The 452,228-nt window shown below is 56.7% G+C and carries 432 protein-coding genes, 12 tRNA genes, 1 other RNA gene and 3 pseudogenes (2 of these 448 cut by a window edge); 216 read left to right on the plus strand and 232 right to left on the minus strand.

From position 1 onward, the window contains the following. Window positions 1-181, plus strand: the 3' end of a protein-coding gene (locus ACR0AD_RS02780) for a 4Fe-4S binding protein (protein ID WP_480485896.1). The gene continues 1,772 nt to the left of window position 1, outside the view; the window shows 181 of its 1,953 coding nt (coding positions 1,773-1,953); its start codon lies off the left edge, out of view; the stop codon is at window positions 179-181. Here ACR0AD_RS02780 and ACR0AD_RS02785 read toward each other — a convergent pair. Continuing rightward, entirely contained in the window at window positions 175-903 is a 729-nt protein-coding gene (locus ACR0AD_RS02785; RefSeq protein ID WP_480485895.1) for a hypothetical protein, read from the minus strand. The two genes, ACR0AD_RS02780 and ACR0AD_RS02785, sit on opposite strands and share 7 nt — an antisense overlap. A 132-nt stretch (window positions 904-1,035) precedes the next feature. On the opposite strand from ACR0AD_RS02785, the gene ACR0AD_RS02790 reads away from it, so the two are divergent. From ACR0AD_RS02790 to ACR0AD_RS02800, 3 genes are read left to right on the plus strand one after another with little or no spacing between them, the layout of a single operon-like run. After that, window positions 1,036-2,097 carry an Mrp/NBP35 family ATP-binding protein gene (locus ACR0AD_RS02790; protein ID WP_480485893.1) on the plus strand — a complete coding sequence of 354 codons (1,062 nt, stop codon included), beginning with the start codon at window positions 1,036-1,038 and terminating at the stop codon, window positions 2,095-2,097. Further along, a complete protein-coding gene (locus tag ACR0AD_RS02795) occupies window positions 2,094-2,792 on the plus strand; it encodes a biotin/lipoate--protein ligase family protein (protein ID WP_480485891.1) in 699 nt (232 codons plus the stop codon). The genes ACR0AD_RS02790 and ACR0AD_RS02795 overlap by 4 nt, the downstream gene beginning before the upstream one ends. Beyond that, the gene (locus ACR0AD_RS02800) at window positions 2,789-3,268 is read left to right on the plus strand and encodes a DUF6505 family protein (RefSeq protein WP_480485889.1); all 480 of its coding nucleotides are present in this window, start codon (window positions 2,789-2,791) and stop codon (window positions 3,266-3,268) included. Before ACR0AD_RS02795 ends, ACR0AD_RS02800 begins: the two co-directional genes overlap by 4 nt. Here the strand turns inward: ACR0AD_RS02800 and ACR0AD_RS02805 are convergent. From ACR0AD_RS02805 to acs, 8 genes are all read right to left on the minus strand, one after another. Beyond that, complete coding sequence (locus ACR0AD_RS02805) at window positions 3,265-3,765, minus strand: flavin reductase family protein (RefSeq protein ID WP_480485887.1); 501 nt, start codon at window positions 3,763-3,765, stop codon at window positions 3,265-3,267. The two genes, ACR0AD_RS02800 and ACR0AD_RS02805, sit on opposite strands and share 4 nt — an antisense overlap. A 90-nt stretch (window positions 3,766-3,855) precedes the next feature. After that, window positions 3,856-5,268, minus strand: a complete 1,413-nt coding sequence (locus tag ACR0AD_RS02810; RefSeq protein ID WP_480485885.1) for a 3'-5' exonuclease — start codon at window positions 5,266-5,268, stop codon at window positions 3,856-3,858. A gap of 2 nt (window positions 5,269-5,270) precedes the next feature. Then, entirely contained in the window at window positions 5,271-5,789 is a 519-nt protein-coding gene (locus ACR0AD_RS02815) for a hypothetical protein (protein WP_480485883.1), read from the minus strand. Between the two features lie 27 nt (window positions 5,790-5,816). Then, complete coding sequence (locus tag ACR0AD_RS02820; protein WP_480485881.1) at window positions 5,817-7,640, minus strand: DUF294 nucleotidyltransferase-like domain-containing protein; 1,824 nt, start codon at window positions 7,638-7,640, stop codon at window positions 5,817-5,819. 108 nt (window positions 7,641-7,748) lie between these two features. Continuing rightward, window positions 7,749-9,533, minus strand: a complete 1,785-nt coding sequence (locus tag ACR0AD_RS02825) for a sodium:solute symporter family protein (protein WP_480481301.1) — start codon at window positions 9,531-9,533, stop codon at window positions 7,749-7,751. A gap of 15 nt (window positions 9,534-9,548) precedes the next feature. Beyond that, window positions 9,549-9,833, minus strand: coding sequence for a DUF4212 domain-containing protein (locus ACR0AD_RS02830; RefSeq protein ID WP_209504901.1), 285 nt, complete (start codon window positions 9,831-9,833; stop codon window positions 9,549-9,551). 180 nt (window positions 9,834-10,013) lie between these two features. After that, complete coding sequence (locus tag ACR0AD_RS02835; protein ID WP_267364040.1) at window positions 10,014-10,697, minus strand: adenylate kinase; 684 nt, start codon at window positions 10,695-10,697, stop codon at window positions 10,014-10,016. A 7-nt stretch (window positions 10,698-10,704) separates the two neighbouring features. Then, window positions 10,705-12,669 (minus strand): acetate--CoA ligase, encoded by a 1,965-nt coding sequence (gene acs / locus ACR0AD_RS02840; protein ID WP_480481299.1) that lies wholly within the window; start codon window positions 12,667-12,669, stop codon window positions 10,705-10,707. 430 nt (window positions 12,670-13,099) lie between these two features. Between acs and ACR0AD_RS02845 the strand changes: the two genes are divergently transcribed. The 3 genes from ACR0AD_RS02845 to ACR0AD_RS02855 are packed head-to-tail and all read left to right on the plus strand — an operon-like array spanning window position 13,100 to window position 16,209. Beyond that, window positions 13,100-14,116: a C4-dicarboxylate TRAP transporter substrate-binding protein gene (locus tag ACR0AD_RS02845; RefSeq protein ID WP_267364050.1), complete on the plus strand. Its 1,017-nt coding sequence runs from the start codon at window positions 13,100-13,102 to the stop codon at window positions 14,114-14,116. Between the two features lie 56 nt (window positions 14,117-14,172). After that, window positions 14,173-14,802 carry a TRAP transporter small permease gene (locus tag ACR0AD_RS02850; RefSeq protein ID WP_480481297.1) on the plus strand — a complete coding sequence of 210 codons (630 nt, stop codon included), beginning with the start codon at window positions 14,173-14,175 and terminating at the stop codon, window positions 14,800-14,802. Between the two features lie 3 nt (window positions 14,803-14,805). Beyond that, complete coding sequence (locus ACR0AD_RS02855) at window positions 14,806-16,209, plus strand: TRAP transporter large permease (protein WP_267364043.1); 1,404 nt, start codon at window positions 14,806-14,808, stop codon at window positions 16,207-16,209. A 140-nt stretch (window positions 16,210-16,349) separates the two neighbouring features. Here ACR0AD_RS02855 and ACR0AD_RS02860 read toward each other — a convergent pair whose 3' ends face one another. Together ACR0AD_RS02860 and rocF are read right to left on the minus strand one after the other, a co-directional pair. Next, window positions 16,350-17,393, minus strand: a complete 1,044-nt coding sequence (locus ACR0AD_RS02860) for an ornithine cyclodeaminase (RefSeq protein ID WP_480485880.1) — start codon at window positions 17,391-17,393, stop codon at window positions 16,350-16,352. Then, a complete protein-coding gene (gene rocF, locus ACR0AD_RS02865) occupies window positions 17,393-18,313 on the minus strand; it encodes an arginase (protein WP_267364051.1) in 921 nt (306 codons plus the stop codon). Before rocF ends, ACR0AD_RS02860 begins: the two co-directional genes overlap by 1 nt. Before the next feature lie 87 nt (window positions 18,314-18,400). Between rocF and ACR0AD_RS02870 the strand changes: the two genes are divergently transcribed. Beyond that, window positions 18,401-18,829: an Lrp/AsnC family transcriptional regulator gene (locus tag ACR0AD_RS02870; RefSeq protein ID WP_480485878.1), complete on the plus strand. Its 429-nt coding sequence runs from the start codon at window positions 18,401-18,403 to the stop codon at window positions 18,827-18,829. A 113-nt stretch (window positions 18,830-18,942) separates the two neighbouring features. Beyond that, window positions 18,943-21,552 (plus strand): bifunctional lysylphosphatidylglycerol flippase/synthetase MprF, encoded by a 2,610-nt coding sequence (gene mprF / locus ACR0AD_RS02875; protein WP_480485876.1) that lies wholly within the window; start codon window positions 18,943-18,945, stop codon window positions 21,550-21,552. Window positions 21,553-21,555: 3 nt separating this feature from the next. Here the strand turns inward: mprF and ACR0AD_RS02880 are convergent, their stop codons facing one another. From ACR0AD_RS02880 to ACR0AD_RS02905, 6 genes are all read right to left on the minus strand, one after another. Then, window positions 21,556-23,106 carry an efflux transporter outer membrane subunit gene (locus ACR0AD_RS02880; protein WP_480485875.1) on the minus strand — a complete coding sequence of 517 codons (1,551 nt, stop codon included), beginning with the start codon at window positions 23,104-23,106 and terminating at the stop codon, window positions 21,556-21,558. Between the two features lie 11 nt (window positions 23,107-23,117). Further along, entirely contained in the window at window positions 23,118-24,263 is a 1,146-nt protein-coding gene (locus ACR0AD_RS02885) for an HlyD family secretion protein (protein WP_267366155.1), read from the minus strand. A 21-nt stretch (window positions 24,264-24,284) separates the two neighbouring features. Continuing rightward, a complete protein-coding gene (locus ACR0AD_RS02890; protein WP_480485873.1) occupies window positions 24,285-24,647 on the minus strand; it encodes a DUF3302 domain-containing protein in 363 nt (120 codons plus the stop codon). A 35-nt stretch (window positions 24,648-24,682) separates the two neighbouring features. Next, window positions 24,683-25,252 (minus strand): disulfide bond formation protein B, encoded by a 570-nt coding sequence (locus ACR0AD_RS02895; protein ID WP_480485871.1) that lies wholly within the window; start codon window positions 25,250-25,252, stop codon window positions 24,683-24,685. A 10-nt stretch (window positions 25,253-25,262) separates the two neighbouring features. After that, complete coding sequence (locus ACR0AD_RS02900; protein WP_209595994.1) at window positions 25,263-25,418, minus strand: DUF5993 family protein; 156 nt, start codon at window positions 25,416-25,418, stop codon at window positions 25,263-25,265. A 107-nt stretch (window positions 25,419-25,525) separates the two neighbouring features. Beyond that, window positions 25,526-26,287 (minus strand): DeoR/GlpR family DNA-binding transcription regulator, encoded by a 762-nt coding sequence (locus ACR0AD_RS02905; protein WP_480485869.1) that lies wholly within the window; start codon window positions 26,285-26,287, stop codon window positions 25,526-25,528. A 179-nt stretch (window positions 26,288-26,466) separates the two neighbouring features. Between ACR0AD_RS02905 and glpD the strand changes: the two genes are divergently transcribed. Both glpD and ACR0AD_RS02915 read left to right on the plus strand, forming a co-directional pair. Beyond that, window positions 26,467-28,053 carry a glycerol-3-phosphate dehydrogenase gene (gene glpD, locus ACR0AD_RS02910; protein WP_480485867.1) on the plus strand — a complete coding sequence of 529 codons (1,587 nt, stop codon included), beginning with the start codon at window positions 26,467-26,469 and terminating at the stop codon, window positions 28,051-28,053. A 195-nt stretch (window positions 28,054-28,248) separates the two neighbouring features. Continuing rightward, window positions 28,249-28,794 (plus strand): DUF2087 domain-containing protein, encoded by a 546-nt coding sequence (locus ACR0AD_RS02915; protein ID WP_480485865.1) that lies wholly within the window; start codon window positions 28,249-28,251, stop codon window positions 28,792-28,794. Between the two features lie 42 nt (window positions 28,795-28,836). Here the strand turns inward: ACR0AD_RS02915 and ACR0AD_RS02920 are convergent, their stop codons facing one another. The 11 genes from ACR0AD_RS02920 to ACR0AD_RS02970 all read right to left on the minus strand — a co-directional run bounded on the left by ACR0AD_RS02920 (window position 28,837) and on the right by ACR0AD_RS02970 (window position 42,629). Beyond that, window positions 28,837-31,974 carry an efflux RND transporter permease subunit gene (locus ACR0AD_RS02920; RefSeq protein ID WP_480485863.1) on the minus strand — a complete coding sequence of 1,046 codons (3,138 nt, stop codon included), beginning with the start codon at window positions 31,972-31,974 and terminating at the stop codon, window positions 28,837-28,839. Between the two features lie 3 nt (window positions 31,975-31,977). Further along, window positions 31,978-33,135 carry an efflux RND transporter periplasmic adaptor subunit gene (locus tag ACR0AD_RS02925; protein ID WP_480481277.1) on the minus strand — a complete coding sequence of 386 codons (1,158 nt, stop codon included), beginning with the start codon at window positions 33,133-33,135 and terminating at the stop codon, window positions 31,978-31,980. Between the two features lie 249 nt (window positions 33,136-33,384). Further along, the gene (metG, locus tag ACR0AD_RS02930) at window positions 33,385-35,103 is read right to left on the minus strand and encodes a methionine--tRNA ligase (protein WP_480485861.1); all 1,719 of its coding nucleotides are present in this window, start codon (window positions 35,101-35,103) and stop codon (window positions 33,385-33,387) included. Window positions 35,104-35,309: 206 nt separating this feature from the next. Continuing rightward, window positions 35,310-36,530 (minus strand): MFS transporter, encoded by a 1,221-nt coding sequence (locus ACR0AD_RS02935; RefSeq protein WP_480485858.1) that lies wholly within the window; start codon window positions 36,528-36,530, stop codon window positions 35,310-35,312. Between the two features lie 80 nt (window positions 36,531-36,610). After that, the gene (locus tag ACR0AD_RS02940; protein ID WP_480485857.1) at window positions 36,611-37,207 is read right to left on the minus strand and encodes a YceI family protein; all 597 of its coding nucleotides are present in this window, start codon (window positions 37,205-37,207) and stop codon (window positions 36,611-36,613) included. After that, window positions 37,204-38,418: an MFS transporter gene (locus ACR0AD_RS02945; RefSeq protein WP_480481269.1), complete on the minus strand. Its 1,215-nt coding sequence runs from the start codon at window positions 38,416-38,418 to the stop codon at window positions 37,204-37,206. The genes ACR0AD_RS02940 and ACR0AD_RS02945 overlap by 4 nt, the downstream gene beginning before the upstream one ends. A gap of 62 nt (window positions 38,419-38,480) precedes the next feature. Continuing rightward, complete coding sequence (locus tag ACR0AD_RS02950; RefSeq protein ID WP_480481267.1) at window positions 38,481-39,101, minus strand: ImuA family protein; 621 nt, start codon at window positions 39,099-39,101, stop codon at window positions 38,481-38,483. A gap of 48 nt (window positions 39,102-39,149) precedes the next feature. Beyond that, a complete protein-coding gene (locus ACR0AD_RS02955) occupies window positions 39,150-39,731 on the minus strand; it encodes a retropepsin-like aspartic protease family protein (RefSeq protein WP_209504139.1) in 582 nt (193 codons plus the stop codon). 41 nt (window positions 39,732-39,772) lie between these two features. Then, window positions 39,773-40,393 (minus strand): MarC family protein, encoded by a 621-nt coding sequence (locus ACR0AD_RS02960; RefSeq protein WP_209504138.1) that lies wholly within the window; start codon window positions 40,391-40,393, stop codon window positions 39,773-39,775. Then, on the minus strand, window positions 40,390-40,782 hold the full coding sequence (locus ACR0AD_RS02965; RefSeq protein ID WP_209596013.1) for an ACT domain-containing protein: 393 nt from the start codon (window positions 40,780-40,782) through the stop codon (window positions 40,390-40,392). Before ACR0AD_RS02965 ends, ACR0AD_RS02960 begins: the two co-directional genes overlap by 4 nt. Further along, a complete protein-coding gene (locus tag ACR0AD_RS02970) occupies window positions 40,779-42,629 on the minus strand; it encodes an ABC-F family ATP-binding cassette domain-containing protein (RefSeq protein WP_480485854.1) in 1,851 nt (616 codons plus the stop codon). Before ACR0AD_RS02970 ends, ACR0AD_RS02965 begins: the two co-directional genes overlap by 4 nt. Before the next feature lie 107 nt (window positions 42,630-42,736). Here ACR0AD_RS02970 and ACR0AD_RS02975 point away from each other — a divergent pair, with 107 nt between their 5' ends. Together ACR0AD_RS02975 and ndk are read left to right on the plus strand one after the other, a co-directional pair. Then, window positions 42,737-43,939 (plus strand): multidrug effflux MFS transporter, encoded by a 1,203-nt coding sequence (locus ACR0AD_RS02975; protein WP_480485852.1) that lies wholly within the window; start codon window positions 42,737-42,739, stop codon window positions 43,937-43,939. A 115-nt stretch (window positions 43,940-44,054) separates the two neighbouring features. Then, on the plus strand, window positions 44,055-44,477 hold the full coding sequence (ndk, locus tag ACR0AD_RS02980; protein WP_480481255.1) for a nucleoside-diphosphate kinase: 423 nt from the start codon (window positions 44,055-44,057) through the stop codon (window positions 44,475-44,477). Window positions 44,478-44,536: 59 nt separating this feature from the next. On the opposite strand, the gene ACR0AD_RS02985 is transcribed toward ndk, so the two are convergent. Then, window positions 44,537-44,884 (minus strand): TfoX/Sxy family protein, encoded by a 348-nt coding sequence (locus ACR0AD_RS02985; protein ID WP_480481253.1) that lies wholly within the window; start codon window positions 44,882-44,884, stop codon window positions 44,537-44,539. A gap of 573 nt (window positions 44,885-45,457) precedes the next feature. Here ACR0AD_RS02985 and ACR0AD_RS02990 point away from each other — a divergent pair. From ACR0AD_RS02990 to ACR0AD_RS03000, 3 genes and pseudogenes are all read left to right on the plus strand, one after another. Beyond that, window positions 45,458-46,618, plus strand: a complete 1,161-nt coding sequence (locus tag ACR0AD_RS02990) for a CHAD domain-containing protein (RefSeq protein ID WP_480485850.1) — start codon at window positions 45,458-45,460, stop codon at window positions 46,616-46,618. A gap of 3 nt (window positions 46,619-46,621) precedes the next feature. Beyond that, a pseudogene (locus ACR0AD_RS02995) lies at window positions 46,622-46,756 on the plus strand (AAA family ATPase); the annotation flags it as partial. Between the two features lie 241 nt (window positions 46,757-46,997). Further along, the gene (locus ACR0AD_RS03000) at window positions 46,998-47,465 is read left to right on the plus strand and encodes a CYTH domain-containing protein (RefSeq protein WP_480481247.1); all 468 of its coding nucleotides are present in this window, start codon (window positions 46,998-47,000) and stop codon (window positions 47,463-47,465) included. Here ACR0AD_RS03000 and ACR0AD_RS03005 read toward each other — a convergent pair. From ACR0AD_RS03005 to ACR0AD_RS03045, 9 genes are all read right to left on the minus strand, one after another. Then, the gene (locus ACR0AD_RS03005; RefSeq protein WP_480485848.1) at window positions 47,462-48,832 is read right to left on the minus strand and encodes a sensor histidine kinase; all 1,371 of its coding nucleotides are present in this window, start codon (window positions 48,830-48,832) and stop codon (window positions 47,462-47,464) included. The two genes, ACR0AD_RS03000 and ACR0AD_RS03005, sit on opposite strands and share 4 nt — an antisense overlap. Further along, the gene (locus tag ACR0AD_RS03010) at window positions 48,825-49,505 is read right to left on the minus strand and encodes a response regulator transcription factor (RefSeq protein WP_480481243.1); all 681 of its coding nucleotides are present in this window, start codon (window positions 49,503-49,505) and stop codon (window positions 48,825-48,827) included. Before ACR0AD_RS03010 ends, ACR0AD_RS03005 begins: the two co-directional genes overlap by 8 nt. 181 nt (window positions 49,506-49,686) lie before the next feature. Next, on the minus strand, window positions 49,687-51,123 hold the full coding sequence (locus tag ACR0AD_RS03015; RefSeq protein WP_480481241.1) for a DegQ family serine endoprotease: 1,437 nt from the start codon (window positions 51,121-51,123) through the stop codon (window positions 49,687-49,689). A 749-nt stretch (window positions 51,124-51,872) separates the two neighbouring features. Further along, complete coding sequence (locus tag ACR0AD_RS03020) at window positions 51,873-52,472, minus strand: nucleotidyltransferase family protein (protein ID WP_480485846.1); 600 nt, start codon at window positions 52,470-52,472, stop codon at window positions 51,873-51,875. A gap of 31 nt (window positions 52,473-52,503) precedes the next feature. Further along, entirely contained in the window at window positions 52,504-54,921 is a 2,418-nt protein-coding gene (locus tag ACR0AD_RS03025) for a GcvT family protein (protein WP_480485844.1), read from the minus strand. Between the two features lie 96 nt (window positions 54,922-55,017). Further along, complete coding sequence (locus ACR0AD_RS03030; protein WP_480481235.1) at window positions 55,018-56,325, minus strand: HlyC/CorC family transporter; 1,308 nt, start codon at window positions 56,323-56,325, stop codon at window positions 55,018-55,020. A 63-nt stretch (window positions 56,326-56,388) separates the two neighbouring features. Beyond that, on the minus strand, window positions 56,389-57,345 hold the full coding sequence (locus ACR0AD_RS03035) for a site-specific tyrosine recombinase XerD (protein WP_480481233.1): 957 nt from the start codon (window positions 57,343-57,345) through the stop codon (window positions 56,389-56,391). A gap of 2 nt (window positions 57,346-57,347) precedes the next feature. Further along, window positions 57,348-58,868, minus strand: coding sequence for a hypothetical protein (locus ACR0AD_RS03040; protein ID WP_480485843.1), 1,521 nt, complete (start codon window positions 58,866-58,868; stop codon window positions 57,348-57,350). Further along, window positions 58,858-59,007 carry a hypothetical protein gene (locus tag ACR0AD_RS03045; RefSeq protein ID WP_209504123.1) on the minus strand — a complete coding sequence of 50 codons (150 nt, stop codon included), beginning with the start codon at window positions 59,005-59,007 and terminating at the stop codon, window positions 58,858-58,860. The genes ACR0AD_RS03040 and ACR0AD_RS03045 overlap by 11 nt, the downstream gene beginning before the upstream one ends. A gap of 79 nt (window positions 59,008-59,086) precedes the next feature. Between ACR0AD_RS03045 and ACR0AD_RS03050 the strand changes: the two genes are divergently transcribed. Both ACR0AD_RS03050 and aroB read left to right on the plus strand, forming a co-directional pair. Continuing rightward, the gene (locus ACR0AD_RS03050; RefSeq protein WP_209504122.1) at window positions 59,087-59,674 is read left to right on the plus strand and encodes a shikimate kinase; all 588 of its coding nucleotides are present in this window, start codon (window positions 59,087-59,089) and stop codon (window positions 59,672-59,674) included. Next, on the plus strand, window positions 59,674-60,786 hold the full coding sequence (gene aroB, locus ACR0AD_RS03055; RefSeq protein WP_480485841.1) for a 3-dehydroquinate synthase: 1,113 nt from the start codon (window positions 59,674-59,676) through the stop codon (window positions 60,784-60,786). The genes ACR0AD_RS03050 and aroB overlap by 1 nt, the downstream gene beginning before the upstream one ends. Window positions 60,787-60,795: 9 nt before the next feature. On the opposite strand, the gene ACR0AD_RS03060 is transcribed toward aroB, so the two are convergent. Then, complete coding sequence (locus tag ACR0AD_RS03060; protein WP_480485839.1) at window positions 60,796-61,866, minus strand: site-2 protease family protein; 1,071 nt, start codon at window positions 61,864-61,866, stop codon at window positions 60,796-60,798. Window positions 61,867-61,884: 18 nt separating this feature from the next. Then, a complete protein-coding gene (gene ssb / locus ACR0AD_RS03065; protein ID WP_209504119.1) occupies window positions 61,885-62,373 on the minus strand; it encodes a single-stranded DNA-binding protein in 489 nt (162 codons plus the stop codon). Between the two features lie 201 nt (window positions 62,374-62,574). Between ssb and ACR0AD_RS03070 the strand changes: the two genes are divergently transcribed. The 3 genes from ACR0AD_RS03070 (at window position 62,575) to ACR0AD_RS03080 (ending at window position 65,329) form a co-directional block, all read left to right on the plus strand. Then, window positions 62,575-63,153: a lytic transglycosylase domain-containing protein gene (locus ACR0AD_RS03070; protein WP_480481225.1), complete on the plus strand. Its 579-nt coding sequence runs from the start codon at window positions 62,575-62,577 to the stop codon at window positions 63,151-63,153. A gap of 96 nt (window positions 63,154-63,249) precedes the next feature. Further along, on the plus strand, window positions 63,250-64,212 hold the full coding sequence (locus ACR0AD_RS03075; RefSeq protein WP_267363905.1) for a LuxR C-terminal-related transcriptional regulator: 963 nt from the start codon (window positions 63,250-63,252) through the stop codon (window positions 64,210-64,212). 130 nt (window positions 64,213-64,342) lie between these two features. Continuing rightward, complete coding sequence (locus tag ACR0AD_RS03080) at window positions 64,343-65,329, plus strand: MBL fold metallo-hydrolase (protein ID WP_480485837.1); 987 nt, start codon at window positions 64,343-64,345, stop codon at window positions 65,327-65,329. Window positions 65,330-65,440: 111 nt separating this feature from the next. Here ACR0AD_RS03080 and ACR0AD_RS03085 read toward each other — a convergent pair whose 3' ends face one another. The 5 genes from ACR0AD_RS03085 to miaA form a co-directional block, all read right to left on the minus strand. Next, on the minus strand, window positions 65,441-67,528 hold the full coding sequence (locus tag ACR0AD_RS03085; RefSeq protein ID WP_267363907.1) for an ABC transporter ATP-binding protein: 2,088 nt from the start codon (window positions 67,526-67,528) through the stop codon (window positions 65,441-65,443). 95 nt (window positions 67,529-67,623) lie between these two features. Further along, window positions 67,624-69,087: an ABC transporter permease gene (locus tag ACR0AD_RS03090; RefSeq protein ID WP_480481219.1), complete on the minus strand. Its 1,464-nt coding sequence runs from the start codon at window positions 69,085-69,087 to the stop codon at window positions 67,624-67,626. A 13-nt stretch (window positions 69,088-69,100) separates the two neighbouring features. After that, window positions 69,101-70,147 carry an ABC transporter permease gene (locus ACR0AD_RS03095; protein WP_209504113.1) on the minus strand — a complete coding sequence of 349 codons (1,047 nt, stop codon included), beginning with the start codon at window positions 70,145-70,147 and terminating at the stop codon, window positions 69,101-69,103. A gap of 123 nt (window positions 70,148-70,270) precedes the next feature. Continuing rightward, window positions 70,271-71,941: an ABC transporter substrate-binding protein gene (locus ACR0AD_RS03100; RefSeq protein WP_480485835.1), complete on the minus strand. Its 1,671-nt coding sequence runs from the start codon at window positions 71,939-71,941 to the stop codon at window positions 70,271-70,273. Window positions 71,942-72,294: 353 nt separating this feature from the next. Continuing rightward, a complete protein-coding gene (miaA, locus tag ACR0AD_RS03105) occupies window positions 72,295-73,188 on the minus strand; it encodes a tRNA (adenosine(37)-N6)-dimethylallyltransferase MiaA (protein WP_480485833.1) in 894 nt (297 codons plus the stop codon). 97 nt (window positions 73,189-73,285) lie between these two features. On the opposite strand from miaA, the gene pyrH reads away from it, so the two are divergent. The 11 genes from pyrH (at window position 73,286) to ACR0AD_RS03160 (ending at window position 85,298) form a co-directional block, all read left to right on the plus strand. Continuing rightward, a complete protein-coding gene (pyrH, locus tag ACR0AD_RS03110) occupies window positions 73,286-74,038 on the plus strand; it encodes a UMP kinase (protein WP_209504110.1) in 753 nt (250 codons plus the stop codon). Window positions 74,039-74,300: 262 nt separating this feature from the next. Next, window positions 74,301-75,527, plus strand: coding sequence for an aminotransferase class V-fold PLP-dependent enzyme (locus tag ACR0AD_RS03115; RefSeq protein WP_480485831.1), 1,227 nt, complete (start codon window positions 74,301-74,303; stop codon window positions 75,525-75,527). Window positions 75,528-75,575: 48 nt separating this feature from the next. Beyond that, the gene (locus tag ACR0AD_RS03120; RefSeq protein ID WP_480485829.1) at window positions 75,576-77,000 is read left to right on the plus strand and encodes a cryptochrome/photolyase family protein; all 1,425 of its coding nucleotides are present in this window, start codon (window positions 75,576-75,578) and stop codon (window positions 76,998-77,000) included. 69 nt (window positions 77,001-77,069) lie between these two features. After that, entirely contained in the window at window positions 77,070-78,281 is a 1,212-nt protein-coding gene (locus tag ACR0AD_RS03125; RefSeq protein WP_480485827.1) for a class I SAM-dependent methyltransferase, read from the plus strand. Window positions 78,282-78,292: 11 nt separating this feature from the next. After that, complete coding sequence (locus tag ACR0AD_RS03130) at window positions 78,293-78,733, plus strand: TrgA family protein (protein ID WP_480485825.1); 441 nt, start codon at window positions 78,293-78,295, stop codon at window positions 78,731-78,733. A gap of 36 nt (window positions 78,734-78,769) precedes the next feature. Continuing rightward, window positions 78,770-79,876 carry an NUDIX domain-containing protein gene (locus tag ACR0AD_RS03135; RefSeq protein ID WP_480556355.1) on the plus strand — a complete coding sequence of 369 codons (1,107 nt, stop codon included), beginning with the start codon at window positions 78,770-78,772 and terminating at the stop codon, window positions 79,874-79,876. A 68-nt stretch (window positions 79,877-79,944) separates the two neighbouring features. Beyond that, complete coding sequence (locus ACR0AD_RS03140; protein ID WP_480485822.1) at window positions 79,945-80,979, plus strand: cysteine synthase A; 1,035 nt, start codon at window positions 79,945-79,947, stop codon at window positions 80,977-80,979. After that, complete coding sequence (locus ACR0AD_RS03145; RefSeq protein ID WP_480485820.1) at window positions 80,979-83,405, plus strand: DUF3772 domain-containing protein; 2,427 nt, start codon at window positions 80,979-80,981, stop codon at window positions 83,403-83,405. The genes ACR0AD_RS03140 and ACR0AD_RS03145 overlap by 1 nt, the downstream gene beginning before the upstream one ends. Before the next feature lie 143 nt (window positions 83,406-83,548). Next, window positions 83,549-83,638, plus strand: a tRNA-Ser gene (locus ACR0AD_RS03150). Between the two features lie 236 nt (window positions 83,639-83,874). Next, window positions 83,875-84,243, plus strand: coding sequence for a group I truncated hemoglobin (locus ACR0AD_RS03155; protein WP_209596705.1), 369 nt, complete (start codon window positions 83,875-83,877; stop codon window positions 84,241-84,243). Then, window positions 84,240-85,298 (plus strand): adenylate/guanylate cyclase domain-containing protein, encoded by a 1,059-nt coding sequence (locus ACR0AD_RS03160; RefSeq protein WP_480528434.1) that lies wholly within the window; start codon window positions 84,240-84,242, stop codon window positions 85,296-85,298. Before ACR0AD_RS03155 ends, ACR0AD_RS03160 begins: the two co-directional genes overlap by 4 nt. Window positions 85,299-85,304: 6 nt before the next feature. On the opposite strand, the gene ACR0AD_RS03165 is transcribed toward ACR0AD_RS03160, so the two are convergent. The 9 genes from ACR0AD_RS03165 to guaA all read right to left on the minus strand — a co-directional run bounded on the left by ACR0AD_RS03165 (window position 85,305) and on the right by guaA (window position 94,727). Then, window positions 85,305-85,919 (minus strand): TetR/AcrR family transcriptional regulator, encoded by a 615-nt coding sequence (locus tag ACR0AD_RS03165; RefSeq protein WP_209504101.1) that lies wholly within the window; start codon window positions 85,917-85,919, stop codon window positions 85,305-85,307. Window positions 85,920-86,032: 113 nt separating this feature from the next. Beyond that, entirely contained in the window at window positions 86,033-86,902 is an 870-nt protein-coding gene (gene ppk2 / locus ACR0AD_RS03170) for a polyphosphate kinase 2 (RefSeq protein WP_480485818.1), read from the minus strand. A gap of 49 nt (window positions 86,903-86,951) precedes the next feature. Then, window positions 86,952-87,905 (minus strand): alpha/beta fold hydrolase, encoded by a 954-nt coding sequence (locus ACR0AD_RS03175; RefSeq protein ID WP_480472445.1) that lies wholly within the window; start codon window positions 87,903-87,905, stop codon window positions 86,952-86,954. Beyond that, window positions 87,895-88,812: a homoserine O-acetyltransferase MetA gene (gene metA / locus ACR0AD_RS03180; protein WP_480485816.1), complete on the minus strand. Its 918-nt coding sequence runs from the start codon at window positions 88,810-88,812 to the stop codon at window positions 87,895-87,897. Before metA ends, ACR0AD_RS03175 begins: the two co-directional genes overlap by 11 nt. 36 nt (window positions 88,813-88,848) lie before the next feature. After that, window positions 88,849-89,721: an ATPase gene (locus ACR0AD_RS03185; RefSeq protein ID WP_480472449.1), complete on the minus strand. Its 873-nt coding sequence runs from the start codon at window positions 89,719-89,721 to the stop codon at window positions 88,849-88,851. Between the two features lie 46 nt (window positions 89,722-89,767). After that, window positions 89,768-90,664 (minus strand): DMT family transporter, encoded by an 897-nt coding sequence (locus tag ACR0AD_RS03190; RefSeq protein WP_480472451.1) that lies wholly within the window; start codon window positions 90,662-90,664, stop codon window positions 89,768-89,770. A 99-nt stretch (window positions 90,665-90,763) separates the two neighbouring features. After that, window positions 90,764-91,927 carry an OmpP1/FadL family transporter gene (locus ACR0AD_RS03195; RefSeq protein WP_480481189.1) on the minus strand — a complete coding sequence of 388 codons (1,164 nt, stop codon included), beginning with the start codon at window positions 91,925-91,927 and terminating at the stop codon, window positions 90,764-90,766. Between the two features lie 123 nt (window positions 91,928-92,050). Continuing rightward, window positions 92,051-92,956, minus strand: a complete 906-nt coding sequence (locus tag ACR0AD_RS03200) for a DMT family transporter (RefSeq protein WP_480485814.1) — start codon at window positions 92,954-92,956, stop codon at window positions 92,051-92,053. Between the two features lie 211 nt (window positions 92,957-93,167). Further along, window positions 93,168-94,727, minus strand: coding sequence for a glutamine-hydrolyzing GMP synthase (gene guaA, locus ACR0AD_RS03205; protein WP_480485812.1), 1,560 nt, complete (start codon window positions 94,725-94,727; stop codon window positions 93,168-93,170). Between the two features lie 306 nt (window positions 94,728-95,033). Here guaA and ACR0AD_RS03210 point away from each other — a divergent pair, with 306 nt between their 5' ends. After that, entirely contained in the window at window positions 95,034-96,578 is a 1,545-nt protein-coding gene (locus ACR0AD_RS03210; protein ID WP_480481183.1) for a trimethylamine methyltransferase family protein, read from the plus strand. On the opposite strand, the gene ACR0AD_RS03215 is transcribed toward ACR0AD_RS03210, so the two are convergent. Continuing rightward, window positions 96,579-96,878 (minus strand): DUF6477 family protein, encoded by a 300-nt coding sequence (locus ACR0AD_RS03215; RefSeq protein WP_480481181.1) that lies wholly within the window; start codon window positions 96,876-96,878, stop codon window positions 96,579-96,581. Window positions 96,879-97,119: 241 nt separating this feature from the next. Between ACR0AD_RS03215 and ACR0AD_RS03220 the strand changes: the two genes are divergently transcribed. After that, window positions 97,120-98,202: a DUF6456 domain-containing protein gene (locus ACR0AD_RS03220; RefSeq protein WP_480481179.1), complete on the plus strand. Its 1,083-nt coding sequence runs from the start codon at window positions 97,120-97,122 to the stop codon at window positions 98,200-98,202. 50 nt (window positions 98,203-98,252) lie between these two features. Here the strand turns inward: ACR0AD_RS03220 and ACR0AD_RS03225 are convergent, their stop codons facing one another. Beyond that, entirely contained in the window at window positions 98,253-98,801 is a 549-nt protein-coding gene (locus tag ACR0AD_RS03225; protein WP_480481177.1) for a redoxin family protein, read from the minus strand. A gap of 261 nt (window positions 98,802-99,062) precedes the next feature. Here ACR0AD_RS03225 and lipA point away from each other — a divergent pair, with 261 nt between their 5' ends. Both lipA and ACR0AD_RS03235 read left to right on the plus strand, forming a co-directional pair. Then, complete coding sequence (gene lipA / locus ACR0AD_RS03230; protein ID WP_480485811.1) at window positions 99,063-100,013, plus strand: lipoyl synthase; 951 nt, start codon at window positions 99,063-99,065, stop codon at window positions 100,011-100,013. Continuing rightward, entirely contained in the window at window positions 100,010-101,161 is a 1,152-nt protein-coding gene (locus tag ACR0AD_RS03235; RefSeq protein ID WP_480485809.1) for an amidohydrolase, read from the plus strand. The genes lipA and ACR0AD_RS03235 overlap by 4 nt, the downstream gene beginning before the upstream one ends. An 11-nt stretch (window positions 101,162-101,172) precedes the next feature. On the opposite strand, the gene ACR0AD_RS03240 is transcribed toward ACR0AD_RS03235, so the two are convergent. Both ACR0AD_RS03240 and hpt read right to left on the minus strand, forming a co-directional pair. Next, complete coding sequence (locus ACR0AD_RS03240) at window positions 101,173-101,529, minus strand: hypothetical protein (protein ID WP_480485807.1); 357 nt, start codon at window positions 101,527-101,529, stop codon at window positions 101,173-101,175. 119 nt (window positions 101,530-101,648) lie between these two features. Then, entirely contained in the window at window positions 101,649-102,191 is a 543-nt protein-coding gene (gene hpt / locus ACR0AD_RS03245) for a hypoxanthine phosphoribosyltransferase (RefSeq protein ID WP_267365856.1), read from the minus strand. A 72-nt stretch (window positions 102,192-102,263) separates the two neighbouring features. Here hpt and ACR0AD_RS03250 point away from each other — a divergent pair, with 72 nt between their 5' ends. Beyond that, window positions 102,264-102,710: a type II toxin-antitoxin system RatA family toxin gene (locus ACR0AD_RS03250; protein ID WP_480481682.1), complete on the plus strand. Its 447-nt coding sequence runs from the start codon at window positions 102,264-102,266 to the stop codon at window positions 102,708-102,710. Between the two features lie 37 nt (window positions 102,711-102,747). Then, a complete protein-coding gene (locus tag ACR0AD_RS03255; protein ID WP_480485806.1) occupies window positions 102,748-104,040 on the plus strand; it encodes an MmgE/PrpD family protein in 1,293 nt (430 codons plus the stop codon). On the opposite strand, the gene pyrC is transcribed toward ACR0AD_RS03255, so the two are convergent. Then, entirely contained in the window at window positions 104,037-105,074 is a 1,038-nt protein-coding gene (pyrC, locus tag ACR0AD_RS03260) for a dihydroorotase (protein WP_480481165.1), read from the minus strand. The two genes, ACR0AD_RS03255 and pyrC, sit on opposite strands and share 4 nt — an antisense overlap. A gap of 163 nt (window positions 105,075-105,237) precedes the next feature. Here pyrC and ACR0AD_RS03265 point away from each other — a divergent pair, with 163 nt between their 5' ends. Next, entirely contained in the window at window positions 105,238-106,146 is a 909-nt protein-coding gene (locus ACR0AD_RS03265; protein WP_480485804.1) for an AAA family ATPase, read from the plus strand. Window positions 106,147-106,204: 58 nt separating this feature from the next. Then, window positions 106,205-107,464, plus strand: a complete 1,260-nt coding sequence (locus ACR0AD_RS03270; protein ID WP_480485802.1) for a vWA domain-containing protein — start codon at window positions 106,205-106,207, stop codon at window positions 107,462-107,464. 4 nt (window positions 107,465-107,468) lie between these two features. Here ACR0AD_RS03270 and ACR0AD_RS03275 read toward each other — a convergent pair whose 3' ends face one another. Continuing rightward, window positions 107,469-107,975, minus strand: a complete 507-nt coding sequence (locus tag ACR0AD_RS03275) for a hypothetical protein (protein WP_480485800.1) — start codon at window positions 107,973-107,975, stop codon at window positions 107,469-107,471. Between the two features lie 224 nt (window positions 107,976-108,199). Between ACR0AD_RS03275 and ACR0AD_RS03280 the strand changes: the two genes are divergently transcribed. Both ACR0AD_RS03280 and ACR0AD_RS03285 read left to right on the plus strand, forming a co-directional pair. Further along, window positions 108,200-109,168 carry an XdhC family protein gene (locus ACR0AD_RS03280; RefSeq protein ID WP_480485798.1) on the plus strand — a complete coding sequence of 323 codons (969 nt, stop codon included), beginning with the start codon at window positions 108,200-108,202 and terminating at the stop codon, window positions 109,166-109,168. Next, window positions 109,165-110,166, plus strand: coding sequence for a molybdopterin-binding protein (locus tag ACR0AD_RS03285; RefSeq protein ID WP_480485797.1), 1,002 nt, complete (start codon window positions 109,165-109,167; stop codon window positions 110,164-110,166). The genes ACR0AD_RS03280 and ACR0AD_RS03285 overlap by 4 nt, the downstream gene beginning before the upstream one ends. A 43-nt stretch (window positions 110,167-110,209) precedes the next feature. Here the strand turns inward: ACR0AD_RS03285 and ACR0AD_RS03290 are convergent, their stop codons facing one another. Then, a complete protein-coding gene (locus ACR0AD_RS03290; RefSeq protein ID WP_480485795.1) occupies window positions 110,210-111,124 on the minus strand; it encodes a MurR/RpiR family transcriptional regulator in 915 nt (304 codons plus the stop codon). 71 nt (window positions 111,125-111,195) lie between these two features. Between ACR0AD_RS03290 and ACR0AD_RS03295 the strand changes: the two genes are divergently transcribed. From ACR0AD_RS03295 to ACR0AD_RS03305, 3 genes are all read left to right on the plus strand, one after another. Continuing rightward, a complete protein-coding gene (locus ACR0AD_RS03295; RefSeq protein ID WP_480485793.1) occupies window positions 111,196-111,969 on the plus strand; it encodes a beta-keto acid cleavage family enzyme in 774 nt (257 codons plus the stop codon). Further along, window positions 111,966-113,282, plus strand: a complete 1,317-nt coding sequence (locus ACR0AD_RS03300; protein ID WP_480485791.1) for an aspartate aminotransferase family protein — start codon at window positions 111,966-111,968, stop codon at window positions 113,280-113,282. Before ACR0AD_RS03295 ends, ACR0AD_RS03300 begins: the two co-directional genes overlap by 4 nt. 76 nt (window positions 113,283-113,358) lie before the next feature. After that, a complete protein-coding gene (locus ACR0AD_RS03305; RefSeq protein ID WP_480485789.1) occupies window positions 113,359-113,748 on the plus strand; it encodes a hypothetical protein in 390 nt (129 codons plus the stop codon). A gap of 57 nt (window positions 113,749-113,805) precedes the next feature. Here ACR0AD_RS03305 and infC read toward each other — a convergent pair whose 3' ends face one another. The 7 genes and pseudogenes from infC to cobA form a co-directional block, all read right to left on the minus strand. Beyond that, entirely contained in the window at window positions 113,806-114,396 is a 591-nt protein-coding gene (gene infC, locus ACR0AD_RS03310; RefSeq protein ID WP_480492811.1) for a translation initiation factor IF-3, read from the minus strand. Between the two features lie 116 nt (window positions 114,397-114,512). Beyond that, the gene (locus ACR0AD_RS03315) at window positions 114,513-115,346 is read right to left on the minus strand and encodes a ferredoxin--NADP reductase (RefSeq protein ID WP_209504075.1); all 834 of its coding nucleotides are present in this window, start codon (window positions 115,344-115,346) and stop codon (window positions 114,513-114,515) included. 107 nt (window positions 115,347-115,453) lie between these two features. Continuing rightward, window positions 115,454-115,861 carry a DUF934 domain-containing protein gene (locus ACR0AD_RS03320; protein ID WP_267365587.1) on the minus strand — a complete coding sequence of 136 codons (408 nt, stop codon included), beginning with the start codon at window positions 115,859-115,861 and terminating at the stop codon, window positions 115,454-115,456. Beyond that, window positions 115,858-116,619 carry a phosphoadenylyl-sulfate reductase gene (locus ACR0AD_RS03325; RefSeq protein WP_480485787.1) on the minus strand — a complete coding sequence of 254 codons (762 nt, stop codon included), beginning with the start codon at window positions 116,617-116,619 and terminating at the stop codon, window positions 115,858-115,860. Before ACR0AD_RS03325 ends, ACR0AD_RS03320 begins: the two co-directional genes overlap by 4 nt. Next, on the minus strand, window positions 116,609-118,273 hold the full coding sequence (locus ACR0AD_RS03330; RefSeq protein WP_480485785.1) for a nitrite/sulfite reductase: 1,665 nt from the start codon (window positions 118,271-118,273) through the stop codon (window positions 116,609-116,611). Before ACR0AD_RS03330 ends, ACR0AD_RS03325 begins: the two co-directional genes overlap by 11 nt. A gap of 65 nt (window positions 118,274-118,338) precedes the next feature. After that, on the minus strand, window positions 118,339-118,653 hold the full coding sequence (locus tag ACR0AD_RS03335) for a DUF2849 domain-containing protein (RefSeq protein WP_480485783.1): 315 nt from the start codon (window positions 118,651-118,653) through the stop codon (window positions 118,339-118,341). Next, window positions 118,653-119,399, minus strand: a pseudogene (cobA, locus tag ACR0AD_RS03340) (uroporphyrinogen-III C-methyltransferase); the annotation flags it as partial. The gene ACR0AD_RS03335 and the pseudogene cobA, both read right to left, overlap by 1 nt. A 174-nt stretch (window positions 119,400-119,573) precedes the next feature. On the opposite strand from cobA, the gene ACR0AD_RS03345 reads away from it, so the two are divergent. Beyond that, window positions 119,574-120,056, plus strand: coding sequence for an Lrp/AsnC family transcriptional regulator (locus tag ACR0AD_RS03345; RefSeq protein WP_267365581.1), 483 nt, complete (start codon window positions 119,574-119,576; stop codon window positions 120,054-120,056). 45 nt (window positions 120,057-120,101) lie between these two features. Here the strand turns inward: ACR0AD_RS03345 and ACR0AD_RS03350 are convergent, their stop codons facing one another. Beyond that, window positions 120,102-121,283 (minus strand): cytochrome P450, encoded by a 1,182-nt coding sequence (locus ACR0AD_RS03350; RefSeq protein ID WP_480481137.1) that lies wholly within the window; start codon window positions 121,281-121,283, stop codon window positions 120,102-120,104. Here ACR0AD_RS03350 and ACR0AD_RS03355 point away from each other — a divergent pair. The 7 genes from ACR0AD_RS03355 to ACR0AD_RS03385 all read left to right on the plus strand — a co-directional run bounded on the left by ACR0AD_RS03355 (window position 121,282) and on the right by ACR0AD_RS03385 (window position 128,725). Then, the gene (locus tag ACR0AD_RS03355; protein WP_480485781.1) at window positions 121,282-123,063 is read left to right on the plus strand and encodes a sensor histidine kinase; all 1,782 of its coding nucleotides are present in this window, start codon (window positions 121,282-121,284) and stop codon (window positions 123,061-123,063) included. The two genes, ACR0AD_RS03350 and ACR0AD_RS03355, sit on opposite strands and share 2 nt — an antisense overlap. Next, the gene (locus ACR0AD_RS03360; RefSeq protein WP_480481133.1) at window positions 123,060-124,289 is read left to right on the plus strand and encodes a sigma-54-dependent transcriptional regulator; all 1,230 of its coding nucleotides are present in this window, start codon (window positions 123,060-123,062) and stop codon (window positions 124,287-124,289) included. Before ACR0AD_RS03355 ends, ACR0AD_RS03360 begins: the two co-directional genes overlap by 4 nt. Window positions 124,290-124,576: 287 nt before the next feature. Next, window positions 124,577-125,578 carry a DctP family TRAP transporter solute-binding subunit gene (locus ACR0AD_RS03365; protein ID WP_209504066.1) on the plus strand — a complete coding sequence of 334 codons (1,002 nt, stop codon included), beginning with the start codon at window positions 124,577-124,579 and terminating at the stop codon, window positions 125,576-125,578. Window positions 125,579-125,694: 116 nt separating this feature from the next. Further along, complete coding sequence (locus tag ACR0AD_RS03370; RefSeq protein WP_480485779.1) at window positions 125,695-126,372, plus strand: TRAP transporter small permease; 678 nt, start codon at window positions 125,695-125,697, stop codon at window positions 126,370-126,372. Next, window positions 126,372-127,748, plus strand: a complete 1,377-nt coding sequence (locus ACR0AD_RS03375; RefSeq protein WP_480485777.1) for a TRAP transporter large permease — start codon at window positions 126,372-126,374, stop codon at window positions 127,746-127,748. The genes ACR0AD_RS03370 and ACR0AD_RS03375 overlap by 1 nt, the downstream gene beginning before the upstream one ends. Before the next feature lie 153 nt (window positions 127,749-127,901). Beyond that, window positions 127,902-128,213 (plus strand): DMT family transporter, encoded by a 312-nt coding sequence (locus ACR0AD_RS03380; RefSeq protein WP_480485775.1) that lies wholly within the window; start codon window positions 127,902-127,904, stop codon window positions 128,211-128,213. After that, a complete protein-coding gene (locus tag ACR0AD_RS03385; protein ID WP_480481129.1) occupies window positions 128,210-128,725 on the plus strand; it encodes a nucleoside deaminase in 516 nt (171 codons plus the stop codon). Before ACR0AD_RS03380 ends, ACR0AD_RS03385 begins: the two co-directional genes overlap by 4 nt. Window positions 128,726-128,734: 9 nt before the next feature. Here ACR0AD_RS03385 and tpiA read toward each other — a convergent pair whose 3' ends face one another. Both tpiA and ACR0AD_RS03395 read right to left on the minus strand, forming a co-directional pair. After that, a complete protein-coding gene (gene tpiA, locus ACR0AD_RS03390; protein WP_480485774.1) occupies window positions 128,735-129,484 on the minus strand; it encodes a triose-phosphate isomerase in 750 nt (249 codons plus the stop codon). Window positions 129,485-129,633: 149 nt separating this feature from the next. Next, the gene (locus tag ACR0AD_RS03395; RefSeq protein WP_480485772.1) at window positions 129,634-129,999 is read right to left on the minus strand and encodes a HesB/IscA family protein; all 366 of its coding nucleotides are present in this window, start codon (window positions 129,997-129,999) and stop codon (window positions 129,634-129,636) included. Window positions 130,000-130,216: 217 nt separating this feature from the next. On the opposite strand from ACR0AD_RS03395, the gene ACR0AD_RS03400 reads away from it, so the two are divergent. Beyond that, window positions 130,217-130,558 (plus strand): hypothetical protein, encoded by a 342-nt coding sequence (locus ACR0AD_RS03400; protein ID WP_480485770.1) that lies wholly within the window; start codon window positions 130,217-130,219, stop codon window positions 130,556-130,558. Between the two features lie 229 nt (window positions 130,559-130,787). Here ACR0AD_RS03400 and ACR0AD_RS03405 read toward each other — a convergent pair whose 3' ends face one another. The 3 genes from ACR0AD_RS03405 to ACR0AD_RS03415 all read right to left on the minus strand — a co-directional run bounded on the left by ACR0AD_RS03405 (window position 130,788) and on the right by ACR0AD_RS03415 (window position 132,413). Beyond that, entirely contained in the window at window positions 130,788-131,150 is a 363-nt protein-coding gene (locus ACR0AD_RS03405; RefSeq protein WP_480481125.1) for an SUF system Fe-S cluster assembly protein, read from the minus strand. A gap of 94 nt (window positions 131,151-131,244) precedes the next feature. After that, complete coding sequence (locus tag ACR0AD_RS03410) at window positions 131,245-131,523, minus strand: NfeD family protein (protein ID WP_480485769.1); 279 nt, start codon at window positions 131,521-131,523, stop codon at window positions 131,245-131,247. Further along, window positions 131,523-132,413 (minus strand): SPFH domain-containing protein, encoded by an 891-nt coding sequence (locus ACR0AD_RS03415; protein WP_480485767.1) that lies wholly within the window; start codon window positions 132,411-132,413, stop codon window positions 131,523-131,525. The genes ACR0AD_RS03410 and ACR0AD_RS03415 overlap by 1 nt, the downstream gene beginning before the upstream one ends. 175 nt (window positions 132,414-132,588) lie before the next feature. Between ACR0AD_RS03415 and ACR0AD_RS03420 the strand changes: the two genes are divergently transcribed. From ACR0AD_RS03420 to lon, 3 genes are all read left to right on the plus strand, one after another. Further along, window positions 132,589-133,500 (plus strand): nucleoside hydrolase, encoded by a 912-nt coding sequence (locus tag ACR0AD_RS03420; protein WP_480485765.1) that lies wholly within the window; start codon window positions 132,589-132,591, stop codon window positions 133,498-133,500. Between the two features lie 63 nt (window positions 133,501-133,563). Beyond that, window positions 133,564-134,694: a tRNA guanosine(34) transglycosylase Tgt gene (gene tgt / locus ACR0AD_RS03425; RefSeq protein WP_480485763.1), complete on the plus strand. Its 1,131-nt coding sequence runs from the start codon at window positions 133,564-133,566 to the stop codon at window positions 134,692-134,694. 279 nt (window positions 134,695-134,973) lie between these two features. Then, window positions 134,974-137,382 carry an endopeptidase La gene (gene lon / locus ACR0AD_RS03430; protein WP_480485761.1) on the plus strand — a complete coding sequence of 803 codons (2,409 nt, stop codon included), beginning with the start codon at window positions 134,974-134,976 and terminating at the stop codon, window positions 137,380-137,382. 138 nt (window positions 137,383-137,520) lie between these two features. On the opposite strand, the gene ACR0AD_RS03435 is transcribed toward lon, so the two are convergent. Next, window positions 137,521-137,595, minus strand: a tRNA-Val gene (locus tag ACR0AD_RS03435). 181 nt (window positions 137,596-137,776) lie between these two features. On the opposite strand from ACR0AD_RS03435, the gene ACR0AD_RS03440 reads away from it, so the two are divergent. The 3 genes from ACR0AD_RS03440 (at window position 137,777) to uvrA (ending at window position 141,011) form a co-directional block, all read left to right on the plus strand. Beyond that, window positions 137,777-137,853, plus strand: a tRNA-Asp gene (locus ACR0AD_RS03440). 45 nt (window positions 137,854-137,898) lie between these two features. Continuing rightward, window positions 137,899-137,975: transfer RNA gene (locus ACR0AD_RS03445), tRNA-Asp, on the plus strand. 177 nt (window positions 137,976-138,152) lie between these two features. After that, complete coding sequence (gene uvrA / locus ACR0AD_RS03450) at window positions 138,153-141,011, plus strand: excinuclease ABC subunit UvrA (protein WP_480481120.1); 2,859 nt, start codon at window positions 138,153-138,155, stop codon at window positions 141,009-141,011. 16 nt (window positions 141,012-141,027) lie between these two features. Here the strand turns inward: uvrA and ACR0AD_RS03455 are convergent, their stop codons facing one another. The 5 genes from ACR0AD_RS03455 to ACR0AD_RS03475 form a co-directional block, all read right to left on the minus strand. Next, the gene (locus tag ACR0AD_RS03455) at window positions 141,028-141,351 is read right to left on the minus strand and encodes a hypothetical protein (protein WP_480481119.1); all 324 of its coding nucleotides are present in this window, start codon (window positions 141,349-141,351) and stop codon (window positions 141,028-141,030) included. Between the two features lie 108 nt (window positions 141,352-141,459). Continuing rightward, on the minus strand, window positions 141,460-142,332 hold the full coding sequence (gene mmsB / locus ACR0AD_RS03460) for a 3-hydroxyisobutyrate dehydrogenase (protein ID WP_480485760.1): 873 nt from the start codon (window positions 142,330-142,332) through the stop codon (window positions 141,460-141,462). Between the two features lie 3 nt (window positions 142,333-142,335). After that, window positions 142,336-143,376, minus strand: a complete 1,041-nt coding sequence (locus ACR0AD_RS03465; protein WP_480481117.1) for a 3-hydroxyisobutyryl-CoA hydrolase — start codon at window positions 143,374-143,376, stop codon at window positions 142,336-142,338. Between the two features lie 7 nt (window positions 143,377-143,383). Next, window positions 143,384-144,526: an acyl-CoA dehydrogenase family protein gene (locus tag ACR0AD_RS03470; protein WP_209596109.1), complete on the minus strand. Its 1,143-nt coding sequence runs from the start codon at window positions 144,524-144,526 to the stop codon at window positions 143,384-143,386. A 110-nt stretch (window positions 144,527-144,636) separates the two neighbouring features. After that, entirely contained in the window at window positions 144,637-145,752 is a 1,116-nt protein-coding gene (locus tag ACR0AD_RS03475) for a carboxylate-amine ligase (protein WP_480485758.1), read from the minus strand. Between the two features lie 137 nt (window positions 145,753-145,889). On the opposite strand from ACR0AD_RS03475, the gene ACR0AD_RS03480 reads away from it, so the two are divergent. Then, the gene (locus tag ACR0AD_RS03480; protein ID WP_480485756.1) at window positions 145,890-146,741 is read left to right on the plus strand and encodes a class I SAM-dependent methyltransferase; all 852 of its coding nucleotides are present in this window, start codon (window positions 145,890-145,892) and stop codon (window positions 146,739-146,741) included. Between the two features lie 71 nt (window positions 146,742-146,812). Further along, the gene (locus tag ACR0AD_RS03485) at window positions 146,813-147,289 is read left to right on the plus strand and encodes a fasciclin domain-containing protein (protein ID WP_480485754.1); all 477 of its coding nucleotides are present in this window, start codon (window positions 146,813-146,815) and stop codon (window positions 147,287-147,289) included. Between the two features lie 68 nt (window positions 147,290-147,357). Here the strand turns inward: ACR0AD_RS03485 and ACR0AD_RS03490 are convergent, their stop codons facing one another. Both ACR0AD_RS03490 and ACR0AD_RS03495 read right to left on the minus strand, forming a co-directional pair. Next, window positions 147,358-147,903, minus strand: coding sequence for a L,D-transpeptidase (locus ACR0AD_RS03490; protein ID WP_480486475.1), 546 nt, complete (start codon window positions 147,901-147,903; stop codon window positions 147,358-147,360). 239 nt (window positions 147,904-148,142) lie between these two features. Continuing rightward, window positions 148,143-149,642: a CoA-acylating methylmalonate-semialdehyde dehydrogenase gene (locus ACR0AD_RS03495; protein ID WP_209596112.1), complete on the minus strand. Its 1,500-nt coding sequence runs from the start codon at window positions 149,640-149,642 to the stop codon at window positions 148,143-148,145. A 125-nt stretch (window positions 149,643-149,767) separates the two neighbouring features. Here ACR0AD_RS03495 and ACR0AD_RS03500 point away from each other — a divergent pair, with 125 nt between their 5' ends. The 3 genes from ACR0AD_RS03500 (at window position 149,768) to coaD (ending at window position 151,724) form a co-directional block, all read left to right on the plus strand. Then, the gene (locus ACR0AD_RS03500; RefSeq protein WP_480476727.1) at window positions 149,768-150,649 is read left to right on the plus strand and encodes a LysR family transcriptional regulator; all 882 of its coding nucleotides are present in this window, start codon (window positions 149,768-149,770) and stop codon (window positions 150,647-150,649) included. 60 nt (window positions 150,650-150,709) lie between these two features. Beyond that, entirely contained in the window at window positions 150,710-151,147 is a 438-nt protein-coding gene (locus ACR0AD_RS03505; RefSeq protein ID WP_480485753.1) for a CBS domain-containing protein, read from the plus strand. A gap of 85 nt (window positions 151,148-151,232) precedes the next feature. Further along, entirely contained in the window at window positions 151,233-151,724 is a 492-nt protein-coding gene (gene coaD, locus ACR0AD_RS03510) for a pantetheine-phosphate adenylyltransferase (protein ID WP_209596116.1), read from the plus strand. Here coaD and gap (ACR0AD_RS03515) read toward each other — a convergent pair. The 3 genes from gap (ACR0AD_RS03515) to gap (ACR0AD_RS03525) form a co-directional block, all read right to left on the minus strand. Further along, window positions 151,716-152,720, minus strand: a complete 1,005-nt coding sequence (gap, locus tag ACR0AD_RS03515; RefSeq protein WP_480485751.1) for a type I glyceraldehyde-3-phosphate dehydrogenase — start codon at window positions 152,718-152,720, stop codon at window positions 151,716-151,718. The genes coaD and gap (ACR0AD_RS03515) overlap by 9 nt on opposite strands. An 82-nt stretch (window positions 152,721-152,802) precedes the next feature. After that, window positions 152,803-152,946 (minus strand): hypothetical protein, encoded by a 144-nt coding sequence (locus ACR0AD_RS03520; RefSeq protein WP_209596120.1) that lies wholly within the window; start codon window positions 152,944-152,946, stop codon window positions 152,803-152,805. Between the two features lie 71 nt (window positions 152,947-153,017). Beyond that, window positions 153,018-154,019 (minus strand): type I glyceraldehyde-3-phosphate dehydrogenase, encoded by a 1,002-nt coding sequence (gap, locus tag ACR0AD_RS03525; protein ID WP_267363431.1) that lies wholly within the window; start codon window positions 154,017-154,019, stop codon window positions 153,018-153,020. A gap of 181 nt (window positions 154,020-154,200) precedes the next feature. Here gap (ACR0AD_RS03525) and ACR0AD_RS03530 point away from each other — a divergent pair, with 181 nt between their 5' ends. Further along, a complete protein-coding gene (locus ACR0AD_RS03530; RefSeq protein ID WP_480485750.1) occupies window positions 154,201-155,160 on the plus strand; it encodes a DUF808 domain-containing protein in 960 nt (319 codons plus the stop codon). Window positions 155,161-155,217: 57 nt separating this feature from the next. Here ACR0AD_RS03530 and tkt read toward each other — a convergent pair whose 3' ends face one another. Continuing rightward, complete coding sequence (gene tkt, locus ACR0AD_RS03535) at window positions 155,218-157,242, minus strand: transketolase (RefSeq protein ID WP_480485748.1); 2,025 nt, start codon at window positions 157,240-157,242, stop codon at window positions 155,218-155,220. A gap of 236 nt (window positions 157,243-157,478) precedes the next feature. Between tkt and ACR0AD_RS03540 the strand changes: the two genes are divergently transcribed. From ACR0AD_RS03540 to ACR0AD_RS03550, 3 genes are read left to right on the plus strand one after another with little or no spacing between them, the layout of a single operon-like run. Continuing rightward, window positions 157,479-158,222 carry a hypothetical protein gene (locus ACR0AD_RS03540; protein WP_480481109.1) on the plus strand — a complete coding sequence of 248 codons (744 nt, stop codon included), beginning with the start codon at window positions 157,479-157,481 and terminating at the stop codon, window positions 158,220-158,222. Further along, window positions 158,222-158,617 carry a cell division protein ZapA gene (locus ACR0AD_RS03545; protein ID WP_209504034.1) on the plus strand — a complete coding sequence of 132 codons (396 nt, stop codon included), beginning with the start codon at window positions 158,222-158,224 and terminating at the stop codon, window positions 158,615-158,617. The genes ACR0AD_RS03540 and ACR0AD_RS03545 overlap by 1 nt, the downstream gene beginning before the upstream one ends. Further along, window positions 158,614-158,961 (plus strand): MliC family protein, encoded by a 348-nt coding sequence (locus ACR0AD_RS03550; protein ID WP_480485746.1) that lies wholly within the window; start codon window positions 158,614-158,616, stop codon window positions 158,959-158,961. The genes ACR0AD_RS03545 and ACR0AD_RS03550 overlap by 4 nt, the downstream gene beginning before the upstream one ends. Window positions 158,962-158,967: 6 nt before the next feature. On the opposite strand, the gene grxD is transcribed toward ACR0AD_RS03550, so the two are convergent. From grxD to ACR0AD_RS03580, 6 genes are all read right to left on the minus strand, one after another. Then, a complete protein-coding gene (gene grxD, locus ACR0AD_RS03555) occupies window positions 158,968-159,330 on the minus strand; it encodes a Grx4 family monothiol glutaredoxin (protein ID WP_480481103.1) in 363 nt (120 codons plus the stop codon). Next, a complete protein-coding gene (locus ACR0AD_RS03560; RefSeq protein ID WP_480485745.1) occupies window positions 159,317-159,607 on the minus strand; it encodes a hypothetical protein in 291 nt (96 codons plus the stop codon). Before ACR0AD_RS03560 ends, grxD begins: the two co-directional genes overlap by 14 nt. Before the next feature lie 235 nt (window positions 159,608-159,842). Next, window positions 159,843-160,079: a BolA/IbaG family iron-sulfur metabolism protein gene (locus ACR0AD_RS03565; protein ID WP_267363417.1), complete on the minus strand. Its 237-nt coding sequence runs from the start codon at window positions 160,077-160,079 to the stop codon at window positions 159,843-159,845. 135 nt (window positions 160,080-160,214) lie between these two features. Beyond that, window positions 160,215-162,374, minus strand: a complete 2,160-nt coding sequence (gene purL / locus ACR0AD_RS03570) for a phosphoribosylformylglycinamidine synthase subunit PurL (RefSeq protein ID WP_480485743.1) — start codon at window positions 162,372-162,374, stop codon at window positions 160,215-160,217. Between the two features lie 180 nt (window positions 162,375-162,554). Next, the gene (locus ACR0AD_RS03575) at window positions 162,555-164,801 is read right to left on the minus strand and encodes a mechanosensitive ion channel family protein (protein ID WP_480481097.1); all 2,247 of its coding nucleotides are present in this window, start codon (window positions 164,799-164,801) and stop codon (window positions 162,555-162,557) included. 269 nt (window positions 164,802-165,070) lie between these two features. After that, window positions 165,071-165,979, minus strand: a complete 909-nt coding sequence (locus tag ACR0AD_RS03580) for a LysR family transcriptional regulator (protein ID WP_480481095.1) — start codon at window positions 165,977-165,979, stop codon at window positions 165,071-165,073. A gap of 169 nt (window positions 165,980-166,148) precedes the next feature. Between ACR0AD_RS03580 and ACR0AD_RS03585 the strand changes: the two genes are divergently transcribed. The 10 genes from ACR0AD_RS03585 (at window position 166,149) to ACR0AD_RS03630 (ending at window position 177,562) form a co-directional block, all read left to right on the plus strand. Continuing rightward, window positions 166,149-169,568, plus strand: a complete 3,420-nt coding sequence (locus tag ACR0AD_RS03585; RefSeq protein WP_480485741.1) for an indolepyruvate ferredoxin oxidoreductase family protein — start codon at window positions 166,149-166,151, stop codon at window positions 169,566-169,568. 78 nt (window positions 169,569-169,646) lie between these two features. Beyond that, the gene (locus ACR0AD_RS03590; protein ID WP_480481091.1) at window positions 169,647-170,525 is read left to right on the plus strand and encodes a lysophospholipid acyltransferase family protein; all 879 of its coding nucleotides are present in this window, start codon (window positions 169,647-169,649) and stop codon (window positions 170,523-170,525) included. Between the two features lie 8 nt (window positions 170,526-170,533). Further along, window positions 170,534-171,343, plus strand: coding sequence for a glutamate racemase (gene murI / locus ACR0AD_RS03595; protein ID WP_209596136.1), 810 nt, complete (start codon window positions 170,534-170,536; stop codon window positions 171,341-171,343). 94 nt (window positions 171,344-171,437) lie between these two features. After that, a complete protein-coding gene (gene argC / locus ACR0AD_RS03600) occupies window positions 171,438-172,466 on the plus strand; it encodes an N-acetyl-gamma-glutamyl-phosphate reductase (RefSeq protein ID WP_480485740.1) in 1,029 nt (342 codons plus the stop codon). A gap of 7 nt (window positions 172,467-172,473) precedes the next feature. Continuing rightward, the gene (gene ccmE / locus ACR0AD_RS03605; protein ID WP_209504023.1) at window positions 172,474-172,920 is read left to right on the plus strand and encodes a cytochrome c maturation protein CcmE; all 447 of its coding nucleotides are present in this window, start codon (window positions 172,474-172,476) and stop codon (window positions 172,918-172,920) included. A 116-nt stretch (window positions 172,921-173,036) separates the two neighbouring features. Beyond that, window positions 173,037-173,648, plus strand: coding sequence for a holin-associated N-acetylmuramidase (locus ACR0AD_RS03610; RefSeq protein ID WP_480485738.1), 612 nt, complete (start codon window positions 173,037-173,039; stop codon window positions 173,646-173,648). Beyond that, window positions 173,639-174,217 (plus strand): holin family protein, encoded by a 579-nt coding sequence (locus ACR0AD_RS03615; protein ID WP_480485736.1) that lies wholly within the window; start codon window positions 173,639-173,641, stop codon window positions 174,215-174,217. The genes ACR0AD_RS03610 and ACR0AD_RS03615 overlap by 10 nt, the downstream gene beginning before the upstream one ends. A 75-nt stretch (window positions 174,218-174,292) precedes the next feature. Beyond that, a complete protein-coding gene (locus tag ACR0AD_RS03620) occupies window positions 174,293-176,257 on the plus strand; it encodes a heme lyase CcmF/NrfE family subunit (RefSeq protein WP_480485734.1) in 1,965 nt (654 codons plus the stop codon). After that, window positions 176,254-176,709, plus strand: coding sequence for a cytochrome c-type biogenesis protein (locus tag ACR0AD_RS03625; protein ID WP_480481083.1), 456 nt, complete (start codon window positions 176,254-176,256; stop codon window positions 176,707-176,709). The genes ACR0AD_RS03620 and ACR0AD_RS03625 overlap by 4 nt, the downstream gene beginning before the upstream one ends. A 76-nt stretch (window positions 176,710-176,785) precedes the next feature. Continuing rightward, window positions 176,786-177,562, plus strand: a complete 777-nt coding sequence (locus ACR0AD_RS03630) for an enoyl-CoA hydratase-related protein (RefSeq protein WP_480485732.1) — start codon at window positions 176,786-176,788, stop codon at window positions 177,560-177,562. 6 nt (window positions 177,563-177,568) lie between these two features. Here ACR0AD_RS03630 and bmt read toward each other — a convergent pair whose 3' ends face one another. Continuing rightward, window positions 177,569-178,582: a betaine--homocysteine S-methyltransferase gene (gene bmt / locus ACR0AD_RS03635; protein ID WP_267364607.1), complete on the minus strand. Its 1,014-nt coding sequence runs from the start codon at window positions 178,580-178,582 to the stop codon at window positions 177,569-177,571. Window positions 178,583-178,706: 124 nt separating this feature from the next. Beyond that, window positions 178,707-179,027: a DUF1476 domain-containing protein gene (locus ACR0AD_RS03640; protein ID WP_267364605.1), complete on the minus strand. Its 321-nt coding sequence runs from the start codon at window positions 179,025-179,027 to the stop codon at window positions 178,707-178,709. 186 nt (window positions 179,028-179,213) lie between these two features. Between ACR0AD_RS03640 and purC the strand changes: the two genes are divergently transcribed. The 7 genes from purC to ACR0AD_RS03675 all read left to right on the plus strand — a co-directional run bounded on the left by purC (window position 179,214) and on the right by ACR0AD_RS03675 (window position 188,669). Then, window positions 179,214-179,969, plus strand: a complete 756-nt coding sequence (gene purC / locus ACR0AD_RS03645) for a phosphoribosylaminoimidazolesuccinocarboxamide synthase (protein ID WP_209504015.1) — start codon at window positions 179,214-179,216, stop codon at window positions 179,967-179,969. Between the two features lie 285 nt (window positions 179,970-180,254). Then, complete coding sequence (gene purS / locus ACR0AD_RS03650; protein WP_480485730.1) at window positions 180,255-180,485, plus strand: phosphoribosylformylglycinamidine synthase subunit PurS; 231 nt, start codon at window positions 180,255-180,257, stop codon at window positions 180,483-180,485. 3 nt (window positions 180,486-180,488) lie between these two features. After that, on the plus strand, window positions 180,489-181,532 hold the full coding sequence (locus tag ACR0AD_RS03655) for a zinc-dependent alcohol dehydrogenase family protein (RefSeq protein WP_480485729.1): 1,044 nt from the start codon (window positions 180,489-180,491) through the stop codon (window positions 181,530-181,532). Between the two features lie 11 nt (window positions 181,533-181,543). Next, complete coding sequence (purQ, locus tag ACR0AD_RS03660; protein ID WP_480485727.1) at window positions 181,544-182,212, plus strand: phosphoribosylformylglycinamidine synthase subunit PurQ; 669 nt, start codon at window positions 181,544-181,546, stop codon at window positions 182,210-182,212. A gap of 69 nt (window positions 182,213-182,281) precedes the next feature. After that, window positions 182,282-184,027, plus strand: coding sequence for a sensor histidine kinase (locus ACR0AD_RS03665; protein WP_480481076.1), 1,746 nt, complete (start codon window positions 182,282-182,284; stop codon window positions 184,025-184,027). A gap of 12 nt (window positions 184,028-184,039) precedes the next feature. Then, a complete protein-coding gene (locus tag ACR0AD_RS03670; RefSeq protein WP_480476731.1) occupies window positions 184,040-185,374 on the plus strand; it encodes a sigma-54-dependent transcriptional regulator in 1,335 nt (444 codons plus the stop codon). A 502-nt stretch (window positions 185,375-185,876) separates the two neighbouring features. Further along, on the plus strand, window positions 185,877-188,669 hold the full coding sequence (locus tag ACR0AD_RS03675) for an Rne/Rng family ribonuclease (RefSeq protein WP_480485725.1): 2,793 nt from the start codon (window positions 185,877-185,879) through the stop codon (window positions 188,667-188,669). A 43-nt stretch (window positions 188,670-188,712) separates the two neighbouring features. On the opposite strand, the gene ACR0AD_RS03680 is transcribed toward ACR0AD_RS03675, so the two are convergent. Continuing rightward, window positions 188,713-188,946, minus strand: a complete 234-nt coding sequence (locus ACR0AD_RS03680; RefSeq protein ID WP_480481072.1) for a sulfurtransferase TusA family protein — start codon at window positions 188,944-188,946, stop codon at window positions 188,713-188,715. Between the two features lie 106 nt (window positions 188,947-189,052). Between ACR0AD_RS03680 and ACR0AD_RS03685 the strand changes: the two genes are divergently transcribed. The 4 genes from ACR0AD_RS03685 to ACR0AD_RS03700 all read left to right on the plus strand — a co-directional run bounded on the left by ACR0AD_RS03685 (window position 189,053) and on the right by ACR0AD_RS03700 (window position 193,371). Beyond that, complete coding sequence (locus ACR0AD_RS03685; protein WP_480485723.1) at window positions 189,053-189,805, plus strand: cytochrome c biogenesis CcdA family protein; 753 nt, start codon at window positions 189,053-189,055, stop codon at window positions 189,803-189,805. A gap of 62 nt (window positions 189,806-189,867) precedes the next feature. Then, window positions 189,868-191,070: a hypothetical protein gene (locus tag ACR0AD_RS03690; protein WP_480485721.1), complete on the plus strand. Its 1,203-nt coding sequence runs from the start codon at window positions 189,868-189,870 to the stop codon at window positions 191,068-191,070. Further along, window positions 191,067-192,416 (plus strand): cytochrome P450, encoded by a 1,350-nt coding sequence (locus ACR0AD_RS03695; protein ID WP_480485719.1) that lies wholly within the window; start codon window positions 191,067-191,069, stop codon window positions 192,414-192,416. The genes ACR0AD_RS03690 and ACR0AD_RS03695 overlap by 4 nt, the downstream gene beginning before the upstream one ends. A gap of 73 nt (window positions 192,417-192,489) precedes the next feature. Beyond that, a complete protein-coding gene (locus ACR0AD_RS03700) occupies window positions 192,490-193,371 on the plus strand; it encodes a fructose bisphosphate aldolase (protein WP_209596162.1) in 882 nt (293 codons plus the stop codon). Window positions 193,372-193,374: 3 nt separating this feature from the next. Here the strand turns inward: ACR0AD_RS03700 and ACR0AD_RS03705 are convergent, their stop codons facing one another. From ACR0AD_RS03705 to fumC, 4 genes are read right to left on the minus strand one after another with little or no spacing between them, the layout of a single operon-like run. Continuing rightward, window positions 193,375-193,977, minus strand: a complete 603-nt coding sequence (locus tag ACR0AD_RS03705) for a DNA-3-methyladenine glycosylase I (RefSeq protein ID WP_480485716.1) — start codon at window positions 193,975-193,977, stop codon at window positions 193,375-193,377. A 59-nt stretch (window positions 193,978-194,036) separates the two neighbouring features. Beyond that, window positions 194,037-194,258 (minus strand): ribbon-helix-helix domain-containing protein, encoded by a 222-nt coding sequence (locus ACR0AD_RS03710; RefSeq protein WP_480485714.1) that lies wholly within the window; start codon window positions 194,256-194,258, stop codon window positions 194,037-194,039. After that, a complete protein-coding gene (locus tag ACR0AD_RS03715) occupies window positions 194,255-194,431 on the minus strand; it encodes a DUF4169 family protein (RefSeq protein WP_480485712.1) in 177 nt (58 codons plus the stop codon). Before ACR0AD_RS03715 ends, ACR0AD_RS03710 begins: the two co-directional genes overlap by 4 nt. Further along, window positions 194,431-195,825: a class II fumarate hydratase gene (fumC, locus tag ACR0AD_RS03720; RefSeq protein WP_480481058.1), complete on the minus strand. Its 1,395-nt coding sequence runs from the start codon at window positions 195,823-195,825 to the stop codon at window positions 194,431-194,433. Before fumC ends, ACR0AD_RS03715 begins: the two co-directional genes overlap by 1 nt. A gap of 206 nt (window positions 195,826-196,031) precedes the next feature. Here fumC and ACR0AD_RS03725 point away from each other — a divergent pair, with 206 nt between their 5' ends. Continuing rightward, window positions 196,032-196,595 carry a hypothetical protein gene (locus ACR0AD_RS03725; RefSeq protein ID WP_480481056.1) on the plus strand — a complete coding sequence of 188 codons (564 nt, stop codon included), beginning with the start codon at window positions 196,032-196,034 and terminating at the stop codon, window positions 196,593-196,595. 27 nt (window positions 196,596-196,622) lie between these two features. Here ACR0AD_RS03725 and ACR0AD_RS03730 read toward each other — a convergent pair whose 3' ends face one another. The 9 genes from ACR0AD_RS03730 to ACR0AD_RS03770 all read right to left on the minus strand — a co-directional run bounded on the left by ACR0AD_RS03730 (window position 196,623) and on the right by ACR0AD_RS03770 (window position 203,613). Continuing rightward, window positions 196,623-197,084 carry an SspB family protein gene (locus ACR0AD_RS03730; RefSeq protein WP_480481054.1) on the minus strand — a complete coding sequence of 154 codons (462 nt, stop codon included), beginning with the start codon at window positions 197,082-197,084 and terminating at the stop codon, window positions 196,623-196,625. Between the two features lie 76 nt (window positions 197,085-197,160). Further along, complete coding sequence (gene chrA, locus ACR0AD_RS03735; protein WP_480485710.1) at window positions 197,161-198,414, minus strand: chromate efflux transporter; 1,254 nt, start codon at window positions 198,412-198,414, stop codon at window positions 197,161-197,163. Continuing rightward, a complete protein-coding gene (locus ACR0AD_RS03740) occupies window positions 198,411-199,226 on the minus strand; it encodes a chromate resistance protein ChrB domain-containing protein (RefSeq protein WP_209503997.1) in 816 nt (271 codons plus the stop codon). Before ACR0AD_RS03740 ends, chrA begins: the two co-directional genes overlap by 4 nt. A gap of 131 nt (window positions 199,227-199,357) precedes the next feature. Beyond that, window positions 199,358-199,789, minus strand: coding sequence for an ester cyclase (locus tag ACR0AD_RS03745; protein ID WP_209503996.1), 432 nt, complete (start codon window positions 199,787-199,789; stop codon window positions 199,358-199,360). 99 nt (window positions 199,790-199,888) lie between these two features. Beyond that, window positions 199,889-200,235: a transfer-messenger RNA gene (ssrA, locus tag ACR0AD_RS03750) on the minus strand. Window positions 200,236-200,271: 36 nt separating this feature from the next. Then, entirely contained in the window at window positions 200,272-200,634 is a 363-nt protein-coding gene (locus ACR0AD_RS03755) for a DUF4345 family protein (RefSeq protein ID WP_480485708.1), read from the minus strand. Between the two features lie 65 nt (window positions 200,635-200,699). Further along, window positions 200,700-201,350 (minus strand): hypothetical protein, encoded by a 651-nt coding sequence (locus ACR0AD_RS03760; protein WP_480485707.1) that lies wholly within the window; start codon window positions 201,348-201,350, stop codon window positions 200,700-200,702. 13 nt (window positions 201,351-201,363) lie between these two features. Continuing rightward, entirely contained in the window at window positions 201,364-202,764 is a 1,401-nt protein-coding gene (locus ACR0AD_RS03765; protein WP_480485705.1) for a selenium-binding protein SBP56-related protein, read from the minus strand. A gap of 117 nt (window positions 202,765-202,881) precedes the next feature. Then, entirely contained in the window at window positions 202,882-203,613 is a 732-nt protein-coding gene (locus ACR0AD_RS03770) for a FadR/GntR family transcriptional regulator (RefSeq protein WP_480485703.1), read from the minus strand. Between the two features lie 115 nt (window positions 203,614-203,728). Here ACR0AD_RS03770 and ACR0AD_RS03775 point away from each other — a divergent pair, with 115 nt between their 5' ends. The 19 genes from ACR0AD_RS03775 (at window position 203,729) to ACR0AD_RS03865 (ending at window position 220,278) form a co-directional block, all read left to right on the plus strand. Then, entirely contained in the window at window positions 203,729-204,493 is a 765-nt protein-coding gene (locus ACR0AD_RS03775) for a DUF2182 domain-containing protein (RefSeq protein WP_480486473.1), read from the plus strand. A gap of 4 nt (window positions 204,494-204,497) precedes the next feature. Continuing rightward, window positions 204,498-205,202, plus strand: a complete 705-nt coding sequence (locus ACR0AD_RS03780; RefSeq protein WP_209596177.1) for a DUF1326 domain-containing protein — start codon at window positions 204,498-204,500, stop codon at window positions 205,200-205,202. A 153-nt stretch (window positions 205,203-205,355) separates the two neighbouring features. Continuing rightward, complete coding sequence (locus ACR0AD_RS03785; protein WP_480472651.1) at window positions 205,356-205,490, plus strand: DinB family protein; 135 nt, start codon at window positions 205,356-205,358, stop codon at window positions 205,488-205,490. Next, window positions 205,491-206,594, plus strand: a complete 1,104-nt coding sequence (locus ACR0AD_RS03790) for a dimethylsulfoniopropionate demethylase (protein ID WP_480485702.1) — start codon at window positions 205,491-205,493, stop codon at window positions 206,592-206,594. A gap of 106 nt (window positions 206,595-206,700) precedes the next feature. Continuing rightward, the gene (gene acuI, locus ACR0AD_RS03795; RefSeq protein WP_480485701.1) at window positions 206,701-207,696 is read left to right on the plus strand and encodes an acryloyl-CoA reductase; all 996 of its coding nucleotides are present in this window, start codon (window positions 206,701-206,703) and stop codon (window positions 207,694-207,696) included. A 181-nt stretch (window positions 207,697-207,877) separates the two neighbouring features. Further along, window positions 207,878-208,441, plus strand: a complete 564-nt coding sequence (gene frr / locus ACR0AD_RS03800; protein ID WP_480472657.1) for a ribosome recycling factor — start codon at window positions 207,878-207,880, stop codon at window positions 208,439-208,441. 9 nt (window positions 208,442-208,450) lie between these two features. Next, window positions 208,451-209,182, plus strand: a complete 732-nt coding sequence (locus ACR0AD_RS03805) for an isoprenyl transferase (RefSeq protein WP_480472659.1) — start codon at window positions 208,451-208,453, stop codon at window positions 209,180-209,182. Continuing rightward, window positions 209,179-209,961, plus strand: coding sequence for a phosphatidate cytidylyltransferase (locus tag ACR0AD_RS03810; protein WP_480481032.1), 783 nt, complete (start codon window positions 209,179-209,181; stop codon window positions 209,959-209,961). The genes ACR0AD_RS03805 and ACR0AD_RS03810 overlap by 4 nt, the downstream gene beginning before the upstream one ends. Beyond that, window positions 209,961-211,133: a 1-deoxy-D-xylulose-5-phosphate reductoisomerase gene (dxr, locus tag ACR0AD_RS03815; protein ID WP_480485699.1), complete on the plus strand. Its 1,173-nt coding sequence runs from the start codon at window positions 209,961-209,963 to the stop codon at window positions 211,131-211,133. Before ACR0AD_RS03810 ends, dxr begins: the two co-directional genes overlap by 1 nt. Window positions 211,134-211,137: 4 nt before the next feature. Next, window positions 211,138-212,490 carry an RIP metalloprotease RseP gene (rseP, locus tag ACR0AD_RS03820; RefSeq protein WP_480481028.1) on the plus strand — a complete coding sequence of 451 codons (1,353 nt, stop codon included), beginning with the start codon at window positions 211,138-211,140 and terminating at the stop codon, window positions 212,488-212,490. 79 nt (window positions 212,491-212,569) lie between these two features. Next, window positions 212,570-212,698 (plus strand): hypothetical protein, encoded by a 129-nt coding sequence (locus ACR0AD_RS03825; RefSeq protein WP_267364732.1) that lies wholly within the window; start codon window positions 212,570-212,572, stop codon window positions 212,696-212,698. 128 nt (window positions 212,699-212,826) lie between these two features. After that, entirely contained in the window at window positions 212,827-215,187 is a 2,361-nt protein-coding gene (bamA, locus tag ACR0AD_RS03830) for an outer membrane protein assembly factor BamA (RefSeq protein WP_267364733.1), read from the plus strand. 6 nt (window positions 215,188-215,193) lie between these two features. Beyond that, window positions 215,194-215,772 (plus strand): OmpH/Skp family outer membrane protein, encoded by a 579-nt coding sequence (locus ACR0AD_RS03835; protein ID WP_480481026.1) that lies wholly within the window; start codon window positions 215,194-215,196, stop codon window positions 215,770-215,772. A gap of 73 nt (window positions 215,773-215,845) precedes the next feature. Then, the gene (gene fabZ / locus ACR0AD_RS03840) at window positions 215,846-216,319 is read left to right on the plus strand and encodes a 3-hydroxyacyl-ACP dehydratase FabZ (protein WP_267364735.1); all 474 of its coding nucleotides are present in this window, start codon (window positions 215,846-215,848) and stop codon (window positions 216,317-216,319) included. Further along, window positions 216,316-217,101, plus strand: a complete 786-nt coding sequence (gene lpxA / locus ACR0AD_RS03845) for an acyl-ACP--UDP-N-acetylglucosamine O-acyltransferase (protein WP_267364736.1) — start codon at window positions 216,316-216,318, stop codon at window positions 217,099-217,101. The genes fabZ and lpxA overlap by 4 nt, the downstream gene beginning before the upstream one ends. Window positions 217,102-217,105: 4 nt before the next feature. Beyond that, window positions 217,106-217,900 carry an LpxI family protein gene (locus tag ACR0AD_RS03850; RefSeq protein WP_480485697.1) on the plus strand — a complete coding sequence of 265 codons (795 nt, stop codon included), beginning with the start codon at window positions 217,106-217,108 and terminating at the stop codon, window positions 217,898-217,900. Continuing rightward, the gene (gene lpxB / locus ACR0AD_RS03855; protein WP_480481020.1) at window positions 217,900-219,066 is read left to right on the plus strand and encodes a lipid-A-disaccharide synthase; all 1,167 of its coding nucleotides are present in this window, start codon (window positions 217,900-217,902) and stop codon (window positions 219,064-219,066) included. Before ACR0AD_RS03850 ends, lpxB begins: the two co-directional genes overlap by 1 nt. Beyond that, on the plus strand, window positions 219,059-219,634 hold the full coding sequence (locus ACR0AD_RS03860; RefSeq protein ID WP_480481018.1) for a hypothetical protein: 576 nt from the start codon (window positions 219,059-219,061) through the stop codon (window positions 219,632-219,634). The genes lpxB and ACR0AD_RS03860 overlap by 8 nt, the downstream gene beginning before the upstream one ends. Window positions 219,635-219,732: 98 nt before the next feature. After that, a complete protein-coding gene (locus ACR0AD_RS03865; protein ID WP_480485695.1) occupies window positions 219,733-220,278 on the plus strand; it encodes a carboxymuconolactone decarboxylase family protein in 546 nt (181 codons plus the stop codon). Here the strand turns inward: ACR0AD_RS03865 and mnmA are convergent. Further along, window positions 220,275-221,420: a tRNA 2-thiouridine(34) synthase MnmA gene (gene mnmA / locus ACR0AD_RS03870; RefSeq protein ID WP_480485693.1), complete on the minus strand. Its 1,146-nt coding sequence runs from the start codon at window positions 221,418-221,420 to the stop codon at window positions 220,275-220,277. The genes ACR0AD_RS03865 and mnmA overlap by 4 nt on opposite strands. A gap of 128 nt (window positions 221,421-221,548) precedes the next feature. On the opposite strand from mnmA, the gene sciP reads away from it, so the two are divergent. The 5 genes from sciP to ACR0AD_RS03895 all read left to right on the plus strand — a co-directional run bounded on the left by sciP (window position 221,549) and on the right by ACR0AD_RS03895 (window position 227,342). Next, window positions 221,549-221,842, plus strand: a complete 294-nt coding sequence (gene sciP, locus ACR0AD_RS03875) for a CtrA inhibitor SciP (protein WP_267364743.1) — start codon at window positions 221,549-221,551, stop codon at window positions 221,840-221,842. A gap of 85 nt (window positions 221,843-221,927) precedes the next feature. Further along, the gene (gene ctrA / locus ACR0AD_RS03880; protein ID WP_480485691.1) at window positions 221,928-222,644 is read left to right on the plus strand and encodes a response regulator transcription factor CtrA; all 717 of its coding nucleotides are present in this window, start codon (window positions 221,928-221,930) and stop codon (window positions 222,642-222,644) included. Window positions 222,645-222,767: 123 nt separating this feature from the next. Continuing rightward, entirely contained in the window at window positions 222,768-225,020 is a 2,253-nt protein-coding gene (ligA, locus tag ACR0AD_RS03885) for an NAD-dependent DNA ligase LigA (RefSeq protein ID WP_480485689.1), read from the plus strand. Beyond that, on the plus strand, window positions 225,017-227,107 hold the full coding sequence (recG, locus tag ACR0AD_RS03890) for an ATP-dependent DNA helicase RecG (protein WP_480485687.1): 2,091 nt from the start codon (window positions 225,017-225,019) through the stop codon (window positions 227,105-227,107). The genes ligA and recG overlap by 4 nt, the downstream gene beginning before the upstream one ends. Before the next feature lie 112 nt (window positions 227,108-227,219). Continuing rightward, the gene (locus ACR0AD_RS03895; RefSeq protein ID WP_480485685.1) at window positions 227,220-227,342 is read left to right on the plus strand and encodes a hypothetical protein; all 123 of its coding nucleotides are present in this window, start codon (window positions 227,220-227,222) and stop codon (window positions 227,340-227,342) included. Between the two features lie 184 nt (window positions 227,343-227,526). Here ACR0AD_RS03895 and ACR0AD_RS03900 read toward each other — a convergent pair whose 3' ends face one another. Together ACR0AD_RS03900 and ACR0AD_RS03905 are read right to left on the minus strand one after the other, a co-directional pair. After that, entirely contained in the window at window positions 227,527-228,165 is a 639-nt protein-coding gene (locus tag ACR0AD_RS03900; RefSeq protein WP_267366387.1) for a MarC family protein, read from the minus strand. Between the two features lie 58 nt (window positions 228,166-228,223). Then, window positions 228,224-228,676, minus strand: coding sequence for an iron-sulfur cluster assembly scaffold protein (locus ACR0AD_RS03905; RefSeq protein WP_267366385.1), 453 nt, complete (start codon window positions 228,674-228,676; stop codon window positions 228,224-228,226). Window positions 228,677-228,724: 48 nt separating this feature from the next. On the opposite strand from ACR0AD_RS03905, the gene hisI reads away from it, so the two are divergent. Beyond that, complete coding sequence (gene hisI / locus ACR0AD_RS03910) at window positions 228,725-229,114, plus strand: phosphoribosyl-AMP cyclohydrolase (RefSeq protein WP_480481004.1); 390 nt, start codon at window positions 228,725-228,727, stop codon at window positions 229,112-229,114. A gap of 4 nt (window positions 229,115-229,118) precedes the next feature. On the opposite strand, the gene gluQRS is transcribed toward hisI, so the two are convergent. The 4 genes from gluQRS to ACR0AD_RS03930 form a co-directional block, all read right to left on the minus strand. Continuing rightward, window positions 229,119-230,000, minus strand: a complete 882-nt coding sequence (gluQRS, locus tag ACR0AD_RS03915; protein ID WP_480481002.1) for a tRNA glutamyl-Q(34) synthetase GluQRS — start codon at window positions 229,998-230,000, stop codon at window positions 229,119-229,121. Further along, window positions 229,997-230,611, minus strand: a complete 615-nt coding sequence (locus ACR0AD_RS03920; RefSeq protein WP_480485683.1) for a class I SAM-dependent DNA methyltransferase — start codon at window positions 230,609-230,611, stop codon at window positions 229,997-229,999. Before ACR0AD_RS03920 ends, gluQRS begins: the two co-directional genes overlap by 4 nt. Before the next feature lie 37 nt (window positions 230,612-230,648). Then, the gene (gene trmFO / locus ACR0AD_RS03925; protein WP_480485681.1) at window positions 230,649-231,989 is read right to left on the minus strand and encodes a methylenetetrahydrofolate--tRNA-(uracil(54)-C(5))-methyltransferase (FADH(2)-oxidizing) TrmFO; all 1,341 of its coding nucleotides are present in this window, start codon (window positions 231,987-231,989) and stop codon (window positions 230,649-230,651) included. A gap of 255 nt (window positions 231,990-232,244) precedes the next feature. Further along, the gene (locus ACR0AD_RS03930) at window positions 232,245-233,030 is read right to left on the minus strand and encodes an enoyl-CoA hydratase (protein WP_480485679.1); all 786 of its coding nucleotides are present in this window, start codon (window positions 233,028-233,030) and stop codon (window positions 232,245-232,247) included. Window positions 233,031-233,088: 58 nt separating this feature from the next. Here ACR0AD_RS03930 and ACR0AD_RS03935 point away from each other — a divergent pair, with 58 nt between their 5' ends. Further along, window positions 233,089-233,532: a PaaI family thioesterase gene (locus ACR0AD_RS03935; protein WP_480480994.1), complete on the plus strand. Its 444-nt coding sequence runs from the start codon at window positions 233,089-233,091 to the stop codon at window positions 233,530-233,532. Window positions 233,533-233,591: 59 nt separating this feature from the next. Here ACR0AD_RS03935 and ACR0AD_RS03940 read toward each other — a convergent pair whose 3' ends face one another. After that, a complete protein-coding gene (locus ACR0AD_RS03940; RefSeq protein WP_480472702.1) occupies window positions 233,592-233,819 on the minus strand; it encodes a DUF1127 domain-containing protein in 228 nt (75 codons plus the stop codon). A 99-nt stretch (window positions 233,820-233,918) separates the two neighbouring features. Between ACR0AD_RS03940 and ACR0AD_RS03945 the strand changes: the two genes are divergently transcribed. From ACR0AD_RS03945 to rpsI, 3 genes are all read left to right on the plus strand, one after another. Continuing rightward, entirely contained in the window at window positions 233,919-235,322 is a 1,404-nt protein-coding gene (locus tag ACR0AD_RS03945; protein WP_480485678.1) for an aminotransferase-like domain-containing protein, read from the plus strand. 161 nt (window positions 235,323-235,483) lie between these two features. Next, window positions 235,484-235,942: a 50S ribosomal protein L13 gene (gene rplM, locus ACR0AD_RS03950; RefSeq protein WP_209503960.1), complete on the plus strand. Its 459-nt coding sequence runs from the start codon at window positions 235,484-235,486 to the stop codon at window positions 235,940-235,942. A 6-nt stretch (window positions 235,943-235,948) separates the two neighbouring features. Beyond that, on the plus strand, window positions 235,949-236,434 hold the full coding sequence (gene rpsI, locus ACR0AD_RS03955) for a 30S ribosomal protein S9 (RefSeq protein WP_209503959.1): 486 nt from the start codon (window positions 235,949-235,951) through the stop codon (window positions 236,432-236,434). A gap of 68 nt (window positions 236,435-236,502) precedes the next feature. Here rpsI and ACR0AD_RS03960 read toward each other — a convergent pair whose 3' ends face one another. The 9 genes from ACR0AD_RS03960 to ACR0AD_RS04000 all read right to left on the minus strand — a co-directional run bounded on the left by ACR0AD_RS03960 (window position 236,503) and on the right by ACR0AD_RS04000 (window position 245,294). Continuing rightward, on the minus strand, window positions 236,503-237,663 hold the full coding sequence (locus ACR0AD_RS03960) for an ABC transporter substrate-binding protein (RefSeq protein ID WP_480485676.1): 1,161 nt from the start codon (window positions 237,661-237,663) through the stop codon (window positions 236,503-236,505). A gap of 25 nt (window positions 237,664-237,688) precedes the next feature. Further along, window positions 237,689-239,575 carry an AMP-dependent synthetase/ligase gene (locus tag ACR0AD_RS03965; RefSeq protein WP_480485674.1) on the minus strand — a complete coding sequence of 629 codons (1,887 nt, stop codon included), beginning with the start codon at window positions 239,573-239,575 and terminating at the stop codon, window positions 237,689-237,691. A gap of 5 nt (window positions 239,576-239,580) precedes the next feature. Continuing rightward, window positions 239,581-240,354 carry an ABC transporter ATP-binding protein gene (locus ACR0AD_RS03970; RefSeq protein WP_480485672.1) on the minus strand — a complete coding sequence of 258 codons (774 nt, stop codon included), beginning with the start codon at window positions 240,352-240,354 and terminating at the stop codon, window positions 239,581-239,583. Next, window positions 240,351-241,115 carry an ABC transporter ATP-binding protein gene (locus tag ACR0AD_RS03975; RefSeq protein WP_480485670.1) on the minus strand — a complete coding sequence of 255 codons (765 nt, stop codon included), beginning with the start codon at window positions 241,113-241,115 and terminating at the stop codon, window positions 240,351-240,353. The genes ACR0AD_RS03970 and ACR0AD_RS03975 overlap by 4 nt, the downstream gene beginning before the upstream one ends. Further along, window positions 241,112-242,209, minus strand: coding sequence for a branched-chain amino acid ABC transporter permease (locus tag ACR0AD_RS03980; protein ID WP_267364860.1), 1,098 nt, complete (start codon window positions 242,207-242,209; stop codon window positions 241,112-241,114). The genes ACR0AD_RS03975 and ACR0AD_RS03980 overlap by 4 nt, the downstream gene beginning before the upstream one ends. A 3-nt stretch (window positions 242,210-242,212) precedes the next feature. Next, window positions 242,213-243,088, minus strand: coding sequence for a branched-chain amino acid ABC transporter permease (locus tag ACR0AD_RS03985; protein ID WP_480485668.1), 876 nt, complete (start codon window positions 243,086-243,088; stop codon window positions 242,213-242,215). A gap of 75 nt (window positions 243,089-243,163) precedes the next feature. Beyond that, window positions 243,164-244,192, minus strand: a complete 1,029-nt coding sequence (locus tag ACR0AD_RS03990) for an alcohol dehydrogenase catalytic domain-containing protein (protein ID WP_480485666.1) — start codon at window positions 244,190-244,192, stop codon at window positions 243,164-243,166. 209 nt (window positions 244,193-244,401) lie between these two features. After that, window positions 244,402-244,956 carry a hypothetical protein gene (locus ACR0AD_RS03995; RefSeq protein ID WP_480485664.1) on the minus strand — a complete coding sequence of 185 codons (555 nt, stop codon included), beginning with the start codon at window positions 244,954-244,956 and terminating at the stop codon, window positions 244,402-244,404. 248 nt (window positions 244,957-245,204) lie between these two features. Then, a tRNA-Ser gene (locus ACR0AD_RS04000) sits at window positions 245,205-245,294 on the minus strand. A gap of 123 nt (window positions 245,295-245,417) precedes the next feature. On the opposite strand from ACR0AD_RS04000, the gene ACR0AD_RS04005 reads away from it, so the two are divergent. The 9 genes from ACR0AD_RS04005 (at window position 245,418) to ACR0AD_RS04045 (ending at window position 252,874) form a co-directional block, all read left to right on the plus strand. Continuing rightward, the gene (locus tag ACR0AD_RS04005; RefSeq protein ID WP_480480973.1) at window positions 245,418-246,260 is read left to right on the plus strand and encodes a DUF2059 domain-containing protein; all 843 of its coding nucleotides are present in this window, start codon (window positions 245,418-245,420) and stop codon (window positions 246,258-246,260) included. Beyond that, the gene (locus ACR0AD_RS04010) at window positions 246,260-247,063 is read left to right on the plus strand and encodes a DUF2059 domain-containing protein (RefSeq protein ID WP_480480971.1); all 804 of its coding nucleotides are present in this window, start codon (window positions 246,260-246,262) and stop codon (window positions 247,061-247,063) included. The genes ACR0AD_RS04005 and ACR0AD_RS04010 overlap by 1 nt, the downstream gene beginning before the upstream one ends. A 219-nt stretch (window positions 247,064-247,282) precedes the next feature. Beyond that, the gene (locus ACR0AD_RS04015) at window positions 247,283-247,894 is read left to right on the plus strand and encodes a 50S ribosomal protein L21 (RefSeq protein ID WP_480480969.1); all 612 of its coding nucleotides are present in this window, start codon (window positions 247,283-247,285) and stop codon (window positions 247,892-247,894) included. Window positions 247,895-247,905: 11 nt separating this feature from the next. After that, window positions 247,906-248,175 (plus strand): 50S ribosomal protein L27, encoded by a 270-nt coding sequence (gene rpmA / locus ACR0AD_RS04020; protein WP_050602452.1) that lies wholly within the window; start codon window positions 247,906-247,908, stop codon window positions 248,173-248,175. A gap of 96 nt (window positions 248,176-248,271) precedes the next feature. Next, entirely contained in the window at window positions 248,272-248,880 is a 609-nt protein-coding gene (locus ACR0AD_RS04025; RefSeq protein ID WP_480485662.1) for a LysE family translocator, read from the plus strand. Next, complete coding sequence (locus tag ACR0AD_RS04030; RefSeq protein ID WP_480472732.1) at window positions 248,877-249,413, plus strand: GNAT family N-acetyltransferase; 537 nt, start codon at window positions 248,877-248,879, stop codon at window positions 249,411-249,413. Before ACR0AD_RS04025 ends, ACR0AD_RS04030 begins: the two co-directional genes overlap by 4 nt. Before the next feature lie 37 nt (window positions 249,414-249,450). After that, window positions 249,451-250,485 (plus strand): GTPase ObgE, encoded by a 1,035-nt coding sequence (gene obgE, locus ACR0AD_RS04035; RefSeq protein ID WP_480485660.1) that lies wholly within the window; start codon window positions 249,451-249,453, stop codon window positions 250,483-250,485. Continuing rightward, on the plus strand, window positions 250,473-251,579 hold the full coding sequence (gene proB / locus ACR0AD_RS04040) for a glutamate 5-kinase (RefSeq protein ID WP_480485658.1): 1,107 nt from the start codon (window positions 250,473-250,475) through the stop codon (window positions 251,577-251,579). The genes obgE and proB overlap by 13 nt, the downstream gene beginning before the upstream one ends. A 32-nt stretch (window positions 251,580-251,611) precedes the next feature. Continuing rightward, entirely contained in the window at window positions 251,612-252,874 is a 1,263-nt protein-coding gene (locus tag ACR0AD_RS04045; protein WP_480485656.1) for a glutamate-5-semialdehyde dehydrogenase, read from the plus strand. On the opposite strand, the gene ACR0AD_RS04050 is transcribed toward ACR0AD_RS04045, so the two are convergent. Next, window positions 252,871-253,467 (minus strand): histidine phosphotransferase family protein, encoded by a 597-nt coding sequence (locus ACR0AD_RS04050; RefSeq protein WP_480480960.1) that lies wholly within the window; start codon window positions 253,465-253,467, stop codon window positions 252,871-252,873. The two genes, ACR0AD_RS04045 and ACR0AD_RS04050, sit on opposite strands and share 4 nt — an antisense overlap. 42 nt (window positions 253,468-253,509) lie before the next feature. Between ACR0AD_RS04050 and ACR0AD_RS04055 the strand changes: the two genes are divergently transcribed. The 5 genes from ACR0AD_RS04055 to tsf all read left to right on the plus strand — a co-directional run bounded on the left by ACR0AD_RS04055 (window position 253,510) and on the right by tsf (window position 257,293). After that, window positions 253,510-253,692: a DUF3553 domain-containing protein gene (locus tag ACR0AD_RS04055; protein WP_267364751.1), complete on the plus strand. Its 183-nt coding sequence runs from the start codon at window positions 253,510-253,512 to the stop codon at window positions 253,690-253,692. A gap of 102 nt (window positions 253,693-253,794) precedes the next feature. Next, window positions 253,795-254,550 (plus strand): L-ornithine N(alpha)-acyltransferase, encoded by a 756-nt coding sequence (gene olsB / locus ACR0AD_RS04060; protein ID WP_480480957.1) that lies wholly within the window; start codon window positions 253,795-253,797, stop codon window positions 254,548-254,550. Continuing rightward, the gene (gene olsA, locus ACR0AD_RS04065; RefSeq protein WP_480485654.1) at window positions 254,516-255,391 is read left to right on the plus strand and encodes a lyso-ornithine lipid O-acyltransferase; all 876 of its coding nucleotides are present in this window, start codon (window positions 254,516-254,518) and stop codon (window positions 255,389-255,391) included. Before olsB ends, olsA begins: the two co-directional genes overlap by 35 nt. A 166-nt stretch (window positions 255,392-255,557) precedes the next feature. Further along, window positions 255,558-256,340: a 30S ribosomal protein S2 gene (gene rpsB / locus ACR0AD_RS04070; protein WP_209503940.1), complete on the plus strand. Its 783-nt coding sequence runs from the start codon at window positions 255,558-255,560 to the stop codon at window positions 256,338-256,340. Window positions 256,341-256,417: 77 nt separating this feature from the next. Beyond that, window positions 256,418-257,293 carry a translation elongation factor Ts gene (gene tsf, locus ACR0AD_RS04075; RefSeq protein WP_480485652.1) on the plus strand — a complete coding sequence of 292 codons (876 nt, stop codon included), beginning with the start codon at window positions 256,418-256,420 and terminating at the stop codon, window positions 257,291-257,293. Window positions 257,294-257,647: 354 nt separating this feature from the next. Here tsf and ACR0AD_RS04080 read toward each other — a convergent pair whose 3' ends face one another. The 3 genes from ACR0AD_RS04080 to ACR0AD_RS04090 form a co-directional block, all read right to left on the minus strand. Beyond that, window positions 257,648-258,403, minus strand: coding sequence for an autoinducer binding domain-containing protein (locus ACR0AD_RS04080; protein ID WP_480480951.1), 756 nt, complete (start codon window positions 258,401-258,403; stop codon window positions 257,648-257,650). Then, entirely contained in the window at window positions 258,400-258,849 is a 450-nt protein-coding gene (gene aroQ / locus ACR0AD_RS04085; RefSeq protein WP_480485650.1) for a type II 3-dehydroquinate dehydratase, read from the minus strand. The genes ACR0AD_RS04080 and aroQ overlap by 4 nt, the downstream gene beginning before the upstream one ends. A 123-nt stretch (window positions 258,850-258,972) precedes the next feature. Beyond that, entirely contained in the window at window positions 258,973-259,974 is a 1,002-nt protein-coding gene (locus ACR0AD_RS04090; RefSeq protein WP_480485648.1) for an NADPH:quinone oxidoreductase family protein, read from the minus strand. Between the two features lie 151 nt (window positions 259,975-260,125). Between ACR0AD_RS04090 and ACR0AD_RS04095 the strand changes: the two genes are divergently transcribed. Together ACR0AD_RS04095 and ACR0AD_RS04100 are read left to right on the plus strand one after the other, a co-directional pair. Beyond that, the gene (locus ACR0AD_RS04095; protein ID WP_480485646.1) at window positions 260,126-260,944 is read left to right on the plus strand and encodes an SDR family oxidoreductase; all 819 of its coding nucleotides are present in this window, start codon (window positions 260,126-260,128) and stop codon (window positions 260,942-260,944) included. Between the two features lie 14 nt (window positions 260,945-260,958). After that, window positions 260,959-261,993 carry a phosphotransferase family protein gene (locus ACR0AD_RS04100; protein ID WP_480485645.1) on the plus strand — a complete coding sequence of 345 codons (1,035 nt, stop codon included), beginning with the start codon at window positions 260,959-260,961 and terminating at the stop codon, window positions 261,991-261,993. A gap of 7 nt (window positions 261,994-262,000) precedes the next feature. Here ACR0AD_RS04100 and ACR0AD_RS04105 read toward each other — a convergent pair whose 3' ends face one another. Next, window positions 262,001-262,624: a DsbA family protein gene (locus tag ACR0AD_RS04105; protein ID WP_480485643.1), complete on the minus strand. Its 624-nt coding sequence runs from the start codon at window positions 262,622-262,624 to the stop codon at window positions 262,001-262,003. A 217-nt stretch (window positions 262,625-262,841) separates the two neighbouring features. Between ACR0AD_RS04105 and ACR0AD_RS04110 the strand changes: the two genes are divergently transcribed. Further along, on the plus strand, window positions 262,842-264,056 hold the full coding sequence (locus tag ACR0AD_RS04110) for a serine hydrolase domain-containing protein (protein ID WP_480485641.1): 1,215 nt from the start codon (window positions 262,842-262,844) through the stop codon (window positions 264,054-264,056). A 51-nt stretch (window positions 264,057-264,107) separates the two neighbouring features. Then, window positions 264,108-264,977: an acyl-CoA thioesterase gene (locus ACR0AD_RS04115; protein WP_480485639.1), complete on the plus strand. Its 870-nt coding sequence runs from the start codon at window positions 264,108-264,110 to the stop codon at window positions 264,975-264,977. Here the strand turns inward: ACR0AD_RS04115 and ACR0AD_RS04120 are convergent. The 11 genes from ACR0AD_RS04120 to ACR0AD_RS04170 form a co-directional block, all read right to left on the minus strand. Then, window positions 264,974-265,741 carry an SDR family oxidoreductase gene (locus tag ACR0AD_RS04120; protein WP_480485637.1) on the minus strand — a complete coding sequence of 256 codons (768 nt, stop codon included), beginning with the start codon at window positions 265,739-265,741 and terminating at the stop codon, window positions 264,974-264,976. The two genes, ACR0AD_RS04115 and ACR0AD_RS04120, sit on opposite strands and share 4 nt — an antisense overlap. 178 nt (window positions 265,742-265,919) lie before the next feature. After that, complete coding sequence (phoB, locus tag ACR0AD_RS04125; protein ID WP_480480935.1) at window positions 265,920-266,609, minus strand: phosphate regulon transcriptional regulator PhoB; 690 nt, start codon at window positions 266,607-266,609, stop codon at window positions 265,920-265,922. Window positions 266,610-266,621: 12 nt separating this feature from the next. After that, entirely contained in the window at window positions 266,622-267,323 is a 702-nt protein-coding gene (gene phoU / locus ACR0AD_RS04130) for a phosphate signaling complex protein PhoU (RefSeq protein ID WP_480480933.1), read from the minus strand. A gap of 16 nt (window positions 267,324-267,339) precedes the next feature. Continuing rightward, window positions 267,340-268,137, minus strand: a complete 798-nt coding sequence (gene pstB, locus ACR0AD_RS04135; protein ID WP_267366513.1) for a phosphate ABC transporter ATP-binding protein PstB — start codon at window positions 268,135-268,137, stop codon at window positions 267,340-267,342. A 12-nt stretch (window positions 268,138-268,149) separates the two neighbouring features. Further along, window positions 268,150-269,481, minus strand: a complete 1,332-nt coding sequence (gene pstA / locus ACR0AD_RS04140) for a phosphate ABC transporter permease PstA (RefSeq protein ID WP_480485635.1) — start codon at window positions 269,479-269,481, stop codon at window positions 268,150-268,152. Then, window positions 269,478-270,950: a phosphate ABC transporter permease subunit PstC gene (pstC, locus tag ACR0AD_RS04145; RefSeq protein WP_480485633.1), complete on the minus strand. Its 1,473-nt coding sequence runs from the start codon at window positions 270,948-270,950 to the stop codon at window positions 269,478-269,480. The genes pstA and pstC overlap by 4 nt, the downstream gene beginning before the upstream one ends. 88 nt (window positions 270,951-271,038) lie before the next feature. Then, window positions 271,039-272,079, minus strand: a complete 1,041-nt coding sequence (locus ACR0AD_RS04150; protein WP_209503925.1) for a substrate-binding domain-containing protein — start codon at window positions 272,077-272,079, stop codon at window positions 271,039-271,041. 185 nt (window positions 272,080-272,264) lie between these two features. Next, window positions 272,265-273,311: an ATP-binding protein gene (locus ACR0AD_RS04155; RefSeq protein WP_480485631.1), complete on the minus strand. Its 1,047-nt coding sequence runs from the start codon at window positions 273,309-273,311 to the stop codon at window positions 272,265-272,267. A 28-nt stretch (window positions 273,312-273,339) separates the two neighbouring features. After that, window positions 273,340-273,864, minus strand: a complete 525-nt coding sequence (locus ACR0AD_RS04160; protein ID WP_480480923.1) for a gamma carbonic anhydrase family protein — start codon at window positions 273,862-273,864, stop codon at window positions 273,340-273,342. Next, on the minus strand, window positions 273,861-274,502 hold the full coding sequence (gene gmk / locus ACR0AD_RS04165; RefSeq protein WP_480485630.1) for a guanylate kinase: 642 nt from the start codon (window positions 274,500-274,502) through the stop codon (window positions 273,861-273,863). Before gmk ends, ACR0AD_RS04160 begins: the two co-directional genes overlap by 4 nt. Before the next feature lie 17 nt (window positions 274,503-274,519). Continuing rightward, window positions 274,520-275,410: a YicC/YloC family endoribonuclease gene (locus ACR0AD_RS04170; RefSeq protein WP_480485628.1), complete on the minus strand. Its 891-nt coding sequence runs from the start codon at window positions 275,408-275,410 to the stop codon at window positions 274,520-274,522. Window positions 275,411-275,655: 245 nt separating this feature from the next. Here ACR0AD_RS04170 and ACR0AD_RS04175 point away from each other — a divergent pair, with 245 nt between their 5' ends. Then, on the plus strand, window positions 275,656-276,330 hold the full coding sequence (locus tag ACR0AD_RS04175; RefSeq protein ID WP_480480919.1) for a PAS domain-containing protein: 675 nt from the start codon (window positions 275,656-275,658) through the stop codon (window positions 276,328-276,330). A gap of 71 nt (window positions 276,331-276,401) precedes the next feature. Here ACR0AD_RS04175 and ACR0AD_RS04180 read toward each other — a convergent pair whose 3' ends face one another. Next, the gene (locus tag ACR0AD_RS04180; RefSeq protein WP_480485626.1) at window positions 276,402-277,772 is read right to left on the minus strand and encodes a class II 3-deoxy-7-phosphoheptulonate synthase; all 1,371 of its coding nucleotides are present in this window, start codon (window positions 277,770-277,772) and stop codon (window positions 276,402-276,404) included. Between the two features lie 169 nt (window positions 277,773-277,941). Between ACR0AD_RS04180 and ACR0AD_RS04185 the strand changes: the two genes are divergently transcribed. After that, window positions 277,942-278,946, plus strand: a complete 1,005-nt coding sequence (locus ACR0AD_RS04185; RefSeq protein WP_480700997.1) for a GlxA family transcriptional regulator — start codon at window positions 277,942-277,944, stop codon at window positions 278,944-278,946. Between the two features lie 2 nt (window positions 278,947-278,948). Here the strand turns inward: ACR0AD_RS04185 and ACR0AD_RS04190 are convergent, their stop codons facing one another. Then, a complete protein-coding gene (locus tag ACR0AD_RS04190) occupies window positions 278,949-280,046 on the minus strand; it encodes a PQQ-dependent sugar dehydrogenase (RefSeq protein ID WP_480485624.1) in 1,098 nt (365 codons plus the stop codon). 154 nt (window positions 280,047-280,200) lie between these two features. Here ACR0AD_RS04190 and ACR0AD_RS04195 point away from each other — a divergent pair, with 154 nt between their 5' ends. The 3 genes from ACR0AD_RS04195 to ACR0AD_RS04205 all read left to right on the plus strand — a co-directional run bounded on the left by ACR0AD_RS04195 (window position 280,201) and on the right by ACR0AD_RS04205 (window position 283,116). Further along, on the plus strand, window positions 280,201-281,382 hold the full coding sequence (locus tag ACR0AD_RS04195; RefSeq protein ID WP_209503916.1) for an ABC transporter substrate-binding protein: 1,182 nt from the start codon (window positions 280,201-280,203) through the stop codon (window positions 281,380-281,382). A 106-nt stretch (window positions 281,383-281,488) separates the two neighbouring features. Continuing rightward, a complete protein-coding gene (locus ACR0AD_RS04200) occupies window positions 281,489-282,277 on the plus strand; it encodes an ABC transporter ATP-binding protein (protein WP_209596275.1) in 789 nt (262 codons plus the stop codon). Between the two features lie 8 nt (window positions 282,278-282,285). Next, window positions 282,286-283,116 carry an ABC transporter ATP-binding protein gene (locus tag ACR0AD_RS04205; RefSeq protein WP_267366696.1) on the plus strand — a complete coding sequence of 277 codons (831 nt, stop codon included), beginning with the start codon at window positions 282,286-282,288 and terminating at the stop codon, window positions 283,114-283,116. A 138-nt stretch (window positions 283,117-283,254) separates the two neighbouring features. Here the strand turns inward: ACR0AD_RS04205 and ACR0AD_RS04210 are convergent, their stop codons facing one another. Next, window positions 283,255-283,608, minus strand: coding sequence for a hypothetical protein (locus ACR0AD_RS04210; RefSeq protein WP_480480909.1), 354 nt, complete (start codon window positions 283,606-283,608; stop codon window positions 283,255-283,257). Between the two features lie 561 nt (window positions 283,609-284,169). Between ACR0AD_RS04210 and ACR0AD_RS04215 the strand changes: the two genes are divergently transcribed. The 4 genes from ACR0AD_RS04215 to ACR0AD_RS04230 all read left to right on the plus strand — a co-directional run bounded on the left by ACR0AD_RS04215 (window position 284,170) and on the right by ACR0AD_RS04230 (window position 287,471). After that, window positions 284,170-284,499, plus strand: a complete 330-nt coding sequence (locus ACR0AD_RS04215) for a hypothetical protein (protein ID WP_480480907.1) — start codon at window positions 284,170-284,172, stop codon at window positions 284,497-284,499. 215 nt (window positions 284,500-284,714) lie between these two features. Continuing rightward, window positions 284,715-285,725: a branched-chain amino acid ABC transporter permease gene (locus ACR0AD_RS04220; protein WP_267366195.1), complete on the plus strand. Its 1,011-nt coding sequence runs from the start codon at window positions 284,715-284,717 to the stop codon at window positions 285,723-285,725. Continuing rightward, on the plus strand, window positions 285,722-287,035 hold the full coding sequence (locus tag ACR0AD_RS04225; RefSeq protein WP_480480904.1) for a branched-chain amino acid ABC transporter permease: 1,314 nt from the start codon (window positions 285,722-285,724) through the stop codon (window positions 287,033-287,035). Before ACR0AD_RS04220 ends, ACR0AD_RS04225 begins: the two co-directional genes overlap by 4 nt. 181 nt (window positions 287,036-287,216) lie before the next feature. Continuing rightward, the gene (locus ACR0AD_RS04230) at window positions 287,217-287,471 is read left to right on the plus strand and encodes a hypothetical protein (RefSeq protein WP_209503910.1); all 255 of its coding nucleotides are present in this window, start codon (window positions 287,217-287,219) and stop codon (window positions 287,469-287,471) included. A 32-nt stretch (window positions 287,472-287,503) separates the two neighbouring features. Here the strand turns inward: ACR0AD_RS04230 and ACR0AD_RS04235 are convergent, their stop codons facing one another. Further along, a complete protein-coding gene (locus ACR0AD_RS04235; RefSeq protein WP_480485623.1) occupies window positions 287,504-289,051 on the minus strand; it encodes a helicase HerA-like domain-containing protein in 1,548 nt (515 codons plus the stop codon). Window positions 289,052-289,483: 432 nt separating this feature from the next. On the opposite strand from ACR0AD_RS04235, the gene ACR0AD_RS04240 reads away from it, so the two are divergent. Then, window positions 289,484-290,062, plus strand: a complete 579-nt coding sequence (locus ACR0AD_RS04240) for an invasion associated locus B family protein (protein WP_480480900.1) — start codon at window positions 289,484-289,486, stop codon at window positions 290,060-290,062. A 48-nt stretch (window positions 290,063-290,110) separates the two neighbouring features. On the opposite strand, the gene ACR0AD_RS04245 is transcribed toward ACR0AD_RS04240, so the two are convergent. From ACR0AD_RS04245 to ACR0AD_RS04260, 4 genes are read right to left on the minus strand one after another with little or no spacing between them, the layout of a single operon-like run. Then, window positions 290,111-291,319 carry a beta-ketoacyl-[acyl-carrier-protein] synthase family protein gene (locus tag ACR0AD_RS04245; RefSeq protein ID WP_480485622.1) on the minus strand — a complete coding sequence of 403 codons (1,209 nt, stop codon included), beginning with the start codon at window positions 291,317-291,319 and terminating at the stop codon, window positions 290,111-290,113. A gap of 9 nt (window positions 291,320-291,328) precedes the next feature. Beyond that, on the minus strand, window positions 291,329-291,586 hold the full coding sequence (locus ACR0AD_RS04250; protein ID WP_171723262.1) for an acyl carrier protein: 258 nt from the start codon (window positions 291,584-291,586) through the stop codon (window positions 291,329-291,331). 32 nt (window positions 291,587-291,618) lie between these two features. Continuing rightward, window positions 291,619-292,710 carry a UDP-3-O-(3-hydroxymyristoyl)glucosamine N-acyltransferase gene (locus ACR0AD_RS04255; RefSeq protein ID WP_480485621.1) on the minus strand — a complete coding sequence of 364 codons (1,092 nt, stop codon included), beginning with the start codon at window positions 292,708-292,710 and terminating at the stop codon, window positions 291,619-291,621. A gap of 34 nt (window positions 292,711-292,744) precedes the next feature. Beyond that, entirely contained in the window at window positions 292,745-294,352 is a 1,608-nt protein-coding gene (locus ACR0AD_RS04260) for a L,D-transpeptidase family protein (RefSeq protein WP_480480895.1), read from the minus strand. 353 nt (window positions 294,353-294,705) lie between these two features. Here ACR0AD_RS04260 and mepK point away from each other — a divergent pair, with 353 nt between their 5' ends. Beyond that, the gene (gene mepK, locus ACR0AD_RS04265; protein ID WP_209503903.1) at window positions 294,706-295,275 is read left to right on the plus strand and encodes a peptidoglycan L,D-endopeptidase MepK; all 570 of its coding nucleotides are present in this window, start codon (window positions 294,706-294,708) and stop codon (window positions 295,273-295,275) included. Window positions 295,276-295,550: 275 nt separating this feature from the next. Here the strand turns inward: mepK and ACR0AD_RS04270 are convergent. The 10 genes from ACR0AD_RS04270 to iscR form a co-directional block, all read right to left on the minus strand. Continuing rightward, window positions 295,551-295,627: transfer RNA gene (locus tag ACR0AD_RS04270), tRNA-Arg, on the minus strand. 77 nt (window positions 295,628-295,704) lie between these two features. Then, a complete protein-coding gene (locus tag ACR0AD_RS04275) occupies window positions 295,705-296,925 on the minus strand; it encodes a cysteine desulfurase (protein WP_480485619.1) in 1,221 nt (406 codons plus the stop codon). 13 nt (window positions 296,926-296,938) lie between these two features. Further along, window positions 296,939-297,505, minus strand: coding sequence for a YIP1 family protein (locus ACR0AD_RS04280; RefSeq protein ID WP_480485617.1), 567 nt, complete (start codon window positions 297,503-297,505; stop codon window positions 296,939-296,941). Beyond that, on the minus strand, window positions 297,502-297,987 hold the full coding sequence (locus ACR0AD_RS04285) for a YIP1 family protein (protein WP_480485616.1): 486 nt from the start codon (window positions 297,985-297,987) through the stop codon (window positions 297,502-297,504). Before ACR0AD_RS04285 ends, ACR0AD_RS04280 begins: the two co-directional genes overlap by 4 nt. Then, window positions 297,987-299,267, minus strand: a complete 1,281-nt coding sequence (sufD, locus tag ACR0AD_RS04290) for a Fe-S cluster assembly protein SufD (RefSeq protein WP_480485613.1) — start codon at window positions 299,265-299,267, stop codon at window positions 297,987-297,989. The genes ACR0AD_RS04285 and sufD overlap by 1 nt, the downstream gene beginning before the upstream one ends. Continuing rightward, on the minus strand, window positions 299,267-300,022 hold the full coding sequence (sufC, locus tag ACR0AD_RS04295; protein ID WP_480485611.1) for a Fe-S cluster assembly ATPase SufC: 756 nt from the start codon (window positions 300,020-300,022) through the stop codon (window positions 299,267-299,269). The genes sufD and sufC overlap by 1 nt, the downstream gene beginning before the upstream one ends. A 48-nt stretch (window positions 300,023-300,070) precedes the next feature. Further along, entirely contained in the window at window positions 300,071-300,274 is a 204-nt protein-coding gene (locus ACR0AD_RS04300) for a hypothetical protein (protein ID WP_480480885.1), read from the minus strand. Beyond that, the gene (gene sufB, locus ACR0AD_RS04305; protein ID WP_480480883.1) at window positions 300,274-301,794 is read right to left on the minus strand and encodes a Fe-S cluster assembly protein SufB; all 1,521 of its coding nucleotides are present in this window, start codon (window positions 301,792-301,794) and stop codon (window positions 300,274-300,276) included. Before sufB ends, ACR0AD_RS04300 begins: the two co-directional genes overlap by 1 nt. A gap of 18 nt (window positions 301,795-301,812) precedes the next feature. After that, complete coding sequence (locus ACR0AD_RS04310; protein WP_480480881.1) at window positions 301,813-302,892, minus strand: cysteine desulfurase family protein; 1,080 nt, start codon at window positions 302,890-302,892, stop codon at window positions 301,813-301,815. 51 nt (window positions 302,893-302,943) lie between these two features. Then, complete coding sequence (gene iscR, locus ACR0AD_RS04315; protein WP_209596301.1) at window positions 302,944-303,402, minus strand: Fe-S cluster assembly transcriptional regulator IscR; 459 nt, start codon at window positions 303,400-303,402, stop codon at window positions 302,944-302,946. A gap of 179 nt (window positions 303,403-303,581) precedes the next feature. Here iscR and ACR0AD_RS04320 point away from each other — a divergent pair, with 179 nt between their 5' ends. The 6 genes from ACR0AD_RS04320 (at window position 303,582) to ACR0AD_RS04345 (ending at window position 309,194) form a co-directional block, all read left to right on the plus strand. Further along, window positions 303,582-304,235 (plus strand): alpha/beta hydrolase, encoded by a 654-nt coding sequence (locus tag ACR0AD_RS04320; protein WP_170424714.1) that lies wholly within the window; start codon window positions 303,582-303,584, stop codon window positions 304,233-304,235. After that, entirely contained in the window at window positions 304,235-304,480 is a 246-nt protein-coding gene (locus tag ACR0AD_RS04325) for a hypothetical protein (protein WP_267366187.1), read from the plus strand. Before ACR0AD_RS04320 ends, ACR0AD_RS04325 begins: the two co-directional genes overlap by 1 nt. After that, complete coding sequence (locus ACR0AD_RS04330) at window positions 304,477-305,646, plus strand: HD domain-containing protein (protein ID WP_480480879.1); 1,170 nt, start codon at window positions 304,477-304,479, stop codon at window positions 305,644-305,646. The genes ACR0AD_RS04325 and ACR0AD_RS04330 overlap by 4 nt, the downstream gene beginning before the upstream one ends. A 363-nt stretch (window positions 305,647-306,009) precedes the next feature. Continuing rightward, on the plus strand, window positions 306,010-306,345 hold the full coding sequence (locus ACR0AD_RS04335; protein ID WP_209596305.1) for an SMR family transporter: 336 nt from the start codon (window positions 306,010-306,012) through the stop codon (window positions 306,343-306,345). Window positions 306,346-306,421: 76 nt separating this feature from the next. Beyond that, complete coding sequence (gene typA, locus ACR0AD_RS04340) at window positions 306,422-308,239, plus strand: translational GTPase TypA (RefSeq protein ID WP_209596307.1); 1,818 nt, start codon at window positions 306,422-306,424, stop codon at window positions 308,237-308,239. A 301-nt stretch (window positions 308,240-308,540) separates the two neighbouring features. Then, entirely contained in the window at window positions 308,541-309,194 is a 654-nt protein-coding gene (locus tag ACR0AD_RS04345) for a hypothetical protein (RefSeq protein ID WP_480485609.1), read from the plus strand. A gap of 217 nt (window positions 309,195-309,411) precedes the next feature. Here the strand turns inward: ACR0AD_RS04345 and ACR0AD_RS04350 are convergent, their stop codons facing one another. The 4 genes from ACR0AD_RS04350 to recA all read right to left on the minus strand — a co-directional run bounded on the left by ACR0AD_RS04350 (window position 309,412) and on the right by recA (window position 314,605). Continuing rightward, window positions 309,412-310,035 carry a transglutaminase-like cysteine peptidase gene (locus ACR0AD_RS04350; RefSeq protein WP_480485607.1) on the minus strand — a complete coding sequence of 208 codons (624 nt, stop codon included), beginning with the start codon at window positions 310,033-310,035 and terminating at the stop codon, window positions 309,412-309,414. 372 nt (window positions 310,036-310,407) lie between these two features. Next, window positions 310,408-310,695, minus strand: coding sequence for a DUF1330 domain-containing protein (locus tag ACR0AD_RS04355; RefSeq protein ID WP_480485606.1), 288 nt, complete (start codon window positions 310,693-310,695; stop codon window positions 310,408-310,410). A gap of 1 nt (window position 310,696) precedes the next feature. Next, window positions 310,697-313,369 carry an alanine--tRNA ligase gene (gene alaS, locus ACR0AD_RS04360; RefSeq protein ID WP_480485604.1) on the minus strand — a complete coding sequence of 891 codons (2,673 nt, stop codon included), beginning with the start codon at window positions 313,367-313,369 and terminating at the stop codon, window positions 310,697-310,699. A gap of 168 nt (window positions 313,370-313,537) precedes the next feature. Beyond that, the gene (gene recA / locus ACR0AD_RS04365; RefSeq protein WP_267366220.1) at window positions 313,538-314,605 is read right to left on the minus strand and encodes a recombinase RecA; all 1,068 of its coding nucleotides are present in this window, start codon (window positions 314,603-314,605) and stop codon (window positions 313,538-313,540) included. Window positions 314,606-314,797: 192 nt separating this feature from the next. On the opposite strand from recA, the gene ACR0AD_RS04370 reads away from it, so the two are divergent. Beyond that, window positions 314,798-315,391, plus strand: coding sequence for a sulfotransferase family protein (locus ACR0AD_RS04370; RefSeq protein ID WP_480485602.1), 594 nt, complete (start codon window positions 314,798-314,800; stop codon window positions 315,389-315,391). Between the two features lie 4 nt (window positions 315,392-315,395). On the opposite strand, the gene ACR0AD_RS04375 is transcribed toward ACR0AD_RS04370, so the two are convergent. From ACR0AD_RS04375 to guaB, 3 genes are all read right to left on the minus strand, one after another. Further along, entirely contained in the window at window positions 315,396-317,687 is a 2,292-nt protein-coding gene (locus tag ACR0AD_RS04375; protein WP_480485600.1) for an ATP-binding response regulator, read from the minus strand. A 108-nt stretch (window positions 317,688-317,795) separates the two neighbouring features. Then, window positions 317,796-318,953, minus strand: coding sequence for an RsmB/NOP family class I SAM-dependent RNA methyltransferase (locus ACR0AD_RS04380; protein ID WP_480485598.1), 1,158 nt, complete (start codon window positions 318,951-318,953; stop codon window positions 317,796-317,798). Between the two features lie 93 nt (window positions 318,954-319,046). Then, window positions 319,047-320,495: an IMP dehydrogenase gene (gene guaB, locus ACR0AD_RS04385; protein WP_480485596.1), complete on the minus strand. Its 1,449-nt coding sequence runs from the start codon at window positions 320,493-320,495 to the stop codon at window positions 319,047-319,049. A gap of 217 nt (window positions 320,496-320,712) precedes the next feature. Between guaB and ACR0AD_RS04390 the strand changes: the two genes are divergently transcribed. Next, window positions 320,713-322,758, plus strand: coding sequence for an ASKHA domain-containing protein (locus ACR0AD_RS04390; RefSeq protein ID WP_480485594.1), 2,046 nt, complete (start codon window positions 320,713-320,715; stop codon window positions 322,756-322,758). Window positions 322,759-322,811: 53 nt separating this feature from the next. Here the strand turns inward: ACR0AD_RS04390 and ACR0AD_RS04395 are convergent, their stop codons facing one another. The 11 genes from ACR0AD_RS04395 to ACR0AD_RS04445 all read right to left on the minus strand — a co-directional run bounded on the left by ACR0AD_RS04395 (window position 322,812) and on the right by ACR0AD_RS04445 (window position 331,822). After that, window positions 322,812-323,918, minus strand: coding sequence for an alpha-hydroxy acid oxidase (locus tag ACR0AD_RS04395; RefSeq protein ID WP_480485593.1), 1,107 nt, complete (start codon window positions 323,916-323,918; stop codon window positions 322,812-322,814). Next, the gene (comE, locus tag ACR0AD_RS04400) at window positions 323,918-324,472 is read right to left on the minus strand and encodes a sulfopyruvate decarboxylase subunit beta (protein WP_209503877.1); all 555 of its coding nucleotides are present in this window, start codon (window positions 324,470-324,472) and stop codon (window positions 323,918-323,920) included. Before comE ends, ACR0AD_RS04395 begins: the two co-directional genes overlap by 1 nt. Then, entirely contained in the window at window positions 324,469-324,975 is a 507-nt protein-coding gene (comD, locus tag ACR0AD_RS04405; RefSeq protein WP_209503876.1) for a sulfopyruvate decarboxylase subunit alpha, read from the minus strand. The genes comE and comD overlap by 4 nt, the downstream gene beginning before the upstream one ends. A gap of 46 nt (window positions 324,976-325,021) precedes the next feature. After that, window positions 325,022-325,432, minus strand: coding sequence for a universal stress protein (locus ACR0AD_RS04410; protein WP_480485592.1), 411 nt, complete (start codon window positions 325,430-325,432; stop codon window positions 325,022-325,024). 23 nt (window positions 325,433-325,455) lie between these two features. Then, on the minus strand, window positions 325,456-326,436 hold the full coding sequence (locus ACR0AD_RS04415; protein ID WP_480485590.1) for an alcohol dehydrogenase catalytic domain-containing protein: 981 nt from the start codon (window positions 326,434-326,436) through the stop codon (window positions 325,456-325,458). Next, complete coding sequence (locus ACR0AD_RS04420) at window positions 326,433-327,194, minus strand: SDR family NAD(P)-dependent oxidoreductase (protein ID WP_480480852.1); 762 nt, start codon at window positions 327,192-327,194, stop codon at window positions 326,433-326,435. Before ACR0AD_RS04420 ends, ACR0AD_RS04415 begins: the two co-directional genes overlap by 4 nt. Further along, window positions 327,187-328,494, minus strand: coding sequence for a histidinol dehydrogenase (gene hisD, locus ACR0AD_RS04425; RefSeq protein ID WP_480485588.1), 1,308 nt, complete (start codon window positions 328,492-328,494; stop codon window positions 327,187-327,189). The genes ACR0AD_RS04420 and hisD overlap by 8 nt, the downstream gene beginning before the upstream one ends. Before the next feature lie 12 nt (window positions 328,495-328,506). Further along, a complete protein-coding gene (locus tag ACR0AD_RS04430) occupies window positions 328,507-329,835 on the minus strand; it encodes a TRAP transporter large permease (protein ID WP_267366028.1) in 1,329 nt (442 codons plus the stop codon). Window positions 329,836-329,846: 11 nt separating this feature from the next. Continuing rightward, a complete protein-coding gene (locus tag ACR0AD_RS04435; RefSeq protein WP_209503870.1) occupies window positions 329,847-330,359 on the minus strand; it encodes a TRAP transporter small permease in 513 nt (170 codons plus the stop codon). A 108-nt stretch (window positions 330,360-330,467) separates the two neighbouring features. Further along, entirely contained in the window at window positions 330,468-331,613 is a 1,146-nt protein-coding gene (locus tag ACR0AD_RS04440; protein ID WP_480485587.1) for a TRAP transporter substrate-binding protein, read from the minus strand. Between the two features lie 23 nt (window positions 331,614-331,636). Beyond that, entirely contained in the window at window positions 331,637-331,822 is a 186-nt protein-coding gene (locus tag ACR0AD_RS04445; RefSeq protein ID WP_267366030.1) for a hypothetical protein, read from the minus strand. A gap of 134 nt (window positions 331,823-331,956) precedes the next feature. Here ACR0AD_RS04445 and ACR0AD_RS04450 point away from each other — a divergent pair, with 134 nt between their 5' ends. The 3 genes from ACR0AD_RS04450 to ACR0AD_RS04460 all read left to right on the plus strand — a co-directional run bounded on the left by ACR0AD_RS04450 (window position 331,957) and on the right by ACR0AD_RS04460 (window position 336,235). Continuing rightward, a complete protein-coding gene (locus ACR0AD_RS04450) occupies window positions 331,957-332,979 on the plus strand; it encodes a LacI family DNA-binding transcriptional regulator (protein ID WP_480485585.1) in 1,023 nt (340 codons plus the stop codon). A gap of 367 nt (window positions 332,980-333,346) precedes the next feature. Next, window positions 333,347-334,570, plus strand: a complete 1,224-nt coding sequence (locus ACR0AD_RS04455) for an APC family permease (RefSeq protein ID WP_480528383.1) — start codon at window positions 333,347-333,349, stop codon at window positions 334,568-334,570. Between the two features lie 126 nt (window positions 334,571-334,696). Continuing rightward, window positions 334,697-336,235: an MFS transporter gene (locus ACR0AD_RS04460; protein ID WP_480485582.1), complete on the plus strand. Its 1,539-nt coding sequence runs from the start codon at window positions 334,697-334,699 to the stop codon at window positions 336,233-336,235. Here ACR0AD_RS04460 and ACR0AD_RS04465 read toward each other — a convergent pair whose 3' ends face one another. Beyond that, on the minus strand, window positions 336,236-337,828 hold the full coding sequence (locus tag ACR0AD_RS04465) for a trypsin-like peptidase domain-containing protein (RefSeq protein ID WP_480485580.1): 1,593 nt from the start codon (window positions 337,826-337,828) through the stop codon (window positions 336,236-336,238). A 348-nt stretch (window positions 337,829-338,176) separates the two neighbouring features. Here ACR0AD_RS04465 and ACR0AD_RS04470 point away from each other — a divergent pair, with 348 nt between their 5' ends. After that, window positions 338,177-338,905: an Arm DNA-binding domain-containing protein gene (locus tag ACR0AD_RS04470; RefSeq protein ID WP_480485578.1), complete on the plus strand. Its 729-nt coding sequence runs from the start codon at window positions 338,177-338,179 to the stop codon at window positions 338,903-338,905. A gap of 73 nt (window positions 338,906-338,978) precedes the next feature. After that, window positions 338,979-339,227: a ParB N-terminal domain-containing protein gene (locus tag ACR0AD_RS04475; protein ID WP_480484944.1), complete on the plus strand. Its 249-nt coding sequence runs from the start codon at window positions 338,979-338,981 to the stop codon at window positions 339,225-339,227. On the opposite strand, the gene ACR0AD_RS04480 is transcribed toward ACR0AD_RS04475, so the two are convergent. The 3 genes from ACR0AD_RS04480 to ACR0AD_RS04490 form a co-directional block, all read right to left on the minus strand. Next, window positions 339,219-340,232, minus strand: a complete 1,014-nt coding sequence (locus tag ACR0AD_RS04480; protein ID WP_480485576.1) for a fatty acid desaturase — start codon at window positions 340,230-340,232, stop codon at window positions 339,219-339,221. The two genes, ACR0AD_RS04475 and ACR0AD_RS04480, sit on opposite strands and share 9 nt — an antisense overlap. A 72-nt stretch (window positions 340,233-340,304) precedes the next feature. Further along, window positions 340,305-340,511 carry a cold-shock protein gene (locus tag ACR0AD_RS04485; protein ID WP_170430361.1) on the minus strand — a complete coding sequence of 69 codons (207 nt, stop codon included), beginning with the start codon at window positions 340,509-340,511 and terminating at the stop codon, window positions 340,305-340,307. Between the two features lie 504 nt (window positions 340,512-341,015). Beyond that, window positions 341,016-341,405, minus strand: a complete 390-nt coding sequence (locus ACR0AD_RS04490) for a MerR family transcriptional regulator (RefSeq protein WP_480485574.1) — start codon at window positions 341,403-341,405, stop codon at window positions 341,016-341,018. Between the two features lie 98 nt (window positions 341,406-341,503). Here ACR0AD_RS04490 and ACR0AD_RS04495 point away from each other — a divergent pair, with 98 nt between their 5' ends. Both ACR0AD_RS04495 and ACR0AD_RS04500 read left to right on the plus strand, forming a co-directional pair. Further along, window positions 341,504-341,827, plus strand: coding sequence for a hypothetical protein (locus ACR0AD_RS04495; protein ID WP_170499188.1), 324 nt, complete (start codon window positions 341,504-341,506; stop codon window positions 341,825-341,827). A 112-nt stretch (window positions 341,828-341,939) separates the two neighbouring features. Beyond that, a pseudogene (locus ACR0AD_RS04500) lies at window positions 341,940-342,050 on the plus strand (GDCCVxC domain-containing (seleno)protein); the annotation flags it as partial. A gap of 445 nt (window positions 342,051-342,495) precedes the next feature. Here the strand turns inward: ACR0AD_RS04500 and ACR0AD_RS04505 are convergent. Next, complete coding sequence (locus tag ACR0AD_RS04505; protein ID WP_480485572.1) at window positions 342,496-343,443, minus strand: terminase small subunit; 948 nt, start codon at window positions 343,441-343,443, stop codon at window positions 342,496-342,498. Window positions 343,444-343,898: 455 nt separating this feature from the next. Here ACR0AD_RS04505 and ACR0AD_RS04510 point away from each other — a divergent pair, with 455 nt between their 5' ends. After that, on the plus strand, window positions 343,899-344,210 hold the full coding sequence (locus tag ACR0AD_RS04510; RefSeq protein ID WP_480485570.1) for a helix-turn-helix domain-containing protein: 312 nt from the start codon (window positions 343,899-343,901) through the stop codon (window positions 344,208-344,210). A 239-nt stretch (window positions 344,211-344,449) separates the two neighbouring features. Here ACR0AD_RS04510 and ACR0AD_RS04515 read toward each other — a convergent pair. The 6 genes from ACR0AD_RS04515 to ACR0AD_RS04540 all read right to left on the minus strand — a co-directional run bounded on the left by ACR0AD_RS04515 (window position 344,450) and on the right by ACR0AD_RS04540 (window position 349,996). Beyond that, window positions 344,450-344,523: transfer RNA gene (locus ACR0AD_RS04515), tRNA-Gly, on the minus strand. 69 nt (window positions 344,524-344,592) lie between these two features. Then, window positions 344,593-345,420, minus strand: a complete 828-nt coding sequence (locus ACR0AD_RS04520; RefSeq protein WP_480485569.1) for a polyphosphate kinase 2 family protein — start codon at window positions 345,418-345,420, stop codon at window positions 344,593-344,595. Window positions 345,421-345,546: 126 nt separating this feature from the next. Beyond that, entirely contained in the window at window positions 345,547-346,602 is a 1,056-nt protein-coding gene (locus ACR0AD_RS04525) for a methyltetrahydrofolate cobalamin methyltransferase (protein ID WP_267365939.1), read from the minus strand. Window positions 346,603-346,611: 9 nt separating this feature from the next. Then, entirely contained in the window at window positions 346,612-347,538 is a 927-nt protein-coding gene (locus ACR0AD_RS04530) for a methylenetetrahydrofolate reductase (RefSeq protein ID WP_267365938.1), read from the minus strand. 25 nt (window positions 347,539-347,563) lie between these two features. Continuing rightward, window positions 347,564-347,860, minus strand: a complete 297-nt coding sequence (locus tag ACR0AD_RS04535; RefSeq protein ID WP_209503861.1) for a virulence factor — start codon at window positions 347,858-347,860, stop codon at window positions 347,564-347,566. Window positions 347,861-348,109: 249 nt separating this feature from the next. Next, window positions 348,110-349,996: a PhoX family protein gene (locus ACR0AD_RS04540; protein ID WP_480480835.1), complete on the minus strand. Its 1,887-nt coding sequence runs from the start codon at window positions 349,994-349,996 to the stop codon at window positions 348,110-348,112. A gap of 178 nt (window positions 349,997-350,174) precedes the next feature. On the opposite strand from ACR0AD_RS04540, the gene ACR0AD_RS04545 reads away from it, so the two are divergent. Together ACR0AD_RS04545 and ACR0AD_RS04550 are read left to right on the plus strand one after the other, a co-directional pair. Continuing rightward, window positions 350,175-351,287: a Ppx/GppA phosphatase family protein gene (locus tag ACR0AD_RS04545; protein ID WP_267365936.1), complete on the plus strand. Its 1,113-nt coding sequence runs from the start codon at window positions 350,175-350,177 to the stop codon at window positions 351,285-351,287. After that, window positions 351,287-352,003 (plus strand): RlmE family RNA methyltransferase, encoded by a 717-nt coding sequence (locus ACR0AD_RS04550; RefSeq protein ID WP_267365935.1) that lies wholly within the window; start codon window positions 351,287-351,289, stop codon window positions 352,001-352,003. The genes ACR0AD_RS04545 and ACR0AD_RS04550 overlap by 1 nt, the downstream gene beginning before the upstream one ends. A 2-nt stretch (window positions 352,004-352,005) precedes the next feature. Here ACR0AD_RS04550 and ACR0AD_RS04555 read toward each other — a convergent pair whose 3' ends face one another. The 3 genes from ACR0AD_RS04555 to ACR0AD_RS04565 all read right to left on the minus strand — a co-directional run bounded on the left by ACR0AD_RS04555 (window position 352,006) and on the right by ACR0AD_RS04565 (window position 355,049). Beyond that, on the minus strand, window positions 352,006-352,197 hold the full coding sequence (locus tag ACR0AD_RS04555; protein ID WP_480480831.1) for a hypothetical protein: 192 nt from the start codon (window positions 352,195-352,197) through the stop codon (window positions 352,006-352,008). Between the two features lie 87 nt (window positions 352,198-352,284). Continuing rightward, window positions 352,285-354,186, minus strand: a complete 1,902-nt coding sequence (locus ACR0AD_RS04560; RefSeq protein WP_480480829.1) for a multiheme c-type cytochrome — start codon at window positions 354,184-354,186, stop codon at window positions 352,285-352,287. Beyond that, window positions 354,183-355,049: a YihY/virulence factor BrkB family protein gene (locus ACR0AD_RS04565; RefSeq protein WP_480472895.1), complete on the minus strand. Its 867-nt coding sequence runs from the start codon at window positions 355,047-355,049 to the stop codon at window positions 354,183-354,185. Before ACR0AD_RS04565 ends, ACR0AD_RS04560 begins: the two co-directional genes overlap by 4 nt. A 171-nt stretch (window positions 355,050-355,220) precedes the next feature. Between ACR0AD_RS04565 and ACR0AD_RS04570 the strand changes: the two genes are divergently transcribed. Beyond that, window positions 355,221-356,309 (plus strand): AI-2E family transporter, encoded by a 1,089-nt coding sequence (locus ACR0AD_RS04570; protein ID WP_480480827.1) that lies wholly within the window; start codon window positions 355,221-355,223, stop codon window positions 356,307-356,309. Between the two features lie 99 nt (window positions 356,310-356,408). Here ACR0AD_RS04570 and ACR0AD_RS04575 read toward each other — a convergent pair whose 3' ends face one another. Further along, a complete protein-coding gene (locus ACR0AD_RS04575; protein ID WP_480480825.1) occupies window positions 356,409-357,077 on the minus strand; it encodes a Crp/Fnr family transcriptional regulator in 669 nt (222 codons plus the stop codon). A gap of 206 nt (window positions 357,078-357,283) precedes the next feature. Here ACR0AD_RS04575 and ACR0AD_RS04580 point away from each other — a divergent pair, with 206 nt between their 5' ends. The 3 genes from ACR0AD_RS04580 to cls all read left to right on the plus strand — a co-directional run bounded on the left by ACR0AD_RS04580 (window position 357,284) and on the right by cls (window position 361,406). Continuing rightward, on the plus strand, window positions 357,284-358,903 hold the full coding sequence (locus tag ACR0AD_RS04580) for an arylsulfatase (RefSeq protein WP_480485566.1): 1,620 nt from the start codon (window positions 357,284-357,286) through the stop codon (window positions 358,901-358,903). A 94-nt stretch (window positions 358,904-358,997) separates the two neighbouring features. Next, window positions 358,998-359,969, plus strand: a complete 972-nt coding sequence (locus ACR0AD_RS04585) for an HAD family hydrolase (protein WP_480485564.1) — start codon at window positions 358,998-359,000, stop codon at window positions 359,967-359,969. 24 nt (window positions 359,970-359,993) lie between these two features. Continuing rightward, window positions 359,994-361,406 (plus strand): cardiolipin synthase, encoded by a 1,413-nt coding sequence (gene cls / locus ACR0AD_RS04590; RefSeq protein ID WP_480485563.1) that lies wholly within the window; start codon window positions 359,994-359,996, stop codon window positions 361,404-361,406. On the opposite strand, the gene ACR0AD_RS04595 is transcribed toward cls, so the two are convergent. Further along, entirely contained in the window at window positions 361,403-361,837 is a 435-nt protein-coding gene (locus ACR0AD_RS04595) for an ion channel (protein WP_267366422.1), read from the minus strand. The genes cls and ACR0AD_RS04595 overlap by 4 nt on opposite strands. 171 nt (window positions 361,838-362,008) lie before the next feature. On the opposite strand from ACR0AD_RS04595, the gene ACR0AD_RS04600 reads away from it, so the two are divergent. From ACR0AD_RS04600 to ACR0AD_RS04610, 3 genes are read left to right on the plus strand one after another with little or no spacing between them, the layout of a single operon-like run. Further along, a complete protein-coding gene (locus ACR0AD_RS04600) occupies window positions 362,009-362,656 on the plus strand; it encodes an ABC transporter ATP-binding protein (RefSeq protein ID WP_480485561.1) in 648 nt (215 codons plus the stop codon). Then, complete coding sequence (locus ACR0AD_RS04605) at window positions 362,653-365,067, plus strand: FtsX-like permease family protein (RefSeq protein WP_480485559.1); 2,415 nt, start codon at window positions 362,653-362,655, stop codon at window positions 365,065-365,067. Before ACR0AD_RS04600 ends, ACR0AD_RS04605 begins: the two co-directional genes overlap by 4 nt. After that, window positions 365,057-366,097: a lipocalin-like domain-containing protein gene (locus ACR0AD_RS04610; RefSeq protein WP_480485557.1), complete on the plus strand. Its 1,041-nt coding sequence runs from the start codon at window positions 365,057-365,059 to the stop codon at window positions 366,095-366,097. Before ACR0AD_RS04605 ends, ACR0AD_RS04610 begins: the two co-directional genes overlap by 11 nt. Window positions 366,098-366,155: 58 nt before the next feature. Here the strand turns inward: ACR0AD_RS04610 and ACR0AD_RS04615 are convergent, their stop codons facing one another. From ACR0AD_RS04615 to ACR0AD_RS04630, 4 genes are all read right to left on the minus strand, one after another. Further along, window positions 366,156-366,587 carry a universal stress protein gene (locus ACR0AD_RS04615; RefSeq protein WP_480480811.1) on the minus strand — a complete coding sequence of 144 codons (432 nt, stop codon included), beginning with the start codon at window positions 366,585-366,587 and terminating at the stop codon, window positions 366,156-366,158. Beyond that, window positions 366,584-369,193: a TRAP transporter permease gene (locus tag ACR0AD_RS04620; protein ID WP_480485556.1), complete on the minus strand. Its 2,610-nt coding sequence runs from the start codon at window positions 369,191-369,193 to the stop codon at window positions 366,584-366,586. The genes ACR0AD_RS04615 and ACR0AD_RS04620 overlap by 4 nt, the downstream gene beginning before the upstream one ends. Window positions 369,194-369,294: 101 nt before the next feature. Then, the gene (locus tag ACR0AD_RS04625; protein ID WP_480485554.1) at window positions 369,295-370,263 is read right to left on the minus strand and encodes a TAXI family TRAP transporter solute-binding subunit; all 969 of its coding nucleotides are present in this window, start codon (window positions 370,261-370,263) and stop codon (window positions 369,295-369,297) included. Window positions 370,264-370,726: 463 nt separating this feature from the next. After that, window positions 370,727-370,812 (minus strand) — tRNA-Leu (locus tag ACR0AD_RS04630). A gap of 145 nt (window positions 370,813-370,957) precedes the next feature. Here ACR0AD_RS04630 and ACR0AD_RS04635 point away from each other — a divergent pair. Further along, window positions 370,958-371,536, plus strand: a complete 579-nt coding sequence (locus tag ACR0AD_RS04635) for a YqaA family protein (RefSeq protein ID WP_480485552.1) — start codon at window positions 370,958-370,960, stop codon at window positions 371,534-371,536. Further along, window positions 371,533-372,003, plus strand: coding sequence for a disulfide bond formation protein B (locus ACR0AD_RS04640; RefSeq protein ID WP_480485550.1), 471 nt, complete (start codon window positions 371,533-371,535; stop codon window positions 372,001-372,003). Before ACR0AD_RS04635 ends, ACR0AD_RS04640 begins: the two co-directional genes overlap by 4 nt. Here the strand turns inward: ACR0AD_RS04640 and ACR0AD_RS04645 are convergent. After that, window positions 372,000-372,587: an HNH endonuclease gene (locus ACR0AD_RS04645; RefSeq protein WP_480485548.1), complete on the minus strand. Its 588-nt coding sequence runs from the start codon at window positions 372,585-372,587 to the stop codon at window positions 372,000-372,002. The two genes, ACR0AD_RS04640 and ACR0AD_RS04645, sit on opposite strands and share 4 nt — an antisense overlap. 213 nt (window positions 372,588-372,800) lie before the next feature. Between ACR0AD_RS04645 and ACR0AD_RS04650 the strand changes: the two genes are divergently transcribed. Further along, window positions 372,801-373,406, plus strand: a complete 606-nt coding sequence (locus ACR0AD_RS04650; protein ID WP_480485546.1) for an rRNA large subunit pseudouridine synthase E — start codon at window positions 372,801-372,803, stop codon at window positions 373,404-373,406. Between the two features lie 32 nt (window positions 373,407-373,438). Continuing rightward, window positions 373,439-373,864, plus strand: coding sequence for a VOC family protein (locus tag ACR0AD_RS04655; protein ID WP_480485545.1), 426 nt, complete (start codon window positions 373,439-373,441; stop codon window positions 373,862-373,864). Between the two features lie 43 nt (window positions 373,865-373,907). On the opposite strand, the gene ACR0AD_RS04660 is transcribed toward ACR0AD_RS04655, so the two are convergent. Together ACR0AD_RS04660 and ACR0AD_RS04665 are read right to left on the minus strand one after the other, a co-directional pair. After that, entirely contained in the window at window positions 373,908-374,573 is a 666-nt protein-coding gene (locus ACR0AD_RS04660) for an alpha/beta hydrolase (RefSeq protein ID WP_480485544.1), read from the minus strand. Continuing rightward, complete coding sequence (locus ACR0AD_RS04665; protein WP_480485543.1) at window positions 374,570-375,202, minus strand: DNA-3-methyladenine glycosylase family protein; 633 nt, start codon at window positions 375,200-375,202, stop codon at window positions 374,570-374,572. Before ACR0AD_RS04665 ends, ACR0AD_RS04660 begins: the two co-directional genes overlap by 4 nt. 97 nt (window positions 375,203-375,299) lie before the next feature. Here ACR0AD_RS04665 and ACR0AD_RS04670 point away from each other — a divergent pair, with 97 nt between their 5' ends. Continuing rightward, window positions 375,300-376,526: an MFS transporter gene (locus ACR0AD_RS04670; RefSeq protein WP_480485542.1), complete on the plus strand. Its 1,227-nt coding sequence runs from the start codon at window positions 375,300-375,302 to the stop codon at window positions 376,524-376,526. Here the strand turns inward: ACR0AD_RS04670 and ACR0AD_RS04675 are convergent, their stop codons facing one another. The 3 genes from ACR0AD_RS04675 to cysS are packed head-to-tail and all read right to left on the minus strand — an operon-like array spanning window position 376,527 to window position 380,337. Continuing rightward, window positions 376,527-377,303, minus strand: coding sequence for a squalene/phytoene synthase family protein (locus ACR0AD_RS04675; protein WP_480481667.1), 777 nt, complete (start codon window positions 377,301-377,303; stop codon window positions 376,527-376,529). A gap of 2 nt (window positions 377,304-377,305) precedes the next feature. Further along, window positions 377,306-378,940 (minus strand): citramalate synthase, encoded by a 1,635-nt coding sequence (gene cimA, locus ACR0AD_RS04680; RefSeq protein WP_480485540.1) that lies wholly within the window; start codon window positions 378,938-378,940, stop codon window positions 377,306-377,308. Further along, window positions 378,940-380,337 (minus strand): cysteine--tRNA ligase, encoded by a 1,398-nt coding sequence (gene cysS / locus ACR0AD_RS04685; protein WP_480485538.1) that lies wholly within the window; start codon window positions 380,335-380,337, stop codon window positions 378,940-378,942. The genes cimA and cysS overlap by 1 nt, the downstream gene beginning before the upstream one ends. A 222-nt stretch (window positions 380,338-380,559) precedes the next feature. Here cysS and ACR0AD_RS04690 point away from each other — a divergent pair, with 222 nt between their 5' ends. Together ACR0AD_RS04690 and ACR0AD_RS04695 are read left to right on the plus strand one after the other, a co-directional pair. Then, window positions 380,560-380,904 carry an MmcQ/YjbR family DNA-binding protein gene (locus ACR0AD_RS04690; RefSeq protein WP_480472937.1) on the plus strand — a complete coding sequence of 115 codons (345 nt, stop codon included), beginning with the start codon at window positions 380,560-380,562 and terminating at the stop codon, window positions 380,902-380,904. A 56-nt stretch (window positions 380,905-380,960) separates the two neighbouring features. Next, window positions 380,961-382,145 (plus strand): pyridoxal phosphate-dependent aminotransferase, encoded by a 1,185-nt coding sequence (locus ACR0AD_RS04695; protein ID WP_480485536.1) that lies wholly within the window; start codon window positions 380,961-380,963, stop codon window positions 382,143-382,145. Between the two features lie 6 nt (window positions 382,146-382,151). On the opposite strand, the gene ACR0AD_RS04700 is transcribed toward ACR0AD_RS04695, so the two are convergent. Then, the gene (locus ACR0AD_RS04700; RefSeq protein WP_480485535.1) at window positions 382,152-382,670 is read right to left on the minus strand and encodes an outer membrane protein; all 519 of its coding nucleotides are present in this window, start codon (window positions 382,668-382,670) and stop codon (window positions 382,152-382,154) included. Between the two features lie 414 nt (window positions 382,671-383,084). On the opposite strand from ACR0AD_RS04700, the gene ACR0AD_RS04705 reads away from it, so the two are divergent. After that, a complete protein-coding gene (locus ACR0AD_RS04705; RefSeq protein WP_480472943.1) occupies window positions 383,085-384,629 on the plus strand; it encodes a trimethylamine methyltransferase family protein in 1,545 nt (514 codons plus the stop codon). A 52-nt stretch (window positions 384,630-384,681) separates the two neighbouring features. Here the strand turns inward: ACR0AD_RS04705 and ACR0AD_RS04710 are convergent, their stop codons facing one another. Together ACR0AD_RS04710 and ACR0AD_RS04715 are read right to left on the minus strand one after the other, a co-directional pair. Then, a complete protein-coding gene (locus ACR0AD_RS04710; protein WP_480472945.1) occupies window positions 384,682-384,927 on the minus strand; it encodes an EF-hand domain-containing protein in 246 nt (81 codons plus the stop codon). 903 nt (window positions 384,928-385,830) lie between these two features. Next, window positions 385,831-389,451, minus strand: coding sequence for a vitamin B12-dependent ribonucleotide reductase (locus tag ACR0AD_RS04715; protein WP_480485533.1), 3,621 nt, complete (start codon window positions 389,449-389,451; stop codon window positions 385,831-385,833). 541 nt (window positions 389,452-389,992) lie between these two features. Between ACR0AD_RS04715 and ACR0AD_RS04720 the strand changes: the two genes are divergently transcribed. Next, window positions 389,993-390,427: a hypothetical protein gene (locus ACR0AD_RS04720; protein WP_267365347.1), complete on the plus strand. Its 435-nt coding sequence runs from the start codon at window positions 389,993-389,995 to the stop codon at window positions 390,425-390,427. Window positions 390,428-390,441: 14 nt separating this feature from the next. Here ACR0AD_RS04720 and ACR0AD_RS04725 read toward each other — a convergent pair. The 4 genes from ACR0AD_RS04725 to pdxH all read right to left on the minus strand — a co-directional run bounded on the left by ACR0AD_RS04725 (window position 390,442) and on the right by pdxH (window position 392,291). After that, window positions 390,442-390,518, minus strand: a tRNA-Pro gene (locus ACR0AD_RS04725). A gap of 43 nt (window positions 390,519-390,561) precedes the next feature. Beyond that, a complete protein-coding gene (locus tag ACR0AD_RS04730; RefSeq protein WP_480485531.1) occupies window positions 390,562-391,029 on the minus strand; it encodes a DUF192 domain-containing protein in 468 nt (155 codons plus the stop codon). A 7-nt stretch (window positions 391,030-391,036) separates the two neighbouring features. After that, window positions 391,037-391,543, minus strand: a complete 507-nt coding sequence (locus ACR0AD_RS04735) for a cold-shock protein (RefSeq protein WP_245220458.1) — start codon at window positions 391,541-391,543, stop codon at window positions 391,037-391,039. A gap of 142 nt (window positions 391,544-391,685) precedes the next feature. Next, the gene (gene pdxH, locus ACR0AD_RS04740) at window positions 391,686-392,291 is read right to left on the minus strand and encodes a pyridoxamine 5'-phosphate oxidase (RefSeq protein WP_480480787.1); all 606 of its coding nucleotides are present in this window, start codon (window positions 392,289-392,291) and stop codon (window positions 391,686-391,688) included. Window positions 392,292-392,426: 135 nt separating this feature from the next. On the opposite strand from pdxH, the gene fabI reads away from it, so the two are divergent. The 5 genes from fabI to trpE all read left to right on the plus strand — a co-directional run bounded on the left by fabI (window position 392,427) and on the right by trpE (window position 398,389). Continuing rightward, a complete protein-coding gene (gene fabI / locus ACR0AD_RS04745; protein ID WP_267365343.1) occupies window positions 392,427-393,233 on the plus strand; it encodes an enoyl-ACP reductase FabI in 807 nt (268 codons plus the stop codon). A 4-nt stretch (window positions 393,234-393,237) separates the two neighbouring features. Next, the gene (gpt, locus tag ACR0AD_RS04750; protein WP_267365342.1) at window positions 393,238-393,747 is read left to right on the plus strand and encodes a xanthine phosphoribosyltransferase; all 510 of its coding nucleotides are present in this window, start codon (window positions 393,238-393,240) and stop codon (window positions 393,745-393,747) included. Between the two features lie 21 nt (window positions 393,748-393,768). Then, window positions 393,769-394,944, plus strand: a complete 1,176-nt coding sequence (locus ACR0AD_RS04755) for an aminotransferase (protein ID WP_480485529.1) — start codon at window positions 393,769-393,771, stop codon at window positions 394,942-394,944. A gap of 80 nt (window positions 394,945-395,024) precedes the next feature. Then, entirely contained in the window at window positions 395,025-396,866 is a 1,842-nt protein-coding gene (locus ACR0AD_RS04760; RefSeq protein WP_480485526.1) for a SurA N-terminal domain-containing protein, read from the plus strand. Between the two features lie 11 nt (window positions 396,867-396,877). Further along, window positions 396,878-398,389, plus strand: coding sequence for an anthranilate synthase component I (gene trpE / locus ACR0AD_RS04765; RefSeq protein WP_480480780.1), 1,512 nt, complete (start codon window positions 396,878-396,880; stop codon window positions 398,387-398,389). 47 nt (window positions 398,390-398,436) lie between these two features. Here the strand turns inward: trpE and ACR0AD_RS04770 are convergent, their stop codons facing one another. Continuing rightward, window positions 398,437-399,864 (minus strand): divergent polysaccharide deacetylase family protein, encoded by a 1,428-nt coding sequence (locus ACR0AD_RS04770; RefSeq protein ID WP_480485525.1) that lies wholly within the window; start codon window positions 399,862-399,864, stop codon window positions 398,437-398,439. Between the two features lie 199 nt (window positions 399,865-400,063). Between ACR0AD_RS04770 and ACR0AD_RS04775 the strand changes: the two genes are divergently transcribed. From ACR0AD_RS04775 to lexA, 6 genes are all read left to right on the plus strand, one after another. Continuing rightward, complete coding sequence (locus ACR0AD_RS04775) at window positions 400,064-400,645, plus strand: anthranilate synthase component II (protein WP_480472961.1); 582 nt, start codon at window positions 400,064-400,066, stop codon at window positions 400,643-400,645. Then, window positions 400,642-401,661: an anthranilate phosphoribosyltransferase gene (gene trpD / locus ACR0AD_RS04780; protein ID WP_480480776.1), complete on the plus strand. Its 1,020-nt coding sequence runs from the start codon at window positions 400,642-400,644 to the stop codon at window positions 401,659-401,661. Before ACR0AD_RS04775 ends, trpD begins: the two co-directional genes overlap by 4 nt. Next, entirely contained in the window at window positions 401,658-402,470 is an 813-nt protein-coding gene (trpC, locus tag ACR0AD_RS04785) for an indole-3-glycerol phosphate synthase TrpC (RefSeq protein ID WP_480480774.1), read from the plus strand. The genes trpD and trpC overlap by 4 nt, the downstream gene beginning before the upstream one ends. Continuing rightward, complete coding sequence (moaC, locus tag ACR0AD_RS04790; protein WP_267364518.1) at window positions 402,470-402,943, plus strand: cyclic pyranopterin monophosphate synthase MoaC; 474 nt, start codon at window positions 402,470-402,472, stop codon at window positions 402,941-402,943. The genes trpC and moaC overlap by 1 nt, the downstream gene beginning before the upstream one ends. Next, window positions 402,940-404,112 (plus strand): molybdopterin molybdotransferase MoeA, encoded by a 1,173-nt coding sequence (locus ACR0AD_RS04795; RefSeq protein ID WP_480485523.1) that lies wholly within the window; start codon window positions 402,940-402,942, stop codon window positions 404,110-404,112. Before moaC ends, ACR0AD_RS04795 begins: the two co-directional genes overlap by 4 nt. 78 nt (window positions 404,113-404,190) lie before the next feature. Beyond that, on the plus strand, window positions 404,191-404,889 hold the full coding sequence (gene lexA, locus ACR0AD_RS04800) for a transcriptional repressor LexA (protein WP_267364515.1): 699 nt from the start codon (window positions 404,191-404,193) through the stop codon (window positions 404,887-404,889). Here lexA and ACR0AD_RS04805 read toward each other — a convergent pair. Then, entirely contained in the window at window positions 404,886-406,931 is a 2,046-nt protein-coding gene (locus ACR0AD_RS04805) for a ComEC/Rec2 family competence protein (RefSeq protein WP_480485521.1), read from the minus strand. The two genes, lexA and ACR0AD_RS04805, sit on opposite strands and share 4 nt — an antisense overlap. 78 nt (window positions 406,932-407,009) lie before the next feature. Here ACR0AD_RS04805 and gltX point away from each other — a divergent pair, with 78 nt between their 5' ends. Both gltX and gltA read left to right on the plus strand, forming a co-directional pair. Beyond that, window positions 407,010-408,410: a glutamate--tRNA ligase gene (gene gltX / locus ACR0AD_RS04810; protein WP_480486471.1), complete on the plus strand. Its 1,401-nt coding sequence runs from the start codon at window positions 407,010-407,012 to the stop codon at window positions 408,408-408,410. 121 nt (window positions 408,411-408,531) lie between these two features. Then, entirely contained in the window at window positions 408,532-409,827 is a 1,296-nt protein-coding gene (gltA, locus tag ACR0AD_RS04815; RefSeq protein ID WP_480485519.1) for a citrate synthase, read from the plus strand. A 93-nt stretch (window positions 409,828-409,920) separates the two neighbouring features. Here the strand turns inward: gltA and ACR0AD_RS04820 are convergent, their stop codons facing one another. Further along, a complete protein-coding gene (locus tag ACR0AD_RS04820; protein WP_480485518.1) occupies window positions 409,921-410,988 on the minus strand; it encodes a PA0069 family radical SAM protein in 1,068 nt (355 codons plus the stop codon). 270 nt (window positions 410,989-411,258) lie between these two features. Between ACR0AD_RS04820 and ACR0AD_RS04825 the strand changes: the two genes are divergently transcribed. The 3 genes from ACR0AD_RS04825 to ACR0AD_RS04835 all read left to right on the plus strand — a co-directional run bounded on the left by ACR0AD_RS04825 (window position 411,259) and on the right by ACR0AD_RS04835 (window position 413,878). Further along, window positions 411,259-411,957: a corrinoid protein gene (locus ACR0AD_RS04825; protein ID WP_209503809.1), complete on the plus strand. Its 699-nt coding sequence runs from the start codon at window positions 411,259-411,261 to the stop codon at window positions 411,955-411,957. Between the two features lie 146 nt (window positions 411,958-412,103). Further along, complete coding sequence (locus ACR0AD_RS04830; protein ID WP_480480762.1) at window positions 412,104-413,141, plus strand: Hint domain-containing protein; 1,038 nt, start codon at window positions 412,104-412,106, stop codon at window positions 413,139-413,141. A gap of 77 nt (window positions 413,142-413,218) precedes the next feature. Next, the gene (locus ACR0AD_RS04835; protein WP_480480760.1) at window positions 413,219-413,878 is read left to right on the plus strand and encodes a DUF1638 domain-containing protein; all 660 of its coding nucleotides are present in this window, start codon (window positions 413,219-413,221) and stop codon (window positions 413,876-413,878) included. Between the two features lie 2 nt (window positions 413,879-413,880). Here ACR0AD_RS04835 and ACR0AD_RS04840 read toward each other — a convergent pair whose 3' ends face one another. Further along, window positions 413,881-414,291 (minus strand): SufE family protein, encoded by a 411-nt coding sequence (locus ACR0AD_RS04840; RefSeq protein ID WP_267367543.1) that lies wholly within the window; start codon window positions 414,289-414,291, stop codon window positions 413,881-413,883. Window positions 414,292-414,429: 138 nt separating this feature from the next. Here ACR0AD_RS04840 and ACR0AD_RS04845 point away from each other — a divergent pair, with 138 nt between their 5' ends. Next, window positions 414,430-414,960, plus strand: coding sequence for a hypothetical protein (locus tag ACR0AD_RS04845; RefSeq protein ID WP_480480758.1), 531 nt, complete (start codon window positions 414,430-414,432; stop codon window positions 414,958-414,960). 6 nt (window positions 414,961-414,966) lie between these two features. Here the strand turns inward: ACR0AD_RS04845 and rnd are convergent, their stop codons facing one another. The 3 genes from rnd to purM form a co-directional block, all read right to left on the minus strand. Continuing rightward, window positions 414,967-416,124, minus strand: coding sequence for a ribonuclease D (gene rnd, locus ACR0AD_RS04850; RefSeq protein WP_480480756.1), 1,158 nt, complete (start codon window positions 416,122-416,124; stop codon window positions 414,967-414,969). Window positions 416,125-416,238: 114 nt separating this feature from the next. Then, window positions 416,239-416,835, minus strand: coding sequence for a phosphoribosylglycinamide formyltransferase (purN, locus tag ACR0AD_RS04855; RefSeq protein ID WP_480480754.1), 597 nt, complete (start codon window positions 416,833-416,835; stop codon window positions 416,239-416,241). Further along, window positions 416,832-417,878 (minus strand): phosphoribosylformylglycinamidine cyclo-ligase, encoded by a 1,047-nt coding sequence (gene purM, locus ACR0AD_RS04860; RefSeq protein ID WP_480480752.1) that lies wholly within the window; start codon window positions 417,876-417,878, stop codon window positions 416,832-416,834. The genes purN and purM overlap by 4 nt, the downstream gene beginning before the upstream one ends. Window positions 417,879-417,985: 107 nt before the next feature. Between purM and ACR0AD_RS04865 the strand changes: the two genes are divergently transcribed. Then, a tRNA-Ile gene (locus tag ACR0AD_RS04865) sits at window positions 417,986-418,062 on the plus strand. 273 nt (window positions 418,063-418,335) lie between these two features. Here ACR0AD_RS04865 and ACR0AD_RS04870 read toward each other — a convergent pair. Further along, window positions 418,336-419,655, minus strand: a complete 1,320-nt coding sequence (locus ACR0AD_RS04870) for an ATP-binding protein (protein ID WP_480480750.1) — start codon at window positions 419,653-419,655, stop codon at window positions 418,336-418,338. 44 nt (window positions 419,656-419,699) lie between these two features. On the opposite strand from ACR0AD_RS04870, the gene ACR0AD_RS04875 reads away from it, so the two are divergent. The 3 genes from ACR0AD_RS04875 to ACR0AD_RS04885 all read left to right on the plus strand — a co-directional run bounded on the left by ACR0AD_RS04875 (window position 419,700) and on the right by ACR0AD_RS04885 (window position 420,967). Continuing rightward, window positions 419,700-420,614: an MBL fold metallo-hydrolase gene (locus tag ACR0AD_RS04875; protein WP_480485516.1), complete on the plus strand. Its 915-nt coding sequence runs from the start codon at window positions 419,700-419,702 to the stop codon at window positions 420,612-420,614. Window positions 420,615-420,689: 75 nt separating this feature from the next. Further along, window positions 420,690-420,764, plus strand: a tRNA-Asn gene (locus tag ACR0AD_RS04880). A 128-nt stretch (window positions 420,765-420,892) separates the two neighbouring features. Then, window positions 420,893-420,967: transfer RNA gene (locus ACR0AD_RS04885), tRNA-Asn, on the plus strand. A gap of 22 nt (window positions 420,968-420,989) precedes the next feature. Here ACR0AD_RS04885 and ACR0AD_RS04890 read toward each other — a convergent pair. From ACR0AD_RS04890 to zwf, 4 genes are all read right to left on the minus strand, one after another. Beyond that, a complete protein-coding gene (locus ACR0AD_RS04890; RefSeq protein ID WP_480485514.1) occupies window positions 420,990-422,609 on the minus strand; it encodes a long-chain-fatty-acid--CoA ligase in 1,620 nt (539 codons plus the stop codon). Window positions 422,610-422,792: 183 nt separating this feature from the next. Next, window positions 422,793-424,403 (minus strand): glucose-6-phosphate isomerase, encoded by a 1,611-nt coding sequence (gene pgi, locus ACR0AD_RS04895; protein ID WP_480485512.1) that lies wholly within the window; start codon window positions 424,401-424,403, stop codon window positions 422,793-422,795. 4 nt (window positions 424,404-424,407) lie between these two features. Further along, entirely contained in the window at window positions 424,408-425,079 is a 672-nt protein-coding gene (gene pgl, locus ACR0AD_RS04900) for a 6-phosphogluconolactonase (protein ID WP_480480742.1), read from the minus strand. Continuing rightward, window positions 425,076-426,530: a glucose-6-phosphate dehydrogenase gene (zwf, locus tag ACR0AD_RS04905; protein ID WP_480480740.1), complete on the minus strand. Its 1,455-nt coding sequence runs from the start codon at window positions 426,528-426,530 to the stop codon at window positions 425,076-425,078. Before zwf ends, pgl begins: the two co-directional genes overlap by 4 nt. Before the next feature lie 163 nt (window positions 426,531-426,693). On the opposite strand from zwf, the gene ACR0AD_RS04910 reads away from it, so the two are divergent. Beyond that, the gene (locus tag ACR0AD_RS04910; protein ID WP_480480738.1) at window positions 426,694-427,647 is read left to right on the plus strand and encodes a radical SAM protein; all 954 of its coding nucleotides are present in this window, start codon (window positions 426,694-426,696) and stop codon (window positions 427,645-427,647) included. A 112-nt stretch (window positions 427,648-427,759) separates the two neighbouring features. On the opposite strand, the gene ACR0AD_RS04915 is transcribed toward ACR0AD_RS04910, so the two are convergent. Next, window positions 427,760-428,029 (minus strand): usg protein, encoded by a 270-nt coding sequence (locus ACR0AD_RS04915; protein ID WP_267366492.1) that lies wholly within the window; start codon window positions 428,027-428,029, stop codon window positions 427,760-427,762. 192 nt (window positions 428,030-428,221) lie between these two features. Between ACR0AD_RS04915 and gyrA the strand changes: the two genes are divergently transcribed. Beyond that, window positions 428,222-430,942 (plus strand): DNA gyrase subunit A, encoded by a 2,721-nt coding sequence (gene gyrA, locus ACR0AD_RS04920; protein ID WP_480485510.1) that lies wholly within the window; start codon window positions 428,222-428,224, stop codon window positions 430,940-430,942. A 42-nt stretch (window positions 430,943-430,984) separates the two neighbouring features. Here gyrA and yghX read toward each other — a convergent pair whose 3' ends face one another. The 4 genes from yghX to ACR0AD_RS04940 form a co-directional block, all read right to left on the minus strand. Next, window positions 430,985-431,881: a YghX family hydrolase gene (gene yghX, locus ACR0AD_RS04925; RefSeq protein ID WP_480485508.1), complete on the minus strand. Its 897-nt coding sequence runs from the start codon at window positions 431,879-431,881 to the stop codon at window positions 430,985-430,987. Between the two features lie 63 nt (window positions 431,882-431,944). Then, window positions 431,945-433,414 carry a carboxypeptidase M32 gene (locus ACR0AD_RS04930; protein ID WP_480485506.1) on the minus strand — a complete coding sequence of 490 codons (1,470 nt, stop codon included), beginning with the start codon at window positions 433,412-433,414 and terminating at the stop codon, window positions 431,945-431,947. 4 nt (window positions 433,415-433,418) lie between these two features. Then, entirely contained in the window at window positions 433,419-434,564 is a 1,146-nt protein-coding gene (gene ctaA / locus ACR0AD_RS04935; RefSeq protein WP_480485504.1) for a heme A synthase, read from the minus strand. Between the two features lie 59 nt (window positions 434,565-434,623). Continuing rightward, window positions 434,624-435,367: an RNA methyltransferase gene (locus tag ACR0AD_RS04940; protein ID WP_480485503.1), complete on the minus strand. Its 744-nt coding sequence runs from the start codon at window positions 435,365-435,367 to the stop codon at window positions 434,624-434,626. A gap of 154 nt (window positions 435,368-435,521) precedes the next feature. Between ACR0AD_RS04940 and ACR0AD_RS04945 the strand changes: the two genes are divergently transcribed. Next, the gene (locus ACR0AD_RS04945; protein ID WP_480485501.1) at window positions 435,522-436,142 is read left to right on the plus strand and encodes a thiamine phosphate synthase; all 621 of its coding nucleotides are present in this window, start codon (window positions 435,522-435,524) and stop codon (window positions 436,140-436,142) included. Here the strand turns inward: ACR0AD_RS04945 and ACR0AD_RS04950 are convergent. Further along, window positions 436,139-437,281, minus strand: a complete 1,143-nt coding sequence (locus tag ACR0AD_RS04950) for a HupE/UreJ family protein (protein WP_480485500.1) — start codon at window positions 437,279-437,281, stop codon at window positions 436,139-436,141. The genes ACR0AD_RS04945 and ACR0AD_RS04950 overlap by 4 nt on opposite strands. A gap of 170 nt (window positions 437,282-437,451) precedes the next feature. Between ACR0AD_RS04950 and ACR0AD_RS04955 the strand changes: the two genes are divergently transcribed. The 3 genes from ACR0AD_RS04955 to ACR0AD_RS04965 all read left to right on the plus strand — a co-directional run bounded on the left by ACR0AD_RS04955 (window position 437,452) and on the right by ACR0AD_RS04965 (window position 439,999). Beyond that, window positions 437,452-438,345, plus strand: coding sequence for a PfkB family carbohydrate kinase (locus ACR0AD_RS04955; protein ID WP_267365241.1), 894 nt, complete (start codon window positions 437,452-437,454; stop codon window positions 438,343-438,345). Beyond that, on the plus strand, window positions 438,342-439,253 hold the full coding sequence (locus ACR0AD_RS04960; protein ID WP_480528362.1) for a pseudouridine-5'-phosphate glycosidase: 912 nt from the start codon (window positions 438,342-438,344) through the stop codon (window positions 439,251-439,253). The genes ACR0AD_RS04955 and ACR0AD_RS04960 overlap by 4 nt, the downstream gene beginning before the upstream one ends. 65 nt (window positions 439,254-439,318) lie before the next feature. Next, window positions 439,319-439,999, plus strand: coding sequence for a DUF502 domain-containing protein (locus ACR0AD_RS04965; RefSeq protein ID WP_267365243.1), 681 nt, complete (start codon window positions 439,319-439,321; stop codon window positions 439,997-439,999). Here the strand turns inward: ACR0AD_RS04965 and ACR0AD_RS04970 are convergent, their stop codons facing one another. Both ACR0AD_RS04970 and ACR0AD_RS04975 read right to left on the minus strand, forming a co-directional pair. After that, entirely contained in the window at window positions 440,000-441,025 is a 1,026-nt protein-coding gene (locus tag ACR0AD_RS04970) for a patatin-like phospholipase family protein (protein ID WP_480481663.1), read from the minus strand. It abuts the gene before it with no gap. 64 nt (window positions 441,026-441,089) lie between these two features. Beyond that, entirely contained in the window at window positions 441,090-441,863 is a 774-nt protein-coding gene (locus ACR0AD_RS04975) for a 3-hydroxybutyrate dehydrogenase (RefSeq protein ID WP_480480719.1), read from the minus strand. 300 nt (window positions 441,864-442,163) lie between these two features. Between ACR0AD_RS04975 and ACR0AD_RS04980 the strand changes: the two genes are divergently transcribed. Next, a complete protein-coding gene (locus tag ACR0AD_RS04980) occupies window positions 442,164-443,981 on the plus strand; it encodes an extracellular solute-binding protein (RefSeq protein WP_480485496.1) in 1,818 nt (605 codons plus the stop codon). A 554-nt stretch (window positions 443,982-444,535) separates the two neighbouring features. Continuing rightward, complete coding sequence (locus tag ACR0AD_RS04985) at window positions 444,536-444,775, plus strand: hypothetical protein (RefSeq protein ID WP_209503780.1); 240 nt, start codon at window positions 444,536-444,538, stop codon at window positions 444,773-444,775. Here the strand turns inward: ACR0AD_RS04985 and ACR0AD_RS04990 are convergent. Beyond that, window positions 444,764-445,387 carry a helix-turn-helix domain-containing protein gene (locus ACR0AD_RS04990; RefSeq protein ID WP_209503779.1) on the minus strand — a complete coding sequence of 208 codons (624 nt, stop codon included), beginning with the start codon at window positions 445,385-445,387 and terminating at the stop codon, window positions 444,764-444,766. The two genes, ACR0AD_RS04985 and ACR0AD_RS04990, sit on opposite strands and share 12 nt — an antisense overlap. A 65-nt stretch (window positions 445,388-445,452) precedes the next feature. On the opposite strand from ACR0AD_RS04990, the gene ACR0AD_RS04995 reads away from it, so the two are divergent. From ACR0AD_RS04995 to ACR0AD_RS05010, 4 genes are all read left to right on the plus strand, one after another. After that, window positions 445,453-446,970, plus strand: coding sequence for a class I adenylate-forming enzyme family protein (locus ACR0AD_RS04995; RefSeq protein WP_480485494.1), 1,518 nt, complete (start codon window positions 445,453-445,455; stop codon window positions 446,968-446,970). After that, a complete protein-coding gene (locus ACR0AD_RS05000; RefSeq protein WP_480485492.1) occupies window positions 446,967-447,626 on the plus strand; it encodes a DsbA family oxidoreductase in 660 nt (219 codons plus the stop codon). The genes ACR0AD_RS04995 and ACR0AD_RS05000 overlap by 4 nt, the downstream gene beginning before the upstream one ends. Before the next feature lie 76 nt (window positions 447,627-447,702). Next, window positions 447,703-448,911 (plus strand): multidrug effflux MFS transporter, encoded by a 1,209-nt coding sequence (locus ACR0AD_RS05005; protein WP_480485490.1) that lies wholly within the window; start codon window positions 447,703-447,705, stop codon window positions 448,909-448,911. Window positions 448,912-448,968: 57 nt separating this feature from the next. Next, a complete protein-coding gene (locus ACR0AD_RS05010; protein ID WP_480485488.1) occupies window positions 448,969-450,627 on the plus strand; it encodes a hypothetical protein in 1,659 nt (552 codons plus the stop codon). Window positions 450,628-450,772: 145 nt separating this feature from the next. On the opposite strand, the gene mfd is transcribed toward ACR0AD_RS05010, so the two are convergent. After that, window positions 450,773-452,228, minus strand: partial view of a transcription-repair coupling factor gene (mfd, locus tag ACR0AD_RS05015; RefSeq protein ID WP_480485486.1) — the final stretch only. Its footprint extends 2,003 nt past the window's final position; only the last 1,456 of its 3,459 coding nucleotides appear in the window; the start codon falls outside the window, past its right edge; it ends in the stop codon at window positions 450,773-450,775.

The raw sequence follows: 452,228 nt of genomic DNA on the forward strand, positions 1-452,228 counted from the left end.
GGAAAAGCTTTCGGGCACGCACCCGATGTTTGCCACGTCGGATCAGGCACGGATGATCCAGATGTGCGACAATTGCCGGGTGAATGCTCATTTCCAGCAGCAGGACAATCCGTTCCAGTCAAAACCCAAGCCTCGGGTCGTTACCACCGAGGATTACTATTCGGATAGAAAGGATCACTGAAGCTTTAGCGGCGCGCCCAGATCAGCGGCGTCTATGCGCGAAACAAACGCCAGGATGGCTTCAAGATCGTCCAACGTCATCTTGACCGGGTGAATTGGGGATGGGCGCTCGGGATCAAAGGGCGGTGTCAACCCGTCGATCTGCGTGAATGCGGGGTGGGGATTGAGGGCAAAGAACGCTTCGAACCGTTCCGACCAATCCGGCATCGCGCGCAGGACGGCGAAAGAGGGGGTCGAGCCAAGCCCGTTCATCCGATTGCGGGGGCCAATCACATGACATCGACCACAATGGGTCATCGACAGTTCTTCGCCCAACACGGTGTTGCCGTCCAGGGTATCGTCCGACTGGGTGACCTTGGGATCAAAGCTGGCGCTGAACGGTTCACCCACCACAGGAGGAAAGCTTTCGACAGTGCGCTTGCCGATCTCTGATTGCAGCCAGTCGCGAAACCGGATTTGACGATCATCGCCTTCGATCCGCAGGTGATAAACCACGCCACCACGGGCAAAGACAGGATCGCCGGGTGGTTCGGTTACCAGCACCATGGCACCGGCATCATCTGCGACAACGCGTATCCCGGTCTTGAGAGAGAAGCGAGGAAGGATATGTTGCAACAGACCGGAGTCGTTAACCTCTGCCGGGGCCGCAAGGCCAATCGCCTCCTGCGACAAGGAGGGGGTGGCGGTGAGCGTCAGGCTCAGGCACAACAAGACAAGGCGCATGGTTTAGCCTAACTATGAAGGCTGTTACGCGTCAAATGAACAGAAAGAGACGGAGACACATGCAATGAGCGGCGACCAATACATGTCGACACGCACGCCCCTGTCGGCGGGGCATACCAAGGAGAGAACAGCGTGAGTGTTCGTGACGCGGTTCTGGCGAACCTGAAAAAGATCACCGATCCGGTTTCAGGTCAGGACATTGTCAGTGCGGGCATCGTGCGTGCGCTGAATGTCGAGGGCGATACGGTTCGCTTTGTCCTTGAGATCGACCCGAAGCATGCCGAAAAGATGGAACCTGTGCGCGCAACAGCTGAAAAGGCCGCACAGATGGTTGAGGGCGTCGTAAATGTTTCGGCCCTGATGACTGCGCATTCCGATAAGGCGCCGCCGGACCTGAAGCCGAAACCCAAGCCCTCGCAAACTGGACCGCAGGCCGTTCCCGGTGTCGACCGGATCATTGCGGTTGCTTCTGGCAAAGGGGGTGTGGGCAAATCCACCGTGTCGGCCAATCTGGCCTGTGCGCTGGCCGCAGAAGGGCGGCGCGTGGGTTTGCTGGACGCGGATGTTTACGGGCCGTCGCAGCCTCGGATGTTGGGTGTCTCGGGCCGTCCGGCCAGCCCCGATGGCAAGACCATCCTGCCTCTGCGCAACCACGGCGTCACCATGATGTCGATGGGGTTGATGACCAATGAAGGGCAGGCCGTTGTCTGGCGCGGGCCGATGCTGATGGGGGCGCTGCAACAGATGATGAGCCAGGTGCAATGGGGTGCCCTGGACGTGCTGATCGTCGACCTGCCGCCCGGTACCGGCGACGTGCAACTGACGCTGAGCCAGAAATTCAAGGTGGACGGCGCTATTGTCGTCTCGACGCCGCAGGACGTGGCGCTGATTGATGCCCGCAAGGGAATCGACATGTTCAATCAGCTCAAGACGCCTATCGTTGGGATGATCGAAAACATGTCCACGCATATCTGTTCGAACTGTGGGCATGAAGAACACGTCTTTGGTCATGGTGGTGTCAAGTCCGAGGCCGAGGCGATGGGCGTGCCGCTGCTGGGTGAAATCCCGTTGCATCTGGACATTCGTATCGCCGCAGACGGGGGTGCGCCTATTGTGGTCAGCAAACCAGACAGCCCTCAGGCCGAGGCTTTCCGCAAGATCGCCCGCGACATGATCGCCAAAGGCACCGCATGAGCCAACCGGTCTTTCCCCCTTTGTTGACGGGTCACCCGGTTCAGGGTGGGGAAGACCCGTTTGAACGCGCCCAGGCTATGGCGGCTTTGGGCTGCGATGCGGGGGCGGTTGTTTATAACATTCAGGCCGATTACCTGCGTGTCGCGATCGTTTTCGCGCCCGAGGTGCCGCTTCGGGACGCGATGGCGATGCTGCCGCTTTGTGCCGTTGGGTTTCAGAATGCGCTGGGCGCTCTGGCCCCACCCGAAGTGGCGGTGCATCTGGGGTGGGATGGTCTGATTTGTGTGAATGGTGCGAAATGCGGTGTGTTCCGCGTTTCGGCCTCCGGGGAAAACGCGGAAGAAGAACCGGATTGGCTGATTGTCGGCTGGGAGCTCGCATTGATGCAAACCAGCACCGCGCCCGGCGAAACGCCGGATGTCACAGCCCTTTATGATGAAGGTTGTGCCGAGGTTTCGGCCACGCAACTGGTCGAAAGCTGGTCACGCCATATGCTGACCTGGCTCAACCGCTGGCAGGAGGATGGCAACGCGCCCCTGCATGCCGAATGGATGGGCCTGCTGCGTGGCGTAGGTGAGCCACTGGTTGATGGCGGTGTATTCCTTGGCACGGATGAGAGGTTTGGAATGCTGATCCGCGACGGGGTCAACACCCGCCTGCGCCCGCTGACGGAACTATTGGAGAACGGACGATGAAACTGGCCCGCGCGATCCATTTCGATGAAAGCGACATGAACGTGTTCCATTCTCCGGCACGTACGGGCGAATGGTGCGTTTCGGGCGGGTTCGAGTTTTCGAACTGGAGCGGCGCGGATCTGGAAGGTAAGGCGCGTCAGGCTTTTGCGAATGGCTGGCTGGGGTTGGAAACCTTTGGCCGGGTGACATTTGTGGCGGTAACCCAGATCGAAGCGGCTGAAAGGGATCAGATCACCCGCAATCTGGCAGAACATTTCGTGCAGTATTACGGAGCGCCCTCGGTCGAAGCGGCATTGAGCGTGGCACAGAACGAAATCGATCACATGTCAGAGCTGTGTGAAGACCATGCGGCCAACACGCTGCTGACCGTCGCCAGAGAATTGTCTGAGACAGGAGTGCACGAAGCCTTTCGTGTGATCACTCCGCAAGACGCACAGCTAGAGGTTCTGGCGGTGCATGGGTCGCTGGACGACTAGAAAGGGTCGACAAACCCGCCGAACTGACCGCGCTTGAAGATCAGACCCTTGCCGGTGCGGTACATGACCTGATCCACATGACCCACAATGATCAGATGATCTCCAGCCTCGTGCCGGGCATGCAACCGGCAGTCAAACCGTGCCAGACAATTGGCCAGCTGCGGGCGATCAGCCTCGTCCGTCGTCCACTCGGCATGGGTGAAATCCACACCGTCGCGGGCAAATCTAAGCGCCTGGTCCTGTTGATCCTGAGCCATCACATGGATCGAGTAATGCGTGCAGGTGCTGAAAGTGTCGAAGCGGTTTGACTCTCTGGCCAGGCACCACAACACCAGCGGCGGATTCAGGGACACTGACGCGAACGAGTTTACGGTGATTGCACGTGGGCCGTCTTCGGTTTGCGCAGTGATCACGGTGACGCCTGTTCCGAAACATCCCAGCGCCTCACGAAAGGCGTGGCTTTGATCCGGGGTCGGTGTGAAAATCTTTTCCGTCATATCGCGCGCGTGTTCCTTGGCCGCGCATCAGGTGCCATGCGTGGCCCGGATTGTCCACGAAAAGCTGAACGGCGTTTGCAAATTTCGGTGTTAATTCAGGTCTTCCAGAAGACGTCCGTGTTTGCGGGTCTGGACGATAACTTCGCCAAAGGTGTTCAGCCCGCGCGCCTGCAGAATGGGCAGCATCTTGACCAGCGCCTCGGCCGTTGCCACCGCGTCGCCCAATGCCGTATGGCGCAGCGCCTCGGGGATAGTGATGTCCAGCCGTTCGCACACTGCGTCCAGTGTATGTGTATCGCTTGCGCCGAACAAAACAGCCGACAGCAGCACAGTGTCGAGTATCGGATGATCCCATTCGACTTCCATACGCTTGGCATGGCGGCGCAGGAACGCCATGTCGAACGGGGCGTTATGGGCTACAATCACCGCATCGCGTGAGAATTGGTGAAACACACGCCCGGCTTTGACGATATCCGGCGCGCCCTGAACCATGCGATCACTGATCTTGTGCACGCGGGTCGAGGCAGCAGGGATCGGAATGCCCGGATCAACAAGCATGTCCAGATGCTCGCCCGCAACGATCTTGCCTTTCACAACGCGGACCGCGCCGATTTGAACGATCTCATCCTTGTGCGGCAGCAAACCGGTTGTTTCCGTGTCAAAGACCACAAAACACAAATCCACCAAAGAGCGGTTTTCGAACGCACCGTCACCCGGCGTGTCCAGCAACTCGAAATCATAGACCAGTGGGCGTGCCTCATCTGGCGACATACGGGCAACGCTGTCTTCGAACACCAGCATGTAACCGGGTGCGTCCCCCAGTGGCTTCATTCGGGCCGAATAGGTTTGTCGGCCGTCCACGCTGGTCAGGGTGCAGAAAACATCCTTACCTGATTTGCACAACTTTCCATACGCGTCCGTCAGCCCCGTCGATTCGATGTATTCGAAGAGCGAGGCGTTCAGGCGGGGATGCGCGATCTGGGCCAGCACCTCGGCTGCCTGACCATCATACAAAACGATCTGGTGTTTCGGACTGGCCAGCAACATGGCGACCGGGATTTCGGTCAGAAGGGCAGTAAGGCGCTGTTTTTCCGCCGCCAGATGAGCGGTTTCGGCGGCCACCGCCTCGGCTGTGTGCATGGCATTTGCGGCAAGTTGCTCGGCCAGGCCAGCCGCTGCTGGGGCCAGATCGCCCAGGTATCGCGCGGCTTGCATGTCCAGATCGGTGCTGACACCGGCATGAGCGCGGGCCCGCAGTTGTGCTGAAAGCCGTTCGATCGGTTTGGCGACATTGTCGTCAAACAACAGCCAGATACCGGCGATCAAAGCCAGTAATCCAAACCCGATCAGAACCTCGGCAAAGATGAAGTCATCAAACAGGTCAGGTTGCGCTGCCCGGGCATAGGTGATCCACAGGGCGGCGGAACTGATTGATATCCCGCCGAGCGCGAGCAGACAGAAAAACAGAAATATCCTGAGCCTGAGGCTTAACCCTGTGAGCATGGTCAAACCCCGCAGGTGGCGTCGATGATGGGGTCGGCAGGCCCGGCAGATATCCAGTCTGCATTCAGCAGACGCCCGTCATCGGAAAACTCAGCACCGTCCGCAAGGTTGGCGCGACGATTCTCGGCACAGTTTACGGCTACGGGCAGTTTTGAAACCGGGGCCCAGCGGCCGAAGAAGTAAAGATCGACAAGCCGCTGGTCGGGCACGTTTTCGTTTGTGCGCACCGACACGGTATCGATGGCGGCAAAGCGGTCGACGAAGGGCATGGCGTAGGTCCACGGGCGGTAGAGGGCGCGGCTTTCAACCTCTTGCACGATTGCCATCTCCTTGGGAAGCTGTTCGCGCGTACGCTCATACCAGGAATACTCGCTGGAGATGGTCACAGCGATCATCCCCAAACCCGCCGCGACCGGAGTAACCCATTTCGGCAACCGCCCTCCGGTCAGCTTGTTCAGCACAAGAACGATACCCGCAAAAGCGAAGCCCGCAAAAACAGTGCCGATCAATTCCAGAAACATCGTGTCACTCCGTTCTTCAGATGCATGTCAGCCCAGTAGTCCCTTGCCGTGGCCGACCGCCGATTGCATCGTTTTTACCACAACAAAGGCATCACGAAGATGACTTCGCTCAAAGTCCGAAAGATCGGAAGGTGGCAGATAATTGTCTGGTTTCTTGCCCGATTTAACCAGCTGGACCTGGTGTTCAAGCCGGGTTTCAGCGATCAGATCATAGGCGTCCAGTAAATCGCGTGCGCCCGACGCGCTGAGAACGCCATTGGCCTCAGCCGCTTTAAGGCGGGCTCGGGTATTGGCCTCGGGCAGTTCGCCTTGCAAGGCGTAGATCCGCGCCAGATCCACGACCGGAACAACACCATTGTGTTTCAGGTCCAGCGTATTGCGATGTTCGCCCGACCGGATGGTCGCAAAACCACGCAGCAAACCCAGCGGCGGCGTGTGTTTCAACGAGTTCGAGATCATATGCGCAACGAAGATCGAATTGGCCCGAGCTGCGGCCAATGTGTCGGCCTGCAGGTCGGCGAACAGGTCGAACGCGCCGCCAATCGGGCGCAAGTCAAACATGACTGATGCCAGCATCTGCGCTTCGGGGTTTGGTTTGGCGATCCATCCCTTGAAATAGTCGCGCCAGACACGCACCGGCTGACACCAGCGCGGATTGGTCGCCATCATGTCGCCGGGACAATAGAAATAACCACAGGTATCCAGCCCGTCCGACACGAACCTGGCCAGCTTTGTAAAGTATTCCATATCCGCATCGGTCACTCTGTCATCCAGCATCAGGCAGTTGTCCTGATCCGACACGCCTGTCTGCTCTTGCCGCCCTTGCGAGCCGCAGGCCAGCCACAGATACGGCACCGGGGGCGGGCCCAGTTTCTGTTCAGCAAGGGCCAGAAGGCGCCGGGTAACCGTGTCGGCAATGTCGGTGATCAGGCGCGTGACTATTTCGTGCCGGTTCCCGCCTGCAACCAGTTGCACCAGCAGCTGTGGGATTTCCGCCGTTACTCGCGCCATATCTTCGGCGGTATTTGCCTGTGCGATGCGTCGCACCAGTTCGGCCGAGTTCACGGCCTGGTAATGTGTCAGGTCGGTTTGTGTGACGATACCGACCAGTCGACCGCCCTCGGAAATCGGGACGTGGCCGATGCCGCGTTCCATCATGATGTGCAACACGTCTGAACCAATGTCGCCGGGTGACAGGGTGACGGGGTTCGCGGTCATGATCTCGGAAATTGGCGTGGAAGGAGGCAGGCCGTCCGCAACGTATTTGCCCGAGATATCCCGCAGCGTCGCGATGCCCTGCAACGTGTCGCCGTCTGTGATGCACAGCGACGAGATGTGTTTATCGCGCATGATCTGCGCCGCTTTCTGAACTGGCGTATCCGCGGGGCAGGTGGCCGGGTTAGGTGCCATAAGAATATCAATGGAGCTGGTCGCAAGGCTTTGCGGGCCACTTCTGTCGCCGCGTGTGCGGTTGAAGAACCTGGCGACCACATCGTGACCGTCGATCAACTCGCGCACCAGATCCGGTGGCAAAACAATCAGGACCGACGGAGTGTGCGCACGCGCCTTGGTGGCTGCCTTACCGTCTTTCAGCAGTCCGCGCTCTCCAAAAGAATTGCGCAAACCCAGTTGAGAGACAACGGCACCATTCTCATCGGTGATTTCAACCTGTCCTTCATAGATCACGAACACACCGGGAAGCGCATGACCCAGTTCATAGACCGAGGTGTCTTCCTCGACTTCCCAGACCTCGATCTGTTTTACGATCTGATCCAGGGCATCAGCCGGTAACGCGTCATAGGGATGAACGGATTTCAGAAACCGGGCGATTTCATCGTGGGACAGGGGCATCTGATGTCTCCGATGTTTTGGTGAAAAAATCCCGCCCAGTGGTATGCCGGGCGGGAGTAGTGGATCGAAAGATGCGGTCGAAGGCAAGTGCCAACGACCGCATCATGCTCACTTGTTCTGAGCTGCACCCGCACCACGGGGAATGCGAACGCTTTCGACCAGTTCCTTGATCTCCTGCGGAGTTTCCTTGGTCATGCCAGCCACAACATAGGCGACAGCGAAGTTGACCATGGCACCGACAGCGCCGAACGAGGTCGACTGGATCGGACCCAGCAACGGATCAGCATCGGTGAACGAGTTGGTGTCCGGAATGAACAGCCATCCCTTGTGCAGGAAGATGTAGACCAGTGTAACGACCAGACCTGCCAGCATACCGGCAACAGCACCGGTGTTGTTGATGCGGGTCGAGAAGATCCCCATCATCAGTGCCGGGAAGATCGAGGCTGCCGCCAGACCAAAGGCCAGAGCAACAGTCTGTGCTGCAAAGCCCGGAGGATTCAGACCCAGCCAGGTCGCTACAGCAATCGCCACAGCCATCGCAATCCGTGCCGACAGAAGCTCGCCTTTTTCCGAGATCTGCGGGTTGATTGCGCCCTTGATCAGGTCGTGAGACACGGCCGACGAAATCGCCAGCAGCAGGCCCGCAGCAGTCGACAGAGCAGCCGCAAGACCACCAGCAGCGACCAGACCGATCACCCAACCGGGCAGGTTGGCAATCTCGGGGTTGGCCAGAACCAGGATATCGCGGTTGAACTTGGTCAGTTCGTTACCGACCCAGCCTTTTTGTTCCGCAATCGCCTGCATCGATTCAGACTTGTCATTGTAGTACTGAATCTTGCCGTCGCCGTTCTTGTCTTCCCAATCCAGCAGACCGGTTTTCTGCCATGTGGCCATCCAGTCGTACCGAGCATCATTGTCGATCTGTTCGACTGTAACGGCACCACCTTCGATGCCACCATTGGGCCACATCATGTCGGTGATATTCAGGCGGGCCATTGCGCCAACAGCCGGAGCGGTCAGATACAGCAGCGCGATGAAAACCAACGCCCAGCCAGCCGACCAGCGTGCATCAGCAACTTTGGGAACGGTGAAGAAGCGCATGATAACGTGCGGCAGACCGGCGGTACCGATCATCAGCGACAGGGTGAACAGCACCATGTTCAGCGTGTTCGAGTGATGGGCCGTGTATTCGTTGAAGCCCAGCTCTGTCACGATGCCGTCCAGCTTGGTCAGCAGCGGTACACCGCTTGCAGTGTCGCCAAACAGACCCAGTGCCGGAATCGGAGTGCCGGTCAGCTGTAGCGAGATAAAGATGGCAGGGATGGTGTAGGCGGTGATCAGCACGCAGTACTGAGCGACCTGTGTATAGGTCACGCCCTTCATCCCTCCGAACACCGCGTAGGCAAACACAACGCCTGCACCGATCAACAGCCCGGTGGTGTTCGACACTTCCAAGAAGCGGCCAAAGGCAACCCCAACACCGGTCATCTGACCGATAACGTAGGTCACCGATGCAACAATCAGACAGATCACCGCAACGATGCGTGCTGTCTGGCTGTAGAAGCGGTCGCCGATGAACTCCGATACGGTGAACTTGCCGAACTTCCGCAGGTAAGGCGCAAGCAGCAGGGCCAACAGCACGTAGCCACCCGTCCATCCCATCAGGAAGGTCGAGTTGTCATAGCCGGTAAAGGCAATCAGGCCCGCCATCGAGATGAACGAGGCCGCAGACATCCAGTCTGCCGCTGTCGCCATACCGTTGGTGACCGGGTGTACGCCGCGACCGGCGGCGTAGAACTCTGATGTGGAACCCGCGCGGGCCCAGATCGCGATGCCGATGTACAGCGCAAAGGATGCGCCGACAAACAGCAGGTTGATGGTAAACTGATCCATTATCCCCGCTCTCCCTTACTCTTCATCCACGCCGTGTTCGGCGTCCAGCTTGTTCATGCGCCAGGCGTAGTTGAAGATCAGCACCAGAAAGACCAGGATCGATCCTTGCTGAGCGAACCAAAAGCCCAGATCAGTACCACCGACGGCGATGCCCGACAGCAGCGGACGCAGCAGGATGCCGAATCCAAATGACACCAGCGCCCAGATCACGAGGCTGATGTAGATGAGGCGCAGGTTGGCCTGCCAATAGCCCTTATCGGCTTCGGCTGCCTGCGCGGAGTTTGTAGATTGATCCGCCATTGCGGGTTCCTCCTTCGCTTCCTCGTTTGGCGGCCCGGTGCCCAACTCCTCCAGTGCGTCGGTCCGCTTCTCGACAATGCCCAACACCGTGTGGTGCCAGGCAAAACTCCACCAGTCCGCCAAAGCGGTCTTTTGAAGTATTCTTTTTAGGATCAAAGCCTTGCGGCTTATCTCCTCCCCTTAACTCATCACGTCGCTGACGATCCCTTCGAGATCGCCCGCGATATCCTCGATCCTGCCCATGGCATTGATGCGTTTCAGAACACCGTGACCGTCGTAATAGGTGATCAGCGGCGCGGTCTGCGCATGATAAGCTGCCAGACGCGAAGCCACGGTTTCAGCGTTGTCATCCGCGCGGCGCTTGAATTCGGTGCTGCCGCACTTGTCGCACTTACCGTCTTCGGCAGGCTTCTTAAACTGGTCGTGGTACCCTTCACCGCAGCCCGCGCAGGTGTAGCGGCCCGAGATGCGGATCACCATTTCGGCATCTTCCACTTCCAGGCTGATTGCTGCGTTGATCTTTTGGTCATTGGACGCAAGCAAACCATCAAGCGCCTCGGCCTGAACCGTTGTGCGTGGGAACCCATCCAGAATGACACCCTTGGCGCAATCTGGTTGCGCCATACGGTCGCGCAGGATCGCAATGACGATCTCGTCACTGACCAGATCACCGGCTTCCATCACGGCTTTGGCGGCTTTGCCTGCGTCGGTGCCTGCGGCAACGGCTTCGCGCAGCAGGTCACCCGTGCTGAGTTGAACAAGTCCGAATTTCTCTTCCAGCATCCGGGCCTGCGTGCCCTTCCCGGCGCCCGGAGGGCCGAGAAGGATAAGTACTGCGGGTGTGGTGATCGTAGCAGCGTCCATCACATCCTCACTTGCCCGCGCGGTTTTCGATCAGGTCTTCGACCACCGACGGGTCGGCCAGTGTCGAAGTGTCACCCAGCGAACCGAAATCGTTTTCGGCAATCTTGCGCAGGATGCGACGCATGATCTTGCCCGAGCGTGTTTTGGGCAGGCCCGGGGCCCACTGGATCACATCGGGGCTGGCGATCGGTCCGATCTCGGTCCGGACCCAGGTGCGCAACTCCTTGCGGAGCTCTTCGCTTGGTTCACGGTCATTCATCAAAGTGACATAGCAATAGATGCCTTGCCCCTTGATTTCATGAGGATATCCGACAACAGCGGCTTCTGCGACGGCGGCGTGTGCTACCAGTGCGCTTTCCACCTCGGCCGTTCCCATGCGGTGGCCGGACACGTTGATCACATCGTCCACGCGCCCGGTAATCCAGTAGTCGCCATCCTCATCGCGACGGCAACCATCACCAGTGAAGTAGTAGCCTTTGTAATCCGAGAAATAGGTCTTTTCGAACCGCTCATGATCGCCCCAGACGGTGCGCATCTGGCCGGGCCAGCTGTCTTTGATGCAGAGCACACCCTCGACACCATTGCCTTCGATCTCGACGCCGGACTGCGGATCCAACACCACTGGTTCGATGCCAAAGAACGGCTTCATTGCCGATCCGGGCTTCATTGCATGGGCGCCGGGCAGGGGGGTCATCAGGTGACCGCCGGTTTCCGTCTGCCACCATGTATCCACGATGGGACATTTGCCCTTGCCGACCACTTCGTTGTACCAGTTCCAGGCTTCGGGGTTGATCGGTTCACCCACGGTTCCCAGAGTGCGCAGATCGCTGAGGTCGCATTTCTCGACAAACTCTTTGCCCTGACCCATCAGGGCGCGGATCGCTGTGGGCGCGGTGTAGAACTGGTTCACCTTGTGTTTTTCGCAAACCTGCCAGAAGCGCGACGCGTCGGGGAAAGTTGGAACGCCTTCAAACATCAGCGTGGTCGCACCATTGGCCAGGGGGCCATAGACGATATAGCTGTGGCCGGTCACCCAGCCCACATCCGCAGTACACCAATACACGTCGCCTTCGTGATAATCGAAGGTGATCTCGTGCGTCATTGCGGCGTAAACCAGATAACCGCCGGTTGTGTGAACAACGCCTTTTGGCTGACCTGTCGAGCCGGAGGTGTATAGGATGAACAACGGATCTTCGGCGCTCATTTCGGCAGGCGCGCAGTAGTCGTCCGCCTCAAGGGCCATTTCGTTGTAGTCAAAGTCACGACCGTCGATCCAGGTGGTCTGGCCACCGGTCCGTTTGACGACAAGGCACTTGACCGTATCCTTGCAGTGCAGCAGCGCCGCGTCGGCATTGGATTTCAGCGGCGTTTTCCGACCACCGCGCGGAGCCTCGTCCGCTGTGATCACAACCTTGGCGTCACAGCCATTGATCCGGGCAGCCAGTGCGTCCGGCGAGAAGCCCGCAAAAACAATAGAGTGAATTGCGCCGATCCGCGCACAGGCCAGCATGGCATAAGCGGCCTCGGGGATCATAGGCAGATAAATGACGACGCGATCGCCTTTGCGCACACCCATAGATTCAAGGATGTTGGCCATGCGGCAGGTGCGGCGGTGCAGTTCTGCGTAAGAGATATGCTGAGCCGGGTCATTTGGATCGTCCGGTTCCCAGATGATTGCCGTTTGATCACCGCGGGTTTTCAGGTGGCGATCCAGACAGTTGGCCGAGACATTCAAGGTGCCATCAGCATACCAGTTTATTTTAACCGAACCGAAATCGTAGTTAACGTCTTTGACCTGGGCGAAGGGTTTGATCCAGTCAACGCGCTTGCCTTGCTCGCCCCAGAATGCGTCGGGGTCACTGATCGAAGCGGCGTACATGTCGGCATATTTTTCGGCATCAACATGCGCACGGGCGACGGTTTCTGCGGATGGCGGATAGGTCTTGGCATCTGCCTGGGCAGCGGTGGTCATTTTTGAGGCTCCTCCCTCTGGACTGGATTGCGTTGGGACATTTTTTGCCACTTGGTCCGGCAATGTCGATCCCGTTCCTCCCCAAGGTCGAATATTACCGAGTTCTGAAAATAAATAAATAAATTGCCGGAATCCCTGAATTTATTTGTAAAAAAATTTCTAACTGCGGCCACATCTAGTAAAGAAAAAGCGCAAATTTCGTAAAAATCTTTTTAAAGTAAATGGATAGGTGTAACACATGCCCTGTTTGCAGTACTTGACACATGCGGGGGTCAGTTCACGAACACCTGGTTTTCCTGCATGCGCAATCCAATCGGGAACTTCTTCTGATACCAGCGGAAAACCAAGGCAGGGTTGGCACAGTAGAATGTTGGCGCTAGCTTGATCCTCAAGCGCCTCGGGAGGAGGCGCATCAATGGGAGATCAAATGATGAAAAAGATGTTGAGCGGCGCCGCTGTCGCCGCCCTGAGCTTTGCCTTTGTCGGTGAAGCTTTTGCTACTGAGTGGAACGCATCGGTCTGGGGTAAGCGTCGTGCCTTCACTGAACATGTTGAAAAACTGGCCGAACTTGTTAGCGAAAAAACCGGTGGTGAATTCACCATCAATGTCAGCTATGGCGGGTTGTCCAAGCCGCGCGAAAATCTGGACGGCATTGAAATCGGCGCCTTCGAGATGGCTCAGTTCTGTGCAGGTTACCACCGCGACAAAAACCGCGCGATTACTGTTCTGGAGCTGCCCTTCCTTGGCGTGAACAACCTGCAGGAGGAGGTGGCGGTCAGTCATGCGGTTTATGACCACCCCGCAGTCAAGGATGAGATGGCGCAATGGAACGCCCGCATCATCATGACCTCACCGATGCCGCAATATAATCTGGTCGGCACTGGCGAGCCGCGCGATGAACTGGCTGATTTTGACGGAATGCGGGTCCGTGCAACTGGCGGTTTGGGGCAAGCCTTCGAGGCGGTCGGAGGTGTTCCGACATCAGTTCCCGCAACCGAGGCGTTCAATGCCATGGAATCCGGTGTCGTCGACACCGTGGCCTTTGCCCAGCACGCACACCTGTCTTTCGGAACAATCAACGAAGCCGACTGGTGGACGGCAAACCTGAACCCGGGAACGGTAAACTGCCCGGTCGTGGTCAACATTGACGCCTATGAGGCCCTGCCAGCCGCGCATCGCGAGGCGCTGGATAGCTCGATTGATGAGGCGATTGACCACTACCTGACAAATTACGACGGATTGCTCGAGCAATGGGACAGCGTTCTGCAAGAAAAGGGTGTCCAGAAAGTCATGATTGATGATGCCGTGATTGCAGAATTCCGCACCAAAGCAGCCGACCCGATCCGTGAAAAGTGGATCGCGGAAATGACGGAACAGGGGCTGCCAGCGCAGGATCTTTATGATCTCGTGCAGATGACGCTGACGCAACAGCGCGGCGGCAACTGATCCTGAGCCCGGGTGCCTGCCAGGCACCCGGTACACGAATATTGGGGAACACTGGAATGGCAGGACAGGCCACAGTGCTGGTGGACGGAAGCCGTCTGAGCCAGCTGGATCAGCAGTTGTTGAAACTGGAGCGTTTTCTGGCGCTCATCAGCGGTTTGGCAGTATTTGGCTTGATGGTCCTGGCCGTTATCTCGGTCAGTGGGCGCAATGCTCTGAATGCCCCATTGCCGGGATATGTTGACTGGATCGAACAGGCGATGCCACTGATCGCATTTCTGGGCATTTCTTATGTTCAGCGCGATGGCGGCCACATCCGCATGGACATCGTTCTGTCGCGCCTTCACGGCAGAGGGTTGTGGCTGTTCGAACTTGTCTCGGTGGTTTTGATCCTGCTTCTGATGCTTGCACTGGTTTGGGGCAGTTGGTCTCACTTCGACCGCTCCTTTGACTTGGGCGCACCATTGTGGAGCCGCGACAGTTCCATTGATATCGGAATTCCATTGTGGCCGGCGAAACTACTGGCCCCCATCGCGTTTTCCGTACTGTGCCTGCGGCTTGCTTTGCAGGCTTGGGGCTATGGCCGCGCATTATGGCTGGGACTGGAAGCTCCGGTGGCCGTTCCGTTGATACAGGACGCGGCAGCACAAGCAGCGGCTGAGGCCGAACAGTTCGAAGGGCAGGACTGATTTATGGACACGATAGAAATTGGCCTCTGGGTCACGGGCGGGCTTCTGGTCTTTGTCGTGGTCGGCATGCGCGTGGCCTTTGCTGCGGGCTTGGCCGGGCTAATTGGACTTGTTTGGATTTTTTGGGCCAAGTTTGGGTATGATCCGGCGCGGTTCGGTAAAGCGCTGACTGTTGCGGTCAAAACCGCCGGGCAAGTGCCGCATTCCAAAGTTGCCTCTCATACTCTTAGCCTGATCCCGACCTTTATCCTGATCGGGTATCTGGCTTACTACGCAGGTCTCACGCGGGCGTTGTTTGAAGCTGCCAAACGCTGGGTCGCATGGGTTCCCGGAGGGTTGGCGGTTTCAACCGTATTCGCCACCGCCGGTTTCGCCGCGGTTTCGGGTGCCTCGGTTGCCACCTCTGCCGTCTTCGCCCGCATCGCGATCCCGGAAATGCTGAAGGTCGGCTACAACAAACGCTTTGCTGCTGGTGTGGTGGCCGCCGGAGGAACGCTGGCATCACTGATTCCACCATCGGCTATTCTGGTGATCTACGCGATCATCGTCGAGCAGGATGTCGGGAAGCTGCTTTTGGCGGGGTTCATTCCGGGCGCGTTTTCCGCGATCATCTATGCCGTGCTGATTGTCGGGATCGCCGTGATTTTCAAATCCGTCGGTCCCCCGGTCACAGGCTTTACATGGAAACAGCGTTTTTCGGCCCTTCCCGGAGCCATTCCTATTGTCGCCGTCATCCTGATCATCATCTGCTTTGTCTATAACCCATTTGGTGAAAAAGCGTGGGGCACGCCGACGGAAGGCGGCGCAATCGGCGCTTTCATTGTCTTCTGCTTCGCCCTGTTTCACGGGATGCGGTGGAGTGAGTTTAAATCCGCGTTGCTGGAGACGGCCAAGCTGACCGCGATGATCTTTTCGATCATCTGGGGCGTTCTGATCTATGTGCGGTTTCTAGGGTTCGCAGATCTTCCCGGCGCCTTTTCTGACTGGATAACCAGCCTTGAAATGTCACCCATGATGATCCTGATCTGTATTCTTCTTGCCTACGCCGTGTTGGGCATGTTCATGGATGCGATAGGAATGCTTCTTTTGACCTTGCCTGTTGTTTATCCGGCGGTCATGGCGCTGAACGGTGGTGAAACGGTCAGTGCTGCAGACAGTGCGTTTGGCATGTCCGGGCCGATGTGCGCGATTTGGTTTGGAATTCTGGTCGTCAAGATGGCCGAGTTTTGCCTGATTACGCCGCCAATTGGGTTGAACTGCTTTGTCGTCGCCGGGGTGCGCCCGGATTTGAGTGTTCAGGATGTTTTCAGGGGTGTGACACCCTTTTTCGTGGCCGACGCCCTGACCATAGCAATGCTTGTGGCATTTCCTGGTATTGTACTCTACCTGCCATCGCTTGCGGGGTAGGTAGGATGCGAGGCTCTGCCTCGCGCTCCGGGATATTTAAAGCCAGATGAAGAACGGATCCCCTGCTTCATCTGGCCAACAAATATCCCGGGGGAGGCGCCCGGGCACGGGTGGCGGGGGCAGAGCCCCCATGGGCGCGCCTAACCGGCCCGCATCAGCATTCCGAACAGGTCGCGCGGATCGTCCGGGTCGGCCAACATGTCCAGAGGCTCAAAGAATGCAGTGCCTTTGATCGCCTGCTTGACATGGCGCAGGGCTGAGAAATCTTCGATCGCGAAGCCAACACTGTCGAACAGGGTGATTTGGCGGTCGTCTGTGCGCCCTTTGGCAGCTCCGGTCATAACCTGCCACATCTCGGTCACGGGGTGATCAGCATCCAGCGCTTGAATCTCGCCCTCGATCCGGGTTTGCTCGGGGTATTCGACGAAGATGTCCGAGCGCAGCAGGATATCCCGATGCAATTCTGTCTTGCCGGGACAATCACCACCGATGGCGTTGATGTGGACGCCGGGACCGACCATGTTGTCGGTGAGGATGGTGGCGTATTTCTTGTCGGCCGTGCAGGTGGTGATGATCTGAGCGCCTTCAATAGCGTCTTCCGGCGTCTTGCATGGGACGACCGTCAGGCCTTTGCCTTGCAGGTTTGTGGCGCATTTCGCTGTTGCACCGGGATCGGTATCGTAAAGCCGGACAGTGTCGATCCCGCACATTGCCTTGAAAGCGAGGCATTGGAATTCGGACTGCGCCCCATTGCCGATCATGGCCATGGTCGTGGCATTCTTTGGGGCAAGATAGCGCCCGACCAGAGCCGACGTCGCCGCCGTGCGCAACGCAGTCAGCATCGTCATTTCGGTCAGCAGAGTGGGATACCCGGTGTAAACATCCGCCAGCAATCCGAATGCGGTCACAGTTTGCAGACCCTCGGAGGTGTTTTTGGGATGTCCGTTCACGTATTTGAACCCATATGCCTCCCCATCCGAGGTGGGCATCAGTTCAATCACTCCGTGGGGTGAATGCGCCGGAATGCGCGGGGTCTTGTCAAAGCTTTCCCACCGTTTGAAATCGGATTCGATCTGATCGGCGATCCGTACGATCATCTGTTCGACACCTATGTGGTGAATCAGCCGCATCATGTTGTCGACGGACACAAAAGGCACGAGCGCCTTTTCAGAAGGTTGGGTCATCAGAAACTCCGGGTGGGGCGGTCAAAGATGCGACGGCCCATAAGTGAGGCGGCCAGATCGACCATCAGTTTTGCGGTGCGGCCACGTTCATCCAGGAACGGGTTCAGTTCGACAAGATCCAGCGAACTGACCAGTCCGCTTTCATGCAGCAGTTCCATGACCAGATGAGCCTCGCGCTCGGTCGCACCGCCGGGAACAGTGGTGCCGACGGCAGGGGCAATGGCCGGATCCAGGAAATCAACATCCAACGAAACGTGGAGAAGAGCGTTTTCGGCTTTCACGCGATCCAGGAACGCCAGCAACGGCGCCTTGATCCCATGTTCGTCAATGCTGCGCATGTCGGCCAGCATGGCGCGGTCCTGTTCCAGCGCCAAACGTTCCGCCGGGTCGACAGAGCGCAGGCCGATCATGCCGACTCGATCGGTTGGGACGACAGCGGGTAAGGGCGGAAGCGCCTCGAATCCCGACCTTCCTGTGAAATAGGCGACAGGTGTGCCATGCAGGTTGCCGCTGTCTGTGCTGTCGGGGGTGTGAAAGTCACTATGGGCATCCAGCCACAGAACGAACAGTGGGCGGTCGACCTTAGCAGCATAGGCGGCCATCCCGGTCACGGTTCCCATGGACAATGCGTGATCGCCGCCCATGAAGATTGGAATGCCCTGTTTAGCTGCTGTCAGTGCGGTCTTGCTCAGCGCTTGCGTCCATCCGACGCATTCGGGCAGCGCGAACAGGTGCGGATGCTCGGGCAGGTCCGTTTTTTCAGGTTGCACGTCGCCCCAATCGCAAACGGAGTGACCAAGATCGGCCAAGGCTTGATCCAGCCCAGCCACGCGATATGCATCAGGACCCATTCGGCAACCCTGACGCCGTTTTCCGGCGTCCATCGGCGCGCCGACTAAAATGATGTTTTTGCGTTCCATGTGGTTCATTTAGGCCGTCACTGTGTCTTGCGTGAAGAGCACAAAATGCTCAAAATGGATCAGGAAACTCCTTAATGAGAAGGTAATATGGACGAATTGGATAGTCGTCTGCTGGGCGCACTGCAGCGTGACGCGCGCGCCAGCCTGTCAGAGCTGTCGGAAACGCTTGGTGTGACCCGCGCTACGGTGCGCAGCCGTTTGCAACGGCTCAAGCAATCCGGTGAGATTGTCGGTTTTACCGTGTTGACGCGTCGGGACCTGGCGCAAAGTCCGGTACGTGGGCTGATGATGCTGGAAATCGAGGGGCGCGGCACCGAGCGCGTGATGTCCCGGATCGGAGCCATGCGGCAGGTCACGGCGGTCCATTCGACCAACGGCAGTTGGGATTTGATTGCCGAAATCAGTACGGAAACTCTGGCCGAACTGGACGAGGTTCTGTTTCACATTCGCAGGATCGACGGCGTTACACGTTCGGAAACGAACCTGCTGCTGTCAACGCGCAAGGGGCGGCTCTAGTACTTTGAGATAAATGCGAATTGTGCCAGAGTTTGTGAGTAGACAGGGTGCGACTTACCCTTAGGTAGGCCGCTTGCTGATTAAGGGTTCAGTATTTCCGGAAGGCTTGCGGCATGACCACATCTGAAAATGGTGACGATCCTTTGACCGGACAGTGGGCCGAACGACTTGCTGATCTGCTGGAAAAACCCTGGCTGCGCATCGCGATACCGGTCGTTATTACCGGGATTGCCCTTTCGGTTTTGCACGATCTGTCGGCCCATGTGAAATGGTCGGATGTCCAGACCGATATTTCGGCGACATCATGGAAACTGATGTTTTTTGCGGTGTGCTGGACAGCGTTTAGCTTTTTGTCGCTGTCGCTTTATGATGTGTTCGCGGTACAAAGCGTGGCGGACGGGAAGGTGCCGTTACCTGTCGCGGGGATGGCCGGAGCCAGCGGATACGCGGTTTCGAACTGCCTTGGGTTTTCCTACATTACAGGAACTGCGATCCGGTATCGAATATATGCGTCGCTTGGCTTGGACCTTGGCCGGGTGGCTGGCGTAATCGCGACCTCGTGGGTGGCGTTCTGGATGGGTCTGATCCTGATTTTGGGTTTGTTGCTAACCCTGCACCCGGATGGAATATCCAAGGTGATGCCCGTCAGCGAAACGGCCGAAACCATCATAGGATTGTGCTTGCTGGCTGCATTTGTCGCGATGTTCATATGGTTGTCCAGCGGTGGCCGGCGGTTGGCTGTTGCGGGCGTCGGTTTCGATCTGCCCGGAGGGAAACTGGCGGGCCTGCTGACGTTGGCTGCCATTGGCGACCTATTTGGCGCATCCATGGTGCTTTACGTTTTGATGCCGGATGATCTGGGTGTCGGGTACCCGTACTTCTTCACGATCTATATCGCTGCCATTGCCGTTGGGATCCTAAGCCATGCGCCGGGTGGGATCGGCGTGTTTGAGGCGACATTGATTGCCGGTCTGGGGGCGTCGGGTCGTTCGGATGTGATTGCTGGGTTGCTGCTGTACCGGGTGGTTTACACTTTTTTGCCATTTGCAGTCGCCAGCCTTTCCATTGCCGTTGCATCGGTCTTGACCCAAAGACACATGATCGGCGGTGCCGCTATTTGGGTCTATCGCGTGATCCGTCCCATGGTTCCGATGGTCGCGGCCGGAGTAGCGGCAGTGGCCGGAGTGATCTTGCTGGTGTCGGGCGCTTTGCCAGCTGGGGCGCAAAAGCTCGGCACGCTGAAAGATATGCTGCCGCTTTCGTTTGTTGAGGCTTCGCATCTTGCAGGCAGCGTCGTAGGCGTATTGTTGTTGCTGGTCTCGCGCGGGTTGTTCCGCAAGCTCTACCGGGCATGGATCGTTGCGATGGTGCTGATGGGGGCAGGGTTTTTCGCTTCGCTTGCAAAGGGGCTCGACATCCACGAAGCGCTTTCGATGCTGGGAACGATTGGTCTGCTGGCTATGTTTCGTGGCGCGTTCTACCGGGTCAGTGGTGCGTCGATTTTTCGGCTGAACATCCCATGGCTGATCAGTGTCGTGGTTCTGCTGGCGGTGATTTTCTGGATCGGGCTGTTTGCATATTCGCATGTCGAATACCAAAACGATCTGTGGTGGCAGTTTGCCTGGAACGGTGATGCCTCGCGCTTTCTGCGGTCCAGCCTTGTTGTGGCCGTGATCGTGGGCATTGTTGCCGTGAATTCTCTGTTCGGGCGGGAGATTCCGACACCACAGCGGGTTGAAATCCCAGAGGTTGTCGAGCGGCTGGTGATGGAGAGTGAGGATACGGAGTCGCAAATCTCGCTCACCGGTGACAAGCAATTCCTGATCTCACCGGATGAGACCGCGTTTATAGCCTACGCAGACACGGGCAATGCGCTGATTTCAAAAGGAGAACCGGTTGGTGACGAGAGGGCCGGGCAGCAACTGATTTGGCAGCTCCGGGAAATGGCGGATCGCGAAGGTAAACTCTGTGCGTTCTACAGCGTCTCGACCAAATATCTGCCGACTTTTCTGGATCTTGGACTGTCGATCCTGAAGATTGGCGAGGTTGCGCGGGTGTCATTGCACGATTTCTCGCTGGACGGAAAGTCGCGCAAGCGGTTCCGGCAGGCCAAGAACCGTGCTGAACGCGAAGGATATGTGTTCGAGATCATTCCGAAGGAAGAACTGGCGCCTCTGTTGTCAGATTTGCGTGGGATTTCAGACCGCTGGCTTGCGCAAAAGGCCGGTGCAGAAAAGGGCTTTGCACTGGGGGGATTTGATGATCAATACCTGTCCTATTTCGATCATGCGATCCTGCGTGATGGCAATACTGGCAAGATCATGGCCTTTGCCAATCTGTTCCAAGGAGGGAACAAGTCCGAGCTGTCACTGGACCTCATGCGTTATGAACCCGATAGCCCAAGTTTCGTCATGGACGCTCTTTTCGCCGACATGATGGATTGGGGGGCGCAGCAGGGGTTTCACTGGTTTTCACTGGGTGCCGCACCGTTCTCAGGGATCGAAAACCGTCAGCTTGCTTCGCTTTGGAACCGCATCGGTGGGTTCGTTTACGAACATGGCGAACAGTTCTACCATTTTGAGGGCCTTCGTGCGTTCAAGCAGAAGTTCGATCCGGAATGGAGCCCGAACTATCTGGCCAGCCCCGGTGGGCTGGCCGCGCCCCGCATCCTCTATGAGGTTAATATTCTGATCTCGGGCGGATTGCGTGGATTAACCAAGTAGCACCTAATTCAGGCTTGCGCGGGTTGGGGTTTTCTGCAGCAGATCGCCCCAATCCGTGCGATAGGCCATCTCGGCCAGAACGGTTTCAGGCAGGAATTCCTGATTTTGACGGATTTGCCATCCGCCGCCCAGACCCTTGTAAACCGCCACCAGGTTGCTGGATACCTGCTGCCGCGCCTCGATCAGATTGGCCTGCGACCGCAATAGTGCGGTCTGGGTGTTCAGCACGCGCGAATAATCGGCAATGCCATCTGTATATTGGCTGACGGCGATTTCGGCAGCTTTGCGTGAGGCTTCGACACTTTGCTGATAGAACCCGACCTGCTTACGTGCCTGCGCATAAGCGACCATGGCACTTTCAACCTCGGAATAAGCGGTCAGCACAGTGTTCTGATAATTCGCAATCAGCGCCTGGTAAGCGGCGTCCTGCGCGCGAACATTGTTCTTGATGCGGCCATAGTTCAGCACATTCCAGACCACACCGGCACTGGCCAGACCGGTGGTGCTGCCACCGCTGAACAGATCGCGCCCGCCGGATGCCTGCAGACCGATTGCGCCTGACAGGATGAATTGGGGATACAGGTCCGCCATCGCGATGCCCACTTGTGCCGATTGCGTGGCTGCCGCCAGTTCAGCCGCGCGTACATCCGGGCGGCGGCGCAGCAATTCAGCGGGAACGCCCACTGCCACATTTGCCCGGGCCGATGGAATGCGGCCGGTATTGCCCAGCAGACCGGTCATGCGTGAAGGTGTCGTGCCCAACAACACCGCAAGCGCGTTCTTGGTCTGTTGCAGGTCGCTTTCCAGTTCGGGTACCAGCGCCTTGGTGTTGTTCAGCAGGGCGGCGGATTCCTGTACGTCCAGTTCCGTGGTGACGCCATTGTTAAACCGCAGCTGAGTCAGGTCTGCCGAGTCCTGCTGCAATTTGATGTTCTCGCGCGCAATTGCCAGCGTCTCTTGCAGCGCCCGGATATTGACGTAAAGCGCGGCGACATCCCCGGTCAGCGTCACCAGCGCGTCGTCGTAGTTTGCTACTTGCAGGGCCAGATTGGATCGCGCGGCCTGAACGCCGCGCCGCTGCGCGCCCCAGACGTCCAACTCCCACTGGGCATCGAAGCCGACTTGCGAGGTCGAGAACTCGGTATCCAGCGGGATGACGCGATTGACATCCGAAATTGGCCCCAGATTGTCGCTGATCTGGCGCCGTTCAAGCGAGCCGCCAATGGCCTGCGACTGCGGGTAAAGCTCGCCAAAGGCGATACCCAGTTGCGCGCGCGCCTGCAAAACCCGCGCACCAGCGACCTGAAGTGTCAGGTTCTGGGCGTAGGCCTCGGCAATCAGTTTGTTAAGGGTCGGATCATTGAATGTCTGCCACCATTTCACGACAGGCGCACTGCGCGACGTCAGCCCGCTTTGACTGGCGCTGGGGTTGTTGACCTCAATCCATTGTTTTACGACAGGTGAATTGGGGCGCACAAAATCCGGTCCAACGGGTGTGCAAGCCGCGAGAGTGGCGGCGCAAATGGCGGTTCCCAACAACCTGCGGAGTGTCATGGCGCGCATCCTCAGATATCCAGGGGTCGGATGAAGTTGGCGAAGGAATAAAGGCGGATGTTGATGCGCCTCAGAAACTCAAAACTTTTGCCCTGGCCTGTATAGATTGCCACAGCGGCATGGCCGCCCGCTGGGAAGATGTGGTCTTCCGGCACATCGACGGTGATCTGAACCGCAATCCGACCGGGCAGTTTGGGCAGCTCGAAACCGGGCAGGCGGCCCGACGGGATGAGTTGCCCTTGACGGGTGGCCCACCAGATCGCTTCGACCTTGCCCGTCAGGATTTCACCGGGATAAAGATCAAGCGCGACTTCGACCTCTTGTCCCGGTTCGACAAATTTCAGGTTCTGCTGGCGGAATGTGGCAAGGATATAAGGGCTTTCATCAGTCACGAAGCTGGCAATCGCACCCAACCGGACGTCACCGACTACCAATCCGGGGCGGGCCTGCTGTGAGACGATCATGCCATTTTCAGGCGCATAGATTGTTGTGTTTTCCAGAAAATACTCGGCTTCGGCCAATTGCGCCTGCGCCTGAAGGATGCCCGTGTTCACGCCGTCAATCTGCGATTCCAGCGCCAGTTGAGCCTTGGTCAGGTTGGCCCCAGCCTGTTTGACGGCGGCCTGATCTTCCGTCACCTGTTCGTTCCATCGATCCAGATCGTCCTGACGGGCGCCTCCGGCTGGAACAAGATTCTCATACCGCGCCTGTTGGGTTTGCGCATAGGCCAATTGCGCATTGGCCCGTTCGACAGCTTCGGTCGACGCAATGACATCCTGTTCAAGGATTTTGGCGTTCTGCTGTGCCGCCACCAACTGGGCCTGCGCATTATCGACCGCCAGCGAAAACACCGTATCATCGAACCGATACAGCGGATCGCCCTTTGCGACCGGTGTATTCGGTTCAACAAGAACCTCGGACAGAATCGTCGGCTGTGTCAGCTTGGGGATGATCTGTATGGTCGAACGTACCACGTGGCTGTCTGCTGAAAACGGCTGAAAGAAGCGCAATGCCACAAGGAAGATCAACAGCAGGTGTGCACCCACCCAGAACGAAACAATGCCCCAGGCAATGTTGAACTTCAGCCATTCCAGCTTGAAAAAAATGAGCCAGACGAAAATGATGTAGAACAGCGTGATGCCGAGGGCGACGAACATAGGAAATAGGGTCCTTCGGTCTTAACTGGGTTGTGTGTCATCTGTGTCCAGACGATCCTGGTATTCGGGTTTGACCTTGCCGCCAAGGCGTTTGATTTCATCGCGAATGGCATCTTTTTCCTCGTCCGGGCCCCGGCGAATATCGACCGTGACGCCATCGTGGAAAGCCCACATGAAGGCGTGAACCCAAGGCACGACAGCCAAAAACCCCATCCATCCCATGATCTTTACGGCTTCGGCATGGGGATGATTACGTTTGATCGCGATCCGCCCCGGAAGGCCCATAATGAACAGGAACAGCGCCATAACTGCTGCAAGCAGCAGGATCAGCGCGACCAATGTCAGATAGTCATAATAGCCCAGCGGCTGGCCCAATAGTCCCATGTGTGTGCCTCCATCAGGGGAAGGTTAGGGTATCCTCAGTCATTCGTTTTCAGTTCGTCAATCAACTTGTAGTCCGTTGGCGGGTCATCACAAATGCCCGGTCCGCATTCCAGCAGAGTTGAACCGGCGTTCAGTACGGCAAGTGCCAGCATGACAAAGAAGGCGGTTTTGGCCAGCTTGTTTCCCCCAAAATGTACCTCGCTGGCCGCGCCCGAGTCATATTGGCGATCAAACAGCAGCATGAACGACGTACCCAGCAGGACAAGGAAAAAGGCGATGCCCGCCCAAGTGTAATAATGCAGCCCCAGAACGGGCGATCCGTAATGGCCGGTTCCAGGCACAATGTGCAACAGGATTTGCCGGATCGAAACACTGCCGCCATACAAAGCGGCAATGAGCATGATGGCATAGTGCTGCGGTCGCGCGCCATAAAGCAGGTTCAGGCCCAGCCCGACGCCGACGGCTACAAAGCCGACACGCTGCAACAGGCAAAGCGGACAGGGCAGTTCGTAAAGGACAAGTTGATAGAAGAACGCCAGCGCCAGAACGAGACTGACGGCCAGCATTCCGATCGCGTTTAGTGTACGTGACAGTTCGGGTGTCATGATGAGGCCCTCAAAGCTGAATTGTCAGCTGACTGGTGGCGTGGAATTTCAACCAGTAGATACTCAGGGCAATCGTAAGGAAGAACAGCGCATTGCCTGCCTTTGTCATGTTGAAATAGTTGAGCCCCATCGTGGCAGTAAGTAATGCAAATAAAAGCGCAATCATGGCCCGGTGCTCCCCTCCCGTGCACATATCTTTATGCAAACGATAGTGTCAGGCCGGGTGGCATCTGGCAAGCGGCGCGGTAAATTGGAGACTATTCTTAATGTCCGCTAGCTACACAGGACGATGTCCGTTTGCCATTCCTGACTGCGCAGGTGCAGATCGCCTGGTAACGGCGCATCCGTGTAAATTGCGTCGATTTCTGCCAAAGAAGTGATGCGCGCCGGAGCCGAGCGGTAAAACTTTGAATGGTCGGCAACCAGAAATGTGCGGCGTGCCTGCGCAATGATGGTCTGGCTGACTTGTACCTCCTGAAAGTCGAAGTCCAGAAGATCTCCGTCAGTGTCCAAAGCTGAACAGCCGATTACGGCAAGGTCAAATTTAAATTGCCGAATGGTCGATACGGTCAGATTTCCGATCAACCCGCCGTCGGTGCGCCGCAGAACGCCACCGGCCATGACGACCTCACAATCCGGGTTCTCAATCAGAATGTTTGCGACATTCATGTTGTTGGTCACAACCATCAGATTCTTGTGGTTCAGCAATTGCCGCGCCACGGCCTCGGTCGAGGTTCCGATGTTCATGAAGATCGATGCGCCGTCGGGGATATCGATGGCGCAAGCCTGTGCAATACGGGTCTTGGCGTCGGCGTTCAGGGCACGGCGGTCTTCATATCCGATGTTTGACACGCCCGAGCGCAGCACCGCGCCGCCATGCACCCGATCCAGTTTACCTGCCTCGGCCAACTCGGTCAGGTCGCGCCGGATCGTCTGGACCGTGACACCAAATCTTTCGGCCAACCCGTCAACGGTGACGCGGCCTTCGGCCCCGGCAATGTCCAGAATGTCAGATTGGCGAAAAGACAGGGACATGGTGTTTCCAAACTTGAAGTGTTTCTTTCGTTTTTGTTCTTTTTGGCCGATTTAGCAAGGAAGGTGTTAGAAAATTTCAGGTTAGTGTTGCAAAGCGAAAAAATTCGAACATAAACATTGACCATACGAAGGATGTTCTGGCAAATGCCTATCATCCATCCTGACAAGGAATCATTGGCATGCAGTCAGCGGACGTTCAGACAACGGACCTTTTTATCATCGGTGGTGGGATCAATGGTTGCGGCATCGCTCGGGATGCTGCTGGTCGCGGGCTGTCAGTTGCTTTGGCAGAGATGAATGATCTGGCCTCGGCCACGTCATCAGCCTCGACGAAATTGTTTCATGGCGGTTTGCGCTATCTGGAGTATTTCGAAATCCGTCTGGTACGCGAGGCCCTGATCGAGCGTGAAACCCTGTTGCGCGCGATGCCGCATATCAGCTGGCCGATGCGCTTTGTACTGCCATACCACAAGGACATGCGATTTGACTCGGAAACGCCGACCTCCCGGCTGCTCAGCACGGTCATGCCGTGGATGCGCGGGCGGCGTCCGGCCTGGCTGATCCGGTTGGGTTTGTTCATGTATGACAATCTGGGTGGTCGCAAAATTCTGCCGGGCACCACGTCGCTGAACTTGCGATCGGCACCGGAAGGCGTCCCGCTACAGGACAAGTTCGAAACGGCATACGAATATTCTGATTGCTGGATCGAAGACTCGCGGTTGGTGGTTCTGAATGCGCGCGACGCCGAGGCGCGCGGTGCGCAGATCATGGTGCGAACCGAGGTGATTTCCGCCGAGCGGGTGGACGACCTTTGGCAGGTATCGATTCGTGATCGCAGCAGCGGCGAAACCCGTCTTGTCCGGGCCAGAATGCTGATCAATGCGGGTGGCCCTTGGGTCGGGGACATCATCCAGACCAAGATCCGTGTGAACTCACGCGAGGGTGTTCGACTTGTTCGGGGCAGCCATATTGTGACATCCCGGCTCTATGACCACGACAAGTGCTATTTCTTTCAGGGCGAAGACGGCCGCATCATTTTCGCCATTCCGTATGAGCAGGACTTTACCCTGATCGGCACAACGGATCAGGATCATCCGGACCCTGACACGAAACCCGTCTGTACCGAGGGCGAGCAGGAGTATCTGTGCGCCTTCTCATCGAAGTATTTCAAGCGCGCTGTGACCCGCGAAGATGTTGTGTGGACCTATTCCGGTGTGCGACCGCTTTATGACGACGGTGCCAGCAGTGCCACCGCAGCAACGCGAGATTACACGCTGAAAGTCGATGCGCAGGGTGGGGCGCCTGTATTGAACGTGTTTGGCGGCAAGATCACCACCTATCGCAGGCTCGCGGAAAGTGCTCTGGAGAAGGTTGGTGAATTCTTTCCGAATATGCCGGGCCCCTGGACCGCTGGTGTGGCGCTGCCGGGCGGTGACTTTCCGGTTGACGCTGTTGAAGCCCTGACTGATCAGCTTCAGGCCGCGTATCCGTTTCTGGGTGCCGCCTGGGCTGCACGCCTGATCAGGGCCTATGGAACCGAAGCAACAGATGTCCTTGGGGATGCGCAACAGCTGTCTGATCTGGGTGAGGATTTTGGCGCAACCCTGACCGCGCGGGAAGTCGCGTGGTTGATGGACAAGGAATATGCACGGACCGCCGAAGATGTCGTCTGGCGGCGCAACAAGCTGGGCCTGCGACTGAATGCCGAGCAGATTGCGCGGATCGACGGCTGGATGACTGAACGGCTGGCCCCCGGCTCGACCTGATCCATCTTTCTATCCTCTTGGCGCGTGATGAGTGTTGTGCTAGCCGTTGGATACGGTCGGCAGACACCGAGGCGTCGCTGCTCTTACCCAGAGTGCTAAACCTGCCAGTGTATGTGAAACTATCGCAACCATCAGGGCGTTGTTTCGTCAAGTCAGCGACCAACGATCGCGCAAAACGCCCGATATGGATTTGTGATGAGCAAAACTCCTGTACCCTTGCACGCCGATGATCTGACCGGATTCGTGCGTATCCTGTCCCAACAACTTGGCGACTCCAGCCCGTCGCACCTGACCCTGATGAATATGGTCGCTCGTGCCGCCGGGTTTCAGAACGTGCAACATATGCGCGCCACCAGTGCCGCTGCCCGGCGGACCGAGGCCCGCCCGAAACAACCAGTTGCTGACATGCGCACGGTTGAGCGCACATTGCACCTGTTCGACGGGCAGGGCAGACTTCGGCAATGGCCGTCAAAACGATTGGTGCAGACTTTGTCCTTGTGGGGGCTCTGGTCTGCGGTACCGGCAGCCGCGGTGCTGCAAGAGGGTGAGGTCAACGCGTGCCTCAATGCCGAACATTGTTTTGATGACCCTGCAACCCTGCGCCGGACCATGATTTCCTGTGGGCTGCTGACACGGAACCGGGATGGATCGGATTATCGCCGGGTCGAGCAGGCACCGACACCAGAGGCAAAGGTGGTGATCCACGAACTCTCTGAACGTCGGCGGGGAAGAACAGACTGACGCCAGAAAAAAGCCCCGCTGATGGGCGGGGCTTTGATCGGATCAGGCCGCTTCTTCTGAAGGGCCGGGATCGTTTTTGCTGCCTTTCAGCCACTCACGCATGCTTTGCATCAGGGCGTAGAGGACAGGCACCACGATCACGCCTACCAGCGTCGCGGCCAACATGCCACCGAACACGGCGACACCGATGGCTTTTTGGCTGGCCGCACCCGCACCATTGGCAGCCAGCAGCGGTACGACGCCTAGCAGGAAAGACAGGGCGGTCATCATGACAGCGCGGAACCGCTGATGAGCTGCCTCGACGGCAGCGTCCTTGATCGAAAGACCCTTGGCGCGCTGTTCCATTGCAAACTCGACGATCAGAATGCCGTTCTTCGAAGCAAGGCCCACCAGCATGATCATACCGATCTGCGTATAGAGGTTGATGTCACTGCCAACGATGGCAACCGCGGCCACCGCCCCGAACAGGGCCACGACCACAGACAGCAGGATCGAGACCGGCATAGTCCAGCTTTCATACTGTCCAACCAGAAACAGGTAACCGAATAGGATAGCCAGCCCCAGAATGACGATCACCAAGCTGCCGGACGCCAATTGTTGTTGTGCCGTTCCCGTCCATTCGAACGAGTATCCCGGCGGCAGAGCCGAAGCAGAGACCTCTGTCATCGCTGTGATCGCATCGCCGCTGGACAGGCCCGGCGCTGGCACCGCTGTCACCGTTGCCGACCGGAACAGGTTATGCCGCTTCAGCAGAACCGGCCCCAAAACGTTTTCCACGTCAATCAGGGTACCCAATGGCACCATGTCGCCCTTCTGTGAACGCACATAGAGGCTGGCAATGTCATCGACATTGTCGCGATAGCTGCCTTCCGCCTGGATCATTACGCGATAGACGCGACCAAACAGGTTGAAGTCGTTGACATAATACGACCCCAGCTGGGCCTGCATGGTCTGGAAAATCTCAGCCACCGAGACGTCCAGTGTCTTGGCTTTCTCGCGGTCCAGATCCACGAACAGCTGCGGAACGTTGGCACGGAATGTCGTATAGGCTTGCCCGATCTCGGGTCGTTGGTTGGCCGAATAGACAAACGACCCCACAGCCGATGCCAGATCCTGCGGTGAACCGCCACCGGTTTGCTGCACCTCCATCTCGACCCCGGCCGACATGCCGAGACCCTGAATTGGTGGCGGGTTGAAGGCAACGGTCGAGGCTGCGGTCTCATTATTCGCGATGGCCAGCACCTTAGCCAAAATGGCTTCGGCGCTCAGGTTTTCCTCCTGCCGTTCGCTCCAGTTGTCGAGGTTCACGAAGATCGCAGCGCCGTTGGTGATTGTGCCGTTCAGCAATGAGAAGCCATTGATCAGAACGGTGCTGGACACACCCGGGATCTCGCGTATCTGGTCATCAAGGCGCTTTGTCACGGCCTCGGTCCGTTCCAGCGTCGCGGCGTCAGGCAGTTGCACGTCGACAAAGAGATAGCCATTGTCTTCCAGCGGGATGAACCCGGCGGACGTGTTCGACATGATTGCCCCTGTTCCCATGCCGAGACCAACCACGATGGCCAGCGCGATAGCCGGAAAGACAAGCAGTTTGCGCACAATAGCGACATAGCAGTTACGAACGCCACCAATGAAGTTTTCGAACAGCGCAAGCAGCCCTTTGGGCGGCCCTGAGCGGGCCTTAAGGACCAGCCCGCACAGGGCAGGTGACAGTGTCAGCGCGTTGATGGACGAGATCACAACAGCGGTCGAGATCGTGACAGCGAACTGAGAGTACAACCGCCCTGAGATGCCCGGCATGAATGTCACCGGCACGAAAACCGCCAACAGAACCAGCGTGGTCGCGATGACCGGGCCTGTGATCTGCCCCATTGCCTTACGGGTGGCTTCTGCCGGGGGCAGCCCCTCATCAGCGATGATGCGCTCGACGTTTTCAACCACGACAATGGCGTCATCAACCACGATGCCGATGGCCAAAACCAGTGCGAACAGCGAGATCGTGTTCAAAGACATGCCGAAGGCCAGCAAGAAAGCAAACGTGCCAATCAGTGAGACCGGGATGGCAACCGCCGGAATGATCGTGGCACGCCAACTGCCGAGGAACACAAAAACGACCGAGATCACAAGTGTGAAGGTCAGGATCAGTGTGGAAACAACGTCATTCAACGAGGCTTCGACAAAGTCGGTCGTGTTGAAGGGGACATCATATTCGACATCCGACGGGAATGCGCGGGACAGCCGCTCCAGTTCCGCCTGCACGCGCTCTGAAACGGCGAGGGCGTTTGCGCCGGGGGCTTGATAGATGCCGATCACGGTGGCCGGCACGGACTGAAAATAACCGGACGCCGAGTAGAACTGTGCGCCAAGCTCAACCCGGGCGATGTCCCTTACGCGGACAATTGCGCCGGCATCTCCGGTACGGATCACGATGTCGCCAAATTCTTCGGCTGACGTCAGTCGACCTTTGGATTTGATCGTGTATTGAAAGGTCTGCCCTTCGGGCACAGGCGGTGCACCGATCGACCCGGCAGACACTTCGATATTCTGTTCGCGGATCGCGTTGATTACATCGCCTGGTGTGATGGACAGGGCTGCCATCTTGTCAGGGTCCATCCAGACCCGCATGGCGTATTCAAGGTTGGTCAGAACATCAGCCTTACCCACGCCTTGCACACGCGCCAGCGCATCGCGCAGGTTGATTGAGGCATAGTTGGAAAGAAACACGCTGTCATAGGTGCCATTGGGCGAGGTCAGCGTGACCAGCATCAGCATATTGGTCGACGATTTTTGTGTGACAACGCCCGAAGATGTCACTTCGGCGGGCAACGACGACATTGCCTGCGCCACCCGGTTCTGCACGTTGACCGAGGCGATATCGGGGTCGGTGCCAACTTCGAAGGTTACGTCCAACGAATACGAGCCGTTGTCAGACGATCTGGACGTCATGTAGATCATGTCGTCCACACCGTTGACCTGCGCCTCGATCGGTGCGGCAACGGTGTTTTCCACTGTCTCCGCATTTGCGCCGGTGTATTTGGTGGAGACGTTGACCACGGGCGGGGTAATGTCCGGGAACTGCGCGACCGGCAGCACCAGATAACCGATGCCACCCATGATGGTCAGCACCAGCGAGATGACAAACGCCAGCTTTGGCCGGCTGATGAACAGGGCTGAGAACATCGATTACTCTCCCGGCTGTTCAGAGGCGACGACCGCGTCAACAGCCACGCCGGGGCGGACCCGTTGCAGGCCCTCGACAATCACGCTTTCGCCTTCACGCAAACCTTCGGTAACGATGATGGCGGTACCTTCCGTGTTGCCTGTGGTGATGTATCGCTGCTCCACCATCTGTTTGTCGTTTACTACAAGCACAAAGTCACCGCGCTGGTCGCGTTGCAGCGCAGCTTGCGGCACCAGAACTTGCAAGGTCGGTTGCAACGCTTCGATCTGCACATTCACGAATGCACCGTCCAGGATCAAACGGTCGGCATTTTCGAACTGGGCGCGCATTGTGATCGCGCCGGTCAACGGGTCGATACGATTGTCAACAAATACGATCCTGCCCGTTTCATCCAGCTTTGTTCCATTTGGCAGCGTGATATGCACATTGGGGCTTTGCGGGCTGTCCGCAAGAGAAGCGGAATTTGCGCCAACGGTCTGAAGAACCGAAGTAAAGAGTTTTTCGTTGAGCGAGAAATTCACATAGATCGGCGTCTCGCTTACAATGTTCACCAGCGGCGGGTTGGTCGGGCCGACCACATCACCGACACTGGTGGTGATGCTGCCTATACGTCCATCAAAAGGCGCGTGGATCTGTGTATAGCTGAGGTCCAGTTCGGCCTGCTGGATCGCTGCATTTGCGGCCTTGACCTGAGCCTCGGCGACCAGTTCGTTGGCCCGCGCGATGTCGCGTTCGGATTCAGGTGTCGCGTCGCGCTTGTAAAGCTCTTCCTTACGCGCCAGGTCCACCTTGGCCAACTCAAGATTTGCCTCGGCCCGGTTCAGATCGGCTTTTCGGGCCTCCAATGTCGCCTCGTAAAGGTCAGGTTCGATGGTGAACAACAGGTCGCCTTCCTTGACCGTAGCCCCATCCTCGACATTCCGGCTGTTGAGAAAACCGTTCACGCGGGCCACGATATCGACCTTATTGATCGCCTGAGCGCGCCCTATGAAGGAAGCCTCGTCGGTGATTTCCTCGGTGTAGGCGGCCGCAATCGTAACTTTCGGTGCCGCCCCTTCGTCCTGTGCAGTTGCAGGTTGGGCCAGTCCCAGGGATATCAGCAATAATGCGGTGGCGATTGGATTGCGGACCTGAGTTAGAAAAGGGAAAACTTGGGACATGGCGAAAGCCTCGTGCATTTCAGAAACAATTGGTGTCCATCCCGGCGGTCACAAACGCGCGAGTCGACAAAACTTGTTTGCAGGATGGCTTGTTTGCCACGAATTCTCAAGCGCGATGAATCCCGAGGTGGTTTGCGATGACGCCAAAAATTACAGCAACTAAGCTGGTTTAGGTGTCGGCCCGTTCCGAGGTGCCGAACGAAAACAGGGGCCAACGGCCCCCGTTCGAGCTTTCGAATATCAGGGCGGTCAGCCGCGTTTACCGGCGAATTTTGCCTGCCATTCTTCGCGCTGTTCGTCTGTGATCTTGGCGAACAGAACGTCTGGCACGGTAAAGTCGTGACCCGCGGGTAGCGCGTTCAACGCTGCGGCCACGTCTTCCGGCCAGCTGGTGTCGAGCGTGTTCATGGCGCTTAGCATCTTGGCCGAGGTATCAGGGATGAACGGCGCGCTGAGCACGGCATAGAACCGGATCAGGTTCAGGCCCAGACGCACCTGCGCAGCGGCCCCTTCGGGGTCTTCTTTGAAGGTTGACCACGGCGCCGCAGCTTGCAGGTATTCATTGCCAGCCACCCAGATGGCCCGCAGTTCCTGAGCCGACTTGCGGACGTCCATTGCTTCCATATGCGCCTCGTAAGCGCGGACGCGTTTGGTGAGTTCGTCGATCAGAGCGTTCTCACGCTCGCCAAAGTCACCGCCTTCGGGCACCACCTCACCGAATTTCGAGCGGCAGAACTTGGTGATGCGGCTGACGAAGTTGCCTAGAACATCGGCCAGATCCTTGTTCACCGATTGCTGGAAGTTTTCCCACGTGAACTCGCTGTCGCTGCTTTCCGGCGCATGGCTCAGCAGCCACCACCGCCAGTAGTCGGCTGGAAGAATCTCGAGCGCCTGATCCATAAAAACGCCACGCCCCTGCGAGGTCGAGAACTGGCCGCCGTCGTAATTCAGGTAGTTGAAGGATTTCAGGTGGTCGACCATTTTCCACGGCTCGCCCGATCCCAGAATAGTGGCGGGGAAAGAAAGCGTGTGAAACGGCACATTGTCCTTGCCCATGAACTGGACATAGCGCACATCGTCCGCGCCCTTATCGGTGCGCCACCAGCGTTCCCACTCGGAATCGGGTTTCCCCGTGGAATCCGCCCATTCCTTGGCACAGGCGATGTATTCAATCGGCGCGTCGAACCAGACATAGAAGACCTTGCCTTCCATACCGGGCCAGTCCTGATCGCCTTTCTTGACCGGAACACCCCAGTCCAGATCGCGGGTGATCCCCCGGTCTTGCAACCCGTCGCCATCATGCAGCCATTTCTTGGCAATGGATGTGGTCAGGATCGGCCAGTCGGTTTTGCTGTCAATCCAGGCATCCAGCTGATCCTTCATTGCCGATTGGCGCAGATAGAGGTGCTTGGTCTCGCGCACTTCCAGATCCGTCGAGCCCGAAATGGCCGAGCGCGGCTCGATCAGGTCCGTCGGATCCAACTGCTTGGTGCAGTTTTCACACTGGTCGCCACGTGCGTTCTCGTATCCGCAATTGGGGCAGGTGCCCTCGATATAGCGGTCGGGAAGAAAGCGACCATCCGCGTTGGAGTAAATTTGCTTTTCCGTGACCTCACGGATCAACCCGGCCTCATCCAGCTTTCCGGCAAAATGTTGGGTCAGCTTTTTATTCTGCTCGCTGGATGAGCGGCCAAAGTGATCAAAGCTCATCCCAAAACGCTTGGCGATGTCGGCCTGAATTTCGTACATGTCCGCGCAATACTCGGCCACCGGCTTTCCAGCTTTGGCAGCGGCCAGTTCGGCCGGGGTGCCGTGTTCGTCTGTGGCGCACAGGAACATGACCTCGTTCCCCCGGCCACGCTGGTAGCGTGCATACAAGTCGGCAGGCAGTTGCGAGCCGATCAGATTGCCGAGATGCTTGATCCCATTGATGTAAGGGATCGCCGAAGTGATGAGAATCCGAGCCATATTCCGTTTCCGCATATCTAACTGCGCGTTCGTCTAACCTAAGTCACCGCTCAGCAAAAGCCCGGTTTCGTAGATGACTGGAATAACTCTGATTTGTAACGCGCGCCTGATGGGACGACCAAGCCGCCGATGGCCGTTGTAATACTGTCAGACTGTGGTCAGCCAATACGCAGACTCTGCGCAATGCAGGGCTGCGGGTCCGCTTTTCATTCCTCGCGGGCGCGTTTCAGCAACCTTCCGACCGTAAAGGATGTACGTGGTGCGTAGACGTAATTGGTTCTTTCCGCGGGTGTCGGACGCGACCGCATCCGGGCCAGGCCGAAGCCGATCAGGAATACGTGGCCGACCGCAACAAATGCAAACAGCGCGCTGGGGCCGAAATCCTGGATCAGTGTTGACGTGATATAGGGTGACGCAATAGCCCCCAGCGCGTACCAGAACATCAGGGCGGCAGACAACTCGACCCTTTGTTCGGTTGTCGCAAAATCGTTGGCATGTGCGGATGATACTGAAAAGATCGGGAATGTCGTGAACCCAAAAAGCGCCGCTGCAAGCATGACACCGACGGTTCCCGTGTCGCTTGCCGCCATTGTGACCCCGCAGCTTAGTACCGCCGCGACCGAAAGCCAGATCAAGACCCAGCGCCGGTCGTATTTGTCCGCGAGCCATCCCATCGGATACTGCGCCAGCGCCCCGCCCAGAACGAAAGAGGCGAGGAAGAAGGCGATTTGATCCACTCCCAACCCGACTTCCTGACCGTAGACGGGCCCGACCATTCGGAAAGATGCTGAACTGAGTGCCGAAACAATGACGCCCGCAACGGCCAACGGCGAACTGTGCCATGCCAGTTTCGGGCGCAGGCGCGGGGCGTCGGGCGTCTTCGGCTGACTTGCGCGTGTCAGTGTCAGCGGCAGCAATGAGGCGCAGCAAAGGATCGCCAAGAGGTTATAGGAAACATACGAGGCGGGTGGCAGGACGGCGATGATCAACTGAGCACTCAGCGAGGCACCCATATCGACGATGCGATAGGTGCCCATGGCTCGTCCACGTGTCTCATTGGTCACTTTTGCATTCAGCCAGGCTTCGATGACGGTGTAACTACCTGCCACACATGTGCCCGAGGCGATGCGCAACGCCGCCCATACATAAGGATTGTCTGTCAGGGTGTGCCCGATCAACCCCATCGCGCCCAGCGCTGTGCATACGGCAAATGCGCGGGAATGCCCGACACTGCCCATCAGACGCGGCGCCCACCAGCAACCTATGAAAAAGCCAAGGAAATGCGCTGAACCCAGCATACCGATCTGTTCGGTCGAAAAGCTTAAGGTGATCCCGGAAATGGCATCAAGTGGCCCGACGCCGCCCGTTGAAAGCTGAAGCAGAATGACCGAAAGAAACAGGGCGGCAAATGAAATGATCGTGCGCATGGTTTTCTCAGATAGGCGGCGTCACCGGACAATGCGCGCAACTATTCGACTTTATCCAGTCGTTTTTTGCTTTTTGTCGATTAGGTTGCACGAATGATCTCGGCACGTATGTCCAGTCCGACGTTTTGTCCTACCAGATCGGGATAACCCGAGGCACCGAAATCGTGCCGGTTCAATGTCCCGGTCAAACCTATGGACAGGCGGTTGAGGTCGTTCGCGGCTGTTCCGGGCTGGCGGTATAGGTTGGCATCCAAAGTTATGGGGTGCGTCACATCTCGGATACTCAGTTCCCCCGTGACACGAGCACCATTCGATATGCGCCCATCGGCCCCCAATTGAATGTCAGTCGATACGAATTGAATTGTCGGGTAGGTTTCGGCGCCCAAAACACCGGGGCCGAGCATCGGCATGCGGGCAAATGGCAAGCGTGTTCTGGCCTTGTTGACATCCAGAACCACTGTGACCCGGCTATTTTGCAGGCGGTGCATGTCAATCTGTACGTCAGCCTGCTGGATCGGCATTGAACCGGTCTGAGGGATACCTGACAGATCAAAGGTAAAACCAACCACGGTGGTTTTCGTTGACAAAATGTATGGCTGCAACCCGGCTTGCACGGTACGGGCCAAAGGCAGAGCCACCATCCCTGCAAGCACCAAGCGGCGGGACAGGTGTGTCATGCCATGACCGTGTCCCGTCTGGGGCGGGATCTTTTGATCAACATCAGAACGATGGCAATGTTCAAACCGTTCCAAAGAATTCCGTTGACGAAGGCCAGTTGGTAACTTCCGGTGACATCGTAAATCCAGCCTGACATCCATCCGCCAAGCGCCATGCCAAGGATGGTCATCATCAGGACGAATCCGACCCGCGCCCCGGCGTCCTGCGGCGGCATGTATTCACGGACAACCAAAGCGTAGCTGGGCACGATGCCACCCTGTGCCAGACCGAACAGCAAGCTGATCACATAAAGTGAGACCATCCCGTCATATGGCAGGAACAGGAACAGGGCGATGCACTGCAAGACTGAGCCGATCAAGAGCGTCATGACGCCGCCCAGACGGTCGGCCAACAGGCCCGAGAGAATACGGCTGGCGACGCCACCTAGCAGCATCAGCGATAGCATTTCGGCCCCCACTGCGGGGCCGTATCCCAGCCCGACGCAATACGACACGATATGGACCTGTGGCATGGACATCGCTACGCAGCATCCAATACCAGCCAGGCCAAGGATGTACTGTAACACGCGTGGTGAAACGCCGACAGTGCGCGCGTTGATCCGGGCTGTGGCCGCGGCTGTGCTGTGTGCTTCGACCGGGACCTGACGACGCAACAGCAAGGACAGGGGGATGACAACCAGCAGCGTCAATAGCGCCAATGTCAGGTAGACCTGTTGCCAGCCATCCCGTAACAGAATGCCGGACAGCAGGGTGGGCCAGATTGCGCCAGAGATATAGTTTCCGCTGGCCACCAATGCGACGGCGAACCCACGCCGCTTCATGAACCAGTGCGAGATATCGGCGATCAAGGGGCCAAACCCGATCGACGTTCCCAGCCCGACCAGCAGATGCGCCGCAGATAGTAGTGTTATATTCGGGGCCAGCGTTGCCAATAGATAGCTGAAGGCGCTTAATACAGCGGCGCCGATCAGGGCGCGTGTCACGCCCAGCCGGTCCACCAGTTGTCCTAGCCACATATTGCCCAGCGCAAATCCGATCATCGTAAGCGTATATGGCATCGAGGCTTCAGCGCGACTGGCGCCGAATTCTGCTTCGACAGTAGGCATGACCACGATGACCGCCCACATCCCTACATTCGCCACAGTTGCGATGGCGAGCGTGATCAGAAGGCGAATCCAGGAATAGCGGCTGTCATGGATCGGATGGCGCATGCGGCGACGCTAGGGTGCGATCCGGAGTTTGGCGAGTCACATCTTGCGTGATCCTTGCGGCTTCACGTCAGAATGTCCTCTGTTTCAATGCGTTTCAGGTGCAGACCGGTGCGGGCAGCAGTCTGAGTGGCCTGCCAGCTGACCGGGGGCAGGGCGCGGGCGCGGCGGCGGGTCAGGGTCCAGTGCCTGGCATCCCCCTGATGGGCGGCGGCCATGTGCCAGCGTGTCTCAACCCCTTGTGCGCCGCCATCACCGGGCGTCAGCAGCAAGCCAAGCGGGGCTTGGCCCATCGTACCGCCTTGTTCTGCGGCCAGATGCATCCGCCGCACCGGCGTCAGCCCCGGCGCGCCGGGCAGGTCGCCTATGATCAGCGGGATGGCCCCGCTGCGCAGCGCCTCTTCAATACACCATAGCAGATCTTCGGCGCGGGTGGGGTGGACGAACAGAAAACGCGCCGGATCAGCAAAGGCCATCATTCCGTCGGGGTTCAGTTGGGCGGGCTCCCACGCGGGGGAAATCCACAGCACGGGACCCTGTGTCTGACCGGCCAGCCAGATGGCAAAGCTGCGTCGGGCGGGGCCGCAAGCCTCGTGCACGCGACCCGGTTGCAGGGTGATCTGCGAATGGAGATTTATCCCCGGGATCTGACGTGCAGGTTTGGGACCAAGAAGCTGAGCAGACATGCCCGCAAGCTATCATGTTCCACTTTTGTTCTCAAGAGGTGAGGAGCATCAACGGGACAGGATCAGCTTGCCATCCGCAAACTGAATGCTTGAAAAACGGTGCAGATATTCCATCCCCAAAAGAGACTTATCCAGTTCGCCCTCGTTGACCCAGGCCGAAACATTCTGATCCGTAATGGGTCCTACCGTCAGGGTCTCAAGCCGCACCGGCGCAGTACGCACCTCACCGTTTGCAGTCAAGGCGCGCCCGAAATAGTTCAGCTGATCGGGATCAATGCCTGCCCTTTTGGCGTCCTGAGCGTTCAGCACGATCTGGCTGGCGCCGGTGTCGACAAGAAAGGTGATCAGCTCACCATTCACCAGAACCGGAAGGTAATAATGGCCATCATAGGCACGGGGAACCTCAACCGAGTTTCCGGTGACACTCATCTGCGGTGCGGGACCGACCGAGGAGCGAATATCCTCCCACAGACCGACCAGTGCGATGACCCCGACGAAAATGAACACCCATGCCATCACCTGCTGCAACGTCTTGCCGAGCGACTGCCGATTGTGGGTGACAAACCACATCAGCAGCGCCGCCCCAAGCAGGGCCAGATAGATCAGGCGTCCAATATCGAAACTGTCCATGCGGTTCCCGGAAATCCCCTTAACCTTGTGAATATGGGGGTTTAAGATGCGAATCCAAAGGCCTTGAGGCCATCAAGAATAAACTGAACAGACAATGCAGCCAGCAGCATCCCAAGAAGCCGGGTCAACACGTTCAACCCGGTTTTCCCCAAAAGCCGTGCCACGGCCCCAGATGAAAGATACATCACAAAAACCATTGCCAGTACGACCAGCATAACGCCGATGACCACGGCCAGACCCTGAATGCCGGGATGTTGACCGGCCAGTAGAATCATGGTGGCAATCGCACCAGGCCCTGCAATCAGTGGGATACCCAGTGGAAACACCGACGGGTCCGGATGTTCTTCCTCTTCGGCGCTGTTTTCACGACGTTTGGTCCGGCGTTCAAACAGCATGTCGAGCGCGGTCAGAAACAGCAAAACACCCCCCGCAACGCGAAACGCCTCCATCGAGATGCCGACAAATCCCAGCAGCGCTTCGCCGAAGGCCGCGAACATCGCCAGAATGCCGCCAGCAGTCAGGCACGCGCGTATCGCGACAGAGCGGCGCGTGTGCCAATCCATGTTCTGGGTCAGGGCCACAAAAATCGGCGTTTGCGCTGGTGGATCAAGAACCACGAAAAGCGTTGTGAACGCGGTGATCAGAAATGCGGTGTCAATCACTCTTTGCTACTCTGTTGCAGATGTTTCAAAATTTTCAGGGCGTCTTCGGCCAATCCTGACGGAACATAGACATGATCGTGGTGATAGCCCGCAACCATGTTCGCCGGAATTCCGGCCTGTGCCAACGCCCCCGAGACCGCAGCGGTCAGACCCACGCCTTCCAGCGAGGAGTGTACCTGAAGCGTGATACAGCGCATAGCGACCGCCTCTTTTGGTGCACAATTAATCGGAACGATTAAAGACAGCCCTTCGGCCTCGACATAACTGGCGCGTGTCCCGTCGGGCCAGTCCATATCTTCGGGCCAGACAACAAATGCGAATTCGCAGGGTTGAATTTCGGGGCGCATTCCCGCGATCATCGCTTTGGTTTCAACAACGGGATCGCTCATACCGTTTCCGCCTGTTCCAGTCGCTCAGCAGCGGCGATCCAAAGCGCTTCTGCTTTTTGCATGGCCTCGACCACTTCGGCGAATTTGCGGTTCCAGGTTTCCAGATCGTTGATCTTGTCGTCCTCGTATAGCTCCGGGTCGGCCAGTTTTGCCGCGAGCTTGTCGTGCATCTCTGTCAGTTTCTCGACCCGGTCCTCGCATTTGCGCAGGTCCGCGCGCAATGCCAGCATGGTATCGCGCGAGGCGCGTTTGGGCTTCTCTGTTTGCGGCTTTTCCTTCACCGGTTTGTCACGCGCCAGCAAAAGGGCACGATAGGATTCAAGGTCACCGTCATAAGATTTGACCGTACCCTCCGAGACCAGCCACAACCGATCGGCAACAAGCGACAGAAGGTGCATGTCGTGGCTGACCAGCACGACAGCGCCGGAATAGGCCGTCAGCGCCTCGACCAGCGCCTCGCGGCTTTCGATATCCAGATGGTTCGTAGGCTCGTCGAGGATCAGCATATGTGGCGCGTCGATGGTGGCCAGCAGCAGCGACAGGCGCGCTTTTTGCCCACCCGACAGGCGGCCAACCTCGGTTTCCGCCTGAGCCGCGTTCAAGCCGAACCCCGCCAAACGCGAGCGCCACTTGCCTGGTGCCTCGTCCGGGCGCAGGCGGCGCAGGTGGTCCAGTGGCGTTTCGGTTACATAAAGCTCGTCCACCTGGTGCTGTGCGAAATACCCGATGCGCAGCTTGTTGCTGCGGGTCATCTTGCCCGCCATCAGGGGCAGGCGGTCTGACAGCAGTTTGGACAGGGTGGATTTGCCCTGACCGTTCTTACCCAACAGCGCGATACGGTCATCCTGATCGATGCGCAGGTTCAGACGGCGCAGTACTTCGATCTCGCCATAGCCGGTCACGCCGCCTTCAATCTGGATGATCGGCGGCGACAGCTCCTCGGGTTCGGGGAAGGAAAACGCACGCAGCGCGGCCTCTTGCGGGGTTGAGACCAACTGGATGCGTTCGATCATCTTCAGGCGCGATTGGGCCTGTACGGCTTTCGACGCCTTGTAGCGGAAGCGATCCACAAAGCTTTGCAGGTGTGCGATGCGGGCCTTGGCCTTGGCGTTTTCCGATTCCACCTGCGCCAGACGTTCCGCCCGCCGTTCCGCGAACTTGTCGTAAGGCACCGCGTAATAGGTGAGTTTGCGATCCTCCAGATGCAGGATCGACCCTACGGCACGGTTCAACAGGCCCCGGTCATGGCTGATGATTATGACCGTGTGCGGATATTTCGCCAGATAGCTTTCCAGCCATAGCGCGCCTTCAAGGTCCAGATAGTTGGTCGGTTCGTCCAACAGCAACAAATCCGGTTGCGAGAACAAAACCGCCGCCAAGGCCACGCGCATCCGCCAGCCACCGGAAAAATCCGAGCAGGGGCGCAATTGGTCTGCGTCGTCAAACCCCAACCCCTTGAGGATCGAGGCTGCGCGGGCCTCGGCCGACCAGGCGTCGATATCGGCCAGCCGGGTCTGAATTTCGGCAATTCGCGTGGGATCCGTTGCGTCACCAGCCTCGGTCATCAAGGCGCTGCGTTCGGTATCAGCGGCCAGAACAGTGTCGATCAGCGAAACGTTGGACGAGGGGACCTCTTGCGCGACCCCGCCAATGCGGGCGCGCTTGGGGACCGCAATATTGCCCGATTCCAGCGCCAGCTCCCCGCGGATCAGGCGAAAAAGCGTGGTCTTTCCCGTGCCATTCCGGCCCACAAGGCCAACCTTGTGACCGTCTGGTATGGTTGCGCTGGCGCCATCAAACAATGGGCGGCCTTCAACGGCATAGGTGATGTCTTCGATCCGTAACATGGGGCGCTCTTAGCAGAGGTGTGATGCCGCCGCCAGCGGCTTGGCGTTTTCAAGCGTCAAGCAATGTGTTAGCGCTGTCTCGTTTGCTTATTGAAGCGGTTTTCCACATGCGCGCGGCCCGGACGCCTCCATCCCTGATCACGTTGATCTTTGCCACGGCGCTGTCGGTGCTGACGCTCAACATGTTCCTGCCGTCGCTCGCGCATATGAGCGAAGATTTCGCCGTGGATTACGGCCTAATGAACCTGTCGGTCGCGGGGTATCTGGCGATTTCGGCAGTGTTGCAATTGATCATGGGCCCGTTATCGGATCGCTTTGGGCGCAGGCCTATCCTTTTGATTTGTATGTCAATATTTTCCCTCGCGTCGATCGGATGCACACTGGCCGGATCGATCTGGGTTTTTCTTGGCTTCCGCCTGCTTCAGGCTGCTGTCGTCGCGGGCTCGGTCCTGTCCAGCGCGTCGATCAGAGACCGTTACGCACCAAATGAGGCGGCAAGCAAACTCGGTTACGTCGCGATGGCTATGGCTTTGGCCCCGATGCTTGGGCCGATGTTGGGTGGGGTGCTGGATATGCTTTTCGGCTGGCGTTCGGGGTTTGTCCTGTACTCGTTGCTCGGGGCAGGGTTGCTGGTGCTGCTTTGGTTCGACATGGGCGAGACCAACACGAACCGCTCGTCCACATTTGGTGCCCAACTGCGCGAGTATCCACATCTGTTCCGTGCCCGCAGGTTCTGGGGCTATGCCTTATGCGCAGCGTTTTCGATTGGGGGGTTCTACAGCTTTATCACCGGTGCGCCGCTGGTTGCTGCAGCGTGGTTCGACCTGAGCCCAGCAACGCTGGGGCTGGGGATTGGCATCATCACCGGCGGGTTCATGGTTGGCAATTTTGTTACCGGTCGGATTGCCGCCCGGACGCGTCTGACGACGATGATCTTGTCAGGGAGGATCGTGGCCTCGACCGGGCCGTTTTGCGGATTGATGCTGTTTCTCGCTGATCTGGGATCGGTCTGGGTCTTCTTCGGCTCGGCAATCTGTGTCGGCTTTGGCAACGGTTTGACCAATGCCAATGCCGCGGCTGGCGTCATGTCAGTACGCCCCGGACTGGCAGGAAGCGCGGCAGGGCTGTCGGGGGCAATGATCGTGGCTTTGGGCGCTGTTCTGACCTCAAAGACCGGCGCGTTCGTTAGCCCCGAAAATGGGCCGTATCTGGTACTGGGCATGATGTGGGCGTGTAGCTTTGCTGGCTTACTGGCGGTGCTTTACGTCCGTCGACTGGACCGCGTCGACCCTTTGCCGGACACAATCTGAATTGCAAAGCCACGGGCAAGGCATCATTACACTTTTCATGGGCCAAAGTCCGTGATACCCGGCGCGCGATGGATTTCGGCGCGGGTCCCGCGTCACATTGTAAGGAGAGGCCGACATGGCACTGGAACGCACATTCTCGATCATCAAACCCGATGCAACCCGCCGCAACCTGACCGGCAAGATCAACGCCAAGTTCGAAGAAGCTGGCCTGCGCATTGTGGCGCAAAAGCGCATTCACATGACCAAAGCTCAGGCTGGCAAGTTCTATGACGTTCATGCCGAACGTCCGTTCTATGACGAACTGTGCGAATTCATGTCGTCGGCTCCGGTTGTTGTTCAGGTTCTGGAAGGCGAAGGTGCCATTGCAAAGAACCGTGAAGTCATGGGCGCAACCAACCCTGCAGACGCAGCCCCCGGCACCATTCGCGCCGAATTCGCGGAATCGGTCGGTGAAAACTCGGTCCACGGTTCGGACGCTCCGGAAACCGCAGCGGTTGAAATCTCATATTTCTTCTCGGGCATTGAGCTGGTCGGCTAAGCCACAGCCATTGCCGACAGATTGGGGCCGCATCCTTGGTTGGGTGCGGCCTTAATCGTTCAGACCTGCTTTAGGTCCTTTGGTGCAACACGAACCCCGATGGCGTCCAGATCTGCAATCATCTGGTTTTCCGGAGCCGCCCCGTTACCGGCTTTGATTGTGTCGAACCTTTCGCGCAGGGCTTTTTTCTCGTCACCCTTGCAGTCGTTCCACGGCCGGCCCTGCAATCCCATCACCAGAACGTAATATCCGATGAAATGCGCCCTGGTGCCGGCGCGCAACAGGCGAGCATAGGCTTCGTCCGGCCCCAGTTCACGCAGCGCCTCAGCCGAATGAATACCAGCGCGGGCGCAGGCCTGTTCAAAGGCGGGGCCAAGGTTTCGGATTGAAGATACTGGTTCGCTCATAGCGGTGTCTTACTTCGGCGCCCGGGGCCTGTCACCCCGTGAATACACTCGGTCGCAGTCATAATGCCTTGATGTCCTTTCGGGTTCCGCCGAGACTGAACAAGAAAACCCAGAATGGCGTTGGGGCAGCCCACTAAACAAAGGGGCGGGCGCGCAAATGACCGTTGAGAAACCTGTAAAGGGGTTTCTGAATTTGAACTGGAAAGGCCTATCATGACCAGATCGTCAGGCGATCAGTTCATTTTCCCAGCGAAGATTGACGAAACGGCTCTGGCACATGCCATTGCCGGGTTTTCCCGAAAAGCTTCACCCGATAGCTCCGTCGCAGCTTTCGCATTGCTCGATTGTCACGATCAGTCATTGCGCGCCTCCGGTCGTGCTTTAATCCATACTGGCGGGATGTTGCACCTGCTGCGGAAGGATCACGGCCCTTTGTCTCAGCAATACTCGGGGCATCTGCGGTTTGCGCGGGACTTGCCAGAAGGGCCGGTTCAGAAGGCGCTGAGCGACTTTCCTGAACTGCGGGCGCTGACGCAGATCGGTGTTGGGGAGATCAAGGCAAAGACCATTACCGTGCTTGATGATCAGCAAAAGATTCAAGTCAGGGGAACTTTAACGTACATGTCAACGCAATCAGGGCAGGCGACCATTGTACGAATTCAGCAGTTGCGTGGGTACAAGAAGGCTTATCAGTTGGTCTGCTCTGCTCTCGCCAGCATTACGGGCGGTGTTCATGATATTGAAACGCTCTATTCCAGCCTGGTTCCAGACATGGTTCCCTATCAGGCCAAGCCTGAATTGAAGATTGGTCAAGCAGAACCTTCCATCGAAGTCGCTGCAAAAATCATTCAAACATATCTGCGAGTTGCGCGGCAAAACGAAGAGGGCGTGATCGCTGATATCGACACTGAGTTTTTGCACGATTACCGGGTATCGTTGCGCAAGATCAGGTCAGTGATCAGCCTGTTCAAGGGTGTGTTGTCCGAGGCCCAGACGGACGAGCTGAAGCGGGTCTTTTCCGACCTCATGACCCGTACCGGACCTCTGCGTGATTTGGATGTCTACCTTCTGGAAAAAGACAAGTATTTCAATCTTATCCCGCCGAACCTTCACTCAGGACTGTCCGAGATGTTTGATCAGTTTCAAACGGATCGTACACAAGAGCAACTGCGCCTGTCACGCTGGTTGCGCAGCGCCGACTACACGACGTCCATGACCGACCTGACCGCAATGTTCGCAGGTTCAGATCACTTGGACCTTGGGCCAAACGCGCATCTCGGTGCGTATGACTATGCCTGCGCGCTGATCTGGAAGCGCTATCGCAAGGTGTGCAAACTGGCGCGCGGCATAAGCGACGATAAACCAGACAGGACGGTGCATGACCTTCGTATCGAATGCAAAAAACTAAGATATCTGATGGAATTGTTTGCCCCATTATTCGATTGGAATGGTTTGAAAATGATCCTTAAGCCATTGAAAAAACTTCAGGATAGTCTTGGTTTGTTCAACGACTATTCTGTTCAGCAAGATGCGTTGATGACCTTTGTTGCGTCTCGCGCCGATACGCAAGGCCGCGTGGACGCGCAGATCGGTTTGTCCGTGGGCGGCCTAATCGCTGTGCTTGATCAACACCAAAAGACGGAAAGAAAGCGCGTTGTCGCAAGTTTCCATCAGTTTGACGGGCAAGAAATCCGGCACATGTTCCGCAGTCTGTTTCACCACAAAAAGGAGTAAGGAATGAAAATCATTGCCTTTTACTGCAATAAGGGCGGTGTTGGACAAACCGAGACTTCCGTGAACCTTGCCTATGTCTGTGTGCAAACCGGTCGGCAGGTTTTGCTGTGCAATCGCGATTCTGGGGGTGCGTCTGGGGTCTGTTTTCGAGCCGCCGATGAGATCGTTGTTCCCGTCAGTCGCACAACCTTGACCGAGCGGTTATTTGGTCAACCGGTTAGCATTTTCGACAAACACAATATGCATCAGATAAGCTGCGGGCGTTCTTTTCAATGGCGCAGCATCGGGCCTTTGCCAATACTTACGCAGATCGCGGCGCGGATGGTACGGCATATCGGGTGCTGTTTGATAAGCTGGAAGATTGAGTGGGGGCGCTCCGATGAGCACAGAAATAGAGCGCAAGTTTCTGGTGGCAAATTTACCGGACTTGAGCCGCGCAGAAAAAGCAGTGGTGCGTCAGGGGTACCTCACCGCGCCGGAGGACTCGACCGAATTGCGTCTGCGGCAAAAGAACGATGTGTTTTTCCTGACCTTAAAAGGAGGCGGTGATCTTGTACGTGTTGAGCGTGAGACAGAGATAACCCGGGACCAGTTTGAAACCTTCTGGCCGGAAACTCGAGGACGCCGGGTCGAGAAGGTACGTTACACGGATCAAATGCCGGACGGCCACCAGTTCGAGCTGGATGTTTTCTCAGGCGGCCTGGAACCCCTGTGTTTGGTTGAAGTTGAATTCCATACCAGTGAAGCCGCAAATGCCTATGTCCCACCGGATTGGTTCGGTGCGGATGTCACCGAGGATAAACGTTATAAAAACATGATATTGGCGGTAAACGGACTGCCGGGTTAACTCTGAATTGCCAGATTGATCGTGGTTTCCAAACCTGGGTTGCAGTTTCGGGCTGCGAATGTCCCGCCATGCATATGAGAAATCGCGGCAACCAGCGCGAGCCCCAATCCCGCATTGCGTTCCGTGCGCGCCGGATCAAGCGTGACGAACGGAAGCTGAAGGCGATCCAACTCTCCGGGCGGAACACCCGGACCACGGTCCCGAACCTGCAATTGGGCAAATCCGTCCTCGGTACCGATTGAGATCGTGATTGTGGTATTTGCCGGTGCGTAGCGCATAGCGTTTTCCAGCAGATTGGAAAGAGCCTGCGAGAGGAGGGGCCGGTGCCCCTGAATTGCGGGGGCAGAGCCTATAACCTCAAGACGGACGTCCTGATCCGCGGCCACCGGATCATAAAGCTCCACGACATCGCCAACCAGTTGCTGCAAGTCAATGTCTTCGAATTGCTCGCGCCCCAGACCGGCCTCGGCCCGCGATATCTCGGTAAGCTGCCCCAAGACCCGCAAAACATGGTCGATTTCTCCCGTTGCCCGCGCAATGTCGATCTCGCGATCCAGATCGCTTTTGCCGGGCTCGGAAAGGGATTCGACCCGTTGGCGAAGGCGGGACAGAGGAGAGCGCAAATCATGTGCGATAGAGTTCGAGGTGGTGCGCAGATTACTGACCAGCTCTTCGATCCTGTCGAGCATGTTGTTCAACGTGCCAGAGACCTGATCGAACTCGTCCCCGGTTCCGCGTAGGGGCATCCTTTTGGAAAGATCGCCAGAAACGATGTTTTCGGCTGTGCTTGCGATGTCTGACAGGCGTGAAAATACCAGGCGTGTGAACAGCCAGCCGGTGATCACGCTCAGAACAAATGCTATCCCTAGCGCCAGTGCCAGAGATCGGAACAATACACGGTCGAATTGTTGACGGGCCGCCGCATCCCGTCCCACAAGAAGGCGTTCGCCACCGGGCAGGCGGATCGATGCCGCCGAGATAGGCACCAGTTGGTCATTGTCAGCCCTGCGCAACTCAAGGTCGACCCAACCGCTTCCGGCGGTCACATTGACCGGCCAGGTTTTCAGGTTACCCACAAGCTTGACGCCTTGCCGATCCGCCAGAAGATACAGCGCGTCTCGGTCGGGCGCGCTTGGAAGACGGCGTTCGATCGCTGTGATCAGCCCGATCAGCCCGCGCCGTTCATATTCATCTGCAAGCCCGGTCAGTTCGGCGGACACGACTGATCGGGTCTCGGATTCGATGCTTCTGTTGGCCGTCACATAGACCAATGCCAGCACGGACGCGGTCAGGAACGTGCTTAGCACCATGCTGGTGGCGACAAGTCTTGTTCGTGAATTATTAAGGGAAAGCCGAAGGTTATCCATCGGACATCATGTAACCTGCTCCGCGAACAGTTTCAATCAAAGGTGTGTCTCCGCCTTCATCCAACTGGCGGCGCAGCTTTGAGATGTGAACATCCACAACGTTGGTGTTCGGGTCGAAATGATAATCCCAGACGCCCTCAAGCAGCATGGTACGCGACACGACACGGTTCTTGCGGCGCAGGAAGAATTCAAGAATCTGGAATTCACGGGGCGTCAGCGTGATCTCATGGCCGTCCCGCGTAACCTTGCGGGTCAGAAGATCCATTTCAAGATCCTTGCAGGTCAGAGTCGGCGTTTCCTCGGATTCTTGCGGACGTCGTAACAGGGCTTCGATCCGTGCATGAAGTTCCTGAAACGAGAAGGGCTTGACCAGATAATCGTCGGCGCCTGATCGCAATCCTTTGACGCGCTCGTCCACTGCGCTCATGGCCGTCAACATCAAGACCGGTGTTTTCAGCCCTGCTGCACGCAGGGATTTGATCAGGGACAGCCCGTCCAGACCGGGAAGCATCCTGTCCAGCACAATGGCGTCAAACCCGCCATCCGTTGCGTGGTACAATCCCTCGCGGCCATCAGCAGCCGTTTCGACCACATAGCCTTCTTCGCCAAACCCTTTGGCAATGAAATCCCTGGTGTCAGTGTCATCTTCGACGATCAACAGACGGCGGCTCATGATCTGGCTCCTTTTCCCTTGGGATTTAAACACATTATCCAAACAAAGCCCATGGAATGCAGAATATCTTGCCGGGTGCTGGGCACGCACCCGGCAAGCCCGACGGACAGCGGACAACTCAGGTCCGCCGGGTGAGGCGCGCGCCGGATCTCCCCATCAAGCGGCGCGCGCATAGTGTTGGTCAGACCAGTTCGACGGCAACGAAGATCTGGCTGCCGGCCCGATTGATCAATACCAGTGCCGGGTCCGTCTTTTCGCTGTCCAGTGCCGCCTTCAGCGCTTCGGGTGTGAACGTGTCTTGGTTGCCCAGTTTCACGATCACGTCACCACGTTGCAGACCCGCCCGAGCCGCAGGGCTGTCCGGTTGCAGGTCTGTGACGACCACACCTTCGACGGCTTTAGCGATACCTGCCTCGGCCCGCACCGTTTCGGTCAGGGGGGCCACGGTGACACCAAGCGACGAGCCTGCCGCCTCGGATTCGACAGGGGTGTCGGACTGAGCCGCCGCTGCCTGATGCTGGCCAACGGTCAAAGTGACCGTTTCCTGTTTGCCATCGCGCAGAATGGTCAAATTACTGGCGGTGCCGACCTTGGTTGTGCCCACCAGAATGGGCAGGTCACCACTGGAGTCTACGGCTTCGCCGTTGAAGGACAGGATAACATCGCCTTGCTCCAGAACGCCATCTGCAGGGCTGTCGGCGACAACATCTGCCACCAGTGCGCCCGAGGAGGCATCAATTCCCAGTGCCGCCGCAAGCTGCGGGCTGATATTCTGGATAGATACACCCAGCCACCCACGGCTGACCTGCCCGTCATCCTGCAGATCGGCCGCAATATGCTCAACGATGTTCGAGGTTACGGCAAATCCCAGCCCGACAGATCCGCCACTGGGGGAATATATGGCCGAGTTTACACCAATCACGTCGCCGTCCATGTTGAAAAGCGGGCCACCAGAGTTGCCCTTGTTGATGGCGGCGTCCGTTTGAATGAACTCGGCATAAGGCCCGTCCGAGATATTGCGACCTTTAGCCGACACAATGCCGGTAGTGACCGTCGAGCTCAAACCAAACGGGTTGCCGATCGCTACGACATCTTCGCCTACGCGGATTGCATCGCTGTCACCCAGTTCGACAGCTTGCAGACCCGGGCCTGCATCGATCTTCAAGACTGCGATGTCTGTCAGCGGGTCGGTGCCAACTACCTCGGCCTCAAATGTCCGGTCATCACTTAGGCGAACGATTACAGTCGCGGCATTGTCCACCACATGGTGATTGGTGACGATATAACCGGCTTCATCCAGTACAAACCCTGACCCGAGCCCTTGTGCCGGCCCGCGTTGAGGCATGTTGAACCCTTCAGGCCCACCAAAGCGCTTGAAGAATTCCCCAAACGGATGACCGTCGAAATCAAAATTCTGCCCCTGTGCGGGGCTTGGGGCGGCCTTTTGTTCGGCAATGATGGTTACAACCGAAGGGGAAACGGATTCGACAAGATCGGCAAGCGCCTCATCCGCCATCGAAGGTAAAGCGGTTGTGGCCAGCATGGCTGCGCCCAATGCGCTGACCCCCATCCAGTTGGATGTGCGGGGAAGTAAAAGCGAAGATTTTCGGATGCTCATTTCTGTCTCCTGGTTTGATCACGCAATTTCCGTTGCGCGTTGAGACATGAGATGCACTGGCAGGATTGGGGTTTCCTGACTGATCAATTAATAAATCTTAATTTTGCCACAAAGCGGGTGTTTTGTGGCGAAGGACGTTGATCAGGATTCGCTTATTTAACCGGGTAGGTCGAAGGCGAATCGGAGGATTGTTGCCAAAACAGACGTCAAACTTTCAAAAAAGTTGAATTTTCATTGTTTTGTTGACAATGCTTTCACTGAACAGTGGGGAAAAATGCTGCTCTTCCAATGGTTGTGGGCGAGTCCGGGAGTCATCGGACTTGACGCTGTAACTTTGCTGACAGGCAGCTGAATGGGTGCATAAGTTTGCGCTTAATCCCGAATCGTTGATATGCGCACCGGACTTGGATCGCCTATAGGTTGAACAAGCCCTGGGGCTATGTTGCCTAAAAGCCAAATCGAGGTGCGCGAAATTAACCTATTCTTCCAATTTTACGTTGTTTCTAAGGATCGGATAAGTGAGGATGAAATTGCCCAAGTGAGGGGAAGCCAAAAGCGCTAGGGGGCGCTGGCGGCTAACTCAGTTACCGGAAGTTTTAGCGGCGTGTTAACGAGGGGGTCTTGTTTAGGTTTAGCTGCTAGGGAACCAGAGTGTCTTTAAGACCTATTGGTCAAACTTTTGGAGTTGTGGAAAGTGGTAGTCCTGTATTGGGCACCGGCCCGGTCGATATCGACCGGGCCGTGTTTATTCAAGAAGTGCGCTTCTTGCACCAAGCATCCCAATCTTCCGGCGTATCCAAATCCATAACCGCGTTTTGACCGGGAAGGGGTTGCAGGAATACGCCACCCTGTTGTGACCGAACCACCGTCTGCGCGCCGTGATCGCCGTGCAATGCCAAGAGCTGACTGAAAAGCGTCCGATCGAAGATCACCGGGTGCCCGGGCTTTCCATCTGCGGTTGTTCCGCGCCAGATTACATTGTCGGGATGTAATTGACGTGCATTCAAGATCGTTCTCAGATCAGCCTGGGTCAGGTCAGGTAAGTCGGCCAGCAAAACCATGACTGCGGGTGCGTCTACAGGAAGGTATTCTATGGCGGTGCGCAAACTGGCGTTCATTCCCTCTGCCGCGTCCGGAACCGGAACGGTCTGAACATCCAGTCCCGCAAGTGCATCATATCTTGGGTGTGGACGCGGTGGCAGGGCGACAAGGACAGGCGCCACACCACGCGCAAGGATCGCCGTACGGGTCAGCAGTGGAATGCCGTCGATTTGCTGCAAAAGCTTGTCCAACCCGCCCATACGACTGGATTGACCGGCGGCAAGCAGGATGATTGGGATTTCGGTCACTGAGCCACACTGCCGTAAGTCATGTGTGCTGTCATCCCCTCATGCGTGTGCCATCTGGGTCAAACAAAGGTGTCGAGATAACCTTCGCTTTGCGCATCTGCCCCAGAATCTCGATTTCAACCTCCAGACCATCTTCTATACGCCCGGACGGCAGAAAACCCATGGCGACGGATTTTTGCGCAAAATGAGAGTAGCCGCCCGAGGTACAGAACCCAACAACCGCGCCATCCAACCAGATCGGTTCATAGGCGTTGACGTCTGCATCGTCCGTATCAACCTCGAAGGCTGCCAACTGGCGGGTGGTTCCATTGGCCCGTTCTAATTCCGCTGTATCGTGGCCGATGAAACGGGTGTTTTTGCTGAAAGCAATGAACCGGTCCAACCCCGTTTCTGCGGCGGTGTAATCTGGCGAATATTCCCGCATCCAAGAGCCAAAGAACTTGTCCAGCCGCAGGCTCATCATTGCGCGCATTCCGAACGGAACAATGCCGTGGGGTTGTCCAGCCTCCCACAGCGTCCACCAAATCTGACGCTGCGCTAAGGGGTCGCAATAGATTTCATAACCAAGATCACCCGTATAGCTGACACGCTGAACGATACAGTCGGTCATGCCGACAGTCATCCGGCGCACGTTCAGGAAGTTGAAATCGGCCAAGTCGTCTCGGGTGCAGGCCGCCAGAACCTGCGTTGCCTTCGGGCCGGCAATCTGGAAGCCGTTCAACCGGTCGCTGACGTTTTCAATCCTCACGCCGTCCTGAGCGTTTTGCTGGAACCACCGCATGTGGAAGGCCTGACTGCCATAAGACGCTGTAAGCTGGAACTCAGTGTCAGTCAGGCAGGAAACGGTGAAATCACCGATTAGCTTGCCCTTGTGCGACAGCATCGGGGCCAAAGACAGCCGACCGGGTTTCGGAACGCGGCCAGCCATGATCCGGTCCAGCCAGTTCCGAGCATCGGGTCCGGTGATGCGGTATTTGCCGAAATTGTGGACTTCGTTGATACCCACAGCTTCACGCACTGCCCGCACTTCGCGCCCAGTCGCCGCGAACGCGTTCGAGCGGCGGAAGGATGGAGTTTCAAATCCCGGCTCATCTTCCTGCGCAAAATAGTTTGGCACCTCAAGGCCGTATTGCTGCCCCCAGACCGCGCCAAGATCGCTGAAGATGTCATACATTGGTGTCGTGCGGTTGGGGCGTGCAGCGGGCAGTTCTTCGTTCGGATAGGCTACGCTGAAGCGTTTCTGATAATTCTCGATGACTTTGGGGCGGGTATAACCTGGGCTGATCCAGTCGCCGAAGCGGGCAACATCCATGGCAAACACATCGCGCTCGGGCTCGCCTTCGATCATCCACTGCGCCAGCGTCAGGCCAACGCCGCCACCCTGACTGAACCCGGCCATAACACCGCAGGCCGACCAGTAGTTGCGCAGTCCGGGTACAGGGCCGACCAGCGGGTTGCCATCAGGGGCAAAGGTAAACGGCCCATGGATCACCGATTTTATTCCAGCCTCAGCCAGCACAGGAAAGCGGCGATACGCGAATTCGATACTGTCGGTGATCTTGTCATAATCATCGGGCAGTAACTCGTGCCCGAAATCCCACGGTGTGCCGTCTACTGCCCAGGGCTTGCAGGGCTGTTCGTAGAACCCGATGCACAGGCCGCGCCCTTCCTGCCTCAAATAGCTTTCACCTGCCGGATCCATGACATGCGGATGCTCGCCACCCGCATCGATAATCGCTTCAATCTGTGGGATCGAGTCGGTGACAAGGTATTGATGTTCCATCGGGTGCAGGGGGAAATAGACACCCGCCATGGCACCAACTTCACGCGCCCAAAGCCCGCCTGCGTTAACAATGTGTTCGGCATGGATTGTGCCTTTGTCAGTGACGACATCCCAGCTTCCATCGGGGCGCTGGTTGGTTTCACGCACCATGCAATGGGTTTCGATCGTGGCGCCGCCCATTCGCGCGGCCTTGGCATAGGCATGGGTGGTGCCTGACGGGTCCAAATGACCATCCAGCGGATCGTAAAGAGCGCCGATAATTCCGTCGATATTTGTAATGGGCGCGATCTTTTTGATTTCTTCCGGGCCGACGATTTCTGTTTCAAGCCCCATGAACCGATGCTTGGCGCGTTCCGCCAGCAGCATATCAAACCGGTCCTGATTGTCGGCAAGTGTCACACCGCCCACGTGGTGCAGGCCACAGGACATGCCGGTGATCTGTTCCAGTTCTTTATACAGCCTGATCGTGTATCCCTGTAGCGCCGCCATGTTGGTGTCGCCGTTGAGGGTGTGAAACCCGCCTGCCGCATGCCAGGTCGATCCGCTGGTCAGTTCGGACCGTTCCAGCAACATGACGTCCGACCACCCGAGCTTGGTCAGGTGATAAAGAACCGAACATCCGACCACACCGCCACCAATGACGACCACCTGGCATGTGTTTTTCATCCGCTCCTCCTTTTCTGGTAGGACGGTGCAGATCAATGGCAAAGCATTCTGTCAAACGAGCGACAGAGCGCGTCGTTTTTGTCTAGCGTCCAAACCCTATAAGGGCCGCACTTTCAGAGCTGTGATACGATTGCCTTCGCGTGCTGTAACCTCGAACCGGAAGCCATGGAACGAGAACACTTGCCCAACAACCGGGATCATCTGGGCTTCGTGGATGACCAGACCAGCAAGAGTGTTGGCTTCTTCATCCGGTAGCGACCAGTCCAGCGCACGATTGACATCGCGAATGGTCATAGCACCTTCGACAAGGAATTGGCCATCATCCGTCCGCACGACCGGCACCTCTTCGGCGATATCGAACTCATCGGCGATTTCGCCCACGATTTCTTCCAGAATATCCTCAAGCGTGATCAGTCCACGCAATGAGCCGTATTCGTCCACCACCAGCGCAAAGTGACCGTGCATTCGCAGAAACTCGCGCATCTGGTCATCCAGAGTTGTGGTCTCCGGAACGAAATAGGGGGCATTTGCGACCTTGCCGATGTCGAAGCTGGCCAGCCGGTCGGTGCCGCCATCGCTGCTGCCAGCCTGTGCATACATCGCGCGGAACAAGTCCTTGGCGTGAACAACGCCAACTATGTTCTCCTGCTCGTCCCTGAAAACAGGCAGACGAGTGTGAGGGCTTTCAAGGCATTGCCTTAGGATAGCTTCGGGTGGGGCGTTCGCATCGATCATTTCGATGTTGGAACGGTGGAGCATGATCTCTTCCACCGTGCGGTCGCCCAGATCCAGTGCGCCGAGGATGCGGTCGCGATCTTCTTTTTCGACAACCCCTTCCGAATGGCCCAGTTGCAGGGCGCCTGCGATTTCTTCGCGCACGGCCAGAATGTTGCTGTCAGGATCGATCTGAACTCCGAACAGGCGCAATACGCCACGCACTAACAAACGTACGGCCGCGACAACAGGCGAAAACACTGTCACGACCACGCTAATGATCGGCGCAACGGCCGCAGCGGCCTTTTCGGAATTGGTGATGGCGTATGTCTTGGGCAGCACTTCGGCAAAGATCAACACCAGAAAGGTCATGACCAGCGTTGCCAATGCCACGCCGCTTTCACCGAAAAGACGTGTGAACAACGCCGTCGCCAGTGACGCGGCCAGAATGTTGACGAGGTTGTTGCCCAGCAGAACCGACCCGATCAGACGTTCGTTGTCGTCGGTTATTTCCAGCGCCTTTTTAGCCCCGCGCGATCCCTTGTCGGCCTGAACGCGTAGTTTCCCCCTTGACGAGGCGGTCAGCGCCGTTTCCGAGCCCGAGAAAAATCCGGACAGGATAAGCAGGAACAGGATAGCGCCGGTCGTAACCCAGAATGCGCCGTCGAACATAGAAGGTGAGGGTTCCATTGGTCCTTGATAGATTTGTGTACTGCATCCGTTATGGGGACGTCGCCCCGCTGAATCAAGGTCTTAGCCCTTGTCCTCATTGCGGTCCTTGCTCAGCGGGTGATGTTGCAACACCAGTTCCGCCAGACGTTCATCCAGAACATGCGTATAGATTTCGGTCGTCGCCACGTCTGCATGGCCCAATAACGTCTGGATCGATCTCAGATCAGCGCCGTTGGCCAGCAGATGCGTGGCGAATGCATGGCGCAGCGTGTGTGGTGTGACTTTTTCAGAAGAAACACCACCCCGTACAGCCAGCTCTTTCACCAGCAAAAAGAACCTGTGCCGTGTCAGATGACCGGACTTTCCGCGTGATGGGAACAGAAAGCGCGAGCGCTGAGCGCCTTTTTCCGCGGCCAAGTCCTCGGCCTCGTCCCGCGCGGTCAGCCACGCGGCCAAAGCATCCCGGGCCGGGGGCGACAGGGGGACCATTCGCTCTTTACCCCCTTTCCCCAGCACCAGCAGCATCCGGGGATCGCCACGGGCCGAAGAGACGGGCAGGGAGACAAGCTCAGTCACCCGCATTCCTGTGGCGTACAAAACTTCCATCAGGCAGGTGTTTCTTAGCCTGTCAGCTTCGGTTCGCCCGGTTTGTCTGGCGGCCTCCAGCAAACGGTCAACTTCGAGCACATCCAGCGTCTTGGGCAACCGTTTCTGCCGGCCGGGACCTTTGATCTGAATGGCAGGATTGGTCGCGCGCCAGCCTTCCTCAAAGGCAAACCGGTACAGCTGTTTTATAGCAGACAAACGCCGCGCGCGGGTCGAACGTGACAAGCCCTGTGCATCGCAGTCGATCAGGTAGGCTTCGATCAGGTCGCGATCTGCCTGATCAAATCCGGATTTCTTGCGGTCCAGCCATTCGGTAAAATCTTTCAGGTCGCGCCCATAGGCCAGCAGCGTATTGGTCGCAGCGCCAAGCTCTGCCGCCTGCGCCTGCAAGAACGTTGAAATCCACAGTGCATCTGACGCCGGAGAGCCCATGATCAACGCTCTTGCAGGATCAAAAGGGACAGGGCCGCACGTCGCGCGGTGTCCTCCAGCCCAACGCGCCGGAATGTTGCAATTGCCGCTGTCATATCCACCAGATTGCCCCGCGCGCCATGTGCAAACAATTGCATGGCTTCAATAATGGCTTCGCCCAATTGACCGTTGGCCAGCAACGCATCAATGTCGCCTGGCACAGGCGCTGCCCATTCAAACCCCTGAGCGACGGCATCAGCCAAAGGGGACGGGGACACCGCGCGCCCGGGGTCGCCTTGTGCCAAAGCGGCAAGAAACTGGGTGTCGTTGGATGTGTCAGGTGTTGACAAGGCGGCCTGTTCGTAAAGCCCGGACAGCATCAGAATACGCCAGCGCAGGCTTTCGGTGGTGGCAACCGGCAATGTGACAGATGACAAGCGCTCGGCGAACAGTTCGGCAAACGGAACCTCAAGCCCGACACCACGCATCTGTTGCCAGACCGGCTGCAAAGTCTTTCCTATCGCTTCCGCGTTCCCGGTGTCCAACGCGCTTTCAAATCGCTGAACGGCAGCAACCCGGTCCCAGACAGCACCTGAGGCTGCCGGATCACGCTCAGTATAAAGACCCAGCAGCTGATTGGGGGTTAATGCGCCAATTCGGGTCAGCCGCTCCGCTGCTTCAATCTGTGCCTTCCAACCTGCGACATCGCGCAGATCCGCATTGGCAAACGCCCGTGGCAGCGGAGCGGAGGGAAGCCGTTCGCCAATTGCCTCAAACAAACGGAACGTCAGGGGATCAGGGTTTTCCGGCTGCGGCAGGTAAGCTGCGCCTTCATACAGTTCCGGGCTGAGGAAACGGTCCAGAACCGCCAGATCCTCTGGTGGAAGGATTTCAAGCGCATGCGCTGCCTCAAGTGTCAGCGCGGCTGAAACCCAATCCCCGCGGCGGGCCTTGCAGAAGATCTGAGCCGCATAGTCCCGCGAAAGATGCGGTTCAGCAATAAGGGCGGTACAGCTACGATCCTCATCCCCGGTCAAGAGCGTCGCATCGAACCAGCGCTTGAAACGGTCCTGCGTGTCAGTGGGCCCGGCCAATTGAACAAGCGACTGCGCCGGATCAGCAGCGCCCAGTTGCATCAATCGGTCCAGCCGTGCAAGCAAAAGGATTTCTTCGGCCAGAGGCCCTGACGGCGCGCGGGTTTCAGACAAGAGCAGCGTGAACAACAATCGCTGCATGGCCGGGTTTTCACGCACGTGGACGTCGGCGATCAGTTCGGCCAGGCGATCCGCATCGCTGCCCTGCCAAAGGTCGACGGGCAGACCGGTGACAGAGGACGAAACAAGGCCCAGCGGCTGCGACAGTGCCTCAAGCGAAGTCACCTCAATTTCCGGCAATGCGCCATCTTGCGTAACCGGTGGTTCCAGCAGAACGGTTCCCGGCAGGTTTTCCGGCGGGTCTGTCAGCCATTCGATGGCGGATAAAGGTTCCTGCGCATGTGCCGACCCGGCCAGTGTGATTGCCAAAAGCAGTTGCTTAGTTGACATCCAGTGCAACCGGCTCGCGAATTTCACTTTGAGGCGCAGAGAAATCCGCACCAAAGAATGGACCGACATAGGCATAGGCGACCAGCCCGATGAATGCCAGGCACAGAACATATATCAGGAATTTGATCAGACGGCTCATGGCGTCACGCTGCCTCAATTTTTGATTTTGACCAAGTTATAACTGGCATTTTTCCCAAGATCACGTCATTCACGGTGAAATGAGCGAAATTAAGCATAACACGCACTCAGCGGACGCGCAGACCCGGTTTGATCTGCACAAAACCGTGGTTCTGGTCGGTATGATGGGGGCCGGAAAGTCAGCCGTGGGTCGTGCTTTGGCCGCTCGACTGGGTGTTCCCTTTCTGGACAGCGATGCCGAAATCGAATCAGCTGCGAACATGACCATCCCCGAAATCTTTGAGCGGGACGGGGAACCTTTTTTTCGCACCAAAGAATCACAGGTTATCAGCCGCCTGCTGGATGACAAAAAAGGCGTACTTTCAACGGGTGGCGGGGCGTTTCTTCAGCCTGACAACCGGCGTATGATCACCATGCGGGGTGCGTCGGTCTGGCTGCGGGCAGACCTGAAAGTTCTGTGGAGCCGTGTCCGCCACAAGGACACGCGCCCGCTGCTTCGTACTGCCGATCCTTATGCGACATTGAAAGCCCTCTACGAGGCGCGTGTTCCGGTTTACGCCGAGGCGGATCTGATCGTGGATTCGGATGGCGAAACTTCGATCGAGAATATGGTGGACCGGGTTGTCGACGCCTTGTTGGCGCGCCCTGATGTTTTGGAAATCAGATAATGCATCAAACAGTACACGTTGAACTTGGGGACCGGTCGTATGACGTAGAAATCGGTCCGGATCTTCTGGCGCGCGCGGGCGATTGGATTGCACCGCTATTGGCGCGTCCTAAGGTGGCCGTCCTGACAGATGAAAGTGTCGCTGATCTGCATCTGGAAACGCTGCGTGCGGGTCTGAAAGCCACCGGGACCGAAATGTCCGCGCTGGCCTTACCCGCCGGAGAGGCAACAAAAAGCTGGCCACATTTTGAACGCGCGGTTGAGTGGCTGTTGGCTGAAAAGGTTGAACGCAGCGACGTTGTTGTGGCCCTTGGTGGTGGGGTAATTGGTGATCTTGCAGGCTTTGCCGCGGCCGTCCTGCGCCGAGGCGTTCGGTTCGTGCAAATCCCCACGTCTTTGCTGGCGCAGGTCGACAGCTCTGTCGGGGGGAAAACAGGGATCAACGCCCCTCAGGGGAAGAACCTGATCGGCGCTTTTCATCAGCCATCGCTGGTTCTGGCAGATACATCTGTGTTGCAGTCCATGACCCAGAGGGACTTTCTTTCAGGGTATGGCGAGGTGGTGAAATACGGCTTGCTTGGGGATGCGGAATTCTTTGAATGGCTTGAGGTGAACGGGCAAAGCGTCTCCTCGGGCGACATGGCCGCACGTGTGCGTGCGGTAACCCGCTCGGTTCAGATGAAAGCCGATATTGTGGCTCGGGATGAAACCGAACAAGGTGACCGCGCCCTGCTGAATCTGGGGCACACCTTCTGCCATGCCTTGGAGGCCGCCACAGGTTATTCCGACCGTCTTTTGCATGGCGAAGGCGTGGCCATCGGCTGTGCACTTGCGTTCGAGCTTTCGTCCCGCCTTGGCCTGTGTTCGCAAGAAGACCCAAGCCGGGTACGCGCGCATCTGCGGGCGATGGGCATGAAAACGGACCTGGCTGATATTCCCGGTGACTTGCCAAGTGCCGAGGCGCTGGTGGATCTGATGGGGCAGGACAAAAAGGTTGTGGACGGCCAGCTGCGGTTTATCCTGGCCCGCGGAATTGGTCAGGCTTTTGTGACCTCGGATGTGCCGAAGGATGCGGTCTTGTCGGTTCTGTCGGACGCGCTGGCCCCGGTGTGACGCAGGGAATTAACGGCCCTGAATAACCATCAGCTCGCCAATGTTTTCGCGGGTTATGTAACCGATCATGTGACCGCCATGGGTCAGAACTGCAATGGCTGGCGCCCCATTGTGCAGGTGTTCCAGCACGTCCTCAAGGCCGGTTGTCAGCAAGACTGCGGGAACGTTGGCATCCATGATCGAGGTCGCGGGCGCAGTTCTGGGCTGGTCGCTTGCCAGGGCAGTGAACAGGTGATCGCGTGTCACAAAACCCAGCAAAGTATGATTTGAGTCCAGTACCGGAAACTCGTGCTGAGTGGTGTGAATGACGGCTTGTGCCGCTGTGCTCAGCGTATCACTGGGAGAAAGTGCGTGAAACTCAGTGATCATCGCGTCACGGGCCAGAACACGACGAACCGCAGATCGCAAAGCGACTTCCTGGCTTTCTGCATTGGCTGCAAAGAACACAAATACGGCGATCAATACCAGAATTGGATTGCCGGAGCTCAGCCCTAGAAATCCAAACCCGATGGCGACAACCTGGCCACCAACGGCTGCAATTCGGGTGGCTTTGACACGATTCATGCGTAAACACAGTAGGGCGCGAAAGACGCGGCCTCCGTCCATTGGGAATGCCGGGATCAAGTTGAAGATGGCCAAGAGCAGATTGATATAGGCCAGCTTGTCCACAATCCTCACATTTGGTGACTCCAATTGCGCGAGGGTCTCAAGCGGCATCCCTGCGCCAAGCACGGCAAGGCCAATGAAGATAGCGATATTCACTGCCGGGCCCGCAAGCGCCACCAGAACCTCTTGCATCGGTTTTTCCGGCATTCTCTCAAGCCGGGCCAGGCCGCCGATGGGCAGAAGGGTGATGTCGGGGGTTTTGATGCCATAGCGCCGCGCCATAAGGGCGTGACCGAACTCATGCGCGACAACGCAGGCAAACAGCGCCAGAACAAAGAGAAGGTTCTCAATCGCGGCTGGCATTCCACCGGCTGAGAAAGCGGCAAAACCGACCCAAGCGAGCAGCAGAAAAAAGGTGACATGGACCCTCAGTTCGGACCCGAGCAATCGGCCGAGAGAGAAGGACCATGTCATGTTGTTTCTCCGTTTTACTTAGAACGGAATCTCGTCGTCGTCGATTCCGCCCGATGCGGGCGCCGGAGAGCTGGATGGACCGCCATAGGGGTCACCGTAACCGCCACCGGCCTGGCCGCCACCATAACCGCCGCCGCTGCCGCCACCGCCTTCACTACGACCGTCCAACAGGGTCAGTTCCCCGCGATAGGGGCGCAAGACAACCTCGGTCGTATAACGATCCTGACCGGACTGATCCTGCCATTTGCGGGTTTCCAGCTGGCCTTCGATATAAACCTTGCTGCCCTTGCGCAGATATTGCTCGGCGATGCGGGCCAGCGGTTCCGAGAAGATGGCAACCGAATGCCACTCTGTCCGTTCACGACGTTCACCCGTGTTGCGGTCTTTCCAGTTTTCCGAGGTGGCAATGCGCAGGTTGCACACTTTGCCACCGTTCTGGAACGACCGGACTTCGGGGTCGCGGCCAAGATTTCCCACCAGAATGACCTTGTTGACTGAACCCGCCATGTAAATCCTCGTTCTGTTCTGCGTAAATGCGCCGAATCTGGCGCAATGAGTTTCGTGAGACCCTATACGGCCTGCATCATGGTTGAAAACAGTTGATACAACACTGTCGAACAAGAGTCTTACTGTACTATTTACCAAGCTTTCATTTTTTGCGGGAATACCTATACTCCCACTGGTTTTGATCGAGCAGGATAAGCAAAGATGCGTTCTTGGGTTGCTGGGTTTTCCGTTGCCTGCCTTGTATTGGCCGTTGCGCCGGTGCAGGCACAAACATTGTCCAGCAAAAGCCGCAAGGATATTTTCCTGAAACAGGCGAAGGTTCTGGATTCTCGTGCGGCAACCCAGTACCGCGACTCGGCCCGGCTGAAACCCAAAACAACGCGCGATCAGGTCAGCAAACGATATTCAGGAAAATATCGCGGAGAGTATCTGGAAATCGCGCGGCGTGTTGCCCGCCTTCACAACATCCCTGAAGATCTGTTCTTGCGTCTTGTGCAGCAGGAAAGTGGATGGAACCCTCAGGCGAAGTCACATAAAGGTGCGTTGGGATTGGCGCAACTTATGCCACAAACGGCTGAGCTTTTGGGCGTAAACCCGCATGATCCCAAGCAGAACCTCGAAGGCGGTGCTAGATATCTGTCCTGGCAGTACCGCAAGTTCAAATCGTGGCCTTTAGCGCTGGCGGCCTATAACGCGGGGCCTGATGCGGTTGAAAAGCATGGTGGTATCCCGCCGTACAAGGAAACCCAGAACTACGTAAAGATTATCTGGGGCGGCTGAAACCGATGCTGCGCCGCAGAGTGTCGTATTCTTGATTCAGTGTAACGCCTCCAACTAACCTGACAGGGTATCGCCCAATAACTGGTGAGGCCCCTTATGCCTGCTGATCACCCGCAGATTCCCAAAGAAACGCTGGCAAACTGGCAGCAACTTGTTGATCTGGTCGCAGAACTGGCCGACGTGCCCGCAAGCCTGATCATGAAAACCGACGCGCCGGATCATGCGGTTTTGATCACATCCGATCACCCCGAGAATCCATATCCGGTCGGTCTGAGTTTCCAGTTGAACCCCAAGCTATATTGCCAGGGTGTTCTGGAGCGTGACGGAGAATTGGTGGTCGAGGACGCCAAATGTGATCCGGTTTGGGCGGACAACGACGACCTGGAACACGGAATGACCTTTTACATCGGCTTACCGCTGAAATGGCCCGATGGCTCGGTGTTTGGCACAATCTGTGTTCTGGACCGTAAACAGAACCGGCGGGCCTTGTTGTTCCGAGAGGGGCTGGCGCAGTTCGCGCGCATGGTCGAGTCGGATTTGGCTTTGTTGCAAGAGGTTTATCTGAGACGCGCGTTGGAGGAGAAACTGAACGAAACACTTGCCCAGCTTGAAACGCGTGTTTCGGATCGAACCCGAGAGTTGCAGGAGACGAACACAGCGTTGCGCGTATTGCTCTCAAGTCTCGACGATGACCGCAAGAACCGGGATCACGAAATCGTCGAGCAGGTTCGAAGCAGAGTTTTGCCGTATCTTGAAAAGGTTCGGGCGCAGCTTTCCGGCGACGAGGCGCAATTTGTCTATCTTGAGCTGGCCGAAAAGAACCTGAACGAGATCACATCTTCGCTGTCTGACAAGTTGACGGATGCCTTCGCGGCAATGACCCCGACCGAAATGGAAATTGCACAGATGGTCATGTTTGGGAAAACCACAAAGGACATTGCCAAGGCCCTGTCCCGAGAGACGTCGACAATCGATTTTCACCGCAACAACATTCGTCGAAAACTAGGACTTGAGGGACGGGATCAAAACCTGCGCAGTCATTTGCTCTCGATTTCGTGAATGCCGAATATGGGGATTGCCCCCATATTTCACCCCCATTTTTTCGGTCTGAGCCGATGTGCTTTGGCTTGTTACCCTCTGGGTTGAGGTGCGGAAAAACGGCGCACGTCCAACAGAGAGGTACAAAGATATGGATCGCAAGGATCTGAAACCGACCATCCTGAAAGGGGACAGGGATCATCTGGCACCGGGGCTGTCTCGGCGGTCATTTTTCATGGCGGCAGGTGCTGCCGGTGTTGGCGCGACAGCTTCAGTGCTGGGGGCAAAACCGGCCGAGGCGCAATCGCAAGCCTGGTTGCAGCCAGGAAACAATAACCACGTGATCGACCTGCAGGGATCGACGGGTCAGGCCAGTGCCGGAGTTGTCGGTATCGACTATTATGGCCATTGCGCCATAAAGATCACCTCGCCCAACGGCGCAACGGTCCTGTTCGACCCCTGGCGTGATGACCCGTCGGGCGCGTGGGGGCTTTGGTTCCGCAATGATTTCCCCCAGATCCCGGTGGACATTACCTTGTCGACACATGCGCATTTCGATCACGACGCGATCGAACGCCCAAGTTCGACCATGGTGCTGGACAGGATGGTGGGCAATTTCGAGTTCTCCGATATCAAGATCACTGGTTTTGCAGATAAACATGCCTGCGTGGCGCCGGGGTGGTACAATTGGACCAATGCACTGGCCGAGTTTGGGGTCGAAGCCTGCCCACCGAACAATGTGGGTCATATGGATATGGTGGTCTATCTGGTGGAAACTGGCGGCATTCGTACGCTGATCTGGGGTGATAATCGCCACAATCCGCCTCAGGAGTTTTGGGACGCCGTCGGACAGGTCGATGTTCTGACCCTTCCGGTAGACGGGTCGCAACATATCCTGAGTTTCGATCAGGGTAATGACATCGTGGCCAAGCTAAAGCCCAAGATCATTATCCCAACTCATTACCTGAACGAAGTCACGTCTTATACGCTGACCACGCTGCAATCAGCAGACGAGTGGGTAAAGGGACAGCAAAGCTATCAGATGCTTGACAGTTCCAGCCTGAAACTGGAGGCCGGAGAGATTGCTGGTATGAACCAGGAGTTCATGCATTTCGGCAACAATGTCATGACCGGCTGAGAGTCTTACAGGGAACCACCACTCACAGGCGCCGCCAGTTTCCTCGTGAAACGCGGCGCTCACAGAAAGGGCCGGTCAACGACCGGCCCTTTCCAGTGAAGATCCGCAAACCTACTCGGCCGCGACTTTGATCACGGGTTGCATCCGTGCCAGCACCTCTTCGGACAAGTGGCACTTCACCTGATGACCCTCGGCCAATGTCTGCACCGGTGGCACATGTGACTCGCAGCGGCCGTCAGGCACTTCGGATTTCCAGCGACACCGTGTCTGGAACGGGCATCCCGGTGGCGGGTTCATGGCTGAAGGAATATCACCTTCCAGTACGATGTGCTGCTTTTCGACCGATGTATCGGCGATGGGAACAGCACTCAGAAGCGCTTCGGTATAAGGGTGGTAGGGGGGGGCAAAAACCTGATCAGTTGTGCCCAGCTCGACCACGTGGCCCAGATACATCACCATCACTCGGTCGCTGAGGTATCGCACGATGGAAAGGTCATGGCTGATGAACAGCAACGTGGTTTTGTGCTCGCGCTGAATTTCCATCAGCAGGTCGGTCACCGCAGCTTGCACCGAAACGTCCAGTGCCGATACGGGCTCGTCGGCTACCACAATGCGCGCATCGCCGGCAAAGGCGCGCGCGATACCTACGCGCTGCTTCTGGCCACCCGACAGCTGACGCGGCATTCTGTCGGCAAAGGCGCGCGGCAGTTTTACCAGATCCAGCAGCTCCAGCATCCGCTTCTTGCGCTCGGCCTCGGAATTGCCAACACCGAAGATTTCCAATGCCCGGATGATCTGGCGCCCAACGGTCATCGACGGGTTCAGCGTGTCGAACGGGTTCTGAAACACCATCTGAACTTCACCAACGGTCTTTGCGTCGCGCTCTTCTATGGGCACCTGTTCGATATTGCGGTTGTCCAGAAGAATCTGCCCGTCCGTGGCCGTCTCAAGACCCATGAGAACTTTGGCAAAGGTGGACTTGCCGCAACCGGATTCGCCCACAATGGCCAATGTCTCGGATTCATGCGCCTCGAAACTGAGCGTTTCGTTTGCCTTCACAACCTTCTTTTCGCCACCGCCGAACAGGGCATTTGCTGCAACCTCATAGTATTTCTTGAGGTTGTCCATCTTCAGAACGACCCTGCCGATCTCACCTTTCTCTTTCTGTTCACCCACCGTGATTGGTGCGTTCCAGTCAATCTCTTTGAATTTAAGGCAACGGGTATGGTGCCGGTCATTTCCGGGCACCGCCTCCATCAGGATGTCCTTGGCGTCACAGCGACCTTCTTCGAAATAGTCGCAGCGCGGACCGAAGTTACAACCAGGGGGCCGCTCATGGGGTAGGGGAAAGTTCCCCGGTATAGCCACCAGCGGACGCGAATTCTTGTCGGCCCCCGGCAGCGGGATCGACCGGAACAGGGCCTGCGTGTAAGGATGCTGCATCTCGTCAAACACATCCTTGATCGAGCCGCGCTCGACCGCCTCACCCGAATACATCACGCAAAGCCGGTCACAGGTTTCCAGAACCAGCCCGAGGTTGTGCGAAATGAACAGCATCGAGGTGCCGTATTTCTTGCCCAGATCCTTCACCAGCTCGACCACGGCAGCCTCAACCGTCACGTCAAGTGCCGTTGTTGGTTCGTCAAGGATCAGCAGCGCCGGTTTCGACATCAAGGCCATCGCGATCACGATGCGCTGCTGTTGACCGCCTGACAGCTGGTGCGGGAACGAGTTGAGCATTCGCTCGGGGTCCGGCAAGCGCACATCGGTGACAACTTCCAGCGCGCGCGAATACGCTTCTTCCGCGCTGACGCCCTCGTGAATCATGGGCACTTCCATCAGCTGCTTACCGATCTTCATTGCCGGGTTCAGTGAGGCCATCGGCTCCTGATAGATCATCGCGATCTCATTGCCGCGTATGTCGCGCAATTCGTCTGAACTCATTTCCGCCAGATCACGACCCTTGAACTTGATCGTACCACCAACGATGCGACCGTTTTTGCCAAGGTCCTGCATGACACCCAGCGCCACCGTGGATTTGCCGCAACCGGATTCACCGACCAGACCAACAGCTTCACCGGGTTGCACACTGACAGAGAAATCCATCACGGCCGGAATTTCCCGCAGGCGGGTAAAGAAGGAAATCGACAGCTTGTCGATCTCAAGGATCGGGCCGTCATAATCCGCCATCTTGCTCATCTTGTATCTCCTCGCCAGATCGAGGGGATCCTCTTCATCTGGCTAAAAATATCTCGGGGGGTCCGGGGGGGCTGGCCCCCCGGCGCGCTTTCACATCAGTCTTTCAGGCTTTCTTCGCGCAACCCGTCGGCCAGCAGGTTCAGACCCAGAACCAGCGTCAACAAGGCCAGCGCGGGTGGCAGAGCAGGGTGCAGGTAGATCGACAAAAGCTTGCGCCCCTCGTTGATCGTCGACCCCCAGTCCGGGCTTTCGGGCGGCAGACCCAGACCAAAGAAACCTAAGGTTCCCAGAAGAATGGTGGTATAGCCAATGCGCAAACAGAAATCGACGATCAGCGGGCCACGCGCGTTGGGTAGGATTTCCCACAGCATGATGTACCACGGACCCTCGCCACGGGTTTGTGCTGCCGCTACGTAGTCACGGGTTTTGATGTCCAGCGCCAATCCGCGCACGATGCGGAACACGGTGGGCGAATTCACAAAGACCACCGAGACGAAGACCACCAGAATACCACCTGGGATATCGAACAGATCCAGATAGGTCGGCAGACCCCAGATACGATAGGCGTCGGTATTGATGATGTAGCCGCCGGTCGAAATCAGAGACAGGTAGAACCAACCCGCTACTCCCAAAACTCCGATCAGCAGCGGTGTTCGGAAGTTTGGTCTGGTATAGTAGCGTGAGTTCAGCAGCACGCCGAGGAATATGATCGGGAATACGAACAAGACGGCCGCCATATAGTTCGGTACACCGGTCGCAACGATCTCGGGCGTGACCAGCAGATAGAACAGCAGGATCACCGGGAAGGCCAGGATCAGGTTCGCAAGGAACGACAGCAAAGTATCCAGCCGACCACCATAATAGCCTGCCGGCAGACCCAGCGTGATGCCAACCATGAAGGCAAACATCGTGGCAAGCGGGGCGATCTGAACAACAATCCATGCCCCTTTGACCATGCGGCTGAACACATCGCGGGCCAGATTGTCGCCACCCAGCAGATACCAGGCGTATTGACCGTCCTCCAGATTGGACAGTGGCGTACCTGGCACTTTGTTCTTCATGCCCGAAACCTGCGACAGCGGGTCATGCGTGACGATCAAATCCATCGCGCCGAATACCCCGGTGAAAACCCAGAACATCACAAGGCCAAAGCCAATCATGCCGATGGGACTGTCAAACAGTTTGCCGTAGAGGCCAAGCTTGCGTTTGAAAGCGATCGACATGGCATAAAGGATGATCAACGACACCCAGACGGGCAAAAACTGCTGGGACATGGCGCCAATAATCCCGGCGCTGGTGCCCATTAGTACGCCCAGTACGATATAGGCGAGTGCGATTCCGACACTGGCCAAGAAACTGTAGCGCAGTGCAAGTTGTATCAGTGTTCGCAGGCCCGAGCTTGAGCTTAACGTACCGTCCGGGTTCACCGTCATCTGGTCTTCGGGCAGCACGATGCTGGCCAGCATCCAGACGGCAATTGACAAGAGCATTAGCGCAAGGCCAAGGGCAAAAAGCGGGTTCAGGAAGGCGATAGAGCCGGTCCAGGTAAGTGGTTCCATGATCTAACCCTCCTTAAGAAATGCGGATGCGCGGGTTGAGGTAGACATAGCCGATATCCGAAATCAGCTGGGTCACCAGCACCACAAAGACCGACACGACCGAAATCGCCAGCAACAGCTGAATGTCGTTATTGCCCGCGGCCTGAACCAGCGCCCAGCCGAAGCCCTTGTAGTTGAACAGGGTCTCGACGATCACTACACCATTCAGCAGCCAGGGGAACTGCAGCATGATGACGGTGAACGGTGCGATCAGCGCGTTACGCAACGCATGCTTCATGACGATATTCGGGAACGAAACACCCTTCAGGCGCGCGGTGCGGATATATTGCGCCGTCATCACTTCGGTCATCGAGGCGCGGGTCATCCGTGCAATATAGCCCATCCCATAAAGCGCAATGGTCAGGACCGGCAGGAAGAAGTTTTCAAAGGTCGGGTTCTCCATCGCTTGCGTGGCCGTACCCTTGAACCACTTCAGTCCAACTGCAGAAGAGGTGAAGATGGCGATAAAGATCACGCCCGAGACGTATTCCGGTGTCGCCGTCGTTGTGATGGCGAAGGTCGACAGCGTCCTGTCGGTGGCAGATCCTTCTTTCATTCCTGCCAAAACACCAAGGATCAACGCAGACGGAACCATCAGCAGCATGACCCAGAGCATCAGACGGCCAGTCAGAGCCAATCTGTTGCCAACAACGGTCGAAACCTCTTCTTTGAAGACAGTCGAATAGCCCCAATACCCTTGCAGGATTCCGCAAAAATTCGGAGATTCTTCGGCGGTTTTGCCCGGCAGAATGCATCTTCCCTGAACGGTTCCGTCTTCATTCGTGTACCGATAAGAGGGCAGGACACCTAGCCATTCGCCGTATTTTATCGGAGTGGATTGGAGGTAACCATTTTTGCTCAGGTAGCTCTCAACCTGTTCATCCGACATCCGAAAGTTGCCCTGCGTTTTCGCCAGCTTCTCGAGGTTCGGATAGAGGTTGGTTAAGAAGAAAACCAGGAAAGTCAAACACAATGCCGTCAACAGCATGATGCCAACGCGCCTTAGAATGAAAAGTCCCATATTTGCCCCTGTGGGTCGGCTAGCGCGGGTTTCAAGGAACACCACGCTTAGCTGTTATTATTTGTTCGTCGCGTTCAGGACGAAGAGGCCGCGCCAGGGTGGCGCGGCCTTTTGCGTTTTGGCTCAGGACGTAAAGCCGAACTTATAAAGCTGCGGCAGGTCTGCGATATGCTTTTCGACACCCACCAAATTGTCGCGGTGATGGCGCATCGCTGTCCGCCAATAAGGCTGGATCGTGACACCTTCGTCGATCATGATCCCCTGCAGTTTGGCCATCACTTCACGACGTTTGTCGACATCTGCGATCGAGTTCGCCTCGGCCAGCAACGCATCAAACTCTGCATTGGCGAAACCGGATTCGTTCCATGCGACTCCTGATTTATAGGCCAGTGCCAGAACCTGAGTGCCCAATGGGCGGTGGTTCCAGTTCGTCGACGAGAAGGCGTATTTCGTCCAGTCGTTCCAGAAGGTCGATCCCGGCAGAACTGTATGCTTGGCCTTGATGCCCGCGTCGTTCAGCTGCGCTACAACCGCTGCCGTAGTGTTACGGCGCCAGTCATCATCGATTGATTGCACTTCGTGCTCAAAATCACCCATACCCGCTTCGTCCATCAGGGCTTTCGCCCCGGCGGGATCATACGGGATACGAGTCACGGCCGAGTCATGTTCAGGGTGCATCGGCCCGACATGGCAGTTGTCTGCTGGAATGCCGTAGCCCGACATGCCCAGCTCCAGACACACCTCGTTGTCGACCGCCATGGCCAAAGCCTGACGAACGCGCTTGTCGCCGTAGATCTTGTTGCCGTTTTCGTCTTCGGCCAACTGGTTCGGGCGGATAACGATGGTGAAGCCTGACGGGATTTCCGAGCGCACAAGCCCAATGCCATCAAAGATGTCGACGAATTCGCCAACAGATTCCCAGTTCATGTCGATCTCTTCGGCCTCATAAGCCGCAAGGAATGCAGCCGGGTCAGTGCCGTAGTCAATGAACTCGATGCGGTCGATATAGCCGCCTTTGCCAGCCTCATATCCCCACCAGTCGAAATCTTCGTTGCGCACCAGCACGCCTTTGACACCAACTTCGTGGCTGTCAGGCAGCATGAAGCCCGTGCCGACGGGGTTTGAAAGCATGTCGTTCGCATCGAAGCTGCTATGAACGATTGCGGCGGGATAGTCCGCCATACCCGGGATGATCGTGATGTCAGGCGCGTTGCACTTCAGTTTGACAGTATGGGAGTCAACCACAGTGATTGCACCGTCCGCAGCTTGCTGAGTGCTTTCGTCAATAAGCGACGCCATACGCGATGCCATCGAGTTGCCTTCCAGACCCGCGTCACACCATCCTGCAATGTTGCGGGCCACGTCTTCGGCTGTGAAATCGTCGCCGTTGTTCCACTTTACGCCCTTGCGAACGTTCAATGTGTATTCAGTGGCGTCGGCGTTGGCTTCCCAGCTTTCCAGCAGCATTGGCTTGAACGAGCCGTCGTTGTTGTATTCAACGAGGTACTCCAGCCAGCCTGCTGTGAAAGTGGCAATTTGCGTCCAGTCATAGGTTCGCGGATCTTTGAGCGCGCGCACTTCCATCTGGTAGCGGATGGTACCACCGCGCTGCGGCTCTTGTGCCGCCGCAGGCGATTGCAGACCGATCAAACCATAGGCCGTCGGTACCGCGACACCCAGCGCCGTCGCGCGGACCAGAAATTCCCGGCGGCTAAGCTTGCCGTCACGGTATTCCTGCGCGTGCATCTCGGCCGCCCAGTGCACCTTGTCGTTGGTGATTGCCGTATTGGTCATAAATGTCTCCCTGTGACATTGATTTTGTTGATTTGTTCTTGTTCTAAGCGACGCGGGCTTGTCCGGTCGAAAGAAAGAAGGATTCCGGTTTTTGGACTCTGTGCATCCCCATGCCGCCATTCGGCACCAGAAATCACTCAACGTCAACGTTCGGAATCGACATAAAATGCACAAAAACGACGTTACCGCATTGTTGATATTTCGATAGGGATATACCTATATGACACACCGCAGGGGGAGCCTCTTGCGGAATTTCGATGTCAAATTACTGATAAAAGACGAGAAACTTCTTCTTTATCTGTTGATCAAATTGCTTTCGCTATCAAATCCAGCGGAATGAACAACACCAGATATCACTTTGAGAAATCGACGTGATTCCATGTTTTCATTCTGGCCCGGAACCATGTGCGTTGACGTTTGGCAAATTGCCGGGTCGAGATCGTGGCCCGTTCACGGGCCTGATCCAACGTCATCATTCCATCCAGATAGGCCATAAGCTCTGGCACACCAATGGCTTTACAGGCGGGAAGAGCGGGGTCGAAACGATCCCGCATGGCGCGTACTTCGTCGATCGCGCCCAGCTCCAGCATCTGATCAAAACGGCGTTCAATCCGATCCAGAAGCCACGCTTTGTCGACGTCAAAAACGATAGGAACCGCATCATTCAGCCGTAAAATTGGCGGTGGCGTATCGGCCTGCCAAGATAACAGGCTGCGCCCCGTGGCTCGCTGCACTTCCCAAGCGCGCTGCACGCGCGCGCGGTTCTGCGTATCCAGGCCGGCCAAAGTCTGTTCGTCAACCCCGGCGACAAGCTCGGCAATGGTCAGCAAGTCTGCTTCGGCCCGCACCTGCACCGGAGTTGCGGGGATCTCGGCCATGCCTTGGGTCAGGGCCGAGAAATACAATCCTGTCCCGCCGACAATGATTGGCCGCTGGCTCCCGGTCAGCAGTGGCACCACTTCTCGCAGCCAGTGACCGGCTGAATAATCCTGATCATAGGCGATGTGACCATAGAGCAGATGCGGCACGCGTGTTTCTTCTTCGACAGATGGTCGGGCCGAGATCACTCGCCAGCAGTCATAGACCTGACTTGCGTCTGCATTGACGACGACCCCGCCATGCCGTTCGGCGATCTCCAGCGCCAGTGCTGATTTCCCGGATGCCGTCGGCCCTGCAATCAGGACAGGTTTGTCGTCGGGAATAGGGGGTAATTGCTGAAATATCGCGTCTGTTGATCGCCGGGTCATATGCGGTTGCCTCAATCCTCACCAACCGCATTGAACCTGCGGAGCTTTTGCTTCATTTTGCGCCGGAAATTAACCCCGTGCCAGCCCGGAGCGCAACATGAGCCTTTCCCCGTCTTCTGAAACTGCCGAAACCCCGAAAACCACATACAAACGTGTCATGTTGAAAATTTCAGGAGAGGCATTGATGGGGGATCAGGGCTTTGGCCTGCACCCGCCGACAGTTCAACGCATCGCGCAAGAGGTGAAATCGGTTCACGATCTGGGCGTTGAGATCTGCATGGTTATCGGTGGCGGAAACATTTTCCGGGGCCTGAGTGGATCTGCTCAGGGTATGGAGCGGACGACAGCAGACTATATGGGGATGTTGGCCACGGTGATGAACGCACTGGGTATGCAATCTGCCCTGGAAGAGATTGGGGTGTTCACCAGGGTCATTTCGGCCATTCGCATGGATGAAGTGTGCGAGCCGTATATCCGCCGCCGCGCCGTACGACACCTTGAAAAGAAAAGGGTTTGCATCTTTGCGGCCGGCACCGGCAACCCGTATTTCACCACCGACACCGCGGCGACCTTGCGCGCCAATGAAATGGCGTGTGAGGCGATTTTCATGGGCAAGAACGGTGTCGACGGCGTCTACGACAAGGATCCCAAACAACATGCCGACGCGGTGCGTTATGACACGGTCACCTATGACGACGTTCTAGCCAAGCGGTTGCGGGTCATGGATGCGTCAGCCATCGCGCTGGCGCGTGACAACAACCTGCCTCTGATCGTCTTTGGTCTGGATGAGCCCGGAGGTTTCCGTGGTATTCTTGCAGGCGAGGGGACATATACCAAAGTTCAGGGTTGAGGCCCGAACGAGACCTGCCCCAGAGTGTTAGAAATTCAGCCCCGGCAACCCCGCCGGGCTTTTTCTTTTGCTTCAGCTTGACGGTCGCGGATGGTGCTGTCTAAGTAGCGTTGTCCTTCCGAAGTGAAGGGCTGCCCGGTGTTTCGTCAGCTCTTGGCGCAAGCACAGGCTGGGCTGGAAGACCTGCCATGATTTCTGAGATGTCCGGAAACATGAGCGGGCATCTTGTTGATATGACAGCACAACTAAGGAGCAATGAGGCATGAGCTCTCTGGATATCAATTTCGTTCGGGCACAGTTTCCGGCTTTTTCCGAACCCAGCCTGAAAGGACAGGCGTTTTTTGAGAATGCGGGCGGGTCATATACCTGCAAGCCGGTGATCGACCGGTTGACGCGGTTCTATACGCAGCGAAAGGTTCAGCCCTACGCCCCTTATGAGGCCAGCCGTCTTGCAGGTGCCGAGATGGATGAGGCACGCGTGCGCATGGCCGCCATCCTGGGTGTTGAAACCGATGAGCTGAGCTTTGGCCCTTCGACGACACTGAATACCTATGTTTTGGCACAGGCGTTCAGGCAATGGATGAAACCCGGCGAGGCGATTGTCGTGACCAATCAGGATCACGAGGCAAATTCGGGCCCATGGCGTCGTCTGGCCGAGGCAGGGATTGAAGTGCGGGAGTGGCAGATCGATCCTGAAACCGGATCACTGAACCCGCAGGATCTGGAAAATATGCTGGACGAAAAAGTGCGTCTGGTCTGTTTCCCGCATTGTTCCAATGTCGTTGGAGAGATTAACCCGGTCACCGAGATCACTGCGATTGCCCACGCGGCTGGTGCATTTGTCTGCGTGGACGGCGTATCTTACGCCCCGCATGGGTTTCCGAATGTTGGCGATTTGGGGCCGGATATCTATCTGTTTTCAGCCTATAAAACTTTTGGCCCGCATCAAGGCTGCATGGTCATTCGCCGAACACTGGGAGAGTTGCTGCCCAACCAAGCGCACTACTTCAACGCCGACGTTCTTTACAAGCGCTTTACCCCGGCAGGCCCGGATCATGCTCAGATTGCGGCAAGTGCAGGTATGGCCGATTACGTCGAGCTCCTGTGCACGCATCACGGTGGGCCTGACGCCGGTGCAGCAGAGCAGGGTGCCTTTGCCCATGACCTGATGCGCGCGCATGAGGTGTCCTTACTTCAACCGGTTCTGGATGCGGTAAAGGACCGCAACGCGGTACGTCTGATCGGCACTTCAGATGCCACCCGGCGTGCGCCGACGGTAGCGCTGTCGCTGAACCGTCCCGCTGAGTCAGTTGCAGCAGAACTGGCGCAATACGGTGTTATGGCGGGGGGAGGCGACTTTTATGCTGTGCGCCCATTGCAAGCGATGGGCGTGGATCTGGCACAGGGCGTTTTGCGGGTCAGCTTTACACATTATACCTCGCAGCAGGAGATTGATCAGCTTTTGGAGGCGCTTGAACACGTTTTGTGATCCACTCAGCTTGGGGCTTCGTAGAACGAAGAAAACCTCAGGGTGGATATGGAAAACGAGCGGTCTCCGATCATCTTATGGTACCGACGGGATCTGCGCCTGTCGGACCATCCGGCATTGACTGCTGCTGTTGCAAGCGGCCGTCCGATCATACCAGTCTTTGTTCATGACCTTCTTGTGCAACACCTTGGCGCGGCCCCAAAATGGCGGTTGGGGTTGGGTCTGGAGGTCTTTTGCGACGCTCTGACGAGGCTTGGTAGCCGTCTGATCCTGCGGCGTGGCGATGCGCTTGAGCAATTGCGGACACTTGTCAAAGAGACGGGCGCAAAGGCTGTCTATTGGTCGCGGGCCTATGATCCAGCGTCGATCAGACGCGATACACAGATCAAAACGGCGCTGACCGAACTGGGTGTAAGCGCAAAGTCCTTTCCTGGTCATTTGCTTTTTGAGCCCTGGACGGTCGCAACAAAGCAGGGCCAGCCGTTTCGTGTCTACACTCCTATGTGGCGCGCGGTTCAGCGGCGGGACGTGCCAACGCCGGATGCATTGGTGTCACGCTTGGCAGCGCCTGCAACCTGGCCTTCCAGTGATAATCTGAGCACCTGGCAGATGGGTGCGGGCATGAACCGAGGTGTTGCAATCGTGCGCCCCCATGTTCAACCCGGCGAGCAGGCCGCCCGCGACCACCTTGAGCACTTGCTCGACAAGTTACCCGGCTACTCCATTGATCGTGACCGGTTGGATCTGGACGGAACATCAAACCTGTCAGAATACCTTTCATTGGGCGAGATCGGGCCACGTACTGTCTGGCACAGGGTTCAACAGGCTGCGATGACGGGAACCCCCGGCGCTGAGGCATTTCTGCGGCAGTTGGTCTGGCGTGAGTTTGCCTATCACCTGATGTATTACTCACCGCATCTGCTGACCGATAACTGGAAAGCGGAATGGGATGATTTCCCTTGGAATATCGATCCGCACCACCCTGAAGTTGCCGTCTGGAGACAGGCCCGAACCGGAATTCCTGTGGTCGATGCGGGCCTGCGGCAGATGTATGTGACGGGCCGTATGCATAACCGGGCCCGGATGATAGTGGCCAGTTACCTGACCAAACATCTGATGACACACTGGAAAATCGGGATGAGTTGGTTCGAGGATTGCCTGATTGACTGGGACCCGGCCTGTAACGCCATGGGCTGGCAGTGGGTTGCGGGTTCAGGCCCCGACGCGTCGCCCTTCTTTCGTATATTCAATCCTGAAACGCAGGCCGAAAAGTTTGATCCGCAGGGGTCTTACCTGCGGCGCTGGATCGCCGAAGGCCAGACGAAACCCAGTGACGTTGCACTTTCCTATTTCGCTGCGGTTCCCCGGTCATGGAACCTGTGTCCGCAGGCGGATTATCCCGAGCCTGTCGTGAAACTGGCGGATGGACGAAACCGCGCCTTGCGTGCGTATGAAAGCCGAAAATCTCACTAAGGAACTGAAAACTTGCCAGAAACAAAATCGCGGCCTAGCCTGAGACCTGTGCCGCAGAGGGGAGAGCGGATGGTGCTGACGACGACAGAGGGGCAGTCGGATCTGCCCAGGTATTTCGCCCAGGTCTTCAAGATGCTGACCAGAATGGAGTCGGGGCGACTAGACATAACATTGCCAGATGGTCGCATCTTTCGCGCAGAGGGACCCAAGGCAGGGCCTGTTGCTCAGATCGATATCCACGACGGAGATGTTTTTGCCCGTCTGATCCGCGAAGGCGAGCTGGGGTTTTCTGATGCGTATCTTGAGGGGGGCTGGAGCACGCCTGATCTGCGCTCATTTATGGATCTTGTCCATCTGGGGTCCGAGACCGTCTATGACGGGTTTACTGGGAAGTTCCTTGTTCAGGCCTATGAACGGCTGCGGTTCTGGCTTCATCGCAATAACCGGACCCAGGCGAAAAAGAATATCTCGTACCACTATGATCTGGGCAATGACTTCTACGGTTTGTGGCTGGATGACACTATGACTTATTCCAGCGCTATCTTTGAAACCGGGCAAGAAAGTCTTGAGAAGGCGCAAACTGCGAAATACGCCAGCCTTGTCGATGAAATGGGGGCCAAACCCGGCGACCACATACTGGAAATCGGATGCGGCTGGGGCGGTTTTGCCGAATATGCCGCGAAAGAGCGGGGTTTGCATGTAACCGGCCTTACGATAAGTGAGGAGCAGTTCAAGTTTGCCAATGAACGTATTGAAAAAGCTGGGCTTTCTGGTCAAGTGAAGTTCAAGTTGCAAGACTATCGCGACGAGCGTGGGCAATATGATGGCATCGCCTCTATCGAGATGTTCGAGGCGGTCGGTCAAAAATACTGGCCGGTTTATTTTGAAACCGTTCGTGAACGGCTGAAGCCGGGGGCGCAAGCGACCTTGCAAATCATTACGGTAGGTGACCACCGCTGGGATTATTACAAGAACGGTGTTGATTTCATTCAGAAATACATCTTTCCGGGTGGAATGCTTCCGTCACCTTCGATCCTGCGGCAGCAGATCAATCAGGCCGGTCTGAATGTGGTGAAGTCGAAAGAATTCGGCAAAAGTTACGACCTGACGCTGCGGCGGTGGTATGAAACGTTCAATGCAAAATGGGAACAGATCGCAGACCTCGGCTTTGATGAGCGTTTTCGCCGCATGTGGAATTATTATTTGACTGCCTGTGGCGCAGCCTTTGACACGCGCAATTGCGATGTGACACAGATCACCGTATCAAAGCAAGTTAACTGACGGACCGTAACATGCCCACTGCCTCGCGTCTTGTAGCCGCCGTTTGTCTCATCGTGCTGGCATTCATTGTCTCTGGCATGATTATCGAAAACGGTGAAGAAGGTAAGGATTACGGGTACTTTACCCTGGTTAACATGGGCCTTGGCGCGGTATGCGGGTGGGGAATCATGGGCAAGCGTGCAGGGCGCGGCTGGACTGCTGGGATCAATAACGGTCTGACTGGTGTCGCCTCGCTGATTTTCTGGGCGTTGTTCGTGCAGGGCTGTTACGAAATGTTCCGGCTTGCCATGCGCAATCGTTACGGTGGCCCATTTGAGGCCATTCTGGCCATTTTCAAGATCGGGATTGAGTACGGTAAGCTGTTGATTTACCCGGAAATCCTGATTGCATTCCTAATTGGGGCTGTTGTATCGGGACTGGCCACAGAACAGGCCGCCCGATCATGGCGCTGATCCGTTTCCCGACAAGAGAGATCGACTTTGTCTGATTTGTTTTTTTATGGAACGCTGCGACACTTGCCGTTGTTGGAACGCGTTCTTGGTCATCCTCTGAGCAAAACCAAAGCGCGGCCCGCCCAACTTCGAGGCCATGCTGTCCATTCTGTTCAGGGGCAGGATTTCCCAATGATCCTGGAAATGGAAGGTGCCAGTGCCGAAGGTGTACTGGTGCAGGAATTGTCGTCTGTGGATCTGGCCAGGCTTGATTATTACGAAGGGTCATTCGACTATGATCTGAAGCCGTTGAAGGTCGAATTGGAAGACGGGACCGAGGCCGAAGCGCAGGTCTTTTTTCCTGCCCCCGATGCCTGGAGACCGGGTGATTTGTGGTCGCTTCAGGACTGGGCGGACAGATTGGGCGAACTTACAACGCTCGCCGCTGAGGAAGAGATGGCCTATTTCGGGAAGGTTGATCCCCGGATCTTGGCCCGCAGTATTCGCGCCACTCAAACGCGTGCCTGGTCAAAGATCATGGCCGGGCAGCGGAGAACCGGTGATCCGCGGGACATTGCAAAAGACGTGATCGTGCATCGCCATGACCGGGTGTATCTTGATTATTTCGGGATGGAGGAAATCGATCTGCAACATCGGCGGCATGACGGCAGCATGGGGCCGGTACTGCGCCGTGGAAGCTTGTTGCAGGGTAGTGCGGTCGGCGTTCTGCCCTATGATCCGGTCCGCGATACCGTTTTGATCGTGGAACAGTTCAGACCACCGGTTTTCCTGAACAACGATCCGGAACCCTGGCTTTGGGAAGCGGTGGCCGGGATGATTGATCCGGGTGAGACACCCGAACAGGCCGCGCATCGAGAGGCGATGGAGGAGGCGGGTATTCGTTTTGACAGGCTGGAATATGCTGGCGGTGCCTACACCTCGAGCGGATCTTCCACCGGGTTCATGTATCTTTATGTTGGTCTGGGTGAGTTGACGCACACCACAATCACCGGTGGCCTGGACACAGAAGGTGAAGACATCCGCAGTCAAATCCTGCCGTTCGACGAATTCATAGACATGACGGATCGCCATGTTTTCAAGGATCTACAATTGGTGTCTCTGGCTTATTGGCTGGCCCGCCACCGGGACAGATTGCGCGGGTGACTATCCCGCTTGTGGTCTCGGCGGTGCGGCTGTAAATCTTCGATGGTACAAAACGACAAGGGGCCATCATGCGCATTGCACGAGATCTTGCTGACGCAGTAGGAAAAACACCGCTGATCCGGCTGCGCCGCATCAGTGAAGAAACTGGTTGCGAAATTCTCGGCAAAGCCGAATTCATGAACCCCGGTCAATCCGTCAAGGACCGTGCTGCACTCTATATTATCCGTGATGCCATTGCGCGGGGCGATTTGAAGCCCGGTGGCACCATTGTGGAAGGCACCGCCGGCAATACCGGTATTGGTCTGGCGCTGGTGGGGGCGTCAATGGGGTTCAAGACCGTGATTGTGATCCCGGAAACCCAGTCGGAAGAAAAGAAAGACATGCTGCGGCTGGCCGGTGCACAACTGGTTCAAGTTCCGGCTGCACCTTATCGCAATCCCAACAATTTCGTGCATTATTCCCGGCGTTTGGCCGAGGAATTGGCGCAGACGGAACCCAATGGGGCAATCTGGGCCAACCAGTTTGACAACGTGGCGAACCGTCAGGCCCATGTTGAAACCACTGGACCCGAAATCTGGGAACAAACAGACGGTAAGGTCGACGGGTTTATCTGTGCTGTCGGGTCGGGCGGTACGTTGGCCGGGGTTGCCGAAGCGTTGCAGCCCAAGGGTGTGAAAATCGGTCTGGTCGATCCTATGGGTGCGGGTCTCTACTCTTACTACACCACCGGTGAAATCGCGATGGAGGGAGGATCGATTGCCGAAGGTATCGGACAGGTTCGGATAACAAAGAACCTGGAAGGGTTCACGCCGGATCATTCCTATCAGATCACTGACACCGAGGCGTTGCCCTATATCTTTGACCTGCTCCGTGACGAGGGGCTGGTCATGGGCGGGTCAACCGCGATCAACATGGCGGGCGCCGTGCGTCTGGCCAAAGAAATGGGGCCGGGCCACACGATTGTGACTGTCCTTTGCGACTATGGCACGCGGTATCAGTCCAAGCTGTTCAACCCGGATTTCCTGCGCGAGAAAGAATTGCCGGTGCCGGATTGGATGACTGAAGCACCGCGCAGCATTCCCGGCGTTTTCGAGGACGTGTGATGCCGAGGCAGGTTCGCCTGTTTCTGACACTGGTATTCCTGTGTCTTGTCGGGCTCGCAGGCGGTGCTGTCGCGCAGCTGACCGACAGGCAAAGTGAGTATTACCGGGGCTGGATAAAAACGGCTGACCGTGCCGAGTCCGTGATTGAAGCGAACCGTGCGTCAAACGCTGCGTTTGAGAATTTACGTTCTGAAATAAACGGTTACCGAGAGGACTTTAACAAGGCACGCAGCGCCAACACAGACCGTATCGCAACGCTGGAAAGCCAGATCAAGGCGCTTGGTCCAAAACCCGAAGGGGACGCGGCCGAACCTGAAGACATCGCTAAATTGCGAACTCATCTTAATGAGCAGCTCAACAGTTTGCGGGTGCCGCGCATCATTTCCGAAGAAGCTTATACCCGCGCAAATGGATTGATCAGTGAAATCGATCGGATCATCCGGACGCGGCAGACAAAACAATTCTTTGAGCGCGGGCCGTCACCGATCAACCCCGTATATTGGGGACCTGCTTGGCAAGACGTAAAAGAGGCGCTTCAGAGCCTGACAAATGAAACAATTACCAACCTGCGTTCGGACGTAGTGAAAGAACGTATCCGTGATCGTGGCTTGGGAATCTTGTTTCTGGTGATCCTGGCCGCGGTTTTACTGATCTTCGGCAAACGTTGGTCCGAACGGGGCGGCGACTATCTGAGGTTGCTGGGCGGAGCGGGCACTGGTGTTTGGTCCTTCATCATTTCTCTGTTGCGGATTCTGTTGCCATGGATCGGTGTCGTTGCCGCCATCGCCGCAATCAGTCTTTCGGGTATTCCGGGTCTGCGAGGCAGTTTGTTGCTGGAAAAAATCCCCTACTGGGCGGCAATTGCCTTCTTCTACGACTGGATTGGCCGACAGATTTACGTGATTGGCGCTTCACAAGGATTCAAGCGCCTGTCTGCTGCTCGGATTACCGAATTGCGGATATACATTGATCTGTTGGCTTTGATGTTGATCCTGCACGAACTGGCGCTTCTGTTTCAGCAGATCGAAAACGTCTCGGATGCGACTCGTGCGGTGATCAGCTTTCCCGTGATTGTTGGAACGGCATTGCTTTTGCTCCGCGTGCGGCAGATCAGAACGAACGACCGCCTGCTGGACCAGACGGCGTCTACCCGGGCCGCCGGATTCAGCCAGTTGTTGGAATTCCTGCGCAAGGCCATGTTCCTGCTGGGGATCGCAACACCCGTACTGGCACTGACCGGCTATACCAATGCGGCCGAAGCGATCGTGTTTCCGGCGGTAAAAACGCTGGTTTTGATTGCCGCTCTGGCGATTTTCCAACGGTTCGTCAGTCAGATATACGGATGGATCACAGGGCAGGGCGACGCTGCGCGCGACTCTCTTTTTTCGGTCCTGGTGGGCTTTGCACTCGCCATCGTCGCGCTGCCTGTTCTGGCGATATACTGGGGCGCGCGCGAAACGGACCTGCTTGAGGTGTGGTCACGTCTGCTGCTTGGCTTTGACATCGGCGGTGTCATGATCTCGCCCAGCAATTTCCTGACATTTATCGCTGTTTTCGCAATCGGATATACGCTGACACGGTTGTTGCAAAGCGGGTTGCGCAACTCGCTGTTGCCCAAAACCAGCATCGATCCGGGCGGGCAGAATGCGATTGTCGCTGGCTCTGGGTATATCGGGATCTTTCTGGCTGCGTTGGCAGCGATCATGGTCGCGGGGTTTGATCTGTCGTCGCTGGCAATTGTCGCTGGTGCACTGTCTGTCGGTATTGGCTTTGGCCTGCAAACGATTGTGTCTAATTTCGTGTCCGGCATCATCCTTCTGGTCGAACGGCCGATCTCCAAGGGTGACTGGATAGATGTGAACGGGATGATGGGCTACGTGCGTGACATCTCCGTCCGATCGACCCGGATCGAGACGTTCGACAGAACGGATGTGATCATTCCAAACTCGGACCTGATCAGCGGCGTCGTCACCAACTACACACGTGGCAATACCATCGGTAGGGTGATTGTACCGGTCGGTGTCGCCTACGGAACAGATACACGGCTGGTCGAGACCATTCTGGGCGAGGTCGCAAACAACCACCCGATGGTTCTGGCCAACCCGGCGCCCAGTGTAGTGTTTCAGGGATTTGGAGCGGATGCGTTGGATTTCGAGATCAGAGCGATCCTACGGGATGTGAACTGGGTTTTATCCGTCAAATCCGACATGAACCACGAGATCAATCGGCGCTTTCTGGAAGCGGGTATCGAGGTGCCGTTTGCACAGCGTGATATCTGGTTGCGCAATCCCGAAGCTTTGCAGACCTCGAACAAGGTTAAAGAGGCAGGCCTTGCGCCCAAACAGAACACAACCGATTCAACGGCAGGAAAGCCAGTTGAACTGACAGAATCTGATCTGGACCCTGACGCGGGCGATGAAATCTGACGACCAGTCCGACAGCTGAAAGGTCGCGTTTCTGGTCGCTTGACGCTCTGGGTAGACTACCGGATTTAATTGATCCTTTCCGGTGATTTCACCGATTTGGGGCCTTGCAAATCTCATGACATTGGTCCAAACATCGCCGGCACGGAGAGGTGGCCGAGTGGTCGAAGGCGCACGCCTGGAAAGTGTGTAGGCGGGGAACCGTCTCCAGGGTTCGAATCCCTGTCTCTCCGCCATTACCCCCTTAGACAGAAACCCAAACCAGCCCCGGCGTCTTGGCTGTGTACAACTTGGTTTCGTGTACCACGCCGGGTCTTCGAAAGCGCAGGATTTTAAATCCCGGACACTTTTGCTTTTCCTAAAATGAACGCGCGTTAAGCCGGAAAACGAAAAAAATACCATAAACATTAACAAAAATGTCCATTTGATATAGAATTACAGTGTTTTTGTTCGGTAACTCTTGGGTTTTCGTGTGGCGCAAACGCTTTATGATAAATACGGTGGCTTCAAAACAATCAGCCGTGTCGTGATGACCTTCTATGAAATGGCGTTGGATTCGGATGACATCGGCCATTATTTTGAAGATATTGATATGCCGCGGTTGATTGATCATCAGACGAAGTTTGTATCGTCCCTGATTGGCGGACCGGCGTCATTCAGTGATGACAGGATCGAAGCCGTACACAGGCATCTGAGTATTTCACACGACGAATTTGATGTGATGGCTGAGCTGTTTGGCGAAGCGCTGAGCGTGCATGGTATGTCCGATCAGGATATCAAAACCGCGCTGGCTGCAATTGAAGGGAAGCGTTCAATTATCGTCGCCCGAAACGCGGCATGAGCATTCATGCAATAAACGAACAGCTGTTACGCGCCATCGGTGTCGGCATTGCCGTGGTGCGCGCCTCGGATCTTCAGTTCGTTTTTCATAACGGGCCGTTTTCGGAGTGGTTTGGAACCCCCGAGAACGGCAGTACTCTTACGGACATTCTTCCCGCCCTTGATCCCAAAGAATTGGAAGACGTCAAGCAATCGGGCTTGAGATATTCGGTTGAATTGCAAATCAAGCCGAAGCGGCGGACCTTGATCTTTGCAGTCGCAGTTTCGTTGGCCAAAGGGCTGTCCGAGCAGGTTCTGATTGTCGAATGCCAGAACATCACGCGCATTCGCGAGCTGGAAAGCATGATCGACAGCTATTCCACCATGGTCGAACGCAACACGCGAGAGCTGGAGCGCGAGAAAGAGCGGGTTGAACGGCTGCTTCTGAACTTGATGCCACGGGCCGTTTATGAAGAGTTCAAAACCTTCGGTGTTGTCACTCCGCAGCTCTACAAGCAGGTGTCTGTTGTTATGCTGGACTTTGTGGGATTCACTGATTTCGCGGCCAAGACCGACCCGACAGTGACCCTGAGCGAGTTGAACGACATTTTCACAGCGTTTGACAGGATCGTTGAGCAATTCGGGTGTGAAAGGATCAAAACAATAGGTGACGCATATCTTGCGGTCTCAGGCATTCCTGACCCGACACCCGATCACGCGACGGCAGTGGCCCATTGCGCGGTACGTTTCCTGCGTTATCTCGAACGCCGGAACGAAAGCCACCCGCACAAATGGCAGGCCCGGATCGGTTTGGGCATGGGGGCCGCGGTCGGGTCTGTGGTGGGTATTCAGAAATACGTCTACGACGTTTTCGGTCCGGCGGTAAATATCGCGTCCCGACTGCAAATTTTCGCCAATCCTATGAAAATCGTTGCGCCGGAAGAGATGAAATACGCCCTGATTGACGAATTTCAGGTCTCGGACCTGGGACGTGTTGACATAAAGGGAATGGGCGAGATGAATCTGATCAACGTAACGTCCGGGCTGAGCTTACCGCAAAGCAGCCGAACTTTTTGACAGGTGTCAGTCGTCCTGCGGGATCAGACCCAGCCCTCGCAGGTAGATTCCAATGCCGCTTTCCAGCAGGTCTTCCGGGGGGAAGGGAGACGTCGCGCCGGTATTGCGCGCGTATAATTCAACCACACCATGGCTCATCGCCCAGATATGTGCGCTGAACATCGACGCGGGCGGGCGCTTTTCAGGTGGAATATGTTGTGACAGGTCGTCGGCGGCTTTTTCAAGAACCGATTTGGCCCGATTGGCGGCCATTGATAGTTCGGGGGTGCGATTCAACGAAATTCCACTTTCGAACATGGCGATGTAATGGCCGGGGTTCTTCCGCGCAAAAGCCAGATAGGCCCGCCCGGTTGCCTCGAAGGCGGCAAGGGCAGAGGGTTGGCCCTTGTCATAAGCGTATTGCATCAGGTCCGCGAACATCTCGAACCCTTGCCGTGCAGCTTCGGCGATAAGGTCTTCGCGCCCTTCAAAATGGCGATAGACAGCGGCGGGTGTTACGCCAGCGGTTTTGGCGGCTTCAGATAACGTAAAACCTGTCGGCCCCTTTTCTTCGATCAGGGACAAGGCTGCCTCGATCAGGGCTTGCTTTAGGTTTCCGTGATGATAACCGCGTTTCGACATCCCGGCCTCAGGTTCTTTGATTAGGTATTGGAAGACAAGGGGATAGACCAAATACACACGGTCGTCCAACGCTTGCCCTTGAAATCCTTGGCCGGGCAGGGTGAAAACGCAACCTAGGCGTCCCAGACATCCGGACCACCGCAGATCAGGGGATCAATGTCGCCAATGCTTTTTGCGTCCTTCTCATCATAGTCCAGCGTGTGCAGAACCGTTTGAATTGCTGCAAGACGGGCGCGTTTCTTGTCGTCCGACCGGACAATTGTCCAAGGAGATATGTCTGAATGTGACCGGGTCAGAGTTTCTGAAATCGATTGTGTGTATTCGTCCCACTTGTCCAACCCAGCCACGTCAATAGGGCTGAGTTTCCATTGCTTTAAGGGGTCGGTTTCACGGGCCAGAAAGCGGTTCAGCTGCTCAGCCCGCCCGACATTGAGCCAGAACTTGAAGAGTTTGATGCCATCATTGACCAGACCCGTTTCAAGCGGCAGAACCTGACGAAAGAACCGCTCGCGCACTTCCTGGGTGCAGAAACCAAAGACGTTCTCGACCACGCCGCGATTGTACCAGCTGCGGTCAAAGAACACGATCTCGCCAGCGGCAGGCAGGTGAGGGATGTAGCGCTGGAAGTACCATTGACTGCGTTCAGTTTCTGAGGGTTTGCTGAGCGCCACATTGCGCGCGCCGCGTGGGTTCAGGTTTTCGCGAAACCGTTTGATCGTTCCGCCCTTGCCGGCGGCATCGCGGCCTTCGAAGATGATGGCGATCCGTTGCGCCGTGTCCTTGACCCAAGACTGCATTTTGACCAGCTCGATCTGGAGCAGTTCCATCTGCTCATCATAGTCCTTGGTCTTCATCTTCTCGCTATACGGGTAGGTCGGGTTCAGGATTTCGCCTTTCTTCGAATTCTCGATCTCATCCCGCACAGCTTTGGGCGCGCTTTCCTGAAAATACTTCTCTATAGAACCTTTTTCGGTCCGGGCCATATGTCACCTCACGATAAAACCCATATCCGACTATGGATTAGAGCTTGGATTAACGCAAACCTGCACGCCGCGCTGCACGATCAATTGCGGAGGCAACCTCGGGCGCTGCGACAACCTGCGGCATGTGACCGATCCCTGGTAACGCGACCAGTTCGGCCTGCGGGATTTGCTGGATCAGACGTCGGGAATGCCACTCGAGGCCGACAGTGTCGTCGGCGGTGCCGTGAACGATTTCGGTTGGCACTGAAATCTCACCGTATTTCGGCTGCAATTGGGTTATCTCATCCAATAGATTGGCCCGTTGCTTGGCATTTGCATGCATGGAACTGCGCCGGATGGTCAGGCCGGGTCCGAAATGTTCGGCGTATCCAGCGGGGGTCGATTGAGGCGCAAATACAGTGTCCAATGCCCGTGCCACGTACCAATCGGGCACGAAGGAAGAGATCAGGGGCAGGGCGAGCGCGTTGCCGACCGTGGTAGATGCCAATTGGTTAAACCCATCCAGCGGCGTTTCCCACGGAATGGCAGCAGGTGCGATCAAAACAAGCGCCGAGAGATCCTCGGGCCTTGTGACCGCCCATGCAAGTGCCACTGAACCACCATAGCTTTGGCCCGCAACGACAGGCTTTTCCGCCCCAAGTTGGGCAGCAGCTTTTTGCAGGATATCCGCTTGCTCCGTGATCGTTTCACCGTCTGGGTTGAAACTTTCTGAAAACCCCAGGCCGGGCCGGTCAAAAACGATGACGCGGTAGTTTTCCGCCAGAATGGGTGCCAGCGCAAAGGTCATGTCGCGGGTGTTGCCGCTTGAGCCGTGAAGAAGGACCACATCTGGCCCTTTCCCCATGACAACCGCATGAACGGCGATCCCGTCGACATCAAGAATCTGACCTTCGGGTGGGAAAGCCACTTCTGCCTGTGCTTCGTTCCGGGCGCTGCGCCACGCAGTCACAACGGCAAGGCCCAGAATGATGAGGCCAAAGGATATCAAGTTCTTAGCGGCCAATATTGCTCATATCAAAAGGCGTAGTCTGATAGATTTCGTTTATCCAGTTTCCGTAAAGAAGATGCGCGTGGCTGCGCCAACGGTTTTGAGGTGTCTTGGATGGGTCATCATCCGGATAGTAGTTGATCGGCACGTTGATGGGCGTGTCATTGGCGACGTCGCGATCATACTCCTGTTTCAGCGTGTCGCTGTCATATTCAAAATGGTTGAAGATATACAGCGCGCGGTGGCTGGGATCCTCGACCAGACAAGGGCCTACATCGTCGCTGCCCAGCAGGGTCGTCAAACCCTGCGCGGCGTCGATCTCATCTTGTTTCATTTCCGTCCAGCGGCTGACTGGGATAACGCAATCGTCTGAGAACCCACGTAAAAAAGGTGATGCAGGGTTCAGATTGCGGTGGCGGAAACAGCCAAAGGCCTTGGCATCCAGCATGTGCTTTCGAACACCATGAAAATGGTTGATCATCGCCATCCCTCCCCAGCAAACACCAAAGGTTGAATGAACGTTGGTTTGGGTCCAGTCGAAGATTTCGCTGATTTCATCCCAATAGGTGACATCACCAAATTCCAGATGCTCGATCGGCGCGCCAGTAATGATCAGGCCATCAAATTTATGGTCCTTGACTTCCTGAAAAGGCTGATAGAACTCGGACATATGCTCGGCGGCGGTGGTTTTTGTCTGGTGTTCCGTCATACGGATCAAAGACAGTTCGATCTGCAACGGGGTTGCGCCGATCAGGCGCGCAAACTGGTTTTCCGTCTGAATCTTCTTCGGCATCAGATTCAGCAACCCGATGCGCAGGGGGCGAATATCCTGACGCATTGCCTGATCCTCGGACATGACCATAACGCCCTCTTTGTTCAGGACGTCGAAAGCGGGCAGATCTGAGGGGATTTTGATGGGCATGTGTCTGACTTCGAAGAGATTAGGGAAAACTGGTAGTTAGGCGTTATTGCGTCTGGCCTCAAGGGTACGTTCGATCAACTCATCGAAATCGGCCGCATCGCGGATCTTGCCGATGTCATTGGCATCAATCGTCACGCCCCAGTTCTTTGCCATCGCCTCGTACCGGGGCTGACGATGGGCCAGGGCTTGTGCATAGGTCCAGCGGACAAAATCATCGGGGTTGACCTCGGTCTCTGCACAGCCGTGTTGATCCAGATACTCTGTCCAGGAACGGGTCAGGAAATCGGCCTGATAGGACATGGGTTTTGGGGCCTTGTCGAAACGGCGCACAAGATCGGCCGTATGACCCTCGTCACCCTTCAGCCAGATCATGAGGGTGTGCCGCGCGAGTTCGGACAAAACCTGATCCCTTGGGTCTTTGGGATCCACCCACTCGCAGATGGATCCGCCCGTATCGCAGATAAAGTGAGGATATTTGTACAGACGCTCGGCGCGGTCGATGAAGTATTCGGTGTCCAGCAGCGCATGAATTTCGGCCAAGCGAAACTGTTCCTGCCTGCGGCGGTATTCCGGCATGTCCAAGCCGCCCAGATCGGGGTTTCCCGGCTTGCCCAGATAAGCAGCAACAGGTGTCAGATTGGCGAATGAAATATTCGAACCGATATAGATCGAATCCGACAACAGCAGTTCACGCAAGAACGGAACTTTCATGGCCTCGGCCTTGGCATTGTCGGTGATGTACTCGCCCATATAGCGCGTTCCGATCCGGTAATCGATCGAGTAGTGGAACCAGTTCCCGGAATCTCTGAGGATGTTGGATACGTAGGTCTTGCCTAATCCTGACATGCCAAAGAACAGCACTTTCTTGCGGCTTGCGGTGCGCCAGTCATTGGCTGAGGTGTAGATCATTTTGCGCTGTCCTTTTTGCCCTAGCTAAATCGGGCAGCGCACGGCGTCAATTGGGCCGGGACGAACGATTCAGAACCAAAAGGCCAATCGCCAGAACGGCAAAGCCCAGAAAGGCGTTTGGGGACAGGGACTCTTCGCGCAGCAATGCGCCCAGAACAATAGCGACCGGGGGTATGACAAGCGTCACCAGCATCAGATTGCCACTGCCGGCCATTGCCAAAACCCGATAGTAAAGCAGATATGCGCCGGCCGTTGCGACTATCGCATAATACCCGATGGCCGCCCAGGTTATCGCGGGTAACGCCAAGCTGGGTATTCCATCAACTGCTAGTGTTATTGGTAATACCAGCACTGTCGAAGCCGTCAGCATACCGGCGGCGGCAATCACTGGGGAAAGGTGCGATAACGTTTGCCTCGCCCAAGCCGCGGCACATGCGTAGGAAACTGTTCCGGTCAACACTGCAATCTGAGCGGTGCTTTGCAGGCTGAAATTCAAGAAATTCTGCACTCCGATCGCGATTGAGACACCAAGAAAGCCCAAGCAGACACCCAGTAGCCGGGTCTTTGTCAATCGTTCGTCGCGAAAAAACAGTGCTGCAATCAGAACGCCGAAGATCGCAGTCGCCGCGTTCAGGATCGCCGTCAGACCCGTGTCAATGTACAGCTGCCCCCAAGCCATCAGGCTAAAGGGGATGACGTTGTTCAATAGCCCCATGACCAAAAAAGCGCCCCAGATACCGGGCGAGCGCGGCACCTTGATCCCCTTGATCCAAGTCACCAGCCACAAGACAAGCATGGCCCAGAATGTGCGATGCAAAACCGACGTCATCACGGGAAGCGTGTCCAGAGCGACCCGGATGGAAACAAAGGAGGCGCCCCAGATCAGTCCAAGCAACAAAAGCTCGGCCCAGGCGCGAAGAGAGAGGTGTTTTTGTGCATCCATACGGGCACTGTTTCATTGAAGTTAACCAACGGCGACCCGGTTCATGCGAAAAAGCCCCGCAGAAACTGCGAGGCTTTGTAGGAACATATGATACTCAGATCAGTTCAGAGCGTATGTGATCTGGAAACCAACGCTCCAGGCGCTGTTGCCTGTGAATGTACCACGTGCCGCCGGACCGGCGCCATTCGCGGTGGCATCTCCGATATCCGTGTAACGTACACCACCGGAAATTTTGGCATTCTCAAGAGAATAGGTGCCACCCAGACCGATGCTCCAGAACCCATCTGTCGGGCCGAGGTTCGACACCGGCGTACCTTGGGAAGATTCGTAGCCCAGTGTCACAGCACCAGAAAACTCTTCCGAGAACTGATAGCCCAAACCCAGAGAGTAGGTGAAGGTGGCTTCGTCATAGTCAACCAGGTTCGTGGTCGGCGGATAGTTTGGCGGGTTATACACAAGCTGTGGCCAGTCGACCCAACGGATCGAGCCAAACAACAATGTCTTGGGCGCCACACCGGTCTGGAAATCCAAGTTGATTGACTGCGGTGTTTCAATCTCACTTGTGGTGTTGAACGTTGCCACAGTCCCCGGCGGAATTGGTGGGATAGGAGGCGGATTGAGCGATTCTGTCTGCGAAAGGTCGTGGCTGATCTTGGAGTTATAAGTCAGCGATACACGTGCTGCGATTTCGGGTTTTTCCCAGGCGACACCAACAACATACCCAAAAGCGGTATCAGCGCTGGTATCCACCTGATAGCCTGCGGTAATGGGAACAGTTATCGAGGCCTTGACGCGCTGCGCGCGAATACCACCGATCGCACTGAACCCGCCATCGAATTTGTAGCGCAGCAGCGCTGTGATGGCATCTGTATCCGCTGTCGCCCTCAGGCTGTCGGTTCGACCGCCGGGAATTGGGTTGATAGACAAGGGATACGTGCTCGCGTACTGAATATCGGCACCGAAGGGCTGATCATACATGATGGCGAAATCAAGCTTTTCTGTAAGCGCCGTTTTGTACCCCAAGTGCGGTGTAAAAAAGTCGTTCGCAACTTCACCTGAATCAACGGGTTGGCCACCATTTGTGCCAAAAACGTCTGGCATCGTACCGGTCACGCTTGGGTCGGTATACCCCAACCGAAACTGAACTGCAGAGCCTTCTTCAAAGATCAGGTTGATACCCTGACCGCTGCGGTCCAGGCCGCCTGCAAAACCAGCCGTTGCTCCAACGCACAAAGCGCACGTTGCGAGTAGTGTTGTTTTCATTCTGTCCTCCCGAACTTTCTCGAGTATTTGCCTGGCGAAGAATTGAGTGAGTCCAGCGCCTACTCGTGTGTAATGCGCGATACTTTCTTTTCAGTTAGTTTAAGGTCAACTGGTGACGGTGCGTTACTTGTTGCCACTACAGTTCTGAACTGTTGCTAAACTGTTACGATTTTCGGACCAGATGTTCAGGAAAATGCCTGCAAAGATGATAGCGGCGCCGATCAGCACCCAATGGTCGATGGGCTCGTGATAGAGGATCATTCCGATCACCGCGATTGTCGGAAGGCGTGCAAAATCAAAGGGAATTACGACGGTTGCCGGGGCGATAGACAGGGCATTGGTAATGCAAAAATGCGCCAGCAAACCCGCCAACCCAACCAGAATCAAGTAGGGCGCGGTTTGCATTGTCGGAAGCACAATCTGACCGTCGATGCCAGCGGCTGTGGCCCCAAGGACCGCTTGCATTGCGGTCAGCCAGAAAACGATACACCCAATACTGGCAAATCGCGTAAGCTTCTTGGTGGTAATCGTTGTAAACGCAAAGAATACCGCGGATGCCGCCGCTGTTATTAAGCCGGGGCTCAACGGGGCAGCGCCTGGGCGCGTGACGATCAGAACCCCTGAAAACCCAATTAGCGCCGCTATCAACCGGAGCGGGGTCAACCGTTCGTTCAGAAACAGCGGCGAGAGCAGGATCACCCAAAGCGGCTGAGTGAACTCCAGCGCGAAAACCTGTGCCAAAGGAGCCACTGCAACGGCGTAGAACCAGAGATTTTGCCCTGTAAAATGTAAAGTGTTTCGTAGGGCGTGCAACCCCAGCCGTTCGGCTGAAACCTGATGCCAGTTGCGAGTTAAAGTCAGGACTGTTGCAACAACGACGAACCCCACGATGCTGCGATACATCATGATTTCAAAGGTATCATGCGCAGAACTCAGCTCACGCCCTGCAACCGCCATGGATGAAAATGAGGCGATCGCACCCGTCATCCAAAGACCGGCCTTCAACACGTCTTTCTGCGCATGGCTCATTTCGGGCGTCCCTCAGGTTCGTCGCGTAGCCGCGCGGCCAAAAGACCGCAAGGCCAAGAGCTTATGATAAGCAGGCTAGGTTTGCCCGGCCATTCAAACGTCGAAGGTGCACCAGATTCAAGGTCGTATAGATGACTGCCCTGAACAATAGCTTGAATGAGAAGGACGTTTTGCAGCTCAATCAGTTAAGTTTTACGCAGATACCCACCGGTTATTCCCACTCGATGGTGCCGGGTGGTTTCGATGTGATGTCATAGGTGCACCGGTTGATGCCTTTGACTTCGTTGATGATCCGCGTTGCCGTTTCGCCCAAGAAATCATGGCTGAACGGGTAGTAGTCCGCGGTCATGCCATCGACAGATGTTACGGCCCGCAGGGCACAGGCATAGTCATAGGTGCGTCCATCACCCATGACGCCTACGGTGCGCACTGGCAAGATGGCGACAAAAGCCTGCCAGATGTCATCATAGAGGCCGTGTTTACGGATCTGGTCGATATAAATTGCATCGGCTTCCCGCAAAATACCCAGCTTTTCACGTGTGATTTCACCAGGGCAGCGGATTGCCAGACCGGGGCCGGGGAAGGGGTGACGCCCGATGAAACTCTGCGGAAGGCCAAGTTCACGGCCAAGCGCGCGAACCTCATCCTTGAACAGCTCTCGCAGGGGTTCGACCAGTTTCAGGCCCATCTTTTCCGGCAAGCCACCGACATTGTGGTGCGATTTGATGGTTACAGAAGGACCGCCCGAAAATGACACCGATTCGATTACATCCGGATAAAGCGTTCCCTGGGCCAGGAACTCGGCCCCTTGAATGGTATCGGCGTGTTTCTGGAACACGTCGATGAACAGTTTGCCGATGATCTTGCGTTTGGTCTCCGGGTCGCTTTGCCCTTCAAGCTCGCCAAGGAACAGTTCGGATTCGTCCGCGTGGATCAGTTGGATATTGTAGTTGTCGCGGAACATGCCGACGACTTCTGTCGCCTCGTTCTTGCGCAACAGCCCGTGGTCAACGAAGACGCAGGTCAACTGGTCTCCAATCGCCTCGTGGATCAGGATCGCCGCGACCGAGCTGTCAACGCCGCCCGACAAACCGCAGATGACCTTCTTGTCACCAACCTGCTCGCGGATCTTGCGGATCATCTCCTCGCGATAGGCCCCCATGGTCCAGTCGCCCTTGAAACCGGCCAGCTTGACGAAGTTCTCGTACAGCTTCGCGCCCTTGGGCGTGTGGTGCACCTCGGGGTGGAACTGCACGGCATAGAAATGGCGCGCTGGATCGGCTGTGATCGCAAAGGGCGCGTTAGGCGATGTGCCAAAGACCTGAAATCCCGGCGCGATTTCACTGACGTGGTCACCGTGGCTCATCCAGACCTGTTCATCCCCGTCGTCAAACCAGCCCTTCAGAATTTCCAGTTCGTCTTTTGGCGTGACAAAAGCCCGACCGAACTCGGCGGTGCCATGGCCACTTTCGACCTTGCCGCCAAGCTGGTGCATCATCACTTGCTGGCCATAACAGATGCCCAGAATCGGCACGCCGTAGTCAAAAATCTCTTGCGGAGCACGGGGCGACCCTTCGCGCGTCACACTGTCCGGCCCGCCCGAGAAGATCACGGCGCGCGGGGCCATTTCCCGCACGAAATCCATCGTGACATTCTGGTAAGGGTGAATTTCGCAATAGACATTCAGTTCGCGCAGGCGGCGGGCAATAAGCTGCGTAACCTGGCTGCCGAAGTCGATGATCAGAAGGCGGTCGTGGGATGTCTGGGTCATGTCAGCGCCTTAGGGCAAGCCTGCACATTTCGCAAGAGCGAGGTCCGATTCCGGCGCGGGATTCGATGAAGATCGCCACACAGGCCTTCGGCACTCGTGTTTCCCGCCGTTCGTGATCCGAAGTAGACAGGTGCGGTAACAATTGGGCCGCACTTTCCAAAATCCGATTATCCCCAATGGCAGCCCGTTGGCGGGATTGCAGAACGGCAATGTCGCTTTTTCCCCCAACGTGCCGCAATCCCTATGCTTGCGTTCCGGCAAACCTGTATCAAACGCTCAATCTAACCAACAACACGGGATCTTCTCATGACCGAGGCAAACACCCGGCGCAGGGCGAGAGGTGGCGGTGGCGCTGCCCGCCGTGCCGAGCGGACTGCAGTTCGTATCGAGACCGCGAAATACATCGAACGCAACATTCCGAACTTCGAAATCCTCAATGAAGAGGCACTGGAGATCATCGAAAACAATGCGGAAACCGTGTTGGAAGAGATCGGTGTTAACTTTGTTGATAACCCTGCCGCTCTGGAACGCTGGCGCGACGCTGGCGCGGATATCGACGGTGAACGCGTGCGCATTCCGCGTGGCCTGGCTCGTGAGCTGATCAAAACTGCGCCCAGCGAGTTTACCCAACATGCCCGCAACCCCGAGAAATCGGTCGTAATCGGTGGTCGAAACATGGTTCTGGCCCCGGTTTACGGCCCTCCTTTCGTGCGCGATGCACAGGGCGGCCGTCGATACGCGACGATGGACGACTTCAACAAGTTCGTGAAACTCGCCTATATGTCCAAGTGGTTGCACCATTCGGGCGGTACTGTGTGTGAGCCGACCGACATTCCGGTGAACAAGCGCCATCTGGACATGTTGAAGGCGCACATGACCCTGTCGGACAAGCCTTTCATGGGTTCTGTGACCGATCCCAGCCGGGCGCAGGATTCGGTCGAAATGTGCGAAATCCTGTTCGGCAAGGAGTTCGTTCAGCAAAACACGGTGATGACGTCGCTGACCAACATCAACTCGCCGATGACATTCGACGATGTGATGATGGGCTCGCTGGAAGTCTATGCACGTAACAATCAGGCCTGCATCATCTCGCCCTTTATTGTGGGCGGCGCGATGGCGCCGGTCTCGGTAGCCGGTACTTTGACACAGGTTCTGGCCGAGGTTCTTGCCGGTGTGGCGTACAGCCAGATCGTCCGTCCCGGTGCACCCGCGATCTTTGGTGCATTCGTGACTTCGATCGACATGAATTCAGGTGCCCCGACCTTCGGAACACCAGAAGCTGCGCATATCACCTATGGCGCGGGTCAGCTGGCGCGGCGTCTGAACTTGCCCTATCGGTCCGCAGGATCGTTCTGTGGCTCGAAACTTCCGGATGCGCAGGCGGCTTATGAAACAGCGAACTCGCTGAATATGGGACTGTTGGCTGGCGTGAACTTCATGTTGCATGCCTGCGGCTGGCTGGAAGGCGGCCTGGTGGCCGACTTCGAGAAATTCGTTATGGATGCCGACCAGTTGGGTGTTTTGCATTCGCTGGCCAAGGGCGTGGCCTATGACGAAAACGCGCAGGCCATGGATGCGATCCGGGAAGTTGGCCCGGGCGGGCATTACCTAGGATGTGCCCACACGCAGGCGAACTTCAAGGAATCGTTCTGGAAGTCCGATCTGCTGGACTACAAGCCATATGAAACCTGGCAGGAAGAAGGCGCGCGTGATACGCGGGCTCTGGCCTCTGCGCGGGTTGAACACCTGCTGGCTAATTATCAGCAACCGCATATGGAACCGGATACAGCCGCAGCGCTGGAAGCCTATATCGCCGAGAAAAAGGCCTCCTTGCCGGATGCGTTCTCCTGATTACTGAAGGACCGGGGCGCGGCTGGCCTGATACAGCCGCGCCTCACCCAACAGCGCGATAAGAATGTCGAGATGCCGGACCAGAGAGTATGCGGCATCATCTTCTTTGCGCAGTTCATTTACCTCTTTTTCCATCTCCATCAGTCGCAGCAGGGCCTGACCTGAACCCGGCAATGATCCGTATCCCAGAATACGTTGCAGATGCCTGTCCCGGTTGTACTCTCTCGCTCCGAAATTGGCGGCTCTTGCCAACATGCGTGGGCGGTGAAGCGTTGAGATCATTGTCATCAGGTCCTGCATCTTATGTGTCCTGTGTCTGAGGGTTTACGGGACCATTAAATGCACAACCTAAGCGGGTGTTGCCTGCGTGACAGCCTCTCCGAACGATGGTTTCACGACTGTTTATCTTTTTGAATCAAATCTGGTTCGCGCCTTGTGAGGTTAACGAACGAGTAACGAATGGACCTCTAGTTAGATTTGGTTAACCCGCAATCCGAGGGCGAAAAGTGACATTTTGTTTTGTCGACGAGGGCAAATAATCATGGAAAACAACATGGCTTTCACCATTCCGGCATGGGTTCCAGAGGGGGCGCAAAGATACCTTGCTCATACCGAAACCGGACGCTCGATCCGCGATATCGCGAGATCGGCAGGCTGCCATGCGTCAACCATCCTCCGGCAAATCCGGCGTATCGAGATGCGCCGTGACGATCCATTGGTGGATGCTGCTTTGCAATCGCTGGCAGAAACACATTTTTCCATGTCCGATGACGCAGGCGACGCGGTCGTGATCGCGGATGAAGCTGCCCAGGAAGAAGCGTTCGAAAGAGAAGCATTGCGCATTTTGCGCCGCCTGAGTGAAACCGGTTCGGTTCTTGCCGTGGCTGAAGAAATGGACAAAGCGGTAGTCGTTCGCGACACCGGCAACGCCGGAGCGACCAGAACCGCGGTCGTCGATTGCGAGATCGCTCAGGCTCTGGCCTTAAAGGACTGGATTTCCTGCGATAACCCCGGTCGTATTTCACGGTATCGGATTTCTGCAGCTGGCCGAACGGCCCTGAGCCACCTGATTGCGAAAGCGGAAAACAAGGCGCGGGTGGGGACTGAATTTGGATTTGCCGAAGCCCAGTCGTTGTTTCAGTCTAAGACGTCGGCCGGGGCGGCTGACCGGATCAAGCGCATTCGCTATAGCGCCACGGAAAGCCCGTTGGTTGCCCTTGCACGCAGGCGTGACCGCGATGGCAAGCCTTTTCTGGATGAATCGCTTGTCAGCGCCGGAGAGCGTTTGCGCGAAGATTTCGAATTGGCGCAGATTGGCCCACAGGTTTCACAGAACTGGGACCGGTTTCTTACGGCTGGTGGCCGTGGCTGTTATGACAGTGAAAGCCACGGAGGAAAGGGGTCATCCGATGCGCGGGATCGCGTGGCGCGGGCCTTGTCTGATCTTGGCCCCGGACTAAGTGACGTTGCCCTGCGGTGTTGTTGCTATCTCGAAGGGTTGGAACTGGCGGAAAAGCGTATGGGCTGGTCTGCACGATCCGGCAAGATTGTTCTGCGGATCGCATTACAGCGGCTGAAACGCCACTATCAGGATCAGGCTGAACGCGACCGCATGATTGGCTGAAGGCACAAAAAAGGCCCGTCATAACGGGCCTTTATTCGTCTTGTTAATACTCAGGCCAGTTCGGGCTCTGCCGTCGCCTGAAGATGTTTCATCAGGTTTTCGGGCGAAGACACGCCATAGGGATCTTCGGGGCAGTTATCCATCAGGCCAGGTTCTTCGAACCAAGCTTCGACAACGCCGTCGTTTACGATGGCCGCATAGCGCCATGACCGCATGCCAAAGCCCAGATTATCCTTGTCAACCAGCATACCCATTTTGCGGGTGAACTCGCCCGATCCATCCGGAATGACCTTTACGTTGGTCAGGCCCTGATCTTGCGCCCATTTGTTCATCACAAAGCTGTCGTTGACAGACATGCAGTAGATTTCATCGACGCCCCGGGCAATGAAATCGCTATAACCGTTTTCAAAGCCGGGCAGTTGATATGTCGAGCAGGTGGGCGTGAACGCACCGGGCAACGAGAACAGGATCACGCGTTTTCCTGCAAAATAGTCAGCGGTGGACTTGTCTTCCCAACGGAATGGGTTTGGTCCTTCGATTGAGTCATCACGGACACGGGTGTGAAAGGTCACGTTGGGCAGAATTGCGCCGGATTTCATGGTCAAGCTCCTGTGATTCACTTGTGATTTTGTTGTGACTTAAAACAGTTCCAAACTACCTTCAATCGACGAAACGCCGCATTTTGAACTAATAATCTCTTCTCATTAGGCATTGAAAACATGCGGTAAAACGGGAATTTGCAATCGTGCTCTTGCTTATGCACGGCGGCGTTGCATAGCGGCTATGCGCCGCTGGTGTAACACTGCGCATCTGTCTATGTTATGAGCGACAGGATTGACCCAAAGTCAGGAAAATTGCCCGTGCGAGATCTGAAGGTCCCCGAACAGCGCCATCCGGAAAAAGCGCACCGCCCGGATAATGCGCAGCCCAAGAAACCGAACTGGATCAGGGTCAAGGCACCCGGCGGCAAAGGTTATGCAGATACGCGCCGGATCATGCGCGACAACAATCTGGTCACCGTCTGCGAAGAGGCAGGATGCCCCAATGTCGGCGAATGCTGGAGCCAGGGTCACGCCACCATGATGATCATGGGCGAGATTTGTACCCGTGGCTGCACATTCTGCAATATCGCTACCGGTCGCCCAGACGACCTTGACGCCTTTGAACCCGGCCGGGTGGCACATGCAGTCGAAAAACTTGGCCTGAACCATGTGGTTATCACCTCTGTCGACCGGGATGATCTGAGCGATGGAGGAGCCGAGCATTTTGCGCAGACCATCCGCGCGGTGCGGCACCGCTCTCCCAAAACCACGATCGAGATTCTGACACCCGATTTTCTGAAATGCGATGCGGATGTTCTGGAAATTGTGGTTCAGGCGAAGCCGGATGTCTTCAATCACAATCTGGAAACCGTACCGGGTTTGTACCCCGAGGTTCGCCCCGGTGCGCGGTACTTCCATTCCCTGCGTCTTTTGCAGCGGGTGAAAGAACTTGATCCGTCGATCTTTACCAAGTCTGGCATCATGGTTGGGCTTGGCGAAAACGAACAGCAGGTGCGCCAGGTCATGGATGATATGCGCGCGGCGGATATCGATTTTTTGACGATTGGCCAGTATCTGCAACCAACGCCGAAACACCACGGCGTTGATCGTTTCGTTACACCCGACGAGTTCGCGTCATACGAAAAGGCGGCATACGGCAAAGGCTTTCTGATGGTATCTGCGACACCTTTGACCCGGTCTTCTTATCACGCTGGTGACGATTTCACCCGACTGCGCGCGGCGCGTCTAGAAAAGCTACAAAAAGCGTGACACCGGATAAGATCGCGCGACTGACTCGTCTGCGCCACGAGCTGCATCAACACCCCGAACTTTCGGGACAAGAAAAGAAAACCGCGGCGCGGGTGGCTGAATTTCTGCGCGACGCTGGTGCTGACCATGTTATGACCGGAATAGGTCGGCACGGGATCGCTGCTGTTTTCGAAAGTGGCCAACCCGGTCCCACGCTGGGCATTCGCTGCGAAATGGATGGGCTGCCGATCCAGGAGTTGGCGAACCATTCCCATGTATCACAGGTCGCGGGCAAAGGGCATTTGTGCGGCCACGACGGGCATATGACAATGGTTCTGGGCGTGGCAGACGTGTTGAATCATCAACGCCCCAAGAAGGGCCGCGTCGTATTGATCTTCCAGCCAGCCGAAGAGACCGGCCATGGTGCAATCGCTTTCCGAGCTGATCCCCAATACGCCGAGGTTGCGCCCGACCTGGTGTTGTCTTTGCACAACTTACCGGGATTGGAGTTGGGGGCGGTCGAAATTTGCAGCGGTTCTGCCAATTGTGCCTCACGCGGGATGCAGATTGTTCTGACCGGAAAGACGTCACATGCTGCCGCTCCGCAAGATGGGGTGTCACCTGCCGGTGCGCTGGCACGCCTGATGCCGGCTTTGACCGTGTTAGGGGACGGCGGGGATCTGAATGACGGCTACGCGTTGACGACCGTCACACATGCCACGTTGGGTGAGCGCACGGTCGGAGTAGCACCGGGGCGGGCCGAGCTGTGGGTGACGCTTCGCACCGTCACGGACGCGAGAATGGCGCAACTGATCAGCGACGCTGAGTCGCTGGTCCGCGAAACGGCCAAAGCCGACGGGCTGGCGGTCGAAATCAGTTATGACGAAGTGTTTGAGGCTTGTGCCAATCACCCGGAAGCAGTTTCGATCCTGTCCAAAGCCTGCACGGAGCAGGGCGTTTCTTGCAGGTTGACCGATCAGCCACAGCGTTTTTCAGAAGATTTCGGCCAGTTTGGAAAAAGCGCGAAAACCGCCATGTTCTGGTTGGGGTCGGGGAGCGACCATCCCCAGTTGCACAACCCGGACTATGATTTCCCGGATGCGCTTATTCCGATTGGGACCGGGATATTTTTGAAGGCCATCGACGCTGTGTTAGGCCGCGACTGCTAGGACCGAGGCTTTCAGTTCATCAGATCGCCAACGATTCCAACAGCTTCTATTACAGTCTTCGTATCATCCGATATCGAGATTATTTCGTCGTCGACCCGAATATACCGTTGCCCTGGCTTCAGCGGTTTGAGCTTCCAGTTGTCGAGCTCGTCAATATAATCAAAACGCAGGTCGTTCGGCAATTTCTGACCTCGGGTGTATCGTTTGATTTGACCGGGCGGAACAGCTTTGCCGTTTGACTTAATGGATTTCTCTACTTTGGTTTTGTTGGCACCTTGCCCTTTGCCCTTGTTGTCTTTTGCATAAGACGCACCTGCAAGGGACACGATCGCCAAAAAGACGCCCGCTATCGCGAAAAACCGCTTCATTATCAATACTCCTGCTATTTCCTGAAAGGTAAAGCGACGAGGCGATGATTGTCCAATGATGTTCTAAAAATAGAATTTTAAACAGGTCTGAGCACGTGATCTGTAAATTGCCCGCTCAGCTATTCGTCTGTAAAGCGGACTTTGCCAATATAGGGCAGGTTGCGATTGCGTTGGGCGTAGTCAATTCCATATCCCACGACAAATTCGTCTGGAATCTCAAACCCGATCCAGTCTGATCGGAAATCCACTTCACGGCGGCTCGGCTTATCCAGCAGGGCAATGGATTTCAGGCGCGCGGGGTTACGGCTTTGCAGCAACTTGGTGACATGGTTCAACGTATGACCGGTGTCAACGATATCCTCGACAACCAGCACGTCGCGCCCTTCAATTGCGCCGCGCAAGTCTTTGAGAATACGAACTTCCCGGCTGCTCTCCATCGCGTCTCCGTAAGAAGAAGCTTCAAGGAAATCCACTTCGATCGGAAGGTCAAGTTCGCGCACAAGGTCGGCGATGAATACAAAGCTGCCGCGCAGCAGACCCACGACCACCAGCTTGTCGGTGTCTTTGAACTCTGCCGAAATGTCGCGACACAGCTCCTCGATTCGAGCAGCGATGGCCTTTGCCGAGATCATCTCATCTATCACATATGCGCGGTCAGTCATCGCAGCCCCCTTGATCTTTGGCGCGCAACATACGACATGACGCGCCATTGTCACCTGCAAATACCGGACATCATGCCTATCCATTCGGAAACCCGCCACCTGCCTTATACAGCCCAGCAGATGTACGACCTGGTTGCCGACGTGGCCAAGTACCCGCAATTTCTGCCGTGGTGCGCTGCTGCCCGCATTCGCAAGACCTATGCGCTGGAAGAGGCTGAGGTGATGGAGGCAGATCTGGTCATCTCGTTCAAGGTTTTCCGGGAACGATTTGGCAGCAAGGTAACCCTGTTTGCGGATCAAAAGAAAATCGACACCGAATACCTGGACGGCCCCTTCAAATACATGAAATCCGACTGGCAGTTCGAGGACGCGCCTGATGGGGGTTGCAACGTCTCGTTCCATGTGGACTTCGAATTCAAGAATGCCATCCTGCAAGGGATTATCGGCGTGGTATTCAACGAAGCCATGCATCGGATCGTGCGCGCGTTCGAGGCGCGCGCGCAACAACTCTACAGCTAGGTCTTTACCCTTGTCAGGCGCACGCTAGACTACGCGCATGACGGAATTTACAGCATCATTGGCCGCATTTGCGGCAGGCCCGGTTTCGACGTCGTCTCAGGCAAGAATCGTCACGTCGCTTTCCGTTCTTGACTGGGTCGCTGTGGGCCGGGCAGGCGTGCGCGAACCCGTCTCAGCCACGGTTCGCGACATGATACTGTCCGAGGGTGGGAATCCTCAGGCACATCTCTTTGGCGGCGACTCGGCACCGCTGCGCGGTGCGGCTTTGGTCAACGGCACGGTGTCCCACGCGCTGGATTACGATGACACGCATTTCGCCCATATCGGGCATCCTTCCGTCGCCATTTTGCCCGCAGCCCTTGCTGTGGCCGAATGGGATGACCGTATTCTAGTCGACATGCTCGAAGCCGTTTTGGTGGGTATGGAAACCTCAATCCGAATTGGCTTGTGGCTGGGACGCGGCCACTATCAGGCAGGGTTTCATCAGACGGCAACATCCGGTGCCTTCGGGGCGGCAGTTGCTGTTGGCCGTTTGCTGGGGTTTAACGCAAACCAGATGCGAATGGTTCTGGGTCTGACGGCAACGCGTGCGGCGGGGCTGAAGGCGCAGTTCGGAACCATGGGCAAGCCGTATAACGCCGGACTTGCCGCCTCGGCAGGGGTCGAGACCGCCTTGCTGGTGCAGCGCGGTTTTCAGGCCAACGCCGACGCGCTGGAAGGTCCTTTTGGGTTTGGCGCAACGCATCAAGGCGCAGCAGACCAAACTGCTCTGGATGGGTTGGGCGATGAATGGCTGTTTGAAACGGTCAGCCACAAGTTTCACGCCTGTTGCCACGGTCTTCACGCCGCGCTGGAAGCTGCGCGGGAGTTGGACATAGCAGAACCCGAGGTCGCCGAGATCCAGATAAAAACGCATCCGCGCTGGATGAGTGTGTGCAATCAGCTGTCGCCGACAACCGGACTGGGAGCCAAGTTTTCCTATCGGACAGTGATCGCGATGCAGGCGCTGGGATATGATACGGCTTTGCCAGGCAGTTTCACTGACAAGGTCTGCCTCGACCCGCGTATAACGTCTTTGCGCGACCGCATCACGGTCAAGGCAGATGACAGCCTGTCAGAAACGCAGGCGCATCTGTCCCTGCTGCGTCGCGATGGTATTCGCCGCGAAGCAACGCATGATCTGCTGAACCCAATGCCGCTGTCTGACCGCGAGGATCGCGTGCGCGACAAAGCGACCAAGCTGATCGGCGCGGATGAGGCGGACACGATCTGGTCGATGCTGTGCACCGGGGGACGTGCTTGCGATTTGGCCGAACAAGTGGCGGGTTAAGCCACGCGCCAGTGCAACGGAAAGCCCGGGTCAAACACAGTGACCGGTCCATCGCCTGTGTCAATCTTTGAGGGATACGAAACGGGCTCACCCTTGGTCAGGGTGATCATCTCCTGGTTCACGGGCAAGCGATAGAAACCTGGCCCGTTGAGCGACACAAATCCTTCCAGCTTGTCCAAAGCACCTTCCCGGTCAAACATCTCGGCGACCAAAGACATAGTGTTGGTCGCTGTGAAACAACCGGCACAGCCACAAGCCATTTCCTTGTTTGCATCCGTGTGCGGGGCGCTGTCTGTACCCAGAAAAAACCGCGCATCGCCCGATGTTGCAGCGGATAGCAGGGTCAGACGGTGTTCTTCGCGCTTGGCAACGGGAAGGCAGTAGTAATGCGGTTTGATGCCACCAACCAGGATGTGGTTGCGGTTGATAATCAGGTGATGCGCCGTGATCGTTGCACCCAGATCAATCACGTTGGCTTTGACATAATCCACACCATTGGACGTGGTGATATGTTCCATCACCACACGCAAGCCTGGTGTCGATCTGCGGATCGGATCAAGAACCCGGTCGATGAACACGGCTTCGCGGTCAAATATATCGATCTCGGGATCCGTCACCTCGCCATGTACGCACATGGGCAAGCCGATTTCGGCCATCTTCTCAAGCACCGGGCGCACTTTGTCGAAATCGCGCACACCCGAGGCAGAGTTGGTCGTAGCCCCGGCAGGGTACAGCTTGACGGCTTTGATCACACCGCTGGCATGGGCCGCTGCGACATCTGCGGCATCTGTATTTTCGGTCAGATACAGGGTCATCAGCGGCTCGAACGTCATACCGTCGGGAAGGGCCGCCAGAATGCGGTCTCGATAGGCGACAGCTTGGTCGCCACGCACAACCGGCGGCACTAGGTTCGGCATAATGATCGCACGGGCGAAATGGCGCGCGGTTTCGGGCAGAACGGCTTGTAGCATCGCGCCATCGCGCAGATGCAGGTGCCAGTCGTCGGGGCGGTGGAGCGTAAGGGTGTCGGTCATGGCCTTCCGCTAACATAGCTGTTGCGAAAGACCAACTGCGTCCGCGCAAGCCACAAAGAAAATCTTGTCAACCGACCTGAACGTCGTAGCTCTGAGAAAGGTTGAGGCCTTGACGGCCAGACGGTTGCATGACCTGTTTATCCCTAAAGCAGAAAGGGGTTCCATGACACAGCCAGTTTCCATCGATGCCGTGCAGCAGATGCTGGTTCGTCAGGGCTATGTCTGTGGTCGCGCCCTTGCGACGGTTGTGTTCCTGTCGCTGAAGCTTGGACGCCCGTTGTTTCTGGAAGGCGAGGCAGGGGTGGGAAAGACCGAGATCGCCAAGGCTCTGGCATCCGGGTTGAACCGGCGCCTGATCCGTCTGCAATGCTACGAAGGACTGGATGCGTCTTCTGCCGTTTACGAATGGAACTTTCCGGCGCAGATGGTCGCGATCCGAACGGCCGAGGCCGCAGGTGGGGCCGACCGGGGCGCGTTGCAGACTGAACTGTTCTCGGACGAATACTTGATCGAACGCCCCTTGCTGCAGGCAATGCGCCCGGACGAAAACGGAGCACCAGTTCTGCTGATCGACGAACTGGACCGGACCGATGAGCCGTTTGAAGCGTTTCTGCTTGAAGCGCTTAGTGACTTTCAAGTCACCATCCCCGAACTTGGCACGATAAAAGCTCCTGAACCGCCCATCGTGATCGTCACCTCGAACCGGACGCGGGAAGTGCACGACGCGCTCAAGCGCCGTTGCCTCTATCACTGGGTCGATTACCCCAACTTCGAGCGTGAGATCGAAATCCTGCACGCCCGTGCGCCTGAAGCCGCGGAAGCACTCAGTCGCGAGGTTGTAGCCTTCGTTCAACGTTTGCGCACCGAGGATCTGTTCAAGAAACCCGGCGTGGCCGAGACAATTGACTGGGCGAAATGTTTGTTGGCGCTGGATGTGATGAACCTGAGCCCCGAGGTGATCGGGGATACGCTGGGTGCGATCCTCAAATATCAGGACGACATTCAAAAACTTCAGGGGTCCGAGGCAAAACGCATCCTCGACGAGGCCAAGGCCACGCTCGAACCGGTCTGATGTTTCATCTTTTTCCAAATACTCCGGGGGTATGGGGGCAGAGCCCCCATAACGTCTGATGGCCGAACAACTTTCGCTGGATATCCCGGACAACCCAAAGCTGGCGCACAACATCACCCATTTTGCCCGCGCACTCAGAAAGGCTGGGCTGCCAATCGGACCCGGTCGTGTGATCGACGCAATTCGTGCCGTGCAGGCGGCAGGTTTTTCCGAGAAACAGGATTTCTATTGGACCTTACACGCCTGTTTCGTGAACCGCCCGGAACACCGCGTGGTTTTCGCGCAAGTCTTCCGAATGTACTGGCGAGATCCGCGTTACATGGAACACATGATGGCTATGATGCTTCCTGCAATTCGCGGCGTTCAGGAAGAACGCAATGCCGATGCCGCTGAAAAGCGCGCAGCTGAGGCGCTGCTGGACGGGGTTGAGCGTGATTTGCCGGACGCTGCAGGACAAGAGGAAGACGAAACCGAGATCGAAATCGACGCAACCCAGACCGCATCGTCCGAGGAGCGGCTGCGCAATCTGGACTTCGAGCAGATGAGCACGGTCGAAATAGCGCAGGCCAAGCGCGTATTGGCGCGGATGACACTGCCAGTAAAGCCAATTGAATCACGCCGCGGGCAGACCAGCCATCTGGGGCACCGCATCGACCGTGCCCGCACCTTGCGCGCGGCCATGCGGCAAGGGGGTGAGTTGCGCGATATTGCCAGGCTACAGCCCAAACCGCGCTGGCCAAATCTTGTCGCACTTTGCGATATTTCCGGCTCGATGAGCCAGTACAGTCGGATCATCCTGCATTTCCTGCACACGGTATCGAACACCAAGGGAGCGGGTTGGGCGAAGGTCCATGCCTTCACATTCGGCACACGCCTGACCAACATAACGCGCCACCTGCACCAACGGGATGTAGACGCGGCACTTGCCGCCGCAGGGGCCGAGGCGCAGGATTGGGAAGGCGGCACTCGCATCGGAGAGTGTCTGCATCAATTCAATCGGGACTGGTCACGCCGGGTGATGGGGCAAGGGGTGGTTGTTCTGCTGATCACCGACGGGCTCGAGCGAGGTGATCCCGAGCTCCTTAGGAAAGAGATTGAGCGTCTGCACCTGTCCTCAAAACGCCTGATCTGGCTGAACCCCTTGTTGCGTTGGGACGGGTTCGCGCCCAGGGCGCAAGGGGTTGCCGCGATGCTGCCGCATGTTGACAGTTTTCGCGCAGGGCATTCGATTGCCTCACTCGAAGATTTGGCCGCAGCGATTTCAGAACCCGGCGACCAGGGGCAGAAAGCGCGGCTGATGGCCGCGCTTTCTGATTAGCAGATTACGACAGCTGCTCTTCGTTGCACTTGCGGGCCATCTCCATGGCTTTGTAAGTGCCTGTCAGATCGACCGTGAAGGCATAGGATGTCTCGGGGAACACGATCATGACCTTTTTCTTTGCCAGATCATCCGCGAACTGAGGGCTGTCCGACAGGACATAACCACCGGAATAGCCTTTGGTGATGTTACCTTTCATGCCGGTCGCTTCACCCAGATAGATGTTGTCGCCCAGCAGGATGGCGACTTCTTGCGTCTCGCCACGTTTGATATCGGTTTCAGCCTTGGTGAACACGCCGACATATCCCACACCGCGATCTTCGGTCAGACCCATCTGAACGACGTTTTCCGCATCATCAACGGCCTCGATCAGGCAGGATTTCTTTTCATTGTCGATGAAGATTTTCCAGCCTTCAACCTCTCCATAGCGTTGGAATGTGTCAGCCCACGCTGCGGTTGAAGTCAAAAGACCAACTGCCGCGCCCAGTGCAAGAATACGTTTCAACTGCATGTCTCCGATCTATGAATTGTTTGGTATGCAAGCCAGACCCGATGCCGGTTGCCTGTACAGGCTAGAACTCGGGTCACAAACAATCAATGCTATGATTTGTTGAATATCTTTCAGGCCGTGGCGTTGCCTTATGGGGTTCAATATAGACCTTTTGGTAAGCTTGGTGCGCTTTTCATCCCGCAAATCCCGCTTATGTTGGTGTCATAGGTCATCCGGAGGTTCCGATGGAGCGATTCGACAACAGTCCTGAAACGGCGCTTGACTGGCACCGCAGCGGGCGCGGCGCGGCGCTCGCTACAGTTGTCGAAACCTGGGGCAGTGCGCCGCGGCGGGTGGGATCCCAATTGGTGATTGGTGGCGATGGTCGGATCGAAGGTTCCGTTTCTGGCGGATGTGTCGAAGGTGCTGTTATCGTCGAGGCGCTTGAAGCCATTGACGAAGGCGAAGCGCGTTTGCTTGAATTCGGGGTCAGTGATGACGATGCCTTTGCGGTTGGTTTGGCCTGTGGGGGGACCATACGCATTCTTGTCGAACCCATAGGACAAGTCCTGCCCGAACTTATGTTGGCGGAACTGGTTGCCGCTCGGGCCGCTCGTGCGCCCATTGCCTACGAAGTCAATGTCGAGACCGGGCGCAGGGCGTTGCGCCGCAATGCTTATACCGACAGGCTGCGCATGGATCGGTCAGGGTTCGAAGAAGATGGCCAGACCTTTGTCGCAGTGCACAACCCGCCGCTTAGGTTGCTGGTCGTTGGGGCGGTTCACATTGCGCAGGCTCTGGTGCCGATGGCGCGGATTGCGGGCTACGATCCAACCATCATCGATCCACGTGACGCCTTCGCGTCCAGTGCGCGTTTTCCCGGCGAAACGATCCTGACGGATTGGCCGGATGAAGCCGTTGCGAAGCTGGGTTTGGACGCGCGGACCGCGATTGTTTTGCTGACACATGACCCAAAACTTGATGATCCGGCGCTACAAGCCGCATTGGACGCCGATGTGTTCTATATTGGTGCATTAGGGTCAACACGCACCCACGCCAAGCGCATTGAGCGTATGAAAGCGGCCGGTTTCACCGATGCGCAAATCTCTGGCATTCATGGGCCCATTGGCCTGGATATCGGGGCAGCCGGTCCCTCGGAAATCGCGGTTGCGATACTGGCGCAAATCACTGCAGTTCTTCGAGGGAAAGCATGAAATTTGGGCCTGTACCGGTGTCCCGGGCAGAGGGTGCCATTCTGGCGCATTCGGTTACAGCGGATGGGCGAAAGCTTCGCAAAGGGCTTGAATTGCGCTCAGAACATGTGGCGCAACTGGAAAAGGCTGGTCTAAACGAGGTCATTGTTGCCCGGCTGGATACCGGTGATTGCCATGAAGATCAGGCGGCACGCAAGCTGGCGTCTGCGTTGGCACCTGATCCAGCTTCAGCCAACTTGCGGGTAACCGAGGCATTTACCGGGCGGGTAAACCTTTTGGCCGACGGGCCTGGGGTTGCCGTGCTTGATGTTCGTGCACTTGAATTGTTCAATCTGGTCAATCCGATGATTACCGTTGCGACCGTTCCGCAATACCAGCAAATGGGGGCGAACGGCATGGTGGCGACCATCAAGGTCATCTCATACGCTGTGCCCGAGGCTGATGTTCGGCGCGCCGCCGGGCTGGCACAAGGGGCTGTGCGTCTGGCGCGGCCTGTTCATCGGACAGCCGGTCTTGTTGTAACGGAAATTCCCGGAGGTCCACCGAACGAAAAGGGGATTGCGGCCATTCGGGGACGGGTCGAGGCATTGGGAATGGAGCTTGCGGAGGTGCAGATTGTTCCGCATCGAACGGATTCCTTGACCAGCGCGATTTCTAAGGGGAAGGGCGATCTTCTGATGATATTGACGGGTTCGGCCACCTCGGACCCCAACGATGTCGGACCGTCGGCCGTTCGGCAGGCCGGTGGGACGATTGATCGCTTTGGTATGCCGGTTGATCCGGGAAACTTGCTGTTTCTTGGGGACTTGCAGGGCCGACCTGTGATCGGCTTGCCGGGATGCGCCCGCTCTCCGGCGTTGAATGGGGCCGATTGGGTGCTGTCGCGTGTCGCATGCGGGATTGAAACAACAGGCGCCGATATTGCCGGAATGGGGGTTGGCGGATTGCTGAAGGAAATCCCAACCAGACCCCAGCCGCGGGCGAAACGAAACAACTGACCGCCGCTAAGGTCCGCGATAAGGCGTATGTACTATTGATATTCTAGGGTTTTCTCATCCTTGGCAACACGCCGGGCCGCCAATACGCGCCGGTGTCCTCCCGCGCTTTTTGAAACTGTTCGACCCTATCCCGTGCAGCTTCGCCCCCTGCATCAAAGAGATGACCGAGCAGGCATTCCAGAACCGCCATCGCGCCAGAAAAGCTAGAAAACGGATGTAAAGTGCGGGTGCTGACGGGCAGAACGACATCCGGGTTGACGCCAGGTGCAATCACCTCGCTATCCGACAGCAACACAATCTTCATGGCCCGGTCGCGGGCAAAACGCATCGAATGGATCGTATCTGCGGAATAGGGATGGACGGTGATGGCAAACAAACAATCCTCGGACGTGGCCTCGACCAGGTCATCGACAGCCGAGCCCATGTGTCTTGGTATCAGCTGTAATCCGGGATGGGCCATGCGCCCCGCGTAGTGAAAATAATAGGCCAGCGCATGACTGGACCTTGTGGCGGTCACATAACAACGACGTGCAGACACCATGTATTCAACGGCACGCTTGGCCAAATTCGGCTCCATCAGACGCAGAGAGCGGGACACAACATTCATCTCATTGCGCGCGAATCTGGCCTGTGCGCCGTGGAAAGGGTCTTGTCCGGGTGATGTGGTTAGCCACCCATGACCTATCCTGTCTTCGCTGTCTGTTGTGAGGGCAAGGCGAAATGGGTGGCGGAAGGCGTCAAAACTGTCGAAACCCATACGCTGTGCCAGTCGAACAAGAACACTGGTGCTGATGCCGATCCGGTCAGCGGTCACCCGGACCGGGTTCAGGCCGAAATCACCGGGATGGTCGATGATATATTTCGCCGCGACTTGCATCTGCGCAGGCATCTCGTCGATCTCGCGCCGAATTTGGCTGGTCAAGGCTGCAAGGGTGGGTGCCATACCAAAAAGAAACATATGTTTTCTTTAGTGTAAATTGAAAACGTCATCCAGCGAATCTAACTGAAGGCAAAGACTTGGGTGGTGCTATGACATCAAAAACAACTGACAGCTTGGACAGGCCCTACATTCTGGTTGCGCCAAACGGTGCCCGGCGGAACGCGTTGGATCATCCCGCCTTGCCGCTCAGGATTGACCAGATCGTCATATCTGCACGGGATTGCCATGCCGCAGGTGCGGACGGGTTGCATCTGCATATTCGAGATGCAGACGGACGGCATTCACTGGACGCCGGATTGTACCGGGAAACGCTTGCGGAATTGCAGCGCGAGGTTCCAAAAATGGAGCTACAGATCACGACCGAAGCTGCCGGGCAGTTCGACGTGGCATCGCAACTGGACTGTTTGCAAAAGGTGCGACCTGAATGGGCCTCAATCTCGGTGCGTGAAATCGCCCGCGATCTGAACCTTGCGCCCAGGGTCTATGCACTATGTGCGGATCAGGGCACACGGGTTCAGCATATCTTGTACGATACTGAGGACGCACGTTTACTGGAACAGTGGCTCGCTTTGGGCATCGTACACGCGGATCAGACAGATCGTTTGCTTGTTCTGGGGCGATACAGCGATGGCCAGCAATCTGTGCCTGCCGATCTCGACGCCTTTCCAGAATGCCCGGCCCGTTGGATGGTGTGCGCCTTTGGAACGCAAGAACATGCCTGTCTGGCTGAGGCTGCGCGACGCGGTGGTGACGTGCGGGTTGGGTTTGAAAACAGTCTGACGGGGCCGGATGGCAGACCTTGGGCAGATAACGCGGCTTCGGTCGCAGCATTAGTTGAATTGCTTGGAAGGGCAAAGAAATGAGTCATGTTTTCCCACGTCACACGAAATCGGACCTCCCCGTCGCGGTTGGCGGTGATGGTTGTTATCTGATTGATGCAAAGGGCAAGCGATACCTGGATTGCGGTGATGCCGCGGTATCATGTCTGGGTCATTCGAATCAGGCCGTGATCCAAGCGGTACAGCAACAGGTGGAACAGATCGCCTTTGCACATACCGGGTTCATGACATCGGAACCGGCCGAGGCTTTGGCCGAATTGTTGATCCGGCATGCACCGGGGGATCTGGACCGTGTGTATTTTGTTTCGGGCGGGTCCGAAGCGACCGAAGCGGCAATCAAACTGGCGCGCCAATATTTCCTTGAAATCGGACAACCTGAACGCCGTCACGTTATCGCGCGAAAGCAAAGCTATCACGGCAACACTTTGGGGGCTTTGTCCGCCGGGGGCAACGCATGGAGACGGGCACAATTCGCCCCGATGCTGATCGAGATGACCCATATCTCTGCCTGCTACGAATATGCCGAAAAACCGGAAGACGAGAGCAGTTTTGACTACGGCCAGCGTGTGGCGAATGAATTGGAAACTGAAATCCTGCGGCTGGGTCCCGATACGGTCATGGCATTTATGGCCGAACCAGTGGTCGGGGCCACCCTTGGCGCAGTTCCTGCGGTTGAAGGATATTTCAAGCGTATTCGCGAGATTTGCGACCACTATGGTGTGTTGCTGATCTTGGATGAGGTGATGTGCGGTATGGGCCGAACCGGTCACATGTTTGCCTGCGATCATGACGGCATCGCGCCAGATATTTTGTGTATCGCCAAGGGGTTGGGGGCTGGATATCAACCAATCGGAGCCATGCTGTGCACCGGCAAGATCTATGACGCGATCCGCGACGGATCAGGGTTTTTCCAGCATGGGCACACCTATGTCGGTCATCCGGTCGCCACAGCCGCCGCATTGGCGGTGGTCCGTGAGTTGACCGAACGGGATTTGCCTGCGCGTGCCGGGGTCATGGGCAACAAGCTGCAATCCGCCCTTGAGGCAGCATTCGGACAGCACCCGAACGTGGGAGATATCCGTGGTCGTGGGTTGTTCCGAGGTGTTGAACTGGTCGCTGACCGTGACACCAAGGAACCTTTTGATCCATCACGCGGCATCGCAGGTAAGGTGAAAAAGGCAGCACTGGCTGAAGGGTTGATTTGCTATCCCATGGCAGGCACGCGGGATGGCCGGAACGGCGATCATGTCCTGCTGGCACCACCTTTTATCATCGAAGAGGAACAGATAGGCGAACTCGTCAGCAAACTGGAACGCGCCATTTCCGCCGTGCTTTGACATTACCGTGAGCGCACTGTTCGCCCGCAGCTTATTTGTTAGTGTCGCGGGAGAAGTATCTGAAAAGGCGAAATCAATGGTGCTGGATATTTGGCGCAGTTTCCGCGCGCTTCCCCTTTGGGTGCAGATCTGGGTGGCCGTAATATTGGTGCCGGTTAATTTGGTTCCGCTTGCTTTCCTGGATCAGCCACAGGGGATGCTCATCGCTGTTCTGGCGATTACCGGTATGGCGCTGAACATACCCATCATGGCGGTTGCGCGCGGGATGAGCGGCGCGATGGCTTTGCCGCACATTCTGTGCTGGGTTCCACTGGTTGTCATCGTAACGCTTTTGTTGTTTTCCGATGCGACCCTGAGCATTGCCTTTTTCAAGTTTCTTTGGGTGCTTCTGATCGTTGACATAATTTCCTTGCTTTTCGACTTCAGAGATGCGGTCAACTGGTTGCGAAGCAGACGCGCGACCTGAACAAAAAAGCCCCTTCGGCAGCGAAGGGGCTTTGATCGTTTCTGTTTATTAAGCAGATTACTTATGCGGAAGCGGGCCGATCATCATGACCATCTGACGGCCTTCCATCTTCGGCATGTTTTCGATCTTGCCGACCTCTTTGATGTCTTCGGCCACACGTTCCAGCAATTCGCGACCCAGGTTCTGGTGTGCCATTTCACGGCCACGAAAGCGCAGGGTGACTTTGACCTTGTCGCCCTTTTCCAGAAACTTAAAGACGTTCTTCATTTTGACGTCATAGTCATGCGTATCGGTGTTCGGTCGGAACTTGACCTCTTTCACTTCGATGACTTTTTGTTTTTTGCGCGCTTCGTTTTCGCGTTTTTGCGTTTCGTACTTGTACTTGCCGAAATCCATGATCTTGCAGACCGGTGGGTTCGCATTGGGCGAGATTTCGACCAGATCAAGACCTGCATCTGCGGCCATCTGCATGGCTTTGGCGGGATGAACCACCCCGACGTTTTCACCTTCGGCGCCAATCAGGCGAATTTCGGGGGCACGGATCTTATCATTGACGCGCGGGCCGGTGTCTCTCTGTGGCGGCGCGTTGTGAGGTCTGCGAGCTATGGGTTCATTCCTTTGATGATTGCAGAATTTCGAGCCCGGAATTTAAACCGGGCAGAGCCGCACTTCAAGCGGCATAAATACAGGGTAATGCGAAAAAACTTGTTTTCTGCCGGTGTTTTTCGCGTTCAGGGTGGCAAAGCCCTGAACGCAGGGTTGCTTTAGCCGACAAAGGCTTTTTCGATCACGAACTCCTTGGGTTCTGAGTTTGCACCTTCACGCAATCCAAACCCTTCGAGGATTTCCTTGATATCCAGGTTGAAAGCCAACGAACCGCAAACCATTGCACGGTCGGTTTCGGGCTTGATGCCACCGTCAATACCCAAGTCGGAAAACACGGTGCCGTCCTGAAGCAAAGTGGTGATGCGACCCATCTTTGGGCTCTCTTCCCGTGTGGTGGTCGGGTAATAGCGGATCTTGTCGGCAAATCCTTCACCGATCAGTTCGGCCAACAGTTCGTCCTGACGGATGCTGTCGATCAGCTGACGGCCATATTCCAGCTCTGCCACTTCGCGGCAGGTGTGGGTGATGATGACCTCGTCATAGTCCTCATAGGTCTGCGGTTCACGCAGCAGCGAGGCAAAAGGCGCAAAGCCGGTGCCGGTCGCAAAAAACCACAGGCGCTTGCCGGGCAGCAGGGCGTCATGCACCAATGTGCCAACCGGTTTGGGACGCAGGATAATCTGGTCACCCGGTTTGATATGTTGCAATTTCGAGGTCAGCGGGCCGTTCTGAACCTTGATCGAATAAAACTCCAGCTCTTCATCCCACGAGGGCGAGGCGATGGAATAGGCGCGCAGCAACGGCTTGCCGTTGTCACCCAGCAGACCAATCATCACAAACTCGCCCGAACGGAAACGCAGCGAGGCCGGGCGAGACACCTTGAATGAAAACAGGCTGTCGGTCCAGTGTTTGACATCGGTTACAGTTTGCGCGTCCGGCAGGACGGGGACTTTTACGGCGGTTGCTTCGCTCACGGGCTTCATCTCTGTCATCGTTTACCTGCCGGTCTGCTAAACCGACATCTCCGTTTAATCTTTGATCCAAGTCAGGAAAAGGGGACAGATTGCCCCCTTTGCGTCACAGGCTGGCAATCGCGGGATCAGCCGCGCAGGCGAGCCTGATAGTTATTCTCTTTCCAGTTCGCGCGGGCCAGCCACTGATCCTCGGGTTGGCGGTCTGCCAGTTCTCCGTCGATCTCGACCTCGTCAAAGCCGCTGCGGCGCGCCATGGCGTATTGATCGGCAAGCACATGCCCTTTGGCGCGCAGCCGGCCTTTGTAGCCCTTCAGGCGCAATGTGCGAGCGATGGTAAATCCGCGACCATCTGCGAAAGACGGGAAGTCTACCCGAACCAGCCTCGTGCCGCCCAACCGGTCAAACAGTTCGTCCGGGTCTGTCTCCGAGCTCACGTCTAGCGCGACCACGTCATTGGCGGCATCATCCAGAGTGACAAAGCCGTCGGTCCAGTCATCAGGCGAAAAGCCCTCATCCGTTACGATTACGTTCATGTTTTCTCTCCGACGCGCATCATCTTGCCATCGACAAAATGGATGCCGCATTCTTCCTTGTTCTGATCGCGCCACCGTCCGGCGCGGGGGTCTTCGCCCTCTTTGACAGGCGAGGTGCAGGGCGCACAGCCGATCGAAGGGTATCCTTTGGCCACCAGCGGATGCCGGGGCAGGTTGTTTTCATCCATATAGGCCCGCACATCCTCGGGCGCCCAATGGGCAAGCGGGTTGACCTTGATCCGACCTGTTCCGTCCTCGACCTCGAAGAATTCCAGCGCAGCGCGCGTGCCTGCCTGAAACCGCTTGCGTCCGGTTATCCAGCCATCGAACCCCACCAGCGCCCTTTGCAGCGGGAAAGTCTTGCGCAGGTTACAACATGCATCGGTGTCGCGCAGGCGCAATGCGCCGTATGGGTCTTCGCGTTCAACCTCTGCATCCTCGGCCCGGATGATGCGAATGTTGGTAAGCCCCAGACGCTCGCTCACCTCCTGCTGGTATTCCAGCGTTTCGGTGAACAGCATTTGCGTGTCCACGAAAAGAACGGGCGTTGCCTTGTTCACCACCGCCGCCATGTGCAACAGAACGACGGATTCCGCACCAAAGCTAGAGACCAGAGCAAGCTCATCGATCTCATCAATCGCTCCATGCATGACATCATGGGCGCTGTGGTGCCGGAACCGGGCATTCAGGTCTTCGACACGTTCAGTCAGTTCGCGTCTGTCCCGGCCCAGTTCCGTCTGGATCAGGTCAAGCGGCATTTGCGCGGGCCTCGGGGTAGAGGGCGTCTTTGAACGGCGCCATGCCCACCCGGCGATATGTTTCCAGGAATGTCTCCTCTGCGCTTGCACGCTGGTTCAGATAGGTGTCGACAATGCGCTCTACGGCAGGAACGATTTCGTCATAGGCAAAGCCCGGACCGGTGCGATCACCAATTGCCGCATTTTCGGTCGCATCGCCACCCAGAGTGATCTGGTAATTTTCCACGCCTGCGCGGTCCAGACCCAGAATGCCGATATGGCCGACATGGTGATGACCACAGGCGTTGATGCAGCCTGAGATCTTGATCTTCAGGTGGCCGATGTCATGCTCGAGCTTCAGGTCCTCGAACCGCGTTGCAATTTCCTGAGCAACCGGGATCGAACGCGCCGTCGCCAGCGCACAATAATCCATGCCGGGGCAGGCGATGATATCGCTGATCAGACCGATATTGGCGGTTGCCAGCTCGTATTCCTTCAGCTTGGCGTGAATTGCAGGCAGGTCCGATTTGTGGACGTGCGGCAGGATCACGTTCTGCTCATGGCTGATGCGCAGCTCGTCATAGGCGAGCTCTTCGGCCAGATCGGCCATCACGCGCATCTGCTCAGCAGTTGCATCGCCCGGCGTTGCCCCATGCTTCTTGATCGAGATCGTGACGATCGCATGGTCCGCGTCCTTGTGCGGCGCAATGTTGGTATCGACCCACGAACGGAAAACCGGATCGTTGGAATAGGCGCTTTCAAACGACGCAACCGAAGCCTGGCGGAAGACAGGCGGTGCAAAGTGGCCCTTGATCTCTTCCAGCAGGTTCATATCCGCGCCTTTGAATTGCGGGCGGACCTTCAGGAAGCGTTCGTTGACCTTGGCGCGGATAGCGTCGATGCCATGCTCGTGCACGGTGATCTTGATACGTGCCTTGTACTTGTTGTCACGGCGACCAATCTGGTTCCAAACTGAAACGGTGGCTTCCAGATAAGCCAGCAGGTCGTCAAAGGCGACAAACTCGGACAATTCCTTGCCGATCATGGGCGTACGGCCAAGGCCACCGCCAACAATGACGCGCGCGCCAAGAACGCCGTCACGCTCAACCAGTTGCAGGCCGATGTCATGCGCCTTGATCACGGCGCGGTCGTTTTCACTGCCAGTGATGGCGATCTTGAATTTGCGCGGCATGAACTGGAATTCCGGGTGGTCGGTCGACCACTGGCGCAGCAATTCGGCGTAAGGGCGGGGATCAGCGACCTCATCCGCAGCGGCACCGGCAAAGTGGTCGGCGGTCACGTTGCGAATGGTGTTGCCCGAAGTCTGGATGGCGTGCATGCCAACCTCGGCCAGCGCGTCCAGCATATCCGGCACGTCGCTTAGCTTTGGCCAGTTGTACTGGATGTTCTGACGGGTGGTGAAATGGCCATAGCCTTTGTCCCACTTCTCGGCCAGCAACGCCAGTTGACGCATCTGTGCACTGTTCAGCGTGCCATAGGGAATGGCGACACGCAGCATGTAGGCGTGCAGCTGCAGATACAGCCCATTCATCAGGCGCAGCGGCTTGAATTCGTCTTCGGTCAACGAGCCGTCAATGCGGCGTTCCACCTGGGCGCGGAACTGCGCGTTACGTTCTGCCAAAAATGCTGTGTCGAACTCGGAGTAGCGATACATGTCTAGCTGTCCTTGTTTGCAGCCCCGAACCTAGGGGCCTTGAAGGGGAGAGAGATGGCCAGAGGTCAGGCCCGGGGCTGCGGGGAAGTTTCCTGTTTGCCGTGGGCATAGTTGGACGGACCAGTCCGGCGGAAATCTTCCCGAAAATGGGTGGGCTCGGGGCCGTTCTTGCCCGCAACGGCATCGGCCAGATAAGCGCCCACGACTTTATTTGCCTGACGCGCCGCATCCAGCAGACGCACCTGTGCATGTGCTTCGTCAGTGATCAGTTCCGCTTGCGACAGATCACGCGTCCAACTGTCATCTTCGGTCTGGTAAATGACGTCACCTATCAGCAAATCATTTGCGGTGACGACTTTGGGGGTAAAAGCGCGGGCCATCAGGCAAGCTCCTTGTTGAATTCGGTTACGGCCTGCGTCGCTTCGCGCGGGGCAAGGCCATAGAATGTCAGGGCTGGTCCGTCCATTTCGGCGGTGGCCAGGTCGGCGGGCAGTTGATCCAGTGTGGTGGCCAGAATCCGCTGGTTCGGGCGCGAGGCGTTTTCGACCAGTGTGACTGGAGTAGCGCGATCGGCGCCGTGCATGATCAGGCGACCCTGGATAAAGCGGGCAGATTTCTTGCCCATATAGATCGCAGCAACCGAACCGGCCCGTGCCAGGGCATTCCAGTCATGATCGGCAAAACCTTTCATGTCATGCCCGGTCAGGAACCGCACCGAGGAATTCCGGCCGCGTTGAGTCAGGCTTTGGCCGATACCAGCCACCGCGGCAGAGGCCGCCGTGATACCGGGAACGATCTGCCACGTGATTCCAGCCGCCTCGACGGCCTCAATCTCTTCATCCAGACGACCAAAGACAGTCGGATCGCCGGACTTCAGGCGGACCACGCGGTTACCTTTCAGGGCATATTCGACCAAAAGAGCGTCGATATCACTTTGCTTCCAGGATGGGCCGAATCCGGCTTTGCCGACATCAACCAAAGCGGCGCTTTGACCGGCTATGTCCAGAACGGGTTCACTGATAAGGCGGTCATGCAGCACAACATCAGCCTGCTCAAACGCAGTCAGCGCCTTGAGTGTCAGCAACTCGGGGTCGCCCGGACCTGCGCCGACAAAGTCGACATGCCCTTTGGTGCCTGTTGTGCGAACGTCCTGCATCGGATCATCTCGGGTGTGGTTTGACTTGACCCTCAATATAGGAAATATTCCCACCAAAGCGCCATATGGGCGCTCAAATAAGGACAAACGTTCCATCGAAACAAAATTTTGGAACGAAAGCTTCGATGTGGAAGGAATATTGGAATGTCGGTGCGGATAGATGATACGGATCGGAAAATTCTGGCCGAGCTGCAACGTGATGCAGGGCAGTCACTGGACGAAATAGCGGCTCGGGTCGGCAGTTCAAAGACGCCTGTCTGGAATCGTATTCGTAAGCTCAAGAGTGCGGGAATCATTGGTCAGCAAACGGTTTTGCTGGATGCCGAAGCGCTAGGGTTTGAGGCGACTTTCTTTGTTTTGATCCGCACGTCGGAACACGAGGCTGAGTGGCAGCGCAAGTTCCTTAAGGCATTGCGCGAACATCCCGAAGTGCAGGAGGCGCATCGGCTGGCAGGCGACATTGATTATATTCTCAAGGTTCGGGTCAAGAACGCGCGCGCCTATGATCAATTCTACCAGTCGCTGATTTCGGAGGTACGGGTGCACAATGTGACCGCGCTATTGTCGATGGAAGAAATCAAGTCCACAACGATGCTTCCCCTCAACGCATTGGTTGAAGGGGCATAGAAGGCAGGTACTGCCAGCGCCGGATCGATCCGCGCCTTATACAGGTCAGACCTGAACCATTAACCGTTCCAGACCATGGAAGTGATAGCTGTCTGAATAGGTCGGCGGATCGGCAAGCCGCAGGTTCGGGCAGCTGTTGAATAGAATGGGCAGAGCTATGCGCATTTCCAACCTTGCCAAAGGTGCGCCGACGCAAAAATGGATGCCTCCACCAAAACTTGTGTTGACCTCAATCGAGCGCGTCGGATCAAACCTGTCGGGTTCATCCCAGACCGCAGGGTCGCGGTTTGCAGCGCCAAGCAAAAGTGCGATCTGATCACCGCGTCTGAACGAATGCCCAAACATATCAACGTCTTCATACGCATAGCGTGTGAACATGTGTAGGGGCGGGTCATAGCGCAGGATTTCTTCAATCGTTGCGTCGATCTGGTCCGGGCCTAGAACGTCGGGGCTGGTATGTGTTTGCAACAGGGTTTTCACACCGTTCGCCAGCGAATGCACCGTTGCTTCGTGACCTGCATTCAACAGCAAGATGCATGTTGCGACCAGTTCGTCGATGGACAGCTTTTCGCCTTCCTTCTCGGCGCTGATAAGCCGGGTGATCAAATCGTCACGCGGATCGTTGCGTCGTTGTTTAATGTATCCCAACAGGAAATCCGTGAACTCCTGAGACGACTTGGCGGCCTTATCCTCGGTCGCCTGTGTCCGGTTGGCCTGATACATCGCGACCATGTCATGCGACCACTGCAACAGGTTGGGCGCCATGTCTTCGGGAACGCCCAACAGTCGGCAGATAGTTACCACCGGGACCTGAGTGCAATAAGCGCTCAGCAGATCGAAAGGTGTATTCGGAAACGCCTCGACAAGACTGTGGCATAGCGATTCAATGGAAGGCTGCAACGCAGATATTTCCCGCGACGTGAAAGCGCGCATAACAAGCGCCCTTAGGCGGGTATGTCGCGGGGGTTCAGCTTCAAGCAGCGAATGGGCTTCGATAGCCAGCCAGGGGGCCAAATGGGCGGGGCCCTGTATCGCGCATTCAGGCGGAACTTCCCGCCCAAACCGGCGGTCGCGAAGAAGTGCCCGCACGGCACGGCAGGACGTCGCAGCAGCCATATCGTAGTCGCGCCAATAGAACAGATCACCAGCAGCGCGGGCCTGATCATAGAAAGGGTAGGGGTTCTGAACGAAACCCGGGTCTGTCGGGGATTGCGAGAATGACTTCATGCGACGCACACTTGCCACGAGCCGCGTTGAATGCAAGACCCTGTCTATGCAGAGAGTTTGGATCATTGTCGGTTTTTTGTCCGCTGTCGGGCTGCTGTCAGGTTTTGTTTGGTCTTATGGCTATCGTCAGGCGCTGTCTCAGCTAAGCGACAAGGCCGAAGCCGACCTTGAACTGGCGGCGGATCGGCTCAGCACCCAGATGCAGGTCTACCAGGAACTGGCGGTTCTGATGGCGACACATCCCGCCTTGCACGCGTTGGATACACCGACACAAATACATGACGCGCAAGCGATGTTGCTGGACGTTGCCGACAAGACAGCGGCCGTCAACATGATGTACCTGGATCGCAGCGGTCGGGTTCTGGTCGCCGCACAGCCAGTGGCACAGCGAGACATGTCCGCACATCCAGCGTTCAGGCGCGCCATGCAGGGTGCGGCTGGCACAGCGCATGAGGTGGCTCCGGACAGTGGCGACCGGATATATTCCTATGCCGCTCCGACTTTTGCCGCCTCCGGGCAAGTCGAAGGTGCAGTGATGGTGGTTGCCGATGTCCAGGATATTGAACAAACTTGGCGGGGCAGTACCGAAGCCGTTTTCTTTGTTGATTCTGACGGCGTCGTCTTCATCTCAAACCGGTCGGACTTGCTGTTCTGGAGCCGCGAGGTTGGCCAGTCCGGGCTGACACCGCCAGAGGGTGCCTCGGTGGATTTTGCCGCGACGCGGGTCGGCCAGCATGAATTGTGGCGGCTGAACTGGGGGCGGTATTTGCCACGCGATGCGTTGCACCTAACGCTTGAATTGCCTGTGATCGATATGACCGCCGAGGTTTTGGTGGACGTGGCCCCGGCCCGGCGACTTGCCGGGTTGCAGGCGGCGGCGGTCGCAGCGATCTGCCTGGCGTTTGGCGCGATGCTGTATCTTGCGATGGAACGGCGACGGACGCTGGCGAATGCCAACACGGTTCTGGAAAGCCGGGTGGCGCAGCGTACCCGTGCTTTGACCCAAGCAAACACCGCATTGCGCCGCGAAGTTGCAGAGCGTCAGGAGGCCGAAGCAGCACTGAAAAAAGCGCAGGCAGAGCTGGTGCAGGCAGGTAAGCTCAGCGCGTTGGGGCAGATGTCGGCGGGGATCAGCCACGAACTCAACCAACCGTTGATGGCAATCCAGCAGTTCGCCGACAATGGTACGGCCTTTCTTGAACGCGGCAAAGGTGACAGGGCCAGTGAAAACCTTGGGCGTATTTCGGAAATGGCCGCCCGCATGGCCCGGATCATCAAGAACCTGCGCGCGTTCGCTCGCAATGAAAGCGAACCGATGGGTCGGGTCGATCTGGTGCAGGTTCTGAAAACTGCCGTCGAATTGACCGAAACCCGTTTGCGTGACGATGATGTGACGCTGGAATGGGAACCGGGACAGGCTGCGGTTTATGTTTGGGGGGGGGAAGTCCGCTTGGTGCAGGTCTTTGTTAATCTGATCAATAACGCGGCGGATGCGATGCTGGGGCGACCCAAGCGGCACATTTCGATTGTGATGCACGAAGAAGACCGGTTGCGCGTTTCTGTGCAGGATACCGGCCCGGGGATTGAAGACCCCGACCGGGTGTTCGAGCCGTTTTATTCGACCAAAAGCGTAGGATCATCTGAAGGTCTGGGGCTTGGTCTTTCTATATCATATGGTCTTGTTCAAAGCTTTGGGGGTGAAATCCGCGGGGCAAACACGGCTGATGGCGCAGTGTTTACCGTCGAGCTGGAGCCCTACGGGAAAGAAGAGGCAGCATGATGCGCAGGGTTCTGTTGGTCGATGATGACGCAGCTGTTCGCGAGGCATTGGCGCAAACCATTGAACTTGCAGATTACGCACCGACAACAGCCGGTTCTTTTGTGGCGGCCAAGGATCATATTCGGCGGGATTTCCCCGGTGTGATTATTTCGGACATTCGAATGCCCGGGCGGGATGGCTTCCACTTGTTGGCGTATGCTCGGGACATCGACCCCGAGCTTCCGGTGATCCTTTTGACCGGAGAAGGTGATATCCCAATGGCCGTAGAAGCCATCGGAAAAGGAGCGTTTGATTTTCTCGAAAAACCCTGCGCTGCGTCTGACCTGATGGACGTTCTTGAACGCGCATTCGCAGCCCGCACCCAAGTGTTGGAACAGCGCGCCCTGAAATCCGAACTTGAAAGGGGGGACCCGGCCGCACGTTTGCTTTTTGGTCTGTCTCCGCAAGCCGAAGCGCTGCGGGACCGCGTGCGGACCGTCGCACCGACAGGGGCCGAAGTTCTTGTTACAGGCCCACCGGGCAGCGGCATATCCAAAGTGGCCGAAGTGGTTCACCTGATGTCACCCGCTGGTCAGGGGCCTTTTGTCAAACGTCCGGCTTCAAGCCTAAGCCCCGATGATCTTGCCCGAAGCTGCGGCGATGCCGTGGGTGGTTCCCTGTTTCTGGACGAAGTGTCCGCCATGCCCCAAGCCACGCAGTTTGCGGCGTTGGAGATCATCGAGCGCGGTCCGGGGGGGCGTATTATTGCAGGAACAACCGCCGACCTATCCGCGTTAAGTTCGGAAGGGCGGTTCAACGCTGATCTGTTTTATCGTTTGGATGTAATGCGGGTGCGTGTTCCTTCACTGGCGGAACGCCCCGACGACATTCCGGTCATCTTTCGCCACTATGTGGCGCAAGCGGCCGAGCAGGCAGGCATCGCAATTCCCGAGATTTCGTCTGAACATCTGGCGGCCTTGATGGCCAGCGATTGGCCGGGCAACGCCCGTTCTCTGATGTCAGCAGCAATGCGGTTTGTTCTTGGAATGCCCGAGGAGGTTACGCAGGCAACGGATCTGGGGTTGAGCGAACAGATGGCGCGGGTTGAACGATCCTTGTTGATTGCAGCTTTGGGCCGCCACAATGGAAAAGCGTCAGATGCGGCCAAGGCGCTGAAGCTGCCGCGCAAGACCTTTTACGACAAGCTGGCGCGCTATCAGATTCGTCCCGAGGATTACCGCAGATAAGCAGGAACCGGAATGGCGCATCTGATTCGGATGAACTGATTCGAAATTTGTGCGGAAATCCGCACAAGCCTCTCTGAGAATGTGCGAGTTTTCGCACGGCTCAGAACTGTGAAGTGCAGAACCCGAACCAGCAAAGATGTAACGCCTTGGTATCAAACAGGTAATCAGACATTTCCTGTAATCGCAGTCAAAAGTTGTGTGCTTTACCCTGAGTCGCTTCACTGCACACCATACGGCGCTTACCCAGCGTCGACTGCAAGTTTCAAAGAACTCTGGGAGGATATCAGATGAAGCTTCTGACAACGGCAGCAACTGCGCTTGCTCTGACGGTAACCGCAACGGCTGGTATGGCTGCATGCGATGAAGGCGAAATCGTCGTTAAGTTCGCGCATGTGACGAACACCGACAAACACCCCAAAGGCATCGCGGCCTCGCTGCTGGAACAGCGGGTCAACGATGAAATGAACGGCACGATGTGTGTTGAGGTCTACCCGAACTCGACGCTCTACAACGATGACAAAGTTCTCGAAGCGATGTTGCAGGGCGACGTGCAACTGGCCGCGCCCTCGCTGTCGAAATTCGAGAAGTTCACCAAACAGTTCCGCCTGTTTGACCTGCCGTTCATGTTCAAGAATGTCGACGCTGTAGACGCGTTCCAGGCCTCGGCCGAAGGGCAGGCGATGAAAGACAGCATGCAGCGCCGCGGCCTGCAAGGGCTGGCGTTCTGGCACAACGGCATGAAGCAGATGTCGGCCAATAAGGCTTTGGTTGATCCGTCGGATGCAAACGGTCTGAAGTTCCGCGTGCAGTCGTCAGATGTGCTGGTGGCACAGATGGAAGCCATCGGTGGTAGCCCGCAGAAAATGGCATTCTCGGAAGTGTATGGCGCGTTGCAACAGGGCGTTGTGGACGGGCAAGAGAACACTTGGTCGAACATCTACGGCAAGAAGTTCTTTGAGGTGCAGGACGGTATCACCGAAACCAACCACGGCATCATCGACTATCTGGTCGTGACATCGGTGGATTGGCTGGACAGTCTTGATCCGGCGGTGCGGGACCAGTTCCTGACTATTCTGGCCGAAGTTACCGAGACCCGGAACAAAGAAGCCTTTGCTGTGAACGAAGCGGCCAAAGCGTCGATCATCGATGCAGGCGGCGTCATCCGTGAACTGACCCCTGAACAGCGTCAGGCCTGGGTCGACGCGATGAAACCGGTTTGGGACAAATTCGCCGGTGACGTGGGTCAGGACAAGATCGACGCGGCACAGGCCATCAACGCCGGGTTCTGATCCGGTCAAAGACCGCGCGTCCGGGGACTGGGGAGTATTCGACGCGCAGGCCGGGCGGGCTGAAATGGCCCGCCCCATTCTCAACTCTCTCTTCAATAAAATGCGGGGACTGAAAGATGTCTGGTGCGAACTCCGGCCAGGGCGGGCTGATCGACCATATCGAAGAAACCCTGATCGCGTTGCTTTTGGGCCTTATGACGGTCGTTACATTTGCCAACGTGATCGCGCGGTTTGTCTTTAATTCAAATATCCTATGGGCGCTTGAGTTGACAGTGTTCACGTTTGGCTGGCTGGTGCTGCTGGGCGCATCTTACGCGGTCAAGAAACATGCTCATCTGGGTGTGGATGCAATCCTGAACATGCTGGCGCCAGCACCGAGGCGCATTATGGCGCTGGTCTCGGTCGGGTTCTGTCTGATGTTCTCGCTGCTGATGCTCAAAGGGGCATATGACTATTGGGCCGTCTTTGCAGATCTGCCGCCAACATCGGGCCGCTGGTTCCCGACCGGGTTCGATTTCGGCGCACGCAGCCAGAGTTTCTACGAGGTAGACGACATCCCCATGGTCGCTCCGCTGCGCTTTCTGGAAGACCTGATCAACTATGGCGAGGGGTATGAAAAACTGCCCAAGGTCGTACCTTATCTGGTTCTGCCGGTGTCCATGCTGCTGCTGGTGATCCGGTTTTCGCAGGTCGCCGTTCAAATTTGGCGTGGTGAGACCGATCGCCTTGTCGCCAGCCACGAAGTCGAGGACGAGATTGAGGAAGTCCGCGCACAACAAGGGGTGCATGACTGATGGACGTTATCCTTCTTTTCTCGATGGTCATCGGCCTGCTGCTGATCGGGGTTCCGATTGCGGTTGCACTTGGCCTCAGCTCGACCCTGTTCCTGCTGATCTATTCCGACAGTTCGCTGGCTTCTGTCGCAGGCACGCTGTTTGAGGCGTTCGAGGGGCATTTCACCCTGTTGGCGATCCCGTTCTTCATTCTGGCCTCGTCCTTTATGACGACAGGTGGTGTAGCGCGTCGGATCATCCGTTTCTCGATTGCATGCGTGGGGCATCTGCCCGGCGGTCTGGCGATTGCGGGCGTGTTTGCCTGTATGCTGTTTGCCGCGTTGTCAGGATCGTCCCCGGCCACGGTTGTAGCTATCGGTTCGATCGTCATCGCAGGTATGCGCCAGGTTGGGTATTCCAAAGAGTTTGCCGCCGGTGTGATCTGTAACGCGGGTACGCTGGGCATCCTGATCCCACCGTCCATCGTGATGGTTGTGTATGCCGCCGCCGTCGAAGTTTCAGTTGGGCGCATGTTTCTGGCTGGCGTTATTCCCGGTCTGATGGCTGGTTTCATGCTGATGATCACCATCTATGTCATTGCAAAGGTCAAGAACCTGCCCAAGGGTGAATGGAAGGGGTGGGGTGAGGTCTTTACCTCGGCCCGCGAGGCCGGTTGGGGCCTGTTCCTGATCGTTATCATTCTGGGTGGCATTTATGGGGGTATCTTTACCCCAACCGAGGCTGCCGCGGTTGCTGCCGTCTATGCCTTCTTCATCGCCAGTTTCGTCTACAAGGACATGGGGCCGCTGAGTACGGAAGGGGACGCACAGAACCTGCCGCTGCTGAAAAAGCCCTACGCTTTGGTCACGGCGTTCTTTCATCCCGACACCAAGCATACTCTGTTCGAGGCAGGAAAGCTGACGGTGACGCTGTTGTTCGTGATCGCCAACGCGCTGATCCTTAAGCATGTTCTGACGGACGAACAGGTGCCGCAGCATATCGCCGAGGCGATGCTGACCGCAGGGCTAGGGCCGGTGGCGTTCCTGATCGTTGTGAACGTGATCCTGCTGATCGGTGGTCAGTTTATGGAGCCGTCGGGCCTGTTGGTGATCGTCGCACCGCTGGTGTTCCCGATTGCCATCGAGTTGGGCATCGATCCGATCCATCTGGGCATCATTATGGTGGTGAACATGGAAATCGGAATGATCACGCCTCCGGTTGGTCTAAACCTGTTCGTAACCTCGGGCGTTGCAGGTATGCCGATGATGAGCGTTGTTAGGGCAGCGCTGCCGTTCCTCGCTGTTCTCTTCGTCTTCCTGATTATGGTGACGTATATACCGTGGATCTCGACATTCCTGCCCAACACTTTCATGGGCCCGGAAATCATAACCAATTAAGTGGTTTGACGATGTACGTAGCCGGGCGGTTTCGACTGCCCGGTTTTTTCGTATCTTGAACCCCGGCATCAAGTGCTTAACTCGGGTTCAGAGGACGACCTCCCCATAATGGGACATCTTTCGGGACGACCCGAACGAATACGAGGTTGTCATATGCCCTGGATCTTTCTTCTTTTTGCTGGCCTGTTGGAAATCGTCTGGGCTGTAGCGATGAAGCAATCGGCTGGTTTCACCCGATTGTGGCCTACGGCCTTGATGGCTCTTTCGATGATCGGCTCTTTCGGCCTGTTGGCGCTGGCGATGCGCGACCTGCCATTAGGCACGGCTTACACCATCTGGACGGGTATTGGGGCAGTGGGGGCGTTCTGTGTCGGTATCCTGTTTCTGGGCGAAGCCCTAAGCCCTGCGCGGATTCTCGCGGCCCTTCTGATCGTGACGGGTCTTATCCTGATGAAGCTGGCATGAGCCCTTTATTGACCAAGCTATTGCGCTTGGGCAGGGTTCAGGAAACACGGGAAATGGAGACCGGAATGCTGACCGAGACCGACAAGCGCCTGCTACGCGTTGCTTATGACGAGGCCAAAGCCGGGTTTGACGAAGGTGGATGCCCGATCGGGTCAGTTCTGGCGCGGGGTGGCGATATTGTTTCACAAGGGCGTAATCAACGTGTGCAGGGCGGGGATCCGATCGCACATGGCGAAATGGATGCCTTGCGTAAAGCGGGACGTCAGAAAACCTATCGGGATACGGTTCTTTACACGTCGTTGTCACCTTGCATGATGTGCTCGGGCACTATCGTTCAGTTTGGTATCCCGCGTGTGGTGATCGGCGATACCCAGAACTTTGGTGGCAACGAAGACTTCCTGCGCGAACGCGGTGTCGAGGTGGTGATAGTCAACGATCCTGACTGCATCGCACTGATGCAGCGGTTCATCGAAGAAAAGCCAGAGCTTTGGGCCGAAGATATTGCCGAGTAAAGGCGAATCCTAGACGCTCTCCAGCGCCTGAATAATGCCCGTGAAATCCCCGGCCTTCAGGCTGGCGCCACCCACAAGCGCACCATCGACATTTGAAACCGCAAAGATCTCCGCCGCGTTGGAGGGTTTGACCGACCCACCATACAGAAGACGGACAGAGCGGCCCACACCTTCGCCAAAGCGGCGCTCTAGCCGGGCGCGGATGAAGTCGTGAACTTCCCCAATCTCATCAAGCGTCGGAACCTTGCCGGTGCCGATGGCCCAGATCGGCTCATATGCAATGATCAGGTTCTCGCCGGTTGCCTGATCCGGGATCGACCCCGACATCTGACCGCCGATTATGTCGAGCGTATTGGCCGCCTCGCGTTGCTCCAGACTTTCGCCTACGCAAATGATCGCTTTTAACCCCGCGTCCATCGCTGCACGGGCCTTGGCGCGTATATCCTCGTCATGCTCTTCATGGTCTACGCGACGTTCGGAATGACCCAGGATGACTGACGTCGCGCCCGCGTCCAGCAGCATCCCGGCGCTGATATCGCCTGTATGCGCGCCCGCGCTTGCCGCGTGACAATCCTGCCCACCAACGGTGACTGCTGACCCGCGTACGGTGTCTGCGGCACGGCTGAGCAATGTTGCCGGAGGGCAGATGAGTATATCGACCGAAGCGTCTGGGTGAGACTTGCACAGTGCTTCAAGCTCGCTCAGCGCAGCACCGGTTCCGTTCATTTTCCAGTTTCCTGCCGCAAGCCTGCGCCGCATACCCGTATCTCCCTGATCATTCGATGATTTAGGATGCGGATAGCATTGTCGACGCGATCTTACAATTCCACGGATCGGGTGGGTTCAAGCGCTATGATCGACAATACGGCGTTCGGTCGGGCCCGTGTCACGGGATTATCCGGCGCAAACTAGGATTGCTGCGTGATGCTTTCATCGAATTTGATGGATTCACCGCAACCGCAGGCGTCGACAACATTCGGATTCTTGAACTTGAAACCTGATTCCAGCAACGACACCTCGTAATCGATTTCAGTCCCGAACAGGAACATCTGCGCCATTGGCGCGATCATGACGCGTGCTCCATCCTGTTCGACAACTTCATCATGCGGATCAGCCTGATCGACATATTCCATGGTGTATTCCATGCCTGCACAGCCGCCTTTCTTGACGCCAATGCGCAAGCCAGCGTGGCCACCCGAGTTCATCAGGCGGGTGATTTGTTCTGCGGCTTTAGGTGTCATGGTCACAGCCTGTTTGCCGGGAATGCCGAACATGTAAGTCTCCGTTGTCGCGCGTTGCGTTTAATTTAGGGCTCAGGAGGTCAAGGCTCAAGACGGTGTGTTATAAAGAGTTTTATCCGGATGAAACAACCCGGCATTCAGAATGGGTTCGCTGAAGATATCCAACTGTGAGACCGTGGAACTGAATGGGTTCAAGTTGGTCAGCCGTTAATTCGGTTTGCTTTGATATACTATCGGAAAGGATATTATTGTGAATGATTTACAGGCGATTGTTAATTCGATCTTGATGCGCGCGGTGCTTACCATTGCAGTTCTTCTGTTTGTTCCGGATGATGCGGCGGCCACCAATGATGGAGAGAGGCATCCAGTAAACTGCGCGACCGCCGAGGGCGATTTGCGCGCCATCGCGGCCGAGAAAAAGCACGCGCAGGACCAACAGTTGGAAAGTGTTGCCGCCATTACTCCTGCCGGGGCACTTTTGGGGCTGGTCACAGGAACGGAACACAAACGGCTGCAAATGCTGTCGGGCGACTACATCAATCAACTTGACGCCAGATCTGCGGAGATCAAAAAGACCTGCAATTTTAACTGATTACCCGACGTTCGGTGGTTTGGATAAGAAAAAGGACCGTTCTCGGGCAAGAACGGTCCGTGTTTCGGGGCCGGAACTCGGGGGGCGGTCAAATCATGTCTGGCCCGAGGCGACACTGATTGGTGCCGTCCACAGGTCTTTTCCTGCATCATTGTGACAGGGACAGCACGAGCAGGTAACAAAAACGCCAATGTTTTGTGACAAATACCCGGGAAACTGTGGCAGGTGCCTACATAAATCCCAGTTCCAGACGTGCTTCGTCTGACATCATCTCCATACCCCAGGGCGGCTCCCAGGTCAGTTCCACGTCAACCTCTTTGATGCCTGCAACAGGCTCGATCGCTTCCATGATCCATCCGGGCATGTCGCCGGCAACAGGGCAACCGGGTGCTGTCAGTGTCATGATCACCTTCACGGCGTTGTCCGAGGAAATGTCGATCGTGTAGATCAGGCCGAGGTCATAGATGTTCACCGGGATTTCCGGATCGTAGACCGTGCGACACGCCTCGACCACGGGCTCGTACAGGGGGTGCTCAATGGTTGACGGCGCAATCAGCGGTGTGCCTTCAAACTGTTCGCTGGGGTGAGTCATCTTTGCCTCGGGTCAGTTGCCTGAGTGATTATATAGGGAATTGGCGCAACAGGGTCCAGTAGGGCGGCGGCGCCGATTGGGGCGCCGCGGCAATTTAGTCGTTGATGTCATGGTTGAAGGTTTTGACCTGACCGTGCGGCAGGGCAAACAGTTTCCGCAAAACAAGCCATGCAATCAGTGACATCACTGCAAAGATCAGCGCCAATACATTCAAAGACAGAGCCATTCCGGGTACGGCAAGGATAAGCCCCGTGACTGCGGCTCCGATTGCAAAGCCCAGAAAGATGAAACCGGGCAGGAAAATCTCAAGGATACCCAGCGCCAATGCGGCGGCTAGCCAGATCCACCAGGTCAACCAGAAGGGGTCAGCCATCACTTTCCTCCTCTTAACATTTTGAACGCGTCACCAAAGGCTTCCAGTGCGTTGGCAGGCACAACAATGGTTTGCTTGCCAGTACCGTTTCCAAGCGCGTTCAGGGCTTCAACCTGTTTCAAGGCAACCTGATACTGAGCAGCTTCGATGCCGTTATCCTGAATGGCCTTGGCGACCACACCTGTGGCATAAGCTTCGGCTTCGGCCTGAATGCGCCGCGCCTTGGCGGTTTGTTCCGCCGCATAAAGCTCGGCGTCGGCATGCAGCTCGACTGCGCGCTTCTTGCCCTCGGCTTCTGTCACCTGTGCGCGGCGGGCTCGTTCGGCGTTCAGCTGTTGCAGCATGGCGTCACGGGTGGCCTGATCCAGATTTACGTCCAGAATCTCGGCGCGGGTGACTTCGATACCCCAGTCATCGACAGCTGTTTCAACGCTTTCCTGAATACGCGTGATCAGTTGGGACCGGTTCGACTGAACCTCATCCAGATCCATCTTACCAATCTCGGCGCGAACGATCCCGGCGACAGTGGTGGCAATCGCGCCATCTACGTCGCGAATTCGGTAGACCGTCTTTTCAGGTTCGAGAATACGGTAGAAGACCGATGTATCGATCTGCACCAGAACGTTGTCCTTGGTGATTGCGTCCTGCGTCGCGTTTGGCAGCTGGCGTTCCAGGATCGAGATCTTGTGACGCGCAATGTCCAGTAGCGGAACAATAAAGTTGATGCCGGGGCCAAGCACGGAATGCAGGCGCCCAAACCGTTCAATTACGTATTTTTCGGACTGAGGCACAATCTTGATGCCTTTGAAAATGATAACAATTACCAGCACCGCAGCCAGCAGGTAAATGATGTTTGACGAAAGCAATCCGATGATTTGGTCTTCGGTCATACTGTCCTCTTGTTTTTGTGTACTATAGTATACATGTGGCGATTGAGTCGCCCGATTTCAACTCTGGTATGAGTGGAAAGCAGCCCCATGCAAATGCTCCAATAGTAAAACGCTGTATCGAAAAATAGTGCTGTGACCGCTTTGCATCCCTAATTGTTTGCGGTATCGGGCTTGGATGAAACTGATAATCGATACAGATCCTGGCATCGATGATGCCATGGCAATCGCCTATGCCGCCGCAGCGCCCGAGATCGAGCTGATCGGCCTGACCACCGTGTTCGGAAACACGCATGTTCACCAATCCAGCCGCAATGCCCGGTTCCTGCTTGATAAGCTGGGTCTGGATCTGCCTGTCGCGGAAGGGGCTGCGGTTGCCTTGGGTGCCGATACGCATTCGCCCTCCGAACATGTGCATGGTCCCGAAGGATTCGGTGACCTGACTGAAATTCCCGAAATTGGAAGCAACCACGCCCTGCCGGCTGCTGAATTTCTGGTTGATATGGCGCGAACCCAAAAGAAAGAGCTGGTGGTGTGCGCCGTGGGCCCCCTGACCAACATCGCCAACGCCATTCGTCTGGATCCGGAATTCGCCGACAATCTGGGGCGTTTGGTGATTATGGGCGGGGCGGTGTACTGCCCTGGTAATATTACAGTACATGCCGAGGCCAACATCTATCATGATGCGATTGCCGCTGAAGAGGTCTTTGCCACACCGCCGGAAACCGTACTGGTCGGCTTGGATGTCACGCTGAAAACGCTCTACGAGACTGCAGATTTCGAAAGCCTGGCAATGCGATCACCTGACATGGGGTCCTTTCTGCGAGATATCTCTCGCTTTTACCTGAAGTTCTACAAGGACGTCGGTGGTCTGGAGGGCTGCGGCCTGCACGATTCGACGGCTGTGATTGCTTGTTCTCATGGTGCTATGTTTGACATGGTCGAAACGGGTCTGCGGGTTGTCACCGAAGGCGACCAGAAGGGTGCGACGCGACCTGATCCGGAACGTCCCGCAGTTCGGGTCTGCCGCGACGTGGATGGGGCAGGGGTTGTTCAACTGTTTACAGACCGTGTTGCCTCGCTACCCTGACGGGTTGCAAAGACCGACCGGATCGGGCAAAGCCTGCCCGGTTCGGCGACCCGAGGCGATGACATGACCCAACAGTTTTCTTTTGATCTGAAAGCCACAGACGGCAAAGCCCGGACCGGTGTGATCAGCACACCACGCGGCGACGTGAGAACGCCTGCCTTTATGCCGGTTGGCACTGCGGCAACGGTCAAGGCGATGATGCCGGAAAGCGTTCGCGCGACGGGGGCAGACATCCTGCTGGGGAACACCTATCACCTGATGCTGCGTCCGACCGCTGAGCGTATTGATCGACTGGGTGGACTGCACAAGTTCATGAACTGGGATCGGCCCATTCTGACAGATTCCGGCGGATTTCAGGTCATGTCGCTGGCCGGATTGCGCAAGCTGACTGAAAAGGGCGTGACCTTCAAATCCCATATTGACGGGTCAAAGCACGAATTGACGCCGGAACGGTCGATGGAGATCCAGCGCCTGTTGGGCTCGGACATTGTCATGTGTTTCGATGAATGCCCTGCGCTGCCAGCGGATCGTGACCGCATTGCCGAGTCGATGCGCCTGTCGATGCGTTGGGCCGAACGGTCGCGCGATGCGTTTGGCGATCGTCCGGGGCATGCGCTGTTTGGCATCATGCAAGGTGGGCTGGAAAAAGACCTGCGAGAAGAAAGCGCCATGGCTTTGAAATCTATTGGTTTCGAAGGCTATGCGGTTGGTGGCCTGGCCGTCGGCGAAGGGCAGGAGGCCATGTTCTCTTGCCTCGACTATGCCCCCGATTTCCTGCCATCGGACAAGCCGCGCTATCTGATGGGCGTCGGCAAGCCCGACGATATCGTCGGTGCTGTTGCCCGCGGGATCGACATGATGGACTGTGTGTTGCCCTCGCGGTCCGGGCGTACAGGGCAGGTTTTCACCCGCTACGGCGTGGTGAACATCAAGAATGCCCGTCACGTAGACGATCCGCGGCCGCTGGACGAGCAGTGCACTTGCCCAGCCTGTTCTAATTATTCCCGCGCTTACCTGCACCACGTGTTCCGTGCGAATGAGATGATTTCCGGCATGTTGCTGACATGGCATAACCTGCATTATTTTCAGGAGATCATGGCCGGCATGCGCGACGCGATTGCGGAGGGTGCGTTCGAAGCCTGGCAGGCCGATTTCCACGCGCAGCGCGCGCAGGGGGATATCGAACCGCTGTGAAATTTTGCCCCCTCCAAGGCGAAAACGGCCAGTTCTGCGCGGTCGGGCTGTTTTCCGGCGACTGATCGCGCAAGAGCGGGGTGTATTCTACTATTTTGGTGGATATGTTCCCGGCACGCCTTGCAGTCCGCCAAACCTCGGTTCATTCTGATTGGTGATACATGGCGATAAGGTTGAAAATGGGCGATGAGGCCCCACCTTTATCGTCCAAGACAGGAGACGGTCAAATGTTGCCTCGATGAGGGACAAGTACCGTCTTGCCAACGATAAGGATAGAGCATGCAAGAGCCTCTGAATTCCTCCTACCCCGTCCTTCCGCTGCGCGATATTGTGGTGTTCCCACATATGATCGTGCCGCTTTTCGTAGGCCGTGACAAATCGGTCCGCGCGCTGGAAGAGGTGATGCAGGATGACAAGCAAATTCTGTTGTCCAGCCAGGTCGATCCCGGTGTTGACGACCCAGATGAAGAAGGTATCTACCGCACCGGCGTTCTGGCCAATGTGCTGCAACTGCTGAAGCTGCCCGATGGCACAGTAAAGGTGCTGGTCGAAGGGCAGGCGCGCGTTCAGATCACCGAGTTTCTGGAAAACGAAGAGTTTTTCGAAGCCCGCGCAGAATACCTGACCGAAATTCCCGGCGACGTCACCACAACCGAAGCGCTGTTGCGCACTGTCGCGGATGAGTTCGAGCGTTACGCCAAAGTGCGAAAGAACATCCCCGAAGAGGCACTGACCGCAGTAGGCGATACAACCGAGCCTGCGAAACTGGCCGACCTTGTGTCGGGGCATCTGGGCATCGAAGTCGAACAAAAGCAGGAGCTTCTGGAAACCCTTAGCGTCAGCGAGCGGCTTGAGAAAGTCTATGGCCTGATGCAGGGCGAGATGTCTGTTCTGCAGGTCGAGAAGAAGATCAAGACCCGCGTCAAATCCCAGATGGAGAAGACGCAGCGTGAATATTATCTGAATGAGCAGATGAAGGCCATTCAGAAGGAACTTGGCGATGGTGAGGACGGCAGCAACGAAGTTGCTGAACTGGAAGCCAAAATCGCCGAGACCAAGCTGTCGAAAGAAGCGCGGGAAAAGGCCGAGGGTGAGCTTAAGAAGCTCAAGAACATGTCGCCCATGTCGGCCGAAGCCACAGTTGTGCGCAACTATCTGGATTGGATTCTTGCTCTGCCTTGGGGCACCAAGTCCCGTGTCAAAAAGGATCTGGGCCGCGCGCAGGAGATTCTGGACGCCGACCATTATGGGCTTGAGAAGGTCAAGGAACGGATCGTTGAATACCTTGCGGTTCAACAGCGCTCGAAAAAGCTGAAAGGGCCGATTCTGTGCCTTGTCGGTCCTCCGGGCGTGGGTAAGACTTCGCTGGGTAAGTCGGTTGCGAAGGCAACCGGGCGCGAGTTCATTCGCATCTCATTGGGTGGTGTTCGCGACGAATCCGAGATCCGGGGCCATCGTCGGACTTATATTGGCTCGATGCCCGGCAAGATCATTCAGGCGTTGAAGAAAGCGAAGACCACGAACCCGCTGATTTTGTTGGATGAAATCGACAAGATGGGACAGGATTTTCGGGGTGACCCTGCATCAGCGATGCTTGAGGTGCTGGACCCCGAACAGAACAACACGTTCATGGACCATTATCTTGAGGTTGAATATGACCTGTCCAACGTGATGTTTCTGACCACGTCGAACAGCTACAACATGCCCGGGCCCCTGCTTGACCGGATGGAGATCATCCCGTTGGCCGGTTACACCGAGGACGAAAAGCGTGAGATCGCCAAGCAGCACCTGATCAGCAAACAGGTCAAGAACCATGGTTTGAAAGCCAAGGAATTCGAACTGACCGATGAGGCGCTGCAAAAGATCATCCGCACCTATACCCGTGAGGCGGGCGTACGGAACCTTGAACGTGAAATCGCCAAGGTTGCGCGCAAGTCGCTGACCAAGATCATCAAGAAGGACGCGGAAACCGTTAAGGTCACACCCGAAAACCTGCAAGATTTCCTGGGTGTGCCGAAATTCCGTTATGGCCTGGCCGAGCAGGACGATCAGGTTGGTGTTGTCACCGGTCTTGCCTGGACGTCAGTGGGTGGCGACCTGTTGCATATCGAAGCGTTGAAACTGCCCGGCAAAGGGCGGATGAAGACGACCGGTAAGCTGGGCGATGTGATGAAGGAATCCATCGACGCCGCTTCGTCCTATGTGCGTTCGATTTCACCTCAGATCGGGGTAAAGCCGCCGCAGTTTGACAAGATCGACATTCACGTTCACGTGCCGGATGGCGCGACACCCAAGGATGGCCCATCGGCTGGTCTGGCCATGGTCACGTCGATTGTCTCGGTTCTGACCGGTATTCCGGTTCGGAAAGACATTGCTATGACCGGCGAAGTCTCACTGCGCGGGAATGCGATGCCGATTGGTGGATTGAAAGAAAAACTGCTGGCCGCGCTGCGTGGTGGGATAAAGACCGTTTTGATCCCGGAAGAGAATGAAAAGGATCTCGCGGATATCCCGGACAACGTCAAAGAAGGGCTGAAGATCATCCCGGTCAAACATGTCTCGGAAGTTCTGGAACATGCTTTGGTGCGTAAACCGGAACCGATCGAATGGGACGAAGCCGCGGAAGAGGCCGCAGCAGCGGCGGCCGCGTCGCCCGGTAATACCGGACCTTCCGCGACCGCGCATTAAGTCTTTGGTAAATCAAAAAAAGGCGAAGCAATAGCTTCGCCTTTTTTGTTGAGGGATGTAGTGAAGACCGCACCATGCAGCGCCAAGACGCTGCATGAAACCAGCGTTTCATTTTGGGCATCGGTGTGATCTGGAAAATGGTGGGTGATAACGGATTTGAACCGCTGACATCTTCGATGTGAACGAAGCGCTCTACCACTGAGCTAATCACCCATGGGACCGGGTGATATCTTTCCCGAAGGTTGGCTGCAAGGGAAATAGAACCCGTGGCATCCGCAAAAAATCGCGCCGTATACAAAATTCTGGAATCTGGCAAAAAACTTGAAAACGCCGCTTGACGCTGCCCGAGCGTAGCCATAATACACCCAAACGTTCAGCAATGAACATGCAGCGGGCGGTTGTAGCTCAGTTGGTTAGAGTACCGGCCTGTCACGCCGGGGGTCGCGGGTTCGAGCCCCGTCAACCGCGCCACCGCTGCCAACCTTGGTCCAGGCAAAAGGCCACGAAAATAGATGCGCGGTTGTAGCTCAGTTGGTTAGAGTACCGGCCTGTCACGCCGGGGGTCGCGGGTTCGAGCCCCGTCAACCGCGCCATTTTCCTCCTCAAACAGATCAACGGTTGCGCCTTTACGGGCACCTTTTCCCAATCCATTGATCATTGAAGGTTCTAATCGGCAAAATTTCGACTGTTCACTAAATGTTCTAACTTTTCTGTTGGAGTCTTGGTCTGGCTCGCCTATCTCTTAACCACTTGTTTGTTGGGGGCCGCATATGGCTGAGCTGAAGAATATCGAGGTGCGCGGCGCGCGCGAACATAACCTCAAAGGTATAGACGTTGATATCCCTCGGGATCAGTTGGTGGTCATCACCGGACTGTCGGGTTCGGGGAAGTCCTCATTAGCGTTTGATACCATCTATGCCGAAGGCCAGCGCCGGTATGTCGAAAGCCTTTCGGCATATGCCCGGCAATTCCTGGATATGATGGAAAAGCCAGATGTCGACCATATAAGCGGCCTGTCTCCGGCGATTTCGATTGAGCAAAAGACGACGTCCAAGAACCCGCGTTCAACTGTGGGCACGGTAACTGAAATCTATGACTATCTGCGTCTGCTGTTTGCCCGCGCCGGAACGCCCTACAGCCCAGCCACCGGGCAACCGATTGAGGCGCAGCAAGTGCAGGACATGGTCGACCGGATCATGGCAATGGAAGACGGCACACGCGGCTATCTTCTGGCCCCCATCGTGCGCGACCGGAAGGGTGAGTACAAAAAAGAATTCCTGGAGCTGCGCAAACAGGGTTTCCAACGCGTCAAGGTGGACGGAGAGTTCTACGAACTGGATCAACCGCCTGTATTGGATAAGAAATTCCGTCACGATATCGATGTGGTTGTTGATAGACTGGTTGTACGGGAAGGAATGGAAACGCGCCTGGCCGACAGCCTGCGCACCGCTCTGGACTTGGCGGACGGGATTGCCATTTTGGAAACTGCCCCGCGTGAAGGTGATCCGGAACGCATCACATTCAGCGAGAATTTTGCCTGCCCGGTCAGCGGTTTCACCATTCCCGAAATCGAACCACGCCTGTTTTCGTTCAACGCGCCATTCGGTGCCTGCCCGGATTGTGACGGTCTTGGGGTCGAGTTGTTTTTCGATGAACGCTTGGTGGTGCCGGACCAGACGCTGAAACTCTACGATGGTGCTTTGGCCCCGTGGCGCAAGGGCAAATCACCATATTTCCTGCAAACCATCGAGGCCATCGCGCGCCATTACGAATTTGACAAGAACACGCCCTGGAAAGACCTGCCTAAAAATGTGCAGGAGGTCTTTCTGCGAGGGTCCGGGGATGATGAAATTCTGTTCCGGTACGACGAAGGCGGGCGCGTCTATCAAGTGACCCGCAGTTTTGAAGGCGTGATCCCGAATATGGAACGGCGGTACCGCGAAACTGACAGCGCGTGGATTCGTGAGGAATTTGAACGATATCAAAACAATCGCCCCTGCGGCGCCTGCGAAGGCTACAGGCTGCGGGCCGAAGCGCTGGCGGTAAAGATCGCCGGGCTGCATGTGGGGCAGGTGGTGCAGATGTCGATCCGTGAGGCTCTGGCGTGGATCGAAGATGCGCCCAACCACCTGAGCGCCCAGAAAAACGAAATTGCCCGCGCCATCCTCAAGGAAATTCGCGAGCGACTTGGTTTCCTGAATAACGTTGGTTTGGAATACCTTACGCTGTCCCGTTCAAGCGGAACACTGTCGGGTGGCGAAAGCCAGCGTATTCGTCTGGCCAGTCAGATCGGCTCGGGGCTGACCGGGGTTCTCTATGTGCTGGATGAGCCCTCGATCGGACTGCATCAGCGTGACAATGACAGGCTTCTGGATACGCTCAAGAACCTGAGGGATCAGGGCAATACGGTGATCGTTGTAGAACATGACGAGGAAGCCATCCGTGAAGCTGACTATGTTTTCGACATCGGTCCGGGGGCAGGCGTACATGGCGGGCAGGTGGTCAGTCACGGAACGCCTGCGGAAATCGCGGCAGATGCGGCCTCTATTACCGGGCAGTACCTTGCGGGAACGCGTGAAATCGCGGTTCCGGTGCAGCGCCGTAAAGGCAAAAAGCAGAAAGTCACGGTGGTCAAAGCCACGGGCAACAACTTGAAGAATGTCACAGCCGACTTCCCCTTGGGCAAATTCGTTTGTGTCACCGGTGTGTCGGGCGGGGGTAAATCCACCCTCACGATCGAGACATTGTTCAAAACCGCGTCAATGCGGCTGAACGGGGCGCGTCAGACACCAGCACCCTGTGAAACCATCAAGGGGCTGGAACACCTCGATAAGGTCATCGACATCGACCAGCGCCCCATTGGGCGAACGCCGCGTTCAAACCCGGCGACTTACACCGGGGCCTTCACCCCGATCCGAGATTGGTTTGCCGGCCTGCCTGAGGCTAAGGCACGCGGGTACAAACCCGGTCGCTTCAGCTTTAACGTCAAAGGCGGGCGGTGTGAGGCATGTCAGGGTGACGGTGTCATCAAGATCGAGATGCACTTTCTGCCTGACGTCTACGTGACTTGCGAAACTTGCAAGGGGGCGCGGTATAACCGCGAGACGCTTGAGATCAAGTTCAAGGGCAAATCCATCGCGGATGTGCTTGATATGACAGTGGAAGATGCGCAGGAGTTCTTCAAGGCCGTGCCCTCAATCCGGGACAAGATGGACGCCCTTGCGCGTGTGGGTCTTGGCTATATCAAGGTGGGTCAACAAGCCACGACGTTGTCAGGTGGCGAGGCGCAGCGGGTAAAGCTGTCCAAAGAGCTGTCGAAGCGTTCAACCGGACGAACGCTCTATATTCTCGACGAACCGACAACAGGTCTGCATTTCGAAGATGTGCGCAAGCTGTTGGAAGTGCTGCACGAACTTGTCGATCAAGGAAATACGGTCGTGGTGATTGAACATAATCTGGACGTGGTTAAAACCGCGGATCATATCATCGACATTGGGCCTGAAGGTGGTGATGGCGGTGGCGAAATCGTCGCCACCGGAACACCGGAAGACATAGCCGATGTTGAACGCAGCCACACCGGGCGATACCTGAAGCCGATGCTGAAAGGGGCGCGCGTCGCGGCAGAATAAGTGCCCAGACGCGGCCTCAGTTCAGGATATCTGCGATCGCACCAATCAGGTTCAATACTTTGCGTGTCTCGGGGTCGACCCGGTACACGTAGTCACCTGCACGGACATATGAGTAGTTTCGGTTCAACCCATAGCGATAGGGGTCATTGATCCAGCGGTAATCGTTGGTAATGAAGTCACCATCGCGATAGATTTTCTTTGCCTGACCCGGCGGCACACAGGGAACGGATTTCTTGGCCAGACCCGGAGGGCAATGCCCGGCCTTGTTCTTTGCACCCGCGGCAATCGGGGAAAGGGCCAAAGCCGCCAGAGTTGCCGTCGTCACCAAAAATCTCGTCATGTCGCCTTCCTTTGCGATTTGGCCAGCCGGGGCCTTTTGTTCATGACTGCCTAGATGGTCGCTTGCCCAACATCTGTCAAATCGTTGGGCAAGATGCCGCCAGTTGTCTTAGTCACGTCTGCGCTTTTCGAACCGTGGCAGCATGGCACTGAAATCGCGTCCCTTGCCATCTTCGTTCTCGACAAATTGCTCATAAAGCGCGGTGGCAACCTGACCCATTGGCGTATCTGCATCTGCACTCTCTGCCGCCTGCTGGCTGAGGCGCAGGTCCTTCAGCATCAGCTCGGCCGCGAAACCGGGGGCGTACCCATTGTCCGCAGGGCTTTGCGGGCCGACACCGGGGGCAGGGCAATAGGCGTTCATCGTCCAGCTGTATCCGGACGACGTACTTACCACGTCAAACATCTTTTGCCGGTCCAGACCCAGCTTGTCGGCCAATGCGAAGGCTTCACAGGTTGCAATCATGGTGACACCAAGGATCATGTTATTGCAGATCTTGGCAGCCTGACCGGAACCGGCCTCACCACAGTGAACAGCTTTCTGCCCCATGATGTCGAACAGAGGGGATGCCTTGGCAAACGCGGCTTCTGATCCGCCAGCCATAAAGGTCAGCGTGCCAGCCGCAGCACCACCGATGCCGCCTGAAACCGGCGCGTCTACGGACAACAGTCCGGCGTTGATGGCCTGATCGGCAACTGCACGAGCGCTTTCCACATCAACTGTCGAGCAATCGATCAGCACAGCACCTTGTGCCATTGCGGGAATGATCTGATCGGCAACGGCCCTCAGAATCGCACCGTTTGGCAGCATCGTGATGACAGCATCGGCCGTTGCAACAGCTTCCGAAGCGGTTGCGGCCTGAGTTACCCCTTCAACCGTCACGCCTGCTGTGTCAAAGCCAATAACCTGATGACCGGCTTTTGCAAGATTGGCCGCCATTGGCGCGCCCATGTTTCCCAGTCCGATGAAACCGATTTGCATCTCTTAATCCTCTTCGAAAGTCAGGGCGTCCGCACCCAGTGGCTGCAGCATTTTCGACACGGCCACCAGAGGGACGTTCATGTCAGGAAACTGCCAGTTCGGATTGCGATCCTTGTCGATGATCTGTGCGCGGATGCCTTCCAGAAAATCGCCATGCTCCATCGCGCGGTGGGTGAAACGATACTCCATCTCCAGAGCTCGGCGTATGGTCAGAGAAGGGGAGCGCAGGCGATGAAGAACCTCGATTGTGCAAGCCACGGAAAGCGGTGCGTTTTTCCTCAGCATGCCCAGAGATTTCGCTGAAAACTCACTGTCGTCGCTGCGCAGACTGTTCAGAACGTCGCCAAGGGTTTCACCGGAAAAATGCTGATCGATTTGCGCCTGCAAGTTCGCCAATTCACCATCAGTCGGTGTATCGGCGTGGTCAGCCAACAGTTCAGCGTTTCCAGAGGCTTCGAGCAACTCGATCAGATCGGACCATTGTGATTGCGGGATGAAAAGGTCGGCAAACCCTGCATAGATCGCATCCGCAGGCCCCATCCGATAGCCCGTTGTTCCCAGAAACTCACCCGCGCGTCCAGGTGCAAGGGCCAGCATCAACGAGCCGCCGACATCCGGCACCAGTCCGATGGAGCATTCTGGCATGGCAATCTTTGCGCTTTCTCCCACAACTCGATGGCTGCCATGGCATCCGATGCCAACACCGCCGCCCATCGCGAATCCCTGAAGAAAGCTGATGACCGGTTTTGGATATTCGAAGATCAGGGCATTCAGACGGTATTCGTCACGCCAGAATATCTGACCGTAAGAAAAATCGCCCTTGGTTCCAGTTTCATAAAGTTCAGCAATATCACCGCCCGCGCAGAAGGCCTTTTCCCCTTCGGCGTCCAGGATGATCAGGTCAATCTCATCGTCCTCGCGCCAGTTGCGCAGCGCTGTGTCGATAGCCATGCACATGTCATATGTCATCGCGTTCAGCGCATGAGGACGGGTCAGGGTGATACGCCCGGCACGGCCTGTGGTGCGGATATCGATATCTGACATGGGTGCCTCAGCGATTGGCAAGCAATTGGCGTGATACAATCACACGCATGATCTCGTTCGTGCCTTCCAATATCTGGTGCACACGAAGATCACGCACAAGCTTTTCGATGCCGTAATCCGCAAGATAGCCATAACCGCCATGCAATTGCAGGCACTGGTCCACAACTTTCGATCCAGTCTCGGTAACGAACTTCTTGGCCATGGCGCAGAACTTCGTGGCATCCGGCGCGCCCTGATCCAGCTTCCAGGCTGCCTGCCGAAGGAACGTACGCGCGGCCTGCAATTCGATCTCCATATCCGCTAGACGGAATTGAAGGGCCTGAAACTGGTCGATGGACTGGCCAAAAGCCTTGCGTTCGGACATGTATTGCAGCGTCATATCCAGCCCGGCCTGAGCGGCCCCAAGCGAGCAGGCAGAAATGTTAAGCCGTCCGCCATCCAACCCCATCATCGCATATTTGAATCCGTCACCTTCCGTGCCCACAAGGTTTCCGGCCGGTATCTTGCAATCGTCGAACTGAACTTGCGCGGTGGGTTGGCTTTTCCAGCCCATCTTCTGCTCGAGCGCGCCAAAGCTGAGGCCGGGCGTGCCGTCTTCAACGTAAACGGTCGAAATTCCTTTGGGCCCGTCCTGGCCGGTACGCACCATACAGACGTAAGCGTCGGAATATCCGCCGCCTGAAATGAAGGCCTTTGTTCCGTTCAGCGTATAGCCTTCGTTGGTCCGTTCGGCGCGTGTTTTCAGCGCTGCCGCATCCGATCCAGAACCGGGCTCGGTCAGGCAATAACTCAACACAGTTTTCAAGCTCAGAACATCGGGCATGATGCGCGCCTTGAGGTCATCGTCTGCAAAGTTGTCGAGCATCTTGGCGCACATATTATGGATCGACAGGAACGCCGCGACCGACGGGCAGGCCATCGATAGGGCCTCAAAAACCAGAGTTGCATCCAGACGGGTCAGGTTTGACCCACCGCTGGCCTCGGACACGTAAAGGGCGCCGAAGCCAAGCTCTCCGATTTGGGGCCATAAGGTTTTGGGGATCGTTCCATCAGCCTCCCATTGCCGGGCAAAAGGGGCGATATGTTCCTGACCAAAGGCATGTGCCATGTCGAAAATGGCTGTTTGTTCCTCGCTGAGTGCGAAATCCATGGCGCTCCCTCCCATCGGCAATGAATTGAACAGTTGTTTATTTCTGAATTCTTACAGAAATTTTGCAGGCTCAACAATGGCTCTGGGCAGGGGACTGTTGTCGCCAGTGTCTAAAGATCCGCGTGGAACTCTTCGATCAGGTGGCGCACGACGGCCTTGCCAGGATCTTCCCCGCGCGCGGAAGCCTCGGCATGAACTCGGCGCTGGCGTGTGGCCGAGGTGCCGTTTTCGGCGATCTGCCGCAGGCGGGCCAGTTCCGACATTGTGCCCAGTGCCTCGGCGTCTTCGGCCAGCAATCCCATCAGATCACCGATCAGGTCGGACATGGGTTTGATCGAGCGATCGCCGAAATCGATCAATCCTTCGCCCACACCATATCGCTGCGCGCGCCAGCGGTTTTCACCTATCAGAAAGCGATCATATTGCCGCCAGCGCAAGTTGCGATCTTTCAAGCGGCACAACATTCTGGTCAACGCCTGAACAAGGGCGGCCAGTGAAAGCGTGTGTTCCAACCTTGGCTGGACATCCATAATCCGCGTTTCAAGCGTTGGAAAGCGATGCGAGGGGCGCAGGTCCCACCAGATCTTAGTGGTATCTTCGATGACCCCAAGTTCAATCAAAATACCCGTGGTGCGCTCATATTCGCCCCAGCTTGCAAAGACCGGTGGCAGACCGGTACGTGGCAGATTGTCAAAGACGGTCAGACGGTACGACGACAGGCCCGTATCCTCGCCGTTCCAGAAAGGCGAGGACGTTGACAACGCCAGAAGATGCGGCAGGAAGTAAGACAATTGCGGCATCAGATCAGAACGCAAGGCTCGGTCTTCGACCCCGACATGAACATGCATGCCGCAGATCAACATCCGGCGGGCCACGCCCCCAAGCGCGTGTTGCAGCGCATCATAGCGTTCCTTTCGGGTGTGATGCTGATCCTTCCAGTTCGCAAAAGGGTGGCACGACACGGCTATTGGTGACAGGTTATATTCCGCAGCCCGTTCCGATACACAGGAGCGCAGGCGTTTCAGGTCCTCGCGCGCCGAAGCAACGGTTGCATGCGGGCGGGTGCCGACTTCTATCTGACATTGCAGGAATTCGGGGCTGACCTGTCCTTCGAAATCATTCTGACAGGCTTCCATCAGCGCTTCGGGAGCTTCGGACAATTGGAGGCTGTCGCGGTCTACAAGAAGGTATTCTTCTTCGATCCCGATCGTGAATTCCTGCTGCATGGCGGCCCTCGCGGTAGTTATTTTGATCAGTGAATACGGAAATTTTCTTTTTGCCAAGGGTTTGCCCGGCTTGTCCTTGCAGAGGAACGACCAGCAAAGGTATGGAATAACGCAGCAAAGACCACGGAGCCAGCGACTTGAAACCCAGAAAATTCCCGCAGATCAACGCCGCCCTGGATGAGCTGGGTGTGAAACTGGTCGACAAGGTCACCGAACAGGATGAGCGCGCGCGGCTGGAAGCTTTTGAGGCTGCCGGAGGTCTGACGCGCCCCGTCTATGCTTTGTCGCCGGGAATGGATGGGTTTGATATTTCGCAACTGGTCAGTGAATACGCCGCGCATAAGCATGCGCTGGACGCGCTGAAGGATCCTGAGCGCAATCAGACCGGCTATCGTGCTGGAAACGGCTATTACGACAGCCCCGACGCGGATGCCTTGTATCTGATGATCCGACGCTTTCAACCCCGGCGGGTGATTGAGGTTGGATGCGGAAACTCGACCAGAGTAACCCGGCAGGCGGTCATCGATGGCGGGTTTGACACCAACATTACGGCAATTGATCCGTATCCCCGCGCTGACATCGCCCAAGTTGTTGATCGGTTCGAACAAAAACGGCTGGAGGACGCCGACCCGGCGCTGTTTTCAGAGCTAGAAGCCGGCGACATCCTGTTCATCGACTCCAGCCATGTTGTTCGGATGAGCAACGACGTCGCGCACTTGTTCTGCCGCATCATTCCGACACTGAAGCCCGGAGTGGTGATCCATGTGCACGATGTTTTTCTGCCCTACGAATACCCCAAGCGGTTCTTTTATGACTGTCCGGGTTGGGGCGAGCAGTACATGTTGCACGCTTTGCTGCAATCTGGCGCATATTCAATGCTTTGGCCGGGATATTACCTGCAACAGGATCGACCCGATGCCGTCGCCAATTTCCCCTTTTTGGCTGAAGGGCGCGCTCAAAGCATCTGGGTACAGCTAAAAGAAAAATGAATTCAGACTGATCCGGCGTGACGATAGCCCCGTACCCCTTTCCATAACAAGCTGGAGAGGAGAAGACAGCCATGTTTCGTCGTACTTTTATGGGTGCCGCCGCCGCATTTGCATTTGCCATGCCGGTCAAGGCGCAGGCTGCGGATATCGTTGATACCGCTGTAGCGGCCGGATCGTTCAACACGTTGGTTGCCGCAGTTCAAGCTGCAGGTTTGGTAGATACCCTGAAAGGAAAAGGTCCATTCACCGTCTTTGCCCCAACAGACGAAGCGTTTGCCGCTTTACCCGAAGGCACGGTGGAAACGTTGTTGTTGCCGGAGAACAAAGATCAACTCGTGTCAATCCTTACGTACCATGTTGTACCAGCCAAGGTGATGTCCGGCGACATAGCTGGCAAGCGCGCGAAGGTTCTGACTGTACAGGGTGATCGGCTGAGCGTGAATGCCAAAAACGGCGTCAAAGTGAATGACGCCAAGGTCATACAGGCGGATATCGAAGCCAGCAATGGCGTGATCCACGTGGTTGACGCTGTTATCCTGCCGGAATGATGCTCTGCTCCTCAAGAAATCAAAGCCCCGGCGTATGACCGGGGCTTTTGCTTTTCTAAGCTGGTAAATTAGACCAAACGAACCTGTGTGCCGACCTTAACCAGTGGATACAATTCTTCAACGTGTTGGTTATACAGGCCAATGCATCCTGACGAGCTCTGCCGACCGATCTTGCGCGTGTCGTGCGTGCCGTGGACGAGATAAGCAGGCCAGTCCAGATACATGGCGCGCGTTCCCAGCGGGTTGCCTGGATCGCCACCTTCCATCCGAATAGGCAGGTTGGGGTCACGCTCGCGCATCGAGGCGGTCGGTGTCCAGCTTGGAAATTCGGTCTTGCGTACAACTTTTGTGTAGCCGCGTTTTGTAAGCTCTTCGCTCATGGGCACAGAGCTGGGGTACAGCTTATAGGTGCCATCCGGCGCCCAATAGTGAACCGCGCGGCTGGTAATGTCGGCCAACAGGCAGCCAACGCCCAGCTCATCAAAGTGATCCTGCCAGTTTTGTTGCGCGAAGGATGATACATTGCGCCGTACCGGTAACTGTGTGCTGATCGCGTCTTCTGTCTCCGGAAACGCGTCCGTGCTTTGGGCCCGAACAAGGGCGGGGGTCGCCATCAGGGATGCAACGCCCAGCAGGGCGGAACGACGGGTTATTCGGGAGTGGGACAAGGGTGCCTCCGGTAAATTCACTGCTCAATGTGTATTTGGCGGCAAGATATTTCCATTGGTCGCAATTTTCCAGAGTGACGCACCTGAATTTCTTGTGAACGTGGGGAATTTGAACGCTGCTCGGCGGAAAAATGCAAAAACCCGGCCCTGAATAGGGCCGGGTTCCATAGTCATGCAGGCTGAAATCAGTCCATGGCTTTGAAGTTGAACTCGCCACCTTCCTTGATGCCCGACGGCCAGCGTGCGGTTACTGTTTTGGTGCGGGTGTAGAACTTGAAGCTGTCCGGGCCATGCTGGTTCAGATCGCCAAACATGGATTTTTTCCAACCACCAAAAGTGTGATAAGCCAGCGGAACGGGGATCGGAACGTTGATACCCACCATGCCGATATTGATCCGGCTGGCAAAATCGCGCGCTGTGTCACCGTCGCGGGTAAAGATCGCTGTGCCGTTTCCGTATTCGTGGTCCATCGCCAGACCGATCGCCTCTTCGTAGGAACCTGCACGGACAGTCGACAGAACCGGGCCAAAGATCTCCTGTTTGTAGATGTCCATGTCCGGAGTGACGTGGTCAAACAGGTGCGGGCCGACAAAGAAGCCGTCCTCATAACCTTGCAGGCTGAAATCACGGTTATCGACGACCAGCTTTGCGCCTTGCTCGACACCCGAATTGATCAGACCAAGGATACGCTCTTTCGCGGCGGCGGTTACTACAGGGCCCATGTCGACATCGTCACCAGCGGTGTAGGGGCCCACTTTCAGCTTTTCGACGCGCGGTATCAGCTTTTCGATCAGCTTGTCCGCGGTTTCTTCACCAACCGGAACCGCAACAGAGATTGCCATGCAGCGTTCGCCTGCTGCGCCAAACCCGGCACCGACCAGCGCGTCGGCGGCCTGATCCAGATCGGCGTCGGGCATGACGATCATGTGGTTCTTGGCACCACCAAAACACTGGGCGCGTTTGCCGTTTGCGGTGGCACGGCTGTAGATATACTGAGCGATCGGGGTAGATCCTACAAAGCTGACACCCTGAATGATCTCGCTGTCGAGGATCGTATCAACGGCCTCTTTGTCACCATTCACGACCTGGAACACACCCTTGGGCAGGCCGGCTTCGACAAACAGTTCGGCCAGCATCAGCGGAACCGAGGGGTCACGCTCGGACGGTTTCAGAACAACGGCGTTACCGCAGGCCAGTGCAGGACCGACATGCCACAGGGGCATCATCGCAGGGAAGTTAAAGGGCATGATCGAACCCACGACACCCAGCGGCTGGCGCATGGAATACATGTCGATGCCGGGGCCTGCGCTGTCGGTGAACTCGCCTTTCAGCATCTGAGGCGCACCGATGCAGTATTCGATCACTTCCAGACCACGCTGCAAGTCGCCTTTGGCATCGGGAATGGTCTTGCCGTGCTCGCGGCTTAGTGCCTCGGCCAGTTTGTCCATGTCGCGGTTCATCAGGCCGACCATTGCCATCATGACACGTGCACGTTTCTGAGGGTTGGTTGCGCCCCATTCCGGCTGGGCAGCGGCTGCGGCCTCAATCGCCGCCGTGGTTTCCGCAGCACTTGCCATCGGGCACTTGTATTGAACCTCGCCCGTTGCCGGGTTGTAGACGTTGTCGAAACGACCGGATGTACCGGCGACCATTTCGCCGTTCAGGAAATGGGTCAGATCTTGCATCAATAACTCCTCCGATAGATTTGTGCGCACAATAGGCTTGCAGAAATCCCGCGAACAGAGGCAATGTCTCAAAAGAGTTTTGCAAAAATGCAAAAGGAAACGGTGTGACTCCAAACTGGGACGATATGCGGATCTTTCTGGCCGTGGCGCGCGAGGAAAGTCTTTCCTCCGCTGGTCGTATCCTGAAAATCGATCCCGCCACCGTGGGGCGACGTGTTGCGCGATTGGAAACGACGCTGGATTCTGCGTTGTTCACCAAGTCGCAGCAGGGCTATGTCCTGACACCGGCAGGGCAGCGCCTGTTGGAGCATGGGTTGCATGCAGAAGAGGCGATGCGCGCAGCGGCCGGAGCCGTGGCGGGATCCACGAAATCACTCAGCGGGCAAATCCGGATCGGCGCGCCAGATGGCAGCGCAAATTACCTGTTGCCCCAGGTCTGCGCCAGGATCAGTGATTCAAACCCGGAACTGGATATTCAGATTCTGGCTCTGCCGAGGGTGATCAACCTGTCCCGTCGCGAGGCCGATATGGCCGTGACTGTCAGCGCGCCAACCGCAGGGCAGCTTTTGGTCAAGAAAGTCAGTGATTACAAACTGCATATGGTCGCGACCGATGAATATCTGAAACGTCACGAACCAATCCACTCGGTCGCTGACCTCAAGGGGCACCGGTTGATCGGTTACATTCCCGACATGATCTTTGACCGCGAACTGGATTACCTGAACGATATTGGGGTTGACCGTGTCGCGCTTGCATCGAACTCGGTCTCGGTGCAATTGCGGCAGGTCAGTTTGGGAACTGGCGTTTGCGTGGCGCATGACTTTACGTTGCCGTTCCATCCGGGGCTTCGGAAAATCCTGACGGATCAAGTGAGTCTGACGCGCAGTTTCTATCTGGTTCGGCATGAAGGAGATCAGCGCAACGAACGGTTGAACCGCTTTGCCGATGCCCTGACGCGCGGCATTCGCGAGGAAGTGCTTCGATTGGAAGCAGATGCCGGTGCTTGACAGGTCGCCACAATCGCGCAACGCTTTGGAATAAGTGTTATTATTCCGGAGGAATTCTTCATGTTGGTACAGGCTATCCTGACGTCCAAAGCGACAGACGGCGTTGTAACGGTGGCGCCAATGGCGACGGTTTCAGAAGCCTCGAAGATTCTTGCGGAAAAGCGGATCGGGACGGTTGTTGTTTCTGACGATGGCGGAGAAACCGCGATTGGAATTCTGTCTGAACGCGACATCGTCCGCGAGCTTGCCGCCAGCGGTAGTGGCTGTCTCGACCTGCCTGTAAAATCCTACATGACGCAGGACCTGATCACGACGACGCGTCAGGCCTCGGTTCAGGATATCATGGCCCGCATGACAGAAGGGCGCTTTCGCCATATGCCGGTTGTCGAAGACGGTAAACTGATCGGCATCGTCACACTTGGTGACGTGGTAAAGGCCCAGCTGGCCGAACTGGCGATGGAAAAAGATGCCCTGGAAGGCATGATAATGGGGCACTAACAGCAAGGGGTGCCAAAGCAATCACTTGCACCTGCAGCAAAGTTGTGTTTGCTTGCGCAGAAATTTTATTGCGCAGGAGGGCGTGATGCGGGTTGGTTTGTATCCGGGAACCTTTGACCCTATCACCATAGGGCACATCGATATCATTCGCCGGGCGGCTGCATTGGTGGATAAACTTGTCATTGGCGTCGCCATCAACCGGGACAAAGGCCCGTTGTTCTCGCTGGAAGAGCGCGTCGCGATGATCGAGGCCGAATGCGCCGAACTGACCGAACAAACCGGCACTGAAATTATCGCTCATCCCTTCGAAAATCTATTGATCGATTGCGCAAGGGATGTCGGTGCGCAGATCATCGTCCGCGGTTTGCGCGCTGTCGCGGATTTCGAGTATGAATTCCAGATGGTTGGTATGAACCGCGCACTGGACGACTCGATCGAGACTGTTTTTTTGATGGCCGAGGCACGCCATCAGGCGATTGCTTCAAAACTGGTGAAAGAAATTGCCCGTTTGAACGGAGACGTGTCGAAATTCGTCACGCCCCGTGTCAATGCGGCACTGCGTGAGCGGTTAGGCTAGGGCGCCCATCGCGGCGGCCGTATCCAGCATCCGGTTCGAAAAGCCCCATTCGTTGTCATACCAGGCCAACACGCGAACCAGCGTACCGTCGGTGACTTTGGTTTCTGCCAGTGACACCGTCGAGCTGTGCGAGTCGTGGTTGAAATCGACCGAGACCAGAGGACGGCTTTCCGCCGCCAGAACACCGGGAATCTTTGCTGCGGCATCAATGAACAGTTGATTGACCTCATCTTCGGTCGTTGGGCGCGAAACCTCGGCAACCAGATCAACGACTGAAACATTCGGGGTTGGTACCCGGATGGCCTGACCCGTCAATTTGCCCTTGAGTTGCGGCAGTACCAGCCCCACAGCGGCGGCTGCACCGGTTGTGGTAGGGATCATCGACAGGGCTGCGGCGCGCGACAGGTAGGGGTCTTTTCCAACCGTGTCATGCACAGGCTGGCTGGCGGTGTAAGCGTGAACGGTGGTCATGTTGCCATGTTTGATACCAAGACCTGCGTCCAGAGCAGCGGCAACGGGAGAAAGACAATTCGTGGTGCAGGATGCGTTCGAAACGACCAGATCTTCGGCCGTCAACTCGCTGTCGTTGACGCCAAAGACGATGGTTTTCACACCGCCGTCACCCCGTGCAGGGGCTGAGATCAGGACTTTCCGTGATCCGTTCTTGAAGTGACGTTCAGCCGCTTCGCGTGTGCGGAAAACCCCGGTGCATTCCAGAACAACGTCGATATCAGACCAGGGCAAGTCTTCGGGATTACGCTCACTGCTCAGGCGGATCGGGCCGCGCCCCACATCCAGGCCGGCGTCTGTAAGCGTGACAGGGTTGGGATAACGGCCATGAACGCTGTCAAACTCGAACAGATGCGCGTTCATGTCGGGCTTGCCTAAGTCGTTGATCGCGACGATCTCAACGTCTGTACGCCCGCTTTCCATCACCGCGCGCAGAACCCCGCGCCCGATCCGTCCAAATCCGTTGATCGCTAGTTTCAGGGTCATGGTTCGCTCCGTACAAATATCTCAGCCATATGAGTTAGCGCTAACAATTACAGATCAAGCGAAATGTCAAGAAAAACCTCTGTCATCGCCAAAAAGCGAGCCAGTCCAGAAAGTCGTATAGCTTCTTACCGAGGAACAACATGTGCTCGGTTCCATACAAGGCTACGTCCAGCATCATGCCCCCAAGCAGAAGGACGCCAAGCCAGATGGCAATTTGATTGTTCATGTCGGTTCCGAACGAAAATGCCCGCCCAGATAACCTGAGCGGGCATCAACGTACAAGCGAAGTCCGAAGGGTCAGTTAAGGCGTCCCATGGCGACGGCTACGTCTGCCATGCGAACCGAGAAACCCCACTCGTTGTCATACCAGGCCAGCACGCGCACCATGCGATCATCGACGACACGGGTCTGGTCGGGTGCGAAGATCGAGCTTTCTTCGGTGTGGTTGAAATCGGTTGATACCAGCGGTGCGGGCTCATATCCCAGAACGCGCTGCATCGGGCCCTTGGCTGCTTCTTCGACGATTGCGTTGATCTCGGCCACCGAGGTGTCACGCGACGCGCGGAAGGTCAGGTCAACCGCTGAAACGTTCGGGGTAGGGACCCGGATGGCAGACCCGTCCAGACGGCCTTTCAGGTTTGGCAGAACTTCACCCAAAGCTTTGGCCGCACCGGTTGAGGTCGGGATCATCGACATTGCGGCAGCGCGGGCGCGATAGAGGTCGCTGTGACGACGGTCCAGCGTGGGCTGGTCGCCGGTATAGGCGTGAATGGTGGTCATGATACCGTGTTCAATGCCGACGCCCTCGTCCAGCACCTTGGCCAGCGGGGCCAGGCAGTTGGTGGTGCAGGAGCCGTTCGACACCATGTTGTCGTTCGCGGTCAGAGTGTTGTGGTTCACACCAAAAACGATGGTTTTGTTCACGTTCTTGCCGGGAGCGGACAACAGCACCTTACCTGCACCGCGATCCAGATGTGTTTTGGCCTTGTTGCCGTCATTGAATTTACCGGTGCATTCCAGAACGACGTCACAGCCTTCCCAGTCCAGTTCATTCATATCGTAGGTGGAAAACATCTGCATCGGGCCACGGCCCAGATCCATTGTGTTGCCTTCGATCGAAACTTCGCGCGGGAACCGCCCGTGAACGCTGTCATATTTCAGCAGATGCGCAGAGGTTTCCAATGGGCCGGTTGCGTTGACTTTGATCACTTCGATGTCGTTACGCCCCGACGCGGCGATGTGCGACAGGGTGCAGCGGCCAATACGGCCAAAACCATTGATACCGACCTTGATGGTCATGTGACGTCTCCTGATGCGCTTGCGTTGAGGGCCATATAGCGGCGAAATGGGAATCTCAAAAGGGCAAAAACGGCATATTTTTAAGGTGTTAGCGCAAACCTGCGACGGTTGCGCTAACGCTTGCGCTAGCCGTTGGATCAGGTAGGGTCCAGATGCGGCAGTGATTGGGAAAGGAAACGCAATGAGTGGTCTTTTGGCCTTGTTGGACGATGTGGCCGGGATCGCCAAGGTTGCGGCGACATCGGTGGACGATGTCGTGGCCGCGGCGGGCAAGGCAGGGGCCAAGACGGCCGGTGTGATCATCGACGACGCTGCGGTAACACCAAAATACGTTCAAGGCTTTGCCCCGGCGCGCGAATTGCCGATCATCTGGCGTATCGCGCGCGGTTCGGTTTTCAACAAAATCATACTCCTGTTGCCGGTAGCCTTGCTGCTGGCCAATTTCGCCCCGTGGCTGATCACCCCACTGTTGATGCTGGGTGGATCATATTTGTGTTTTGAAGGTGCCGAGAAGATTTTTCACGTTCTGTTTCCTCATGGAAGTCACGTCATAGAGGAAGACATGAAAAACCGGGATCCGGGCCATCTGGAAGAGCAGAAGGTCAAGGGCGCGATCAAAACTGATTTTATCCTCTCAGCCGAGATTATGACCATTGCACTGGCGGCGATCGAAGCGCCAAACCTTTGGATGCAGGCCGCGACGCTGGCCGTTGTAGGGATCGGCGTGACGGTGGCCGTCTATGGGTCGGTGGCTCTGATCGTGAAGATGGATGATGTTGGGCTTTATCTGGCGCAGAACGCGCCAACACCTATCGGTCGCGGTCTGGGCCGAGGGTTGGTCAAGGCAATGCCCGGGGTGATGAAAACATTGTCCGTTGTCGGAACTGCGGCGATGCTTTGGGTCGGTGGCTCGATCGTCATCCACGGTCTGGAAGTGCTTGGTTTTGGTTGGCTGCAGCATCAGATCTATGACTGGGCCAAAGCGATTGCATATTCAGCGCCCGAGGACTGGGCCGCTGCGGTGAAATGGCTGGCCAAAGCGACAATGGACGGAGTTCTGGGCCTAGCCTGGGGACTGGTTTTGATCCCAATGGCCACCAAGGTGATCATGCCTTTGTTCGGCAAGTCCAAAGCGCACTGAAAAGAAACGGAAAAGGGCGGCTGAAGCCGCCCTTTGGTTGATTGTTCTGGTATAAGCTTACAGCCCCAACAATTCCTTGACCTTGGCCACGGTTGCTTCGGCGGAGATGCTGAAATGCTTGTATAGCTCACCGGCAGGGGCCGAGGCACCAAAGCTCGACATGCCGATGAACCCGGCTTTGGCTTCGCGGCCACGTTCACCCAGCAACCAACGATCCCAGCCGCCAGCACGAACCGCGGCTTCGATACCAACGCGGACCGGACCTGCCGGAAGGACGCGCTTGCGGTAGGCTTCGTCCTGCTCTGCGAACAGCTCCATGCAGGGCATCGAAACAACACGCGTGCCGATACCTTCGGCCTCGAGCGTCGCTTTGGCTTCCATGGCCAGCGACACTTCGGAACCTGTTGCAATCAGGATCGCCTGACGCTTACCTTCTGCCTCGGCCAGAACGTAAGCACCCTGAGCGGTCAGGTTCTTGGTCTTGTGCTCGGTACGAACCGTTGGAACACCCTGACGGGTCAGCGACAGGACCGAGGGGCTTTCCTTGAAGGTCAGCGCCAGTTCCCATGCCTCGGCCGTTTCAATGGTGTCAGCGGGGCGGAACACAAAAGTGTTGGGGGTTGCACGCGAGATCGCCAGATGTTCAACCGGCTGGTGGGTCGGGCCATCTTCGCCCAGACCGATCGAGTCATGGGTCATCACAAAGACGCTGGGGATCTTCATCAGCGCGGCCAGACGCATGGACGGGCGGGCATAATCTGTGAAGGCCATGAACGTGCCGCCATAGGGACGGATACCACCATGCAGCGCCATACCGTTCATCGCGGCCGCCATGCCGTGTTCACGGATACCGTAATGGATGTAGCGACCCTTGCGGTTTTCCGGTAGGAATACCCCCATATCGGCCGATTTGGTGTTGTTCGATCCGGTCAGGTCCGCCGAACCACCAACGGTTTCGGTCATGATCGGGTTCACAACGTTCAGGACCTTCTCCGACGACGAACGGGTGGCCAGTTTTGGCTGGTCTTCGGACATCTGCTTTTTGAAGGCACGAATGGCGCCAGCCAGTCGCTTGGGGGTCTCGAACGCATAGGCGCGGGTGAACTCAGCCTGCTTACGCTCGGACAGTTGTGCGAAACGCGCTTCCCATTCCGCACGCTCGGCAGCGCCACGCGCACCGATGGCTTCCCATGCGGATTTGACATTGGCAGGCACGTCAAACGCGTCATGCGTCCAGCCATAGGCCTTCTTGGCAGCCTTCAGCTGATCCGGATCGGTCAGCGCACCGTGCCCCTTTGACGTGTCCTGAGCCGCGTGGCCCAAAGCGATGTGGGTTTCGCACGCGATCATGGTCGGCTTGTTCGACTTCTTCGCCTGAACGATGGCCGCGTCGATGGCCTTGGGGTCATGACCGTCGATTTCGATCACATGCCAGCCCGACGCCGCAAAGCGGCGAACCTGATCGGTGCGGTCCGCGATGTCGACGGTGCCGTCGATGGTGATGTTGTTGTTGTCCCAGAAAACGATCAGCTTGCTCAGCTCGTGACGGCCGGCCAGGGTGATTGCCTCCTGGCTTACGCCTTCCATAAGGCAACCGTCGCCCGCGATGACATAGGTATAGTGGTCAACAACCTTCTTGCCATAATGTGCACGCTGGATTTCTTCGGCCATCGCAAAGCCCACGGCGTTCGAGATACCCTGACCCAGCGGGCCGGTCGTGGTCTCAACACCAGCGACCAGAAAGTTTTCGGGGTGGCCTGCGGTTTTTGCGCCCAACTGGCGGAAATTCTTGATCTCCTCCAGCGTCACATCTGCATATCCCGTAAGGTACAGCAACGAATAGACCAGCATCGAACCATGGCCTGCGGACAGGATGAAGCGGTCGCGATCCGGCCAGTTCGGGGCCGAGGCGTCAAACTTCAGATGCTTTTCGAACAGGACGGTGGCGACATCAGCCATGCCCATGGGCATACCGGAATGTCCGGAGTTTGCAGCGGCGACGGCATCAAGGGTCAATGTGCGGATGGCCGCAGCTTTGTCCCAGTGTTCGGGGTTGGCATTGCGCAGCGCAGTCAGGTCCACGGGCGTTGTTCCTTTGGATAAAAAGCAGATTGCGGGCTCAATACCACTCAGCACTCAAAGTGCAAGCAGAACCGGGGTTTATCCGCCTGGATTGCTTGAAGTGCGTGGCCCAAGTGGTTGAAAGCAAACAGTGGGTATTTTCTGTCGCATTCCGTTAGACTGGCGGCAGGCGGGATTCGATTTTGATTCGGATCGCTTCGCAACAGAATGAACCTTGATAAAGAGGTGACAGGGGCATGAGCCAACTTGAGGAATTACAGCACCGCATTATTGCGGCGATGGACCGTATCGGAGCGGGCGTCGACGCATTGGGCGGTGCGACCGTAGATGCCCGGCCAGATGACGGCCTCCAGGCAGCGCTTGAAGATGAAAAAGTTGCGAACGCGCAGCTTCAGGAACGTCTGAGAACCCTGAAGGAACAGCACGAACAGGAAGTGGACGGGTTGCGTGCCGATCTTGAGGAGTTGCGAACCGCTCCGGCCGATACAGCCGAAACAGACGCTCTGCGATCCGAGCTGGAAGAAGCCCGTGCGAAAATCGCATCGGTCGAAGCCGCGCGCGCTGAATTGGCCGAAGCCAAGGCCGCATTGGACAATAGCACCGAGCTGGAGGCGCTGAAGGCGGAAAACAGCCGGCTAAAGGAAGAACTGTCAGACACTGTTCGCGTCGACGACCTGAGCGCCGAGCTTGAGATGCTGCGCGCTGAACGGACCAGCCACGGCGCTGCAATGTCGCGGCTGGACGACGATCTGCAACGGATGCGCAAGGCAAACGAGCAGTTGCGCACTGCGATAGACGAATTGCGCGCCGCCGCCGCCGAAGGTGTCGCAGATGCCGAGCTGCTGAACCGGGCCACCGTCGCGGAACTGGAAGCAACGCGCGCGGCGCAGGCGTCAGACGCCGCCGAAGCGCAGGCCGTTCTTGCAAGGTTGGAACCTCTGCTGTCGCAGGCGAAACTTGTTGAAGGTGAGGTAGAGTAATGCCCGAAGTGACCATTCATATCGGCGGGCGCGGTTTTGACGTATCCTGCCGGGACGGGGAAGAGCCCTTTCTGCACGCTGCCGCCAAAGTGTTGGACGACGAGGCGCAGGTGCTGTCCGATCAGATCGGTCGTATGCCGGAATCCCGCATGTTGCTGATGGCCGGTTTGATGCTGGCCGACAAGACTGCGGCGACAGAGGACAAGGTCAAATCGCTCGAAGGGAAACTGGCCGAAGCCGAAGCCGAGCTTCAGGCGCTGCGAAGCGCCCCGGCGCCCGAACCTGAGCGCATTGAAGTGGCTGTGGTTCCACCATCCGTTACAGATACGCTGGCCGAACTGGCCGCACGGGCCGAAGCGCTGGCCGCAGTAGTTGAGGAGAAAAAGGCACGATGAAGTTCCTGCGCAAATTCATCTGTGCGGTGGCGCTGATTGCGCCCGCGACAACAGCATTGGCTGAGATCGATATTCTGTCTGTCACCTTCACCTGTGAAAACGGAATACCGCTGCCTGTCACCTATTTCAACGCGCCGGGTAGTACAGGTGCAGCGGCAACCTTGGTGGACAATTCTCTGGTTGTGATGCGTCAGGTCCAAAGCGGGTCTGGTATCCGCTACGAATCCATTGGTGATGGTGGAACCTACATCCTGCGTTCGAAAGGGTGGGACGCGTCCGTAAGCTATTTGGCGGCAGGCGCCGCCGTTGAGCAGGAGATCTACCGGGGTTGTTCCAGCCGTTAGGCTGGATTACGCGTTTGCTTCGCGAATTTTGTCGGCTGCTTCCTTGTTGTAGCCGACGTTGTTTTCGTCGAACAACGCGTCCAGTTCGCCCGACAGAGTCATCTCGGTGATGATATCGCAGCCGCCAACAAACTCACCTTTGACGTAAAGCTGGGGCACAGTGGGCCAGTCGGAATAATCCTTGATCCCCTGACGCACCTCTTCATCGGCCAGAACGTTCACATCCGTGTATTCAACGCCCATGTAGTTCAACACGCCAGCCACGCGCGAGGAGAACCCGCATTGCGGCATTTCCTTGGTGCCTTTCATATACAGCACCACATCGTTGGCTTTGACGGTTTGGTCGATCTGGGTCTTAACGTCGGTCATCTTGTTTTTCCTTTACATCCGCACCTGCGGGGATTGTTCCATCACTGGGCAAACTGGGTGCCCATCCTTCCGTTTCAAGCCGCCGGTGTTCGGCCTGCGCCATTTCCACCGGATCAAGCCCGTACCTCTCAAGGCCGCCCACTTTGCTGAGTTCACCCGGATCTGGACGCATGTCGGCGAGGTTGCGTTTTCTGTTCCGCTTCACATAGGCTTCGATCAGCGCGGCGGCAACTATCAAAGCTGCGATTGCTGATATCCAAACCTGCCATGAACTCATTTTTTGGGAACCATCGCTTTGGCGTAGGCCTGTGGGTCTCTGGTGACCCGAGACACGGTTACATGACCACCGCCGCCTCCCAACACGGTTCCGTGGTCTATCAATTGGTCTCCGTGACCAGGTTTCACACCCCGAATTTTGTCGGAGCGCCTATTTTTCATTGCCGATCTGATAATAAAGGCGCTGCCGGCAAAGGCAATCAGTCCACAAATGCCGTATATCCAGACGGTTGCACTCACTCAGGTACTTTCGTCGTCAGCGCCAGCGCGTGCAGCTCACCATCTGGGCCATCCATCTTGCCTTTCAGCGCGGCATAAACCGCGCGTTGTTGCTGCACCCGGTTTTTGCCGCGAAAGCTCTCGTCCACCACCATGGCGGACATATGAACACCGTCGTTGCCGCCGACCTGAATATCCGCATCAGGAAAAGCTTCTCGCAGCAGGTGTTCGATTTGATGGGCGCTCATCGGCATGTAGGTAACTCCTGAAGGTCTTTCCAAAGATGTAGAGCGCCTGAACCGGGCGCGCAAGGGCACATGAATGTGCCAAAACGACGAAACCTGCGCTTATTCAGGGCGCAGGTTTCGAGCGAGATTTTTATAGCCTGATCAGGCGACGGCGTCGGCAAAACTGTTGCGGAAAATGGCCTTCAAGTCTTCTAACGAGGCCTCCGAGCCGCCGATCCTGATCGTATCGCCGGTGAAACGGCCAACCGAGACCAGCGGCACACCTGCCTGACCCGCCGCGATCATCAACGCCTCGGCCTGATCAAAGTTGCACGCGACCAGATACCGCGCCTGATCTTCCCCGAACAGGAATTCCGTCGGTGCATCATCCAGGCACACGCCAACCCCGGCGGCCTCGGAAAGTTCGAAGGCCGCCAGCGCAAGGCCGCCATCACTCAGGTCTGTGCAGGCCTTGATCATTCCACGATTGGCGCGAATGAAATCACCGTTGCGTTTTTCAGCGTCCAGATTCACATGCGGCGCGTCGCCATCTTCTCGGTTGAAGACTTCGGCCAGAAGGGCTGACTGACCCAGATGGCCTTTGGTTTCACCGATCACCAAAGCCACGTGACCCTCACGCACCTCGTTGCCGATGATTTCATCGCTGTGGTTCAGCAGCCCGACAGCGCCGATTGTTGGGGTGGGCAGGATCGCCTGACCGTCGGTTTCATTATACAGCGACACGTTGCCGGACACGATCGGCATATCCAGCGCGCCGACTGCGGCGCCGATGCCCTGAATAGCGCCAACAAACTGGCCCATGATTTCGGGCTTTTCCGGGTTGCCGAAGTTCAGGTTGTCGGTGGTAGCCAACGGTTTCGCCCCAACAGCCGTCAGGTTACGGTAGGCTTCGGCCACCGCCTGTTTGCCGCCTTCAACCGGGTTGGCGCGGACGTAGCGCGGGGTCACGTCAGAGGTAAACGCCAGCACCTTGTCGGTGCCGTGCACGCGCACCATACCCGCACCCAAGCCCGGTGTCCGGTTTGTATCCGCCATCACCATCGTGTCGTATTGCTCATAAACCCACTGCTTGCCCGCGTAGTTGGGCGACGATAGCAGGGCGCGCAGGCCGTCAATCGGGTCGATCTGAGGCACTTCAGCCAGTTCTTCGGCTTCGGGCGTCGGCACCCAAGGGCGATCATATTCGGGCGCGGTCGAAGACAGTTTGGACAGGACGAGATCGGCCTTGACCTCACCGTTGTGCATGATCAGGAAGCGGTCTTCGGCAATGGTTTCGCCAACGATTGCGAAATCGAGATCCCATTTTTCGAACACGGCGCGGGCCTCGGCCTCAAGTTCGGGTTTGAGAACCATCAGCATGCGTTCCTGAGATTCGGACAGCATCATTTCATAAGCTGTCATGTTCTCTTCGCGCTGGGGGACGTTTTCCAGATCCAGACGTACGCCCAGACCGCCCTTGTCGCCCATCTCAACCGCGGAACAGGTCAGGCCCGCAGCACCCATGTCTTGAATCGAGATCACGGCACCGGTCTGCATCAGCTCAAGCGTTGCTTCCATCAGGCGTTTCTCTGTGAAGGGATCACCCACCTGAACAGTAGGGCGTTTTTCCTCGATGGTGTCGTCAAACTCGGCCGAGGCCATCGTCGCGCCGCCAACACCGTCGCGTCCGGTCTTGGCACCCAGATAAACCACAGGCATTCCCACGCCCGACGCGGCAGAGTAGAAAATCTTGTCGCTGTCGGCCAAACCGGCGGCAAAGGCGTTCACAAGGCAGTTGCCGTTGTAAGCCGGGTGAAAGCGGACCTCGCCCCCAACGCAAGGCACACCGAAACAGTTGCCATAGCCGCCAATGCCTTCGACCACGCCGTTGACCAGCTGGCGGGTTTTGTGGTGGCCGGGTTCACCGAAGGACAGCGCGTTCATCGAAGCGATCGGGCGGGCACCCATGGTGAACACGTCCCGAAGGATGCCGCCGACACCCGTTGCCGCGCCTTGATAGGGCTCGATGTAAGACGGGTGATTGTGACTTTCCATCTTGAAAACAACGGCCTGACCGTCGCCGATATCCACAACACCGGCATTCTCGCCCGGTCCGCAAATGACCTGAGGCCCTGAGGTCGGAAGAGTGCGCAACCACTTCTTCGACGACTTGTAAGAACAATGTTCGTTCCACATAGCCGAGAAAATGCCAAGCTCGGTAAAGGTCGGTTCACGCCCGATGATCTCGAGGATCATGTCATATTCCTCGGGCTTGAGCCCATGTGCGGCAATCAGATCGGGTGTGATGGCGGGCTCTTGCATCTTCTGTCCTGTGTCCAAGTGGGCCGAGATTGCGCGCCTTGTAGGGCAAGCACGCGCGTGTGGAAAGGGTCAAGTCGGCGCAGGTCGCGTCTTTCAAAGAAAAACGGAACCGGCATCACAGCCGGTTCCGAATAACCGTACAGCAGTCCTGCTGCAAATCGCCGACGTAAACCCCGAAGGTTACGCCGATCCCTGGTCTTTGTTGACCTCGGCAGCAGCTGCGGCGCCAACAGCAGTCTTCTGTTCGGGCGTCAGATGCTCGACCTCTTCCAGCCCGGGAATTGCAACGCGCACCTCGCGGCGGGCAAAGTCGATGCCGTTGGCCTTGAACTCGGCCTTGACCTTGTTGAAGATTTCCTTGCGCAAGGTGAACTGCTTGCCCGGTTTGGCCATGAATTTACCGCGAATGATCATGCCCACATCGTCGAAGTCGAACACGCCCTGCGATTTGAACGGTTGCAGAAAGCCTTCTTTGTGGGTTTCGTCCTCCATCATCTCGGCCCCGATCTTTTTGAAGATTTTCTTGACCTTGTTGGGATCGGTATCAAAGGGCACGGTGAATTTCAGCTTCATGATCACCCAGTCACGGCTGTAATTCGTCAGCTTCTGGATTTCACCATAAGGGATTGTGTGCACAGGCCCCCTGTGATGGCGCAGTTGCATCGAGCGGATCGAGATTTTTTCGACCGTCCCGGTGGTTCCGCCCACATCAACATATTCGCCGACGCGGAAGGCATCATCGACCAGAAAGAAAACACCACCGACGATATCCGCCACCAGTTTCTGAGCACCAAAGCCGATGGCCAGACCCAGAACACCGGCACCGGCCAGAAGCGGTGTGATGTTGATACCCAGCGCACCCAAGGCCAGCAGGCCAAAGATTACCGAAATTGTGACTTGGGCCGTAATCCGCATCAGCGGCAGAACCGTCGCCAGACGAGAGCCCCCGGCACCGCCGCCTTCACCGCTTGCTTCCTCGTCGACTGCTTCAGCTGCGGTCTGTTCCTTGGCCAGCCTGCGGTTGATCCATAGTGAAACAACCTCGTTCAGGATGTAGCCGACCGCAATGATCAGAAGGAATTCAATGACAGCGCCGCCAACTTCGGCACTGACACCGGCCGAGGCGACATTGCGCAGGTCAAGATGCCACGTGCGGGCGATCATGAAAACCACGACCAAACCCGCAATAACCCGCCCAATCCGGATATAGCTGCGCTTGGCCGCGCGATGAGCGCGTTCGGCCAGCGGGCCTTCTCCTGACATTGGCGGCTGCAAGTGGCGCACCAGCCCGCGGATCAAAGTGTCGAGGGCAGGGGCAATCAGCAACCAGAACATGGTTGTGAAATGCGCACCACCTCCAAGCAATCTGAGCGTCGACGGATCGCGTTGCGCGACCAGGAATTCGACCAGCAGCCAGATTGTCACCGAAACGCCAATGGCGAAGTAGGGATAATAATGCGCAACTTCTTCATCGAATTTTGTGCGGTCCGGGTCTGTTCCCAGCATCATCTGAGACAACCCGTCGCGCGCGGTCCAAGCGATGACGGCGATATAGACATGGATTGCCGCATTCAGCCAGAAGGCGATGCGTGTGTCGTCCCCTGTGATACCATTTAGGGCGTTGAATCGCACAACAAACAGTGTGAACCCGATCAGGATCAACAGCCCGATCAGATTGCGATGCAGATATTTTGCCCAATGGTCGTCAATACTCACCAGCCGATATTTTGGCTTCTCCGGTGCCAGAACAAAACGTGAGGCCGCAGCCCCCAGGCGTGGAATCCAGATCAGATAGAAAACAAACGGAGCGGCATAAGTGATCTGTTCGGGTGTCAGAAGCCCGCGACCAATCGCGCGAATGACAACATAGAACACGATCAGCCCGGCAATTTCGCGGCAGAACCTGCGGAACAGGTAACTGATGGCGCCCCTGAGATCGGCCTCATCCCCAACTTCGGTCGCTTCATGCCAGCGACGGGTCAGGAAAATGAACAGTTTCTCGGCTATGAAACCCGCAATCAACACAGAAAGAATAAGCCCAAACAGGGTAAGGACGCCGGACGTTCCAAACGTGTCGCTGAAATTGCCAAACGCAGTTATCTGTGCCGTGACAATATTGGGAAGCGTGGTCAGAACATGTGTCCAGGACGAGACCATCTCGGCCCATATCTCACTGATTTCGGTCAGCGGGTCTTCCACGTTCGCCTTCTCGGCAGCCTGCTTTTCGGCGACCGCATCAAGGCGCTCTAACAGAATGGCGCGCACCTGGTCATCTGACATGCGGGCAACCAGACCATCGACCTGCTCAGGTGTTAGATCGTCCGGAATGGTCACTGAAGAAGTTGAGCCGGTATCTTGCGCATAAAGCGGAACCGCCAAAAATAGAGTGCAGACAATCGCCAACATAAGGCGGAATGGGTGGAACATGATTCTCCCTCGAACACGAAATTATCTCGTTTTTTTGGGATCATATGCCTATGCGTGTATTTTTCCCAGAGCTTTCGCTGACTTGATGCAACGCCTAGAGCAAAAAAAAGGCCGAGCAATAAGCTCGGCCGTAGTCCAACAGGGAGGTATGAAGATGATGAGCGTTTCAGCATCACCGCCTTCGAGTGCTCATTTAGGGGTCAGATTGTAAACGTTCAAGGAATTTAACCCTGAAATGTCCTCATGCCCGCTATGCCATTTATGCATAGCTAAAGTTTTCCCATCTTTTTCAGTTGTTTGCGCTGTGCGATGATCTCGTCCTGCACAAAGTCGCGGAACGCCCCGACACGTTTGGAGTGTCGGAGTTCTTCGGGATAAGCCAGATAGACCGGCACGTCAGCGGTTTCGACATCCGACAGAACTGGCACAAGATGCGGGAAATCCTGTGTGACGTAATCTGGCAGAACCCCAATGCCGAGATTGTGCAACACTCCCTGAAGGACGCCGAAGTAGTTGTTTACCGTCAACAGGGATGCGGGATTGTAGGTCATAAGGTGGCGAACCATGGCCGCGCTGGCGCCCACCTGGGGTGCCGCGGGTGTTTGACAGATCAGCCGGTGATTTTGGATATCCTCCAGAGATTTCAGCATTCCACCATGGGCTTCGATGTAGTTGTGCGTCGCGTAAAGCGCCATCTGAACCGTCATCAGGCGTTTTCGCACAAGATCTGCCTGGCTGGGTTCCTTCATGCGAATGGCGACATCCGCTTCTCGCATGGGAAGGTCCAGAACTCGTTCTTCCAGCATCAGGTCGATGTTCAGATCAGGATATTGTTCATAAAGCTTGGGCAGGCGAGGGGCGAGCCACAGTGTGCCGAACCCAAAGGTCGTCGTGACCCGAAGAACGCCAAAGACCTCTTCTTCACTGTCGCGAATGCGTGCGGCAGCTGCGTCCAGCCGTTTTGACATGGCGGATGTGGCGTCGAACAACAATTCACCCTGTTCGGTGAGAATCAGCCCCCGGGCGTGACGGTGAAAAAGGGTGGCATCCAACGACTCTTCCAGCGCACGGATCTGTCTGCTCACGGCGGATTGAGACAAATTGAGCTTGTCCCCGGCATGTGTGAGGCTGCCCGCATCGGCCACCGCGTGAAATATTCTAAGCTTGTCCCAATCCATCGCCGCAACTTTCGTTATCTTTTCGAACGCCTATATGAAACAGGTAACAAGTTCTACAATCAAAGGCCGAAATCGTTACAGTTCAGTGCATAAAACCTATACAGGTCAGAAATTATGACCTAAAATGCGCTGAGTACATGCACACTGATCTGGCGAGGGGAGACGTCTGATGAGTCAGCCACAGATTACGTTAAACGACCGGTTCGATCTTGAGAAAAGCCCCGTTCTTCTGAACGGAACACAGGCACTTGTCCGGTTGATGCTGATGCAAAAGGCCAGAGACCGGCAGGCGGGACTGAACACTGCGGGGCTGGTGACTGGATATCGTGGCTCGCCACTTGGCGCTGTTGATCAGCAGATGATGCGGGCGCAAAGGCAGTTGTCCCAAAGCGATGTTACGTTTCAATTCGGATTGAACGAAGATCTGGCGGCAACGGCGCTGTGGGGCAGCCAACAGGCCGGCTTGCGCGGCGACGGCAAGTTCGATGGGGTTTTTGGGCTTTGGTACGGCAAGGGGCCGGGCGTAGACCGGTCCGGTGATGTCATGCGCCACGCGAATATGGCCGGAACCGCCAAGCATGGCGGTGTGCTTATGGCGATGGGTGATGACCATACCGGCGAAAGCTCGACCGTGTTGCATCAGTCCGAATGGTCACTGGTAGATATGTATATGCCTGTCGTCAGCCCGGCGGGTGTGCAGGAAATCCTCGACTACGGAATTTACGGCTTTGCGCTCAGCCGTTTTGCTGGGGTTTGGGTTGGGCTAAAGACCATGAAGGACACAATCGAGGTTACCTCGGTTGTGGATGGTCGCCCCGACCGAATGCAGGTCGTCGTACCTGATTTCGATATGCCGGAAGGCGGTTTGAATTTCCGCCTTGGGGACACGCCGCACCTGCAAGAAACGCGTGTCATCGACTACAAAAGGTTTGCAGCCGAGACGTTTTCGCATGCCAACAAGCTGGACAGGCGGATATGGGGCAAACCGGGTGCAAAGATCGGGTTTGTTGCGGCGGGCAAGAACTGGCTGGACCTGACCCATGCGCTGTCGCTATTGAATATCAATGAATCCGAAGCCGAACGGCTGGGGATCACGACCTACAAGGTGGGGCAGACCTTCCCGCTGGACATGGTCGGGTTCCACGACTGGGCCGAAGGGCTGGACCTGATCGTGATTGTCGAGGAAAAGCGCAAGCTGATCGAGGTTCAAGTCAAAGAGGCTATCTTTGACGACCGTCGCGGCCGCCGGGTTTATGGGTGGTACAAGGGCGGTGCCGGTACGTTGCACCGCGACGAACTGTTTCCGACCCGTGGCGCGCTCGACCCGATCATGATTGCTGAAAAGCTGGGTGAAATCCTGATCGAAGAAGGGCGTGAAACCGATGGTATTCGGGCCGGGCTGGCCTCTTTGTCCGAGGCGCGCCGGGCCGACAACGCACAGGAAATCGCAACAAGGCTTCCGTATTTCTGCTCGGGCTGTCCGCACAACAGTTCGACCAAAGTCCCGGATGGCAGCCGTGCCTATGCAGGAATCGGTTGTCATTACATGGTTCAGTGGATGGACCGGAACACCACGGGCTTTACCCAGATGGGCGGTGAAGGCGCGAACTGGATCGGTGAGGCCCCGTTTTCGACCACCAAACACGTGTTCCAGAACCTTGGCGATGGCACCTATAACCACTCGGGCGTTCAGGCGATCCGCGCGGCGTTGTCTGCGGGTACGAACATCACCTTCAAGATCCTGTTCAACGATGCAGTCGCCATGACGGGCGGGCAGGAGAATGAAGGCGATCTGACCGCAGAACGGATCGTTGCCGAAGTCAAAGCCATGGGTGTCCGTGAGGTTGCTCTGGTCTATGACGAAAAGGAAGACGTAAACTTCAAGGCTCTGCCGTCGAGTGTTCAGACGTTCGAGCGTGCGGAACTGATGCAGGTGCAGGAGAAGTTCCGCGAGATCGAGGGTGTTTCGGTCATCGTTTATGTTCAGACCTGTGCGGCCGAGAAGCGCCGCCGCCGCAAACGCGGCACGTTCCCGGACCCGGACAAGCGCGTCTTCATCAATACCGATGTTTGCGAGGGCTGCGGCGATTGCGGGGTGCAATCGAACTGCGTGTCGATTGTGCCCAAGGAAACAGAACTCGGGCGCAAGCGCGCCATCGATCAGTCAAGCTGCAACAAGGATTATTCCTGCCTGAACGGCTTTTGCCCGTCCTTCGTTACGCTTGAGGGGGCGAAGATCCGCAAAGAGGCAACAACCGAAATCGACTTGCCCGACCTGCCGATGCCGGTGCTGCCCAAGATCAGCGGTACGCATAACGTGGTGATCACGGGTGTCGGGGGAACCGGTGTTGTCACGCTGGGCGCAATTCTTGCACAGGCTGCCCAGATTGACGGCAAAGGCGCGGGCATGATGGAAATGGCGGGCCTGGCGCAGAAAGGCGGCGCGGTACACATCCATTGCCGTCTGGCCAATGCACCCGAAGACATCAGCGCCATCCGTGTCGCAACCGGCGAAGCTCATGCACTGATCGGCGGTGATCTGGTGGTATCCGCCGGAGCCAAAACATTGGGCCTGACGCGCACTGGCCGTACAGGCGCCGTTGTGAACAGCCATGAGACGGTAACAGGCGACTTTACGCGCAATACCGAGTTCCGCATTCCTGCCGACCAGCTGGAACTGGCCCTCCAGGCTCGGTTGAAAGAAGATGTCTCGCTGTTTGACGCGACCGAGTTGGCACGCGCCGTGATGGGCGACTCGATCTATTCCAACATGATGATCTTTGGCGCGGCCTGGCAGCGCGGGTTGTTGCCCGTCAGCCATCAGGCGATCTTTGATGCCATCGAATTGAACGGAACTACGATTGAACGGAACAAGCGTGCGTTTGATATCGGGCGTTGGGCGGTTCTTCATCCGGCAGAGGTACAGTCCATTCTGTCCCCGACCGTGACCGAGATTCCCAAATCGCTGGATCAGAAGATCGAATTCCGCGCAAGCCATCTGACCGACTACCAAGGTGCGCGGCTGGCCAAGCGGTATCGCAAGCTGGTCGACAGTGTTGAGGATGCGGATATCCGCGAAGCGGTGGCAAAAGGCTATCACAAGCTGTTGTCCTACAAGGATGAATACGAAGTCGCGCGCCTTCTTCTGACAAGCCGTGACAAAGCGGCTGCCGAGTTCGATGGCGATTTCAAGATGACATTCCATCTGGCCCCGCCCTTTTTGGGGGGATCGGGCAGCAACGGCAGACCGCGCAAACGTGCTTTCGGGGAGTCGGTCATTGGCCCATTGAAGCTTTTGACCCGGTTGAAGGCGCTGCGCGGTACGCCGCTGGATATATTTGGCTATTCGTCGGAACGCAGGATGGAGCGTGCGTTGATCCGTCAATATGAAAAGGACATGCGCGAAGTTCTGCCGCTTGTGTCGCAGACCACGCGCGATGCGATTGCCGCCCTGGCCCGTTTGCCGCTGGATATCCGTGGATTTGGCCCGGTATTGCGCGAGAACGAGGCCAAAGCAGCCAAGCGGCGCGAGGAGTTGCTGGCCGTCATTCGCGGCGGGGGGGCAGGGTTGCAGACTGCAGCGGAATAAAACGTCACAAGCGTGTCACGATAGCTAGGCAAAATTGTTACTTGCACCTATTTTGCAGGCAACAAACCGGAGACCCATATGCCTTCTCGTCGTCATGCCGTTCGCGACATTTCCTACGCGCATTCCGCCGATACTAAAGGCGGGCGGATGGTTATCAAGCTGATGGAGAACACCACAGGCCGTATGCGCCTGATCAAACGTGCGGACGGGTACGAGAAAGACGTTGCCAATGGGCGCGACTTTTGGGCCGTGATGGTTGAACGTTATGGGCTGACACTGGACGTGGCAGGGGGATCGCTTTCGAATGTTCCGAAAGACGGTCCTCTGATCCTGATTGCCAATCATCCCTACGGAATTCTGGATGGCCTGATGATGGGACATATCCTGTCCGAGACACGGGGTGATTTCCGCATTCTGGCCCATCGGGTGTTTCGCAAGGCCGAAGACCTGAATCGCATCATTCTGCCAATTTCGTTTGATGAAACGAAAGAGGCGATGCAGCTGAACCTTGAGACCCGCAAAACCGCGCTCAGCTATCTGGGCGAAGGCGGGGCGATCGGCATTTTTCCCGGCGGGACGGTCAGCACCGGGGTTAAGCCGTTTTCCCACCCCATGGATCCGGGTTGGCGCGGGTTTACCGCGCGGATGGTGGCCAAATCGAATGCCACAGTTGTCCCGGTTTTCTTTGATGGCCACACGTCTCGTCTGTTTCAGATCGCCAGCCATCTGCACAGTACTTTGCGGATGGGCCTGCTGATCAAAGAGTTCAAGAAACGCGTTGATACACCGGTGAAAGTCGTGATCGGAGAGCCGATACGCCGTGACATTCTGGACCCGCTCAGCAAGGATACGCGCAAGATGATGGATTTCCTGCGCAAAGCCACGTATGAGCTGTCTCCAACGCCGTTGAAGTCTTATGACTACGGCTATGAGTTTGAGGAACGGCATCGCGCCTGAAGGATCTAATGGCAGTAGGTATCTTCGATTCCGGTTTGGGCGGTCTGACCGTCCTGAGTGCCGCGCAGCAACGTCTGCCGGACGTTGATTTCCTGTATTTTGCAGATAGTGCACACGCGCCATACGGTGTGCGTGATGCCGAGGATATCTATCAACTGACCCGCAAGGCGGTTCAGGATCTGTGGTCGCGTGGCTGCAATCTGGTGATTCTGGCCTGCAACACGGCCAGCGCCGCAGCGTTGCGGCGCATGCAGGAAGAGGGCGTGCCCAGCGGCAAACGCGTTCTTGGCGTTTTTGTCCCGTTGATCGAAGCGCTGACCGAACGGCAATGGGGCGACAATTCTCCGCCGCGCGAAGTGGCCGTCAAACATGTGGCATTGTTTGCAACGCCTGCCACGGTATCCAGTCGGGCCTTTCAGCGTGAATTGGCCTTTCGGGCCATCGGTGTGGATGTCGAGGCACAGGCCTGTGGCGGCGTTGTGGATGCCATAGAAGACGGCGACATGATCCTGGCCGAAGCCTTGGTGCGCAGCCATGTGGATGCGCTCAAGCGCAAGATGCCGGAACCTCAGGCCGCTATTCTGGGCTGCACGCATTACCCGTTGATGGCCGAAGCATTCCAGGCTGCGTTGGGTGAAGATGTGCAGGTTTACAGCCAGGGTGCGCTTGTTGCTGACAGTCTGGCAGATTACCTGCAACGTCATCCCACCATGTTGGGCGAGGGCCCAAGTGGTTTTCTGACAACGGGCAAACCCAATGTTGTCAGCGACCGGGCGACGCAATTCCTCCGACGACAAATCACGTTCCAGGCTGCCTGACTTAGGTCAAGGACGCAGCCGCTCTGCTTCCCTTATTTCAAGGCCGTCGCAACGGCGGTCGAAACATGTGACACTCAAGTGAAAGAGGTCTGACATGACCCACAAAATCGCAATTCTGGGCGCTTCGGGCTATACTGGCGCTGAACTGGTGCGGCTGATCGCCGAGCACCCGAACATGGATATCGTCGCGCTGGCCGCCGAACGTAAGGCTGGCATGACCATGGCGCAGGTCTTCCCGCATCTGCGCCACATGGATCTGCCGGACTTGTGCAAAATCTCCGAGATCGACTTTGCGCAGGTCGACCTGTGTTTTTGCGCCTTGCCGCACAAAACCAGTCAGGAAGTGATCCGGGACTTGCCGAAAGGCCTGAAAATCATTGACCTGTCCGCAGACTTCCGGCTGGCAGACCCCGACGAGTACGAAAAATGGTACGGTAATCCGCATACCGCGCTAAAACAGCAGGAAGAGGCGATCTATGGTCTGACCGAGTTCTACCGCGAAGACATCAAGAGGGCACGGCTTGTTGCGGGTACCGGGTGCAATGCGGCGACCGGGCAATATGTTCTGCGGCCACTGATATCCGCCGGGGTCATTGATCTGGACGATATCGTTCTTGATCTGAAATGCGCCGTATCAGGGGCAGGGCGGTCACTGAAGGAAAACCTGCTGCACGCTGAACTGAGCGAAGGCAGCAATGCCTATTCCGTCGGCGGGACACACAGGCATCTTGGCGAGTTCGATCAGGAGTTTTCGAAACTTGCCGGTCGGGCTGTGCATGTGCAGTTCACGCCCCACCTTATCCCTGCAAACCGGGGTATTCTGGCCACAACCTATGTGAAGGGTGACCCGCACAGCATCTACGAAACGCTTGCCAAAGCCTATGCGGATGAGCCGTTCATCCAGATGCTGCCGATGGGTGAGACCCCTTCGACCCACCATGTGCGGGGGTCGAATTTCTGTCACATCGGTGTTGTGGCGGATCGGATTGAGCGGCGCGCAATTGTGATTGCGGCGCTAGATAATCTGACAAAAGGTAGCAGTGGGCAAGCCTTGCAGAACGCGAACCTGATGTTAGGTGAAGATGAAACTCTGGGCCTGATGATGGCCCCGCTTTTCCCGTGAGGATGGTATGAAAACGCTCAAGAAACGTCGGCGCGTACAAGTCATTCTGGTGGCAGTTGTTGCCTTGGTGGCGGCAACAGCGTTGATTGGCTGGGCATTGCAGGACGGGATCAACTTTTTCCGCTCGCCCAGCGAGGTGATTGCAGAGCCGCCGAAACCGACCGAAGTGTTTCGGATTGGCGGCTTGGTCGAAGAAGGCTCGATCATCCGCGGACAGGGCGAAACCATTCGTTTTGTTGTAACGGATGGTGGTGAAAGCGTTCCGGTCTCGTTCACAGGTGTCCTGCCTGATCTATTCTCGGAAAATCAGGGGATGATCGGCACAGGCAGTTACGTGAACGGAGTCTTTGAAGCGACTGAAATTCTTGCCAAACACGATGAAACCTACATGCCGAAAGAGGTCATGGACGCTCTGAAAGAGCAAGGTGTCTATAAAGGCGCGGAAGAAAGCTGAAGCTGTTTGAATCTGTTACGGAGCGTTGCGTGCATGGTGCATGCAGCGCTCCGTTTCGTTTTGATTCGTTAATGTCTGTCGGAAACGGTGTGGCCACCTAACGTTACGAGGGTGGTATGCAAACGGTTCGGCAAATTGCCAAAGAGATTGTGGCCCGTGAAGGGGGCTTTGTTGATGACCCCGACGATCCGGGCGGGGCAACCAAGTACGGGGTCACGATACACACCCTGCGCAGGCTGGGCTTGGATCTGACTGGCGACGGACGGGTTGACGAGGCGGATGTGCGCGCATTGTCCCGTCGGCAAGCGGTCGACATTTTTGTGCGGCACTATTTCGAAAAGCCGCGCATTGTTGAGCTGCCCGAAACCCTGCATGCCTCTGTTTTCGACATGTATGTGAATTCCGGTGCGCAGGCGGTGAAGATCCTTCAGCGGCTGCTACAGGAAATGGGGTTCAAAGTCACCGCCGATGGCGTAATCGGGCCGCAAACCGTGGCGGCCTGCGAAAGCGCGGCGCAGCCAGAGCCTGACGTCTTGCGCGACGCTTACGGAATTGCGCGGCGAAACTACTATTTTCGCCTTGCTGATCGGCGGCCTGCATCCAGAAAATACGCGCATAGCCGATCAGGCGGCAAAGGTGGCTGGATAAAACGGGCGGAAGAGTTCCTTTCGCCGCGTTATCACCTGTCGGACAGCGATTTTAACAGAAGGATCGCGGCATGGGGCTGATTTCAGGTGTGTTGGCGCTGCTGTTTGGCAACGGGCGCAACGTCTTGCAGGAAACCGCAGAACTCTATCGTGAAAACACCGAAGCTAGCGCGGTGCGCGCTTACGAGGTTCAAACTCAGGCCATGGTGCAGTTCGGTAGCGAATTTCAGGCACCTCAGAAGGGCCTGTTTGACCGTGTCATGGACGGTGTAAACAGGTTGCCGCGCCCGGCGCTTGCATTGGGAACGCTTGGCTTGTTTGTTGCCGCCATGGTCGACCCAATATGGTTTGCCGCACGGATGCAGGGCATAGCCTTGGTCCCAGAGCCGCTGTGGTGGTTGCTGGGCGTAATCGTTTCGTTTTACTTTGGCGCGCGTCACCAAAGTAAAATGCAGGATTTTCAGCGGGATATCCACTCAACCATGACGCAACTGCCAACGGTCATGAGCAATATCGAGGCCTTGCGCACGATGCAGAGCGACAGCCCGGGAGTTGCTGATCCCGGTCCGGATGCTGTGCTGAACAGCGATGTCATACGTCCCGAGGAAAACCAGGCGTTAAACGATTGGCGAAAGCTTCGCGGTATCTGACCCGCGACACTTTGTGCGTACAGATCAAGCTAAAGGTCATGGCCCCCGGTTCCGCACCGGCGTATATTCCGGGGCATGATTACAGAACTTGGCCACTTCACCCTGATCCTCGCGTTCTTTGTCGCAATTGTGCAAAGCGTTGTTCCCCTGATCGGCGCCTCAAAACGTTGGACCGGCTGGATGGCTTTTGCAGAGCCTGCCGCCATCGTGCAGTTCCTGCTGACGGCGTTTGCATTTGGTGCTTTGATCTGGGCGTTTGTAACCTCTGACTTTTCCCTCAGGATCGTGGTCGAGAACAGCCACACGGCAAAGCCGATGCTGTACAAGATCAGCGGAACATGGGGCAACCACGAAGGATCCATGCTGCTGTGGGTGCTGATCGTCACCCTGTTTGGTGCGATGGCAGCCTTCTTTGGCGGCGGCTTGCCACCGACGCTCAAAGCACGTGTTCTGGCCGTTCAATCGGCCATTGCCGTGGCGTTTTTCGGTTTTATCCTGTTAACGTCGAACCCGTTTGACCGGCTGGCCATCGCTCCGTTTGACGGGCGCGACCTGAACCCGCTGCTGCAAGACCCCGGGCTGGCCTTCCACCCGCCGTTTCTGTACCTCGGCTACGTCGGCTTGAGCATGGCATTCAGCTTTGCGATTGCTGCCCTGATCGAAGGGCGCATTGATGCGGCCTGGGGCCGGTGGGTACGCCCCTGGACGCTGGCGGCCTGGGTTTTCCTGACCATCGGTATCGCGCTGGGATCCTGGTGGGCCTATTACGAGCTGGGCTGGGGCGGCTTCTGGTTCTGGGACCCGGTCGAAAACGCGTCCTTCATGCCCTGGCTGCTGGCGGCGGCGCTGTTGCACTCGGCAATTGTTGTGGAAAAGCGCGAAGCATTGAAAAGTTGGACCATTCTGCTGGCAATCATCGCGTTTGGATTTTCCCTCATCGGTACGTTTATCGTACGATCAGGGCTGCTGACCTCGGTTCACGCCTTTGCCAATGATCCGGAACGCGGTGTGTTCATCCTTATCATTCTGGTCTTCTTCATCGGCGGCGCGCTTACCTTGTTTGCCGCGCGCGCGCAGGCGATGGAGGCCAAGGGCGTTTTTGGCATGGTCAGCCGCGAAAGCGCGCTGATCGTGAACAATGTCCTTCTGGCGGTCAGTTGCTTCGTCGTTTTTGTTGGGACGATGTGGCCGATGGTGGCCGAGATGATGTTTGACCGCAAACTTTCGGTTGGGGCACCGTTTTTCAACGCGGCGTTTTCTCCATTCATGGTTTTGCTGGGGCTGATCCTGCCAATCGGGGCGATGCTGCCGTGGAAACGCGGTCGGCTGGGCAAAACGGCCTGGTCCCTGCGCTATGCCCTTGGTCTGGCGCTGGCGATTGCGCTGTTGGTTTGGGCGATGCAGACCGGTCGCAGCGCGTTAGGACCCGTAGGCTTGTTCCTGGGGGCTTGGATTACATTCGGCGCCGCCATTGATTTGTGGAGCCGGACAGGCCGCAATGGCAGCTTCAAACGTCTGATCCGACTTCCGGGAGCCGATTGGGGTAAGGCAGTTGCCCATACCGGTCTTGGGGTCACGATCTTTGCGATTGCCGGTCTGACCGCGTGGGAGGCGGAAGATATCCGTGTGGCGCAACTGAACCAGCCGTTCGAAGTGGGTCAGTTTACACTGACATTGCAGGACGTGCGACGGGTTCAGGGGCCGAACTATTTTTCAACCACGGCTGATGTTCTGGTCGAAAAGGGCGGTCGCGTCATCGGAACGCTGCATCCCGAGAAACGGGATTATCCCGTTGCACGCATGCCGACGACCGAGGCCGCGATTGACTATCGTTTTCTTGGTGATCTTTACGTCGTCATCGGGGATCAGCAGGCAGATGGCGGCTGGGTCATGCGCACCTATATCAAGCCTTTGGCGAACTGGATCTGGGGTGGATGTATCCTGATGGCGCTCGGCGGTGTCCTTAGCCTGAGCGACAGGCGGTTCCGTGTCGCCGCAGGTGCGCGCAAATCCTCCGCTGGCGGAGTACCCGCAGAATGAAACGCCTTGTATTGATCCTGCTGCTGCTGGCAGCGCCGGTGTTTGCGGTACAACCTGACGAAGTTCTAGACGACCCTGTTCTGGAGCAGCGGGCGCGCGACCTGAGTGTCGGGTTGCGATGCCTGGTGTGTCGCAATGAAAGCATTGACGAAAGCAACGCTGAACTGGCACGCGATCTGCGCTTGCTTTTGCGTGAACGCCTGGTTGCGGGTGACAGCGACGAAGAGGCCGTCGCGTTTATCGTTGACCGCTACGGCGAATATGTCTTGCTCAAGCCCACCACCAGCGGTTCGAATCTGCTGTTGTGGCTTGCCGGGCCAATCATGTTGCTGATCGCTGCCGCAGTCGGGTTGAACTTTCTTCGCACACGCGCCAGGGCGCAGGTTTCAGGTGAAACCGAAGCTCTAAGCGCAGAAGAACAGGAACGCCTTCGCCAAATTCTTGAAGACTGACGTTTGGTTCTGCTTTTCCCAACCAGCCCGGACAAGTAAATGTGCTTAAACACGTGGCGCGAGGGAAAAAGTCTTCATGAATTACGAAACGGTTCTATTGGACATATCGGACGGTCTGGCGGTTCTGACCCTGAACAGACCGGACAAGATGAACGCGCTGACCACACGGATGCGGGCAGAGATTACCCACGCGATGAAAGACGCCGCGGTTAAAGCGCGTTGTATCGTTATCACCGGGGCAGGTCCGGCGTTTTGTTCCGGGCAGGATCTGGGCGATGCATCATCGACCGGTAAGATCGATCTGGAACGATCATTGCGCGACGAATACGAGCCGATGCTGGAAACCATCCACAGCTGTCCGGTTCCGACGATCGCTGCTGTAAACGGACCTGCTGCGGGGGCAGGGGCCAACCTTGCGCTGTGTGCGGATGTGGTTATTGCAACGGAAAGTGCGTATTTCCTACAGGCGTTTGCACGTATCGGCTTGCTGCCCGATGCCGGGGGCACCTGGTTCATGCCGCGCCAGATGGGCTTGGCCAAAGCGATGGGGGCGGCCTTGTTTGCTGACAAGATCAGCGCCCGGCAGGCCGAAGAATGGGGCATGATCTGGGAAGCTGTGCCCGATGATACGTTTGCCGCACATTGGCACAAAAGGGCAGAATATCTGGCCAAAGGTCCAACGGCGGCCTATGGCGCGATCAAACGTGCCATTCGCGGGACGTACGAAAACACATTGCAGCAGCAGCTTGCGACCGAGGCGCATCTTCAAGGTGAATGTGGCCGGTCGCGGGATTTTGCTGAAGGTGTAGTGGCGTTCATGGAAAAACGCCCTCCGAAATTCGAAGGGCGTTGATAAGCGTCAGGCGCGGCGGCGGCGACGCGTACGGCGTTCGGGGCCCGCGTCGTCCTCGGTTCCGTCGGAAGCCGACGAAAACGGCCCCAATGCCTCGGTGATCTGATCCAGTGTCGGGCGCTCGCCGCGCGAAGTGGTATCCAGCGCTTCGCGCATTTTGCGCAGATGATCGGGCATGGTGCCGCAGCACCCGCCAATGATTGTGGCGCCCGAATCCCGCGCCATGGCAGCATACCGACCCATCAGTTCGGGTGTCCCGTCATAGTGGATATGGCCATCCACGTATTTCGGAATGCCCGCATTGCCCTTTGAGATCAGCGGGCGCTCGGTGCCTTGCGCAGCAAAACCCAGAACCGTGCGCAGGATATCCGACGCGCCGGTACCACAATTGGCCCCAAAAGCGATCGGTGGGTTTGGCAAGGTTTCAACCAAAAGCGCAAGATCGGCCGAGGTGACACCCATCATTGTGCGCCCGGCCGTGTCAAAGCTCATCGTGCCGCACCAGGGCATGTCGGCCAGTGCAAAGGCCTCGGCTGCCGCGCGGAACTCCTCGGGCGCGCTGATGGTTTCTACCCAAAGAACGTCAACCCCGCCCGCTTTCAAAGCCTCGGCCTGTTCATGAAACATTTCAACCGCTTCGGAATGCGACAGGCTGCCGACCGGCTCCATAATCTCGCCGGTGGGTCCAACCGATCCGGCCACGACAACAGGGCGCCCGGCTTTGTCTGCGACTTCACGTCCAAGTTCTGCGCCGATACGGTTCAGCTCGCCCACGCGGTTCTGCGCATCATGCAGTTTCAGACGCGCCGCAGTGCCTCCAAACGTATTGGTCAGAAACAGGTCGCTGCCCGCATCGACTGACCCCTGATACAGCGCCCTGATCTTGTCCGGAGCATCCACGTTCCACAGCTCAGGTGCATCACCTGATTGCAGACCCATGTTAAATAAGTTGGTCCCCGTTGCACCGTCCGCAAGGATGGCGTCTTTGGTGTCCAGAAGTTTGCTCAGCGCGTTTGTCATAGGGTTATTCCAGAAAAAGCGTATAAACGCTGCAAAAAAACAGAGACGCCCCATGTCTCATGACCAGGGTGTCAAATCAAATTCATAAAACTCATGAAGATCATGAGTTTTGCATTTCAGGCAATCAATGCTCGCCTTCCGCCATCACCTGTTCTTTGGCCTCAACCAGAAGCTCGGCCATTTTCGAACGGATCGTGGCTTCATCTGCAAGATCACCCAAGTAGGCTTTGACTGCCTCGACAACATCGTCCTCGCCGACATGCTGCAGGTCGGTATGAACCAGTTCCTGTCCGTATTTCCGTGCCTGTTCAACAGTTTCGCCCTTCAGCGCAGACGCCCAGACAGCCATAAAGCGGTTGCGGCGCATCCGTGCGATAAACTGCATCTTTTCGTCATGGGCGAATTTGCTTTCAAACGCGGCTTCACGTTCGTCGAATGTGGTCATTGGTTGGGGACCCCTTGGATTACCGTTTCTCACTGATGATATGACAATAGGACACTCTGGGTGCAAGGTATTTGCGCTGCGTCAAAGGCCCTCGGGGCAGCGAACTTGCGGGAACGCAGGGCTTGCACTATGAGGACGCCAACGTGAAGGGACTCATTCCCTTTCGCCAGTCTGGAAAGGTCGCTTATGGCGCGTCGCAAGAAAATCTACGAAGGCAAGGCCAAAATTCTGTATGAAGGCCCCGAGCCGGGCACCATCGTACAGTATTTCAAGGATGATGCCACCGCGTTCAACGCCGAGAAGAAGGACGTGATTGATGGCAAAGGCGTGCTGAACAACCGTTTGTCCGAGTTCTTCATGACCGGGCTGACCCAGATTGGCATTCCGAACCACTTCATCCGGCGCCTGAATATGCGCGAACAACTGGTGCGCAATTGCGAGATCATTCCGCTGGAAGTGATCGTGCGTAATTACGCGGCGGGTTCGATGTCGAAACGTCTTGGCATTGCCGAAGGGACGCAATTGCCTCGTCCGATCGTTGAATATTGCTTCAAGGATGACGCCTTGGGCGATCCTCTTGTCACCGAGGAACACATCGCCGCGTTTGGCTGGGCCAGCCAGCAGGACATGGACGACATCCTCAGCCTTGCGCTGCGCGTGAACGATTTCCTGAGCGGAGTGATGCTGGCGGTGGGTATCCGTCTGGTTGACTTCAAGATCGAAATCGGGCGCGTGTTTGAAGGCGACTATCAGCGGCTGGTCGTTGCGGATGAAATCAGCCCGGACAGCTGCCGCCTGTGGGATATCAAGACCGGTCAGAAACTGGACAAGGATGTATTCCGCCGCGATCTGGGCAGCCTGACAGATGCCTATTCCGAGGTCGCCCGAAGACTGGGTGTGCTGCCTGCCAGCAATGTCACCAAGCCGACGCTGATCAACTAAAAACTCCTTCTTAGCAGCGCCGCCCCCTCAGGGCGGCGTTTTGCCTTTGCCAAGTTATTGGCAGAGCAGGGTGCTTGCGTGTGGCCGGGCCGTTTGATCAGATGACTATTCCGAAGTTTCCAGCCGCCGTGCCAGCACAACTACTCGGGTCCATCTGACGGCGCAGGATCGTCACCCGCCTGCGGCAAACTGCGTTTGAAACAGGGTTGTCGAAACCCATCAGGCGCGCTATCCCCCGCGCAACGAAATGGGCCTTGTATGCGGCCCTCAAGTGGAGTTGCCAAAATGAAAGCACGGGTTCATGTGATGCTCAAGAACGGGGTGCTGGACCCGCAGGGCGAAGCAGTACGGCACGCATTGGGTGCGATGGGCTTTGATCAGGTCGAAGGCGTACGCCAAGGCAAAGTCATCGATCTTGAGCTTGCCGATGGCGCAACCGAGGCAGACGTGACCGAGATGTGCGAGAAGCTTTTGGCCAACACCGTCATCGAACGCTACGAGATCGAACTGGCCTGATTGATGCGGGCCGCGCGTCTGATCACTTATCGTCAACCGCTTGAGGTGTCGACGATCCCCGACCCGGTTCCCACCGAAGACGGTGTCGTGGTGCGGGTGCTGGCCTGCGGCGTGTGCCGGTCCGACTGGCACGCGTGGTCGGGCTCTGACCCGGACGTTGTCCTGCCCATGACACCCGGTCACGAGTTTTGCGGTGAGGTGGTCTCGGTCGGTGCGCGCGTCACGCGGTGGCGTGTCGGGGACCGGGTGATTGCGCCCTTCATCCTTGCCTGTGGGCATTGTCCGGACTGCGCGCAGGGTCATCAGACAATCTGCCCGAACCAGGTCGTGCCCGGCTTTACCTGTGACGGGGCCTTTGCTGAATATGTCGCCGTGGCTCATGCCGATGCCAACCTGACATCCTTGCCCGACAGCATCGCGCCTGAAATCGCCGCCGCATTGGGGTGCCGCGTAACCACAGCGTGGCAGGCGCTTGTTGGCCGGGCGCAGGTGCGGGGTGGTGAGTGGATTGCTGTCTTTGGCGGCGGCGGTGTCGGAATATCAACGCTTCTTCTGGGCAAGGCGCTTGGCGCGCGTGTAATCGTTGTCGATATCGCCGAAGACAAGCTGGCTTATGCCAAAACTCTGGGCGCCGATGCGGTGGTCAACGCCGCAACATGTGATGCCCCACAGGCGGTGAAAGACGTCACCGGTGGTGGTGCCCATGTTGCGATCGAGGCGCTTGGCGTCGAAGCCACGACCGTTTCCGCCATTCGATCCCTGCGTAAATTGGGCCGCATGGTGCAAATCGGAATGCCCGCGGGGGACCATGTGCAGATGTCGCTGCCGATGGATGTGCTCTATTCTGGTCAGCTCTCCGTATTTGGCACCCGCGGGATGCCAAGCTGGCGCTATCCGTCGCTGTTGTCGCTGATCGCGGGTCAAGGGGTCGACCTGAGCCCGCTGGTGACCCGGAAAATAACCCTGAACCAGGTAAGCGCCGAGCTTGCCGCTTTTGACCATCCAACGCCTCCGGGTGTTGCGGTTGTCACAGATTTTGTCTCGTAGGAGGGCCCGCCATGCGCGCAGCCGTAATCGTATTCCCCGGATCCAACTGTGACCGAGATCTTACCGTCGCCTTTGAGCAGGCCGGTTTTCAGGTCGATATGGTCTGGCACAAAGACGCGGCTTTGCCCGAAGGTATTGATATCGTGGGTGTGCCGGGCGGGTTCTCTTACGGAGACTACCTGCGGTGCGGCGCAATCGCGGCGCAATCGCCGATTTGCAAGGCCGTCGTCGAACACACGCAGCGCGGCGGTTATGCCGTCGGAATTTGCAACGGTTTTCAGGTTCTGACGGAAACCGGCATCCTGCCGGGCGCGTTGCTGCGCAATGCCGGGCTGAAATATATCTGCAAGACCGTCGGCCTGAAGGTCGAAACCAGCGACAGCGCGTTTACCAGCGGCTACAACGCAGGCGATGTGATCGGTATTCCGATTGCGCACCACGATGGCAACTATTTTGCGGATGACGCGACGCTGGCCGCTTTGAAAGATCAGGACCGGATCGCGTTCACCTATGCCGAAAACCCGAACGGCTCGGTCGGGGATATCGCCGGGATCCTGTCGGAAAACCGCCGCGTGCTTGGAATGATGCCGCACCCCGAACGCGCAGCAGATCAGGGCCATGGCGGCACAGATGGGGTGGCGTTGTTCCGCGCATTGTCAGGTGTGTTTGAAGCGGCGTGACTTGAGGTCTCGCCCGCCGGGGCGTAACCTTTCGCCATGAACCCCGAAGTTCGATCTGGCTGGTCAAATATGTTGAAACCGTTTCGTGGTGCACCGCTGGGCTGGCGGTTGCGGCTGGCGGTTCTTGTTCTGCTGGTCGCGACAATTGCAACGGTGTGGGTCACGAACCGGCTGTTGACCGACAGGTTCACCGAATCCACGCGCAACCGGGCGGAACTGCGGCTGACGCTGTATTCGGGCAACTTGCTGAGTGAACTGCGCCGCAACTCGATTGTTCCGCAATTGCTTGCCCGCGACCCGACGTTGATTTCGGCATTGCAGTCAGGCGATTACACCCTGTCGACACAGCGCCTTATTTCATTCGTAGAAGAGATCGGCGCGGCCTCACTGGTATTGCTGGACAGCGACGGGCGCACAGTTGCCGCGACCGACCGGAACAGGTTGGGCGAGGGGCACCGGAACACGCCCTATTTTGTGGATGCGATCCGCTCGAACGCGACGATCTTCTCTGTTATTCCCAAGGACGCAGGCGGATACAGCTTTGTGTATTCGCGCCGGTTGGAGAACGGCGCCGAGTTTCTGGGGGTAATCGTCGTCGAGGTTGACCTGCAAAAGTTCGAACGCGCTTGGGCAGGTATCTCGGATGCGGTGATGGTTACCGACAGCACCGGCAACATCATTTTGTCCACGGAACCCCGCTGGCGCGGGCTGGATGAGAACACGGCGATGCTGCGCCAACCGCCACAAGGGGCGATCCAGCGCGCGATCCGGGCAACAACCGATTGGACCGCGCTGCCGCCTGATGCCTATCTTCAGGGCGAAGCGGTGATGCGGATCGAGACGCGCATTCCTTTCCGCGGCTGGCAGATGACCTCGTTCACGACCTATGCCTCGATCCGGGAAAAGGTGAACAGTGTTCTGGCGCTGGAAATCATGGGGTTTGCGATTCTTCTGGCGCTTGCGTTCTATGCGTTGAGCCGCCGTGCCACGTTGCGCATGACCTTGTTCCAGCGCGAGTCGGCAGAGCTTCGCGCATTGAACGCACGGCTACAGCGGGAAATCGCTGAACGTGAACGGGTTGAAAAGACGCTGGATTTGGCGGAACAGACGCTTGCGCAAAGCTCGAAACTGGCCGCCCTTGGCGAGATGTCGGCCGCGGTCAGTCATGAGTTGAACCAGCCACTGGCGGCAATGAAAACCTATCTGGCCGGGGCCCGCCTGTTGCTGCGCCGCAACCGCCCGGAAGAGGCCCTTGCCAGCTTTGGCCGCATCGATGGTCTGATCGAACGGATGGGGGCAATTACCCGGCAGCTCAAGTCTTATGCGCGCAAGGGTGCGGATGCGTTTTCACCAGTAAATCTTGGTGAAGCGCTGGCCTCGTCCCTGTCGATGATGGAGCCGCAATTGCGTCAGCGACACGTGAAGATCACACAGATCGTACCAGAGGAACCCGTGATCGTGATGGGGGACCGAATGCGCATCGAGCAGGTCATGGTCAACCTCTTGCGAAACGCGCTGGACGCCACCAAATCAGTGGCGGAGCCAGATGTGGAAATCATCCTGGCAGCTGGTGACACGGCTGTGCTGACCGTACGCGACAACGGGCACGGAATCGAGGATATCGAAAACCTGTTCGAGCCGTTCTACACAACCAAACAGCCCGGAGACGGTGTTGGTCTGGGGCTTGCCATCTCGTCGGGGATCGTGAACGACCATGGGGGACGGCTGACTGCACGCAACGGCCAATATGGCGGTGCGGTGTTTGAAATGCAGTTGCCTGCACTGGGAAGCGACGGCCTTGAAGCCGCGGAATAACGAGGAATGACTATGGCACAAGCCATGAAAATTGCCATTGTTGACGATGAACAGGACATGCGCCAATCGATCAGCCAGTGGCTCGCTTTGTCCGGCTATGACACGGAAACCTTCGCCAGCGCGGAAGATGCGCTCAAGGTGTTGGGTCCGGATTATCCGGGGATAGTGATTTCGGACATCAAGATGCCCGGAATGGACGGCATTCAGCTTCTCAAAAAGCTGATGGGCGCTGACAGCACCTTGCCCGTGATCATGATCACCGGTCACGGCGATGTTCCGATGGCTGTCGAGGCGATGCGTGTCGGTGCATTCGATTTCCTTGAAAAACCCTTCAACCCCGACCGCATGTCTGAACTGGCCAAACGGGCCAGCAATGCGCGGCGTCTGACGCTGGACAACCGCGCGCTGCGCCGGGAATTGTCCGGCGGCACCCAGATCATGAACAAACTGATCGGTGCCAGCCCGGTTATGGAACGCCTGCGCGAGGATATCCTCGATCTAGGTCAGGCGGATGGCCATGTGCTGATCGACGGAGAGACAGGGACCGGAAAGACGCTTGTCGCACACGCCCTGCATGCGGTTGGAAGCCGTGCCGGCAAGAAATTCGTGCTGGTGTCCTGCGCGGCGCACGAGGAAGACGCGTTGGCCAAACGTCTGTTTGGGCCGATGATGCCTGAAGACGCCCAATTGCCCGCCATCGAAGAGGCGCGGGGCGGAACGCTGGTTCTGGAAGATGTCGAAGCGCTCAACGATTCCCTGCAAGCCAAGCTGCTCAGCGTGATGAACGAGCAGGGCACGCCGGCCGAGACACGCATCGTAGCGATCTCGAACCTGCAAGAGGCGGGAAAAACCTCCGAAGATGTCTTACGGCCGGACCTGTTCTACCGACTGGCCGCCTTGCGCATCACCATGCCGCCCCTGCGCCAGAGGGGCGAGGATATTCTGACCCTGTTTACCCGTCTGAGCGAGCAGTTCGCCGAAGAATACGGCTGCGATGCGCCTCAGGTAAGCGCTCAGGAAGCCGCGCAGCTGTTGCAGGCACCCTGGCCGGGGAACGTGCGCCAGTTGATCAACATTGCCGAACGCGCGGTGCTGCAATCGCGCCGTGGGTCCGGAACGATCGCCTCGCTGTTGATGTCGGATCACGAGGAAATGCAGCCGGTCATGACCACTGAAGGCAAGCCGCTGAAGGAATATGTCGAAGCCTTTGAACGGATGCTGATCGATAACACTATGCGGCGGCACAAAGGCTCAATCGCGTCTGTGATGGATGAGCTGTGCCTGCCGCGCCGGACGCTGAATGAAAAGATGGCCAAATACGGCCTCCAGCGGTCGGACTATCTGTAAACTTTGTGGCGGGGGCTCTGCCCCCGTCGCCTTTGGCGACTCCCCCGGGATATTTTTGGCCAGATGAAGGCGATCCCGCACGCCGTCGCAGGGGCGGTGCAGTTTGCCCATTGTCTTTTCCACAGGACTGCTTTTATTGTGTCCGGACGGGCCGGGCCAGTTTTGTGTCCATAAGCCCCGAATCATTGAGTTTCGCTGCTTTGCTGATGGTGATGACGGATTGTTCGCCGCAAAGCAGACCGATTGTGCCTCATTTGGGGCAATGTAGTACCTGAGTCCGACATGTCGGGCGAAAGGAATAATGGGCAGGCTGCGGCTAACGCGCCTGTCGGAGAAGAACCGCGATGACGCGCGCGCAACGATTGAGTGACCGGGCAGGGGGCCACAGCGCCAGACCCTGCCGCGCGCCGTCCAATATCGCCCTGACAAGACACCTCCCCAAATGTGCCTGTCCACCTGGACGGGTCAGGATAACGCGTTTGGCGCGGTGCACCAAGGACACATGGCTAAGAAAATGCTTATCGATGCCACCCACGCGGAGGAAACCCGCGTCGTGGTGGTCGACGGAAACAAGGTCGAGGAGTTCGATTTTGAATCCGAAAACAAGCGCCAGCTTGCTGGCAACATCTATCTTGCAAAAGTAACACGGGTTGAGCCGTCGCTTCAGGCGGCCTTTGTGGATTATGGCGGGAACCGGCACGGCTTCCTGGCGTTTTCGGAAATTCACCCGGACTATTACCAGATCCCCATCGCCGACCGCGAGGCGTTGATGGAGGAAGAGCGCGCTTATGCCGAGGCCATGAAGGCGCGGGATGAGGCCGACGAGGGCAAGCCGAAAAAGCGGCGTTCTCGGTCCCGATCAAAGGCCGCGGATCTGAAGTCGGACGATTTGGTCGAAACGATGGAAGTTTCGACCGAGCCGACCGGTATGGAAACCATCGATTTTGACGACAGTGACGAAGCGGACATGGAGGTGCCCGAGGGGACATCGCCAATGGAAGTCGTCGCTGAGACCCCTGTTGAGGAGCCTGAGGACAACGAAGCGCCGGAAGCTGTGTCAGATGACACTGCAGAGGAAGCGGCTTCGGAAGACGAGGCTGAGGTTGAAACAGTTGAGTCTTCACAAGACGACGCAGCAGGGGATTCTGATGACGCGGCGGATGCTTCAAGCGCTGACGATGGCGATGAAGCGTCTGAATTGTCTGAAGATGACCAGGACGCAGATGATGGCGACGCGGATGAAGAACACGCTGACGCTGCCGCGAAAGATGACACGATTGAATCCGTGGCCGAGGAAGACGACAGCGAAGACATCCGCCCTCCGCGCAAGCCACGCCCGCGCCGGTACAAGATTCAGGAAGTGATCAAAGTGCGCCAGGTGTTGCTGGTGCAAGTCGTCAAGGAAGAGCGCGGCAACAAAGGGGCGGCCCTGACGACATATCTGTCGCTGGCCGGTCGCTATTGTGTTCTGATGCCAAACACCGCCCGTGGCGGTGGGATCAGCCGCAAGATCACCAACGCGGTTGACCGCAAGAAACTGAAAGAAATCGCCGCGGATATTGATGTGCCCACGGGGGCGGGTTTGATTATCCGGACTGCGGGCGCCAAGCGCACCAAATCGGAAATCAAGCGCGACTATGAATACCTGCAACGCCTGTGGGAGCAGATCCGGGCATTGACCCTGGAATCCATCGCACCTGCGAAGATCTATGAAGAAGGCGATCTGATCAAACGGTCGATCCGGGACCTTTATAACCGCGATATCGATGAGGTTTTGGTCGAGGGCGAGGGCGGATACCGCATCGCCAAAGACTTCATGAAGATGATCATGCCGTCGCACGCCAAGAATGTGAAACGGTACGAGGACGCGCTGCCGCTGTTTGCACGCTATCAGGTGGAAAGCTACCTGGCGGGGATGTTCAACCCGACTGTTCAGCTGAAATCTGGCGGGTATATCGTGATCGGCGTGACCGAAGCGCTGGTGGCGATCGACGTGAACTCGGGCCGGGCCACGAAAGAAGGCTCGATCGAGGAAACGGCGCTGAAAACCAACCTTGAGGCTGCGGAAGAAGTGGCCCGCCAGTTGCGTCTGCGTGACCTTGCCGGTCTGATTGTCATCGATTTCATCGATATGGACGAGCGCAAGAACAATGCGTCCGTTGAAAAGCGTCTGAAGGACAAGCTGAAAACCGACCGTGCCCGCATTCAGGTCGGCCGGATTTCAGGTTTTGGCCTGCTCGAGATGAGCCGTCAGAGGCTGCGCCCCGGTATGATCGAGGCGACCACGCAGCCATGCCCGGCATGCCACGGCACCGGCCTGATCCGTTCGGACGACAACATGGCACTGTCGATCCTGCGTCAGATCGAAGAGGAAGGCACCCGCCGCCGCTCGCGCGAGGTTCTGGTGCGCTGCCCGGTCAGTATCGCGAACTTCCTGATGAACCAGAAGCGCGAGCATATTGCACAGATCGAATCGCGCTATGGCCTGTCTGTACGGATCGAAGGCGATGTGCATCTGGTCAGCCCGGATTTCTCGATGGAGAAATTCAAGACCGCCAGCCGCATTGTTCCCGAAGCGACAGCACCTGTCGTGTCGGTCGATGCCTCGCTGATGGATCTGGTCGATTCTTCGGACGAGGAAGAAACCGAAGAGGATATCGCGCCGACCGAAGATGACACCAAACCCAAGCGCAAGCGCCGCCGTCGTCGTCGCAAGAAGGGCGGGGGCAATGGTGACGCGCCGGAACAGGGCGCGGATGACGGTGAAGGGACAGAGCAGGAGGATGCCGCAGGCGAATCCGCTGAAACCGAGACCGCTGTCGAGGCAACCGAAGCCGAAGCGACGGAAGAGGAAAAACCCGCCAAGCCCAAACGCAAGCGCGCTCCGCGCCGTCGTAAGAAAGATGCGGTGGCAGAAGAGGCTTCGGAACAGACAGAAGCAACTGATGCCGATACCGCGGCTGATGCACCGGTAGTTGAAGAGGCGGCCTCAGACGCTGAATCCGAACCTGCCGAGGCGGTTGTCGCCGAGCAAAGCGAAGCGGCTGAGGCTGCTGAAGCTAAGCCAGAAGCAACAGAGGTGGCCGAGCAGACTGAGGAAGTCGCGCAAGCTGAAGCGATCGTTGCGATGGAAGAACCTGAAGTTCAATCTGCCGATGAGCCGGTCGAAGACGCGCCCGTGGAAGAAACACCCGTGGCAGCAGAACCTGAACCGGTGCTTGAAACTGTGGCAGATGAACCTGAGCCAGAATCCGACAGGCCCAAACGGCGCGGATGGTGGTCGTTGGGCAACTGATGAAAGGGCGGGCAGATTTGCCCGCCTTTTTTATATCATTAAGTCAGTCGGATTTTTGGATCAGATAGACCTGATGTTCGCCATCCAAATCCTGAGACAGCAATGTGTGGCCAGCTTCGGCGCAAAAATGCGGGACATCGATGATGGCTGCCGGGTCATCAGCCAGTACACGCAACACAGAACCTTGCGGCATGGATTTCAGCCGTTTGCGGGCCTTGAGGACGGGCAGGGGGCAAAGAAGGCCCAGCGCATCCAGCGTATCTGTAATCTCTGACATGATTTTCGGGATAGGGCGTAGTTGTAATATTGTCCAGATTCCAAGCACGAGGATGTGACTCATTGGCCCCGTGACGGACCGCCAATCATCACTTATGTGCTTAGACATGTTCGGAATAGAAATCATAGACGCGGGGCTGCTGCCCGCCATGTTTGTTGCCCTGCTGGGTGGCCTGATCAGCTTTCTGTCGCCTTGTGTGCTGCCCATCGTGCCGCCCTATCTGGCATATATGAGCGGCGTCACGATCAACGAAATGCAGGATGAGACCCGCGCCCGGCGCAAGGCAACCATGTCAGCGCTGTTCTTTGTGTTGGGCCTGTCGACAGTTTTTCTGCTGTTGGGTTTCACTGCATCTGCCTTCGGGGCGTTTGTGCTGCAAAATCAGGTGCTTTTCGCTAAACTCTCCGGTGCCGTTGTCATTGTCTTTGGTCTGCATTTCCTGAATGTCTTCCGCATCCCCTTTCTGGACCGTGAAGCGCGGATCGAAACTGGTGATTCCGGTGGTTCGGTCTTTGGTGCTTATATTCTTGGATTGGCCTTTGCATTCGGCTGGACGCCTTGCATTGGCCCCCAACTGGGCGCGATCCTGTCCCTTGCGGCATCCGAGGCCTCGGTGGCGCGTGGAACGCTGTTGCTGGGTGTTTATGCCGCTGGATTGGGTATTCCGTTTCTGCTGGCCGCCATGTTCCTCAACCGCTCTATGACGGTGATGAACCGGATCAAGCCCTATATGGGTGTGATCGAAAAGGTCATGGGGGGGCTGCTGCTGTTCGTGGGCATCATGCTGGTGACAGGGCTGTTCACCCGCTTCAGCTGGTGGTTGCTGGAAACCTTTCCGGCGCTTGCGAATTTCGGCTGAGCGTCTGACCCCCTTACCTTGACCTAAAGCCTGCGTTAACCTGCGCGGCAGAAGGTAAAGGTATGAGCAGTCAAAGAAATCAGTCACAGGTGCGCAAACGCCGGGTGTTCTACATCCCCGGTTATGACCCGATGCCGCCGCGACGATATCGCGAGCTTTACCGAACCGAGTCGCAAGCGCAGGCCCGGATATCAGGATATGAGATCGCCATGGCTCCCAAGTCCGCGGAGGGTCTGTTCGGCTGGTCCGTGACGTCCATTCAGGACGGTGCGTCCGTCGAGACTGAAATTGAAGTACTGGTCTGGTCAGACATCGTGCGCGACAGCATGTCCGCGTCGATCCCTGCCACCTATGCGCAGTTGGCCCACACGGCGTGGATATACATTTCGACCGGTGCTTTGTGGCGCCTGATGCGGTTGCGCAAAGGCCCGGTGATTGCGGCGCTCTATCCGGTGGCGATGTTGGTGTCTCAGTTGCTGGTTGCGCTTGCGGTCGTGTGGACATCTGTGGTTGTGGCCGGCTGGTGGGGCCTGTTTCCGGGAATCGCCATTGCGGTTGCGCTGATGCTGTGGTTCCGCAAGATCGACAACCGGCTGTTTGCCTACTACCTGATGCATGATTATGCCTATTCCGCGCAGCTGAAGGGGGAAACTCCGCGCGAACTGAAAGACAGGCTGGCGGCATTCCGCAAGGCGATTGAAGCGGCGCTGATATCCGGTGTAGATGAGGTTCTGGTGGTAGGCCACAGTTCGGGCGCGCACCTGGGGGTGTCTGTTCTGGCCGACCTGATCCGCGACAGGGCGGTGCCGCAACAAGGGGCAGAGTTGTCGTTCCTCAGCCTGGGGCAGGTGGTGCCTATGGTGTCCTTTCTGCCAAATGCGCAGGGCCTTCGGTCCGACCTTCAATTCCTTTCCTCCAGTTCAGCCATCACATGGGTCGATGTCTCGGCCCCCGGGGATGGCTGCGCATTTGCGCTGTGTGATCCGGTGGCCGTTACAGGGGTGGCCAGGCCGGACAAACGCTGGCCGCTTGTCCTGTCGGCGGCCTTTACGCAAACTCTGGCGCCTGAACGTTGGAAAGCCCTGCGCTGGCGGTTCTTCCGGCTGCATTTTCAGTACCTTTGCGCATTCGATACGCCGGGTATTTACGACTATTTCCGAATTACAGCAGGCCCTTTGACGCTGAAACAGCGTTTCCGAGGACGTGCCCCCTCACGCAGCCGGATTGAGACGCCTGTGTCCAAATACACTTCGGTTCGCCCATGATCCCGCCCAAGCCCCAGCCGCGCGCAGACAAGGTTTCCCTATTGCGTTACCTGAAACTGTTTCGTCAGGATCTGCTGTCTGCACAGCCAGCGCGCCTTTATCGCGCGTGGATGGCCGAATTCAGGACACCCTTCTTTCGATCTTTCCTGATCAATCAACCGGACCTGATTGACACCGTCCTCAGGAAACGCCCCGAAGATTTCCCTAAATCGGGCCGGATCAGCGAAGGCCTGCGCCCTTTGCTTGGAAATTCGGTGTTCCTGACCAATGGAGAGACGTGGAAACGTCAGCGGCGCATCATTGACCCGGCATTTGAGGGCGGGCGGCTGAAAGACACGTTTCCCGCCATGCTGGCCGCGGCAGACGCATGTGTTGAGCGGTTACGCCCCCATGTCGGCAAACAGGTCGAAGTCGAAGAACAAACAAGCCACGCCGCAGCGGATGTGATTTTTCGCACCTTGTTTTCGGTGCCAATCGACCACGCCATAGCCAGCAAGGTGTTTGAAAAGTTCCGCAATTACCAGCGCGAACAACCTCTGCTGAACCTTGCAGCTTTCGTTCCGCTGCCCAAATGGATGCCTCGGTTCCACTCCCGGACGACACGGAAAAACGCCGAAGACATTCGTAACCTGATCACTGACCTGACCCATGAGCGGGCAGAGGCGATCAAGGCCGGAACCGCCCCCGATGATCTGGCAACCAAGATCATGACAACCGCTGACCCTGAAACCGGTCAGTTTTTCGGGCCCAAAGAAATGGTTGATCAGGTCGCGATCTTCTTTCTGGCAGGCCATGAAACCAGCGCATCGGCCCTGGCGTGGACATTGTATCTGCTGGCGCTTTATCCCGAATGGCAGGAAAGGATTACTGACGAAGCTGCCGCTCTGGACGACCCGACCTTTGCCTCGGTTTCCAAACTCAAGATCAGCCGCGACGTGTTTCGCGAGGCACTGCGCCTGTACCCACCGGTTCCCATGATGGTGCGAGAGGCCAAGTGCCCACACCAGTTCCGAAACAGAGACGTTCCCAACGGGTCACAAATCGTAATCAGCCCCTGGCACCTGCACCGTCACGAACGGTTATGGGACAATCCCGATGGCTTTGACCCGACCCGCTGGAACAGTGAAAACGGCAAAACATGCCAGCGTAAGGCATATATCCCGTTTTCCGCAGGTCCCCGCGTCTGTACCGGGGCCGGGTTTGCCATGGTCGAAGGGCCGCTGATCCTGTCGATGCTGGTGCGGAATTTCAAATTCGAAACAATCAGCGGCAAAACGCCGGTTCCGGTGGCCCATCTGACCGTTCGATCCAGGGATGGCATATGGTTGCGGCTGGTTGAGCGCTAACAAACTACCATCGGTCCTGACTGTGATGTATGCGGGGGAAGACATCGGAATCATCATTGAACGGGAAAACATTATGGCCAAAGCAGAACAGCGCGCGCAGATGATCAACGGCGCAGGCTTTATCGCGGCATTGGATCAAAGCGGCGGCTCGACCCCGAAAGCTCTGGCGTTGTATGGCGTTGACGCGTCGACCTACAGCTCGGACGCTGAGATGTTCGGCGAAATTCAAAAGATGCGCGCGCGGATCATTCTGGCAAATGACTTCACCAAAGACAAAGTCATCGGTGCGATCCTGTTCGAACGCACCCTTGGTGAAGAGATCGAGGGCCGCAAGGTCGCTGATTACCTCTGGTCGGTCAAAGGCATCGTGCCATTCCTGAAAATCGACAAGGGCCTCGAGGATCAGGCCAACGGCGTTCAGTTGATGAAACCGATCCCCGGTCTGGCCGACACGCTGGCTAAGGCAGAAGGCGTGTTCGGTACCAAGGAACGTTCGGTCATCCACGAGGCCAATGCCGACGGCATCGCGGCTGTGGTTGCCCAGCAATTCAACGTCGCCCGTGAAGTGACTGACGCCGGAATGGTTCCAATCGTCGAGCCGGAGGTCAACATTCATTCAGAAACCAAGGCGGAGGCCGAGGACATTCTGAAAGCTGAAATCCTGAAGAACCTGGACCAGCTGGCCGAAGGGCAAGAGGTCATGCTGAAGCTGACGATCCCGACACAGGCAAACCTGTATGACGAACTGGCTGACCATCCGCGTGTTCTGCGCGTTGTCGCGCTGTCAGGCGGGTATTCGACCGAAGAGGCCTGCAACCTGTTGGAACAGAACGGCAAAATGATCGCGTCTTTCTCGCGCGCACTGACCGAAGGTCTCTCGAAACAGCAGTCGGACGCCGAATTCAACGCCGCTTTGGGCGGCAATATCGACAAGATCTTCAAAGCCTCGGTCTGATCCTCAGACAGGTTTCGTGAAAGAGCGGCGCAACTGTGCCGCTTTTTTTCTGCTGATACAGCCTTCGGCATGGTCATTGACCAGCCCCATGGCCTGCATGAACGCAAACACCGTCGTGGGGCCAACAAACTTCCAGCCCCGTTTCTTGAGGTCCTTCGACATGGCCACCGACTCGGGCGATGTGGATGCCGATTGCGGGGGCGGCGGGGTTTCCGCCTCATACCGCCAGACATAGGCTGCCAGCGATCCTTCCGACGCCACCAGATCCTGCGCGCGGCGGGCGTTGTTGATCACCGCCTCGATCTTGCCCCGGTGGCGAATGATCCCATCATTTTGCAGCAGACGTTCAACATCGGCTTCAGAGAACTCAGCCATCTTGTTGAAATCAAATCCGTAAAACGCTTCTCGGAAATTCTCGCGCTTGTTCAAGATCGTGCGCCAGCTAAGACCCGATTGAAAACTTTCCAGGCACAGTTTTTCGAACAATCGCTGATCATCCGCGACCGGAAACCCCCATTCGTTGTCATGATAGTCAAAGAATTCCGGCGCCGCCTGGCACCAGGAACACCGAGGTTGACTGTCAGGTCCAGATATCGTGTTACCCATGAATGTACCCCTTTTGTTCCTTGGGGACGTTACACCCAACGACCAAGATCTGACAAGTGTTAAACCATGTCTCGGTACCAGTTCAGAATAAACACGCGAATAGCCGAGGCCAATCCGGTTTCCGGGTCGCGATCAACATCAATTTGCGCGGCCAGTGCATTGATTGGCTGATCTTTTTCTTTCGCAATATCGCGAAATGCCCGCCAGAATTCGTCTTCAAGCGAGACTGATGTCCGGTGTCCCTTGAGGGTCAATGAACGTTTTACCGGTCGACCGCTCATTCATCCAGCTCGTGATTGTCAAGGTCACGCTTCTGCTTGCCCTGCTGAAGCCTGACGATTGCTTTCTCGGACTTGGTGCGCCCAAAGGCGACGGCATTCTGATCTGCGCGGGCCTTCTTTTCGGCCCGCGCCTTTTCTTTTCGATACCGGTTCAGGTTGACCGGCTTGCCCATCAGTCTTTCGGGCCGATCATCTGTTCGGGGCGCACAACGGCATCAAAGGTTGCCTCGTCCACAAACCCCAGCGCGATGGCTTCTTCCTTGAGGGTTGTGCCGTTCTTATGCGCGGTCTTGGCGACCGTGGTGGCGTTGTCATAGCCGATGGTCGGGGCCAACGCCGTCACCAGCATCAGCGATTCCTTCATCAGCTTGTCGATGCGCGGCTCATTGGCCTTGATGCCCAGCAACATCCGCTCGGTAAAGCTGTCGGCGGCGTCGCCCAGCAACTGGATCGATTGCAACAGGTTGTAGGACATCATCGGGTTATAGACGTTCAGCTCGAAATGGCCCTGACTGCCTGCAAAATTCATCGCGGCGTTGTTGCCCATCACATGCGCCGCAACCTGTGTCAACGCCTCGGCCTGGGTCGGGTTCACCTTGCCGGGCATGATGGACGAGCCGGGCTCGTTCTCGGGCAGGATCAGTTCGCCAAGCCCCGAACGCGGGCCAGAGCCCAGGAAACGGATGTCGTTGGCGATTTTATAGCAGCTGCCCGCGATGGTCGCCAAAGCCCCGGACATAAAGACCATGGCGTCATGGGCGGCCAGCGCTTCGAACTTGTTCGGCGCGGTCACGAAGGGCAGGCCGGTGATCTGCGCCATATGGCCCGCAACCGCTTCGCCCCAACCGTTTTGGGTGTTCAGGCCGGTGCCTACGGCGGTGCCGCCTTGCGCCAGTTCGTAGATGCCGGGCAGCGCTGCGTGAACGCGTGCAATCCCCTGACGAATCTGGTGGGCATAACCGCTGAATTCCTGCCCCAGTGTCAGAGGCGTTGCATCCTGCGTATGAGTCCGGCCGATCTTGATGATGTCCTTGAACTCATCAGCCTTCTGCTCAAGACCAGAGGCCAGTTTTTCAAGCCCAGGCAGAAGGACGTCACGAACACTCATCGCTGTGGCGATGTGCATCGCGGTGGGAAAGGTGTCATTCGACGACTGACCCATGTTGCAGTGATCGTTCGGATGCACGGGGTCTTTTGAACCGATGACACCGCCCAGAATTTCGATGGCGCGGTTCGCGATGACCTCGTTCGAGTTCATGTTCGACTGGGTGCCGGAACCCGTCTGCCAGACGACCAGCGGAAAGTTGTCGTCAAACTTGCCTTCGATCACCTCACCCGCGGCCTGAATGATGGCATCGGCAATCCTGGCATCCAGTTTTCCGGTCGCCTTGTTCTCCATCGCGCAGGCTTGCTTGATCACGCCCAGCGCACGCACAATGGCAATGGGTTGTTTCTCCCAACCGATCGGGAAGTTCATGATCGAACGCTGCGTTTGCGCGCCCCAATACTTGTCGACAGGAACCTCGAGCGGGCCAAAGCTGTCGGATTCGGTGCGGGTCTGAGACATCTGTCACTCCGTCTGGTATGCTGTTGTATGCCGTTTAGCCGCAGCCAAGCTGTGACGCAATCGGCCAGTTGCGCGCACCTTAAACCCAAGGGCGTCAAAGGTATAGGCGCGGGGTGCGTCACTTTTATTGTTATCGTCGGGGAATGTGCCATTGTGCGCGGCCCCCTCTCAGCTACAATAGGTTCGTAGCCGCCTTGGAGGACAAGATGTCGAATTTCCATCGCATTACGCTTGAAAAAGCGATCGTGTTATTTGCTGTCTGTGCTTTGTGGCTGTCTGTTCTGGGCGCATCTGCGCGCGCCGCGGACATTACCCCGTTCCTGGGGGATTATGTGGGCTCGGCAAATGTCGTGGATGCGGACGGAACCTCAACCCCGCGGGATATGAGCGTTTCCATTTTCGAGACCAAAAACGGGTTCAACGTCAGCTGGCAAACCACGACCTACAAGCTGGACGGGCGGGTAAAAGAACAGCAGTTTTCCATCGACTTCGTGCCCTCGGACCGCCCGGATGTATTTTCGGCCGCAATGAAACGCAACGTGTTCGGTCATGAGGTTCCGCTGGATCCGATGAAAGGTGAACCCTTCGTCTGGGGGCGTATCGAAGGCGAAACGCTGACGGTGTTTTCGTTGTTCATTGACGTTGACGGCGGATATGAATTGCAGCAGTTCGACCGAACCCTGGCCGAAGACGGGCTGAACCTGTCATTCTCGCGCTTCATAGACGGTCAGAAATCCCGATCTGTCGAAACATTTCTGATGAAACGCTGAACCCCGCGCAGGGCGGGGCTCAAAGGCTTATTTGCGGAAGCTGTCCAGCGACACGACATCGGCGTCGTGATGCGCCTGTTCTTCCTCTTCGACTTCGATCAAGTCCTCTGCAACATAATCGTCCTCATCTTCGTCGTCCGGGCTTTCGAACCGCAGTCCAAATTCCACCGATGGATCGACAAAGGTCTTGATCGCGCCATAGGGGATGTAAAGCGGTTCCGGCGCGTCTCCGAAATTAAGGGTAATGGCGAATCCGTTCTCTCCGACCTCGAGGTTTTCAAACCAGTGTTGCATGACGATTGTCATTTCTTCCGGATACCGGTCGCGCAGCCAATCGGCGATATCCACGCCATCTTCGCGTGTGTCGAAGGTAATGAAAAAGTGATGCGCTCCGGGCAGACCGGATTTCGATACATCCGTCAGCACAGTCTTGATAAGCCCGCGCATGGCGGTGTGCATCAGGTTGCCATAGTCGATGCCTTGCGACATGTGTCATCCTCAAAAGTGGTTAAGCTCAGCATAGGGGTTTTGTTCGGAAACGAAAGGGCAGGTATGATCGGATTGATCAGATATTATGCGCAACCAGCCCTGCCAGTGACATCAGAACCAACACTGTTCCGATCCCCAATTTTAGTCGAAATATCAATATTCCAGCAATAAAGGTTAACGCAAGCGCCGGGATGTTGAGCGAAGACACTTGGGGCACGGGTATTGCCGCCGGACCCAAATTCATGTCTGGCACCGATTCGAAAAGAACGTTCAGGGCAAACCACACGGAAAGGTTGAGAATCACTCCGACAACAGCGGCGGTAATGCCGTGAAGGGCGGCAGACAGGCGGGGGCGTGTGGCCAGACGGTCAAGGTAAGGGGCCGTCAGGAAAATCCACAGAAAGCAGGGCACAAACGTTGCCCATAGCGCAACAGCGCCCGCAGCAAGCGCCAGTGAGAATCCACCGTTGATCTGTCCCGCCAGCATGGCGACAAACTGTGTAACCAGTATCAATGGCCCAGGGGTGGTTTCTGCCAGCCCCAATCCGTCGATCATCTGGTCTGCACTGATCCAGTGGTACTGATCCACAACCGTTTGCGACATATAGGCCAGAACGGCATAGGCGCCGCCAAAGGTCACAACAGCCAGCCGGGCAAAGAACCATCCCAGATCGCTGAGCAATTGGTGGCCGCTGAGTGTTAACGCGACAAGCGGCCCCAGCCAAAGCGGCAACCAGATCGCTATCGTCCGGGCCGAGCGGGCAAGGTGCGGCGTGTCCTGAGCCGCGGTTTTCCCGATGGGTCCATTATAACGCAAATACCCCCAAAGGGCCGCGATCAAAATGATCAGGGGGAAGGGCAGGTTGAACAGAAAGATCGACAGAAACGACAGACCCGCGATGACACGATGCTCCGTATCCGTCAGCGCCTTACCTGACAGCTTGCGCAGGGCTTGCAGGACGATCACAATGACGGTCGCCTTGATGCCGGTAAATGCGGATTGCACCAGTGGAACGTCGCCGAATGCTGAATAAAGCGCGACCAGAACAGTAATGACAAACGCCCCCGGCAACACGAACAGGCTGCCCGCAATCAGCCCGCCCGCGACGCCGCGCAAACGCCAGCCTGCGTAGGTTGCTAATTGCATTGCCTCGGGACCGGGCAGCAACATGCACAAGGAAAGCGCGCGCAGATAGGTCTGTTCATCCAGCCAGGGCCTGTGCTCGACCAGTTCCTGATGCATCAGCGAGATCTGGGCAGCGGGCCCCCCAAATGACAACAGGCCGATCCGTCCGAATACCTTGAAAAGGTCCAGTGTCGAAGGTTTCATGCGCCATGACCCGATGGCCAGTCATGCTTTTCATCAAATCCGTCGCGTGCCCAGCGGAACAGGGCATCATAAAGGTGCAACCCAGCTTCAAGCTGAGCATGATCATCGCGATACTGGCGGGACAAACCAACCGAGAACGCCAGCAACCCAGCGGCTTCCGGGGCCAGATCGTGCTGGTCGGTATCCGCAGCGCGTATGATCCGGGCCATACGCTCAAGCGCCTCGGTTCGCAGGTCAAATGCCCGGATCATCGTGTCAAATGTGCAGCCGCTGTCCTGATGTGTCCAAAATGCATTCGGAACGTCAAAGGGGGTGGCATCAAAATGATCAACGACTCCCTGAACTTCTTCCGACGCGACGAAAAGGAACCGTGCATTGCGGTCAACAAACCGGCGGATCAGCCAGGGGCAGGCGATACGGTCAATTTTGGGCCTTTGGCGCGTAACCCACAATGTGCTGCCATTAATGGGCGCCGGCAGAATCGACTGTGGGATCAACGGCGCCTCGCGCTGCTCGTGCCACCCTTCAAACCCGCCTTCCAGATGTTCGGCGTTTTTGCCCATCCCGCGCAGCCAGGACGCCGCCCCCTGACTCAGCTTTTTGCCTTTGTGGCAGATAATTACACAAGGGTCGTTGCCAATCAGACGAGTCATCGCGTCGATTTCCGTGTGCGGTAAGCGAGTTGATCCCGGTATCAGCCGCGGGTCCTCACTGAAATCCGCGTCGGTGCGTATGTCGATCAGAACAGGCGCCTGAGGCGTTCCGATCAATCGGCTCAATTGGGTTGGTGTGATGGCGTTAAGAGCAGCCATAGCATGTCTCCTTTAGTCATTCGGATCCATGCGAAGCTTGGGCTGACGCCTCACGGGGTGTTCGCAAGCTGACCCCCTGCATCAGTGCTACCGCGCAAGAACGTAGGGGGTCAAGTTTACGGTTTGAACCGTCAGGCCCAGTCGAGCCTCTGACCGGTCATGCACACCGGAAGGGTGTCGGCAGGAAACTGACCCATCTCTTCAAAAAACGAGATGAAATCGAAATGATTATACGCTTCGACCATCTTATTGTTTTTGAACCGGGCCATGACCTGACCGGTGACCTCCAAAGGGGCACCATTATCGGCCCGGCACGTCTGCACATGCAGGATGGCGGATACCCAATCGCCATTCTCGATGATCTTGGGCAAATCCACCTTGATATCCCCCAGGACATGGCGAAATGCCGTGACGAGATCCCGAAAATCGTCTGCACCCACCTGCATTTCGGGGATCAGCCCCTCGGCCATGGTTTCTGGCGCAAAGAACTGATCGATTGCCTCGGTGTTTCCGTTTTCCCAAACCTCAGAATACCAGGATCTGAGTATCTCTGAATTCGTCATCCCAACGCTCCTGTCCAACTGCGAACACGATGGCAAAAAGGAATGAACAAACTCTGAATCTGCGCAAGGGCGGCATAAATATCAGACATATTGGGGGGAAGTGCAGGTTTCTGTTGCCAGGTACCTGCGAACCCCGCCTTACGCGGCTAGGCGCAAGGACTTAAGTTTCGGTCTTGTTACTGCTTACGCAGCAACTGCAACCGGAGCACGATTGTCGTTTGCAATTGTACTGTTTTCGCCGGTAACGGTGGCAGACAGCCGAGACAAAGCTTACCCCTTTAGACGTTCGTCGATCCTGTTTCGGCCCCGTGATCCTCAAACGAAGGATTTTGGTGGAGCCGCCGGGTACCGCCCCCGGGTCCGATCCGCTTATTACGAGCGCGTTTATGTCCATAGTCCCGAAGGACACCTCATATATAGGTGAGGAGAGCTGCGGATGCAAACCCAGAATACACATCTTGGACCGCTTTAATTACAGCACGTTATGCGGCCCTGTTGAAGTTAGCGGCGATCAACCATATCGCCAGCACCAGTTCGATTCCACCAAAGGTTGCTGCCTTCACAAAAGGCGGGTTATCCAGCGCCAGTGACAGGAAGCGGCCCAGTGCGGCACCGGCATAGACAATGCCCAACATCGTGTAGGCCATCGGAGAATTCAGCCAGATGACAGCAATGCCCGAGACGACAAACAGCCCTCCGACCGAAGCGCGCAGTTCGCTCAGACCCATGGTGCTGTTGGTGGGTGCCAGATCCAGCGCGTTGGCGGTATGAACTGGCGCCAGAAAGCCGAACAGGCCAAAACCGATTGTCAGCAACGCGGCAATGACATTCAGGGTCGTGATCATCCGGGCCTCATTGAATTGTAATATCAGCACCTAAGGATAGTGTGTTACGGCCCAAAGGAAAGCGATTAAACCGCCGACCACAGCCCCAAAAGACCAACCAAAACAAGGCTGAGAGCCCAGATGAGTTCAAGGTTGAACCAGCTGCGGGACAGGAAACGCAGCCCCAGCCAACGATAAACAGCGAAGGCCAGAAACCCTCCGCCCAGAACCATGGCGGCGGTGTGCAAGGCCGCAACTCCCAGAACCAGCAGACCGTTTGTTGTCATGATTTTGGAGATCGCCTGATGACCGGCATCCAGTTCATCCAACTGGCACAAACCAAGATAGATCGGAACCAGCATAAGGGCGGCCCCGTGGGCAAGCGCCACGAGAAACGACCACAGCGCCAGTTTGCTGGGTGGTATGCGCGACAGAAAACGGGGGTGACGGCGGGTGATCGCAATGTATAGCCCCATCGCGATGACAATCAACGCAGCCCCGATGCGGATTTCCCGTTGATAATCAACCAGAACGGCCATCAGGGCAAAGGGCAGAAGGACACCCAGCATAGCAACAAAATGCCCGCCGGCCAAAGCTGCCAGCGCGCGCCAGAGAGCGGATTGGCGCTGCTCCATCAGGGCTGACGAAACCGCCAGCGGCCAGCCCATCCCGGGGTTCAGCCCGTGATACGCGCCGCTCAGAACAACGGCCAGCCAAAGGCCAGCCGTTGATGTCATCAGGATTTCCAATTCAGACCGAAGGGTAACAGAAACTGTCGGTTGAACAATCTCCGCCCTCCAGCCGGATTTGGTGGCTGCGATATCCTTTGGGGAAATCGACCCAGAACTTCGGATCCAAAACCAGCCCGCCATTGTCGCCGACATCCGCCTTGACCATGGCCGCACCGCCTTCTTCGGGATAGAACTGATCATCCCACGTGGAATAAAGCGAATTGGTCCAATAGACGCGTTTACCATCGCGGCTGATCTCGACCATTTGCGGGCCATAGCCAAAGGTCTGACCGTTCGGATGTTTGGTCTTTTTGACAATCCCTCCGATTTCGACCTTCCCGGCAAGGGTCGGGTTCATCGGATCGGACACATCATATTGATGCATCTCGCCGGTTCCCCAGCACGCGACATAAAGGTACTTGTCATCCAGGCTCAGGTCGATATCGGTGACCAGTGGCGGTACAGCGGCAAACCCCTTGAGAAGATCAGGAAGATCATCAGGATCAGCGGGTTGCGGGTCGATGGTGATCGTTTTCTTGGCTTCGAACGTGCCGTCGTCATTGCGCCACCACGTAAAGATTGCGCCTTGCAGGTTGGTTGTATCAACGACAACGCCGCAGAACCCGTATTGTTTGACCGGGTCATGCGCGGGCCGGATTTCCAGCGCCATCTGGTGGTTTTCGCCCAGATCGATGGTTTGAATATTGGTCCGGTTGCGCAGGTTCCAGAAATGGATGCGGTGACCGTATTTGTTCGAAAGCAGATCTTCGGCCACCAGCCCGTTTTCAAATTGCGGGGGAAGGCCCCATTCGGAACTGACCATGTAATCGCGCGGCAGATTCCACCAGAAATCATAGTGCTTGTCCTGCACGCCGCGCTCGATCTCATAGCGCCCGATGATCTCGAAGGTTTCACAATCCATAATGAAAATACCCGGAGGGCCATCGGTGCCGTCCGCGCCGCCGCCGCCCAGCGTGCTGACATAGATGCCTTCCGGCCCGCAATGGATCGTGTGTGGTCGTGAATACCCTGTTTTGTCAAAGACTTCCTCGGGTTCGATGATCTTGTGAATCTTCGCCTCAAGCGGGTTCTTTACATCGATGATGTATATCCGGCTGGAACGGATACCGGGGATAATCAGATAGCGACGTTCCAGAAACGCATGACCGCTGAGCGGAGACAGCGACGAGGAACAGGCATTCCAACCAAAATGGTGAAACTCGTCGCCTTTTTCGGGCATGATCACCTGGTGCACGATCTTCCCGAAATCGGCCGAGGTCGGATCGACATTCACAACTGCCAGCCCGTCGGGTTGCGAAAAATCGGGGCTGAGCATCAGCGTGAATGCAAGCGTTTCAGCGGGGCCTTCCATCGCCAGCTTGGCCGACGGATAAAAGGTTGGGTCCGGTCTTTTGTTCATAACGTCCTCCCGTAAATCATTGTCATTCAATTCTTATTGAGAGTTCCGGTCTTGGCGCCGGATGACATTCTGCCTGCTCGTACCTCTGCCTTTGAAAGTATGTTTCCGTCTAAGCCTTCAGGCCGGTTTGCGTTTGCGTTCGGCCACATCGTGGGCCAGTTGCTGTGTGTAATGCTCCAGGTCGACCAACGCCGTGTCGACAATATCTGCGTCTCTGGCTTCAAGCGCGTCCGCAATTCTGGTGTGCAATGCGATGATTTCTTCGCGCGACCGAGCTGTGAAGGTAATCATGTTCATCAAAGGTTGCATCGCCTCGACCGCGCCAGCCAGTTGATAGGACAGGACAGGGTTGTCGGCCCCGTCTACCAGGGCCCTGTGAAAGGTGACGTCTGAAGCACAAAACGCCTCATCCGTCAGACCGGGCTGGGACTGGCGAAAGATTTCCGCCCGCATCGTGGCAAGCTGATCCGCCGTTCGTCTTTGGGCAGACAGGGGGGCACAGGCCCGTTCCAGCGCATAGCGGGCCTCGCAGGCCGTATCAAAGCTGACCGCGTTCATCGACAGCAGCAGGGTCGAGGTCGTGATCTGCTGCGAATAGGCATCTTCGAAACTCAGACGGTTTACGAACGCACCTCCGGTTGCGCCACGCTGCGTGCGGATCAGGGATTGCGCCGCCAGTCGTTTCAAAGCCTCACGCACCGTTGGGCGCGAAACTTGAAATTGCTCGGATAGTTCCGCTTCCGAGGGCAGGCGCGCATCCACAATCAACTCGCCCGAAACAATCGCGTCCCGGATGGCTTGTGCAATCTGGGCAGACAGGTCGGCGGTTTTCCGAGGCGCTATTTTCATATTCAGAAGACCCTGAGTAAATTTTTATTTGTCTGACATTTAAAAGTCTGACATTTGAAAAGCAAGAGAGTTGAGTCGGGAGGCCGAAGTGAGTCGTACTTGGCTGCGCAGCGGAATGTGGCTGGGCTTTTATGTCCTGATCCTGTGGGCATGGTGGGTCATGTTCGCGATGGGCCGCGACATGGACTTGGACCTGATCGGTCGTCCGGGGCCTATGGGGCAGGCGATGGCTGCGATGGACCCGCGCATGGACATGTACATGCCCATGGCCGAGTTTGGCACGCTGTTCTGGATGTGGGCGATCATGATGGCCGCCATGATGCTGCCGACGCTTGTGCCAACCCTGCGCAGTTATGACGACCTGATCCGCAGCGCCAATGGCACCCGTGCCGGGTGGCTGGGTGTGCTTGCAAGGTATTCCTTGGTTTGGGTCGGGTTTGCGGCTGTGATCGCGGGAACGCAACTGGCTTTGCTGTTTGGTGACGTGATCGACATGCTAGGCATTGCCAGATCCGGCTGGGTTGCGGGCGGGTTGATGATAGCGGTTGGCGCGTTTCAGTTCTCGCGCGTCAAAGAGGTCTGCCATGGCGTGTGCCACGCCCCGATGACCTATTTCCTGGGCCATTGGAAAACCGGATTTGCGGGCGGCGTTCGCATGGGACTGGGCCTTGGTACCTTCTGCGTCGGATGCTGCTGGGGTTTCATGGCGCTGGGTTTTGTAGGCGGCGTCATGAGCCTGTTGTGGATGGGTCTTGCGACCCTGTTCATGGTTTTGGAAAAACTTCCCCAGATCGGGCATGCTGTAACCCGACCGGTGGGAGTTGCATTGATTGCGGGCGGTCTTTTCCTGCTCGTCTACCCTATTAGCTACGGAGGATAAGCCAATGGCTAAGAACAGAAAACCAGATGCCGATCGGTTGCCCGTCAGCCAGCGTATCGACAGCCGGATGCCCAATCCCAAACGTCGCGAGATGAGCCCGACGGACTGGGCCATCAAGGGGGAGTTGATCCTGAACTGCTCGTGCGATGTGTTCTGTCCCTGCGTCGTTTCACTGGGCGCGCACCCTCCGACCGAAGGGCATTGTCATGCCTGGATGGGTATTATCGTTGATGAGGGCCATTACGAGGGCGAGGACCTGTCGGGTCTGAATGTCGGCCTGCTGGTCGATATTCCCGGCCGGATGGGTGAAGGCCAGTGGAAAGTGGCGGCTTACGTAGATGAACGCGCCAGCGGCAAAGCCTATAACGGGCTGCTGCAAATCTTCAGCGGGCAGGCGGGCGGCACCACCGGTCTGTTCACCATGCTCGTCAGTGAAATCATCGGGGCCGAACGGGCGCCGGTTCAGATCGAGCGTGACGGCACCAAACGTCGCATCATGATAGGTCGCAAGATTCAGGGTGAGATCGAGATGCTGGCAGGCAAAGACCCCGAGCATCCCGTGATGGTTTCAAACTCAAAATACTGGATGGGTCCTGACATCATCGTGGCGCGTGGCACCAAGTCGAAAGTGCGCGACTACGGGCGCGTTTGGGATTTTGGCGGCAAGTCCGCTGAAATCTGTCCGATCGATTGGCACGGGCCCAAGTGATGATCACAGGCGCACTTGCGCAAGAGATGGCGCGGTAAAATCACTGGCAAAACTCGCAGTTGGCCGAGTTTCTGCAATAGTTGTCGCATCAGAAACTGACTGTTGATTGGGCCAATCAAAAGGTGCTTAGTCGTAAAAGAGGTCGACATCACAATGTCTTACGAAAACTGTGTCATCCATATCTTCAACCATCAGACCCACCACCGGGATCAATTGCACAAAATGCTGACCGAAGTTGGTTCGCAAACGCCCGTCAGCGACATCGTCTTTATGCCCAAGGAGGTTTGAATGCCGCAGATTTCCGACTCTCGCCGCTTGCGGCGCACACCGTTTTCAGAAGGGGTCGAGGCCGCAGGGGTCAAGGGATACACGGTTTACAACCGCATGCTGTTACCCACGGTCTTCGACAGCATCGAAGCCGATTACCGGCATCTGAAATCCCATGTGCAAGTCTGGGATGTCGCATGCGAGCGGCAGATCGAGCTGCGCGGACCGGACGCCGCGCGCTTGATGCAGATGCTGACCCCGCGCGATTTACGGGGGATGTTGCCGGGGCAATGTTTCTATGTCCCCATCGTGGACGAAACCGGAGGCATGCTGAATGACCCGGTTGCGGTAAAACTGTCCGAAGACCGCTGGTGGATTTCAATCGCTGACAGCGACCTGTTGTTGTGGGTCAAGGGAATCGCCGTTGGATATCGTCTGGATGTGCTGGTGGACGAACCGGATGTGTCACCTCTTGCTGTTCAGGGTCCCAAAGCCGACGACCTGATGGCGCGTGTCTTTGGCGACCGGGTGCGCGACATCCGGTTCTTCAAATTCGATATGTTCCAGTTTGAAGGTCGCGATCTGGCTGTGGCGCGATCGGGCTATTCCAAACAAGGCGGGTTCGAGATTTATGTGGAAGGCAGCGATATCGGCATGCCCCTGTGGAACGCCCTGTTTGCAGCAGGGGAAGATTTGCAGGTGCGCGCCGGATGCCCGAACGTTATCGAACGGATTGAAGGCGGCCTTTTGTCTTATGGCAATGACATGACCGACGACAACACCCCGCATGAGTGCGGTTTGGGCAAGTTCTGCAACACACATACCGCGATTGGCTGTATCGGTCGGGACGCGTTGCTGCGTGTGGCCAAGGAAGGGCCTGTTCAGCAAATCCGCCCCGTCGCCATTGCCGGCGATCCTGTACCGGGCTGCGACCGCCCATGGGGCCTTTACGCGGACGGCAAGCGTGTGGGGCAGGTGACCTCGGCCGCGTGGTCACCCGATTTCAACACCAACGTCGCCATTGGCATGGTACGCCTGAGCCATTGGGATGCGGGAACGGAGCTGGACGTAGAAACACCAGATGGAATGCGCCGCGCGACCGTGCAGCCGCATTTCTGGATTTAAAGGGGGGTTTTGGGGGCGCTGCCCCCGTCGCTGCGCGACTCCCCCGGGATATTTGGGGCCAGGTGAAGCAACGGGCCGGTTACAGAAACACGAAAGGAATTGAGAGATGTTCAATGCACTTGTGATGGACAAGGACGAAGAAAGCGGTTTGGCGAGCGCGTCGGTCAGGCAACTCACGCTGGATGATCTGCCGCATGGCGACGTCACGGTCGCGGTTGAATATTCCACAGTGAACTACAAGGACGGTCTGTGTCTGTCCCCCAAGGGGGGCGGTTTGGTGCGGGCGTATCCGCATGTCCCCGGAATTGATTATGCCGGTACTGTCGAGGCATCGACCGATGCGCGTTACAAGCCGGGTGACAAGGTTGTTCTGACCGGGTGGCGGGTAGGCGAGGCGCATTGGGGTGGTTATTCGCAGAAAGCCAGTGCCAAAGCGGACTGGCTTGTGCCTCTGCCGGATGGGCTTGATACCCGGCAGGCGATGGCTGTTGGTACCGCCGGGTTTACCGCGATGCTGGCCGTGATGGCGTTGGAGGATCACGGGCTGACCCCCGATCGCGGCCCGGTTCTGGTAACCGGGGCGGCCGGTGGTGTCGGGTCGGTGGCCACTGCCATTCTGGGTCATCTCGGCTATCAGGTGGCTGCCGTGACCGGGCGACCCGAAACCGGAGATTATCTGAAATCGCTGGGTGCAACGACAATAGTGCCCCGCGATGAGCTGAATGAGACAACCAAGCGCCCGCTGGAAAGTGAAACCTGGGCAGGCTGCGTGGATGCTGTGGGCGGTGCGATGCTGGCGCGTGTGCTTGGGCAAATGAAATACGGCTGCTCGGTCGCGGCCGTGGGTCTGGCGGGCGGTGCGGCGTTGCCTGCAACGGTGATTCCCTTCCTGCTGCGCGGTGTGAATCTTTTGGGCATCGACAGTGTCATGCAGCCCTATGAAAACCGGGTTCGTGCCTGGAAAAGGATCGCCACCGACCTGCCCATGGACAAGCTCGAGTCGATGGTTCAACCGGCGGCCTTGTCTGATCTTCCGCAACTGGGTGCCGATATCCTGAAAGGGCAGGTCAAAGGGCGCGTTGTTGTCGATGTGAATGCCTGAGCGCAGATGACAGCCTAAACCCGATACGATGCCGTGTCGGGTTTTGCGAAGGCGCGTTTGGTACAAAATGATCGCAACACCTCTGGCCATTGGTACAAAACCGCCTCATGATTGCTATACATCCCAAATGTGATGGCGTAAGACCCATCCAAAGAGTACCTGAATACGGGGAGTGAGCAGCATGTCTGACGACTTCGAACTGGACACCGATGACCTGAAACGCCGCATGGATGGCGCAATGGCCAATCTGAGAACCGAATTTGCCTCGCTGAGAACCGGGCGCGCCTCGGCTTCGATGCTTGAGCCCATTATGGTAGACGCTTACGGCTCGACGACACCGATCAACCAGGTGGGCACCGTCAACGTCCCAGAGCCGCGCATGGTCACTATAAATGTGTGGGATAAGTCATTGGTAGGAAAGGTTGAAAAGGCCATTCGCGAAAGCGGATTGGGCATCAACCCTCAGCTGAACGGCACAATCATAATGCTGCCGATTCCCGAGTTGAACGAAGAGCGTCGCCGTGAACTGGGCAAGGTCGCTGGCCAATATGCGGAAAGCGCCCGGATCGCGATCCGCAATGTGCGCCGGGACGGCATGGATCAGATCAAGAAGGCAAAAGCGGACGGTATGTCTGAAGACGACCAGAAGCTGTGGGAAAGCGAAGTGCAGGATCTGACGGATGCGATGATCAAGGCTGTAGATGCGGCGCTTGAAACCAAGCAAACTGAAATCATGCAGGTCTGATCTGGTCTGATGCCGAAAGATCCCCAAACCGATCCGGTCTGCGGCCCGCGCCACGTCGCTATCATCATGGATGGCAATGGCCGTTGGGCGCAGGCGCGTGGTCGCCCCAGGTTGTTTGGGCACCATGCCGGTGCGCGGCGTGTTCGCGAGGTTGTCGAGGCCTGCCCGCATCTGGGGATCAAGTATCTGACAGTGTTTGCATTCTCGACCGAGAACTGGAAACGAACGCAGGTTGAGGTAGCCGGGTTGATGAGCCTGTTTCGGCGCTACATCATCAAGGAGACACGGACCCTGGCGGACAATGGCATCCGGGTTCGGTTCATAGGTGATCGGGTACGGTTGGATTCGAAACTGATCGAATTGATGGATTCACTGGAAGAGGAAACCAAGGACAACGACCTTGTTCATCTGACGGTCGCCCTGAACTATGGCGGTCGGGACGAGGTGGCGCGCGCCACCAAACGTCTCGCGCGGGATGTGGCCGACGGGCGGCTTAAACCCGAGGATGTGGATGAAGAAACGTTACCTAAGTACCTGGACACGCGCGTTCTTCCGGATCCTGACCTTGTCATTCGCACCAGTGGAGAAGCACGGATTTCGAACTTTCTGCTGTGGCAGTCCGCCTATTCCGAGTACGAATTCATAGATACCTTGTGGCCGGATTTCACTGCCGCAGAACTCGAAAGGCTTTGTCGCAACTATGGGGCCAGAGAGCGTCGGTACGGGGCGGTTCTGGCATGAGTGATGGCCGGTGGTCTGATCTGACGAGCCGGGTCCTTTCTGCCGCCGTTCTGGTTGCAATAGGGGCCATCGAAGTCTGGCTTGGCGGTCTCTGGTTCGAGGTCTTCATTGCGGCTGCTTGTGGCCTGATGACCTGGGAACTGGTTCGGATGATTGACCCTGAAAGCCAGGGTGTGGCCGTCCAGTTGGGCGTTCTGACTGCGTTTGCGGTTATCCTCAGCTACCACCTGCCGGCGCTGTACACGCTCCCGGTCGTGCTTGCGCCAGCTTTGGTGGGTATGGGACAGATCAGCCGCTCGAAACCCCTGTACGGAATGTTCGCGGTCTGGATTGTTGCGGCTGGTCTGGGTTTCATTTCCATTCGCGAAAACTCGGGTTTTGGCTGGATGGTCTGGCTGATCGCGGTGGTGGTTGCCACCGATGTGGCGGGCTATTTTGTGGGTAAAATGGTCGGTGGACCCAAGTTCTGGCCAAAGGTCAGCCCCAAGAAAACATGGTCGGGAACGGCAGGCGGATGGGCTGCCGCAGCCTGTGTCGGTATCGTCTTCGCAAGCCACGCGGGTTTCGGGTTTGCCTTTGTTGTTGTTTCCGTTCTCGCATCAATGGCCAGTCAGGCGGGTGACATAATCGAAAGCGCGATCAAACGTAAATTCGGGGTCAAGGACAGTTCAAATCTGATCCCCGGCCATGGCGGCTTTCTGGATCGGTTCGACGGCATGATGGGGGCTGCGGTGTTTGTTCTGATCGCAGGGCTTTTGTACACGCCGGGTGAGATGTAATGCGACGGATTTCCGTTCTTGGGGCCACGGGTTCGATCGGGCAAAACACGCTTGATCTGATTTCGCGTAAACCCGAAGACTATGATGTGGTGGCCCTTACAGGCGGCGCAAATATTCGACAACTTGCCGATGACGCTCGTCGGTTGCGCGCCGATCTAGCTGTCACGGCACACGAAGACAGGTTGGAGGATTTGCGTGCCGCACTGGCCGGAAGTGGGGTCGAAGCGGCGGCCGGGCCGCGTGCGATCGCCGAGGCCGCAGCGCGCCCGGCGGACTGGGTCATGTCAGCCATCGTCGGAGCAGCGGGCCTTGCGCCTGGGATCGAAGCCCTGAAACAAGGAACAACACTGGCCTTGGCCAACAAGGAAACATTGGTCTGCGCAGGATCATTGGTTCTGGACACTGCAAAAAACCATGGCGCGCGTTTGCTTCCTGTCGACAGTGAACATTCGGCGGTGTTTCAGGCATTGGTTGGTGAAGATATCGACGCTGTCGAGAGGGTGATTATCACCGCAAGTGGCGGAGCGTTCCGCGATTGGCCGCTGAAAGATCTGGCAAACGCCACCGTCGAACAAGCGTCCAGCCATCCGAATTGGGATATGGGCCAGCGGATCACGATCGACAGTGCCTCGATGTTCAACAAGGCGTTGGAAGTTATAGAAACAAAAGAATATTTCGGAGTTTCCCCGGATCAGATCGAAGTTTTGGTTCATCCTGAATCCATTGTCCATGCAATGGTCGGGTTTCGGGATGGCGCGATGATGGCACATATGGGCGCCCCCGATATGCGCCACGCCATTGGGTATGCGTTGCACTGGCCCGACAGGCAGGAGCTGCCGGTTCAGCGGCTGGACCTGGCAAAGCTGGGACAGCTGCGTTTTAACGAACCGGATCTGACACGCTATCCAGCCCTGAAACTCGCCTGGGACGTGACGCAGCGTGGTGGGCTGGCTGGCGCAGTATTCAATGCCGCCAAGGAACGCGCGCTGGATCACTTCATTGCGGGCCGGATCGGCTTTCTTGATATGGCGGATACCGTTTCTGCCGTTTTGGACAGGTTTGACGCAACGGGTGGCCTTATTGATGCCCCGATGACACTTGATAACGTGCAGCAAACCGACCATCTGGCACGTCAGTGGGTCGATAACACTGTGATGGAACGAGCAGGATAGAAATTTGGACGTACTTTCGCTGATCCCGCAATTCGGCAATCTGCTGTGGACGATTGTTGCCTTTGTTATTGCGCTGTCGGTCATTGTGGCCGTGCATGAATATGGCCATTACATTGTGGGCCGGTGGTCTGGTATCCATGCCGAAGTCTTTTCGCTCGGGTTTGGGCCGGTGCTCTGGAGCCGCAAGGATAAACGCGGAACCAAGTGGCAGATCGCAGTGTTGCCTTTTGGTGGATACGTGAAATTTCTGGGCGATGCCAATGCGGCCTCGGGCAAGGATGAAGAGGCGATGGAAGACATCGCGACCCAAAATCCTGAGGAGTTGCGCCGCACCATGCACGGCGCCCCGCTATGGGCACGGGCAGCAACTGTCGCGGCTGGCCCGGTCTTTAATTTCGCCATGTCCATTCTGGTTTTTGGCCTGATCTTCTGGTCACAGGGCGTGTCGCGCGAACCCCTGACCGTTGGCGCGTTGCAGCCTTTGCCAGGCACCGTGCAGGAATTGCGCGAAGGCGATGTGATTACGGCTATCGCCGGTCGTCCGACACCGGACTATGACGAAGAAGTCGCATGGAAGGAATTCATCGATCAGCTGCCTGTTCAACCGGTTCTGGATTATTCCGTGATCCGCGATGGCCAACCCCTTGAGGTTCAGGCCCCCTGGATGCTTCCGCCGCTGATCCGTCAGGTTGCTCCGCGTAGCGCGGCTATGGATATCCAACTGAAGCAAGGGGATGTCATCACCTCGGTCAATGGTGAACCGATCTTTGCCTTCGAACAGCTAAAGGATCATGTCGAAGGATCGGACGGCCGCGTCTTGCTGCTTGAAGTCTGGCGGGATGGGTCCGAGTTGGAATTTGCCCTGGCGCCCCGGCGCACGGATGAACCGCAGCCTGATGGTGGTTTTGTCACCCATTGGCGCATCGGAATCGTCGGCGGCATGATGCTTGAGCCTGCAACCGTACCGGCTGGTCTTTTCGATTCCCTAAAGGGCGGTGTCATCCAGACTGGACGCATCATCGAAGGGTCCTTATCCGGCATGTGGCACATGGTGACGGGTGCAATCAGCACCTGCAACATCTCGGGGCCAATCGGAATTGCCGAAACCTCGGGGGCGATGGCCAGCCAGGGGGCACAGAATTTTATCTTCTTCATTGCTGTCCTGTCGACGGCGGTCGGGTTGTTGAACCTGTTTCCCATTCCGGCGCTGGATGGCGGACATCTCGTCTTCTACGCCTACGAGGCCATTGCCGGGAAACCGCCCAGCGACCGGGCGATGCGCATACTCATGGGCATTGGAATTTCGATCATTCTGACCCTGATGCTGTTTTCGGTCAGCAACGACCTGTTCTGCTGAATGTGGCGGCTGGAGCAGATTCCAGCCGCATTACCGCCATATTTCAGCGCTACAATATTCCCGTCTAAAGGGAACAGTCATGTCCAAAACGCTGAAAAAATCGTATCAAAGCTTTAGCTTCCTCTTCATGTTGAATTGGGATGTTATGCTGAGTTTTGCCGTTACAGCGTTGGCGATGGCTGGAGCCGCCTATTTGGCGGGAATGTGATTCTCGGGAAAATCGTAGGTCTGTTGTCGCGTGGTCGTCTGCCTGACTGCTTCGATATCGCCTTTTGACAAGCTCATTCAATCCCGTTACTCAGCATTAAAGTCTCAAAATTCTGGGTAGAGCATAAAATGACTGACAGGCGAGACGCAGGCACATCCTGCGGGGGGCATATGCCGACAAACAATATTTTGTGGCAGGCGCTAACGGTTTTTTTCCTTTTTGTTGCGGTAAGTTTACTGGCGTTTCCGCATGCGGCATCGGCGCAAAACTACACAATCAACTCGTTCGATGTTGAAGGGAACCGCCGGATCGAAACCGGAACAATTATCGCTCGGACCGGAATCGAACCGGGCCAGACTGTAACTGCCGGGCAGCTTAACGATGCCTATCAGCGTTTGCTTGACAGTGGTGTATTTGAGACAGTTGAACTGACGCCGCGCGGCACGACTCTGGTCATTCAGGTCCAGGAATATCCAACGATCAACCAGATCAGCATCGAAGGGAACGCTCGCGTCAAAGACGACGTTCTTCTGGACGTGATCTCGTCGCAACCCCGCCGGGTCTTTACGCCACAGGCGGCCGAAGCAGACGCCGACACCATTGCCGAAGTGTATTCCGCCCAGGGTCGCGTCGCGGCAACCGTTATTCCTCGCATTATCCGTCGCAGCGACAACCGGGTTGATCTGGTCTTTGAAGTGGCAGAAGGCACGACCATTGAGGTCGAGCGCGTCAGCTTTGTCGGCAACCGCGCCTATTCGGACCGCCGGTTGCGCCGGGTTCTGGAAACCAAGCAGGCAACCTTCCTGCGGACATTCTTCCGCAACGACACGTTTATCGGCGACCGCATTGAATTCGACAAACAGGTCATTCGCGATTTCTACCTTTCGCGGGGCTATATCGATTTCCGTGTGAACAGCGCCAACGTCGAATTTACCCGCGAACGGGATGCGTTCTTTCTGGTGATGAACGTCACCGAAGGCCAAAAGTTCTCGTTTGGAAAGATCACGACGGTTAGTGAAATCGCCGGCGTTGATGCAGCGCCTTATCAGGATGTGCTGAAAATCAAACCGGGCGTGACGTATACGCCGACGCTGGTGGAAAACTCGATCGCGCGGCAAGAACGCCTTGGGTTGAAACAGGGTGTCGATTTCCTGCGGGTTGAACCGCGTGTGACGCGCAATGACCGTGATCTTACCCTGGACATTGAATTTGTTCTGACGAAAGGTCCGCGGATTTTTGTTGAACGGATCGATATCGAAGGCAACACCACCACGCTGGACCGTGTGATCCGCCGCCAGTTTGACACTGTAGAAGGTGACCCCTTCAACCCGCGTGAAATCCGTCAGGCCGCGGAACGCATCAATGCGCTTGGGTTCTTTGCAGTTGCGGAGGTCGAGCCTCGGGAAGGATCGTCACCCAGCCAGGTCATTCTGGATGTGGATGTCGAGGAACAGCCTACAGGTTCGCTGAGCCTTGGCGGCAGCTATTCGGTCACAGACGGCTTCGGGATTGCAATCGGCCTGAACGAGGCAAACTTCCTGGGACGCGGTCAGAATCTTGGTGTTTCGATCTCGACAGCACAGGATTCAGAACAGTACACGATTAACTTTACCGAACCCTATTTGCTGGGCCGAAAGCTGCGTTTCGATCTTGGACTGGGACTGTCGGCAACCAATTCCGGCTTTGCCAGCTACGACACGAGCTCGTTGTTCTTCACACCTCAGCTGACCTATGCAATCGGTGAACTGTCCGCTCTTCGTCTGCGCTATGGCTGGGACCGCAGCGAGATGACGCAACAAAGCAATCAGACCAATGGCGCAGTGATCGCATCCGAGATCGCACAAGGCAAACGGACGTCCAGTTCACTGGGACTGTCCTACATTTATGACAGCCGGATTGGTGGTCTGGACCCGAATTCTGGTGTTCTGTTCGAGGTAGGCGTCGACGCGGCAGGCCTTGGCGGTGATAACAAGTATTTCAAAACCACTGCGCGCGGTATCGCTCAAACGCGAGTCTGGAATGAAGAAGTGGTACTACGGGCCACATTGGAGCTGGGTGCGTTGAATTGGAGTGGAAATGACTTCAGCCGCACCGTCGACCGTTTTGTGTTGGGGCCTCGTACTTTCCGCGGTTTTGAGCCTGCGGGTCTTGGCCCGCGTGATTTGTCCAATGGTCAGGACGATGCCATCGGCGGCAACTATTACTGGGTCGCGCGTTTTGAAACCGATTTTCCCTTGGGTCTGCCCGAGGAACTGGGCCTGCGGGGCGGTCTGTTCTATGACGTTGGAAACCTTTACAACATCAACGATGTGAACACCGCAGGGGCAAATATCGTTGGCGCAGACGGGTCCATTCGTCACGTTATCGGTATCTCGGTCTTGTGGGAAACGCCGTTTGGACCTTTGCAGTTCAACTTTTCGAAGGCTCTGAAAAAGGAGACGTTCGACAAGGAACAGAACTTTGACCTGACCATTCAGGCCCGGTTCTGATCTGCGATGACGAACAGGTTCTTTACCTCGATACAGGGCCCGCTTTGGGCCCTGTGTGCATTTATGATGCTGTTTCAGGCCCTTTCGGCTGATGCGCAGCAGCTGGGTGTTCCGCAAGCCAGCGTGGTTACGTTGTCCGGTGAGCAGCTGTTCAAGAATTCCGCATTTGGGCAACGTGTGTTGCGCGAGATCGAAAAAGAAAGCGCAATGCTTGCGGAAGAAAATGAACGGATTGTCGCGGAACTCAGCCGAGAAGAAAAAGACCTGACCGAAAAGCGCACGACCATGCCAGCAGAGGAGTTTCGCCCGCTGGCCGAAGCGTTCGATGTCAAGGTTCAGTCCCATCGAGACGGACAAAGGGCAAAGCTGGACGCGCTGGCACGTCGCAGCGAGGACGCGCAGCAAACGTTTTTTGAAATTGTTCGCCCGATCCTTGTTGATTTGCTACGCGAATTCGGGGCCAGCGTGATCATCGAACGCTCCAATGTCGTTGTAAGCACGTCAGATATCACCGAGGCCGCGATAATCCGTGTGAACACGGCAATTGGCGATGGCAGCGGTTTGCAGAAGGACACAAGCGAATAGGTTCGCTTGCCCTTGCGAGGCTGTATTGCTAACCACGCTGAAAAAGAAACATTCAGAACGGGATACCTGAATCATGACAACGGAACCCAAAAGCGCCGATATTCAGTTGATCCAAAGGATCCTGCCGCATCGTTATCCTTTTTTGCTGGTCGACAAGGTGGTGGACATCTCTGGCTATCAATCAGCCCGAGGTATCAAGAACGTCACCATGAACGAGCCGCATTTCCAAGGGCATTTCCCGGGAACTCCGATCATGCCAGGTGTTACCATCGTTGAGGCGATGGCGCAGACAGCAGGCGTGATGCTGGGCGTGGGTATGGATGTCATCGACACCGAGTTGCTGATCTATTTCATGAGCATCGACAAATGCAAATTCCGCAGGAAAGTTGTTCCTGGCGACGTCCTGGAAATGCATGTCGAAACGGTTCGCGGCAAGAAAGGTGGCAAGCTTTTCAAATTCAACGGCCGCGCAACTGTTGATGGTGAAGTGGCCGCCGAGGCAGAATTCTCGGCCTATGTCGATTGGGATATGGAAAAAACAACATGAGCGGTATCCACCCCAGCGCGATTATCGAAGACGGGGCGCAGATCGGGCAGGATTGCGTCATCGGTCCTTTCAGCTATGTGGGCGCCAATGTAAAACTGGCTGATCGGGTCGAACTGAAGTCTCATGTCGTTGTGACCGGTGACACATCGATTGGTGAAGACACCGTGATCTTTAATTTTTCGGTGATCGGTGAGATTCCGCAGGACCTGAAATTCGGCGGTGAAAACACGCGCCTTGAAATCGGTCAGCGCAACCGCATTCGCGAGCACGTGACGATCAATACCGGGACCGAAGGTGGCGGCGGTGTAACCCGGATCGGGGATGATTGCCTGCTGATGGCAGGTGTTCATGTGGCCCATGACGTGCAGATCGGCAACCGGGTTATCATGGTGAACCACGCAGGGGCAGCTGGTCACTGCATCGTCGAGGATGATGTGATCGTCGGTGGCATTTCGGGCCTGCACCAATGGGTGCGCGTTGGTCGCGGGGCGATCATCGGTGCGCTCACCATGGTGCCCAAAGACGTCATTCCCTACGGTTTGGTACAAGCGTCCCGGGGCGAGCTTGAAGGTCTGAACCTCGTGGGTCTCAAGCGTAAAGGTGTTTCGCGCGAAGACATCTCGGCATTGCGTGCCGCGTTCAAGGAGCTGTCTGAAGGCGATGGAACGTTCATGGATCGCGCCAACCGTCTTGGTCAGGGTAACGACAGCGACTATGTGCAGCGGATCGTTGATTTTGTCACCGGACACAGCGATCGGTCGTTCCTGACACCGAGGAAATAGGAACATGCTTGCGGTGATTGCGGGAACCGGGGCGCTGCCGACCGAATTGGTTGCCCAGCTGGCAGAACGTCCGCTGATCTGCGCGATGGAAGGGTTCCTGCCGGATGATCTGGTCGCAGATATCGTGTTTCCGCTTGAACAGCTTGGCAGTTTTATTGCCGGGCTTCAGGCGAAGGGCGTGACCGAGATTTGTATGGCCGGCGCAGTTCGGCGCCCGCGGGTTGATCCCAAGCGTATTGACGCGGCAACGATGCCGTTGGTTCCGGTGATCCAACAGGCCATGCTGTCGGGTGATGACGGAGCTTTGCGGGCTGTCATTGGCCTGCTGGAAAGCGCAGGTATGCGAGTCCGGGCAGCGCAGGAAATCGCCCCAAGCCTTTTACCGCCTATGGGCTGTCTGACCGAAGTGCATCCATCCGAAAGTGACATGACAGATGCAGATCGTGCTGCCGGAATTCTGCGGGCCATGGGGGCTGCGGATATTGGTCAGGCCTGTGCTGTCTCAAAAGGGCAGGTGTTGGCAGTCGAGGGCAGCTTTGGAACCGCCTGGATGCTTCAATCCCTGACGCAACGCCCGGACGCGGGGGGTGGCATACTGTTCAAAGGCCCAAAGCCCGATCAAGATCGGCGTGCTGATCTGCCTGCCATCGGGCCCGACACCGTCACGGATGCGGTCGCGGCAGGCTTGTCTGGCATCGTTCTGGAAAAGGGCGGTGTGCTGGTTTTGGAAAAAGAACAGGTCATCGCCGAATGTAACCGTCTTGGGCTGTTCCTGTATATTCGCGAGCGGGCGGTCTGATGCGCGTCTTTCTGGTCGCCGGTGAACCTTCGGGCGACCGGCTGGGCGGCGCGTTGATGGAGGGGCTGAAATCCCTGATCCCCGATATTGAGTTCGACGGGGTGGGCGGACCTTTGATGGCTGCTCAGGGGCTGACCAGCCGGTTTCCGATGTCGGAACTTTCGGTGATGGGTTTGATCGAGGTTCTGCCGAAGTTTTTCCACCTCAAGCGTCGAATCTCGGAGACCGCGCAAGCAGTGTTGGACACGCGGCCGGACGTTCTGATCACCATCGACAGCCCCGATTTCAGCCTGCGTGTCGCCAAAATCGTCAAAGTCGCCAGTGGTATTCGCACCGTGCATTACGTTGCGCCCAGTGTCTGGGCCTGGCGTCCGGGGCGGGCGGATAAAATGGCAAAGGTCATCGACCATGTGCTGGCACTGCTTCCGTTCGAGCCGCCATACATGGAGCGGGCAGGGATGGAGTGCGACTTTGTCGGCCACCCTGTTGCCAGCGAACCGACGGCAACACAGGCCGAGATTGCGGCCTTCCGGAGCAGGTACGACCTAGGGGATGCACCAGTCCTGCTGGCTCTGCCCGGATCGCGACGGGGTGAGATCGAACGTCTGGCAGACACGTTCGGTGAGGCATTGCGGCTGTTTTTGACGGACCATCCCAGTTATCGTGTCGTGGTTCCAACCGTGGGTGCGACAACTGACCTGGTCAACGCTCTGACGCAAAGCTGGCCGGGCGCACCAATAGTGCTCGACCCGCGACAAATGGGGGCCGGGCAAGCCACGGTCGAAAAACGCGCGGCTTTTGGCACGGCATGTATCGCGCTGGCCGCTTCGGGTACGGTTTCTTTGGAACTGGCGGCGCAGAATACACCTATGGTGATCGCCTACAAACTCAATTGGCTGACCCAGAAAATGGCCGAACGCATGGTCAAGCTGGACACTGTTACATTGGTCAATCTGGTATCTGAAACACGCGCCGTGCCTGAATGCCTGCTGAACGATTGCCAGCCGGACAAGATCGCCAAAGCCCTGCATGATGTGACCAATGCCCCTGACGCTCAGCAACTCGCGATGAACCTGACAATGGAACGGTTGGGGCGCGGAGGAGAAGCACCGGGGTTGAGGGCGGCACGAGCTGTGCTGGACAGAATGCAGATTGAGCATGCTTGATCACACGCTGTTCGCCGCTTCAGCCGGGGTTGCCATGATATCCACCAATCTGGACAATCTGGCCGTCCTACTGGGTTTGATATTGGTGATCGAGCAACGCCGCGCCATCATTGGCTTTGCCGTCGCGCAGACAATTGTTCTGACATTGGCCATGACCGTCGCATTGGGTGTTGACCAGAGCGGCGCACCGTTTTGGATCGGGTTTCTGGGTCTTGTACCACTGGCCTTTGGTTTGCGCGGAATCTGGCGGCAGTTTTTCGGGGCCAATTCTGAAGGAACCGAGGCAAAAGGGGCCGTAACGTCGGTGGTTACCCTGTTCCTGAGCCTGTCGATTGACAGTTTCGCGGTCATGACACCGCTATTGGCGGATTCTGCCCCTTCATACCGTGTTGCCGCTTTGATCGGCGCAGCATTGGCTGCTTCAGTTCTGGTCTTTACCGCGGCTTGGGGCGCCCCTCGGGCCAAAAGCCTGGGGCCACGCGTTGCCCGTATGGATCGGATCGCCCCATACATCATGGTCTGCGTCGGGCTCTATATCCTCTTCAATTCGCCCACGGATACCCTGTAACAGGCTTGTTCCGGCGTTCCGTCTCGGGTTTGTGATCCGCGAGCGTCTGTTGCTGCGGAGCGGACTTAAGATATCCTCGCGGAAAAGGAGCTTTCATCATGACCCGCATCCCCCCTTTGGCAGATGCCGAGATGGCAGACGAGACACGCGCGCCACATGCGGCTTTGGGTGCTTATGGCCCGTTCGACAATTGGGCCCGGGTTGCCGCACATTGCCCACCGGTTCTGGAACATGTCGCAGGGATGTTGACGGCGTTGCGGGAACAGCAAACCTTGCCGCGTCGTGCGCTGGAACTGGCCATGGTAACGGTTTCCAAATTGAACGCCTGTGACTACTGCGTCTCGCATCATACTCCGCTGTTGACGGTTGCAGGTCTCAGCCCCGAAGGCGCGGCGCGCCTGCCAGATGTCGAAAACCACCCTGAATTGGACGCGTGCGACAAGGCTGTCGTGCGATACGCCGAGGCGGTAACGACACGTTCAGGTCGCATGCGCGACGCCGAAGTTTTCAACCTGCGGGACTGGTTCAGCGATGCCCAGATTGTCGAGTTAACCTGGCGCATCGCATTGTGCGGTGCATTCAACCGGTTCAACGATGCGCTTCAGATCCAGATCGAACCCGAGGTTGAACCCGTTTCAGCCTAGTACCCGCGCCAGATCCAGCCACCGCCAAAGATGCGGCTGCCTTCTGAGGCATAGAAGACGCAGGCCTGACCGGGCGAGATGCCTTCTTCGGGTGTCAGCAATTCCACCTCAGCAGTGGTGTCGGACAGCGGTCGAATAATGGCCTCGCGCGGGGGGCGGGTCGAACGGACCTTGACTGACAGGTGCCATTCTTCGCGCGAAGTGAAGGGTTCATCGCCCAGCCAGTTGATCTCACGCACGGGAACGACACGCGTTGCCAGCATCTCTTTGGGGCCGACAACGACCTGTTTTTTGTCCACGTCCAGCTTGACCACATAAAGCGGCTCGCTCAGGCCGCCGATGCCCAAGCCGCGCCTTTGGCCGATCGTGTAATGGATCACCCCGTTATGCTGTGCCAGAACGCGGCCATCGGCATGAACAATCTCACCCGGTTCCGCAGCACCGGGGCGCAGCTTTTCAATGACGCTGGCATAATTGCCGTCGGGCACAAAGCAGATGTCCTGACTGTCGGGTTTGTCCGCCACAGACAACCCATATTGAGCCGCCATTTCACGGGTCGCGTCTTTTGAGGGCAGGTGACCAAGCGGGAAGCGCAGAAAATTCAGTTGCTCTGGCGTGGTCGAGAACAGGAAATAGGACTGATCGCGATTGGCGTCTTCGGCGCTGTGCAGTTCCGGTCCGTTGGCGCCCATCTTGCGCTGAATGTAATGGCCGGTGGCCATGCAGTCTGCCTCGAGATCCTTGGCGGTTTCCAGAAGGTCCTTGAATTTTACCCGCTCGTTGCAGCGAATGCAGGGGACGGGTGTTGCGCCTGCCAGATAGCTTTCCGCGAACTCATCGATCACCGCGTCTTTGAAGATGTTCTCGTAGTCCAGAACATAGTGGGGAAACCCACGCTCTTCTGCCACGCGGCGCGCATCGTGGATATCGATCCCGGCACAACACGCCCCTTTCTTGGCCAGAGCCGCGCCATGGTCATAGAGTTGCAGTGTCACCCCCACCACATCATAGCCCTGATCGGCCAAGTAGGCCGCGACGACAGAGCTATCGACGCCCCCTGACATGGCCACAACCACCCGCGTTTCCGACGGCGGTTTGGCAAAGCCAAGCGAGTTCAGCGGGGTCTCGGTGTCGAGGGCCATTGGCGGTTCCTGTCCGGGTTAAGAAAGACCGGCAGAATATAGGAAAATTCTACACACTCTCAAGAGGCGGTTTCATACGACCTTAAGTAGGCTGGCGTCAGCTTTGATGCAGCAAAAAGGGTAAAGCGATGTATTTGCACAAAGTGGAAGGGCCAAGGTCTGTTTCTTTGCCGGATGGGTCCATACTGACGCGCGCCGATCTGCCGCCGACAAGCACAAGGCGGTGGGTGGCCTCACGCAAGATTCTGGTCGTGCGTGGTGTGCTTTACGGGCTGATCAGCCTGTCTGAGGCAAAACAGAAATACGGCATAAGTGACGAAGAGTTCAACGGCTGGGTTTCCCTAGTCGCGGAACACGGTGTCGAGGCTTTGAAAGCCACGGCCTTAAAAAAATATCGACAACCTAAAGGAGAGCGGGAATAAATGATTCAACGGTAACGTCAGATTAACCATTCTTGGTCAGGTTTGATTTTAATTGGAATTATTGACCCGAATTGGAGCAGTGAAAATGCGTATACTTCTTGTCGAGGATGATCCGACCACGTCTAAAAGCATCGAACTGATGCTGACGCATGCGAACCTAAACGTTTATGCAACGGATCTTGGCGAAGAAGGTATCGATCTGGCAAAGCTCTACGATTACGACCTGATCTTGCTGGACCTGAACCTGCCGGACATGAACGGGCATGAAGTGTTGCGCCAGTTGCGGATTTCCCGGGTGGAAACACCGATCCTGATCCTTTCGGGCGCAGATGATACGGACAGCAAGATCAAAGGTTTCGGGTTTGGTGCGGATGACTATCTGACCAAACCCTTCCACCGCGAAGAACTGGTGGCCCGCATTCATGCCATCATCCGCCGGTCGAAAGGGCATTCGCAGTCCATCATCCACACAGGTCGCGTGGCCGTAAATCTGGACGCCAAGACCGTTGAGGTGGACGGAAAAACCGTGCACCTGACAGGAAAAGAGTACCAGATGCTGGAATTGCTCAGCTTGCGTAAGGGTACGACTCTGACCAAGGAAATGTTTCTGAATCACTTATACGGCGGCATGGATGAACCCGAGTTGAAGATCATCGACGTCTTCATCTGCAAACTGCGCAAAAAACTCAGCAACGCAACGGGTGGTGAGAATTATATCGAAACCGTATGGGGCCGGGGTTACGTGTTGCGCGATCCGCAAAGCAACACTCTGGACGAGACGAGAATGGCGGTCGGCCTCTGATTTGAACCGTTTGTGTCGCTGGTAGTCCAGGGCGGCACGTTGCACTCACGGCTCAGCACATCTGGACCTGGCCATGACCTCGCCCTATCACTGAGGTCCAAGAACGCGTGACAGGGCGAGGCCATGACCAATTCCATTCCCATATCAGACCTGACGGATGATGAGGCGCGTGCCGAACTGGCGCGGTTGGCGGACATACTGTCGCGAGCCAACACGCTGTATCACGCAGAAGATGCGCCCGAGTTGTCGGATGCGGATTATGATGCCCTCAAACGCAGAAACGCCGAGATCGAGGCGCGTTTCCCCCACTTGAAACGTGCTGACAGCCCAACAGAGCAAGTCGGTGCCAAACCGGCGGACGGGTTTTCGAAAGTTACTCATGCCGTCCGAATGATGTCACTGGGCAATGCGTTCGACGATGGGGACATTGCCGATTTCGACACCTCGATTCGCAAGTATCTGGGCCTTGATGCCAGCGCGCCGCTGGCTTTCACAGCCGAACCCAAGATTGACGGCCTGTCTTTGTCCTTGCGCTATGAGAGCGGACAGCTGGTTCAGGCCGCAACGCGGGGCGACGGTGAAGTTGGCGAGAACGTGACGGCCAACGCGCGCACCGTCTCTGATATTCCACAGCAGATTGAAAACGCGCCCGAAATTCTTGAGGTCCGGGGCGAGATTTACATGTCTCACTCTGATTTCGAAGCGTTGAATAAGCGGCAGGCTGAACGGGGGGGCAAGTCCTTTGCCAACCCGCGCAATGCGGCGGCAGGGTCACTGCGTCAGCTGGATTCGGAAATTACCCGATCGCGCCCGTTGCGCTTCTTCGCCTATGCCTGGGGTGAACTGTCAGAACCTTTGGCGGATACCCAGATGGGAGCGATTGAGCGTCTTGCGGCCCTTGGGTTCCCCACGAATCCCTTGACCCGGCTATGTACCACGACTGAGGACATGATCGCTCATTACCGGGATATCGAAGCGCAGCGTGCGACCTTGGGGTATGACATCGATGGGGTTGTCTACAAGGTAAACGATCTGTCGTTGCAGGCGCGTTTGGGTTTCCGCTCAACGACGCCAAGATGGGCAATCGCACATAAATTCCCAGCCGAACTGGCCTGGACCAGATTGGAGGCGATCGACATTCAGGTTGGTCGTACAGGGGCGCTCAGCCCCGTGGCACGGTTGCATCCTGTAACGGTTGGCGGGGTGGTCGTCTCCAATGCCACTTTGCACAACGAGGATTACATCGCCGGGCGCGACGCCAAAGGCGGCACGATCCGTGATGGAAAAGATGTCCGAGTGGGCGATTGGGTTCAGGTCTATCGCGCGGGCGACGTGATCCCCAAACTGTCGGATGTCGACTTGTCCAAACGCCCCGCCGATGCACGCCCCTTTGCCTTTCCGACACATTGCCCCGAATGCGGAAGCGATGCGATCCGTGAAGAGGGCGACGCGGTTCGACGGTGCACCGGCGGCCTGATCTGTCCTGCGCAGGCCGTTGAAAAGCTGAAACATTTCGTGTCGCGCAAAGCTTTTGATATAGAAGGGCTGGGTGCAAAACAGATTGAAATGTTCTATGGTGATCCAACCCTTCCGATCAATGCGCCAGCTGATATCTTCACGCTGGAACAGCGGGACTCAGCTAGTCTGACGCGGTTGAAAAACCGGGACGGGTGGGGCGAAACATCCGCCAGGAACCTGTTCGAAGCCATTGATGAAAAACGGAAGATTCCCTTTGCGCGCTTGTTGTTCGCACTGGGCATTCGACATGTTGGTGAAGTGGGCGCGCGTGATCTGGCACTTTTTTACCGCGACTGGGATGCAATGGCGCTCGCGTTGGACACTGCACGCCCGGCTGCGCTGGCCCAAAGGCGGGCGGATGAGGCGGAAGATGCCGAGCGTGCGGCGGCCCAGCTTGAAGGGCGTCGCGCGCGCGTGAAAGAAGTGCGGGACGCAGCCATCGCGGATGCCAATGTCGGTGCAGATGCCAATGCCGCCTGGACAGAGCTGATCGGCATCGACGGTATTGGCGCAACGCTTGGCCTTTCGCTGTCGGACGCATTTGCCAATGAAGAGGAACGACGGGCTTTCGACACGCTGCGCAGCGAATTGACGGTTATCGCCCCCGACGCGCCAGCCTCGGACAGTCCGGTCGCGGGTAAAACCGTAGTGTTCACCGGAACGCTGGAAAAGATGACCCGCGCCGAGGCGAAAGCGCGGGCCGAGGCGTTGGGCGCGAAGGTTTCCGGATCTGTCAGCAAGAAAACCGATATTCTGGTTGCGGGTCCCGGGGCCGGGTCAAAGGCGAAGAAGGCAGCGGAACTTGGGATCGAAACTTTGGACGAGGATGGCTGGCTTCAGCTGATAGAAGGCGCATGAGCGGACGGCCCGAACAGCTTTTCCCGCTATTTGCGGGGCTGGAAACGTTGGATGGCGTCGGCCCCAAGACCGCACAAGCCATGGCACAGACCGGGGCGGAATCCCCGCGCGATGTTCTGTTCAGCCTGCCTTATGCCGTGGTGGATCGGCGCAGGCGGGATACAATTCAGGGGGTGGACCTGCCGGCCACTCTGACTGTCGAAGTGACAGTTGGCCTGCACAGGCCACCCCGCAACAAGGGGGGGGCCTACCGCGTTCATGTCGAAGACAGTCAGGCCGATTTCCAGCTGGTCTTTTTCCACGCACGTGGTGAGTATCTGAAGAAAGTGTTGCCGCAAGGATCACGCCGCGTGGTTTCCGGCAAGTTGGAACTGTTCGACGGCATGGCACAGATGGTGCATCCGGACCACATGCTGCCCGTTGAACAAGCCGGAGATATCCCGGAATTCGAACCGGTTTACCACCTGACGCAAGGGCTGACCCAGAAAACAGCATTCAAGGCCAGTCGCAGTGCATTGGCACGCGCTCCCAAGCTAGAGGAATGGATCGATCCGACGCAGGTGTCACAGCAAAACTGGCCGGATTGGGCTTCGGCCATTCACGCCGGTCACAATCCGCGCGGCGCTGATGATGTCGCGCCGTTTGCCCCCGCGCGACAGCGGCTGGCGTATGACGAGTTGTTTGCGCATCAGCTGACGCTCGCTCTGGCCCGGCAGCGAGAGCGCAAGTCGCGGGGGATCGTCAGCGTTGGAACCGGGGCACTGCAATCAAAGGTGTTGGCAAGCCTTCCATATCGCCCCACTGGCGCACAAACGCGCGCCATTGATGAGATTTCGGCTGATATGGCGTCTGACGCCCGAATGAACCGGCTGTTACAGGGCGACGTCGGCGCCGGTAAGACGCTGGTTGCCTTCATGGCCCTTCTGATCGCGGTTGAGGCAGGCGGGCAGGGCGTGATGATGGCCCCGACTGAAATTCTGGCACGCCAGCATCTGGAAGGATTGCGCCCCCTGGCGGAGCAGGCCGGAGTGGTTCTGGAACTGCTTACCGGACGTGACAAGGGCGCGGAGCGGCGTGCCAAGCTTGAGGCGCTTAAACAAGGCGATATTCACATTCTGGTTGGCACACATGCAGTGTTTCAAAGCGATGTTGAATTCAAGGCGCTGAGATTGGCCATCGTCGACGAACAGCACCGGTTTGGCGTGCGGCAGAGGATGGAATTGTCGGAAAAAGGCAAGGGAGCCGATGTTCTGGTAATGACCGCCACCCCCATCCCGCGCAGTCTGGCGCTGGCGCAATATGGCGATATGGATGTTTCGGTGTTGGATGAAAAACCTCCGGGGCGAAAACCGATCAAAACGGCAGTTGTCAGCACACAGCGTATGGACGAAGTCATCGCCCACCTGCGGCGTGCGATTGATGAGGGGCGACAGTGTTACTGGGTGTGCCCTCTGGTCGACGAATCCGAAGTTTCGGACCTGACAGCGGCCGAGGAACGCTTCAAACGCTTGCGGGCCATTTTGGGCGAGGGTGTTGTGGGGCTGGTTCATGGACAGATGCCGCCCGCCGACAAAGATGCCGCGATGAGCGCGTTTCAGAACGGGCAAACAAAGGTCCTTGTTGCAACGACGGTGATTGAGGTCGGCGTGAACGTACCCAACGCAACGATCATGGTCATTGAACGGGCCGAGATCTTTGGGCTGGCCCAATTGCACCAATTGCGGGGGCGAGTCGGGCGCGGGGATGCGGAATCCACCTGTTTGCTGATGTATCAACCACCGCTCAGCGAGGGAGGGCGCAAGCGGCTGGAGGTTCTGCGCGAGACAGAGGATGGCTTCCGAATCTCGGAAACTGACCTTGAGATGCGAGGCGCGGGCGATCTGATCGGGACTGCGCAATCCGGTTTGCCAAAATTCCATATCGCGGACCTGGAACGTCAGGCAGGATTGATGGCTGTCGCCCAATCCGATGCGCGGGCGCTGCTGACGACCGATCCAAAACTGACCTCCGACAGGGGACAGGCCGCGCGTGTTCTGCTTTGGTTGATGAAGCAGGATCAGGCGATCCGTTTGATTTCAGTGGGTTAGCTGTAACGTTCCCTAAAGTTCACAAATGTTCTCAAAAAGTTCTTTACCTGTGCTTGGAAATATGAGAACAAAAGGTCAACAAAGGATTAAAACTCTGACCGGAGGTGACCCTATGCTGACCCAGATCAAGACCGCTTTCTGCCGCGCGCAATCGACTATCCTGCAGGATGCCGTTGGCGTGTTGTCTTTGGTCGTGATGCTGATGGTGGCCCTTCACCTACCGGTTGGTTTCTAAGCCTTTCTGCCTGCGATCTCGTGCCGAAAAATCCGCGCTGTCATCCCCATTTCAGTCAAGGGTGACCTGCCTGTCCCAAACCCCTTGAGGGGCCATGCCTCGGCCCCGCGCGGTACACCGGACCCCACACGAGACACGCAATACCTGCCGCCGCCCTTTCGCCCGGAAAGCGCGGCGGCTTTTTTTACAATTGGCCGGTTTTGAAGATCTCCAACAGCGCGGACAGGACTGAGTTGGCAGCAACCGAGGCTAAAATCATCCCCATGACACGGCTGATGATTGCCGCGCCTGAATGACCGATCAGCCGAATAATGGGCTCGGCTAAAAGCATCAGTACAAACGCAACCAGCAATACGGAAAGCATGACAAGCGCTGTGATACCCTGATCCGCGATGCTGTAACGGTGGTTGTCAGTCAGGATAACGATTGCCAGCATTGCGCCGGGGGATGCCAGTGAAGGCACGGCAAGCGGGAAAATCGCCGGGTTCTGCTGGTGATACGCGTCTTCACGATCTTCTTCGGCTTGCCGTTGTTCGATCTCTTGTTTGCTTTCACCAAAGATCATCGTCAGGGCAAACAGAAACAGGATAATGCCGCCAGCGACCTGAAACGAATTCAACCCGATATCCAGCGCTTCGATCAGCACCTGACCAAATACAAGGAAGAACAGCAATACGGCAGCACTTATCACGGCTGCTAACATCGCTGTCCGCCGCCGACCTGCCGCGTCCAATCCGGCCGTAACTGCAATGAAAACGGGAATTGTTCCAATCGGGTCGATAACGACCCAAAGCGTCACGAAATGCTCGAGCAAATTATTCAAACCCATCCCTCCTGAAATCTGGGCAGAGGGTAAACGGGTTTACGCCAAATAGCTATAATCAGGCGCAGTTTGCCTGTTCAGCCTGCGCCATGGCCTCAGCCGTGGCATCCAGAACCAGCAGGATCGACGCGTGGCGGTTTTTATAATCCCGTGCGGGCATAAGCACCTCAAGCCCATCAAACGGCGCATCAGGTGCAGGGCCGCCAGTCTTGAGCATGGCCGCCAACTGATCGCGCGCAGCTTCGACCTGCGCCCGCGACGCGCCAATTATCGCTTCCCCAACGACCGAGGCGGACGCTTGCCCCAAAGCGCAGGCTTTGACGTCCTGACCAAAGGCACTGATCTGACCATCGCGAACCTTGATGTCCACAGTTACAGTCGATCCGCATAAAGGTGAGCGTTTCTTGACGGTTGCATCGGGATCTTCCAGTCGCTCAAGATGCGGAATATCCGCAGCCAGCGCCAGAATGCGCCCAGAGTACAGCTTAATCAGGTCGTTCTCGCCGCTCATGGCTTTCCCTCGTCGTGTGTTACCCATACATAGTGGCGAGCCCACCGGATGCAAAAGGTTTTTGAGATGTCTGACCCAGTCGTGTTTGATCCTTCTACTTTGAGATTTAATGAGGCGGGTCTGATCCCGGCGATTGCGCAGGATGAAACATCAGGCGAGGTTCTGATGATGGCATGGATGAATGTACAGGCGGTTGAAAAGACCCTCGAAACCGGGCGGGTGACCTATTGGTCACGCTCGCGGCAGGCTTTCTGGATCAAGGGCGAAACCTCGGGCCATGTGCAGGAATTGGTGGATTTCCGGATCGATTGCGACCGGGACTGCCTATTGGTTCTCGTCCGTCAAACCGGAGCAGCCTGTCATACCAACCGACGAACCTGTTTTTTTACCGCCGTTCGGGGTGGGGTGGAAACTGAACTGATGGCGCCAATGGAATAGGGGGTCAAAGCCCAACCATTCGGCGTATGTCATCTGGGCTGGCTCCGTCGGCCCGGTACTTTGCAATTGCGCGGGCATCGTCGCGTTTGGCCAGCCGTTTGCCGGCATCATCGCGGATCAGATCATGATGGAAATACTCGGGTGTCGGTAGGTTCAACAACGCCTGCAAAAGAACGTGGATGCGGGTTGCTTCGAACAAGTCCCGCCCTCGAACCACCTGTGTTACGCCCTGAGCGGCATCGTCAAGCACAACGGACAAGTGATACGACGTCCCCATGTCGCGGCGGGACAGAACTACATCACCTATGGTGGTAACTACCTCATCAGGCGTGAAAGTGATAATGCCGGTTTCGCCGTCCGGACCCGATCCCAACTCAAGAAATTGGTACCTGTCCGGGTTGCGGACCGCCTGACACGCCTTGACCACGTCCAATCGCAAGGGGTCCTGAGTTGGACGAGGAAGGTTCGATAAATCTTTGCCAGCAAACCTTTTTCGACAGGTCCCGGGATAAACAAGCCCGTCGGGTCCAAGCATGGGTGCGCCTTCCTGCGGCGCACTGGCTGCTGCTGCGATATCTTTGCGATTACACGTGCACGGATACAAAAGCCCCTGCGCCCATAGCTGGTCCAGCGCCTTATGGTAAACGTACATACGATCCGATTGGCGCATTACGGGTTCAGGCCATGTCAGCCCCAGCCATCTGAGGTCGCTGTATATCTGATCCTCCCATAGCTGTCGTGAGCGGGATCGATCGATATCCTCAATTCGCAGCAAGAACCGGCCGCTTTCAGAAGCGGCCCTATCGCTGGCAACCAACGCAGAATACGCGTGCCCAAGGTGAAGGGGGCCTGTTGGAGATGGCGCAAAGCGCGTTACAAGAGTCACGCTTTTTCTAATACATACACGTCAGAGTTAAGGTTGATACCAGGCAGGTGGGGACCGCGTTCACGAAATAACAAACGTGCTGCCCCCATGTCGACCCAATCCGTCAGACGGCAAGTGAATTTATGGTCCGCCAACGCATGATCGTTCAGCGAAAAGCCAAGCAAACCACCCTTGGGCAGTGCGTGCATCAACAAATCCAGTGTCTCGGGCGGGGCAGCACCTTTTCCGATCACTCCTATGGCTGTGATCATCGTGTACTCCCCACGCTTCAACGGCGCGGGTTTGGCGATATCGAATCCGGTCAATGCTCGGTAAACGCCTTTGCTGGCGGCTTCCTGAAGCATGTTCTCTGTTGGATCCATCCCATCGATGACCTCAAAGCCAACTGCGCGCAGGGCAAGCCCTGACAACCCGGTGCCGCAGCCGTAGTCCAGAATAGGTGTCTGAGGCTTCGGTGCGAAAGACCACAAAGCCGCTGCTACACGGCCCGGCGTGGCGTAACCGTGTTCACCAACTTCCTTTTCATAGGTTGCAGCCCAGTTCTGATAGTGCGCTTCAGTCGCTTCAGGCGTGCCGAGATTGTATGTGCTGTTCAGAAACGTGTCGTTCATTCCAGCATGCTAGGCTGAGACCGCATTACGCGTCCAGTCAGCAATGCTCCAACCAGGTACTCCATTCGGCTTTGGCCCGGTCGGTATAGGCCTTGTACCGGTCTTTACGACCCCGACGCCCGCCTTTCAGACCATCCACGGGGCGAAACAGGCCGAAATTCACGTTCATCGGCTGAAAGGTCCTAGCCTCGGCACCACCCGTAATGTGGTGAATCAAAGCACCCATTGCGCTGTCTTGCGGAACAGCGGGTAGGTCACGCCCCAAAATCTGAGCAGCGGCAAGCCGACCAGCCAGCAACCCCATCGCGGCGCTTTCTACATAGCCTTCCACACCCGTGATCTGTCCGGCAAAGCGGATGTTGGGTTTGGATTTCAACCGCATTTGCGAATCCAAAAGCGTGGGAGAGTTGATGAACGTATTGCGGTGGATGCCACCCAACCGGGCAAAGCTGGCATTTTCCAAACCCGGGATCATACGGAACACTTCGGTCTGGGCACCATATTTCATCTTGGTCTGAAAACCCACGATGTTGAACAAGGTGCCCAAAGCGTTATCACGGCGCAGCTGCACCACCGCATGAGGTTTCACGTCGGGCTCATGCGGGTTGGTCAGCCCGACCGGTTTCATCGGACCATGGCGCAGCGTTTCGCGACCGCGTTCGGCCATAACCTCGATGGGTAGACAGCCGTCGAAGTAACCTGCTGTCTCTCCTTCGTGAAATACGGTTTTATCTGCTGCCAGAAGCGCGTCTATGAAGGCTTCGTACTGGTCCCGGTCCATCGGACAGTTCAGATAGGCTGTGCGTTCTTCTTCGGTCTCGCCCTTGTCGTAGCGTGATTGCATCCACGCTTTGCTCATGTCGATGCTCTCGGCATAGACGATCGGTGCGATGGCGTCGAAAAAGGCAAGTGCGTCAGACCCTGTCTCGGCCTGGATGGACTGACCCAGCGTGGGTGACGTCAGGGGACCGGTCGCAAAGATCCACTGGCCTTCGTCGGGCAGGGTCGTCACTTCTTCGTCGGTTACCGTCACACGCGGGTGGGTGCGAAGTTTTGCGGTCACACTTTCTGCAAACGGGTCACGATCCACAGCCAGCGCGCCACCGGCTGGCAGGCGGTGTTCATCGGCCGTTGTCATGATCAACCCATTGGCGGCGCGCATTTCCCAATGCAGCAGGCCCACGGCATTCTGCTCATCATCATCCGAGCGGAACGAGTTCGAACACACCATTTCCGCCAGATTGCCGGTCTGATGTGCAAAGGTGCCGATGGTCGGACGCATTTCGTGGATCACAACACCCACACCCATTTCAGCAGCTTGCCAGGCCGCTTCTGATCCGGCCATGCCACCGCCTACAATATGCAAAACTTGTGTCATGCGATGCCACATAGGGCAGACCACAATCGGGCGCAACTGAGGCAAAGCGGTTTCGCGAATTTTATGGAAGGGGTCTTGGGGTCGCCGCTGCGGGATTGTCAGCGCTGGTGAGAGAGACCAGCTGGAGGGACCTTCCGCCCACGGCGACCCAAAAGTGTCCTGAGGCCTTGGCCTCGACCCAGCTTTGCCACAGTGTCGCCCTTTTGAAAAGTGCAAAATTCAAAACAGTGGCGAAAAATGTGCAAAACAATTGCATTATTGGGACCAATTTGGGGGACGTTTTTCGATAAAGGCTGAAATGCCTTCTTCTGTATCCCGGTACAGCATGTTTTGCGCCATTACGTCGCCGGTATAGGCATAGGCCTGATTCAGCGGCATCAGAAGCTGTTGATAAAACGCCTCTTTACCGATTTTGACGGCGGCTCCTAGTTTGGAGGCAACCTGTTCTGCAAGCGCATTGGCTTCTTGTTCAAGATGCGTCATGGGGACAACGCGGTTGACCAAACCCAAATCGGCAGCACGTTCGGCTGATATGAAGTCTCCTGTTGTCAGCATTTCAAATGCCTGCTTTCTGGGGATATTGCGGCTGAGGGCCACCATTGGGGTGGAGCAGAATAAGCCGATATTAACCCCGTTCACTCCAAACCGCGTGTCTGCGGCGGCGACGGCCATGTCACAGGTTGCCACCAACTGACACCCGGCGGCGGTTGCAATGCCGTGGACCTGTGCGATGACGGGCTGGGGCAGGTACTGGATTGACATCATCACCTTCGCGCAGCGCGAAAACAGGTCATTGAAATAAGCTTTGCCGCCATCTTCGGACTGGCGTCCGGCCGTCATCTGTTTCAGATCGTGGCCAGCGCAAAATGCCTTGCCCTGACCCGCCAGGATCACTGCCCGGATCGACGGGTCCTTACGCAACGTGTCCAGTTCAGCCTGAAGCGCCGACAGCATCTCGTCACTCAGCGCGTTCAGCCGCTCTGGGGCGTTCATTGTAAGCCGCGCAACAGCGCCGGTGTCGTTACGTTCCAGAATTGCCATCTTGCCCTCCGATCCCATGTTGGGCCAACTCTAGGTCGGTATGAGCAGGAGGGAAAGCATGGCTTTGGCATTGAACCGGGACGAACTGTCACAATACCTTAAGCAGGTTTTCCCGCAGGTGCACAAAGACTTTGTCGTCGAGGACCTGACCGAAGATACAATCACCATGCGCCTTGTTGTGCAGGATCAGCATTTGCGGCCGGGGGGCACGGTTTCGGGGCCATCCATGTTTGGGTTGGCCGATGTTTGTGTATACGCAATGGTTCTGGCGCGAAAAGGGCGTCAATCCCTGGCGGTCACAACGAACAGTTCCCTGGATTTTTTGCGCAAACCAGAAGGCAACACGGACATGATCGCCAAATGTCGCCTGCTGAAACTGGGCCGGACTTTGGCCGTCGGTGACGTGCTTATGTATTCCGATGGCGCAGAAGACCCAGTTGCCAGAGCGACGATGACCTATTCCCTGCCACCTGCAGGGTCTGCAGCCGCGAAATTCGGATAAAAAGACCGGGGACAAGCCCCGGCCCAGGAAGAGGTCCCAATAATGGGACTGGGGATCAGTTAAATCTGCCAAAAATGGCGCTTTACTTCGCGGCGCGCATCATGACGGGTCAGACCGACGTCTTTCAGCAAGCGGTCATCCAGATAACTAAGATTGACGCGGCTGCGGCGACGACGCTCCCATTGAGTGACCGCTGCCGCAAACCGCACGGCCAGTGCAGCGGCCAGAGGCAGCCGGGGGCTGTCGGTCAGCAGCAGAAGGGCGGGGGTGTGCATTGTGCGTGTCATCTCGGAATTCCTTTCAAATTGTATTGACACAAATTAGCTGTACTTGGTACACATGACTGATACATTCGAAATTGTGTCAAAAGCAAAGGAAGAATTGTAATGGATACAATTTGGCCAGAGGCGCTGTCAAAATCTAAAGGACCGAAATACACTCTGGTTGCTGACACAATTCGAAAAGCCATAGATAACAAATCTTTGGAAGTCGGTGTCAAACTCCCTCCGGTGCGCGAACTGGCGTATCGTCTGCAAATAACACCTGGTACAGTCGCGCGCGCCTATACAATCCTGACAGATGAGGGGTTGTTACAAGCCGAAGTCGGACGTGGTACATTTGTTGCGCCGCCGAAATCGCCCATTCTTGACGACGTTTGGGCGCGGCAACTGCATCTTCGCGACGACAAGTACAATGCCAATGTAAGCCTGTTCAGCCCAAGGTTGGCGGATATGGGGCAGGTGTCCCTGATCCGTGAATGTCTGAAAAAAGTGTCGCAAGCCGATCCGGGTTTGTTTCTGAATTACCCGACGCGCGACGCGTACCAACCCGTGCGACAGGCAGTTGTGGACTGGTTGTCAGACCTTCCGCTGGGCGCACTGACCCATGATGATATTGTGTTGACACATGGCGGCCAGAACGGGCTTTGCGTTGTGTTTCAGACGATCCTGCGCGGGCCCAAACCTGTCGTACTGGTCGAGGACCTGTCTTATGCCGGGTTCCGTCGCGCAGGCGAACTGATGCGCGCGGAAGTGGTCGGTGTGAAGATGGACAGATGGGGTGTCGATCCGGCAGCGTTAGAACATGTTCTGCGCCACACGACAGCGCAGGCCGTCTGCGTGTCTCCAGAAGTTCAAAACCCAACGGGCGCACACACACCGTTGGAGCGGAGGAAAGAGATCGTTGAGATTGCCCGTCGCTTTGATTTGCAGATCATTGAAGATGACTGCTATCGCATGGGCGATGCCCGAGAGCCCAGCTTTCGGGCGCTGGCGCCTGAACGGGGATGGCACGTGTCATCAATCTCAAAGATTCTGACACCGGCATTGCGTGTGGGTTTTGCTATCGCCCCCAGAGAAAAAAGTGTGGATCTGCGCCGGTCCGCTGAATACGGATATTTCGGATTGGCCCAACCCTTGGCGGAATTGACCCGCCTTCTGCTGTCCGATCCGCGTACGCGTCAGATCGCCAAGGATGTGCGCACGCGGATGGGGGATTATCTACGCGTTGCCGTCAATACCCTGGGTGGGTTTGATCTGAACTGGGCCCCGGACGTTCCCTTTGTCTGGCTGAGCCTTCCGTCTGGCTGGCGGTCGGCTGCATTCAGTCGCGCGGCCGAGCGGGAAGGGATACAGCTCCGATCCGCCGACGAGTTCGCGCTGCGCGATGGGCGCGCGCCGAACGCGGTACGTATTGCCATGAATGGTCATGTGTCACTGGAACGGTTCGAGGACGCGATGCAGCGCCTGCGTGTTCTATTGGACAATCCGCCTGAACAAATCAGCGTTTGAATATGGGGTAATATAATACCTATTTTCTAAGTATTTGGTTTTACGTGCATAAATAAGACTAATGCCGCTTGACCTGCGTGCAGGCACCTCATAAAACCCGTCCATCGAATTCGGGCCGCTCCGCTGGGGCGGTCTTTCACATCAAACAGGACTATCCTGCCATGAAAACCTTTTCTGCAACACCTGCAGACATCGACAAGAAGTGGATCCTGATCGACGCCGAAGGCGTTGTTCTGGGCCGTCTTGCTTCGATCGTCGCCATGCGCCTGCGTGGCAAGCACAAAGCGTCGTTCACCCCGAACATGGACATGGGCGACAACGTCATCGTGATCAACGCTGACAAAATCCAGATGACCGGCAAGAAGCGCGAAGAAAACTTCTACTGGCACACTGGCCACCCGGGCGGCATCAAGTCGCGCACCAAACAGCAGATTTTGGAAGGTGCGCACCCCGAGCGCGTGGTCTTCCAGGCCGTCAAGCGCATGCTGCCAGGCAACCGCCTGTCGCGCCAGCAGATGACCAACCTGCGTATCTATGCCGGTGCCGAGCACCCGCACGAGGCCCAGGCCCCCGAAGTTCTGGACGTCAAGTCCATGAACAAGAAAAACACCCGGAGCTAATGACCGATGGTTGATCAGATCAATACTCTCGAAGAGCTGAGCGCCGTCGCAGGCGTTGAAACCGTGGCCGAAGAAGTCATCGTGCGTGAACCCGTACGTGACGAGCTGGGCCGCTCCTATGCCACTGGCAAGCGTAAAGACGCTGTTGCCCGCGTTTGGATCAAGCCGGGTTCCGGCAAGGTCACCGTGAACGGCAAAGATCAGGACGTCTATTTTGCACGCCCCGTTCTGCAGCTGATTCTGCGCCAGCCGTTCCAGGTTGCCGGCGTAGAAGGTGAATTCGACGTTGTTGCAACCGTCAAAGGCGGTGGCCTGACCGGTCAGGCCGGTGCGGTCAAGCACGGCATCTCGAAAGCGCTGCAACTCTATGATCCGAACCTGCGTGGTGCCCTGAAAGCCGCTGGCTTCCTGACCCGCGACAGCCGCGTTGTGGAACGTAAGAAATTCGGTAAGCGCAAAGCCCGCCGTTCGTTCCAGTTCTCGAAGCGTTAATTCGCCGGGAATACCCAAAAGAAAGGGCTCGCACTTGCGAGCCCTTTTGCTTTGCGCGGGTCAGGGATTCATTCTTCGTAAACGAGTTTCCACGCACCGTTTTCAACAACGTTGACGAACACAGTATCCGCGCCCTGATGGTCTTCAGGACCATAGGTGATGTGGTTGCCGACCAGATCGTCCTGATAATCCAGAGTTTCCATCGCTGCGATGAAACTGTCCTGCGTCAGATCGGGGCCTGCGGCTTCTAACGCCTTGACCATCATCTCAGCCGCCGAATAACCCAGCATGGCAAATCCGACCGGATCTTCGCCCGTGGCTGCCTTGTATTCCTCGATAAATGCGGCCGGGGCAGGTTGATCCGCACGCGCCCAAAGATCCTGCCACGAAGCTGCCGCGTAGAATCCATCAGTCACGCCACCAGGCACCTGCGCCACGACCGTTAGGAAACTGGCCGAGGTGCCGAGAAATTTCATATCAGTCAGGCCCATTTTCTTTGCGGTGCCCACGACGGTGATCGCCTGCCGCACCCCAAGCGCCATGGTGACGATATCGCAACCCTCTTCCTTGAGCTTGCTCAGCGATCCGACAAAGTCCGTTTCATCCGGTTTATGGGTGGTTTCTGATCCAAAAGTTATCCCGGCCTCTTCGGCTCCGGCCTTGCTGCCTTCTAGAATTTCCTCACCAAAATCTGTCGGCAGGTACATGGTGCAGACCGTCTTTGATCCAAACTCGCCTGACAGATAGTTCACACCAACACGCGCCTGATCGAAATAGGTCGAGAAGGAGGTGAACTTGTTCCGCATGGGTTCCTGCAACATCTGACGCGCAGCAGTAAGTGGCGCCACGTTGGGAATGCCCTTGGGATCCAACAGCTTGAATCCTGCCATGTTCATCGGCGTTCCAAGCGACTGCAGCATGGCAAATACCTTGTCGCGATTGAGCAGTTTGTTATAGCCCTGCATGGCTCGCGGCATCTGATAGCCGTTGTCTTCGACCACATAGCGGATTTTGCGCCCGTGCACGCCGCCAGCCGCATTCACCCGATCAAAGACAACATTTGCACCTTTGGTTGCCGGAACACCCACCGCGGCAAAAATCCCGCTCAGGTCGTTGACAGAACCAATGACAATCTCATCATCGGTCACGCCCTGTGTTTGCGCCCAACCAAGTGTTGCCGATGCCGTCAGCAATGATGCAGCCGCCAGCCTGTTGCGTAATTTCTTCATCTCTTTCCTCCCGTTAATCTTTTGGTCAAGTGTACATGTCTTCGATCAGATGCCCGTGTTTCTTTTCAACCAATCCGCGTTTCAGCTTCATCGTGGCTGTAAGCTCGTCGTCTTCAGCGGTCAGCAGGACATCAATCAGACGGAAATCCTTGATCTGCTCGACCCGCGCAAATTCTGCATTAACAGCGGCAATTTCCGAACTGATCAACTGCCTGATTTCCGGTGCTGCGCATAGCGAGGCAAAATTCGAGAAGGGGATTTTATGGCCCTGCGCGTATTTTTCGACATTTTCCTGATCAATCATGATCAGTGCCGTCAGAAATTTGCGCCTGTCCCCGATGATGATTGCATCCGCGACATAATGACTGAACTTAAGGCGGCTTTCGATCTCGGCTGGGGTGATGTTCTTACCACCTGCGGTGATGATGATATCCTTAAGGCGGCCCGTAATGGTGACATAGCCATCCTTATCTATTGACCCCATATCACCGGTACGCAGCCAGCCGTCGGCGGTAAAGGTTTCTGCGGTTTTCGCGTTGTTGCGCCAATATCCCTGAAAAATGTTCAGGCCCTTCAGTTGGATTTCGCCATCGCCCGAGATACGGATGTCGCAGCCTTCGACGGCTTTGCCTATGGTTCCGATCTTATTGCTGTCTGTGGTGTTGAGCGTGGCAAGGCCCGAAGTTTCGGTCATCCCGAACCCTTCCACCAACGGCACGCCGATGGACCAGTACCATTTCAGCAGATCAGTCGAGATTGGGGCGGCACCTGTTCCGCCTCGTCGCAGTTTGTCCAGACCCAGCATCCGGCGCAGGTTTTTCAAAACCAGCTGATCCCAGAACCAGAATCTGGTGGCGACGCCGGATGGAACTGGTTGGCCTGCGCTCAGATATCCGGCACGGCGCGCACCAGCTTTCAATGCCAAACCGAATGCCAGCCGCCCCAAAGGCGTGGCTTCCTGCGTCAGGATCTGGACGTGTGAGTAGATCTTTTCCCAAACCCTTGGCACCGCTGTGAAGGTTGTCGGCGAGACCTCCTGAAGGTTTGCAAAAACAGTTTCAGGGCTTTCGGCAAAATTGACAGTGCAGCGGGCCGCCAATGGAAAATAGACCGAGACATTACGTTCCAGAATGTGACACAGAGGCAGGAAACACAGCTGTTCATCGCTGGGCAGCGCTGGCAGCGCCCGTGCCGCGGATTCGATGGCAGCCAGAATGTTTTCATGGCTAAGCATTGCGCCTTTCGGCTGACCGGTTGTGCCCGACGTATAGACCAGCAAGGCAGTGTCCTGCGGTTTGGCCAATGCAATTTCCGCTTCGAAGCGCCCGAGCTCGGCCAGTTCTGCCTTTTGGCCCAAGGCGAACAGCTCGTCGATCATCATGCAGCGCGGATGGTTCAGGTCAAGCAGCCCTTCGTCCTCGAGGATGATCACCTTGATCAGATCGGGAACCTCGGTCTCAATTCCCAGAAACTTGTCCAGATGCTCTTCGTCCTCGACAATCAGAAACCGGCTGCCGCTGTCGTTGATCAGATACTGCAACTGACTGGCAGAATCCGTCGTGTAGACGCCAGAAGCGATACCGCCAACACCCTGAATACCCATGTCGAGCCAAGCCCATTCCTTGCGATCTTCGGACAGGATTGAAACCACATCGCCGCGTTCCAGTCCCAGCTTGCGCAAGGCCAGCCCGATCCATTTGGCATGCTGCCAGTAATCGGCCCAGGAATAGGATTTCCAGATACCCAGGTCTTTTTCGCGATGCGCCGTTCGGCTGCCCAGTTCGGCACATCGGCTTTGGAACAACTCGGCAATGGTGATGCAGCCATCAACTCGTACCGGTCGCTGACCCGTTGTTGCGTTGAACTGAACGCCGTTTATCACGACCTGAGGGGGGAGGGGCGTGGCGTCCATCCGTTTTACCTCCACGTCTTTTTCCGCTTCCAGCGGCGGCTTTCGCGCGCGCCTTCTTCTTGTTTTCCAAGATAGAAGCTTTGAATATCCTCGGATCGCAAAAGCGCGTCGGCGGCCCCGTCCATGACGATGCGACCCACCTCCATGACATAGCCGTGATGCGCCAGTTCCAGCGCCGCATTGGCATTCTGTTCAACCAGCAACATCGTCATATTCTGCTCTTCGTTCAAGCGCTTGAGAATGCCGAAGATCTCTTGCACCAGCAGAGGGGACAGGCCCAAAGACGGCTCATCCAGCAACATGATACGAGGTCTGGCCATCAATCCGCGCCCTATGGCCAGCATCTGTTGCTGCCCACCCGAAAGGGTTCCGGCCTCTTGCGACCGACGGCTTTTCAGAACCGGAAAATAACGAAAGACCAGCTCACGATCCTGTTCGATCTGGTCTTTGTCTTTGCGGGTGTAGGCGCCGAGGCTTAGGTTTTCATCAACCGTTAACAGAGGAAACACTTCGCGCCCTTCCGGGATGTGGACCACCCCGCGCTGGACAACCTTGTGCGGCTCCCAGCCCTGGATGTCACCGCCGTCAAAGGTGATTGTTCCCTTTTCCGGGTCCATCACACCAGAGATGGTTTTCATCAATGTGGTTTTGCCCGCGCCGTTTGCGCCAAGGATCGACACGATTTTTCCTTCGTGTACATCCAGTGAAACGCCCCGAATGGCCATGATCGGACCGTAGAAACTTTCGATATTGCGAACTTGCAAGATCGGAGTGTTCATGAGGCTTTTCCCAGATAAGCCTCGATCACGGCCGGGTGCGATTGCACGTCTGCCGGTGGCCCGAGGGCCAGCTTTGCCCCATCTGCCATGGCCAGGACCCGGTCGGACACGCCTGATACCAATCCCATGTCGTGTTCGACCATCAGCACGGTAATTCCCATTTGCCGCCGGATATCGTCGATCCACCAACGCATATCGGTCGTCTCTTCCACCGACAGCCCCGACGCCGGTTCATCCAGCAACAGTAGCTTGGGATCGGTCGCCAGGGCACGTGCCACTTCGACCACTTTGCGCACGCCGTAAGGCAGCCCTGAAATCATCTTGTCGCGATAAGCCTGCAGGTCGAGGAAATCGATGATTTTTTCAACTTTTTCCCGGTTCTCCAGCTCTTGCCGTCGGACTGCAGGGGTGAACAAAAGTTCTGAAATCAGGTTCGTAGTCCGATGCCTGTGTCGTCCGACCAAAAGATTTTGCAGGACAGTTGCGTGTTCGAAGAGCTCGATGTTCTGGAAGGTCCGCGCCACACCAAAGGCGGCCACGCCAGACGGTTTGACCTGAAGCAGATCGTGGCCGTCAAACCGGATCGACCCTGAAAACGGTTCGTAAAAGCGCGAGATCAGGTTGAAGACCGTCGATTTGCCCGCGCCATTCGGCCCGACTATGGCAAAAACTTCGCCCTTCCGAACCTCGAAGGACAAATTGTCCACGGCCGTCAGACCACCAAATTTCAGGGTAACGTTTTCAAATTTCAGCAAGCTCATCTCAGACGCTCCGTCTTGAGATAGGATTTCTGCCGTTTGAACATGTCCTTGCGATAGAAGGGAAACAGTTCGAACCAGGTGCGGATTTTTAGCCAGCGGCCATAGATGCCCATGGGTTCGAAAAGGATGAAGCCGATCAGGATCATGCCAAAGATGCCGAACTCCAGCCCCGGAATGGCAACGGTGTTTCCGCCAATGATCGCGCCGACATATTCCTTTGAAATCGATAGAAACTGCGGCAAGAACCCGATGACGATTGCGCCCAGGAACGCGCCATGGATCGAGCCCAGCCCGCCAATAACAATCATCATCAGCAATTGGATCGAAATCAGGACGCTGAAGGTTTCATTGTTAAACGCACCAGCAAACAGACCCATCAACGCGCCGGCCCAACCTGTAACCGCACAGGACAAGGCGAATGAAATCATCTTTGTTCGCGCGATATCGATACCCATCGCCTGCGCCGAAACCTCGGAGTCGCGAACGGCGATGAAGCTACGTCCCAACGGGGCCCGCAGCAGGTTTATATATCCCAACGTGACCAGAACGGTGACGAACAGAACCAGCCAGTAAAAAAGATCAGGCGTCCCCCAGCGGTCAACCGTAAGGCCAAAGATCTCGACCCCGCCGATATATTTACCCGCGACACCACCAGTGATCGGCTCGGACAGAACGATGATGTCATCCATCAGGATGGACAGCGCCATGGTAAAGATCGCCAGGTAGATACCGTGAAGCCGCAGGGCAGGGACCGCGACGGTAACACCCGCGATCCCGGTCAGAATTCCGGCCAGCGGAAACGCGACTAGAAAAGGAACGCCTGCCTCAATCAGGGCCACGTTGGCGTAACAGCCAAAGGCCAGAAAGGCCGCATGGCCCAGGCTGACTTGCCCTGTATGTCCGGTCAGGATCATCAGACCCAGACCGGCGATGGCCCAGATCAGAACGTTTGTCAGTTCACCCAGATAGAAATCGTCCAGTGCGAAAGGCGCGGCCGCGACGACAAACAGTAGAAGCAGATAAAGGCGCAGCTGGAACCCGTCTTTCCAGGGGCGGATATCCTGCATGTAGTCGGTTTTGAAAACGATCCGCATGGCTCAGACCTTCTTGACCCGGACCTGACTGAACAGCCCGTTTGGTCGGAAGATCAGGACGGCAAGCAGCAAAGCGTATGGCGCGACCTGGCTGTAACCTGCCGCAATGTACCGGCTGGCGAAGGGTTCGATAATGCCGACAATCAGCCCTCCGGCCAATGCACCCGGCAAACTGCCGAATCCGCCGATAACGGCGGCGGCAAACGCCTTGATGCCCAGCAGTCCGGTTGTCGGATCCACAGCGCCTTTTGCAGCAAAGAGAATTCCGGCAATTCCTGCAACGCCTCCGGCCAAAGCCCAGACCCATCCCTGAACACGCCTGACGGGAATGCCCATGTAATAAGCTGCCAGCTGGTTTTGCGAGGCGCCCTGCATCGCCAGACCCAGCTTGGTGCGGCTGAAGAAAACATAGAGTGCCCATGTCAGCAGCACCGTAACAACGATTATCGCGACATCCTCCATCCCCAGTACAAGACCGCCCATTCGCACTTCTTTGCCCGCAAGCGGGTTTTGCAGCGTTTGCGGCTCGTGCCCCCAGATCAGACCGGCAACGAAACGGATCACAAAGCCCAAAGCAATGGTCAGTATGACAACGGCGGTCTGGCTTTCACCGAACAAGCGGCGAATGATCAGGCGATCCAGAAGAAAACCGAGCGCGCCCATTATTCCCAATGAAACAGGCAGAGCGAGCCAGAACGGCAACCCCATGTATTCGGTATTTGTCAGGCCGATGGTCACAAATGCGCCCAGCATCATGAAATCGCCCTGCGCAAAGTTCACCGCTTCGGTAGCCTTGTAGATCAGTACAAAGCCAAGCGCGATCAGGCCGTAGACACACCCGTTCGCCAGCCCGCTAATCAGCAGCTGCGCGTTATCCACACTGTCCTCCCTCCACCGGTTTTCCAGCGTCTTCTTCCGCCCGCGTGTATCCTCCGGTAACGCAGGTGAGTTCTACTATGGGGTGATAATCACCTTTCCGTCACTCTTTTTCAGCGCATCGGCAAGATTCGACACAAGATTTTCGAGAGTAAGGTGTTCGGAAACATCCGTTTTCCAGCGACCATCGGCAAAGCGGGCCTGAACTTCGGCCACAACCCGCATCTGGTCAGCGGGCGGTGTCGACATCATCCATTGCGTCAGCCAGAAACCTTCGATCCGTTTGCCCATGAAAATCAGCTGGCCGGTCTGGGAAAGCGTTGGCGCTTCGGTCGAAAGTTTGCCGTAGCTGACCCAGCGCGCCCGGTTGGGCATGGCGCAGAACAGTTTCTCGGACAGTTGATCCGTCACCGCATCAAGGAAGACCCGAGGCTTCAGCGTGGCGCTTATCGCGGCAAACTTCTCGCCGATTTCAGGATCGGACGTCACAAGCACTTCGGCTGCTCCAAGACTTTTCAGCGTATCGACTGTCTCGGCCCGGCGCACCAGCGCGATGGGTTTCAACCCCAGATCACGCCCGAGGCTGCACATCAGTTTTCCCAGTTGACTGGACGCTGCGGATATCACAAATGCATCGCCGTCTTCCCTTGCCATATCCACCATCGCCATCGCGGTGAGAGGGTTGACGATTTGCGCGGCCCCGTCATCATCTGAAATATCCGGACGCAAGGGAATACACATTTGCATCTGCGTCACGATGTATTCCGCCCAGGCACCGGAACCTGCGGCCACGAAAGCGACACGCTGTCCCTTCAGCGCCTCGGCACCTTTTCCGGTTGCAACGACGTCGCCACAGCCTTCGAAACCGGCCGCGGCACCTTTGACGCGCGGCTGACCGTATTCACCCTTGATGAAGTGGAGGTCGGATGGATTGACCGACGACGCGCGCAGGCGGATCAAAACCTGACCGGGGCCGGGATTGGGAACGGGCAGCTCTGCTGCTTCAAGCCAGTCTGCTGCATCCTCGATAACCGGTCCGGTCGAAGTGGCCGAGTACCCGCCGTGTTTCAGGATGGCAGCTTTCATTGTTTGGGGCAGGTCAGTCATGGGATCATCCTCAAGATGGCTTGTTCAATGCGCACACCCCCTTAAACAGGAGATTGCCAACGGGCGACCTCGGGGTGAGGATGTGTTGTCGGGGCAGCCAATCAAAAGCCGAACACTGGGTCAATTCAGAGAAACGATAACGTAAGGGCACGACTGGAAAATTGGCGTGCGGGGTAGGGGCCGGAAACTGGCAACCGGCCCCTTCTTTGTTACTGCTGCGTCAACAGCGCGGTCAGTTCCTGAATCTTCAAGGCGATGGTTTCAGGCGACTCTTTAATGTCATTTACAATCTTGATCGCCTGTTCTTTCAGATCCGTGGCCAATGTGCTGTCCTGAATCGAGCTCATGATACCTTCATAGTCGAAATTGGTGGGGTCCAGCTTGCCTTCCTGAATCCAGGAGCTCAGCAATTCCTGTCCCTGACCCGCCAGCGCCGCCACCTGATCACCGGCTTGCTGTGCTGCCTCGGATGCTTGTTCCGCAACAGACGAAGCTGCCTCACTGGCTTGGTCGGCAACCGACGATGCGGCTTCCTGCGCCTGTTCGGTCAAGGATGAAGCTGCCTCGCTGGCCTGTTCTGTTGCACCTTCCAGCGCATCAGACGCAGCTTCCTGAGCGGTTGACGCGGCATCAGCCACTGCATCGCCCGCCTCCTGCGTTGCGGATTGCACTTGTTCAGCCGGGGTTTGTTCGGACTGGTTGAGATAGTAGTAACCACCAACACCGACAGCGGCGATGATGAGGAGGATGAGAATACGCGACATGTGTGTCTCCTTTGGAAAATGTGTCGCCGGGATGCGTTAAATGTAGCGGATATACAAAGGGGAATTCCTGTGAATTCTCAGCAGAATACAGGTTTGGGCCGTGCTACGCTGATTGCACCAGATTTCACGGCAAGAACACGCCGGGTGACCCAGGCCACTATAGTTTCTTACAGCGGACCACTTGCAATTTGTTGAGAACCCAAATCAGACCGGAAGACGTTTTCTGACGGCCTTCGATATTGGGAATGTGGCGGAGAGACAGGGATTCGAACCCTGGGTGGGCTTGCACCCACAACGGTTTTCGAGACCGCCCCGTTCGACCACTCCGGCACCTCTCCGCGGGGGTCTGTGAGGGGGGGATTTAGTCAGGAACGAACGGGGGCGCAAGCAGAAAATTCCGGAAATCGTGATTGCCGGGATTTTCCGTTGCCTGCCAGCGCAAAACACCTACTCTGAAAGGTATGACACAGTTTGCACGCCGCATCGCCTTTTGGTTTCTCGCCTCGTTTCTGGCACTCGTTCTGGTTCCTCCTGAGCTTTCCGCAGCGAACCGGGATCGGATTGAGGCTTTTCTGATCACAACGGGCTTTGACGTAGCTCTTGAAAGCATCGCCCTGAGTTCACGGTCCGCGCCGCAGATGTTGGGTGTCGACCCCGAGGGGTTCGGTTCGGACTGGTCTCGTTTGACGGACGAGGTTTTTGAAGTCGGTGCAATGCACGACACCGCGGTGTCCATTTTGGAGCAGACCCTAAGCGACGAGGCCCTTTTACACGCGGTGGAGTTTTACGCGTCTGATCTGGGGCAGCGTCTGGTCGAGGCCGAAAATGCCTCACACATGCAAGAAGACGATGACGTCAAGCAATTGGCAGGCCAAAGGATCATCTCTGACCTGATCAAAAGCGGATCGAAACGGGTCGAAAGTTTTAAACGCATGAACACGGCGATCGATTCCACAGGTACGGCGTTGCGTGCCTTGCAGGAAATTCAGGTGCGCTTCCTGCTGGCGGCCAGCGCATCGGGCGTCATCGAGTTGCAGCTGAACGGAGATGAACTGCGTGAATTGATCAAGCGAAATGAACCGGCAATGCGTCAGTCACTGCAACTTTCTAATCTGGCGGGTGCGGCCTACACCTATCAGGATTTTTCCGACGCTGATGTGGATACTTATGTTGACGCGCTGGAACAGCCGCTGATGCAGGAAGTCTACGAGCTGTTGAACGCCATCCAATATGAGATCATGGCCATGAGGTTCGAGGTTCTGGCGGCGCGGATGGCCGAATTGCACCCGGCACAGGACATTTGATGCAGCGCGCTATTCTGGCATTTGTGGTCGCCTTGTGTTGGGCACTGCCGCTTTATGCCGATGGAAAAGTCGATCGATTGGCAAAAGCCATGCGTCTGACACAGGTGATGGAAATCCTTGTTCACGAGGGGCAGGGCCACCGCGAGACTCTTGACGATACTTTTTTGGACAACAAGGGCGGCGCTTTTTTCGAGTCGCAGGTCAATCGTATCTACGATCCACTTTGGATGCGGCAACACATGACGAACGCCTTCAAAGATGGTTTGTCCGATGTTCAGCTTGATCAGGCCATCTTGTTTTTTGAAAGTGATCTTGGCCAGACCATCGTAACACTGGAAAACTCGGCCCGGCGCGCCCTGTCGGATCAGGCAATCGAAGACATGGCCCGAGAAGCCTACAAATCCGCAGAACGCAGCACCGCTCAGTTTGCTTTGGTCAAGGAATATATCGAGGCAAATGACCTGATCGAAAAGAATGTTCAGGGGGCATTGACGTCTGACTACAGCTTCTTTCAGGGACTTGATATTGATGCGCGGACCGATGATCAGGAACTGCTGGCAGAGCTTTTGTTGCAGAAAGACAGCCGGGCCGAGGACACCGAAGAGTGGCTTTTCTCGTTTCTTCTTATGGCCTACCGCCCGTTGGACGAGGCTCAGATGCGCGAAAATATCGCGTTTTCCAGAACCGAGACGGGACAGGCCCTGAATGACGCCGTGTTTGACGGCTTTGATCGCATGTTCAATGATATTTCCTATCGCCTGGGGCAGGCGGTTGCACAGGCGCTGAGGGCGTCCGATCTTTGACACCGCTTTGGTGTTGACTTTTACCTGTAATCTATGGATAAGCGCGCATCCCGGCCGGTTTTCCGCGCCGGGTATCGTTATTATTTGGCCCTCATGACGTTGTCAGGGGCCATTCACACAGCCCGAAAAGGGCGCGCTGTTCGAGGTGGCTTTCAAGTTTCTTGGGGCCAAAACACCCAACCGGGGACCACAGAACGCGGGTTAGAAAAGGAAAGACGCATGTTTGCGGTCCTCAAGACTGGCGGCAAGCAGTACAAGGTTCAGGCGGGCGATATCCTCCGCGTTGAAAAACTGGCTGCCGACGCAGGTGAAAAAGTTCAATTCAACGATGTTCTGATGCTGGGCGGTGACGCTCCGGTCGTTGGCGCACCTTTCGTTGCAGGCGCAGGCGTTCAGGCCGAAGTGATCGAACAGATCAAAGGTGACAAGGTCATCAAGTTCGTCAAACGCCGTCGTAAGCACAGCTCGAAGCGTACCGTTGGCCACCGTCAGAAACTGACACTGGTCAAAATCACCGACATTCTTGCGTCGGGCGCCGACAAATCGGGCATCAAAGCTGCAACCGGTTCCGCTCCGGCTGGCGAGGCGGCACCCGCTGCAAAGCCTGCCAAGAAAGCCGAAGCCAAGGCTGAAGCACCCGCTGCTGCCGCTGCTGACGATCTGACCCAACTGAACGGTGTCGGCCCTGCCGCCGCCAAGAAGCTGGTTGAGGCCGGTATCGAGAGCTTTGCCGCTCTGGCCGCCTTGTCGGATGAGCAGATTGCTGCTATCGAAACGGTCAAAGTGAAACCCGAATGGGTTGAGCAAGCCAAAGAATTGGCTAAAGGCTAAGGAGAGAGAGAATGGCACATAAAAAAGCTGGCGGTTCCTCCCGTAACGGTCGCGACTCAGCTGGTCGTCGCCTTGGCGTAAAACTGTATGGTGGCCAGGCCGCTATCGCAGGCAACATCATCGTGCGTCAGCGCGGCACCAAGTTCTGGCCGGGTGAAGGCGTAGGCATTGGCAAAGATCACACCATCTTTGCAACTGTCGATGGCGCCGTGAAGTTCCACAAGGGACTTAAAAACCGCACCTTTATTTCGGTCCTGCCAGTGGCGGAGGCCGCAGAGTAAGCCGAGACCCAGAAGGTTTAAGAAAAATTCATGGGGGACCGGCACAAAGTGCCGGTCCCCTTTCTCGTTTTAACGCAGTCGTGACCGAAAGAACCGATGACAGTCGCAACCACCAGTTTCCTGATCTTTGCCGCCTCTCAGGTCGGTACGCCGGGGCCGGCCAACATGGTCCTGCTGGGAACGGGTGCGCGCTATGGGTTTCGTGCCGCATTACCTTTTGTGGCCGGTGTCGTGCTTGGTAAGCAGCTGATTATCTGGCCCGTGGGCTTTGGTTTGCTGCAACTGGCGGAACAGGTTCCGACGGCCTTTGCGGCGCTGAAATATGCTTCGGCTGCATATATTTGCTGGCTGGCGTGGAAGATCGCGAATTTGCGACTGTCGCGCGAAACTGCGGTTGGTGATGTTCCGGGATTCTGGGCGGGGTTGATCGTGCATCCGCTGAATCCAAAAGCCTGGGCCATGATTGTTGCAGGTTTTACGGGCTTTGTCGCGGCGGGGACGTCCAGCTTTGACGCAACGCTCACGATCGCTCTTAGTTTGTTGATCTGCCAGATTTTTTTGCACCCGATCTGGACTTTTGCGGGGGATAGAATCGCGCATGCGGTTGAAGGTCGCCCGGCGGAAAAATATCTGATGTGGACGTTGGCGGGTCTTACGGTCGCGTCCGTACTATTCGTGTTGTTCGGAGGAGGAACACACCAATGAAGCTTGAGACAATAATAAATCAGCCGGTCATTGAAACCGAGCGGTTCGACCTGCGCCCCCTGCGCCGGTCGGATATGGGCCTTATCGAGCATTACGCAGGTGATGAGCGCGTGGCGCGGATGACCACCAGTATTGCACATCCACTGGCCCCCGGTTCGATCGAAGCCTTTGTAACCCGTTCGATGGCTGACAACCGGGACGAGGACGTCTGGGTCATGGATGCCACCAAGGACGGTGGCCCGGAACTGATCGGTGTGATTTCGCTGAAACGGCTTGATCGGAATCAGTCTGAAGTCGGCTATTGGGTCGCGCCGATCTATTGGAACACGGGCATTGCCTCGATGGCTGTGGAAGCGCTTGTTAACGCCAACCCGCTGGAAAACGCGACGATGTTTGCCAGTGTGTTTCAGGATAATCCGGCCTCGGCCCGGGTCCTGACCCATTGCGGGTTCCAGTATCTGGGCGATGCGGAAAGCTATTCGGTGGCGCGCGATGCGAATGTGCCCACCTGGACATACAGTAAAAAACTCTGACTTGTGGCCGATGGGGCCTTTGCAGTAGGGGACACACATGAAATTTCTCGATCTCGCAAAGGTCTACATCCGGTCCGGGGCCGGCGGTAGCGGCTGCGTCAGCTTCAGACGCGAAAAGTTTATCGAATACGGCGGCCCCGATGGCGGGGACGGCGGCAAAGGCGGGTCTGTCTGGGCCGAAGTTGTGGATGGGCTGAACACCCTGATCGACTTCCGCTATCAGCAACACTTCTTCGCCAAAAACGGGCAACCGGGCCGGGGGCAGCAACGCACCGGCAAGGATGGGGACGATATCGTTCTGCGTGTTCCGGTTGGCACTGAAATCCTGGACGAAGACGAAGAAACCGTCATCTGCGACCTGACCGAAGTCGGGCAACGCGTTCTGCTGGCCAAGGGCGGCAATGGCGGCTTTGGCAACCTGCATTTCAAGTCCGCCACCAATCAGGCCCCGCGCCGCGCCAATTCGGGGCAGGCGGGGATTGACCGCACAATCTGGCTGCGGCTCAAGCTGATCGCCGATGTGGGTCTTTTGGGTATGCCGAATGCAGGCAAGTCGACCTTTCTGGCGGCCACGTCGAATGCGCGGCCCAAGATTGCCGACTATCCGTTTACCACGCTGCACCCCAATCTTGGCGTTGTCGGCGTGGACAACGTCGAATTTGTTGTGGCCGATATCCCGGGCCTGATCGAAGGCGCTCATGAAGGCCGTGGCATTGGTGACCGTTTTCTGGGTCACGTGGAACGCTGTGCCGTGTTGTTGCATCTGGTCGACGGCACCTCTGCGACGGTCGCCGATGATTACCGCACGATCATTCACGAGCTGGAAGCTTATGGCGGCGAGCTGGCTGAAAAGCCCCGGATCACTGTTCTGAACAAGATCGACGCGATGGATGGCGAAGAACGTGCCCATGCCGTCGCAGAGCTTGAGGAGGCCGTGGGCGGCCCCGTCATGACCATGTCCGGTGTGGCGCATCTGGGTGTAACCGAAGTTCTGCGGTCGCTGCGCAGCCAGATTGACGACAACCGTGTGCGTCAGAAACCCGCTGAGGAGGCACAGCCTTGGCAACCCTGACCTCGGCACGCCGTCTGGTGGTAAAAATCGGGTCGGCTTTGCTGGTTGATCGCGACACCGGCCTGCTGCGGTCTAACTGGCTGCTTTCGTTGGCGCAGGATGTTTCCTGGCTCAAGGGGCAAGGGAAAGATGTAATCCTTGTTTCGTCCGGTTCGATTGCACTGGGTCGCGGAGTATTGGGCCTGCCGATGGCGGCACTACCCTTGGAACAGTCACAGGCTGCTGCTGCGGTTGGGCAAATCCGGCTTGCACGCGCTTATGAAGAAGCGTTGGCACCCCATGGGATCACCACGGCGCAGGTTCTGGTAACGCTTGAAGACAGCGAAGATCGCCGCAGGTATCTGAACTCACGCGCAACCTTGGAAACTCTGCTGGGGTTAGGCGTCGTGCCGATCGTCAATGAAAACGACACGGTCGCAACGGACGAAATCCGATATGGCGACAATGACCGCCTGGCCGCGCAAATCGCCGTGACAGTAGGGGCCGACCAACTGATTCTGCTGTCGGATGTGGATGGCTTCTATTCGGGCAATCCTAAGGAAGACACTTCGGCGAAGCGCTTCGAGACAATCGACAGGATCACACCCCAGATTGAAGCCATGGCCGGTGATGCGGGCTCGGGCCTGTCAAAAGGCGGGATGAAAACAAAACTGTTGGCGGCCAAGATGGCAACCGCGGGCGGTTGCGCCATGGCGATTACCGAAGGGTCGGTTCTGAACCCTCTGAAAACGCTTGAAAACGGTGCCAATTCCACATGGTTTACCGCGACATTGGATCCACACGCAGCCCGCAAACGATGGATTTCGGCGATGAAACCTCGGGGTGAGATTACCGTGGACGAGGGGGCGGCCAAGGCACTGGCCAATGGCAAAAGCCTGCTCCCTGCCGGGATTGTGGAAGTGACCGGAGATTTCGGTCGCGGCGATCCTGTCGCCGTCCTTGATCTGGAATCCCGCCGTCTGGCTCAGGGGATAAGCCGGTATACGGCGCAGGAAGCCGATGCGATCAAGGGGCGTAAGTCTTCTGAGATTGAAGCGACGCTGGGCTATCCCGGCCGCGCAGCCCTCATCCACCGGGACGACCTCGCCCTTTAACCTTCAATAAGATGATCTGAAAGGCACGCGATATGAAAGACTTCGATAGCATTCCTGCTCTGATGGAAGATCTTGGGAAACGTGCCAAAGCCGCTTCGCGTGAACTGGCTTTCGCAACAGCTGAACGAAAGCACGCAGCGCTGATTGCAGCCGCAGACGCGGTTTGGGCCAATCGGGCACGGATCATCGAAGCCAATCAAAAAGATCTGGAATTCGGCCGCGACAAGGGACTGAGCCCCGCAATGATGGATCGCCTGATGCTGGATGAGGCGCGTGTTCAGGACATGGTGGACGGGCTGAGAACCGTCGCGGAGCAGGCCGACCCGGTAGGTGAGGTTCTGTCTGAATGGAATATGCCCACGGGCCTTAACATCCAGCGCGTCCGGACACCGTTGGGGGTTATTGGCGTGATCTACGAAAGCCGACCCAACGTGACTGCGGATGCCGGGGCGCTGTGCCTGAAATCGGGCAATGCGGTAATCCTGCGTGGCGGATCCGAAAGCTTTCATTCCTCAACCGCGATCCATGCCTGTCTGGTCGAAGGGCTGAAGGCCGCGAACCTGCCCGAAGACGCCATTCAACTTGTGCCCACACGCGACCGCGCCGCGGTGCAGGAGCTGCTGACGCTGACCGACTATGTCGACGTCATCGTTCCACGCGGAGGCAAGGGACTGGTAGGCCTTGTACAACGAGAGGCCCGTGTGCCGGTCTTTGCCCATCTCGAAGGCATCGTGCACATTTACATCGACAAGGCTGCTGATCCGCAGAAAACGCTGGAAGTTGTGCTGAATGCCAAGACCCGCCGCACTGGTATTTGCGGAGCCGCTGAATGCTTGCTGGTTCATCAGGATATCGCCGACACACTGGGGCGTGACGTGGTTGCGGCACTGGTCCAGTCAGGCGTCGAGGTTCACGCCGACGGTGTTCTCGCTGGGGAGGGTACAGTTGCTGCTACGGCGGAAGACTGGGGAAAAGAGTTCCTCGACAGCGTGATCGCGGCGAAGCCCGTTGCCGATATTGATGCCGCGATTGCTCATATTCAGCTATACGGCTCGAACCACACCGATTGCATCATGACCGAGGATGACGCAGCAGCGGCCCGTTTCTTTGAGCGTCTGGACAGCGCAATCCTGATGCACAATGCCTCGACTCAGTTTGCGGATGGTGGCGAGTTTGGCATGGGGGCAGAAATCGGAATCGCGACGGGCAAGATGCACGCGCGCGGGCCGGTTGGGGCGGCGCAATTGACCAGTTTCAAATATCTCGTGCGCGGGAACGGAACGATCCGGGCTTAAAACCGAAGTGACACGCGGGTTGCCGAGGTTTCAACGGCAATCCGCCGACCCATCGCAGCTGCCGTTTCAGGCAGCAACGCGAACTGAACGTGCGCGGGCGTGATCTTGGTGGGAAACCGACCTGTCACGACGTTCTTCCAAAGATCACTATCGACATTCAACCGGTCTGCAACCCCGGTCACTATCCAATTGTTGCCCTGATTGACGATCTCGACTGCGCCGCCCAGCGGCATGGCACTTTCGCAGCACATAAGCGCCAGAAAGGCCAGTTTGACCTGATTACGCGGCACAGGCCCGGTCAGGTTCCAGTTGACCCGTATCCGCCCGGCACGCTCGATATCTTTCAGCAGTTCGGTTACTTCGGTCCGACCAAGCGGCTGATCACTGGCCGAGCCAAAGGCAACGCGGAAAAAGCGTATACGTGCCCCGGCACTTCCGACACTGCCCGAGATCAGTTCCATCTCGGGGCCCTGTACGGCGCCCACCATATCCAACAGCTCAAGCCCGTTGGTGATCGCGCCGATCGGGCTGATCAGATCATGGCAAATCCGCGAACCGATCAATTCGGCCAGGTTGACGTTGCTCTCGCCCATGCGTACCTCCGACTGTATCTGCCGCACGTCCCGGAGGCCCCTATGACAGACATGAATGCTATACTTGCACCGGGCATGTTTGTCCGCCACCCGGATTTTCCCGAATGGGGCGTCGGACAGGTTCAGTCCAACATTGCAGGCAAGATCACCGTGAACTTTCGCGAGCAGGGAAAAGTGGTGATCGACGGAACGCGCATCGCCCTGATGCCGGTCTTTGATCTGTGAAAGTGGTTTAGGAAAGGTTAACAACGCTGACCGAAGCGGGGCTTGTTGCCTTTGGCTGAAAAACTGCGGTATCAGCAGCCAAAAGAACACGGATCACCCCATATGCCGGATACTGGCCCTTCTTTCACCGTAAAACTGGCCGAGACCGAAGCCGACCTGCAAGCAGCTCAACGCCTGCGCTATGACGTCTTCGTGCGTGAGTTGGGGGGCGGCGGAGAGATGGTTGATCACGATGCTGGCCTCGAGAAAGACCGTTTCGACCCGTATTTCGATCATATGTTGGCCTATGATGATCACACCGGCGAAATTATTGGCGTCTACAGGATGTTACCGGGCGAACGTGCTGCGGAACTGGGACAATTCTATTCCGAAGATGAATATGACCTGACCGTTCTCAAGAACAGTGGGCGCAAACTGCTGGAGTTGGGACGGTCGTGCCTACACCCCGACTACCGTGGGGGTACGGCAATGTACCACCTGTGGAACGGTTTGGCCGCTTATGTAGCGGAACGTGACATTGAGGTGCTGTTCGGCGTTGCGAGTTTTCACGGAACAGACGTGGCCACATTGGCGCAGCCCTTGTCGATGCTTCACCACAACCATCTGGCTCCGCCAGAGTTGCGCGTACGGGCGCAGCCCGATGTTTTTCAGTCGATGGACCTTGTGAAACCAGAGGCTTTGGACCGCCGCGCCGCCATGGTTCAGGTGCCAGCATTGATCAAAGCCTACCTTCGCTTGGGTGGTTTCGTGGGCGAGGGCGCCTTTATCGACCACACCTTCAACACAACGGATGTGTGCCTGATCCTCGACACGACGCGCATGAATGAACGGCAGCGTCGAATTTATGGCGGGGCGTGACGCTGTGAACGACCCGCTCTGGAATAGCGAAGACGCGCCCGATCCGATCGAGCTGGGCGTTACCGGATGGGTTCTGGTCATTCTGCGCGGAGTCCCGCTGGCGGCCCTTGTCTTTGGTGGCCTGATCATCCTTCTGGCCGTTCGCCTGATCGAGTATCCGATTTTCGGCGTCCGGCGACCTGTGACGCCGTTCATCACACAGTTTGTCTGCCGCAACGCGTTTCGAATTCTTGGCATCGGGTTCCGCACATCAGGCGCGCTGATGAAAGAGAGGGGGGCGGTGGTGGCAAACCACACGTCCTGGCTGGATATCTTTGCTCTGAACGCGCGCAAGCGGGTCTATTTTGTCTCCAAGGCAGAAGTTGCCAAATGGCCCGGTATCGGCTGGCTGGCCCGTGCGACCGGGACGCTGTTCATCGAACGGGATCGCAAGAAAGCCAAGGAACAAACCAAGCTGTTTGAAACCCGCCTGAAAGTGGGTCACAAACTGTTGTTTTTCCCCGAAGGCACCTCAACCGACGGGCTTCGCATTTTACCTTTCAAAACAACGCTTTTCGCCGCGTTCTTTGCAGATGAGTTGCGTGATTTCATGTATATCCAACCCGTTTCTGTGGTGTTTCACGCGCCCAAAGGCCAGCCAAAACGCTTTTATGGCTGGTGGGGGGATATGGAGTTCGGGCCGCATTTGCTGAAGACCCTTGGCGCACGTCGGCAAGGAACTGTTGAACTAATATATCATGCGCCAGCGCGGGTCAGCGACTTTGAAAACCGCAAGGCTCTGGCCGCCCATTGTGAAGACGCCGTCAGGCATGCGCACGCATTGGCGCAGCTTGAAAAATAGGGGCGATTGGCCCTTGCGTAGCGCGCAAACCTGCCTTATACGCGCGCCATTCAAACCCGCAGGCGGGGTTTGGCCTTTTTGAGGGAGACATCCTCATCAAGACCGCCGGTTGGAGCGTCCGCTTCTTTCACCCCCGCCCAGGCGTAAACCGGAAAAGGAAAATTGCATGGCTCTTCCCGAGTTCACCATGCGTCAGCTGCTGGAAGCTGGCGTTCACTTTGGTCACCAAACACAGCGTTGGAACCCCCGCATGGGCCCGTTCATCTACGGCTCGCGCAATGGCATCCACATCATGGACCTGACCCAGACCGTTCCGATGCTGGATCAGGCTCTGCAGGCTGTTCGTGACACCGTCGCAAAAGGTGGCCGCATTCTGTTCGTTGGTACTAAGCGCCAGGCAGCTGGCCCGATCGCTGAAGCGGCTGAAAAGTCGGCTCAGTACTACATGAACCACCGCTGGCTGGGCGGCACGCTGACCAACTGGAAAACCGTTTCCCAGTCGATCAACCGTCTGAACCAGATCGACGAAGCCATGGAATCGGGCGCAGAAGGCCTGACCAAGAAAGAGCGTCTGGGCATGGAACGTGACCAAGGCAAACTTCAGGCGTCGCTGGGTGGTATCCGCGAAATGGGCGGCGTTCCGGACCTGCTGTTCGTCATCGACGTCAAGAAAGAAGCACTGGCCATCGCAGAAGCCAACAAACTGGGTATCCCGGTTGTGGCTGTAGTCGACACCAACTGCTCGCCCGATGGCGTTGACTACATCATTCCCGGCAACGACGACGCGGCACGCGCAATCGCTCTGTACTGTGATCTGGCCGCACGCGCCGCTCTGGACGGTATGACCGCGCAGATGGGCGCAGCAGGCGTTGATCTGGGCGCATTCGAAGAAGCTCCGGTTGAAGAAGCTCTTGCGGAAGAAGCCGCAGAAGCCCCTGCCGAAGCGTAAGCTGCCCGTCACGTAAATGACATATGGGGCAGGGTATGACCTGCCCCAATTCCGTTTGAATTGAGGAGAGCCAAAAGATGGCAATCACAGCAGCAATGGTTAAAGAACTGCGCGACTCGACCGGCGCAGGCATGATGGACGCAAAAAAAGCGCTGACCGAAACCGGCGGCAACATGGACGACGCCGTTGACTGGCTGCGTACCAAAGGCCTGGCCAAAGCGGCCAAGAAATCAGGCCGTACCGCAGCAGAAGGTCTGGTTGCTGTTCACGTCAACGGTGGCAACGGTGTTGCTGTCGAAGTGAACTCGGAAACCGATTTCGTTGCGAAAAACGCTGAGTTCCAGGAAATGGTCAGCAAGATTGCAAACGCTGCTGAAGGTGTGGACGACATCGAAGCACTACTGACCGCTGATCTGGGCGGCAAAAGCGTTGCCGACACACTGACAGACAAGATCGCCACTATTGGCGAAAACATGTCAGTGCGCCGCATGGCCAAACTGTCGGGCGACACTGTTGTGTCTTATGTGCACAACGCTGCGACCAACGGCATGGGCAAAATCGGTGTGCTGGTCGCTCTGTCGGGTGGTGATGAGGCTATCGGCAAGCAGGTTGCGATGCACATCGCAGCTGTGAACCCGGCCGCCCTGTCTGAGGCCGACATGGACCCGGCAATTGTCGAGAAGGAAAAGCAGGTTCAGATGGACATCGCCCGCGAATCCGGCAAGCCGGAGCAGGTGATCGAAAAGATGATCGAAGGCCGCATGAAGAAATTCGTCGCCGAATCGACATTGCTGAGCCAGCAATTCGTTGTGAATCCTGATCTGACCGTTGAAGCAGCTGCAAAAGAAGCAGGCGCAACCATCACCGGCTTTGTTCGCCTGGAAGTTGGCGAAGGAATCGTTGTGGAAAAAGAAGACTTCGCTGCCGAAGTCGCAAAAGCTGCTCAGGGCTAAAGAAAGGCTCCGACAGGGGCCTTGCTGAACAAAGTGAAAGGGTTACGCGTCGCGTAGCCCTTTTTTGTTGGTGGCACATCAGAGAATTGGCAAAGAAGTGAAGGATTGGAGGGCCCCGCATGATGGGGATGGTCGAGGCCCCCCAAAATTCCGACACAGGTACGCGGACGAATAGGCGCCCCCTTGTCAGAGTGATTGGAGAGCTTTGAAATCGCAAAGATCCAACCGAATGTTCCCTGGCTAAAGCCACCACTCACGGAACACTCTCACTTTGCAACTTTTAGGTTAGATTTGAAAAGTAGTGATTTCCTTACCTAGGGTAAACTGACGCGGGATGGCGTCATAAAAACACTCCTAAACTTCCATAATGAACATCTGATTATGCAAAGATGCCTTCAAAACAGCCTGAGCCGTCGTTTCAACCGACAACGCCTCACGGGCGAGTCGAAGATGCTTTTCGACAGTTGCCGCTGTCAGGCCCATCAGCAAGGCTATGTCCTGCGTGGTTTTTCCGTCACCAACCCATTGCAACGCCTCGCGCTGACGCTTTGTCAGGGCCCGGTTCGGTGGGTTGAAAGGCAATGTCAGGATCTTCAGATGCGCAACGTTGTTCATCAAAAGAATGTCTTCACCATGCTCTTGCCAGATCGCGTCAATGTCTTCCTGGCTCATCCCTTCCTTGGCGGATAGGGAAATCGCCCCTTTCGAGCGCACAGAGACCGAGTTGAAACTGATGGTGTAACCAGAAACGACGCCCATGGACTTGTTGAACTCGAAAACCTCACGCTCTTTATCGGTCATCGACCCGCGAGAATGCATGTCCAGCAACATTTTCCAGCTGGCGGCACCTTCATTGTCCAGCGCCCATTTCAACATGGGGGCGTGAAAATACAAACCGTCCTTGATGAAGCCATCCACATAGGCACGGTTATGGTTAGTCAGAATGACAAAGTCCTCTGGATCACCCAATGAGGTTGCCGTCCTGTATTGCGTGTGGCCGTAGATAAGACGATCGAACCCGAATTCCGCCATCTGTCGGCAATGCGCATCCCACAGGTCTTCCAGGGTCTTGGCATAGCTGACAAACCGCAGATATTCCCTGAGGGTCATGCCGTGCCACCTGCTTTCAAATGCGCGGCCAGCGCGTCCAGAGCAAGAACATAGCTTTGGGCGCCAAAGCCACAGATCTGCCCCAGAGCAACAGGCGCAATATAGGACTTGTGCCGGAATGCTTCCCTTGCATGGATGTTGGACAGGTGAACTTCGACAACCGGCAGGTCAACTGACGCGATGGCATCCATCAGCGCAACCGACGTGTGTGTGAACGCCCCCGCATTGATCACAAGGCCATCTTGCACACCGCGTGCGCCGTGGATCGCATCAATTAACACACCCTCATGGTTGGATTGCAGATGCGAGACTTCAAGGCCAATGGACGCGCCATGGCGCTGGCACTCCTCCTCGATCATCTTCAGAGTGGTGCTGCCGTAAACCTCGGGCTGCCGTGTGCCAAGCAGGTTGAGGTTTGGGCCGTTCAATACCAAAACGTTGTGCATGTCTTCACGATCCCCATTAATGGTACATAGACGCCTAAAGGTTGGGTTGTCTACCTGCCTTTGCCGGATCGAGTACAGTCGAAAAACCGGTGTACGAAGCGGGTCGCTATTTTGTTAAGGGCTTCAACTTTCCGCCATGGTGACAACGATTTTTCCGAGAACGGATCGCTGCGACAATTGTTCAAGCGCCTCGTGCGCGCGGGCAAGCGGGAACCGGGCGCTAATTCGGGGTTTGATTTTGCCGGCTGTGTACAGATCGAACAGGTTCTTGACGTTGTCAGCATGGCCGATTGGATCGCGGAAAACTGACGCGCCCCAAAACACACCAACGATCTGACATCCTTTCAAAAGGGCCAAATTCAAGGGAATCCGCGGAATGCCCGCTGGAAAACCGACGACAAGGTAACGACCTTTCCAGGCCATGCTGCGCAGGGACGGTTCGGCCAGCGTACCGCCAACAGCGTCGTAGACGATGTCTACGCCTTCAGGACCGGCAAGTTTCTTAACTTCGGCTGAGAAGGCTTTTTGCGCATCCTTGTCCATGTCGCGCGGGTAAATCACCACGTCATCGGCACCAATCTGGCTACAGAATTCGGCCTTTTCAGGTGATGAAACGGCTGCGATCACCCTGGCACCCATGGCTTTGCCCAGTTCAATGGCGGCTGACCCCACACCTCCGGCGGCACCCAGTACCAACAGGGTTTCACCGGGTTGAATCTCCGCCCGATCCTTCAACGCGTGGCAGGACGTGCCGTAGGTGAAAATGAAACAGGCGGCATCTTCATAGGGCATCGCATCAGGAATTCGGATTGCAGTGTCCGCCTTGAGCGTGACATGGGTCGAAAACCCACCATGCCCGGTTAGGGCCAAAACACGGTCGCCTGGCTTCAATCCATTGACGCCTTCGCCCACAGCCAGAACTTCACCCGCAATTTCACCGCCCGGAGCAAAGGGCCGTGGCGGCTTCATCTGGTACAGATCGCGGATAATCAACGTGTCCGGAAAATTCACGCCCGCTGCTTTCACACTGATCAAAAGCTGACCTTTGCCCGGCTGCGGATCTGGTAGGGTCGTAAGCTCCAGGGTTTCGGGACCGCCCGGTGCGACGCTGAGTAATGCTTGCATACCGCCTCTGATCTGCCTGTACTTTGTGTCGAGGAAGTTTTGGTGCAGCATGGTTTTTTGTCAACGCTACGGTCCAACGCCTGCCGCGACGGCAAGAGGAACGCAATTTGTATCAGGATGAACTGGCGACAAAGAAACTGAGGAGCACAAAATGACCCCCGACACCCTCTTTTCGCTTCACGGCAAAACCGCTTTGGTAACAGGTGGGGCGACAGGTATTGGCCGCATGGCAGCCGAGGCGCTGGTTCAGGCAGGCGCGCGCGTGCTCATTGCCTCAAGAAAAGGAGACGCCTGTGCCACGGTCGCTGCAGAACTGAATGCGCTGGACGCGCCGGGCAGCGCCGAAGGCTTTGCCGGTGACATTGGCAGCGCAGCCGGTATAGGCAAGCTGGTCTCTGACATTCAGGAGCGTACGGACAAACTGGACATCCTGATGAACAACTCGGGGGTGTCCTGGGGTGCCCCTATGGGGCAGTTTCCCTACGATGCATGGGAAAAGGTCATGTCTGTCAACGTGACAGGGATATTCGAACTGACCCAGCGGCTTTTGCCAATGCTAATGAAATCAGGCACCGCCGAAGACCCGGCGCGCATTGTCAATGTGGGGTCAGTCATGGGTGAAGTCCCAATGGGCGATGGAGCCTACAGCTATTCGGCCTCAAAGGCTGCAGTTCTGCATCTGACCAAGGTCTTGGCCAAGGAACTTTCACCGTACCACATCACAGTGAACGCGCTGGCGCCGGGGCCGTTTGTGTCGCGTATGACAGCCTTTGCGACAGCCGATGAGGATACCAGAGAACGGGTTGGCAAGTCTGTACCTCTGGGTCGCGTCGGAAGGGACGAGGATATTGCAGGCTGTATGTTGTTCCTGTGCGGTCGCGGCGGCAGTTATGTGACAGGTGCGGTGATCCCGGTTTCGGGTGGGATCAACGTGGTGACTGCGGGAAACATCTTTGCCGAGGCCCTGTGACAGGAAGACAGCCAATGAGAACCGAAACAAATCTGGATCTGGCGGCAGTAGATGCGTATCTAAGCGCGCATCTTTCGGGCTACAACGGGCCATTGGAGGCGAGGAAATTTGATGTAGGGCAATCCAACCCGACGTTTGAACTACGCACGCCAGAGAAAGCCTATGTGCTGCGCCGAAAACCCGCTGGAATATTGCTGAAATCGGCACATGCCGTTGATCGCGAATTTCGGGTTCAAAGCGCGCTTGCCGGAAGCGAGGTTCCAGTGCCGAAGATGCATCTTCTGTGTGAAGACGACAGCGTCATCGGCTCGGCCTTTTATGTGATGGAACACTTGAAGGGCAGGGTGTTTCCAGACCCAACCCTGCCAAAAGAAAGTAACGAAACCCGCGCCGCCATTCTTGACGAGATGAACAGGGTTCTTGCCCAGTTGCATATGGTGGATATCGATGCCGTTGGCCTGTCTGACTATGGGCCGGTTGGCAACTATTACGAGCGTCAGATCGCACGCTGGACCAAGCAATACCGCGCGTCCGAAACCTCGGTAATTGCAGATATGGATGCGCTGGCCAATGCGCTCGTAACCTCGGTACCGGCCGATGACGGGCAGCGCACGCTGGTGCACGGGGATTACCGCATCGACAACCTGATGTTTGCGCCGAACCGGGCGGAATGTATCGGGGTGCTGGATTGGGAACTGTCGACGATCGGTCACCCTTATGCGGATCTTGCAGCAGTAATCATGCAATGGCAGTTGCCGCCGGGAAAACAAGGCCGGGGGCTGGCAGGTGTGGATCGAAATCGCCTGGGCCTGCCCAGCGATGAGGCATTCATTGCCCAATACTGCAAACGTCGAGGCCTGGATGGCATAGACAATTTCGGCTTTTATCTCGGCTTCAATTTCTTTCGCATGGCGGGCATTCTACAGGGTGTCTACAAACGCGCACTGGATGGGAACGCATCCGACCCTGACCGAGCAAAGGCTTTTGGCGCATATGTTCCGATATTCGCCCAGCATGGCCTGAAAGCGCTTGAATCTACATTAGAGTAACGCGCTATCAATCTGTTTTTATGTCACTATTTAGCCTTGAAAGTTCAACCTCAAGGTTTGGCAGGCTATTCTTTCCAAAAAACAACTCAGCCCCGGTGAACATGCTGGGAACCCCAAACACGCCACGCCGTACCGACGACTTGGTTATCTCTATCAGTTTCAGTTTAACGTCGGGGCTCGACATGGCTTCGCGAATTTTGCGAACGGGCAAGTCGTTTTCATGCAGGATATCCGTTAGGACACCGATCTCGTCCGCCTTCTGACCATGCACCCAAATTGCATCAAAAATCGCGTTTATATATTTGACTTCCCAAGGTTTTCCATTGGCAAAGCACGCGCCGCGCATGGCAAGTTTGGTATTGATCGGAAAATGCGGGCTCATATGAAAGCTCAGCCCACGACGGCGGGCAAACCTATGCAGATCATGCGTCAAATAGGCCGTTTTCTGGCGGTTTTCGGAATATGCCTGAAACGGGCTTTGGTTATGCGTCGCCTTGAACACCGCAGGCAGAAGGACAGGCACATATGTAATGCTTGCGTTATGGCGCTCGGCAAGTTGGGGAAGGATCTTATGGGCGAGAAACGCGTTCGGGCTGCAAAAATCGTAAATGAAGTCTATGGTCTGCGTCATAGGGTTCCTCCGTTTCGGTCCCTTGAAATCTTGTTCATTGAACTTCAGGCGAATCTGCGTCGAATTCAGTCTAACATTTCATTGTGAGACACGCTGATGAAGTCTGTTCACGAATTTCTCTGCAACACGCAACTTTTTGCTGTTATTTCAGGTCACAAGCTTAAACAGTCGCAATTCAGAACCTCACGGAAGCTCGCGAATGTCCCACAGGCAATCCATGTTTGATCAAACCCGGCTGGATCGGCTTAGCCATTGGATGGAGAGCTATGTTGAGCAGCGCAAATATGCTGGATCATCCTTTTTGCTGCGCCAAAAAGGGAATGAGGCCTTTTTTCATGCCTGTGGTCTCAGCAGCCTGGAGACTGGCCGGCCCTTCCAACGCGACACGTTGGTGCGCATTTATTCCATGACCAAACCGGTCACATCGGTCGCGTTGATGACATTGGTCGAACGCGGGCTTGTTCACCTGAACGTGCCTGTGTCTGAGTTTCTGCCTGAATTCAAAGATATGCAGGCGCTGGTCCCGGGGGCGGAGAAACTGGATCAGACCGAAGCTGCACCGCCTCCAACACTACATCAGTTACTGACGCATACCAGTGGGCTAAGCTACCCGTTCAACCCCGGGCTTTTGCCTCAAGCGATGGATGAACGGGACCTTATTTTCAAACCCAATCAGGGGTTTCTGGAACATCTTGTGCGCGATCTGGCAGGGCTGCCACTGGCGTTCCGACCCGGTGCACGCTGGGAATACTCGGTCGGGATTGACGTGCTGGGTCGAGTGATCGAGGTGGTCTCGGGCCAGTCATTGGAGCAGTTCTTTCGAAGCGAAATCCTTGAGCCGCTGGACATGCGCGAAACAGGTTTTTCCGCACCCGCTGGGGCAGGGGATCGTTTCGCATCGCTCTATACCCCATTGGCTGGCGACGCGATGGCGCTGAATTCCGCGGATCACGGTAGCGAAAGCCTGCGACTGTTCGATTCCCACATAGGATCCCCGTTCGAAAACACGACGACCTTTTCCGGCGGTGGCGGTCTGATCTCGACAATCGATGATTATGCCAAATTCGCGGACATGCTTCGAAATCGGGGGGCCGGGAACGGGTGCCGAATACTTGGTCCGAAAACAGTCGATTTCATGATGCGCAATCACCTTCCCGGCGACATTGCGTCAATGGGTCCGCAGAGTTTCGCAGAACAACCGATGGACGGAATGGGCTTTGGGCTGGCCGGAGCCGTCGTCCTGAACCCCGGTCTGGTAAAAGTTCCCGGCTCAATCGGAGATTTCAGCTGGGGTGGCATGGCCTCGACTTATTTCTGGATTGACTGGCAGAATGACCTGACGGCGATTTTCTTTACCCAACTTTCCCCCTCAAGTTCGTACCCATCCCGCGCCGAACTCAAGGCACTGGTTCATGCGGCCATGATTGAATGATTTCCTCTGTACTGATACCCGGTGCCGGACGACACAACTTGCGAGCAGACGATGACCGAAGCGGAACGTATCTTACTGGATCTTCTGGATATTGAACGTCTTGAGGTCGATCTGTTTCGCGGGACAGGGTCGGGCGGTGAAACGCCCACACGCATCTTTGGCGGACAGGTCATCGCGCAGGCGCTGGCTGCGGCGTATCGGACTGTTGAAGAACGGTTATGCCATTCGCTGCACGCCTATTTCATTCGCCCGGGCGATCCGGAGAAACCCGTTATTTATCAAGTTGATCGAGCCCGAGACGGAGGTTCTTTCACAACCCGCCGCGTGGTTGCGATTCAGCACGGAAAGCAAATCCTGAACATGTCTGCATCGTTTCATGTCCAAGATGAAGGCTGGGACCATCAGCATCCGATGCCCGTCGTGAACGCACCGGAAGCATACCCGTCCCGATCTGAATTGCGTAAAACATACGTTGAACGTGTTCCGGAAAGGTTGAGGGGTGAATTGCTGCGCGAGCGCCCGATCGAGGTCCGTGAAGTCGATCATCTGGACCCATTCACACCGAAAGTCTCTGATGATCGAAACCAGACTTGGTTCCGTATGCCCGCTGCTGCTTCGGTCGACACCAGAACGCAGCACTTACTGCTGGCTTATGCGTCTGATATGAACCTGATGTCCTCTGGATTGCGGCCACACGGGCTGAGCTGGTTTAGCGGAGAGTTCAACGGCGCAAGTCTGGACCACGCGCTATGGTTTCACGCCCCGGTGAGTTTTCAGAATTGGCATCTTTACGTGATGGATTCGCCGTGGACGGGGCAGGGACGCAGCTTTAACCGTGGATCGATCTATTCCGAGGACGGTACCCTTGTTGCATCTGTCGCACAGGAAGGATTGATGCGCAGAGTTCGCGCGCAATCTTAACTGCTGTCGCTAAATCTCTGATTTAACTTCTGCATTCCAACAAGCCACCGATCATAATCAGCCGCTTTGAACTGCAAATAATCAGCAACTTGTGGATGAGGTAGAACCAAAAACCGTTCATTTCGAATAGCTTGCACGCAGGATTCAGCCACGTCGCTCGGCTCGAGCATTCCATCAATCGAAGCTACTGAGATTTCATGGCCTTCGGTCATTTTCGAACGCACAGCCTGCGGACACAGGACCGAAACTTTCAATCCTTCAGCGCCGTATGTCAGCGAAAGCCATTCGGCAAATCCTACAGCGGCGTGTTTGGTAACCCCATATGGGGCTGCACCAGGTTGGTTCAGCAAACCTGCCGCAGAAGCAGTTATCATTATATATCCGCCGCCGCGACGAACCATGCGTGGAACCAGATGGCGGGCGGTCCAGACATGGGACATGACATTAATCTTCCAGATCCGATCCCAATCTTCGTCCGCAACATCGAGACCGCCAAGCGTCAGAATTCCGGCATTTGCGCAAAACAGGTCAATTGGACCGACAGTTTCTTCAACAAAATCAATCAGAGCCTTGATCTGCGCTTCGCTGGAAACGTCGCAGGGATACGCCTGACCACCAATTTGCTTTGCGACCAAATTTGCGCCAGCGATATCGACATCCGAGCAGATTACACGTGCACCTTCTTGGGAAAACCGTTCTGCAAGACCACGACCAATACCTTGGGCAGCGCCGGTGACAACGACAGTTTTGTTCTCAAGCTCCATGCGTATTCCGGGCAGGTTCGTTACAGTGTTATCAATGTGTTGGCTTGCGTTCTGTATTACAAGTATTGCATTATTACCATAATACCAATTACACGCTAATAGGAAATAACCGAGATATACTCAGATTCCATTGCAATCAGCCATCAGACCAATGCGATCAACACAGGTCTGATGCGAATTATCCCAACGCGTAACCGGCACCGCGGACTGTGCGAACCGGATCATCCCCGCCATGTTGCGTTAAGGCTTTGCGCAGTCGTCCAATGTGTACATCAACGGTACGCGTATCGACATAGATGTCGCGTCCCCAGACCCTATCCAGCAATTGTTCACGGCTCCAGACCCTGCCCGGCTTTTCCATGAACGTGCTAAGAAGCCGGAATTCGGTTGGACCCAGTTTCAAGGGCTTGCTGTCACGGCTGACCTTGTGGGTTTCCGAATCCAGAATGATGTCATCGTACTCCAGTCGCAAGCCAACAGTTGCCGGTCGGACGCGGCGCAGTTGTGTTCGGACACGCGCCATCAGTTCGACGATCGAATATGGTTTGACCACATAATCGTCGGCACCAGTTTCCAGCCCGCGAACCTTGTCTACCTCTTCTGATCGGGCCGACAGCATGATTATCGGGATCGAGCGTGTGTCCGGACGGCTTTTGAGCCGGCGGCAAACCTCAATCCCGCTTAGGTTGGGCATCATCCAGTCCAGAACAATGATATCCGGGCAGTCTTCGTCGACCAGCAGCATAGCTTCGTCACCGTTGGCCGCCTTTGAGACGCGAAAACCTTCGGCTTCAAGGTTGTAGGCCAGCACCTCGCGTTGGGCCAACTCATCCTCGACCACCAGAACCGTCGGTTGATCTGCGGACATCTCAAGCCTCTCCTACGCTGTTTGCGACGTTATATCGGCCTTGGGCCGAGCCTCGGTCGGGCGGTCGCCTGTAACCAGATACACCACCTGCTCGGCAATCGAGGTTACATGGTCGCCCATACGCTCGATGTTCTTGGCGATGAAATGCAGGTGCATACAGGCCGAAATATTGCGCGGATCTTCAGCCATGAAGGTCAGGAATTCGCGGAACAGGCCGTTATACATCTGGTCGACCTCTTCATCGCGGTTGATGACGTCGGTGGCCAGTTCCGCGTCGCGTTGAATATAGGCGTCCAACGCGTCGCGCAGCATACGTTCAACCTCGCGCGCCATGCGGCGCAAGGCAGCTGCGCTGCCGCTGATCTCGCCTGCATTAGCCAGAACGGTCGTACGCTTGGCGATGTTCTTCGCGTAATCGCCAATCCGCTCGAGATTACCGGATACTTTCAGGACCGAAAGAACCAGTCGCAGGTCACTGGCCGTGGGCGCGCGCAATGCAATCAGACGCGCGGTTTCCTCGTCGATCAGGTCTTCCAACGCGTCGATGGCCTTGTCACCTTGTCGTATTTCCTGGGCCAGCTCAACGTCACGGCTTTCAAGCGAGCGCGCCGCGCCCATGATAGCGGCCTCAACCAGACCGCCCATCTTCATGATATGCGCCTGGATTGTTTCGAGGTCGCGGTCAAAAGCAGATGCAATATGTTGTTCGCTCATTGTTTGATACCTGTGCTTAGCCGATACGGCCTGTAATGTAGCTTTCCGTGCGCGGATCGACCGGATTGGTAAAAATCTGACCGGTTTCACCGAATTCCACCAGATTACCCAGGTGGAAAAAGGCCGTTTTCTGACTGACGCGCGCGGCCTGCTGCATCGAGTGTGTGACGATCACAACCGAATATCGGGAACGCAATTCGTCGATCAACTCTTCGACCTGTGCGGTTGCAATCGGGTCCAGCGCCGAGCACGGCTCGTCCATCAACAGGACCTCCGGTTCAGTTGCCACGGCGCGCGCGATACACAAACGTTGCTGTTGCCCCCCTGACAAACCCGTGCCAGGCGAATCCAGACGGTCCTTGACCTCATCCCAGATTGCGCCTCGACGCAGTGATTTCTCAACGATCTCATCCAGTTCCGCCTTATTCTTGGCCAAGCCGTGGATACGCGGACCATAGGCCACGTTGTCGTAGATCGACTTGGGGAACGGGTTCGGTTTTTGGAACACCATGCCGACTTTGGCGCGCAACTGAACGGGGTCGACCCGCTTGTCATAAATGTCTTCGCCGTCCAACAGGATATCACCTTCGACACGGCAGATATCGATGGTGTCGTTCATCCGGTTCAGACACCGCAGGAAGGTCGATTTTCCACAACCCGAAGGACCGATAAAGGCCGTGACGGTCTTGTCTTCGATCTCAACACTCACGTCCTTGATGGCGTGGGTATCACCGTAGTATACCTGAACCTTCTTCGCGTTGATCTTGATGTCTTTGGAGTCCACGGTTCTCTCCACTCGTGTCATGTCGTTCATTATTGCCCCCAATTACCAGCGGCGTTCAAAGCGGCGGCGCAGGATGATAGCGATGATATTCATGGTCAGCAGGAACATCAAAAGGATGATGATTCCGCCCCAGGCCTTTTCGTAGAACCCGACATCAGCGCGTGCGGCCCAAGTGTAAATCTGGGCGGGCATTGCCGAGTTCGGCTCGGTAAAGCCGGCAAGGAACCCGTCGGGATATCCCCGCGCCACAAAGCCTACCATGCCGATCAGCAACAACGGCGCGGTTTCACCCAAGGCTTGTGCCAGACCGATGATGGTGCCGGTCAGAATGCCCGGCGCGGCCAAAGGCAGCACGTGGTGGAACACAGCCTGCATTTTCGAGGCCCCTACCCCCAACGCTGCATCACGGATCGACGGCGGAACCGCTTTCAGCGAGGCGCGGGTCGAGATGATGATCGTCGGCAATGTCATGAGGGTCAGAACCAGACCACCAACCAGCGGCGCCGATTGTGGCAGGTGCATGAACTGGATGAACACGGCCAGACCCAGAATACCGAACACAATCGACGGCACGGCGGCAAGGTTCGAGATGTTCACTTCAATCAGGTCGGTGAATCTGTTCTGCGGGGCGAATTCTTCAAGATAAATCGACGCCGCCACACCAATGGGCAGTGACAGGCCCAAAACCACCAGCATCATGAAGAACGACCCAATGACCGAGGCGCCGATGCCCGCACCGCCCGGGTTGTCAACGCCAGAATCCGCGCCGGTGATGAACGGCCAGTTGAAGGCCTGCTTGATGATGCCCGCCTGTTTCAGCGCATCAACCAGATCCAGATCGCTTAGCTGTAGAAACCGGCTGTCCTGCAAGGTGTCACGGGACACGCGGCCTTTGAAATACCCGTCAACCCGGCTGGATGCGGCCAGATCAAACTTGACCGGATCACCCAGCTTGCCGGGGTTATCGGCATAGTAAGTTCGGATGGTTCCACCGATTTTACCAAGAAGACGTTCGATGGCCGCTTCGTCGAAATCAACGCTGATCCCCTGGTCTTCCAGTTCCTTGCTCAACTGAGCGATGAACAGGTTGGAATAGGCTTTGGTCTTGAACAACGTACTTTCCGCCTCGTCTCGTTGCGCAGCAGACAGGGTGAAATCCACGCTGACAACAGTGCGCTGAAAAGCCGGAATGCCCTGCGACAGGATCGAGGCGAACAGAACGATCAGGAAGAACAGGCCCGTTGCAATAGCGACAATGCCGTAGGCCCGAAATCGTTTCTCTGCATTTGCACGTTTTTTGGTATGTGCATCCGCTACAGTCAGCGAGACAGAGCGATGACCTGTTTCAGAGCTTTGCATGCTGGCGTCGGTCATTCGTATTGCTCCCGATACTTACGCACGATGTAGAGGGCAAAGATGTTCAGCCCAAGCGTGAGAGTGAAAAGGGTCATACCCAGGGCAAAGGCCACAAGCGCTTCGGGCGATGCGAAATCCGCGTCGCCGGTCAGCTGGCTCACGATTTTTGCGGTGACCGTCGTCATGGCTTCAAACGGGTTCAGGCTCAGCCGTGCTGCCGCCCCTGCCCCAAGGACCACGATCATTGTCTCACCTATGGCGCGCGATGCGGCCAGCAGGATCGCCCCCACGATACCTGGAAGGGCCGCAGGTAAAACAACCTGACGGATGGTTTCGGATTGCGTTGCGCCCAGTCCGTAAGAGCCGTCGCGCATGGCCTGCGGCACCGCATTGATGATGTCATCGGACAAAGAGGACACAAACGGGATCAGCATGATGCCCATGACCAACCCAGCGGTCATGACTGCCGTGCCAGCTTTCATCCAGCCAAGCCCCTCATCCCCGAACAGGCCAAGCAAAAGCGGACCAACGGTCAGCAGCGCAAAAAGGCCGTAAACGATGGTCGGGATACCGGCCAGAATCTCGAGCAGCGGTTTTGCTACGGCGCGGACACGGGGGGAGGCGTATTCGCTGAGGTAAATCGCGGCGAACAACCCGATCGGGACGGCCACCAGCAGCGCAACGATAGAGATATAGAATGTCCCCCACAACAAGGGAATAATACCAAGCTCAGACGACCCGCCGCGTCCCGAAAAACTGGGGGCCCATGTCGTGCCGAAAAAGAAATCGGTAGCAGGGTAGAGCTTGAAGAATTCCCAAGTATTGAAAACCAGAGACAGGACGATCCCGACAGTGGTCAGAATTGCGATGGATGCGGCCGCCAGCAACAGAAAACGCACGCCCTGCTCGACCACATTACGCGCGCGGTATTCTGCGTGAGTTTGAAACCAGCTGGCTGCAGCACCGGCGAGTGCCGTCAGTATGACGGCGACAGTCATGACCGAATAGCCGGTCGCATTCATGATCCGATAACTTTGCGCCGCGCGCAGCACAGGTTGCGTGATATCCGACGTCACCACCTGCCCGGCATCCTTCAGACGCTGGGTCATGTCGATTACATCCGCGCGCGCGTTGCGCGCCAGTTCCTCGGGTATCTGCCCGGCGGCAACCGCGTTATCCAGACCGTACGCGGTGCGACGGACCTCGGCCATGACCAGATTTAGGGACGAGCCGTCTTGGATGGCAGAACCCGAGATCGTTTCAGAAACCTGAGAGTTCACGTAAAGCGGTTGTACCAGCAACCAGAGGATCATAAGGCCGAATGCGGGTACGATCGTCTTGAGAGCGACATTTGCGCCATAATACGACGGCAGCGAGTGCAAAGCCCGGATATCTCCTGTGGCGCTTTGCAGGGCGCGTGAGCGCCCCAACACGTAACCGACTGAAGCAATCGCTAGCACGATCAGAACGAGCCATACTATCGGCATGAAACCCCCATTTGGTCTTGGCCGGGAAAGCTGAAAAATGTGGGGGCGACAGAAATGCCGCCCCCGGTATTTCGAACCAAAGGCGGGATTAGCTGCCCGAACCCATGGTTACTTCGTTGGCGATTGCATCCTGAGTTTTTGCCAGCTCAGGGTCCGCAACCAGACCATAGTTTGCCAGAGGACCCGAAGCGCCTGCGATTTCGTCGTGGGTAAAGAACTGGGCATATTCTTTCAGGCCGGGGATCACGCCGATATGGGCTTTCTTCACGTAGAAGAACAGCGGGCGCGAAACCGGATATTCACCGGTCGAGATGGTTTCGGTCGAAGGAGCGATACCCGACATGGTTGCCACTTTCAGCTTATCGGTGTTGTTCTCGTAGAACGCCAGGCCGAAGATGCCGATGCCATTGGGGTTGGTGTCGATACGCGCCAGCGTTTCGGTGTAGTCACCATCAATGTCGACCGCTTTCCCGTCGGTACGAACGGCCAGACATGCATCTTCTGCGTCGTCTTCGCTCATACCGCCAGCAATCATGGCTTCCATCGCGCCGGTCGCTTCACAACCGATCAGCAGAACTTTTTCTTCGAACACTTCACGGGTGCCGTGTTTGGTGCCCGGAATAAAGCCAGCGATTTCTACATCAGGCAGTTCAGGGTTGAATTCGGCCCAAGTAGTGTAAGGATTATCAACCACTTCACCGTCTTTCAGAACTTTTGCGCCCAAAGCGTTAAAGATGTCGGCAGGTTCAAAAGCGGTGAAGGCAGGACCGGTCTGCTGGCTTGCAAAAACGATACCATCATAACCGATGCGGACTTCCATGATGTCAGTCACACCGTTTTCGGCGCAGGCTTTGATTTCTTTTTCACGGATCGCGCGCGATGCGTTTGCAATGTCGATGGTGTTTTCACCAACACCTTCACAGAAACGCTTCAGACCAGCTGACGAACCGCCCGATTCAACAACCGGGGTCGGGAAATCGGTGTTCTCACCAAACAGTTCCGCAACGATCGAGGCATATGGCAGAACGGTCGACGAACCGGCAACCTGAACGTTGTCACGGGCAGCAGCGGTGGTTGCCGAGACGGCGGCGATTGCCAGCGCAGAAGCCGACAGTTTCACAAAGGACATTTCAGTCTCCTTGAAAAGGTATGATTGATCACCCCCATGATGATCCTGCGTGCACCCCTAGGGGTCGTGCGTAAGCCTTTTGTGACAAGTGTGTAACGCTTTTATGACAACTCTCGAATATCCTGAGATTTCGAGTCAGAAAATCGTAACGAGGCAGATTTCGTAGGGTGGTAATGCGGGAAGGGCTACCGTGGTAAGATGACCGTAAACACGGAACCTTTTCCCAACTCACTTTCCACGCGCAACCGTCCGCGGTGGCGATTGACGATGTGCTTGACGATGGCCAGCCCCAGCCCCGTTCCACCCAACTGGCGGGACCTGTGGTTGTCGGCGCGATAGAATCGCTCGGTCAGGCGTGGCAGGTGTACGGAATCAATTCCTGGCCCCTTGTCGATGACCTTCACCCGCACCCCTGGCCCACGCATCGCCGCGTCACGCTCTGATGACAGAACGCGGACTGTGACGCTACCACCGCTGGCACCGTATTTTATTCCGTTTTCGATCAGGTTGGTGAATACCTGCCGTAACTGATCGCTGTCTCCGGTAACGGAAAGCGGGCCGTCCTGTGCGTCAAGCGTCAGCGTCACGCCCGCCTCTTCCGCAAGGGGGCGCAACGAGTTCATGGTGGATTGCAGCAGCCCTGTCAGCTCCAGCTGTTTATTTGGGCGAACTCTTTCTTCGCTTTCCACGCGGTTCAGGGACAAAAGATCGCCAACCAGCCGGTTCATCCTGTTGGCTTCATCGGCCATGATTTGCAGGAACCGGTCACGCGCAGCCGGATCGTTACGTGCAGGGCCGCGCAAGGTTTCAATGAAGCCCATCAGCGCCGTCAAAGGCGTCCGCAACTCGTGACTGACATTGGCAACAAAGTCGCGGCGCATCTGACTTGCCTGCTCCAGATGCGTGACATCTTGAAAAGTGGTCAGAACGGCCCCGCCCGACACAGCTCCGACCCCGTTCATATACCGGCATTGCACATCAAATGTTGTGTCCTGCGCGCCATCATTGGAAAGATGACGCGCTGCCTTGCTTCCTTTGGACTGGAGGCTTTGCTCAATCGCTTCAAGAACCTGTGGCTGCCGCAGGATGGTCGCGAAATGCCGCCCCTCGATATTCTGCCCCAGAAGGGTTTTCGCATCCGTATTGGCGGCAATGATCCGTTCGGTCTGATCCACCATCAGCGCGGGCATTGGGATGGCCTGAACAAATCCGTCTAGAAGGTCATCTGACATGCTTCAAACCCCGATCAATCCGCGCGCTTTATTGAACAGGTCTCAGAGTGTCCCGAAACCTGCGCATGTTTTCCTGATAATGCAGCGCGCTTAGGGTAATCCGTTTTGCTGCGGCCTCGTCAAGCTGGCGCACCACTTTGCCCGGAGACCCCATCACAAGGGAATTATCCGGAATCTCCTTGCCTTCCGTGATCAGGGCCCCTGCCCCGATCAGGCAATTCCGCCCGATCCGGGCACCATTCAGAACAATCGCGCCCATTCCGATCAGAGTATTTTCTCCGATTGTGCACCCGTGCAACATCACTTTGTGTCCGATGGTGCAATTCGGACCGATCGACAAAGGATACCCGGCGTCGATGTGCATGACGCAGTTTTCCTGAACGTTGCTACCTGCACCAACGCGGATTTCCTCGTGATCTGCGCGAATCGTGCAGCCGAACCAAACCGAGGCGCCCTGTTCCAGCACAACCTTGCCGATCAGGTTGGCATCGGGCGCAACCCACGTGTCCTCGTGAATTTCGGGCATGTGCTCGCCTAAAGCGTAGATCGTCATGACAGCCCCTCGAATTCGTTTTGAAGTTTGCGCACGTGCTGTTGCAGATTTGGCTGTTGAATACGGCGCATCCGTTCGGCGCTGACGATGGTCTTCAGCTTCTTCTCGGTCGCCTCAAGATCGTCATTGATCAGGACATAATCGTAATAGCCCCAGTGGCTGATCTCGTCCCAGCTTTTGAGCATCCGCCTTGCGATAACTTCATCGCTATCTTGCCCACGTGATTCCAGACGGCGGCGCAGTTCGGGGATCGAAGGCGGCAGGATGAAGATCGACAACGCATGCTTACCCAGATCCGAGTTGCGGATCTGAACCTCGCCTTGCCAGTCCACGTCGAACAGAACGTCCTTGCCCGCGTGAATCGAGCTACGCACCGGATCAGCGGGTGAGCCGTAGAAATTGCCGAAAACATGCGCATGTTCCAGCATCTGGCCATTGGAGACCTTCTGCTTGAACTCGTCCTCTGAAAGAAAATAGTAATCCCGCCCATGTTCTTCTCCCGGACGCGGGGCGCGGGTTGTGGCCGAGACCGAAAACTCAAGGTCCTTGTCCCAGTCCATCAGCCGCTTTGCCAGGGTGGATTTGCCTGCCCCGGACGGGGAAGACAGGATGATTAAAAGGCCTCGGCGATCCGCCATATCAGTCGTTCCCATCATTATTCTACGTTTTGCACTTGTTCGCGCATCTGATCGATCACCGCCTTCAGTTCCAGCCCGACAGCCGTCAGTTCCGTACTCTGAGCCTTGGAACACAGCGTGTTGGTTTCGCGGTTGAATTCCTGCATCAGGAAATCAAGTTTGCGTCCGACAGCCCCTTCCTGCCCAAGCAGCTCTCTTGCTGCGACGACATGTGCAGACAGGCGGTCAATCTCTTCGGTAATGTCGGCTTTAACCGCGATCAATGCCAGTTCCTGCGCGACGCGATCCGGGTCCGCGCCCTGCGCGTTGTCCAGTACGTGCGCCAGATTGTCCCGCAATGTCGCGGCCATCTTGTCCTTACGATGCACGGCCAGATCAGCTGCCTGAGCTGTCAGCGCCGCAACCTGATCCAACTGAGTGTTCAGCACAGTAGCCAACGCTTCGCCCTCGGCCCGGCGCATTTCGACAAAAGCGGCCAACAGGTCGTTGAAATCTTCGGTCAGGCGCGCAACCAGCGGAGCGGGATCATCCGCATCTGCGGTTGCATCCAACATGCCTTTCAGTGCCAATAGGTCCGAGGCGCGCGCCGGCTCCAGAGCAATACCGCGCGCAGCTGCCATCTTATGTGTTTGTTCCAAAGCGCTCAGGGCAGCGGCCATAGCGACCTCGTTCAATGCCAGTTCCGAGGCAGAGTCCTCGCGGGTCAGACGCATTGAAAGGGTCACATTCCCTCGGCTCAGGGATTTTGACAGCGCGGCCCGAAGGGCCACCTCAAGCCCGGTCAGCCAATCAGGGACGCGCAGGCGCATATCAAGGCCTTTGCCGTTGACACTGCGCAACTCCCACGTCCAGTTGTGCGGTCCGTATTCCCCCTTCCCCGAGGCAAACCCGGTCATGGATCTGATCATGACTGTCCTTTCCTGTGACCTCACCCATTTGGATGTGTGCCGCACCTAATGCGATTGGCCGGTGCAGAGCAAGAGTTTGCTGAGGCCGCATTTGTTTGGCGTAAGTTAACCATTCGTTAAAGAATTGCTCCAAAATTGAATAAACCCGAGTCAAACTACCCCTGGTAATGGCTTGCAGGCCACAAATGCTCCGGTTGTGTTGCATTTTATGAAAATGGCGGCCAATTGACGTAAGGGTGAAGAAAATGAAAACCTTTTTCGGGACTGGTTCCGGGTCAGAATTTGGAAAGATCGTCGCAATGGATCGCTTTGACAGTGGGCGCAGCCTTACGCCGATCCGCCAGGCCGAGGCGTATTGGACTGCATTGCTGAGCGGTGACGGTGTTCCGATGCGGTCTCAGGTCGACCCGCGTGGACTGGAAAACATACTTGAATATACTTTCATTCTTGAACGGATCGCGCCCGGCCTGGCCCGGTTTCGCCTTGCCGGAAGCCACTTGAACGCACTTGCGGGGATGGAGGTTCGCGGCATGCCTGTGACGGCCTTTTTTCAACCTGATGACCGCGCCAGTCTTAAGGACGTTCTGGAGCAGGTTTTCGCAGCACCCGCCGTTGCCGAACTGGGGTTGGATTCGAGCGGGATACTGGGACGTACCCGGATGCAGGCCTGCATGATCCTTTTGCCGCTCAAAAGCGATCTGGGCGACGTCAGCCGGGTTCTGGGTGTCATGGTTGCGGATGGTGCGATTGGTAAAACCCCACGCAGATTTTCGATTACGGATACGCGGATCAAATCGTTTTCGGAAGTTCAGGCACCAGTTCCTGCTGTGCCTCAAACCGTTGACGGTTTTGCCGAAGACCAAACGGATTTCAAACGCGCGGCCAAACACCTTCGTCTGGTCGTGTCGCGCGATGACTGAACCAGTTTGAACACCCGGAACAAAAAAAACAGCGGACCGTTGGCCCGCTGTTTTTCCTTCTTTTCGCACGCTTAACTTGCGGCGCGTTTTGATCCGTTACGGCGCAGGTTGGTCAGTTCTTCCGCCACAAGGAACGCCAGTTCCAGTGACTGAGACGCGTTCAGGCGTGGGTCGCAGGCGGTGTGGTAACGATCCGACAGATCCTCTTCGGTCACGGCCCGCACACCACCGGTGCATTCGGTAACGTCGAGACCGGTCATCTCGAAATGGACACCGCCAGGGATCGTGCCCTCGGATTGATGCACACCAAAGAAATCGCGCACCTCACGCAGGACAGAATCGAACGGGCGGGTTTTGTAGCCCGTGGCCGATTTGATCGTATTGCCGTGCATCGGGTCGCACACCCAAGTAACCTTGGCGCCTTCTTCCTTCACGGCCTTGACCAGACGCGGAAGGTGTTCACCCGCCTTGCCTGCACCAAAGCGCGCGATCAGGGTCAGACGGCCCTCTTCATTTTCAGGGTTCAGCTTCGACATGAGAACCTTGAGATCTTCTGCCGTCGTCGTCGGACCACATTTCAATCCGATCGGGTTCAGAACGCCACGACAGAACTCGACATGTGCGCCGTCAGGTTGGCGTGTACGGTCGCCGATCCAGATCATGTGGCCAGACCCGGCCAGCCAGTTGCCCGAGGTCGAATCCAGACGGGTCAGCGCCTCTTCATATTCCAGTAACAGACCTTCGTGACTGGTGTAGAATTCAACGGTCGAGAATTCGTGCGTCGTGTCTGCCGTGATACCAGCCGCTTCCATGAAGTCGATGGTGTCCTGAATGCGGTCCGCAACTTCGGAATACTTCTGAACGTCCTGTTCGTCGGTAAAGCCCAGCGTCCACGAATGAACACGGCTCATGTCGGCGAAGCCACCGGTTGAGAAGGCACGCAGCAGGTTCAACGTGGCCGCCGCCTGCGTGTAGGCCTGCAACATCTTTCCGGGATTCGGAATCCGCGCTTCGGGCGTGAACGCCAGTTCGTTGATGATGTCACCCCGGTAGCTGGGCAGTTCTACACCATCCACAACCTCGGTCGGGGCGCTGCGCGGCTTTGCAAATTGACCGGCCATGCGACCGACCTTTACCACGGGCACCTTGGCACCATAGGTCAGAACCATCGCCATTTGCAGCATCACCTTGAAGGTGTCACGGATCGCATCGGCGCTGAATTGTTCAAAGCTTTCAGCACAGTCCCCGCCCTGAAGCAGGAAGGCCTCGCCGCGACCGGCGGCACCAAGATGTTGCTTGAGGCGCCGCGCTTCACCGGCAAAGACCAGCGGGGGATACTGCGAAAGCTGGGCCTCGACCTTGGCCAATGCGGCCGCGTCGGTATAGTCTGGCATCTGAACCCGGGGCTTGTTGCGCCAGTTCGACTTTTGCCATTCGGTCATAGCTTTGATCTCCGCTGAAGTGTTCAGGTCGCCTCTATACAAAAAGCAATGAAGAGTGACCATATCCCATTTGCGCCTCTTGACGCCGCAAACAAGCTTTGATCATGGTGACTGCCAAATACGTCGCCGGATACCAGGTTTTCCCGCGCAGAATTAAGGACATTTTGTCATGCAAGTGCAACGCCAAGCAGTCACGGTGGAAAATGCTGGGGCCACACCCCGCCATTTCGTTTTTGTCCTGCTGGACAAGTTTTCGCTGCTGTCTTTTGCGTCGGCGCTCGACAGCCTGCGCATCGCAAACCGCATGGCCGACAAACAACTTTATACATGGACGCTTTCAGGTGAAGGCGGAGATTCGATTTCATGTTCAGCCGGAACCGAATTCAAACTGGATCGTGACCTGGACGAACTGCAACGCGACGATGTCGTTCTGATTTGCGGGGGCGTTGACGTACAAGCCGCGACCACCAAACGCATTCTGAACTGGTTGCGGCGCGAGGCACGGCGCGGATTGCGGATCGGCGGTCTGTGCACGGCTGCTTATACCTTGGCCAAGGCCGGTCTGCTGGACAACAAGCGGGCGACGATACATTGGGAAAACTCCGACAGTTTCATCGAAGAATTCGATGAGGTCGAGTTGACGAAAGAAGTCTTTCAGATTGACGGCAGTCGTATGACGACGGCTGGGGGGACCTCTTCTATCGATCTGATGCTCAAGTTGATTGCAGACGATTTCGGCGAAGACCTGGCAAATGCGGTGGCGGATCAGATGATCTATTCGTCTATCCGGACAGATCAGGACACGCAGCGCCTGTCTACACCGACGCGTATTGGCGTACGTCACCCCAAGTTGAGTCAGGTCATCCTGATGATGGAAAAGAACATAGAAGAGCCGATCTCACCTTCGATTCTGGCCAAGGAAGTCGGCATGTCGACCCGCCAGCTTGAGCGTCTGTTCCGGCGCTACCTCAGCCGCTCGCCCAAGCGGTACTATATGGAACTTCGCTTGCACAAGGCACGGAACCTGCTGATGCAAACAGATATGAGCGTTATCAACGTAGCCCTGGCCTGTGGGTTCGCCTCGCCCAGCCATTTCTCAAAATGCTACCGCGCGCATTACAACACCACACCCTATCGCGAACGCGGAGCGCAAAGCGGGCGGCTATCGGTGTAAGGTCACTCCGCCGGAGATATTCTGTAAATTGCCCCCTTCCCAACCGAAATAAACCAGATCGACCCGTCTGGCGCTTCGACGATATCGCGGACGCGCTCGGTTTCAGGGCTTCTGATCTGTTCGGCCTCATGCATTGGATCGCCCTGAAGTCGGGCGATATAGTCAAATTTCAAAGATCCTACGAAAACATCACCTGCCCATTGCGGCCAGAGCTTGCCGGAATAAACCAGCAGGCCAGACGGCGCGATGGAAGGATCCCAGTAGTGAGCTGGCTGTTCCAGCCCCTCTTCGGCTGTACCTTCTCCGATTTTTTCACCCGAATAATGCGTACCATAGGAGATGAGAGGCCAACCATAATTCCGGCCTGCGCGGGGTTGGTTGATTTCATCTCCACCCCGCGCCCCGTGTTCCGAGGTCCAAAGTCGGCCACGCGCGTCCAAATCCGCGCCCTGTGGATTTCGATGACCGTATGACCATATTTCGGGTTCGATATTCGATTGCCCGACAAAGGGGTTATCTGCCGGAACCGTCCCATCGCGGTTGATACGGATGACCGAGCCCATGGGATTGGACCGATCCTGTGCATTCTCCGCCTGCCCCCGGTCACCGAGGGTCACGAACAATGTCCCGTCCAGCGCTTCGACCACACGACTGCCAAAATGCCGCCCGCCCGTACCACCGGGCGATGCCTCGAAAATTACTCGGAAGTTCTGAAGGTTTTTGCCAGTCTCGGGCAGGTGCGCAACCGCAACCGCAGTCCCTGCACCGTCGCCCTGAGGTTTTGCGAAGGTCAGAAAGACCTCTCGACTTTGATTGAAATCGCGTGAGATCGTGACGTCCAGCAATCCGCCCTGCCCCAAAGCCGCAACCATTGGAACGCCTGAAACATCCCCAACTTGTCCATTTCGCACATACAGCAACCTTCCATCCCGTTCCGTGACGAGGAAGCTTTCATCGGGTAAAATGCCAACCGCCCATGGGGTCTCCAACCCGCCGACCATTTCTTCCAGCTGGACCATCCCGGCTGAAACCGACAACGTTTGGGCTGCGGCATTCAAGGCGCAGAGTGAGAAAGACAGAATCATCGCCGTTCTGAGCATTCTGGTCCCTTTCGGTGACAATCAGGGGTGAGTCCCAACAAAACAGATAGATTTTCAACCGAAAAAGACACGTTTGCGTTAGGACTTTTCTTTTCCGAACAGCTTGCCTAGGGTCGTCGCCAGAACGAATACGTTCACAACTGGGAGTAACCATATGAAAAAGCTGCTTACTGCAACTGCAGCAACTGCATTGCTGGCCGGCGCAGCCATGGCCGAAGATGTCAAACTTGGGATTTTGATCGGCTTTACCGGCCCCATTGAATCGCTGGCCCCTGCCATGGGGTCGGGTGCTGAGCTGGCAATCGCCGAAGTCAACGAATCCGGCAAGTTCATGAACGGTGCCAGCGTGGCTGGTGTACGTGCCGATACCGGCTGTATCGACAATGGTCTGTCCACCTCGAACGGCGAGCGTATGATCGCTGACGGCGTTGCAGGCATCATCGGCGGCGACTGTTCGGGTGTTACCGGCGCGATTCTGCAAAACGTTGCCATTCCAAACGGCATGGTCATGATCTCGCCTTCGGCGACCTCGCCCGGCCTGTCGACCATGGAGGACAACGGCCTGTTCTTCCGCACCGCGCCATCGGATGCACGCGAAGGTCAGGTTATGGCTGATATCCTCAAGGATCGCGGCATCAACTCGATCGCGCTGACCTATACCAACAACGACTATGGCAAAGGTCTGGCCGATGCGATCCAGACGTCCTTCGAAGCGGTTGGCGGCGAAGTGACCATCGTTACGGCGCATGAAGACGGCAAGGCCGACTATTCGGCTGAAGTTGGCGCGCTGGCCTCGGCCGGTGGCGACATTCTGGTTGTCGCGGGTTATCTGGACCAGGGTGGTCTGGGCATCATCCAGTCGTCGCTGGACAGCGGTGCGTTTGACACCTTTGGTCTGCCCGGTGGCATGATTGGCGACTCGCTGCCCGCAAATGTCGGCCCCGACCTGAACGGCTCGTTCGGTCAGATCGCCGGGTCGGGTGGTGAAGGTGCAGAAAAGTACTTTGCACTGGCTGAAGCAGCCGGGTTTGACGGGTCGTCGCCCTATTCGCCCGAATCCTATGACGCGGCAGCGCTGTTCATGTTCGCCATGCAAGCCGCCGGTTCGACCAACCCGGCAGATTACGCGGGCAAAGTTATGGACGTCGCCAATGCGCCGGGTGAAAAGATCTATCCGGGTGAACTGGCCAAAGGTCTGGAACTGCTGGCCGCCGGTCAGGACATCGACTATGTCGGCGCGTCCGGTGTCGAGTTGATCGGCCCCGGCGAAAGCGCAGGGTCGTACCGCGAGATCGAAGTGACCGACGGCGAAAACAAGACCGTCAACTTCCGTTGATCCCGCATATCAAGCTATAAAATCAGACAGCCCGGGCCTTGTGTCCGGGCTGTTTCAATGACAAAAGGCTGCACCTCGTTTCACGGGGACAAGGCAAGGGGATACCATGATCGTCGTCGAGGACGTGCATAAGCATTTCGGCGGGTTTCACGCGGTGGACGGGGCGTCGCTGGAAATCCAAAAAGGGTCGATCACCGGCCTGATCGGGCCCAACGGGGCCGGAAAAACCACTCTGTTCAACGTGATCGCCGGTGTTTTGCCTCCGACCAGCGGAAAGGTGGTTATGGATGGTGAAGATATCACTGGCCTGCCTCCGCATGAGCTGTTTCACAAAGGTTTGCTGCGCACGTTCCAGATCGCGCATGAATTCTCGTCGATGACCTGCCGCGAAAACCTGATGATGGTGCCCGGTGCGCAATCGGGTGAGGCGCTGTGGAATACCTGGTTCGGACGCAAGCGCATCGCTGATGAAGAGCGCGCGTTGAAAGCCAAGGCAGACGAGGTGCTGGAGTTTTTGACCATCGAACATCTGGCCGATCACAAGGCCGGTCAGGTTTCGGGCGGTCAAAAGAAACTGCTGGAACTTGGTCGTACCATGATGGTGGACGCCAAGATCGTATTTCTGGACGAGGTCGGAGCAGGCGTGAACCGCACCCTGCTGATGACCATCGCTGATACGATCCTGCGCCTGAACAAAGAGCGTGGTTATACGTTTGTTGTCATCGAGCACGACATGGATTTCATCGGCAAGATCTGCGACCCGGTCATCTGCATGGCCGAGGGTAAGGTTTTGGCCGAGGGTACTCTGGATGAGATCAAGGCAAACGAGCACGTGATCGAAGCCTATCTTGGCACCGGCCTCAAAAACAAAGACAAGCTGGAGGCCCAGACATGACCGCTGGCATGAGCGACAACCCCTATCAGGACGACAAGGGCAACAAGGACGCATCGATTACCAACACGCAAGGTATCGGAACAATGACGCCTGCCCATCGTAAAAGCGGGACGACTCATCGCGTTGAAGGCGGCCCGTTTCTGATCGGCGACACCATGACCGGCGGTTATGGCAAAGGCCCGGATATCCTGCATGACTGCACCATTGCCGTGGACAAGGGTGAGATCGCCGTTATCGTCGGCCCCAACGGTGCGGGCAAGTCAACGGCGATGAAGGCCGTGTTTGGGATGCTGGATGTGCGCGCCGGCTCTGTACGTCTAGACGGCGAGGATATCACCAGCCTCACCCCACAAGATCGCGTGATCCGCGGTATGGGCTTTGTTCCTCAGACATCGAACATTTTCACCTCGATGACTGTCGAGGAAAATCTGGAAATGGGTGCCTTTATCCGTCACGACGATTTCTCGGACACGATGGAGCAGGTCTATGATCTGTTCCCAATTCTGCGTGACAAACGCAACCAACCTGCCGGCGAACTGTCTGGCGGTCAGCGCCAACAGGTTGCCGTGGGTCGCGCGCTGATGACGCAACCCAAGGTCCTGATGCTGGACGAGCCCACCGCAGGTGTCTCACCCATCGTGATGGATGAGCTTTTTGACCGCATCATCGAGGTCGCACGCACCGGCCTGCCGATCCTGATGGTTGAACAAAACGCCCGCCAGGCACTGGAGATTGCCGATAAGGGATATGTGCTGGTTCAGGGGCGAAACGCCTATACCGGTACGGGCAAGGAATTGCTGGCTGATCCGGAAGTGAGAAAGAGTTTCTTGGGCGGTTGAGGATGAGACAGCGCACAAACTCCCATTTGGTGCGCACCGTCCTCCTCATTCTAGCAGTGGGTTCGCAGAAACACGTTGCTTCAAGGAAAACAGTGTAGAAAATCACTGCATAACTAAGTGCAACCGCCTTCCTAATTCTCACCCCGCCGGATTGCTACAATATCCGGAGTCATTCGCGGCATGTGGACCTTTGACCGACATGTCATAGTGCAGGTTATCGAAATCCACCACAAAGGTCACCACGTCCTGATCCATGATATGCAGGAAGGTGAGCGAGTTCAGACCGGGAATAATCTGCGCCTCGCCCTTGATGTTTTCGGCCACGATGAACCCCTTGTCCGTCTCACCCGACCGCGCCAGAGTCACCGATCCCCCGTTTTTGTCGGAGAGGCAATTGACGACAAAATCCGCGCCATTCAGCGGGTCGTCGATTGCAGCTTGTACGAATGTGGGCATCAACAGGCCAGCCGTGATCAGCGCGGTAAATCTCATGAGTTTCTTCCTTCGGTTACTTATGCCTGCCCTCGCGCGCTATTACGCTCGCGAGATCAGCCTTATATTTCGGTACTGGCTGCGCTCGACAATCACATCTTCCGCAGCTCAACGAAGTGAACTTAGGAAAAACCCTTTCGTATCATAGACCTGAACCAGCTATTTCACCGGAACTTGAGGCCAGGTGAGGTGGTGTGCGCTCAGCTTGAGACAAAAACAATCTGGGGCCCTAGATTGGCAGACAAAACGGCCCGGCGCGGGTCACTTTGAACCTGAATCGCTCAACCCATGTCTGATTGTGTTTTCAATATGTCAGGATAATGGTGCGTTAAATTTGAGGACGTTAAACATGACTATTATTTATTTGTTTTAATGGCTCTTTCACGAGACCAAATCGGTTATTTTCACGCGTGATTCAAAGGGCAAAAAACACGCTTAAGTTCAATTTGTGACATAATGGAGCTTTAGGCGGGCCATCCACGCCGGTCGGGCCATATTACTGAACCAATGGCTCGACAGTTCGAAGGCGAATGCAAAATCGAAGACAAGGACCCGCAGACTATGAAACTCTGGATCGCTTTGCCGCTTGCCCTATTTTCGGCCACTCAGGCAGTAGCCGAAGAACGCCACCTATTGTGCACCTCCGACCGCGACGGCAGCGAAATCCGCCTTAGCCGTGCCGCGGACGGTGACAAAGGTAACATTGAAACCCCAATAGCCGCAGGCGATGCTGTGATCCTCAAAGGCGTGGGAAGCATGACGTTCATGTATATCGAAGGTCAGAACGTGATGACGCTGGTGGTTCAACTTGACGACATGTCCTATGATCTGTCTGTCAAAGGTCCCCATGCCGACGAAGATTTCGGCAAATGCCAAGACGTTCAGGCGTGACTTTGCATCCAAGCAATACTGCCGGGTGGCCACGCTGACCTCAAAAGTCGCGCGGCTTCACCTGCGCGTTTGGTTCTCGGAAACTCACAAGCCTTGCTGGTTCCGCGTTACCCTGGCAAAAAACGTTCGCCCAATTCGTTGAAAACCATAGCCGTGTGTTGAATTACCAATGGTACACATGCCATAAAGCCGCACCCGGACAGTGAGAAGAATTCATGGATTTACTGAACGCGTTGGTCACACTGGCCAACTTTGTCATCGTGCCTGCGATTGCCTATGGCAGCCAGCTGGCATTGGGAGCGCTTGGCGTGACCCTGATCTACGGCATCCTGCGGTTTTCGAACTTTGCCCATGGTGACACCATGGCCTTTGGGGCGATGATCGCTGTGCTTGTCACTTGGGGCTTACAGGCCGCTGGTGTCAGCTTTGGGCCGTTGCCGACTGCCCTGCTCGCCCTGCCCTTTGCCATCCTTGGCTGCATCCTGCTGGTGTTGGTCACGGACAGGCTGGTCTACCGCTTTTACCGCGAACAAAAGGCCAAGCCGGTTATCCTTGTGATCGTATCAATGGGTGTAATGTTCATCATGAACGGTTTGGTGCGCTTTATCATCGGGCCGGATGACCAAAAGTTTTCGGACGGTGCAAGATTCCTGATATCCGCGCGGGACTTCAAATCCATGACAGGCCTACAAGAGGGGCTGGCTATCAAGACCTCGCAAGGGATTACACTGATAGTGGCCGTTATTGCCGTGGCCTTGTTGTTCTGGTTCCTCAATAAAACACGAACCGGGAAATCGATGCGCGCCTATTCCGACAACGAGGATCTGGCGCTTTTGTCCGGCATCAACCCTGAACGTGTTGTGATGATCACCTGGATCATCGTGGCCGCCTTGGCGACCACAGCGGGTGTTCTTTACGGGTTGGACAAGAGCTTTAAACCCTTCGTCTATTTCCAGCTTCTGCTGCCGATATTCGCTTCGGCCATCGTGGGTGGCCTTGGTAACCCACTGGGCGCAATTGCCGGCGGGTTCATCATCGCGTTTTCCGAGGTGACGATCACCTATGCCTGGAAAAAAGTACTGACCTATGTGGCCCCCGAAAACCTGGAGCCGTCCGGATTGGTCCAGCTCCTGTCCACCGATTACAAATTCGCTGTCAGCTTTGTCATCCTGCTGATCGTGCTTCTGTTTAAGCCCACGGGCCTGTTCAAGGGAAAAGCAGTATGACCGAATCTGTCAAAAACACTCTGCTTTTCATAGCTGTTGGCAGTCTGATTCTGCTGACCGGTTTCACGCAAAGTTGGAACACTGCCGTTCTGATCCTGAACATGGGGCTGATCTCGGCCATCATGGCGATCGGTGTGAACCTGCAGTGGGGCTTTGCGGGCCTGTTTAACGTAGGGGTTATGGGCTTCGTCGCGCTGGGTGGTCTGGCCGTGGTTCTGGTTTCGACAGAGCCTACTCCGGGCGCCTGGGGCGCAGGCGGTTATGGTATCGTTCTGTCCTTGCTACTGGGGGCTGCCACCGTTGTTGCAGCCGTACTGGTGGCAACAAGAATACCCAAAGGCCGGGTGCAAACGCTCACAATAATCACTGTCCTTATCGTCGGCTTCTTCCTCTACCGGGCCGTGTTCGACCCCAATGTTGCCGCGGTCGAGGCCATTGACCCGGCGATTGCCGGTAACATCGGTGGACTGAACCTGCCCGTTCTGCTGGCCTGGCCTGCCGGAGGTCTGCTGGCTGCCGGAGCGGCGTGGCTGATTGGCAAAACCGCGCTAGGGCTGCGGTCAGATTATCTGGCAATTGCCACACTGGGTATCGCCGAGATTATCATCGCCGTCATGAAGAACGAGGACTGGTTGGCCCGCGGCGTGAAGAACGTCTATGGCATCCCGCGTCCCTCCCCGGTTGTCGGGTATGAAGTTGACTTGCAGCAAGATCCGGCTTTTCTTGCCCGCGCCGAATGGCTGGGGCTGGATCCGGTCACTGCATCCACCCTCTCGGTGAAACTTGGGTATTCGCTGCTGTTCATGCTGGTTCTTCTGGTGCTGCTCTGGATGGCGCAAATGGCGCTGAAAAGCCCGTGGGGCCGTATGATGCGCGCAATCCGCGACAATGAAATTGCAGCCGAAGCGATGGGCAAGGACGTCACCCGTCGCCACTTGCAGATTTTCGTATTAGGGTCGGCCATTTGCGGCATCGCAGGCGCGATGATGACCACTCTGGACGGACAGCTGACGCCGGGCACTTACAATCCGCTGCGCTTTACCTTCCTGGTTTGGGTCATGGTGATCGTTGGCGGTTCGGGCAACAACTTCGGGGCCGTTTTGGGTGCGTTCCTGATATGGTTCTTGTGGGTTCAGGTCGAACCGATTGGCTTGTGGTTGATGAGTGTTATCACTGCAGGCTTGCCGGATGGCAGCGCGCTGAAGGCACATCTTATTGATAGTGCCGCACATATGCGCCTGTTCACGATGGGCCTGATCCTGTTGATTGTTCTCAGATTCAGCCCAAGGGGTCTGATCCCCGAGAAATAGGTCCGCGCCACGTTCCAATGCGCAAAACCGCGCCACTTATCTGGCGCGGTTTCTTGATTCTTAAGGTTTTTCTGAATAAACGAACCCACCACAGTGTTTTCGATTTGCGGCAGGTTGCTGGCACTCACCCTCGCCTATGCCGTTTCAATCGATCAACAAGACGAGTAGACAAGAGTAGAAAATGAAAGCACCACATCTGAAATCACTCATTCTGTTTCCGGCTATTGCGGTTGCGGTATCCGCTTGTGTCCCCAGCCCCGAAGATCTTGAGACGACGCCCGTCAAGGTTCAGACACCTAAAGGTGTCGTGACCTGTCAGTTGTATCGTCAGGATCGCGTGACCTGGGACCGTGCAATCGACTTCCCAGCCACGAAGATGTCTGTTCCCGAGGCTGACGCCTATTGTCGCCAGGAAGGCCAACGCCGACTGAAGTAAACGCTGTAGCGCCCACCAAGGACGCTACGTTTTTACCTGTTGCGAAACAATCCGCCGAGGATACCGCGCACGATCCGGCGCCCGGTTGTGCCCTTAAGCTCTTTGATCACCGCTTCGGTCATTGCCGTGGCAAACGTGTCCTGCTTGCGCTCAACCCGGGAGGAGGACCGGCCGACCCGGCTGCCCGAATATCTGCGGGCCGAAGAATACTCGCGTTCGATCGGCGATTGCGCTTCAAGAACTTCGTCGGATTCGGCCAGTTCTGCGGCATTGGCCGCAGCTTGGGCCCGCGCCTGAAGAATCTCGAAGGCAGATTTTCGATCTACGCTCTTGTCGTATTTTCCTGCCATCGCCGAGGCGGCAAGGATATCCCGGCGTTCGGCATCTGAAATTGGCCCCAGCTGAGATCCCGGCGGACGAATAAGCGTACGCTCGACCACGCCCGGAACACCTTTCTTTTGCAGCATTGAGGTGACGGCCTCCCCCACACCGACTTCGCGAATTGCCGTTTCCGTGTTAAAAGTCGGGTTCTCGCGATAGGTTTCAGCGGCCAGCCGCAGGTTCTTTCGGTCCCGCGCCGTGAATGCCCTTAATGCGTGCTGTATACGGTTGCCCAGCTGTCCAAGAATATCTTCCGGGATATCGGCGGGGCTCTGAGTAATGAAGTATACACCCACACCCTTTGAACGGATCAGGCGGGCGACCTGTTCGACCTTGTCCACCAGAACCTTTGGCGCATCGTCGAACAACAGATGGGCTTCGTCAAAAAAGAACACCAGCTTTGGTTTTTCGGGGTCTCCGACCTCTGGCAGCTCTTCGAACAGTTCACTCAACAGCCACAACAGAAACGTTGCATATAGCCGTGGGGCTGCCATCAGCTGGTCTGATGCCAGAATGTTCACCATTCCGTACCCGTTTTCGTCAGTTCGCATCAGATCGGCCAAATCCAGCGCCGGTTCGCCAAACAGTTTTGTTCCGCCCTGATTCTCGAGAACCAACAGACGTCGCTGGATCGCCCCAATCGAGGACGTGGATACATTGCCGTATCGCAATGACAGTTGCGCCCGATTCTCTCCGATCCAGACCAGCAGCGCCTGTAGATCCTTGAGGTCCAGCAACGGCATCCCTTCTTCGTCGGCCACGCGGAATGCGATATTCAGGATACCTTCCTGCGCCTCGCTCAACTCCAGTAACCGCGACAGCAACAGCGGACCCATTTCCGTCACCGTCGTGCGCACTGGATGGCCCTGTTCACCGAACAAATCCCAGAATGTCACCGGGCAGGCAGAATAGGCAAAATCCTCGAACCCGATCCGACTGGCCCGGTCCTGAAAGGCCTGATGCAGTTTGTGGGCCTCGCTTCCGGGAAGGGCCAGACCAGACAGATCCCCTTTCACATCCGAGAGGAATACCGGGACACCCGCCTGAGAAAAACCTTCTGCAAGAATCTGCAATGTCACGGTTTTGCCGGTACCGGTTGCCCCGGCAATCAACCCGTGGCGGTTGGCATATTTCAACGCCAGTTCCTGCGGCTGGCCATAGTTTTCACCGCCACCGCCCAAAAAGATATTCGTGCCCATTAACATTGCCTTATTGTTCACCGATCTGCCGCCAGCATACAAAGTTAACCTTTGACTGCGATAGTCTATTTGCCTTGCATTGCGGGGCAGACTTCCTCCCTGTCGACTGGCCGTGCCTGCTGGCACGGCCTTTTTGGTTTGGCCATCGAATTATTATTCTGGCGCATAGATTAAAAAACGAGGATAGCTGTTGACCCGTGTGCGCCCCTTCCGTAGGGTTTGCGCATAAATAAGTCGGCCAGTCCGACGGGGAGAAACTTATGGGGAAGGGAGCTGGTCGAACAGCTCCCTTTTTCTAATCTCCGAAGGTGCGGTTCCAGGCCTCAGGCAAGAATCCGTTCACGTTCGCAAAGGCTGTTCTGTTAGTGCCTGACACTGGTTCAGAAGAGTGTTAAACGAAGCAAAAAGATCAATCATCAACCCGAGGCATTCATGTTCAAGAAAATCCTCTCGTTCAACACGGTCGCCGCTGTTCTGCTATCCGGCGCAGCGTATGCACAAGACACAACCACAACCGCGCCAGACGCCGGTCTGGACCTTGGTCAGGAAGGCCCCCGGGTCGGAGAACAGTTCGTAAAGGAAGAATTCGGCGATTGGGACGTATCCTGTATTAAGGCACAGGAAGGCGAGGATCCTTGCGCCATCGTTCAGGTTCTGGAGGGCAAAAATGGTGATCCGATCGCGGAAGTATCGATCGGGAAACTGCCGGAAGGTGGTGCCGCCGTTGCTTGGGCAAATGTGATCGTACCCCTCGAAACTTTGCTGCAAGCGCAACTGGCCCTGTCAATCGATGGCGCGCCGCGTAAATTGTACAACTATCACCAATGCGTTCCCGTGGGCTGCATCGCGCAACTGGGTCTTAGCCAAGGGGATATCGACGCGATGAAAGCTGGTACCAAAGCGACGTTTTCACTGGTTCCCGCCCGTTTCCCGGATCAGGTTCTTGAAATGGACATGTCGCTCTCCGGCTTCACATCGGGCTTTGACGCTCTGAACGTCAACACAAACTAAGAAATAACATCCGTGGAAGCCGCCGTATTATCAACGGCGGCTTTTTAACTAAACCCGCTTCAGGGCCAGTACGGCATTCAACCCACCAAAGGCGAATGCGTTGCTAAGCGCGACGTTGACCTTTGCTTCGCGTGCTTCGTTCGGGACCACGTCCAACGCGCATTCCGGGTCCGGTTCCTCATATCCAATCGTCGGTGCAATGACACCGTCCCGCAGTGCCATGATGCAGGCCAGCAGCTCAACAGCTCCGGTCCCGCCTATCAGGTGGCCGTGCATGGACTTCGTGGACGATATCATCAGATCGTCTGCGTGCGGCCCAAACACGTCGGCCACCGCTGCGCATTCGGTTTTGTCATTTGCAGCCGTTCCGGTGCCATGCGCGTTGATATAACCCACATCTTTTGCGTTCAGCTTCGCATCGGCCAAGGCACCGGCCATGGCACGCGCGGCCCCTTGTTTGCTGGGCATCACAATGTCCGAGGCATCCGATGACATGGCAAAGCCGACAACTTCGCACAGTATTTCGGCCCCTCGGGCGCGGGCGTGTTCGTATTCCTCAAAGACAAAGACGCCAGCCCCTTCGCCCTGCACCATTCCGTTGCGGTTGGCACTGAACGGGCGGCACGCGTCTTTCGACATCACGCGCAGCCCTTCCCAGGCTTTTACACCGCCGAAACACAACATCGATTCGGACCCGCCCGTAACCATGACCGGAGCCGCGCCGCTGCGCACCATCTGAAAAGCCTGAGCCATCGCATGGTTTGATGACGCACACGCCGTCGACACGGTGAAACTGGGGCCTTTTAGGTTATGTTCCATTGAAACATGACTGGCGGCGGCATTGTTCATGAGCTTTGGAACGACAAAGGGGTGTACCCTGTTCTTCCCGTCCTCATAAACGGAACGGTAATTGTCATCCCAGGTCGAAACACCACCGCCCGCGGTCCCCAGAACGACGCCTGATCTGGCCGCGAGTTCGCCGTGAAATTCGATGCCCGACTGTTCAATCGCCTCTTTGGCTGCTGTCAGGGTGAATTGCGTGAAGCGGTCGTACAGCGACATCTGCTGTCGGTTGAACCGCCCTTCCGCCTCGAAACCCCGGACCTGTCCGCCGATCTTGATGGCCAACCGATCAACATCCCGGAATTCAAGTTCCGAAATACCACAACGACCTTCGCGCATTGCTTCCAGCGTGTCAGGGACCGAATGGCCCAGCGAATTGATCGTACCTGCTCCGGTAATGACAACGCGTTTCATGAGCGTGTGTCAGACCTTTTCCGACACAAGCTTTTCGATCCCAGAGATGATCGCGGCCACATTGGAGATATCGAAGTCATTGGCCTCGGGCTCGTTGGCATTGAAAGGAATCGAAATGTCGAACTCTTCCTCGATGGCAAATATGCTTTCGACCAGCCCGAGGCTGTCGATACCCAGATCTTCCAGCGTGCTTTCGGGCGTTACATCCGATGGCTCCAGAACGGCCTGCTCTGCAATGATCGCGATGACGCGGTCGCTGATGCTCATGTCGATCCCCTGATTATCAGTTTGAGGTTGATTTAATCGCTCGGGGTCTGTTTGAAAACAGCCTTTTTCAATGCCTCGACGTCGCGTGCCATACGGGGCAAACGCCGTTGTGCCTTGTAGATGTCCGTATGCGTTTCCATTTTGACTCCGGGATACCCCATGATCACGCGACCAGCGGGTACGTTGGACAGTATCTTAGTGCCGCCACCGGCAATAACCCCATCCCCGATGAATATGTTGTCGACAACGCCGGTCTGACCGCCCAGAACCACGTTGTTTCCGATCTCAACCGAACCCGACACACCAGTCTGACCGCACAACAGGCAGTCCTGACCGACTCGGGTGTTGTGCCCGACATGGACCAGGTTATCCAACTTGGAACCGTGGCCAATATACGTATTTCGGATCGTGCCATTGTCGATTGTGCAATTCGCGCCAATTTCGACATCGTCACCGATTTCCACAGCACCCAGCGAGTGAATGCGCAGCCAGCTCTGAGCTTTGGCCTCACCCTGATCGCCCATTGTCTTGCGTACATTTTCGACGCCCGAGACTTCGGGGGTAACAAAACTGAACCCGTCCCCTCCGATCCGGGCACCGGGTTGCGCAATAAAACGATCTCCGATCTGCGCCCGTGCGCCAATGCTGACCATTTCGCGCAACACTGCTTGGTCGCCCAATATGGCGTCCATTCCCACGGTGCAATGTGCCCCTATGACAGAGCCTGCGCCGATCCGGGCGCGCGCTCCTACAACAACCAACGGTCCAATCGCCACGTCAGAACTGATTTCAGCTGTTGGATCGATCACGGCCGAGGGGTGAATCCCCGGCTCAACTCCTTGCCCACGGTCCAGCATGGAAGTGATGCCAGCCATCGCCATACGGGGACGTTTTACAAAAATCGCCGCACGCAATCCCATCGCCTGCCAGTCGGCGCCCTCCCAAAGGACGGCCGCACGAGCGGCTCCGTTGGTAAGCGCCTCGGCGTACTTCGGAGACATAGCCATCGCCAGATCTGTCGGGCCTGCATCGCCCGGTTCGGCGGCGCGCACAATCGTCAGGCCGCCATCGCCCTGACATTCGGCACCCAGAGACTCGGCAATCTGTTGTACGGTAAACTGCATGGCGGGCTTCCTTTTGGCAGGATTTGCCCTGTGCTTACCCCTGAACGTCCGGCAGGGCCACCCCTGCCTTTTGTAGGGCATCCCAAATCTTGCCGTCCCGCCCATAGACATCGCGACGATACTGCACTTCGCCTTTGGGCCCGATATAGGCCGTGCGGTAAATCAGATGCACCGGAACTTTCTGTTCCAAATTGACTTTGGTCTCTTTTCCGGTGTTCAGAACGCGATGGAAGAATGCCTTTGGATCTTCCTCTTGTTTGGCCAGCAAGGCGTAAGCAAATTCAAATGGCTGGGCCAAGCGGATACACCCATGTGAAAAGGCCCGAACTTCGCGCGAGAACAGGTTTTTCTGTGGAGTATCATGCAGATAGATGTTGTGCTTATTGGGGAACATGAACTTCACCAGACCCAGCGCATTGCTTTGGCTGGGCGGTTGACGCATTGCGAAGGGAAAATTGCTGGTCGTAAACTGGGTAAAGTCCACCGCACCCCGATCGACCTGCCTGCCGCTTCTGTCAGTTATCAGAATATGTCCCACGGAATTCGGGTTTGATTGCAGTTTCGGAAGGTATTCCTTGGTCACGATCGAGCGGGGAACATGCCAGCTTGGGTTGATCACCATATGCTCCATCTCATCCGAAAATTCCGGACTTCTTCGATCATGCACATTTTTACCGATGACTGCGCGGGTTTCAAAAGTGACTTGCCCTTCGTCCACGATCTTGGCCGTGAAGTCGGCTTGGTTCACAAGGATATGACGCGTGCCGCGTTCCCGAGGCAGCCAGCGTTCGCGTTCCAACGCAACGTAAACGGCTTTCAACCGGTCTGTGGCTGGACGGTTAATTTCGGCAATCGTCCCCTTGCCCGCCACACCATCGGTTTCAAGCCCATGCGCGGATTGAAAGGCACGAACGCCTTCAAGCAACGCGCTGTCGAAAGACGGGCTGGCGGACGGTTTCATGTAACCCATCACCACCAGACGGTCGCGCAGCTTGACAACATTCGGTCCCGTGTCGCCGTATTCCAGTTTGCTTTCGGGAACTGTTGGCCCCCATCCCCCTTGAAATACCAGCTTTTCCAAGGACAGCTTCTGCTTCATCAATGCGCGGTATTGATGTGATTGCGGCGCCAAGACTGTAAAGTAGGCCGCGCCCAGAGTGCTTATTCCCAGCAAATGCTCAACAGTGCTGCGTCGTTCTACGGACCGAACCAGCCCATCATCCACACTGCCGGGCCGGATTGCGCCCGCATAAAGCGCGTCGGCATATTCGACAAAGATACGGCTAAGTTCTGCTTCAACCGCACCGAGATCGCGCACCGAACGGGCCTTTTCCATCTTCTCCATCACGGCGGCAACAGTCGGCTCGGCCTGTGGAAGGCCGTGCAGATGCGCATTCGTAAGCGCATTGATCAGCGCCGCCCGGCGTTGAGTGTGTTCAGGCGTATCGCCGACCCAAAGCGGCAAAAACCCGTTTGCCCGGTAGAACTCAACCAGTTGCGGCGCCTGCTGAGTATGTTCAGCCATCGCCATCTGAAACGCAGTTCCTGGCGTAGCTTCAGACGACACATTGGCGACGGATGCGGTAGCCACGAAACACGCGGCAAACAGGATGCTGGTACTGGTGCGGAGAACAGAAAACATAGGATGGCCTTGGAATTCAATAGTTTGAACTGGTGATTTATACGTCGATCAACTATGCAGTCGTGCCAGAACGCTTGTCCACTCACGATATCCTTACCAAATCGCTTCTTCGTGGGCCTGATGCGCGTTTGCATCGGCTGCGCGGCCCAAAGCCCACAACTGCGAAATATTTGTGATGCTCTGTGGCAAATGCGCAAAAAACTGCCGAAATTTCCCCCTTGAAAAGGTAAAAATGAAACACTTCTTGGCCGTCGATTCCGATTGTGCCATAAATCCCGCATCTGGGATGGGAATAATTAAGACAGTGCACGTAACATCGTGTGCAGGCAGGAACAGTACGGGACGAAACCAAAATGACAGAGAGCAGTTCCTCGGGCTTGACCCGGCGTGCCCTATTGGGAGCGTTTGCAGCAACGGCAATCGCAGCAGCACCCACCTACTCCAACGCAGCAGGCTTTTTACGCGGTGGCGGCGATATTCGTCGCATTCGTATGTATTCCGGTCGCACTGGCGAACGGTTGGATATGATCTATTGGGTCGATGGTAAGTATATCAAGGACGCTGTCAAAGAAGTGAACAACTTCATGCGTGATTGGCGCACAGATCAGGTAAAATCCATCGATTTACGCACGATTGATATCATGGCGGCATCACACAGCTTGCTGGATGTCAACGAACCCTACATGCTGTTGTCCGGATATCGCTCACCTCAGACCAACGCAATGCTGCGTTCCCGATCCCGCCGTGTGGCGCGCAACTCGCTTCACATGGAAGGGCAAGCAGCTGATTTGCGCCTTGCCTCCCGCTCGGTATCGCAGATGGCCAAGGCGGCGATGTCGTGCCGCGCAGGCGGTGTTGGTCAGTATTATGGATCGAACTTCGTACACATGGATTGCGGCGTGGTTCGCACCTGGCGCGGGTAAAACCTGAACACATCGGTTCTGTTTGGAACTTTTGACTGACTGAGTTTCCCACTCGGTTTTCTAACATTTGTGGCGATTGGCGGCAGAGCCGCCAAATCAACTACTACAATAACTCCCGATACCCGACAGCGAATCCCTCCCTCAAATACTGCAACTCAGCAGTATTTTTGCACTCATGGGCCGTTGTGATGACTGCACGATCAACGCATTAAGCAATCCAATCGACAAGTCCGCTGCTCAGGGCTTCCGATTTCAATCCGACGTTGAATATTGGGTGGCGCACCTGAGAGGATTCGAACCTCTGGCCTCTGCCTTCGGAGGGCAGCGCTCTATCCAGCTGAGCTACAGGTGCCTTGGCCGTTAGCTAACCTTGTTCCAATCCGGGTGCAACTGCAAATCGCGATTGCCGCACCCTTATCAAGACCAAAATCAGGCAAACAGATCATGCGCCAATTCAAGCGCTTCGATCAGCGTATCTACTTCATCGGTAGTGTTATAGAGACCAAAACTGGCGCGGCATGTTGCCGTCACCCCCAGGTGGTCCATCAGCGGCCCTGCACAGTGGTGACCGGCACGAACCGCAACACCTTTCTTGTCGAGAATGGTAGAAACGTCGTGTGCATGGCCAGCACCGTCCAGCGTAAAGCTGAAAATCGCTGCCTTGTCCGGGCGAGTGCCCTGAACCTGCAACCAGTTCAGTCCGGTCAGACGTTGCATCGCGTAATCGCGCAAGCTGGATTCATGGGCAGCGATGTTTTCCATCCCCAGGTCCATCATATACTCCAGCGCCACGCCAAGACCGATGGTCTGTACGATCCCCGGCGTGCCGGCCTCGAACTTCATTGGCGGGTCATTATAGATGACCTGATCCTTGCTGACCTCTTTGATCATGTCGCCGCCACCGATGAAGGGGCGCATCTCGGCCATGCGTTCGGATTTGATGAAAATCGCACCCGACCCTGACGGACCATAAAGCTTGTGGCCTGTGATTGCGTAGAAATCGCACCCGATCTCTTCAACATTTACTGGCATGTGAACGGCACCCTGACTGCCATCAACCAGAACCGGAACGCCCTTGGCATGTGCGCCGTTAGTTATGGCTTTCACATCCACGACCGTACCCAGCACGTTCGAGCAGTGTGTCACAGCAACCAGCTTGGTTTTCGGCCCGATTGCATCGATTACCGCCTGAGGGTCAAGCCCGCCCTCTGCGTCGACATCGACCCATTTCAACACGACACCCTGTCGTTCGCGTAGGAAATGCCAGGGTACGATGTTTGCATGGTGCTCCATCACACTCAGAACGATCTCATCCCCCGCTTCTAGTCGCGGCATAGCCCAGCCATAGGCGATCAGGTTTATCCCTTCGGTGGTACCAGAGTTCAGGACGATCTCATTCTCGTTCGATGCCCCCAGAAAACGTGCGATCGTTCCACGAACGGCCTCGTATTTCTCTGTCGCAAGGTTGGACAGGAAATGCAGGCCACGATGGACATTCGAATACTCCTCGGCATATGCCCGCGTCACCGCGTCAATGACCACCTGAGGCTTCTGAGCCGAAGCACCATTGTCGAGATACGTCAAGGGCTTGCCATTCACCTGACGCGACAGGATCGGAAAGTCAGAGCGGATTTTCTGCACATCATACATAAGAGTGGTATTCCTAGACGGGCCCGGTTGGGCTTAGAAACAGAACGAAAGGGATGGCGACAAAAGCTGACAACACAATTACCGCAAAGGATTTCCAGAGAGACCCGAACTGATGCGCTTCATTCAGAAAATGAAGCGTGACGTAAAGGCTCAGGATTGCTGTCGCCAACAATGTCATCATCATCAGGAATGGTAGGGTCAGACTCAAGACCAGCGTCACCGCCAACGCGGCTATTTGCAGGAACTGCAGCCAGATCGTCAAAACCATCAGATCATCGAACCTCGCCAGACCTCCCAGCAATCGCCCGACCAGCAGGAATGCGACGATGCTCAGCATCATGGCCCCGGCCGAGCGCACCAAAACGATGGGAATACTCTCGAGCGCCGGAGAGGGTTGACCCGCCGCCATTGTTATCGACAGATCAATTCCCAATTGGACAACGCAGTTCAAAACGACCGCCAGCGCAAATGCCAACCAAAGCACTTCTCGTCCCAGCTTGAGCGCCATCAGCCGTCGCGCCGCTTCGGCCGGGTTCTTGATCGTCAGGACCGCCAGATTTCCCAGAAAACTCGAATTCATGCGACGGACCTTTGCACTTGTCTGAGACCGGATACCCAGAACCAGACAAAAACAGCAACCCAGGCGAGACCTACAAACGTCAAGGTAGGCCCTGGCCCAATGAATCCGGCGACAAGGCCGTTCAGCAGAACCAGCGGCGCAGAGGATAACAGCGCCCAGAACAGTGCCAGGCGCGCACCATAAGCGCTTCCCTGCCCGCCAAACAGGCGTGCCGCCCAATGAGATACCAGTGCCAGCGTGTAAAAAACCAAGGGCAGAATGAACACTGATCCAAGCAGAGCACCACCCAGAAGCATATTCAGCTCAACGTCTTCCAGATGCGCCTTGCGCGCAAGGCCAGGCATCTGGGCGATGAATGCCACCACACAAAACGCCATGACAAAGATCAGCGCCCGGTCTTCTCGTTGACCCATATCCAGAAGCCTGCGCACCACGCGCCCCGGCCCCCGGTACGTTGCCAGGATATCCGACGACAGCGCCATCAGCTTCGGCGCGCCAGCCACCCTTCCAGACGGCTTACGATTTCATCTGCCAAAGCACTGTCTTCGATTTCGTCCACCGCTTCGGCCAGGAACGCCAGCGTCAACATGTTGGTCGCGTCCTTGACCGGAACACCCCGTGACCGAAGATAGAACAGCGCTGTTTCGTCAATCGCCCCCGAGGTTGAGCCGTGGGAACACGCCACGTCATCGGCGTAGATCTCTAGCTCCGGCTTGGCGAGGAATTGGCTGTCATCATCCAAAAGCAGCGATTGGCTGATTTGGTAGCCATCAGTTTTCTGAGCCCCTTCCTTTACAAGGATCTTGCCCTGAAACACTCCGGTCGCACCGTTGCGCAGCACTTTCTTAAAGACCTGACGGCTTTCGCAATTTACCGCGTCATGGGTGATGAACACCGTGTCATCATGGTGGAAATCACCATCCCCAACACAGGCCCCGGCCACATGCGCCACCGCATTGTCCCCGGTCAGTTCAACGACCTGTTCGTTACGGGTCAGCACCCCATTCGCCGTCAAGGTGAAGGACTTGTAGACCGACTCTGCCCCCAAACGCGTGAACATATGGGTCGCGGCGCGACGTTCATGGTCCCTGCCCTGCGCCCGCACATGATGCAGCGTCCCCTTGTCGGCAATTTCAATTTCCATGCATTTGTTGAAACGCGACGCCGCCGGGCCGGATTCAAGAATTGTCACCTCGGCCCCGCTTTCCACGCGAATAACGTGATGCAGGATCGCATCGGATGTCGGCGAGGCATGACGATAAATCAGGTTGATCGGTTTAGAGGGTTTGCCTGTAACGTGAATGGCAACTCCGTCCGACGCAAAGGCCGTGTTCAATGCAGCCAACGGACGTTGAACCGGGGACTGGCCACGCGCTTCCAGAACGCCATACAGGTCTTTTGCCCAATGAATGTCTTTGCAGCAGATGTCTTCAATCCGGTCGATCTTGACACCGTCCAGCAACAGGTCATCGGATTCCTCGGCGCTGAACACCCCGTCTACAAAGACAATTTTCAAACGGTCAAGGTCGTTGAAAAGTACCGGTTCATCATTGATAAACACCGCCGCAGGCAAAGCCTCGGCAGAAATCAGACTGTCGGGCTGAGTGTATTTCCAATACTCATCCCGGCGCCCCGGCAACCCGGATTCCAGAACACGCGCCAAAGCGTCTTCGCGTGCACCACGGGTGCAGCCCGCGTCAGGCATGGTCAGCGCAGCCAGACGCGCCTCGGTTGCGGTTTGTTTCGCTTGCGGCAAAGCCATCAGTTCACCTCGGCCAGAATGTCGGCATAACCGTTGTTTTCAACCTCAAGCGCCAGATCCGGGCCTCCGGTTTTGACAATGCGGCCATCGGCCATGATGTGCACGACGTCAGGTTTGATGTGATCCAGCAGGCGCTGGTAATGGGTGATGACCAGGAACCCACGGCCTTCGTCCCGCAGGGCATTCACACCTTCGGCGACCAGCTTCATCGCATCCACATCAAGGCCCGAGTCGGTTTCGTCCATGATGCACATCTTCGGTTCAAGCATAGCCATCTGCAGGATTTCGTTACGCTTTTTCTCACCGCCCGAAAAACCAACATTGACCGGGCGCTTAAGCATATCCGCGTCGATCTTTAGCGTCTTGGCCTTGGCACGCACTTCTTTCAGGAAGTCTGCGGCAGACAGTTCCTCTTCTCCACGGGCCTTGCGCTGCGCGTTTACTGCGGTGCGCAGGAAGGTCATGTTGCCAACTCCGGGGATTTCAACCGGGTATTGGAAGGCAAGGAAAACACCTGCTGCTGCGCGTTCCTCCGGTTCCATCTCCAGCAGGTCCTGACCGTCCAGAGTGGCCGAACCTTCGGTTACTTCGTACCCGTCGCGGCCCGACAGCACGTAGCTGAGTGTTGACTTGCCTGACCCGTTCGGCCCCATGATCGCGTGTACCTTGCCGGCTTCAACCGTCAGGTCCACACCCTTTAGGATCTGCTTGTCTTCTTCTTCAAGTTTCACGTGCAGATTCTTGATTTCCAGCATTTTTTGTCCTTTTGCGTATCGCAAGGGGCACTGTGACCCCGCATTGTTCTAGCCCAGCAATCTGCGGATCAGTCTGGCGAGAATCCAACCCAGGATTGCCCCGCCACCTACCGCCCAAACCGGGTTGATGAATTCCATGTAATGGGTGTTGACGTAGGCCACGCCAAGCAGACCGCCCAGAACCGGCAATGCGTACCCAAGCCAGGTCAGCACATTATCCTTACGGATGCGGGTTCCGGGTGACCGCGTCATCACCCAACCGAACCTTCAAGTGAGATGGCCACCAACTGCTGTGCTTCCATCGCAAACTCCATCGGAAGCGCCTGAAGCACGTCTTTGCAGAACCCGTTGACCACCAGAGCCACGGCTTCTTCCTCGTCCATGCCGCGCTGACGGCAGTAGAACAGCTGATCGTCATCCACTTTTGACGTCGTCGCCTCGTGCTCAACGCGGCTCGAGTTGTTCTTGACCTCGATATAGGGAACCGTATGTGCGCCGCATTTGTCGCCGATCAGCAGACTGTCACACTGCGTGTAGTTCCGGCTGTCCCTGGCTTTCGGGTGCATCGACACTAGCCCACGATAGGTGTTCTGGGCCTTGCCCGCGCTGATGCCCTTGGACACGATGCGCGACTTGGTGTTCCTGCCCAGATGAATCATCTTGGTGCCGGTGTCGGCCTGTTGATAATTGTTGGCAATCGCGATCGAATAGAATTCACCCTGGCTTTCATTGCCGCGCAGGATGCAGGACGGGTATTTCCATGTCACGGCCGATCCGGTTTCCACCTGCGTCCACATCACCTTGGACCGGTCACCCCGGCAGTCGGCGCGTTTGGTCACGAAGTTATAGATACCGCCCTTGCCGTTTTCGTCCCCCGGAAACCAGTTCTGAACGGTCGAGTATTTCACCTCGGCATCTTCTTCGACGATGATCTCGACCACGGCAGCATGCAGTTGTGCCGTGTCACGCTGGGGTGCAGTGCAGCCTTCCAGATATGAGACGTACGAGCCCTTGTCAGCAATGATCAGGGTGCGTTCGAACTGGCCCGTGTTCTCGGCGTTGATGCGGAAATACGTGCTTAGTTCCATCGGGCAGCGAACGCCCGGCGGGATGTAGACGAATGAGCCATCCGAGAATACAGCTGAATTCAATGTTGCATAGAAATTGTCCGATACGGGAACCACGGTTCCCAAGTACTTCTTGACCAGCTCAGGATGCTCTTTGATCGCCTCAGAGATCGAGCAGAAGATCACGCCTGCCTTTTTCAGTTCGGCCTGAAAAGTCGTGCCCACGGAAACCGAGTCAAACACTGCATCGACTGCCACCTTGCGGCCTTCGGCAGGTGCATCCTCAGCCCCTTCAACACCAGCCAGAATCATCTGTTCTTTCAGAGGGATACCAAGCTTCTCGTAAGTGGCGAGCAGCTTTGGATCAACCTCATCCAAAGATTTGGGTTTCTCTTCCATCGATTTGGGGCGGGCATAGTAATACTGGTTTTGAAAATCGATTGGCGGATAGTGAACCATCGCCCATTTGGGTTCTTCCATTTTGGTCCAACGCTCGAACGCGGCCAGACGCCATTCGGTCATCCACTCGGGCTCATCGTTTTTCCCCGAGATCAGACGGACGATATCCGGGTTCACGCCTTTGGGCGCGTATTCCATCTCGATATCGGTATCCCAGCCATATTTGTATGTGCCGACCTCGCGAACCGCGTCCACGGTTTCCTGATCGACACCTTCTTTTACCTGGGTCTGGTCCAAAGCGGCCATGACTTACCCTCCGTCAGATCACGCAGCCCGCGCGCGATGCTTTTTCTCTTTTTCAAGCCACGTTTCGGCGAAACGCAGCACATCTTCTTCAGTCGTCTCTGGCCCCAGCGATACGCGGATTGCGCATGACGCCACCGTCTCATCAAATCCCATTGCCGTCAGAACCCGACTGGTTTTGACCTTGCCGCTGGAACAGGCGGATCCCGCACTGATGGCAAAGCCAGACAAATCCATCTGCATCACCTGCGTTTCGCCTTTCCAGCCGGGCGTCGCGAAACACAGGGTATTCGGGAGTCGCTCCTGATCTTTCCCGACAAAAATAGTAGATATTGCACCAGCCTCAAGGGCGTTTTCTAGAATATTTCTAAGTTCTCTGACTTTTTCCCATACTCCATCCGCCAGATCGCGCTGAGCAGCCTCGGCAGCCGCGCCAAATCCGGCAATGCCCACCACATTTTCAGTACCAGATCTTCGGCCCATTTCCTGTCCGCCACCGCTGGCCAAAGGTTCGATATCGATACCTTGCCGCAGGATCAAAGCGCCAACACCTTTTGGCCCGCCAATCTTATGCGCCGACAGGATCGCCATATCAGCGCCGCTCCAGGCGAAGGAAAATGGAATGCGTCCGACAACCTGCGTAATATCCAGCAACAGCCAGTCCGCGCGCCGCGCGCCATAGGGCCACTGGTTCTCAACTTTCTGTGGCGGCTGCGTGATGACTCCGGTTTCGGAGTTCGCAAGCCCCATCGCCAATATGTGCCCAGGGCCAAAGGGATGCTCGCTACAATGGGTCAGATCGAAATGCGACCACAGCGCATCGTGGGCAGTGCTGTCGACAAAGACGTCGCAGCCTTCGGGGCGATTTTGCAGAACCCGCGCCGCTTCAGTCGCGCCAGAGGTAAATATGACCTCTTGCGGACGGCAACCGACGGCCTCGGCGACCTGCGCCCGCGCGCGTTCGACCAGCGCTTTTGCGGCACGTCCTTCCGCATGAACAGATGACGGGTTCCCGACCACATCCATCGCCGCGATCATTGCCTCGCGCGCTTCGCGTCGCAGCGGCGTAGTCGCGTTATGATCCAGATAAACACGTTTCATGGATACATCTTTTCCTGCACAGAAGTCATATGCATGTTCGACTTACCCAGCTCATTCATCGACGACGGAAAACAGGCTTGGAACTGCCGGGCAAGGCGCAAGGTCGTTTCTGATCACATCCGACAGGCGCGTCTGGTGCAGGAAGACATAAACATGCGCGCTCAGGCTTTCCCACAAGCGGTTCGTCAGGGATTGCGCCCTGCTACCCGATGACGCACCGGATGCTCCGGCCCCTTTTTGCAGCGCATCAACTGTCTCATCCACAGCGGCCAGAACCTCGACCACGCGAATCTCGGACGCGGGGCGTGCAAGACGATACCCCCCTCCGGGCCCACGGACAGAAGCAACCAGTTCCGCGCGACGCAGCTTGACGAAAAGCTGCTCAAGATACGGCAGAGAAATGTCCTGCCGTTCCGAGATTTCGCCCAGGGTTACCAGCCGGTCTGTTGGCTGAAGCGCAATATCCGCCAAAGCGACCATCGCGTAACGCCCTTTGGTCGAAAGCTTCATGCCCTGCCCCCTTTTAGCCGGATCTGCGCGAAATCATTGACGCCGACGCTGCCAGTGCGTATCTCCGACTGACAGCGCGATTGCGCCAAGCAATGTAATTAGAACCGTTCTAAGGTGTCCGACGATTATAGTCAAGTATATCCGGATACCCGCACGAAAATGACAGGACCAAAGCACACATGCCCGAGGTGATTTTTCCCGGACCCGAAGGCCGCCTGGAAGGCCGCTACCACCCGCAAAAGGAAAAAGACGCACCGATCGCTATCGTGCTTCACCCGCATCCTCAGTTCGGCGGGACCATGAACAACAAGGTGGTCTATAACCTGCACTATGCCTTTTACAACATGGGCTTCACCGTGCTGCGCTTTAACTTCCGCGGAGTCGGTCGCAGCCAGGGCGAATATGATCAGGGCGTAGGCGAGCTGAGCGATGCAGCATCTGCCCTGGATTACCTGCAATCCATGAACAACAACTCGAAACACTGTTGGGTTGCGGGCTTTTCGTTTGGGGCGTGGATTGGAATGCAGTTGCTGATGCGCCGCCCCGAAATCACGGGTTTCATCAGCGTGTCGCCGCCTGCCAACATGTATGACTTTTCCTTCCTTGCGCCCTGCCCGTCTTCGGGCTTGATCATCAACGGATCGGCTGACCGTGTGGCACCACCAGCGGATACCACCGCGCTGGTCAACAAGTTGCACGAGCAAAAAGGGATCACGATCACCCATAACGAGGTTGAGGGCGCGGATCATTTCTTCCAGGATCGCCACATGGACACGCTGATCACAGATGTCAGCGACTATGTGAAACGTCGGCTGACTGAGAACACCCGCTAATGTCCGACACCATCACATCGCTCGCGGCCAAACTGGCCGAAGATACGATGAAGGTCATGGACGAAACCGGCGAAGACCGGTTCTTTGTGGAAGTGGGTGAAGTTCTTGGTGCGGCGTCTCAATCTCTGGAAGAGGCTTTCCTGACAGAAATCCGCGTGCGTCTGGCTGAACGCAAGGCCAGACAATTCGTGATCAAGCGCCTCGCTTCGCATCGCGCGAAACTCAAGGCGATTGAAAAGCAATGACCGATCGCCTGGTTGCGCAGGTCGCTTTTCTGAAACGGGCCGACAATCTGAAACTGGTCGAGCGGGCAAATGTCCTGCTTGACCAATCAAGGCCGGAAAACTCTGCTGAACACAGCTGGCACTTGGCTTTGTGGGCAATGGTCATGGCACCGCTGGCCGGGCCGGACATCTCGGTCGACCGGGTCATCCGCATGTTGCTGCTGCATGATCTGGTTGAGATCGTGACAGGTGATCACCCGATTCACCTCAACACGGATTGGGACACCGTGGCCGAGGCTGAACAGGCCGCAGCACAAGAATTGTTTGGCCTGTTGCCCGACGAACAGGCGCAGGAATTTCTTTCGCTCTGGCACGAATTCGAGGCGGACCAAACCCCGGATGCCCGGTTTGCCAAGATTCTGGATCGCTGCCAGCCGCTGTTTCAGGTTCTGTGCGCCGCCGACCCACGAGAGGATCATGTGGAGATTGCGCGGTCGAATCTGGCAGACGGTCGCGCAGCGTATCTGGCCCATGCGTTTCCATTGGCCCACCAGCATGCCACAAACCTCTTGACCAACTCGGACCCTCAGGATGACGCCTTCACGAAAAGATTGGCGTTTCTTACAGAAGCGGACCAGTTGAAATCCGTTCTGCGCGCGTCACGCCTGATGGCCAGTGACAGGTTCGAGAATTCGGCGGAACATTCGTGGCATGTCATGCTCTACGCATGGGTATTGTCAGAATACGCGCATTCGGACGTTCAAGTGGACCGAACCCTCCAGATGTTGCTTTTGCACGATGTTGTCGAAATCGACGCGGGCGACCACCCGATCCACGGACATGTCGACCACGCGGAACAGGAAGCCAAGGAACAGGCCGCCGCCAAGCGATTGTTTGGCCTTTTGCCTGACTGTCAACACAGGCCATTTACTGAACTTTGGCACGAGTTTGAGGCGGCTGAGACCGCAGAAGCCAGGTTTGCAAAGGCTGTTGACCGCTTTCAGACACCCATAGCAAATCTGGAAACAGGTGGCGGGTCATGGGTCGAATACAAAGTGAAATTCGACCAGATTGTAACGCGTGTCCGACCAGCTATTGCAGCGGGAGCGCCTCAGCTATGGGACTGGCTGCAACCGCAACTGGTTGCGCATTTCGAAAATGGTAAAACAGCCGATCCTCAAGCATAAAAAAAGGAGCCTGAAGGCTCCTTCTTTCTTGCTTGGTTTCTAGCGGCGTTCAAAAAACACTACTACCATCAAACTGTTGAACCAAGTTGGCTGCATTCACTTCGACGGACCCCCCGTCAGCAAGCCACCCAATCGCCACTATCAGACCCGAAGCAAATATGATTGATTTCGCAAATAACGTCATCGCTCAAAACTCGTTAACAAAATGAAAAAATATGCAGCGAATATTACATTCATTCGACTGAAAAAACAGTCAGGTATACCTGACCCAAGGTAATCTTGTAGACAACATGACGGCCCGCGTATTTCACTCACACAAATCACCCTCAGGCCACCCGACGCACCCTTTTCCGAGGTATTCAAATGCCCCAAGCCTATCTGTATCTGTTGCTGGCTGTGCTGGCTGAAACCATTGGCACAACGGCCCTGCAAGCCAGCCAGCAGTTTACGCGGTTCTGGCCATCCGTGATCGTTATCGTTGGGTACGCGTTTGCATTCTACCTTTTGGCGATGACGTTGAAGGTCATGCCTGTCGGCATTGTTTATGCTATCTGGTCCGGACTAGGCATCTTTCTGATCGCGCTCATCGGTTTTATCGTTTTCGGTCAGCGTTTGGATTGGCCGGCAATACTCGGATTGGCGATGATTCTGGCGGGAATCCTGATCATTCACCTCTTTTCAAAGACTGCCGGGCACTGAAGGCCGGTTAGGGCTGGTATATTTTGCCGCGCCGCGTTATGCGCGCGGCAACTTCCCGTTCAAAGGCTGACCTCTCATGGACCTGCGCAACATCGCAATCATCGCTCACGTGGACCACGGCAAAACGACCCTGGTGGACGAGCTGCTCAAACAATCCGGTGCATTCCGGGAAAATCAGGCCGTCGCGGAACGCGCCATGGACAGTAACGACCTGGAGCGTGAACGCGGCATCACCATCCTGGCCAAGGCCACCTCGGTTGAGTGGAAAGACACGCGCATCAATATTGTCGACACCCCTGGCCACGCCGATTTCGGCGGCGAGGTCGAGCGCATTCTCAGCATGGTCGACGGTGTTGTTCTGTTGGTGGACGCCGCAGAAGGCCCGATGCCCCAGACCAAGTTTGTAACGTCCAAGGCACTGGCGCTGGGCCTACGCCCGATCGTGGTTCTGAACAAGGTCGATAAGCCGGATGCCGAACCTGACCGCGCACTGGACGAATGCTTTGACCTGTTCGCCAATCTCGGCGCGGATGACGACCAGTTGGATTTTCCTTCAATGTACGCCTCGGGCCGTTCGGGCTGGGCGGATATGGAGTTGGACGGTCCCCGCAAAGACTTGAGCGCGCTATTCGACCTGATCGTCGATCATGTCCCTGCCCCGAAGCAGGTCGAACACAAAAATGAACCCTTCCGGATGCTGGCCACGACATTGGGCAGCGATCCCTTCATCGGTCGTATCCTGACCGGTCGTGTGGAAAGTGGCACGCTGAAGGCTGGCGACAACCTCAAGGCGCTCAGCCGCGATGGTTCGGTCATCGAAAACTTCCGCGCCACGAAAATCCTGGCGTTCCGGGGACTGGCCCAGCAGCCCATTGATGTGGCCGAAGCAGGCGACATCGTGACCATCGCTGGCATGAGCAAAGCCACCGTAGCGGATTCGCTGGTTGCCCCTCAGGTCACTGAGGCCCTGCCCGCGCAGCCCATCGATCCACCGACCATTACCGTGACCTTCGGTATTAATGATTCTCCGCTGGCAGGCCGTGACGGCAAAAAAGTTCAATCTCGCGTCATTCGTGACCGGCTGATGAAGGAAGCCGAGTCGAACGTCGCCATCCGTGTCACCGACACCCCCGGCGGTGAGGCGTTCGAGGTTGCGGGCCGCGGCGAGTTGCAAATGGGTGTTCTGATCGAGAATATGCGCCGAGAAGGCTTTGAGCTCAGCATCTCGCGCCCGCAGGTTCTGTTCCGTGAAGAAGACGGGCAGCGGCTTGAGCCTATCGAAGAAGTCACCATCGACGTGGATGACGAATATTCTGGTTCCGTTATTGAAAAGGTTACCGGCGCACGTAAGGGTGAACTGGTCGAGATGCGCCCGGCCGGTACGGGCAAGACGCGGATCATCGCCCATGTCCCGTCCCGCGGTCTGATCGGTTACCACGGCGAATTCCTGACCGACACGCGCGGTACGGGTGTACTTAACCGCGTGTTCCATGACTGGGCGCCACATAAGGGGCAGATTCCGGGCCGTCGCGCAGGCGTTCTGATCTCGATGGAGAAAGGTCAGGCTGTGGCTTATGCGCTGTGGAACCTGGAAGAACGTGGCCGTATGTTTGTTGGTCCGCAAACAGACGTATATCAGGGTATGGTGATCGGCGAACACTCGCGAGACAACGATCTGGAAGTGAACCCGCTCAAAGGCAAGAAGTTGACAAACGTGCGCGCCAGTGGATCCGACGACGCGGTCCGCCTGACGCCGCATATTCAGTTCTCACTGGAAGAGGCAATTGCCTATATCGACGATGATGAACTGGTGGAAGTTACACCAAACGCGGTGCGCCTGCGGAAGCGTTTTCTTGACCCGCACGAGCGTAAGCGGATGGCCAAATCTGCCTAGAACACCCTCAGGTTGCAAACTGACCAAACGGAAACAATGGCAATAGTGTGGCATATTTGCTTCCAATACGACAAAAGACGAAATCAGAAAAACCGGGCTCACTGCCCGGTTTTTATTTGAAAACTAACACCTTTCTCCGCATGGTTGAAAATTTCCGCCCCGGGCCTCACCAACAAGATATTGTAGGCGCCCTCGAATTATGGTCAAAACACGTCAGAAGTGTGACGTCCTTCACAAACACCGATACGGGAATGGTGCATAGAAGGACGTAGTTTAGTTATCGAGTTCCAAGGAGTTCAAAATGGGTAATAGAGCTCGCAAGTTTCCACTGTTTTTTATTGCGACAACTTTTCTGCTTTCACCTGCCGGTGAAACCTTTGCCGCTGGGACATGTACGGTTGCAACAGCACGGCAATCCGCTGCGTCCGCGCAGGTTTTGTGCGAATGCGATGCTGTGACATCCGGCATGATCCGCTACATTCAACGCCGTCATGACTTCGATCAGATTCTGGCGCGCGTCGGTGCAGAATGCGCCCCGCTGGCAGGTCTGCTAAGTGACTTCCCGACCGCATCGATCGGTGTCTCAGACCAGAGATCCGGCGACGGACCTTCCCAGGAAAATGGCACGCCCCCCAATGGTGGCGGCGGTAACCCAACCGGTGGCGAAGAACCTGGTGGTGAAGAACCCGGTGGTGAAGAGCCCGGTGGCGAAGAACCCGGTGGTGAAGAACCCGGTGGCGAAGAGCCCGGTGGAGAAGAACCCGGTGGCGAAGAGCCCGGTGGAGAAGAGCCCGGTGGCGAAGAGCCCGGTGGAGAAGAGCCCGGTGGCGAAGAGCCCGGTGGAGAAGAGCCCGGTGGTGAAGAACCTGGTGGCGAAGAGCCCGGTGGAGAAGAACCCGGTGGGGAAGAACCCGGTGGTGAAGAGCCCGGTGGTGAAGAGCACGAAGAAGACTGATAAAGACGAAACCGAATACCAGCGAACCGGCCCTAGGAACGCGGAGCATATTCGATAGAAAAAACTCTGCTGGTCGAGGCTTCGGGGCTGGAATACGTCGATACGCAAAACGTTCGGATTAATCCGTCCAAGCGTAAGGTCAAAGACTACACTCTTGGGCGCAGACCAAATCTGCGTCCAAGGGTAAGATTTTGGGTAGGTAAATATACCGCTGAGGTCAACTGCGCCCGTAAACGCCGACCCATTGACTGGGCCGCTTCGGATCTTGCATGCGCAGGAACAAATAGCGCGTAGCTGTCCAGGGTTTGATCCGGTTTGTGAGATTGTCCAAGATCAGGTCGCCCTGCGCCGAGCGGTAGACCAGAACCGCATGAGGCGTCCGGCGTGTGTCCAGAACGGTCGCAATCAAAAGCTTACTTGGATCAACTCCGGCATGGATCAGATCCCTTTTCTTCAACAATGCAAAGTCTTCACAATCACCGCCTCTGGGTGTTGGCAAGGCCCATCGCTCACGCGTTTTGTACTGGGACTGATCCGTAACTTCCCGGGTCGACGCGTTTACGCGGCGATTCACTTGATTTACCACCGTCAGCTCTTGGTGGCTGGACAACGTGACCGAGCGTTTTGCAGTGCAAGCCCAGTTATATTGGTTGCATAGGTTGATTGCGCCTGAGGGCGGAGGCGAAGACGCAACGATAGGGATAAAGACGCCGTCGGATGCCTGCGCGACAGGTGCGGAGGCGATTACGCCGATACATACGGTGCAGATACCCACTGCGCGCGCCGCAGCCGATGCAAGAGCGGCAACACACCTCTTGGCTAAATTCGCGAATGAAATCATGCGAGTTCCCCGATCCGATGTTCTTCGAACGATTGCATGTCCAACTGCACCACATTCTGTTTCTTGAAACTATCTGTGATCAGGCGTTTCGCGCAATCTTTTGAGAACCTGCAAAGGAAACGGGGCGAAAATTCGTCCGAGAATCTGACAATTTCACGTAAGAATTTTGTTGGCGCGGCCACAATTCTGCCAGGACCCATTCGACAGAACAGGAGCATCAAAGGGTAAGTGATTGAATTAAATCAATTAAACAAAAAACAGCCCGCTGTCGCGTGCTAATCAGTATCAACCAAACATGACATAAGCCGAATCTTGCTTATTCACTGCCGGTTTTCTTGGAAATATCAGCGCCTTGGACGCAAGGCCCATATGTCACTCGGTGATTTCCACCACAACCAGTTCACGCTCACTTGCGCCGCGCGCGTGATTCAGGGCCTGCTGGTAGTCATCCGAGTTATAGCAATCAACCGCTGCCTCCAGCGTCGGGAAGCGCGCCACTACGTTTCGTGGACGTTCCTTGCCTTCCAGCTGAACGTACCGCGCAGCACGGGCGATAAACTCGCCTCCGTGCTTGGCGATGGCCGGTCCGGCCAGTTCAGCGTATTTGCCGTACGCCTCAGTGTCCGTCACCGTGACATGCGCAATCCAAAGAGCAGCCATGTTATCCTCCCAAAACCTGTTGTGCGGCCTTGATTGCCGCCTCTGCATTTGATGCATCCTTGCCGCCGCCCTGGGCCATGTCAGGACGGCCGCCGCCGCCTTTTCCGCCCAACTCGATCACGGCCGCTTTTACAAGATCCACCGCCGAAATTCGTCCGGTCAGATCTTCCGTCACACCAGCCGCAACGGCCGCCTTGCCGCCCGTATCCGCAATCAGCAGCACCGCACCCGATCCAAGACGGCTTTTGTGTTCGTCGATCAACGCAGGAAGGTCCTTGCCTGAAACACCGCTGAGGGCTTGCGCCAGGAATTTCACACCATTTACATCCCGCGCCTCGGCACCACCGCCCTGACCGGCCCCACCAGCCATAGCCAGATCCCGGCGCAACTGAGCCACTTCATTCTGCAAAGCCTTGCGTTCGTCCAGAAGGCTTTTCACGCGCGCCACAACGTCGTCCGGTTGCGCCTTCAGTTCTGATGCGACCTGAGCCAGACGTTGATCCTGTGCCGAAAGATAGCGGAAGGCTTCATCCCCGGTCAGCGCTTCGATCCGGCGCACACCTGCACTGCTGGCGCTGTCACCCAACACAACAAAGGTGCCGATATCTCCTGTCTGGCGCACATGTGTACCGCCACAGAGTTCTATCGACCACGTATCGCCGTCATGGCCTTTGCCTGTTGGTGCCTTGCCCATGGAGACGACACGAACCTCGTCACCATATTTCTCGCCGAACAGGGCCTGCGCGCCCAATGCGCGCGCGTCGTCGGGTGTCATGACCCGGGTTTCAACAGTCGAATTCTGGCGGATGAAATCGTTCACCTCGCGTTCGACTTTTTGGATTTCCTCCAGGCTCAGCGCTTTGGAATGACTGAAGTCGAACCGCAGACGATCCGCCGCGTTCAGCGAACCGCGTTGTGCTACGTGGTCGCCCAGTGTTTCGCGCAATGCTTCATGCAGCAGGTGCGTGGCCGAGTGATTGGCGCGAATGGCGGAACGGCGGGCGTGATCAACCTCAAGCTCTACCGCATCGCCTTTGCGAACAACTCCGCTTTGAACTGCTACCTTATGAGCATAGACCTTGCCGTCGGCAAACTTCCTCGTGTCCTCTACGCGGCTCAGGTGATCGCGATCCTCCAGCCTACGCAACGCGCCAGTATCGCCGACCTGACCGCCGGCCTCCCCGTAGAACGGGGTCTGGTTCACGACGACCCAACCGCTGCTGCCCGCGTCGATCTTGTCAACCAGTGCGCCATCAACAACCAGGGCGACAACCTGCGCTTCGGCTTTCTCGGTATCGTAGCCCAGAAAATCCGTCGCACCGGCGGTATCCAGCACATCAAACCATACAACCTGATCCGCTGCTTCACCTGACCCGGCCCATGCAGCACGTGCCTTGGCCTTCTGTTCAGCCATCGCGGTGTCAAAACCGTCCGTGTCGACGCTCAGGCCCTTTTCACGCAGCGCATCCTGCGTAAGATCCAGTGGGAAGCCATACGTGTCGTAAAGCTTAAAGGCCGCTTCACCTGACAGGGGTGCCCCCTCGGAAAGCCCTGAAACCTCATCATCCAGCAACTTCAGACCACGGTCCAGCGTCTGCTTGAACCGGGTTTCTTCCAGCAGCAGCGTCTCTTCGATAAGCGGTTGCGCCTGTTTCAGTTCAGAATAATGCCCGCCCATCTGCTGCACCAGCGTAGGCACCAGGCGATGCATGACAGGATCCTTGGCGCCCAGCAGGTGCGCATGGCGCATGGCGCGGCGCATGATCCGGCGCAGAACATATCCCCGGCCGTCATTGCTGGGCATCACACCGTCTGCAATCAGGAACGACGTCGACCGCAGGTGATCCGCGATCACCCTGTGATGCACGTTCTGGTCGCCATAGGGGTCGACACCGGTCGCATCCGCCGAAGCCTCGATCAGGGTTTTGAACAGATCCGTGTCGTAATTGTCATGGCTGCCCTGCAACAGCGCCCCAATCCGTTCAAGCCCCATACCTGTGTCGATCGACTGCATGTCAAGTTCGACCATCGAGCCATCTTCGAACTGCTCGTTTTGCATGAAAACGACGTTCCAGATTTCGATGAATCGGTCGCCATCCTCCTCGGGTGAACCCGGAGGGCCACCCCAGATGTGATCGCCGTGATCATAGAAGATCTCGGTGCACGGGCCGCAAGGTCCGGTCGGACCCATCTGCCAGAAATTGTCATTGGTGGCGATGCGAATGATCCGGTCCTCGGGCACACCGACCTTTTTCCAGATTTCAAAGGCTTCATCATCGGTATGATAGACGGTGGTCAACAGGCGGGTCTTGTCGATACCGAATTCCCTGGTGATCAGCTCCCAGGCAAATGGGATCGCTTCATGTTTGAAATAATCCCCGAATGAGAAGTTTCCCAGCATCTCAAAAAACGTATGGTGACGCGCCGTATAGCCAACATTGTCGAGGTCGTTGTGCTTGCCACCCGCACGCACACATTTCTGCGCCGTGGTGGCGCGTTTGTAATCGCGGGTTTCCAGACCGGTGAACAGGTTCTTGAACTGCACCATGCCTGAGTTCACGAACATCAGTGTCGGGTCATTGCGCGGCACCAGCGGGCTGGACGCGACGACCTCATGCCCTTGTTTTTCAAAGTAGTTCAGAAAAGTCGATCGGATGTCGTTCAGGGTTGGCATAGGGCTCTCTCGGCGCACGTATATCTTGGTCTCCGTTGGTTTAGCCCCCTGTCAGGTGAGTGTCCACAGCAGAGGCACACAGGAACGAAACAAGGCGACCCGATCAAGCCGCCTTGTTTCAAGTGTTACAGTCTTTGCGCAGATGTCAGGGTTACCCACCTCATGACATCAGGCCTCCAGAATATCGTCATCCTCGGCAACGCCTGGCGACATATCGAATTCCAGCCCATGCGCCGCGCGGATCTTGTCTTCGATGTCCAGCGCCACCCGGCTGTTTTCCCGCAGGTATTGTTTGGCGTTCTCACGCCCCTGCCCGATCCGCTCATCACCATAGCTGAACCAGGATCCTGACTTTTCAACAACACCGGCTTTGACACCCAAATCCAGCAACTCACCCATCTTCGAGATGCCTTCGCCATACATGATGTCGAACTCGACCTGCTTGAACGGTGGTGCGACTTTGTTCTTCACAACTTTGACGCGGGTCTGGTTCCCGACAACTTCGTCCCGATCCTTGATCGCGCCAATCCGGCGGATATCCAGCCGAACCGAGCTGTAGAATTTCAGCGCGTTACCACCGGTTGTGGTTTCCGGGCTGCCGAACATCACGCCGATCTTCATACGGATCTGGTTGATGAAGATGACCATGCAGTTCGAACGGCTGATCGAGCCTGTCAGTTTGCGCATTGCCTGGCTCATCAGCCGGGCCTGAACACCGACACTGCTGTCGCCCATGTCCCCTTCGAGTTCCGATTTCGGCGTCAGGGCAGCGACCGAGTCGACAACAACCATATTGACTGCGCCCGAGCGTACCAGAGTATCTGTGATTTCAAGCGCCTGCTCACCGGTATCGGGCTGCGAGATCAGAAGCTCATCCAGATCAACACCCAGCTTTCGGGCATATTGCGGGTCCAGTGCGTGTTCTGCATCCACGAACGCGCAAACTCCGCCCCGCTTTTGCTGCTCAGCAATGCAATGAAGGGTCAAAGTGGTTTTGCCCGAGCTCTCAGGCCCGTAAATTTCAACGATACGCCCCATCGGCAGTCCACCGATACCCAGCGCGATATCCAGACCCAGCGAGCCGGTCGAGCTCGCCTCGATGTCCTGCCGGGCATCTTCGCCCAACTTCATGATCGACCCTTTGCCGAACTGCCGTTCGATCTGGGCCAGCGCACTGTCGAGCGCCTTTTGCTTGTCTGCGTTTTTCTTGTCGCTCATTGTCAGAAGATCCGCCATTGTCCTGTCGCCTTCCCTTTTGTCACACCCTTAATCGGGCGGCAATCGCTGCTTTGTTCGCCTCTTGTTCCTTATGAGATCAAAAAGAGAACATTTCAACTAAAACTTACAGAAATCAGTCTTCTGCAATTGTGTTAAAGAGTCGTTTACGACAATCTGCACAAGTAACATTGCAACCTTGAGAACCGATAAATGCTTGTTTTTTATAAAGAACGACTTGCTTTTCTTTCAGTCCCCAAGACCGGTAGCACGGCTTATCACACGGCGTTGCGTGACCGGGCCGATCTCATCGTGACACATCCGCCAGAGCTGAAGCACGCCCCGGTGCGTCGGTATGACCGGTTTTTCCAGACCATGTTTCGAAAACTGTTTGATACCGAGATGGAAATTATGGCCGTTGTGCGCGAACCGTTGGATTGGCTGGGCAGCTGGTACCGGTTCCGCAGTCGTGTAGACTTGATAGGTCAACCGCGCTCGACACGTGACATGAATTTTGACGCCTTCGTGCAAGCCTATTTGCAGGACACACGTCCCGAGTTCGCCAATGTCGGCAGCCAGGCGCAATTCTTTCGTACTCGCAACGACAGTTCTGGCGCTCGTCATATCTTCAAATACGAGCATCAGGACAAGGTGTTGGACTTTCTGCAAACACGTCTGGACATGAAGATCGACCTGAAGCGCGAAAACGTTTCGCCTCCGGGAGATTTGCATCTGTCACCTGCGACCGAACAGAAGTTTCGAAATGCCTTCCCGGAAGAATTTGCGCTGCACAAAGCCGCAATGTGATCCATCAGTTGAGTTGTTGAAACACGGCCTCAGTCAGTTGGTTGAGGGAAAACGGCTTGGGCAGAAAGGTTGAGTTGGCAATATCCGGACCGGTATCGCCGAAAACGCCTTCGGTATACCCGGACACGAAGATCACACGCGCGTCCGGGCGCGTCTCCATGGCCTTGCGCACCCAGGTGGGCCCGTCCATTCCCGGCATGACAACATCGGTGACGAATACGTCGACACTTAACGCGGAATCTTCAAGCAGTCGAAGCGCCTCTTCCGCCGAGTCCGCCTCGAGCACGGTGTAACCCTTCAGTCGCAGCGCGCGCGTTGCAAAGGCGCGAACTGGTGCCTCATCCTCGACCAGCAGCACCACGCCCTCACCCTGTCTGGTGCTCTGGGCTTCGGGCTGGACTGGCAATTCGGCTTCGACCTCGGACGTCGTCGCGCAAACCGGAAGAAAGACAGTGAACTCGGTGCCCCGTCCAATTGCGCTGTCGACAAAGATAAACCCACCGGTTTGCTTTACGATCCCGTAGGCTGTTGACAACCCCAACCCGGTGCCCTCACCAGTTCGTTTCGTGGTGTAGAAGGGTTCGAAAATCTTCTGCAGCTTATCTGCTGGGATACCAACACCGCCATCCACAACCTTGACTGTCACATAGTCGCCCGGTTGTACGGTTGCCCTGTCCCGCATGAGAGGCTGCAAAAGGGTCAACACACTGGTTTCAATGCGAATTTCACCACCGTCCGGCATGGCATCTCGTGCGTTAACGACAAGGTTCATCAGCACCTGCTCAAGTTGACGCTTGTCCGCCCGCACGGGTTTGAGCACCGGATCGTGGCTCAGCGTCAATTGCACCTTCTCGCCAACCAACCGGTTCAGCAGGTGAATAAGGTCCGAGATCGTGTCACGCAGATCCAACACTTCCGGCCTGAGGGTCTGTTTTCGCGAAAACGCCAAAAGCTGACTGACCAGCGCGGCGGCCCGGTTGGCATTCTGATTGATCTGCACCAAATCCCCGTAATCCGGGTCATTCTGGTCATGGCGCAACAGCAGCAGATCGCAGTGACCGGAAATGGCCGTCAGCAGGTTGTTGAAATCATGTGCAACACCTCCGGCCAATTGCCCTACGGCCTGCATCTTCTGGCCCTGAACGAATTGAGCTTCGAGCGTCTTCAGTTCAGTCGCATCGTTCAGAACCGCGATCAGGCATATCTTTCCATCGACAAACACACGGCTCAGGGTGACTTGAACAAAGATTTCCTTGTCGTCCCTAATGAACTGCAAAAACTCTGATCGCTGCGTTTCTTCATGCGCCTCGGTTCGTTTCAACCAATCCAGCACAGGGCCCCCCACGCCCCGCATGATGTCGCTGATGTTACTGCCTTCAAGCTGCTTCTTTCCCAACAGTTTCGCCGCCAGCCGATTACTGTCCAGAATGATGCCGTCCTCGGAAAGTCTGAGGATTGGAACCGGAAGGTCAGAGAAGGACATGACCGCATCCTGTACGGGCATCTGCGTAATCGGTAACAAACAAAGGCTTCGTTCCGACCCGGATTGAGAAAATTCGGACACGGCTGCCAGAATATGACCATCGCGGGTCCTGACTGCGTTGACAGCCCCGGTCCGCGGTTCGGCTTCGCTGAAAATATCCTGCGCCCTGGCAGGGTGCGCACCAAACAAACGCTCGGCCGTGGCATTGACGCGCAATACGTCACCTGCGCGTCCAAGGGTTACGACCGGCAAGCCAAGGGTTTGCCAGCTATCCTGTTGAACACAGCTAAAGTTCCAGTAGAACAGTCCCGGCCGCAATCGGTGCACGGAAACCGAAATAGTCCGATCGCCACCGGGAAACTCGCTCTGGGCGCTTCCTGTGGATTGCGCCCGCGATTGTAGGCTCAACAAGATCGCCGAAGGGTTAGCAAACCTGGAGCGCAAACAGCGGGCTAGGTTTTCGCCTCGTATGGCCCCCAGCTTTTTGTCCGCCAGGACGTTCGCGGCCAATATGTCACCATACCCGTTTGAGATCACGACCGGAGCATCCTCGCGCTCTGCGAAAGCGGCCAAAAGGGCTGATATCTGTTGCAAATGCCTGTTCGTAATCGCCCCCTTGATCCCAAACAAGAGCGCCACAACCAAAAGGGAAATGCCTGTTGCCAGCAAACCTTTTGTCCAATCCGACGGCAGAAACCCAACCGCAGGTGCCAGGCTGATCAACAGCGCCACAAACACTAACGACCCGATCCGAAACACCGATGGAGTATTGGCGGCTGAAGGGGCTGGAACAAATTCAGTGATGTCAGGCATAAACGGCTCGGGCACAGGTTTTGCGGTAATAACAGGTAGAATTGGTTAACACTCGCCTAACGGCGTTAAAAAACAAGTTAGCTACCCAAGGTTGTATTTACCGAAAGATCAGCGCGTCAAGTGTGACGTAAAGAACCCGTCGGACCCGCGCGTTACCTGCCATGCCTGCCGGAAGGTTTCACGCCAGCCCGCATGTTGCGCCAGAAACCTGTCGACAACCGCATCGTTCTCGTCGGCAAGAACCGAGCATGTCGCATAAGCCAGCACTCCACCTGATTGGACCAACGGCGTGATTTGTGCAAGAATGTCAGCTTGGATGACCGTGAGATCTTGCAAACGGTCTTCAGTCAATGCCCATTTACCTGCTGGTGCGCGCCGCCACGAACCGCTGCCGGAACACGGGGCGTCGGCCAAAATGACGTCAAAAGGCCCGTGATTGGCAAGATCTGCGCTGTTCAGGATGGTTATTCTGGCCCCTGCCCGTTCTGCCCGCGCTGGAATATCCTTCATTCGGCGCGCGTTCACATCATGAGCGTATACTTCGACACCCTTGTTGGCCGCAATCGCAAGCGACTTGCCACCACCCCCGGCGCAATAGTCCAAAACGCGCATTCCAGGGCGCAGATCCAAGGAAGCAACAACCGCCTGACTTGCCGCATCCTGAAGCTCGACCAAACCCTGAGCGTATGCCTGGCTTTGCGCAATCCGACGCGCGCCCTCTGTCACCTCCAGAGCGGTTTCACATATCGGCGTTGGACGGGCTGAAATACCGTCGGTCTCCAAAGCATCAATCGCCCGGGTTACATCCGTTTTCAACAAGTTGACCCGCAGAAAAACCGGGGCGCGTTCCTGCAATGCCAATGCGCAAGGAACGGCGGCATCGTTCAAGGATGCGACGAACTTTGGCCACAGCCATTCGGGAAAATCATATCTCTCGGCTTCGGATGCAAAATCCCTTGATACTTCGTTATTTTGAAGGGCTTCGGGCGCGTGGCGGTCGCCGGTAAACAACTCAACAGGGTCTTTACCCGATGCGCGAATGGCGCCGATCATCAGGCCGCGACCAGTTCCGGAACCACCCAACGCAGCAAACGAGCGTTTGCACCGCAAAGCGTCAAACACATGATCGCGAATAGCTGCCCGATCCTTGGAGCCCGCAAACCTGCTGCGCCGCGCCCAGCCGGTCAGCGCCTTTTCAACCGGGGCCCCGGCGAGAATTTCATCCAGAATTTCAATCGAGGCCTGAACGCGGGCAGCAGGTGTCATCACGGATTACCTTGGCTGAAAAAGGCCGTGACAGGCCAATCCAAAATCACTACGGCACCCCGTGCTAGCGTGCCGTATGTCATGCGCAACGGCTTACATCACCCGGTAGTTCGGGCTTTCACGTGTGATCTGAACATCGTGTACGTGGCTCTCTTTCAGACCTGCGCCCGTGATCTTCACGAATTGGCAGTTTCTGCGCATCTCTTCGACAGTCGCGCAGCCGGTGTATCCCATCGCAGCGCGCAAACCACCAACAAGCTGGTGGATCACTGCACTGGCTGATCCTTTGTAAGGAACCTGCCCTTCGATCCCTTCGGGTACCAGCTTGTCATTTGCCGCGTCCTTCTGGAAATACCGATCCGCCGATCCGCGCGCCATCGCACCAAGACTGCCCATACCGCGATAGGATTTGAACGACCGGCCCTGATACAGAATGACCTCACCCGGGCTTTCGTCTGTGCCCGCGATCATCGAACCGACCATGGCGCACGACGCACCGGCGGCAATTGCCTTGGCAAAATCGCCCGAAAACTTGATGCCACCATCCGCAATGACCGGAACATCCCCCGCCGCGGCGGCACAATCACTGATCGCGGTCAACTGAGGGACACCAACGCCCGCCACCATGCGTGTTGTACAGATCGAGCCGGGGCCAATACCAACCTTGATGGCGTCAGCGCCTGCGTCGATCAGCGCCTTGGTCGCCTCGCCTGTAGCTACGTTTCCGGCAATGATCTGAACCTCGTTCGACAGGGTTTTGACCCGTCTCACCGCATCCAGCACGCCCTGAGAGTGACCATGCGCCGTATCGACAACAATGATATCCACGCCCGAAGCCACCAGTTGCTCGGACCGCTCAAATCCCGCGTCTCCAACCGAAGTCGCGGCAGCCACTCGCAGGCGGCCAAGCCGGTCTTTGCACGCTGTTGGGTTCAGAACCGCCTGTTCGGTGTCTTTCAACGTTAGCAGACCTGTAAGTTTACCCGTGCCATCAACCACAAGCAATTTTTCGATACGACGGGCCCGCATCAGGCTTTTAGCCTCTTCCAGATCGGCGGGTTCTTTCAGCATTGCCAGGTTTTCCGAGGTCATCATCGCCTTGATCGGTGTGTTGTCGGAATTGGCAAAGCGCATATCCCTGTTGGTCACGATACCAACAACGCGGCCATCCGCGTCAACTACCGGGAAACCGGTAAAATTATAGCGCTCGACCAGAGCCTTCGCATCGGCCAGGGTTTGATCCGCGCGCAAGGTAACAGGGTTGTAGACGATACCCGACTCGAACCGTTTGACGCGGCGAACTTCGCGAGACTGCTCTTCTACGGAAAGGTTCTTGTGGATGACCCCGATACCGCCTGCCTGTGCCATGGCAATGGCCATGCGCGCCTCGGTCACCGTGTCCATGGCCGAGCTCAGCAGCGGGATGTTCATGGTAATCTCACGCGTGACACGCGTGGTGGTGTCCGCTGTTGCCGGCAGCACTGAAGATGCGGCCGGAACCAGAAGAACGTCGTCGAAGGTGAGTGCCTCACGAATCTGCATCTGAATACCCCATGCAAAAGCCCGTTTGGCGGTGACCCTATTGCATGGATTGAACCAAAGGAAAAGCCCTTGGAGGCAACTCTGTGGCTCCAGTTGACTATACAGCCGAAGAAAACGACGCATGCCGTGCAAATCGTGCCGCTGATAGCCCTTTCCCTTTGCGCTCAAACCCATATCTTGCCGGGAAAACGCGCGAACACAAAAAGGCATGTCACTCATGACCAACGACCCACTTGTCGTCTTTACCCCGTCCGGCAAACGCGGGCATTTTCCTGTCGGCACGCCCATTCTGACCGCAGCCCGCCAATTGGGAGTGGATCTGGATTCGGTCTGCGGGGGCCGTGGTATCTGTTCAAAGTGTCAGATCACCCCAAGCTATGGCGAATTTCCCAAGCACGGCGTCACGGTGGCCCAGGATGCGCTGAGCGAATGGAACGCGGTCGAGCAACGTTATGACGACAAGCGCGGCCTGAAACCCGGTCGTCGTCTGGGCTGTCAGGCCTCGGTTCAGGGCGATATCGTGATCGACGTGCCGCCGGAAAGCCAGGTGCATCGTCAGGTCGTTCGCAAGGCCGCCACGGCACGCGCCATCACCATGGATCCGGCAACGCGTCTATATTTCGTGGTGGTGGAAGAGCCCGACATGCATTCGCCAACCGGCGATCTGGAGCGCCTTGAACGTGCGCTGCGCGAGCAATGGAAAATTGACGCGGCCACGGCGGACCTATCGCTTCTGTCCAAGCTGCAACCGGTTCTGCGCAAAGGCAAATGGGAAGTCACTGTGGCCGTTCACAAAGGCCACAAGGACAGCGTCGCACGCATTGTCGAAATCTGGCCCGGCCTGCACGAAGGCGGGCTGTATGGGCTGGCCATCGACCTCGGCTCAACTACGATTGCGGCTCATCTGACCGACTTGGAAACCGGCGAAGTTAAAGCGTCATCAGGTCTGATGAACCCGCAAATCCGCTTTGGCGAAGACCTGATGAGCCGTGTTTCATATTCCATGATGAACCCCGGCGGGGATCGGGAAATGACAAAAGCCGTGCGCGAGGCGATCAATGATCTGACCACCTCAATCGCCGAAGAAGCCGGCATTGACACCACGCTGATCGTTGAAACGGTGTTTGTCTGCAACCCGGTCATGCACCATCTACTGCTGGGTCTGGATCCCGTCGAGCTGGGTCAGGCGCCCTTTGCCCTGGCCACGTCCGAGTCGATGTCCCTGCCCGCACGTGAGATGGAACTGACCACCATGAACCCCCGCGCGCAGGTCTATATCCTGCCTTGCATCGCGGGCCATGTGGGCGCGGATTGTGCGGCGGTTGCCCTGTCCGAAGAACCCGGCAAATCCGAGGACTTGGTTCTGATCGTCGATGTGGGCACCAATGCCGAAATCCTGCTGGGCAACACCAGCCGCGTTCTGGCCTGTTCCTCACCTACCGGGCCTGCGTTTGAAGGCGCTCAGATCAGTTCTGGCCAGCGCGCAGCACCCGGCGCGATCGAGCGGATCGAAATCGATCCCCTTACCAAGGAACCCCGCTTTCGCATCATCGGGTCCGAGAAGTGGTCGGACGAAGACGGCTTTGACCTTGATGTCGCCACCACTGGTATCACCGGTATCTGCGGCTCGGGCATTATCGAAGCTGTGGCCGAGATGCGTATGGCCGGCCTTCTGGATGAAAGCGGCCTGATCGGATCGGCCGAGCAGACTGGAACGGCCCGCTGCATCCCCGAAGGCCGCACACACGCTTACCTGATTCACGATGCCAGCGCCGAAGGTGGCCCCCGCATCACTGTCACGCAAGGCGACATCCGCGCCATCCAACTGGCCAAATCCGCGCTTTATGCCGGTGCGCGCCTTCTGATGGACGAGATGGAAGTCGACAAGGTGGATCGTGTGGTTCTGGCCGGTGCCTTTGGCGCTCATATCTCGACCAAGCACGCCATGGTTCTGGGCATGATCCCTGATGCACCGCTGGACAAGGTCACCAGCGCGGGTAACGCCGCTGGTACAGGTGCGCGGATTGCGCTGTGCAATATCGGATCACGCGCTGAAATCGAACGCGTCGTGCGCGAGATCACCAAGATCGAAACCGCAATTGAGCCGAAGTTCCAGGATCATTTCGTGGCCGCCAACGCGATCCCGCACAAAACCGATCCGTTTCCGGAACTGGCGCAGGTTGTCACGCTGCCCAATCCAAGCTTCAACACAGGTGGAGAGAGCGAAACAGGCGGTGGGCGCCGTCGCAGACGCCGCGGTTAGACCAGCATAGGAACGACTCGCAAGTACGCCTCGGGTCGTTCCCCAAACTGGTTTCAGGTTTCGAGACGCACCTCGTCCAGCGACGAAACGCCCATCTGCGCCATGGCAATACTCATTTCATCACTCAGCACAGACGACAGTTGCTCAAGCCCTTCTTCCCCTTCTGCCGCGATTGCAAATTGCAGGATGCGGCCGAAGAAGGCAAAATCTGCGCCGTTTGCCAAGGCTTTCAAAACATCCTCGCCCGAGCGCAAACCGCTGTCGTAAAACAGCGGATATTCCGGACCGACGGCGTTCCGAATTTCAGGCAATACGGCAATCGGCGCGGGCGCACTGTCCAACTGGCGGCCACCGTGGCTTGAGACCTGAATGGCATCGACACCTGCCGACTTGAGGTTCAGCGCGTCCTCTGCATCCAGAACGCCCTTGACCACCAGTTTCCCGGCCCACTGGTCGCGCAGACGGTCCAAAGTCTCCCAAGTCGCCTTGGCCCGGCTTTCCCGTCGATCAAAATCATATCCGTCCATCAGGAAATTCGCCATTTCGGGCTTGCCCCGCAGTAGCGTTGATAGCGACCACCGGGGGTGCAGGGCAAAATCAAGCACCTGTTTTGGCCCCATTTTGAATGGCATCCTGAACCCATGGCGCAATTCACGCGGGCGACGTCCCACTTCGGGCACGTCCACCGTCAGCACCAGCGTTTCGTACCCCGCAGCCTTTGCGCGCTCGACCAGCTTGAACGTACCACAGCCATCACCGCTGAAATACAGTTGAAACCAGGCATGTCCTTCTGCCTCGACAATCAGGTCTTCCATCGGGGTTGATGCGACGGTTGATACCCCAAGCGGCACCTCGTACCGCGCCGCAAGACGTGCCAGCATCAGATCTGCACCGGGGGCCGACAGATTGCACATGCCCATCGGTGCGATGCCAAACGGGCGTTGGGTCGACCTGCCAAAGACGGAACAAGTAAGCGACCTTTCGCTGACATCATTCAGAATTCTAGGGCGAAGGGTCAGCGCATCCAGTGCAGCCCTGTTTCGGGCTGCACCAACCTCGGACCCGGCGGAACCGTCGATATAGTCAAATACCATCCACGGCAGACGCCGCCGCGCGAGGCGGCGGGCGTCCTCGGAACTGTGGATAGCGCTGGATAACATCAGGCCTGTACGGCCTTCATGAACCGGTCGCGGATCACCACCGGATCCATCGTGATAACAGGCATCTTGGCATTTCCGCTTTCGCACTTAGCCACGATGATGGTCATCTGTTTCGAATCCAGCGCTTCTTGCAGCACGCGGCCGGTGTCTTCGGCCTGACATTCGATTACGCGCTCGCATCCTGCGGCTTCCGCCATTTTCGCCAGAGAGGTCTTCTGCCCGGCATACGTCGGCTGATCCCCAGTGGACCCGTACGACCCATTATCGACGATCAACAGGATATAGTTGTCCGCCACGTTGTTGGCGATGGTCGGCAAGGTACCCAGATTGGTCAGAACCGACCCGTCCCCATCGATCACGATAACCGGCTTGGGCTGCGACAAGGCCAGACCCAGACCGATGGATGAGGCCAGCCCCATCGTGCCCAGCATGTAGAAATTGGTGGGCTGGTCGTCGATGGCATGCAGTTCCTGACTTGGAATGCCGATGTTACAAACAACAAGCTGATCGCGCAGGATCGGAGCGATTTCTTTCAGAATCTCAGAACGGATCATTGGTCGCCATAGCCTCCCCAGAAACTGGCATCGGTCAGAATGGCGACCGGTTTATTGCACATAAAGGTGTATTTGAGGATCGTGTCGAGCTCCTCAACATCTGACTGATGGTGGAAATGATAAGTCGGGATATTCAGCTGAGCCAGCAGCGCTTTGGTATGCACGGCCATTTCAACCTGGCAGGCAACCGGTTCGCGCAGCTCTCCGCGATAGGAAATCAGCATCGGCAATGGCATGCGGTAAAACTGGATCAGTGTCGCCAGCGTGTTGATCGTCACACCGATTGCGGTGTTTTGCATGATGATCGCGGGACGCTTGCCGCCCATCCATGCCCCGGCGCACAGGCCCATCCCCTCGTCTTCCTTGTTGGACGGGATGTGATAGATGTCCTCTCGCTGGTCGATTTCAGCGATGACGCCTGCCAGTTGCTTGCAGGGGACGGTGGTGACGAACGAGATATCGTTGGCCACCAGGTCGTCGGTTATCTTCTTGTCTATGTTCATGGTCGGGCTGTTGGTCCTGTTGGGGCGCTTGGCGCGATTAAGGAAATCAGGTTCTGCGGTGCACATGTACAGCGCAGGGGGCATGACGAACAACGCGTGACGCTGTCGATCCCAGAAAGTAGTCGCTTAGATCCGGTTTATGCGAACCTATGACAATGCAGTCCACATTGTTGCTGGTCGCGTAGTCAATGATGGTGCGGGCGGTGTGCCCTTTGATGATTTCGGCTTTCACACCATCCAGCCCGTCAACTTTTTGCAACAAGGCCTGCCTCGCGCGCTCGAACCCTTCGGCTACTGCGGATTTGTCGAGATAGGCGCTGACTGATCCCTGTGGCATTTCGTAGACATGCAAGCCGATGATCTCGGCCCCGTTTTCGGACAAGGCACGCGCGACTTCCAGCGTATGCTGTGAAATGCCGTGATCCAAAGCCATCGGGACCAGAATTTTCTTGTACATGGTGGCCTCCAGTTCTGTCAGGTTTATCCCCAGGGTCTCAGGATAATCTTCGGTGCGGCTACAGAGCCAGAGCGGATATCGCGAAACGCCTGCGCGCCATCGGCCAGTGCACGCTCATCAACCCAATTCAGGGCGCCAAGACGGCCGTCAAAGATCGCCTGAGCCGTGTCGCGGAAATCCTGCGCGGTGTAGGTGTAGGTTCCGATAAAGGTGATCTCCTGCAAGGTCATGCGACGCACGTCCAGACCTCTAGCATCTTCACCCAATCCGACATGCGCGATCACGCCACCCGGCGCGGCCAGGGCCGAAGCGACCGACCGTGTCGCGGCATATCCAACAGCATCAATGACCAACGGGAAAGACCCATTGGGCGCATCCACAAGTGCAAAACTTTCGATTTCCGCCAGATAAGTCCGGCGCAACGCGTTTGGTTCCGCGATTGTAACGTCTTCAATACCCTGCGCCCGCAGGGCCAAGGCCGCCGCAAGGCCAATAGCCCCTCCGCCAATCACCAAGGCGCGGCGGTCCATCGCTGAATGCAGAGCCTCGATCCCCAGTCTGACTGCGTGCCAGCTTACCGCCAGAGGTTCGGCCAGCGCAGCCTTGGCGAAAGGGACATCATCGGGCACGTCGACAAGATTTCTGCCTGGCATCGAGACATATTGCGCGAACGCCCCTTCGCGCGGTGGCATCGAGATGATCTGGCGGTCCGGGCACAGATTCTCGCGACCCGCCCGACATGCCGCGCATTGGCCACAGGTTACCAGCGGGTTGATCGTCACCCGGTCACCGGCGCGGATACCATCAGCTATGACACCGGCTGCCTCGTGCCCGAGGATCAGGGGCGCTGGGCGACGTGCATCATGGCCCAGATAGGCGTGCATGTCCGATCCGCAGATGCCAACCGCCTCGACCCGGATCAGGTGTTCCGATGCGCCCGGTTCGGCATTCGGCACATCGTCAAAAACCATGTGTTCAACACCTTTGTAAACCAGAGCCTTCATTTGGCAGTAAACCCTCCGTCAACCATCAGAACCTGTCCCGTGACATAGTCAGATGCCCGAGAGCATAAGAACAGGATCGGCCCGTCGATATCCTGCATCCGCCCATTGCGTCCGATACAGGTTTGCGCGGCGTTCCGTTCCGCGCGCTTGGGGTCGTCGAACACAGCCTGCGTCAGTTCGGTGGGAAAGAACCCCGGTCCGATGGCGTTGGCGTTTATGCCAAAGGGCGACCACGCCTCGGCCATGGCGCGTGTCAACTGCCCGATCCCCGCCTTGGACGCGCCATAGGCGATACCACCTGGAAAAGCGCGCGTTGTTTGCAGCGAGGCGAAATTGACAATTCGCCCCCACCCCTTTTCCTTCATCGCCGGAACCATCGCCTGGCTGAGGAAGAACGGTGCGCTGAGGTTCAGGGCAAGCGTGGCATCCCACCCCTCAGGAGTAACATCATCCGCAGCCTCACGCGTGTTCACCCCAGCCGCATGGACCAGTATGTCCGGAGGGCCAAACTTGGAAGCGACGGCCTGTGTCAACGCATTTACCCCATCTCGATCTGCAACGTCTGCAACAACCGTTGCAGCGCGCGTGCCAATCTCGGCCTGCATCTGCGCCAATGCCTCGCTGCGCCGGGCTATACCGACAACACGCGCACCTGCTGCGGCAAGAGTCCGTGCCACTTGCCGCCCAAGTCCCGAGCTGGCACCGGTGATACACGCCACCCGGCCAGTCAGGTCAAACAATGAGCGCGGGTCATCCATCGGCGGTCAAGTCGAATTGCTCGTCCGGGAAATACTTTGCAAGACGCACATCTGCGGCACGGGCGTGACCTTCCATTCCTTCCAACCGCGATATCCGCGCGGTCGCTTCGGCAATGGGCTTCGACCCTTCGCGCGTGGCCCTCTGCCACGTCACAATCTTCATGTATTTATGGACACTCAGCCCGCCAGTATAGCTGGCCGCGCCCGAGGTTGGCAGAACATGGTTCGTACCGGTCGCTTTATCTCCGTATGACACGGTTGTTTCCTCGCCCAGAAACAGCGATCCGTAACAGGTCAGCCGTTCCAGCCACCAATCCAGATCCTCAGCCTGAACCGTTAGATGCTCAGGTGCGTATTCGTCGGAACAGGCGGCCATCTCTTCGCGGTTGGAACAGACGATAACCTCAGCATAATCGCGCCATGCGGCCGAGGCGTTTTCGCGGTTCAGTTCCGGCAGATCTGCGATCAGCGCAGGCACCAGTTCCATCACCTTTTGCGCAAGGTCGCGATCATCGGTGACCAGCCAGACCGGCGAGTTGTATCCGTGCTCGGCCTGACTGACCAAATCGGTGGCGACGACATGCGCATCGGCGGACTGATCGGCAAGGATCAAACTGTCGGTCGGACCTGCGATCATGTCGATACCAACCTTGCCGTAAAGGATGCGCTTGGCTTCGGCCACGAACTGATTGCCGGGGCCCACAAGGATGTTGGCGCGCGGTAGACCAAACAGGCCGTAGGTCATGGCGGCAACACCCTGCACGCCCCCCATGGCCAGAATGCTGTCGGCCCCGCAGATATGCGCCGCATAAACGATGGCAGGCGCAACCCCTTCGCCAGGGCGCGGAGGCGAGCACGCTGTGATGTGGCGACATCCCGCAACTTTCGCTGTGGTCACTGTCATGATCGCACTGGCGATGTGGCTGTATCGCCCCCCTGGCACGTAACACCCTGCAGCATCCACTGGAATTGCCTTCTGCCCGGCAATGAAGCCCGGAACGATCTCGGTCTGAACGTCAGATACGGTCGCTTTCTGCGTCTCGGCAAAGCGCCGAACATTGTCGTGGGCGAAACGGATGTCGGCTTTCAACTTTTCGGAAACTTTTGCACAGGCGGCCTCAATCTCAGCCGGGGTCAGCAAGACATTCCCTTCGTACTTGTCGAACTTGGCGGCGTATTCTCTTGCCTTTGCATCACCGCCCGCCTCGATATCGGTCAGAATTGTCTTCACCGTATCATGCACCTCTGAGGCGTGTGATTGAGCCGTTAAAGTTGCCTTTTTCAGATATTCACGAGGCATGTTCAGCAGGTCCTATTGGTAGATTTCAGGTAGCAATGTTGTCGACACGGCTGGCACGTAGGCGATCAGGATCACCACGATCAGCATGGTCAATACGAAAGGCACGGCTCGGGCGGCAATCTTCAGAATGGATTCACCGGTAATGCCAGATACGACGAACAGGTTCAGCCCCAGCGGCGGGGTGATAAAACCCACTCCCAGCGCGGTGATCATCATGATGCAGAACTGTATCTCGTTCATGCCGATATTGTCCGCCAGTGGTTTCAGGATAGGTGCCAGGATGACGATATTCGGCGTCGTCTCCATGACGCAGCCCGCTGCGATCAGGATGCCGATCATCAACAGGATCAGCAGATATGGGTCGTCTGTCAGCGAGGTCACCGAAGTGACAAACCCCTGAGGAACACCCATGATCGCCAGCGCCTCGGCCAGCGGAGCGGAAAACGCGATGATCGGCAGGATCACCCCGTTCACCTTTGCAGAGCTGACCAGCATCGACGGAAAATCCGCCAATGTCAGCGTACGCAGGATGAAGCCCATGATGATGGTGACGACAACAGCCGTGGCACCAGCCTCAGTCGGCGTAAGTCGGCCCGAAAAGATGCCATAAAAGATAATCCCAGGCACGATAAAGGCATACCAGCCAGACCTGAGCGCCTTGCCCAGATTGGCCAACCACTCCCCCATGGTCATCATGCCGCCGCCTTCGTATGCATAAAGGCGGTTCATGATGATATTGGTGATCAGGATCGACACCAGGATAGCCAGACCCGGGATCAGGGCGGCCAGAAAAAGAGTCGATGCGGAAATACCCAGCACAAGGCCGATGATGATATAGGCAATCGAGGGCGGTATCAGGATGCCGGTGCAGGCACCGGCCGCGACCAGAGCACAGGCGTAGGGGCGCGGATACCCGCTTTCCACCAACCGGTTGATGGTCATCCTGCCAACCGCAGCAGCCCCGGCGGCGTCCGATCCCGAAATCGCGGCAAACATTCCGCAGACCAGCACCGTGGCCGATCCGAAGCCGCCCTTGGCGAAGCATGTCAAAGCCTCGGCAACATCCAGAAACTTGCGTGACAACCCCGTCCGAACCAGAACATCCCCGGTCAGGATAAACAGGGGCACGGCAGTCAGGGCAAAAGCGTCGATGCCGGTAAACAGGCTCTCTCCGACAAGGCTGAGTGGAAGGTCACCGGACATGATCAGCATTACGATCGCAGCCGTTCCAATGGCCGCCCAAACCGGTACGGCCAAAGCGATCAGGGCAACAAACAGGATCACCGGCAGATAAAAATCCCAGCCCAGTTCAACAGTTTGATTGAGGGAGTTCCAAAGCATCCGGTCTCTCCTCAGTCAAACAGTTTGTCGCCTTCGAAGACGGGCGTGCCGTCGCGAAGGCATTTCAGATCGCGCAACAGGGATTGGATCAGCCGCCAGATCATCAGGGCAAACCCGGTCGGCACGGCCATCAGGAACCAAACCTTGGAAATCCGCAATCCGTCCGTAACGGAACCAAACTTGGCCGAAACGTGCACGGCTTCATACGACCAGTAGAGTGCGATGATCGCCACCAGGAACATCACCAGATCGCCGAAGATATAAAGCAGTGCCTTGGGGCGCGGCCCGACATAGTGCATGATCACATCGATCCGGATATGAGCGCGCTCTTTCACCGCGGCAGCAGCACCGATCCAAGCCAGATAGATAAAGGAATACCGCACGATTTCCTCGCCCCAGATCGAGGAATAGGCGAATATCTCGCGCCGCAGCACCTCGATGGCCATGGTGATCACCAGCATCACGTAGAACACCAGCAGCAACCAGCGTTCTGCGTTTCGGTCAATGTTCTGAAGAACGGTCATCTGATCCTCCGGCGATGGGACAGCCCGGTCCGTACCTGCCTTGACGGGCCACTGTCGGCCGCGCGGTACAAGAATCGTGGACGCCAGCAGGCGCCCACGGGTTTCACCTTAGGCGTCGTGGACGTAGTATTTGCCCTGCGTACCGGCCGCTTCGACCAGCTTCTCAAAGTTGTCCATCGAACCGGCCAGTTCCGTCTTGAAAGGATCCCATTCCGAACGCTGATACCCACCGGCATCCTGCCATTCCGCCAACTGATCATCGCTGAGTGAATGGAATTCAACACCTGCCTTGTTCAGCTCGGACATGGCGTAAGCACGCGCCGACGGAACCTTGGACAGGTTCTGATGGCCAGTCATCTCGGCACCCCACATAATGCCTTCCTGCACGTCAGCAGGCATCGAGTTGAACCACTCCAGATTACAGGAATAAACCTGACTGTCCGGAACGGCCTGCGTGAAGGTCACATGGCTGAGGATGTCCTTGAAACCAAAGACATACAGTGCTCCAACTGACGGGTCGAGCGCGTCGGCAACACCCTGCTTGATCGCCGAAGGTGTTTCACCCCATGCCACAGGCGTCGGGTTGGCACCAACCATGCGATAGTATTGTTGCAGCATCTTCGAACCGGGAACGCGGAACTTGATCCCGCCCATGTCCCCCGGTGTTATGACCGCATTGCCACCCTGCCGGACTGCGACAACACGCGGATCGATATTCACGTAGAACAGGGCCTTGAAGCCTGCCGCCTCGACCTTGGGGTGGACTTCGCTTTTCCACGTGTCCGAATGGACAAGGTTGGTGAAGCGCTGGTTCGACCCGCACAGATACGGCATGTTGATCAGGTCGACCGTGGACGCAAAAGGCGCAAAATTCGACAGCGAGTGCTGCGCGGCCTGAATGGTTCCACCTTGTACTTTCTGCACCAGCGCACCGCCCGCGCCTAGCTGGCCACCGGGGGCCAATTTGACATAGACCTTGCCGTTGGTAGCATTCTGGATGTTTTCCTTCAGATCCAGCTGCATGATCGGATAGCTGCGCGACGCACCCAGCACATAGGCTGTGGCCACCGTCATAATGTGGTCTGCGGCCTTTTCGCGCTCACTCTCTTCTTTTGCGGTTTGCGCGGCAGCCTCGGAAGACCACAAAACACCCCCTGCCCCGGCAACCAATGCGGCCGTGAACGCGCCACTCGCGCTCAGCTTCAGAAAGTTGCGACGTTCTGTTGACGCCAGTTCAATCTCGTCGTTGTTCATGAATTGCCCTCCCAAGCAAAAGTTCAGCTGCCGTCTGTTGCGTTTCGGTCAGCTTCCTTTTTCAGAATCGCGACAACGAACAAAATCGACGCCGCGAACAGAACCAACATCTCTCCTACGTCACCAAGAAACGCGCGGCCTGCAAAAGCACCCAAAGCAACGTTGGCGAAATAGATCGCGAAAACGACGACAGATGCAGCAAGGACCATTTCCGGGACTCCCGTTCAGAATCGGCTCAACACCTTTGTAAGCGCTTACATCAATATTGCAAGCGCTTACATTGGTGCTTTCATCATTTGAAAAATGCGATTAACTTAAGCCAACTGGAATTGAGAGTTCGAGAATGTCAAAACATCGGTCTGCTCCGACACTGGATGACGTTGCCAAGGCCGCGGGTGTTTCGACCGCGACAGTGTCCCGGTGTCTGAACAACCCGCAACAAGTTGTTGAAGCAACGCGCAAGCGTGTCCTGTCGACGGTCGAGGAATTGGGGTACACGCCAAATTTCGCGGCCCGCGTGATGGCGGCCAAGCGGTCATTTACCATTGGCGCCATCATCCCCACCATGGAAAACGCGATATTCGCAAGGGGGTTGCAGGCGTTTCAGGAAGAGATACATCAGCGTGGTTACACGCTGCTGGTCTCCAGTTCAGCCTATGAGCCCGAAGCGGAAAAGGATCAGATCCGAACCCTGGTCGCACGGGGTGCGGATGGGCTGTTATTGATCGGTCATGACAGGGACGCAGATATTTACGATTATCTGGACAGACGGAAAGTGCCCGCGCTGGTTGCCTGGTCCTTTCTGCCGGATAAACCTGTGCCGTCAGTTGGGTTCGACAACCGCAAGGCCATGAAAGCGCTGGCAGACCAGATCATCAGACAGGGACATACGCGTCTTGCGACGATATCGGGTATCAGTTCGGGTAATGACCGGGCGCGGCTCAGGATCGCTGGGATAAAAAGCGCCATGGCTGAACACGGCCTGCAGCCGGATGACCTAATGGTGATCGAAACCACATATGAGTTCGAGAATGGCGCGACGGCATTCAGGGATCTCATGGCGACTGACATGCCGCCGACCGCAGTTTTGTGCGGAAACGATGTTCTGGCAGTCGGCGCATTGAGGCAGGCGCAGAAAATGGGGCTCCGAGTGCCCGAAGACGTGTCGATTACAGGCTTTGACGACATCGAAATCGCGCGCATTGTCAGCCCTGCCCTGACAACAGTTCACGTGCCCCACCGTGAAATGGGTCAAAAGGCTGCGCAGGAGTTGATACGAATGATCGAAACGAACTCTGCGGGCCAGTCTTTGGAGCTTTCGACCCATTTGGTCACCCGAGACTCCTTGCTTGACCGCATTCCTTAAGGCTCAGAAAGTTCGGCGATTCATTGCGTGTAAAAGGCGCACCGGTCTACGATTCAGTGTGACGTTCCGCTTTCATTGACCTGAATCAAAGCACGCAATGCGACCACATAGTGAAGTACGAATATATCATCGGGCCCGACGCTCACTTGCCTGACCCCAAGCAAATTTTCCGGTGATCAGTGATTCAGTGGTGTGAAAGTTCGCTCCGTGGGCGCGGCGAACGTGCGGCGCGCTCTCCTGCCGACTACCCTCTGGCTACTCGGCACTTACCGCATGCCAGTAAATGCAAATGATCAAGGCGACGGGACCAAGCACGGAAACGTCGATGCCAACTTAAGACACGCGATGTAATCCAATTGGCGGATAGATGATGTCCATCGTTGAACAAAAGACACCAAAGCTGCGACGGGCGCTGACGACCCCGCTGCTCACGCTCTATGGGCTTGGAGTGACCGTGGGGGCTGGCATTTATGTGCTTGTTGGTGCGACGGCCGGGATAGCGGGCCCGTATGCCGCGGTTTCGTTCCTGATTGCTGCGCTTGTTGTTGCGCTGACCGCCCTGTCATACGCAGAACTGGCAACCCGATATCCTGTGAGTGCGGGTGAGGCCGCCTATGTCGAAGCTGGGTTTCAGAAAAGCTGGATGGCCGTGCTGGTCGGTCTCGCGGTGGCCGCCTCGGGCATCATCTCGGCCTCGGCCGTGGCTATCGGGGCCGCGTCGTACCTTCAAACGCTTACAGGTTTAGGCATTTCAAGTCTGACAATCGGTGTAGTTCTGATCATGGGGCTGATCGCCCTATGGGGGATCACGCAGTCGGTAATGGTGGCGGCAGTCATTACCATCATAGAAATCAGCGGGCTACTTGTCGTTATTGGTTGGGGCCTGTCCCTTCCTGAGCCTCAGGGCTATGCGCTCACCCAGATGGTTCCCGGGCTGGACCCAACCGCCTGGAGAGGGATATTGGCCGCTTCGCTTCTGGCGTTTTTCGCCTTTGTCGGTTTCGAGGACATGGCGAATGTCGCTGAAGAAGTTAAAGACCCCGCCGGAACAATCCCGAAAGCGATCCTGTTGACGCTTATTCTGGCCACGGTCTTGTATCTTGGTACGTCCATGACTGTTCTGTATGTGGTGCCGATCGATGTCCTTTCGACGTCCGCCGCACCGCTGGCCCTGATTTTTACGGACGCGCCCGAGGTTATCCAGCAGGGGTTTTCGACCATTGCCATCGTAGCCACGATCAATGGTGTTCTGATCCAGATGATCATGGCATCCCGCGTGATTTACGGGCTCGCGGATCGGGATCATTTGCCTAAGTTTCTGGCTACGGTATCTCAGGTCACTCAGACGCCAACGGTAGCGACAATCATGGTCACGGCGATAATCCTGTTGCTGACCCAAACGCTTCCAATCGCCATTCTGGCCGAGCGCACGTCGCAAATTGTTCTGGGGGTCTTTGTGCTGGTCAATCTTTCACTGATCCTTTTGAAGACCCGGGCTGAAACCGATGAACCGCAGTTCCGCGTGCCTCTTGTTGTTCCCCTCTTTGGGGTGGTGACCAGTTTGTTGCTTTTTGCGTCCGCGTTTCTGTAAGCCTGTATCATTGGGTCAAGGAAATCCTGCGATGCGATTTACGTGAACATGACCACTGACCAGCCTTCTACAGGAGCGCCGCTTTCTGCATGGTGGCAAAGAACCTTTGTTGATCTGGCGCGACAGATGCGATGGTCCTACCTGCCACCGCTCATGGTCTACTTTGCCGCCGGGGTTTCTGGCCTGACATCGGTCGTCGGCGCTTTTTTTCTTAAGGACTATCTTAACCTATCCGCTTCCTTTGTAGCCGGGTTGGCGTTTTGGGCCGGGCTTCCCTGGATCTTGAAAATGCCACTGGGTCATATCGTTGATCTGTTTTGGCGGTGGAAGTCATTGCTGATCCTATTGGGGGCAACCCTGATCACCTTGTCCCTGCTCACCATGTACGGGCTTGTGGCCTTTCCCGGACATATGGTTGATGTCATACCGCTGGAACACTGGTATATCATTGCCCTGCTCTTGGCGCCTTCCGGCTATGCCATTCAGGATGTCGTCGCCGACGCGATGACGGTCGAGGCCGTTCCAAAGATCAATCCCCACGGGCAGCCGTTTTCGCCCGAGGAAACCCGTGCGCAGCATACAACAATGCAAACACTGGGCAGGATCGCCATTTTCTCGGGATTCGCAGCCGTAGCCGCGGTCAATATCTGGGTGTTCTCGGGAACCGAGGGCATGCAGAAATCAGACCGTCTTGCATTGTATGGCAACGTCTATCTGATCGCGCTTGTCATTCCCCTGTTGTCCGTCAGCGGTGTGGTTTTGCACGGTTTGATACAGCGTCAACATCTTCGCCTAGGTCATCCCCCGCATACTCCTGACGAAACCACCGAGGTTAAATGGCCGATCCTGCTGGGCGGTCTCGCCTTTGTCGTACTGAGTATCGTATTGGGAACATCGAATTTCCAACTCGCCCAGGAAACTATTTTTGTAGTCTCACTGAGTGTGATCTTGTACCTGATGTCGCGCTTGGTGAAGGAACTGAACCCAAATCAGGCAAAGGCTCTGATTGGTACGGCGATAATCATTTTCGTGTTTCGTGCGGTTCCCTTGCCCGGGGCGGGGCTGACCTGGTTCGAAATCGACGAGTTGGGGTTTGACGAGCAGTTCCTGGCAATCCTGGCGCTTCTGACGTCTCTGCTCGCACTGGTCGGGCTCATCGTCCTGAGACCGTTTATGGCCAACCGCTCGATTGCGCAGGTCGTTATCATTCTGACCATCGCGTCGGGGGTCCTCGCCCTGCCCAACCTTGCGCTGTATTACGGCGTGCATGAATGGACATCTGCGCATACCGGCGGGATCGTAGACGCAAGGTTCATTGCAATCCTCGACACCGCAGTTGAATCTCCGCTGGGTCAAATCGCGATGGTTCCGATGCTGGCCTGGATCGCACGTAATGCTCCTGTGCATCTGAAGGCAACTTTTTTTGCCGTCATGGCGTCATTCACCAACATGGCCTTGTCGGCCAGCAGTTTGGCAACGAAATACCTGAACCAGATTTTCGTGGTGTCGCGCGCAGTAACCGATCCGGAAACCGGTGTCGTCACATCGATTGCCGATTACAGCCAACTTGGACACCTGTTGATCGCCGTGGCCCTGATTTCTGTGATCGTTCCGCTGACGGTCGTATTCTTTGTTCAAAAATCGTCGTTCCAGACCAGTGATTGATCACTGGCTGACAGTTTCATTCAGCAAGGTTTTCAGGTGCAAAACCGGAACCCCGATGTTTGAACCCCCGAACTCTGGCAGGATCGCGGCGTTAATCGCGACCACCTCTCCCTTGCGGTTCAGGGCCGGCCCTCCGCTTCCTCCTGAGGTTGTTTCTGCGTCGTAAACGACTGCACCTGGACTTGTCTGCGCCACGATTCCTCGGCTGGCGAGAGGTTGAACCTGGTTTTGCGCAGATAACCGTGCGGCGATCGTCCAGAAATTGACGGACCCGTCTTTCTCGAGCGTTTTCAGAAATTCCGGCCCCGCCTGCGCAATTAACGCTTTCAGGCCAGTAGGATACCCCAGCAGAAAGACTTCGTCACCGCTGCGAGGAAGGTCATCGGCCAGTCGTAATCCCAGCCCCTCGATACGGTTTGGATCAACCGACAAAAGCGCCAGATCAGCGGTCTCACTGAACCGGTCCAAAGTGGCCTCGATCGGGTCGGCCTGACCTGGCAGATAGGCCAGCAACCGCAGCATCTCGGCCTCAAGACCTGCGTTTTTCAGTGCCTGAGCCTTGTCGCCGGATGTCCAGGGCAAGGCAACGTGGCGGTTGGTGGCCATCAGCGGCGTACCCTCCAGCAGAAATCCGGTGCCGGTGAACTGGAACTCTGCGGGCTCACCTGTTGCCTCCGGTTCGATCCAGGGTTGACCGAAGGGTGTTTGCAACTTCTCTCCGTTTGGCCCCAACACATGGCGCAGCAGTTTGCCGCTTTCGATATGACGCAATCCGTAGGCACCCTGAATGAAAGCCACTGATTGAGTAGACGCGGTAATGACCCGCGTGGACGCCCCCGCGCGCTGTTCAAGGGTACCCAACCGCTGCTCAGTTGATATCAACTGGTTCTGAAAGGCATCCCTCAACGCCACAAGGTCTTCTGGGGTCAGCACATCTTCCCGCGTCTGGCTAAGCATGGCCGCCACGGCTTCGATCTTGAGGGCTTCCTGTTGCAGGCTGTCGGCCAGTCTCCGGTCGTTTTGATAAAGCAGGAACAGCAGACCTGCGATCAGCGCAATCGCGGCAACCACCGTAATCCTGAAGAACATAGTGGTTTGAGAAACAAGCCGTCGCCCACTCTCACGCAGCGCACCCGACATTCTTTGGGCAAAGGGCCGGCGACTTGACCGCGCATAAGCATAGGCGTCACTCAGGATATCCTCGACCGTGTGACGAATGGGAAACCTCTGAGTACAAGTGCGGTACCGGGATATCGGGCCCAATTCGCCAAATTCGATCATGTCGCCGTGTTTCAGCGTTGCCGACACAATCTTGTGGCCATTGACCCAGATGTCTTGCCCTGCCAGCGCGTTGAGCACATAGCCCCCCTCGGACCACTGAAGCGTTGCGATGTCTTCGTCATGGGGCGGCGTGTTGTCTTTTAGGCGCAGGCCTAGCGCACGGGCTTCGCCAACAGAAACAGTCAATGCGCTGTCGACAAGCCAGGAAATAGTTCCTCGGGACGGGCCCGTCAGGCTCTCCAGAAAGGCATGAACATCACCTGCGCAAGGCTCTTGGGGCGTTTTCGCGCCGATCTGATCCATTTCCCGCATAGTTGGGCTCTGCTCAACAGTGATGGGGTCACTCTATCATAAGACGCCCGGAATCCTACCAATCGCGAGAGGGATGCCCAAAACCGGAAATATCCACTGGCACAAGTCAATTTGGTGGAACGTCCCGATACGACCCCCATGCCTGCCGGAGCAGGCCTTCACCGGAAATCGCCGTCTGACCTGAAAGTTCTGGAGCGGGTAGCGCGCACCATGTTGCTGTTGCAACATGTTGCAAATGACCTCAACCCCCTTTCGTATGTTGCGTTTTGCAAACTCCGGCTGTATCCGATTGTGTAAACATGTTGCAAATGAACCCACCGCAAGTGTGGGGCAGAATGTGGGGCAGATATGGCAAGAGGCAATAACCGTCTTTCCGCAACTCAAGTAAAGAATGCTGCTCCCGGTAGCGTCATTCAGGACGGCGGAGGTCTATTCCTCAAAAAATCGCAAAACGGTGGACGCTGGTTCTATCGTTTTCAGATCAACGGCAAGCGCCGGGATATGGGATTTGGGTCATATCCTGACATGTCCCTGTCCGATGCTCGAAAGGAGCGATCGAAGTGGGCGGCTACGCGCGCATTCCCCAAGCCACCAGCGAAAACGCAAGGTTTGATTGCTGATGCAGTTGGCGAAACACCGTCATTGGCCATTGAAGCCTTAAAAGAAATTCTCGAAGAGCGAGACAGGAAACGCAGCGCTCGACGTCGTTTGGAGGCGAACTCCGGCAACTTCATTCCCAGTGAAGGAGAATATGTCGAAGCATTGCGCCAGATCAGGCTCACCCCTGCGCAGGTCACCATGCTCAAAGCACTTACAATCGCAGGCAAGGAAGGACTGAGCATTGGTCAGTTAACTAAGGCAGCTGGTTACAAATCGCGCGAGGCGTCCGTCAAGGTCTTCAAGAAAATCGGGCTATTGATTGCAGAGTATCTGGAACTCGAGCTTCCCGAAGCCGGATCGGCTCAAAATGATGGCGCCGCTCAGGTATTGGCATCTTCTCACGTCAAAAGTGACGATGAACCAGCGACTTGGATCATGCATCAGGAGCTGCGCGATGCTGTTCGTTTGGTTCTATGACGCACGTTCCAGCGCCAGCCTTTGAAGCGAACTTCGAACCGGAATAAATGCACGAAAGGCGCACGCGTAGCTTATGTTGGAGAAAAAACCATATCCGCTCGACCTGATCTATGTACCTGTGAAACGGGCCAAAACACTTGATCAACAAAAGGTTCTGGCACTGGCCGAAGATATCCTGAAGAATGGCCAGAAGACGCCGATCCAGATACGTGCGGACAACAAGCGGTTCGTGCTGATTGAAGGCCTTCACCGACTAGAGGCCATTCGCGCCCTTGGCGGTGATACTGTCGAAGCCTTTTTGGTGCGCGCCCGATTACACTAGACTCTTGTTGGGATTGGCGTTCGACAAAGCCTGAGAAAACGTCAGCAGGCGCTGACTTTCTTCATCCCAAAGATGCAATCGTGCGCAATGAAGGCTCTCATATAGAGTAATACGCTGGCAATTTTCCAACTCGGAATGGTCACGCAAAACCTCGTTTAGCCGATAAAACGGTATGCGGCTGGCAAGGTGGTGAACATGGTGTACACCGATATTGGCAGAGAACCACCGCAGGATGCCTGGCAGGGCATAGTGAGAACTTCCATAGAATGCGGCGTTCTGAAGGTTCCACCCCTCTTCCCGTTCCCAGGTCGTGTGTTCAAACTGGTGTTGAATATAGAAAAGCCAAATACCAATCGATGATGCGACAATCATGGTTGGTAGGAAAACATACGCTAAAACCTCAATGCCTCCGGCCCAAAAAACTAGGGCCAATACCCCTGCAATTGCAGCGTTTGTTCCCATCGCACTTGCCCAATACAGCCAGCCTGACCGCATGAAACCAAAGGGCAAGCGATTTTGAAAAAAGAACGTGTACACCGGTACGATACAGAACAGGAAGAAGGGGTTCCGGATTAACCTGTAAGCGGCACGCCCGAACCAATTCCGTTTCAGGTATTCCTCAATGGTCAATGTAGGAATGTCACCCATACCACGCCGATCAAGGTTACCGGTTGAAGCGTGGTGAATCGCATGGCTTTGCCGCCAAACGTCATAGGGTGTCAGGGCAAGAACACCCAGAACCCGGCCGGTCCAATTGCAAACAGTGCGACTTCTAAAGAAAGATCCATGACCGCAATCATGCATAATGATGAAGATACGGACCAGAAATGCGGCATTCAGGACGGCCAGTAAAAATGCGATCCAGACACTAAAATATAAAGCCATCCACGCTAGAGCCCATAGCGCGAATAAGGGGACAACGGTGATCGCAATTTCATAAATACTGCGCTTTGCATCGGCAACACGGTATTGCGCGAGCACCCGCGTCCAGTCTTTAGGTTGCAACTGACTTTTTCTCCAAGGGCTTTTAGCAGCCCATTGTGCAAACGGGCACCCCATAAGGGTGCCCGTAAAAGGTCAGGCCAGTGCCAGATTGGCGGCGCTGTCGCGTCCGTCACGGCCAGCTTCGACGTCAAAAGTGACCTTCTGGCCGTCTTTCAATTCGCTGATGCCGGAACGTTCAAGTGCTGAGATATGCACGAACACATCGCGCTTACCATCTTCAGGCTCGATAAAGCCAAAACCTTTGGTCGAGTTGAACCATTTTACTGTGCCATTTGCCATGGTGGAAGTCTCCTAATACTTGCCGCCCGCATTATTGCGGCGACTCGGCGTGGTCGGTCTGAATCGAAAGACTGAACGCCGAGTTTGGGAGACAGCAGGTCGAAAAAGAAAAACGTAAGCCTTGTGTATATGGACTTTGAGTACACACGATACAAGCCTTGATACAATGGAAAGCAACAGAAGATCTGAGTCTGCCTAGCCCAATTTGGGACAAAGATAAGCAGAACGCATTGCTCTGCGTTTCGGAAATCAGAGGTCGGCTTCTGATAAAACCTGCCGAATGCGTATGCAGCAAACTGATTGCTCAGGCACGGCAGGTAGGGCTCACTGTCCGAAATCGCCGCGTGCTTCAAGAACACCGTGGCCAGGCACAAATGTTCGTTGATTGATTGAAACATTACTAAATCAACGAGTTGACCTCTCTAACGAACGGTAGATTCTGCGCGGCCCGAATCTTGGGTCATGCTGCGTTGGCATAGGGCGACTGCGAGCCTCAAAGTGCCATTAGTAGGTCCGTATCTGCGTAAGCATCGGGCAAGAAACGTTACCGATGTTACAGTTGGCCGTAAGTTCATTCAGGGCGGCCTCCAATCGCTTAAGTTCGATTATCTTCATACGCACATTGGAGATATGAAGCTCGGCCAGTTCCTGAACGGATTGGCAATCCTCGCTATCACCTTCGGACAGGTTGAGAAGCACCTTTGCATCGGCAAGCGCAAAACCCAAGTCTCGGCACTTCCTTAGAAAACAAAGCCGTCCCACATCGTGCGCAGAGTACATGCGTCGATTATTCGATGCCCTTTCTGGTTTCGGCACGATCCCTTCGCGTTCGTAGTAGCGGATAGTTTCAATTCCGACACCGCTTTGCCGGGATGCCTCCCCAATCGCAAACATGTGAGATTTCCTGTCTTGATCCTGTAGTGGCTACAGAAGTTAAACGAGTGGTTGTTGTCTCTACAACTCCGCGCGACGTAGTCCATCAGGGAAACAGAATGCAGAAGTACCTTAGCCTCAGCTATTTGGGATCGCTATCAGCGCTTGGCGTCGCGACTTGCTGCGTTTTGCCCATGATGATGATGTTACTGGGGCTGGGCGGCAGTTGGTTGGCAATCTTTGGGAAGGTTGCGGCAGCGAGTTACTATGTGCTGACGATTTCAACGGCACTCGTCGCGATATCGTGGCTGGTATCTTATCGGCGCGGTTCCTTACCGACGTTAAAATGGCGGCTTGCAGGAACAACTCTAATCACCGGCGTGGCTTGGGTCGTTGTGTTTAACGAGGCACGGATTAACGATTACCTGATCATGCAGATGTGAGACTATGACAAAACAAACTGTAGTCCTAGAAAGCACCCTGATTTGCCCGAAGTGCGGCCACAGTGAAACCGAGCAAATGCCAACGGATGCTTGCCAGTAGTTCTATGAATGCAAGTCGTGCAAAACAGTTTTGAAGCCGTTGGAAGGCGACTGTTGTGTTTACTGTTCATATGCGACGGTCCCGTGTCCACCAATTCAGCTAGGCGATAGCTGTTGCGGATGAAGTGAAGGACGGCTTTGTTGAGCAAACTGTGAACTGCCGCCGCGAGCATCGCTGCTATTTGCATGAATGACAGTTCTTTCCGCTGCTTGGCCGCACAAGATATTCGGCAGTTGCAATGTTGTTACTGCTACAAGCGCATGCAGCAATAAAATCCAGGGTACAGGTTGGGCTCTAAGCCGTCATAAGACGGTTTCTATCGGATGACAGGTTCTCATGCTGAGCGGTCATTACTCGGCAGATTCCTTCAACTGCGCCATCGTGTTTCAAGGGCGACAGGAGGATTATCCATATCGCAACCGTTCTGGCTCGACCACGAGGGACTCAACCGCATCAATATCATTTCCTTGAAAACTACGCGGCGTTGCTGGGCTCCACAACCGCAAGGTTCTCAGCGGTACCATCCATTTCACCAGCAACGGCCTTCGATGGAGAGCGCACTAGCCAATTAGTCACTTTCGTTGCTGGAATTGACAGGCACTGCGTTGCCTGCGCCCATCATGCGCTGAACGAGGCGTTCGAGCGGGCTTGCCTCTTCCGGGGCGACCTTGCCCGCGAACATGCCCAAGTGTTTGGCGATGTTCTCAAGTGCTTTGGTGCGGTCTTGCATCTTGATTTCAATGCCCCGCTTGGTTTCCTTCACGCCATCGAACAGGAGGCGCGCAGCGGGACTGAGCTTGCGGGTGTCGGCCATGCGGGTGATTTCTGTCCCCATGCCGGAACACTCGGGACAGGCTGGGTTTGGCGGGTCTGTGAGGCGATAACCGTAGCCGCCTGCGTCGTCAGGGATGCGCGGATCTACGATTTCGCCAGACATGGCAACGTCGCGCTCTTTCTCGTCGTGGAACATCGAGAAGATCACTTCGGCCTTACGCTCGGTGAACTCCCGTTCTGTTTTCCACTGGTACTGATGGTCGATGCCGTAGCAGTAGCGGCAGGGCACGATGATGTGCTGGGTTAGCTCGTTGGGGTCTGCGAGGGCGATTTGCGTCCAGAGGTTCACAATGCCCTCTGCGTCGAGCATGGCCTTGCTCTCGATCTGTTTGCGGCCATCTGCGATGGCAGCGGCAACCTTAACATTGCTTAACAACCGCGGCCCTTGGACGTGAGGCTGCTTATATCCAGCTTCCCGCGCTGCCTCGGTGGCGTTCGGATCAGCAAGGTAGGCAAGCACAAAGGCCCGCTGACGCGGGTTTAGATCGAACTGATCTAGCCACCTGGTATCTGCCAAGGCTGGATTGTCGGTCGTGCTGCTCATTCCGGGGCGGTGCCTCTTGCGCCTCAAGATTGCCAGCAGGTTAGGTTTTAAATCCGCATTAAGCAACAAATTGTGATCATCAAAACCGCACCACCACCACCAACGTATTTGTTTATTTCTTTCTTTAATGACTTCCATCCTGACTTCATCCTGACTTCATCCTGACTTCGAGAGGAATTTTTATTTATTATTTACAATAATTTATCTGACCCCTTTTTGACTTCCGACCTGACTTCTCGCCCGAATATTCGGATGATGCACATTATTTTGCACCATGTTCACTTTGGTGTTGCAATTTGCGACATGTTTACCAATGATATAAAGCCAAGGAGAACACGCACATGGAAAAGGTCATTGGTCGAGAAAGCTTCTAGCCCTGAGTTTGCGATCCACCTATGCAGCAAAGAGTGGAAATGGCACTCATCAAACGGATCATCCCCAAAAAATGTTCATCGAACCTGCAGCTCTCAACCGGTACTACGCAACCACCCACAATGCCCAATTGGCAGGCTCAAAGGCAAATCCGGTTCACTGCACATCAAACCCGATAGAAACCGCCAATGCGGGCTCCAAAATGGCTCCAAAGATCGATCATGAAAATACGAATTAAAGAAATCCGCCAAGCCAAAGGTCTTACTCAGGAAGAACTTGCAGTGAAGGTTGACTTATCTCGTTCTTATTTGGCGCAATTGGAAAAGGGAACACGTCCACTCACCACCAAGAAGCAGGCCATTATTGCCGCAGCCCTTGATGTGGAGCCAACTGAGCTTGTAGATTTCAGCGCACCTGACAAAGACGAAGAGGTGCTTCTTCTCGAGGCGTTCCGTGCCCTTTCCCCCGAACAGCGAAAAGCTTGGCTCGAATGGGCGAAAGTAGCTAAGGGATCCGCCCTGGATAAAGAGTGAACGCTCTACACACCATGCCAATCGGATCAACCGATCATGTGCAGCGAAAAAAACGGCAAATCGGATAGTCACCGGGGCACAGGCGTCAATCTGGTGAAGGTCGTTGATCTGGAAAGCCTGATCGAAGGAAAGGCCGCCTGATTGACAGGTATCACAATTCAAATGTGGGGCAGAATGTGGGGCAGCTTAGGTTGCCCCTTTTTATTTCCAATTATTTACATGCACTTAGGTGAAAATTTTGGAGCGGGTAGCGGGAATCGAACCCGCGCGTTCAGCTTGGGAAGCTGACAGGCTACCATTACATCATACCCGCCGCACCCCTGAGATATAACCAGAGTTCCCTGACACGCAAGCCGGATCGTTTCAGGTTGCCCGGAAAAAGTCACTCGGTCCGCGCACGAAGACTGTCGATCAGCGAGTCATCTACATCCAAAGCCTGGATGGCCGCCTCAAGCGTGCGGCTGTCCAGATGTTGCGGGTTCAGATCGACCCCGGCTGAAAAGGCTTTGACAATGGCCTTCATGGCGCTGATGCGCGCGTATCTTTTGTTATTGGCCGGTATCACGTGCCACGGTGCCAGATCGGTCGACGTCCGGGCCAGCATTTCATCCACGGCGATCTCGGTATCATCCCATTTCTCGCGATTCCTGAAATCCTCGTATGTCAATTTCCAGCGCTTCAGCGGGTTTCTCAGCCGTTCAGTAAACCGCTGCATCTGTTCATCTTCAGAGATGTGGAAGAATAGCTTGACGATCCGGGCACCATCGTCGACCAGCATGCGTTCGAAATCATTGATTTCCTGATAAGCAGCGCGCCAGCGTATTTCCGGGGTCAGGTTCTCGATCCTCTCGACCAACACGCGCCCGTACCAGCTGCGGTCGAATGCGGATATTGCTCCGGACGGTGGCAAACGTTCCCAAAACCGCAGCAGGTAATGCCGGTTGAGGTAGTAGTTCCGGGGCGCCCCAATTGGCCAGACCTTAAAGCTGCGCGGGTCCAGAGCCTGGCTGATCCTGCGAATGGTTCCCCCCTTGCCTGCCGCATCCCAACCCTCGAACACCAGCACACCCTTGAGCCCGTGAAACAGATACGCTTGTTGAATCCTGGCCAGCTTGGCCTGAAGATCAATCAGTTGCTCGAAATACTCCTTTTTGCTCAACCGCTTGGTCAGATCCGCTTCTGAGAGTTTCGGGGGGTGATGTTTACGCATGGTGCCACCTGATCGTTGCGTCCCGGATCAGGATATCCTGAACCCTTGCGCAAAATCGACATTGATCAGGGTCAAACGAAAAAGGCCGGGCACAGTGCCCGGCCTTAGCTGTCTTTGTTGATGCAATCAGGCGCGGCGACGACGGCCACCGCCGCGACGACCACCGGCTGCGCCACCGGCCTCGTCAGGTGATTTGTTGAACCTGATCCACTCCCCACCATGCGGGTCGTTGTTGGTCAGCAGGTTGGCGGCGCGGATGGCCTCCATCTCCTTACCGGCGCGCGGCTTGGTGGAGCCCAGGCCAAACATCTGAACGAACGTCTCGTCATCCATGCCTTCGGGCAGAATGATGCCAGCTGCGGCAACGGCTTCTTTTTTCTCGGCAATTTTTGCCTGCGTCACCGGCAGAGCCACCGGGTTCATGATCGCCGAGGTCATGCCGGCACCCATTGCCATCGGCAGGAAGGCATTGTTGATGCCGTGGCGGTTCGGCAGACCGAACGAGATGTTGGACGCGCCACAGGTGGTGTTAACGCCCAGCTCCTCGCGCAGGCGACGGACCAGAGCAAACACCTGCTGACCGGCAGTTGCCATCGCACCGATCGGCATGACCAGCGGATCAACAACGATGTCGTGCGCAGGGATGCCGAAATCAGCGGCACGTTCAACGATCTTTTTGGCCACTTCGAAACGGACATCGGGGTCTTCCGAGATGCCTGTGTCGTCGTTCGAGATTGCCACAACAGGAACATTGTATTTTTTGACCAGCGGCAGAACCAGTTCCAGACGCTCTTCCTCACCTGTGACCGAGTTCAGCAGCGGGCGACCTTCCGCCGCCTCAAGACCCGCTTCCAGAGCACCGGGAACCGACGAGTCGATACACAGCGGAACTTCAACCAGACCCTGCACCAGCTCAACGATCTTGCGCATAAGCGGCGGTTCGGTCTCGTTCGGGTTTGGGTTCGAGTTGTAGACGACGCCCGCATTGATATCCAGAACGGTTGCGCCCGCCATCACCTGTGCCAGCGCATCTTTCTCAACCGTCGAGAAATCGCCTGCTTCCAGTTCGGCCGCCAGCTTTTTCCGACCGGTCGGGTTGATCCGCTCGCCGATCACGCAGAACGGTTCGTCAAAGCCCAGAACGGCGGTTTTTGTTTTTGATTCTACGACTGTACGGGTCATGTCCGTTCCTTAGGAGTTTGCAGGCTGCGCCGAGGCGCCGCCATTATTGATCGCCCAGTTGGCGTTGGTTTTGATCCCGCCCAGCGGGAAGAAGTGCACGTTGGTGATGTTGAAATCCGGGTTGGCCGCCTTGTGGTTGGCCAATTCAGTCACAACATCATTCGGCTCATAGGGCAGCAGAAGCTTCGACACATCCATGGCGCGCTTTTGCAGAACTTTCAGCGACGGGCCGACGCCGCAGGCAATTGCGAACTTGATAAGGGTCTGCAATTTGGCCGGACCGGCGATACCGATGTGGATGGGCAGGTCGATACCCGCCTCTTTCAGACTATCTGCCCAGGCGATGATCGGTTTGGCATCGAAGGCAAACTGGGTTGCCAGCGCCATCTCGGCATCCGTGGTCTCGTTGAATTTCTGTTTCCAGCGCAGGGCGTCATCGACATTCTTGGTGGACCCATCGGGATCGATATCCTTGTTCCCCTCGGGGTGACCGGCAACATGAAGACGTTTGAACCCTGCCTTGTCGAACAGACCGGTTTCCATCAGCTGCATGGAACTGTCGAAATCGCCATGCGGCTTTGTCACGCCACCGGCCAGCAACAGCGCCTGTTCGACGCCCGCCTCGCCCTGGTACATCGAGATCCAGTTTTCCAACGTCGCCGCATCCTTGATGATCCGCGCCGGGAAGTGGGGCATGACAGGATAGCCTTCGGCTGCAATCCGCTTGGCTGTCTTGACCATATCTTCAATCGGGGTACCTTCGATATGGGCAATGTAAACGCGTGTGCCTTCGGGCAGCAGCGCGCGGAAATCCTCGACCTTTTCGGCGGTCCGCGGCATGACCTCGATCGAATAGCCTTGCAGGAAGGCTTCGACGGTCGGGTTCACAGGGCTGTTTTCGACCACATCACGTTTCTTGAAGTTCAGCAAAGCCATTGAGGCCTCCCATTAAGATCCGGGCTTATGCCCAACCGTCATTTGCGATCAGCGCTTTAATGCGGTCCTGATCGTATTCCTTTTCCAGACGCAGGGCCTCGGCCTCGGCTACTTCTGCCGGGTCGCCATCAACCGCAAAAGGCTCGGCCTTGCGCCATTCGGCCAGATAGGCATCACTGTCCTTGGCGTTTACCTTCATGGCGGCGCGGTCGATGGCTTGCTCGAACCGTTCTTCCAATTGCCGCTTCGCGCCGCGACGGCCTTTGCCGACGATGACCTGAGCGGGAATGTCGCGCCAATACACGATGGTGACGTCAGGCATTACTGTGATTCCTCCTAACCCGATGGGCCGGTTCTAAACTTCAATGTGGGGATGGGTCGGTCGGTTTTCGACACCCGGCGCTTTTCAAGCGACGTTTTCGCCCACGGTGGCGTGGCGGGGTTTTAACCCGTCTCGCGGCGAAAACGCATACCAAAATTCTCATTGTCACTATGAGAGCGCTGCATAATGAACAAAAAGCCCCGGACGGCATGACCCGCCCGAAGCTTGATTCAGCGCGTCTTGCCAGGGTTAACCGACCAGCCCGCCGTCTTGACGAGTAACCGCAATGATGGCTGAACGTGGAACCGAGCTACCACCGTCGGGCCAGTGGCTGTTGCCGTCTTCACCGGGGTGCTGAATACCAACAAACATGGTGCGGCGATCCGGCGACCAGCTGAGCCCAGTGATCTCACACTCGTTCGGGCCAACCAGAAAACGACGGATTTCACCGGTAACAGGGTCGCCTGCCAGCATCTGGTTATTCCCCTGCCCTTCGAAGTCGCCCTCGTTGCTGTATTTGCCGTCGGTCTGGATCCACAGCAGGCCGTTGCTGTCAAACTTCAGCCCATCGGGCGAGTTGAACATATTGTCGGCGTTGACATTGTCCGAACCGCCATACGCATCCTGATGCACGGTCGGGTTTCCGGCCAGTACATACAGGTCCCATCCGAACCCCGATGCGCCATGGTCTCCGCCTTCAGGACGCCAGCGCACGATCTGACCGTACTTGTTCGCCTCGCGCGGATTCGGCCCGTTGACCGAAGTGTCGTCGCCACCGGCATTCGGTTTCACACCGCGGTTCTTGTTGTTGGTCAGGCAGCAATAGACCTCGGGCGCGTTCGGATTGGCCGCAACCCATTCCGGGCGATCCATAGTGGTCGCGCCCACGGCCGACGCTGCCTGTCGCGTATGGATGCAGATTTCGGCCTGCGACGTCATACCAGTTGTTTCGGGGGTCAGGTCCAGCCACTCACCAGTCCCGTCGTCGTTGAACTTTGCAACCGACAACGTACCGTTCTCAAGCAGCGCATTCGTATCCACACCAGCGGCATAAACACCTTCCGAGACGAAGCGATACAGGAACTCGCCCCGTTCATCATCGCCCATGTAGACGACGACGCGACCGTCATTGTTCACAATGGCCTCGGCGTTTTCATGCTTGAACCGACCAAGCGCGGTCAGCTTGCGAGGCGTCGAGGCCGGATCGGTTGGGTCGATTTCGACAACATAGCCTGCGCGGTTCGGCTCGTTGGGGTTTTTCGAGACATCGAAACGCTCGTCAATTCCGGCCCATCCGTATCCCCAGTCTTTGGACGAAACGCCATAGCGCTGAAGTTCGGCGCTGACTTCATGGTTTTCGTCTTCAGCCGAGAAGTAGCCGTTGAAATTCTCTTCACAGGCCAAATACGTCCCCCATGGGGTCATGCCGTTGCCACAGTTGTTCCAGGTGCCCTTAGAGGTGGTGCCTGTCGGATCAGCGGCAGTTTTCAACAGATCATGGCCCGCGGCAGGGCCCGTCAGTGACATGTCTGTCTGCGGCGTGATGCGGCGGTTATACGGGCTATCCTTAACAATGCCCCACTTGCCATCGGTAGCTGCAATCTCGACCACCGTCACACCATGCGCCATCATGCCTTTGGCAACATCGTCATCCGAGGCGGCCTTGGCGTCCGGGTTGTTTCCCCAAAGGATATCGCGATTGGTGTATTCGTTGTTTACGACCAGCAGAACGTGACCCTCGTGCAGAAACACATCCTGACCGTCGGTGTTATCACCGAATGCACGTTCCTGACTGGCGGCAGTTCCACGGGTGGCCGGATCGAATTCGGGCGCATCAGACCAAAGCGGATCACCCCAGCGCACCATCACCTCGGCCTGGTAGCCCGGCGGCACGATGACGTCATCGGCAGTTGACGCCGGAATCGCCTCGAACGCAAAGCGATCTGCGGCTGCACGTACACCAGTCGGAAGCAGCGCCCCACCCAACGCCGTGAAACTTCCCATCGCCAATACGCCGCCCAGAAACCCACGACGTGATAAGGCACGCTCAACGACGCGGTCAAACTCACATACCTCTGGGCGCGGATTCACCACTTCATCGAATTCGTCAAAGGTCAGGACACGTTCATCTTTCATGGCAGGCTCCGTCTGCGGCTAATTGCGATCAAGAATCCCTCAACCGGGATCAAAGTTCAAATCGCACCTCAGTATGAACGGCGTGTGACATCCAGACTAAATTCGAAATGGAAATCGCTTGCACGTCGGCGATGCGCCGCCTAGGGTCAAATCAACTCGAAAATCGGAGGGCGTTACGATGGCGCCCAAGCGTCCCAAAGGTGCGGGCGCGTTCCCGCAAGCGGTCGAAAGCCCCGCGCCGGCAAGACCCGATCCGGATGCCCTGTATGCGGCTCTGGATTTGGGAACAAATAGTTGCCGCATGTTGATAGCCCAGCCCAAGGGCAGCGGGTTTCATGTGGTTGACAGCTTCTCCAAGTCCGTGCAGCTGGGCGCGGGTCTGGAACGCACCGGACGTCTGTCGCGGGCGTCGATGGCACGCACCGTTCAAGCGCTGCGAATCTGTCAGCAAAAGCTGAAACGGAACAAAGTGAAACGGATGCGTCTGATCGCAACCGAGGCCTGCCGCCGCGCCAAGAATTCCCGCGAATTCATCCGACAGGTCAAACGCGAAACCGGGCTGACGCTTGAAATCATCCAACCCGAAGAAGAAGCCCGTTTGGCGGTGATTTCCTGCGCCCCGCTGGTGTCCACCAAGACCGAACAGCTGTTGGTTGTCGATATTGGCGGCGGTTCGACCGAGCTGGTCTGGATCGACATTTCGTCTGTCCCTCGCCGTGACCGCCCGGCTGCGATCATGCGTTTGCATAACGGATTTCACACGGTCGACAGCCCTTTTCCGGCTGCAAAAGTCGTGGACTGGATCAGCGTGCCGCTGGGTGTTGCCACGTTGCGGGATCAGTTCAATGACGTCGAAAACGACGCCGCGCGGTTTGCGTTAATGAGCTGGTTTTTCGAAGAAAACCTGGCCGATTTCGCACCTTACAAAGATGAACAAACCCGTGAAGGTTTTCAGATCGTCGGCACCAGCGGAACTGTCACTACGGTTGCGGCATCGCATCTGGGGCTCAAGCGGTATGACCGGACCAAAGTTGACGGGCTGCGTATGACCAGTGACCAGATTGACAAAGTGATACGCGGGTATTTAGAACTCGGCCCTCATGGGCGCCGCCGGGATCCTCGGATTGGGGAAGACCGGCAGGCCCTGATCATGTCCGGCTCGGCCATTTTGCAGGCATTGTTGCGCTGTTGGCCCACTGATCGCCTTTCCGTGGCAGATCGGGGGCTGCGCGAGGGCCTGCTTTATGCACAGATGAGCGCGGACGGGGTACTGGAAGACGGACCGTTCTGATGGCGAAGACACCAACTGGCAAAAACAACTCGGGGCGCGGGCAACGTGACCTGAAGGTAAAGGTAAAAACCGCTCGTGGTCGCAAGCTGAGTTCGACCCGCTGGCTCGAACGGCAATTGAACGACCCGTATGTCAAGCGCGCCCAGACCGAAGGATACCGTGGGCGGGCCGCGTATAAGATCATGGAACTTGACGACAAGTTCCGCTTTCTCGTACCCGGAGCACGGGTTGTTGATCTGGGATGCGCACCCGGTGGCTGGTGCCAGGTTGCAGTCAAACGGGTAAACGCGCTTGGTGAAAAATCGGGGAAACGGATCGGAACGGTGCTGGGCATCGACTTACAGGAAGTCGAACCGGTTGCGGGTGCCGATACCCATGTGCTGGACTTCATGGAGGATGACGCCGACCAGAAGGTCAAGGACTGGCTGGGTGGCAAGGCGGATGTTGTAATGTCGGACATGGCCGCAGCGTCCTCGGGCCACAAGCAGACCGACCATCTGCGGATCATCGCGCTGTGTGAAACTGCGGCCCATTTCGCCTTTGACGTGCTGGAAGAAGGTGGCACATTTGTAGCCAAGGTTCTTGCTGGCGGCGCCGAGGGCGATTTGCAAAAACTTCTGAAGCAGAAATTTCAGAAAGTGGCGCATGTGAAACCGCCCGCATCCCGTTCGGACAGCTCCGAGAAATTCGTTATAGCAACCGGGTTTCGCGGCTGAACTTAATCTTCCAAACGGATACGGTTTCCGGTCAGACGTTGTTCACGCAACGACGTGGCCGCCATACCCTGCAACATCAGAGTATCCCCGTGCGAAACATATACAGGCTCGCGATTGCGCAGCTCTTCAATGCGCTGCGCCAGCGTAGCAGGGTTCGGCCCGGTTGCTTTCTGTCTTGTTGACTCAGTGGACATGCATCACCTCAATACAACAGTTCTGAAATGCTGTTAGCGTAAAATCTTGCCGTGAAGATGGAACAAATCGGGCAAGCCTGTGCCGGATCAGGGGCCCAGTTGTTGCAACAATTGCAGCAAGGCCGGGTCATCGGGCAACCTGATCAAGGCTTCGCGTAAGGCGATACGTGCGGCTTCCGGGCCGCTGTTGATCTGAGCCAGCTGTACCACCATGGGCCACGCTTCGGCGCGCTGAGGGTCCAGCGCGACAACCTCGCGAAAGGCCCGTTCGGCGGCCGGGGCGTTGCGCAGCGTCAACGCCATGCCCCCCAGAACCAGATGCGTTTCAGGGGCATCCAGCCTGTTCGAGATCGCCGCCTGCCACTCGGCCATACCCTGCCCGGCCAGACCCTGTTGCTGAGGCGTCAGAGCTTGAGGAGGGATACTCAGATACTCCTTGGCGGCGGCAATGCGAACGTTGCGAAAAGGATCAGACAAAAGTGGCTCTAACCTTTGCGCACGATCCGTAGGGCTCGCCTGACGCTGCAAGGCTGCTGCATTTGCGCGTATCAGCGGATCGTCTTCCTGCAACAGTGGCGCTGTGCGCGCGGCAACTTCGGGCGAGCCAAAAGGTTGCAGCAAATACGCCGCTGTTGCGCGCACGATAGCGGGTTGCGAGGGATCCGTTGCGACAGAAATCAAACCCTCTGGCGTATTCAACTGACCATCGGCAGCAGCTTTGAATACCGTACCAAAATGTGCGCCCCGATTGGCTGTGTCAGGAAACCACCCTTTGATCCGGCTGGCAGCCCAGACCTGATCCTTATTCTGGTGGCAATCAGTGCAGGCATCAGCCCCTAATCCCAAATCCGGTCGCGGCACGCGAAAGCTGTGATCCCGGCGACCGTCCACTCCCATATAAGTGCGTTCGATCATGTGGCAGCTTTTGCACTGGGCACCCGCGCTATCCATAACGTGATGATGGTGACTGGGGGTATCGTATTCCTGTTTCGCTAGCGTCGGGAATTCAGGGTTTGCGGCCGTGGAATGACATTGCGTGCAAATACCGTTGCCTTCGGCCTTCAACTGCGCGCTGTGTGGCTCGTGGCAGTTCATACACCCGACCCCTCGGGCATACATTTTGGATTGCAGGAATGAGCCGTAAACGTAGACCTCATCAAGTATTTGCCCGTCCGGATGATACGAACCGGGCCGCAACACAGCCAGGTTATAGGCATCATGATACGGGGTTCCCGGCAAAGGATTTCCGTTGCCGTGCGCCTCGCGCCGCGAATGACATCCGGCGCATTGCTGGATCTCGGCCTCGGTCTGGCCCTTGCCCCAGCTCATCGAAAAGCCTCTATCACTCAGACCCCCGGCAACGCCCTGCCCTTTGGTCCAATCGATATGTGCCGACCCCGGTCCATGGCAAGCTTCGCAGCCAACTCCAATCTCAGCCTGTCGGGAAGAGTATGTTCTGGATTGCGCGTCGTAGTTCTTTTCAAACCCTGTGGCGTGACATTCGGCGCAGCGCGCGTTCCAGTTCTTGTAAGGGCCCGTCCAGTGCAGCCCGTCTTCTGGCGGCAGATCCTGATCGGGGTATAAGTGATACCAGCGCTTCTGCTCGGTATCCCAGACCACATCAAAACTTTGCAACCGCCCCGGTTCGGTTTCAAACAGAAATTGTTGCAGAGGCGTAATCCCAACGACGGAATGCACATCATATGCCGTCGTCGCACCGTCTTTTTCAGTTACACGAGCTGTGAACCTGTCTGCCTGTTTAGTGAATTCAACCGTCATCCCGTTCTGCACGAACCGGGTTCCATCGAAATCGGCGACCAGATGGCCGTCGCCAACTTCCGTCCAGGCCAAGGCATGATGAGACGAAGCCCATGCCTCGGCCTCGCGTTGATGGCAGTCCGAACATTGATCCGACCCGACATATTCCAGTGACTGCGCCTGCCCTTCACTTGCGAGGGTTAAGCAAGCCGCCAGAATGGCAAATCTCATGCCATATCTCCTTCAGCGGCGTTCCGAAGGTCGATTAATGCGCCGTTGTATTCAGCGCCAAGGATCAGCATCGCAGAACACAGATACAGGAAGATCAGCGCAGCCATTGCCCCGGCCAAACCCGCATATGTGGCACTGTAGGTGGCGAACTGGCTGATATAGACTGAAAATGCCCATCCGCCAGCTGCCCACAAAACCAATGTCAGTATGACGCCGGGCAGGATCTGGGTCAGGCTGTGCCTGCGGGTTGGCAGGATTAGATGAGCCAGCAGGACGGTGCCTGCCGGAACGGCCACGGTAAACGTCCACCGCAGGCGATCTACGGACAGCCAGTCCGCTACCGGAGCTTCGGTATGCTCTGCCACCAGTTTCGTGTAGACCGGCAAGACCACCTCGACCGTTGCAATAACAAGGATTGCCGAACCGCCAAGGATAACCAGAACCAGACACAAAAGCCGGGTCTTCCAAAAAGGCCAACTGTCCTGATCGTGATAGGCCTGATTCATCGCAGCGCGAACTGCGGCAACCCCGTTGGAGGCAAAGTAGATCGCAAGTAAGCCACCCAGCGTAATCACACCCGACCCTGCCCCGGCCAGAACGGCACGCAATTCGGCCACGATAGGGTCCGCAACATCCTTGGGCCATGCCCCGAACAGCAGATCAATCAACTCATCAGTGACATAGTCCTGCGACAATGCCCCGGCCAGCGCCACGGTGAACAACACAAAGGGAAACAGGGCCATCATCAGCGACATGGCGACGTGGCTGCTCATGACAGGTCCGTTTTTCCTGACGAACCGGCGAAGTGCCAGCCACAGTGCCTGAAGCGGGCGGCCAAACGGGGGAATCGTGGGCTTTGTCATCCTGCAACCCTAACCTGCCGAAATAAAACACAGAACCCGTCATCGGTATCAAAGTGACAAATGCCGATCTGCAAACGGCTGACTGCATTGCTAAAAACGGATTGCAGGTGCAGGATTGGAAAAAGCGGGGCGATCACCAGCCTGCGTAAGAACAGATAAACAGGATACTGAATGATCCCGGATCAGGAAGATTTCACGGCTCGCCCCAGGCTAAAACTGTCTGTTGTCCGCGACACCTGCATTATCGCGACGCTGATAGTGTTGGGGCTTTATGCGGGGGCGAACTTCCTGATCCCTCTTGCCATGGCGCTGCTGGTCAACGTTCTGATCATTGCGCTGAGCGACCGCGTTACCGCGCTGACCCGTGCTCCGGTCTGGTTGGCCAATATCGCCGGAGTGACCGTGGTTCTGGTGGGATTGTTCATGATCATGTACGTGCTGGGCAGTCAGGCAACGCAGTTTGCTCGGTCCGTCAGCACCTACGAAAACCAGTTCGACGGGGCGGTTGAGCGCATAACCGGTCTTGTCGGCAACGATGTCACCACTTTCATCCGCGACAATCTGGTCAGCATCGACATGACCTATGTCGCACGCCTGTTGCTGGGCAGCGCTACGTCCCTGCTAAACCAGTTCTTTCTGATCAGCCTCTATGTCGCGTTCCTGATGGCCGAGCGTCTGGCCTTTCGCAAGAAAATTCAACTTGCGGCTGGTGACCCCCAAACCGGCGCAGATTTTGCGACCATGCTTGATGCCATATCGATCAGCCTGCAACGATATGTTGGGGTAAAGACGCTGATCAGCCTGATCACAGCGGGCATCAGCTATTTTGTATTCAGGGTTCTTGGCTTGGAATATGCGGAAACCTGGGCCGTTTTGACCTTTGCTCTGAACTTCATACCCTCGATCGGGTCGATCATAGCGGTGTTTTTCCCAGCCATGATCGCGCTTGTTCAGTTTGATACGATCGTTCCGTTTTTGATTATCTTATTTGGGTGCGGCACCCTTCAATTCCTGATCGGTAACTTCCTTGATCCGGCCATGCTGGGACGTTCGCTGAACATGTCGACATTCCTAGTTATTCTGGCATTGACCTTTTGGACAACTGTCTGGGGCCTGATCGGTGCTTTCCTGAGCGTGCCACTGACGGTCTGCATCCTGATCGTGTTCAGCCACATCCCTGCTTTACGCCCGGTCGCAATCATGATGTCTCTGGACGGCCAATTGGGCGAGGAGGACAGTCAGGCGCGTGCGAAAAACTGAACCACGGCGTGGCGTAGGCTTAAGTTCGTCGGGTACCGTACACAGCGGCCAGCCTGTCCGCGTATATTGAACCGCATGCCGGTGTCGCTACCCGAAACCTCAGGTCTGACAACTGGCTATCAATGCGCCCCGATCCAGCAGTCGAACCCGGCCATACCCCAGTTCGATTAACCCCAAATCCACAAGCCGGTGAAGGTTCCTGTGCAAAGTCGGCTGCGATACAGCAATCATCGCTGCCAGATCGTCTTGCGAAACATCAATCCAGCCTTCGGTTTTCGAGGTCCCTTCGTCCAAGTGAAGCAACCTCAAGACCAGCCGCTTCTCCGTTCCCGTCACAGCCAGATTTGCCATGATGCGCAAAGCGGTCCGCATATTCTCATGCGTCAACGCATAGAAATCCCGGATGTAGTCAGGATTGTTCTGAATCAACCGCGAGATGCTCAGGTTAGGGAAAAACAAGGCTTGAGTGGCTTGCGTCGTGACAACACTGACCAGACGCAGTGCACCAGCAAACAACGCAAGATCGCCGATCCAGAACCCAGCGCCATCGCGGTGCAAAACGAACTCCTGACCATCGTCCGCTGGGGCCGTTATCTGCACACCACCGCTGAGAATCGCGTAGATTCCATTTGCCGGATCACCGTAGTGGTACAGCGTCTCTCCCGCCTCTACCGATTTCGGTATGCCAAGGGCTGCCAAATCGGCCTGAAACTCTGACGAGCGTTCACTGAACCATCCGGTGTTTCGTAATAGCTTCAGATTATTCATTTTGTCTCACATTTGTACTTTGCGATATAATCATATGATGAGTTTCCGACGCAAGAAGTAACCTATGCTAATGGTGTTCGATTCCTGCTACCAAAGATTTTCAATATGGGAATCAACACTTTGCTGCCGCGTTGTTCATGCATTTGAACGCCGGGTGATTCATTTCCTTTGGGGTCGCCAAGATCCTCTCAGATCAGGAGCAAACCATGTTACCTCCACGTTCGCTATCCGGCACCTGGCGCAGTAACTTGCGCCGACTTGCCGTGGTAACCGCCACGTTGACACTGGCCATACCCGCCTGGGCGCAGAACCAGAAACCGAATATCCTTGTGATCTGGGGCGACGATGTTGGTCAGTCCAACATCTCGGCCTACACGCGGGGGTTGATGGGGTATCAGACACCCAATATCGACCGTATCGCCGAAGAAGGTATGATGTTCACGGATTACTACGGTGAACAGTCGTGCACGGCTGGGCGATCATCTTTCATCATGGGGCAATCCGTTTTCCGCACGGGCCTGTCCAAAGTTGGCCTGCCGGGCGCTGAGGAAGGCATGCAGATCGAAGACCCGACCATTGCGGGCCTTCTGAAAGCGGAAGGCTACGCCACGGGTCAGTTCGGAAAAAACCACCTGGGCGACCGGGATGAACATCTGCCGACAAACCACGGTTTTGACGAATTTTTTGGCAACCTCTACCATCTCAACGCCGAGGAAGAGCCGGAAAACATCGACTATCCCAATGATGCTGTTCTGCCCGATGGCAGAACCTTCCGACAAGCTTTTGGCCCGCGCGGTGTAATCAAGTCGACAGCGGGTGGTGAGATCGAGGATACCGGCCCGCTGACCAAGAAGCGTATGGAAACGGTCGACGATGAAACCGCGGCAGCTGCGATTGAATTCATCCGCAAACAAGAGGAAAGCGGCACGCCGTGGTTCGTCTGGTGGTCAGGCACCCGGATGCATTTCCGCACGCATGTTTCCGAAGAGAAATGGGCAAAGGCCAATGAAATCGTCGGCAAGCAGGTAGATGAGTATACGGCTGGCATGATCGAACATGATATGCATATTGGCGACTTCCTGACTGCGCTGGATGAGCTGGGCATCGCCGACAAGACCATCGTGTTTTACTCGACCGACAATGGTCCGCACATGAATACCTGGCCAGATGCCGCGATGACCCCGTTCTGGGGTGAAAAGAATACCCAATGGGAGGGCGCATGGCGCGTACCTGCCATGGTTCGGTGGCCCGGCAAGATTACCGAAGGTGCTGTGTCGAACGAGATCGTGCATCATATGGATTGGTTACCGACATTCCTGGCTGCAGCTGGCAACGAAACCGTGAAAGAAGATCTTCTGGAAGGTGTCACCGTGGCCGAAGTTGGCGGCGGGCGTGACTACCGCGTGCATCTGGATGGCTACAACATCCTGCCGTTGCTGACCGGCGAAACAGACAAGAGTCCGCGCAGGGAAATCTTCTATTTCACCGACGATGGTGACCTTGCGGCACTGCGCTTCGGTGATTGGAAGATCACCTTCCTTGAACAAAAGGCATGGGCAACCTTGCGCGCCTGGATGGAGCCTCTGACCCCTCTGCGTGTGCCATTGATCGCCAACTTGCGACGCGACCCATACGAGCGTGGCTATCGCACATCGAACACCTACTATGACTGGATGCTCGACCGTGCCTACATGCTGGTACCTGCGCAAGCCTATGTCGCGCAGTTCCTTGAAACCTTCAAGGAGTACCCTCCCCGGCAAGAAGCCGCGAGCTTCAGCCTCGACAAGGTGATGGAGAAGTTGACGTCACCCCCGGGCGCACCGTGATGCTGGCCGTTTGATCCAAGACACGACAAAGCCGGAGTCCCGATACCGGGGCCCCGGCGCTTCTCATTGGCAGTTGAAAATTGAGGAATAATCCGTGCGTCTATTTTTGATATTGTGCAGTGTGCTAGGAGCGACGGTCGCCATCGCTGACCCCTTGCCGTCATGGAACAATTTAGAATCTAAAGCGAAAATCGTTTCGTTTGTTGACGAGGTGACCGACCCTGCCTCAGCTCACTACGTGACGCCCGATGACCGGATCGCCGTATTCGACAATGACGGAACGCTTTGGGCCGAACAGCCCGTGTATTTCCAGTTTGTTTTTGCCATGGACCGACTGGCCGATCTGGCCGAGCGGGACCCGTCGATCCTGGCAACTCCTGCTTTGGAAGCTGCAGCAAAGGGTGATCTAGCGGCCGTTCTTGAAGGCGGGCATGAGGCGCTGATCGAAGTTGTCAACGCATCGCATTCTGGCACCAGCGTCGATGACTTTCAGGCAGGTGTTGCGCAGTGGCTGGAAACCGAACGCCACCCTGGCACCGGCCTGCCCTATGACCAGATGACCTATCAGCCGATGGTCGAGTTGCTGCGTTACTTGCGTGATGAGGGTTTCAAAACCTACATCGTATCCGGCGGCGGCATTCATTTCATGCGCGCCTTTGCCGAGGATGCATATGGTATCCCGCCGGAACAGATATTGGGGAGCTATGCAGACAGCACCTATAAGGTGATCGACGGCAACCCGACGATCATCAAGGCACCGGGGCTAGCCTTCATCGATGACAAGGAAGGCAAGCCGATCAATATCGAACGCACGATTGGCAGACGCCCGATTCTGGCCGCAGGCAACTCGGACGGAGATTTCGCTATGCTGGATTGGACAACGTCGGGTGATGGCCCGCGTTTGGGAATTCTGATCCACCACACGGACGCCGAACGCGAATGGGCCTATGACCGCGAAAGCCCAATAGGAAAGCTGGCAGACGGGCTGGATCAGGGTTCTGACAAGGGATGGATCATTGTCGATATGGCGCAAGACTGGTCACGCATCTACACTGGGGCAAACTGAACGGCCCGAAAGATGTAAGACCCCATGTGGACAGCGCTGGTATCTATCTTTGTATTCACGTTGTACGTGGCTGCATTTGTGTTTTCGATCCGAGCGGCGCAAACCGCGCGAACACCGCAAGGTGCAGTTGGGTGGGTGGTCTTTCTGGTATCAGCACCTTTCCTGGCGGTGCCGTTGTATCTTTTTCTGGGACACCATCGCTTTCACGGATATCGCATCGCGCGCCAGAAAAGTGAGCGGGTTGTTGAAGGGATCAAAACCTTTGCCGATTACTCAAGGCCCGATCCCTCGTCTATGTCGATCAATCCGCGCCCATTCGAGTTTCTGGCGCATCTTCCTGTGTCCAGCGGAAACGGTGCCCGGCTGCTGGTTGACGGGCACGCCACATTCGACGCCATTTTCGACGCCATCGAAAAGGCCAAGAACTATATCCTCATTCAGTTCTACATCATCAGAGACGACGCACTGGGCCGCAAACTGCAATCCAAGCTGATCGAGGCGACGAAACGTGGGGTTCACGTCCGTTTCATGACCGATGCAGTCGGCAGTTATGGTTTGCCGCGCGCGTATCTGGATACCATGCGTGAAGCCGGGATTGATGTCGCCGACCCTCGTCAACAACGCGGCCCGAATTTTCGGTTTCAGCTGAATTACCGAAACCACCGCAAAACCGTCATTATCGATGGCGAGACAGGCTTTATCGGTGGGCACAATGTAGGCGAGGAATATCTGGGCAAACACCCGCATTTCGGCCACTGGCGCGACACTCACATCATGATGTCCGGTCATGTCGTCCGGCAATTGCAGCTTATCTTCACCGAAGACTGGCATTGGGCACATAACGAAGACCTGATCGATGAACTTGACTGGGCGGGCAGTGAATCCGAACAGAACATGAATGCCCTGCTGGTTGCGACCGGGCCCGGAGACGAAACCGAAACTGGCGCCATGATGTTCTTTGCGGCAATCGCCGAGGCAAAAGAACGGTTGTGGATTGCGTCGCCTTACTTCGTACCCGACATCGATGTCATGACAGCCCTGCAACATGCCGCGATGCGCGGTGTGGATGTACGCATCCTTGTTCCTGACATGATCGACCATCGCCTGCCCTGGCTGGCCGCGTTTGCCTATTTCGATGAAATCCGCGACTGCGGCGTACGCGTGTTCCGCTATACCGGTGGGTTCATGCATCAAAAGGCGTTCGTTGTTGACGAGACGCTGGCCGCTGTTGGAACAACAAACCTCGACAACCGATCCTTCCGCCTCAACTTCGAAGCAATGGCGCTGTTCTTTGATGCCCGGGCTGCGCAGGCCGTCGACCAGATGCTACAAGAAGATTTCGAATCTAGCTACGAACTGACCCGCAGGTTGCGTCAACAACCGGCCCACATCCGCTTTGGTGCGCCGCTGGCGCGGTTGTTTGCACCGATCCTTTAGGAAAAGAACTTCTCCTGAAAAACGCGTGTCATCAGTGCGACCAGATACGCGGTCGACAATCCAAACGCCAACAGCCCGGTGACCGAGGCAAACGAGCCGAAGATGCGCAGCCCTTCACCCAAAACGATGTCGCCGTATCCGAGCGTCGTAAACGTCACCAAAGAGAAATAGATGGCCGAGTTCCAGTCCGGCAGCACATTCAGCAATACCCAGACGATAGCCCAGATCCAGACCTGAATGGTATGCGTCGCGATAATGAACCCCAGGGCAACAGAAATCGGCCCCGCCGTTGCCACAAACACCCCGCGTGTGACCCATTTTTTGTCCATCTTGATAATGAATATCGTGCACCAGGTCAGAAAGAGAATCTCGATCAGGATGCAAATACCCAGAAAGGTACTGCCCCAAACGATCTGATGCAGCAACGTCATGTATTCTCACCCTGAATTTCGACCATGGATTGCCCGGGCACAATGACCTTTAGAACCACAAGGCACAACCCCGCCGCCAGATGAAGTAGCCTGCGGCGAAAGGAACCGGAGTAAGGTCTGCACTGGACAGTTGGGAAGTCCGACGCACATCCTGTGCAAAAAGGGCGCTTCATGCTGTTGATCATCGACCGAGTTCAAAAGACTTATCCCGGCGGGCGGCCCGTTCTGCGCGATGTGTCTCTGACACTGGATCAGGGACAAACGCTTGCACTGACCGGTGAAAGCGGCAGCGGAAAAAGCACCTTGTTGAACCTGGCAGCCGCCCTGGACGATTTCGACGGGGGCGAGATCACGCTGGATGGCACGCCACTGTCCCCGTTGGACGATGCCGGGCGGGCCGGGTTGCGGCGCAGTAAGGTTTCGTTGGTGTTCCAGCAGTTCAACCTCATCCCATCGCTGACCGTGGGGCAAAACCTGTCCTTTCATGCCCGCCTTGCAGGTACCGAGGATGTCAATTGGTCCGGGCAACTGGCCGAACGGCTTGGGCTTTTGGATCTGCTGGACCGCTACCCTGAAAGCTTGTCGGGCGGACAGCAGCAGCGGGTGGCCATCGGACGCGCCATGGCAGCGCGCCCGAAACTGTTGCTGGCGGACGAGCCGACGGGCAATCTTGACGAAACCGCCAGCGCCAAAGTGCTGGACCTGATGCTGTCACTTGTTTCTGATACTGGCGCGGCTTTACTACTGGTGACGCATTCCCCGCAGATCGCGGCCCGCCTGGACACGCACCTACGCCTGAGCGGCGGGTGCATCCAATGACATTGGCCGTCGTCCAGGCCCTGCTGTCCCATTGGCGGGTGCACCGGTTGCAACTGGCAACACTGCTAATCGGTATCGCCCTGGCAACTGGTTTGTGGTCCGCTGTTCAGGCCATCAATGCCGAAGCCCGCGCCAGCTATTCCCGTGCCAACGCCCAGCTGGCACTTGGGCAGTTTGACGAGTTGCGAGATCCAGCCGGTTTCATCCCCATGTCCCGCTATGTCGATCTGCGTCGCGCGGGATGGCAGGTGGCCGCCGTACTGGAAGGCCCTTATCGGGTCGCTGGACGTACGTTGCGTTTGATGGGCGTGGATATGGTGGCCTATCCCGCCTTGCCCGCAACTACCGAGGCCCAGCAAAGCGGTGCGCCGCCCGACCCGGCGGACATATTGACTGCTCCGGGCCGCCTGCTGGTTTCGACAGAGTTGGAGCACTTGTTGCGCGGTCACGATACTCTGCCCCCGGTTCTCAGTACCTCAGCGCTGCCGCCGGATGTGATCCTGACGGATATCGGCGTTGCCGAACGTCTTCTGAATCAGCCCGGTTCAGTCTCGCGGCTCATTATTCTGCCCGATCAACCCCGCGGGCTTCAGCCCCTGACCACGATCGCGCCAGAGCTGGAACGCATCAGACCGTCACAAAAGATCGACACTGCTCGGCTGACCGACAGTTTCCACCTGAACCTGTCAGCCTTTGGATTGCTGTCCTTTGCAGTCGGCCTTTTTATCGTGAACGGCACAGTCGGGCTGGCATTTGCCCAACGCAGGGGCATTATCCGCACGCTGCGGGCACTGGGTGTTTCGATGCGATTACTGGTCTGGCTGATCCTTGCCGAGCTGACATTTCTGGCCTTGATCGGTGGGCTCGTCGGGTTGCTTTTGGGCTTCTTTCTGGCCGGAGCACTTCTGCCCGATGTCGCGGCCACGTTGCGTGGCCTTTACGGCGCACCAGTAACAGGGCAACTGACGCTGCAACTGGAATGGTTTTTGGCTGGGATTGCCATGGCAGTCTTTGGCACATTGCTGGCCAGCGGCCACGCATTGTGGCGCCTGTCGCGTATGCCCCTGCTGACAAGTTCGGGCGTTCAAGCGTGGCGGGGCGACCCCCGTGCGCGCCATCTTGCAGCGGCATTCGGATTGGTGATGATCCTGGGTGGCGGTTTGGCCTATGTCAGTTTCGGGGGGCTGATCGCCGGGTTTACCCTGTTGGCTGGCTTGCTGACCGGTGCAGCGCTGATGCTGCCTGCGCTTTTGTCAGTAATGCTTTCATTCTGCGCCAGCACAGCGCGGGGGCCTGTTGCCCAATGGGTCTGGGCGGATATGCGGGCACAACTGCCCGGATTGTCACTTGCCCTGATGGCCCTGTTGCTGGCTTTGGCGGCGAATGTCGGCGTAGGCACGATGGTGTCCAGCTTCCGGCTGACATTCGTCGGGTGGCTTGACCAGCGCCTGACGTCAGAACTCTACCTGACTGCCAGCGACGACGATCAGGGGCAGGAGATTACCGACTGGCTGCGCCCTCAGGTCGAAGCCATTCTGCCAATCCGAAATGTGGAATTGTCGCACGAAACGGGGCCTCTGTTTCTTTACGGTGTCGTGGATGATCCGGTCTATCGGCAGAACTGGCCAGTGATCACCTCAACGCCGAATGCATGGGATGACGTCATGGCCGGGCGTGCGGTTCTGATCAACGAGCAACTGGCCCGGCGTGCCGATCTCTGGCCCGGCGGTGCTTTGGCCTTATCGCCGGACCACATCCTGACCATCGCCGGGGTCTATTCGGATTATGGGAATCCTACCGGGCAAGCCATCGTCTCGATGGACCAACTGAACCAGATCGCTCCGGGTACGGAGGCCCGCCGTTTTGGCATTCGTCTAAACCCCGAAAACGCAACCGAAATGGCGCAAACCTTGAGGGAACGGTTCAACCTTCCACGTCAGGCTGTCGTACAGCAAGCTGCAATGAAGGCGCAGTCGCTGTCGATATTTGAGAAGACTTTTGTCGTGACCTCGGCCTTGAATGTGCTGACCCTCGGCGTGGCGGGATTTGCCATTCTCACCAGTCTTCTGACCCTGTGGACCCAGCGCCTGCCACAGATCGCACCGGTCTGGGCGCTGGGGCTGAACAGGGCGCAACTTGCAGGGCTGGAACTGTTGCGCAGCCTATTGCTGGCTGCGTTGACCGCCTGTCTGGCGTTGCCACTTGGGCTTGTTCTGGCATGGGTTCTGCTGACGGTGATCAACGTTCAGGCTTTTGGTTGGCGCCTGCCGATGTTCGTCTTCCCCTGGGATTGGCTGTGGCTGTTTCTACTGACCCTTCTTGCTGCCCTGCTTGCCGCCGCCCTGCCCGCGCTACGGATGCTGCGCCTGCCACCCGCCGATCTGCTGAGAGTGTTCGCCAATGAACGTTAGGACCCTCCTGTTCCTTCTTATGTGGCTCCACCCGATACCGCTTTGGGCGCAGGGCTACGCAGGTCTCGGCGGGTCGGCCGAAGGCTTTGACGTGCCAGTAGCCGGGTATGAGTTTGATTTCCCAAGGGACCACGGCCCCCACCCGGCCTACCGCATCGAATGGTGGTATCTGACGGCCAATCTCCAAGGGGACGACGGCCTGGACTATGGCATTCAATGGACCCTGTTCCGGTCAGCCCTGAAGCCCTATGACAGCGACGGATGGCAAAGCCCGCAACTTTGGATGGGTCATGCTGCTGTTACGACCCCCAAGGCTCATTTTTTTACCGAGCGATTATCACGCGGGGGGATTGGGCAGGCCGGTGTAACTGCACAACCGTTTGAGGCCTGGATTGATGAATGGCGCATGGCCGGATCGGATTTGGACAGCCTGTCGCTGACGGCAAATGGTAAAGACTTCGGCTATGACCTTTCGCTGACTGCGCAAGGGCCATTGGTTCTTCACGGAGACGCGGGCTATTCGGTCAAATCTTCTGATGGGCAGGCAAGTTACTATTACTCGCAGCCCTTCTATTCTGTCGAAGGCGTGCTGCATTTGCCGGATAGTGAAGTCCGTGTAACCGGTCAGGGCTGGCTGGATCGGGAATGGTCCTCACAACCCTTGGCGGCAGATCAGAGGGGTTGGGATTGGTTCTCGCTCAGTTTTGAGGGCGGCGATAAATTGATGGCTTTTCGCCTGCGCGGGGACCGAGGCGACTTCACTTCGGCCACCTGGATCAATTCAGACGGCAGTACTGAGGCCATCCCCAACGGCTCAATCAGCCTTTTGCCGCTGAGTACCAACGAGGTTGCCGGGCGTGACATCCCGACACACTGGCAAGTCGATCTTGTGGACCGGGGCATAGAAATTCAGGTCTCCGCCCTGACACCTGATGCGTGGATGGGTACCAGTTTCGAATACTGGGAAGGCCCTGTCACCGTAACCGGCAGCCATGAAGGCGTTGGCTATCTTGAGATGACAGGCTACTGAACCAACCCGATATTTGTTCACGACCAGCGACGCGATCTTTTGCGCGCTGGAAAATCAGTCAGCGAACGACATACACCGAGACGTTGGAATGCCGCACCACTCGCGCGGCATTCGGGCCAAGCAGGTAGTCCTTAAAATCCGGCTTATGCGCGCCGATCACAATCAGATCGGAACCGGCGCTTTCGGCGGTTTTCAGAATCTCCTGATAGGCTGTGCCTGTCGCAACGACATGGCGGATGCTTTCATTGCGCTCGGCCCCCAATGCCGAAATACACAGCGCCGTCAGTTTGGCCTGCGCCTCAGCCAACGCCTTGTCGTGAAAATCGGATTCAAAGAACCCGGACACCCAGCTTTCCCCGAAATCGGGCAACACAGTCACAACATCCAACTGTGCCCCTTCCAGATCCGCCAAAGCTGCGGCTTTCTTCAGGACCGGAGCATCAATCTCGCCATTGCTGATATCAATGGCACACAGAACAGAACGTGTCATGCGGGCACCCCTTGTCTGGCGGCACGGCCGCGTTGCAGGAACGCGATAAGTCCCAAGAGGATCATCGCTGGGATATAAACCAACTGCTTGGGCAGCTGGTCGGACGGTAAGCTGACCGAGGCCAGGCGTACGGGTTCATCGCCATAGTAGTCGAAGATGCCCAGATCGTCGGCCACTGGCGTGCCGAACAGCGGCTCGTCAAGCTTGATCAGTCCGTCCTCGGGGACCAGCAGCAAGCCCATCGCCTCGGCTCGCGCGGCCCCTCCTTCTTCGTCGCCCACAGTGACAACAACGGTTGTATCCACCATCTCGAGCGTATCGAAATCGGGGCCCGCGACGACCAGGCGTACATCTGTTCCCGGCCGTGTCTGACCAATGGTCTCTTCAAATGCAGCAGGTTCAACCGATTTGAACGGAGGCGAGATGCGATCCATGAAATAGTCCGGTCGGAACAGGGCAAATGCCACCAGAACGAGCGCGACACTTTCATAGATACGGCTGCGGGTCAGGAAATACCCCATCGTACCCGCCGTGAAGACCAGAATCGCTATGGTCGCGAAAACGGCCACCGTGATCCCTTCAAGCCATGTAACGTCGATCAAAAGAAGATCAGTGTTGAAGATGAACACAAAAGGCAGTGCCACGGTGCGCAGGCTGTAGAAGAACGCCGTGAAACCGGTTTTGATCGCATCACCGCCCGACACAGCAGCCGCCGCGAAGCTTGCAAGCCCAACAGGCGGTGTAACATCGGCCATGATCCCGAAGTAAAACACAAACAGGTGCACAGCAATCAGCGGTACAATCAGCCCGCTTTGCGCGCCCAGCTCAACGACTACCCCGGCCATCAACGAGCTGACAACGATATAGTTCGCCGTGGTCGGCAGACCCATGCCCAGAATCAGACTTAGCAGCCCAACCATAACCAGCATCAGGATTAGATTGCCTCCCGACAGGAATTCGACCAGATCAGCCATAACCTGACCTACGCCCGTCAAGGTCACCGTGCCGACGATCACGCCCGCAGTGGCGGTTGCCAGCGCGATACCGATCATGTTCCGCGCGCCATCAATCAACCCTTGCCACAGGTCAGCGACGCCATCGACAAAGGTGTTCTTGAGATTGCTCTGCCCCCGGAAAAGAGCCTTGAGCGGTTTCTGCGTTAACAGGATTACGAACAGCAAGGCGGTCGCCCAGAAGGCCGACAGTCCCGGCGATTTTTGTTCGATCATCAGGAAGTAAACCAGAACGATGATCGGCAGAAGGTAATGCAAACCTGCCTTATAAATATCAGCGATAACAGGAAGCGTGACCTCTTTTGCATTCGGGTCGTCCGGCTCAAGGTCCGGCACCTGAGCGGCCAGATATAGCAATCCGACATAAATCGCGCAGACGATCAGGCTCAGCACCAGGCCTGCTGCAGACGGAACCCAGCTTGTTACAGCATCGACCGGGAATTGCGAGCCATAACAAAGCCCTGCAAACACCAGGAAGAAAGCCAGCATACCCACAACGGTTCGCGCCAGATGCACGTCACGGTCGCCCAAAGTCGGCATGTTTCGCTTCACAGCCTCAAGGTGCACGATATAGACCAGCGCGATATAAGAAATCGCCGCAGGCAGGAAGGCGTGGGTAATCACCTCGACATACGAAATGCCCACATATTCCACCATCAGGAACGCAGCCGCACCCATCACAGGTGGCATGATCTGACCGTTGACCGATGAGGCCACTTCGACCGATCCGGCCTGTTCACTACTAAAGCCCACACGCTTCATCAGCGGAATGGTGAATGTCCCGGTTGTCACAACGTTGGCAATCGACGAGCCCGAGATCAGGCCGGTTGCGGCAGAACCAACAACGGCCGCCTTTGCCGGACCACCGCGCAGATGCCCGAGCGCACCAAAGGCCATCTTGATGAAATAGTTCCCTGCCCCGGCCTTATCCAGCAGCGCGCCAAACAGCACGAACAGGAACACGAATTTGGTGGAAACTCCCAATGCGATGCCAAACACGCCTTCTGACGTGATCCACATGTGGCTCATCGCCTTTTTCAGGCTCGCACCTTTCCAGCGGATAACTTCCGGCACCCATTCAGATGCACCAAAGAAGACATAAGCCAAAAAGATCGTCGCGATAATTGCCATGGCCGGGCCAAGCGCGCGTCGCGCGGCCTCGAACAGTAGCACCAACCCAAGCAACGCGACCCATTTGTCCGTATCGTCGGCCAAACCGCCCGCATTAACGATCTTGTCATAGAAAAAATAGCCATAAAGCGCGACGAACGCACCGACCAAGCCCATTATCCAATCCTGTACCGGAATATAGCCGCGCGGGCTGGACTTTAGTGCCGGATAAGCCGCAAAGGCCAGAAACAGAGCGAAGGCAAGGTGGAATTGCCGCGCATTGTTTACCACGCTGCCCGGCAACACGTAGTTTGCGAGCGGCGACGCCAGGATAACCTGAAAAATCGACCAAATCGCAGCTACAATCGCCAGGAAGACACCTACATTCCCGACCGGATTACGCCCGCCCGCGTCAGATGATGCGACCAGATCCTGAAGCTCTTCTTCGGAAAGCGGACGATTGGATTGAGTGTCGGAATTCATAAAATGTCTCCCCGTCGCGACCATTTTTGGCCTTCTGAATTACCCGCTTTGTGCGGGTTTGGGTTGCAGGGCGCCCTTAGGCGCCCTGCCCTAGGTCTGGCTTACTGAATCCAGCCTTTTTCTTTGTAATACTTCTCGGCACCCGGATGCAGCGGTGCCGACAGGCCATCTGCGATCATCTCTTCGGGCTTGAGGTTGGCAAACGCCGGATGAAGCTTTTTGAAGTCTTCGAAGTTTTCAAAGACCGAGCTAACCACCGCATATACCGCGTCGTCCGACACATCTGCCGAAGTTACGAAAGTCGCGCCTACGCCGAATGTCTGGGTGTCGCCGTCAGAACCACGATACATGCCACCGGGGATGGTTGCAGTGCGGTAGAACGAATTGTCATTGACCAGCTTGTCCACGGCTTCACCGCTGACATTCACCAGAACCGAGTCACAGGCTGTGGTGGCTTCCTGAATCGAACCCGAAGGGTGACCAACGGTATAAACCATAGCATCGATCTGGTTGTCGCACAGGGCAGCCGATTGTTCAGCCGCTTTCAGCTCTGTCGCCAGTTCGAAATCATCGGTGGTCCAGCCCATTTCGCTCAGAAGAACTTCCATGGTGCCCCGCTGACCGGAACCGGGGTTCCCGATGTTCACGCGCTTGCCTTTCAGGTCTTCAAAGTTTGTGATGCCCGCATCGGCGCGGGCCACAACCGTAAATGGCTCGGGGTGGACCGAGAACACGGCACGCAGCTTTTCGAAGGGACCTGCCTCTTCAAATTTCGAGGAGCCGTTATACGCGTGATACTGCCAGTCGGACTGGGCAACGCCGAATTCCAGCTCGCCTTCGCGAATTGTGTTGATGTTGTAGACCGAGCCACCGGTCGATTCGACCGAGCAGCGCACGCCGTGCTCTTTCCGGCCCTTGTTCACCAGACGGCAGATCGCGCCACCTGTCGGATAGTAAACACCGGTCACACCGCCGGTACCAATTGTAATGAACTCTTCGGCATAGGCCGCCGGAGCCAACATGGCTGCGGTTACAAACGCGCCGAGGCTCAATTTGCTGCTGTTTCTCATTTCAATACTCCCACATTTTTTGTCTGGCAGTTGGAATTCAAATCGATCATCTGCCCATAAAACTGTGCCGATAACGATAATCGGCCCGCCTTACAGCAGGTGCAACCTGTTGAATTTTCCAGTTTCTCCCAACCCCTTTGAGGGTTCATTCAGATACTATCAATGTCAAGGCCAGCGCCAGCCTGACTCGCATCAATCCGCATATATGAGCGCAGATTTCGAATTTTCCCCTCTGGCACACAGCAATACCCGCCAGATCGGTCTTCCTGGTCTTTGCTCCCAAATATGTTCAGGTCGGTTCAACAGCGGGTCGTATATGGTGCCCTTTCGCAGGGAGAAGTTGATACCAGAGGACTGAAAGGAACCAGACCAGATCGAAAAGTAAGAATTAAGTGTGCGAACACGCAAGTGGCCCGAAAAGAAAAAACAGGAAGCAGGTTCCCCTAACTCCCTGTTTTTACTTTGGTACCCAAGGCCGGACTCGAACCGGCACGGTATCACTACCGGGGGATTTTGAATCCCCTGCGTCTACCATTCCGCCACTTGGGCCACGAACACTGGATTAGCGCCCATCAAAGGGAAGGTCCAGAGGCAAAAATCATCCAATAATCCATTTGTTTCCACTGCGATGGTTGACGGGCCGTCAGGTGCGTGGTTTGGCTTTCCCGGGTCGAGAACGGGATTTGAGTGCTTAATGTTGCGATCGCTTTATGACTGGACAATTCGTCTGGCGGAACACCCTCATGCGCTGTGGGCGCTGGCCGTAGTGGCTTTTGTCGAAAGCTCGTTCTTTCCAATCCCCCCCGACGTTCTGATGATTCCGATGATCCTGGCGCGCCCGTCGCGCGCCTGGCTGATTGCATCTGTTGCCCTGGTGGCTTCGGTTCTGGGCGGGATGCTGGGCTACGCGATTGGTGCGTTTTTCTATGAAAGTCTGGGACAGCCCATTCTTGAATCAATGGGCAAGGCTCATGCGATGGAAGAATTCAACACTCGCTTCAACGATTTCGGGTTCTGGGCGGTTCTGGCCGCCGGTGTGACGCCTTTCCCGTACAAGGTCATCACCATTATGTCCGGCTGGACAGGAATGCCGCTTGGAACATTCATCGCAACGTCGATACTGGCACGCGCGCTCAGATTCTTCCTTGTTGCGGCCCTGCTTTGGGGCTTTGGCGAGCCGATCCGTGAGTTTATCGAAAAACGCCTGGGGCTGATGTTCACCTTGTTCATCATCCTGTTGTTTGGTGGCTTCCTGGTGGTGAAATACCTATGACGAGACGTTCACAACTTATCGCACTGGCAAGTCTTGGGTCCCTGGCCCTTCTGCTGGCAGCTTTTGGCTTTCAGCATCTGGGCGGCCTTGCCCCATGTAAAATGTGTATCTGGCAGCGCTACCCGCATGGGTTCGCAATCGCAATTGGCGTTTTGGCGCTGGCCTTACCAAGGCTAAGTTTCCTGCCCCTCTGTGGCGCAATGGCCGCCGCCACCACTTCGGGCATTGGGTTCTATCACGCCGGCGTTGAGCAGGGGTGGTGGGAAGGTCCGACCAGTTGCACATCCGGCAGCATCACTGGGATGTCGAATGACGATCTGTTCGATCAGATTATGTCCGCGCCTTTGGTTCGCTGCGACGATATCCCGTGGGAAATGTTCAACATCTCGATGGCTGGGTGGAATGCCATTGCCTCGGCTGTTCTGGTGCTGATCTGGCTCGCGGCGTGGAAGTCAGGCCGGGCCTAGAATTCGTCCAGCTCTGCATCCCAATACAGAAAATCGATCCAGCTTTCGTGCAAGTGATTGGGGGGGAATTTCCGACCAACATTGCGCAGTGCTTCGGCGTCAGGCTGGCGCGGCGGCTTACGCAGGTTCATTCCTGCCTGACGCAGTGATTTCGACCCTTTGCGCAGGTTGCACGGGCTGCAGGCCGCCACAACGTTCTGCCAACTAGTCACCCCACCGGCGGCGCGTGGCACCACATGATCAAAGGTCAGATCACCACGACTGCCACAATACTGGCATCGGAACTCGTCCCTCAGAAATAAATTAAAGCGCGTGAAGGCCACGCGCTTTCTGGGTTTTACATAGTCTTTCAAAACAACGACCGAAGGTATTCGGATCTGCGTACTCGGGCTGCGAACCACTTCGTCGTATTCGGCCACGATGTCGACCCGATCCAGCCAGGCGGCCTTGATCGCCTCTTGCCAGGGCCACAGGGACAACGGGTAATAAGACAGGGGGCGATAATCGGCGTTCAAAACCAATGCGGGATGATGCTTCAGCGCACCAGGCTCCCTGACAAATTCGGTCCTGAAGTCTCCGTCCATATCAGAATCGCTCCTCGCTCTGCTCTGCCTGTTTTTGACATCAGAGCGGGGAACACCCGCCCCGGCCTTAGTATAACTATATATCGTGTTAATACTCTGACAAGCCCTGATTTTCCACAATATGTCGCAAACTGGGTAATGCGAATCCGTAACAAGCGCATGACAGTTATCCACAGCTTGCGCGGGGTGCACTCTTCGGGGTATGCGCACGTCATGTCCTGGTTCATTCGCTTCAACAAACCTTATGATGTGCTGCCGCAGTTCACCGACCGCGACAATGCGGATACTCCGCGCAGTACACTGTCCGATTTCATCGATCTGCCCGGGGTTTATCCCGCCGGTCGACTGGACCGTGACAGCGAAGGTTTGATGCTGCTGACTGACCACGGCAAGTTACAGGCGCAGATCTCGGACCCCAAGCACAAGATGGCAAAAACCTATTGGGTTCAGGTCGAAGGTATTCCGGACGAAACCGCCCTGAAAGCGCTGCGAAACGGCGTCGAGTTGAAAGACGGCCTGACCCGTCCGGCGAAGGTGCGGCAGATCGACGAGCCGGACGACCTGTGGCCCCGCACCCCGCCAATCCGCGAACGCGAGACTGTACCAGACAGTTGGATAGAACTGTCCATACGCGAGGGCAAAAACCGTCAGGTGCGTCGAATGACGGCCGCCGTGGGCCTGCCGACCCTGCGCCTGATCCGCTGCCGCATCGGTGACTGGACACTGGACGATCTGGAACCGGGCCAGTGGGACAGCCTGCCCATGCCGTCCCTGAACTCCACACCGCAACGAAAACGCGACCGTCGACCGCGCCGGTGACATACCCTGCCCTGATCTGCTAAACTCGGGTCATGAAACTAACCCCCGGAATACCGGCCCCTTCGGCGATTCTGGAAGCGTCGCTTTATGTCGATGATCTGGACGCAGCGGAACAGTTTTACGGCGAAGTACTGGGCCTGGAACGCATTCAGCGTGTCGCCGACCGCCACGTGTTTTACCGAATTGGCGGATCGGTCCTGCTGATCTTTAACCCGGAACAGACGGAACAGCCGCCCCTCAACCCGGACATGCCTGTTCCGTCCCATGGCGCCCGTGGTGCAGGGCATGTGTGTCTTGTACTGACCCGTGGTGAAATCGCGGTAATGCGCAAGCACCTTCTGGACTGGAATGTCCCCGTAGATGCAGAATTCGACTGGCCCGGAGGCGCACGATCTTTGTACGTGCGCGACCCGGCCGGAAACTCAGTCGAGTTTGCGGAAGCGCATCTTTGGTCTTAATCCGATGCGAAACGACAGTGTTCTGCTGATTTAATCTTACCGGCTAAAGGCTCAGCTTGTCGCGCATGAAGGCCAGGGCCACACTCAGCCCGTCCGGGGCGATGCCGTGCCCGGTGCCCTTCATGACATGAGCGTAGACCTCTTTGAAACCGGCGGATTGCAGGGCCTCTGCCGCTTCGGGCAAGGATTGCGGCGGGACGACGTCGTCGGCGTCGCCATGCACCAGCAATACCGGCATCCGGCTGACAGTTTCGTCTGCCAGAAGGTCTGCCTCTAGCAAACGGCCTGAGAAAGCGACAATTCCGGCCACGGGGTCTTCGCGGCGGGGCGCGACATACAAGCTCATCATTGTGCCCTGGCTAAAACCAAACAGGACAACCTGTTCGGGCAGAACGTCTTCATCCACCATCAGCGCATCCAGAAAGGCATTAAAGTCCTCGACCGCCATTTCCATGCCCCTGCGCGCTTCTTCCTCAGACGACCCGTCAATCCAGGGAATCGGAAACCACTGAAAGCCATTCGGCATTCCGGGGATCAGCTCGGGCGCGTCCGGGGCCACGAACAATGTGTCGGGCAGATGTTCACCCAGCGGGTCGGCCAAACCCAGCAGATCGGCACCGTTTGCGCCATAGCCATGCACGAACACCACAACCGAGCGCGTGTCGCCCGAAACAGGCTCTTTCCGGAGCGCATTCAAAACCCGTGTCATCTGATCCCTTCTCTTTGCTTTGCAACCCGGTAATAGGCCCACAGCACCCGCGCCGCAACCGAGCGCCAGGGCGACCAGGCCTCGGCCATCTTGCGCAGTTCTTTATCCGTTGGGCGATTGGGCAGGTCATAGAGGATGCGCGCGGCCTCTTGCAGCGCCAGGTCGCCGGGGGCGATCACGTCAGCGCGACCAAGTGAGAACATTGCGTATATTTCCGCAGTCCATACGCCGATGCCTGGCACTTGCGTCAGCGTGGTCACAACCTCCGCATCAGGAACATCACGTAACGCTTTGTAATCTAAACGCGCTTCTGCCAACGCCTTTGCATATCGGATCTTCTGACGGCTTAACCCTACGGCCCGCAGATCGTCATCCGTTGCCCACATGATCTTTCGCGGACCCGTCAATTTGGCATCTTGCAGGCGTTTCCATATTGCATTGGCCGAAGCCACACTGACCTGTTGGCTGACAATGGCACTCAGCAACTGCGCGAACCCGTCGGGACGGCGACGTAACGGCAATGGGCCAGTCTGTTCCATTGCATAGGCCATGCGCGGACAGCTCTGGGCCAGCCAGTCGGCCCCTTCCGCCACACAATCCGGCGTTTCGATGATGCGGCCAACGGGCATCTGTTCTCCCTGCTCGGTTGTCACTGGCACGTTAGGCGCATGTGCCGCAGATGCAACCGGCTTGTGCCGCAAACACTTAGCCGATAACCATTCCGCCATGACCATGATCTCGACCCTTCCCGATGACCGTCAGGCCAAACGTAACGTTGCTGTTTTGGTGGCGGCGCAGGCCATTCTGGGTGCGCAAATGCCAATGATGTTCATCGTCGGAGGGCTGGCGGGTCAGTCGCTGGCGACCAATCCCTGCCTGGCGACATTGCCCATTTCGCTGATTGTTCTGGGATCAATGCTGGCAGCCACGCCAATCTCGGCCATCATGCAAAAATGGGGGCGTCGGGTCGGGTTCCTTGTTGGCGCAACATCCGGTGCGTTGGGCGGGCTGATCGGAGCCTATGGCCTGTTCCTTGGCTCTTTCCCCGTCTTCCTTGTCGGCAGCCTGCTGACCGGCATCTACATGAGCGCGCACGGGTTCTATCGCTTTGCAGCGGCAGACACCGCATCAGACGATTACCGTCCAAAAGCGATTTCCTATGTCATGGCCGGTGGGCTGGCGGCCGCCATAATTGGCCCGCAGATCGTCAAGCTCACATCAGAAGCCTATGTCATCCCGTTTCTGGGCACCTATCTGGCCGTCATTGGGATCAATGTTCTGGGGTCCGCCCTGTTCTTCTTTCTTGACATCCCAACGCCTGCAAAACCCACCGACACCGAGCCCAAGGGGCGGTCGCGACTGGAGTTGCTGAAAACACCCCGCATCGCCGTGGCCATCATATGTGCCATGGTATCTTACGCGCTGATGAATCTTGTGATGACCTCAACTCCGTTGGCCGTGGTGGGTTGTGGTTACTCGGCCAATGACGCGGCTGACATCGTCACCAGCCACGTGCTGGCCATGTATGTGCCCAGTTTCTTTACGGGTCACCTGATCGCCCGGTTTGGCATCGAAAGGATCGTGGCGCTGGGTCTGGCGATTCTTGCAGCCGCTGGACTGGTCGCCTTGCAGGGCGTTGATTTAGGGAACTTTTTCGTTGCTCTCATTCTTCTTGGTGTTGGGTGGAACTTTGGCTTTATCGGCGCGACCACGATGCTGGCCGCATCGCATGAACCGCAGGAACGCGGTCGGATGCAGGGTCTTAACGACCTGCTGGTGTTTGGCGGAGTGACTATGGCCTCGCTGGCTTCGGGTGGATTGATGAACTGCTCGGGCGGTTCCCCGGTCGAAGGGTGGACAGCAGTCAATCTTGCTATGATTCCGTTGCTGACATTGGCAGGCGGGGCCCTGTTGTGGCTGGTTCTGCGATCGGCCGACCCGGAACGGGCCTGATCACCAGCGCCCGCTGCCCGCAGTCCACATCAAGGACAGCCGTTGCTGTATTTCTCCCGGAACAAGATCACCGGAGGCAACACGTTCTGGGCTAGCTATTGCTTGCTTCAAAATCCGTTCGGCCAACCACCCGGAAAATAATGCTGGCCGTGCCTCGGCCGAAATCTCAGCCCGATGCGATCTGGCTTTTTGCAGGCGATTTAGTGCGGTTCCGGCCAAGGCACGCACCCCTTCAGGGGTACCGTCCAAAAGCGGTATCCGCCCGCGTTGTTCCAGTTCAGGAATAGCCCTGAGCCAGTTCGCCACCCCAACCGCATATCCAAAGTCACGCAACACAGTTTCATCGGCCACCCCCAGCGCCTGGGCTGATGCAACAACCAATGAGCCCGTGCTGTGATCGATGTAGGCGTCAAAGTGCTCCTGATCCTCGAACGGATCACGATATATATCCCAACGCCTTACGGCCACATATTCATCCAAAACACCAGCCAGATGGGGCGAAAGAACCTGTGACAAGGGTGTTACTACCTCGTGCCGCCGTACGGTTGCCCCTTCAGCAATTTCCTGTAGTGCGTCACGCCACCATTGCAGCCGCATCTCGGCGATCATCGGCTCTTGCGTCACCCAGGGCGCGCGGGCAACTTCGACGTTTAACGCGTAAATCGGGAATAGGACTGCACGGTCTGCCACCGGTGCAGCCATCGCAGCGCGGAAACGATCTGGATCAGCCCGTTGCACAAGTTCCGCGCAGGCCTTGACGTCTTGGTCAAAGACCACGCTCACTCGGCTGCTGCCTTTTTCGGATCACAATCGCGCACCAGTTTCCATTGAATCGCATCCAGAAGCGCCTCGAAAGACGCATCGACTATATTCGCGCTGACGCCCACGGTGGACCAGCGCCGCCCCTGCCCGTCTTCGCTGTCGATGATGACACGCGTGACCGCTTCGGTGCCGCCTTGCGTAATCCGCACCTTGAAGTCGACCAGACGCATATCTGACAACACCTGTGAATACTGGCCCAGATCCTTGGCCAAGGCTTTGGCTAGGGCATTCACCGGCCCCCTGTCGCTGCCTGACTCGTCCATGGATTCGCTGACAGACAGCTTCTTTTCACCATCCACTCTTACGACAACAACGGCCTCGGACAGGCTGACCATCTTGTTGTATTTGTTCTTACGCCGTTCAACGGTGACTTTGTAACGCTTGACCTCGAAGAACTCAGGCAATTGACCCAGCTCTTCCCGCGCCAGCAGTTCAAAACTGGCCTGAGCGGTGTCATAGGAATATCCATCCGCCTCGCGGGCCTTTATCTGGTCAAGGATGCGGCCAAGTGCGGGGTCACCTGCCTCAACACGCAAACCAGCCTCGGTCAAACGCTTGCGCAGGTTTGACTGACCAGCTTGGTTCGACATCGGAATGATGCGGGCGTTCCCGACGCTTGCGGGGTCCACATGCTCATATGTCGATGGATCCTTGAGGATCGCGCTGGCGTGCAGTCCGGCCTTATGCGCAAAAGCCGACGCCCCGACATAAGCCGCCTGCTTGCTGGGCACCCGATTCAGGACATCATCCAGCATCCGGCTGATCCGGGTCAAACCAGCCAAAGCCTCACGGCTGACACCAATATCAAACTGCGACGCATAGGGTTCCTTCAACAACAGCGTCGGGATCAAAGCGGTCAGGTTCGCATTGCCGCAACGTTCGCCCAAACCATTCAATGTACCCTGAATTTGCCGTGCACCGGCCTCAACAGCAGCCAGAGAACAGGCAACGGCATTTTCGGTATCGTTATGGGTGTGAATGCCCAGCCGATCACCGGGCAGCCCGGCTGCGATCACCTCGGATACAATCCGCCCGACCTCGGACGGCAAAGCGCCACCATTTGTGTCGCACAGGACAACCCACCGCGCGCCAGCCTCAAGCGCTGCGCGACAAACATCCACGGCATATTCCGGATTGTCCTTGTAGCCGTCAAAGAAATGTTCCGCATCAAACAGCGCTTCTCGCCCCTGCGCGACGATATGCGCGACCGAGGCGCGCACGTTCTCCGTGTTTTCTTCCAGTGAAATGCCAAGCGCGTGGGAGACGTGATAATCATGCGACTTGCCGACCAGACAAACAGCCTGCGTTCCCGCATTCATCACCGCAGCCAGCACATCGTCATTCTCGGCTGATCGTCCTGCGCGTTTGGTCATGCCGAATGCCGTCAACCGGGCCGCGGTTTTCGGAGCCACCTCGAAAAACGCGCTATCGGTCGGGTTGGCACCGGGCCAACCGCCTTCGATGTAGTCCACGCCCAAAGTGTCCAGCGCCTGCGCGATCTGCACTTTTTCTGCGGTCGAAAACTGCACGCCCTGCGTTTGCTGCCCATCGCGCAGGGTTGTGTCGTAGAGGTAGAGGCGTTCCTTAGCCATCAGACCTCCTCCAGCTTGGCAGCATCAAAACCGGCGCCGGGCACCAGTTCGACACTGTCCTTGCTCATTCGAACCTCAAGCCCCGCCGCTACATATGCTGCCTTCAAGCGATCAACTTCTGAGAAGTCCTTGCTTTGCATCGCGATTTCGCGTGCCTTCGCTAAACGGTCCGCATGAGAGGTCAAATCGACAGATGCGGTATCTGCCCAGTCGCTCATCTCAGGTAAAAGCAAACCCAGCAGTTGCGCACTGGCCAGCAGACCTGCGGCGTCACCGTCTGAAGCCAGACGATAAAGCTCGCTCATGGCACCTGCCGTATTCAGATCGTCACTTAGTGCTGCGATGACTTCAGGTGCCGCGCTGGCTGCGGGCTCGATGCCCGCTGTCAGCGCCCGCCACTTGCGCAGCGTCGCCTCGGCCTCACGCGCCTTCTTCTCGGTCCAATCCATTGGCTTGCGATAATGCGTCTGCAGAAAGACGAAGCGGATTACCTCGCCCGGCACACCCTGCTCCAACAGATCATGCACGGTAAAGAAATTGCCCAGCGATTTGGACATCTTCTTGCCCTCAACCTGCAACATCTCGTTGTGCATCCAGACCCGCGCGAACTCCCCATGCGGGTGAGCGCATTTGCTCTGGGCGATCTCGTTTTCATGATGCGGGAACATCAGGTCATTGCCACCACCATGGATATCAAAGCTCTCGCCCAGCAATTCATAGCTCATGGCCGAGCATTCGATGTGCCAGCCCGGACGTCCCCGGCCCCACGGGCTGTCCCAGCCCGGGAGATCATCAGTCGAAGGCTTCCACAACACGAAATCCATCGGGTTTTTCTTGTATGGCGCGACCTCGACCCGCGCGCCCGCAATCATGTCATCGACCGACCGGCCAGACAGTTTGCCATAGCTATCTTTCCAGCTGTCGACCGCGAACAGAACATGACCTTCGGCGGCATAGGCGTGACCCTTGGCAATCAGGTCTTCGATCATCGCGATCATCTGGGCGATATACTGGGTCGCGCGTGGCATCTGGTTGGGTTCCAACGCTCCCAACGCGCCCATGTCGTGCAAGTACCAATCGATGGTCTCGTCCGACCGCTCCTGCACCAATTGCTCAAGCGTGCCTTCTGCGCCCGCCTGTTTGCGCGCCAATGCCGTTGCGTTGATCTTGTCGTCCACGTCGGTGAAGTTGCGCACATAGGTCACGTGCTCTGTGCCATAGACATGGCGCAACACGCGGTAGAGCACATCGAACACAACCACCGGGCGGGCATTACCCAAATGGGCACGATCATAGACCGTTGGGCCACAGACATACATCCGCACGTTTTCAGGATCGATCGGTACGAAGTCTTCCTTCGTCCGCGTCCGTGTGTTGTGCAGCTTGATCGTCGTCATCGGTCGGGCTCCTAAGAAACAGTAAAGGCTTACGCGTTGGCGCGGGCTTAGCAACTTGTCTCAGGGATGAAAACGAAAGAAACCGGCCCGCTTGATAAATCAGCAGGTAATGCAGCAGATAATAATGATGCAGGTCACCGGGTTCATGGGACATCGGTTAGCATGGGATCATTCCCAAGCCAAGTGTTGAGTTTGCCATCCCCGTTCGGCACAGTGCCGAACATGGACCGAGATTTCGTCAATTCCATCTGCAAAACGCTGCCCGGCGCTGAACTGTCCGATCCCTGGGGCGGTGGCCATGACGCCTGGAAAATTGGTGGCAAAATGTTCGCCTGTATCGGGATCGCAAATGACGGTGTTTCCGTAAAAACGCCCGATATCGAAACGGCGCAGATGCTGATAGACACCGGGATCGGCGTAAAAGCCCCCTATTTCCACCGCAGCTGGGTGCGTCTTCCGTTTGACACCGGTGCAGACGAAATGCGCCATCGTTTGACTGTGTCCTATGACCTTGTCCGCGCATCATTGACCAAAAAACTTCAGGCCTCGATAGCGCCGCGAAGCTGATTGACAAACGTCCGCCGCTCTGCCCCATTCAGCGCAGAGTAACCGGGGCCCTTGTCATGGAATTGTCCAAGCGCATCACGCAGATCACCGGCGGCAGCGACGGGTGGGAGGTGTTCAATCGGGCCCGACGGATGCTGAATGAAGGGCATGCTGTGACAGAATTGACAATCGGCGAGCATGACGTTCGTACCGACTCGTCGATCCTGCACGCTATGGACCAGTCGGCCCGCAACGGTCACACCGGTTATGCCACGGTGCCCGGAACAGATTTGCTGCGCGATACGGTTGCTACCCGGGTTCAGTCCCGCACAGGTATCCCAACGACGCGCAACAATGTACTGATCACGCCCGGTGGGCAGTCCGCCCTTTTCGCCGCGCATATGGCGGTGTGCGATCCCGGCGACACCGGGCTGTATCTGGACCCGTATTATGCCACCTACCCCGGAACGATTCGCGGTGCCGGGGCCATTGCCCGCGCTGTTCGAACCACCGCAGAAGATGCATTTCAACCGCGCGCAGACTTGATTGATGCGGCGGCGGAAGGCGCGGTTTCGCTGTTGATCAACACACCGAACAACCCGACCGGAGTGGTGTATTCCCATCAGTCACTTGAAGCCATTGCCGATGTTTGCCAACGCCGTGACCTGTGGCTGATATCAGACGAAGTCTATGACACCCAGATCTGGGAGGGCGAGCACCTGTCCGCCCGCGCGCAGCCCGGAATGGCCGACCGTACCTTAGTGGTTGGATCAATGTCCAAATCACATGCCATGACCGGGTCCCGATGCGGGTGGATCGTTGGTCCGGAATACGTGATCCGCCACCTGATAGATCTGGCTACTCATACAACTTATGGCGTTCCGGGGTTCATTCAGGACGCGGCCAGCTTTGCACTGACCGCAGGACAGGAACTTGAAAACAAGATCGCCGCGCCATTCCGTCGCCGCCGTTCATTGGCGATAGACGTATTGGCGGCACAGAACACAGTGGGGCTCATCCCGGCGCAGGGTTCTATGTATCTGATGCTGGATATACGGGCGACCGGGCTGACGGGCGAAGGGTTTGCGAACGCCCTGCTGGACACTCATGCGATTGCCGTCATGCCGGGCGAAAGCTTTGGCAAAGCCGCAGCGGGGCACATTCGGGTTGCCATGACCGTGGATGATGAGAAATTTGTCAGTGCCTTGAGAACCCTGTGCATGTATTCAGCGCAGCTCGCCAAGCGACACGCGGCTGAATAGCCGCATCTAAAACCGAAATGTCGTACGCAGGTTGAAAACATTGGTGTCCAGACTGCCGCTGGATCGGGTGACATCGTCGAAATTCTGCCGCAGCGCTTCACCGCTGATAACGAAATTCTCGCCAATCGGATAGGCCAATCCGATTCCGTAAACCGCGGCCGTGTCACTGTCGACCGACGTATCAGCCCGCGCCGCGCCTACGACCACGTATCCCAGAGCGTTACCGAATTCATATCCGCCACGCAGTTTCAAGCTGGTCATGCTGTCGAGACTGCCCTGAGACTGGCCAAGGTTCAGGGACAGCCGGTTATATTCCAACTCACCGCCCAGAACGAAGTTCCCAAAGTCCTGATCATAGCCCAGATGCGCACCAAAGGCCGTATCATCGCCATTCGCACCGCCCGGACCGTCGGCATCTGCAAATCCAAAACTGAACCCTGCATACCCGCCAGTCCAATCCTCAGCCGCAACAGGGCTAGCTCCGGCGATCAATATCGCAACAACAAGGACGGAAAAAGGGTTCATAGTCGGGCTCAATGCAACACCGCTCTGGTTTCGATCAGAGGCATGACTTCAATTCAATCTGTGACCTGCTGGTCATAATTCAACTCCGCTCAGCAGACCTTGGAAGTAAGTGAATGCAGTATAACAGATTTCTTCCAAAACGGGTGAAAATCTCGGCGTTTGGTTCTCTGACCCCATAAGCCGTGAGAATTGTCCATATGAATAATCATCAAAGGTCGCAAATAGAACAGATTGTGTCGCCGCGTTTTGGAATTGTCGCGCAAGATGTTGAGGGGCAAAATGGCAGACGATGACTGGAAAATCAGCCTGATCAGCCGCACTATTGGGGCGGATCGCGGGCGTGCCGCACGAGGACGGCCGTAAAGGTGTGCTTGAAGACACCTTAAGACATCACTCAACGACCGGATTCTTGAAATGAACGACCAACCCCGCAATTCTTCGCGCAGTGGCGGCCGCGCCGCGCGCCGTGCTGCCCGTGCAACCGCACTGCCTGAGCACCTGCGACCTGTCCGCCCCGGAATGGAAGGTGGCGTCCTGAATGTACTGACACAGGCGCAGATCGAACGCATCCACGAAGCAGCACTTACCGCGCTTGAAACCATTGGCCTGGCGGATGCCCCGCAAAGTGGCATTGACTATCTGGTCGGTGCGGGCTGCACCTTGGGTGACGATGGCCGTATCCGTTTCCCACGTGCCCTTGTCGAGGACACGATTGCTAAGGCGAACCGCTCAGTCACTTTGTACAGCCGGGATGGAAACACCGATCTGGAATTGTCGGGCACCAAAGTGCACTACGGTACGGCCGGGGCCGCCGTGTCCATGGTCGACGTCCACGGTCGGGAATATCGCCATTCCACCGTGCAAGATCTGCACGATGCCGCGCGAATCTGCCAACAGCTTGACAACATTCACTTTGTGCAGCGGCCAATGGTCTGTCGTGACATCGCGGACAACCTCGAAATGGACCTCAACACAATTTACGCCTGTTGTTCTGGGTCCTTCAAACATGTCGGGACATCCTTCACCGAACCAAGCCACGTCGCACCGGCGATGGAGATGATCTATATGATTGCCGGCGGTGAAAACAAATTTCGCGAGCGCCCCTTCGTTTCGAACTCGAACTGCTTTGTTGTTCCTCCAATGAAATTCGCAACCGAAAGCTGCGAAGTGATGGAAGCATGCATCAAGGCCGGTATGCCTGTCTTGTTGCTATCTGCCGGTATGGCCGGTGCTACAGCGCCGTCGACCATCGCCGGTGCGATCACGCAAGCAACTGCGGAATGCCTGGCGGGATTGGTTTATGTTAATGCCGTAAGTCCCGGTGCCCCGGCGATTTTCGGCACCTGGCCCTTTGGTCTGGACCTGCGGACCGGTGCCATGTCGATTGGTTCAGGGGAACAGGCCCTTCTGACTGCCGGATGCGCCCAGATGCACCGGTTCTATGACTTGCCGGGCGGAGCTGCGGCTGGCGCATCGGATTCGAAACTGCCCGATATGCAGGCCGGCTGGGAACAGATGTGTTCGAACGTCATGGCAGGTCTGTCCGGTCTGAACATGGTGTATGAGGCGGCCGGGATGCATGCCTCGTTGCTGGGGTTCTGCCTGGAAAGCCTTATCCTCAGCGATGATCTGATCGGACAGGCGCAACGCTGTGTACGCGGGATCGAGGTGACGGATGACACGCTGGCACTGGATCAAATGGCGGCGGTATGCATGGGCGGCCCAGGCCACTATCTGGGAACTGACGCAACGCTGAGCCGGATGCAGTCAGATTACGTCTATCCAACATTCGGAGATCGCTCCTCGCCGAAAGAGTGGGTGGAGCTTGGCAAGCCCGATCTGGTGGAAAAAGCCGTAGCCCGGAAAGAGGAAATCCTTTCCACCCCTTCCCCTGCAAGGTTCGACCCGGTTCTGGACGCCGAGATTCGGAAAAAATTCAAAATCCATCTTCCCGCCTAAGGTGATGGAAAAGGCGGCCCGAAATGGATCGGGCCGCCTGTTCATTCGATGCCTACCCGTCGCTGGGCGGCAGCAATCCTGCCTCCTGCGCGATCGCGACCTCGTCTGCATCCAACGCTCCGTCACCATTGGCATCCATGGCCGAGAAAGTGTCAGCGTTGATTTCCGGTACGACTGCCTGAATTTCCTCGATGGTCAAAAGACCATCACCGTTGGTATCGGCTGAGGATTGGGCCGAAGCAACGCCGGGCAAGCCCAGAACGGCCACGGAAAGCCCGATCAAATAATGCGATTTCATTTCAGTGCCTCCTGAAAGGTGTGTTTGTGTTTACGTCCGGACAGCGCCCAGAAGCACATGGACACCCCGGCGCGTCACGCGTTTTGGTAGAACTTCGTGATTTCACGCCAATCTTTGCGTGTTTGCCCGAGTCGGGTTTGCGGTTCACCGCCTGAAGAAAACCATGAAACCGTTGTCGGCGGCTCTTGCCCGACAGGACCACCTCAATCCGGCAATGTGGCGCCTATCCGGGACGACTCGGAAGGACAAAAAAGAAAGGGGGCCGAAGCCCCCTGTCAGTTTCGCCTTCCAGGCTCATTTCGTTGACCGCCCGGTGTTTTTTTGCCTGCGGCCTGGACTGCGCATGGGGCGAGCGCACCCGCCCCGTGAAAGAGTGGGAGGGAGCAAGTATTCCGCCCCACCCTGTTCCCGGCCAACACGGGCATGTCGGCCGAGTGGAGAAAGGTCACTTGGTAAGTCTCAGACCTGTTCTCCGTATTCGTCGGGGTCGGTTACTTAGGGCAGCGCCCGACCCCTACGCCCCGGGGTGCCGAGGCGCTAAGAGAAGAACTTACTTCTTCTTGTTCGGCCGCTGTGTTAGCGCCGACGCCGCTGCCGTTTTGGCAGCTTTCGAGGACTTCGGATTTCGAAGCACCTTAGCTGCGGCAGATGCAGCCTTGGCACTCGTTACTTCCGAGTTCTTTCGTCGAGACATATTCAGTCCCTCCTTATCCACAGGTGAGTTGGGGACAACTCATGTATTTCCTGTGAGTTGGCAGCGCGTCGTTGATCGCCGAACTCTTACGTGTTTTCTCCTTTCTATCGGTCTTTCGAACCGAGTCGGTTTATCCCTCGCCCGCACTGGTTAAGCGGGGGAAAAGCCGGGGATCGGTGCGCCAACACCGGTCCCCAACCATCAATTCCTCAGCTACACCCGCTTGTCGCGCCGCAGGTGTTGCACTTCATGCAAGTGCCGTTACGCACCAGCGTGTAGTTTCCGCATTCGCCACAGGGGTCGCCCTCATAGCCCTGCATCTTGGCTTTGGTGCGGGCGTCCATCCCGGTTGCCACTGCCGTTTCGGTGGCAGGCGCTTCGAACACAGTTGCTGTTTCCGACATTCCGGCCACGTCGCCATAACTGCCGTTTAACACCATCAAATCCTGCGGCAGACGCTTGCGCAGATACCCGGTCGAGCTGATTTGTTTCAACACCTCCAAAGACTTGGACGCCGCAGTTTCACTGATTTCCGAGACGTTGGAAACGCCTTCCTCTTCTCCGCGGCCAAGATCATCAAAGGTAGCACCCTCGGGTTTCACATGAGCCAGATCGGTACGGTCCAGATAAGACACGGCCAGTTCGCGGAAGATGTAATCCAGGATCGAGGTTGCGTTCTTGATCGAGTCGTTGCCTTGCACCATCCCTGCCGGTTCGAACTTGGTAAAGGTGAAGGCGTCGACAAACTCTTCCAGCGGCACGCCATATTGCAGGCCGACCGACACGGCGATGGCAAAGTTGTTCATCATCGCCCGGAAGCCAGCGCCTTCCTTGTGCATGTCGATGAAAATCTCGCCCAATTGACCGTCTTCAAACTCACCCGTGCGCAAGTACACCTTGTGGCCGCCAACGATTGCCTTCTGAGTATACCCCTTGCGGCGATGCGGCAGTTTCTCGCGATGGCTGCGGATGATTTCCTTGACCACAACCTTCTCGATCACCTTCTCGGCGAGAACGACGGCTTTTTCCTGTGCTGAGCCGCTTTCCAGCACCTCGGCCGCCTCGTCATCATCCTCGACCAGCGCAGCCGCAAGGGGCTGAGACAGTTTCGAGCCGTCGCGGTACAGCGCGTTGGCCTTCACACCCAGTGACCAGCTAAGCTCATAGGCCTTCTGGCAATCCTCGATTGTCGCATCATTCGGCATGTTGATCGTTTTGCTGATCGCACCCGAGATAAAGCTTTGTGCCGCCGCCATCATGGTGATGTGGCTGCCAACCCCAAGGAAACGCTTGCCTTTCTTGCCGCACGGGTTGGCGCAGTCGAAGATCGCGTAGTGTTCTTCCTTCAGATGCGGTGCACCTTCCAGAGTCATGGTTCCGCAGACATGATCGTTCGCCGCGTCGATATCCGCCTTGGTAAAGCCCAGATGGCGCAGCAGATCAAACGTTGGGTCATTCAGCTTGGTCGCTGGAATGCCCAGAACACCGGTGCAGAAATCTTCGCCCAGTGTCCACTGGTTGAAGACGAACCGGATGTCGAAGGCGCTTTCCAGCGCGGCATCCACCTTGGCCAACTCGTTCGGGCCAAAGCCATGACCGGTCAGCGAGGTGTGGTTAATCCCCGGCGCGTTGCCGATGGTGCCGTGGCCGACCGCATAGGATACAATCTCTTCGATCTGCGACGAGGAATAGCCAAGCTTTTCCAGCGCAGAAGGTACCGAGCGGTTGATGATCTTGAAGTAACCGCCGCCTGCCAGCTTCTTGAACTTCACCAGCGCAAAATCGGGCTCGATTCCCGTGGTGTCGCAGTCCATCACCAGACCGATGGTGCCGGTGGGGGCAATCACAGTGGCCTGTGCGTTGCGGTAACCGTTCTGCTCGCCAAGGCTCAGCGCTTCGTCCCACGCCGACATGGCCAGATCGACCAAACGCTTGTCGGGGCAGTTACCATGGTCCAGAGGCACCGGCTTGACGGCCAGCTTCTCATACCCCTCGGTCACCCCCTGCGCCGCGCGGCGATGGTTGCGGATAACGCGCAGCATATGGTCGGCATTGCGCTTGTATCCCTTGAACGGGCCAAGCTCACCGGCAATCTCAGCTGAAGTGGCATATGCCACACCGGTCATGATCGCGGTCAGGGCACCGCAGATCGCCCGGCCCTCGTCCGAGTCATAACTGTAGCCCATGTTCATCAGCAGGCCGCCAATGTTTGCGTAACCCAGGCCCAGAGTGCGGAAGTCGTACGACAGCTGCGCGATTTCCTTTGACGGGAATTGCGCCATGGTCACCGAGATTTCCAGCGTCAGGGTCCAAAGGCGCGAGGCGTGCATGTAGTCGGCTGCCTGGAACTCACCATCCTTGAGGAAGGTCAGCAGGTTCATCGAGGCCAGGTTACAGGCCGTGTCATCCAGGAACATGTATTCCGAACACGGATTCGATCCGCGAATTTCACCATCTTCGGGGCATGTGTGCCATTCGTTGACCGTGTCGTGGAACTGGATACCTGGATCGGCACAGGCCCATGCAGCGTGGCCGACTTTCTCCCACAGGTCCCTCGCCTTAACCGTCTTAGCAACCTTGCCATCGGTGCGGTTGATCAGCTCCCAATCGGCGTCTTTCTCAACAGCGGTCAGAAACGCATTGGTGACGCGGATGGAGTTGTTCGAGTTCTGGCCCGAAACCGAGCTATAGGCTTCCGAGTCCCAGTCCGTGTCATATGTCGGGAATTCGATGCTGTCGTGACCCTGCTTGGCATAATCCAGCACACGCTTTACGTAAGCCTCTGGTATTGCTACCTTTTTCGCCTCGCGGATCGCCTTTTTCAACTCTTCGTTCTTGTTGGGATCATAGGCATCCTCGGCAGCACCGTCCCAAGAGCGAATGGCCTCGAAAATACCGTTCAGCATCTTCTCGTGCATCTTCGATCCGGCAACGATCGAGGCCACTTTCTGCTCTTCGATTACCTTCCATTCGATGAATTGTTCGATATCGGGGTGATCCGCATCGACAATAACCATCTTTGCTGCCCGACGGGTTGTCCCGCCTGATTTGATCGCGCCGGCGGCGCGGTCGCCGATCTTGAGAAAGCCCATCAGGCCCGAGGATTTGCCGCCACCTGACAGTGCCTCGCCTTCCGCACGCAGATGGCTGAAGTTGGTCCCGGTGCCCGAGCCGTATTTGAACAACCGTGCTTCGCGCACCCACAGATCCATGATGCCGCCTTCGTTCACCAGATCATCATCGACGGACTGGATGAAGCAGGCATGTGGCTGCGGATGTTCGTAGGCGGATTTGGATTTGGTCAGTTTGCCGGTCTTGTAGTCGACATAGTGGTGCCCTTGCGCCGGACCGTCGATTCCATAAGCCCAGTGCAGGCCAGTATTGAACCATTGCGGGCTGTTTGGGGCGGCGCGCTGAGTCGCCAGCATGTACCGCATTTCGTCGAAATAGGCGCGTGCATCCTCTTCGGTCGAAAAGTAGCCACCTTTCCACCCCCAGTATGCCCACGCACCGGCCAGCCGGTCAAAGACCTGCTTGGAGGAAATTTCGCCTTCGAATTCAGCATCTTCAGCGGGAACCGACCGCCACAGGAATTCAGGAACGTCTTTTTCCTTAACTTTGGTCAGTTTGGACGGGACACCAGCCTTGCGAAAGTACTTCTGGGCAATCACATCGCTTGCCACCTGCGACCAGGTTGACGGAACTTCGATCCCTTCCAGGCGGAACACAATGGTTCCATCGGGGTTTCGGATTTCAGATGTCGCAGACACAAAATCCAGTTCCGAATAGGCATCCTGATCTGGTTTGGTGAATTTTCTTTCAATCTTCATGTCCGCAGCCCTAGTTAAATTCCGCCTAATTTTCGGTTCACGGCACTACATTTTGAGTTGCGGAGCACCACCCGCAACGCCGACAGAAGCGCACAAAGGTACTGGTCGCTGTTTTGGACAGCGAAAAAGCCGTTACAACGGCTGCACGTTAATAGACTGTGCTTATCCGACCCTCGCCTGTTGCCGTCCCGGCTTGAACACCAGATATTGTGGCAATCTCTTCGGCTCATACAATTTGGCGTATATTGCCATAGAAGGTCAACGCCCTTTTTCAGCCAAATTTGAAATCTTTTTTGTTGACCAGACCCGGACACGAGGGGTGTGAAACTCAAGGTCCGATTCCTCCACAGGCTCGCCTTCGGCAAATTCTCGGTCACAACTCGAAGTCTCAAATCGAATTACCGTTTTTACCAGCATAGTTATCTGTATTTGATCAACCAACGCCGCGCTGGTTAGGCTGTAAAGGAATCATCTTCGCCGGGTCTGTCGAACCCACGCTGAACGACCAAAGGTTCACTTCGGAATGAGAAAGGCCAAATGAATGAAGTTGCTTCGCTTTATCCCCGCGTTGGCCTGTATCGTGGCCTGCACGCCACAAGAAACGCCCACCCCGTCACGTAGCGCGCTGTTCGAAACGCAGCCTCAAAGGTTGTTTGAGGCATTTGAATCCAGTTGTTCTGGACCCGGCAAGGTATTTGAGAAAATCGGCAAACAGGCTTTTGAGTGCAGCGAATACCTGCCCCCAAAAGCGGCAGCCTATTTGATTCTGAACTATGACGGATTTCCGCAGGACCTGCCCCAAAGTGTCATGCGCCTGACATCGTCAAAAACAGGTTCCGGCTATCGCGTCGACGCACGATCGTACTTTAAAGTGCCGCAGAAAACCGGAGCAATCGTTGAGGTTCCACTGGAAAGTGACGCGCTGGATCAGGCGATCAGCTCGTTGTATCTGGCGATGGGCGGAACGCCCACATGAGAATGTGAAGGAAGTGGTCGGGGCGGCAGGATTCGAACCTACGACCCCCTGTACCCAAAACAGGTGCGCTACCAGACTGCGCCACGCCCCGGACCGTGCGCCTTCCTAACGATGACAATCTGATTTGAAAAGCCCTAACAGGGCCAAATCGCAGGACCTTGCGAAAAAATTTCGTGCTGCATCTGAGTGCCGACGCCGATAGAGTAGCGCGCGGACAATCCGGCATTGATTTCCAGCACCGCAAAAACGGCATCCCCACCTTCAATCGGTGTCAGATCGCCGGGAATCGCACGCTCATGCACGTGTGACACTGTGCCCGTACGGTCCAGAAATATCATGTCGAGCGGAATCAGTGTGTTCTTCATCCAGAACGCGACAGGTTGCGGTGGATCGAACACGAACAGCATACCAGATCGATTCGGCAACGACTCGCGAAACATCAACCCCTTTGACCGTTCCTGAGGCGTAACCGCCAATTCCACGTCAAATCGGATTGTCGCGCTGTCGTTTCGGAGAGTGATATGATCAACGCTGCACGCAGCAAACGCCCCCCCTGTCCACAGTGTGATCAGAAGTGTCCAGAATACCAGAAAACGAGTCATCGAAGTGTCAGCCGTCCAGCGCGGCTTCCCAGGCGAGAACCTGCGCCGCCATTCGGCCGCGCTTACCATCAATTACGCGCATCGCAAGCGCCTCTCCGGGCTGGAGGTCAGCAAGCCCCGAGCGCCGCAACACTTCGATATGCAAGAACACGTCTTCACCGCGCCCAAAAACATTTGCGAACCCGAAGCCCTTGCCTTTGTCGAACCACTTCACCCGCGCAGCCTCCAAAGGGGCTTCTGCGATAGCGTCCGGATCCAACTCGGCGAAATCGGCCAACATCATCGACTCGGCGCGCGCTGGCGGGTCGATTGCAACAACCTCAACCGCTTGGACACCTCTGTCCGTGCGATGTGTCATGATTTCGATACCCGCACCGTCCGCGACGGAACTCTGACCGAAATTGCGCAAAACATTCACATGCAACAGGATGTCTGGCCCGCCTTCGTCGGACACAACAAAGCCGTATCCCTTAGCGGGATCGAACCATTTCACGTGTCCACGGACGCGATACATGTTGTTCAGGTCTTCTGGCACGGTTTTCCCATCGCGAATTTTAGCAGTTCGTTAAGGGTCTGTTGTTTATGGGATTGGCGGGCAAATTCAAGCTGAAAAAATCGTTTACTTTCTGCCTGTTGCAATTCACGACACGTGAACGTCATGGATTCAACCTTTCAACATGCCATGCCGATCCCGGCTCAATTCGTTTCCATCTGAACCGGTCATGCAAGCGAAATGCTCCATCAGCCCAGAACTCAATCTCTGTCGGCGTTAATCGGTACCCGCCCCAGAATGGAGGACGAGGTGGATTCGGCCCAAGTTTAGCGGTCACTTTCGCGACCTCTGCCATCAAAGCTGTCCGACTTGAAAGCGGTTGTGACTGCTTTGAAGCCCAGGCACCCAACCGGCTTTTCAATGACCTTGATGCATAATACGCATCAGCCTGGGGCCCGTTTTCACGACATACTGTACCACGAACACGAAGTTGACGCCGCAAAGATTTCCAATGCATTACAAATGCAGCTTTTTCCGACGTATCCAGCTCATTCGCTTTGACGCTTTCGTAGTTTGTATAGAATACAAATGAATCCGCTTCGATTTCTTTCAGCAAAACCATGCGTGCATTTGGCAAACCATCCGGGTCAACGGTTGCAAGCGCAATCGCATTCGGATCATTCAATTCAGTTTCTTCAGCCTCAGCTAACCACCGGGCCGCAATTTTAAACGGATCGGAGCCAGCAAAGATGCCATCACGCTCGGTCATTTCCATCCCCTGGAAAGTATTAATGACGAGCCTAAGGCGAGAACCCGCTGCGAGCAAGAGCGCACGGCCTTGATGCAGCGCTACCAATGGCATAAACCATGCCAATCTAACGCGAAGACAGGCGGAGAACCAAACATGTCAAATCAGTTGATGGCCGGCAAACGTGGCCTCATCATGGGACTGGCCAATGACAAATCAATCGCATGGGGAATCGCCCGCGCCTTGTCCGAAGCCGGAGCTGAACTTGCCTTTTCTTATCAGGGTGACGCTTTAAAAAAACGTGTGGACCCGCTGGCTGCGCAATTGGGCAGCGAAATCGTTCTGCCCTGCGACGTGAGCGATGAGGCTTCAATTGATGGGCTTTTCTCGGCGCTGGAAGAGAAATGGGGCAAGCTGGACTTTATCGTTCACGCCATCGGTTTTTCTGACAAGAACGAATTGCGTGGACGTTATGTGGATACCAGCCGGGCCAATTTCACGCTGACGATGGATGTCTCCGTCTATTCGTTCACCGCGGTTATGCAGCGCGCGGAAAAGATGATGTCCGAAGGCGGCAGTGCCATAACACTGACCTATTACGGAGCCGAGCAGGTGATGCCCCACTATAACGTGATGGGTGTTGCCAAGGCCGCGCTGGAGGCGTCAGTAAAGTATCTGGCCGAGGACCTGGGCAAGGACGGTATTCGCGTGAACGCGATCTCGGCCGGCCCGATCAAAACCCTGGCTGCCAGCGGCATTGGCGATTTTCGCTACATCATGAAATGGAACGAGTACAACTCTCCGCTGCGCCGCAACGTGACCATTGACGATGTCGGCAAGTCGGCCCTGTACCTGTTGTCGGACCTCAGCAGCGGCGTCACCGGAGAGAATCTGCACGTGGATTCGGGTTACCATATTGTCGGAATGAAGGCCGTTGACGCCCCTGATGTGGAAAAAGGTTAAGAACATGAGCGCTAAGGACCGCCTGCCGCACGAAAAAGGATTTCACATCAGCTGGGACCAGATCCACCGCGACTCGCGCGCATTGGCGTGGCGTCTGGACGGGCAAGGCCCCGATGATGGCAGCTGGCGTGCTGTTGTGGCGATCACCCGTGGCGGCATGGCCCCTGCGATGATCGTCAGCCGGGAACTGGATATTCGTACTGTCGATACGGTCAGCGTCAAATCCTACCACCATCAAGCTCAGGGTGAGGCGGAAGTTCTGAAAGCACCCGATGCCAAGTTAATGGGCGACGGAACCGGAATTCTGATCATCGACGATCTTGTGGACAGCGGGAAAACCCTGGAACTGGTTCGGGAGATGTATCCGAACGCGCATTTTGCGACGGTTTATGCCAAGCCCAAGGGACGCCCTATGGTGGATACGTTCATCACCGAAGTCAGTCAGGACACATGGATCTTTTTCCCGTGGGATATGGCCCTTCAATATGTCGAGCCCTATCGGGGCACCGATTGAATTCAGATCAGTAGGCAGCACATGACGCTCAGCCGGACCGCCGCAACATTCGCGCCGCCAGTGATGGAAGCGCGCCGATGGCTCGAGGGCGTTACGTTCCCACCCGAACGCCCGCTGATCAACGTCAGCCAGGCGGCACCGGTTGACCCGCCGCCGCTGGCGTTGCGCGAGGCTATGGCCGAATTTACCGTGCGCGAAGACCATGCGCATCTTTATGGCCCTGTGCTGGGAAATAATGATCTTCGCGCAGAACTGGCTGCGCAGATCAGCGCGCATTACGCAGCAAGTGTTGAGGCATCTGAGGTTGCAATTACCTCAGGCTGCAATCAGGCGTTTTCAGCAGTGATTTCGGCCATCACCGGCGAAGGGGATGAGGTTATTCTTCCAACCCCATGGTATTTCAATCATAAAATGTGGTTGGATATGTCCGGTGTCCATGCAGTTGGCCTGAAGACCGGCGACGACTTACTGCCCGACCCTGAGCGCGCACGCGCGCTGATCACGGACAAAACACGTTCCATCGCTCTGGTCACGCCCAACAATCCCGGCGGCGTTGAATACCCGGCGGACCTTGTCCGCGCCTTCTTTGAGCTGGCGCGCGAAACCGGGATTCACCTAATCGTCGACGAAACCTACCGTGACTTCGACAGCCGCAGCGGGCCGCCACATGACCTGTTCCAACAACCAGACTGGGATCAGACGCTGATCCACCTTTATTCCTTCTCTAAGGCCTACAGGCTGACGGGTCACAGGGTCGGCGCCATTGCAACGGGCCCTTCCCTTTTGGCTGAGGTCGAAAAGTTTCTTGACACCGTTGCCATTTGCCCTGGTCAGATCGGACAGTTCGCCGCGCTGTGGGGTATGCAAAACTTGTCGCAATGGTTGGCAGGGGAACGCGACGAAATACTCGACCGTCGTGCTGCCATCCTTGAGGGTATGCCCGCGCTGGAATCCGAAGGTTGGCGCCTTTTGGGACTTGGGGCGTATTTCGCCTATCTGGAGCATCCGTTTGACATTCCGTCTGACGAGCTTGCCCGGCGTTTGGTGCGTGAAGCCGGTGTTCTGTTATTGCCCGGTACCATGTTCATGCCCGCTCACCACCCGGACGGGAAACGGCAAGTGCGCATTGCCTTCGCCAACCTCGACCGCACAGGTTTGGGCCAATTGTTCAAACGATTGCAGGGCCTGTCCTTCTAAGCTTGCCCCCCGGCGGTGTGCGTCGTATTCAAGGCAGCAACCGACAGGGCAGAACGCTGCCGTAATAACAAGAGGGCACCATGGCCGCAGGCGCTAAAAGTCTTTCGAAAACCTTTGTCTGGATTCTGATGGGCATGCTGATGCTGGGGCTTGCGGGGTTCGGCGCGGTCAACCTGAGCGGCACAGTCCGTACAGTGGCGCAAGTTGGTGATGAAAGCATCTCGATCGATGATTTTGTCCGCGAGTTGCAGCGCGAGATCCGAGCGGTTGAAACGCAATCGGGTCAGCCCCTGCAAATGTCGCAGGCACGCGATCTGGGGCTGGACCGAAACGCGCTTGCCCGCCTGACGGCCTTGGCGTCGCTGGACAACGAGGTGAGCCAGCTTGGGATTTCCATAGGGGATGAAAACCTGCAAAAAGAGATCGTGTCTGTCCCGGCCTTTCAGGGCGTAGACGGCAATTTCGACCGCGAGGCATACCGCTTTCAGCTTGAACAGGTCGGCATGACGGATTCCGAGTTCGAGTCGGACCTGCGCAAAGAATCTGCCCGTACGATCGTTCAAGGTGCGATCATGGGGGGTGTGGAAATGCCCTCAACCGTGACAGACACAATGGCCAACTATATCGGCGCCCGTCGCAGCTTTACCGTTGCGACGGCAGGGGCCGAGGTATTGGAAACCCCCATGGCCGAACCGACTGACGCGCAGATTCAGACCTTCTATGACGAAAACGCTGAACAGTTCACCCTGCCCCGTACCAAACAGCTGACTTATGCGATTCTGTCTCCGGCCATGTTGGTGGACACGGTTGAGGTTGACGAAGAATCCCTTCGCAAGCTTTTTGAAGAGCGGTCGGACGAATATAATCAACCGGAACGCCGTCTGGTCGAGCGCCTGAATTTCCCGGATGAACAAGCAGCCAACGACGCCAAGGCGCAACTTGAGGTCGGCGGAACGACCTTTGAACAACTGGTTCGCGATCGTGATCTGGAACTTTCCGATATCGATCTAGGCGACCTGACACGTGAGGATCTGGGCGAGGCCGCCGACGCCGTGTTCGCGGCAGAGCTTGACGCCGTTGTTGGCCCTCTGCCTTCGGTATTTGGCCCAGCCCTGTTCCGTGTCAACGGATCCCTGGCTGCAAACAGCGTTCCCTTTGAGGAGGCCGAACCGGCCCTGCGCGAAGAACTGGCGACAGAACGCGCCCGCCGCCTGATCGAGGCACAGTCCGAAGACATAAACGACATGTTGGCTGGCGGTGCGACTCTGGAAGAACTGGCAAATGAAACCGAAATGGAACTGGGTCAGATCGACTGGACCCGAGACAGCGCCGAGGACATAGCGGCCTATGACGGGTTCCGCACGGCCGCCGAAGCCGTGCAAGAAGGAGATTTCCCTGAAATCGCATTTCTCGAAGATGGATCGATCTTTGCCTTGCGCCTGAACGACGTTCTGCCGCGTCGCCCCGAACCGCTGGAAAGCGCACGCGACAGTGTCGCTGCGGCTTGGGTACAGGCAGAGACCAATAAAGCCCTGTTGGACAAAGCAAACGCCGCATTGAGCCTACTGGCCACTGATGGTGACTTCGCAGCGACTGGCCTGCCCTTCCGCGTTGAAAACGCACTGACGCGTACCGCGTTTCTTGATGACGTCCCCGCCAGTTTCATGAATGAAGTGTTTCAGATGGAACTCGGTGAGTTGCGTGTCATTGGTGGAAATGGTGCAGCCTTGCTGGTGCGTCTGGACGAGGTTCTGCCCCCCGAGGATTCCGACGAGCTGCGCCGGTTGCGCGACGCACTGGCAACGCAGATGGATCAGGCGCTGTCGCAGAATATTTTTGACGCATACGTACGGGACGCTCAGACCCGCGCCCGCCCGGTCGTGGATCAGCAGGCGCTAAACGCCGTGCAGGCGAGCTTTTAAGCGAGACCAAGATGGCCCTGACACCCGATTTCGATACCTTCGCACGCGCCTATGAAGCGGGCGAAAACCAGGTGGTTTACACACGTCTCGCCGCCGATCTGGACACACCCGTATCGTTGATGCTCAAACTGACGGGAGCGCAGAAAGATGCGTTCATGCTGGAGTCGGTTACGGGCGGTGAGGTGCGTGGCCGCTATTCGATCATCGGCATGAAACCGGACCTGATCTGGCGCTGTCACGGTGAAACGTGCGAGTTGAACCGCTCGGCGCGGTTCGACGCCGACGCCTTTGCTGCGCAGGACGGCAATCCGATGGACAATCTGCGCGCCTTGCTGGCCGAAAGCCGTATTGAACTGCCAGACGACCTGCCTCAGGCTGCCGCCGGATTGTTTGGATATCTGGGCTATGACATGGTCCGGCTGGTCGAATACCTGCCGAACGTGAACCCCGATCCGCTGGGACTGCCAGATGCGATCATGTTGCGCCCGTCTGTTGTCGCAGTATTGGATGGCGTCAAAGGCGAGGTGACGGTGGTTTCACCCGCCTGGGCCAGCGACGGTCAATCTGCCAAAGCTGCCTATGCGCAGGCGGCCGAGCGTGTGATGGATGCGGTCCGCGATCTGGAACGTGCGATGCCCGCCGAAACCCGTGATCTGGGCGACGCGCGCGAAATTGCGGCGCCGGTGTCGAACTTCACCAAATCCGGCTATTTGGAAGCGGTTGAAAAGGCCAAGGAATACATCCGTGCTGGCGATATCTTCCAGGTAGTTCCAGCGCAGCGTTGGACGCAGGAATTTCCGCTGCCGCCTTTTGCGCTTTATCGTTCGCTGCGGCGCACCAACCCCTCGCCGTTTATGTTCTACTTCAACTTCGGCGGTTTTCAGGTCGTTGGGGCCAGCCCCGAGATTCTGGTGCGGGTGTTCGGCAGCGAAGTCACCATTCGCCCGATTGCAGGCACACGTCCCCGTGGCGCGACCCCCGAGGAAGACAAAGCGAACGAGCTTGACCTGCTGGCCGATAAGAAAGAGCTAGCCGAACATCTCATGCTTCTGGACCTCGGGCGCAATGATACCGGCCGCGTGTCCAAAATCGGCACAGTTCGCCCGACCGAAGAGTTCATCATCGAACGCTACAGCCATGTGATGCACATCGTGTCGAACGTGGTGGGTGAGCTGGCGGAAGACAAAGATGCGCTGGACGCCTTCTTTGCCGGGATGCCTGCGGGCACCGTCTCGGGTGCGCCGAAAGTGCGGGCGATGGAGATCATTGACGAGCTTGAGCCGGAAAAACGCGGCGTCTATGGCGGTGGTGTTGGCTATTTCAGCGCAGGCGGTGACATGGACATGTGCATTGCCCTGCGCACGGCCATCGTGAAGGATCAGAAACTCTATATTCAGGCTGGCGGCGGTGTTGTCTATGACAGCGACCCCGAGGCCGAGTTTATGGAGACTGTCCATAAGTCAAACGCCATTCGGCGCGCGGCGGAAGATGCCGCTCGGTTCACCGGAAACGGCAACAGTTAAAAAAACAAGGGCGGCTGATCAATTGATCACCGCCCTGTTTCAAGCTGTCACTGTACCTGTTTCATCAAGACGGCCGAGATCGGCGCCATCGCTACCCGGCTGCCGCGATCCTCAAGACCCCACAGCAACAGGGCCGAGATTGTCTCGGGCCGTACCCGCCCCAGCATGACAACGGTTCCTTCCTGACCTGCCCGGAACGCGGCCTGATCCAGGAACCGGCGCATGATTCTGGGATCCTGTCGCGCCCCATCGATATCGCGGAACACTACGCTGGACGGAATGCCATTGCGAACCGCCAACTTCTGGACAGTGTTCAGCCCATTGTCCTGTGTGATCAACCCGCGTCCGGTTCCGGCGGCAATCGCCGCGACCTGATCGGCCAGCTTGCGATTTCCTTGAATGCCGCTGTTCACGCCTTCCAGAATACCCACTGTTTCAGGCAAGGTGTCCAGCCACACAGACAAGGAAACTTCGGCATCCTGCGCGCTTGCTGCCTCGGGCAAGTCCGCAAGGGCCAGAACTTCGAACCCGGCCGCGCGGTGCCGTGCCATCTTTTCCGCCGCATCCGGATCAGACGGGTTTACGGCAAAGCTGATCGGGTAAGGGAAATCCTGCAACGCTTCGGCACCGAATGCGCCTTCGTCATCAATCAGAATGATCGACATCAGCGGCTTAGCTTCCGGGTTCTCGAACTTGGCGGCAAAACGTTCAATCGGTTTTTCCGCAGATGGCTGTTCGGAAATCGCCTGTTCTGCAACAGGCTCATCATCTCGTTCCGTCAACGGCAGGATACGTTTTCCGACGATCGAACTGGTACTTTCTTCCTGTTCTCCCCCGATCTGAGGCAGCGCAGCAATGCGCGGAAGCTCGCGGGGCAAGGTGTCTTCATCCCCTTCCACCGCAATCGGACTGCTTTCAAATGAATTATCAGTCGTGGCGTCATTTGTTTGTGGATCAGCCTCGACCTGTGGCAACGGATTTGGTTCGGGCTCAAGAACTGCGACCTCGGTTGTGTCGGACTCGATCGGCGGTGTGGGGGTTTCATCAATTACAACCGGCAACGACTGTTCCTGCTGAACTGCGGGCACCTGGCTAGGCTCGGGCGGCGCAGCGGGGGCTTCGGTCATGACAGACACTTCGGTCGCCACCGTTGCAGTGGGCTCGTTCGGGGCCTCAGCCGCTTTACCAACCTCGGGCTGCGGCTCGGATGACGCTTCCAGCCCGGACAGGTCGGCCAGATCTTCGCTGGCATTATCGGCGGCTTCTGGCGCACGCGGGGCCAGTTCCACCAGATCGGCATCAGAAACGTCCTCGGCAAGTTCACTAGGCGCCTCTGGTGTTTCTGAAATCGTCGGCGCTGGTGCTTCGGTCGCAACAACCGGCGTATTGACCATCGGCGTGTTGAGCGACACGACCGCACCCAAGATCAAAACAACGATCGCCCCTGCGACCATTCCTCCGAAAAATCCGCCCATATTTCCTGCCTTTCGCCTCTTTTCCCTGCCTCGCCCTGCTCTGCGCCATCTGGTGTGGCGCTCGGTCAATTGGAGGCGTCAGAAACCGTATGTCCTCTTGACGCTGCCGCCCAAGCCTGAGCATGTATGTGCGGACATTATACCGTGGCCCGGGGTTGCATCGCCAGCCCGAAATGCCCAAGCGAAGATAAGTGCCCATATGCTGCTGCTGATCGACAACTACGACTCGTTTACCTACAATTTGGTACATTATTTGGGCGAACTTGGTGCCGAAATGGTCATTCGCCGCAATGATGCGCTGGATGTACAGGAAGCAATGGCCATGAACCCGGCTGGCATCTTGCTAAGCCCCGGCCCCTGCGACCCGGATCAGGCGGGCATCTGTCTGGCTCTGACCGAAGCGGCGGCCGAGACCAAAACACCCCTTTTGGGGGTTTGTCTTGGGCATCAGACCATTGGACAGGCGTTCGGTGGCAAGGTGGTTCGGTGCCACGAAATTGTGCACGGCAAAATGGGCATCATGCACCACACCGGAAAAGGCGTCTTTGCTGGCCTTCCATCGCCCTTTGAAGCCACACGCTACCATTCGCTGGTGGTCGAGCGTGAGACGCTGCCCGACTGTCTTGAGATCACAGCCGAGCTGGAAGACGGCACGATCATGGGGCTGCAACACAAGGAACTGCCTATTCACGGTGTTCAGTTCCACCCTGAATCGATTGCTTCCGAGCATGGTCACGCCCTTCTCAAGAACTTCCTGCAAGAACTGAAAGTCCCCGCATGAGCGACGCGCTGAAACCGTTGATCGGAGCAGCCGCCGATCGTCCGCTGACCCGTAAAGAGGCCGAGACCGCCTTTGGCATCCTGTTCAACGGCGAAGCCACGCCAAGCCAGATTGGCGGGCTGTTGATGGCCATGCGTACAAGGGGGGAAACGGTTGATGAATATGCCGCGGCCGCGGCTGTGATGCGCGCCAAGTGCAATGCCGTGCGGGCGCCCGAAGGGGCGATCGACATCGTTGGCACGGGCGGAGACGGGAAAGGCACCCTGAACATCTCGACCGCGACTGCATTTGTCGTCGCAGGTGCTGGCGTGACAGTCGCAAAACACGGCAACCGCAACCTAAGCTCCAAATCCGGCGCAGCGGATGCACTGGGGCAAATGGGTATCAACGTTATGGTTGGACCACAAGTTGTTGAAAGTGCTCTGAAAGATGTCGGTATCGGTTTCATGATGGCACCGATGCATCACCCGGCTATTGCGCATGTTATGCCCTCGCGGCAGGAACTGGGAACGCGCACGATTTTCAATATCCTGGGCCCGCTGACCAACCCTGCCGGTGTCAAACGGCAACTGACGGGTGCCTTTAGCCGCGAGCTGATCCGCCCCATGGCTGAAACACTAGGCTTGCTGGGGTCAGACCGCGCGTGGCTGGTACACGGATCGGACGGGACAGACGAGTTGACGATCACCGGTATCAGCTGGGTCGCCGCTTTGGAAGATGACGTGATCAAAGAGGTCGAGCTGCACCCCGAGGATGCTGGCCTGCCTGTGCACCCTTTCGAAGACATCCTCGGCGGAACCCCTGAAGAGAACGCCATCGCATTTCGTGCGCTGCTGGACGGCGCCCCGTCCGCGTATCGTGACGCAGTGTTGCTGAACTCTGCCGCGGCATTGGTTGTCGCTGATGCGGCAAGTGATCTGCGCGAAGGTGTGGCCATGGCCGCCGAGAGCATCGACAGCGGTGAAGCCAAAAACAAAATTACGGCCTTGGCCGCCAAGACTCAGGAGGCCGCATGACCGAAACCGTTCTGGACAAGATCAAAGCCTACAAACTGGAAGAAATCGCAGCAGACAAGGCTCAGAAGTCCTTGGAAACGCTGGAAAGTGAAGCACGTGCCGCTTCGGAAACCCGCGGGTTTGCCGCAGCGCTTCAAGCTGCGTCCCGGCAAGGTTACGGCCTGATCGCTGAGGTCAAGAAAGCCAGTCCCTCCAAGGGTTTGATCCGGCTTGATTTTGATCCGCCTGCCTTGGCTAAGGCATATGAAGAAGGCGGTGCTGCGTGTTTATCCGTGCTCACCGACACGCCCAGCTTTCAGGGTGCCAAGGAATATCTGACACAAGCGCGTAACGCGACATCTCTGCCCGCTTTGCGCAAAGATTTCATTTATGACCCTTATCAGGTGGTTGAGGCACGTGCTTTGGAAGCCGACTGTATTCTGATCATCATGGCATCCGTCAGCGATGATCAGGCAGCCGAGTTGGAACAAACCGCTTTCGATTGGGAGATGGATGTTCTGATTGAGGTGCACGACGAAGCCGAGCTTGAACGCGCAGCCCAACTGAAAAGCCCATTGATTGGCATAAATAACCGCAATCTCAAAACCTTCGAGACCACTCTTGATACAACACGACGCCTGTCCAAACTGGTACCGGCAGACCGTACTATCGTGTGTGAAAGCGGGTTGGGCAACCCGGAAGATTTGCGGGATATTGCGCGCTATGGCGCCCGGTGCTTTTTGATCGGCGAAAGCCTGATGCGCCAGGACGATGTCGAAGCGGCCACCCGCCACATCCTGTCCAATCCGCTTATCCCCGGAGTGATGTGATGCCGCTGACCCATTTCGATGCTCAAGGTCAGGCGCACATGGTCGACGTCTCGGGCAAAGAGGTCACAGATCGCATAGCCGTAGCTGTAGGTCACGTGAAAATGGCGCCGGAAACCTATGGAATCATTTCAGAACAACGCGCAGCAAAGGGCGATGTTTTGGGCGTTGCCCGCCTGGCCGGTATCATGGGTGCAAAGAAGACGCCGGATCTGATCCCGCTCTGCCATCCTTTGCCAGTGACCAAGGTTGCCGTTGAACTGACCCTCGACCCGGATCTGCCGGGTGTTCAGATCGAAGCGACAGTCAAGACGTCAGGTCAAACCGGAGTTGAAATGGAGGCCCTGACCGCCGTTTCCACCGCAGCCTTGACTGTGTACGATATGACCAAAGCCGTCGACAAAGCGATGGAAATTGGCGGCATTCATGTAAGCCTCAAAGACGGCGGAAAATCAGGACGTTACGAGGCGAAATGATTACCGTCGAAGAAGCGCGCGCCCTGCTGTTCGATCTTGTCAGCCCTCTACCTTCGGAACAGGTTCCACTGGCCCAGTCTGCGGGACGTGTTCTGTCACACGAGGTTGTGGCAACGCGCGACCAGCCGCCATTTGCCGCATCATCGATGGATGGCTACGCCGTCAAAGCCGACGAAGTCGAGCTTCATGCCATGTTCAAAGTGGTGGGAGAATCCGCCGCGGGCCGTCGTTTCGACGGCTCAGTAGGCCCCGGTCAGGCCGTACGTATCTTTACCGGCGCTCCGGTTCCCGAGGGCTCAGACTTCGTTGTGATTCAGGAAGATACCGACCGGCGTGGCGATCTGATCACGATCACAGACGACCCCGGCCCCAAAACAAACATCCGCCCTGCCGGTGTGGATTTCATGGCAGGCGCGCCCATCACGGCACCGCGTATGATCCGCGCCGAAGACGTTGCCCTGATGGCTGCGATGAATATCGCGCAGGTCCCGGTTTCTCGAAAACCCGTGATTGCCCTGATCTCGACCGGCGACGAACTTGTCATGCCCGGCGAAGAACCGGGACCGGACCAGATTATCGCGTCGAACACGTTTGGATTGCGGGCATTGCTTGAGGGGCTCGGTGCTGTGGTTCGTGTCCTTCCGATTGCACGGGACACGGTTTCATCGCTTGAGACTGCGTTTGACCTGGCGCGAGGGGCCGATCTCGTCGTGACGATTGGCGGTGCGTCGGTTGGTGACTACGACCTTGTGTCTGATGTATCGCAGGGTTTGGGGATGGACCGGTCTTTCTACAAGATCCGAATGCGCCCCGGAAAACCCCTGATGGCTGGTCGCATGGGTGGCACCGCGATGGTCGGACTTCCTGGGAACCCGGTCAGCGCGATGGTCTGTGGCTATCTGTTCCTTGCCCCGATGGTGCGCCGGATGCTGGGGTTGGAATTGGTTCTGCCGCCCTTTCGGTCTGCCCACTTGACCGAACCACTGACAGAAAACGGCCCGCGCGAGCATTACATGCGCGCGGTTCTGGGCGAAACGGGTATCCGGGCCTGTGCAGATCAGGACAGCTCTCTCCTTAGCGTTCTGGCGCAGGCAAACGCCCTATTGGTCCGTCCCCCGAACGATCCCGCCCGCAAGACCGGGGAAACGGTTCAGTACCTGCCGATCTGAACTTCTCCCAAATTCATTGACACAAAACGTGAACATGAGTAGAACAAAAGAAAACACATGAGCGACGAGGTGTGAGCAATGCTGACCAAGAAGCAATTGGATTTGTTGAAATTCATCCAAAAACGCGTGCAGGCGGACGGTGTTCCGCCCAGTTTCGATGAAATGAAGGCCGCGCTTGACCTGCGGTCGAAATCCGGCATCCACAGGCTGATCACTGCACTGGAGGAACGTGGCTTTATTCGTCGCCTCGCGCATCGTGCCCGCGCGATTGAAATTGTGAAACTTCCCGAAAGCCTTGGCGGCGAACCAACTGCCGGTTTTTCACCCCGCGTGATCGAGGGTGACAGGCCCAAGGGCCCCCGCCCGACCAATATTGAGCCAGTTGCTGTGGATGCGCTGGAATTGCCGGTGATGGGTCGGATCGCGGCGGGTGTCCCCATTGAGGCGATCAGCCACGTGTCTCATCACGTAGCGGTCCCCGGCCCCATGGTTTCCGGAAAAGGCCAGCACTATGCGCTAGAGGTTCGCGGCGACTCGATGATCGACGCGGGCATCAATGACGGGGATGTGGTCGTCATCCGCGAAACCGCGACTGCTGATAACGGTGATATCGTGGTTGCACTGGTAGAAGATCAGGAAGCGACGCTGAAACGCTTTTTCCGCCGCGGCAACGCTATTGCACTCGAAGCGGCCAACCCGGCTTATGAGACGCGCGTTCTTCCCGAAGAAATGGTCAAGGTTCAGGGTCGCCTAGTCGGTCTGATCCGGACCTATTAATCTTGCTTCAAACGACGGTCCCCGGCGGGCTTCGGGGACCAGAGCCGTTGGCCTGTCAGTTCTGCGCTGGAAGTCAGCTTTCCGTCCGACAATGACAGGCTGCCGGTTTCGCTCAGGTGATCCGGATCGAAGATGGCGCACGCGCCCGCAAGGGGCAGCGCGACCGTCGAAACAATGATCTGGTTGTGTTTGCATTCGTCGAACGCGCGCGCAGCCTTTTTGCCCGAAATATGGATGATTTCCATATCCTGATAAGGGTATCGCTGAACGGTGCTGCTATCCGGCCATCGGCCTGCTGCCGCAATCTGATCAACACCGTCACCGTCATTCTCCAGCCAGACGCTGGCGACAAACCCACTGCCTTTGCTTTTACTCAAGGCCCGACCCTGAGAGGTCATCACGCCGACCAACCCCCCGTTTTCTGCAATCAGAACATCTGGCCTGTGGCCCGAATTCCAAAGCAAAAATGAAAGAATGACGGGCCCGACCCCGTACCAACGCGCGCGCCCTTGCCACAAGGCCAGCCACAAAGCCCCAACAGCAACAAGTGGCAATACATACCAGGGCGGACTGACTACAAAACCCTGAGCACCGCCGAGATGCGACACCCAGTTTGACACCCACAGGATCCAACGCAGAGCCCAGCCCATTACGGTCAGCGGGACAGCCTCCAACCCAAAAGGGGCCGCCAGTGCGGCGGCAACTGCCGCAGGTACAACAACAAGGCCCATCACGGGCACTGACAGCAGATTCGCCAGCAATCCATAGTGAGACATCGTATTGAAATGCGCAGCGCCAATTGGGGCCGTGGCAAGCCCAGCTATCGCCGAGGACATTACCACGCCAGCAATCGGCTTTAACCAATTCGGGCCCGGTAACGGACCCACCTTTTGCAATGCGCCGAAGACGGCGACCAAGGCTGTCGTTGCTGCAAAGGACATCTGAAACCCCGGGCTCAGCAGCGACTCGGGCCAAAGAACCAGAACGATCAGCGCAGCAACAGAAACCGCACGCAACGAGATCGCACGCCTGTCGATCAACACGGCCCCCAGCATGACACTGACCATGACATAGGCGCGTTCGGTTGCAATATTCCCGCCGGATAGCAGTAAATAAAGCGTTGCCGCGATCAGCGCGAACACAGCCGCAACTTTTCGAACAGGTAGCCTCAATGCCACGTAGGGGATCAGTGACAAACCAATGCGACAGGCCACAAAAACAAAACCCGTCAGTAACCCCACGTGAAGCCCGGAAATGGCAAGCAAATGCGCCAGGTTCGACGCGCGCAGGGACAAGAGAGTCTCTTGCCCCATACCACTGCGATCACCTGTGGTGACGGCAGCAGCAAACCCACCGATTTCTCCGGGCAGGATTTGTTTCACTCGCCGCGATATCGCCATTCGGATTGCGGTAATCCGAACACCGCCAATACCGTCTTTGGCTGGCGCAATCGTCAAAACAGGAACGCGGGTATACCCGACTGCACCCAGCCCCTGAAACCAGGCATGGCGACGAAAATCGAACCCGCCAGGTTCAACCGGGCCCTGCGGCGGCGAAAGATGCGCTGTGGTCATGATCCGTTGGCCAGGCGCAAAAGGGTCTGTCGTGCCATGAACAGAAAGACGGATGCGTCGCGGCCTGCGCTCATTCGGTACGTCCCCTACGCGCACCTGATCGAGCGTCAACCGCAACGCATCCGAGGCAGACCGATCCATGGCGACGACCCTCCCCTCGACAGGGCCATAGTACCGCCAGGACAGAACCGGTTCTGCCACCATATGGGCGCGAGTACCTGCCAGTATAACACCGACCGCAATCAGCGCCCCCCCGGTCGCTAACGTTCCCACCCCCGGTGGCAGCCGGCGGCTTAAGGCAAAAAGAGCCAGGAACAAGCAAAACAGACCTGCGTATACCGGCCAGCCGGGCTCGCTCCGGGCACCGAAATAGAGACCGATCCCCGTTGCCAGCATGACTGGCGTCCACGGAAACAGGTACCCTGTCTGGTGCAGCAGCGCGGCCTCGACCCGTGCAAGAACACGCATGGTTGCCCCCGTCCTTCGGGCTCGTTAGACAGGCGTCAAACTATGCCAGATACGGTTACCAAAAGGTTAATCCTCAACATGTCCGAACAGGTCGTCACACGTTTTGCCCCCTCGCCCACAGGTTTTCTGCACATCGGTGGCGCGCGCACCGCATTGTTCAACTGGCTTTACGCCCGCGGACGTGGTGGAAAGTTCCTGCTGCGGATCGAAGACACCGACCGGGAACGCTCGACCCCCGAGGCGACCGCCGCGATCCTTCAGGGCATGGAATGGCTGGGACTGGACCATGATGGCGACGTAATCAGCCAGTTCGAAGGAGCTGCCCGGCATGCTGAAGTCGCGCACCAGCTTCTGGCCGAGGGAAAGGCATATAAATGCTTCTCGACGCAGGACGAAATTGCCGCCTTTCGTGAACAGGCACGGGCGGAGGGCAAGTCGACCCTGTTCCGCAGCCCCTGGCGTGACGCTGATCCTTCAGCACATCCCGACCTGCCATTTGTCGTTCGCATCAAGGCTCCGCAGGACGGCACAACAGTGATCCGCGATCAGGTTCAGGGCAACGTGACCATTCGCAACGACCAACTGGATGACATGGTTTTGCTGCGTTCCGACGGGACACCGGTCTACATGCTGGCAGTGGTGGTCGACGATCATGATATGGGTGTTACCCATGTCATTCGCGGCGATGACCACCTCAATAACGCGGCGCGCCAGATGATGATCTATGAGGCAATGGGCTGGGATGTTCCGGTCTGGGCCCATATTCCGCTGATCCACGGGCCAGACGGTAAGAAACTGTCCAAACGCCATGGCGCGCTTGGCGCGCAGGAATATCAGGCCATGGGCTATCCCGCCGCTGGAATGCGCAACTATCTGGCCCGCTTGGGCTGGAGTCATGGTGACGATGAATTCTTTACCGATGCACAGGCAAAGGACTGGTTTGATCTGAACGGCATCGGCAAAAGCCCTGCCCGGTTTGATCTGAAAAAACTGGAAAACCTGTGTGGTCAACACATCGCCATCTCTGATGATGCTGCGCTGCGGCGTGAAATCGAAGCGTACTTGGCCGCAGCCGCTTTACCGCCCCTGACAGATTCACAATCCAGTGATTTGGAACGTGCGATGTATTGCCTCAAGGATCGGGCGCGGACTTTTCCTGAACTCCTTGAAAAAGCTCATTTTGTTCTGACAGGACGCCCGATTGTTCCCGACGAGAAAGCGGCAAAGGCGCTGGCATCTGTATCCGACGGTATACTGGAAGAATTGACGCCGCAGCTGCAAAATGCTAGCTGGTCTCGGAACGAACTGGAGGAGACCCTGAATTCCTTTGCCGAGTCAAAGGAGCTCACGTTCGGCAAGCTGGCTGGCCCGCTCAGGGCCGCGTTGGCTGGTCGGGCCGTCACGCCTTCGGTTTTTGACATGATGCTTGTGCTGGGACGGGATGAAACCCTGGCGCGGCTTTCAGAAGCAGCGAAGTAACCCGAATTTCATAAACGGGTAACGCTGCTCCGCTAACACCCGGACTGCGCGAAAGCGCGCAGTCGTTGCCCGCACTGCCCCAGGTTTCTTTGGCGTGCGCATGAATGAAGAAGGGATACCCATGACTGACAGCAACAAAACAGCCACTCTGACCGTTCACGGCAAAGAGTATGAGTTGCCGGTTCATTCCCCGACCGCCGGTCCGGATGTCATTGATATTCGAAAGCTTTACGGTCAGGCAGGTGTATTCACCTATGACCCCGGTTTCACTTCGACAGCAAGCTGCGACAGCACCATAACCTTTATCGATGGTGAGAAAGGCGAGTTGCTGCACCGCGGCTATCCAATCGACCAACTGGCCGAAAAATCGCACTTTCTTGAGGTCTGCTACCTTCTGCTCTACGGAGAGCTGCCGGTCGCAAAAGATCTGGAGAAATTCGAAACCACAATCACCCGACACACCATGCTGCATGAGCAGATGCAGTATTTCTACCGTGGTTTCCGCCGCGACGCGCACCCGATGGCCATCATGGTCGGTGTTGTCGGTGCAATGTCGGCCTTCTATCACGATTCGACCGATATCGCGGACCCGCACCAGCGCGAGGTCGCCTCGCATCGCCTGATCGCCAAAATGCCGACAATCGCAGCATGGGCTTTCAAATACCACACAGGGCAGCCCTTCGTGTATCCGCGCAATGACTTGGACTATGCGTCGAACTTCCTGCGCATGTGTTTCAGCGTTCCCGCCGAAGAATATGAGGTCAACCCGATCCTCAGCCGCGCGATGGACCGTATCTTCACGCTTCACGCGGACCACGAGCAGAATGCGTCAACGTCTACCGTGCGTTTGGCATCGTCATCGGGCGCAAATCCGTTTGCATGTATCGCCGCTGGTATTGCCTGCTTGTGGGGGCCGTCCCACGGCGGCGCCAACCAGGCATGTCTGGAAATGTTGGAAGAGATCGGTACCGTAGATCGCATTCCCGAATTCATCGCCCGTGCCAAAGACAAAAACGACCCGTTCCGCCTGATGGGCTTTGGCCACCGCGTGTACAAAAACTTTGACCCACGCGCAAAGGTGATGAAGCAGTCGGCCGACGAGGTTCTGGATCTGCTGGGCATTGAAGACAACCCGAAACTGCAGGTCGCTAAAGAGCTGGAACGCGAAGCGCTGGAAGACCCGTATTTCGCCGACAAAAAGCTGTTCCCGAACGTTGACTTCTATTCGGGTATCATCCTCGAGGCGATGGGGTTCCCGACCTCAATGTTCACACCAATCTTCGCACTTTCGCGGACTGTTGGCTGGGTAAGCCAGTGGAAAGAAATGATTGAAGATCCACAGAACAAGATCGGCCGTCCGCGTCAGCTGTATCTGGGTGAGACGCTGCGCGACTACGTAGACATCGAAAACCGCTGAGCCGTTTGAGTTCGCAATCAATCCAGAAGGCCCCGGTTAAACCGGGGTCTTTTGCTTTCGTTACTGAAGCAGCGGACGGTTCGGCGTTTGGTTTCAGAACAAGCTCATTTGATCCCCGGGTTGCGGCGGAACTGCAAACCGGTCGCATCGTAACGGAGCGGATTTGATCGAAAGCCCCAGTCTTTTGCAGGTTTTAGCAAACCTCAGGGCGATGAGCTCGGCGTATTCCCCCTCACCCCGCATCCTGTGCCCCCAGCGTGGATCATAGTCGCGCCCGCCATGCATTTCACGCAGCTTGGACATGACCTTTTCTGCACGGGCGGGTTCATGCTCTGCCAGCCAGTCCTGCCAAAGCTGAGATACTTCGCGGGGCAATCGCAACATGATCCAGCTTGCCGCATCTGCGCCCGCCTCTTTTCCAGAGTCCAACAGGTTCTCCAACTCATGATCTGTCAGCCCAGGCACAATAGGCGAGGTCATTACGCGAACCGGAACGCCCGCATCGGTCAACGCTTTGATCGTCTGCAACCGACGCGCCGGAGACGGTGCGCGAGGCTCCATCCGCCGGGACAGACCTGCATCCAGCGTGGTGAGCGATATACCAACCCGCGCCAATCCCCGGCTGGCCATGTCAGCCAGAATATCCAGATCACGCTCGATCAATGTTCCTTTGGTCACGATTGCGACCGGGTGGTTGAATTCTTGCAAGACCTCAAGGCACGACCTTGTAATCAGGCGGTTTTTTTCGATGGGCTGGTAAGGGTCAGTGTTTGTCCCGATCGCGAGCGTGGCGACCTTGTAGGACTTTGCCGACAGTTCCTTGCGCAGAACGATGCTCATGTTGGGGCGCGCAATAAGGCGGGTTTCGAAATCCAGTCCTGCGGACAAGCCCAGATAGGCATGGCTTGGTCTGGCGAAACAATAGACACAGCCATGCTCACACCCCCGATACGGATTGATCGAACGGTCAAAAGGCAAATCGGGTGAACGGTTATAGGTGATGGCACTGCGCGCCACCTCATCCCGCGTCTCGGTTCGCAGGGGCGGCAAGTCTTCATCGATGACCCACCCGTCATCAACAGCCTGCGTTGCAAACCGTTCAAAACGCCCGGTCGTATTGGACGTCACCCCCCTTGCTTTGATGATATGCCCGATGCTCACGGCACATGTGTTCCCTTTTTGTTCCTACCGCACGATAAGCCTGAAACGAATCCTGTGCAAGCCAGCCCCGCGAAGAAACCGGGAAGCATTGATGAAAAATAAACAGGATAATATTGCAGACTTTTCAATCGAGCCGGTGCCATTTTTGGCATATAGGTCGGTCCCGAAACGACCAACGTCGCAATCGTCACAGTCAGAATGCGACGTTTTGGCCAAAACGGAAAAAATGCCACCACGGGCCGATGGCCCGCCCAGCACAGGGAATACCCCATGTCCGACGAAGAAGATATCGTCCTGTCCGAACTGAATGATGACGAACTGGTCGATCAGATGTTCGACGATCTCTATGACGGATTGAAAGAAGAGATCGAAGAAGGCACCAATATCCTGCTGGAACGCGGATGGACGCCGTATGACATCCTGACCAAAGCTCTGGTTGGCGGCATGACCATTGTGGGCCATGACTTCCGCGACGGCATTCTGTTCGTTCCCGAGGTTCTGCTGGCAGCCAACGCGATGAAAGGCGGCATGTCGATCCTCAAGCCGCTGCTGGCCGAAACCGGTGCTCCGCGTGTTGGCAAGATGGTCATCGGCACCGTGAAGGGTGACATCCACGATATCGGCAAGAACCTTGTGTCGATGATGATGGAAGGTGCAGGATTCGAGGTTGTAGATCTGGGAATCAACAACCCGGTCGAGAATTACCTGGAAGCACTGGAAACGGAACAGCCCGACATTCTGGGCATGTCCGCCCTGCTGACCACCACGATGCCCTACATGAAAGTCGTTATCGACACCCTGGTCGAACAGGGCGTGCGCGACGATTACATTGTTCTGGTCGGTGGCGCGCCGCTGAACGAAGAGTTCGGCAAAGCCATCGGTGCAGACGCCTACTGCCGTGACGCTGCGGTTGCAGTGGAAACCGCCAAGGATTTCGTGGGCCGCAAGCACAACCAACTGGCTGGCTAAGACCTTTAAGGTTTTTCTTAAAAGACCGCCCATTTCGGGCGGTCTTTTTCGTTTTAGCGCTCCGCCCCTTCATGAGGTGTATCGTTTATCCGTTTGTAAACGAAAGTGCGGTTAAAAAACCGAAACGTCCAAGTTTCGGGGGTTCCGTGCCGCAGTCTTTCACAGCCATTTCGTTGGGCAAACTTGCCGATATCGATATCGCCGAGGGCAACAATGTCGCCGAAAACGCCTCTGCCCTGGTTGGGCAAACCTTCGGTCACGCGGACGCGCCGTTGGCGCATAACAGCGTGACGTGGAACGTGGTTGGAAACTCCGGCTCTGCCTATGACATGAACAACATATCTGCCAATGATCGGTTTTCGATCGACGGCGGCGCGCCGCAAACCTTTGATGGCACATCAGTGTACCACGCCACCGTCACTTATTTTGACGGCACAAGTGCAAACATTACTGCCGTTGTCGCGCAGGATGTGGATGGCAACACATATTTGGTGCCTGAGTTCTCGGCCAATGCAGATCAAGCCGCTCTGGAAGCGGGGCCTATACATTCGATCACCTTCAACAGCCTTGCTGGCAATCGATATTCAGGCATGGTGTCCAGCCGTGAAGACTGGGACCTGGTCCCCTGCTTTACCTCTGGCACGCTGATCAGAACCCGCAAAGGGGAACGCCCAGTGGAAACGCTGCGCCCCGGCGACTGGGTGGAAACCCTTGATCACGGGTTTCAAACGGTGCGCTGGGTCGGGCAGCGGCGGGTTCAGGCGGTTGGCGTGTTCGCGCCGGTCCTGTTCAAGGCAGGCGCGCTTGGGAACACCCGCGATCTGCTGGTGTCGCAGCAACACAGGATGCTGATCCAGAGCTGGCGCCTGGAACTGCATACCGGCCAAAACGAAGCACTGGCCCCCGCCAAACACCTGATCAACGGACATGACATCATCCTCAAACCCGGCGGGGTCGTAACCTACATTCACATTCTGTTTGATCAGCATGAGCTGCTCTGGTCGGAAGGCTGCCTGAGCGAGAGCTTTCATCCCGGTGCCCAAAGCTGGAACGCCCTTGAACAGTCAGCCCGACAAGAGATCCTGTCCTTGTTCCCCGAGATATCAAAGCAAGGTACTGTCGCCTACGGCCCGCCCGCTCGGCCTCTGTTATCGGCATTCGAAACACGAACGTCGGCAGCCTGACACGAGATGTCGGAAGAAGGCTTGCCTGCAAGCTGTTTTCATTCTCTTGTGCTATGAGCCCATAAGGATGCCGATCCATGCCAAGCGATACGTTACCAGATGATGCAAGCCTGACGACCAAAGGCTATGACGGCGTGGAAAACGCAAGCATCCTGCTGATCGCCTGCGGGGCGCTTGCGCGCGAAATTCTGGATATCAAAACGCGCAACGGCTGGGATCACATGGCGCTGACCTGCCTGCCTGCAATCCTGCATGTTCATCCGGAACGGATCACCCAAGCAGTTGAAGACAGCGTGGCCAAACACCGCGACAGGTTCGAAAAAATCTATGTGGTTTACGCCGATTGCGGAACCGGAGGTCTGCTGCAATCCGCTTGTGAAAAACTGGGCGTCGAGATGGTAAAAGGCCCTCATTGCTATTCGTTCTTCGAAGGCAATCAGGCCTTTCAGGAACGCGGCGAGGACGAAACAACTGCCTTCTACCTGACTGATTTTCTGGCCCGCCAGTTCGACGCATTTGTCTGGAAACCACTGGGTCTGGATCGCCACCCGGAACTGCGGGACATGTATTTCGGCAATTACACCAAACTGATTTATCAGGCCCAGATCGACGATCCGAAACTGACCGAACGCGCACGGGAATGCGCGGACCGCATGGGATTGGCGTTCGAACGGCGTTTCACCGGCTACGGCGATCTGGAAACCACTTTGTCAGACTGGGCAAACCGCCCTGAGTGACCTCAGGCGTTTTCCTGCGCGACCTGGCGGATGCGTTCAATCATGGCCCGCAGACCATTGGACCGCTGCGCTGACAGATGATCGTTCAAGCCCAATCGGGCCAGTTCCGCTGCCGCATCGACCTGCGGCACCTCGGACACCGGCAGACCGTTGTATAGGGACCGAAGCACGGCGATCAGCCCGCGAACGATCAGCGCGTCACTGTCACCATCAAACTTGAACACACCTGCTTCGATCATCGGGTGCAGCCAGACCTGACTGGCGCAGCCGTGAACCTTTGTCGCCGGAACCTTCAACGCGTCATCCAAAGGCTCCATCGCCTTGCCCTGTTCGATGACATGGCGATACCGGTCTTCCCAGTCTTCGAGAAACTCGAAATCCTCGACAATGTCTTCAAAGGCAGGCGTGGCCATGGCGCAGTGATCCTTTCGTTGAAATCACAATGTGACCTATGCCGACGACCACCTGCTGTCCAGCCCCAGCTGTGGCTTTTCAACGCGAAGAATATACGCTAACCCATTGTCTGAATTCGTGTGAAAAGCAGTGGGTCTATGCAAAAGTCTCTGTTCGTTCTTATCATCGCCATGCTGACCCTGACTGCCTGCGGCAGCTGGCGCGACTCGCGGGTGAATCCGTCAAACTGGTTTGGCTCCAGCAAGTCTGTGAAGTCTGAAACACCGCCGGACCCAAATGCCGCCGATGCGTTGGTTCCCAAGGCAAGAGAGGGAAGCGGCCTGTTTTCGCGCCCAGATGCCGAAGACACCAGTGTTCCAATCGCCAAAATCGATGAGCTGCGGATCGAGCCAATACCGTCAGGCGCGATCATTTATTCCTCTGGCACCGCGCTTCGGCAGGGTGCCTATAACGCACGCTTGGTTTCGGTTAATTCAGAAGAAAACAAAGAAAAGGGAATTCTGGAATTTGTATTCCGCGTGAACTACCCCAACTCAGAGACCCCGCAAGGATCTGAACGAACAAGAATGGTGTCGGATGCCATAAATGTTTCGACTCAGGATCTTGAAGGCATTCGCCTGATCCGTGTCGTCGGGCAACAGAACACCTTGGAATCGCGGCGGCGGTAATCGCCGTTAAAGTGAGACGACCTTGACCGCCTGCCCTTTGGCCGCCAGCGCGATTTTCCCCTCGCACAGTTTCAGCGCGTCTTCACCAAAGACTTCGTAACGCCAACCTGACATCGCGGGCAATTCTCGCTCGCCCGCGGCAATCTGGTCCAACTCGGAACTTGTTGCGATCAGCTTGGCCGCAACGCCCGAACTTTCGGTTTTGGATTTCAGCAGAACCCGAAGCAAGTCGGCCAAAGCCGGGTTGACCTTCAGGTTGTCACGGGAATTGTCGATCTTCGGCAGATTTTCCTGCGGACAATTTGTGCCCTTCGTCACCGCAGCAAGAATACCTTCGGCAATCGGTCCTTTTCGCGCCTCGCGCAACAAAAGGCGCGATCCACCGAGATCGGCGATTGTCTTGGGCTTGGTCGACGCCAGTTCGATCAAGGCGTCATCCTTGAAGACCCGGTTGCGCGGTACATTATGTTCCTGCGCATACCTTTCGCGGAACTGCGCCAGCTCGCGCACAACAGCCAAGAACTTGGCCGAGTTGGTTCGCGTTTTGACCCGCTTCCACGCCTCTTCGGGGCGAATGTCATACGTGGCAGGCTGTGTCAGCGTCCGCAGCTCTTCAGCAACCCAGTGGCTGCGCATCGTCTTTTTGAGTTCCGCAGCAAGATATTCGTAGATCTTGCGAAGATGCGTCACATCCGCCAATGCATATGTTTTCTGGGCTTCCGTCAAAGGACGACGGGACCAATCGGTGAACCGCGACGTCTTGTCGACGCCCTGTTTGCAGATTTTCCGCACCAGCGTCTCATAGCCGACCTGCTCGCCAAACCCGCAGACCATTGCGGCGACCTGTGTGTCGAACAACGGGTTGGGAAAAACACCGGCCTCGACCCAGAAAATCTCAAGATCCTGACGCGCGGCGTGAAACACCTTGACCACGTTCTCGTTTCGGAAAAGCTCATACAGCGGTTCGAGAGACAGGCCATCAACCAGCGGATCAACCAGAACCGCGCTGTCTTCATCATCAGAGGGAAGCGCCAGTTGCACGAGGCACAGTTTCGAATAATAGGTCCGCTCGCGCAGAAACTCGGTATCGACTGTGATGTATGGATAGCTTGCGGCCGCCTTGCAGAAATCAGCCAGTTCTTGCGTCGTCGTCAGAGTTTTCATGCGCCGTACTAGTTTTGCTCTTGCTCTTGTGAGTGCCCGTAATTTCCCTCGCCCCCAAGCGATACCGACGACCATAGGACGATTTTCAGGCGAGTGTAAATCACCCTCGGAACCTCACTGCATGAGAACGGGTGACCTGTTGCCTTCGGCAATGCGGCGCAGCACCGCTGGATAAAGTTCATGTTCCCGGATCAGAACTTTTGAAGCCAGAGTTTCCGGGGTATCCGCTGGTTCGATATCCACCCGTGCCTGACCCAGAATTGGGCCATCATCCAGAGCCGCCGTCACCTCATGGACCGAGCAGCCATGCTCCGTATCGCCCGCTTCAATTGCGCGGGCGTGGGTATGTAACCCCTTGTATTTGGGCAGCAATGAGGGGTGGATGTTCAGCATTCGCCCCTGAAAGCGCGTTACGAAATCCGCGGTCAGGACCCGCATGAACCCGGCCAGACAGACAATATCCGGCCGCGCGTCTTCCAAAGGCTTTAGCAACTCAGCCTCAAAGGCTGCGCGATTGCCCTTGAATGGCCGGTGATCGACCACTGCGGTCGGAATGCCACGGTCCGCAGCTTTTTTCAGCCCCCCCGCCTGCGCATCGTTGGACAGGACTAAACAGGGCCGCGCCGGATGATCACCGGTCATGCTGTCGACAAGCGACACCATGTTGGACCCGCCCCCAGAAATCAGGATCGCGACGCGCTTGTGGTTCACAGCAGTTTGCCCGAATAGGCAACTCCGGGCGTTTCGGTGACCGTACCGATCCGCGACACCGTCTCGCCAGCCTCGGCCAGCAAGGTCGAAAGCTGATCGGCCTTATCTGGATCGCACACCATGATCAGACCGATGCCACAGTTGAAGGTCTTGAGCATCTCAGCTTCCGCGATACCGCCAATCTGCGCCATCCAGCTGAAAACAGACGGCAATTGCCAGCTGTCCAGATCAATCTGGGCCCCCAACCCTTCCGGCAGTACGCGCGGCAGGTTCTCGGTCAGACCGCCACCGGTGATATGGGCCAGTGCATGAACTCCACCTTCGCGGATCGCGGACAGGGCCGGTTTGACATAAAGGCGCGTTGGCGTAAGCAGCGCCTCGCCCAGCGAACCTTCACCAAAGGGGCACGGTGCATCCCAGCCCAGACCAGACAGTTCGACGAGTTTACGTACCAGTGAATACCCGTTGGAATGCACTCCGTTCGAGGCCAGACCAAGCAGCACGTCCCCCGCCTGCACTCCGGAAGGCAGGTCAGCGCCGCGTTCCATTGCCCCGACCGAAAAGCCGGCCAGATCGAAATCGCCATCAGGGTACATGCCTGGCATCTCGGCAGTTTCGCCACCAATCAGAGCGCAGCCGGATTGTGCACAGCCTTCGGCAATTCCTTCAATGATCCGCGCGGCTGTATCTGTGTCCAGCTTGCCTGTCGCGAAATAGTCGAGAAAAAACAGGGGCTCGGCCCCCTGACAGATCAGGTCATTGACACACATGGCCACCAGATCGATGCCAACCCCATCCACGACGCCGGTATCGATCGCAATTCGCAGTTTTGTACCAACCCCGTCCGTGGCACCAACCAGAATGGGATCCTGATACCCAGCAGCTTTCAGGTCGAACAGTGCGCCAAAACCGCCCAGACCGCTCATCACACCGGGGCGGTTGGTTCGCTTTGCTGCGGGCTTGATCCGGTCAACCAGAGCATTGCCCGCGTCAATATCCACGCCTGCATCGGCATAGGTGATTCCGTTCTTGCCCGCTGTCATGGCCAGTTCCTTTTGAATGCTTTGCGGGCGGGTTATTCGATTGTGGCGTTTGTTGCAACGGTCAGGCTTGACGCGGCTGTTCACCGTGATACGCAATGCGCCTAGGCGGGCCTGTAGCTCAATTGGTTAGAGCAGAGCGCTCATAACGCTTTGGTTGGGGGTTCGAGTCCCTCCGGGCCTACCAAATCACCGCCACGTTCCTTGAACACACCGCCCATCCTGCTGGTTTTGTTTGTATTTATGACCTCAGGCGTTCGTCACGTCTTGCGTACCCTGTCCACATACGCTTGGAAATCAGAAGAATTTATTCAGTTCATCGATTTTCGCTTTCGGTTTAATCGCCGTGGGATGACAGGTCTTACTAAAAACTCCGAAATCATCTCGCGAGAAATCCAGCGCCTCGGCTCAGAACATCGTCATATTGGCGCAGGTTTGGAGCGGCAAAGGTGCCAGGCGTTTACCGGCCAATAATTATATCCGCGCACAAACCGCCCAGGCGTTCACTTTTGGCCAGTCTCAGAGTTCCACCATGGGCGCGCGCAACGTCCGCCACGATCGCCAACCCCAAACCCACGCCACTGCCCTGATTCTGGTTGCGCGCTGGGTCGAGCCGCGTAAAGGGTTTGACCGCCTCTGTGCGCTGCTCTGCGGGAATTCCAGGGCCATCATCTTCGACACGGATGCGCATCGACTTGGCGTTCAGCGACAGGCTGACCTCAGCACGGCTGCCGTAGCGCACGGCGTTGCCGATCAGGTTTTCAACGGCCCGACGAACAGCCATAGGGCGCAGCATTGCCGTTCCCTCACCCTCGACAGTGACCAACTCGGCCCGATGCCCTGCCCGATTGGCGTCATCCACAATCTGTCGAACAAATTCCGCCGGGTTGATTTCCTCGGGCGATCCTTCGGACGCCCCGCGCGAAAATTCGAGGAATGCATCAACCAAGGATTGCATTTCCGCCACGTCCTGTAGCAAAGGTCGTGCCTCATCCTCAGGTAACATTGCCAGTCCAAGTTTCAGGCGCGTCAGAGGCGTGCGCAGGTCATGACTGACGCCGGACAACATCAGCGTCCGTTGTTCGATCTGACGTTCGATCCGTGACCGCATATCCAAAAACGCATTCCCCGCCGCGCGTACTTCGATGGCACCGCCCGGTGAATATGGTACGCTCCGCCCTCGTCCAAACGCCTGCGCCGCATTGGCCAGCCGTGTGATAGGGCGCAACTGGTTTCGCATGTACAGAAATGAAATCGAGGTCATTATGATCGCGAAAAACAGCATCGTCACGATCAACTGATGCGGCGCCGCTGGCGACAATCTGCGCCGGTCAAAGGTCAGTTCCAGCACCCCCAGATGTGTATCCAGGTACAGACGCGCTTCGCGGCTGCTTGGCAACGCTACAGCACTCAGCTCTGGCAACCTTGCACGAAGCTCGGCCTCGACCTGCGGTGCTATGAAGTCGTACCACCGTGGACGGTCAATTTTGGGAGTTTCGTTGGCGGGCAGAAATCTGGCCTGCATTTCCAGCGCCAGAAGATCCGGGCGCACTTCGGCCAATGCCTGGTGCTGCGTCTCGGCCCCCTCCATCATGGTGGTGATCAGCATCACTTCCCTTGAGGCTGCGCGCGTCATCTGGTCAGTGACATCTTCCAGATGCTTTTGAAGAAAAGCAACTCCAACGACCAGAAGCAGCACGATCACAGGAAGAACCAGAATCAATGCTGCCCGGGCGTAAAGGCTGCGTGGCATATATGGTTTGAGCCAGTGCGTGGACATGCGCTAAACCTAGCGGGCTGCCCGGACAAGAGAAAGAGCACAGAATGCAGGCACCAGACGAATTCAATCCACCCGCTGGTGTTGCGACAGAATTGCAACCGGGTCTTCGGCGCATTCTGGCCCCCAACCCGTCACCGATGACCTATCGCGGCACCAACACCTATCTGCTGGGCGATCGTGACATTGCCGTCATTGATCCCGGCCCCGCAAGCGAAGAGCATTTGAACGCGATCCTGAATGAACTGCGACCTGGCCAGAGAATCAGCCACATACTCGTCACGCACACACATCTGGATCACTCACCCTTGGCAGCACCCCTTGCCGCGCGAACAGGGGCTGCGATCTATGCGTTTGGTGGTCCCGAATCCGGTCGCAGCGCTGTTATGGCGACCCTTGCAGCGCGTGGATTGGCCGGAGGTGGCGAAGGCATCGACACCGCGTTTCGTCCGGATATCGAGGTTGCGGATGGTGAGGTCATCTTTGGCGATGACTGGCAGCTTGAGGTTATTCACACTCCGGGGCATCTGGGAAACCACATTGCCCTGGCATGGCAGGATACCTGTTTCACCGCCGACCATGTGATGGGATGGGCCAGTTCGCTGGTGTCACCACCGGACGGAGACCTGACCGATTTCATGACAGCCTGCCACCGCCTGCGCGCGCGCGACTGGTCGGTTTTTCACGCGGGCCACGGTGCGCCAATTTCAGACCCTGCCGCGCGATTGGACTGGCTGATCCGACACAGGCAAAACCGCGAAGCTCAGATTCTGACTGCCTTGGAGGATGCAGACGGAACGGCGCGGCAATTGGCCAAGCGTATCTACACCGACACACCCGCAACCCTGCTGCCAGCCGCGGAGCGGAACGTTTTTGCCCACCTCGTTGATCTGACTGGAAAAAAACAGGTGTCACCACACGGCGAACTATCTGCCACTGCAATTTTTCGCAGAGATCCTTGACGCCCGAAAAAAAATTTAAGTTCGCGTGCTTAACCTCTGGACGCCGGGAATCCGGATTGCTATACGCCCCTCAGTTCCGGCGTAGCTCAGCGGTAGAGCAGTTGACTGTTAATCAATTGGTCGTAGGTTCGATCCCTACCGCCGGAGCCAAAACTTCCCAATATTCAACCTTTTGTCAGGGTCAGAAACCACATCGGTATTCTGGGGCTTTTTCGTTGAAAAAATAATATCCGCCCTCTGGACGCCGGATACTCCGGTTGCTATACGGCGCGGACCGTTCCGGCGTAGCTCAGCGGTAGAGCAGTTGACTGTTAATCAATTGGTCGTAGGTTCGATCCCTACCGCCGGAGCCAATTTACCCCGCTAGATCACATCTCACCCCGCAAGGGCATCCTTGAAATCTGCACGCAGGTTGCGTTTCAGCACCTTTCCGGTTGCGTTCAGCGGCAGCGCGTCAACAAAAACAACCTTGTCCGGAATCTGCCATTTGGCAATTTTCCCTTCGAAAAAGGCCAGAAGTTCCTTTTCGCTTGGATTCTCGCCATCAGCCCTTACTGCAACTAGCAAGGGGCGTTCGTCCCATTTCGGATGCGGAACACCGACCACGGCGGCAGTTGCCAGTTTCGGATGCGCAACAGCGATGTTTTCAAGTTCGACCGAGCTGATCCACTCCCCTCCGGACTTGATGATGTCCTTGGATCGGTCACGAATGGTCATGTAACCATCGGTGTCCAGCGTTGCGACATCGCCTGTGGCGAACCAACCGTCTTGCAACAGATCCTGATCCTGCATCAGGAAATAGCTGTCCAGTACCCAATGCCCCCGCACCATCAGATCGCCCTGCGTTTCACCGTCATGTGGCAGATCTTTGCCGTCATCATCCACGATTTTCAGTTCAACCCCAAACGGTGGCCGACCCTGACTCAGACGGATAAGGTGTTGTTCTTCAAGCGGCAGCACCAGATGTTTGGCCAATGGGTAGTTGGCCGTACCAAGCGGGCTCATCTCGCTCATTCCCCACGCATGTACCGTATCGACGTCATATTTATTCCGGAAAGTCTCCATCATCGAAGGTGGGCAAGCGGCACCTCCAATCACGGTCCGTTCGAGGCTTTTCAAACTCGTCCCGCATTTGGCTGCATGCGCCAACAGTCCCTGCCAGATTGTAGGCACCCCCATGGCCAGCGTCACGCCATAGGTGTCGATCAGATTGACCAGCGCCTCGCCATGCAAATCCGGGCCGGGTAAAACCAGTCGCGATCCGGACATGGCGCAGGCATAAGGCGAGCCCCATGCATTAACGTGGAACATAGGAACGACGGGCATCACGACATCCATCGCCGAAAAGCCGATCACGTCGCGCGTATTCGACGCGAAACTGTGCAGGACCGTCGATCTGTGGGAATAAAGAACCCCCTTGGGATGGCCGGTTGTACCCGACGTGTAACACAGCCCTGACGCGGTGTTTTCATCCAGTTCAGGCCAATCAAAGGCCGCGTCACCGGTTTCGATCAGCTCATCATAAAATTTCAGGTCGGGTATCTTTGCTGCAGCGTCATCGTTGCGGGGGCCCATCAGAACAAAATGGCGAACATCCGTCAGCGCACCGTGCAAGGCAGCAACCAGCGGGACGAAGGTTGCATCAAAGAACAACACCCGATCCTGAGCATGGTTGATAATGTAAGTCAGTTGTTCAGGAAAAAGCCTCGGATTGACCGTGTGACAGACATATCCCGCACCCGAGGTGGCATAATAGATCTCCAGATGCCGACGATTGTTCCAGGCCAGCGTCCCGACCCTGTCCTGCGGCTCCAGACCCAGCTGCGCCAGGGCCGACGCCAAACGCCGGGCGTTCACGGCTATCTCGGACCAATTGGTTTCTGTCACTGATCCATCCGTTTCGACCGAGAAAATCTCGGTCTGACCGTGGTAACGCTGTGCGTGATCAATCAGCGACGAAATCAGCAAAGGCTGTGTCATCATCTGTCCCAGCATGGACATCCTCCCGTCATGGGCGGGACCTTGCCTGGCCCCTGCCTGTTCCGTCTGGCACAGACAGGCAGGGGTGTTCCCCGTCACGTCAGTCCAGCCGTTTCCTATAAGGAACCCTGCCAATCATTTAATTGTCTGACAATAAAAGAATGCAACCCACACCGGTAGCGGAATACATCCCGTCGCCTAATCCCGGTGTTTCAGCGCGTAGGCGACCAATGCTGCGGTCGACCCATCCTTGCCCTCGGCGCTTTCTTCGCCATCCACGATGGGGCCAAGCGAATTGGCCAGTTCCTTGCCCAGCTCAACCCCCCACTGGTCGAAAGAGTTGATGCCCAGCAACACGCCTTCGACAAACACCCGGTGTTCATAAAGCGCAATAATCTGACCCAACACAAACGGTGTGAGTTTGGGGTAAATCAATGTTGTCGAGGGACGATTGCCGGGGAAAACCCGGTGCCGGGCCTGCCGGTCCAGTTCATCACCCAGATACCCCTGCTGCGTCATGCGTTGGCGCGCTTCTTCGAACGAACGGCCACGCATCAGGGCCTCGGACTGCGCCAGACAATTGGCCAAAAGCAGACGGTGGTGATGGGTCAGTTCTGGTTCATGCCCCTCGGCCGCAACCATGAATTCGCAGGGAATGACATCTGTGCCCTGATGGATCAGCTGGTAAAACGCGTGTTGTCCATTGGTGCCCGGCTCACCCCAGACGACAGGTCCTGAAGGCATGGTCAAGGACGACCCATCCATCGCCACGGATTTGCCATTCGATTCCATTTCCAACTGCTGGAAATATGCGGGCAGACGCAAAAGCCGCTGGTCATAAGGCAGCACCGCACGACTTGTATGCCCCAGAACCTGACGATGCCAGATGCCAACCAATGCCAGCATCACAGGCATGTTTTCATCCCAGTCAGCCGAGCGGAAGTGCAGGTCCATCGCCTGCCCGCCGCGTAAAAACGCGTCAAATGCGTTTGAACCAACAGCAATCATGACCGGCAAGCCGACCGGCCCCCAAACCGAATAACGCCCACCGACCCAATCGGCGAATCCGAAGACATGCGCCTCGGGAATACCGAAGGCTTTCGTCTTGTCCAAAGCGCTGGAAACGGCGGCAAACTGGCGCGACGGATCGCCCCCGCCTTCGGACATCCACGCGCGGGCGGTGCGTGCATTGGTCATTGTTTCGATTGTGGTGAAGGTTTTTGAGGCGACAATGACCAGCGTGCGCGTCGGGTCGAGCTGCCGCAACGTATCCGCGATATGCGCCCCATCCACGTTCGAGACGTAATGCACCCGTGGTCCATCGTGATAAGGTGCCAGCGCCAATGTGGCCATGACAGGGCCGAGGTCTGACCCGCCGATGCCGATATTGACCACATCGGTAAAGTTGCCCCCCGCTCCAGCGATAGCACCGCCACGCACCTCCTCAGCGAACACGCGCATCCGTTGCAGCGTATCCAGAACCTCGGGCATAACGTCCTGACCGTCCACTTCAACCGGCCCGCCATCAAGGTTGCGCAAGGCCGTGTGCAACACCGCGCGCCCTTCGGTCTCGTTGATCTTCTCGCCCGCGAACATCGCATCACGCCGAGACGCAAGACCAGCCTCTGCACACAATTGAATGAGCGCGGATCGCACCACATCATCGATCTGTGTTTTTGAATAGTCGAATACCACATCCCCGGTTGAGGCTGAAAATACTTCGGCCCGGTTTGCATCTGCCGCAAACAGGTCAAGGATACGACGGTCACTTGTCGTCTGAGCCAGTGTTTTCAAAGCATCCAGATGCATTGCTTTACTCCGCCCAGTGTACGGTCATGCCACCAAGAACTGCGGCGATCGGTGCCTCTTCCGGTGGTAGCGACATGGCTTTTTCAAGAACGGCGCGTTTTGCCTGTCCATAGATGATCAGATGTTTCGACAGCGCCCCGTCCAGGACCGGAGCGGTCAGGGAAATTCGCGCCTCTGGCTGCGTTTCGGTCCGGGCGACGATCAACGTAGGTGCATCACTGCGCAATGCCTCGTCCAGCCCTTCCATTCCCGGAAACAATGAGGCCGTGTGCATGTCTTCGCCCATTCCTAGTACCAGCACCGACAATGGCAATACCGGCGCAATCAGCGACTCGATTTCGGGCAACGCTGCCTCAGGTTCTGAATCAGGGACATAAAGCGGAATGTATTGTGCCACAGAGGCCCGGCTGGTCAGCAACCTTTCGCGGATCAAACGTTCGTTCGAGCGGTCATGATCTGCTGGCACACAGCGTTCATCCGTCGGCAACACACGCACACGATCCCATTCAAGATCAGCGGCACACAGGCTATCAAAAACAGGGCCCGGAGTTGTTCCCCCAGGAACGGCCATTGCAACGGTATCATGGTGCAGCAATGCGGCCTCAAGGTCGCCCGCCAGCACGTTGGCCACGTCGATGGCAAGCATTTCGCGATCAGCATATTCCTGAATTTTCATGGCTTTATCCCTTGCCAGTGACGTCCGTCACGTTTCATCAGAAGTTCGGCGTCGCCCGGCCCCGTGCTGCCGCTGTCATAAGGCTTGGGCACATCCCCACGTGCCAACCATCCGGCGATGATCGGATCGGTCCAGGCCCAGGCGGCCTCGACCTCATCCCCGCGCATGAACAGGGTCTGGTTTCCGCGGATCACGTCCATCACCAGGCGTTCATACGCATCTGGCGGGTCCTGATTTTCGGGGCCCAGGGCTTCGGCAAAGCTCATGTCCAAGGGAACGTCGATCAGTCGCATCCCCCCCTGCCCGGGTTCCTTGATCGTCACCTTCAGCGTGATCCCCTCGTTCGGCTGCAACCGGATCGACAACGTATTTGCATGGCGCCCCGCCTCTTCCCCGAATATCGAATGCGGCGCGTCCTTGAACATCACGTTGATCACCGACGAGCGCGCCACCAGACGCTTACCGGTGCGCAGGTAGAACGGCGTACCTGCCCAACGCCAATTGCTGATATGGGCCTTCAACGCCACATAGCTTTCGGTGGTTGATCGCGGATTGCCAACGCAGTCCCGGTACCCCGGCCCGTCTGGACCGACCGCAAACTGCCCCCGCACGATGTGGTGCGGTTCAACCGGATCAAGCGCCCGGATCACTTTAAGCTTTTCATCCCGAACTGCGTCAGGATCAAACTTGGCCGGAGGTTCCATCGCAATCAGGCAGAGCAGCTGCATCAAGTGGTTCTGCACCATGTCCCGCATCGCACCCGCCCGCTCATAATAGTCTTCGCGCCCTGCGACACCAACAGTTTCCGCAACCGTTATCTGGATATGGTCGACATACTGGCTGTTCCACAGCGGTTCGAACAGCATATTGCCAAACCGGACCGCCATCAGATTCTGGACGGTTTCCTTGCCCAGATAATGGTCGATACGGTAAATCTGATTTTCATCAAAATGCGCGGCCAGTGTTGCATTCAACTCCCGTGCGCTCGCCAAATCATGTCCAAACGGCTTTTCGACCACAATACGGGTTTCTTCTGTCACCAGATCATACGCCCTAACCCGCTGGGCCAATGGTCCGAACAGGCTGGGACCGACTGAGAAATAGAAAGCGCGAACCCGGTCGGGCGATAGTTTTTCACTCAGTACATCCCAACCATCCGTCGTCAGGGCATCCAGCGACACATAGTCGACCCGTTGCAGGAAATGGTTCAGGGCTTGCGAATCCTGCGCCCGTTCCGAAGCGTGCCGATGCAGCGACGCAGCTACCATGTTTCGAAAATCATCCGCCGAATGACCGGCACGCGCGGCTGCTATTATCCGGGCATCCTCGTGCCACTGACCCGCACAATACCGACGGTAAAGCGCAGGCAGGATTTTGCGCTGCGCCAGATCACCGGTGCCGCCGAAAATGATCAGATCAAATGGATCAACAGGGATGACACGTGAAACCATGAGTTGTCCTTACCCTGACACTTCCAGCATGTCCAATGTTAGCGCAACCAAAATTCAATAAATCTCGCTGTTCAAAACTCTGTCAGAACCCCTGTGCCAGACTTACCAAACCCGCGACAAAGGGCTAGATCAGTTCGACAACTTCAACGAACCGGATGTGGGAATGAAAGACAACGCCCCTCAGCTTGCCAATGTCGGCAAGTTTCAGCGTAAACTGGTAACGGCCGACGGCCAGACCCGCGCAAAGGTTTCCCTTACCAACCCTCAGACGCTGTGGTTCAATACCGGCACGCTGTGCAATATTGAATGCGTCAACTGCTATATCGCCAGCAGCCCGACCAATGACGCGCTGGTTTATATCACTGCGGACGAGGTTCGTGACTATCTTGATCAGATCAAAGCCCGCAATTGGCCGGTGCGTGAAATTGGTTTTACGGGCGGCGAGCCCTTCATGAACCCCGAGATGATCGACATGACACGCGACGCGCTGGAGCGTGGGTACGAAGTGCTGATTCTGACCAACGCGATGGCCCCGATGATGCGCCGCAAGATGCGCGACGGGCTGCTGGCATTGCAAAAGACATTCAATGACAAGATGACCCTGCGTGTTTCCGTAGATCATTACCGGGCAGAACTGCACGACCTTGAACGCGGCAAAGGAAGCTTTGAAAAAACCCTGACGGGTATGAAGTGGCTGCGCGATCACGGCTTTAACATGGCTGTCGCCGGACGCACCGTTTGGGATGAGTCTGACACGGAAAGTCGCGCGGGTTACGCCGCATTCTTTTCAGATCATGGCTTTGACATTGACCCGCATAACCCGGCACAGACCGTCCTGTTTCCCGAGATGGACGAAACTGTCGAAGTACCCGAGATTACAACGGCTTGCTGGGGAATACTGAGTAAGTCACCCGATGCATTGATGTGTGCCAGCGCCCGCATGGTGGTGAAACGGAAAGGCGCTGACCGGCCTGCCGTGTTGGCCTGCACCCTGCTGCCCTACGAGCCGGAATTCGAGATGGGTCATTCTCTGGCCGAATCCGAGGCTGACGTTCACCTGAACCACCCCCACTGTGCCAAATTCTGCGTGCTGGGCGGCGCCAGTTGTTCTGGCTGATTGGGTCAGGAAGTTCCTGATTTCATTTCAGACGCATCATCAGACACGCGCCGACCGCTTCGGTTCATTGTTTGAAGAGCATGCACCAACGGAAACTGCGCCTGTCCCTCGCTCAGTTCACACGAAACTCTCCTACCATGTTGCGCCACTCACCCGGTGCGATCATTTTGCGATGGGTGAATTTGACGGAATGCAGCGGGCCTTCGATTTCGCGCTGCCAGAAGTCGATGAATTTGAACAACTTCGGATGATCCGGCGCAAGGTCGTAATCCTGCCAGATGAACGTGTTCAAGACGTGGATATAGTCTGGCATATGATAGAAAAACTCCGCCGTCGTCAGCCCGTACCCCTTGAGCATCAATTCGGTTTCGCTTGGATTCATGCAGACCTCCTGTTTGATACAAGGCCTGCTCAAGATACCACGAAAACCTTCTAATACTTATATAACAATATGTTACTTGAGTATTACCGGGGAATTTCCCCGTAAAGGCGCTGCTTGCTTGCACCTTATGTGCCGGGTCTGATAAGATACACCCACAAGATATAGACCCAGAACAAGACACGGGCAGTTTACGTGAGCGATACGCCAGAAATTCCTGAAAACATGGATGAAACCCCGCCCGAGCGCCCAGTCTATGACGGCCCGACGGTTTCCATCGAATCCGAAATGCGCACGTCCTATCTGGACTATGCCATGTCGGTCATCGTCAGCCGCGCGATCCCTGATTTGCGCGACGGGCTGAAACCGGTGCACCGGCGTATCCTTTATGCAATGCACGAGACGGGGAACACGCACGATAAGGCGTACCGCAAATCGGCACGCCCGGTGGGCGACGTGATGGGTAAGTACCACCCGCATGGTGACAGTGCGATCTATGACGCACTGGTGCGGATGGCGCAGGATTTCTCGATGTCTCTGCCGCTGCTGGATGGTCAGGGCAACTTTGGCTCGATGGACGGCGATAACCCGGCGGCTATGCGGTATACCGAAGTGCGGATGGACAAGCCCGCCGCTTCCCTGTTGGCTGATATCGAAAAAGAAACGGTCGATTTTCAGGACAACTATGACGGCAAGGACCGGGAACCGACAGTTCTGCCGGCCCGTTTCCCGAACATGCTGGTCAATGGTGCCGGAGGTATCGCCGTGGGGATGGCGACAAACATTCCGCCGCACAACCTTGGCGAAGTAGTCGATGCGACTTTGGCGCTGATCGACGATCCCGACCTTACATCAGAACAGTTGATCGAATACGTCCCCGGCCCCGACTTTCCAACCGGCGGTGTGATGCTTGGGCGTTCCGGCGCGCGCAAGGCCTATCTGGAGGGCCGCGGCAGCGTCATCATCCGCGCCAAGACCCGAGTGGAAGAAATCCGCAAGGACCGCTATGCCATCGTTGTCGACGAGATTCCCTATCAGGTGAACAAGGCCGCGATGATCGAAAAGATCGCCGAGGCGGTTCGCGAGAAGCGGATCGAAGGCGTGGCCCATGTACAGGACGAATCCGACCGCAACGGCGTGCGCGTTGTGGTCGAGCTCAAGCGCGATGCAACGCCCGAGGTGGTGCTGAACCAGCTCTACCGCTTTTCGCCGATGCAGACCTCCTTTGGCTGCAATATGCTGGCGCTGAATGGTGGCCGCCCCGAACAGCTGACCCTGCGCCGGTTCCTGACCTCGTTCATCGACTTCCGTGAAGATGTCGTTGCCCGCCGTACGGCCTATGACCTGCGCAAGGCGCGCGAACGCAGCCACATCCTGTGTGGTCTGGCTGTGGCGGTGTCCAATGTCGATGAAGTGGTCGCAACGATCCGGTCGTCTGCTGACGCCGCCGAGGCCCGCGAAAAACTGATGACCCGCCGCTGGCCTGCCTCCGACATCGAAGGCTATTTGCGCCTGATCGATGATCCTCTGTCCAAGATGAATGACGATGGCACCTATAATCTGACCGAGGTTCAGGCCCGTGCCATTCTGGAGTTGCGCTTGCAACGCCTGACCCAACTGGGCGTCAAAGAGGTCACGGACGAGCTGGAAGAACTGGCGGCCAAGATCAAGGAATACCTTGATATTCTGTCCTCACGCGAACGGATCATGGGCATCATCGCTGATGAGCTGCGCAGCGTGCGTGAACAGTTCGCGGTCGACCGCCGCACTGAGATCGTCGACTGGTCCGGTGACATGGAAGACGAAGACCTGATCGAGCGTGAAGACATGGTCGTGACCGTCACTTCGGGCGGGTACATCAAACGCACACCGCTGGCAGATTTCCGCGCCCAGAAACGCGGTGGCAAGGGCCTGTCGGGGATGCAAACCAAGGAAGAGGATGTTGTGACCAACCTCTTCGTTGCGAACACCCATACACAGCTGCTGTTCTTCACGACGGACGGGATGGTCTACAAGCTCAAGACCTGGCGCTTGCCCCAATCCGGACGCACCGGCAAAGGTAAGGCCATCGTCAACATCCTTCCGATCCCAACTGGCGTTTCCATCGCCGCGATAATGCCCGTGGATGTACCGGACGAGGAATGGGAAAACCTCCAGATCGTCTTTGCCACCAGCGCAGGTGACGTGCGTCGTAACCGGTTGTCGGACTTCACCAATGTCCGGCGCAACGGCAAGATTGCCATGAAGCTGCCCGACGGCATTGAACTGGTGAATGCGCGCATCTGTTCGGAAGACGAAGACGTGATGCTGGTCACCAATTCCGGCCGCGCGATCCGCTTCCGGACAACTGACGTGCGTGTCTTCAACTCGCGCGAATCCACAGGTGTCCGGGGGATCAGGCTGACCAACGGTGACCGCGTCGTTTCGATGTCCGTGATCCGTCATTTCGAGGCGACACCCGAAGATCGTGTGGCCTATCTCAAGATGCGGCGTGCGGTTGCGGGGCTTACCGAAGAAGACGCTGGTGAAGACGAGGAAGCCGCAGCAAGCAGCGATTTCAGTCAGGAGAAATACGCCGAGATGTCGGCTGCCGAAAACCTTATCCTCACTATCACCGCTGGTGGTGCAGGCAAGTTGAGTTCAAGCCACGACTACCCCGTGCGCGGACGTGGCGGCATGGGCGTAGCCGCGATGGACAAGGCGATGCGCGGTGGGGATTTGGTTGCATCATTCCCGGTCGAGATCGACGATCAGATCATGCTGGCCACATCGAAAGGCCAATCTATCCGGGTGCCGGTCGATGGCATCTCTTTCCGCTCACGTTCCGCAGGTGGCGTGAAAGTGTTCAATACCGGCAAGGGCGAAGAAGTCGTCAGCGTCGCGTGGATCGCCGATCAGGGCGACGAGGAAGAATGACAGTAACCCCGGGCACCGGTTCGACGGTTCCCGGGGTTCAGTTCATGTCAGGTAGGTATTGAAAAAAGCGATGGTCCGGCTCCATGCCAGATTTGCCGAGGCTTCGTCATATCTGGGCGTCGTATCGTTGTGAAAGCCGTGATTGACGTCCGGATAGAAGTGCACGCTGAATTTCTTCTGATTGGCTTTCAGCGCCTCTGAATATGCGGGCCATCCAGCGTTGATACGCTCATCCAGACCGGCATAGTGGATCATAAGAGGTGCTTCGATGGACGGAACATCTTCGGCTGGTGGTTGCCGACCGTAGAATGGCACCGAGGCCGCAAGGTCCGGATAGGCTACGGCCAACGCGTTGCAAACACCTCCGCCATAGCAGAAGCCGACAGAGCCAACCTTGCCTGTCGAAAGTTCATGATCACGAAGGAATTCAAAGGCGGCGAAGAAATCCGCCATCAGTTTTTCCCGGTCCATCGAGCGCTGCATTTCTCGCCCTTCTTCATCAGTACCGGGATAGCCGCCAAGGGGCGACAACCCATCAGGTCCAAAAGCCAGAAAACCGGCCTTGGCCGCGCGGCGCACAACGTCCTCGATATAGGGGTTTAGACCCCGGTTCTCGTGTACGACCAGTACCGCTGGCAATTTTCCTTCGGCATTTGCCGGCATCGCCATCAGGCCGCTGGTTTCGCTGTGCCCGTCCGGGCTGTCATATGCGACCACCATGGTTTGGATCGCGGGATCGTCCGGTGCCACCTGTTGCGCCCAGGCGTAATTGGGTTGCAACTGGTCCAGAATCATTGCGCCTGTCATTCCGGCAGCCGTGTATTTACCGGCTTTTGAGATGAACTCACGCTTGGACATCGTGCCGTGCACATATCCATCGAATATCTCGAGGATACGCGGATCAAAATCACTGGCTTTCTTGCGGGCTTTTCCGGTCATCGTTGCCTCCCAGGCGATGGTATCGGTGCACCGATTCTAACGCTTGGGAGGCAATTCGGAAACTCACAAATCGTAGAGCGCGCCGAACTTGGTCTCGAGATAGGTTAGCAATGGGTCCGGTCCGGGCTCGATGCCGCTTGCACGGGCTATCACCTCGCGCGGTGCATAAAGGCCGCCATGCTGCTGCACATGCTCGCGCAACCAGCTGGTTGCGCCGGTGGTGTCGCCGCGAGCCAGTTGCGCATCAAGATCGGGCTCTGAACCGCGCAAAGCCTGATAGAGGCACCCAGCATAGACATTGCCGAGCGAGTATGTCGGGAAGTAACCGAACAACCCAACCGACCAATGCACATCCTGCAAACAACCGTTCGAGGGCTTGTCGACCGCATAACCGAAATCTGCCTTGAACCGATCATTCCAGGCGGCTTCCAGATCGCCGACCTGCAAGTCTCCGGCCATCAGCGCGCGTTCCAGATCAAACCGCAGCATGATGTGCAGATTGTATTGAACCTCATCCGCCTCGGTGCGGATATAGCCGTTATGCACGCGGTTGACCGTCGCATAAAACGCATCCGGATCGGCGATGCCGAAATCGCCGAACGCCTCTTTCATTTGTTCGAACAACCAACCGGTAAAGGCCCGCGACCGACCCAACTGGTTTTCGTAGATCCGGCTTTGACTTTCATGCACGCCCATCGACACACCAGACCCGAGCGGTGTCAGCAGGTATTTCCTGTCGATCCCCTGTTCATAGGCGGCGTGGCCCACCTCGTGAATGGTGGAATAGAAACAATTGAACGGGTCTGTTTCGCTGGTTCGTGTGGTGATGCGGACGTCAAGACCGCTGCCGGAACTGAACGGGTGAACCGCCTTGTCCACGCGACCATTGTTCAGGTCGTAGCCAAAGGCGACCGCCAGTTTTTGTGTCAGACGCATCTGGGTCTGCTCGTCAAAACTGTGGTTGAGGGCAGCGGGCTCGGGCCGCTCCAGCACGGCGGCACGCAGGGCTACCAGTCGTGGGCGCATCTGGTCGAAGATATCCGCAATCTGTGCGCTGGTCGTGTAGGGCTCGTAATCTTCGACCATGGCGTCGTATACGTCGCCCCCTTGCGCCAGCGCCTCGCCTTCCTGTTGTTTCAGCGACACGACTTCTTCCAGAACCGGAAGAAAGGCCGAGACATCTTCGTCCGCGCGCGCCTGCGCCCACTTTCCCTGCGCAGCGGACGTCACACGGGCGATCGCCGTCGCCAGATCGGCAGGCACCTTCACCGCGCGATCATATGCGCGCCGGATTTCACGCATCTGCGCCTTGCCGACCTCATCCTGAGGCGCGGCCTGATCCAACCATTCGGCAACACGAGGATCAGAACGACGTGCGTGCAGGACAGATTCGATAGCTGCCATTTCTTCGGCGCGCTGTGGCGCTGCGCCGCGCGGCATGACGGTTTCCTGATCCCAGCCAAGCCGACCGGCGATCTGGCCCAAAGCCGAAGTTTCCCGCTGAAAGGTCATCAGTTCATTGAAAGCGGTCATAATTTTAAACTCCGCGCACAGATGTTGCGATTGGATAAGCCGTGAGGAACCGCGCGCGCAGGATCAGCGTCCAAACGATGACGGCCATAAACTGGTGGAAGATTGCGACCTGCCATGGCGCGCCGTAAACCACGGTCACGATGCCGACGACGACCTGTAACGAAAGCGCGGCGAAAGCAGCGTTGAAGGCAAAACGCGTCTGCGGATGCGCGCTGCCGCTGCCACGTCGCCAGACGACAACGGCGAAGATGAACAGCAGATACCCTGCACACCGGTGGATGAACTGTACCAGACCAGGGCTTTCAAAGAAGTTTCGCCACATCGGCTCCAACATAGTCGCATCCGGTGGAAGCAACTGCCCTCCCATCAGCGGCCAGTCGGTGTAAGACCGCCCGGCGTCGATCCCGGCGACAAGCGCGCCAATGAGTGTTTGTAAAAAGGCGAAGTGCATCAGCCCTGTGGACAATGAAAACAGCCTGACCTCTTTGGCCCGGCGCGCCTGCATCAGGTCACGTTCTTCCCGGCCGAGTTCAAAGATGTACCAGGCCAGCGCTCCCAGGATCACAAAAGCCAGCCCCAAATGCGTTGCCAGACGGTAACTTGCAACAGCCGTCATGCCTTCACCCTGGGTGACGCCCGAGGCCACCATCCACCAACCAACAGCGCCCTGCAGACCGCCAAGAAGACCCGGAACGATCAGCTTTCCCGTCCACCCTGTCGGAATCTTACGGGTGAGTAGAAAGGTCAGAAATCCAGCGGCCCAGACCAGACCGATCATGCGGCCCAACTGACGATGGCCCCATTCCCACCAATAGATGGATTTGAAATCACCCAGTTCCATCCACTGGTTTTGGATGCGCCATTGGTCAATCTGCTTGTACTTGTCGAACTCTGCCTGCCAGTCCGCTTCGGTCATCGGCGGCAAAGCTCCGGTGATCGGGCGCCATTCGGTGATCGAGAGGCCGCTGTCAGTCAGGCGCGTCAAGCCGCCAACCGCGATCATCACAACGACCAGAGCAAACAGGATCATCAGCCAGACGCGGATCGCATTGCGCGCGCCGCCGCGCCCCCGGTCGATCATACCGGGTTGAACCGCCTGTTGTTTTTTGGTGTCCGTGACCTCTTCGAAGATGCTGCGCCTACCGCTCATGCTGTCCTCATGTCCTGATTTTGTCGCAAGCTAGGGCTTGGGTGAAGATAGGTCCAGCCTCAGCCTTTATCCTTCCAGCGGACCATCTGACGCATGATCCCGTGCAACATCTGCACATCGGCCCGTGTCATTCGCATCCGCGACCACAGGTTGCGCAGGTTAACCTTCATCCCTTCGGCCTTTTCGGGAGGGTAGAAGAACCCCGCCTCCTCCAGCCTGTCCTCGTAATGCTCGACAAGTTTTTCGACCTCGACCCCAGTGGCCCAGTCACCTTTGCCCAGATCGGTCGATTCATGCACCACATCCCCGGTCTGGCGCATCCACTCATAGGCGGTCAGCAATACGCATTGACCAAGGTTCAGCGAGGCATATTCCGGGTTTACCGGCACCGAGATGATCGCGTTGGCCTTGGCGATGTCTTCATTCTCTAGCCCCGCGCGTTCAGGGCCGAACAGAACGGTAACCTTCTCGCCCGCAGCAATCTTTTCGGCGGCAATCTTCATTGCGTGTTCGGGGCTGTAGACAGGTTTGGTCAAGCCCCGCTGACGGGCTGTCGTGGCGAAGACAAAAGTGCTGTCGGCCAGCGACCCGGCCAAGTCGTCAAACAGCTGCGCCTCATCCAGCAAGCGCCCTGCGCCGCTGGACATTGCCACCGCTTTGGGGTTCGGCCAGCCGTCACGCGGGGCCACGATACGCATCCGATCCAGCCCAAAGTTCCACATCGCCCGCGCAGCAGCACCGATGTTTTCACCCATTTGCGGGCGCACAAGCACGAAGGAAGGCTGGGGTTTGTCGCTGGGCATGGCTCACCTTAAGAAAACTTGGCCTGCTGTAATTGGCAGGCTCTTGCAGGGCAAGGCGCAGGGGCGTTATTTGCAGGCTCTTGACCATAAAAGTTTGCTTCCCAGCCGCAATCCGCTAAACCGCGCCAAAGACTGAAAGCCGAAGGACGCGCCCATGGACACCCCCGAGCAGCCGCAGATTTACCTGATCACGCCTCCGACTATCGAGTTGAGCACGTTCACGAACAAGCTGGCGACTGTGCTGGACGGGGTCGAGATTGCCTGTGTCCGCCTCGCGTTGGCCGGAAGTGACGAAGATACCATCGCTCGCGCGGCCGACGCTTGCCGTGAAATCGCCCACGCGCGCGACGTGGCCATCGTAATCTCGAACCATGTATTGCTGGCGCAGCGTCTGGGGCTGGACGGGGTGCACCTGGATGATGCTGCACGCTCGGTCCGCACCGCGCGCAAGGAACTGGGCGCCGATGCAATCGTCGGAAGCTTTTGCGGCGCGTCCAGCCATGATGGTATGACTGCTGGTGAAAACGGAGCGGATTATGTGGCCTTCGGTCCTGTCGGCTCGGCCAAACTGAGGGACGGGACCCGCGCCGAAAAGGACCTGTTCCAATGGTGGTCCGAGATGATCGAGGTTCCGGTTGTGGCCGAAGGTGGGTTGACGCCCGAATTGATCCGCGATCTGGCCCCCTGCACCGATTTCTTTGGCATTGGCGATGAGATCTGGGGCAATGACGATCCGCTTGGTGCACTGAAAACGCTGCTGGCCGCGTTGCCTTAACCCTGCACCCAAGGCTCGACTATCCAGTAGACCCCGGCACCTGCAATCAGCATCGAGGCCAGAACCGATACCCGGCCTCGTTTACGGTGTGAGCCGCCAGAAAACAAAAGCGCCAGAGCAAGCCCGGCAAAGGCTACTACAACAAGCGGCAGAATATTCCCGGCGCCAAAGCCCAAGATGGCCGGGGGCAGATGATCTGGCGGCACTCCGATCCCGACCAGGGCCGAGGCAATTACCAGACCTTGAAGACCGCCAATGGCGAGAACCGCCAACAAACGCCAGACCTGCAATCGCCGGGCAACCAGGTTCCACAGCGCCAGAACGATGGTCGAAGCCACCAGAACCGGGGCCTCGCTCACTTTTCCTGCATCCAATACGCCATGCAAACCCAGCCCAAGCCCGATCAGAGCGCCCGCTGACAGGAACACCAGTTGAGATACCACTGGGCGCAATTTCAAAGACAGAAACACTAGCGCCAAAACAAGAATGGATGGCTTAATTGGGTTTCGGAGAAACTGATCGACCCCTTTTGTGAAATATGTCTGCAATGTTTGTTGCGTTGTCAGAGACGCCCCGCCTTGCAAGGGGATCAGCGGGCTGGCTTCACCGGCAGCCAAATACCCGGTGTATGGGGCCGCGACATTTTGCTGTCGCAGAACGATGGGTCCGCTTTCTGACGGCCAGGTCAGACGCAGGTTTGACGCCTGATCGGGCAAAGGAGCAGTCAGCAACAGTTTGGAAACCCGCACTTTCTCCGTTTCTCCTACAACAGGAATACGCACACCTTCATAAGACAAACTCAATCGCTCTGGTGCCTCCACGATAAGATTATGTTTCCAGAGCTGAACGAACTCTCTGATCTGGGGTTCCAGCTCAGAGGAAACCAGTCGCCGCAAGGATTTGTAGTTTGGATCGTCGGAAAACGCAGCGGGCTGCGCGGGATTGTTCCCGGTTAATATGGCCTCGGCATTCCATTTCAACTCTAGAAACAAAGTGTCGGACTTGACCCAGAAATCAACGACGGTCGGCGGGGCGGATTGCGCTCTGCCGGATCCGGGATGCAAAGCTACAAGAACAAAAAAACTCAGGGCACAGGTTTTGAGGGTTCGAAAGATGGCGCGGAAAACAGGGCCATTCATACGAAAAGCTCCAACAGGAAAATCAAATCACCAATCATTGCTATCGATTGTTCCCGCGAAGGCCGCAGATCGCAAGCCCAAAGGGCATATCGGACCTGTGCACCGTAAATCTCTGATTGCGGTAACGTTCTGACTTGCATGGGCATCACCGCTGCGGCATGACGTCCTTTATGACTCAGAACAGTAATATCCTGTGTATCGGTTCGGTCCTGTGGGACGTGATCGGACGATCGGCCAGTGCCATGCGGCAAGGCTCGGACGTGCCTGGCCGGATTACCCGCCTGCCGGGTGGTGTTGCTATGAACATAGCCATGACGCTGGTGCGTTTTGGTATGACGCCAACCCTGCTGACCGCCATTGGCCGCGACCCCGAGGGCGACGAGCTGATTCATGCCTGTTCCCGCCTCGGTATGATCACGGATCACATCTATCGCTCGCAGGACCTGCCGACCGACCGATATATGGCCGTCGAAGGTGCCAACGGGTTGATCGCGGCCATTGCCGACGCGCATTCGCTGGAAGCCGCTGGCGCTAAGATACTGCGTCCGCTGATGCACGGCCCGCTTGGCTATGAAAACACGCCCTTTGAGGGGCCCATTGCGCTTGACGGCAACCTGACCCTGAACCTGCTGGAAGAAATCGCCCAAAGCCCTGCATTTGCCCGTGCCGATCTGCGTGTTGCCCCGGCCTCGCCAGGTAAGGCCGAGCGCCTGTTGCCCTTCCTGAAACATGCCCGCGCCACGCTTTATGTGAACCTCGAAGAAGCAGGAATATTGTGCCAGCGTGAATTCACCGATTCTGAATCTGCCGCAAAGGGCCTTCTGGATCGTGGCGCACTGCGCGTGCTGGTCACCGATGGCGGCAGCTCGGCCACGATCGGCAGTTCGGACGAAATTCTGACCCAAACACCCCCCTCCGTTCTGGTCACCCGTGTGACCGGCGCCGGGGATACCTTCATGGCGGCTCATATCGCCTCAGAATCCGGCGGCGCATCGAGTGATGAGGCTCTGACCCGCGCTCTGCATGCCGCAGCAACCTACGTTTCCGGAGAAACCCCACTGTGATCGACATTCAATATTCAGCCGAGGTCCGCGCTGCCAAGGACGCGGGTCATCCCATCGTTGCGCTGGAAAGCACCATCATCACCCATGGCATGCCCTACCCGCAAAACGTCGAAGTTGCGGCGCAGGTCGAACAGGACATCCGCGATGCGGGGGCGGTTCCGGCGACCATGGCGGTGATTGAAGGCAAATTGCATGTGGGGCTCGAGCCTGGCCAGTTGCAATGGCTGGGTCAGGCGCAAGGCGTTGCCAAAATCTCGCGCGCAGATATGGCGGCCTGCATCTCGACCGGTGGTACCGGAGCCACAACCGTCGCCGCCACCATGATCGCCGCGCATTATGCCGGGATCGAGGTATTTGCCACCGGCGGCATCGGGGGTGTGCATCAGGGCGCTGAAACCACGTTCGACATCTCGGCTGATCTGCACGAACTTGGCCATACACCAGTCACCGTCGTCGCAGCCGGGGCCAAGGCCATCCTTGATCTGGCCAAAACTCTTGAAGTTCTGGAAACGCTGGGGGTGCCTGTCATCGCCCATGGCCAGGATGCGTTTCCTGCCTTCTGGTCTGCAAAATCACCCTATGCTGCCCCCCTGCGCATGGACACTCCTGAGGCTATCGCCAAGGCCCATGCAACGCGTCGCGCGTTGGGCCTGCCCGGCGGGCAGCTTGTGGCGAACCCGATCCCGATCGCGGATCAGATCCCTTCCGAAATACTGGCCCCCATCATCGCCGAGGCACAGGCTGATGCAGATGCGCATCGGATCACCGGAAAAGATGTGACGCCCTATCTGCTGCAACGTATCTTTGAAAAGACCGAAGGACGTTCGCTTACCGCCAACATTGCCCTCGTGCGCAACAATGCGCGCCTTGCTGCGGCGATTGCACGGGCACTGGCAGAACAGGGATAACGCAAGCCTATTGTGCCATGGCTACCGATTGACTACCTAAATCCCGATAACCACTCGGAACCAAGATGAATACACCGTTCGACGAAGAACCGCATCATCGCCGTCCTGGCATGCTGGCACGGCTGCGCGCATCTTTCCTGACCGGCCTCGTTGTCATTGCACCGGTCTGGCTGACGGTTTGGCTGATCTGGTCGGTAGTCGGCTGGATCGACAGTGCCGTTTTGCCACTGGTGCCTCATCAGTTCCAACCGGAACAATACGTTGGTATCAACCTGCGCGGTGTGGGCGTCGTGATCTTCCTGATCTTTACCGTGATTGTAGGGTGGATCGCCAAAGGCATTCTGGGCCGGTCCCTGATCCTGTTCGCCGAAAGCGTGGTAGATCGGATGCCGGTCGTCCGCTCGATCTATTCCGGGATCAAACAAATCTCGGAAACCGTATTTGCCCAAACCGAACGCTCTTTTGAAAAGGCTTGCCTGATCCAGTACCCCCGCCGCGGGATCTGGGCCATTGGGTTCGTCTCGACAACCGCCAGGGGCGAAATCAGCAAACGCGCAGAGACCGGAGGAGAGCTGCTAAGCGTCTTTGTTCCGACCACCCCCAACCCGACCTCGGGCTTTTTGCTGTTTTTCCCGGCGGAAGACGTAATTTTGCTGGACATGACAATTGAGGATGCCGCGAAACTGGTGATCTCGGCCGGGCTCGTTTATCCTAACGAAAAAGACCCTACGCAACCACCCGAGTGATTAACCGAACATGGTCGGCAGATCGACTGTACTGGTCTGGCCCAGATCACTCTTGTGCTTGGCCAGAAAACGATCCGCTGCCGCCCGCCCCGCCTGTTTCAGCTTGTGCAAAATAACCGGGTTGGGCACGGTTTTGGTGGCAACAGACAGGCTGCTCATCAACTCGTTATCCGCAATCATATGCACCAGAACGCGGCTCATGTCCCCGGCCTTCAGCTTGCCCTCTTTCAGAAGCCGCTGAACAAAGCTGATTGCCCGCAATTCGCGAAACAGGGAGGAATTGAAGCTGATCTCGTTGATCCGGTTCTGGATCTGCTGCGGTGTGACCGGTACCGCGTCGCGCTCCAACGGGTTGATATTCACGATCACTACGTCATCCGGCAGGTCATTGTTGAACAGCGGATAGAGCGCCGGATTACCAGTATAACCGCCATCCCAGTAGGCTTCGACCCGGTTAGTATTTGGATCAAATATCTCGACTGCCTTGAACAGGGTCGGCAGGCAAGCTGAAGCCAGAATGGCATCTGTCGAGACCTCCTCGCCAGTAAAGACGCGGATTTTCCCACTTCTCACGCAGGTGGCGCACACAAACAGGCGGGGTCCCGCATCGGCGCATACTTCCGCAAAATTGAACCTGTCCACCACCGGCTCCAGCGGATTGCTGTAGAATGGACCATAGGCATAAGGCGACACCATCCGCGACCAGGCATCACCGATTGAAAACGGCACCGAATATTCCATCGCCTGCGCGATTGCGGCCGGTTCCAACCCGCGAAACCAATTGGCTATACGCATGTCTCCAATCGCACCCATACGCCTCCAAAGCCCGTCCAGCTGCGCACGCGCACCCTCACGTCCTGAATGAACCATCCCCGATTTGAACGCCGCACCGTTCAACGCACCGGCGGATGTACCGGTGATCGCGGCAACCTCGATGTCTTCCTCATCCAGCAGTCGGTCAAGCACACCCCAGGTGAACGCCCCATGCGCACCGCCGCCCTGCAAAGCCAGATTGATCCGTACCACCGCCTTCACCCTTCATCTTTTCAGAAATACTCCGGGGGTTTGGGGGCAGCGCCCCCAAGGCCAATCACAAGGCGGTCCAGCCGCCATCGACAGAAATCGTGGTTCCCGTGATCTGCGCCGCTGCGTCCGAGCACAGGAAAATGGTTGTCCCGCCCAGTTGCTCAACCGTGGCGAATTCCTTGGAAGGTTGCCGTTCCAGAAGCACGTTTTTTACAACCTCCTCGCGGCTCATATTGTATTCTTTCATCGTGTTCGGGATTTGGGCCTCAACCAGGGGTGTCAGCACATAGCCCGGGCAAATGGCGTTGCAGGTGATAGGTTCTTGCGCGGTTTCCAACGCAACGGTCTTGGTCATCCCCACCACCCCGTGCTTGGCGGCAACATAGGCTGCCTTGAATGGCGACGCCGTCAGGCCGTGGGCCGAGGCGATATTCACGATACGACCCCAACCCGCCTTGCGCATCATCGGCAGTGCGGCAGCGGTCGTGTGAAAGACCGAGTTCATGTTGATCGCAATAATCGCATCCCATTTTTCCGCCGGAAACTGATCGATCGGGGACACAAACTGAATGCCCGCGTTGTTCACAAGTATGTCGCAAGCTCCGGCCTGCTTAATCAGCGCCCGGCACTCTTCGCCTTTTGACATGTCCGCCTTGATGTAACGCGCTTTGGTTCCGGTCTCTTTGGCAATCTCAGCGGCCAGCGCGTGATCTTCGTCTCGGTCCGTAAAGGAATTCAGGACAACATCTGCTCCGGCCTTCGCCAGCTCGCGCGCGACCCCCAGACCGATGCCAGAATTAGACCCCGTGATGATTGCTGTTTTGCCGGAAAGGCTCATGACCGTTCTCCCTGAAGCGATGATTTGGTGCACAATGCCATGCTGCACCTGCAAAGAAAACGGGGAAACACAACTGCCTGAAATCCCAGCCTGACACTTCTCAAGCAGCCAAAAAAAACGCCCGCACGAAGCGGGCGTTAAGTTATTGAGGCAGGTTTCATACAGGCAAGAAACCTATCGAGCAGTGCATCCTTTATAAGCAATTCCACGCCTTCGTCCAAGCTAAAAGTTTGATAATATGAAAAATCATCACTACGGTGAATCCCAACAAAATAAGGCCAGAGCAGGATTGTTTCCAAAATGAGCCCGGATTTTCTCCGACCGTTTCGACCACTTGCGGCGGGAATCGCAAGCATTTTCATGATCTCTGTCGCCCATGCAGAATCGTCACATGGCATAGCTATGTATGGGGACCCGGCCCTACCACCGGATTTTGTGTCCCTACCCTATGCCAACCCCGATGCCCCCAAAGGAGGCAAAGTCGTTTTCGGAAATACCGGCGGCTATAACAGCCTGAACCCGTTTTTGCAAAAAGGCACCTCGCCCTGGCAATTGCCATTTTGGACCCATGAAAGTCTGATGGGGCGATCCTGGGACGAACCTTTCACACTTTACGGGCTGTTAGCCGAATCAGTTGAGACGGCGCCGGACCGGTCGTGGGTTGAATTTACCCTGCGGGAAGAGGCCCGGTTTTCTGACGGCAGCCCGGTCACGATTGACGACGTGATTTGGTCATATGAGACGCTCGGCACTCAGGGGCATCTGCGCTATCGCGGTTTTTGGGACAAAGTCGACAGGATCGAACAGACCGGCCCGCGTTCGGTTCGGATTACTTTCAACGTGCCTGATCGCGAACTTGCCCTGCTCGCAGGGATGCGTCCGATCCTGCAAAAGGCGCAGTGGCAGGACAAGGATTTTGCCGACGCCGCCTTGCAAGATGTCCCAATCGGCACCGGCCCCTATGTGATCGATAGCTACGAGGCGGGGCGCTATGTGAACCTTCGTCGCAACCCCGAATATTGGGGGCAGGATATCCCGTTCCGCCGCGGCACCATGAATCTGGACGAAATGCGGATCGAGTTCTACGGCGACGGCAGCGTCCTGTTCGAAGCCTTCAAAGCCGGTGAACTATCAGCGGTGCGTGAGTTCAACGGCGACAAATGGGACACGCAATACAGCTTCCCCGCCGTTCAGCGCGGTGATGTCATCAAGACCGAGATACCGCATGGCAAACCGTCAGGCATGACCGGGTTCGTGATGAACACCCGCAAAGCCCCGTTTAACGACTGGCGCGTTCGCGAGGCCCTGACGCTGGCCTTCAATTTCGAATTCATCAACGACACGATCACTGGTGGGACGCAGCCAAGGATCACGTCCTACTTCTCGGGCTCAGACCTGGCCATGCAGCCCGGACCGGCCCAAGGGCAGGTAAAAGCCCTGCTGGAACCCTTTGCCTCGGATCTGATCCCCGGAACGCTGGAAGGGTATGAACTGCCGAAGGGCGACGGTTCAGCCCGCAACCGCGCAAACATCCGCAAAGCCACCAAACTGCTGACCGAATCGGGCTGGACCGTTCAGGACGGGGTTTTTCGCAACACGAATGGTGACCCGTTCAAAATGACGGTCTTGCTACAGCAGGGGGATAGCGAGATGGCGTCGGTGGTCGAGATTTATTCCCGCGCTCTGGAACGGCTTGGCATTCAGGTTACGACGGAGCAGGTCGACAACGCGCAGTATGTCGGGCGCACCGGGGAACTGGATTTTGATGTTACGCCCTTCCGGCGTGCTCTTTCACTGTCTCCCGGCAACGAACAGCGTTTGTATTGGGGAAGCGAGAACGCGGACACACCCGGTACACGCAACCTGATGGGCGTGGCCTCGCCCGCTGTTGATGCGATGATTGACGCCATGCTTGTCTCGGAAACACGTGAAGATTTCACTGCTGCAACCCGCGCACTTGACCGGGTTCTGACGGCTGGTCGCTATGTCATCCCGATCTGGAGTTTTGATGTCGGGCGGATTGCCCACATCCGCGAGCTCAAGTTCCCTGAGACTGTGCCAATCTATGGCGACGGACCACAATACATGCCGGAAGTGTGGTGGTACGACGCCGGGTAATCACTTGAACATCAGGACAGCCGGGCTTTACACGACACCGGCTGTTCACCGCGGGGTGTTGGCGGACCCCTTGAAATACGCGATTCCTTTACGCTCCCTGCACGATTGGCCCCGGAAAACTATGCCTGTCGGCGGAATTCAGCACATGGCCATCACACTCAGGTCTACGTTTGGCGACAGCAGGTCGCAGCCTCACATGCAGGCCATATCGGATGCCGGTCGATCCCATGAGACCCTCCTTCAGCCTGCTTCGGTCAACGTCAAAAGCTGCATTGAATCGGGGTAGTTAAACATTGCCCAAAGATGGAGGTCGCCTTTACAACCTGCGCGCCGAGAATACCCGGTTCCGCACCAAACAGGCCTCCTGATCCGCAGGTACTTTCAACAGTTTCGAGCCTGCCGCCCTGTTGTGGCAGGTATTGCAGAGGCACAATCTTGTAAAAGGAATGCCGAGACATGCTGCGACATTTTGTCATGTCTTCCCTTACGGCACCCATTACGTACCCTAAAGAGGGGGAGAGCAGTCCTAATCGCTACATAAGGAAAGCTCATACATGATGAACTGGACGGATCTGACACAAGACTGGAATGCGGCCTACGCACGTGCAAAGCGGCGTTTTCCGAATTTGCGTGACCAGGACATGATGCGCGTATCAAAAGACCGTAAAGGGTTCGAAGCCTATCTGGCAGAGCGTCACCAGTTAACCATGAACGAAGCTCATGAAGAGGTCGAAGATTTCCTGTTCACCGAAGGTCTGAACAGAGAATTCTGCCGCGCGTCGCTAAGCAAGTGATGTGACCCAAAGGATTGTCGCGTCTTCGTCGCTGACAGAGATTACGTTGTGGCCCATGCTGCCATCGTAATAGGCGCTGTCACCCCTGCGCATTTCAACCGGCTCATAGAATTCGGTATAAAGCCGGACAACACCGGTCAGAACATACATGAACTCTTCGCCATCGTGGCGCACCCAGCCGTCGAATTCGTCCATGGACCGCGCCCGAACCCGCGCACGGTAGGGCAGCATGTGCTTCTTGGTCAGGGTTTCGGCCAGCAACTCATGCTCGTAGGTCGTTGTCGCGTGGGCCGCCCCTTCGCCCATCCGGGTAATCGCCATCCGTCCGATGACCTGGTCCCGCTGCGGCGGTGTGAAAAGCTGAGGAACCGAGATTTCCAACCCAACCGCAAGCTTTTTGAGCGCGTCATAGGTAGGTGACATCTGCCCGTTCTCGATCTTGCTGAGCGTAGAACGGGCCAAACCGGCCTGACTGGCGGCCTGCTCCAGCGTCCATTTCCGCGCTTTGCGCAATTCGCGCACGCGCGCGCCAAGGTCCAGCGGTTCAACTTCGGTGTGATCGCCGGAATCGCGGGCAATTCGGATCAGGGATTTGGGATCTTGGGTGCTCATGCCATTCTCTATAGGCTTGGCCAGCCGTGCTTGCAACGCGCCAGACACCGCGTTAGCCAATGGCCATGTTATCTGTCTTCGATCAGGGGGCGCCCGCGCCCTGCCCCGCACCGTTCAATCTGGCGGCGCATGTCCTTGGCCGTGCCGATCAGGTCCCTGACAAAGTGGCGTTGTCGGTACTAATGCCCCACGGCGCGCAGGACTGGACCTATCGCGACCTGCAATCTGCCGTGTTGGGCACAGGTGCGGGGTTGCTGCAATCAGGTCTGACACCCGGCGATACCGTTCTGATGCGGCTCAGCAATACGGTGGATTTCCCGATTGCCTATCTGGGCGCGATTTCAGTGGGTATCATTCCGGTGCCGACTTCGTCGCAACTGACGGAACCCGAAACCGCCAGAATGATCGACGATCTGTCCCCGGCTGCGGTTCTTCGTGATCCCGCTGTCTCATGCGCGCCTCATCCCAGACAGATCGAGTTGGATGCATTAAAGGCCATGCGCGAAATTCCACCCGCCAGCTATGACCTGGGCGACCCCGAGCGCATGGCATATGTCGTCTACACCTCGGGAACCTCGGGCAGTCCGCGTGCCGTGGCCCACGCCCATCGGGCAATCTGGGCGCGGCAGATGATGGTTGATGGTTGGTATGGTCTGCGCGCGTCCGATCGGCTGTGTCACGCCGGAGCGTTCAACTGGACCTATACACTTGGCACCGGTCTGATGGACCCGTGGACCATCGGCGCAACCGCCTTGATCCCGGAACCGGGCACGGACATCTCCGCCCTGCCCGCTCTGCTCCGCCAGCATCGCGCAACGATCTTTGCCGCGGCACCGGGGGTCTTTCGCAAATTGGTGCAAGAGTATGAGCAAATCAACTTGCCTGACCTTCGCCACGGTTTATGCGCGGGGGAAAAGCTGTCGCGCGCACTGCACGAGAAATGGCTAAGCGCCACCGGTACGGAGTTGTTCGAAGCCTATGGCATGTCTGAATGCTCGACCTTCATATCCTCCAGCCCGGCCCATCCTGCGCGCGGCGACGCATTGGGGCACCCGCAACCGGGTCGTCGCGTGGCCATTCTGGGCCCGGACGGCCCGGTGCTGCAGGGGCAAGAAGGCACCATCGCCATTCATCGGTCTGACCCTGGATTGATGCTGACCTACCTCAATGCACCGGATGAAGTTGAAACCCGGATGCAAGGCGAATGGTTCCTGACCGGAGATCAAGGGGCAATGGCTGTGGACGGCCAGATCAGTTATCTGGGCCGGGACGACGACATGATGAATGCCGGAGGCTACCGCGTGTCTCCGGTCGAGGTAGAAGCCGCCCTGTCCCGTTTTCCCGGTATCACGCAGGTCGGCGCGGCCGCGGTCGAGGTCAAACCGGACTCATTTGTGATAGCAGCCTTCTATACCGGCCCGGAAAAGCTGGACGATGCGGCCCTGCGCGCCTATGTCGAGGCCAATCTGGCACGTTACAAACAACCGCGCGCCTTCATCCACCTGCCTGTGCTGCCCACCGGTGGCAATGGCAAACTCCTGCGCCGGGCGTTGCCGGCCTATTTCGAGGCACCAGCCACATGACCCAGACCGTCAAGCTCGACATCCTGTCCGATCCGATCTGCCCGTGGTGCTATATCGGCAAAACGCATCTGGACAAAGCATTGGCCAATGTGCCCGAGCACCCTTTTGTCATCGAATGGCATCCGTTTCAGTTGAACCCTGATATGCCGGACGCAGGTATGGATCGTCGCGAATATCTGGAACGCAAGTTCGGTGGCAAGGACGGTGCCCTACGTGCTTATGCGCCCGTGGTTGAACACGCTGAAAACGCCGGTCTGAAGATCGACTTCGAAGGCATGAAACGCACACCCAATACTCTGGATGCACATCGCCTGATCCATTGGGCCGGGATCGAAGGCAAACAGAATGCTGTCGTCGATGCGCTGTTCGATGCCTACTTCGTTCAGGCCCGCGATATCGGCGACCCCGAGGTCCTGTCCGACATCGCAGACAGTGCCGGAATGGATGCTGCGGTGGTCATGAAGCTGCTGAAATCCGACGCTGATCGCGAGGATATTCGCAACCGCGATACTCATTCTCGTGAAATGGGCGTCAGCTCGGTCCCGACCTACATAGTTGCCAATCAACATGCCGTTCCGGGTGCTCAACCGCCTGAAATGTGGGAGAAAGTGATCGCCGAGATCATGTCTCAACTTGAGGCTTATCCTGCAGAATAGCACAGAGGTCTGTGCGAATTTCCAGTCTGGTCTAACCCGATTCACCGTGATAGCGCGAACAGGTTAGGAGTGCTTCATGGCCAACCGCATGTCGAAGGCGGAATTCATTGCGCTGATCGCAATGATGTTCGCCACTATCGCGTTTTCGATCGATTCAATGCTGCCCGCCCTGCCCGAAATCGGCGCGCAGCTCAGCCCTGATGACGTCAATCGCGCCCAACTGATCCTGACGTCCTTCGTTCTGGGAATGGGCATCGGTACATTCTTTACCGGCCCGCTATCGGATGCGCTGGGGCGTAAGCCGGTGATGTTTTGCGGAGCGCTTTTGTACATTGCGGCTTCGGCTGTTGCCTGGGCCAGTTCTTCGCTGGAACTGGTACTGATTGCGCGTGTTGTGCAGGGTCTGGGCGCTGCCGGGCCACGTGTCGTGGCGATGGCCATCACGCGTGACTTGTATTCGGGCCGGGAAATGGCACGCATCATCTCGATTGCCATGATGATCTTTACGTTGGTACCAGCAGCGGCTCCGATGCTGGGCGCTGGTGTTATCGCCCTCTTCGGCTGGCGCGGGATCTTCGTGTCCTTCATCCTGTTTGCTCTGATCGTCGTATTGTGGATGAGCACACGACTTCCCGAATCTCTGGCTGTCGAGGACCGCCGTCCCTTCCGTCTGCATCAGATGATTGCGGCTGTGAACGAAATGTTTGCGCATCCGACTGTGCGCTTGTCTATCTTCGTGCAAACCTTGTGCATGGGGACCTTGTTCACTATGCTGACTATGGTGCAACCGGTCTATGATGTGATCCATGATCGGGCCGACAGCTTTCCCTTCTGGTTCGGATTTGTCGCCCTGATGTCAGGTTCGGCCAGCCTTTTGAACGCGGCTTTGGTGGTGCGTGTCGGGATGCGCCGGATGGTGACTTTTGCCTTCGGCGCGCAGATTGCCATCACGTCTGTCGTCATCATCCTGAACATGGCGAACCTTTCACCCGATATGTCATTTGCCCTGTTTGTCTTTTGGCAGACGATGGTCTTTTTCATGGCTGGTGTAACCATCGGCAATCTGAATGCCATTGCCATGGAACCCATGGGCCACATCGCGGGCATGGCCGCGTCGGTTGTCGGGTCGATTTCAACCGTACTGGCCGCGGCAATCGCCGCCCCGATCGGGCTTCTGTTCAACGGGTCCATCGCGCCTTTGACAATTGGCATCCTGAGTATGTGCGTTCTGGCGTTTGGCCTGATGATCCACATGGGTCGCATCGAAGAAAGGCTGCCTGCCTGACCTGTGAATTGCGGGTGAATCACGCTATCCTACCCTGAACTTACGGGAGGAACTGCGATGAACGATTACTACGATCTGGGCAGCTATTCCTGCCCAGTTTCCACTTCCAGTCCCGAAGCTCAGCTGTGGTTCGACCGAGGGCTGAACTGGACATACGGCTACAATCACGAAGAAGCGGTTATCTGTTTCCAACGCGCGGCCGAGCATGATCCGAACTGCGCGATGGCCCATTGGGGTTTCGCGTATGCCGCCGGACCAAACTACAACCTCCCCTGGGACCTGCTGGATGAGAGAGGTCGGGAAGAAGCGTTGTCACGGGCTTACGACGCGATGCAGAAAGCCCTTAGCCTGCTCGCAGGATGCACTGCCGTCGAACAGGCCCTGATTCAGGCCTTGCCTGCGCGTTACCCGCAACGCGGTCCGGTTGAGGACATGCACCAATGGGACCACGGTTTTGCCGACGCGATGCGCGCGGCAATTGCGGCGCACCCGGACCACCTTGACTTGCGTACCATCTATGTCGAAGCACTGCTGAACCTGACACCGTGGAAAATGTGGAATCTGGAAACGGGTCAACCCGCCCAGGGCGCGGCAACGAAGGAAGCGCAAGATGCGCTTGAATGGGCCATGGCGAACGATCCGTCTGCGATGTCTCACCCGGGCCTGCTGCACCTCTATGTTCATTTGATGGAGATGTCTCCAACACCAGAAAAAGCCCTGAAAGCAGGGGATATCCTGCGCACATTGGTTCCGGATGCAGGCCACTTGGTACATATGCCGACACATATCGATGTGCTCTGCGGACATTACCACAACGTTGTGCACTGGAACGATAAAGCCTCGGAAGCCGACCTGAAATATTACGAACGCGAAGGCGCGTTCAACATTTACACAGGCTATCGCCAGCACAATTATCACTTTGCCATCTACGGTGCGCTTTTTCTTGGACAGATCGAACCCGCCCTACGTGCAAATCAGGGATTGTGGGATACAACGCCCGAAGAATTGCTGCGCGTCGAAAGTCCCCCGATGGCCGATTACTTCGAAAGCTACATGTCCATGGGCCCTCACATCCTGATCCGGTTTGGCCGCTGGGACGAGGCTAAGGCACTGAAACTGCCCTCAGATCCTGACCTGTTCCGCACTCTGACCGCCACAACGCACTACGCGCGCGCCATCGCTCATGCAGCAACCGGTGATATCGCCAATGCCGAGGCCGAAGAAAATCTGTTCCTTGCTGCCAAGGAATGCGTTCCGGAAACACGCAGGCTGCACAACAACCGTGTGATTGACCTGCTGGAAATTGCGCGGGAAATGCTGCGCGGTGAGATCGAGTACCGCAAGGGCAACTTTGAAATCGCTTTTGCCCATCTGCGCCGCTCGGTCGAGTTGGACGATACCTTGCCCTATGACGAACCCTGGGGATGGATGCAGCCGACCCGCCACGCGCTTGGGGCGCTTCTTTTCGAACAAGGACGGCTGTCCGAAGCTGAAAACGTCTATCGTGAAGATCTGGGTTTGGGCGGCACGCTAAGTCGCGCCTCGATACATCCTGACAACGTATGGAGTTTGAAGGGCCTTTACGATTGCCTCAAGGCACGCAGCGAACAGGTCGAAGTCCTGCAGATCAAACAGCGGCTCGACCAGGCGTTGGCCCGCGCCGACCGAATGGTAGCTGCGTCCTGCTTCTGTGCGCAGGCGGCAATGCGTAGCTAAAATGTCTTGATCGTGCTGACACACGATGCCTCCGGCGGGGATATTTTTAGCCAGATGAAGCAGGGATCCGCTTCTTCATCTGGCCGTAAATATCCCGGGGGAGATGCGCGGAACGCGCAGCGGGGGCAGAGCCCCCTCCCACATCTCAACCTGCTTTAACCTTTTTCTGCGCGGCGACCACTTTTTCAGCAAGATCGCGGGCAATTGCAAAAGCCCCTTTAATCTTGTCGCTGTCTTTTTTCCAGTCCCGGCGCACGACGATCTTGTTGTCTTTGACCTTGGCCATACCGCGTTGATTTTGAATGAACTCAACCAGTCCCTGCGGCGAAGCGAATTTGTCATTGTGAAACTGGATGGTCGCGCCTTTCGGTCCGCCGTCGAGCTTTGCGATCCCTGCGCGTTTACACATGGCCTTGATCCGCACAACCAGCATCAAGGTATTCACCTCCTTCGGCAATTTGCCAAAACGGTCAATCAATTCCGCAGCAAAGCCTTCCAGTTCGACCTTTGTCGACAGCGATGACAGGCGGCGATAGAGCCCCAGGCGCACATCCAGATCTGGCACATAGTTCTCGGGGATCAGAACCGGCACACCCAGATTGATCTGCGGGGCCCATTGATCGTCTGCATCCGACAGCCCCTCCATCTCGCCGGCTTTGATCTTGGCAATCGCCTCTTCCAGCATGGATTGGTAAAGCTCATAGCCGACATCGCGCATCTGGCCGGATTGTTCTTCACCCAACAGGTTGCCCGCACCACGTATGTCCAGATCCTGCGAGGCCAAAGTAAAGCCGGCCCCCAACGTGTCCAGCGAGCCCAGAACACGCAGGCGTTTTTCGGCGGCAGCAGTCAGTTTCTGGCGCGGTTTGGTGGTCAGGTAAGCATAAGCACGGGTTTTCGAGCGCCCAACGCGCCCCCGGATCTGATAGAGCTGGGCAAGGCCAAACATGTCCGCACGGTGCACGACCATCGTGTTTGCGGTCGGGATGTCCAACCCGCTTTCGACGATTGTTGTGGCCAGCAGCACATCGTACTTGCCGTCATAAAACGCGTTCATCCGATCATCGAGCTCACCCGCTGCCATCTGGCCATGGGCAACCACGTAAGTGAGCTCAGGCAGTTGATCTTTCAGAAATTCTTCGATCTCAGGCAGGTCCGAGATGCGCGGTACAACATAGAAACTTTGCCCCCCACGATAGTGTTCACGCAGCAGCGCTTCTCGGATTGTGACTGCATCAAACTCGCTGACATAGGTGCGGATTGCCAGTCGGTCGATTGGAGGTGTTCCGATAATCGACAGGTCGCGCACGCCGGTCAACGACAGTTGCAGCGTTCGCGGGATCGGTGTCGCGGTTAGGGTCAGCACGTGAATGTCTGAGCGCAGCTGTTTCAGCCGTTCCTTATGACCCACGCCAAAATGCTGTTCCTCGTCAATGATCAGAAGCCCCAGATTGTTGAACCGTATGTTCTTGGCCAAAAGCGCGTGCGTTCCGATCACGATGTCCACTGTCCCGCGGGCCAGCCCGTCACGGGTTTTTTGGGCTTCTTTCGCCGAAACAAAGCGTGACAATTGCCGCACCTCCAGCGGGAACCCCCGAAAG

This window comes from Ruegeria sp. BH8, assembly GCF_056538065.1.

Excerpts from the sequence above, each read along its gene's own strand:
- ACR0AD_RS02785 (WP_480485895.1), bottom strand. The coding sequence starts at position 903 with ATGCGCCTTGTCTTGTTGTGCCTGAGCCTGACGCTCACCGCCACCCCC.
- ACR0AD_RS02795 (WP_480485891.1), top strand. The coding sequence starts at position 2,094 with ATGAGCCAACCGGTCTTTCCCCCTTTGTTGACGGGTCACCCGGTTCAG.
- ACR0AD_RS02800 (WP_480485889.1), top strand. The coding sequence starts at position 2,789 with ATGAAACTGGCCCGCGCGATCCATTTCGATGAAAGCGACATGAACGTG.
- ACR0AD_RS02805 (WP_480485887.1), bottom strand. The coding sequence starts at position 3,765 with ATGACGGAAAAGATTTTCACACCGACCCCGGATCAAAGCCACGCCTTT.
- ACR0AD_RS02810 (WP_480485885.1), bottom strand. The coding sequence starts at position 5,268 with ATGCTCACAGGGTTAAGCCTCAGGCTCAGGATATTTCTGTTTTTCTGT.
- ACR0AD_RS02815 (WP_480485883.1), bottom strand. The coding sequence starts at position 5,789 with ATGTTTCTGGAATTGATCGGCACTGTTTTTGCGGGCTTCGCTTTTGCG.
- ACR0AD_RS02820 (WP_480485881.1), bottom strand. The coding sequence starts at position 7,640 with ATGCCCCTGTCCCACGATGAAATCGCCCGGTTTCTGAAATCCGTTCAT.
- ACR0AD_RS02825 (WP_480481301.1), bottom strand. The coding sequence starts at position 9,533 with ATGGATCAGTTTACCATCAACCTGCTGTTTGTCGGCGCATCCTTTGCG.
- ACR0AD_RS02830 (WP_209504901.1), bottom strand. The coding sequence starts at position 9,833 with ATGGCGGATCAATCTACAAACTCCGCGCAGGCAGCCGAAGCCGATAAG.
- ACR0AD_RS02835 (WP_267364040.1), bottom strand. The coding sequence starts at position 10,697 with ATGGACGCTGCTACGATCACCACACCCGCAGTACTTATCCTTCTCGGC.
- acs (WP_480481299.1), bottom strand. The coding sequence starts at position 12,669 with ATGACCACCGCTGCCCAGGCAGATGCCAAGACCTATCCGCCATCCGCA.
- ACR0AD_RS02845 (WP_267364050.1), top strand. The coding sequence starts at position 13,100 with ATGAAAAAGATGTTGAGCGGCGCCGCTGTCGCCGCCCTGAGCTTTGCC.
- ACR0AD_RS02850 (WP_480481297.1), top strand. The coding sequence starts at position 14,173 with ATGGCAGGACAGGCCACAGTGCTGGTGGACGGAAGCCGTCTGAGCCAG.
- ACR0AD_RS02855 (WP_267364043.1), top strand. The coding sequence starts at position 14,806 with ATGGACACGATAGAAATTGGCCTCTGGGTCACGGGCGGGCTTCTGGTC.
- ACR0AD_RS02860 (WP_480485880.1), bottom strand. The coding sequence starts at position 17,393 with ATGACCCAACCTTCTGAAAAGGCGCTCGTGCCTTTTGTGTCCGTCGAC.
- rocF (WP_267364051.1), bottom strand. The coding sequence starts at position 18,313 with ATGGAACGCAAAAACATCATTTTAGTCGGCGCGCCGATGGACGCCGGA.
- ACR0AD_RS02870 (WP_480485878.1), top strand. The coding sequence starts at position 18,401 with ATGGACGAATTGGATAGTCGTCTGCTGGGCGCACTGCAGCGTGACGCG.
- mprF (WP_480485876.1), top strand. The coding sequence starts at position 18,943 with ATGACCACATCTGAAAATGGTGACGATCCTTTGACCGGACAGTGGGCC.
- ACR0AD_RS02880 (WP_480485875.1), bottom strand. The coding sequence starts at position 23,106 with ATGACACTCCGCAGGTTGTTGGGAACCGCCATTTGCGCCGCCACTCTC.
- ACR0AD_RS02885 (WP_267366155.1), bottom strand. The coding sequence starts at position 24,263 with ATGTTCGTCGCCCTCGGCATCACGCTGTTCTACATCATTTTCGTCTGG.
- ACR0AD_RS02890 (WP_480485873.1), bottom strand. The coding sequence starts at position 24,647 with ATGGGACTATTGGGCCAGCCGCTGGGCTATTATGACTATCTGACATTG.
- ACR0AD_RS02895 (WP_480485871.1), bottom strand. The coding sequence starts at position 25,252 with ATGACACCCGAACTGTCACGTACACTAAACGCGATCGGAATGCTGGCC.
- ACR0AD_RS02900 (WP_209595994.1), bottom strand. The coding sequence starts at position 25,418 with ATGATTGCGCTTTTATTTGCATTACTTACTGCCACGATGGGGCTCAAC.
- ACR0AD_RS02905 (WP_480485869.1), bottom strand. The coding sequence starts at position 26,287 with ATGTCCCTGTCTTTTCGCCAATCTGACATTCTGGACATTGCCGGGGCC.
- glpD (WP_480485867.1), top strand. The coding sequence starts at position 26,467 with ATGCAGTCAGCGGACGTTCAGACAACGGACCTTTTTATCATCGGTGGT.
- ACR0AD_RS02915 (WP_480485865.1), top strand. The coding sequence starts at position 28,249 with ATGAGCAAAACTCCTGTACCCTTGCACGCCGATGATCTGACCGGATTC.
- ACR0AD_RS02920 (WP_480485863.1), bottom strand. The coding sequence starts at position 31,974 with ATGTTCTCAGCCCTGTTCATCAGCCGGCCAAAGCTGGCGTTTGTCATC.
- ACR0AD_RS02925 (WP_480481277.1), bottom strand. The coding sequence starts at position 33,135 with ATGTCCCAAGTTTTCCCTTTTCTAACTCAGGTCCGCAATCCAATCGCC.
- metG (WP_480485861.1), bottom strand. The coding sequence starts at position 35,103 with ATGGCTCGGATTCTCATCACTTCGGCGATCCCTTACATCAATGGGATC.
- ACR0AD_RS02935 (WP_480485858.1), bottom strand. The coding sequence starts at position 36,530 with ATGCGCACGATCATTTCATTTGCCGCCCTGTTTCTTTCGGTCATTCTG.
- ACR0AD_RS02940 (WP_480485857.1), bottom strand. The coding sequence starts at position 37,207 with ATGACACACCTGTCCCGCCGCTTGGTGCTTGCAGGGATGGTGGCTCTG.
- ACR0AD_RS02945 (WP_480481269.1), bottom strand. The coding sequence starts at position 38,418 with ATGCGCCATCCGATCCATGACAGCCGCTATTCCTGGATTCGCCTTCTG.
- ACR0AD_RS02950 (WP_480481267.1), bottom strand. The coding sequence starts at position 39,101 with ATGTCTGCTCAGCTTCTTGGTCCCAAACCTGCACGTCAGATCCCGGGG.
- ACR0AD_RS02955 (WP_209504139.1), bottom strand. The coding sequence starts at position 39,731 with ATGGACAGTTTCGATATTGGACGCCTGATCTATCTGGCCCTGCTTGGG.
- ACR0AD_RS02965 (WP_209596013.1), bottom strand. The coding sequence starts at position 40,782 with ATGAGCGATCCCGTTGTTGAAACCAAAGCGATGATCGCGGGAATGCGC.
- ACR0AD_RS02970 (WP_480485854.1), bottom strand. The coding sequence starts at position 42,629 with ATGTTACGGATCGAAGACATCACCTATGCCGTTGAAGGCCGCCCATTG.
- ACR0AD_RS02975 (WP_480485852.1), top strand. The coding sequence starts at position 42,737 with ATGCGCGCGGCCCGGACGCCTCCATCCCTGATCACGTTGATCTTTGCC.
- ndk (WP_480481255.1), top strand. The coding sequence starts at position 44,055 with ATGGCACTGGAACGCACATTCTCGATCATCAAACCCGATGCAACCCGC.
- ACR0AD_RS02985 (WP_480481253.1), bottom strand. The coding sequence starts at position 44,884 with ATGAGCGAACCAGTATCTTCAATCCGAAACCTTGGCCCCGCCTTTGAA.
- ACR0AD_RS03000 (WP_480481247.1), top strand. The coding sequence starts at position 46,998 with ATGAGCACAGAAATAGAGCGCAAGTTTCTGGTGGCAAATTTACCGGAC.
- ACR0AD_RS03005 (WP_480485848.1), bottom strand. The coding sequence starts at position 48,832 with ATGGATAACCTTCGGCTTTCCCTTAATAATTCACGAACAAGACTTGTC.
- ACR0AD_RS03010 (WP_480481243.1), bottom strand. The coding sequence starts at position 49,505 with ATGAGCCGCCGTCTGTTGATCGTCGAAGATGACACTGACACCAGGGAT.
- ACR0AD_RS03015 (WP_480481241.1), bottom strand. The coding sequence starts at position 51,123 with ATGAGCATCCGAAAATCTTCGCTTTTACTTCCCCGCACATCCAACTGG.
- ACR0AD_RS03025 (WP_480485844.1), bottom strand. The coding sequence starts at position 54,921 with ATGAAAAACACATGCCAGGTGGTCGTCATTGGTGGCGGTGTGGTCGGA.
- ACR0AD_RS03030 (WP_480481235.1), bottom strand. The coding sequence starts at position 56,325 with ATGGAACCCTCACCTTCTATGTTCGACGGCGCATTCTGGGTTACGACC.
- ACR0AD_RS03035 (WP_480481233.1), bottom strand. The coding sequence starts at position 57,345 with ATGGGCTCTCCGGCGTCAGATGCACTGTGGATTTCAACGTTCTTGCAG.
- ACR0AD_RS03040 (WP_480485843.1), bottom strand. The coding sequence starts at position 58,868 with ATGTCAACTAAGCAACTGCTTTTGGCAATCACACTGGCCGGGTCGGCA.
- ACR0AD_RS03045 (WP_209504123.1), bottom strand. The coding sequence starts at position 59,007 with ATGAGCCGTCTGATCAAATTCCTGATATATGTTCTGTGCCTGGCATTC.
- ACR0AD_RS03050 (WP_209504122.1), top strand. The coding sequence starts at position 59,087 with ATGAGCGAAATTAAGCATAACACGCACTCAGCGGACGCGCAGACCCGG.
- aroB (WP_480485841.1), top strand. The coding sequence starts at position 59,674 with ATGCATCAAACAGTACACGTTGAACTTGGGGACCGGTCGTATGACGTA.
- ACR0AD_RS03060 (WP_480485839.1), bottom strand. The coding sequence starts at position 61,866 with ATGACATGGTCCTTCTCTCTCGGCCGATTGCTCGGGTCCGAACTGAGG.
- ssb (WP_209504119.1), bottom strand. The coding sequence starts at position 62,373 with ATGGCGGGTTCAGTCAACAAGGTCATTCTGGTGGGAAATCTTGGCCGC.
- ACR0AD_RS03070 (WP_480481225.1), top strand. The coding sequence starts at position 62,575 with ATGCGTTCTTGGGTTGCTGGGTTTTCCGTTGCCTGCCTTGTATTGGCC.
- ACR0AD_RS03075 (WP_267363905.1), top strand. The coding sequence starts at position 63,250 with ATGCCTGCTGATCACCCGCAGATTCCCAAAGAAACGCTGGCAAACTGG.
- ACR0AD_RS03080 (WP_480485837.1), top strand. The coding sequence starts at position 64,343 with ATGGATCGCAAGGATCTGAAACCGACCATCCTGAAAGGGGACAGGGAT.
- ACR0AD_RS03085 (WP_267363907.1), bottom strand. The coding sequence starts at position 67,528 with ATGAGCAAGATGGCGGATTATGACGGCCCGATCCTTGAGATCGACAAG.
- ACR0AD_RS03090 (WP_480481219.1), bottom strand. The coding sequence starts at position 69,087 with ATGGAACCACTTACCTGGACCGGCTCTATCGCCTTCCTGAACCCGCTT.
- ACR0AD_RS03095 (WP_209504113.1), bottom strand. The coding sequence starts at position 70,147 with ATGGGACTTTTCATTCTAAGGCGCGTTGGCATCATGCTGTTGACGGCA.
- ACR0AD_RS03100 (WP_480485835.1), bottom strand. The coding sequence starts at position 71,941 with ATGACCAATACGGCAATCACCAACGACAAGGTGCACTGGGCGGCCGAG.
- miaA (WP_480485833.1), bottom strand. The coding sequence starts at position 73,188 with ATGACCCGGCGATCAACAGACGCGATATTTCAGCAATTACCCCCTATT.
- pyrH (WP_209504110.1), top strand. The coding sequence starts at position 73,286 with ATGAGCCTTTCCCCGTCTTCTGAAACTGCCGAAACCCCGAAAACCACA.
- ACR0AD_RS03115 (WP_480485831.1), top strand. The coding sequence starts at position 74,301 with ATGAGCTCTCTGGATATCAATTTCGTTCGGGCACAGTTTCCGGCTTTT.
- ACR0AD_RS03120 (WP_480485829.1), top strand. The coding sequence starts at position 75,576 with ATGGAAAACGAGCGGTCTCCGATCATCTTATGGTACCGACGGGATCTG.
- ACR0AD_RS03125 (WP_480485827.1), top strand. The coding sequence starts at position 77,070 with ATGGTGCTGACGACGACAGAGGGGCAGTCGGATCTGCCCAGGTATTTC.
- ACR0AD_RS03130 (WP_480485825.1), top strand. The coding sequence starts at position 78,293 with ATGCCCACTGCCTCGCGTCTTGTAGCCGCCGTTTGTCTCATCGTGCTG.
- ACR0AD_RS03140 (WP_480485822.1), top strand. The coding sequence starts at position 79,945 with ATGCGCATTGCACGAGATCTTGCTGACGCAGTAGGAAAAACACCGCTG.
- ACR0AD_RS03145 (WP_480485820.1), top strand. The coding sequence starts at position 80,979 with ATGCCGAGGCAGGTTCGCCTGTTTCTGACACTGGTATTCCTGTGTCTT.
- ACR0AD_RS03160 (WP_480528434.1), top strand. The coding sequence starts at position 84,240 with ATGAGCATTCATGCAATAAACGAACAGCTGTTACGCGCCATCGGTGTC.
- ACR0AD_RS03165 (WP_209504101.1), bottom strand. The coding sequence starts at position 85,919 with ATGTCGAAACGCGGTTATCATCACGGAAACCTAAAGCAAGCCCTGATC.
- ppk2 (WP_480485818.1), bottom strand. The coding sequence starts at position 86,902 with ATGGCCCGGACCGAAAAAGGTTCTATAGAGAAGTATTTTCAGGAAAGC.
- metA (WP_480485816.1), bottom strand. The coding sequence starts at position 88,812 with ATGCCCATCAAAATCCCCTCAGATCTGCCCGCTTTCGACGTCCTGAAC.
- ACR0AD_RS03185 (WP_480472449.1), bottom strand. The coding sequence starts at position 89,721 with ATGATCTACACCTCAGCCAATGACTGGCGCACCGCAAGCCGCAAGAAA.
- ACR0AD_RS03190 (WP_480472451.1), bottom strand. The coding sequence starts at position 90,664 with ATGGATGCACAAAAACACCTCTCTCTTCGCGCCTGGGCCGAGCTTTTG.
- ACR0AD_RS03195 (WP_480481189.1), bottom strand. The coding sequence starts at position 91,927 with ATGAAAACAACACTACTCGCAACGTGCGCTTTGTGCGTTGGAGCAACG.
- ACR0AD_RS03200 (WP_480485814.1), bottom strand. The coding sequence starts at position 92,956 with ATGAGCCATGCGCAGAAAGACGTGTTGAAGGCCGGTCTTTGGATGACG.
- guaA (WP_480485812.1), bottom strand. The coding sequence starts at position 94,727 with ATGACCCAGACATCCCACGACCGCCTTCTGATCATCGACTTCGGCAGC.
- ACR0AD_RS03210 (WP_480481183.1), top strand. The coding sequence starts at position 95,034 with ATGACCGAGGCAAACACCCGGCGCAGGGCGAGAGGTGGCGGTGGCGCT.
- ACR0AD_RS03215 (WP_480481181.1), bottom strand. The coding sequence starts at position 96,878 with ATGCAGGACCTGATGACAATGATCTCAACGCTTCACCGCCCACGCATG.
- ACR0AD_RS03220 (WP_480481179.1), top strand. The coding sequence starts at position 97,120 with ATGGAAAACAACATGGCTTTCACCATTCCGGCATGGGTTCCAGAGGGG.
- ACR0AD_RS03225 (WP_480481177.1), bottom strand. The coding sequence starts at position 98,801 with ATGAAATCCGGCGCAATTCTGCCCAACGTGACCTTTCACACCCGTGTC.
- ACR0AD_RS03240 (WP_480485807.1), bottom strand. The coding sequence starts at position 101,529 with ATGAAGCGGTTTTTCGCGATAGCGGGCGTCTTTTTGGCGATCGTGTCC.
- hpt (WP_267365856.1), bottom strand. The coding sequence starts at position 102,191 with ATGACTGACCGCGCATATGTGATAGATGAGATGATCTCGGCAAAGGCC.
- ACR0AD_RS03250 (WP_480481682.1), top strand. The coding sequence starts at position 102,264 with ATGCCTATCCATTCGGAAACCCGCCACCTGCCTTATACAGCCCAGCAG.
- ACR0AD_RS03255 (WP_480485806.1), top strand. The coding sequence starts at position 102,748 with ATGACGGAATTTACAGCATCATTGGCCGCATTTGCGGCAGGCCCGGTT.
- pyrC (WP_480481165.1), bottom strand. The coding sequence starts at position 105,074 with ATGACCGACACCCTTACGCTCCACCGCCCCGACGACTGGCACCTGCAT.
- ACR0AD_RS03265 (WP_480485804.1), top strand. The coding sequence starts at position 105,238 with ATGACACAGCCAGTTTCCATCGATGCCGTGCAGCAGATGCTGGTTCGT.
- ACR0AD_RS03270 (WP_480485802.1), top strand. The coding sequence starts at position 106,205 with ATGGCCGAACAACTTTCGCTGGATATCCCGGACAACCCAAAGCTGGCG.
- ACR0AD_RS03275 (WP_480485800.1), bottom strand. The coding sequence starts at position 107,975 with ATGCAGTTGAAACGTATTCTTGCACTGGGCGCGGCAGTTGGTCTTTTG.
- ACR0AD_RS03280 (WP_480485798.1), top strand. The coding sequence starts at position 108,200 with ATGGAGCGATTCGACAACAGTCCTGAAACGGCGCTTGACTGGCACCGC.
- ACR0AD_RS03285 (WP_480485797.1), top strand. The coding sequence starts at position 109,165 with ATGAAATTTGGGCCTGTACCGGTGTCCCGGGCAGAGGGTGCCATTCTG.
- ACR0AD_RS03290 (WP_480485795.1), bottom strand. The coding sequence starts at position 111,124 with ATGTTTCTTTTTGGTATGGCACCCACCCTTGCAGCCTTGACCAGCCAA.
- ACR0AD_RS03295 (WP_480485793.1), top strand. The coding sequence starts at position 111,196 with ATGACATCAAAAACAACTGACAGCTTGGACAGGCCCTACATTCTGGTT.
- ACR0AD_RS03300 (WP_480485791.1), top strand. The coding sequence starts at position 111,966 with ATGAGTCATGTTTTCCCACGTCACACGAAATCGGACCTCCCCGTCGCG.
- ACR0AD_RS03305 (WP_480485789.1), top strand. The coding sequence starts at position 113,359 with ATGGTGCTGGATATTTGGCGCAGTTTCCGCGCGCTTCCCCTTTGGGTG.
- ACR0AD_RS03315 (WP_209504075.1), bottom strand. The coding sequence starts at position 115,346 with ATGACAGAGATGAAGCCCGTGAGCGAAGCAACCGCCGTAAAAGTCCCC.
- ACR0AD_RS03320 (WP_267365587.1), bottom strand. The coding sequence starts at position 115,861 with ATGAACGTAATCGTAACGGATGAGGGCTTTTCGCCTGATGACTGGACC.
- ACR0AD_RS03325 (WP_480485787.1), bottom strand. The coding sequence starts at position 116,619 with ATGCCGCTTGACCTGATCCAGACGGAACTGGGCCGGGACAGACGCGAA.
- ACR0AD_RS03330 (WP_480485785.1), bottom strand. The coding sequence starts at position 118,273 with ATGTATCGCTACTCCGAGTTCGACACAGCATTTTTGGCAGAACGTAAC.
- ACR0AD_RS03335 (WP_480485783.1), bottom strand. The coding sequence starts at position 118,653 with ATGGCCCGCGCTTTTACCCCCAAAGTCGTCACCGCAAATGATTTGCTG.
- ACR0AD_RS03345 (WP_267365581.1), top strand. The coding sequence starts at position 119,574 with ATGTCGGTGCGGATAGATGATACGGATCGGAAAATTCTGGCCGAGCTG.
- ACR0AD_RS03355 (WP_480485781.1), top strand. The coding sequence starts at position 121,282 with ATGCGACGCACACTTGCCACGAGCCGCGTTGAATGCAAGACCCTGTCT.
- ACR0AD_RS03350 (WP_480481137.1), bottom strand. The coding sequence starts at position 121,283 with ATGAAGTCATTCTCGCAATCCCCGACAGACCCGGGTTTCGTTCAGAAC.
- ACR0AD_RS03360 (WP_480481133.1), top strand. The coding sequence starts at position 123,060 with ATGATGCGCAGGGTTCTGTTGGTCGATGATGACGCAGCTGTTCGCGAG.
- ACR0AD_RS03365 (WP_209504066.1), top strand. The coding sequence starts at position 124,577 with ATGAAGCTTCTGACAACGGCAGCAACTGCGCTTGCTCTGACGGTAACC.
- ACR0AD_RS03370 (WP_480485779.1), top strand. The coding sequence starts at position 125,695 with ATGTCTGGTGCGAACTCCGGCCAGGGCGGGCTGATCGACCATATCGAA.
- ACR0AD_RS03375 (WP_480485777.1), top strand. The coding sequence starts at position 126,372 with ATGGACGTTATCCTTCTTTTCTCGATGGTCATCGGCCTGCTGCTGATC.
- ACR0AD_RS03380 (WP_480485775.1), top strand. The coding sequence starts at position 127,902 with ATGCCCTGGATCTTTCTTCTTTTTGCTGGCCTGTTGGAAATCGTCTGG.
- ACR0AD_RS03385 (WP_480481129.1), top strand. The coding sequence starts at position 128,210 with ATGAGCCCTTTATTGACCAAGCTATTGCGCTTGGGCAGGGTTCAGGAA.
- tpiA (WP_480485774.1), bottom strand. The coding sequence starts at position 129,484 with ATGCGGCGCAGGCTTGCGGCAGGAAACTGGAAAATGAACGGAACCGGT.
- ACR0AD_RS03395 (WP_480485772.1), bottom strand. The coding sequence starts at position 129,999 with ATGTTCGGCATTCCCGGCAAACAGGCTGTGACCATGACACCTAAAGCC.
- ACR0AD_RS03405 (WP_480481125.1), bottom strand. The coding sequence starts at position 131,150 with ATGACTCACCCCAGCGAACAGTTTGAAGGCACACCGCTGATTGCGCCG.
- ACR0AD_RS03410 (WP_480485769.1), bottom strand. The coding sequence starts at position 131,523 with ATGGCTGACCCCTTCTGGTTGACCTGGTGGATCTGGCTAGCCGCCGCA.
- ACR0AD_RS03415 (WP_480485767.1), bottom strand. The coding sequence starts at position 132,413 with ATGACCGAAGACCAAATCATCGGATTGCTTTCGTCAAACATCATTTAC.
- ACR0AD_RS03420 (WP_480485765.1), top strand. The coding sequence starts at position 132,589 with ATGAAACTGATAATCGATACAGATCCTGGCATCGATGATGCCATGGCA.
- tgt (WP_480485763.1), top strand. The coding sequence starts at position 133,564 with ATGACCCAACAGTTTTCTTTTGATCTGAAAGCCACAGACGGCAAAGCC.
- lon (WP_480485761.1), top strand. The coding sequence starts at position 134,974 with ATGCAAGAGCCTCTGAATTCCTCCTACCCCGTCCTTCCGCTGCGCGAT.
- uvrA (WP_480481120.1), top strand. The coding sequence starts at position 138,153 with ATGGCTGAGCTGAAGAATATCGAGGTGCGCGGCGCGCGCGAACATAAC.
- ACR0AD_RS03455 (WP_480481119.1), bottom strand. The coding sequence starts at position 141,351 with ATGACGAGATTTTTGGTGACGACGGCAACTCTGGCGGCTTTGGCCCTT.
- mmsB (WP_480485760.1), bottom strand. The coding sequence starts at position 142,332 with ATGCAAATCGGTTTCATCGGACTGGGAAACATGGGCGCGCCAATGGCG.
- ACR0AD_RS03465 (WP_480481117.1), bottom strand. The coding sequence starts at position 143,376 with ATGTCAGATATCGATATCCGCACCACAGGCCGTGCCGGGCGTATCACC.
- ACR0AD_RS03470 (WP_209596109.1), bottom strand. The coding sequence starts at position 144,526 with ATGGATTTCGCACTCAGCGAGGAACAAACAGCCATTTTCGACATGGCA.
- ACR0AD_RS03475 (WP_480485758.1), bottom strand. The coding sequence starts at position 145,752 with ATGCAGCAGGAATTCACGATCGGGATCGAAGAAGAATACCTTCTTGTA.
- ACR0AD_RS03485 (WP_480485754.1), top strand. The coding sequence starts at position 146,813 with ATGTTTCGTCGTACTTTTATGGGTGCCGCCGCCGCATTTGCATTTGCC.
- ACR0AD_RS03490 (WP_480486475.1), bottom strand. The coding sequence starts at position 147,903 with ATGGCGACCCCCGCCCTTGTTCGGGCCCAAAGCACGGACGCGTTTCCG.
- ACR0AD_RS03495 (WP_209596112.1), bottom strand. The coding sequence starts at position 149,642 with ATGCAAGATCTGACCCATTTCCTGAACGGCGAAATGGTCGCCGGTACA.
- ACR0AD_RS03500 (WP_480476727.1), top strand. The coding sequence starts at position 149,768 with ATGCGGATCTTTCTGGCCGTGGCGCGCGAGGAAAGTCTTTCCTCCGCT.
- ACR0AD_RS03505 (WP_480485753.1), top strand. The coding sequence starts at position 150,710 with ATGTTGGTACAGGCTATCCTGACGTCCAAAGCGACAGACGGCGTTGTA.
- coaD (WP_209596116.1), top strand. The coding sequence starts at position 151,233 with ATGCGGGTTGGTTTGTATCCGGGAACCTTTGACCCTATCACCATAGGG.
- gap (WP_480485751.1), bottom strand. The coding sequence starts at position 152,720 with ATGACCCTGAAACTAGCGATCAACGGATTTGGACGGATCGGGCGCGGG.
- ACR0AD_RS03520 (WP_209596120.1), bottom strand. The coding sequence starts at position 152,946 with ATGAACAATCAAATTGCCATCTGGCTTGGCGTCCTTCTGCTTGGGGGC.
- gap (WP_267363431.1), bottom strand. The coding sequence starts at position 154,019 with ATGACCATCAAGGTCGGTATCAATGGTTTTGGCCGTATTGGCCGCTGC.
- ACR0AD_RS03530 (WP_480485750.1), top strand. The coding sequence starts at position 154,201 with ATGAGTGGTCTTTTGGCCTTGTTGGACGATGTGGCCGGGATCGCCAAG.
- ACR0AD_RS03540 (WP_480481109.1), top strand. The coding sequence starts at position 157,479 with ATGAGCCAACTTGAGGAATTACAGCACCGCATTATTGCGGCGATGGAC.
- ACR0AD_RS03545 (WP_209504034.1), top strand. The coding sequence starts at position 158,222 with ATGCCCGAAGTGACCATTCATATCGGCGGGCGCGGTTTTGACGTATCC.
- ACR0AD_RS03550 (WP_480485746.1), top strand. The coding sequence starts at position 158,614 with ATGAAGTTCCTGCGCAAATTCATCTGTGCGGTGGCGCTGATTGCGCCC.
- grxD (WP_480481103.1), bottom strand. The coding sequence starts at position 159,330 with ATGACCGACGTTAAGACCCAGATCGACCAAACCGTCAAAGCCAACGAT.
- ACR0AD_RS03560 (WP_480485745.1), bottom strand. The coding sequence starts at position 159,607 with ATGAGTTCATGGCAGGTTTGGATATCAGCAATCGCAGCTTTGATAGTT.
- ACR0AD_RS03565 (WP_267363417.1), bottom strand. The coding sequence starts at position 160,079 with ATGCCGATGAGCGCCCATCAAATCGAACACCTGCTGCGAGAAGCTTTT.
- purL (WP_480485743.1), bottom strand. The coding sequence starts at position 162,374 with ATGCAAGAGCCCGCCATCACACCCGATCTGATTGCCGCACATGGGCTC.
- ACR0AD_RS03575 (WP_480481097.1), bottom strand. The coding sequence starts at position 164,801 with ATGTTCCACCCATTCCGCCTTATGTTGGCGATTGTCTGCACTCTATTT.
- ACR0AD_RS03580 (WP_480481095.1), bottom strand. The coding sequence starts at position 165,979 with ATGGATTGGGACAAGCTTAGAATATTTCACGCGGTGGCCGATGCGGGC.
- ACR0AD_RS03585 (WP_480485741.1), top strand. The coding sequence starts at position 166,149 with ATGAGTCAGCCACAGATTACGTTAAACGACCGGTTCGATCTTGAGAAA.
- ACR0AD_RS03590 (WP_480481091.1), top strand. The coding sequence starts at position 169,647 with ATGCCTTCTCGTCGTCATGCCGTTCGCGACATTTCCTACGCGCATTCC.
- murI (WP_209596136.1), top strand. The coding sequence starts at position 170,534 with ATGGCAGTAGGTATCTTCGATTCCGGTTTGGGCGGTCTGACCGTCCTG.
- argC (WP_480485740.1), top strand. The coding sequence starts at position 171,438 with ATGACCCACAAAATCGCAATTCTGGGCGCTTCGGGCTATACTGGCGCT.
- ccmE (WP_209504023.1), top strand. The coding sequence starts at position 172,474 with ATGAAAACGCTCAAGAAACGTCGGCGCGTACAAGTCATTCTGGTGGCA.
- ACR0AD_RS03610 (WP_480485738.1), top strand. The coding sequence starts at position 173,037 with ATGCAAACGGTTCGGCAAATTGCCAAAGAGATTGTGGCCCGTGAAGGG.
- ACR0AD_RS03615 (WP_480485736.1), top strand. The coding sequence starts at position 173,639 with ATGGGGCTGATTTCAGGTGTGTTGGCGCTGCTGTTTGGCAACGGGCGC.
- ACR0AD_RS03620 (WP_480485734.1), top strand. The coding sequence starts at position 174,293 with ATGATTACAGAACTTGGCCACTTCACCCTGATCCTCGCGTTCTTTGTC.
- ACR0AD_RS03625 (WP_480481083.1), top strand. The coding sequence starts at position 176,254 with ATGAAACGCCTTGTATTGATCCTGCTGCTGCTGGCAGCGCCGGTGTTT.
- ACR0AD_RS03630 (WP_480485732.1), top strand. The coding sequence starts at position 176,786 with ATGAATTACGAAACGGTTCTATTGGACATATCGGACGGTCTGGCGGTT.
- bmt (WP_267364607.1), bottom strand. The coding sequence starts at position 178,582 with ATGACAAACGCGCTGAGCAAACTTCTGGACACCAAAGACGCCATCCTT.
- ACR0AD_RS03640 (WP_267364605.1), bottom strand. The coding sequence starts at position 179,027 with ATGACCACATTCGACGAACGTGAAGCCGCGTTTGAAAGCAAATTCGCC.
- purC (WP_209504015.1), top strand. The coding sequence starts at position 179,214 with ATGGCGCGTCGCAAGAAAATCTACGAAGGCAAGGCCAAAATTCTGTAT.
- purS (WP_480485730.1), top strand. The coding sequence starts at position 180,255 with ATGAAAGCACGGGTTCATGTGATGCTCAAGAACGGGGTGCTGGACCCG.
- ACR0AD_RS03655 (WP_480485729.1), top strand. The coding sequence starts at position 180,489 with ATGCGGGCCGCGCGTCTGATCACTTATCGTCAACCGCTTGAGGTGTCG.
- purQ (WP_480485727.1), top strand. The coding sequence starts at position 181,544 with ATGCGCGCAGCCGTAATCGTATTCCCCGGATCCAACTGTGACCGAGAT.
- ACR0AD_RS03665 (WP_480481076.1), top strand. The coding sequence starts at position 182,282 with ATGTTGAAACCGTTTCGTGGTGCACCGCTGGGCTGGCGGTTGCGGCTG.
- ACR0AD_RS03670 (WP_480476731.1), top strand. The coding sequence starts at position 184,040 with ATGGCACAAGCCATGAAAATTGCCATTGTTGACGATGAACAGGACATG.
- ACR0AD_RS03675 (WP_480485725.1), top strand. The coding sequence starts at position 185,877 with ATGGCTAAGAAAATGCTTATCGATGCCACCCACGCGGAGGAAACCCGC.
- ACR0AD_RS03680 (WP_480481072.1), bottom strand. The coding sequence starts at position 188,946 with ATGTCAGAGATTACAGATACGCTGGATGCGCTGGGCCTTCTTTGCCCC.
- ACR0AD_RS03685 (WP_480485723.1), top strand. The coding sequence starts at position 189,053 with ATGTTCGGAATAGAAATCATAGACGCGGGGCTGCTGCCCGCCATGTTT.
- ACR0AD_RS03690 (WP_480485721.1), top strand. The coding sequence starts at position 189,868 with ATGAGCAGTCAAAGAAATCAGTCACAGGTGCGCAAACGCCGGGTGTTC.
- ACR0AD_RS03695 (WP_480485719.1), top strand. The coding sequence starts at position 191,067 with ATGATCCCGCCCAAGCCCCAGCCGCGCGCAGACAAGGTTTCCCTATTG.
- ACR0AD_RS03700 (WP_209596162.1), top strand. The coding sequence starts at position 192,490 with ATGGCCAAAGCAGAACAGCGCGCGCAGATGATCAACGGCGCAGGCTTT.
- ACR0AD_RS03705 (WP_480485716.1), bottom strand. The coding sequence starts at position 193,977 with ATGGGTAACACGATATCTGGACCTGACAGTCAACCTCGGTGTTCCTGG.
- ACR0AD_RS03710 (WP_480485714.1), bottom strand. The coding sequence starts at position 194,258 with ATGAGCGGTCGACCGGTAAAACGTTCATTGACCCTCAAGGGACACCGG.
- ACR0AD_RS03715 (WP_480485712.1), bottom strand. The coding sequence starts at position 194,431 with ATGGGCAAGCCGGTCAACCTGAACCGGTATCGAAAAGAAAAGGCGCGG.
- fumC (WP_480481058.1), bottom strand. The coding sequence starts at position 195,825 with ATGTCTCAGACCCGCACCGAATCCGACAGCTTTGGCCCGCTCGAGGTT.
- ACR0AD_RS03725 (WP_480481056.1), top strand. The coding sequence starts at position 196,032 with ATGTCGAATTTCCATCGCATTACGCTTGAAAAAGCGATCGTGTTATTT.
- ACR0AD_RS03730 (WP_480481054.1), bottom strand. The coding sequence starts at position 197,084 with ATGTCGCAAGGCATCGACTATGGCAACCTGATGCACACCGCCATGCGC.
- chrA (WP_480485710.1), bottom strand. The coding sequence starts at position 198,414 with ATGAAACCTTCGACACTGGACCTTTTCAAGGTATTCGGACGGATCGGC.
- ACR0AD_RS03740 (WP_209503997.1), bottom strand. The coding sequence starts at position 199,226 with ATGGCTGCTCTTAACGCCATCACACCAACCCAATTGAGCCGATTGATC.
- ACR0AD_RS03745 (WP_209503996.1), bottom strand. The coding sequence starts at position 199,789 with ATGACGAATTCAGAGATACTCAGATCCTGGTATTCTGAGGTTTGGGAA.
- ACR0AD_RS03755 (WP_480485708.1), bottom strand. The coding sequence starts at position 200,634 with ATGATCACGACCCTGAATGTCATTGCCGCGTTGCTGACAATCGGTTTT.
- ACR0AD_RS03760 (WP_480485707.1), bottom strand. The coding sequence starts at position 201,350 with ATGACATCAACGGCTGGCCTTTGGCTGGCCGTTGTTCTGAGCGGCGCG.
- ACR0AD_RS03765 (WP_480485705.1), bottom strand. The coding sequence starts at position 202,764 with ATGAACAAAAGACCGGACCCAACCTTTTATCCGTCGGCCAAGCTGGCG.
- ACR0AD_RS03770 (WP_480485703.1), bottom strand. The coding sequence starts at position 203,613 with ATGAAAATAGCGCCTCGGAAAACCGCCGACCTGTCTGCCCAGATTGCA.
- ACR0AD_RS03775 (WP_480486473.1), top strand. The coding sequence starts at position 203,729 with ATGTGGCTGGGCTTTTATGTCCTGATCCTGTGGGCATGGTGGGTCATG.
- ACR0AD_RS03780 (WP_209596177.1), top strand. The coding sequence starts at position 204,498 with ATGGCTAAGAACAGAAAACCAGATGCCGATCGGTTGCCCGTCAGCCAG.
- ACR0AD_RS03785 (WP_480472651.1), top strand. The coding sequence starts at position 205,356 with ATGTCTTACGAAAACTGTGTCATCCATATCTTCAACCATCAGACCCAC.
- ACR0AD_RS03790 (WP_480485702.1), top strand. The coding sequence starts at position 205,491 with ATGCCGCAGATTTCCGACTCTCGCCGCTTGCGGCGCACACCGTTTTCA.
- acuI (WP_480485701.1), top strand. The coding sequence starts at position 206,701 with ATGTTCAATGCACTTGTGATGGACAAGGACGAAGAAAGCGGTTTGGCG.
- frr (WP_480472657.1), top strand. The coding sequence starts at position 207,878 with ATGTCTGACGACTTCGAACTGGACACCGATGACCTGAAACGCCGCATG.
- ACR0AD_RS03805 (WP_480472659.1), top strand. The coding sequence starts at position 208,451 with ATGCCGAAAGATCCCCAAACCGATCCGGTCTGCGGCCCGCGCCACGTC.
- ACR0AD_RS03810 (WP_480481032.1), top strand. The coding sequence starts at position 209,179 with ATGAGTGATGGCCGGTGGTCTGATCTGACGAGCCGGGTCCTTTCTGCC.
- dxr (WP_480485699.1), top strand. The coding sequence starts at position 209,961 with ATGCGACGGATTTCCGTTCTTGGGGCCACGGGTTCGATCGGGCAAAAC.
- ACR0AD_RS03825 (WP_267364732.1), top strand. The coding sequence starts at position 212,570 with ATGTCCAAAACGCTGAAAAAATCGTATCAAAGCTTTAGCTTCCTCTTC.
- bamA (WP_267364733.1), top strand. The coding sequence starts at position 212,827 with ATGACTGACAGGCGAGACGCAGGCACATCCTGCGGGGGGCATATGCCG.
- ACR0AD_RS03835 (WP_480481026.1), top strand. The coding sequence starts at position 215,194 with ATGACGAACAGGTTCTTTACCTCGATACAGGGCCCGCTTTGGGCCCTG.
- fabZ (WP_267364735.1), top strand. The coding sequence starts at position 215,846 with ATGACAACGGAACCCAAAAGCGCCGATATTCAGTTGATCCAAAGGATC.
- lpxA (WP_267364736.1), top strand. The coding sequence starts at position 216,316 with ATGAGCGGTATCCACCCCAGCGCGATTATCGAAGACGGGGCGCAGATC.
- ACR0AD_RS03850 (WP_480485697.1), top strand. The coding sequence starts at position 217,106 with ATGCTTGCGGTGATTGCGGGAACCGGGGCGCTGCCGACCGAATTGGTT.
- lpxB (WP_480481020.1), top strand. The coding sequence starts at position 217,900 with ATGCGCGTCTTTCTGGTCGCCGGTGAACCTTCGGGCGACCGGCTGGGC.
- ACR0AD_RS03860 (WP_480481018.1), top strand. The coding sequence starts at position 219,059 with ATGCTTGATCACACGCTGTTCGCCGCTTCAGCCGGGGTTGCCATGATA.
- ACR0AD_RS03865 (WP_480485695.1), top strand. The coding sequence starts at position 219,733 with ATGACCCGCATCCCCCCTTTGGCAGATGCCGAGATGGCAGACGAGACA.
- mnmA (WP_480485693.1), bottom strand. The coding sequence starts at position 221,420 with ATGGCCCTCGACACCGAGACCCCGCTGAACTCGCTTGGCTTTGCCAAA.
- sciP (WP_267364743.1), top strand. The coding sequence starts at position 221,549 with ATGTATTTGCACAAAGTGGAAGGGCCAAGGTCTGTTTCTTTGCCGGAT.
- ctrA (WP_480485691.1), top strand. The coding sequence starts at position 221,928 with ATGCGTATACTTCTTGTCGAGGATGATCCGACCACGTCTAAAAGCATC.
- ligA (WP_480485689.1), top strand. The coding sequence starts at position 222,768 with ATGACCAATTCCATTCCCATATCAGACCTGACGGATGATGAGGCGCGT.
- recG (WP_480485687.1), top strand. The coding sequence starts at position 225,017 with ATGAGCGGACGGCCCGAACAGCTTTTCCCGCTATTTGCGGGGCTGGAA.
- ACR0AD_RS03895 (WP_480485685.1), top strand. The coding sequence starts at position 227,220 with ATGCTGACCCAGATCAAGACCGCTTTCTGCCGCGCGCAATCGACTATC.
- ACR0AD_RS03905 (WP_267366385.1), bottom strand. The coding sequence starts at position 228,676 with ATGAGCGGCGAGAACGACCTGATTAAGCTGTACTCTGGGCGCATTCTG.
- hisI (WP_480481004.1), top strand. The coding sequence starts at position 228,725 with ATGCAAAAGGTTTTTGAGATGTCTGACCCAGTCGTGTTTGATCCTTCT.
- ACR0AD_RS03920 (WP_480485683.1), bottom strand. The coding sequence starts at position 230,611 with ATGAACGACACGTTTCTGAACAGCACATACAATCTCGGCACGCCTGAA.
- trmFO (WP_480485681.1), bottom strand. The coding sequence starts at position 231,989 with ATGACACAAGTTTTGCATATTGTAGGCGGTGGCATGGCCGGATCAGAA.
- ACR0AD_RS03930 (WP_480485679.1), bottom strand. The coding sequence starts at position 233,030 with ATGGCAATTCTGGAACGTAACGACACCGGCGCTGTTGCGCGGCTTACA.
- ACR0AD_RS03935 (WP_480480994.1), top strand. The coding sequence starts at position 233,089 with ATGGCTTTGGCATTGAACCGGGACGAACTGTCACAATACCTTAAGCAG.
- ACR0AD_RS03940 (WP_480472702.1), bottom strand. The coding sequence starts at position 233,819 with ATGACACGCACAATGCACACCCCCGCCCTTCTGCTGCTGACCGACAGC.
- ACR0AD_RS03945 (WP_480485678.1), top strand. The coding sequence starts at position 233,919 with ATGGATACAATTTGGCCAGAGGCGCTGTCAAAATCTAAAGGACCGAAA.
- rplM (WP_209503960.1), top strand. The coding sequence starts at position 235,484 with ATGAAAACCTTTTCTGCAACACCTGCAGACATCGACAAGAAGTGGATC.
- rpsI (WP_209503959.1), top strand. The coding sequence starts at position 235,949 with ATGGTTGATCAGATCAATACTCTCGAAGAGCTGAGCGCCGTCGCAGGC.
- ACR0AD_RS03960 (WP_480485676.1), bottom strand. The coding sequence starts at position 237,663 with ATGAAGAAATTACGCAACAGGCTGGCGGCTGCATCATTGCTGACGGCA.
- ACR0AD_RS03965 (WP_480485674.1), bottom strand. The coding sequence starts at position 239,575 with ATGGACGCCACGCCCCTCCCCCCTCAGGTCGTGATAAACGGCGTTCAG.
- ACR0AD_RS03970 (WP_480485672.1), bottom strand. The coding sequence starts at position 240,354 with ATGAACACTCCGATCTTGCAAGTTCGCAATATCGAAAGTTTCTACGGT.
- ACR0AD_RS03975 (WP_480485670.1), bottom strand. The coding sequence starts at position 241,115 with ATGAGCTTGCTGAAATTTGAAAACGTTACCCTGAAATTTGGTGGTCTG.
- ACR0AD_RS03980 (WP_267364860.1), bottom strand. The coding sequence starts at position 242,209 with ATGCGGATCGTTTTCAAAACCGACTACATGCAGGATATCCGCCCCTGG.
- ACR0AD_RS03990 (WP_480485666.1), bottom strand. The coding sequence starts at position 244,192 with ATGACTGACCTGCCCCAAACAATGAAAGCTGCCATCCTGAAACACGGC.
- ACR0AD_RS03995 (WP_480485664.1), bottom strand. The coding sequence starts at position 244,956 with ATGTCGCGTATTCTCATCCTCCTCATCATCGCCGCTGTCGGTGTTGGT.
- ACR0AD_RS04005 (WP_480480973.1), top strand. The coding sequence starts at position 245,418 with ATGACACAGTTTGCACGCCGCATCGCCTTTTGGTTTCTCGCCTCGTTT.
- ACR0AD_RS04010 (WP_480480971.1), top strand. The coding sequence starts at position 246,260 with ATGCAGCGCGCTATTCTGGCATTTGTGGTCGCCTTGTGTTGGGCACTG.
- ACR0AD_RS04015 (WP_480480969.1), top strand. The coding sequence starts at position 247,283 with ATGTTTGCGGTCCTCAAGACTGGCGGCAAGCAGTACAAGGTTCAGGCG.
- rpmA (WP_050602452.1), top strand. The coding sequence starts at position 247,906 with ATGGCACATAAAAAAGCTGGCGGTTCCTCCCGTAACGGTCGCGACTCA.
- ACR0AD_RS04025 (WP_480485662.1), top strand. The coding sequence starts at position 248,272 with ATGACAGTCGCAACCACCAGTTTCCTGATCTTTGCCGCCTCTCAGGTC.
- ACR0AD_RS04030 (WP_480472732.1), top strand. The coding sequence starts at position 248,877 with ATGAAGCTTGAGACAATAATAAATCAGCCGGTCATTGAAACCGAGCGG.
- obgE (WP_480485660.1), top strand. The coding sequence starts at position 249,451 with ATGAAATTTCTCGATCTCGCAAAGGTCTACATCCGGTCCGGGGCCGGC.
- ACR0AD_RS04045 (WP_480485656.1), top strand. The coding sequence starts at position 251,612 with ATGAAAGACTTCGATAGCATTCCTGCTCTGATGGAAGATCTTGGGAAA.
- ACR0AD_RS04050 (WP_480480960.1), bottom strand. The coding sequence starts at position 253,467 with ATGGGCGAGAGCAACGTCAACCTGGCCGAATTGATCGGTTCGCGGATT.
- ACR0AD_RS04055 (WP_267364751.1), top strand. The coding sequence starts at position 253,510 with ATGACAGACATGAATGCTATACTTGCACCGGGCATGTTTGTCCGCCAC.
- olsB (WP_480480957.1), top strand. The coding sequence starts at position 253,795 with ATGCCGGATACTGGCCCTTCTTTCACCGTAAAACTGGCCGAGACCGAA.
- olsA (WP_480485654.1), top strand. The coding sequence starts at position 254,516 with ATGAACGGCAGCGTCGAATTTATGGCGGGGCGTGACGCTGTGAACGAC.
- rpsB (WP_209503940.1), top strand. The coding sequence starts at position 255,558 with ATGGCTCTTCCCGAGTTCACCATGCGTCAGCTGCTGGAAGCTGGCGTT.
- tsf (WP_480485652.1), top strand. The coding sequence starts at position 256,418 with ATGGCAATCACAGCAGCAATGGTTAAAGAACTGCGCGACTCGACCGGC.
- ACR0AD_RS04080 (WP_480480951.1), bottom strand. The coding sequence starts at position 258,403 with ATGACCCTCAGGGAATATCTGCGGTTTGTCAGCTATGCCAAGACCCTG.
- aroQ (WP_480485650.1), bottom strand. The coding sequence starts at position 258,849 with ATGCACAACGTTTTGGTATTGAACGGCCCAAACCTCAACCTGCTTGGC.
- ACR0AD_RS04090 (WP_480485648.1), bottom strand. The coding sequence starts at position 259,974 with ATGCAAGCATTACTCAGCGTCGCACCGGGCGGTCCCGAAACCCTGGAG.
- ACR0AD_RS04095 (WP_480485646.1), top strand. The coding sequence starts at position 260,126 with ATGACCCCCGACACCCTCTTTTCGCTTCACGGCAAAACCGCTTTGGTA.
- ACR0AD_RS04100 (WP_480485645.1), top strand. The coding sequence starts at position 260,959 with ATGAGAACCGAAACAAATCTGGATCTGGCGGCAGTAGATGCGTATCTA.
- ACR0AD_RS04105 (WP_480485643.1), bottom strand. The coding sequence starts at position 262,624 with ATGACGCAGACCATAGACTTCATTTACGATTTTTGCAGCCCGAACGCG.
- ACR0AD_RS04110 (WP_480485641.1), top strand. The coding sequence starts at position 262,842 with ATGTTTGATCAAACCCGGCTGGATCGGCTTAGCCATTGGATGGAGAGC.
- ACR0AD_RS04115 (WP_480485639.1), top strand. The coding sequence starts at position 264,108 with ATGACCGAAGCGGAACGTATCTTACTGGATCTTCTGGATATTGAACGT.
- ACR0AD_RS04120 (WP_480485637.1), bottom strand. The coding sequence starts at position 265,741 with ATGGAGCTTGAGAACAAAACTGTCGTTGTCACCGGCGCTGCCCAAGGT.
- phoB (WP_480480935.1), bottom strand. The coding sequence starts at position 266,609 with ATGTCCGCAGATCAACCGACGGTTCTGGTGGTCGAGGATGAGTTGGCC.
- phoU (WP_480480933.1), bottom strand. The coding sequence starts at position 267,323 with ATGAGCGAACAACATATTGCATCTGCTTTTGACCGCGACCTCGAAACA.
- pstB (WP_267366513.1), bottom strand. The coding sequence starts at position 268,137 with ATGAACGACATGACACGAGTGGAGAGAACCGTGGACTCCAAAGACATC.
- pstA (WP_480485635.1), bottom strand. The coding sequence starts at position 269,481 with ATGACCGACGCCAGCATGCAAAGCTCTGAAACAGGTCATCGCTCTGTC.
- pstC (WP_480485633.1), bottom strand. The coding sequence starts at position 270,950 with ATGCCGATAGTATGGCTCGTTCTGATCGTGCTAGCGATTGCTTCAGTC.
- ACR0AD_RS04150 (WP_209503925.1), bottom strand. The coding sequence starts at position 272,079 with ATGTCCTTTGTGAAACTGTCGGCTTCTGCGCTGGCAATCGCCGCCGTC.
- ACR0AD_RS04155 (WP_480485631.1), bottom strand. The coding sequence starts at position 273,311 with ATGTCAGATGACCTTCTAGACGGATTTGTTCAGGCCATCCCAATGCCC.
- ACR0AD_RS04160 (WP_480480923.1), bottom strand. The coding sequence starts at position 273,864 with ATGACGATCTACGCTTTAGGCGAGCACATGCCCGAAATTCACGAGGAC.
- gmk (WP_480485630.1), bottom strand. The coding sequence starts at position 274,502 with ATGGCGGATCGCCGAGGCCTTTTAATCATCCTGTCTTCCCCGTCCGGG.
- ACR0AD_RS04170 (WP_480485628.1), bottom strand. The coding sequence starts at position 275,410 with ATGATCAGATCCATGACCGGGTTTGCCTCGGGGAAGGGGGAATACGGA.
- ACR0AD_RS04175 (WP_480480919.1), top strand. The coding sequence starts at position 275,656 with ATGAAAACCTTTTTCGGGACTGGTTCCGGGTCAGAATTTGGAAAGATC.
- ACR0AD_RS04180 (WP_480485626.1), bottom strand. The coding sequence starts at position 277,772 with ATGACCGAATGGCAAAAGTCGAACTGGCGCAACAAGCCCCGGGTTCAG.
- ACR0AD_RS04185 (WP_480700997.1), top strand. The coding sequence starts at position 277,942 with ATGCAAGTGCAACGCCAAGCAGTCACGGTGGAAAATGCTGGGGCCACA.
- ACR0AD_RS04190 (WP_480485624.1), bottom strand. The coding sequence starts at position 280,046 with ATGCTCAGAACGGCGATGATTCTGTCTTTCTCACTCTGCGCCTTGAAT.
- ACR0AD_RS04195 (WP_209503916.1), top strand. The coding sequence starts at position 280,201 with ATGAAAAAGCTGCTTACTGCAACTGCAGCAACTGCATTGCTGGCCGGC.
- ACR0AD_RS04200 (WP_209596275.1), top strand. The coding sequence starts at position 281,489 with ATGATCGTCGTCGAGGACGTGCATAAGCATTTCGGCGGGTTTCACGCG.
- ACR0AD_RS04205 (WP_267366696.1), top strand. The coding sequence starts at position 282,286 with ATGAGCGACAACCCCTATCAGGACGACAAGGGCAACAAGGACGCATCG.
- ACR0AD_RS04210 (WP_480480909.1), bottom strand. The coding sequence starts at position 283,608 with ATGAGATTTACCGCGCTGATCACGGCTGGCCTGTTGATGCCCACATTC.
- ACR0AD_RS04215 (WP_480480907.1), top strand. The coding sequence starts at position 284,170 with ATGAAACTCTGGATCGCTTTGCCGCTTGCCCTATTTTCGGCCACTCAG.
- ACR0AD_RS04220 (WP_267366195.1), top strand. The coding sequence starts at position 284,715 with ATGGATTTACTGAACGCGTTGGTCACACTGGCCAACTTTGTCATCGTG.
- ACR0AD_RS04225 (WP_480480904.1), top strand. The coding sequence starts at position 285,722 with ATGACCGAATCTGTCAAAAACACTCTGCTTTTCATAGCTGTTGGCAGT.
- ACR0AD_RS04230 (WP_209503910.1), top strand. The coding sequence starts at position 287,217 with ATGAAAGCACCACATCTGAAATCACTCATTCTGTTTCCGGCTATTGCG.
- ACR0AD_RS04235 (WP_480485623.1), bottom strand. The coding sequence starts at position 289,051 with ATGGGCACGAATATCTTTTTGGGCGGTGGCGGTGAAAACTATGGCCAG.
- ACR0AD_RS04240 (WP_480480900.1), top strand. The coding sequence starts at position 289,484 with ATGTTCAAGAAAATCCTCTCGTTCAACACGGTCGCCGCTGTTCTGCTA.
- ACR0AD_RS04245 (WP_480485622.1), bottom strand. The coding sequence starts at position 291,319 with ATGAAACGCGTTGTCATTACCGGAGCAGGTACGATCAATTCGCTGGGC.
- ACR0AD_RS04250 (WP_171723262.1), bottom strand. The coding sequence starts at position 291,586 with ATGAGCATCAGCGACCGCGTCATCGCGATCATTGCAGAGCAGGCCGTT.
- ACR0AD_RS04255 (WP_480485621.1), bottom strand. The coding sequence starts at position 292,710 with ATGCAGTTTACCGTACAACAGATTGCCGAGTCTCTGGGTGCCGAATGT.
- ACR0AD_RS04260 (WP_480480895.1), bottom strand. The coding sequence starts at position 294,352 with ATGTTTTCTGTTCTCCGCACCAGTACCAGCATCCTGTTTGCCGCGTGT.
- mepK (WP_209503903.1), top strand. The coding sequence starts at position 294,706 with ATGACAGAGAGCAGTTCCTCGGGCTTGACCCGGCGTGCCCTATTGGGA.
- ACR0AD_RS04275 (WP_480485619.1), bottom strand. The coding sequence starts at position 296,925 with ATGTATGATGTGCAGAAAATCCGCTCTGACTTTCCGATCCTGTCGCGT.
- ACR0AD_RS04280 (WP_480485617.1), bottom strand. The coding sequence starts at position 297,505 with ATGAATTCGAGTTTTCTGGGAAATCTGGCGGTCCTGACGATCAAGAAC.
- ACR0AD_RS04285 (WP_480485616.1), bottom strand. The coding sequence starts at position 297,987 with ATGGCGCTGTCGTCGGATATCCTGGCAACGTACCGGGGGCCGGGGCGC.
- sufD (WP_480485613.1), bottom strand. The coding sequence starts at position 299,267 with ATGGCTTTGCCGCAAGCGAAACAAACCGCAACCGAGGCGCGTCTGGCT.
- sufC (WP_480485611.1), bottom strand. The coding sequence starts at position 300,022 with ATGCTGGAAATCAAGAATCTGCACGTGAAACTTGAAGAAGAAGACAAG.
- ACR0AD_RS04300 (WP_480480885.1), bottom strand. The coding sequence starts at position 300,274 with ATGACGCGGTCACCCGGAACCCGCATCCGTAAGGATAATGTGCTGACC.
- sufB (WP_480480883.1), bottom strand. The coding sequence starts at position 301,794 with ATGGCCGCTTTGGACCAGACCCAGGTAAAAGAAGGTGTCGATCAGGAA.
- ACR0AD_RS04310 (WP_480480881.1), bottom strand. The coding sequence starts at position 302,892 with ATGAAACGTGTTTATCTGGATCATAACGCGACTACGCCGCTGCGACGC.
- iscR (WP_209596301.1), bottom strand. The coding sequence starts at position 303,402 with ATGAAGCTTTCGACCAAAGGGCGTTACGCGATGGTCGCTTTGGCGGAT.
- ACR0AD_RS04320 (WP_170424714.1), top strand. The coding sequence starts at position 303,582 with ATGCCCGAGGTGATTTTTCCCGGACCCGAAGGCCGCCTGGAAGGCCGC.
- ACR0AD_RS04325 (WP_267366187.1), top strand. The coding sequence starts at position 304,235 with ATGTCCGACACCATCACATCGCTCGCGGCCAAACTGGCCGAAGATACG.
- ACR0AD_RS04330 (WP_480480879.1), top strand. The coding sequence starts at position 304,477 with ATGACCGATCGCCTGGTTGCGCAGGTCGCTTTTCTGAAACGGGCCGAC.
- ACR0AD_RS04335 (WP_209596305.1), top strand. The coding sequence starts at position 306,010 with ATGCCCCAAGCCTATCTGTATCTGTTGCTGGCTGTGCTGGCTGAAACC.
- typA (WP_209596307.1), top strand. The coding sequence starts at position 306,422 with ATGGACCTGCGCAACATCGCAATCATCGCTCACGTGGACCACGGCAAA.
- ACR0AD_RS04345 (WP_480485609.1), top strand. The coding sequence starts at position 308,541 with ATGGGTAATAGAGCTCGCAAGTTTCCACTGTTTTTTATTGCGACAACT.
- ACR0AD_RS04350 (WP_480485607.1), bottom strand. The coding sequence starts at position 310,035 with ATGATTTCATTCGCGAATTTAGCCAAGAGGTGTGTTGCCGCTCTTGCA.
- ACR0AD_RS04355 (WP_480485606.1), bottom strand. The coding sequence starts at position 310,695 with ATGGCTGCTCTTTGGATTGCGCATGTCACGGTGACGGACACTGAGGCG.
- alaS (WP_480485604.1), bottom strand. The coding sequence starts at position 313,369 with ATGCCAACCCTGAACGACATCCGATCGACTTTTCTGAACTACTTTGAA.
- recA (WP_267366220.1), bottom strand. The coding sequence starts at position 314,605 with ATGGCGGATCTTCTGACAATGAGCGACAAGAAAAACGCAGACAAGCAA.
- ACR0AD_RS04370 (WP_480485602.1), top strand. The coding sequence starts at position 314,798 with ATGCTTGTTTTTTATAAAGAACGACTTGCTTTTCTTTCAGTCCCCAAG.
- ACR0AD_RS04375 (WP_480485600.1), bottom strand. The coding sequence starts at position 317,687 with ATGCCTGACATCACTGAATTTGTTCCAGCCCCTTCAGCCGCCAATACT.
- ACR0AD_RS04380 (WP_480485598.1), bottom strand. The coding sequence starts at position 318,953 with ATGACACCTGCTGCCCGCGTTCAGGCCTCGATTGAAATTCTGGATGAA.
- guaB (WP_480485596.1), bottom strand. The coding sequence starts at position 320,495 with ATGCAGATTCGTGAGGCACTCACCTTCGACGACGTTCTTCTGGTTCCG.
- ACR0AD_RS04390 (WP_480485594.1), top strand. The coding sequence starts at position 320,713 with ATGACCAACGACCCACTTGTCGTCTTTACCCCGTCCGGCAAACGCGGG.
- ACR0AD_RS04395 (WP_480485593.1), bottom strand. The coding sequence starts at position 323,918 with ATGTTATCCAGCGCTATCCACAGTTCCGAGGACGCCCGCCGCCTCGCG.
- comE (WP_209503877.1), bottom strand. The coding sequence starts at position 324,472 with ATGATCCGTTCTGAGATTCTGAAAGAAATCGCTCCGATCCTGCGCGAT.
- comD (WP_209503876.1), bottom strand. The coding sequence starts at position 324,975 with ATGAACATAGACAAGAAGATAACCGACGACCTGGTGGCCAACGATATC.
- ACR0AD_RS04410 (WP_480485592.1), bottom strand. The coding sequence starts at position 325,432 with ATGTACAAGAAAATTCTGGTCCCGATGGCTTTGGATCACGGCATTTCA.
- ACR0AD_RS04415 (WP_480485590.1), bottom strand. The coding sequence starts at position 326,436 with ATGAAGGCTCTGGTTTACAAAGGTGTTGAACACATGGTTTTTGACGAT.
- ACR0AD_RS04420 (WP_480480852.1), bottom strand. The coding sequence starts at position 327,194 with ATGGATGACCCGCGCTCATTGTTTGACCTGACTGGCCGGGTGGCGTGT.
- hisD (WP_480485588.1), bottom strand. The coding sequence starts at position 328,494 with ATGCCTCGTGAATATCTGAAAAAGGCAACTTTAACGGCTCAATCACAC.
- ACR0AD_RS04430 (WP_267366028.1), bottom strand. The coding sequence starts at position 329,835 with ATGCTTTGGAACTCCCTCAATCAAACTGTTGAACTGGGCTGGGATTTT.
- ACR0AD_RS04435 (WP_209503870.1), bottom strand. The coding sequence starts at position 330,359 with ATGACCGTTCTTCAGAACATTGACCGAAACGCAGAACGCTGGTTGCTG.
- ACR0AD_RS04440 (WP_480485587.1), bottom strand. The coding sequence starts at position 331,613 with ATGAACAACGACGAGATTGAACTGGCGTCAACAGAACGTCGCAACTTT.
- ACR0AD_RS04445 (WP_267366030.1), bottom strand. The coding sequence starts at position 331,822 with ATGGTCCTTGCTGCATCTGTCGTCGTTTTCGCGATCTATTTCGCCAAC.
- ACR0AD_RS04450 (WP_480485585.1), top strand. The coding sequence starts at position 331,957 with ATGTCAAAACATCGGTCTGCTCCGACACTGGATGACGTTGCCAAGGCC.
- ACR0AD_RS04455 (WP_480528383.1), top strand. The coding sequence starts at position 333,347 with ATGATGTCCATCGTTGAACAAAAGACACCAAAGCTGCGACGGGCGCTG.
- ACR0AD_RS04460 (WP_480485582.1), top strand. The coding sequence starts at position 334,697 with ATGCGATGGTCCTACCTGCCACCGCTCATGGTCTACTTTGCCGCCGGG.
- ACR0AD_RS04465 (WP_480485580.1), bottom strand. The coding sequence starts at position 337,828 with ATGCGGGAAATGGATCAGATCGGCGCGAAAACGCCCCAAGAGCCTTGC.
- ACR0AD_RS04470 (WP_480485578.1), top strand. The coding sequence starts at position 338,177 with ATGGCAAGAGGCAATAACCGTCTTTCCGCAACTCAAGTAAAGAATGCT.
- ACR0AD_RS04475 (WP_480484944.1), top strand. The coding sequence starts at position 338,979 with ATGTTGGAGAAAAAACCATATCCGCTCGACCTGATCTATGTACCTGTG.
- ACR0AD_RS04485 (WP_170430361.1), bottom strand. The coding sequence starts at position 340,511 with ATGGCAAATGGCACAGTAAAATGGTTCAACTCGACCAAAGGTTTTGGC.
- ACR0AD_RS04490 (WP_480485574.1), bottom strand. The coding sequence starts at position 341,405 with ATGTTTGCGATTGGGGAGGCATCCCGGCAAAGCGGTGTCGGAATTGAA.
- ACR0AD_RS04495 (WP_170499188.1), top strand. The coding sequence starts at position 341,504 with ATGCAGAAGTACCTTAGCCTCAGCTATTTGGGATCGCTATCAGCGCTT.
- ACR0AD_RS04505 (WP_480485572.1), bottom strand. The coding sequence starts at position 343,443 with ATGGAAGTCATTAAAGAAAGAAATAAACAAATACGTTGGTGGTGGTGG.
- ACR0AD_RS04510 (WP_480485570.1), top strand. The coding sequence starts at position 343,899 with ATGAAAATACGAATTAAAGAAATCCGCCAAGCCAAAGGTCTTACTCAG.
- ACR0AD_RS04520 (WP_480485569.1), bottom strand. The coding sequence starts at position 345,420 with ATGCGTAAACATCACCCCCCGAAACTCTCAGAAGCGGATCTGACCAAG.
- ACR0AD_RS04525 (WP_267365939.1), bottom strand. The coding sequence starts at position 346,602 with ATGACCCGTACAGTCGTAGAATCAAAAACAAAAACCGCCGTTCTGGGC.
- ACR0AD_RS04530 (WP_267365938.1), bottom strand. The coding sequence starts at position 347,538 with ATGGCTTTGCTGAACTTCAAGAAACGTGATGTGGTCGAAAACAGCCCT.
- ACR0AD_RS04535 (WP_209503861.1), bottom strand. The coding sequence starts at position 347,860 with ATGCCTGACGTCACCATCGTGTATTGGCGCGACATTCCCGCTCAGGTC.
- ACR0AD_RS04540 (WP_480480835.1), bottom strand. The coding sequence starts at position 349,996 with ATGAAAGATGAACGTGTCCTGACCTTTGACGAATTCGATGAAGTGGTG.
- ACR0AD_RS04545 (WP_267365936.1), top strand. The coding sequence starts at position 350,175 with ATGGCGCCCAAGCGTCCCAAAGGTGCGGGCGCGTTCCCGCAAGCGGTC.
- ACR0AD_RS04550 (WP_267365935.1), top strand. The coding sequence starts at position 351,287 with ATGGCGAAGACACCAACTGGCAAAAACAACTCGGGGCGCGGGCAACGT.
- ACR0AD_RS04555 (WP_480480831.1), bottom strand. The coding sequence starts at position 352,197 with ATGTCCACTGAGTCAACAAGACAGAAAGCAACCGGGCCGAACCCTGCT.
- ACR0AD_RS04560 (WP_480480829.1), bottom strand. The coding sequence starts at position 354,186 with ATGAGATTTGCCATTCTGGCGGCTTGCTTAACCCTCGCAAGTGAAGGG.
- ACR0AD_RS04565 (WP_480472895.1), bottom strand. The coding sequence starts at position 355,049 with ATGACAAAGCCCACGATTCCCCCGTTTGGCCGCCCGCTTCAGGCACTG.
- ACR0AD_RS04570 (WP_480480827.1), top strand. The coding sequence starts at position 355,221 with ATGATCCCGGATCAGGAAGATTTCACGGCTCGCCCCAGGCTAAAACTG.
- ACR0AD_RS04575 (WP_480480825.1), bottom strand. The coding sequence starts at position 357,077 with ATGAATAATCTGAAGCTATTACGAAACACCGGATGGTTCAGTGAACGC.
- ACR0AD_RS04580 (WP_480485566.1), top strand. The coding sequence starts at position 357,284 with ATGTTACCTCCACGTTCGCTATCCGGCACCTGGCGCAGTAACTTGCGC.
- cls (WP_480485563.1), top strand. The coding sequence starts at position 359,994 with ATGTGGACAGCGCTGGTATCTATCTTTGTATTCACGTTGTACGTGGCT.
- ACR0AD_RS04595 (WP_267366422.1), bottom strand. The coding sequence starts at position 361,837 with ATGACGTTGCTGCATCAGATCGTTTGGGGCAGTACCTTTCTGGGTATT.
- ACR0AD_RS04600 (WP_480485561.1), top strand. The coding sequence starts at position 362,009 with ATGCTGTTGATCATCGACCGAGTTCAAAAGACTTATCCCGGCGGGCGG.
- ACR0AD_RS04605 (WP_480485559.1), top strand. The coding sequence starts at position 362,653 with ATGACATTGGCCGTCGTCCAGGCCCTGCTGTCCCATTGGCGGGTGCAC.
- ACR0AD_RS04610 (WP_480485557.1), top strand. The coding sequence starts at position 365,057 with ATGAACGTTAGGACCCTCCTGTTCCTTCTTATGTGGCTCCACCCGATA.
- ACR0AD_RS04615 (WP_480480811.1), bottom strand. The coding sequence starts at position 366,587 with ATGACACGTTCTGTTCTGTGTGCCATTGATATCAGCAATGGCGAGATT.
- ACR0AD_RS04620 (WP_480485556.1), bottom strand. The coding sequence starts at position 369,193 with ATGAATTCCGACACTCAATCCAATCGTCCGCTTTCCGAAGAAGAGCTT.
- ACR0AD_RS04625 (WP_480485554.1), bottom strand. The coding sequence starts at position 370,263 with ATGAGAAACAGCAGCAAATTGAGCCTCGGCGCGTTTGTAACCGCAGCC.
- ACR0AD_RS04635 (WP_480485552.1), top strand. The coding sequence starts at position 370,958 with ATGTTGCGATCGCTTTATGACTGGACAATTCGTCTGGCGGAACACCCT.
- ACR0AD_RS04640 (WP_480485550.1), top strand. The coding sequence starts at position 371,533 with ATGACGAGACGTTCACAACTTATCGCACTGGCAAGTCTTGGGTCCCTG.
- ACR0AD_RS04645 (WP_480485548.1), bottom strand. The coding sequence starts at position 372,587 with ATGGACGGAGACTTCAGGACCGAATTTGTCAGGGAGCCTGGTGCGCTG.
- ACR0AD_RS04650 (WP_480485546.1), top strand. The coding sequence starts at position 372,801 with ATGTCCTGGTTCATTCGCTTCAACAAACCTTATGATGTGCTGCCGCAG.
- ACR0AD_RS04655 (WP_480485545.1), top strand. The coding sequence starts at position 373,439 with ATGAAACTAACCCCCGGAATACCGGCCCCTTCGGCGATTCTGGAAGCG.
- ACR0AD_RS04660 (WP_480485544.1), bottom strand. The coding sequence starts at position 374,573 with ATGACACGGGTTTTGAATGCGCTCCGGAAAGAGCCTGTTTCGGGCGAC.
- ACR0AD_RS04665 (WP_480485543.1), bottom strand. The coding sequence starts at position 375,202 with ATGCCCGTTGGCCGCATCATCGAAACGCCGGATTGTGTGGCGGAAGGG.
- ACR0AD_RS04670 (WP_480485542.1), top strand. The coding sequence starts at position 375,300 with ATGACCATGATCTCGACCCTTCCCGATGACCGTCAGGCCAAACGTAAC.
- cimA (WP_480485540.1), bottom strand. The coding sequence starts at position 378,940 with ATGGCTAAGGAACGCCTCTACCTCTACGACACAACCCTGCGCGATGGG.
- cysS (WP_480485538.1), bottom strand. The coding sequence starts at position 380,337 with ATGACGACGATCAAGCTGCACAACACACGGACGCGGACGAAGGAAGAC.
- ACR0AD_RS04690 (WP_480472937.1), top strand. The coding sequence starts at position 380,560 with ATGGACCGAGATTTCGTCAATTCCATCTGCAAAACGCTGCCCGGCGCT.
- ACR0AD_RS04695 (WP_480485536.1), top strand. The coding sequence starts at position 380,961 with ATGGAATTGTCCAAGCGCATCACGCAGATCACCGGCGGCAGCGACGGG.
- ACR0AD_RS04700 (WP_480485535.1), bottom strand. The coding sequence starts at position 382,670 with ATGAACCCTTTTTCCGTCCTTGTTGTTGCGATATTGATCGCCGGAGCT.
- ACR0AD_RS04705 (WP_480472943.1), top strand. The coding sequence starts at position 383,085 with ATGAACGACCAACCCCGCAATTCTTCGCGCAGTGGCGGCCGCGCCGCG.
- ACR0AD_RS04710 (WP_480472945.1), bottom strand. The coding sequence starts at position 384,927 with ATGAAATCGCATTATTTGATCGGGCTTTCCGTGGCCGTTCTGGGCTTG.
- ACR0AD_RS04715 (WP_480485533.1), bottom strand. The coding sequence starts at position 389,451 with ATGAAGATTGAAAGAAAATTCACCAAACCAGATCAGGATGCCTATTCG.
- ACR0AD_RS04720 (WP_267365347.1), top strand. The coding sequence starts at position 389,993 with ATGAAGTTGCTTCGCTTTATCCCCGCGTTGGCCTGTATCGTGGCCTGC.
- ACR0AD_RS04730 (WP_480485531.1), bottom strand. The coding sequence starts at position 391,029 with ATGACTCGTTTTCTGGTATTCTGGACACTTCTGATCACACTGTGGACA.
- ACR0AD_RS04735 (WP_245220458.1), bottom strand. The coding sequence starts at position 391,543 with ATGTATCGCGTCCGTGGACACGTGAAATGGTTCGATCCCGCTAAGGGA.
- pdxH (WP_480480787.1), bottom strand. The coding sequence starts at position 392,291 with ATGACCGAGCGTGATGGCATCTTTGCTGGCTCCGATCCGTTTAAAATT.
- fabI (WP_267365343.1), top strand. The coding sequence starts at position 392,427 with ATGTCAAATCAGTTGATGGCCGGCAAACGTGGCCTCATCATGGGACTG.
- gpt (WP_267365342.1), top strand. The coding sequence starts at position 393,238 with ATGAGCGCTAAGGACCGCCTGCCGCACGAAAAAGGATTTCACATCAGC.
- ACR0AD_RS04755 (WP_480485529.1), top strand. The coding sequence starts at position 393,769 with ATGACGCTCAGCCGGACCGCCGCAACATTCGCGCCGCCAGTGATGGAA.
- ACR0AD_RS04760 (WP_480485526.1), top strand. The coding sequence starts at position 395,025 with ATGGCCGCAGGCGCTAAAAGTCTTTCGAAAACCTTTGTCTGGATTCTG.
- trpE (WP_480480780.1), top strand. The coding sequence starts at position 396,878 with ATGGCCCTGACACCCGATTTCGATACCTTCGCACGCGCCTATGAAGCG.
- ACR0AD_RS04770 (WP_480485525.1), bottom strand. The coding sequence starts at position 399,864 with ATGGGCGGATTTTTCGGAGGAATGGTCGCAGGGGCGATCGTTGTTTTG.
- ACR0AD_RS04775 (WP_480472961.1), top strand. The coding sequence starts at position 400,064 with ATGCTGCTGCTGATCGACAACTACGACTCGTTTACCTACAATTTGGTA.
- trpD (WP_480480776.1), top strand. The coding sequence starts at position 400,642 with ATGAGCGACGCGCTGAAACCGTTGATCGGAGCAGCCGCCGATCGTCCG.
- trpC (WP_480480774.1), top strand. The coding sequence starts at position 401,658 with ATGACCGAAACCGTTCTGGACAAGATCAAAGCCTACAAACTGGAAGAA.
- moaC (WP_267364518.1), top strand. The coding sequence starts at position 402,470 with ATGCCGCTGACCCATTTCGATGCTCAAGGTCAGGCGCACATGGTCGAC.
- ACR0AD_RS04795 (WP_480485523.1), top strand. The coding sequence starts at position 402,940 with ATGATTACCGTCGAAGAAGCGCGCGCCCTGCTGTTCGATCTTGTCAGC.
- lexA (WP_267364515.1), top strand. The coding sequence starts at position 404,191 with ATGCTGACCAAGAAGCAATTGGATTTGTTGAAATTCATCCAAAAACGC.
- ACR0AD_RS04805 (WP_480485521.1), bottom strand. The coding sequence starts at position 406,931 with ATGCGTGTTCTTGCACGGGTCGAGGCCGCGCTGCTGCACCAGACAGGG.
- gltX (WP_480486471.1), top strand. The coding sequence starts at position 407,010 with ATGTCCGAACAGGTCGTCACACGTTTTGCCCCCTCGCCCACAGGTTTT.
- gltA (WP_480485519.1), top strand. The coding sequence starts at position 408,532 with ATGACTGACAGCAACAAAACAGCCACTCTGACCGTTCACGGCAAAGAG.
- ACR0AD_RS04825 (WP_209503809.1), top strand. The coding sequence starts at position 411,259 with ATGTCCGACGAAGAAGATATCGTCCTGTCCGAACTGAATGATGACGAA.
- ACR0AD_RS04835 (WP_480480760.1), top strand. The coding sequence starts at position 413,219 with ATGCCAAGCGATACGTTACCAGATGATGCAAGCCTGACGACCAAAGGC.
- ACR0AD_RS04840 (WP_267367543.1), bottom strand. The coding sequence starts at position 414,291 with ATGGCCACGCCTGCCTTTGAAGACATTGTCGAGGATTTCGAGTTTCTC.
- ACR0AD_RS04845 (WP_480480758.1), top strand. The coding sequence starts at position 414,430 with ATGCAAAAGTCTCTGTTCGTTCTTATCATCGCCATGCTGACCCTGACT.
- rnd (WP_480480756.1), bottom strand. The coding sequence starts at position 416,124 with ATGAAAACTCTGACGACGACGCAAGAACTGGCTGATTTCTGCAAGGCG.
- purM (WP_480480752.1), bottom strand. The coding sequence starts at position 417,878 with ATGACAGCGGGCAAGAACGGAATCACCTATGCCGATGCAGGCGTGGAT.
- ACR0AD_RS04870 (WP_480480750.1), bottom strand. The coding sequence starts at position 419,655 with ATGTCCACGCACTGGCTCAAACCATATATGCCACGCAGCCTTTACGCC.
- ACR0AD_RS04875 (WP_480485516.1), top strand. The coding sequence starts at position 419,700 with ATGCAGGCACCAGACGAATTCAATCCACCCGCTGGTGTTGCGACAGAA.
- ACR0AD_RS04890 (WP_480485514.1), bottom strand. The coding sequence starts at position 422,609 with ATGCTGGGACAGATGATGACACAGCCTTTGCTGATTTCGTCGCTGATT.
- pgi (WP_480485512.1), bottom strand. The coding sequence starts at position 424,403 with ATGCATCTGGATGCTTTGAAAACACTGGCTCAGACGACAAGTGACCGT.
- pgl (WP_480480742.1), bottom strand. The coding sequence starts at position 425,079 with ATGAAAATTCAGGAATATGCTGATCGCGAAATGCTTGCCATCGACGTG.
- zwf (WP_480480740.1), bottom strand. The coding sequence starts at position 426,530 with ATGGTTTCACGTGTCATCCCTGTTGATCCATTTGATCTGATCATTTTC.
- ACR0AD_RS04910 (WP_480480738.1), top strand. The coding sequence starts at position 426,694 with ATGAAAGACAACGCCCCTCAGCTTGCCAATGTCGGCAAGTTTCAGCGT.
- ACR0AD_RS04915 (WP_267366492.1), bottom strand. The coding sequence starts at position 428,029 with ATGAATCCAAGCGAAACCGAATTGATGCTCAAGGGGTACGGGCTGACG.
- yghX (WP_480485508.1), bottom strand. The coding sequence starts at position 431,881 with ATGACCGGAAAAGCCCGCAAGAAAGCCAGTGATTTTGATCCGCGTATC.
- ACR0AD_RS04930 (WP_480485506.1), bottom strand. The coding sequence starts at position 433,414 with ATGACCGCTTTCAATGAACTGATGACCTTTCAGCGGGAAACTTCGGCT.
- ctaA (WP_480485504.1), bottom strand. The coding sequence starts at position 434,564 with ATGAGCGGTAGGCGCAGCATCTTCGAAGAGGTCACGGACACCAAAAAA.
- ACR0AD_RS04940 (WP_480485503.1), bottom strand. The coding sequence starts at position 435,367 with ATGCCCAGCGACAAACCCCAGCCTTCCTTCGTGCTTGTGCGCCCGCAA.
- ACR0AD_RS04945 (WP_480485501.1), top strand. The coding sequence starts at position 435,522 with ATGGACACCCCCGAGCAGCCGCAGATTTACCTGATCACGCCTCCGACT.
- ACR0AD_RS04950 (WP_480485500.1), bottom strand. The coding sequence starts at position 437,281 with ATGAATGGCCCTGTTTTCCGCGCCATCTTTCGAACCCTCAAAACCTGT.
- ACR0AD_RS04955 (WP_267365241.1), top strand. The coding sequence starts at position 437,452 with ATGACTCAGAACAGTAATATCCTGTGTATCGGTTCGGTCCTGTGGGAC.
- ACR0AD_RS04965 (WP_267365243.1), top strand. The coding sequence starts at position 439,319 with ATGAATACACCGTTCGACGAAGAACCGCATCATCGCCGTCCTGGCATG.
- ACR0AD_RS04975 (WP_480480719.1), bottom strand. The coding sequence starts at position 441,863 with ATGAGCCTTTCCGGCAAAACAGCAATCATCACGGGGTCTAATTCTGGC.
- ACR0AD_RS04980 (WP_480485496.1), top strand. The coding sequence starts at position 442,164 with ATGAGCCCGGATTTTCTCCGACCGTTTCGACCACTTGCGGCGGGAATC.
- ACR0AD_RS04985 (WP_209503780.1), top strand. The coding sequence starts at position 444,536 with ATGATGAACTGGACGGATCTGACACAAGACTGGAATGCGGCCTACGCA.
- ACR0AD_RS04990 (WP_209503779.1), bottom strand. The coding sequence starts at position 445,387 with ATGAGCACCCAAGATCCCAAATCCCTGATCCGAATTGCCCGCGATTCC.
- ACR0AD_RS04995 (WP_480485494.1), top strand. The coding sequence starts at position 445,453 with ATGTTATCTGTCTTCGATCAGGGGGCGCCCGCGCCCTGCCCCGCACCG.
- ACR0AD_RS05000 (WP_480485492.1), top strand. The coding sequence starts at position 446,967 with ATGACCCAGACCGTCAAGCTCGACATCCTGTCCGATCCGATCTGCCCG.
- ACR0AD_RS05005 (WP_480485490.1), top strand. The coding sequence starts at position 447,703 with ATGGCCAACCGCATGTCGAAGGCGGAATTCATTGCGCTGATCGCAATG.
- ACR0AD_RS05010 (WP_480485488.1), top strand. The coding sequence starts at position 448,969 with ATGAACGATTACTACGATCTGGGCAGCTATTCCTGCCCAGTTTCCACT.